Origin of the sequence: Bradyrhizobium zhanjiangense, assembly GCF_004114935.1 — a bacterium.
In the GTDB taxonomy this organism is placed as follows: Bacteria; Pseudomonadota; Alphaproteobacteria; order Rhizobiales; family Xanthobacteraceae; genus Bradyrhizobium; species Bradyrhizobium zhanjiangense.
The window spans coordinates 4,909,076-5,367,101 of record NZ_CP022221.1; the positions used below are offsets into that span (position 1 = coordinate 4,909,076).

The following is a 458,026-nucleotide window of genomic DNA, read 5'->3' on the forward strand; positions in this document are numbered from 1 at the left end:
CCAGCGCATGCTGGCGGCTTTCGGACCGGCGCCGCCCGGCTGTGTGAGATCGGCAGATCATTCCCGAATTTAACCGACCCGACGGTGACGACCGGCGCTGCAGATTGGACTGGTGCTCAAGACGCAAAATCCTGCTTCGGCATGCCCGTAGCGGCCGAATGGGTGGGATCAACCCCATTCGGCGCTGGTCTTCGAATATCAGGGTTGCGTAGCAGCCTCTGTCCGGAAGGGCGGCTATTTGACTGAAGAGAATGCCGTCGGAGCCAGAATTTGGCTCACGATGTTGGCGACGATCTGGCCGTCCGCTTCGGACTTCTCGCGCGCCTCGTGCCAATCTGGGTCGGCCACGAACGCACCCCATTTCTTCTCGCGCTCGGCGAGCGACTCCCATGCCAGGAAGTAAGTCAGCTCCTGGTGGGACTCGCCGATCAGCGTCGTGAAGAATCCGGCTTGGCGGATGCCAAGCTTCTCCCAGATCTTCAGCGTGGCGGTCTCGAACCGCTTGAGCAATGCCGGCAGGCGGCCGGGTACGCAGCGATACTGGCGCATTTCGTAGATCATTCTCGTTTCCTTTTTGAACAGGTCGGGCGGTTATAACGACGGGCCATAACCAGTGAATGGCCGATCATGTTCGGCGACAGGATGGCAATCGCGCTGCTCAGACCCTAACGATTGCGATACATGGGTCCTCAATATCATTCGATCATTCCCTGGACGTTGAGCCGGCAAGCATGGTCTGGCCCTCGTCCGGCGACCAGTCAGGGGCTAGGCGCCCGTTTCGATAAGCCTCGTCACCTGTGTGCTGCGTGAAGAGGACGGTGAACATCGCAGCAGGGACGGCGAGATGGGTTTCGCAGGCCTCGGTCAGTCTGCGAGCGAACCGCGTCCGCTGATCGACGCTGCGTCCTGCCCTGACGTCCACCATCGCGAGCGCCACCGTCTCAATCGGCGCGAAGCCTGTGCGATAAAGATTGTCGCACCCCAGCTCAACAAAGCCGATGTTCACTACGCCAGGCGGCGCCAGTAGTTCCTCGCAGTAGAGTTTGCCGATGACTTCAGCTGCCTTTCGCTTGGCTGCGGCTGGGTAATGTCCCGGAAGGTTCAACTGAACATAAGGCATTGGTCCCCCTCTGCGCGCAGGTCCAGACGAGCATGATATGCAGTCAGCATGGCGCTGTGGCCAGCCTGCAGCTGATGGTACACGAAAGCGCGCTAACAGGAATTGTGCGAAAACACCCAATCTGTGCGCTATGCGCACACTGCAAAAGCCAACGATGATTGTACCGACCATGCCGCCCGCATCATTGCGATCGACTCATCGCGCAGTGCGCTCGTCAATCTTGAACTCACAAGGCGAGAGATCAATGCAGCCCTGAATCCTTGCGCCGTTAGCCAGAGGTTTTGCCGAACTTGTTGGTACTCCTTCGGGGATGGGAGAACGCAGCAGGTGCGGTAGTTACGATGCAAGAGTGTTGGTGCGTCCTTTGTCGACCGTCTCACGAACCGAGCTCAACTGATTGGCGCGATTAACTGGGTCTGCCGTGCAATTACGGAACTCTTGACGGCGACATGATCGATGATTTGAGCTTCGTGCGCACTATGCAGCGTCACGGCGTGTCCGCGGTTGGAAAATCAATTGCCCTTATCGGTGCCGGAGCCGTAGGACAGTCCAGCGCTTCCTACGGTAGCATCCCCGAAAGCTCGCCGGCCATCTTCTTCAGTTTGTTGACAAATTCTCCAGCCAATTTCTCCCTATTAGCGCGTGCGGAGCTGGTGCTTGCATTGAGCGTCGCGACGACAAAACCGGCCCGGTTTAACACCGGCACCGAGACGCTGACCAGGTCATCCTCCAACTCTTGGTAATTGATGCAATAGCCCTTCACCTTGCTATCGGCGATGAGTGAAAGGATCTCGCGCTTCAGCATGATCGTGTGTCGCGTGTGTCGGATGATCCTGGTGCGGGATAACAGACGCTCCACTTCCGCGCGCGGCTTGTAGGCGAGCAGCATTCGCCCGGACGCAGAGGAGAATGCCGGCAGCCGCATGCCCGTGGTGACCACATAAGAGAGGCGTCGGCCGGGAATGTCGGACCGCGCAACGAATACCACATCGGCCTCATCCAGGACGGCGAGCGAGACCGTCTCGCCGATCGAACGAGCGAACTCATCCAGAAATGGCTGCAGGGAGGCGCCAAGACCGGCGGAGGACAGAAACGAGTAGGCGAGCCGGAGAACGCGTGTTGTCAGCTCGAAGCGACGCTCATGCAGGCGAGCGAAGCCAAGCTCCACCAGTGTAAGGAGGAGGCGACGTGCCACAGCCCGGTCCATCCCGGTACGTTCGGCGACCTGCGCCAGCGTCATGGCCCTGTTCTCGGCGCCGAACGACTGGATAACCGTAAGTCCGCGCGCAAAAGCCGTTACGAAATTCCGGTTCAGTTTCTCCTCCGCAATCGGCCGATGATACCTCTGTTTCGACGATGCCAACGATCAGATCTCCACCTGTGTGCGCATAGCGCACCGTTTAGCACAAAAACGCACAGTTTGTCCTAGCGTCCAGTCTCGGCCTGCGCGCATAGTCCCGGTCAGAATACGGGGGCTGAATGCGCAAGCGAAGGGAAGGGACGCCATGACGATCGGTAGCAGCGAGGTATTGCAAAGAGCCGGCCGGCTTTCCCCGGTCCGATCGGGCGATCATTTTGATATCGTGGTAGCCGGCGGGGGAGCTTCCGGTCTAATGGCGACGGTGTCTGCCGCCAGGCAGGGTGCACGCGTCTTGGTCGTGGAAACATCCGGCTGCTTCGGTGGCGCGGGCACAACATCGATGGTGGCGCAGTGGCTCGGCTTCTACAATGGCGAGACATGCGCCGTCGGCGGCCTGCCCATGGAATTCGCCGAGCGGGTGATCGCCCGGGGCGGATCTAACGGCTTTGAAAATTACGTGCTGGCGGAAGCCACCGTGCGTCCCCTTCACCTGAAGCGCCTTCCGTTCAATCCCGAAATCGCGAAGCTCGTAGCCGATGAGCTCGTCCTGGAGAGCGGAGCGTCTGCGTTGGTTCACGCCCGTATTTGCGGCGCCTCCCTAGGCGATGACCGCGTGACAGGGGTGCAGATCGAAACGTCGGGTGGACGGCTCGATGTGGGTGCGAGTTGCTTTGTCGACGCAACCGGGGATGCGGTCGTTGCGCGCCACGCAGGAGCGCCCTTGACGGATGTGGAGACGGGCCGGCATCGCATGGGAATGAGCCTCGTCTTTCGATTGTCGCATGTCGATGTCGCTGGCTTTCGCGCTCTCTCAAGGCAGGAAAAGCGCGCGATCGCTCTTGAGGGCATGGCCGCAGGTGAGCTGTTCTGGGACGTCCTGTCGGTCTCGCCGGTAGGTACGTCTGACGCCATCTGCCTGATGAGCCATCTGGATGGGCTCGATAATCTCGATCCCAACGATCTGACCAAGGCGGAGTTCATCGGACGCTATCAGGTCGGTCGCATCGCCGGCTTCCTCAAGCGGAGAATGCCGGGATTTGCAGCTTGCGAGCTGGCTGGAATTGCAAGCCATATCGGTGTGCGAGAAAGTGTTCGGCTCGTCGGCGACCATCTGCTTACGGAGCAGGATGTGGTCGATGCCACCCCATTTGAAGATGCGATAGCGCTGGGGTGCGGGCCTTTGGATATACATGAGGAGGACGGCAAGCTCCGGCTGTTCATGCCTGCGCAGCCATTCGAGATTCCCGCGCGCAGCATGACCTGCATTTCGGTCAAGAATCTCGTCGTCACTGGTCGCGCCATCTCGGCGACCCGGGAGGCGAATGGGGCGATCCGGCACCAAGCCACGGCCATGGCGCTGGGCCAGGCCGCCGGCCACCTGGCGGCTCATGCCGGGGCGTACGACTGGGACGTGCGGGCGGTGCCGCACGGGAGTGTTCAGAAAAGTCTGACTGCAACAGGGGCCTTGCCGTCGCGTGGCCATCTGCCGGCGGCAACTGCAGTTAGCTGAGCGGATGATCGAGACCAGTACCATGCGCGCCCCTTTGCAATACAATCGTCGGACATGCCTCCCCGTGCTTGCCGCGACGGTCGCCGGCGCTCTCTCAGGCAAGGCTGTTGCCGCACCGGCATCCCGGAACACTTTCGCTCTCGTTCATGGCGCCTGGTTCGGTGGGTGGTGCTGGACCGGCGTTGCCGACTATCTCCGCTGCAGAGGTCATCGCGTGTTCACCCCAAGTCTCACCGGCCTTGGAGATCGCGCGCACCTGGCTGGCCACAGCGTCACGCTTTCGACCCACGTCGACGATGTTATCGATGTCATTGACGCCGAGGAACTGAAGGACGTCATCCTAGTCGCGCACAGCTATGCGGGCGTACCCTGCGCCATGGTGGCCGAGCGGATCAGCGACAGGATCCGGCAGCTTGTGTTCCTTGATTCGGTCCTGCCGGAGGATGGAAAGCCGCTGTCGACCCTGTCGTCGTCAAAAGTCTGGGAAGCGCGCATAGCGGCGGCTCGGGCCACCCCGGCGAACGCATTCCCACCACCGCCGATCGTCGCATTCGGTGTGACCGACGCACTTCAGGTTGGTTGGCTTGAGAGGCAGTTGCGGCCACAGCCGATCGGCACGTACCTCGAAGCGTCCCACTTGACCAAGCCGGTCGGGGCAGGCCTCGGCACGATTTATTTGAGTTGCGAAGCGCCGGCGATGGCGGCGATCGACCCGTTCCGGGCGCGTGCACGACAACAACAGGGCTGGTGTTTCCAGGCCATCCCGTCGTCGCACGCCTGCATGGTGACCGCGCCGGAGCTGACCGGCGAGACGCTGGAGAGGCTCGCCCCATGAATGTCGCTGCGAACACGAGGCCGCGCCTTGCTCGAGACGAGGCGATGAGCGCATCTACGGGGCTCACGGATGCAGAAGCTGGCGCGTCAGCAACTGCCTCCGCCGAGCCGAAATCCTCCTACAGATGGGTAGTCCTTTCGGTCGTTTTTGCCGCTTTCCTGGTGACCTTCCTCGACCGGCTGGCATGGGCGAATGCCAATCTCATGGCCAGCACATCACTGGACATTCCGATCGCAACACTTGGGCTATATGTGACGGCCTTCTACACCGGCTACGTGATCGCGAGCGGCCTTGCAGGCTTCGTAACCGACCGTATCGGGTCGCGACTGATGCTGTTTTTCGCGCTCGCGCCGCTTGCCGCGTGCACGTTTCTGTTCGGTTTGACCAGTTCATTTGCGATGGGGCTCGTGTTGCAGGCCCTGATGGGCCTGTTCGCCGGCGCCGATTACGCGGCTTGCGTCAAGGTCGTGGCCGATTGGTTCGGCCGGACCGAGCGCGGCCGGGCGCTTGGTCTGTTTTCGACGGCGCCTTCGATCGGCGTCGCTGCCGCAAACGCGATCTTTCCGATGCTGCTGGGCGTCATTGGTTGGCGTGCGCTCTATTGGGGCCTCGGTGGCGTCACTGTGCTCGTTGCCGTGATCTGCCTGTTCCTGTTGACTGACTTGGCGCCAGCGGGGGCCGGCGAGCGCAAGTTGCAGACGCCGGATCAGGTGACCTGGCGCCGCGGATTTTTGGCACTGTGGACCGACAGGAACCTCGTCCTGATTGCATTTGCCGGCTTTGGCGCCAATTGGGGCACATGGGGATTTGCGTTCTGGGCGACGGCGCTGATGATCCGCGGCTATCAGCTCAGTCCGGTGGACGCGGGCGTGATCGCCCTGATCTTTGGCATCGCGGCTGCAGTCTCAAAGCCCCTCTATGGACTCCTCTCGGACGTGCTGGGCGGCAAGCGCCGCAATCTCGTCATCTGCGACCTTCTAGCATTCGCCGCGATGCTGATGGTGTTCGGTATGATGCACACGAAAAGCGGATTCCTGCTCGCTGCGCCGCTCCTTGGGTTGACTGCCGTGGTCTACAGCCCGCTGCTTGCCGCCATGATCACCGAGAGGGTGGACATGCGGTTAACGGCGACCGCAACTGGCATGATCAATGCTCTCTGGCAGCTCGGAAGCGTGATCGTTCCAGGCGTTGTCGGCGTGGTGTTCGCCGCAACCGGCTCGTTTTTGGCGGCCTTTGCCATCCTTGCGGCTGGACCGCTCATCGGGACCTTGTGCATGTTTGCGGTCGACGAACGATGATCGGTACATTGTATTGACTGCAAAGGATAAGGCCGGGATCAGACGGGCAGGGCGCCTCTGCGGCGCAATCGACGTTCGACGGATCCGTATCAAACGGTCCTCTTCCTGGACGACTCAATACGTTGCGCGCCCCCCGGAAAGATCGAAGACGGCGCCAGTCGAGAACGAGCACTCATCGGAGGCCAGCCACGCGACCAGCGCGGCAACCTCCTCGGGCCGACCGGCCCGTCCGAGCGGGATCTTGGCCAGCACGCCGCGATAGGCGTCTTCCGACATCTGCTTGACCAGATCGGTCGCGATCACCGCGGGCGCAACCGCGTTGACCCGAATCTCGGTCTGCGCCAATTCCTTGCCGAGGGACTTCGTCAACGCGATCACGCCCGCTTTGGCCGCGGAATATCCGGTCATTCCGGCGTTGCCTTCCTTTCCGGCGATCGACGCCAGATTGACGATACGTCCGGCGTTCTGGCGCCGCATCGAGGCCACGGCGGCCTTGCAGCAGAGGAAGGTGCTGGTGAGGTTCACATCGAGCACGCGGCGCCATTCGGCGAGGCCATAATGTTCGATGTTGACCGTGGGACCGGTGATGCCGGCGGCATTGACGAGGATGTCGATGCGGCCGAACCTTGCGATCAAGCGCGCCATCGCGTCGTTGACAGCGGCTTCGTCGGTGAGATCGATCCGCTCATCGGCACCATCGACGACGTCCCAGACCATCACGGTCGCGCCGCCGGCGGAGAGGCGAGCGCGCACAGCTTGGCCGATGCCGCCCCACCCGCCGGGAATGACGGCGATGCGCCCCGCGAAATCGACACCGCTCATGCGCTTGCCTTCCTGTCTGTCGCGTTGGCGACAATTCTGCGGGCGGCGGCCAGTGCGCGCCGGCCCCATTCCTCGGCTCCGAGCTTGGGGAGCCACTCGTCGTTGGGAATTTCCAGGCTGAGCGGCAGATCGTCCGGCAACACCCGGACGATCCCGTCGAGATCGATGCCACCGTCGCCGGGGAGCAGCCGGGCGCAGCGGGCGGTGTGGATCAGCTCGGCGTCGGTGGCAGGAATGCCCGCGGGGGCATCGCAGAGCTGGGCGTAGCTCTGCAGATGGCGCGGCAGGCTTGCGATGTCGTCGAGCGTGGTGGCCGAGCGCGCGGCATGCAGCGCATCCACCAGCACGCGGCCATTCGGCTCACCTGCATTGGTCACGATCCGCAGCGCGGCCTTTGCGTTCTTCACGGCCGTCCACGGCATGAATTCGAGATCGGCGGTGAGGCCGTAAGGCGCCGCTACCCGACAGAATTTCGCGAACGATTCCGTCAGGCGCGTCTCGTTCGGATCGTCGCCGGCGACGAGGATCGCGCGCGCCTTCAATCTGCCCGCAGTTTCCAGGAACGGCGCGAAGTGATCGGGCGCGAAATCCGCGCCCAGCCGCGCGATCTCGACGTCGAACACCGGCACGCCGGTGTCGTCAATGCGACGGATGGTCTCGCGCAGAATGGCGGGATCCGTCGCCAGCGGCGAGAAGTCGCCGTCGGGGGCGGCGGGCGCGATGCGGATTCCGATCGCCTGGTAGCCGAGCTTTTGGGCGAGCACCAGCGCGTCGGGTGGCGCCATCGGTGCCGAGGTCAGATAGGCGAGCGAATAAATGTGTGGCATGCCCGTCGCCTCAAGCCAGCGGAGAGATCGCGGTCGGCAGCGCAATGATCGAGCGCATGTCGCCGGTCAGCCAATCGGGTCCGCCCTTCGGGGGCCACACGCCCTTGGCGACGGACTCGGCGCGCACCGCGGCGCGCGCATCCAGGCTCGCGAACGGCCAGATATGGGTGAAGCGCGGCGCCCCGTCGAGCGCATACATGGCGATCGACAGCGGCGACAGCTTGATGCGCTCGGGTATTGCGGCTTCCCACGCCGCGATCGTCGGAGCGACACCGCCGTGCTTGAGGCGATATGTGCGGATCTCGTAGACGCTGCCATACTTGCCCGGCGCGAGCGGCGGCAGGAACGGAAACGGCGCATAGGTATCGAAGCTCATCCCGGTGATGGCCTCGCCGGCTCCGAAGGGATTTGTCGTACGCAATGCACGCTCGCGCTCGGCGCGCCACGCCTCGTGATCGCTGAACGAGCGCAGCACCAGGAACTGGTTGAGATCGCCGATCTCGCTGACCCAGCAGCCGAGCAGCGTGCCATTAGCGCCCGGTGCGCTGACGTAGTCGCCGATGCCGGCCGCGGCCTTGGTCGCGGTGCCGAGTTTCACCGTCAGCGTTGCGATCTCGTAGAGCATGTTCTTCTCCTTGCGGTCAGGCCGCGGCCGACCGGTTGTTCGCGAGTGGAATTCCGCCGGCATGGTGCGCGGCGATGTAGCCGAAGGTCATGGCTGGACCGAGCGTAATGCCGCCCGACGGATACCGCCCGGCCATGATGCTCGCCATGTCGTTGCCGACGGCATAGAGACCGTGGATCGGCGTGGCCTGCCCATCGAGCACGCGGCCATATTCGTCGGTGGCGAGGCCTGCGAAGGTCCCGAGGCTGCCGGCCACGATCTTCACCGCATAGAACGGACCGGATGTGATCGGAGCCACGCACGGGTTCGGCTGATGCGCTGCGTCGCCCTGCACGCAATTGTAGGGCGTGTCGCCGCGCCCGAAGGCGGGGTCTTCGCCGCGCGCTGCGAAGTGATTGTAGCGCTCGATCGTCGCTGTGAGCCCGTCGACGGAAATCCCGCAGGCCTGCGCAAGCGCCGCAATGTTCGCGCCGCGCTTGAGATAGCCGTTGCGAAGCCAGGGCGCGACCGGGAAGGGTGGGGGACGTACGCGGCCGAGACCGTAGCGCTTGAGGAATTTTGCATCGCAGATCGCCCAGGCCTCCGCGGGCATGCCCTTCGGCGTGGCGGCAAACAGCGCCTTCATCATGTCGTGATAGGAGTCCGCCTCGTTGGCAAAGCGATTCCCGTCGCTGCGGACCATGATCAGCCCGGGTTTGGCGCGCTCGATCAGATGCGGAAAGTGACCGCGCGAGCCGTCGCGATGCGGCACCAGCGATACCGGCGCCCAGGCTCCGGCATCGGAGAGATCGGTTCGGACCCGCCCGCCGACGGCTTCGCCGAGGCGGATGCCTTCGCCTGTGTTGCTCGCCGGCGCCGCCGACCAATGCTCGTTGCCGGTCGGCGCATGCGCAAATAGCGCAGCCTTCCGTTGCGTGTCGTGCGGAAAGCCGCCGCAGGCGAGTACCACGCCGCGGCGGGCGCGAATCTCGAGCGCTGCGCCGTCACGCTCGGCGCGGGCGCCCACAACGCGAGCCCCCTCCCGTAACAGCGATTGCGCGGGCGTCGCCGGCATGATGCGGACGCCGAGGCTATCGGCGGATTTCAGCAGCCGTGCCACCAGGGCATTGCCGTTGACGAGATGCATGCCGCGACCGAAGCGCAGCATGTCGAGCATGTGCCGCGCCAGCCGGCGGGCGACGTGGAAGAACGATGTCGGCGACGAGCGGGCGTTGAGGAAGTGCCTGAGATCGGCACCTGAGGCGATGCCCATTCCGAATGGGGCCACTTCATCCAGAGGCGGCTTGAGATCGCGGATACGCGGGCCGAGCTCGCGACCGTCGATCGGCGCGGCGCAGACCGAGCGGCCGCCGGTCACCGCACCCGGGCTCTTGCCGTGAAAATCCGGAATCTGATTGCCGTCAATGAAGGCGAGATGGGTCTCGCGCTGGAAGAACTCGACCATGCGCGGGCCCTGCTCGAGGAACATCTCGACCCGGCTCGTGTCATAGCCGTCGGCGAGTTCGTGCCGCAGATAGAGTTTCGGCTGCTCGGGGGGCTCGACGATCCCGGCGGCCTTCGCCAGCGGATTGCGCGGAATCCACATCCAGCCGCCCGACCAGGCCGTAGTGCCGCCAAGCTGCGCTTCCTTCTCGATCAGGATCACGTCGAGACCGAGCGAGGCGCCGGTGACCGCCGACGCCAGGCCGCCCGCGCCCGAGCCGATGACGAGCAGATCGCAGTCGAGATTATGGTCGCCGGTCAAATCAGCCTCCGGATCACGCAGCACGCCGCGCCTGGGCCGCGCCGACGGCGTGTCGCACCGCGCGGTAGGCAAACGTGATGGCCGGACCAATGGTGATGCCGGGCCCGGGATAGGTGCCGCCCATGATCGAATTGGCCTCGTTGCCGCAGGCATAGAGGCCCGCGATCGCACTGCCGTCTGCGCGCGTGACCTGCGCCCATTCGTTGATGACGAGACCGGCGGCCGCGCCGATGTCGCCGGGATAGAGTCGCACCGCATAATAGGGCGCAGTCGAGATCGGACCGAGCGTCGGATTTGGACCGACGGAGGCATCGCCGTTGACGCGGTGATAGGGCGTGGTGCCGCGGCCGAAATCGGGATCGACCCCGCTTGCGGCATAGCGGTTCATCGCCGCGATGGTCGTTTCGAGATTGGCCGCCGGCACGCCAATCTTGGCGGCGAGGTCGGCGACTGTCGCGCCTTCCGTCAGGTAGCCGTCGGCCAGATAAGGCGCGAGCTTGCGGGTGCCCATCCGCACCATGCCGAGACCGTATTTCGAGAGCCCGACGGCGTCGGTGATGATGAAGCAGGGAATGCAGGGTGCCTGCTTGTTATGCTCGAACATCGCGCGTCCGAACAGGTGATAGGAGACGGATTCGTTGACGAAGCGTCGTCCTGTCTGATCGACGCAGACCGTTCCGGGCTTGCTGCGATCCATGACGAAATGCGGGAAGCTCGCCGTGCTGCCGTCGGCACGCTTGCGGATCGAGACCGGCGCCCAGAAGGCGCTGTCGAGATTGCCTTCGCCGAAGCGGGCGCCGAGCCGCAAGGCGATGTCCTGCATGGCGCCGGTATGTCCCGGCGCCGAAGGGCTGTACGTCGCGGCCTGGGGCAATAGCTCGGCGCGGCGTTGCGGATGCCGGTTGAAGCCGCCGGCCGCGAGCACGATCCCGTTCGTGGCCGCGACGCCGCGGGTCGTGGCGCCCGATTTGAGGATCGCGCCGGTGACGGCGCCGTTCTCGGTGACGAGATCCTGCACCTCGGTCCGGATCAGGATCTCGACGCCGCGCGCCTTCAGCGACGCCAGGAAACGCCCGATCAGCGCGTTGCCCATGACCAGGCGCGAGCCGCGCCGGCCCTTGAGCCGATCGCCGGCATAATGTGCGAGGATCTTGAAAGCATGCACAGCTGATCGCGCCGATGTCTTGATCGCGAGCAGGTGGCCGATGTCGGTGCGGTCGACCATCATGCCGCCGAAGATCGTGAACTCCGGGATCGGCGGTCGGATCTTGTCGAGATCGACTCCCAGGCTGCGGCCGTCGAACGGCACCGGTTCGAGCGCCCGCCCGCGCATGGTCGCGCCCTCGAACTGCTGCTCGTAGTCGGGATGGGTCGCATAGGGGCGGAACTTGACCATGCTGTTGGCTTCGAGCGCCGCAATTGCGTCCGGCGCGCTGTCGAGAAAGGCCTCGCGCATCGACGGCGCCGAATGATTGCCGACGACGCCATCGAGGAACTTGCGGACCTTTTCCTTGCTGTCGTCGGGATTGACGCTCCTGGAATGGTGCGAGTTCGGGACCCAGGTGGTTGCCGCGGAGAGGGCGCTGGTGCCGCCGACATACTCCGTGCGTTCGACCAGCAGGACCTTTCGGCCCTCGATCGCGGCGAACAGGGCCGCGGCCATTCCGGCCGCCCCGGACCCGATCACGAGCAGATCGTAGCGCGCGCCGTCGGAAATCTCGTCGATGGTCCTGAACATGGCGGTCACCTCGATCCGTCGCGGGCGAGCAGGAAGTCCACCATCGAGCTCTGCAGCGCGTTGTACATCTCGCTGCCCGTCGAGGTCTTGCAGCCGAGAAAGCGCGCCGCCTCGACGAGGGGCGAGATCACGGGGCTCGTGATGACGCAGCCGACGAACATTTCGGGCTCGAGCTTGGAGACGTCGAGCGGCAGCGGATCACCGGCCTTCATGCCGAGCGGCGTGGCGTTGGCGATCAGATCGAAGCCGGACGGATCGGCGGAGCCTGGGACGATCTCCGCCCTGCCGAGGGTCTTCAGCTTGCCGATCAGCTGATCGCGCCGGGCCACGTCATTGTCGTGGATGGCGAGGGTGCGGACGCCGGCTTCGACCAGCGCCATGGCGATCGCCGATCCGGCGCCGCCGGCGCCGACCAGCAGGGCGCGCTTGCCGGCCGGATCGTAGCCGTCCGCGCGCACCGCGCCGACGAAGCCGAGGCCGTCGACGTGATCGCCATGCCAGCCGCCTTCGCGGCGCCGGCGCATGATGTTGACCGAGCCGAGCAGGCGGGCGCGGTCGGTCGCGCTCGAACAGAACTCGTAGCAGGCGAATTTATGCGGGACCGTGACGATGATGCCGTCGAGATTGCGGATCTCCGTCGCAGTCGTCAGCAGGGCCTTGAGATGGCCGCCGTCGATCTGTACCGGCACCAGGATGCCGTCATAGCCGCGCTCGACGAAGGCCTGCGTCACCCCGGCAGGCGATTTCACCTGGGCGATGGGATCGCCAACGATGATGTTGAGGCGCGTCGCGCCGGTCAGGTTGAGGCTGATCATTGTTGTTCTCTTCTCGGTTAGGCTGCTCCGCGGGCCTGCGCCGTCTCGGCCTGGACCACGCCGAGCAGGCGCGCCTGCAACTCATGATCCCGTTCCAGGATCTCCGCGTCGCCGGCAAAGGCGATCTGGCCGTTCACCAGCACGTAGGCACGGTCGACGATCGGCAGCACGGTCTCGGCGTGGTGCTCGACGATGACCATGGCGACCTCGCCGCGCAGCTTGACGAGCGCGTCCATCACTTCCTTGACCACGGCCGGCGCAAGGCCCTCGAAGGGCTCGTCGAGCAGGATCAGCTTGCTCGGCACCACGAGGGCGCGCGCGATCGCGACCATCTGCCGCTCGCCGCCCGACAGCATTTCGGCCTTTGCGGACCGGCGCTCGCGCAGGCGCGGGAACAGCTCGAACACCTCCGCAAGCCCGATGCCGCCGGGCCGCGCGGCAAGCTGCAGATTTTCCGTGACGGTGAGGTTGGGAAACAGCCGTCTGCCCTCGGGGACCAGCGAGATGCCGAGGCGATTGATCTCGTAAGGCTTGAGGCGCGCGAGCGGCCTGCCTTCGAGCGCGATGTTGCCGGAGGAGATGGCGAGCGTACCGCTCAGGCTCCGCAGCAGCGTGGTCTTGCCGACGCCGTTGCGGCCGAGCAGGGCGACCGCCTCGCCGGCATGCACGGCGAGATCAACCGCATCGAGAACCGTGCTGCCGCTGTAGCCGGCCGACACCGCATTCGCGGCGAGCAGCAGCGGGGCCGTGGCGTGGGCCATCCGCTCGATCGCGGGCGGCGGCGACTGGCTGCCATCCTTGGCGGCGCCGAGATAGGCTGCGACCACATCGGGGTTGGCTGCGACCTCGGCCGGCCGGCCGTCGGCGATCATCCGCCCCTGGTGCAGAACCGAGATGCGGTCGGAAATCGCGAGAACGCGGTCGATGTCGTGCTCGATCAGGAGCACGCCATGCGTTTGCGCGAGCTTCCGGATCAGATCGGCGACGACGACACGATCGGCCTCGGCGAGGCCGGCGAGCGGCTCGTCGAGCAGCAGGAGCTTGGACTCGATTGCGAGCGTAATGCCGATCTCCAGCAGCCGTTTCGCCCCGTGCGGAAGGTTGATGCAAGGTTCGGCCGCGACATCCGCGAGGCCGACGGCATCGAGGATCGACCAGGTCCTGGCGTTGGTCTCCGCGAGGGCATAGGCATCTGCGAGCAGCCGGCCCGATCCCTTGCGCTGGGCCTGTACGGCAATGCGGACGTTCTCGAACACGGTCAGGTTCTGGAAGATCGACAGGATCTGGAACGAGCGCCCGATCCCGAGTCTCGCGCGAACATGCATCGGCAGCTGGGTGATGTCGCGGCCGTCGAACACGATCCGTCCGCCGCTCGGCTTCAGTGCGCCGGAGAGCATGTTGAACAACGTGGTCTTGCCGGCGCCGTTCGGCCCGATGATGCTGTGCAGCACACCACCATGGATCTCGAGATCGATGCTTTTCGCCGTCACCAGGCTGCCGAAGTTCTTGCTCAACCCGATGGTCTGCAGCAGCGGCTTGCCACGGTCGAGCCCGCTGGCGCTGCTCGCGAACGGCGCAATGATGTCGGGGCGAGGCGGAATATCGGGACGCACCAGCGTCCAGCGCTGGCGGCCGAATAGCCGCTGCCACAGGCCCTGGATTCCCTCCGGCGAGGTCAGCGCGAACAACATCAGGATCGGCGCGAAGATCAGCCACCAGTTTTCTGTGATCGCCGACAGGCGGTCCTCGAGTAGGATGAAGGCGATCGCGCCCCACAAGGGCCCGAGCACGTGATGCACGCCGCCGAGCACCGTCATCAGCAGGGAATCGCCGGCGTGCTGCCAGCTCAGATTGTTGGCGTAGACGCCTTCGAGCATCAGGGTGAGCAGGCCGCCGCCGAAGCCGACGAAGGTGCCGGTGAGAATCAGGGCGCCATGGCGGAACCGGTGCACGTCGTACCCGAGGCTGCTCGCCCGCTGCTCATTGTCGCGCAGTGCCTGCAGCACGCGGCCGAACGGCGAATGCGCGATCCGCCACATCAGCCAGATGCAGAGCACGGTGACGACGACCACGAAGACGTGAAACGACCATGGCCCGGCAAAGCTCGTGCGATAGACGCCCTGCAGGCCGTTCTCGCCGCCGGTCACCGCGGTCCATTTGAAGGCGATCTCGAAGGCGATCTGGGAGAACGCCAGGGTCAGGAGCGAGAAGTACAATCCCTTGCGGCGCAGGATGATGGCGCCGATCACGAGGGCGAGCAGGGCGGAGAACCCGGTCGCAAGCAGCAGCGAGACGAGATCGTTGCCGTAGTGGCCCAGCATGAAGAACGCGGCGGCATAGCTCGCGCAGCCGAAGAACACCGACGCGCCGAACGGGACGAGCCCGGTATAGCCGACCAGAAGATTTACGCCGGCGCCGTAGAGCGTGTAGATCGCAATCTCCGTGATCAGCGAGATCGGCGCGCCGAGCAGCGACCACACGGCGGTCAGTGCAGCGAGAACGAATGCGGTGACGAGCGCCGGGTGGCGCAACATGGCGAGCTGTCTCACTCGAACCTCTCCCAGCGTTCGCCGAACAGCCCGCGCGGGCGGATGAGGAGAATGGCGGCCATCAGGATGTACATCGCCGCGCCGGACCACTCCGGCTGGAACTGGATGGTCATCGCGGTGGTGATGCCGACCAGGAGGCCGGCGACGACGGCGCCGAGAAACGAGCCGAGCCCGCCGATGGTGACGATCACGAAGGCTGGCATGATGGCGCCTGCGGCCATCGAAGGCGTGATGGTCCACAGCGGTGCTGCGAGCAATCCGCCGAGGCCGGCGAGCAGGCAGCCCATGCCGAAGACACCGCTGAAGACGATCGGCAGATTGATGCCGAGCAGGCCCACCATCTCCGGGTCGCGCGATCCCGCGCGAATGATCCGGCCGTAGGGCGTGTAGGCGAGGAAGGCCCAGAATGCGACCAGCACCAGAGCGGTCGTGACCAGCACGAACATCCGGTATTTTGTGATCAGGACTGGCCCGTATTCGACGAAGCCGGCCAGGAATTTCGGCGCGGCGAAGGGCACGGGCGCACCGCCGAAGACCAGCCGCAGCACGGCCTCGGCGAGCAGCGCGAGCGCGAAGGTCAGGATCAGCCCGAGCAGCGGCTCCTTGCCGTAGAGATGGCGGATCAGGGTCATCTCCACGATCACGCCGATGATCCCGGTCAACAGCGGCGCCGCGAGCGCGGCCCACCAGCCGAACTCCCGGCTCAAGGCGTAAGCGAGATAGGCGCCGACGGCGAAGAAGGCGCCATGCGCGAAGTTGACGATGCCGAGCATCCCGAAAATGATCGAGAGCCCGATGGCGATCAGAACGTAGAGAAAGCCGAGCACCAGACCATTGACGGCCTGCGACAGGATCATGTCGAGCATGGCGACATCCGTTTCGGATCGGGCGGCACTATGGCGCAGGCTCGAGGCTTGCGTCTCACGTCGTCCCAGTGAAAGCTCAGAGCGTGTCCATCTTGCAGGCGCTGTCGCCGGCAGAGCCGAACGCTTTGGCGAGATCCTCCGGCGTCTTCGGCAATTCGGCCTTGACGTCGAAATAATCCCATTTGTCCGTGATCTTGGGATGGATGCCGGCCACCAGCAGGCGGCTCGTCATCTGATGATCGAAATCGCGGTAGCCGATATCGAGGTCGCCGCGGCGATACTTCCAGCCCTCGAGCGCCTGCACGATGGCGCCGGGCTCGGTCGATTTCGCCATCTCGATGGAATCGAGCAGGCTCTTCATGCCGAGCCAACCCATCCAGGCCTTGTCGGCCGCCGGCCTGTTGTATTTCTTCTCGTAGGCGGCGGCCATCGCCTGCTCCTCGGGCGAGTTGTTCGGATTCTTGTACCACCAGGTGATGGTGTAGAGCCCGTCCGCGGCTTCGGGGCCGACGCCCCAGAGGTCGGTATTGCCGACTGAGATCTCGGCAAAGGGAATCTTGCCCTTCATGCCGAGCTCGTTCCACTGCTTGAGGAAGGTGGTGAGATCGCTCGCGGCGATGCCGCCGATCACAACGTCAGGCTTGGCGGCGCGGATCTTCAGAATGAACGAGGAATAGTCCGGCGTTCCGACCGGGACCTCGTCGGCGCCGACCACGGTGCCGCCATTGGCGGTGATGTAGTCGGTGAAGGCGCGCTTGATGTCCTGGCCGAAGGCGTAGGAGGCCGTAAGCAGGTACCATTTCTTGCCGATCGAGGCACAGTAGGGTGCGAGGATGCGGGCGTGCACGTCGACGGGTGGCTGCAGACGGAACGTGTACTTGTTGCAGGACTTGCCGGTGAGGTCGCCGGTGGCGGCATTGGCCGCGACGTAGGGAATCTTGGCCTTCTTGGCCACCGAGGAGATCGCGAGCGCGAAGGAGGACAGCGCGCCGCCGACCATGCCGACGACCTTCTGTTCGCCGACGAGACGCTCCGCGCTCTGCTGCGCGCCCTGCGGATTGGGCTCGTCCAGCCAGACGATCTCCGCGGGCCGTCCCAACAGCGTGTTGTTGCGCTGCTCCAGCGCGAGCATGCCGCCTTGGGCGAGGTATTCGGCCTGGTCGACGATCGAGCCGGTCTTCGCCCAGATCATCCCGATCTTGATCGGCTCCGCGGCGGCCGCATTGCCGATATAGGGCATGCCGAGGCGTGAGGCCGCGAGTGAGGTTGCGCCGAGGAGCAGGCCGCGACGGCCGATGCGCAAGCCCGTCATGGCCGATGTCGTCTTCCGATCCGTCATTTGTTTCCTCCCGTTGTGACATGCGCCGGTCGCTGCCGGCGGGCCGTGCAAGCGGCTCTTGGGCCTGCCCGTATCACGACTGGAATCGAATTCCAATATCAAAAATCGAAAATTGGAATCCAATTCCAATCCTCGGCATGGCGTGCTAAGAGCGCCGCCTCGGAAGCAACGGCAATTTGCGAGGGACGCAGATGACAGAGGTCGCGGTGGCGGTGATCGGAGCCGGCGCAATCGGGCGGGCCCATTGCGAAACGATCCGCCGTTCGACGAGCTGCCGGCTCGTCGCAATCGCCGAACCCGCTGCCGCGGGAAGGGCTTATGCCGAAAGCCTTGGCGTGCCCTGCTACAGCGATGCGCGCGATCTGTTGGAGGCGGTGAAGCCGGAGGCGGCGATCATCGCCACGCCGAACGCGACCCACCGTGCGTTTGCCATCGCCTGCATCGAGCGCGGCATCGTGGCCCTGGTCGAGAAGCCGATCGCCAGTACGCTTGCCGACGCGGCGGCGATTGCGGCGGCTTCGGAACGGGCGGGCATGCCCGTCCTGGTCGGGCACCACCGGCGCCATAATCCGATCACGCGCCGGGCGCGTGCGATGATCGCCGAAGGCGCGCTCGGTCGCCTGACCAATGCGAACGTGCTTGCAACCTTCTACAAGCCGCCGGATTATTTCGACGTAGCGTGGCGCCGCGAACCGGGGGGCGGTCCGGTGTTGATCAACCTCATTCACGAGATCGACCTGATTCGGCATCTCTGCGGCGAGATCGCCTCCGTGCAAGCGGTCACCTCCAACGCCGTGCGCGGCTTCGCGGTCGAGGACTCCGCGGCGATCCTGCTCTGCCTCGCCGGCGGTGCGCTGGTGACGTTGAGCCTCAGCGATACCGCGGCGAGCCCGTGGAGCTGGGATCTTGCGAGCGGCGAAAGCCCGAACTATCCGCCGCAGCCGGCCGCGGTGCAGACGCATTTCCTTTGCGGTACCGACGGCGCGCTGGCGCTGCCCACGTTGGATCATTGGCACTACGCCTCGGCAAAGAGCTGGTTTGCTCCGATCTCGCGCGATCAGATTGGCCTCACGCGCGGCGATCCCTATCTTGCGCAGATCGACCATCTGGCACGGGTGGTCCGCGCGGACGAAGCGCCGTTGATCACGGCGCGCGACGGCATGCTGACTTTGCAGGCCACGATGGCGGTTCACAAAGCCGCCGAAACCGGTCAGATAGTGCGACCTGATCAGGAGATTGAATTGTGAATCAGGATGCTGCCTTGATGTTGAAGAACCCGGATCCCGGTGAGGCGCCGAGCGGGTTGTTAGAGCGGACGCTCGGGGTGCTCGAGCTGCTCGCGACCAATGCCCATGGCATGCAGCTGTTCGAGATCGCCGATTCGCTGCATATCCCGCGCAGCGCCACGCACCGCGTGCTGACAAGCCTGATCGAGCATGGTTACGTCAGGCAGGAGCGCGAGCAGGGCGCCTACCAGCTCACCGCCAAGATCGCCTCGCTCGCCTTCACGTTCCTGGCCGGCAGCGGCATCACCGATTTCGCCCAGCCGTTGTTGGATCGCCTCGCGCGCGAGAGCGGTGAGCTCGTGCGTCTCGCCATGATCGACGGGCGGGAGTTGGTGTGGGTGGCCAAGGCGCAGGGCTCGCCTGCCGGCCTGCGCTACGATCCGGACATGGGGCAGGTGGGGCGGCTGTCCTGCTCGGCGAGCGGCCACGCCTGGCTGTCGTGCCTGTCGGATGAGGAGGCGCGCGGGCTGGTGGAGAAGCAGGGCTATGGCTTGCGCAAGGACTATGGTCCGCGCGCGCCGGAGAGCTGGCCGGCGCTGCTGAAATTTCTGCGCCAGGCCCGCAAGCGCGGCGTCAGCATCTGCGTGCAGACCTATACGCCCTGGATGAGCGCGACCGCGGCTCCCATCCGTCATCCCAAGACCAAGGAGGTGACGGGCGCCGTGGTGATCGCCGGTCCGCACATCCGCCTGACTGAGGAGCGCATGCTCGAGCTTGCGCCGGCGCTGTTGCAGACGGCGCAGGAGCTGTCGATGGCGACGCTGGCTTCACCCGGGCTTTATGGTCGCGTCGCGCGGCCGGGCGAAAGCTTCTTCGGCCCCGGTTCCTGACCGGCACGGGAGTTCATCATGAGGATTCTGATCACGGGCGGTGGCGGGTTCATCGGTGCCTGGCTGGCACGACGGCTTGCCGCCGACGGCGACCGGCTGCGCGTGTTCGAGCCGGTCGGGCGCTCGGCGCAGTTCGATCGCATCGTCGGAGCTGCGGCCGCGGAGGTGGAGTGGTGCGTCGGCGATATCGTGGATGCGTCGGCCGTGCGCGCGGCGGCGGAAGGCTGCGAGGCCATCGTCCATCTCGCCGGCGTGCTGACGCCGGCCTGCAAGGCCGATCCGGTGCGCGGCGCCATGATCAATCTCGTGGGTACGTTGAACGTGTTCGATGCAGCCCAGGCGTTCGGCATCCGGCGCATCGTCTTTACCAGCAGCGCCGGAGTCTACGGTCCCCATGACGAGACGACCCCGCGGCCCGTCACCCATTACGGCGCATTCAAGCTCGCCTGCGAAGGCAGCGCACGGGCTTATTGGGAAGATCACGGCATCGCCAGCATCGGTTTCAGGCCTTATATCGTCTACGGCTTCGGTCGCGAGACCGGGATGACCGCCGGGCCCTCGCTCGCCTGCCGCGCGGCAGCACGCGGGGAGAGCTATGTGATCCCTTATGTTGGCACGGCAGGCCTCGTTCTCGTCGACGACGTGGTGGCCGCCTACGCGGCCGCGCTGCGCCGCGAGCCCGATGGCGCTCTTGTCTTCAATCTGCCCGGCGAAGTGGTTTCGAACGACGACGTCGTTGCGGCCGTGCGCGCCGTCGTGCCCGAGGCGAAGATCGGCATCGACGGACCCGTGCTCCCATTCGCGGAAGACATCGGCGAAGGCGATTTGCGGCGTGTCTTTTCGGACTTGCCGGCGACGTCGCTGCGCGACGGCATTCGTCGGACGATCGAGCTCTATCGGACTGCGCCATGACGCTCCCGGTGCTCGGCGCCCACACCTTCGGTTTCACGTGGGATTGTCTCGCCGAAGAGGCCATCGAACGGCTCGCGGCGGCGGGCTATCGCGCCATCCAGCTGATGGCCACGCCTCCGCATTTCGATCCCTGGAAGCAGGATGCGACCCGTACGCGCCGCATCCGCGCACTGGTCGAGCGGCACGGCCTGTCGCTCCTGGCGCTCGATCTCGCCAGCAGCGACATCAATTTGGCGAGCCCCTCACAAGATGTGGTGGATTTTGCAGTGGCGTCATATGCCTCCACGATCGACCGTGCCGCCGAGCTTGGCGCGCGCTGGATCTGCGTCGGCTCCGGCCGCCGACACGCGCTGCTCGCCAAGGCCGACGACCGGTTGATGCCGAGCTTCCGTGACGCCTTCGCCCGCATCCACGACAAGGCCGAACGCGCCGGCGTGCCGATCATCCTCGAAAATCATCCGCAGGGGCTGCTCGCGAGCGCTGCGGATATCTCGGCATTCCTCGATGCCGGAGGCTATGCGGGCATGCCGGTGATCTACGACGTCGCCAACGCTTTTGCGATCGGCGAGGATCCGGTCGATGGCCTCGAAGCGCTGTGGTCGCGTCTCGGCATCGTGCATTTGTCCGATGCCCCGAAGGGCCAGTGGCGGCATGATCCGCTCGGCTCCGGAGCGATCGATTTGGCGGCCATCGCGGCACTCCTGACGCGGCGGCGCTATGCAGGCCAGATCGTCCTTGAGATCCTGTCGGACCGTCCGCTCCATGATCTCGACGACGGCGCCGCCGCACTCAAGCGACATGGATTGGCCTTTTCTCTCGCCGGCTAAAGGCACCATGCCGGCTCAACCGGCGGCGCGCGTCATGTCGGACAACAGCCGGTCGCGGAATCGTCCGGGCGACAGGCCGACATTGCGCGAGAAGAACCGGTTGAAATAGCCGGGATCGGCATAGCCGAGCGCGGCGCCGATCTCGTTCACGGTCATGTCCGAATAGAGCAGGTTGCGCTTGGCCTCGGTGAGCAGCCGGTCGTTGATCAGGGCCAGTGACGACTTGCCCGTCGTGAGCCGGCAACAGGCGTTGAGGCGGGCCGTCGTCACGCCGAGCCTGCGCGCGTAGAAATCGAGCGATGCATGCTCGCGAAAATGCCGTTCGACGAGCTCGCGAAAGCGGATCACCGTGTCGGCCTCGCGTGCGCTGGAGATCGGGCGAACCCGCTCTTGCTCCTGCAGCCGGCGCACGGCTACCGCGAGCAGTTGCAGATAAGCCTTGATGGCGGTGCGGCGGCCGGGAGCCGACCAGACGAATTCGTGCTCGAGCGAGGCGAACAGGCCGACGAGGTCGATGTCGCGGCCGATCTGTTGCGGAAGGAAGCGCGCCGGCAGGCGAAAGGCGTCGACGAGGTCGGCGTCGCCGTCGAGGGCAGAGCGCAGGAATGGCGGCGCCACGGTGATGACATAGCCGTCGGTGCCGGGCTTGAACCGGATCGCATGGATCGTCAGGGCCGGGATGATGATCAGTGCCGGCGGCGCGACGGCCCAGCTCGCGCCCTCGACCTCGATGGCGCCGCCGCCTTTGCTGATCACCAGGATCTGGTGATGGTCGGGATGGGTATGGGTCCGGATTGTCCAATTGTGTCGGCCGCTGCGCACCGGGATCGGTTCGATGTGAAGGAACGATGGCTCGACCTCCGATGCCGCTTCCTCGTACAAAAAGTAGTGCGGGATCATGCGTTCCGTTCCCTCCGCGCGGCCTGCAGCCAGCTGCACGCCGCTGCACTGAATTCATGAAAAGTACAATACAAAAGGGGTTTCGTCCATTGGCGGAGCCGTCCGCCGCATCTATCCAGGACCGAGCCTCGGCAGAGCGGGCGAACAACGCCGCGCGGCGCCAAGGGGAAGGACGAGGGAGGAAGCGGCAATGTCAGGGCAAGTGCGCGATCTGTCGTGCGACGTGCTGGTCATTGGCTCCGGCGCCGGCGGAATGTCGACCGCGATCACTGCGCGAAAATGCGGTCTCGACGTGATCATCGTCGAAAAGGATTCCTATTTCGGCGGCACCACGGCCTTCTCCGGCGGTGTGCTCTGGATTCCCGGCAATCGCCATGCCCGCGACGCCGGCGTGACCGACAGCAGGGAGGCCGCGCGCACCTATCTCAAGAAAGAGACCGGCAACCATTTCGACGATGCCGCGATCGACGCCTTTCTCGATGCCGGTCCCCGCATGGTCGACTTTTTCGAGACGGAGACCGAAGCGAAATTCGTGCTGTCGGCCTATCCGGACTATCACCCTGATGTCGAAGGCGGCGCCAGGCTCGGCCGCTCGGTCACTGCGGCGCCTTACGATGCCCGCGCCCTCGGTGAAGAGATCCGGCGGCTGCGGCCGCCGCTCGAGACCATCACCTTCATCGGCATGATGTTCAACTCGTCCAACGACGAGCTGAAGCACTTCTTTCGCGTGACCAGCTCGCTTTCGTCGGCGCTCTACGTGGCGAGGCGGCTTGCGAGCCACCTCTGGGATCTCGCCCGCTATCGCCGCGGCGTCAAGATCACCAGCGGCAACGCCCTGGCGGCGCGGCTTGCCAGGACGGTCTTCGATCTCGGGATCCCGCTGCTGACGGCGACGCCGGCGCAGCGGCTGATCAGCCGCAACGGCGCGATCGCCGGTGCGGTCGTCAGCGACGCCAGGGGCGAATACGAAATCACCGCACGCCACGCCGTGGTTCTGGCCAGCGGCGGATTTCCGCACGACGAAGCGCGCATCGCGCGCGCCTATCCGCACCTCGCCCGCGGCGGCGAGCACCTGTCGCCGACGCCCTCGGCCAACACGGGCGACGGCATCCGCATGGCGGAAGAGGAGGGCGGCAGTTGCGCCATCCGCTTTCCGAATGCCGCGGCCTGGATGCCGGTGTCGCGCGTGCCTTTGGGCCATCGCACCGGCGTGTTTCCGCATCTCGTGGATCGCTACAAGCCCGGCGTGATCGCCGTCAATCGGCAGGGGCGGCGTTTCACCAACGAGTCGGAATCCTACCACGACGTCGGCGCCGCGATGATCGCCGACGGCGTCGGCGCCAAGGAGACCGCAGCCTGGTTGATTTGCGATCATGCCACCATCCGCAAATACGGCCTCGGCTATGCCAAGCCGGCGCCGGTGCCGGTCGGACCCTTCGTGCGCAACGGTTATCTCAAGCGCGGCGCGACATTACGAGACCTGGCCGCGGCCGCGGGTCTCGATCCCGAGGGCCTCGAAGCGACGGTGCGCGAGTACAATGCGGGCGCGGTCGATGGCATCGATCGCGCATTCAAGCGCGGCAGCACGGCGTTCAACCGCTATCTCGGCGATCCCGAGCACAAGCCGAACCCGAACGTCGCCCCTGTCGGGGCCGGACCCTACTACGCCCTGAAGATCATCATGGGCGACCTCGGCACGTTCGACGGCTTGACCACCGATGTGGTCGGCCGCGTGCTGCGCCAGGACGGTTCGGCGATCCCCGGGCTCTATGCCGTCGGCAACGATCGCGCCTCCATCATGGGCGGCAACTATCCCGGCGCCGGCATCACGCTCGGGCCGATCATGACCTTCGGCTACATCACCGGCCGCCATCTTGCGGGTCAGCAGGCCTGATCTACGCCGTACGATTGCAATGACAACAGCTCCGCGCAGGCGGGGCAGGTGAGGGAGAAACGACATGAGCATGACACGCCGCGGTTTCGTCGGAGCCGGCCTTGCCGCGACGCTCGCGCCGCGCCTCGCCCGGGCGCAATCCGACAATACGATCCGCATCGGTGTGATCACCGACATGTCCGGCATCTATCGTGACGTGTCGGGGCCGACGACGGTTGCCTGCGCGCAGCAGGCGGCGGCCGAATTCATGGCCGCCAATCCTTCCATCAAGGTCGAGATCCTGGTCGCCGACCACCAAAACAAGGCCGACATCGGCCTGGCGATCATCCGCAAATGGTTCGATCAGGACGGCGTCGACGTGATCGAGAATGTCGGCAACTCGTCGATCGCGCTCGGCGCCAAATACCTGATCGAGGACAAGAACAAGGTGGCGCTGATCACCACCGCCGGCTCATCCGATCTCACCGGCAAGAGCTGCAGCGCCAATCTCGTGCACTGGTCCTGGGATTCCTGGTGCCTGGCCCATTCGACGGCGACCTCGCTGGTGCGCACAGGCGGCTCGAAATGGTTCTTCGTGACCGCCGACTATGCATTCGGCCATGCCGCGGAAGCCGATGCGGCGAAATTCGTCAAGGCGGCCGGCGGCACGGTGCTCGGCTCGGTGCGCTATCCGTTCGGGGCAACCTCGGACTTCTCGTCGTTCCTGCTGCAGGCCCAGTCGAGCGGCGCCAACGTGATTGCCTTTGCCAATTCCGGCAACGAGCTGATCAACTGTCTGAAGCAGGCCCAGGAGTTCGGCCTCGACCAGGGCGGCACGCGCATGGCGGCTCTGGTCGGCTACGTCACCGATGTCATCGGGATGGGCCTGTCGACGGCGAAGGGCCTCTCTCTCACAGAGACCTTCTATTGGGATCTCAACGAGCGGACCCGCGCATTCATGGACCGCGTCAAGCCGCGGCTCGCCGCCAACGTCTATCCCAACATGAGCCAGGGCGGCGACTACGCCTGCGTGCTGCACTACCTCAAGGCGGTGAAGGAGATGGGCGTCGCGCAGGCCAAGCGCAACGGCCGCGAGGTGGTCGAGCTGATGAAGAAGATGCCGACCGATGACGACTGCTTCGGTCAGGGCATGATCCGCGCCGACGGCCGCAAGATTCATCCGGCCTATCTGTTCGAGGTGAAGAAGCCCGCGGAGAGCAAGGCGACCGGCGACGTGTACAAGCTGGTCTCGACGCTGAGCGCCGAGGAAGCCTTTCGTCCACTCGGCGAGGGGAGCTGCGCCCTCGTGCGCAGCTGAGGAATCGAACCTGGAGCCTGTCCGATGACCGAACATGCCATTGTAGATTTGCGCGCCTACACCATCCGCCTGCGCAAGATGGCGGAGTTCATCGATGTGTTCGACCGGCTCGCGATGCCGGTGCAGCTTCGATACTTGGGGCGGCCGCTCGGCATGTTCACGAGCGCGGTGGGACCGTTGAACCAGATCGTCCACCTCTGGGGCTTTCCGGATATGGGCGAGTTCGAGCGCCGGCATGCCGCGCGCGACAAGGATCCGGACTGGCCGGCCTACCTGCAGGCTTCCGAGCACCTCATTGTTGCCCAGGAGAATCGCCTGATCCGCCGGATCGAGCTGCCCTCATTGTCCGGTCTGGTCAGCTGACGCGGCGTCCTCTCAGTCATCGGAACCCCTCATGGCGTGGATCGATCTCACGGCGAAAGTGGCCGTCGTCACCGGCGGCGCGGCCGGCATCGGGCGCGGCATTGCGCTCGGTCTTGCAGAAGCCGGCGCAACCACCGTGGTGCTCGACCGCAATGAGGCCGGTGCGGCGGTGGCGGCGGAGATTCGCGCCAGCGGCGGGCGGGCGGAATTTGTCGCCTGCGATGTCACCAGCGACGACAGTGTGACGAACGCGGCCGCGCAGGTGACGGCGAGGGTCGGCCAGCCGGCGATCCTCGTTAACAATGCCGGCACCATGTTGCCCGGCGGCCTCGACACCACGAGCATGGCCGATTGGGAGCGCATCTTGTCGCTCAATCTCACCGGTTACTTGCGCTGTGCGCGGATCTTCGGCGAACCGATGCTGGCACGAGGCGCCGGCGCCCTTGCTCACGTCGCGTCGATCTCGGCATCGTTTCCGCAGAGCTATAGCGGCGCCTACAGCGCGAGCAAGGCCGCGGTGGTCATGCTGTCGCGCCAGCTCGCGGTCGAATGGGGACCGCGCGGCGTGCGCAGCAACGTCGTCAGCCCCGGCATGATCCGCACGCCGATGACCGAGGCAATCTATCGGACTCCCGGCGTGGATGAGGCGCGGCGTGCCCTGGTGCCGGCGCGGCGGATCGGGCGGCCGGAAGACATCGCCGACGCGGTCGTGTTCCTTGCCAGCGAGCGGGCAAGCTACATCACCGGCGAGGAGATCGTGGTCGACGGCGGTTTCACCCGCACTCTGATGGGCACCATTCCGCGTCCGGGGTTCGAGAAGAACTGAGTTCGGCGGACCAATCTGGATGGGAGCAACGGATGCTGCTGCAGGGAAAAATAGCCGTCATCACTGGCGCCGGCTCCGGGATTGGCGCCGCCGTCGCGCAGCTGTTTGCCGTCGAAGGGGCGAATGTCATGGTGGGAGACCTCACCGAAAGCGGCGCTACGCTCGCGGCGAGGCTTTCCGCTGAGGGCCATGCAGCGGTCTTCCAGCACGTCGACGTTACCGATGAGGTCTCCGTTGCCGCGCTGATGGAGGCGGCCGTGACGCAGTTCGGCCGGCTCGACATCCTCGTTGCCAACGCCGGCATTCCCGAGCGCAAGTCGCCGATCCACACGCTCGACCTCGCGGACTGGCGCCGCGTGATCGATGTCGATCTTACCGGCGTCGCGATCTGCAACAAGTTCGCCGCACGCGCCATGCTGGCGACGGGCGGAGGCGCCATCATCAACATGGCCTCGATCCTAGCCCATGTCGGCCAGGAGAACAGCAATGCCTATTCGGCCGCGAAGGCGGCCGTGGTCAATCTCACGCGCTCGGTTGCGCTGACCTATGCGAGACAGGGCATCCGGGCCAACTGCGTCTCTCCGGGCTATGTCGATACGCCACTGCTGGCCAAGCTGCCGGAGGCGACCCGCGAGACGATGCTGATGCGGCAACCGATCGGTCGGTTGGCGCGGCCGGACGAAATCGCGCAAGTGGTGGCGTTTCTCGCCAGCGACAACGCCTCGATCGTCACCGGCGCGTGCATCAATGCCGACGGCGGCTACACCGCTATTTAGTCCGCTAATTTGTGCCAGCAACCGGTCACGCCCTGCCTCGCCGGCAAATGTGAGATTGGTCGGGCACCAAAAGCCGACCGACAGGAGTGTCCCTGCGGGTTTACAGCGCGGCGGCTAAGGTTGGCGCGGACCAAGTGGCGGCGGCGGGAGGCGGCTGAAGCTCCCAAGGTCGAACACCTCCAGCCGATGAGGGCTTGCGATACGGCCTCCGCGCTGACCAGCACTGCTGGCACAGGTTGGGGTGAGAGGTGCGATGTATGGTGGACCGACTAAACGCAACGCAGCGCTATTCGGAACTCTTGACGGTATCGGAAACTGCGCCGTCTCAATGCTAGCAGTAGTCATCCCTGCGACGCACACAGCGCCATCGAGCCGATTGACTTCGATAGGTAGCGGTAACGACAGTATCTCCAGCGGCGCGAATTTTCCTGTGAATTCAAGACCAAAAAGTTGCGGCGGGTATACCGTCGGCATTCGTCCGTCAGATCCGGAAAATTGTGCTTGCAGATCAACGACGAGCCGTCGTTCGAAATGATAGAGTGGGCGTAGTGCCACCGGCGGCTATCTCGTAGTTTAGCGTAGCTCCGGTCGCGTTCTCTTGCTTGCTGGCGCCGGTCGAGATGGTGACCTCGGCTTATCCCGATCGAGGTAGGGATAGGATTCTATGGTGTTTTCAGTCCCGGAGTATCGCAGCGTACGCGATCGTACCGAACGGCCTTGGGGGTCTGGGATCTGAGCTTGTAAGAAGGCAGCCGTTAGCCCGAACCTGGCGCTTCGGTCAGATCCGCATGTTTCTAGCGATGGCGAGCCTAAATCGCGATCTTCGCTTGTCGACGAGTCTGCTTCGTTTGCCGGCCTTTAGTCCGGGAATTCGCCTCGGCTTTCTATGCTGCAAGCTCATCGGCCTTCTAACTGGAGCGGGAATGACGTAGGAGAGGCGGAGATGAGGATTTGAGATGGCAAGGAAAACCCAGAAAAGGCCGCCTGCACTCAAGGGCGTGTCGTCAGCCGAACGGGCTTTGGCAGTGTTAACGGCCTTCCGTCGAGGCGACGGCGCCTTGAGCTTGGCGGAACTGGCTGAGCGCACCGGACTTGTCAAAAGCACCATTCTGCGGCTCGCTTTGTCGCTGCAACAATACCGGCTGCTCGCGCGCTTGCCTGATGGTTCTTACCGGCTCGATGCAGAGACCTTGCGGCTCGGCACGGCCTATCAGCAGGCGTTCCGTCTTTCCGACCACGTCATGCCTGTCCTCGAGCAACTCGCAGCAAAAACCGGTGAGACGACGTCCTTCTATGTTCGAAATGGCGAAGAGCGGCTCTGTCTTTTCCGGGTGGAGAGCACCAACCGTATCCGGATGACCGTGCAGCCGGGCGACACCCGTCCGATGGATAAATCGGCCATCGCGCAGACCCTTCGCCGATATGAGGCCGGAGTTCCCGGTCCGGACGACGAACTGCCGCTCTTCACGTCCGGCGTCACCGATCCTCATGCCGCCGCGCTCGCCATGCCCGTGTTTGGCATTGGCAATTCCCTAGTCGGGGCGCTTTCGATCTCCGGACCGGTCAGTCGCCTTACGCCTGCGCGGGCGGAGCAGATGAAAGGTGCGCTGGTTGAGGCCGCGACCAAGCTCACCTTGGCGTGCGGTGGAAGCCCGGTGCCCCGCACCGGAAAGAGCCCCCGCAATCGACCCAGTCTGAGCGCGTAAAACGAAACGTCGTTTCATTTTGGTTGCCGGGTGCTCGCCATCGGCTTATAAGCCTCCCAATAACAACCGATGGGAGGACGAAGTGGTGGCAGCAACGCTCACGCGCAGGACGGTCCTTGCCGGACTGGGCGCATCATTCGTTCCCCACGTCGTGCGGGCGCAGGCAGAGGGAGTGCGCTGGTCGAGCGGCATCACGAAGCCGCTCTTCGTGCCGCCTGTCGGCAGCGCCGATTGCCATTTCCATACCTATGACAAGTCCTATCCGATCGCGAAGGGCGCGACCTTGCTGCCCGACGACGCATCGCCGGATGATTATCGCGCGTTGCAACATCGGATCGGCACGACGCGAGGTGTGATCATCCAGCCTTCGACCTATGGCACCGACAACCGGTTGCAGATCGCGTCACGACAGGCCCTGGGCGCCGAGAATTTTCGCGTGATCGCAGTGGTCGCCGAGGACGTATCGGATGCCGAGCTGCGACGGCTCGACGAACAGGGTGTCCGCGGCGTCCGCTTCAATCTCGGCTTTCCCGGCGTGCTCTCCGTGAGCTCCCTTCCGTTGCTCGCGCCGCGGCTCGCCGATATCGGCTGGCACTGCCAGATCAACATGCGGCCCAAGCAGATTGAGGACAACGCCGACCTGCTGGCGTCGCTGCCGGGGCGGCTCGTGTTCGATCATTTGGCGCAGGTGCCACAGCCGGCAGGCATCGAGAGCGCCTCTTACAAGATCATTCGCGGCTTGCTCGATCGCGGCAGGACGTGGGTGAAGCTGTCGGGCCCCTATGTCTCGAGCAAGCAGGGCGCGCCTGACTACGCCGACGCTGGCGTTGTTGCGGCAGCCTATGTCAAGGCAGCGCCCGAGCGGCTGGTCTGGGGCAGTGACTGGCCGCATCCGTCCGAGGCCAAGGAGCACAAGCCTGACGATGCGCGCCTGTTCGATCTGTTCGCGCAATGCGCTGGTGACGACGTTGCATTCAAGCGCATCCTGGTCGACAACCCTGCCGAACTCTACGCCTTTCCCAAGGTTACGCCATGACGTTCTTCAGCCCGCCGCGCCGGCTCGAAACCAGTATCTTCACGCGCCTGCCAGATCAGTTCCGAAAGCCGCGGCGAACGACCTGGGCAAATGCCAACCAGGGCGGACGCGAGATCGACTCCTTCCTCGAAGGACCGTCCTTCGATCGGCAAGGCCGGCTCTACATCACCGACATTCCCTATGGGCGTATCTTCCGTGTCAGCACGGACGGCGCGTGGGAGCTCGTATCCGAGTACGATGGTTGGCCGAACGGGTTGAAGATCCACCGTGATGGGCGCGTCTTCATCACCGACTACAAGCGCGGGATCATGCTGCTCGATCCGGCCAGCGGCAACGTCACGCCGTTCCTGGAGACGGCCGCGAGCGAAAGCTTCAAGGGCGTCAACGACCTGGTCTTCGCGCCGTCGGGCAATCTCTATTTCACCGACCAGGGACAGACCGGCATGCACGATCCCACTGGCCGGGTCTGGAAGCTCACGCCCGACGGCCGGCTCACCTGTCTGATCAACACCATTCCGAGTCCGAACGGCATCGTGGTCGATGCCGACGAGAGTTTCTTGCTCGTCGCGGTGACGCGTGCCAACCAGATCTGGCGCGTGCCGCTGCCGGCGAGCGGGCTCACAACCAAGGTCGGGATATTCTCGCATCTGCATGGCGGACCGGGCGGTCCTGATGGCTTGGCGCTGGACGACGGCGGCAACCTTTTGGTCTGTCACACCGGCTTCGGCTCGATATGGAGGCTGTCGCCCCTGGCCGAGCCACTCGATCGCATCGTCTCCTGCGCCGGTGTCGGCACCACCAACCTTGCCTTCGGCGGACCGGAGCGAAAGAGCCTCTTCATCACCGAAAGCCGCACCGGGACGCTGCTGCGCGCCGAGCTCGACGTGCCGGGCCTGCCGATGTTCTCGCACGCCGACTAAGTCAGGCGGCGCGCAGGCGGGTCAGCAACGCCTCCGCTGGGTGAGGCAGGGATTGCCCATCCATGATCTTGACCTGCGATCGGCAGGAGTAGCCGATCGCGAGCAGGCGTCCGCTCGGCGCATGCTCGGTAACGTGGCGGGCCCAGCTCATTCCATAGATCCGCTCCGATGTGGCGCGATGTTCAGCCTCATGGCCATAGGTCCCGGCCATTCCGCAGCACCCCGACGGCAGCACTTGCAAACTCGCGCCCGCGGCTGCGAATGCCGCCTGCCAGTCACGGAGACTCGACAAAGCGAGCGAACGCTCCGAGCAGTGCGGCAGCAGCAGGTATTCGTCTCGGACGCCTGACGTCTTCGGGACGGCATCGCAGTGTCGCGCCAGCCATTCCTGGACCAGCAGCACAGAGGGCGGCCGGTCCGCGTCCGGCAGCATGCCGTATTCGGAGCGATAGGTCAGCGTCATCGATACATCCACGCCGACCAGCTCGACGCCGGTGGCGGCTAGTTCGCGCAGCATGGCGGCGTTGCGGGACGCGGCACGGCTGAAGGCGCCCAGGAAGCCGTGCACGTGCAGTGGCTTTCCGTTGGGGCGGAACGGCGCGACATACGGCTTGAAGCCGATCGTCTGCATGAGGTCGAGCACCGCGAGCACAACGCGCGGTTCATACCAGCTCGTGAAGGCGTCCTGGACCAGCACCACGCTGCGCGCGCGCTCCTCAACGGAGAGTGCCGCCAGCAACTCGGGCATGGCGATCGCAATCCCGCGCGCTGCCAATTCCCGCCGCATCGAAACCTGCGAAAATTTCGGCGTGTGCACCAGTCCGATCGCCCGCATCGCCAAACGGCCCGGCGGGCTGTCGATCATGAGGTTGTAAAGCCAGCCGATCCTGCCGAGCGCCGGCAGCATCGACTCCAGCGAACCAATCAGATGGTCGCGCAACGGCCGCAGATAGCGGCCATGGTAGACCTCGAGAAATCTGGCGCGGAAGCTTGGCACATCGACTTTGATCGGACACTGCCCGCTGCAGGATTTGCAGGCGAGGCAACCATCCATCGCCTCCTTCACCGCATGCGAGAAATCCGGCTCGCGCGCCCAGCTGTTGCGCAGCCGCGCGGGAAAATCACGCCAGCGCGCACCTTGTCGAAGCGACGCAGCTTCCCGCTCCGGGTCGACGCCGAGTGCCGCCAGCTGCCGCAGCCATTCGCGGATGAGCGAGGCGCGGCCCTTTGGCGAATGGAGACGATCGCGCGTCGCCTTGTAGGAGGGGCACATCGCTTCATCAAAATCCCAGGAGAAGCATGCGCCATTGCCGTTGCAGTGGAGGGCCTCGTCATACGCGCTGCGAACGGAAGCGGGGATCGTTCGATCAAGCTGGCCGCGTGTGGTAAGCGCGCCGATCGCAAGCAACTGCCCGCCGTCGGGCGCGGCGATCTTCCCCGGATTGAGCCGATTTCGCGGATCGAATGCAGCCTTGATCGATTGCAGGACCGGATAGAGCGGCCCGAAGAAGCGCGGCGAAAATTCCGAGCGCACGCCCTTGCCATGCTCGCCCCACAGCAGCCCGCCATATTTCCTGGTGATCTCAACGACCTCTTCGGTGATCTCCCGGATCAGCCGCTCCTGCGCCGGATCCTTCATGTCGATGGCCGGGCGGACATGCAGCACGCCGGCATCGACATGGCCGAACATGCCGTAAGTCAGCTTACGGGCGTCGAGCAGCGCACGGAACTCGGCGATGTAATCGGCCAGGTGCTCCGGCGGCACGGCGGTATCTTCCACGAAGGGGATCGGCCGCTTGTCGCCCTGCATGTTGCCGAGCAGGCCGACCGATTTCTTCCGCATCGTCCAGATCGCGTTGACCTCCGCCTCGCCACGCGCCACTGTGAAGCCGCGGCGGCCGCGTGTCGCTTCCGCCGAGGCGAGTACCTCGGCCATGCGGCTGACCGGCTCCTCGATCTCCAGCTCCGTGTCGCCGACGAACTCGACGAGGTTCACGCCCATCGCGCGCTGTCCGTCATCTTCGGGGAAGTAATCCCGGACGGCGTCCCAGACCACGTCGTCTTGTGCGAGGCCAAGCACTCGGGAATCGACGGTCTCGATCGATGCCGCACCGAACCGGATCAGCTCCTGGGCATCGCGCAAGGCGGCATCGAAGCTGCCATAGCGCACATTGACCAGCGCGCTATGCTTCGGGATCGGCACGACGTTCAACTTGGCTTCGGCGATCAGCGCCAGCGTGCCTTCGCTGCCGCACAGTATCGAGTTCAGGTTGAAGCGGCCGCGATCATCGCGGATGTGAGCGAGGTCGTAGCCGGTCAGGCAGCGGTTCAGCTTCGGGAAATGCGCGGCAATCAGGTCCGCCTGCTCGCGCTGGATCGCATCGACCAGCCTGTGAACGGCGCCGACGAGGTCGGTTCGACGCTGGACTTGCTGCAGCTCGTCGTTCTCGAGCGGCCTCGACGTCCACACCGTGCCGTCCAGCAACACGGTCGTCAGTTCCAGCACATGGTCGCGCGTCTTGCCGTAAAGGCAGGAGCCCTGGCCGCTGGCGTCGGTGCTGATCATGCCGCCGATCGTGGCGCGGTTGGAGGTGGAGAGCTCCGGCGGGAAGAACAGGCCGTGCTCGGCCAGCGCAGCATTGAGCTGGTCCTTCACCACGCCGGCCTGCACCCGCACCCAGCGCTCGGACGGGATCTCCAGGATTCGATTCATGTGGCGCGAGACGTCGACCACGAGACCTTCCGTCAGCGACTGGCCGTTGGTGCCGGTGCCGCCACCGCGAGGCGCGAACACGATGCCCTCAAAGCGGGGCTCGGATGCGACACGCGCGAGGCGCACCAGGTCGTCGGTGCTGCGCGGAAACACCACGAGCTGGGGCAGCAGCTGATAGATCGAGTTGTCAGTTGCCGAGACGATCCGGTCGGCATAGGCCGGCGCCAAATCGCCTTCGAACCCGCGCAGCCGAAGCTCTGCCGCCAGTTCGCTATGCAGCGGAGCAGGGGCCTGCATATCGGATACGCGCGGCAGCATCGAGTTCCTCCCGGCTTGCGGTCGCCGCAACTGACGGCCCGCACTCCATTTTTTCATGGGAGCGCTTCTGATCGGACGACGCAAGCGCCCCGCTGGTCTGTTCTTGAAAATGAAACGACGTTTCAAAACGAATTGCAACGACGTTCTATTTTTGTTAGGGGGCGTCATGGCCGGGGAAACACCGGCCCTGGAGGGAACCCATGGCCAGTGTCACCGCCGCGTCAGCCGGCGCGGGCTTCGCGCCCGAGCAGGACAGGATCCTCAGCAAAGTGCTGTGGCGGATCGTGCCGTTCCTGCTGCTCTGCTACATCGTCGCCTATCTCGACCGCGTCAACGTCGGCATCGCCAGCCTGACGATGAACCACGACATCGGCATCTCGCCGTCCGAATTCGGCTGGAGCGCCGGACTGTTCTTCTTCGGCTATTTCTTGGCGGAGGTGCCGAGCAATCTCGCCTTGCAGGCGATCGGCGCCCGCAAATGGATCGCCCGCATCCTGATCACTTGGGGATTGATCTCGGCCGCCACGGCCTTCGTGGTCGGTCCCGTGAGTTTTGGCGTGATGCGTTTCCTGCTCGGGCTTGGTGAGGCCGGCTTCACGCCTGGCGTGTTCCTCTACTTCACCTACTGGTTCCCGGCGCGGATCCGCGGCACGGCGACGGCTGCGTTCCTGCTTGGCATCCCGATTGCCAACATTGTCGGCGCGCCGATCTCGAGTTCGCTGCTGACGCTCGACGGCCTCGGCGGCCTGCATGGCTGGCAGTGGCTGCTGATCCTTGAAGGCCTGCCGGCGACCCTGCTGGGCTTCGTGTGCTTCTTCACGCTCACCGACAAGCCCGAGCAGGCCAGGTGGCTGAGCCCCGACGAGCGGCGCTGGCTTGCCGAGGTGCTGGCGGCGGAGCGCGCGGCCATTGCCGCCAAGCACTCCTCTACGCTCAGGGATGCCTTCACCAATTGGCGCGTCCTTGTCTGCGCTGCCGTCAACTTCTGCGCCATCATCGGCTCCGTCGGCCTTGGTCTGTGGATGCCGCAGATCATCAAGGGCCTCGGCTTTGGCGTCGTCGCCGTCGGCTTCATCGCCGCCGTGCCCTACATCTGCGGCGCCGTCGCGATGATGCTGTGGGCGCGCCTGTCGGACAAGGGCGGTGAACGCAGTTGGTTCGTGGCAGCAGGGCTGCTGGTCGGCGCAGCGTCGCTGATTGTCTGCGGCTACGCGACATCGTCAGCGCTGATCTCGATCGTCGCGCTGTGCGGCGCCGTGATCGGGATCATGTGTTACCAGTCGACCTTCTGGCCGATCCCGTCGAGCTTTCTCACCGGCAGCGTTGCCGCGGGTGGCCTGGCGATGATCGTCTCGATCGGCAATCTCGGCGGCTTCGTCGGTCCCTATCTCATCGGCGTGATCCGGCAGGCCACCGACAGTTTCTCCTGGGCTCTGATCTCGGTGGCCGCATTCCTCATCCTCGCCGCCATCCTGATCCGGGTGGTCGGCATCAGCCTGCAGCGACAGGCCGGCACGGCCGACGCCCGCACCAGCCCGATCGCACCTCTCTCGAAAGGAATTTGAAGATGAGCAACAAACAGCAGTTCCGTCTCGGTCTCGTCGGTTATGGCGAGATCGGCAGCACGTTGGGCAAGGGGCTCCGCGGCGCCGGCCTGCAGCAAATCTTCTGCTACGACAAATACGCCTTCGACGGTCCCTATGCCGATCTGATCCAGAGCCGCGCCAAGGCGGCAGGCGTCACGCTGGTCAAGTCCAATCAGGAATTGGCTGATGCGGCCGAGCTGATCTTCAGCGTCACGCCGGGCTCTTCGTCGCTCGAGAGCGCAGCCGCGTTCGCGCCGGTGCTCGATGGCCGCCACACCTTCCTCGACTTCGCCTCCGCCACGCCGAAGGTGAAATATGGCGTCGCCGAGCGGCTCGCCAAGACGGGCGCGACCCTCGGCGACGGTTCCATCATGGGGACCCCCAAGAACGGCTATTCGATGCACATGCTGTCGAGCGGCGCAGCCGGACAGCGCGTCATCGATCTGCTGGTGCCCTGGGGCATGAGCATCGAATTCGCCGGCGACAAGCTTGGCACGGCGTCAGGGATCAAGATCCTTCGCTCCGTTCTGATCAAGGGGATCGAGGCCCTGATCGATGAGACGCTGCTGGCGGCGCGGTCCTATGGACTCGATGAGACCGTGCTGGCCTCGGCGTCGAAGACGCTCACCCGTCCCTTCATGGATACCGTCGAGAGTCTGACGCCCTCCGGCGTCATCCATGCCAAGCGGCGCACCGAGGAGGTCGAGATGGCCGCCGAAGCGGTCGCGGATGCCGGGATCGACCCGCTGATGGCGCGTGCGACGGCGGCGCGGCTGCGCTGGAAGGACAGCCTCGGCCTGAAGGACCACTTCAAGGGCGTCGTGCCCGAAAACTACAAGATCGCCATCGACGCGATCGTGGCCAAGATGCAGGCCGGGGTCAAAGCGGCCGAATAAGGCCGGGCCAGCAAGCAACACAACAGGGAGAGAAACGTGACGGCCGCTCGAACTGATATCGACGAGATCGAGAAGGTGACGATGCGCAGGGTGATCCTGCGCCTCGTGCCGTTCCTGATGATCTGCTACTTCTTTGCGCTGCTCGACCGCGTCAATGTCGGCTTCGCGGCGCTGCAGATGAACAAGGATCTCGGGCTCACGCCGGCGATGTTCGGCTTCGCCGCCAGCCTGTTCTTCGTCTCCTATTTCCTGGTGGAGGTGCCGAGCAATCTGGCGCTGCAGAAGGTCGGCGCTCGGCGCTGGATCGCACGCATCATGATCACCTGGGGATTGATCACCGCATGCATGGCCTTCGTGATTGGTCCGTACTCGCTGTATGCCATGCGCTTCCTGCTCGGTGCGGCGGAGGCCGGTTTCTTTCCTGGCGCCATTCTCTATTTGACCTATTGGCTGCCGTCGCAGTATCGGGCGCGCATTCTGGCGACGTTCACGGTGTCAATCCCGCTCGCGACCTTCCTCGGGTCTCCGCTTTCGGTCGGGCTGCTCGAGCTCGACGGCGTGCTCGGGCTGCGTGGCTGGCAGTGGCTGTTCATCCTGGAAGGGCTGCCAACCGTCCTGCTGGGCTTTACCTGCCTGTTCGTCCTGACTGACAAGCCGGCGCAGGCGTCCTGGCTCACCGTGGAGCAACGGGAATGGCTGGCTGGACGCATGGAGGCGGAGGCCGCCGCGCGCAAGCCGGTCGGGCATCTCTCGCTCTGGCAGCTTGCCACCAACAAGTATTTCCTCGTCATGGCCCTGGTCTGCTCCGGCGCCTCCGCCACCGGCAGCGTGCTGTCAGTCTGGCAACCGCAATTGCTGAAATCGTTTGGCCTGACGAACCTGCAGACCGGGTTTGTCAATGCGATTCCCTACGGCATCGCGACCGTGCTCATGGTGCTGTGGGGGCGTCATTCGGACAAAACCAGTGAGCGCCGCTGGCACACTGCCATTCCGCTCTTGCTCGCCGCCGGTGGCTTCACGGCACTGGGGATGACGGGAACCGCGGTCGTGCCATCGGTCGTCATGGTCACGTGCTGTCTCGTCGGCGCGTATGCCTTCAAGGGGCCGTTCTGGGCACTTTCGGCAAGTTGGCTTTCGGCAAGCACCCTTGCGGCGGGGCTTGCCGGCATCAATGCGATCGCCAATCTGATAGGCGGCGGCCTGATGGTGAATGTGGTCGGCGTTACCAAGGAGTGGACGGGCAGCTTCGTGCTCGGGATGCTGCCGCTGGCGCTGCTCTGTGCCGTGGCCGCGGTCTGCGTCCTCGTGCTTGGGCGAAGTGCCGCGCGCGCAACGGATATGGTGGCGGTGAAATCATGAGCATGCGCAGCGAGGAGCCAAAGCACGCCATCACCCGACGCTCCGTTCTCGCCGGCATGCTGGCCGCGAGTACCGGCGCGTGGGCTGGTGGGGTCGAGCGGGCGGTGCCCAACAGCACTGGATCGGTGCCGCCGCGCCTGGATGCGCCCGCGGGCGCCTGCGACTGCCACCATCACATCTACGACGAGCGGTTTCCCGTCTCGCCGCATTGGCGCCAGGGCTTTCCGCCCGGTGCGACGGTTGCGGATTATCGATCGCTGCAGCGCCGGCTCGGCACCAGCCGGAGCGTAGTGGTGCAGCCGTCGACCTATGGCATCGACAACCGATGTCTCGTGGACGCGCTGGGCCAGCTGGGCTCTGCGGCACGCGGCGTTGCTGTCGTCGACACCGACGTCAAGGACGCGGAGCTGCGCCTGCTGACGGACGCCGGTGTTCGTGCCATCCGGGTCAATTTCGTGTCTCCGCAGAGCTGGGGAACGACGACGCCGGAGATGCTGACCACGCTCGCCAAGCGGGTGAACGCCTTTGGCTGGCACGTGCAAATCCTGATGCTAGGGGATCAGATCGTCACCCATGAGAGCGTCATCCGCTCGCTTCCCACCAAGGTGGTGGTTGACCATCTCGGACGCATTCCCCAGCCTGACGGCGTCAAGCATCCGGCGTTCGCGGCCGTTCGCCGCATGCTGGATGAGGGCCGCACCTGGGTGAAGGTGACTGAGCCCTATGAGGACAGCAAGCTCGGTCCGCCCTACGCGGATTCCAGCGAGGTGGCGCGGGCCTATGTGCAGGCTGCGCCGCAACGCATCCTGTGGGGCACCGACTGGCCGCATCCGACCCAGCGCGGCACCAAGCCGGACGATGCCCTGTTGCTCGATCTCCTCGCAGACTGGGCGCCGGACGAAAAGACCCGCCGGCGCATCCTGGTGGAAAATCCGGCCGAACTGTTCGGCTTCTAGGACTTTCGGCACGCACTGACAACGCAACAGCTTCATCATCAAGCATTGAGAGGGACCGACGCATGTCCGTAGGATTTCGAATTCTGAAGCGGCAAAGAAAAGTGGCGACCGAAATCGTCGAACGCTTTGCCCGTCTGCCGGTAGCGAACGTTAGCGACGGCATGTCCCGGATGACGGCTGCCGGAGCGCGGCTTCGGCCGATGCATCAGGCCGGAGGGATGGCCGGCGTGGCGCTCACCGTCAAGACACGGCCGGGCGACAACCTGATGCTCCACAAGGCGATGGCAATCGCCGAACCCGGCGACGTCATCGTGGTCGATGCAGGGGGCGATCTCACCAACGCGCTGTTCGGCGAAATGATGCTCACGCGGATCATCAAGAGCGGGCTTGCCGGCATCGTGATCGACGGTGCGGTTCGGGACGCCGGTTTCATCCGGGGCCAGAGCTTTCCCGTTTTCGCGGCAGGCGTCACCCATCGTGGCCCCTACAAGAACGGACCCGGCGAGATCAATGTTCCGATCGCGATTGATGGCATGGTGATCGAGCCCGGCGATCTCATCATCGGCGACGATGACGGACTGCTTTGCGTGCCGTTTGACGACGTGGATGAGGTACTGAAAGCCGCCACGGCAAAGTACGAGGCCGAGCAGAAGCAGTTGGAGAACATCAAGGTGGGGACGCACAATGCGGATTGGGTGGACAAGGCGCTTCACGAACTTAATTGCGAAGGGCTCGACTGAACGTCTAGGTTCGCGGGTACGCGAGCCGTTGCCGAGCTCCAGTCGATCTACGGCTTGCCCGCGCTATTGGGCGGGAACATCGCGTGCAGTGTCGTCACGACGGGCTGGCGATCAATGCCGATCCGCCGTTAAGCATGGCAGGCGCGGCCAACCGGTCTTAATTCGCTTCGAAGCTGCGCAAAAATAAGGCTGGATCGATCGATAGTGACGGTATCGGACGGCGAGGTAAGACAGGATGTCGAGCGTTGCTTCTAAGCACATGACCTCGTTCTTTCGATACGTCTCGATAGCTGGCGAAACAGCCTTGTCCCAGAGCAGCGCAAATTTATCGGTGAATTCAAGATCAAAAAGTTAGGGCGGATATACCGTCGGGATTTGTCCGTCAGCGCTGAGAGTTTTTCCTTTCGGTTCAACGCGGTAGCGTCGTGCTCAACGATCGAGTGGGAGTAGCGCTGCCGGCTGCCATTGCGCAGTCTGGCGTAGTCTGGGTTGTCGATTGCTTCGTATCGAGGACGCTGGTCGAAGCAGTGCTTGGACTTATCTCGCTCGAGGTCTGCAATCCACAACGATTATCCTGACGGAATACTACAGCGGGCTTCAGCGTACAGAAGGGCGCGGCTCCCAGTCTCGAGCACAGGTAAGTTTTGGCCCAAAGAGCGCCCTTCCGCTTCGACCCGGCGAACCGCTCATTCCGCCGACATAGGATCGCCAGTAAGGCCCCAGCTTTCGCCGTCGAAAACGGCGATCCGCAGGGTCTTGAACGCTCCGTAGTCGTCGGGTTTGGTGCTGATCGAGACGCCGGGCAGCATCATCGGCAGGCGTTCGCCGTGCAGGGACGTCGCCTGACGGATCAGGTTTTCCCGCGTGAGATCTTCGCCGCACTTCTTCAGCACAAGCTCGACGGCATGGACATTCATGTAGGCCACGAGGACCGAATAATCGTCCGGATTGACTGACGGGGCGTATTTCTTCAGGAACGCCTTGTAGGCCCTGACCTCGTCGTCATTGGCCCAGGCCGGGTCGCCGGGCTGCTTGAGGAACTGCGTGGTGACGAGGCCCTTGGAGGCGTCCAGGCCCGCTGGCTTCAGGATCGTCTCGACGGAGGCGGTCGATCCCCCGATGATGTGCAACGGGCTCCAGTTCAGTTCCTTGACCTTGCGGATCGACTGCGCCGCCGCCTTCGAGGACGACTGCTCGACCAGCGTGTCGATACCGGCGGACTTGAGCTGGACGATCTGCGAATCGATCGTGGGATCGGCGAGTTCGTAGGATGTCTCGAGCACGATCTGCGATGCCTTGTCGCCGAGACCGGCACGAAGGCCTTTCAGATAGTCCTTTCCGTAATCGTCGTTCTGGTAGAGCACGCCGATCCTGGCTTGCGGCCTGGTCTTCAGCAGATACTTGGCGATGACGCGCCCCTCGGTCTCGAAATCGGGATAGAGCGGCACGGTCCAGCGGAAGTTCTTGGGATCGTTGAAGCGACGCCCGCCGGCGGTGATGAACAGCTGCGGAACCTGCTTCGAGTTCAGGTATTTCTGAATGGCGACGTTCGGCGCCGTGCCGATGGTGCCGACTTCGGCGAGAACGCCCACGTCCTCGACGAGCTTGCGCGACTGCTCCACCGCCTTGGGGGCGCTGTAGGCATTGTCGAGCTGTGTGAAGTTGATCTTGCGTCCGTTGATTCCGCCTTGCTCATTGAGCATCTCGAAATAGGCAACGACGGCGCGTCCCGCACCGGCGCCGAATGCCGACGCCGGACCGCTCAGTGGAGTTGATTGCCCGAGCTTGATCTCGGTATCGCTGACACCCGGCCCGTAGGCCTTTTCCGCGTGCAGCTGTGTCGATGCCAGCATCGCTGATGCGGCGATCACGCCCAAGGCGCGCCCGAAATGGCTGTTCAAGGCTATGTCCTCCCGGTTTGTTTGTTTTTCAGTCTCTTAGCGTAGAAGTTCGCGTGCGATGACCATTCTCTGGATCTGGTTGGTGCCCTCGAAGATCTGCGTCAACTTGGCATCGCGCATCATGCGCTCGACCGGGTAGTCCATTGTGTAGCCGTAGCCGCCGAAGATCTGGACGGCATCGGTCGTCACCTTCATGGCCATGTCGCTGCCGACGCACTTGGCCATGCTGGCCAGCACGTTCAGCCGCTTCCAGTCGCCCGCGTCACCGGCGCGCGCGCATTCATAGACGAGGGCGCGCGCCGCCTCGATCTGCATGGCCATGTCGGCAAGCATGAACTGCACGCCCTGGAATTCCGAGATCGACTTATTGAACTGCTTGCGCTCCTTCGCATAGGCGAGACAGGCATCGAGCGCTCCCTGGGCGAGGCCGACGGACTGCGCACCGATCGTCGGACGGTTGAGGTCGAGCGCGCGCATCGAGGCGCGGAAACCCTTGCCTTCCTCGCCGACGAGGTTTTCCACCGGGACCCTCACGTTGTCGAAGAAGATCGGCGTGTTCGGCGCGCCGCGGAAGCCCATCTTGCGCTCGTGCCGGCCGAACGTGATGCCCGGCATGGTCTTGGGTTCGACGATGAACGCGCTAATGCCGTCGGCGCCGGGGCTGTCGCTCGTGCGCGCCATCACGACGATGTAGTCCGCCACCACGCCGTAGCTGCACCATTGCTTGCGGCCGTTGAGGACGTAGCAGTCGCCGTCCTTCTTGGCGCGGGTGTTGATCGCGGTGACGTCCGAGCCGGCCTGCGGCTCCGAGATCGCAATCGCCGTCACGATGCCGCCCTTCGCGATGATGGGCAAATATTTCTTGCGCTGCTCCTCGGAGCCGAAGTGCAGCAGCGGCATGATGAACATCGTGTTCAGTGCGGCGATCGACGCGCAGGCGGGAGAAAAACGCGAGATCTCCTCGCGGGCGATGCAGGCCATGGTGAGGTTGCCGTTCGGCCCGCCATATTGTTCGGGCACCCAGAGCTGCATCAATCCCATCTCGCCGAACAGCTTCACGAACTCGAGGGGAAAGCGGTCCGTCTCGTCGATCTCGGCTGCGATCGGAGCCACGTGTCTGGCGGCCATTTTGCGGATGCTGTCGCGAAAGGCGATCTGCTCTTCGCTGAAGCTCATGAACGTCTCCGTCGGTTTTTTTCATTGGGAAGACCAAAAAGGGGCTTCCATTGAATGGGTGATCCATTTAATAATCCACCCCATGTCGACCAAGTCAAGCCCCCACAAGGCCGGCAGCGGGCGCGCTGCGTCTTCCCAGCGTCGCGAGCGAGATTCGGATCATCGCATGGCGGGATCGCCGGCCCCCGTGGCGTTTCGCCCGATCCATACGCGGCGCGCCTTCGAGGAAATCTGCGGTCGTATTCGCGAGCAGCTCGCGCGCGGGGCGCTCAAGCCGGGCGACAAGCTGCCCCCCGAGCGCGATCTGGCGCAGCAGCTCGGCGTCAGCCGTAACGTGCTTCGCGAAGCGCTGCGCAGCTTGGAGATGGCGGGCGTGCTGCGGCTGCAGAAGGGCGTCAAGGGAGGCGCCTTCGTCCAGGAGGGCGATACCAGCCGCATGAACGTGGTCATGCGCGACATGCTGAGCCTCGGGACGATCTCGATCCGCGAATTGTCGGAAGCGCGCGTTCAGGTGCTCGACCTGGTGGTGCGCCTTGCCTGCGCGAACGCCCGGCAGGCGGATTTCGAGGCGTTGCAGGCCAACGTCGAACGGACGGAGCTCTTCACCCGCGAGGGCCGGCTGCTGGAGCGGGTGGAGTGCGCACGGGAGTTCTACAAGCTGCTCGGCCTTGCCTGCGGCAACAAGGTGATCGCCATGATCACCGATGCGGTCACCGAGATCCACATGCGGTTCGTCTACGCCAAGGTCGCGTCCAGCGGCGTTGCGATGACGCGGCTGGGTGAGCGGCGCCGGCAATTCCTGGCGGCGCTGCGGGAGCGGAATGCCGTCGCCGCGGCCCGGTTGATGCGCAGCCACCTGGGCGCGGTCCAGAAGATGCTCGAGCAGGATCCCGGCGCGATGTCGCTTCAGATTGCCCTGGCGGAGATCAATTCCGGCATGAAATCATGAAAACTGCAGGTCCGGCCGAGCGCCGGCTTTGAATGAAGAAAAACGAATGGAGGAAGACGTGTCCCGATATGCGAAGTACGAGTGCCTGACCGTGGATGTCGCCGACAAGGTCGCGACGGTGATCTTGAACCGGCCGCAGGCTCGCAATGCCATCAATCAGAAGCTGATCCGGGAACTCCGCACGATCTGGGACGATCTTGCCGACGACCATGCCGTCAACGTCGTGGTGCTGACCGGGGCGGGAGAATTCTTCAGCGTCGGCGGCGACGTCAAGGCGATGTCGGAGCGGCCGGGCGGCGACGTGCTGGAGGAGGGCGAGGTCCACGACCCCATGATCAGCCGCCGCGGCGTGACGCGTCAGCTCGAGCTTGACAAGCCGATCATCGCCGCCATCAACGGCGACGCCATTGGCCTTGCCGCGACCCACGCGCTGCTCTGTGACATCACGGTCATGGCGGAGGATGCGCGCATCGGCGACACCCACGTGTCGCGGGTCGGACTCGTGGCCGGAGACGGTGGCACCGTGATCTGGCCGTTGCTCGTCGGCATCAACAAGGCCAAGGAATTCCTCATTCGCGGCACCCTGCTGAAGGGAAAGGAGGCCGAGCGCATCGGCCTCGTCAATCACGTCGCGCCGCGGCCCGAAGTGTTGGCCAAGGCGCGGGAGATCGCGATCGAGCTGGCGAACGGTCCGACTTGGGCGATCCGCTGGACGAAGCTGTCGATCAACCAGATCGTCAAGGATCGCGTGAACATGTTGCTCGAAGCCTCCATGGCGCTCGAGCAGGTGACATTCGAGACCGCCGATCACAAGGAAGCGACGACGTCGTTCAAGGAAAAGCGCAAGCCCCGGTTCGGCCAAGGCTGATCAGCCGATGGACACTACCGAGCTTCCGACCGACGAGGTCAGGCAAATGCTCCGGGACTCCTTGCGCGGGTTTCTCGGCGAGCAGTGGGAGGCCGATTGCCTCAGGCTTGGCGCCAAGCCGCAAGACATTGCGGCGATATGGGCCAAGCTGGTTGACCAGGGCGTTGCCGGTCTCGGCTCCGCTCCCGAGGAAGGGGGCATGCGCGAGATCGCGGTCGTGCTCGCCGAGCTCGGGCGCGCGGCGTGTCCGGCGCCGATGTGGTCGGCTACTCTGGCCAATTTCGCGCTTTCGATGGTAAGCTCGGAACTGGCCGCAGATTGCCTGGCGAAGCTGCACGAGGGGACGGCGCGGTTCGCCTTCTCGTTCGGGGCGCTCGACCCCGATGCGGGCGCCGGCGCGATCCGGGTTCGGGAGGGCAGAGCGGACGGGGTGCTCCGGCTCGTGGAAGCCGCGGACAGCTGCACGCATCTCCTCGTTGCCATTGACCCCGCGCTCCTGGGCCTCGTGGCGCTGGATGCTGCCGGCGTCGCAATTGCCCCAACGAGGGCCATGGGTGCCTGGGGGGCTTGCGAGGTGCGTCTCAGTTCGGCGCCGATCAGCCTCGTCGCGATCGAGTTGGGCGTACTCGACGATCTCTTGCTGAGGGGAAAGCTGGCGCTGACGGCGCGAGCCCACGGTGCCGCCCAGCGAGGGTTCGAGCTCGCCACGGACTATGCCAAGGAACGGCATCAGTTCGGCCAGCCGATCGGCCGCTTCCAGGCCATCCAGCACAAGCTTGCCAATGGCTTCATTGCCCTCGAAGGGGTGCGGCTGATCATTGATCATGTGGCCAGGCTTCACGATTTTGGGGACCGCGACTGGCGCTACTTCGCCCATGCGGCAGTTGCCTTTGCCTGCGATGCCTTGCGGCGCGTCTCGCTGGAAACGCATCACGCGTTCGGCGCGATCGGTTATGCCGACGAGCACGAAGCTCCGCTGCATTTCAAGCGGGTGCATCTCGACACCGTCATGCTGGGCGGGGCAGCTCCGGCGAAGAAATGGCTGGCATCCGCGTTGCTGGAGCCCGGCAGTTCGGGCCTGCCTGAATATGATCTTGGCCCGGCCGGCAATTCGCTGCGCGCGCAGGTGAAGGATTGGCTGGAGCAGCATTGGTCGGGCGACCGGAAGGCCGAATTCGATCGCAAGCCGTTCGCCAAGCGCGAGTTCGACGCCGAGTTCGCGCGCGAGATCGGCAAGACGGGCTGGATCGGTCTCGGCTGGCCCCGGCAGTTCGGCGGCCAGGCTCGTTCGCCGCTCGAGCAGATCGCGTTCATGGAGACGATGGAGCGGGGCGAAGCGCCGCGCATCGGCGCCGCGATCCAGGCCAATGCCCTGATGATGTTCGGGACGCCTGAGCAGCAGCAGCGATATCTGCCCGAAATCCTGCGCGGCGAGGCCATGCATGGGATGGGCTACAGCGAACCGCAGGCGGGCTCGGATCTCGCGGCGCTGCGCACCAGCGCGGTGCGCGATGGCGATCACTGGGTCATCAACGGCCAGAAGATCTGGACCACGACCTGGTGGGGCAAATACATGTTCCTGGCCGCGCGTACCGACAAGGACGCCAGGCCGCCGCACGCCGGCATCAGCATGTTCATCGTGCCCATGAACGCCGAGGGGATCACGGTCCGGCCGGCCACCACGATGTATGACGGCTCCTTCGCCAACGTCTTCTACGACAACGTCCGCATTCCCCAGGAAAACCTCGTCGGCGAAGTCAATGGGGGCTGGAAGGTCCTGACCGGCGCGCTCGCCTTCGAGCGCGGGCTGGTCGGGGGCGGTATAGTCCTGAAAGTCGCTCACGCCTTCGAGCAGCTGCGCGGGCACGTGATGGAGAGGGACGCTGCGGGAATGGCGCTCAGCGACGATCCCATCGTGCGTGACAGGATAGCGTCGCTGGCTGCAGAGATCGAGATCGGGCGTCAATTGATGATGCATTGCGCCGAGCTTGCCGCGGACGGCATGACACCGCCGGAATACGGCGCGATCAGCAAGGTGTTCTCCGGGGAGCTGATGGAGCGCTTCGGCGAGGCGGCCCTCGACATCCTCGGCGCGAGGGCGACGCTGTCGGAGCAGATGCCTGGCGCGATCGACAACGGCCGTTTCGAGCAGAACCTGCGTCATTCGCTGATGTGGGTGATCAGCATCGGCACCAACGAGATCCAGCGCAGCCTGATCGCCCAACGAGCGCTTGGGCTGCCCAGATAGGGAGTGACCGCATGCAACCGCAGGGGACCACGAATCCGCCGCTCGAAGGCGTCCGCGTGCTCGACTTCTCGATCATGCTGGCCGGCCCCTATTGCGCGAGGCTGCTCGCCGATGCCGGCGCGGAGGTCATCAAGATCGAGCCGCCCGAGGGTGACGATATGCGTCTGCGGGCACCGTTGCGGGGCGGCCAGAGTGCCTATTTCGGCCAGCTCAATGCGGGCAAGCGCAGCCTTGCGCTCGACCTGAAAAATCCCGAGGCGATCGAACTGGTTCGCCGGCTGGTCAAGGAGTCCGATATCCTGGTCGAGAATTTCCGGCCGGGCGTGATGGACCGGCTTGGCCTCGGCTACGAGGCGCTGCGCGCGATCAATCCGCGCCTGATCTACTGCTCGATCTCGGGCTACGGGCAAACGGGACCGGCCGCCGAGCGCGCCGCCTACGCTATGATCGTTCACGCCGAGAGCGGCTTCGACCGCTCGCTGATGCGGTATGCGGGCGATCGCGACCGGCCGGCGGCGGGGGCCGTTTTCGTCGCGGACGTGCTCGGCGGGATCTTCGGCTATTCGGCGATCCAGACCGCCATGGTCCAGCGCGCGCGAACGGGGACAGGCCAAAGGATCGACGTCGCCCTGATGGACTGCATGCTCAACCTGCTCGTCTACGAATTGCAGGAAGCGCAGTTCGCCCCGCAGGCGCCGCGCGCCGCCTATGGTCCGGTCCGGGCTTCCGACGGCGACATCCTGGTTGCGCCGATCACGCCGCGAAATTTCGCCGCGCTGTGCGAGGTGACGGGGCAGGGCGAGCTCGCGAACGACCCGCGCTTCAGGACGGTGCCGGGCCGCGCGGCCAACTGGAGCGCGATGATGCAGGTCGTCGAGAAATGGTCCGAGCAGCATACGGTGCGGGAGTGCATGGCTGCCCTCGACAAGGCCGGCGTTCCCAGTGCCGAATATCGCGATCCGGGAGCCGCCTTGACCGACCCGCATCTCCTTCAGCGCGGCGCATTCGCGACGATTGCGGATAGTGCGGGGGAATTCCTGGGCGTCAATGCGCCCTGGAAGATGTCGTCCGGATCGACCGCCATGCGGCGGGAGATCCCCGCTGTCGGTGCGCACCGCGACGAATTGCTGTCCCGGGTCCTCGGCCTGTCCGGCGAGGCGATTGCCGGCCTCGCTGGCGCCGGAGTGTTTGGAAGCGTCAGCGCCCGGTCGAAAGGCTAGTTCACGTCAGCGCGCGGAGGGCACCGTCCATGAAGATCATCGCTGCAATAGCAAATGGGCCGCGCGACCCCTTCGAGGTCGTCCCCTGCGAACTCTCGGCGCCGCGCGCCAGCGAGGTCCTGGTCCGGGTGCACGCCTGCGGCATCTGTCACACCGATCTGGCGGTCAAGTATGGGCACATTCCGGTGCAGATGCCCAAGGTTCTGGGCCATGAAGGCGCGGGCGTGATCGAGCAGGTCGGCCCGGGCGTGACATCGGTCCGGCCGGGCGACCACGTCCTCATGAGCTTCGGCTCCTGCGGCGAATGCGCGAATTGTAGCGACGGCGCGCTCGGCTATTGCGATCATTTTCGCGCCATCAACCTGTTCGGAAGCAGGCCCGGCGGCTCGGCGCTGTCACGCGGCGGGAGCGAACTCGGCGGTCATTTCTTCGCGCAATCCGCCTTCGCGAGCCACGCGATCGCCACCACCAGGAACATCGTCAAGGTCGATGCCGATCTGCCGCTGGACCTTCTTGCGCCACTCGGATGCGGGATCCAGACCGGCATGGGATCGGTCATGAACGTGCTGCGGCCGCAGGCCGGGACCTCGATTGCGGTGTTCGGCGTCGGCGCGGTCGGCCTGTCCGCCATCATCGCCGCGCAGATCGTCGGCTGCTCGACCATCATCGCCGTGGATGTCGTGCCGGAGCGGCTACGCGTTGCGCGCGAGCTGGGCGCGACGCATGCGGTCTCTGGCGGTGCGGAGACTCCAGCGGCGGAGATCACCGATCTCACGCAGGGCGGTGCGCATTTTTCACTCGACACGACGGGCGTGCCGGCGGCCGTGGCAAGCTCGGTCAATTGCCTGCGCGCGCGAGGCGTGAGCGCGCAGGTCGCGGCCCCACCTCGGGGAACGATGTATGCGGCCGAAGCCAGTGTGCTGGTCGGGCGGGGAATCTCCATCCGCGGCGTGGTCGAGGGCGATGCAAATCCCCAGCTGTTCATTCCGCGCATGATCGGCTTCTTCCGCGAAGGCCGGTTGCCGCTCGACAAATTCGTCAAGACTTATCCGCTCGCGGGGATTAACGAGGCCGTTGACGACCTCGACAGCGGTCGCGTGGTCAAGCCCGTTCTGACCATGGCGGGGATTGGGAGTGCTTAACAAGACACAAACAAGCAGGGAGGAGGAACGATGCTCGACATCGCAACGGATAATGCAATCGCCGATCACAGAACCTACGGCAATGTCGGTCTGCAGCACCGGCTCTTCGGCGAACTACGGCGCGACGATCCGGTCCATTGGACGCAACCGCAAGGCTATCGTCCGTTCTGGACCATCACCAAATACGCCGACATCATCGAAATCGAGCGCCAGGCCGATCGCTTCATCAACGCGCCGCGAACCAAGCTTCTCAGCATCGATTTCGAAAGCAAGGTGAGGGAGGCGATGAGCGGCAAGCCCATGCTGGTCCGGGCCTTGCCGCAGATGGATAATCCCGATCACGGCAAATATCAGAAGCTCACCCACGCCTGGTTTCAGCCCCGGCACATCCGGACATTGTCCGAGCGCATGGCGGCGCTGGCGAAGGAGAGCGTCGATCGTCTCGTGGCGATGGGCAACCAGTGCGATTTCTACAATGATATCGCGATCTACTATCCGTTGCGGGTCCTGATGACCATCCTCGGCCTGCCGCGCAGCGACGAGGAACGCCTGCTCAAGATCACCCAGGCCTATTTCGGCGGCGGCGATCCAGAGATGCAGAAGGGCTCCGACCTGATCGACGCCACGATCGCCTATGTCGACTATTTCAAGGACGTCGCGCGGGAGAGGCGAAAGAACCCGCAGGACGACGTGGCGACGGTGATCGCAACGTCCGAGATCGACGGCCGGCCGATCGAGGATTTCGAGGCCTATTCGTACTATGTCGCGCTCGCGAGCGCGGGACACGACACGACGAGCGCAACGATCGCCGGCGGCCTGCTGGCCTTGATCGAGAATCCCGATGCCATGGCCCGCCTGCAGCACGACCCCGAGCTCCTTTCGGACGCCGCGGAAGAGATGGTGCGCTGGGTCTCGCCGGTCAAACACTTCTTCCGCACCGCAACGGCCGACTACGACATTCGCGGCAAGACGATCAGAGCCGGGGACAGCCTCCTCCTCAGCTATCCCTCAGGCAATCGGGACGAGGAAGCCTTCGATCGGCCCTTCCAGTTCATTCCCGATCGGTCGCCCAACCGGCATCTCGGCTACGGCTTCGGTATTCACGCCTGCATCGGCCGGCACCTTGCCAAGGCCGAGATCGTGGCCTTCTTCCGCGAATTCCTCGGCAGGATCGAGCGGGTCGAGCTCGCGGGCGCCCTGGCCTGGACCGAAACCTCGTTCCTCGGCGGGGTGAAACGCCTGCCGGTCCGCTATTCGGTGCGATAGCGAGCATCGCGGCACGTGCGCGTCCTCGAAGGCAGGCAACAGGTTAGGTCCCTGAGGACGAGGGCGCCGCGGCCTTGGCGATCGCGAGCATGCAGTTGAGGAAGTGGACGCGGTCCTCCTTGCTCAGGGGCGCGAGCAGGGTGTTCTGAAGCTCGGCCGCGGCGGGGATGACTCGGAGAAGGCCTTCCTCGCCCTTGGCGGTGATCTGGACCTGGATCGACCGCCGGTCGTCCGCGTTGCTGCGTTTCGAGATCAGCTTGCGCGCCGTCATGCGCTTGAGCATCTCGCTGAGCGTGTTGCGATCGCTGCTGATGCGCACGGCGAGGGCGGACGGGGTGAGGGGACCATCCTGATAGAGTGCGATCAACACGCCGAACTGCCGTGGCGTGATGTCGCTCTGGCCGGTCAGATCTTGGTAGAGCAGGTCATAGCGGGCCTCGAGCAGCCGAAGCAGAAACCCAACGCCTCCTTCGAGGCGCCAGTTGCGCGCCATCTCCACCGCGCTCGCATTCTTGTCCTTGGGCGCTGACATGCCGTCGCTGACCTGAACTCTCCTGGAATTGCTCAGGCGTTAGCAGCTTGTCCGATGGCTCTCAACCCATGGCGGAACGTGCGCCAGAAGTGCTGCGTCCGGACAAGCCGGCGCGACCGGATTTGCTATTGCAAACCATTCGCCGATGTAGTACGTATACGTATCAAATGGGAGCGCAACAGCCGCTCTGCCGGGGAGGACTGCTTGGATCTGCGGAAGCTGCTGTCGATTCCCTATCTCCTCGAAGCCGAGGCGGTCGAAACCGAGCCCGGTCGGTGGCTCGTACGCCTGGCCTATCCCGAATTGCCCGGCTGCAGTGCGGAAGGCGCGGTGGTCGAGGAAGCCCTGCGGGATCTCGAGCGGCGTCGCATCGAGACGATCGTCGGCCTCGTCGAGGCCGGGACGACGCCACCCATTCCACGCCAGCCGCTGGCCTCGGCCGATCCGCTCTGGACCGCACGCGATCTCGGACTGTCGGCGCGGGTCGCAGCGCTCCTGGGCGTTGCCCCGGAGCAAGCCATCGACGGAATCCCACCGAAGGAGGAAGCAGATGTTGTCACGCGAGGACAATGAACGGCTCGTCAGGGTCGGCAAGGGCACGCCGCTCGGAGACCTGTTCCGTCTCTATTGGATTCCCTTCCTGCCGTCCGCGGACTTGACCAGAGACGGCCAGCCGAAGCGGGTCAGGCTGCTCGGAGAGGACCTTGTCGCCTTCCGGGATTCGGAGGGACGCGTCGGGCTGGTCGACCAGGCCTGTCCGCATCGCGGCGCGCCGATGGTGTTCGCGAGGAATGAGGATTGCGGCCTGCGATGCGTCTACCACGGCTGGAAATTCGACGTCACGGGCGCCACGACGGACATGCCGGCCGAGCCGGTCCGCAGCCGCCTGAAGGAGCGCGTGAGGATCAAGGCATATCCGTGCCGGGAGCGGAACGGGATGATCTGGACCTATATGGGGCCCGACCAGGCTAATCTTCCGCCGCTCCCGAACGTGGAATGGAATCTGGTGCCGCAGGAGCAGGTGCATATCTCGCTGCGCGTGCAGGAGTGCAATTGGCTTCAGGCGGTCGAGGGTGAGATCGATTCCGCCCACGCGCCGCTGCTGCATGGGCGGCTGGACACGCAGGGCACGACCAGCGCCTGGATCCAGAAGCGCGATCTGCGTCCGACATTCGAATGCATCAAGCAGGATTTCGGCATGAGCATCGCGGCGCGGCGCAATTACGATGCCAATACGCTGTACTGGCGCGTCAACCAGTTCATGCTGCCGTTCTACACGCTGGTCCCGCCGCTGATGCCATTTCCGGATCTCAGCGGCCATGCCTGGGTCCCGATCGATGATGAGAACACGCTCTGCATCATGTTCTCGTATCACCCCTCGCAACCCCTGCTGCCGAAAACCCGCCAGGTCTTTGCCGATGGGCACAATGGCCGCGAGAGCGGCCATGCCAGCCGCCGCGCGCTGGTCGACCATCCGGTGACGGTGCCCTATGCGGGCTATTGGACGAAATACAATCCGCAGAACGGCTTCCAGTTCGACTACCAGGCGCAGCAGACGACCTGGTTCTCGGGCCTGCCGGGCCTGTGGGTGCAGGACGGGGCCTGCCAGAGCGGCGTGTCGCCGATCTTCGACCGCACTAGGGAAAACCTCTGCTCGAGCGACACCGGAATCGCGATGACCCGCCGCTTCATCCTGGAGGCGCTCGGGGCCTATCGCGATCACGGAACCAGGCCGAAAGGGGTGACGGACCCCGACGTGTTCATGGTCCGGGCGGTGTCGATGCGGCTGCCGCCGGAGGAGTCGTGGGTCGATGTCGGTGCGGCCTTCATGCGTGCCAGGCTCGGCGCCGATTTCGGATACGAGATGTGAGCCATTCGATGGCAGTTTCGCGGAGGCGCGCGCCATGAGCGATGGCTTGTTCGACGTTCGCGTCAAGCGCATCAGCTACGAGGCGGACGGGATCAATTCCTACGAACTGATCTCGCCGACCGGCCGCGATCTCGATCCCTTCACGGCCGGCGGTCATATCGATGTGCATCTGCCGAACGGCATGGTCCGCAGCTATTCGCTGGTCAACGATCAGCGTGAGCGCCATCGCTATGTGATCGCGATCAACAAGGACGCGGCCGGGCGGGGTGGCTCGCGCTTCCTGCACGACAATCTGAAAGCGGGTGACATCGTCAGGGTGTCGCAGCCGCGCAATAACTTTGCGCTCTGCGAGCAGGCCGAGCATTCGGTCCTGATCGCAGGCGGAATCGGGATCACGCCTCTGCTGTCCATGGCCCGTCGTCTCGACGCCCTCGGACGGTCCTTCGAACTGTTCTATGCGGCAAGGGCGCCGCGCGCGGCGGCTTTCCTCGACGAGCTCGAAGTGCTCGCGGCGAAGGGGCGCTTGAAGGTGCGCCTCGACTTCGACGACCAGCGTTGCGGGCGTCTGTTCGACCTTGCGGCGGTCATCGACCGGGCGCCGGCGCAGGCTCATCTCTATTGCTGCGGTCCGCAGCCGATGCTCGAAGCCTTCGAAGCCGCGGCGGCCGGTCGCCCGGCCGATCATCGGCATGTCGAGTATTTCCAGGCGAGCGAAGCTCCCGCGACGGCGGGCGGTTTCGAGGTGAAGCTCGCCCGCAGCAACCGGACGATTCCGGTCGAAGCCGGGAAGACGATCCTCGAGGCGCTGCTCGAGGCCGGGATCGCGGCCAACCATGCCTGCTCGGAGGGGGTCTGCGGCACCTGCGAGACGCGTGTGCTCGAAGGCATCCCGGATCATCGCGACCAGTTTCTCAGCAAGGACGAGCAGGCATCGAACAAGACCATGATGATCTGCTGCTCGGGCGCGAGGTCGGGCACGCTGGTGCTGGACCTCTAAGAACAACAAAGTTCGTCAACAGGGTGGAAACATGAAAGTCGCTTTACGTGTCGCCGGAATAGCCTTGCTCCTCGCCGGCCTGTGGTCGCCCGCATGCGCGGCCGCAACGCGCACCATCAAGATCGGCGTCCTCAATGATGCGTCGGGGCCCTATTCCGACAATGCCGGTGAGGGCTCCGTGACGGCGGCGAGAATGGCGGCCGAGGACTTCATGGCGCAGCACCCTGACCTCAAGGTCGAGATCGTCTCGGCGGATCACCAGAACAAGGCGGATGTCGGGGCGGCGATCGCCCGTCGCTGGATCGAGCAGGAGAAGGTCGACGCCGTCGCCGACGTGCCCAACTCCGCGGTCGGCCTTGCCGTCAATGAGGTGGTTCGCGGCGGCAAGGCCGCGCTGATCGCTTCCAGCGCGGCATCATCCGATCTGACCGGAAAATACTGCTCACCCAACACGATCCAGTGGACGTTCGACACCTGGGCGGCGTCGCACACGATCGGCAATTACCTGGTTCGTCACGGCGGCAAGAAATGGTACTTCATCGCCACCGATAATGCGCTCGGCAAGTCCATGGTGCGGGACGGCACGTCGGTCATCAATGCCGGCGGCGGCGCTGTGCTCGGATCGGTCAATGTTCCCATCAACAATGCCGATTACGCCTCGTTCATCCTGCAGGCGGATGCCTCCGGCGCCGACGTGATCGCTTTCGCCACCGCCGGTGGCGATACGGTCAGCCTGATCAAGCAGTCTGCCGAGTTCGGCTTGAAGCAGAAGGGCCTGACCTTCGCCGCGATGCTGACGACCACGAACGACGTCGAGGCCAGCGGGCTTGCGGTCGGGCAGGGACTCATCATCACCCAGCCGTTCTATTGGGACCTCAACGAGGCGAGCCGGGCCTGGTCGGCGAAATTCAGCGCGCGCCAGCATGACCAGTCGCCGACGGCGTTTCACGCCGGCGTCTATTCTTCCGTGCTGGCCTATCTGAATGCCGCCTTGGCAGCGGGAACCAACGACGCGCAGGCGGTCATCCGCAAGATGAAGGAGCAGCCCATCGACGACGCGCTGTTCGGCCCGGTCGTGGTGCGGGCGGACGGTCGCGCCATCCACAACATGTACATCTTCAAGGTGAAGGAGCCGAAGGCGTCGAAAGGCAAATGGGACCTTCTCGACAATGTCGGCGTCCTGAGCGGACCCGAGGCATTCCGCCCGATCGACCAGGGCGGATGTTCGATGGTCGAGCAGGCCAAGGGCAATTGACGCCGGTTGCGATCGGGCCTGCCAAGGCTGCCGCGCGAAATATGATGGGTGCACCATGCTGGACAACATTGAAGCCGACTTTCCGGAGTACACGCCGCGGCCATCCGATGCGCCGAGGGCGCTCGCGGGAATCCGGGTCGTGGATTTCTCCCACTTCATCGCCGGACCATTCGCCACCATGATCCTTGCCGACATGGGCGCAGAAGTCATCAAGATCGAGGCGCCGGGCCGCGGCGACGATCTCCGGCGCTACCCGCCGGTGCATCCCGAACTCAAGGCCGGGGCGCCATTCGTCTGGACCAACCGCAACAAGCGCAGCGTTGCCCTGGACCTCAAGTCGCCGGACGGCGTCGCGGTGGTGCGGGAGTTGATCGCAACGGCGGACGTCGTCGTCGAGAATTTCTCCAGCGGTGTCATGGAGCGCTTCGGGCTCGACTATGGGGCATGCCGGACGATCAAGCCTGACATCATCTACTGCTCGGTGTCGGCCTATGGACGCGAGGGGACCTTCGCGGACCGGCTCGGCTTCGATCCGATCGCGCAGGTCGAGAGCGGATTCGTGTCCATGAACGGTTATCCGGACCGCGAGGGCGTGCGGGCGCTGTCGCCCGTGATGGACATCAGCACGGCGATGATGGCCTGCAACGCTATCCTCGGCGCGCTGGTTGCCCGTGAGCGCAGCGGGCTGGGGCAGGCGGTCGAGGTCTCGCTGTTCGACAATGCCGTGCTGATGACCGGCTATGCCACGATGCAACATCTGTTCACCGGCGCCAATCCGCAGCGGCACGGCAACACCAGCCCCGATACCTGTCCCTCGGGCGTATTCCAGGCGCAGGATTGCGCCTTCTACATCAATTGCGGAAACGACAAGATCTTCCAGCGCCTGATGTCGCAGGTGCTCGAGCGCGCCGACCTCGCCGCAGCCGAGGCTTACGCGACGGGGCCCGATCGAATCCGGCGGCGGGAGGAATTGTTCGCGATCCTCGGCGAGGTCTTCGCGCAACGGCCGTGGAGCCATTGGCAGGCCCGGATGCGGGCGGCCGGCGTTCCCTGCGGGCAGGTCCGCACGGTCGGGGACGCGATCCGGTCGGCCGAAGCGCGAGAGCGCGGCCTCGTCACCCGCATTCCGCACGACACGCTGGGCTGGATCCCGAACGTCAGCCTACCGATCCGTTATTCCGCGACGCCCGTCGTGGATCCCGTGGCCGCGCCCGCGGTCGGTCAGCATATAGGGGCCGTACTGAAGGACCTGCTCGGCTACGACGATGCGCGTCTGGCGCGGCTCGCCGCGGCCGGCGTCTTTGGCGAGGTGGGGGCAGGGCCGGCCAGGGCGGGGCGGACGTGAGCGCGAAGGCAACCGCCGATCGCACGCTGAGAGGCCGCGTCGCCGTCGTCGGGATCGGCGAGACCGACTATTACCGGCACGGCGCGTCGCCCGATCCGGAGTTCAAGCTGGCGCTCAAGGCGATCCTGGCGGCGTGCGGCGATGCCGGCATCGATCCGCGCGACATCGATGGCTTTGCCTCCTACAGCGAGGAGCGGAGCGAGGCGTCCAGGCTTGCCGCGGCGCTGGGCACGCGCCGGCTTCGTGCCGCGACCATGCAATGGGGCGGAGGCGGCGGCGGTTGCTGCGCGGCCGTCGCCAATGCGGCGGCCTCGATCGTCGCGGGCCTTGCGGATTGCGTCGTCGTGTTTCGCTCGCTGGCGCAGGGCCAATATGGTCGGTTCGGGCGGGCAACGGGCATCGACACGATCTCCGGCGAGAAGGCGTATCTGATGCCGTACGGCGTTCTGGCGCCGCCGCAGCGCTTCGCCATGCGCGTGCGCCGCTACATGCATGAGCACGGCGTCGGCCAGGAAGCGCTGCGGGCGATCGCGCTGGCTTCCTATCATCACGCGCAGGCCAATCCGCGGGCCGTCATGTACGGCAAGCCGCTCGACGCGGCCAAGTATGATGCCTCGCGCTGGATCGCGGAGCCGTTTCATCTCTACGATTGCTGCATGGAGAACGACGGTGCCGCCGCGCTCGTGCTGGTGCCAGCCGAGCGCGCCGGAGAATTTCGCAACAAGCCGGCCTATGTGCTGGGGGCCGCCGTCGGATCCGGATATCGCGCGGGCGCGATCCCGCACAATTCGCCGCATTACGCCAGCGCCGGCTTCGAAACGGTCGCGGCCGATCTCTATGCGATGGCTGGGCTCGGTCCGTCCGATGTCGGTGTCGTCCAGTGCTACGAGAACTTCACGGGCGGCGTGGTGATGGCGCTCGCGGAACACGGCTTCTTCGCGCCGGAGGAGGCCAACGATTACCTCGCCTTCGACAACCTCGTTGCGCCATCGGGGCGGCTTCCACTCAACACCAGCGGTGGCAATCTGGCCGAGTGCTACATGCATGGGTTCGAACTCATGCTGGAGGCCGTGCGCCAGGTGCGCGGAACCTCCACCAGCCAGGCGAGGCGCAATGATGTGGCCATGGTGATCGGCGGACCCATGGTCACGCCGGTCAGCAATCTTCTTCTCGGCTCGGAGGCGACGCTGTGAGCGGTGAGGCGGCCCGAACCTACCTTCCGCAGGGATTGCCGATTCCGGTCGCCGAGGCCGACGGCCTGTCGGCGCCCTACTGGCAGGGATTGCGCCAGAGCCGCCTTCTGGTGCAGCGTTGCCGCCATTGCGCCACGTGGCAGTTCGGCCCCGAATGGATCTGCCATCGCTGCCATGCCCTCGATTCCGACTGGACGGAGATCGAGCCGCATGGGCTGATCTTCAGCTGGGAGCGGGTCTGGCATCCCTCGCACGCCGCGCTGAGGCAGCACGGACCCTATCTCGCCGTGCTCGTGGAATTCCCTCACGCCGGCGGCGTCAGGATGATCGGCAACCTGCTCGGCGATCCCGGGCAAGCGGTCTCCATCGGCGCGGCGGTGGACGGCGTTTTCGAGCACCATCCCCATCCGGAGCGGCAGTATTCGCTGCTGCACTGGCAGCTTTCGTCGGTCCGCTGACACGAGACGAGCCTCCAGAAGGCCCTGGATTGTCTGAGTGCGAGAGCAGGATTATCTGGATGTGGCCGCGAATACCAGAGGTGTTTGCCGACAGCGTATCAGCCCGTTCCTGATCTCTGACGGCATTCTGAAACGGCGCCGCACGAGTGGGGCCATAGCACTTCTGGGTACGCAGGCAGCCCTGATTACTCGATTGATGCCGATAGTTGGCGGAATGGCTAGCATCAAGCGCGGTGCGAATTCTTCTGTGGATTCAAGACTGAAAAATTGAGGCGGATGTACCGTCGGCATTTGTCCGTCAGACCCGAAAAATTGTGCTTGCAGATCAACGGCGAAGCGATGTTCGAAATAATAGAGCGGGAGTAGTGCGGCCTGCTGCTATCGCGCAGTTTGGCGTAGTTTGGTGAAGTTGTTCTCACTTCCTTTCGGATCGAAGTCGCTGACCGAAGTCGTGAGCTTGGCTTATCCCGATCGAGGTCGGCATTCCACCGCGTTTTCGCTAGCGGTGTGTTGCAGCGCGGTTAATCGCAAAGAAGGCGATGGTCCAAGCCTGGCGCAAAGCGACTACTCACGCTCCATCCTGAGAGTGAACAACTCATGTAGTGTGGATTGGTTGCGCTCCCCCGCTACCAATCGTACGATTTTGCACGCCAAGCTACGATCCTGCGCGATTTGTGGCACCGAAGCTTGTCCAACAGATCGGCGGATTTATCGACTGAAGAAACATGTCGGAATTAAAATGCGCCGGGATAGGCTCCGCCGTCGATCAAAATGTTCTGTCCAGTGATGTAGCTCGCCTGAGCTGAGCACAGGAAGGCACAAGTCGCGCCGAACTCGTCCGGATGGCCGAAGCGCTTGCTTGGGTTGCTGGCACGAACTTCCTCGGTAACCTCTGCCACGCTACGTGACGAGTTTCGGGCGAGTGCCGCGAGATTGGATCTCAGCCGGTCCGTGTCGAACGTGCCCGGCAACAGGTTGTTGACGGTCACGTTGTGCTCGGCGGCAGAGCGCGCCAGGCCCGCGGCGAAGCCCGTCAATCCACTTCGCGCGCCGTTCGATAGCGCAAGCATTGCGACCGGCGCCTTGACGGCGTGCGACGTGATGTTGACGATGCGGCCGAATTTGCGCGCGATCATCCCGTCGATGGTGGATTTGATGAGCGCGATGGGCGCCAGCATGTTGCCATCAAGTGCCTCGATCCAATCGTCACGCTCGAAGTTCCTGAAATCCCCCGGCGGTGGTCCGCCGGCATTGTTGATGAGGATATCTGGCTCAGGACAGGCGGACAGCATCGCCTCGCGTCCCTCGCGGCTCGTTACATCTGCAATGACTGTTCGAGGTCGGTTGCCCGTGGCCGACTCGATGTCATGACAGGCACTGTCGAGGACTTCGCGTCGCCGGGCGACGATCACGACTTCGACACCCTCGCGGGCCAGCGCCATGGCGCTTGCTTTTCCAAGGCCCTGGCTCGCCGCGCAGACGATGGCCTTGCGGCCTCGCAATCCCAGATCCATGTATCCTCGTCGGATGTTGCCGCGACTGCAGCGTAACTTGTTACTTGTTAGGTAGCTTCATGCCGGCGGGCTTGGAACCCCACATGCAAAAGCTCGTTGGCTCGAACCCAAACTGGCGCGGGCGGTGCGTTGTCTCATCCTCGATTTCATCAACGCCCACCGAATACTCGAAGATCATCCCGTCCGGGCCTTTGAAGTAAAGGAAACGGGCCCCCGACGTCGGATGGCGACCCGGACCGAACACGATCGGCACGCGCTGTTCGTTCAGGAAATAGTAGGAGCGCAGGACATCGTCACTGCTCTCAACCTGGTGATTGATGTGCTGGATGCCGGCCTGTGGCGCGCGGACAAGCGCGATGGTGTGATGGATGGCATTGACTCGCATCAGCGGGATGTCGCCGATGCGGTCACTCACGCGGGCGTTGCAGACCTCTGTCCAGAATCGCTCGTCGCGCGCGGGATCGGTTGAGTTGAGGCCGACGTGACTGAAACCGGTGATGCCCGCGTCGCGGCTTGCGAAGTAACGACGACCGCTACGTTCCGGCCGTACCACCAGTTCGATGTGGTTGCCGGTCGGGTCATGGAAGCCGATGAAAGCTTTCACCTTGCGCTGCTCTGATTCCCGTGCTGTGCCGGCGTGGACAGCGTGGCCAAGCGACTCGAGCGTGGCTGCCGCGTCCTGCAGGCTTGCTTCGTCCTCGACTTCGAAGCCGACCGTCTGCCTTGTTGGATCACCTTCGGAGTAGCACAACGTATGCGTGCGTTCGTCCGACCGAAGGTAAAGATCGGTCTTGCTGCGTTCGGCAGTCTGCAAGCCGAGGCAAGCCGTGGCGAACTGCTCGGCCTGCTCGAGATCGGGTGATCCCAGGCGGACATAGCTCACATCCTTCAATTGGATCATGCCTCTCTCCTGTTCGGCAAGCTCTGCGCGCTCAGCTCGGGAACGCCCTTGCTTTCGCTGCCCCAGTTGCAGAGCGAGGTGGCAATGGGTAGAAATTGCCGGGGAGGGCGTGGCCTGTCGCCGATCTCGGCAGTGCCGGTGACGTAAGACAGAATCAGTCCGTCGGGTCCTTCGACATGAAGGAAGATCTGTTGCGAGGCGGGCTGCCGGCCGGGGCCTTGTACGATCTTCACCTGGTTTTCCTGCATGAAGTAACTGTTCTGCATGATCTGATCGAGCGCCTCGACCTCGAAGGCAGCGTAGAGCAGGCCGGGCCGCTGCGACGGGTAGAGCGCGATGCGGTGATGCAGGTGGTCGAGACGCAAATAGGCGATGTCGCCGACCCAATCGGTCACCTCAGTGCCAAGCAGGCACCAGAAGGCAAGATCGCGGGCGTGGTCGATGCTGCGCAGGCCGATGCCCTGGAATTGCACGATGCCGGCATCGCGCGGCGGAAAATAGCGCCGGCCGCTCCGCGTGGGGCGGGTTACGAGATCGATGCGATTTCCGGAGGCGTCGTCGGCAAGCAGGGCTGATTGCACATATCGCCGCTGGCATTCCTCCGGACTTGCCGGTCTCACGGCAAAGCCATGTGCGCGCAGCCGCTCGCCGATCTCCTGAAGCGCGGCGTCGTCCCAGACCTCGATACCAATGCTGGTGCCGTCGCCTCGATCGCTGCTGAGGCTCACGGTGCGAAAGCGATCGTCCGAGCGGAAGGCGAGCTCGCCGTCCCGGCTCGCGACCTGTTGTAGGCCGAAGATATCGGCGACGAAGCGCGCGCAGGCCTGCGGCTCGTTGATCGTATGGCGGACGTAGCAGACCGACGTGATCAGCGGCTTCGTCCCGTTCAAGGTGGCTCTCATCGTAACCGTCCCCGTTTCTGTTCAGCTTCGATGAAGACCTTGATCATCTGGCGCCACAGTCCGAAGAGGTGATCGAACCATTTTGGATCGTTGTCCCAGAGCGTTCGCACCGCCATGCCGCGGACGACGCCGAGGGTGAGTGCGACAATATCGGCCGCAACGGCTGCCGGAACGCCGCCCGCCACCAGCGCTTCGGCCCAGGCCGCTTCGACCGGACGGCGCGCCTTGCGTGAGATGTCCAGAATTTGCCTGCGCACCGCCTGGTCGGTGGACGTCGAAAGCACGATGTCGATCGCCACCATGAAATGCTCACTGAAGAAGAATTCCCTCGCGTCCGCGACGACAGCCTCGATGAGATCTCGCGGCCGGTTCACCGCGGCGGCACGGCGGCGGCTGAGGATCTGCGCCTGCTCGAACACATATTCGAGCGTGGCGACGACGAGGGAATCCTTGGTCGGGAAGTGATGGAGCTGGGCGCCACGGGAGACGCCGGCTTCGGCAGCAACCTCGGCGGTCCGGAATCGCGCATAGCCGCGACGCCGGACCAGATTGGCGGCCGCCTTCAGGATCCGCAGCCGCGTTTCGGCCGTCCGCTCGGCCTGAGTCCGGCGGCGCGGCGGCGCCAGCGATCGCCGTGCAGTCTTGAGCGAAGCGGGTGCGCGATTGGGGCGGGGCGGCATTCAGACCTCGATCTGGACCTTCCCGTCCACGACCGTGACGGGATATGTCTTCAGCGGAATCTCGCAGGGCATGCCGGTCGGCTCGCCGGTGGTGACGTCGAATGTCCCGAAGTGGAAGGTGCATTCCACGATCTTGCCGTTGATGATGCCTTCCTCCGACAAGGACGCCTCGCCATGGGTGCACATGTCGGCCGTAGCGTAGATTGTGCCCGCCACGCGATACAGCGCGACATTGGTGCCATCGGGCAGGGGAGCCTGCTTGATCTCACCTTCGACAACCTCATCGGCTGTGCAGAGAAAGACTGTTTCGGCCATGGTGAGCCTAAAGCATGGTGCTGCCGCCATTGACGCTGATGACCTGGCCGGTCACGAACGACGCTTCGGCGGATGCGAGATAGGAGACCATTGAGGCGACTTCCTCCATTTCGGCCGGACGCCCCATCGGGATAACGCTGACGAATTTTGCGGCAAGCGCCGGGTTGGTCCTGGTGATAGCGACCATCTGCGGCGTATTCACCGCGCAGGGGGCCACCGTGTTCACGGTGATGCCGTCCTTGACGAACTCGCGTGCCATGCCGGTAGTTAGGCCGTGGACGCCGCCCTTGGCCGCATTGTACGCGGCGTGATCCCAAAGGCCATTGCGAACGGAATCGGCGCCGAGATTGATGATCCGGCCGTACGCCTGCCGGCGCATCGTCGGGACCGCATACCAGGAGCACCACAGCACGGTCCAGAGGTTGCGATCAATCGTCGTTTTCAGCGTCTCCGGTGTATGCTCCGCAAACGGCTTGATGATGCCGCCGCCGGCATTGTTGACCAGGATGTCGAGGCGGCCGAACCGTTCGGAAGCACGCCGGATGGTCTTCTCGGCGACGCCTTGCTCCGAGAGATCGCCGGCCTCGCTTGCGACCTCCACGTCGAACTGGCTGGCGAGACGGGCCGAGGCGTCCTTCAGCCCGGTCGCATCGAGGTCGGCGAGGATCAACCTCGCGCCGTCCCTTGCGAGCCGCTCCGCGATTGCAAGGCCGATGCCCTTGGCGGCGCCGGTCACCACGGCAACATTGTTCCTGAGCTTTTTGTCCACGATCGATTGTCCCTAGAGGATGATGCTGACGCGCCCTTGCGTGCGCAGTCCCTCGCTGTCGAGCAGGCAGCGCTTCTCCCTGATGCGCAGACGCCCGTTCTCGGCGACCAGCCGATAGCGGTTGCTGCCGAAATAGGTATCGGTGACGCCATCCTTGGTGCGATAGGTGATGAAGGCGGCGGCGACCTCCATCTCGCTGTCACTGCAGCTCCGGATCCGTACATTGCTGACCAGGTGCCGCGTCCGCGAATGGGGAAATTCGGCGTGCGCGGTGCGCTTCATCAGGCGCTTGACGCGTTCGCTGAGGCGAAAGCGGTCATCGGCAACGTAAAACAGGTTCTTGTCGGGCGAGGAGTCCGCGGGAACGTCGGTCGACGGTACGTAGTAGATCGCGTCGTCCGTGAACAGCTCGAGCCATTCCGGCAGCCGCCATTCGTCGAGCAGTTCGGCCTCGGCGAACAGGAAATCCTCGACGTCGGCTCGGGTGATGTTCTGCATGTGCCTCTCCTGCCTCACGCCGATGCCGCGAAGACGTGCTTGTTCCAGTTCGACCAGAACGCGCGCATCTGCAGCTCGTCGTCGTAAGCAGGCGTTTCCTTGCCCATCCCCTTGGAAATGTCGTTCCACTGCGCTTCAGTGGAGTTGCGGAAGCCGCGCTGGCACTGCTCCAGCGCCTCGACATCGTCGGGTGTCGCGAAGCCGCCAGGGCCCAGGAATTCTAGGAAATTGAACAGGCGGTATTTGCGCGCCCAGTCGGTCTCTTCCTTTGGCGCGAGCGCCCATGCGCTGACAGTCATGAAATCGGGAGCGTACGGATAATAGGTGCGGATCGTCACGGCCATGATGTCGTTGACGACGAGGTTCGGGAACACGAACAGATTGCGATTGAAGAGCGCGATCCGCTTGGCGCGCTCCTCGCCGAAGCGCGTCACCAGTCCCTGGTAGAGCCGGTCGATCTCGCGCTTGCCCTCATCACCCCACATGGGAATCCATTGTGCGACCGGGCGTCCCCACGGCGCCTTGTACTCCAACACCGCATGTCCCTTGCCGAGATCGCGCGCGGCACCCTCCAGCGGCACCGGCACGAGGCCGCCATTGGTGGCCTTGAGGTAGTCGAAATAGGTCGCGTGCGTGGTGAGCGCATGATAGCCGTCGATCGAGTTCTCGGTAAGCAGCTTCCAGTTGGCGCGCATCGAGTATTCCTGCGTGCCGCCGACGATGGTCATACTGGCCGCGGCCTGGTCGCCGATGATGTCGAGATATTCCTTCACCGGGCCGAGATAGGAGTCGAGCGTCTCGGCATTCCGATCGAAGCACACGAAGCAGAAGTCGCGATAGGTTTCGAACCGCGGCACCTGCTGCATGTTGGACGTGCTGCGCTCCTTGAAATCGGGCGCATAGGAAGCCTCGCCTGGCTGGCTGCGCAGCGCGCCGTCCAGCCCAAACACCCAGCCATGATAGAAGCACTGGAAGGACTTTGCATTGCCATGCTTTTCGCGGCAAACCTGCGCGCCGCGATGCGGGCATGTGTTGAACATGGCGCGCAGAATACCCTTGGCGTCGCGCGCGAACAGAATATTGCGGCCGGCGACTTGACGGGTGACGAAGTCGCCGGGCTTGGGAAGCTCCGACGCGTGGCCAAGATAAAGCCAGCATTTGTCGAAGATGCGCGTGCGCTCGGCCTCGAGAATATCCGGATCGACGAAAGCCTGGCGGGAGACCTTGAAGATTTGCTTGGTCTCGTCGACCATCAGTGCGGTATTCATTCGCTGGAACGCATTCATTGCAGTCCCTCCCTCGAACTTGTCAGTGTGGTTTCAACACGGCTCGGAGGTCGTAACCCGGCGACTCCAGATCAGCGCGCTGCGGCTTTGCGTTGGCCGCAATGATCCGCCGCAGCATTGCCATGTCCTTGGTTGCATTCACCGAGAGCGCGCCGACAAGTTCGGCGCCACGCATGGCCATGATCGAAAACCGTCCGCTGCTTGGATCGCCGCGCGCGATGTGCTCGGCATTGCGCATGTCGCCGGCGACCTGGATGTTCAGGTCGTATTGGTCGGTCCAGAACCAGGGAGGATCGTTGTATTCCACGGCGTCGCCAATCATATTGGCGGCGACCGAGATCGCCTGGTTCTGGGCGTTCGCCCAGGTCTCGACGCGGATCGCGCGGCCGTGGCAACGGCTCCATTGCAGGGCCGCATCACCCGCACAGAAGATGTCGGGAACAGCGGTGCGACCGCAGGCATCGACAGCAATGCCTTCGGCGGCGGGCAGACCGAGCCGGATGGCGAGTTCGGCCGAAGGGGTGACGCCGATGCCGACCAACACCAGATCGGCTGGGATCCGCGCGCCATTGCTCAGCCCGACGGAACCTGACGTGCTTCCGGTCACCGTCGCGCCGAAGACAAACTCGACACCGTGACTGCGGTGCCTGTCGGCAACGAGGCCGCCGATCAGAGGCGGGAACGCGCGTGCGAGGAGATGCTCCTCACTTTCGATCACCGTCACACGGCAGCCGTTCCTGGCAGCAGCGCACGCAGCTTCCAGGCCGATGACACCGCCCCCGACGACCGCAATGCGCGATCCGGCCTGGATGTGACGACGAAATCGGAGCGCGTCCTCGACGCTGCGCAGATACTGGACCTCGATGTGTGCATCTTCCAGTGCAGGAAGCCGCCGCGGCCGCGTTCCGGTCGCAAGCAGCAGGCCGTCGAAATGGAAGCTGCGGCCGTCCGCGGTCGACACGATGCGGCGATCGGCGTCGCAATCAATCGCCGCGGCGCCAGTCTCGATGTTGATATCAAGCGTCTTGGTCCAGTCTGCGGCCTGCTTGATGTAGGCGACAGGCGCATCACGGAATTGCAGCAAGCTCTTTGAAAGCTGCGGCCGTTCGTAGGGTGGGTGGGGCTCCTCGCCGATCATGGTGATCGAGCCCTTGAAGCCGCGCGCCCGCAGCGCTTCAGCCGCCCGCGCTCCGGCTTGGCCGGCCCCTGCGATCACGATGTCGTTGATCGTTCGCGCCACGCTCGCTTCGCTCCCTGATGCGATCGCCGATCGCATTGTTCGGTAGATTGTTCACTAGCATACGAATATGGGATTGCAAAGACAATAAAAACAGTCCAACCTGCTTGTAAGTTGACGACCCGCGCGTTCCAGGCTGTCTGGTAGCGGGCGCAGCGCAAAAATCCGTTGGGGAAACGTCTTGGTCGAAGCGATCGACACCCATACCCATTTCGTCCCGCGGCACATTCCGGCGGATTCCGCCCGCAATCCGCTCTGGCCTTCGGTCGAGCAGCGGGACGCATCGGCCGCCGTCATGGTTGGCGGCAAGGTGTTTCGGGTGATCGATTCCCGAAGCTGGGACGCGCGCCGCCGGCTCGAAGATATGGCGATCGACGACGTCCAGATTCAGGTCGTCTCGCCCATGCCGGAATTGCTGTCGCACTGGTTTCCACCTGCCGACGCGGACGCATTGTGCCGCCATGTCAACGAGGGGATTGCCGCGCTATGCGCGGACCATCCGCGGCATTTCGTCGGCATTGGAATGGTTCCCATGCAGGATGTCGCGCTCGCCGTGCGGCACATGGAAGACATCAGATTGCTTGGTCTGCGCGGCATCGAGATCGGCACGCATATCGACGGCATGCCGCTCGGCGACGTGCGCCTCGATGACGTCTATGCCGCAGCTGAGCAGGCCGGGTTGATGGTGATGATCCATCCGCTGCATCCTCTCGGGCTTGATCGAATGGGCGGCCGCCCCGAGCTTGCGGCTGTGGCCGCATTTCCGTTGGAGACGGCTTTCGCCGCGGTTTCGTTGATGGCGGGCGGCGTGCTCGAGCGCTTTCCCACTCTGCGCATCCAGCTGAGCCATGGCGGCGGTGCGCTGTCCTGGCTGTTGCCGAGATTGGACCACGCTTTTGCGATGGGACCACCGCTGGAGAGCCTGTTTGCGAGGAATCCGACAGAGATCGCCCGATCCTTCTACTACGACACGATTCTCTACGACGGTGCGGCGTTGCAATACCTGGCTGACAAGGTCGGCACGAACCAGATCGTTGTGGGATCGGATTATCCGTTCACGATCAAGCAGGACAAGCCTGCGCAATTCGCCGAGCAAGCCCTGTCTGTTGCGCGTGCGGGGCTATCCGCCAACGCGAAGCGGCTGTTTGCGCTCCGGTAGGGAGGAGAGATTGGGACAGTGCTACTCCTATCGCCAATTCTGCTCGCTCGGCCCGTTGCCGCCGCGCACGCCGGCGCGGCCGGATCCGCAGGTGCCGAAGGACTACAAGCTCGGTCCGTGCGCGCACGGCAAGATCGGCGCGTTCTACTTTTACGCCGAGGGCTCGAAGGATGACCCCGCCTTCGGCTTCTGCGAGATCGAGCTGTCGGTCCAGCGCGTGGGCGAGAACAGAGTGCGGCTCGAACTCTACTGCATCGCCGACGGCTATCAGAGCGCACGCGGGGTGGGGACGAGCCATCCGCTGAAGATTGCGGTGCTCGCTGGCGAGACCGTTCTGGGGACCGCGAACTGGCACTTTCCCGACGTGATCTGCGGCCACGCGGATCCCATGCACTTTGCGGTCGATATCAGCCTCGACGACGCGCTCTTTCCGAGACTCGATCGTGTCGAACTGAGTAGGACGAGCGTCGGCGCCGTGCAGCTAGCGAGACATGCTTTGGACGCAAGCGGATGTCCGGCCGATGGACGAACGTTCCTCCAGATCGTAAAGTAGAGGACGATCGGAACAAATCGGGGACTGCGGCCACTGCTGTGCCGCAGCGTGGGAACGTCAAGCGCCTCAGGCCCAAGGAGAATCTATGCGAGTTCGGGATGCGATCGTTCTGTGCCTGATCACCGTGTCGATCGCGGCGTCCGGATGGCGGCAGGCCGCGGCGGAATCATACCCGTCGCGACGCATCAATCTCATCGTGCCGTTCCCGGCAGGCAGTGCCACCGATGCCGTGACGCGGCGCCTCGCCGAAAGCATTCGCATCGAGACCGGTGCGACCGTGCTGATCGAGAACAAGCCGGGTGCCGACGGCAATCTGGCGGCGCTTGCGGTTCTGAAGGCTGAGGCGGACGGTTACACCGTGTTCGTCACCACAAACTCGACGCAAGCGGCCAATATCAACCTGTTCAACGCGATGCCCTATGATCCCGCGGCGGACTTTGCGCCTGCGGCGGGGATCATGACCATTCCGATGATTCTGGCCGTCAAGCCGGAATTTCCGGCACAGAGCGTCGCGGAGTTCATCGCCTTGGCGAAGACGCGCGAGAAGCCACTCTCATTCGGAAGCGGCAATACGTCGAGCCGGGGTGCTGCGGAGTTGTTCCGGGCCAGGGCCGGAATCAACATGCAGCACGTTCCCTATCGCGGGATGCCACAGGCTCTGACGGATGTGCTGTCGGGCGAGATCGATTGCGTCTTCGCCGATCCGGCGAGTGCGCAGGGCCTGATCCAGGACGGTCGGTTGCGTGTCCTTGCCGTGACGAGCAGCGATCGGCTGCCGGGGATGCCCGACGTCCCAACGCTCGCGCAGGCCGGTCTGTCTGGTGCGGAGCTGACCGCCTGGGTCGGTGTGTTCGTGCGGGCAGGCACCGCGTCCGACGTCGTGGCGAAGCTGAGCCGGGTCGTGCTGGCCTTCGTCAACAACAAGGAGACGGTGGACTATCTCGAATCCGTGGGCGCAAAACCGTTTCCGGCCGGAGCCGACCAGCTGAAAGCGTTCGAGGAAGCCGATACGCGGCGCTGGGCCGAGATCGTCGCGATCGCGAAGATCGAGAAGAAATAGGTCAATCGCGGAGCACCGCCGTTCCCCGGTCGAGCACGACGACGTCGCGCTCGAGGACGCGTGAGCGAAAGCGGATTTGGCCACCGACGGAGAGGAATTCCGTTCGGATAGTCTCTCCCGGAAAGACGGGACGGCTGAAACGGGCCGATAGCGAGAGAAGACGTTCGGTCCGGCCACCCGCGAGGGAGACGAGGACCGCGCGCGTTGCAATTCCTAGCGTGCACAGGCCATGGAGGATCGGGCGGTCGAAGCCGGCCCTTGCGGCGGCGTCGGGATCGGCGTGTATCGGATTGTAGTCGCCGCTCAACCGGTAGATCAGTGCGCTTTGCGGCAACGTCGCAATGTCCTCGGTCTGCGAGGGGGCCTGTTCCGGAAGGGCAGTAGGCTCGGCCGGGACATTGCCAAAGCTGCCGCAGCCACCGTCGCCGCGCAGGAACAGCACGCTGCGAACGGTCGCCAACTTCGTTCCGCTGACGGCATCGTCGAGTGTCTTGACGAGGTGAAGGATCGCGCCCTTTCCTGCGCCCTTATCCGCCACGCTGACGATCTCATAGCTGGCTCTCACCGTGCCTTCGGCCGGTATCGGAGCGTGAATTTCGAAGTGCTGCTCACCGTGCAGGAGCTTCAACCAATCGATGCCGAGCTCCGGCCGTTTCGCCCAGAACCCGGGATGAGCGAGGACACAGCAGATCGACGGCACGGCCTTGAGATTTGCCTCATAGACGAAATCGAGCTGCGCCGGGTCAAGTGGATCGGAACCAAAGCCAAGGCCGAGCGCGTACAGCATGGTGTCGCGACGGGTATAGCTCTGCGTGACTGGCTCAAAACGGAAATTTCGTACGGCTTCGAGGTTCAAGGATGTCCTCCCATGCTGGCGAGTCCCGATTCATCGGGCTGCGGTTCGAATGGCAGTTGCAATCATGCTCGGTCACATAGTACACAAGCGTACTAATTCGCGTGTGGCGACGCAATGGGAGCGGAAAGGGAGAGGCGCCGTGAAGTGGGATGCTGGCCATTCAAGTCGGGCGGCCCGTGTCGCGAGCCTTTGCAGGCGACTTTTTGGCGGCCCCGGAGGTCGCGACGCCGTCCGGGCCGCGGCGGTGATCCTGGTTGGTCTGCACGCAAGTCAGGCCGCGGCTGGAGAGAAGCGATATGGACCGGGTGTCACCGATACCGAGATCAAGATCGGCAACACGTCGCCCTATAGCGGCCCGGCATCCGCCTTCAGCATGGTCGCCAAGACCGAGGAGGCCTACTTCCGCAAGGTCAACGCGGAAGGTGGCATCAACGGCCGGCGCATTGTCTTCCTGTCATACGACGACGCGTACTCGCCGCCGAAGACGGTCGAGCAGACGAGGCGGCTGGTTGAGAGCGACGAGGTTCTGCTGGTCTTCAACGCGCTCGGCACCGCGGCCAACTCGGCCGTGCAAAAATATCTGAACGTCAGGAAGGTGCCGCAATTGTTCGTGTCGAGCGGAGCGGCCAAGTGGAATGATCCTCAGAACTTCCCCTGGACGATGGGATTTACCCCAAGCTACGAGACCGAGGGCTACATCTACGCAAGATATGTGCTGCGGGAACGACCGACGGCGAAGATCGCGATCCTCTTTCAGAACGACGACTTCGGAAAGGACTACCTCCGGGGGATCAGGAAGGCGCTCGGCGACAAGGCCGCGTCAATGATCGTCGCGGAGGAAGCCTTCGACGTGTCGGAGCCGACCATCGACTCGCACCTCGTCAAGCTGAAGGCGACCGGCGCGGACGTGTTGTTCGACATCGCAACACCGAAATTTGCGGCGCAAGCGATCAAGAAGGTGTCGGAGCTCGGCTGGAAGCCGCTGCATCTTCTCAGCTATGTCTCGGCATCGATCGGAAGCGTGATCAAGCCCGCAGGATTCGAGCATGCGCAAGGCCTGATCTCGGCTGCGTATTTCAAGGATCCGAACGACCCCGCGTGGGCGGACGATTCCGGCCTCAAGGAGCTCAACCGATTTCTGGACGGCTATTTTCCCGGCGCTGATCGCAGCGATACGCTGATCGTGAACGGCTACAACACGGCGCAGGCGCTCGTCCATCTGCTGAAGCAGTGTGGCGACGATCTCACGCGCGAGAACGTGATGCGGCAGGCGGCCCAGCTGAAAGAGGTCGAATTGGGTATGCTGCTTCCCGGCATCCGATTGAACACGTCACCGGGCGATTTCGCCCCGGTGAAGCAATGGCAGTTGATGCGCTTCGAGGGAGCGAATTGGCATCTGTTCGGCGACGTCATGAGCGGCGAAACGAAGAACTAGGCAGGGAGACGACAAATGGGACGACTATGTGCCGGGCGGGTCGCGATCGTGACGGGTGGCGGCAGGGGGCTCGGGCGAGAATACGCGTTAATGCTGGCGGAGCAGGGCGCCAAGGTCGTGGTCAACGATCTCGGCAGCACGGCAGCGGGTGAGGGCGCCGATATGTCGCCTGCTCAGGAGGTTGTCGACGAGATCAGGCGCGCCGGCGGCGAAGCCATTGTGAACGGCAGCGATGTCAGCGATTGGGCCGGCGCCAAGGCTCTGATCGACGCCGCCATCGACGCTTTCGGCCGGCTCGACGTCCTCATCAACAACGCCGGTATCTTGCGGGATCGCATGATGGTCAACATGAGCGAGGCGGAATGGGACGCCGTGATCAAGGTGCATCTCAAAGGCACCTTCGCCCCGTCTCACCATGCCGCGCAGTACTGGCGTCAGGAAACCAAGAAGCGTGGAGCGCCGGTCAGCGCCCGCCTGATCAACACCTCGTCGGCCTCCGGATTGTTCGGCAATGTCGGCCAGAGCAACTATGGGGCTGCCAAGGCCGGTATCGCCGCCTTTACCATCATCAGCGCGATGGAGCTCCGCCAATACGGCATCACGGCGAATGCGATCGCGCCACGCGCGCAGACCCGCATGACCGAAGGATTGCGTGAGCGCACCGAGGAGGAGATCAAGCGCCGGAATCCGCGTTGGGTCGCGCCGATCGTGGTCTGGCTCGCGAGCGAAGAGTCCAGGGACGTGACCGGTCGCGTATTCGAGGCAGGCGATGGGATTCTCAAGGTCGCAGAGGGCTGGCACGCGGGCCCGGGTATTGACCCGGTCGAGGATCCCAACGAACTCGGCCCTCAGGTGGCGAAACTGATGCAGGAAGCGCGGCCCAACGCCGATATCTGGGGGCGAGACATCGTCTCGTGAGCTTCCCAAGAACTCCTCCCGGAGCACCTCGGGCGGGTGGCTGGCCTCAGGCCGCCGCCCGCCGTTTTTTCCGGGTTTTGGACCGCGGCGCGTCTTCCTCCTCGTCCTCTCCGCTCTGGGTCTCCGTGCCATCAGACATGGCCAGAAGGTTGTGCTTCATCGCAAGGAGGGCTTCCGAAGCGGCTTCCAGTTGCTTGCGGTCGATGCCGTTGACGATTCTTGCATTGAACTTGTCGGTTTCCTTCCGGAGCTTTTCGAGGAATCCGCGGGCCTGCTTGGTGACATAGACGCGCTTGATCCGCCGGTCGACCGGATCGGCCTGCCGTATCACGAACCCCGATGTCTCCAGCCGATCGATCAGGGCCCCGACGGCGACCTTGCCGACGTCGAGCTCGTTGGCGAGTTGCACCTGGGGAAGGCCATCCTTGCGCGAAATGAACGCCAGGACCCACCATTGCGAGCGGGTGATCCCGAGCGGCGCAAGCGCCCGATCGAACATCATCCTCCTGAGCCGAGACACGTCATGGATGAGATATCCAAGCCGAAGATCCCAATCGGGTTGATCAACCATCGATGTTTCCCTTGAGGCGAGTCGGAGGTAGAGGTTCAACTAATACCATACACCAGCGTATTTTAAAGGAAAGGTCGTGGGATCGGCTGAAAATTCCCCAATTAACTGCCGAGCCGCGGATTTACAAAAGAAGTACGCTAGTGTATTAGTTCATAAAGAGGCGCCCACTCGTTGGATCGCGAAAGCGCCCGCTTCATAGGAATTCAATCGCAGGAAGGAAGTCGCCCATGTTCGACGCCGCCGTGCTCAAGGGAAAGCGCATCTTGGTCACGGGCGGAGGGACGGGACTCGGCAAGGAGATGTCAGTCGGTTTCGCCGCCCACGGCGCTCACGTCTACATCTGCGGGCGGAGGAAAGAGGTCCTCGATCAGGCCGTGCGCGACATCGCCGAGCGGTCCGGGGGAACGGTTTCCGCGCTGCTTGCCAACGTACGCGATCCCGACAGCATCGAGGCTATGATGACGGGCATCTGGGCCGAGGGTCCCCTTACGGGGCTCGTCAACAATGCCGCGGCCAACTTCCTTGCGCCTACCGAAAGCCTCTCGCCGCGGGGCTACGAGGCGGTTCGGTCGACGGTGATGGACGGCTCGTTCTATGCCTCGCTTGCCTGCGGCAAGCGTTGGATTGCCGCGGGCCTGCCAGGCAGCATCATCAGCAACCTCGTGACCTGGGTGTGGACCGGGTCCGCCTATGTGGTGCCGTCGGCGATGGCAAAGGCCGCCGTACACGCCATGACCATGTCGCTCGCGGTCGAGTGGGGACCCAAGGGTATCCGCGTCAATGCCATCGCGCCTGGCCCATTTCCGACGGAGGGAGCGTGGGACAAGCTCAATCCGCTTGCCGAGACAGGTGTCGGTGCGACCCAAGCGGAGGAGGTGCCGCTGCGCCGTTTCGGCAAGATGGACGAGCTGCGCAATCTCCTGATCTTCCTGATGTCGGATGGCTCGAGCTACATCACCGGTGACACGATCAGTATCGATGGCGGGCATCATCTGGCTGCGCCGAGCACTTTCGCCGGGCTTTCCAAGCTATCGCCTGCCGACTGGCAGCGTGCGCGCGAAGCCATTCAGGCCTCGGTCCAAAAAGAGAAGCAAGCGCGCTCAATCTGAACTTCTGACGCGCGGGCCGCGAAGAAGCATCGAAGGGAAGAGCCGATGGGACTGGCCATATCGACCAAGAGCTTTGAATGCACCATCGACGATGGTCTTGCTCATATCGTTCTGGATCAGTCCGCCCGCGGCAACCCGATTGACGGAGATTTTTGCCGTGAATTCGGACTGGCGATCGCCGAGCTGAGCGAGCGCGCCGACGTACGGGCCGTGCTTCTGTCCGCACGGGGGCGGCTGTTCAGCGTGGGCGGCGACCTCATGGCGCTGGTGAAGCAGGGCGAAGCGCTGCCCGGAACGATAAAGGCCTGGACCGCCGATCTTCACGTCGCGCTCGCTAGGATGGTGCGCATGCGGGCGCCCGTCGTCGCCGCCGTCCATGGCAACGTCGCCGGCGGCAGCGTGTCGCTGATGGCGGCGGCAGACCTCGTCGTGATGGCGGAATCGGCGAAGATCTCGGCCGCATTCTCCAGAATCGGCTTCAGCCCGGACAGTGGGTCGACGACGACCGTCACGCGGCGTATCGGCATCGCGCGGGCAAAGCGCTTTTTCCTGCTCGGCGAGACGCTCGATGCGGCGACGGCACTGTCGCTCGGATTGGTTGATTTTGTCGTTCCGGCGGATGCCGTGCAGTCCGAGGCTACACGGCTTGCGAAGGAGTTCGCCGCCGGCCCGACCGAGGCATTTGGCGCAATCAAGCGTCTGTTTTCGCAAACGGCTGATCGATCGTTCGAGAGCCAGCTCGAGGAGGAGGCGCAGACGCTCGCCGCGATGTCGCGAACGGCCGACGCGCAGGAGGGCGTCAGGGCATTCGTCGAGAAGCGAAAGCCGGTGTTTGCTGGAAAATGATCTACCGCCGGAAGCGACAAATTGGACCTTTGGTAGCAAATCGTACGCTGCCGCAACGTATATCAATAAACGAAATAATCCGACCGCCGAAGCCGGAATAGGACACGACAGAGGGAGAAATGACCGTGGCCGCCGTCATACGAGACACGTCTCATGCGAACTTTCGGCAAGCCGGCTATTGGCTGGACAAGACCGTCGACCAGCTTCTGACCGAAGCCGTCGCAAAAACACCCGACAAGATCGCAATCGTCGCCGACCGCGCGGATCGCGAACACGCGCCGCGCTTGACCTACCGGGAGCTGAACGATCTCGCCGATCGGGCCGCGAGCTCGCTGCTGCGGCTCGGTGTGGGGCGCGGCGACGTCGTCACCGTGCAACTGCCCAACTGGTGGGAGTTTGTCGTCACGGCGTTCGCCTGCAGCAGGATCGGCGCGGTCATGAATCCGGTGATGCCGATCCTGCGGGAGCGCGAGCTGGTCTACATCCTGAATTTCTGCCAGGCCAAGGTCTTCATCGTGCCGAAGACATATCGTGGCCTTGACTACGCCGCGATGGCGCAGGGCATGCGCGCCGAGCTGCCGCACCTGAAGCACGTGATCGTTGCCGACGGCGAGGGCGACACGGGTTTTGAGAGGATGCTGCTATCGTCCGAGGCGGACGAGCTCCAGCCCGGCTTGCGTCCGGATGACATGGCTGTGCTGATGTTCACGTCAGGCACGACCGGCGAGCCAAAAGGCGTCATGCACACGTCGAATTCGCTGATTGCATGCTGCAAGGCGTTGTCAGGTCGGTTCGGGCTCGATTCAAGCGACGTGCTGCTGGTGGCCTCTCCGGTGGGCCACATGACCGGCTATGCCGCGATCGTCCTGCTGTCCGTCTATCTCGGCGGCACGATGATCCTTCAGGACATCTGGGAAGCCAAACGTGGTGTCAGCCTGATGGCTCATGAAGGTGTCACCTATACCGCGGCCTCGACGCCGTTCCTGAGCGACATCTGCGATGCCGTGAAGGGTGGCTCGCCGCAGCCGAAGTGTCTGCGGTCCTTCCTGTGTGGCGGGGCGCCGATTCCGTCGGTTCTCATCGAGCGTGCGGCCGGTGAGCTCGGTCTCAAGGTCTGCTCGCTTTGGGGCATGACCGAAGTCCTGTCGGGTACGTTGACGGAGCCGTCGCGCGCCGCCGAGAAGTCGGCGAGCACGGACGGCCGATCGCTGGAGGGGATGGAAGTCAGGATCGTCGACACCGAGGGCAATCCGGTGCCGGCGGGCGAGCCGGGCCGATTGTTGGTCCGAGGCGCCCAGATGTTCAAGGGTTACTACAAGCGGCCGGAGCTGCCGACCTTCGACAGCGATGGCTGGTTCGACTCCGGCGATCTCGCTTACATGGACGAGGATGGGTACATCCGGATTTCCGGCCGAGTGAAGGACATCCTGATCCGCGGCGGCGAGAATGTCCCCGTCGTCGAGATCGAGAACCTGCTCTACAAGCATCCCGCAGTGTCCGCAGTCGCGGTCGTTGGATTTCCGGATGCCCGACTGGGCGAGCGCGGCTGCGCTTTCATCGTTCCTCGCAGCGGCTGCACGATCGACCTGACGGCGGTGCAGGCCTATCTGGGCGAGGCGAGGATGGCGAAGCAGTTCTGGCCGGAACGTATTGAACTTGTGGCCGAGCTTCCGCGCACAGCCAGCGGCAAGATCCAGAAATTCAAGCTGCGCGAGCTTGCCGCGGCAATTGCCGAAGCAAAGTAGATCATTGATCGGAGTAGGTCGGACTTCGTCGCTCGCGAAACGCGGCGACGGCTTCCGCGTGATCATTAGTTTCCAGGAGGATGACCTGTTGCCGGTCTTCCATCATCAGCGCCGCGTCGAGGCTCGGCGCGTCGATTAGTGTGTTGAGCGCCTGCTTCGTCATGCGCAGACCCATCGGAGACACGCGCAACATGTCTTCGGCGAGTTCGATGCCCTTTGTGAGAAGATCTTCAGCAGGCACGATGTCGCTGACCAGTCCAATTGCCTTCGCCCGTTCAGCCTTGAGGAAGTGACCCGTGAGGAGAAACTCGGAGGCCACGGAGAGGCCGACGAGACGTGGCAGCAGATAGCCCGAGCCCATATCACAGCCGCCGACACCGATGCGGATATAAGCCGCGTTCATACGAGCATCAGGCGCCGCGAAGCGAACGTCGCAGGCGAGCAGAAAGGAGAACCCGGCTCCACATGCCGCGCCATGAACGAGGCCGATGATCGGCTGCGGACATGACCGCATCAGGCGGATCACGCCGGAGTAGTTCTGCTGCATCTTGAGCTGGCGTTGAGGGCGACCCTTGCCGGGCGCGGCAAACGCATCCGATCCGAGTTCGGCGCCGGCGGAGAATTGAGGCCCGTTGCCGCGCAACAGCACGACGCGTGTCGTCGGCCGGTCGTGCAGGCCGGAAAAATAGGCGGTCAGTTCCACGATCATGTCGGGGGAGACCGAGTTGAGCTGTGCCGGACGGTTCAACGTCAGGATATCGATCGCGCCGCGGCTCTCGACGGTGATGGTGCTCAGCTGCGCCATGCTCGCTCTCCATCGTTCATTGTCTTTGATGTCATATAGTAATAAAGTGTACGATCATGGAGCGCAATGCCGTCGTTGCTTGCCGAAGAGAGAACGGCCGACGATACGACCTTCAAGGGAGACAGGAGATGCCATACCAGTCCGTGTTCAGGCCGGACCTGTTCAAGGGGCAGACCATCATCGTGACTGGTGGCGGGAGCGGGATTGGGCGCTGCACCGCTCACGAGCTCGCGGCCCTTGGTGCGAACGTCGCAATTCTCGGCCGGACGATGGAAAAGCTCGTCGAGGTACAGCGTGAGATCGAGGAAGATGGCGGAAGGGTGATGAGCCATGCCTGCGACATCCGCGATGAGGCCATGGTGGTTGGCGCGATTGATGCCGTGCTCGCGCGTTATGGCCGTATCGACGGCCTGGTCAACAATGCCGGGGGGCAATTTCGAGCGCCGTTGAAGACGATCTCGACCAAGGGCTTTGAAGCTGTCGTGCGCAACAATCTGACCGGCGGCTTCATTTTCATGCGTGAGGTCTATAATCGCTGGATGGAGGCCAATGGCGGTTCCATCGTGAACATCATCGCCGACATCTGGCATGGCTGGCCGGAGTTCGGCCACTCGGCGGCGGCTCGCGGCGGCATGCTCACCTTGACCGAGACGGCTGCATGCGAATGGTCGTCCTCAGGCGTCCGCGTCAATGCGGTCGCCCCCGGCGGCATCGTCTCCAGCGGCTTTGACACCTACACGCCGGAGATGCAGAAGAAGCTCCATGACTTCACCGCAGGCGTGCCGCTTCAGCGCTTCGGCACGGAAGCCGAGATATCGGCTGCAATCACCTACCTGCTGTCGCCGGCGGCCGCCTATATCACCGGATCCTGCGTCCGCGTCGATGGCGGGACGCCGAACGCCCGCACGACGTGGAAGCTCGAGCCGCACAACCGCAGTCTGCCATTCGAGGGCTTCCATCGGGCGAAATTGCCCGAGGTGATGAAGCGGAAGGCCAGCGCCTAGGGAAGGACAGCCTAGTCAACGGCGATGATCAGCTTGCCGTGGTTTTCACCGCGGTAAAGTCGTGCGATTGCGCCGGGGGCATGCTCCAGCCCCGGGAGGACCTCCTCGTCGTGGACGATCTGGCCGGCAAGCGCGAGGTCGGCGAGGCGCTTGGCGGCCGCGTCGAATTCGGCGAGATGATCGAAGATGATGAAGCCCGACCATCGCAGGCGGCGCGTGAGAACCTCGCGCTCGGGGCGCGGGCCGCTCGGTACGGGGGTCCAGGACGCGTTCGCGGCCGTGCCGCACTGGATGATGCGTCCGCGTAACCGCATGGTCCGGATGGCGGCATCGGCGATCGCGCCACCGGTGTTGTCGAAGAAGATGTCATTTCCTTCCGGACACGCCGCGCGAAGGGCCGCGCCGAGGTCGGCGGCCTCGCGGTAGTTGATCATGTCCTGATAGCCATACCGGGCTTTGGCCTGCGTAATCTTGTCGGCGGAACTGGTGAGCCCAACGGCACGGCATCCCGCAATCCTCGCGAGCTGACCGACAAAGCTGCCGACGCTGCCGGCAGCCGTCGATACCAGGACATGCTCGCCTGGCTTGGGATCACCGAGGCCGTGAAAGGCAAGATAGGCGGTCAGGCCGTTCATGCCGAGCACGCTCAGGTTGGCGCTGAGCGGGAGGGCGGACGGAACAACGCGCCGCAGAACGGCGTCGGGTGCGGCGACGCAATAGCGCTGCCAGCCAAACCACCCGTAAACGAACTCGCCTGCTCGAAATGCCGGCACATTGCTTTCGACGATCTTGCCGACAGCAAGGGCGCGCATCGGCGTGTTCAGCGGCACCGTCGCGCTGTAGTTCCCCTCGTCATTGGCCCATCCGCGCTGCGCCGGATCGACCGAGAGATAGCGGTTTTCGATCAGGATCTCGCCGTTGCCGGGCCCGGCCACGGGCTCCGTCACGAGTGAAAAATGCTCGGCTTGCGGTATCCCACTGGGCCGGGCCGTCAGCCGAACCTGTCGATTTTCGCGCGGGGACATGAGCGATCCTCATAATTAGTACGCTTGTGTACGATATGAGTATACGGTAGAAGTTGGTCGGGAGACAAGGACATCGCGGCGGCTGCGGCCGCCTCACCCTGCAAGATACAGTAAGAGGCAAGCAACATGGCGGGGCTCTATTTCGAGCAGTTCTCGGTCGGACAGACGTTCGTCCACGAGATCCGGCGCACAGTGACGGACATGGACAACATCCTGTTCTCGTCGCTGACCTACAATCCGGCCGCGGTCCATATCGACCACGAATATGCCAAGGGCACCGAGTTCGGGAAGCCCCTGATGAATTCGATCTTCACGCTCGGTCTGATCATCGGCTTGTCGGTTCAGGACACGACGCTGGGGACCACCGTCGGCAATCTCGGCATGGAGGACACAAAATTCCCGCGACCGGTATTTGCCGGTGACACGCTACGGGCCGAGACCAAGGTGATTGCCGTCAGGGAAAGCAAGTCGCGTCCGACGCAGGGCATCGTGACGTTCGAGCATCGCGGCTTCAATCAACGCGACGAGGAAGTGGTCTATTGCCGCAGGAGCGGGTTGATGATGCGGAGGCCGACATGAAGCTCCGCTCGCTGCTCTTTGTTCCGGCCGACAGCGAACGGAAGTTCGCCAAGGCAGACGGAATCGGCGCCGATGCACTGATCCTCGATCTCGAGGATTCCGTGGCACCGGGGCGTAAGGCTTTTGCGCGAGGTGCTGTGAAGGATCTGTTGGGCGGCGGGCCGCGCAACTGGTCGTTCCTGGTCCGTATCAATCCGTTCGGTACGGGGCTCACGCTGGAAGATCTGGCGGCGGTGGTTCGTCCGGGCCTCGACGGTATCCTCATCCCGAAGGTCAACGGCATCGAGGACGTCGATCTCGTATCGCACTATGTCGATGTGCTGGAGGTCGCAACTGGCGTTCGGCCCGGGCACGTCAAGCTGCTGGTTGTCGCGACCGAAACACCGGCCGCCATGATCGGGTTCAACGGCTACGCTCGCAAGAACGAGCGGCTGGTTGCGATGACCTGGGGGGCGGAAGACCTGAGCGCGGCCTTGGGCGCGCTCACGAACAAGGAGGCGGACGGCAACTGGACCTTCCCCTACCAGGTGGCTCGCGCGCAATGCCTGTTCGCCGCGGGTGCGGCCGGTGTCGCTGCGCTGGATACGCTCTATGCGGATTTCAAGGATCAGGACGGGCTCGCCGAGAGCTGCCGCCTCGCACGCCGCGACGGCTTCGTCGGTCGGGTCGCGATCCACCCGGATCAAGTCGCGACCATCAATACCTGTTTCACGCCCTCGGATGCCGATCTTGCGCATGCACGCCGCGTCGTCGCGGCGTTCGCCGCGGCGCCGGATGTCGGCACGGTTGGGATCGACGGGAAGATGTACGACATTCCGCATCTGGTCGCAGCGCGGCGAACCCTAGCATCGGTCGGGGAGGGACATTCGAATGGATAACAGGTCATTCTCCAATCAGCTCGACGTGCCCGAAGATCACGCCGCGATCCGTGAAGGCGTGCGTGCTGTCGTCACGCGGTTTGATGATGAGTACTGGCTGGCGCGTGACGACGACGGCGAGTTCCCGCGCGAATTCCATCGTGCCATGGCGGACGCCGGTTGGCTCGGTATTACCATGCCCGAAGAGTATGGCGGCGCCGGGCTTGGCGTCACCGAGGCAGCAATCATGATGCATGAGGTCGCGAGCCATGGTGGTGGCATGACGTCGGCGTCGGCCGTGCATATCAATCTCTTCGGGCCGCACCCGATCGTGGTGAAGGGGACCGACGACCAGAAGCGCCGCTGGGTGCCGCGCCTGGTTTCTGGTGAAGACCAATGCTGTTTCGGCTTCACCGAGCCGGATGCCGGGCTGAACACCACGCGCATCAAGACCTTTGCCGAGAAAGTTCCCGGCGGTTATCGCGTGCACGGGCAGAAGGTCTGGACGTCGACCGCGCAGGTCGCCAACAAGATCATGCTGCTGACGCGGACGACGAAATACGAGGACTGCAAGCGGCCGACCGACGGCATCACCATCTTCTATACCGATCTCGATCGTTCCAAGATCGAGGTGCGTCGCATCCCGAAGATGGGGCGCAAGGCTGTCGATTCCAACGCCATCTTCATCGATGGCCTCTTCATTCCCGAGGCGGATCGAATTGGCGAAGAAGGCAAGGGCTTCTCCTATATCCTGCACAGCCTCAATCCCGAGCGCATCCTGATCGCGGTCGAGGCGATCGGAATCGGGCAGGACGCGCTGCGCCGCGCAACCCGCTATGCTAGGGAGCGGGTCGTGTTCGACCGTCCGATCGGTCAGAACCAGGGCATCCAACACCCGCTCGCCGAGAAATGGATGTACCTCGAGTCAGCGTGGCTGATGGCGATGCGCGCCGCTTGGCTCTACGATGCCGGAAAGCCGTGTGGCGCCGAGGCCAACAGTGCCAAATTCCTCGGTGCGCGCGCTGGGCATGATGCCGCCTGGCAAGCTATCATGACGCATGGCGGCTTCGGGTATGCCAAGGAGTATCACGTCGAGCGGCTGTTCCGCGAAGTCTCGATCACCCGGCTCGCACCGATCACCGAACAGCTCATGCTGAGCTTCATCGCGGAGAAGGTGCTCGATCTGCCGAAGAGCTACTGACGCGCTTGAGAAGCGCGTCAGAGGTTGCGCGAGATCAACTCCCGCATGATCTCTGACGTGCCGCCATAGATCCGCAGCACACGTGCGTCCGCGAACAGACGGCAAATTTCGTATTCGCGCATGAAGCCATAGCCGCCGAAGAATTGCAGGCACTGATCGACCAGCCGTCCATGCATCTCGGTGATCCAGAGCTTTGCGGTCGATGCGGCGTAGGTCGTCAACTCTCCACGAACATGCTGGCTGAGGCACTGATCGACGTAAGCCCAGCCAACCTGAAGGTCGGATTTGAGGTCCGCGAGCTTGAAGCGCGTGTTCTGATAGGAGCCGATCGCCTGTCCGAACGCCTTGCGCTCGAGGACGTAGGCCTTGGTGATGTCGAACGCCTTCTGCGCCGACGCAATCGAGTGGAGCGCGATCGTCAAGCGTTCCTGCGGCAGCTCGCTCATCAGCGCAGCCATCGCGCCGCCTTCCGAGCCCAGGAGGTTGCTGGCGGGAACGCGGACCTGATCGAAGAACAGTTCCGACGTATCGGAGGAGAGATGGCCGAGCTTGTCGAGGTTACGACCGTGGCGAAACCCGGGCCGATCGGTTTCGACGAGGATCAGGCTCATGCCGCGCGATCCTCCGTCCGGATTGGTGCGGGTTACCGCGATGACGAGGTCGCACATCTGGCCGTTCGAAATAAAGGTCTTCTGACCGGAGATGACGTACTCATCGCCTTCGCGCACGGCGCGCGTGCGAATGCCTTGAAGATCGCTGCCGGTCCCTGGCTCGGTCATGGCGATGGCACAGACGGCCTCGCCGGAGACCATGCGCGGTAGCCATTTCTTCTTCTGCTCCGCGGTGCCGTAACTCAGGAGATAGCCGCAGCAGACGTCGTTGTGAACCGAGAAGTCGGTCGCGGGACCCGCAAATCCCGAATAGGCGAGTTCTTCGATGACGACGGCATTGTGGCGGAAATCGCCGCCGATGCCGCCGTACTGCTCAGGCACTTGGGGACAGAGCAGGCCGGCTTCGCCCGCCGCCGGCCACAAGGCGCGATCAATGATTCCGGCCTTCTCCCATTCCTGGAAGTGCGGCGCAATTTTCGACGTAGCGAAGCGGCGGACGCTTTCGCGCAGGAGGGCGTGCTCTTCGTCGAATATAGGGCGATTGGGTAGCATGTTTGTCGGCCACGAGTTGAGAGTTAGAAGGCGACTTTGTCGCCGCCCTTGAGATGCAGGATTTCACGTGCCTCGTCAGGACTTGCGATCTCGAGCCCGAGGCCTTCGATGATCTTGCGCACTTGCGTCACCTGTGTCGCATTGGTTTCAGCGAGGCGGCTTGCGCCGATCCAGAGGCTATCCTCGAGCCCGACGCGGACGTTGCCGCCCATCGCTGCCGCCATGGCTGCTACCGGCATCTGTGCGCGCCCGGCACCGAGCACCGACCAGCGATAGTTGTCGCCGAACAGCCGGTCGGCGGTTCGCTTCATGTGCATGACGTCGTCCGGATGCGAGCCGATGCCGCCGAGCAGTCCGAAGCACGTCTGGATGAAGAGGGGCGCCTTCACCAGCCCCTCCGTCCAGAAGTAGTGCAGGTTATAGAGATGGCTCGTATCGTAACATTCGAACTCGTACCGCGCGCCGGAGCCGTTCAGCGTCTCCAGCGCATAGCGGATATCCTTGAACGAGTTGCGGAAGACGAGATCGTGTGAGCCCTCCAGCATTTGCGGCTCCCAGTCGTGCTTGAACGACTTGTACCGCTTCAGCATCGGGAACAGGCCGAAGTTCATCGACCCCATGTTGAGGCTGGCAACTTCCGGCTTCCAGGTCGCCGCGGGGCGAACGCGCTCCTCGACCGTCATGTAGGGGGAGCCGCCCGTCGTCAGGTTTACGACGACGTTGGAGCTCTGCTTGATCACGCGCAGGAAGGGCTCGAAAGCCTCCGGCGACTGATCCGGTCGTCCATCGACCGGATTTCGCGCGTGCAGGTGCACGATTGCAGCCCCCGCCTCCGCGGCGCCGAGCGCGGACTGGGCGATCTCCGCCGGTGTCACCGGCAGGTGCGGCGACATCGACGGCGTGTGGATCGATCCTGTGACCGCGCAGGAGATGATGACCTTGTGAGGAGCCATGGGGCCGCTAGCGCGCAAACTTGTGGAAGTCCGGATCGCGCTTTTCGTTGAAGGCCGCGACACCTTCCTTCGATTCCGCCGTGTCGTAAAACAGCTTTACGGCGTGGAGCGCGAAGTTGCTGATGCCGCGGATATTGTCGGAATCTGCGTTGAAGGATCGCTTCGCGAGCGCGAGCGCGGTCGGCGAGCGCTGCGCGAGCTTGTCGGTCCAATCCTTTACGGCAGCGTCGAGCTGCGCCATGGGGACGACCTTGTTGACGAGACCCATCTCGCGCGCCTGTTCGGCGGTATAGCGCTCGTTCAGATACCAGATCTCCCGCGCCTTCTTGTCGCCGACATGACGGGCGAGGAAGGCCGTTCCCCAGCCGGCGTCCACCGAGCCGACCTTGGGGCCGACCTGGCCGAATTGGGCGTGGTCGGCGGCGATGGTCAAATCGCAGAGCGTTGCGAGCACGTTGCCGCCGCCGATGGCAAAGCCGTTGACCCGGGCGATCACGGGTTTCGGCACGTCGCGGATCAGACCCTGGATCTCGTCGATCGGCAAGCCGACCACGCCGCGGCCGTCATATTGGCCTTCATGGGCCGATTGATCGCCGCCAGTGCAGAACGCCTTCTCGCCAGCGCCGGTGAGCACGATGCTGGCGACATTGCGGTCGTTGCCGGCGAGCTGGAAGGCCTGGATGAGCTCGTCCAGCGTCCGCGCGCGGAAGGCGTTGTAGACCTTCGGACGGTTGATGATGATCCACGCGGCGCGGTCGCGGATTTCGTAGATGACGTCGGTGAATTGCTTGGGATCAGTCATGGCGTGTCCTCGCGCAAGTTAGATCATGTTCATTCCGCCGGAGACGGAGATGGTTTGTCCGGTGATGAATTTGCCGTCGTCGGACGCAAGCATCGCGACGATCCCGCCGTAATCGTCAGGCTCGCCCATGCGGCGGAGCGGGATGCCTCTGAGCATTGCATCCTTCCATTTCACGGCGTGCTCGCCTTCGCCCAGCACCGCCGCCATCATCGGCGTATTGGTGGGGCCGGGGCAGACGGCATTGAGCAGGACGTTCTTGCGCGCAAGTTCGCGCGCCAGCGACTTGGTGAAGGAAATGAGTCCGCCCTTGCAGGCGGAGTAGACGGCCTCGTCGCTGGTGCCAACGCGCGCCGCATCGGATGCGATATTGACGATCCGGCCCCCGCCGCGCTCCGCCATCAACGGTGCAATCGCCTTGTGGGTATTGAGCGGCCCATAGAGGTTGATGCGGATGATCCTGTCCCACAGCTCCCGGTCGGTCTTCAGGAACGGCATCGGCCGATCCCAGCCGGCATTGTTGACCAGGAGCCAGATCGGCCCGAGCTCGGCCTCGACCCTGGCGACCGCGGCGTTGACGGAATCCGCATCGCCCACATCGACGGCATAGGTCTTGATGATGGCCTGCGGTGCGAGCTGTGCGGTCTCTTCGCCGCCTTGCGGATTGATGTCGAAGATCGCGATCTTACAGCCCTCTTCGGCCAACCGCAGCGTCAATCCTCGTCCGATGCCCTGTCCGCCGCCGGTCACGACGGCAACTTTTCCCGATAGGCCCTTCAACGTCGATCTCCCTTGTGTTTTGTCGTTTCTTTGGCGGCCTTCGATTGGTCGAAGGCGAGGGGGCTATGCGGCCGACCCGTTCTTCTGGATGTCGTATCCGCGCTGCGAGTACATTTGGCGCGCGATGATCGTCTTCATGATCTCGATCGAGCCGCCGGCGATCTTCACCACGCGCGCGTCGGCATAAGCCCTGGCGATCGGATATTCCCACATATAGCCCCAGCCGCCGAAGAGTTGCAGGCACTCGTCAACGGTCTCGCAGTGCAGCTCGGACGTGAACATCTTGGCCATGGCGGCGTCGACGGGATCGAGCTTCCCTTCCATGAACAGGGCTATGCACTTGTCGGTGAAGACACGCGCGACGGCGGCCTTGGTCCTGAGCTCGGCCAGCTTGAACTGCGTGTTCTGGAAGTCGGCGAGCTTCTGGCCGAAGGCGCTTCGTTCGGAGGTATATTGCAGGGTCCAGTCGATCACGGTCTCGGCAACGGTCGCCGACCGGATGGCCTGAGCCAGACGCTCCTGCGATAGTTTTGTCATCATCTGCGCAAAGCCCCGGCCTTCCGCGCCGAGCATGTTGCTGGCGGGAATGCGGACATTGTCGAAGAACAGCTCGGAGGTATCTTGCGCCCTCATGCCGAGCTTTTCCAGATTTCGGCCGCGCTTGAAACCGGGCCGGTTGCTCTCGACGATGAACAGGGTCACGCCCTTCGCGCCGGCCTGGCCGTCGGTCTTGGTCGCGAGCACGATGAAGTCACAAAGCTGGCCGTTGGAGATGAAGACCTTCTGGCCGTTGATGACGAAGTCGTCGCCGTCGCGCGCAGCGCGGGTGCGGATCGCCTTGAGGTCACTGCCGGCGTGAGGTTCCGTCATGCCCAGCGAGCCGATGGCTTCGCCGGATACCATCTTGGGCAGCCATTTGCGCTTCTGAGCCTCGCTTCCGAAGGACAGAAGGTAGGTGGCGACCAGGTCGGTGTGGATGAGAAAGCCGGGACCGCTGGCGCCGGCCCGCCAGAGCTCTTCGAACACGACGACATCGAAAAGGTAGTCGAGGCCCATGCCGCCATATTCCTCGGGCACGGTGCAGCAGAGAAGGCCGGCCGCGCCGGCTTTCAACCATAAATCTCGCGGGACGATGCCGTCCTCTTCCCACTGGGCGTGAAAGGGCACGATTTCGCGCTCGACGAAGCGGCGGACCGTCTGCCGGAAAATCTCGTGTTCCTCGCGGAAGATCGTGCGCTCGATCATTGTCAAAGTGCTTCCTGTCTGATTTAGTTTGCTAGTGTACAGTATTTGGTTTGGGCAGACAACCCGAAAAGACAGACATGCAAGTGCGATCGTACACCAATGAACGGTAACCGAAAGAGAGAGGGAACGATGACCGTCGGGCCGGAGCTGAAGCAGTTTCGCATCGAAGTGTCGGAGCAGCGCGTCCTGCACCTCATCTTTGACATGCCGGGACGATCGATGAACGTGTTCTCGAATGCGGCAATCGAGGAGCTTGGCCGGTTTGCGGACTGGCTCAGGCAAAGCGATGTGGCGGGCGTCGTCATCCGTTCCGGCAAATCGTCCGCCTTCTGCGCAGGCGCGGATCTGGCCGAGCTGGAAACGGCCTACGACATGATCATGGCGGCGCCGTCCGGCGAGCGCGATCGTCTTGCGTTCGATCATTTCTTTCGATTGAGCCATGGTCTGCGCAAGCTCGAGACGGCCGGCAAGCCGGTCGCGGTGGCAATCGCCGGCCTCGCCCTGGGCGGCGGCTGCGAATTTGCACTGGCGGCGCATCGCCGGGTGATTGTCGACCACCCGCAAGCAACGTTCGGCTTGCCGGAATCACTCGTTGGATTGCTGCCAGGGGGCGGCGGAACCCAGCGATTGCCGCGGCTGATCGGGATGGAGGCGGCGCTACCCGTGTTGCTCGAAGGTGCGCGGCTCGCCGGGCAGGCGGCCATCGCAGCCGGACTTGCGCATGAATTGGTAGCGCCAGGCGAGGAAGTCGCTGCCGCCGAGCGCTGGGTGCTGTCGCGACCGCAGGCCACGCAGCCCTGGGATCGGCCGAATTGGCGGGCCCCGGATGCGGAGCGCGTGAGCGCGACCATCGGAGAGAAACGAAGCAAGATGCTGGCCGAGACGCTCGGTCACTATCCGGCTCTCTCCGCCATTCTCGACTGCGTCGAGCACGGGCTCCCGCAGGACTTCGATACGGCCATCCGGACGGAGATGCAGATCTTCGCAAAGCTGATCCAGCGGCGGGAACCGCGCAACATGATTAGGACATTGTTCCTTGGCCGGCTCGATCATGAGCGGCTGAAGAAGAAGGGAATGAACCCCAAGATCACCGAAGCCGTGGCTTCCGTCTCGAACGTGCTCGGCGTCCAGTCGGAGCGTGGCAAGGAGCTGTCGGAGGCATTTGCGCGAGCGGGCTTCCGGGTCGAGCAGACGCGCAAGGTCGAGTTCGATGGACGTGTCGCGGGCGCCGTCTATTGGCATGACGACGAGCCGAGGACCTGGGGCAAGGAGCTGCTACGCGCGCGGCTGGCGGATGCCGAGGTCGCTGCCGCGGGCTGGCGATCCCAACTTGATGAGTCCGAGCGGCGCGCTGCGGACTATGTCCTGGTCACGCAGGCGGGCTTTCCCGCCTATCTCGGTGGCCTCTTTGCCGCGAAGCTGAAGTAGTCGGCGCCTCAGGAAGGAGAAATAGTCGTGTCCAGACCTCTTGAAGGTATCAAGGTTCTCGATCTGTCGAAGGTGCTCGCAGGCCCGCTGTGCGCGCAATATCTCGGTGATCTCGGCGCCGAGGTGATCAAGGTCGAAGCTGTAGGGCAGGGGGATGAGACGCGGGGGTGGCCGCCATTTCCTGCGCCCGGGCTAGGCACGGTGTTTCTGAGTGCCAATCGCAACAAGCGCAGCATTGCGATCAACATGAAGTCCGACAAGGGGCGCAAGCTCGTGCACGAGCTCGCCAAGTCCGCCGATGTCGCGATCGAAAGCTTCGGTACGGGCGTTGCCGAGCGGTTGGGAATCGATGCCGCGAGCCTGTGCGCGCTGAACGATCGATTGGTCCATTGCAGCATCTCCGGCTTTGGCCGGACGGGTCCTCTCAGGAATTCGCCCGGCTATGATGTGATCTTGCAGGCGTTCAGCGGCATCATGTCCATGACTGGCGACGAGGGCGGCGGCCATATCCGCAGCCCGATTTCACCGATCGACCAGATGACCGGCGTTCATGCTTTCAGCGGCATACTTGCGAGCCTGTTTGCGCGAGAGAAGTCGGGCAGGGGAGCGGCGATCCAGGTGTCGCTGTTCGACACGGCTCTGGGGCTTCTCGGCTACAATCTCCAGACGTTCTGGGAGCGGGGAACGCAGCCGGCCAAGTGTGGCTCGAGCCATGAGTCCCTATGCCCGTATCAAGCCTTCGAGGCCGCGGACGGACCGATCATGATCGGCGTGGCCAACGACAACCTTTGGCGCAAGTTCTGCGCAGTCGCGGGCCTGAACGGGATCGTGGATGACCCGAAATTCAGAACCAACGCCGATCGGGTCAAGCACCGTGGCGAAACATTGCGCCACGTCCAGGCGGTGATCGCGACCAAGACCGTCGAGCATTGGAACGCAGCGCTGAACGAGGTCGGCATTCCCTGCTCGCCGATCAACACGCTGGCGCAACTTCTCGACCATCCGCATACAAAGGCCGACAAGCTCATCATGCAATATGATCATCCTGCAGCGGGGCGGTTGAATTGCGTCGGCCATCCCGTGACGTTTGTCGGAGAAGAGCGCAGCCCCGGCCTGCCGCCGCCGACTCTCGGGCAGCACACAGACGACGTGCTGAAGGACATGGGTCTTTGCGCCGCGAGCATCGCCGAGCTGCGCCGCGAGGAGATCGTGAGCTGACAACGGCGCGTGCCGGAAGCTACATCCGCGAGCGAAGATACGGTCGTTGTGCCCTCTCCCCTTGTGGGAGAGGGCAGCGAGAGCTGCGCAACAAGCTCCTTGGGTGAGGGGTTGGCTCCGCATCGAAAATCCCTACGCGGAGACAGACCCCTCATCCGGCGCTTCGCGCCACCTTCTCCCACAAAGGGAGAAGGGAAGAAGTCAGGCCGGCGTGAAGAACGGCAGCGGCGCGCCATCCGTGGGCTTAAACACCACCTTCACCTTCTGGCCGATCTTCAGCGTCGTGAGATCGCAATCGACGAAATTGGTCTGGAGCGACGGGCCCTCCTTCAGCGTGACGTAGCCGATCGCATAAGGCCCGGTCGGCGACTTCCGCATCAGGCTGTAGGTGTAGATCGCGCCCTCGCCCGAAGACTCCTCCCACACCGTCTTGTCGGAGAAGCAGAACGGACAGATCGCGCGCGGGAAGTAGTGCGCTTCGCCACAGGCGGTGCAGCGCTTGATCAGGAACTTGCCCGCCTTCGCGGCCTCCCAGAACGGCGTGGTCTCGGGATTGGTCGTCGGGGCCGGATATTTTTTCGCTTCACTCATCACACGCGCTCCAGAATGGCCGTCGAGGCGGCGTGGCGGACGCCAAGCAGGCCGCCGGTGCCGTGGGCGATGGCGAGATCGCAGTTCTTGACCTGCACCTTCGGATGCGCCTCGCCGCGCAACTGCCTGACGGCCTCGATGATCTTGGTCATGCCGCCGCGGTTGACGGGATGGTTGCTGCACAGGCCACCACCGTCGGTGTTGAACGGCAGCCTGCCGACACCGGAGATCAGGTTGCCATCGGCGACGAACTTGCCGCCCTCGCCCTTCTTGCAGAAGCCGAGGTCCTCGAGCTGCATCAACACCGTGATGGTGAAGCTGTCATAGATCGAGGCGTATTTGATGTCCTTCGGCGTGATGCCGGCCTCCTCGAAGGCGCGCGGGCCGGACCAGACGCCGGCGGAGCAAGTGAGATCGAGATCCTTACCGCCACGGGGACCCTTCATTGCCTCACCATGGCCGATCAGGCGCACTAAAGGCTTCTTCAGGCTCTTGGCGATCTCTGGCGTGGTCACGATAAGCGCGCCGCCGCCGTCCGTGACGACGCAGCAGTCGAGCCTGTGCAGCGGATCGGAAATCATTGGCGAGTTAACGACATCCTCGACGGTGACGACGTCTTTCAGCATCGCATGCGGATTGTATTGCGCGTGATGGGAGGCAGCGACCTTGATCCAGGCGAGCTGCTCGCTTGTGGTGCCATAGTCGTGCATGTGGCGCATGGCGCACATGCCGTAGGCGTTGTGGGTGGTTGCGCCATAGGCGGTCTCGAAATCGGCCTCGGCGCCCGGGGCACGCACCTGCGCGGGACCGGTGCGCGGCTTGCCCGCAAGCGTGATGAGCGCAATCGAACATTTTCCGGCCGCGATCGCCTCGGCCGCGTGCCCGAGATGGATGATGTAGGAGCAGCCGCCGGTATCCGTGCCGTCGACGTGACGTACCTTCAACCCGAGATAATCGACCATCGGCCAGGCGCCGCCCGGCGCATCGCCGGAGAAGAAGTAGCCGTCGATGTCGTCCTTGGTAAGCCCGGCATCCTCGATCGTGCCCTTGGCGACCTCGGCATGGAGTTGTGCGGTGGATTTGTCCGGCGCGTGCCGAGTTGGGTGCTCATAGATCCCGGCTATGTATGCCTTACCTTTGATGGTCAACGAAGGTCTCCGTTCGCTTTGTTCTGCCGTTTACGCCTGCCGGGCGTACCCGGCAGGCCATCGCCACCCTACTCGTCGAGCAGCTTCCAGGACGTCTTGTCGAAGATTGCCATGCGCAAGGAGCGGTAGGGGGCATAGTTCTCCTTGGAATTGGTGAGCTCGATTCCCGGAAGGAGCATGCCGACACGCTCCTTGTTGAAGCTTGTCGCCTGCGCGAGCAGGTTCTCGCGGGTCAGATTGTCACCGCATCGCTGCAGGCCTTTTGCGATGGCCTGCGCATTGATGTAGCCGGACAGCGCAATGAAGTCGTTCGGGCTGTCGTTCGGGGCCCATTTCTTCATGAAGGCGACGTAGTCCTTCACCTCTGCATCCTCGGCCCAGGCGGGATCGTTGGCCTGCTTGGCGAATTGGGTCGTATAGGCGCCCTGGACGTTGTCGAGCCCGGCAGGCGTCAGCACGCCCTGGATCGAGTTGACGGGGCTGGCCAGGAACTGCACCGGCTTCCAGTTTATCTCGTTCGCCTTCTTGATCCCCTGGGCCGCAAATTTCGGCGTCGTGAAATAGACCAGCGTATCGGCGCCCGCGGCCTTGAGCTTGAGGATCTCGGAATCGATCGTCGGATAGCTGAGCTCGTAGGAGGCTTCCGCCACGATCTTCGCCTGACCATCAGAGCCCAGGCCGGCCTTGAGGCCGGTAAGGTAGTCCTTGCCGTAGTCGTCGTTCTGGTAGAGCACGGCGATCCTGGCGTTCGGCATCTTCTTGAGAATGAACTTGCCGAAGGTGGCGCCCTCCATCTCGAACGGCGGGTAGAACGGCACAGTCCATGGGAAGCTCCGGGGGTCGTTGAAGCGGCGGCCGCCGGCCGAGATGAAGACCTGGGGCACCTTGTTCTGGTTGAGATATTTTTGAACGGCTACGTTGGGCACGGTGCCCACGGTCCCGACCTCGGCCAGAACGCCGTCGTCATCGATCAGCTTGCGGGTCTGTTCGATGGCCTTGGGCGGGCTGAACGCGTTGTCGAGGGAGAACAGGTTGACTTTCCTGCCGTTGATTCCACCCGCCTCATTCAGCATCTGGAAATAGCCGGTCATCACGCGGCCATAGCTCGAGAAGGCCGATGCCGGCCCGCTATAGGGGACGGTCTGGCCGATCTTGATCTCGGTGTCGGTAACACCTGGGCCATATTGCTCTTCGGCGGCGCCGGCCTCGAATGCCGCGCCGGATAGGAACAGGATCGAAGCGCTGACCAAAATCGAAGTTCTCATGCCGGCTCCCATATCGCTTCTTGTTTTACATGCGAAAATCAGTACACTATAGTACGATATCTTGGAAGTCGAAAATGCGGATTGTGCCAGTCGCTGCGCCCCTCGGAATGTATCGCGCTGCAACTAGGAGACCGCCGGCTGGTGATCCGCATTTCGGCGCGACCTTCGCCTTGACGCCACCGCGATTGTGGTTCAGATAGTACGTAAGCGTACGAAATGTCGGGCGCGTCGCAAGCTGTGCGACCGCTCGCCGGCGAAGGGAGGGAACATGGCTGCCTCGGGCGCAATGGCACTGGCCGCGCTGAAGATTGGCGGGCGCGTCGCCTTCGAACGTCTGATGCGGCCGAAGGCCCGCCGCGCGGAGGATGTTCCGTGCTCGCCCGGGGCCGTCACGCCGGAGTGGCTGACCGCCGTGCTCTGTCAAAGAAGTCCCGGCGCTGTCGTCACCGACGTCGTGGTGAAGCCTGCGAGCGCCGGGACGCACGAACGCCACCAGTTGATCGTCAGGTACAACGACGCGGGCCAGCGCGCAGGCTTGCCGCGGTCGATGTTCACGAAGTCGCTGCCGAGCGTCGTCACACGCATGATCGGCGGCTTCAATGGCACCGCGCGGGTCGAGGGCCGCTTCTACATGCAGCTGCGGCCGCAGCTTGAGATCGAGGCGCCGATCGGCTATCACGCGGCGTTCGATCGCCAGACCTACGCCTCGATTCTTCTCCTGGAGGACATGGTCGCAACCAAATCGGCGACCTTTTGCAACTACAAGACCTACGTTGACCGCGAGATGGCTGAGGACATGGTCGATGTTCTTGCCGCGCTGCATGCGCGCTTCTACGGCGATAGCGAGCTTTCGGCACGGTATCCGTGGGTTGCCAGCTATCCGCGCTGGTTCACCATCGGCGCGGAAAAGATGAGCCTCGAGCACTACACCCGAAAGGCGTTCGATGCTGCCGCGCATGTCATCCCGAAGAGCGTGCTCGCGCAGCGTGACGCGGTCTGGCCGGCGGCTGTGCAAGCGCTTGCTGTCCACGACAACGAGCCGCAGGGACTGATCCATTCCGACGTGCATATCGGCAATTGGTACCGCACGGGGGCGGGGAAGATGGGCCTATGCGATTGGCAGTGCCTTGCCCGCGGTCACTGGTCGCGGGACTTTTCCTATGCCGTGACGGCGGCGCTGACACCGGACGACCGCCGCAACTGGGAGAAGGACCTGCTCCGTCGCTATCTCGACCGGTTCGCCGCATTGACGGGGACCAGGCCAGACTTCGACCGAAGTTTCCTCAACTATCGGCAGCAGATGGTGCATGCGCTCCTGATGTGGACGATTACGTTGTGCCATTCGCCTTTGTTGCCGGCCATGCAGTCGGAGGCGACGACGCTCGCGATGATTGAGCGAATCTCGACGGCGATGGCCGATCTGGATTCGTTGCGCAGCTGATCGGCGTCGACGAAAGGGGACCGGCGGCCTATCAGGCCGCCGTTAGCCGGCATTCGCCGGGATCGATCACCATAGTGTGCCGCTCCGCCGCCCACGCCCTGAACCTGATGACATCGCCTTCCTCGAACATGTCGATCCGGATCGTGTCGCCGGGAAATGCGGGCGCGACAAATCGTGCTGCCATCGCGTCGATCAGCTCGGGACGACCCGAAGCGTAACGCTTCAAGATGGCGCGGCAGGCGAGGCCCAGCGTGTTAAGGCCGTGCGAGATCGGGCGGTCCAAGCCGGCCTCGCGAGCCACCGCCGGGTCGGCGTGGATTGGCATGTAGTCGCGGCTGACAAGGCGATACAGCAAGGCGGCCTGGTACGGCGTTCGATAGGCGATGCTGGCGCTGGGTCTTCCGTCGCTACCAATCGGCGCAATCGCGGCGGGCGGCAAACCGTAGTTGCCGCAGCCGCCGTCGCCGCGCAGGAATTCCGTCGCCCGAAGGGTTGCCAGTCGCTCGCCGCTGGCGGCGTCGAACAGCTCGGTATCGAAATAGAGGAGGGCGCCGCGCGTCCGTCCCTTGTCTTCGACCGCGCTGACACGGTGCTCGGCGCGGATGGATGCGCTGACCGGAAGCGGGCGATGCAGCGTGAGGCGCTGCTCGCCATGCAGGGCCTTGGTCCAGGCAATCCCCGTTTTGGGCTCGGCGATCCACAGCGGCGGCCAGCCGAGCGTCACGCTCATGCTGGGCACGGCGCGTTGATCGCGGCCTTCGTACACATAGGCCAATTCGTCCTCGTCCAGCGGATCGTCGCCCATGCCAAGGCCGAGCGCGTAAAGGGCGGAATCGCGCCAATCGTAGGTTTGGTGGATCGGCGCGAAGCGCCGGGCGACGACATGATCAAGGTCCATAGGGGGCTCCGGTAGTGGTCGCGCGCCTCTGACGAGACGCCGCTGTGCACGAGATGCCGCAGCGAAGGGTCCCGATTTGGATTTGCGGCGAACACTAGTATATGATAAACCAGTGTACTAATCGAGCGTCGAACTCGAGGTCGTCCGACAGGACGGGGAAATGCTGAAGGCCGGCACGGAGCGCGATTGAAACCCGCTGCGGGGGCCGGGCAATGGCAGGAGGGCCCTTTGCGAGGTCAAGCGCGCAGGCTGGCGCATCGGACGGCCGCATGCCGTTGCGGAATGCACCCGGGCAGGAGACCGCTGCCATGATCGCGCTGCTGATCGCGAATTCGCTGGCGCTTGCGTCATTACTGATCATGCTGTCGAGCGGGCTCGCCTTGATCTACGGCCTGCGCGACGTCATCAATTTCGGCCACGGCGCGATCTACATGCTCGGCGCCTATCTCGGCTACACGATTGCTCTCGTCGGTGGATTCTGGCTGGCGCTGCTGCTCGTTCCGATCCTGCTGGCGCTTGTCGGAATAGCCTTCGAATATCTGGCGCTACGGCCGCTGCAGCGACGCTCGCATATCGAAGTCGCGCTGGTCACCTTGGGCCTGGGCATCATCCTCGGCCAGATCATCATCTACCTCTACGGCGGCGAGGCTCGCAGCGTCGATGCGCCGAAAATCCTGTCCGGCTCCGTGACCATCCTGCACCTGTCCTATCCGGTCTATCGTCTCTTCCTGATCGTGATGGGGCTCGGGTCCTGCGCGCTGCTCGCCTTGTGGCTGCGATGGACGGCGTCGGGGCTGTATGTCCGCGCGGTCAGTCAGGATCCGTCGGTCGCGCGCATGATGGGCATCAACGCCGACCGCCTGAGCCTGCTGGTGACCAGCCTCAGCACGGCGTTCGCCGGCATCGCGGGCGTGCTGGCCGGACCCTATTTGTCGGTCGATCCTGGAATGGACGTCGTGATGATCGTGAACTGCCTGATCATCGTCGTGATCGGCGGCACCGGGAGCATCGGCGGCGCAATCATAGCAGCCTTGCTGTTCGGCTTCGTTCAGGTCGCAGGTTCGGTGTTTCTGCCAAATCTTGCGGCGCTGGTGCCCTACATCCTGCTGATGGTCGTGCTGCTGATCGCGCCGGGTGGCATCGGACGCGGGAGGGTGCTGAGTTGAGCAACGGCACGATGACCGACGACCTGCATGCATCTGCGACGGCGACGGTCGGCGGCCCGTTGCCGCGGCTTTCGCTCGCCATTGTGGTCGGCCTGATCGGGCTTGGCGCCGGTGCCGTCGTCCCGACCTATTTCGCCAGCGATTTCGTGCTTCGACTTGGCAGCGAAGGCCTCCTGCTGGGCTTGCTCGCGCTCAGCGTCGCCTTCCTGATGAACCAGGCCGGCCTCGTTGCGCTCGGCGCGGCCAGTATCTACGGCGGCGCCGGATATCTGTTTGCGATCGGCATGAGCGATTGGGGCTTGACGCCGACTGCGGCGCTATGCGTCGCGTTCCTGATCCTTCTTGCCTATTCCGCCGTGCTCGGCGCATTGATCGTCAGGACCAATCCGCTCGCCTTCATGATGCTGACGCTCGCCGCCGGCGAAATGATCAGTCATGCCGTTCTGCTCGAGGGATTGCGCGACTATACCGGAGGGGCAGACGGGCTGGTTGTTCGGACCACCGGAACGGTCCTCGGCATCGACGCGGTTCGCTTTGCCGATCCCGCGCAATTCTGGTCGCTGGCCTGGGTCGTCACCGTCCTGGTCGGACTGACATTCTGGGCCATCGCACGTTCCCGTCTCGGCGCGGTACTCCGCGCCATCAGGGAGAACGAGGAACGCATGCGCTTCTCGGGCTTCAATACCTTCCTGCCAAGGCTGATCGGGTATGTGCTCGTGAATATCGTGGCTGCGATCGCTGGATTCCTGCATGTGCTCAATGCCGGTTTCGTCTCGCCGGAGAGTCTGGGGCTGTTCGTCAGCACCAATACGCTGGTCGCCGCGCTGATCGGTGGCATCTCCGGTTCGCTCGGCCCGATTCTCGGCGGGCTGATCTTCTCCTTTGCGCAGGACGAGTTTGGCGCGCGCGGGCTCACGCAGCTTCTGACCGGTGTTGCGATCGTCGTATTCATTGTCGTGTTCCCGCGTGGTGTCGTCGGCGGGCTGTCCGGCCTTTCGAAGCGGCTCGGCTCGTGGCGGGAGGCGTCCTGACATGCTCACGATCGAAAAACTGTCGGTGAGCTATGGCTCGGTGCGGGCGTTGACCGATGTCGATCTCGAGATCCGCGGTAATGGCCTGCTCCACGGCATCATCGGTCCGAATGGCGCCGGCAAGTCCACGCTGCTTGATGCGATCTGCGGCCGACGGCGTCCGACCTCCGGCCGAGTTCGGTATTGCGGCGAGGATATCACGCGGCATTCGGTCGCCTGGCGCCGTCGGCAAGGCATGGCGCGATCATTCCAGCGCACCAGTATCTTCCAGGATCTGACCGTGCACGAGCAGCTGCAGCTCGTTGCGCAACATCTCGGCGACGACCGGGTCGGCGACGTCATTGAGGTCATGGATCTCGGCGGCTATCTCGACCAGAAAGCCGGGCGCATCGCCTATGGCGTGCAGCGGCGGGTCGACGTCGCGCTGGCCCTGATCGGGCGTCCCCGCCTTCTCTTGATGGACGAGCCGGGCGCCGGTCTCTCGGCCACGGAGACGTTGCGCCTGTTCGAGCATGTGCGCGATCTCGTCCGCGAGCGCAGGATCGCGGCCGTCGTGGTTGAGCATGACGTCGACGCGGTGTTCGCCTGCTGCGGCATGGTCACCGTGCTCGATCTCGGACGGCACCTTGCCACGGGGACGCCTGAAACAATCCGCGCTGACCATCGCGTCATCGCGGCGTATCTGGGGACCGCGGCATGAGCGCGCTGCGGATCCACTCGCTGTTCGCCGGCTATGGCGCCTCGACCGTGCTGCGCGGCATCGACCTGACGGTCGAAGAGGGCGAGTCGGTGGCGTTGGTCGGCCGCAACGGCGCCGGCAAGTCGACGCTGCTGCTGTCGGTCTTTCGCGAGACGAATATCTCGTCCGGCGAGATCTGGGTTCGCGACCGCCGGATCGATGCCCTGCCGGGCTATACGGCTGCCAAGCTCGGTATAGCGATCGCGCCGCAAGGACGGCGCGTCCTGCCGAACCTGACCGTGAAGGAGAACCTGCTGCTGGGTCGATCGACCGGCAGGGCAGGGTACTGGACGCTGAAGACCGTCTATGAGCTGTTCCCGGTGCTCGAGGAGCGCGCCGATCGGCTGGGCACGATGCTGAGCGGCGGCCAGCAGCAGATGCTGGCGATCGGCCGCGCCCTGATGGCCAACCCGAGCCTCATTCTGCTCGATGAGCCATCGGAAGGCCTTTCTCCCGTTCTGATCGATGGGTTGGTGGACACGCTCAACAGGATTCGCGGTGCCGGGACCGGCGTACTCGTGGTCGAGCAGCATCTCAATCTCGTCAAGCGCGCGACTGACCGGTTCGTCATTCTTGCAAAGGGCGAGGTTGTCGGTTCGGGGGCGATCGGCGCCATTGGCAGGCCGGAGAACCAGACGCTCATGGCACTCTAGCTCAAAAGCGGGATCAACGAAGGAGGGAGGAACATGAAAAAATCATCCATGCGGCTGGCTTTCGGCATGCTGCGCGCGGCGACCATCGGCGCAACGATGGCCGTCGCCGCCGCGACCGCAGCCTCGGCCGAGGACACGGTGAAGATCGGCGTTCTCCTGATCGATAGCGGACCGCTCGCCGGCCTGAAGGACACCCAGGTCAAGGCCGTCAACCTCGCGATCGAGCAGATCAACGCCGCAGGTGGCGCGGCGGGCAAGAAGCTGGAGGCGACCTTCATTTCCTATCCCGGCACGCCTGATACGGCGGTGGACGGCGCCACCCGCGCCGTCCAGAAGGAGGGGGCAATGTTCATCACCGGCATGGACACGTCCGCTGTCACGCCTGCGCTTCAGGCCAAGCTTCCGGCGCTGAAGGCTTTGATGCTGGAGGTGATGGCCAATGCCGACGGACTGACCGGAAAGAACTGCTCGCCGAACTACTTTCGGGTCAATGCCAACGACTCCATGATCATGGGGACGTTCAGGGAATTCCTGAAAGATCAGGGCATCAAGAAATGGGACATCATCGCGGTCGACTACGCCGCCGGACGCGACTCCGCGGACAAGTTCAAGGCGCTGGTGACCTCGCAGGGCGGAACGATCGGAAAAACCCTGTTCTCGCCAAACGGGACGCCGGATTTCGGGGCCAAGATTTCGGAGTTGGGTGCGGACCCGGCCGACGGCCTGTTCGTGACGATCTTCGGCAGCGACGCGATCAACCTCGCCAAGCAGCAGCAGCAGTTCGGGCTGTTCAAGAAGTACAAGATGGTGCTGGGCAACTCCTTCGTGATCCCGCAGACCCTGGCGGCGCAGGGCGAGACCGTGCTCGGCGTCTATCAGAATATCGGTTTCGTGGCCGGCTTCCCCGGCGCGCAGGCCGAAGCCTTCGTGAAGGCGTACAAGGAGAAATACAACGGCGAGCTTCCGCCCTACACCAGCGCCGATCAATACGCCGCCATTCAGCTGATTGCCGCCGGGCTTCAGAAAGCGAACTCGACCGACATCAACGCGGTTCGCGCCGCGCTGTCCGGCTTGAAAACCGAAACGGTGCTCGGCGATGTCGAGATCCGTGCAGCTGACCATCAGGTTGCGCGGCGAATGGCGATCAGCCAGATCGTGATGGGTCCGGAGGGCAAGCCGATGTACCAGATCAAGAAAATCGAGCCGGGACAGGACATCATCCCGCCCGTCGATCCCGCCTGCAAGATGTGATGCACCGACGCTATCGATCTCATGTCGCTCGTGAGCCCAAATCTAGGCCACGAGCGACACCTTGCCAAACTGCGCCCCGGAGGCGAGACGGGCAAGCGCCGCAGGAGCGTCTGCCATCCGGAACGACGAGTCGATCACCGGCCGGACCAAACCGCGATTGAACACATCGAGCACCTGGCGGAACTCCGCGATGCTGCCACCCGTCGAGCCATAGATCTCGAGCTGGCGGATGAATACGCGCTGCAGATCGGCCGGTGGATTCGAGCCAGTCGTGGCACCGCAGGTGACCAGCCGGCCGCCACGACGCAAGGAACGCAGCGATTCACCCCAGCTGGCTTCGCCGACGCTGTCGATCACCATGTCGACACCGCCGCCGCTCATCTGCTGGACAGCGGCCGACACCTTGTCGTTCCGATAGTTGACGCCGCCATCCGCGCCCATCGCGAGGGCCCTGGCGATCTTGGCGTCGCTCGAAGAGGTGACGAAGACGCGGGCGCCGACGAGCTTTGCAAGTTGCAGGCAGGCTACCGCGACGCCGCCACCGATGCCGACGATCATGACGCTTTCTCCGGGCTGCAAGGCGCGCTTGCCGAACAGCATCCGCCAGGCCGTGAGATGGCCCGTCATCAGCGCACCCGCCGCCACCAGATCAGCATCATCAGGCAGGGGAAAGAAGCAGGCGCTGGGCATCGCAATGTAGTCGGCGAAGCCGCCGTTGCGATGCTCGCCCATGATCTTGACGTTCTCGCAAAGCGGCTGGTCGCCGGCCAGGCAGTATCGGCACCTGCCGCAAAACGCCTCGGAGAAGAGCACCGCCTTCATGCCCGGCTTCAGGCCGCTGCCGGGCGCGGCCTCGACGATCTCCCCGGCAGCCTCGACCCCCATCACCTGCGGCAGTGTGTGGGTGATGCCGCCGCCATTGTCGCGCATGTAGAGATCGACGCGATTGACCGAGGATGCGGCCACCTTGAGCAGCGACTCGCCCGCAGCCGGTGTCGGATCGGGGAAATCGCGCCAGGACACGCCGTCCGGTCCGCGCCGTTCCAGCACTGCCGCCTTCATGGTCTCCTCCCTGCTTCCGGTCGCACCGCAAAAGTGATGCACTAGCTCACGAAGCGTCAAGCGCAGTGCACCGCTAGAGATAAAATTACCGGCCTGATTTGGTGTTGCAGTTCACTTCAAATATAATACACTAGCGCACTAACATGCCGTCAAGTGCATCGATCCATCGTCATGGAGGCAACGTCATGAGCGAGAATCGCTTCGATCCCGCGGCGCATGCGCGCGCGATGCGTGCCGGCGGTTTCTGGATCGACAAGAGTTTTGACGAGTTCCTGCAGCAGGCGATCGCCGCCACGCCCAACAAGCTCGCGTTGTTGGCGGATCGTGCCGATCGTGACGCGCCGAAGCGCCTGACCTACGCAGAGCTGGGTGACATGATTTCGCGCGCGGCGGCGGCGCTACGCCGTCTCGGCATCGCTCCGGGCGATGTCGTGTCGGTCCAGTTGCCGAACTGGTGGGAATTCGCGGTGATTGCGCTGGCGGCATTCCGGGTCGGCGCGGTTGTCAATCCACTGATGCCGATCTTCCGCGAGCACGAGCTCGGCTACATGCTCGGCTTTGCCGAGACGAAGCTGCTGGTGGTGCCAAAACTCTTCCGCGGGTTCGATCATGAGGCGATGGCGCTCTCGCTGCAGCCGCGCCTGCCGAAGCTTGCACACGTCATCATCGTCGACGGCAAGGGGCCCAACAGCTTCGAGCAGGCCTTGCTGTCCGGCAGCGAGCGTCTCGGTCCGCCGCCGGTCGGTGAGATCGGCGCGCTGCCCGCCGACCGGATGGCCGTGCTGATGTTCACGTCGGGAACGACAGGCTCGCCGAAGGGCGTCATGCATTGCCTCAACACGCTGATGGGCTGCTGCATCGGACTTGCCGGGCGTTTCGGCCTCGACGCCGGCGATACCATGCTGGTCTGCTCGCCGCTCGGCCACATGACCGGCTTTGCCGCCGGCATGCTGCTCGGCTTGAAGATCGGTGCGACCGTGATCTTCCAGGACGTCTGGGAGCCGAAGCGCGGCGTCTCGATCATGGCCAAGGAGGGTGTCACCTATTCCGCTGGCGCGGCGACGTTCCTGGCCGACATGTGCGAGGCCGTTGCGGCCGGCGTGGCGAAGCCAGCCGAGCTGCGCAAGTTCCTCTGCGCGGGCGCGCCGATCCCGCCGGCGCTGATAGATCGCGCCTATCGGGAGCTCGATCTCAAGGTCTGCTCGCTCTGGGGCATGACCGAGTCGCTCGCGAGCACGTTGACCGAGCCGGAGCGTGCGCTGGAAAAATCCTCTAAGACCGACGGACGTCCGGTCGAGGGCGTCGCGGTGAAGGTCTTGCGCATGGACGGCTCTCCGGCCGCGGTCGGCGAGCGCGGTCTGCTCAAGGTCCGTGGCGCGCAGATGTTCCTCGGCTACTACAAGCGCGAGGATATGGAGCCGTTCGATGCCGAGGGCTGGTTCGATACCGGCGACATAGCTTATATGGACGACGAGGGCTACATCCGGATCGACGGCCGGATCAAGGACATCATCATTCGCGGCGGGGAAAACATCCCCGTCCTGGACATCGAAAACCTGATGTTCAAGCTTCCCGCCGTGCTGTCCGTGGCGATCGTTGGCTATCCGGATCCACGGCTCGGAGAGCGGGCTTGCGCCTTCGTCGTGCTGCGTCCCGGCATGACGCTCGATCTGGCCGGCGTGCAGGCTCACATGGCCGAGCACAAGGTCGCCAAGCAGTATTGGCCCGAGCGTCTTGAAATCGTCGCCGAACTGCCAAAGACGCCGGCCGGCAAGGTGCAGAAATATCAACTCCGCGAGATTGCTAGGGCGTTCGCCGAGCCGCCTCGCAAGGCCAGCGCATGAGCGCCCGTCTCAAGGATCGAGTCTGCGTCGTCACGGGCGCGGCGCGCGGCATCGGTTTTTCCATTGCCGAGCGCTTCGGCCGCGAGGGCGGCCGCGTCGCCTGTGTCGATATCAGCGCAAAGCGGCTGGAGCCCGCGGTGGGCAGACTGACGGACATGGGATTCGAGGCCAGGGGATACGAGGTCGATGTCGGCCGTCGCGATGACGTTCACGCGCTGTTTGCCTGCGTCGAGCGCGAATTCGATGCGCCGGTCGCGGTGCTCGTCAACAATGCCGTGTTCGCGCGCTTCGAGCCGCTCGCCGAGATCGCTGTCGAGACGGTGGAGCGGATGTTTGCCGTCGGCGTGCATGGCCTGATCTGGGCGACGCAGGCGGTGGTGCCGCAGATGGAGCGGCGCGGTGGCGGAGCAATCGTGAATCTGAGCTCGGTGTCGGCGTTTCATCCGGCCAAGGATTCCATCGCCTATTCCGCGCTAAAAGCCGGCGTCGTCGGCCTCTCGCGCGCCTCGGCGATCGAGCTCGCCGCCAAGAACATCCGAGTCAACGTGATCGCGCCGGGCATGATCGGAACGCCGGCCTCGATCGCACAGTTCGACGAGGCAACGATTGCGGCGCGTCAGGCCGAGATGCCCAGCGGGCGCTTCGGCCAGCCCGAGGAGATCGCGTCGCTCGCGGCGTTCCTTGCGAGCGACGATGCCAGCTACATCCAAGGCGCGGTCATCACTGCCGACGGCGGCTGGACCGTTCCTGCAAAATAGGAGAAGGCGCATGAAGCGGCTCGAAGGCAAGCGCGCGGTCGTTACCGGCGGCGGAAGCGGGATCGGTCGCGCCAGCGCCATCCGCTTCGCGCGCGAAGGTGCATCCGTCCTCGTGGTCGGCCGCGCCGGCAATGCTGAAGAGACTGCGTCGGCGATCCGGGACGAGGGCGGCATCGCATCCGCCATGATCACTGATGCTGCGGTCGAGGAGAATGTGGCCGCGATCGTGTCCCGTTGCGTATTTGAATTCGGTGGGCTGGAGATCTTCTTCGCCAATATCGGGGTTACCGGGACCAATACGCCGTTGCTGGAGCAAACGGTGGAGGAATGGTCGGAGGTCTACCGCATCAATACGATCAGCTGCTTCCTCGCCATCAAATATGCGGGACGCCATATGACCGCGCAGGGCTATGGCTCGATTATCCTGACGTCGTCCGCCGCCTCGCTGCGCGCCAATGCAGGCGCGATCTCCTATAGTGCAAGCAAGGCGGCGGTGAACAATCTGGCACAGACGGCGGCGAACGCCTTTTCCGGCACGGGCGTGCGCGTCAATGCGGTGCTGCCGGGGCTCGTCGAGACCCAGCTGACCCGCAAGGTTTTTGAGGACGCCCGCGCGCGAGGCATCGAATCCAAGCTCGGCCACGTCACGCCGCTGAAGCGGCCGGGCCACGCCGAGGAAATCGCGGCCGCCGCGGCGTTCCTGGCAAGTGACGACTCCTCATATGTCGACGGCCAGTTGCTGTCCGTCGACGGCGGTGTCAGCAGCACCCATCCCTACGGCCGGATCGCGCTCTAGCCGATCGGGCGGCCCAACAAGAACAGAGACAGGAGAGGCGCCGTGGATTTCGAACTCCCGAAGGAGATCACCGACAAGCTGGCCGAGCTTGACGCGTTCATCGAAGCGGAGATCAAGCCGCTCGAACGGGACAATATCAAGTTCTTCGACCACCGCCGCGAGAACGCGCGGACCGACTGGGACAATGACGGCCGTCCCCGCGATGAATGGCGGGCGCTGATCGGCGAGATGGAGCGCCGCGCCGACAAGGCAGGGCATCTGCGCTACGGCCTGCCGAAATCATGCGGCGGGCAGGGCGCCTCGAATCTGGCGATCGCCGCGATCCGCGAGCATCTGGCGGCCAAGGGGCTGGGTCTGCACAACGACTTGCAGGACGAATCGTCGATCGTCGGCAATTTTCCGATCATTCCGGCGCTGGCCGACTATGGGACCGAAGAGCAGAAGACCTATATCGAAGGCATCATCACAGGAAAGAAGCATCTGTCGTTCGGCCTGACCGAGCCGGGACACGGCAGTGACGCGACATGGCTCGAGACCATCGGCGTGCGCGACGGAAACCATTGGGTCATCAACGGCCGCAAGCGATGGAACAGTCAGGTCGCGCGCGCCCATGCCAATCTGGTGTTCGCCCGCACCTCGGGCAAGCCGGGCGAGGCCAAGGGCATTACCGCCTTCGTCGTGCCGACCAGCACGCCCGGCCACAACGTGCTCTACAATCACTGGACCTTCAACATGCCGAGCGATCACGCGGAAACGGAGCTCGTCAATGTGCGCGTGCCGGACAGCGCGATTCTGCACAGAGAGGGCGAAGGGCTCGTCGTCGCGCAGCGCTTTGTGCATGAGAACCGCATCCGTCAGGCCGCGGCCAGTGCCGGCGCAGCACGCTATTGCATCCAGGAGGCGGTCAAATACGCCAGATCGCGCGTCGCGTTTGGCGAGCCGCTGGCCAAGAAGCAGGCCGTGCAGTTTCCGCTCGTCGAGCTCTGGGCGGACTATCAGATGCTGCGCAACTTCATCTTCCGCACGGCGTGGCAGATGGATCGCCAGAATCCGCTGACGATCAGCGATATGGTCTCGATCTGTAACTTCCGTGCCAACCGGTTGTGCTGCGAGGCCGCGGACCGTGCGATGCAGGTGCATGGCGGCATGGGCTACAGCCGCGCCATGCCTTTCGAGCACATCTATCGGCACCACCGCCGTTACCGCATCACGGAGGGAACGGAGGAGGTGCAGATGCGGCGCGTGGCGCAGTATCTGTTCGGCTTCAGCGGCAAGGGCGCGAGCTGATTGCGATGACCGGGCCGGCGAGTGACGGCAGCCTGGATTTCGACCTTCACAGGCTCGAAGCCTATTTGAAGGATTGGCTGGGCGCAAGCGAAGCGACACGCGTGACGCGAACCAGTGGGGGAATGTCGAACCCCACCTATTTCGTGACGCGCGGCGATTGGCGTGCGGTCCTGCGCAAGCAGCCGAACAATGTGCTGATGCCGTCGGCCCATGCCATTGATCGCGAATATCGCGTGTTGACGGCGCTTCAGGAGAATGCCGCGCCGACGCCGAAACCGTATCGCTACTGTGAGGATCGTGACGTCCTCGGGACGCCCTTCTATCTCATGGAATGGCTGGAGGGACGCGTGGTCCACGACTACGCGTTACCCGGTTTCACGCGCGACGAGCGATTTGCATGCTATCGCTCAATGTGTGCCGCGCTGGCCGCGATCCACAAGCTCGACTTCCGGGCAGTCGGGCTCGCCGACTTCGGCAAGCCCGGAAACTATTTCGCTCGCCAGCTCAGCCGCTGGTCGAAGCTGTGGATCGAGTACCGCCGCGGCGACGACGATAACCCGGCACTCGACAGGATGGTGCGCTGGCTCTCCGAGCGTGTGCCGGAAAGCGAAGGCCTGGCGCTGTGCCACGGCGATTTCCGCATGGGAAATCTGGTGTTTCATCCGACCGAGCCACATGTGGTCGGCGTCCTGGATTGGGAATTGTCGACCCTGGGCCATCCGCTTGTCGATCTCGCCTTCAACAGCCAGGCGTGGCGCATGGCGCCGGACGAGAACGGCGGACTGCTCGGCCTGCCGCTCGACGACATGGGCATCCCGCGCGAGCGGGATTACCTCGAACTTTATTACCAGCTGTCTGGTGCGACCGAGCGCCTGACGGTCTTTCACCAGGTCTTTGCGATGTTCCGCGGTGCGGTCGGAAGTGCCGGCGTGGCGGCACGCGGCGATCTCGGCAACAACGTCCTGCCCGATGCCGGCAATGTGGGACGACGGCTCGCCCGCGCTTACGCGACGCGGGGGATGGCCCTGATCGAGAGCGAGTCATGAGCATGCTGGAACGACCGTCGATGAGCGTCGATGAAGCGATCCGCCGGCGACGTTCCGTGCGCGGCTTCTTATCCCGCGAGGTGCCCGAGGCGATCCTTCGCGAGGTCTTCGCGCTGGCGCAATGGTCGCCATCGAACTGCAACGTGCAGCCGTGGGTCCCTCACGTGGTGTCGGGAGACAGGCTCAAACGGCTTCGTGACGCGCTCGTTGCGGCGGGAATGCGCGACGAGCCGATCAAGCCGGATTGGCCGGCCGACGGCAAGTTCACGGGAGTCTATCGCGAACGGCAGGTCGGTGCCGCGCAGGCGCTTTATGGCGCGATGGGTGTGGCGCGAAGCGACGCGGTCGGGCGCAAGCTGGCCTATGTCCGCAACCACGCCTTCTTCGATGCGCCCACGCCGTCTTCATCTTCATGCCCGAGCCGTTCGATACGCGCGAGGCCACTGATATCGGCATGTACGCGCAAACCCTGATGCTCGCGTTCATCGCCCGCGGCATCGCCTCCTGCGCGCAGGGCGCGCTCGGATTGTTTCCGGACATTGTTCGCGCGCAGCTTGGAATTCCCGGTCATCAAAAACTGCTGTTCGGTATCTCGTTTGGCTATGAGGATATCGACGTCAAGGCCAATGCGGCGCGCGCCGACCGGGCCCCGATGGATGACGTCGTGCGCTTCCACCGCTGAGAGTTCCCATCAGAGGAGATGTCGTCTTGACCGGACCGTTGCATGGCTTTCGCATCGTCGAGATGGGCGGGATCGGCCCGGCTCCCTTTGCCGGCGCGCTGCTTGGCGATCTCGGTGCGGACGTGCTGCGGATCGATCGCGTTCCTCGGCCGGGCGTCGAACCGGACCTGCCGGCGCGGTTCGACTTTTACAACCGCAATAAGCGTTCGGTCGCGCTGGATCTCAAGCAGCCGCAAGCCGTCGCAACGGTGCTGCAACTCGTCGCGCAGGCCGATGCGCTGACCGAGGGCTTCAGGCCCTCGGTGATGGAACGGCTTGGCCTTGGGCCCGACGCCTGCCATGCCGTGAACCCGCGTCTGGTCTATGCACGCATGACCGGCTGGGGGCAGCAAGGGCCGATGTCGCAGGAGGCGGGGCATGACATCAATTATCTTGCACTGACCGGCGCACTGCATTGCCTCGGAGACGCGGACCGCCCGCCGCCGCCCCCGCTCAATCTCGTTGCGGACCTCGGAGGCGGCGCGCTCTATCTCACGGTCGGCCTGCTTGCCGCGACCATGGAGGCGCGGCAATCGGGCAAAGGACAGACCATCGACGTCGCCATGATCGACGGCGTGACGCATCTGATGTCGGCGTTCCAGGCGTTCCGCCAGCAGGGCAGCTGGACTGAGCGGCGCGCCGACAATATCGTCGACGGCGGCGCACCCTTCTACGGCAGCTACGCGACCAGGGACGGCAAGTTCATTGCTGTCGGCGCGATCGAGCCGCATTTTTATGCCAATCTGTTGAACGTGATGGGACTCAGGGCAGGGGAACTGCCCGACCAGAACGACCGCGCATCCTGGCCGCAGATGCGCCAGCGCTTCGCAGAGATCTTCGCCCGGCGAACGCGCGACGAATGGGTCGCCGCTGCGATGGGGCGCGACGCCTGTCTCGCGCCGGTCTTAACCATCGACGAGGCGCCCGCGCATCCGCAGATGCAGGCGCGAAGCGCCTACGCCATGTTCGATGGGGTTCGGCACCCGAGCCCGGCGCCGCGATTCTCGCGCACACCGTCTGCGCTTCACACACCGCCGCCGCCGCCGGGTCGCGATACCCGGCAGGCGCTCGCGGACTGGGGCGTTTCGCCGGAGCAGATCGCGGTGCTGGAATCGGCCCGCGCCATCGCGGGATGACGCGGTGATACAAACGTTTGTCTAGTCCGCCGAGACCGGATCACCCGAGAGTGTCCAGCTGAGGTGGTGGAGCGGTCTGATGGAATACTCCAGGTGGGGACAAGTCCGAGATCCGGGGAAGTGGAGATAGTGTCGGCGGTTGTGGTTGAGCTTCAGCAGCTCTTGGATACTCGGAGGAGGTGAGGAAGACGTCAGAGCATACACCGATCGTTGGGAACGATCCCGAAATTATCGGGCGGGGGATTGCATTCGGCTGAGATCAGGGAGGCGGGCGTCTGGCTGAGAATTCGTCCGGGCTGCTAGGTCAGCTTTGGGTGAGACTGCGACTTGGCGGAGAGGGCCGGGGCCGCTTGTGGCGCAAACCGGACCATCAATGGCCCGTCCGACTGGCCATTGACGGTATCGGGTGGAAATCGGCGAGAGGCCAAAAGGGCGCCGCTCCGACTTGGTATACGTCTACTGTGTCGATTGATCCCGATACTTGCTGAAGGTGCCAATCCTCAGAGCCTTGCAAATTTTCCTGTGAACTCAAGACCGAAAAATTTGGGCGGGTGTACCGTCGGGATTTGACCGTCAGCTTTGAGAATTTGTGTTTGGAAATCAACGCGGAAACATCTTCATAAATGATTGAGTGGGAGTAGTGCGGCCTGCTGGCATCGCGTAATTTAGCGTGGGTCTGGTCGAGTTGTTCTCGCTTCGTTGATAGTTCTGACCGAAGTAGTGAGCTTGGCTTATCCCGGTAGCAATCCAGAATCCATTGCGTCTTCACTAATGGAGTGTCGTAGCGTGTTCGATCGTACAGAATGGCCGGGGCCACAGCTTAGCTTCGACACCGGCAGGTTTTGGCGCAAAGCGGCTCAAATTTGATTGCCCAAGCTGTTTGTGGCCGTTGTAGCTGAAATTGGCCCATGATGGATTGGACCGAGACCTTAGGGATTTCACAACCAACGTGAGCAGGTCGGTGGTGCATGTGCAGGATCGGCATCTTCGAGTGTAGGGGCTCGGCGGTGCTGACGAGCAGTCTCCATCGCTCGAAGTTGAATGATCGAAAGCTGCGGGCTTGGCTACCACTCTCCCCGCCATTTGCTCGATCTTGTGCGCCAAGCCGCGATTTCATGCGCCTCGGTCCGTTAGTCGTGTCGAATCTCGACGCGAGATCGCGTTGTCAGATTCCTGGCTGCGGGGCTTCACGCCAAGGGCACGCCTACGTAGTTTTCGGCAAGAGTTGTTGCGGCGGCGCGGGACGAGGTCACGAGCTCGAGCTCAGCGAGTTGGCGCTTCAAGTCGAATTCGGTCCCCTCACGGAATCGATGAAGCATTGACGTCATCCACCAGGAGAAGTGCTGGGCGCGCCAAACCCGCCGAAGCGCCGTAGGCGAATAGGCGTTCAGAAGCGCGGTTGATCGATTGGAGTAGTACGAGGACAGCGCCCGGGCGAGGACGTGCACGTCCGCCGCCGCCAGATTCAGGCCCTTGGCGCCGGTCGGAGGGACGGAGTGCGCGGCGTCGCCAGCAAGGAATAATCGCCCATGCTGCATCGGTTCGCAGACGAACGAGCGGAGCGGGATGATCCCTTTTTGAAAGATCGTACCCGTCTTAAGCTCGAAACGTCTCCGCCTACGCGCGTCTGCAATTCGTTCCAGATCCGATCATCGGACCAGTTATCGACGCTATCGGTGGGGTCGCATTGGAAATACATGCGCTGCACGTCCGGAGATCTCGTCGAGATCAGCGCAAACCCGCGTTCGTGGTGGGCATAGATCAGCTCCTCGGATGACGGCGGCGCCTTGGCGAGGATGCCGAACCAGCCGAAGGGGTAGACGCGGAAATAGTCGTGGCGGACCAGATGCTCCGGTATCGCGGGGCGGCTTGTGCCGTAGCCGCCGTCACATCCGGCTACGAAGTCGCAGGCCAATTCGCGCGTCTCGCCTTGCTTGGAGGCGAATCGGATGACCGGCTGGTCGGAGGTGAGGCCGTCGATGCTGGTTGCCTTGGCCTCAAAATGAATCTGGCCGCCCGTACGCAAACGAAGCGCGATCAGGTCCTTCAGAACTTCGTGCTGCGGGTAAACCGTGATGGTGCGACCATTCGCCAGGCCCTGAAGTTCGATGCGATGCCCGCGGCCGGCGAAACGCAACTCAAAGCCGCCATGCACGAAACCCTCGCGCTTCATGCGATCTCCGGCACCGATCTCGGTCATCAGATCTGCGGTCGACTGCTCGAGCACGCCGGCCCGGATCGTCTGCTCAATCTCCGCCTGCGACCGGTTTTCAATGATGATCGACTCGATGCCGCTTAGATGCAGCATATGGGAGAGCAGTAGCCCCGCTGGACCAGCTCCGACTATACCTACTTGTGTTCGCATTGAGTGCTTCTCTCGCAATCTTCCGAATATGTCGAGCGGCCGTAACGACCTCTCGTCACGTTTTGCGCGCGGGGATGTGGCGACCAACGACAGCGAGTGAGAGGGTGAGACCGATCATGGCGACGCCCAGCATCAGGAGATAGCCGTCCTTTCCGCCGACCGTGATTACGGCTGCACCGGCAAAGGCACTGAGGATGGCTCCAAGCCGGCCAAAAGCGAGGGCGGAGGCCGTGCCCGTGGCCCGGACTGAGGTCGGGTAGACATACGCGCACACGGCATACATGGTCGACTGCACCGCATTGGCGAAGAAGCCCTGCACACCGAACCCTGCTATCAGAATGCTTGCCTCCAGCGCGATGTTCACGCGGGTCAGGTAAAGCGCGGTGGCGGCGCCGAGGAGGCTGCACAGCAGGAGCGGCCATCGCGAGCCGTACCGGGTGATGGCCATGGCGCATGTCAATGCGCCGAGCACGCCTCCGAAGTTGTAGGCCGTCAAACCGGCCCCCGCGATTGCGACGTCCAGCCCTTCGGACGTCAGCATCGTCGGCAGCCAAGTGAAGGCGCTATAGACGGCAAGCAGGTTGAGAAAGAAGGCGCACCAGAGCGCGATCGTGTCGCGCGCGCGGCCCCTCTCGAACAATGCAAGAAATCCCTCGCGTTTCTCGATTCTTTGCTCGCCCAAATCTGTGAAGACAACATCGGCTGTAACCGGTCGCGACATGCGCCCGACGAGCCGGCGCAGCTCGGCCCAACGCGCCCTCCGGCGCACGAGAAAGCGCGGCGTTTCCGGGAGAATGAGGAGCAGAAGGAAGCCAAGGAGCACGGCCAGAGTTCCACCAAGAAAGAACAGGGCCCTCCAACCGAGGTTTGGCAGGACGACGCTGGCGAACAGGCCGGCTAGCATGCCTCCAAGCGGGACACAGACGATCGTCGCCGTAATGGCAAGCGTCCGCCGTCGTGCGGGTGTGAATTCCGCCGCAACGGTGGTGGAGCTCGGCAAGGCTCCGCCAATGCCGAGTCCAGCGATAAATCGCAGCGCGCCGATGTGCCAGAGGTTGGCCGCGAAGCCGATGCAGAAGGTTGCCAGCCCGAAAACCATCACGCTCACGATCACGGCGCCGCGTCGTCCGAACCGGTCAGCGAGGAGGCCGGCGAAGGCGCTTCCTATTCCCATTCCGATCAGCCCAGCGGCAAGGGCGGGAGCAAAGTCACCGCGGGTAACGCCCCACTCCTTGATCAGAACTGGGACAGCGAAGCCAATCAGCTGTCCGTCGAATCCGTCCATGATGATCGATAGGGCGGCGATGAAGACGACGATCTTCTGCAGGACGGTCCAGGGGCCATGATCAAGGAGGTGCCCGATGTCCAGCGAGGGTGCGCTGTCGCGGCTGCTGCTCACCTCACCACGAAGGCGAGTTGAATCGGAGCCGGCTGCCGCGATGTGCGGCGAAGACAAGGGGCCTATGGGGTACGACTCTGTCACAACTTCCCTCCTTGTTTGCTTTGCGTAGATGTGTCGGATCAGGGTGGCGCCCGATCGGCTTTCGAGGACGAGCTTCGCCGTGCCTCCCGAGCAATGCTGAGGGAGGCGACGTCACTTCACTGGAGATTGAGATCGGGCTCGGGCCTGATCAGAACGGATAGTGTCGTTCGCTTGTCTGAATGGTCATCCAGCGAGTGTCTGTGAACTCCGCGATTCCAGACTTGCCGCCAAATCGTCCGTACCCGCTGTCCTTGACCCCTCCGAACGGCATCTGAGCCTCGTCATGCACGGTGGGGCCATTGATGTGGCAGATCCCGGATTGAATGCGCGAGGCGACGCGCATGCCTCTCGATGTATCCCTGGTGAACACGGCGGACGACAAGCCGTAGGCATTGTCGTTTGCGCAGGCGATCGCTGCGTCCTCGCCCTTGACCCGAACGATCGGCTTGATCGGTCCGAAGGACTCCTCGCTGTAAATGCGCATAGCGGATGTGACGTGGTCGATCAGCGTGGCCGGCATCAGCGTGGAATCAGCTTTCCCGCCGCAGAGCAGTTTCGCACCTTTCGCGAGTGCGTCATCGATGAGGTCGTTGCAACGCTTGACGGTGGTCATGTCGACGACGGAGCCGAGAACGACGGGGCCCTTTCGCGGATCGCCAAGCGGCAGCCTGGACGCCTTGTCGGCGAGACGGCGCACAAACTCGTCTGCGATAGCCTCATCAACGATGATCCGCTCGGTCGACATGCAGATCTGTCCCGAATTCGCAAAGGCACCAAACGCCGCTGCGTTCACGGCGGCGTCGATGTCGGCATCATCAAGAACAACGAGCGGCGCCTTGCCTCCGAGTTCGAGGACCGCTGGCTTGAGGTACTTCGCGCACGTCGCGGCGATGATCTTTCCGACGCGGGTCGATCCCGTGAAATTGACCCGGCGCACGGCGGGATGCGCGATCATCGCTTCGACGACAGGTCCTGCGTCCGACGGAGCGTTGGTGACGTAGTTGACGACGCTCTTGGGAAAGCCGGCTTCCTTGAACGCCTCGACGATCAGCCCGTGGGTTGCGGGGCACAGCTCGGACCCCCTCAGAACGACGGCGTTTCCGCAAGCCAGCGGAAGCGCGATCGCTCGCACGCCGAGGATCACAGGCGCATTCCAGGGCGCCATGCCCAGGACCACCCCGGCGGGTTGCCGCACCGCCATCGCGAAGCTGCCGGGCACATCGGAGGGAATGATCTCGCCGCTGATCTGCGTCGTCATCGCCGCGGCTTCGAGCAGCATGCCGGCCGCGAGATGGACGTTGAACCCAGCCCAGATCCCCGAGCCGCCAGTCTCTGCAGCGATGGACGCGGCAAATGCTGGGGCCTTGGCTTCCAGCGCGTGCGCTGCCTTGATCAGAAGGGCACGGCGCTCCGAGGGACCTGTGGCAGACCAGCTCGGGAAGGCTGCTGCGGCGGCTTCCACGGCTGCAACCGCATCGGGCGCTGTGGCTGCCGGTGCTCGCGTTGCAATCTGGCCATCGAGCGGATTGAGCCGCTCGAAGGTGGCGTTACCGGTGGCCGGTCGTTGCTCGCCGCCGATCAACATCGAAATCGTGTTCATATCTGCTCCCTCGTTCTGTTCTATTTCTGCAGGTCTCTGTCCTCGACCTCGACTTCGATCAGTGTTGGTCGCTCGGACGAAAATGCCTTGGCCAAAGCGTCGTGGAGGCCCTTGGCGTTCCCGACATGGACTGCAGAGCAGCCCAGGCCTCTCGCAATCGAGACGAAGTCGAGTCCGGGAAGGTCGGTGCCCTGGACGTGCTCTTGCGAACTGAAGCCGAACACGGGTGCGAAGTCCTGTAGCGCGGCGTAGCGCCCGTTCTTGAGAATAACGAAGGTTACGGGCAGACTAAGTTGTGCGGCGCTCCAGATTGCCTGGATCGAGTAGAGGCTTGAGCCATCACCCACCAGGGCAATCACACGGCGGCCGGGCTTTCCGAGGGCCACGCCGACGGCCGCCGGCATGCCGTAACCGAGGCCGCCGCTGTCCATCGTGTAGAAGGCTTCGCTCTGCGTGATGGGCAAGTGCGCCTGCATCACAGGCCTGGCGCCCGGCGCTTCCTCGACGATGATCCCAGCGGTGGGCTTCACGTCCGCAATGGTTTGCATCACGAAGGCCGTTGAGAGCGGCTCCGTCGGCTCCACTCGCCGCGCGATGGCGCGAGCAGGAGGAGTGGCGCGCGTCGGTGGCCCGGCACGTGCAAGAAGATCCAGGACGCCGAGCCGCACGCTGCCGATCGCAGCCATTCCCTCCGGAGTCCATGCGGCGGTCTGGGGATCGTCGGTCAACTGGAAGAGCTCGGCTCCATCTGGCAGATGTGGACCGAACCCCTCGACATGATACGAGAACGCCGGCGCGCCGATCGCGAAGACGAGATCGTGCCCCTGAAGAAGGTGGACGATCTTCTCACGGATCGCCGGCAGAAACCCGGCGAATAGTCGGTGGTCCTCGGCGAAGCTGCAGCGGCCGGACATCGGCGCAGTGAAGACTCGCGCATTGTGCGCTTCGGCGAGCCGCCGAACTTCGTTGAAGGCTCCGTCGCGATCAACGGCCGCTCCGACGACGAAGGCCGGCCGCTTCGAACGATCGAGGGCGCTTCCGATCTGGTCGAGAATGGCTGGATCGGGGCGGACCTGCTGGCTGACCATGCGTGTTGGCAAATACTCGGCGGGCCGATCCCAATCGTCCACGGGCACCGAGACCAGGACGGGACCGCAAGGTTGCGTCATCGCGATGTAGTAGGCGCGCGCGATGGCATGCGGCACGTCCTCGGCACGTGCCGGTTCGATGCTCCATTTCACATAGGGCTTCGGAAGCTCGGTGGCCTCGCGGGAGGCGAGAAACGGATCGAAAGGCAGGATGGAACGCGCCTGCTGGCCGGCCGTGATGACGAGAGGCGTCCGGTTCTTGAACGCGGTGAAGATGTTTCCCATGGCGTTGCCGACGCCGGCCGCCGAATGCAGGTTGACGAAGGCGGCGTTGCGTGTCGCCTGCGCAAATCCGTCGGCCATGCCGACGACGACGGCCTCCTGGAGTCCGAGAACGTAGCGGAAATCGTCGGGGAAGTGCCGGAACAACGGCAATTCCGTCGATCCTGGGTTGGCGAAGACAGACGTCATGTTGAGACGACGCAGCAGATCGACGACGGCATCGCGCACCGTCGGCGCAGTCACGCATCGTTGCTCGAACGTATCCGTCCCAGTGGCCATGTCTGTTCCCATCCCGGTTTTTTGTCGTTCGGACACTAGGGGAGGGCGGCCGTTGCAAAGAATTGAAAAAAAGGGAAAAAGCCATTACGTTTGGTTATGGCCCTGAGCATCGAACAGCTGACGACCTTCACCACGATCGTCAAGGCGGGGAGCCTTGGCAGGGCGGCTGCCCTGTTGAACATGACACAGCCCGCGCTGAGCCGGGCGATCAAGCGCCTGGAGCAGCAACTCGGCGCCGAACTGTTCGAGCGCCACTCCAAGGGCATGCAATTGACCGATATTGGAAGGGCATTCTTGCCGCATGCGACTTCGCTGCATGTCGAGGCCACGCAGGCGCTCGAGGAAATTCAGGCGTTACGTGGCGCGGCGAAGGGGACCGTGCGGGTCGGCGCGGTGGCGAGCATCGCGAGTTCGATCCTGCCGCCCGCGATCGAGCGTACCTTGACCAAATGGCCCGGTCTTCATTTCGAAGTCTTTGAAGGTGTCTGGGACTTGTTGGCGGCGAGTTTGTCGAAGCACGAGATCGATCTGGCCCTGGGCGCGGAAGCGCCGGACACGGACGAAATCGTGGCAATTCGTGATTGCTGCTGGGAGGACACGAGCCACGTGATCGTTTCGTCCGCGCACCCTCTCAGGCGTCGTCGAAAGTTGACGCTCGCCGATACCCTTCACGAGAAATGGACGATCCCGCCGCCCGGCACCGGACCGCATCAGCACCTCGAGAGTGTGTTCGCCGAGCAAGGCCTCGGCATGCCCGACGTGATCGTCAGAACGCGTTCGATCACGGTGCTCAAGAGCCTTGTCGTCGATTCCGGGTTTCTGAGCTGGATGGCCGAGCCGATGTTCGAGCCGGAGCGGCGTGCCGGTCTCATTGCTCCGCTTTCGATCGCCGGGGTCGATGGGAGGCGAAGGCTGGTGGCGTTTCGGCGCCGGCGGGGTCTTCTGGCCGTTCCGGCCGTGAAGCTGCTGGACGAGTTGAGGCGGCTGACGTCGGCGGGAAGTCGCAAGCGCTGATCGGAAATCCCGCCACTCTCGTCCGGTCACCAATTGCTTAACATGGCGCCGATTTGACACGCGCGATCGCTGGTAGCGTGAAGCAAAACCGCGCGCCGCCCAAAGACGAATTGTGTTCGGCGCAGATGCGGTCTCCATGTGCCTCAACGATGGATCTGGAGATGATCAAACCCATGCCCATTCCAGTCTTCTTCGTCGTAAGCATACGTTCAAAGCGATAGCCGGGCGCGCCATTTGGCAATTCGGAGGCGAGGGCTCCCGTGGACAGCCGCACCATTTTGCCTCGCCGGGGTCTCTTGCTAAGATGAGCATTCGGCAGATCGGCGAAGAGGGGCGGTTCGGTTGATATCCAAGAGGGGCGATAAGACCAATTTCGAGAACTCGATACGCGCGGTCGAGCGGGAGACGCTGAATGACCGGGTCTACCGCGAGCTACGGACGATGATCATGTCGGGCGGCTTCGTTCCTGGAGCCGAGATGAAGCTTCGGACCTTGGCGCAAAGCCTGCACGTCAGCCTCATGCCGGTTCGCGATGCCATCGGCCGCTTGGTGGTCGAGCGCGCGCTGAAGATGCTGCCCAATCACAGGGTGATCGTGCCCGAAATAACGATCGACGAATTCCTGGAGATCCGCCGCGTGCGCATTCTCTTGGAAGGCGAGGCAGCCGCGCTCGCCTGCGCGCACATCGGCACCGGTGGCATTGCCGAGCTCAGGCGACTCCATGAGAAGATCAAGTCGCTGGGCACGAACAAGCAGCGGCAGTTTTGGGCGCTTAATCAGGAATTCCACTTCACCATCTATGAAGCGGCCAAGAGCCCGTTGTTGCTCTCGATGATCGAGTCGCTCTGGCTTCAAATCGGTCCTGTATTCAACCAAATCCCGATCAATCTCACATCGGAAGGTGCCCGAGGGCATCACCGCATCATCACGGCCCTGAGCTCCGGCGATCCCAAAGCGGCGCGGGCCGCGCTCACCGAGGATCTCATGAAGGGTGGAGATCGCGTCATCGCTACCCTCATTCGGGACAAGCAGCCCGCGGGCTGAAAGCTCTGATCTCACTTTGCAGCGAGTTCCGGCGTTCATTGAACGCCGGAACGGATGCGCGCGGCCGAGCGGCAGAAGCCAATAAATCTTGGCCGACGGCTTGTAATGAGATTTTTGATTTGTTATCACAAATTACAAAAAGAGCAAAGTCATACTTGGCCGCTGCCGTTTGAGGGAACGAAAGTACATGAGGGTTGCACGTGGTTTGTTGCTGGGCTCGGCGCTATTTTGCGCGAACGCCGCGTATGCGGACGAGGCCCCCATAAAGATCGGCGTCATGAACGACATGTCCTCGGTCTACGCCGTTGCCGGCGGGCGCGAGACCGTCGAGGCGGTGCGGATGGCCATCGAAGACACGGGCCCGGTGCTCGGCAAGAAGGTCGAGCTTGTCTTCGCCGACCATCAGAACAAGCCTGACGTGGGATCGACCATCGCGCGGCGGTGGTACGACGTGGACGGAGTGGACGCGATAGTCGACGTGCCGAATTCGGCGGTGGCCTTCGCGGTGCAATCCTTGGCCAAGGACAAGAAGAAGATCTCGCTCTTCGTCGGTGCGCTGAGCTCGGACGTCACTGGCCCGAAGTGCGACGCCTATACGACGCAATGGGCCGTCGACACTTATTCGCTCGCGAATGTGATGGGTACGGCAGTGCTCAAGCGAGGCGGCAATCGCTGGTTCTTTCTTGGCGCCGACTACGTCTTCGGTCGAGCGCTCGTCCGCGATACCAGCGCAGTGATCGAGGCGAATGGCGGCAAAGTGCTGGGCGCGGTCTATGCGCCGCTGAACACGGCGGACTTCTCGTCGTTCTTGCTGCAGGCGCAGCCGACCAATCCGAATGTGATCGGGCTTGCGAATTCATCCGACGACACGGTGAATTCGATCAAGCAGGCCGTTGAGTTCGGTCTCACGTCCAATGGCGCCACCTTCGCGGCCTATGTGCTGTTTCTCGAGCATGTCCAAAGCATCACGTTGAAGGCGGCGCAGGGCCTGCTCCTGGCAAATCCGTTCTACTGGGATCTCAATGACGAAACGCGCGCTTGGTCGAAGCGGTTCGAGGAGAAGATCGGCCACCCGCCGGACTGGGATCCGGCCATGGCATACAGCGCCGTCTTCCATTACCTCAAGGCGGTGAAGGCTGCCGGCACGCGCGACGCCGACGCGGTTGCGGCGAAGATGCGCGAGATTCCCGTCAACGACTTCGCGACCAAGGATGGCAAGGTGCGCCTCGATGGACGGGTGATGCGCAACCTCTACCTGTTACAGGTTAAGAAGCCCGCTGAATCCAAGAGCAAATGGGACATTTACAACGTGGTCACCACGGTGCCGGGAGAGCAGGCGTTTCGTCCGCTTGATCAAGGAGGCTGTCCTTTGGTGAACGCGGCCTCAGGCAAGCAATAAAACGGTCGACGCGTCTCGAAGCCTCGCGACGTGTCACGGGTGAGGGGACCAAGAACTTGGAATGAATGCAATGACGATGATGAGTGCCGGCCAGGCGGTCGTGGATGTCCTCAAGGCCGAGGGAGTCAAGTTCGTGTTCGGCATGCCCGGTGGTCATACCATCGGCATCTATGACGCGCTCTACGGCCAGCAGCAGATATCCCATATCCTCGTGCGCCACGAGCAGCATGCCGCGAGCATGGCTGCCGGATACGCGCAGCTCACGGGCGAGCCGGGGGTGTGCTGCGTCACCGCCGGGCCGGGTGCGACGAACCTTGTGACAAGCGTGGCCGAGGCGTTCGTCGGTGCGCTGCCAATGGTCATCATCGCCGGTCGTGGCGCGACCCGCAACGCGCACCGGGGCGCGAGCCAGGAGATTGATCAGGTCAGGATCTTCGCCGCTATCACGAAGTGGGGCATTCGGGTCGATCGGCCGGATCTCATCGTCGAAAGCCTCCGTCAGGCATTCACGATCGCGCGTTCCGGAAAGCCGGGGCCGGTGCTGGTCGATATCCCGCAGGACGTTCTCGCCGCGCAGATCGATCTTGCTGAGTATCGCCCCGTCGGCAAGCCTGCCGCCGTCAGAGGCGACAACGAGCGCATCAAGGCCGCGGCCGCCGCCCTGCTTGCCGCGCAGAGGCCGCTGATCGTTGCCGGAGGCGGCGCGATCGCGGCTGGTGCCTGGGCGGAAGTTCGACAGCTTGCCGAAGCGCTCGGAAGCCCCGTGATCACCACGCTGGCCGGTCGTGGCATTCTTCCGGACGACCATCCGTTAGCCGCCGGCGGCATCGGCCATCACCGTCAGGATGTGACCAAATACCTGCTTCCGAACGCGGACGTCGTCATCGGCGTTGGCGCGCGCTTTGAGCAGCAGGAGACCAACTGGAAGCCGGACTATCTGCCGGCGCCATCCGCCACATACATCCAGATCGACATCGACCCGAATGAGATCGGCCGCTCGGTGGTCGCCGCAATCGGCATCACGGGCGACGCCCGGCTGGTGCTGCAGGACCTGATCGCTGAGATCGAGCCCGCCAAGTCCAACCCGGAAGTGAAGACGAAAGGTTGGCTCGATGAGTTGTCGCGACGTCGCGTGCAACTTGAGACTGAAATCGAAGTAATGGCCGGCTCCGATATGCAGCCGATCCATCCGATCCGGATTTTCAACAGGATCCGGCGGGCGTTCCCGCGCGACGCCACGGTTGCGATCGACGTCGGCGTCCTCGCGCAGGGCATGGGCGGAGCCTATCCCTATTTCAAGATCTACGAACCGCGAGCAACAATCGTGCCCTCGAGCTTCTACGGCATGGGTTTCTCGGCCTCGGCGTTCCCTGTAGCGCGCTTGGTCTATCCGGACCGGCCGGCGGTTTGCTTCGTTGGCGACGGTTCGTTCCAGATGGTGATGAACATCCTGCCGGTCGCCGCCGAGCTGAAGCTCGGCGTCACCTGGTGCATCTTCAACGATCGCGCACTGGGCTCGATCCGCGACATCCAAGTTCAGGCTTTCAACCAGCGCTTCATCGCCACCGATTTCATGCTCGATCTCGACTATGCCGGCCTCGCCAGGGCGTCGGGCTGTCATGGCGAGCGCATCACCGATCCGAACGGCATCGAAGGGGCCTTGCAGCGCGCAATGACGGCCAACGCTGAGGGCACGCCGGCCGTTCTCGATTTCGTCGTCGCCAAGGAGCGGCTCAAGGGCAGTACGGAGTTCTTTGCACGATGAAACTACTTTCCTTCGGTCAACCCGTCGGCGGGATTGTTCAGGCCGCGTACACGGTCGAGAACATCGACGCCGCGATGCAGCACTACGTCGAGGCGCTCAATATCGGACCGTGGTTCGTGAGCGGGCCTTTTGTCCCCGCCAAGGGCTTTTACCGCGGCGAACCAACCGACATGAGCCTCACACTCGCCGTCGCGTTCACCGGCCACATGATGGTTGAGCTGATCGAGCAGCACGACACCAAGCCGTCCGTCTATCAGGAGACCATCAAGGTCAAAGGACACGGCTTTCATCACTGGGCAATTTGCTCCAAGGACTTCGATTCTGACGTCGCGCGCTATGAAGCGGCCGGCTATCCCGTCATCTTCTCCGACATTTCCCCGCGTGGCGTGCGGATCGTTTATGTCGATACGCGACGAGACCTGCCGGGGATGTTGGAGATTATTGAGACCACGGAGGCGCTTGAAGGAATCTATCACGGCTACTTCGCCGCGGCACAGGATTGGGACGGCAAGGATCCGATCCGGCGTTGGTCGTTGAAGACGGGAACTTCGAAATGAAGTCGCAGGAGCTCTTCGACGTTGCGGGGCTGTCCGTGGCGATCACCGGTGGGGCCAAGGGCCTTGGCCGCGCGTTCGCCGAAGCCATGGTGGACAACGGTGCGCGCGTCACGCTGTTCGATCGTGATCGGGAAACGCTGAGCCGAACGGTTTTCGAGTTGAGCACGCGGGGCGATGTCGACGGCAGCGCGGTCGACGTCACCGATCGCGCCGAGATCGCATCGGCCGTCAACCAAATGGTCGAGAAGCGCGGCCGGCTGGATGTGGTCTTCGCCAATGCCGGTATCGATGCGGGCCCTGGCTTCCTTTCGATGTCCGGCGAACGCGACCCGAAGGGCGCGATCGAAGCGATTCCCGACGCTCTCTGGGACAGGGTCATCGACACCAATCTGACGTCGATGTTCGCCACGATCAAGGCGGCTGTGCCTCACATGAAGCGGCAGAATGGCGGGCGCATCATTCTGACGGCCTCGATCGCGGGCGTTCGGCCGGGAGCCATCGTCGGCATGCCCTATCAAATCTCGAAGGCGGGCGTCGCGCACCTCGCCAAGCAATCGGCGCTCGAGCTGGCGCGATACAACATTCTCGTCAATGCGATCCTGCCGGGCCCGTTCCTGACCGAGCTCACGACGCCGGAGCTGCAGAAACGTTTCGAGGCGGGAAGCCCCATGCATCGCGTGGGCCGACCCGAGGAGATCCAGGGACTTGCGCTGTTCCTGGCGTCTGCGGCATCGAGCTACATCACCGGCACGCACATCGTGATCGACGGCGGCTCGCTGCTCGGCCGCGCCGATTGACGGCCCCCGTGGAGACGCAAGAGCAATGAAGGCAAATGCACTGTTCGATCTGACCGGCCATGTGGTTGTGGTCACGGGGGCTGCGTCGGGGATCGGTCTGGCGACGTCCCAGGTTGTCGCGGCCAACGGGGCCCGCGTCGTCATGATCGACGTCGACGGAGATCGGCTTGTCGGGGCCGCAAACAGCGTGCGGCCTGCGGGCGCGGGCGTCGACACGGTTGAGGTCGATGTGCGCCAGGGCGGGCAGGTCGCAGCCGCCATCGACGATTGTGTCGCGAAGTACGGCAGGCTGGACTGTGTGTTCGCGAACGCCGGCATCAGCGGCGGACCCGGCTTCGGCAAGCCGGACGGCGTGCTCGAAACGGCTTCCCTTGAGCTCTGGAACAACTCCCTGCGCGTCAATCTCGATGGCGCATTTCACACCATGCAAGCCGCGGCGAAGCACATGAAGCCGCGGCGAAGCGGATCGATCGTGGTGACGTCGTCCGTCGCCGCGCTTCGCGCCTCCGCAGCGCCGAGCTACGGCTACCACGCCGCTAAGGCCGGCATTGCGCAGGTCGTGCGTGTGGCGGCGCTCGAACTTGGACCACACAATGTGCGAGTGAATGCGATCGCGCCGGGACCGTTCAAGACCAACATCGGCAACGGCCGGATGCACACGGCGGAAGGGGCGGGCTTGTTCGCGAGCACGGTGCCGCTCGGGCGGCTCGCTGAGCTCGACGAAATCAAGGGTCTCGCGCTGCTCCTCGCTTCGCCGGCCTCGAGTTACATGACGGGGGCAATCATCCCGGTCGATGGCGGAACTCAGGCCTGATCGAAACAAATCATAACCAAGTGCCGTTCACGTGCAGAAAGAGTTCCTTGCCTTGCGCGCATTTTTCCGGTGAGCGGCTCACGGCTAAATTCGTTTCGCGACTAGGAAATAGAAGAGGGATTTATGTCCGTTGAAGAAAGAGTCGCCATCGTGGGGGCCGGCCCGGTTGGCTTGCTAAGCGCTCTCGGGCTTGCCCAGGCGGGTATCCCGGTTATCGTCATCGAGCGCGAATCGGAAATCGTCGCCTCCCCGCGCGCGATAGTTTATCACTGGTCTGTACTTGACGGCCTCGACCGACTTGGCTTGCTTGAAGAGGCGCTAGACGTCGGGTTCGCCAAACAGGACTATACCTACTTGGATTTCGCGACCGGCGAGAAAATCAACTACAGCCTGGACGTTCTCGAAGGACGGACACCTTTCCCTTTCAATCTCCATCTCGGCCAAAACCGACTTGCCGAAATTGCGTTGCGCCGACTCCAGCAGTTTCCGCATGCCGAGGTTCGCTGGGGTGTGACGATGCGCGATTTGATGCAAGATGGCAGCGGGGTCACTCTCTCAGTTGACGGTCCTGAGGGCCCTTCCGAACTCCGCGCCGGATGGGTTATCGGCGCCGACGGCGCGACGAGCAACGTTCGAAGGGCCTTGCAACTGGAGTTCGAGGGTATCACATGGCCCAAACGGTTCATCGCGGCCAACGTCCGGCACGATTTTTCGAAGCACGGCTACGCGCGCACCACCTTTCTGATTCACCCGACCCATGGCGCAATCATCGTAAAGCTGGATACAGACGATCTGTGGCGCTGCACCTACAGCGAGCCGCTCGATCTACCCGAGGAAAGCATCGCCGAGCGTATGACCGCCTACTTCGACGTCATCCTTCCGGGAGCGCGCGACATCGAAGTCGTTGCCTTTTCGCCTTATCGCATGCATCAGCGGGCAGCCGAGCGGTTCCGTGTTGGCAGAGTGCTGCTGGCCGGCGACGCAGCGCATGCAACGAATCCCAGCGGCGCCTACGGGCTCACATCGGGATTGTTCGACGTATTTGCGCTCTACGAGGCGCTGGCTGCTGTCGTTCGCGGCGATGTCGATGGCGCGATCCTCGATCGCTACGCCGAGGAGCGCCGCCGCATCTTCCTCGAGGTCGTCTCGCCTGCGGCGGTCGACAACAAGCGGATCATCTTCGACACGATAGACCCGGAGCAGCACGAGGCCAATCTCATCCGTTTGCGCCGTCTGACAGATAAGGAGGTGCTGCTCGACCGGCTCATGCTGACGGTGCGAATGCGCAGCGAGGAGCCTGCGCTGCGAGAGCTCAGAAGCGTCTGAAGGTCAAGTCTCTGTTCGACCCATTGAAGTGTAGATGACGCGGCCTCTTCAACGGGATCGGCTTCGAGGCAGGCCGTTCCGGCTCGTTGGCGAGCAGATCGACGGCAGCGGTGGCCAAACGAAGACATAGCGTGCTAAGAGCATTGTTGTTATAAGGAATTATTCTTCATCATCACGCCGCGCATATTGCGCTGCAGCGGGCCCGTCAGCTGATTACACGCCGAGCACGAGATGGAAGCCAAGCGCGAGTTTAGAGGCTCTGATACCCACGGCGTTCTGCAACGGTTTGGGGCCGACATTCATGCCTCAAGTGAGGGATATGGGTGGTCTTCGATTTACGCATCGATCCAAAGGGAAAATCCCTTCGAGGGCCGGTTCGAAGCGATCGCTGACGACCTCATTGTGTTGCACCGCAGCGGCCCCGTGCAGACGACCTTTGCATCCGGCGGGCACGTCGCTTCACGTTGCATTCCAAAAGGAAGCATCTTTTTTTTACCGGCAGGTCATGCGTGCGAGGTGAGATTGCACGGGGCGCTGGATACTCTCCATATTTATCTCCGCGCAAACTTAATTCCTGTCCACGCTGTTACACCGCTGCTGGTTGAACGGGACGTGGTTCTACAGCATTTGGCGCGCGCGGTTGAGCAGGCGCTTTGCGAGAACGTCTCGAATTCACATCTCTTCATCGATCCGATAGCGCGGGCACTTGCGAACAGGATCTCCACGATCAGCAGAAGTAGCGAACCGTGGCTAGTTCAGACCGCTGGGCTGCCTGAATACCAATTTCGGCGCCTTCAGGATTTCATAGAAGCCAATCTCGAGGGTGAGATCTCCCTTGCTGCGATGGCCAGCGCGTGCGGCATCGGCACAAAGTCTTTCGTTCGGGCTTTTGCAGCAACGACGGGCAAGTCACCATACCAATATGTGATCGCGGCACGTGTCGAACGGGCCAAGCGCTTGATCGAGCAAAACCAGGAAGGCCTCGCTGAGATAGCGCTACGGTGTGGCTTCTCCCATCAGGAACACTTGACGCGTGCCTTCCGCAGGCTGACGGGTCAAACGCCCGGTCGCTACCGCCGCAGCGTCAACTGACAAGCAGCCAGGGCCAATGCAGAAACGCTCCGATCCACCATCGCCAGCCGCAGCGCAAAATGAGCATACCGTGCGGTCTTTCGACGGAGGCGAGGTCCATTCCGTGCTGCAACAGTTCGCCGTGAAACGCGAGGCATCCAGTGCGGGGCTCGGCTGGTCGACTATGTTCGCATCGATTCAGCGGGAAGAGCCGTTCAGGGGCCGCTTCGAGGCCAATGCCAACGCCCTGCTGGTGACTGCAGCTACTGGACCAGTCGATGTGACCTATCGGATCGATGGGCGTGTTGTGTCCAGGCACTTGCAGGAGAAGGGGATCTTTTTCCTACCGCCCCTCCGCGACTGCGAGGTGACGCTCAATACGCCGCTGGATTCGATCCATGTGTACCTGCGTCCTGAACTGTTTTCTGGCTCTGAGGGTCAAGCGCAGAACTCCGATTTTGGCCTCTCGCCTTTGTTGGGTGAGCCGGAGCCCCTAACCAGCAATCTCCTGGCAGTAGTGGAAGAAATGGTGCGTGAGGGTGATACCTCGTGTTCCCTCCTGGCCGATTCAATTGCGCATGCGATAGCCAATCGATTTGTCGTGCTCAATGGACGGGAGCGGGAAGCGCCGTGTGCTGTTGAGCGCGGACTGAGTACGCGTAGCGTGCGCTCAATTCGTGATTTCGTCGAAGCCAATATCGCGGATTGCATCAAGTTGAGCGATTTAGCTGCGATCTGCGGCGTAAGCCCCGAATATTTCATACGCCTGTTCAAGTCTTCACTGGGCGTGTCTCCCCACCGCTACGTTGTGGGAGTGCGAATTCATCATGCGAAATTGCTCCTGACCGATCCAGACATTGGACTCGCGGATGTCGCGAGGCAATGCGGGTTTGCGCACCAGCAGCATTTCACGAACACGTTCCGTCGGATGACGGGCTTGTCGCCAGGTGCCTATCGACGGGCAATGAACTAAGAACTCCACGGTCTGCCTTTCCGACTTGAACGCTGGCTCGTTTCCCGTCAACGAAGCGGACAGTTTTGTGTCAGTTTCCTGCAAACCGGTCCGGTTTGTGCAGGCTTAGCCGTCAGGCACGTCCTACTTTCACGCTACGAAGAGGCGCCAGACGCAATCACGGCGCCGATGATAGGGAGAGACGCGCATGGCATTGTTCGATGCCGGGCGAGGGTGCTCGCATATCCGAATTGGCCAGCATTCGCTTGAGGTGCCTTGCACCTCGGGTGATCGTGCTGTGCAGGAAAGTGGGCCGCTGCGATGAAGGACTGGTCTCCGCTCGTCGTCGGGATCGGCGGCACGTTGCGCGACGGATCAACCTCGGAGAGGGCGCTCCGCCTGGCGTTGACGGAAGCCGCGCGGCTCGGTGCAAGAACACAGATCTTCGCGGGCCAATCGTTGAACCTGCCTCACTACGACGCCATTGAACGTACGGAGCGTGCGACGTCGTTGGTCGAAGCACTGCGCACCGCAGACGGCGTCATCATAGCCACCCCAAGCTATCATGGCTCGATCTCCGGGCTGATCAAGAACGCACTAGACTACACCGAGGATCTCCGCGCCGATGCGCGCAGCTATCTCGCCGGACGCGCTGTCGGCGCCATCGTATGCGCGGGCGGAGCCCAAGCCATGGGAGCGACGCTGGGAACTCTGCGGACCATCGTTCACGCGCTGCGCGGTTGGCCGACTCCATTTTCAGCGGTGATCAACACCGCGCAGAGGCCATTTTCCGCAGATGGTGCGTGCAGTGATCCGATTATAGCGCAACAGCTTGCATTCGTGGCCGAGCAGGTCGTCGAGTTCGCGAAAATGCGGCGGCTGTACGAGAGCCGGCGCAATGGGCTGGCGCGTCAAGAAATATCAGAAGCCGCGCCGGCGCAGTGCGCATAGAACGCGGCCGCAAACAATCAGAACGGGAAACACTAGGGAGGGCTCATGAGCAAGAATCGCATCTTTAGTTATGAGAATCTCGTTGTCGTCTTGATGGGTACCGCGTTTGGCTTCGTTTTTTTCGACCGCCTGGCGCTGAATTTTCTATCGCCATTTCTGGTGCCTGAGCTCCATCTGAACAACACCCAGCTGGGTGCCCTCGCGGCTGGCCTGGCGCTGACCTGGGCAATCGCCGGCTACGCCGTCGGCACCCTTTCGGACTATTTTCAAAATCGTAAAAAGCTCCTGGTCTGCGCGATCGTGATCTTCTCGATCTGCTCGGTAGGATCCGGTCTCGCCAATTCGTTTCTGACGTTGCTTGCCGCGCGCCTCGTTATGGGATTTGCGGAGGGACCTGTCCTTCCGATCGCGCAATCGATCATGGCTGCGGAATCGTCGGAGCACCGTCGCGGCTTCAACATGGGCGTTCTGCAGAATTTCTTCAGCGCGCTCCTAAGTAATTTTGCCGCCCCTCTCGTGCTCGTCGCAATTGGGCAGATCTACGGCTGGAGAAGTGCTTTTTACATTGCGGCGGTGCCTGGCTTCGTGGTGGCGGCCCTGATTGTCGCATTTATCCGTGAACCTTCGTCGAGTGCCGCTCCGATATCGACTGCGTCTGCGCGCAACACGATACCGCTTTCAGCGATGCTGAAACATCGCAACATCTGGGTTTGCGCGGTCGTGAGCTGCCTGATGGTGTCTTGGCTCCTGATTCAGATAACGTTCCTTCCGATCTACCTGGTGCAGGTCCGCGGTCTGTCGCCCAGTGCGATGAGCGTTGCCGTGGCCGCGACCGGTATCGCAACGGCCGCGTCTTCGATCCTCGTACCGGCGCTTTCGGATCGATTTGGCCGCCGTCCGATTCTGGTCTTGTCAGGCTTGGTTGGCGTGATTGCCCCGGTGACAACCGTAATGTTCGACGGACCTTTGCCCTTGATGGTGTTGTTCATGGGCATCGGCTATCTCGCCATTGGCAGTTTCTCGTTGTTCATGGCCACTGTGCCGTCCGAAACAATCCCGCCGACCCATGTTGCTACTGCGCTTGGCTTCATCATGGGGGTTGGCGAGCTCGCGGGCGGCTTCGCGGGCCCGGCCCTCGCCGGGATCGCTTCCGACGTGTTCGGTCCGTCCAGCTCGATGTGGATCGCCGCGACGCTGTGCATCTGTGCAGGCTTGCTTTGCCTGATGCTGGACGAAACTGCGCCGCGGGTGCGCGAGCGCCACAAAAGAATGATTGTGAGTTCGCCGGCATGAATCCCTATCGCCGGTTAGCCGCAACCGCAGTCAACGGAAATATCAGGAGATCGAAATGAACGTTCAGGCCATGCGCAAGAGCCTGCCGGTACCGGAACCTCACCTCACTCCGCAGGATCTGGTCGATCGCGCGGCCTCGATGAGAACGTTGCTGCGGGAATCGCAAGACGAGACTGATGAGCGGGGACATTTTTCGGACGACATCCAGCAGAAGTTCATCGATGCTGGATTCTATCGGATCTTGCAGCCCAAAATGTTTGGTGGCTACGAGTTCGATTACGAAACATTTTTCCGCGTCATGGTGGAGATATCGCGCGGTCATCCCTCCGCAGGGTGGTGCTTGACGTTGGCCGCCTCTCACGCGCCCGTCATTGCTTCGCACTGGTCGGAAGCTGCGCAGATCGAAATCTTCGGTTCATCCGGACATTTCGCGTCACCGCACCGGGCCGCCCCCGGGGGCACGTGCCTGCCGGTCGAGGGCGGCTATATCATCAATGGTGTGTGGCCATATTCGTCGGGAATACCGCACAGCACGCACTTCCTGGGCGCAACGTTGCTTCAAACGTCGTTCCCGCCACGAATGCTCCACTTCGTTGTGCCGCGGGGGCAATACACAATTCTGGGCGATTGGGGTGGAGACCGTACCTTGGGCATGCGCGGCTCCGGCTCGAATAGCGTGAAGCTGGACAATGTCTTCGTACCCGAGCACATGACCGCGTTCTTCGACGCGCTGGGTGTAAAGCAGGATCTCTCCGATGGCACAGCAGGAACGCGATTGCATGGAAACCCGATGTATCTCGGCGTTCTCATGGGTCCTTATCACGCGTCCCTGACATCGCCTATCGTCGGGGCCGCGCGCGCGGCGATCGATGAATATCGCGATATCCTGTTCTCGCAAAACACATTTGTTCCACCTTTCATTAAGCGTGCCTTCGAGACTGATTTCCAGGTCAATTATGGCCGCGCCATAGCGTTGACCGATGCAGCCGAAGGCGTGCTGCTCCAGGGTTTGCGCAAGCACATGGAGTACTGCCAGCGCTGGGCGAAGACGGGTTTGCAAGCCTCCGCAGAAGAAAACTTGCGACTCTGGGGAATGCTGCAGACCGGCGCACGTCTTGCCTGTGAAGCCATCGAACTCTTGTTCCAGACCGCCGGGTCGACTGCGGCGCGGAAGGGCTCAAGGATGCTTCGATACTTTGGCGACGCCCAGATGTATCGAGGACACATGTCCTCCCAATACATGACCTTCGCGAAGTACATTGGTCGCAGCAATCTCGGGCTGCCGACCGGTTTTCTGGATCTCTGAAGAAAGTCGGAGGGGGACGTGACCCAAACTAAAGCAAAACCTGCTCCGTTGGTGCTCGCAGATCAGGGAGTTTTCTGGACCGGCGTGGATCGCCAGCAGACACCGAATGGCACCATCGCTGCGGGCCAGATGTTCGTACAGTATCAGATCCCGGAGCATATCCGGCATCCATATCCCATCGTCATGGTGCATGGAGGTGGGGGGCAGGGAACGGATTTTCTCGGTACTGCCGATGGACGGCCTGGATGGGCCACTTACTTTCTGAAACAGGGTTACGCGGTCTATGTCGTCGACCGCCCGGGGCACGGTCGCTCACCCCTGCATCCGGAAGTTCTCGGTCCGATGACACCTCCGCTGACCTACGAATTTGCCATGACGCTGTTTACCGCGCCCGGCAAGCAGCCGAACAGCTGGCCGAACGCGCAAAAGCATAATCAGTGGCCTGGTTCCGGCGTCGTCGGCGATCCAGTTCTGGACCAATTCATCGCGACCCAAGGTCCATTCCTCGTCTTCTCGGCACAGACGCAACAGCTGATGCAGCGAGCCGGAGCCGAATTGCTGGATCGCATCGGTCCAGCGATCCTGCTCACCCATTCCATGGGAGCGCCCTTCGGCTGGCTCGTGGCAGATAGTCGACCGAACCTGGTGAAAGGAATTGTCGCGGTTGAGCCAATGGGGCCGCCTTTCGCCCAATTGCCAATGGGGCTGGGCGACCTCTCTTACGGACTCACTGCGATCCCGATGACGTTCGATCCGCCCGTCAAAGGCCCAACTGAACTGCGGCGCGAAATCCGCAAGGCTCCGAAGCCGGGGCTGGCGGACTGCTTCGTTCAGAATGAGCCGGCGAGGCGTCTTCCCAACCTCACATCGATGCCCGTTGCTGTCGTGACATCGGAGGCGTCGGCCTGGTCCATGCACGACCACGGCACCGTCGATTATCTCGTCCAGGCAGGCGTGCGAGCCGTCCATCTGCGGCTCGAAGACCATGGCCTGCGCGGCAACGGCCACCTGATGATGCAAGAAAGGAACAGCGATGACATCGCTGCTTTCCTGGAAAGATGGATCTCGGAACATGTGGGGTCACGACCAAGATAATTTCAATTTTTCGCGCCGCCGCACTTGTGGTGAAGCAGCGGCTGGAAGGTGCGAGTGAGGTGGTCAGGTTTGTCAGCAGACCGTTAGCGCAAGAGGAGTGTGAGATGGCGAAGAAGGGATATTGGGTCGGTCACATCAACGTCACGAACCCGGAGCGCTACAAGGACTACATCGCGGCCAACGCCGGACCATTGAAGAAGTACGGGGCGCGGTTCCTTGTCCGAAACGGTGCATGCGAAGTGCACGGCGACGCACTTCAAGGGCGTCGCCACGTCGTCATCGAGTTCGAAAGCTACGCAATAGCGAAGGCCTGCTACGACTCACCCGAGTATCAGGCTGCGGCCAAGATTCGCGACGAAGCCAGCACCTCCGATTTCGTCATGATCGAGGGCCACGAGGACTAACAGCGATCCGCGGCGGGGTCTGGCAACTTACGATTAAGAGCCCAGCCGAAGGTGGAGACGCTAATTCGGTCCACAGTATGCCGGTCAGTATCCGGAGCCGTAGCGGCGGGGCTTGCACTTCACCTTCTCCGTACTCGCCCTTTTTCCATGGCCTCGGAAGCTCCGGCTGAACGAGATCGAAGTGAAAGAACTGACGATGAAAGCAACTGCGACTTTGGAGCTGCTGTGGACCCCGTCCGAGGAAAAGATCGTCGGGTCTCGCTTGTGGGATTACATGGGTTGGCTTGATGAGCGCCAAGGTTGCAAGTTCGAGGACTACGAGGACCTCTGGCGCTGGTCGACGAGCGACTTGAACTCTTTCTGGAGATCGATCTGGGACTATTTCGACGTGCGGGCAGACGGCGACCTGACCCCCGTGCTGCAATCGGACGCGATGCCCGGCGCCGATTGGTTTCCAAATACCCGCCTGAACTATGCCGAGCACATCTTCCGCGCTGCCAGGCCCGAAACGCCAGCGCTCGTCGCGCTCAGTGAAGCGGGCGAGGCCCGGGAGGTTAGTTGGGAAGCTCTGCGGCAACAGACAGCCGCGCTGGCGGCAACACTGCGTCGTCTCGGCATCAAGCGCGGTGACCGCGTCGCCTCCTACCTGCCGAATCGTCCGGAGACGGTCGTTGCCCTTCTGGCGTGCGCCAGCATTGGCGCCATCTGGTCCAGCTGCTCTCCCGAGATGGGGCGAACCATGGTGCTCGATCGTTTCGGCCAGATCGAACCGAAAGTTCTGTTTGCCGCCGACAGCTACACCTATAACGGCAAGACCCACGATCGCGCGCCTATCGTCGAGGAGTTGCGTGAAGGGCTTCCGAGCGTCGGCCACATCATTCATGTTCCCGGCCCGCTCGCCGCGGAGCGGCCGATCCGATGGCGCGACGTGATGAGCTGGGGAGATGCTGTCAGCGGCGACGCCGAATTGCAGTTCGATCGAGTGCCGTTCTCGCACCCGCTCTGGATCGTCTATTCCTCGGGAACGACGGGCTTGCCGAAAGGAATAGTGCACGGCCACGGCGGTATCGTCGTTACCCATCTCAAAACCATGTCGCTCCAGCACGACCTGCGTCCCGGCGAACGCCTGATGTTCCTGGCAAGCACTGGATGGATCGTGTGGAACTTGCAGGTCGGCGCGCTGCTGACGGGTGCCTCGATCGTACTGTACGACGGCAATCCGGCCTGGCCGGACAATCGGGCGATCTGGAGATTGCTGGATGCACGCGGCGTCACGCATTTCGGCTGCGGCGCCGCGTTTCTCACCAACTGCATGAAGGACGGCTTGCGCCCTGGGGAATTCGTCGCGCTGGAGAAGCTGCGGTCGATCAGCTCGACCGGCTCGCCGCTGCCGGCCGAGGCCTATCGGTGGGTATACGACGCGATCAAATCCGATATTTGGCTTGCGTCGATCAGCGGCGGCACCGACATAGCTTCGGGCTTCGTGAGCTGCAGTCCTGTGCTGCCGGTCCATGCCGGAGAAATCCAATGCCGTGAATTGGGCGTCGCAGCATTCGCCTTCAACGAGGCGGGTGAACCAGTCATCGACGAGGTCGGCGAGCTCGTGATCGTCAAGCCGATGCCGTCGATGCCGGTATTCTTCTGGAATGATGAGGGCGGCCGACGCTACCAGGAGAGCTACTTCGAGCAGTTTCCCGGCCGCTGGCGACAGGGCGACTGGATCCGTTTTTCAGCCGCCGGGACCAGCCAGATCTACGGTCGCTCCGATACCACCATCAACCGGTTTGGCATCCGTATCGGAACCGCGGAGATCTACCGCGTTGTCGAGGACATCGCAGAAATTCGCGACAGTCTGGTTGTCGATCTCGAGTATCTCGGCCGAGAATCCTACATGCCGCTCTTCGTCGTGCTGCAGCCGGGACTCATGCTCACCGATGAACTAAAGGCGAGGATCGCCACGCAGATCCGCACCTACGGCTCCGCTCGCCACGTGCCGAGCGAGATCTTCCAGGTCGAGGAGATCCCACGCACCCTGACCGGCAAGAAGATGGAGCTTCCGGTGCGCAAGCTGCTGCTTGGCACGCCTGCCGAAAGGGTGGCGAGCCCGGATTCCATGGCGAACCCGGCGAGCTTCGAATACTTCGTCAGGTTCGCGGAGCAGCTGAGCCTGCCGCAGCGGGTGTAGGGCGGGAATGGCACCCGGTGTGCTGCAAGCTGGGTCCACGCCCGGTGCGTATCGAGGCGGATGAACTGAGGAATCCATTCTTTTCAAGTGGCCGACGATGATGCTGCATTGCGACATGCAGTTTGTGTCAGTTTTTTGCAAGTCGGATCGATTCGTGCAGGCGGCGGTATCCTGCTTCTCCTAAGTTGCTTCAACAAACGCTTTGCAAGAGCGACGCGGAATTCTTGGGGGAGACGCGCATGGCATTGTCCAATGCTGGCGAGGCGACCTCGCATTGGCTTGCGAACAGCCAGACATCCCGGGAATGGCCTGGGCTGTTCGATGAGGGTGGTCGCTGATGATGTCCGAGAGGTTCTCTGTCGAGGGATATGGCGCGATTGTCACGGGCGGCGCCAGTGGCATCGGTCTCGCTTTTGTCGAAGCGCTGGCCGATAGCGGTGCACGGGTGGCGATCCTTGATGTGGACTCGATCTCCCTGGGCAAACAGGTGGACCGGCTCTCCTCGAGAGGTTTGGACGTTCGAGGTTACAAACTTGATGTGACTGATCGCAAGGCGGTCGATCAGGTCTTCGCAGAAGTCGCAGCAGAATACGGACGCCTCGACGTAGTTTTTGCCAATGCGGGCATCGACCCCGGAATTGGCTTTTCCAACCCGGACGGCAGCCCGTCCGAGGCAGGTGCTATCGAAAACTACGAGGACGAGCGGTGGAACAGAAACATCGAAGTCAATCTCAATGGCATCTTCGCCACCATTCGCGCTGCCGCGCGCCATATGAAACGAGGCAGAGGAGGCGGGAGCATCGTGGTCACAACGTCGATCGCCGCCTACTTGAATGAGGGGATGATAGGGGCGGCCTACATGGCCGCGAAGGCGGGAGCAGCACATCTGGCGCGCAACGCTGCTCTCGAACTGGCCCCATACAAAATCCGCGTGAACGCAGTCGCGCCCGGGTTCATCGTCACGAACATAGGAGGTGGGTGGCTAAAGCAGCCCGAGGTCCAGAATTCAATAGGAGCCACGATCCCGATCGGCCGCATTGGAGACGCTGACGACCTGAAGGGATTAGCTCTTTTCCTGGCGTCCCCCGCGTCGAGCTACATTACCGGTGCGCAAATTCCGATTGATGGCGGTGTGAGTCTTGGAAGGAGGCCCGGTTGAATCGGCGGCGACGCATGCGTGAAGCGACGCCAAAAGGCATCGCTCATGCTCGCGATGACGTCGAGGGGCGCGCGCAAGGATCTGGAGCACCATCAGATGAAAGATATCGAAGATAAGGTCGCGTTCATCACGGGAGGCGCGAGTGGGATCGGGTTCGGAATGGCCCGTGCGTTCCTGCAACATGGGGTGAAGGTCGTTATCGCGGACGTCCGTCAATCGCATCTCGATGCGGCGGCTTCCGCCCTCGATCGCTCCAACAAGAACTACCATCTGATCCGTCTGGACGTTACCGACCGCGAGTCAATGGCACGGGCCGCGACGGAGACCGAGAAGTTATTCGGCAAGGTCCACATACTCTGCAACAATGCAGGCGTATCGAGCATGGTGGCTATGGAAGACGCGAGCTTCGCGGATTGGGATTTTGTGATGAACATCAACGTCGGGGGCGTCGTCAACGGCGTCGCGACGTTCGTTCCCCGGATTCGGGCGCATGGAGAAGGTGGTCACATCGTCAATACCTCGTCGATGGCCGGCATCCTCGCTCTTCCAAATCCCGGCGGCATCTACTCGACATCCAAATTCGCGGTGCGCGGCCTGACGGAGTCCTTGCGAATGGCGCTCGGACCGTACAGCATCGGCGTTTCGCTCCTTTGTCCCGGCCTAGTTCGCAGCAATCTCGTCGACACGACGCTTCACCTCAACACGTTCGGTTCTGCTCAATCGGCGGGCGGCCCGTTCGCGGCCGGCGGTTCGCCGTTGGAAGCCGGGATGGATCCTCTCGCCGTAGGCGCACGGGTGATCGAAGGAATCGTCGGGAACGAGCCATACATTCTTCCGCACGGCGAATTCAAAGACGAAGTCGCAGAGTCGTTCGCAGAGATACTTCAGTCGTTCCCCACCGATCGAGACGTCGATCCGAAACGGCAACAGTTCGAAACGATGCGCCGGCAAGCGACGAGGGAGGCAAAGCGCTTGGCTGCAAGCATTGGTTAGAACTTCGATCTGGCGTGCGAGGACCGCGCCGATCTCCATTGGACGCCCGCTCGCAACCGAGTAATTCGAAAGACGTCGCAAGAATCGGGGGGAAGCAATCCTCCGGACAAACAGCCGCTCTCAGCGCGGCCTATCAGGGAGGAGCCGAATGCGAAGCGCCATTGCAGCTGCAGGGCTGTACGTCGTCTGGTCCATTCTCGCGGCGCCGGCTGTCGCCGAAGACGAGCCCGGCATCACCGCCACCGAGATCCGCATCGGACAGACCATGCCCTACAGCGGGCCGGTGTCCGCCTTCGGCATCCTCGGCAAGGGCGAGGTCGCATATTTCAAGATGGTCAACGACCGTGGCGGCATCAACGGCCGCAAGGTCAACCTGCTCTCGCTCGACGACAGCTACGTGCCGCCCAAGACCGTGGAGCAGACGCGCCGGCTGGTCGAGAGCGACGATGTCTCGTTCATCTTCTCGACCATGGGGACCGCGCATAACACGGCGATTGCCAAATACCTGCAGGGCAAGAAGGTGCCCCAGTTGTTCGTCGCAACGGGTGCCTCGAAGTTCGGTGATCCCGCGCAGTTTCCCCTGACGCTGATGGGCGTGATGGCACCGTTCCGCAACGAGGCCCGCATGTATGCGCGCTATGCGCTGCAGAAGAAGGGCGACGCGACCTTCGCGGTGCTGGCGCAGAACGACGATTTCGGTCGCGACTACCTCGCCGGGCTCAGGGACGTGCTCGGCGATCGGTACGACACCGCCGTCACGGCGGCGACCTACGAGACCACCGAGCCGACGGTCGATTCCCAGATCGTGAAGCTCAAATCGACCGGCGCGGATGCGCTCGTGATCGCCGCGACGCCGAAATTTGCTGCGCAGGCGATCCGCAAGACTTACGAGATCAACTGGCGTCCGATGATGTTCCTGACCAATGTGTCGGTATGGATGTCCTCGGTGATGGAGCCCGCCGGGCTGGACGCCGGCACAGGCATCATCTCGAGCGCCTATGTCAAGGATCCGCTCGATCCGGCATGGGCGGACGATCCCGGCGTGAAGGGATGGCGCGACTACATGGCCAAATACGTACCTGACGGCGACATCCGCGATTCCAACTACGTCAACAGTTACAACAACGGCATGGTGCTCGAGCACGTGCTTAAGGCGGCCGGCAACGACCTCAGTCGCGAGAACATCCTGCGGCAGGCGCTGTCGATCAAAGACTTGGAATTGCCGATGCTACTGCCGGGCATCAAGGTCAATACCGGCGAGAGTGACCATCTGCCAGTCGAGCAGCTGCAGTTCATGCGGTTTACCGGCAAGCAGTGGGAGCGGTTCGGCGAGGTGCTCTCGACCAAGTAGCGTCGATATCGAACTGCATGCAATGATATCGAGGCAGGTTGGTGCGTAGATGTTGCCATTGCGCTGCAGCAACGATGGGAGCGATTGTATTGAAAATTGAGGACCATTGGGTTTTACTCCGCGGCACCGAAGCCTCGAGCCCTTGGTCTGTCGGATGCAGGCGACGTCGAATTTTGGGGTGCAGGAGACGCACGGGATCCTGAACCGCTTCCAGGCCGAATTCCGCGGCTCGAGCGAAGGGCTCGGCTGGTCGTCCGCATTTGCCTCGGTTCAGCGCGAACGGCCGTTTGAGGGGCACTTCCACGCGCTATCCGACAATCTGATGGTGCTGCATCGGGGTGGCCCGGTCGACATCACGTATGTGATGGACGGCAAGTCGGTTGCCCGGCACATCCCGCGAGGTGGCGTTTTCTTCCTGCCGGCGGGACATGCCTGCAACGTCGTCCTGCACGAGGCGCTGGAATCCACCCACATCTATCTGCGGTCCGATCTGTTCGTGGGCGGCGGCGGGGCGTCCAGCCTGATCAGTGGGCTCGCGCCGATGTTCGGCGATCAGGATGCCGTGCTGGAACATCTGGCTGCGGCGATCGGCGACACCATCACCGGCAACCTGCCGGCCTCGTCGCTGTTCGTCGATCCGATCGCGCAGGCGATCGCCAACCGCTTCGTCGCGATCAATTTCCACAAGCCGAGCGTGGAGGCCGGCAAGCATCCGAACCTGCTCAGCGTCCGGCAGATGGCCCGCATCCGCGAGTTCGTCGACGCCAATCTCGAGACCGACATCCGGCTCGACCAGCTGGCAAAGCTGTGCGGCCGCAGCACCGAATATTTCGTGCGCCTGTTCAAGGCGACCAGCGGGGTCTCGCCCTATCAATACGTGCTCAATCTGCGCATCGAGCGTGCCAGGGCGTTGCTCGTCGACGAGACGCAGAGCCTCGCCGACATCGCGCTGGCCTGCGGCTTCTCCCACCAGGAGCACTTCACCCGCATGTTCCGCCGCTTCACCGGTGTGACGCCGGGGCGATACCGGCGCAGCCACTAGCTGCGGCAGCCGGACAGGCGAGGGGCGTTGCCCCGCCGTTTCCCGGCTGACGATTTTTCCAGTTTTGTGCAGATTCTCTCCGGTTTCGTGCAGGTCTACGACCGCGGCCCGCCGCTAGCTTTCTCCCAACAAAGCGAAATGTGCCGGTTCGCCGGCTCGGGAGAAACGCATGAGCACCGCAATGCCCGATGTCGGAGCCGCGCCCGTTGTGGCGGCCGGTGATGCCGGCCATGGCGCGTTTGCATACTGCTCGCAGCAATATCGAGTGGTGTTCGGCGCCGGCACCTCGACGCGGCTTGGCGAGGAAACGGAGCGCCTTGGCATCAAGCGGGCGCTGGTGCTCACCACCCCTGAGCAGCAGGATCTCGGACGTCAGCTCGGCGCCGGCCTCGGCGACCGACTTGCCGGCCTGTTCGCCGGCGCGCGCATGCATACGCCGGTCGAGGTCACTAACGAAGCGCTCGGCATCGTCGAATCTCACGAAATCGACGGTCTGGTCGCGATCGGCGGCGGTTCGACGGTCGGGCTCGGCAAGGCGCTGTCGCTGCGCACCGGGCTGCCGCATATCGCGATGCCGACCACTTATGCCGGCTCGGAGATGACGCCGATCCTTGGCGAAACCTCTAACGGCATCAAGACCACGCAGCAGTCCCAGGACCTGGTGCCCGACACCGTCATCTACGACGTAGATCTCACTGTCAGCCTGCCGCCCCACATCTCCGCCGCCAGCGGCCTCAATGCGATCGCCCACGCGGTCGAGGCGCTTTATGCGCCCGACGCCAATCCTCTGACCTCGCTGATGGCGGAGGATGGCATCGCCGCGCTCGCCCGCGCGCTACCGCGCATCATGGTGGCGCCTGCCGATCCCGGTGCCCGTCGCGATGCGCTCTATGGCGCCTGGCTGTGCGGAATCTGCCTCGGCGCGGTCGGCATGTCGCTGCACCACAAGCTCTGCCACGTGCTGGGCGGCATGTTCAACCTGCCGCATGCGGAAACTCACGCGATTGTGCTGCCGCACGCCGCCGCCTACAACGCCGCCGCCGCGCCTGAGGCCATGACTCGCGTCGCGCGGGCGCTGCACAGCGCCAATGCTCCGCAGGGCCTGTTTGACCTTGCCCGGCAGCTCGCGCTGCCGCGCGCGCTCGCCGACATCGGAATGCCCGAGGACGGCATCGCACGCGCCGCGGAGATGGCGGTGCGTAACCCCTATGCCAACCCCAGACGGATTGATCGCGCCCTGATCGAGCAATTGATCGCGGCAGCTTGGCGCGGCGATGCGCCCGCGCAGGACTGAACCTCAGGGATCCAAGGACAACACCATGGCCAATTTCAACGAGCATGACCTCACTGACGAGGTGGTTCGCAGCTTCGCCAACACGCCGAACAAACGGCTGAAGTTCCTCATCGAGGAGACGGTGAAATCGCTGCACGATCTGGTGCGGCGCACCGAACTCACCTTCGAGGAATGGAATCAGGCGATCGAGTTCCTGACCCGCACCGGCCAGACCTGCACGCCGCTGCGCCAGGAGTTCATCCTGCTCTCCGACGTGCTCGGCGTCTCGATGCTGGTCGACGCCGTCAATCACCGCGAGCGCGAGGGCGCGACCGAGACCACGGTGCTCGGCCCGTTCTATGTCGGCGAGCACCGCGTTAGACCGCACGGTGCCAATATCTCCGAGGGCATCGACGGTGAAGTGATGTTCGTGCAGAGCCGCGTCACCGACCTCGCCGCCAAGCCGCTCGCTGGTGCCGAGATCGACGTCTGGCATGCCGACGACGACGGCTTCTACGATTCGCAGAAGGCTGATTACGCGACCCACGGTCCGTCGCTGCGCGCGCGCTTCGTCACCGATGCCGACGGCCGCTTTTCATTCCGCACGATCTTGCCCTGCAGCTATCCAATCCCGACCGACGGCCCGGTCGGCGATCTCATCACCGCCACGCAGCGTCATCCGATGCGCCCTGCGCATGTGCACTTCCTGGTCAAGGCCGAAGGCTACGAGCCGCTGATCACCCACGTCTTCCTCGATGGCGACCAATATCTTCGCAGCGACGTGGTGTTCGGCGTCAAGGATGAGCTCATCGCGCGCGTCGAGCCGCGCAACGAAGCAGCGCTGCCGAACGGCGAGCGGGTCTCCGGCCCGTGGCACCTGATGACCTACGACTTCCAGATGAAGCCCGGCGCAGGGCTGGTGCCCCGGCCGATGATGGCCGCGGAATGACGATCGACAACAACACGACCAAGGAGAGGATAATGACCAGCAAACCTGTTGAGACCGACGTGCTTGTGATCGGCAGCGGCCCGGCCGGCGCGACGGCGGCGGCGCTGCTCGGCATGTACGGCGTCAAGCACATCTTGGTGACGAAATATGGCTGGCTGGCTGACACGCCGCGCGCCCACATCACCAACCAGCGTGCGATGGAGGTGCTGCGCGATCTCGGCCTCGAGGACAAGGCGGTGGCGCAGGCGACGCCGCAGCATCTGATGGCCAACAACGTGTTCTGCGAAAGCCTTGCCGGCGAGGAGTTCGGCCGGCTCTATTCCTGGGGCAACCATCCCTCGCGCAAGGCGGATTACGATCTCGCCAGCCCGACCCGGATTTGTGACCTGCCGCAAAATTTGCTCGAGCCGATTCTGATCGAGGCCGCTGGCCAGCGCGGCACTTCGCTGTGCTTCAACACCGAGTTCGTCGACCTGGTGCAGGACGCCGACGGCGTCACGGCAACGGTGAAGGACCGGCTATCCGGCGAGACCTACCAGATCCGCGCGAAGTATCTGATCGGCGCTGATGGCGGCCGCAGCCGGGTTGCCGAGGTAATCGGGCTGCCGATGGAGGGTCAGATGGGCCGCGCCGGCAGCATGAACATCATCGTGCAGGCCGACTTGAGCAAGTACGTCGCGCACCGGCCGAGCGTGCTGTACTGGGTGCTGCAGCCTGGCGCTGAGATTGGCGGCATCGGTGCCGGACTGGTCCGCATGGTGCGGCCGTGGAACGAATGGCTGATCATCTGGGGCTACGACATCGAGCAGGGCGAGCGCAAGCTCAGCAATGACGAGGCGATCTCGATCGTGCGCAATCTCGTCGGCGACGAGAGCCTCGAGGTCAAGGTCCGCTCCACCTCGACCTGGACCGTGAACGAGATGTATGCCGGCCACTATTCATCGGGTCGCGTATTGTGCGTCGGCGATGCCGTGCACCGCCATCCGCCGACCAACGGCCTCGGCTCCAACACCTCGATCCAGGATTCCTTTAATCTGTGCTGGAAGCTGAAGTTGGTGCTCGAAGGCCATGCCGCACCGTCGCTGCTCGAGACCTATTCCGCGGAGCGCCAGCCGGTCGGCAAGCAGATCGTGACCCGCGCCAACAAGAGCATCGGCGATTTCCCGCCGATCTTCGAGGCAGTGGGCCTCGTCGCTTCGACCGATCCGGCGGAAGCACGCAAGGCGATCGCCGCGCGCAAGGCGCCGACCGCCGAGGGCAAGGCGCGGCGCAAGAAGCTCTATGAGGCCATCGCCAAGAAGAGCTACGAGTTCAACTGCCACGGCGTCGAGCTGAACCAGCGCTACGGCTCGACCGCCGTGGTGTCCGACGGTACGCCGATGCCGGCCTTCACCCGGGATCATGAGCTCTATTATCAGGCCACAACCTGGCCCGGCGCGCATCTGCCGCATGTCTGGGTCGAGCATCAGGGCCAACGCAAGTCGACGCTCGATCTCACCGGCAAGGGCCGCTTCACGCTGCTCACCGGGATCGGAGGCGATGGCTGGAAGGCCGCGGCAGCTGCGGTCGAGAAAGCCTACGGCCTGCCGGTCGATGTAGTGACGATCGGTCCGCAGGGCTGCGATGCGCTCGACATCTATGCCGACTGGTATCGCCAGAGCGAAGTCGAGGAGGACGGCTGCGTGCTGGTGCGTCCCGACATGTATGTCGCCTGGCGCGCCAGAGAGGCGGCGGTGAATGCCCCCGACGTGCTGCTCGACGTGTTCGGCCAGATCCTCGGCCGTAGCGCGAAGGCGCAGGCGAAGTCCGTCGCCGCCGCGTGATGCGACGCTGCGCGGATAGTCTTTCCAGAACGGAATGAACGGCAGCCGGCTGGAAGACCGGCTTGCCTCAAGGGAGGGGAAAATGACCAAGGACTTATTGAACATAAAGTCTTTCGATCGCCGCCGTGTGCTGCAGGGCATCGCCGGTGGACTCACAGCCGCAGGCTCGTCGACTTTGTTCGCGCCGGCGGTGCGGGCGGCCAACAAGCCGATCAAGATCGGCTATGTCTCGCCGAAGAGCGGTCCGCTGGCGGCCTTTGCCGAAGCTGACGATTTCGTGCTCGGCGAATTCAGAAAGTTCATCAAGGATGGCGTCAAGGTCGGATCACAGACCTACTCGGTCGAGGTGGTGACAAAAGACAGTCAGTCGAATCCGAACCGCGCCGCCGAGGTCGCCAAGGAGCTGATCACCCGTGACAATGTCGGGCTGATCGTGGTCGGCGCCACGCCCGAGACCAACAATCCGGTGGCGACACAGTGCGAGCTGGAGCAGGTGCCGTGCATCTCTTCCGTCGCGCCGTGGCAGACCAACTTCATCGGCCGGCAGGCCAATCCGGGCGATCCAAAGACCTGGAAGCCGTTCGAATACACCTTCCACTATTTCTGGGGACTGGAGGACGTGATCGGCGTCTTCACCAGCATGTGGAGCCGGGTCGCGACCAACAAGTCGGTGGGCGCGCTGTTCCCCAACGATGCCGACGGCAACGCCTGGGGCGACACCACCATCGGCTTCCCGCCCGTGTTGGCCAAGCAAGGTTTCAAGCTCACCGATCCCGGCCGCTTCCAGAACCTCACCGACGATTTCAGCTCGCAGATCGCGGCGTTTCGTGGTGCCGATGCCGAGATCATCACCGGCGTGATCATCCCGCCCGACTTCACCACGTTCTGGAACCAGGCGCGGCAGAAGGGGCTGAAGCCGAAAGTCGTATCGGTCGCCAAGGCGCTGCTGTTCCCGGCGTCAGTGCAAGCGCTCGGCAAGGGCGGCAACAACATCTCGACCGAGGTGTGGTGGACGCCGACGCATCCCTACAAGTCGAGCCTCAGCGGCGTCAGCGCCGCCGATCTCGCCAAGGGATATGAGCAGGCTTCCGGCAAGCAATGGACCCAGCCGATCGGCTTCGTGCATTCGCTGTTCGAGGTCGCAATCGACGCCATCAAGCGCTCCGGCGACCCAGCGGACGGCGCGGCGCTCGCGAAGGCGATCGGCGCCACCAGGCTCGATACGATCGTTGGCCAGATCGAGTTCGGCTCCAGCGCCGTGCCGCCGTTCGCTGCGAAGAACATCGCCAAGACGCCGCTGGTCGGCGGCCAGTGGCGGCTCAGCGGCGACAAGTACAACATGGTGATCACGGACAACAAACTGGCGCCGCAGATTCCGCTCGGCGGCGACATGCAGGCGCTGAGCTAGCGCAAGCCAGCTGCTTCATCGAAGGAAGAGGATGCGTGGCGTTGCTGCGCATCTCCTCTCCGCCGAAACCAAATGTGGGCGACCATGCTCGAACTCAATGCCATCTCGAAACGGTTCGGCGCCATCGTCGTTGCCGACGCGATCGACCTGACGCTGTCTTCCGGCGAGGCGCTGGGCGTGATCGGGCCGAACGGCGCCGGCAAATCGACGCTGTTTAACCTCGTCACCGGGCTGTTGCGGCCGGACGCCGGCCGCATCGCGCTCGATGGCGTCGACATCACGGGCCTTTCTCCGGAAGCACGCTGCCGCGCCGGCATCGGGCGCTCGTTCCAGATCCCGCAACCGTTCGACCATCTCTCGGTGTTCGAGAACCTTGCGGTCGCCGCGCTGTTCGGCGGCGGCCTGTCGGAGGCGGATGCGATCCAGCATTGCGGCCGCATGCTCGATCTGACCGGCCTCGAAGCCAAGGCCAATCGGCTCGCGGGCAGCCTGCCGCTGCTCGATCGCAAGCGACTCGAACTGGCGCGAGCGCTCGCCACCCGGCCGCGCACGTTGTTGCTCGACGAGATCGCGGGCGGCCTCACCGATGCCGAATGCCACGAACTGGTCGAGACTATCAGAACCATCCATGCCGAAGGCGTCGGCATCATCTGGATCGAGCACGTGGTGCATGCGCTGCTCGCGGTGGTGCAGCGGCTGGTCGTCTTGAACTTTGGCAAGGTCGTCGCCCAGGGCGCACCGGTCGAGGTGATGCGCTCGCGCGAGGTCGAGACCATCTATATGGGCGTGCCGGCATGACCGCGCTGCTCAATGTTACGGCGCTCGATGCGTTCTACGGCGACTTCCAGGCGCTGTTCGGCATCGATTTCGAGCTGAACGAGGGCGAGGCGGTCGCAGTCATCGGCGCCAACGGCGCCGGCAAGTCGACCATGCTGAAATCGTTGGCGGGGCTGGTGAAGAACCGTCCCGATGCGATCCGCCTCGAGGGACGGGCGATCGGCGATGCGTCCGCCGCCAGCATCGTCCGGCTCGGCCTCGCGCTGGTGCCGGAGGGCCGCCAGCTGTTTCCCTCGCTCAGCGTCGAGGAGAACCTCTTGATCGGCGCTTATGGCGGCGAACGCAGCGCGCCGTGGGATCTCGCCGCGGTCTACCGCATGTTCCCGGTGCTGAAGGAGCGGCGACACCGCGCCGTCACCGCGCTGTCGGGCGGGCAGCAGCAGATGGTGGCGATCGGCCGCGCGCTGATGTCCAACCCACAGGTCCTGCTGTGCGACGAGATCAGCCTCGGCCTCGCGCCCATCGTGGTGGAGGACATCTACCGCATGCTGCCGCAGATCCGCTCTGGCGGTACCGCCATCGTGCTGGTCGAGCAGGACATCGCCCGCGCATTGCGGGCTTCGGATCGCTTCTACTGTTTGCAGGAGGGGCGGGTGACGCTGAGCGGACGGCCAGGGGATGTCGATCAGGACACGATCCGCGCGGCCTATTTCGGAGCATGAGGGGGCGATGGGCGGGTTCGACACCATCATCGAAGGCGTGCTGCTCGGCGGCGTCTATGCGCTGTTCGCACTTGGCCTGTCGTTGATCTTCGGCATCATGCGCCTGGTCAATCTGGCGCATGGCGATCTGATCCTGCTTGCCGCCTATCTGGTGCTCAGCGCCACCACCGCGTTCGGTCTGCCGCTTGCGGCCGCATCCCTGCTGGTCGTCATCACGATGTTCGTGCTCGGCTTCGTGTTGCAGCGGCTGGTGCTGGAGCGGGTGCTCGGCGATGACATCCTGCCGCCCCTGCTCGTCACCTTCGGCCTGTCGATCGTGATCCAGAACGGACTGCTGCTCGGCTACGGCGCCGACAGCCGCCGGCTGCAGGCAGGCGCCTTCGAATCCTCGTCGGTGGCGCTCGCCCCCGGCCTGAGCGTCGGGCTGGCGCCGCTGACCGCGCTGGTGACGGCGGTTGCCGCCGTCGCGCTGCTCCAGCTCATCTTCTATCGCACCTCGCTCGGCCGCGCCTTCCGCGCCACTGCGGATAATCCCGCGATCGCGCAGCTGATGGGCGTCAACGAGCGCAATGTCTACGCCATCGCGGTCGGACTGTCGCTCGCAGTGTCGGTGATCGCTGCTGTTGTGCTCGGTATCCGCGCCAGCTTCGATCCGTCGATCGGACCGGCGCGGCTGCTCTACGCATTCGAGGCGGTGATCATCGGCGGGCTCGGCAGCCTGTGGGGGACGCTGGCGGGCGGCATCGTGCTCGGGTTGGCGCAGGCGATCGGAGGGCGGATCAATCCGGAATGGCAGATCCTAGCTGGCCATCTCGCCTTCCTCGCCGTTCTGATGGTGCGGCCGCGCGGCCTGTTCCCGGCGAGGCGGAGATGAGCGTCGAAAGCATCCATATCCCGGCAGGCCGCGAGCAGCGCCCGGCGGTCGCGCCGGTGTGGCAGGTTCGGGTCGGCACACGGCTGTCGCGCGTCGCGGCCATGGCCGGCATCGCACTGATCGTGGCGCTGGCCGCGCTGCCCGCGATCGCCTCGCGCAACCTGATCCAGGATCTGATCTTCGTCTTCACCATGCTCACCTTGGCGCAGCTCTGGAACGTGCTGGCCGGGTGGGGCGGACAGGTATCGGTCGGGCAGCAGGCATTTGTCGGGCTCGGCGCCTATGCGCTGTTTGCCGGCATCGTGATGGCCGGGCTCGATCCGGTTGCGGCGATCCCGCTGGCCGGACTGTTCGCGGCGCTGGTCGCGGCGATGCTCGGGCCGCTGCTGTTTCGGCTGGAAGGACCATATTTCGCGATCGGCAGCTGGGTCGCCGCCGAGGCGCTGCGGCTGATCTGCGCCCAGTTCAAGTCGCTCGGCGGCGGCACCGGGATGTCGATATCGCCGGGCGAACTGTCCCAGATGGTCGGGCTGAAGACTGTGCAGGCGCTGCTTGGCCTGCGCCCGGCGGCCGCGCGTGACGTGCTGGTTTACTGGCTGGCGCTGCTGCTCGCCGTGCTGGTCACGCTCGGCATCTACGCCTTCATGCGCTCGCACCACGGCCTTGCGCTGGCCGCAAGCCGTGACAACGCAGCGGCGGCGCGCAGCGTCGGCGTCCGCACCGCGCGGACTCGCCACGTGCTGTGGATCGCGGTCGCGTTCGCCACGGGCATGGTCGGCGCCGTGGTTTATTTGCAGAAGGCGCGTATTTCGCCTGATGCAGCCTTCAGCGTCACCGACTGGACCGCCTATGTCATCTTCATCGTCGTGATTGGCGGGGTGCGCACCATCGAAGGTCCGATGGTCGGCGTGCTCCTGCTTTGGGGGCTCGTCACCTATCTCGCCCAGTTTGGCAGTCTCTATCTGGTCGTGCTCGGCACGCTCGCCATCCTGATCATGCTGTTCATGCCGAGCGGCGTGTGGGGCGCGGCAGCGCGACGCTGGCAATTGCAGCTGTTCCCGACCCAGCGCTGGCTCGGCCGCAGCGGGTCCAGTCCAATGCCATTATGACGAACCTTGTGCCAGGTAATCGTCCCTTCACTCTCCCAATTTTTCTTGGCGTTTGTGACCTCTGGCTTTGCTGCAGATTAGCAGCGCAGGAAAGGCGCCTCCGTCAGAACGTTTTCGGCATTCGACTCCACACATGCTCCGGAGCGTGCACAGCTAAGTTGTTAGGAGTGGCCGCTGTGGGCGCAAACCTGACACTAAGGCCGGTCCGATTTGACCGATGACGGTATCTGCTACAAGTCGAGGAGAGCACAATAGCAGACCGTTCCGAGTTTGAGGCCTGTCTAATGCCACGATTGATTCCGATACTTGCTGAAGGTACAACCTGTCAGAGCCAGCCAAATTTTCCTGTGAATTCAAGACCAAAAATTTGCGACGGGTATACCGTCGGCATTTGTCCGTCAGATTTGAAGGTTTGTTCTTGTAAATCAACGGCGAAACGTCGTTCGAAATGATTGAGTGGGAGTAGTGCAATCGGGCGCTGTTGCGCGGTTAGGCGTAGTCTTGGCGTGGCTGCTTGTCCTGAGTCCGAGCGTTGACCCGAGTTCTGACCTCCACTTAAGCGGGATCAGTGTCTGGATTCCACCTCGCTCAGGCGAACGGAGTGTTGTGGCGCACTACAGCGTACAGAGCGGACGGAGCACGTCAGGCGGGCTTCAGTTGAGGGGTCGGTAGTGATTTCGAAGTCGATGGACCTCTGGACGCGAGAGCAGATCGGGGGCGCCACTTGAACGCCCCTCGTTCGTCTCCTATGTACAAGGTACATCAAGACGAAGGCTGGTACCTTCACCAACCTGCCCGCTGCGGTAAGGTGGTATCCACACTTGTGGGATGGGGCCATCCAGTGGCAATCCAAGCAGTACAAGCCTCCGGCGAAGCTCAGGGGGCAACATGTCTATCCCACCTCCAAATCTGTATTCCGCTCCGCCAACGCGGCGCGGTGTCATCATCGGACTGGCCGCGTCTTCTCTTCCCGCTCCAGCCATTGTCCGCGTGGACCGCATCATGCCAATCCGCAGCATGATAATCGCTGAAACCGGCTGTTCATCATCGGGCTTTGTCCAGCGCCTGCTCTATAACGCTCTCGCCAGCGGTCTTGCCCGAGGCCGGATCGCGATCAGGATGAACAACAGGACCGTGACCTTGCATGAAGCCGAACGGCTGGTCCGCAACGCGCACCAAATTGGCCGGATCAACGAGCCCGACGCGCCATGGGCCATCCGGATCGGGGAGAACTGACGATGACCGTGCGGCAAAGCATCGAAACCGGAAACGGTATGGATGCGACAAAGATCGCTGTACTGCACATTCCTCACAGTTCTCGCCTGATACCGGCCGACGAGCGTGCGCAACTTTCCGTCAGCGAGTTGGAGCTCGAAACAGAGTTGCTGCGAATGACGGACGCCTTCACCGCCGAGCTGTTCCCACCTACGCTTCATGAAGCGGAGCGAGTTGTGTTTCCAGTGAGCCGGCTGGTATGCGACGTGGAACGCTTTCCCAAGGATGCAGACGAGCCGATGGCAGGCCGCGGCATGGGCGCGATCTATGGCGCAACCAGCACCGGGAGCCGGCTGCGGGCCACAGTTTCGGTGGCTGAACGTGAGCGTGTCATGACCCGCTGGTATTGGCCGCATCATGAGTTACTCACTTCGGCCATTGACAAGGTGCTCCGCCGTGAAGACCGTTGCCTCATTATCGATTGCCACAGTTTCGCTGATCGTCCGCTACCGCACGAGCCTGACCAGGACCCGCAGAGACCTGAAATCTGCATTGGCACGGATTCTCTCCACACCGCGCATGGACTGGCTGGAGCAGTTGCAGACGCTGCAGGGAAGCTCGGGTTCACCGTTGCTGTTGACAGACCATTTGCGGGCGCGCTCATTCCGGCGAAACACTACGGTGCCGACACGAGGGTCCAATCGATAATGATAGAGGTGAACCGGCGGGTCTACATGAATGAGCTTACCGGCGATCGTCTCGTCAGCTTTGAGAAGTGCAGGGAAGCGGTTGGCACTCTTGTGTCGACTGCGGCGACTTTCTTCCTTTCTGCATAGCCATAGAGCGCACTCGACACTGGCGCGGGGACGAATGCATTGCTGCGAAACGGCGGTGAAGATCTGGCTGGCTTGTCGGGCTAGTAAGATGCTTCGGAATCGCGCCGGACAGCGGGATCGGCGACTTCCGGTGCAAAGTGCTATGTTCGCTGGTGATCAGGTCGGGTGATGGCCTGATTGGCAATCAGGCCTGCGCCGCCGATCCGCTCAGCTCTAACCATTTCATCACCTGTTGCGGCGAAATCGGGTGAAGGTGGATGAACGGCGCATTTGATCCCAGCGCATTCTCGACGGCCGAGATCACGCAGGCCGCGGCTGGAATTGTGCCGCCCTCGCCGGCGCCTTTGACGCCGATCGGGTTGCGCGGAGACGGTGTCTCCATGTGATGGATCTCAATCGGCGGCATCTCGGAGGCCAAAGGTAGCAGGTAATCGGCGTAAGTGGTCGTCAGAGGCTGACCGGCTTCGTCATAGATCATCCGTTCAAACAGCGCGTTGCCTATCCCGTGCACCACCCCGCCACGAATTTGGCCGTCGACAATCAGCGGATTGATCAACTTGCCGCAGTCGTGAACCACAACGTAGCGAACAACCCGCACATCACCGGTCTCAGGGTCGATCTCGACCTCGCAGGCGTTAGCGCCATAGGCAAATGTCAGGGCGGTGGAGTTGAAATAGGCAGTCGCAGCAAGGTCGGGTTCCATGGCGCCGGGCAGGCTCATTCCGACATTCCCGGCCAGCGTTCGTGAGATTTCCGACAGGCTGACATTCAATCCCGGGACCCCTTTGACGCGTACAGCGCCGCCTTCGAGTTCAAGATCCTGCTCTCCGACTTCCAGCTTGTGGGAGGCAAAGGCGATGGCCTTGGCTCGCACCTTCTGTGACGCCAGTTCAACCGAAGAGCCGGCTGTTACTGCGATCCGGCTTGCAATGGTGGACATGCCCAGCGGGAATTTCGACGTGTCGGCGGTCTCGACCCTGACGTCATTCAGGTCGACGCCGAGCGCGTCGGCGGCGATCTGCGCAAGCGCCGTGCGGTGACCTTGGCCCTGGCTTGATGCACCGGTGCTGACAACGACCTTTCCCGCCGGCGTGACCCGAACCGAAGCTCCTTCAAACGGACCGAGGCCGGTATCCTCGACGCAGGATGCGATACCAAGACCAAGCAGCTTGCCGCGCTTCGCGGCTGCCGCGCGGCGGGCTTGGAAGCCGGAAGCGTCGATTTTATGGAGTACGAGATCCAGAGCGGCGATGTAGTCGCCGCTGTCATAGGAGATCGGTGAGCCATCACGCGCCTTCATGCCAGTAGAGTAAGGCATCTGGTCGGCGCGAACGAAGCTGCGCCGGCGCACTTCCTGTCGGTCGATGCCGAGGTGGCGCGCGATACGGTCGGCGAGGCGTTCAAGCAAAAACGCGGCGTTTGGACGGCATGCGCCACGTACCGGTGACGTCGGCACCAAGTTGGTTAACACGACGTCAATTGTAAGGTCGAGCGCCTCAAGCGCGTATGGGCCCGGAAAGCTGGCGAGGGCTGTTGCCGGCAGAATGAGGCCGTAGGGCGCGTAGGCGCCGTTGTCGTGAACGCAATGGCCCCGGATCGCGCGCATGCGCCCGTCATGGTCGAAGGCGACATCGAGCGTCCAGACCTGTCCGCGCTGCTGCGTCGTGGCGACGAAGTGCTCCTGGCGGTCCTCGATCCATTTGACCGGCCGCGCGGTCTTGAGCGCGGCGAGCGCAACAGCGAACTCCTCCGGATAGACATTGGCCTTGGGGCCGAAGCCGCCGCCAACATCCGGCGTCATGATGTGGATCTGGCTCTCATCGCGGTTGAGATAGGTCGCAAGGTGTCGCCGCACCATGTAGGGCGATTGCGAGGACGTAGAGAGCGTCAGCACGTCTGAATGCGGATCGACGCTGGCAACCACGCCGCGGCATTCCATAGAATGGCAGCCGCCGCGATGAATATCGAAGCGTTCGGTGAGGACATGGTCGGCCTTCGCAAACACCGCGCCGCAATCGGAGAAGCCGGCCTTCATGGTGGCCGCGATGTTGCTCGGCCGCTTGCTGTCGGCTCTGGGCGCTCCCGCCTTCGAGGCAAGGACGGCGTCGGCAACGGCCGGCAATTCCTCGATGTCGAGCGACACGGCGGCCGCGGCATCTTCTGCCCTTGCCCGGTCGTCGGCCAGCACGATCGCGATGGCTTCGCCGACGTGACGCACTTCCTCGACAGCCAACGGGTGATAAGTAATCGGTGTCGGCAGGAGCGGGTGCGGGGCCATCGGCGGCATCTGGCCCTGCGCAATACCTGCGAAATCCGCCATCGTGTAAATCGCCACGACGCCCGGCATGCCGCTCGCTTCGCCCGTGTCGACGCTCCGGATGCGGCCGTGGGCCACACTCGCCCGGACGAACGCGGCATGCAGCATGCCCGGGAATTCCGAGTCGTCGACATAGCGTCCGCGTCCTGTCAGCAGGCGGGGATCCTCGACGCGGGTGACCGCAGCTCCGAAATAACGCGCGCTCATGGGCGGCTACCCTTTGCTGCGGCGGCTGTCAGGGCCGCTTCGACGATTCCCTGGTAGCCGGTACAGCGGCACGTGTTGCCGGAGATCGCTATCCTGACGTCCTGTTGGGTCGGAGAGGGCGTGACGCGCAGAAAAGCTTCGAGCGTCATCAGCATACCCGGCGTACAGAACCCGCATTGCAATCCGTGATGATCGGCAAAAGCCTGCTGCAGCGGGGAGAGTTGGCCGCCCGTGGCAAGGCCCTCGACCGTTTCGACCGTGCAGCCGTCGATCTGGACGGCCAGCATCAGGCACGATCGCACCGGTGCACCATCGACGATGACGGTGCAGGCGCCGCAGACGCCATGTTCGCATCCGACATGTGTTCCGGTGAGCCCCAGGCCGTGACGCAGGAAGTCGGCCAAGTGCGTCCTTGTCTCGGCGCTGGCCTCGCGCCGCTCGCCGTTGAGCGTGAAGGTCAGGTGTCGTTCGCTCATGAGCGCTGTTCCAGGCTGGTGCAGGCCTCGCGCAAGGCGCGGCCGAGCAGGGTGCCGGCGAGATGGCGGCGATAGTCCGCCGTCACCTGAACGTCTTCCATCGGATCGAGCGCGCGTGCCGCGTCAAGGATCGGCGCGAGCGCGATCTCGCTGGCGATCTGGCCGACGAGAGCCGCTTCAGCTTCGTAAAGACGCCGTGGAGCCTCCTCGACACCGAACACCAGCAGCGCCGCTCGCGCGATCCGACTGCCACCGTCGGCCTCGAGCAGTGCAGCCGCACCGGAGATCGCAAAGTCACCGTGGCGGCGCGCGTATTCGGCGAAGCCGTAGCCGTGGCCTTTGGCCCAAGGTCTGAATCGCACGGCCTCAAGAAATTCCTGATCGTCGAGCGATGATTGCAACATGCCCTGAAACCAATCGGCGGCCGCGATCACACGGCGACCCTTTGGTCCGATCGCGACGAATTCAGCATCGAGAGCGGTGCAGATCGCCGGCTGCTCGGCAGATGGATCGAGATGGCAGCAGCTACCCCCGATGGTTCCGCGTGATCGGGTCTGGATGTGGCCGACATGCTCGAGCGCACGAGTAAGCAACGGCAGGCGATCACGGATGATCGGCGAGGAGAGAATATCGGCCTGACGCGTCATGGCGCCGATTTCGATTCCATCGGCCGTTTCGCGAATACCCGCCAGCTCCGGAATGCGGTTGATGTCGATCAGGTGATCGGGCGCGATCACGCGCAGGTTCAGCATCGGCATCAGCGACTGACCGCCGGCCAGGATCTTGGCGTTGTCGAGGCTGGTCAGCAGTGCGCCGAGCTCCTCGCGCGTTTGGGGACGGTGATACTGGAACGACGGCGGTTTCATGATCAGGTCAATTCGAGGAAACCCGAGATCGTCTTGATGAAGGCCTCGGGCGCCTGCGCCATCGGCGCATGACCACAGCCGGGGATTTCGATCAGCTCGGCCTTTGGGAGCGCGCGGGCCAGGGCGCGCGCCATCTCGGGCGGCGTTGCGGCGTCGAGCTCGCCGACCACAACCAGCGTCGGATTGCGAATGGTCGCAATGCCGGACGTCAGATCCAGTGCGGCGAGCGCGAGACACGCCTCGGCGAAGAATTCCGGATTGGTCTTGAGCAGGGCATTGCGCCGCTCGGTGAAGACTTCCGGGTGCGCCGCGATGTAGTCTTCGGGAAACAGCCGCTTCATCGCCACATCGATGATGGCCCCCATGCCGGCCTGGCGAACGCGTTCGGCCATGGCATAGAACGACTGCTTGCCCTCAGGCGAGAAGGTTAGTCCGGTGTCGGCCAGCACGAGGCGATCGAACTTGCCGCCGTGGCGGATCGCTAGGGTGCTCGCGACAAAGCCGCCGAAGCCATTGCCAAGGACGTCGGCACCCGTGCCGAGATCCAAGGCATCGAACAGCCCCGAAATTCGGTCCGCGATTCCCTCGATCGTTGCCCCGGCGGGTGACGAGCCGCCGAAGCCGGGCAGATCGGGCACGATCACCCGCCGGGTTCGCGCCAGCATCGGCACGATCCGGTCGAAGATGGTGCGATCGGCAAGGAGCGAGTGCAGGAGCACAACGGTCTTCCCTGCTCCGGATTCCGCGATGTCGAGAACGCCATCGCGCACGGAAATCGACGACCTCATGCTTGACCTTTCAATATACACCAAGGAGTTGCTGGATCCGCGCACCATCGGCGCGAAGCGCTTCCGCCCCGCCCGTATGCGCGACATAACCTGTATTCAGGACCACGATGTCGTCGGCGATCTCAAGGGCAAGCTTGATGTTCTGCTCGACCAGAACGATCGAGAGGCCGCTGTCGCGAAGACGCCTCAGAACGGTCGCGACCTCCGTGACGATCTGCGGCGCCAGACCCTCCGACGGTTCGTCGAACAGGATCAGCCGCGGATTGGTCATCAAGGCACGGGAGATCGCGAGCATCTGTTGTTCGCCGCCGGACAGGGAGCCGGCGAGCTGCTGCTTCCGCTCCGCCAGCCGTGGGAAAGCTTCGTAGACATCGTTCAGCGTCCAGTCCGATCGATGACCCGCGCGGCTGCGGCGCGCGGCGACGGTGAGATTTTCGACGACGGTGAGTGAGGGGAATATTCTCCGGCCCTGCGGAACGAGACCGATGCCGCTCAGCGAGATCGCCTCCGGCGACAGGCCGGCGATCGATTGGCCGAACAGCTCAAGGCGCGCAGTCCTGGCGCGGACCAGGCCGACGATGGCGCTGATGCAGGTGGTCTTGCCGGCGCCGTTGCGGCCGAGCAGGCCAAGAACCTGCCCTTGTTTCACCGTGAAGGACACATCATGCAAGACGTGGCTGTCGCCGTAGAATGCGTTGAGCCCGCCGATCACCAGCGCGTCAGTGCCCAAGATACACCTCCCGCGTCTTCGGATCGGCGACCACCTCGGCGCGATTTCCTTCCACGACGATCTGGCCGTGCTGCATCACCGTGATGACATCGGCAAATGCGAGCGCGACGTCCATGTCATGCTCGATCATGATGATCGTCACGTCACGCGGAATCGTTTGCAGCAGGCGCTCGACGTCCCGGCGCTCATCCGCCGAGAGGCCTGCCAGCGGCTCGTCCAGTAGCAACAGTTTCGGCTTCTGGGCGAGCGCCATTGCGATCTCGAGCCGGCGCTTCTCGCCGTAGCTGGTATCCGCCACCGTTCTCTCGGCAAGATGCTCCAGGCCGACGAGGGCCAGGATCGCCCGCGCCTCGCCCCAAAGTGCCTTGTGCTTCCTGATGTCCGATAGCGGATTGAAGCGAAGCTTGAGCAGGCCCAGCAGCGAAATGACGACGTTGTGAACCAGCGTGTTCTTGGGAAAGAGCGTGATGATCTGGTAGGTGCGCGCCATCCCGAGATGGGTGCGCTGGTCCGCGGTCTTTCCGGTGACGTTCTCGCCGAAGATTCGGATTTCGCCACGCGATGCCGGAAAATCGCCGGCGATGAGATTGAAGAGGGTCGTCTTGCCGGCACCGTTCGGTCCGAGCAGCAGCCGCCTTTCGCCGACCGGCACGCGCATCGAGACTTCACGCACGGCGGGCAGGCCGCCGAAGAAACGATGAAGTCCTTTCACCTCCAAAGCGGGCGCGGTCATGTCGGCCGCTCCTCGGTCACGGGCAGGGCAGACCTGGCGGACGAGGCCGGCTGCATCTTCATCGCCGCGCGCAGCCGGCGCAGGCCGGGCACGATGCCCTCCGGCATGAACAGCACGATCGCCACGAAGACGACGCCAAGCAGCATCAGCCAGCGCGTGATGTAGGCGCTGACGACGTTCTTGAGGATGACGACGAGGGCTGCGCCCACCACCGGACCAAACAGGGTGCCGGTCCCGCCGGCCACGACCATCAGCAGCGTTTCGGCGGACGTCGTCAAATGGAGCGCCTGCGGACTGACGAACTGGTGGTAGTAGGCGTAGAGCATGCCGGCAATCGCGCCCCAGAATCCGGCGAAGACAAAGCTCAGCCACTGGACCATCCACACATTGTAGCCGAGCGCGCGCATGCGCCGCGGCTGATCGCGTGCGCCTTGCAAGCTTTGTCCGAGCCCCGACTGGACGAAGCGCGAGATCAACCACGCCGCCAACACCAGAAAGATCAGGGTGAAATAGAAGAACGCGGTGGGATTCATCAGGTCGATCCCGAACGGCCGTGGCCGGACCGGGCCGCCAAGCCCATTGTCACCGCCGGTGAGGCTCGCCCATCGATAGGCGATGCCCCACAGGATCTGGCCGAGCGCCAGCGTGATCATGAGTAAGCCCAGTCCGGACGCCCGAAGCGCAAGGTAGCCGAACAGCATGGCGAGGAGTGTCGTCGTCGCAATCGCAATCAGCGCGCTGGCGAGCGACCCCAGCCCGGCATGCGTGCTGAGGTAGATCGTGAGATACGCAGCGACGCCGAGATAGGATGCGTGGCCGAGCGAAATCATTCCGCCGAACCCGACCAGCAAGTTGAGGCTCATCGCCAGGATGGCGGCAATCACGACTTGTGTCGCGATATTGATGTAGTAGTCCGATGTCACGAGCCACGGCATCGCCAGAAGCGCGGCGATGGCGAGCAGGGCGAGGACCGCCTGTGGACGCGAAGCGGGGTTCAAATGGCTTGCCTCCCGAACAGACCGGTGGGACGCAACGTCAGGACCAGCACCATCGGCAGGAACAGGATCATGTAGGCGAGGTCGGGAAAGAGCGCCTGGCCGTAGCTGTAGATGAAGCCGATGATCAGGCTGCCGACAAACGCGCCGAGCAGGCTGCCGACCCCGCCAAGGATCACGACAACGAGGGCTAACGGCAACATATCCGTGTCGAGGCCAGGATAGACCGAGAGGATAGGGCCCGCCAGCACGCCGCCGGCGCCGGCAAGCGCCGAGCCAAGACAGAACACCACCGGGAACAGGACCGATGTCCGGATGCCTATGGCGCGCGCCATGTTGAGATCGTCGACCCCGGCGCGGATCATCGCACCAAGCCGGGTGCGCTCGAGCAGGAACCACAACGCGGCCGCCAGCGCGAATGCGATGCCGATGACAAAGAGACGATAGATGGGAAAGGCAAGTTGATGGACCCGGAACGCGCCGGCCAGTTCACGCGGCATCGGCACCGGGCGGGGATCGCCTGTCCAGATCCAGACGCACGCGTCAGCGATGATGAACGCGATCCCGAGCGTCACCAGCACCTGTGCGAGTGGTTGTCCGGTCAAGCGACGCAGAATGAGCCGCTCGATGACGGCGCCGAGCGCGCCAATCGCGATGCCGCCGATCAGAATGGCGGTCCAGAAGCTGGCACCGGCGGCCATGGCCGAAATCCCGACATAGGCCCCCAGCATGAAGTAGGCACCGTGAGACAGGTTCACGATGCGCATGAGACCGAAGATCAGCGAAAATCCGGACGCAAGAATGAAGAGGAGAGACCCGAAGGCCAGGCCGTTCAAACCTTGAATGACCCAGAAATTCATTCGGGAATCTCTCTTCGCTCCGGCGAATGATCTGACGCTGCGTGAAACGAACCTACTTGGCCGGCGTCCAGTCACGCGAATAGACCGGGCTCTTCAGAAACTCATCGGGCCCATAGGTCCAGAACTGGCTGACCGCCGGATAGGTCTTGATGACGGTGTTCTGCAACTTGCCGTCCTTCTTCTCCACCTTCCGTATCGTGATGTCGAGAATCGGCTGACCGTATTGGTCGAGCTTGACCTGCCCGTAAGGACTTTCAGGCATATTGACGCTTCGCAGGGCCTTCATGAAGGCCGCCTTGTCGGAAATATCGCCCTTCACCTGTTCGAGCGCGTTGTTGAGGAATTCGCACGCCATGTAGGCGCCCACCGTGTAGTAGCCGGGGTCGGCGTTGTAGGCCTTGCGCACGGCCTCGACGAACTTCTTGTTGGCGGGAGTGTCGATCGCCGCGCTGTACCAGCCGGCGGAGATCACGCCGAGCGCTTCGTCCCCCATCCGTTTGAGGATGCCTTCATCGACCGTCGTCATCGCGCCGAGGACGGGCTTCTGCATCCCGTAGTTCTTGTATTCGCCGAGAAACTTGATGCCGTTGCCGCCCGCGAACCCGGCAAAGACCGCATCCGCAGTGGGATCGATCTGGGTGATGTAGGTTCCGTACTCGGCGGCATTCAGCGGCGACCAGAGCTTCTGGATGACCTTGCCGCCGTTCTGTTCGAACGTGCGCTGAAATCCTGCGGAGAGTTCGTGGCCGAATGCAAAATCGTCGGCGATGATCACGATGCGCTTGTACTTCAATTCCTTGGCGGCATATTCGCCGAGCGCATGATGGGCCTGCGCCGAGGTGCCGACCGCGCGCACGAACCATGGATTGGGCTTTCGCTGCGTGAGGTCTTCCGCAGCCGCCGATGGAGAAATGATCGGAGTCTTGGTCTGGCGGATATAGTCATCGATGGCCAGGGCCTCGAACGCCGCCAGCGGACCGATCAGAATCTGCGCGCCATCGCGCTCGACCAGCTCCTGCGCCTTGGTCTTGGTCACGGCCGGTTGACCGGCTGTGTCGGCGGTGATGATCTGGATCTTTCGGCCGGCCATCTCGCCCTTATGCGCATCGACGCACAGCTGGAGTCCTTCCTCCATCTGCCGGCCGCCCGCGGCCAGCGCGCCTGACCTGACGGTCATGAACCCGACCTTGAGCGGCTCTGCCGCTTCGGCAGCGCTCACCAAGGCCCAACCGATCAGGAACGTGGTCGAAAAGAGGGCGCCGATCCGCCGCATGTTGCACCTCCCGGAAACAGATATTGATACATCTGATGTTGTTATTGTTTGCCTTCTGAGATGTCACGAGAGCCCGGGATGAGTCAAGAAGATCGTCAAAATGGCCATAATGCCCGCAAAATTGATGGTGTGGTCGAGCATCTCAGGGTATCTTGCGTGTCGAGAGGCGTTATTTGGGGCAGTATTGTGATATCTCACAAGCGGCCCCGACGGAGCATTTTCGGGCGCAATGCAAAGCAAACGGATTTACGGGCTGCTGCGGCAGCAAATTCTGACCTGCCAGTTGCCGCCAGGCCGTGAGCTGCGCGAGCAGGAGCTCGCCCAGGAATTCGATGTCAGCAAGTCCCCGGTGCGCGAGGCGCTTCAGCAGCTGGTCAGCGAGGGTCTCATCATCGTCATCCCGCGCCAGGGTTACCGCGTTGCACCGGTGTCGCTGCGGGATGCGAACGAGGTTTTCACCTTCCGCCTGGCGATGGAGCTCGCCTGCCTTGCCGAGGCGGTGAAGAACGCGTCCGAGGACGAACTCAAATCGCTCGATCGGTTTCGCGAGTTCGACGGTGACTATGAGCGCGAGTTCATCGCGTACAACCGGGATTTCCATTGCACGCTTGCACGTTGCTCGGGCAATGCGCGCATGGCGCGAACCACGTGCGATTTGATCGAAGAGACCGAACGTCTGGTGCGGATGAGCGTCGCGGCGGTGCGCGGGCCGAATGCGCACAAATTCGTCGAAGAGCACAACGCCATCATTACGGCGCTGCAGGCGCGTGATTCGCGCCGTGCGGTCAGCCTGCTACGGGCGCATGTGGGGGCCGCGGTCAAGCGCTTCAGCACGGCGCTCGAATGGACGGTAATGCAGGCGTAGCACCAATCTCACTGGCCACAACGGATTCCCCATGATCGATCGCAAGAATCGCTACGGCCTGACGGCTGCACGTATCCAGGACGCGGATGGGCGCGCGCGCCGGCCTTCGTCGCCAACCATCGATATCCATGCCCACATCGTCGTTCCGGAGGCGGCCCAGGTTGCGCGGCCGCATCTTGATATCAGCAGAATTCCGCTGGCCCATTTCGCGGATGCGGCGAGCAAGGAGATCAACGCCGGACAGGAGGAGGACCTCAGGAAGGTCATGACGACGATCGATCGGCGGCTGTCCGATCTCGACCGGATGGGGATCGACATCCAGGTCGTCGCGCCCGCACCGGGACAGTGCTACTACTCCCTAAATCCCACAATCGCGGAATCGGCGCATCGGATCGCAAATGACGGCGTCGCCGAATTCTGCTCGCGCAAGCCTGACCGCTTTCTCGGGCTGGGCGGGGTCACGCTGCAGCAGCCCGAGCTCGCGGTGCGCGAGCTCGACTACGTCATGTCGGAGCTGAAGCTGAAAGGCGTTCAGATCCTGACCAATGTCGACGGCAGGGAATTGTCGGACCCGGAGTATCGGCCGTTCTTTGCGCGGGCCGAGCAACTCGGCGCCCTGATCATGCTGCATCCGAATGGCTTCACCCATGGTGAGCGGTTCACGCATTTTTATTTCAACAACGTCATAGGCAATCCGCTGGACACGACTCTTGCGCTGCATAACCTGATTTTCAGCGGTGCGCTGGCGCGCTTCCCTGATCTGAAACTGCTCGCGGTGCATGGCGGCGGGTATCTGCCGGCCTATTCCGGCCGGATCGATCATGCATGGGGCGCGCGACAGGATTCTCGCGGCGATCTGCCTCTGCCGCCGACGACGTATCTTCGTCAGGTCTATCTTGATACGGTCGTGTTCACCTATCACCAACTCGCTTACCTGCTCGAGGTATTTGGACCGGATCGGATCTTGATGGGTACGGACTATCCGTTCGATATGGCGGAGTTCAACCCGATCGGCCACATCGCCGGGGTCAACGGCATGGATGAAGCGACGCTGGCGCAGCTTGCAGGCGGAAACGCCATCCGCTTGCTGGATCTCGAATCTGTAGTGCAGGGCGCGAGCTAACGAGATCGCCGCGGAGAAGCTGATCTTGGGGCACCAATAAACTCGAGGGCGTTCCGACTGACTTAAGCGGCAGAGGCACCAATCGCCTTTGCCGCCGTCGCCCGCACTGGTGTTCGTCGGTGTGCATATTGATGCATGGCCTCGCTATAGTCGCTGAAGCGAGATCCTCTCTATGCTCGACGGCCGCGAGAGCGATCACTATTGGACTGGGAGTCGAGCACGCGTGGTGCGATCCTATGGCGCCGACAAATCTCGCGGCGCATTAAGGGAGACGTGTACGTCCGCTGCAGCGCAAAACAACGTTGGGCGATAGAGATTCCAACGGTGCAAAGCACCAAATGGAATATCCGCATGGATGCGGGTTTGATGTCAAAAAAGGACGAGGGAGGGATCATATGATAAAGTCAGTCCTTGCGTTGTTGGCTGCACTAATTTGCGCTGGACCTGCCTCTGCCCAGCAGGCGACTATTGTCAAAAGTGACATGCAGATCGACGGACTTGATCCGGGCATCAAGATCTTCGTTCGCGAAAAAATTGCGCAAGGCAACACCCGGTTTGCCAATGACAACATCGTGCTTTTTCTGCATGGCGCGACCGGCCCGTCCACCTGCGACTTCGATCTCCAGTACAAGGACTACTCTTGGGCCGATTGGCTCGTGAAGCGGGGCTACGTCGTCTACATGGGCGACTATCGAAACTACGGCGGTTCGACCCGCGAGGCTGCGATGGACGAGCCGCCCGCCAAAAACCAACCCCTCACGCGCTCATTTCTTGCACTGCGCGACATCGAAGCAATGGTCAACCATATCAAGCGTACCCGAAACGTGCAGAAGGTAACCCTGATTGGCTGGTCGTGGGGGGCCATGATGGCGGGCTATTATGCTTCCCTCCACTCCGAGAATGTGGAGAAGCTGGTGATGTACGCGCCGCTCTATAACTTCAACGATCACACGAATCTTGGTCCAGGTAGCGGATTGCAGAATAAGCGCAAGCCGACGGAGTTCAATTTCGCACTAGGTGCATATCGCGTGGCCTCTGAAGCGGCCAACACCGCGCGCTGGAACGGCGAAATTCCGGCCGAAAACAAGGACGAGTACCGCGATCCAGCCTTACCTGCTGCATTCTGGAGCGAGTGTTTGGCGACCGACCCGACCAGCAACAGCCGAACGCCGCCAAGCCTGCGGGCACCAAATGGCGTGCTGGAAGATTCGTTTTAACAGGCGACGGGCAGGCCGCTGTGGAATGCTGCCAATATATACGCGCCCACCCTGGTGATCGGCGGCGATTTCGATACGTGGTCGTTTCAGCAGGACCGAGAAGGTCTGATGCGCGAGCTCGTTCACGCTCCGATGAAGCGCAATGTTTTGATCAAGGACGCCACGCATTTTGTTCTCTTTGAGAAGAATCGCGAGCAATTTTTCGGGGAAATTCTGAAATTCATGAAGGAATGACTTAGGTGCGTCTGGCTGCGGTCCGGGCGTCTAGGAGTTTGACAACGTAATCGTATCCGGGAGGGACATATGTCGCGCTTTGCCATATTGGCGGGAATTGCCCTGCTCGTTGTCACAACGGCTACGGGAGCTCACACGCCGAGCCAACCACCGCATCAACTGTTCAGCGAAGGCGACCTCAAGTTGGAAAGCGGGGAGGTCATAAAGGATTTTTCAATCTCCTACGTCACTCACGGAACGCTAAACGCCAGGAAGTCGAACGCGATCCTGGTTGTTACGGCGATTAGCGGTAATCATCATCGCATTGATTTCATGATCGGACCGGGCAAGGCCTGAATCCCGACAAGTATTTCATCATTGCGACCGATGCCATTTCCAATGGACTGACGACGTCACCGAGCAATTCAACGGCGCAGCCGCGGATGTCGTTTCCAAAATTCACGATCCGGGACATGGTGGAATCGCAATACCGCTTATTGAAGGAGAAATTCGCAATCGACCACGTGGTCGCCGTCGTTGGACCGTCCATGGGGGGCATGCAGGTTCTGCAGTGGGGTGTCAGTCACCCCGAGATGATGGACAGTCTCATCGCCATGGTGCCGCTTGCCAAAACGCCGGCATGGACCGTTGCAGTCTTAGAGACTACCCGGAAAGCCATCATGCTTGATCCGGCATGGAATGGCGGAAACTACGCCGCGATTCCTGAAAAGGGAGTAAGGCTGTGGCGGGACATTCTCAATCTGCTCGCCGCGCGCACGCCTGACATGTACCAAGCGCAATTCAAAAATGGGACGGATGTTCTGCCATGGATGGTTCAGCAGGAAGACGCGGTGATGAAGGCATTCGACGCGAATGACTGGATCTACCAAACTTGGGCTTACGAAAGGCATGATGTTGGCACGACGCCAGGCTTTAATGGTGACACCGAGAAAGCGCTCGGCTCTATAAAGGCAAAGACCCTAATTCTCACTGGCACGAAGGACTTGCTTAATCCTGAATTCGAGCCACAGTCGGCCGCGCATGCCATCAAAGGTGCGCGTATCATTACGATTTCGCCTGGTACAATAACCGGACATGCCTCGGCCGGCGGCGGATTTCCGGCCGATGTGGAGTTTCTTAACCGCGAGGCTGGGACATTTCTCGATTCTGTAACAGATCACCGCAACAAGCCGCAGTGACACGGGACGATACCTTCCATTGACCTGGCTGCTTCGAGCTCTCCAAGCCTGTTTGCTCAGTCTCGCTAAGTATACGGCCCTCCGTAAGCTGTTCGGCAATCATCTGCGCCCTCGGCCCGGTACGCTATCCCCCAGCAGTGAACAGGCCATGAGCCGGCAGTTTCGTCCTCGACCGTGAAGTGGAAGTCCTTCAGGCGGTTCGCCTCGAGCAGTCTCAGCAGGGCGGGTATACCGTCGGGATTTGACCGTCAGCTTTGAGAATTTGTGCTTGCAAATCAACGCGGAAGTATCGTCCTAAATGATTGAGTGGGAGTAGGGCATTCGGCTGGTAATGCGCGGTTTAGCGTAGCTTCGGCGTTGTCGGTCTCACTCTGGTAGCCTCGACTTAACTCGAACGAGCTCGGCGCTCCAGCGCGTTTTGGCTGGCGGAGTATCTCGTCGAACCACAGCGTGCAGAAGAGCTGGAGCTGCTAGAGCCGAGGCGTTGATTTGAGGCCGCCCGCGATTGGCATTGCGCTTACCGCCGCCGATTGTCCTGAAACCGGTCACCTAGTCTAGACCTCTTCGAGAGCGAACGTTGACGCCGATTGATCTGGATTTGTATTGTGGATTTTATGGGTTTCATGATATCAATGATGGCGCGTCATGAACCTAAGATCTGTCGATCTCAATCTTCTGGTCGCCCTGAACGCTCTTCTTACAGACCTTCATGTAACCCGGGCTGCCGACAGGATTGGCCTCAGTCAACCCGCAATGAGCAATGCGCTCTCCAGGCTGCGTCACATCTTCAAGGACGAGCTTCTGGTCCGGACGGCCAACGGCATGCAAGCCACGCCGCGTGCGATCGAACTGGCGGAGCCGGTGAAGCGGCTTCTGCGGCAGGTAGAGCGCCTTCTGGATAGCGAATCCGCTTTCGATCCGACCACCACCACACGGAGCTTTTCCGTGAGGTTGTCCGATCTTCTCAGCCGTCTTCTTCTTCCCTCCGTCGGCAAAACGTTGGAGACGACGGCACCTTTCGCGCAGCTCGACGTCGTGCACTATTCACCGACGCAAACGGTGGAGGCCCTGGAGAAGGACGAAATCGACCTTGCGATCTCGATGGGTCTCGCCCATTCGAATTCGATCAAGTCGGTCGTCCTGATGAAGGATCGGATGGTGTGCGTGATGCGCGAAGGTCACCCTTTGGCGCAGCGCCCCCTTACAATGGAGACGTTTCTGCAGGCGGCGCATCTCAAGGTCTCGATGTCGCCGACAGACCTCCGTTTCGTCGATGACGTGCTTGCCCGGCAAGGGCTGACGCGCCGGGTCGCGGTCAACGTTCCCCATTGGCTGCTGGTCCCGCATGTGCTGCGGGATTCCGATCTGCTGTCGGTCATGCCACGGCGCCTAGCCTTCGCGATGGTCTCGGAAGATCTTGCGATCAGAGATTTGCCGTTCGCGTCCGATCCCTTCGAATGGTCGATGTATTGGCACCGAAGGCACGATGCCAGTCAGGACCTGAACTGGTTGCGTTCGATCTTCGTCGATGCCACGCGAAGCCTTCCCGACAGCGACTGAGAGAGGGCCGCTGACCGACCATCTATCGATAATCCGCAGCAACAGCAGGATTATTGGCCTGCCAAATAATGGAATAGCAGATTCCGATTAGACGCCGCCATCCCGATCGCCATCCTGCTCCCAAACAATTTCGGTCGATGTCTGTCGACCCTTGGGAGGGATGCATGCAAGAGATTTCAGACGTACAGGTGGCATCGGTCAACGCGGGCGCTCGTCTCGATCGGCTGCCGATTTGCGGTTTTCATTGGCGGATCCTTGCGCTGATTGGCGCGGGCATGTTCCTCGACGCCTTCGACATCTACCTCGCCGGCGGCGTTCTCGGAGCCGTGCTGAAGGAGGGTTGGTCGACACTCGAGCTCAACGCGGCGTTCGTCACCGCGACCTTCATCGGCATGACTGTGGGTGCCTGGTTCTCGGGCATTCTGGGCGATCGCTACGGTCGCCGCTTCTCCTATCAGGTCAATCTGGCCCTCTTCGGTCTTGCCTCTCTGGCGGCGGCGCTCGCTCCGTCCATGCAGGCGCTGATCGCCGCGCGCCTCGTCATCGGAATCGGGCTGGGCGCCGAGATCGTCGTCGGCTACGCGACGCTGACCGAGTTCGTCCCGGCATCGTCCCGCGGCCGGTGGATCGGCATCCTGGCCGTCATCACCAACTTCTCGCTGTTCGTCTCGTCGATGGTCGGCCTGTGGGTCATTCCGAGCCTCGGATGGCGCTACATGTTCGGCCTCGTCGGCGTGCTGGCTATGATCGTCTGGTTCCTCCGAAAGTCGATGCCCGAGTCGCCTCGGTGGTTGGCCGCTAACGGCCGCGGCGACGAAGCTGAGGCGATTCTCGCTCGCATCGAAGCGGAAGCTGCCAATAAGGTGCCGCTGCCGCCGGTTTCGACTGTGCAGCGTGTGGAAGACGAGGGCGGATCCGTCTGGCGCCTGTTCGCACCTCCTTACCTCGGTCGGACCTTGCTCGGCAGTCTCCTGCACATCGTCGTCGGCTTCAGCCTCTACGGCTTCATTGGCTGGTTGCCGACATTCATGGTGAAGGGTGGCCACAGCGTCGTGTCGTCGCTCGGCTACACGACTTTCATGTCGCTGGGCGGCCCGATCGGATCGCTGATCGGTTTGGCGCTGGCCGATGCGATAGGCCGTAGACCGTCGATCATCGGATCGTCGATCGCGGCGGCGACCTTCGGTCTTGCGTATCCGTTCATGCCGGACGGCGCTCCGCTCGTCGTGGTCGGCTTCCTTCTCGTCAGCGCGATTTACGTGATGTTGGCCACCGGCTTTGCCATGCACGTTCCGGAGCTCTTCCCGACCCGCTACAGGCTCCGTGGCACGGCCATCTGCGCGACCGCCGGGCGCGTGACGACAGCGTTGGTCCAATTCGTCGTCATCGCGATCTTCGCGTGGAAGGGGCTCGTCGGCGTGCTGGTGACGCTCGCGGGCATTCTTCTCTTCCAGGCCGTGGTCTTCATGATCTTCGGCTTCGAGACCAAGGGGCGCGCACTTGAGGAAGTCTCGGGCGCGCCGACCGGAACGGAAGCCTCGGCTTCGAGAGAGAAGGTCTTCGGCATCGGAGCCTAGTGGACGCGGACCACAAGTAGCAGTGGGCCCGGAGATCCCTTCGGGCTCACTGCCGTCCAGCCGTTTGCAGAAGTTGTGACTGAATCTGTAGAGCCGCGACGATAGTCACGACATTCACGTCGCGAATGTGCGCAGAAGAACAATCCATTTCGAAAATAGCGATGGATGCGGTCAAATCCGGATCATCCATTCAGCCGAAGAGCAAAGGGAAGAGGCAATGACCGACATCCAGAAACTGAAGGACACCATCAAGGTCTGCATGTTCGACCAGTACGGCACCGTCGTCGACATGCAGGGTGGCCTCGTCAAAATTGCGACGCCGTTCCTCAAGGAGAAGGGCTGGACGGGCAATCCGAACTCCTTCGTCACCTGGTGGCGCCGCACTCACTTCGAGAATTCAATGATCGACGCGCTGCTCCACCGCGAGCACACGCCGTATCGCGAGATCGGTCACCGCGCCGTCTCCCAGGTCATGGACCGGTCGGGCATCAAGCACACGAAGGACGAGGTGAAGTACCTGGTCGGCGAGATCGAGAAGCTCGAATGCTTCCCCGAGGTGCCGGCCGCGCTGGCGAAGCTGCAGAACAGGTACAAGCTGGTCGTGCTCTCCAACGGCGACCGCGACATGCTTGAGACGGCCAAGAAGTATCACAAGATCCCGTTCGACAACGTGATATCCGTCGCCGAGGCGAACTCCTTCAAGCCGCACGTCGCGACCTACACGAAGGCCGTCGAGATCCTCGGCCTCAAGATGGATCAGATCCTCTTCGTTGCCAACCACGCGTTCGACGTCATCGGCGCGAAATCGGCCGGCATGCGCACGGCGATGATCAACCGGCGTAACCGGCCGTTCGAAGAGACGCCGCACAAGCCCGACATCACGGTCGAGACGATGAAGGATCTGGCGGATGCGATCGTCTAGTACGGAGGCTCTCTCCGGCATCAAGGTTCTGGACCTCTGCCGCGTCGTCTCCGGCCCCTTCGCCACGATGCATCTCGGGGATCTCGGCGCGGATGTCGTGAAGGTCGAAGATCCCCGTGTCGGCGACGAAAGTCGCCGGTACGGTCCTCCGTTCGTCAACGGGGAGAGCTCGTACTTTTTGTCCGTCAACCGGAACAAGCGGAGCTGCGCGATCGATCTGAAGTCGCCGGCCGGCCGGGACGCGGTGATCGCGCTCGCCGAGGCCGCCGACGTTGTGATCGACAACTTCAGGCCCGGTACGCTCGACAAGTGGGGCCTGTCCTACGCCGCGATGAGCGCCGACAATTCAAAGCTCATCCACTGCAGTATCTCCGGGTTCGGCCGGACCGGGCCGGGCGCGAGCCGGCCGGGCTACGACCTGATCCTGCAAGGCGAGTCCGGCGTCATGGACATCACCGGAGACCTGGACGGCCCGCCCATGAAGGTCGGCACTTCCATCGCCGACCTTGTCACCGGCCTCTATGCATCGCAGGCGGTGCTCGCCGCGCTCATGAAGCGCGAGAGGAGTGGCGTCGGCGGACGGGTCGACGTCTCGATGCTGGATGCCATGGCGTCGCTGCTGACGTTCAACGCCGGCATGTACTTCGCATCGGGAGAAAGCCCGAAGCGTCGCGGCAACGTTCACCCGACCATCAGCCCGTACGAAACCTTCGAGGCGAGCGACGGCTGGTTCAACCTCGGCGTCGCGAACGACAAATTCTGGTCGCTGTTCTGCGCCGTCATCGGCCGCAAAGACGTCGAAGCCGATCCCCGCTTCGATAAGGCGCCGAAGAGGGCGGCGAACCGCGCCGAGCTGGGCGCGATTCTGCGCCCGATCTTCAAGGCCGAGCCGCGAGACCGTTGGCTCGAGGTCTTCGGCGGCGCCGGCATTCCGTGCGGTGCGATCAGGACGGTCGGCGAGGTCTGCGAAGCGCCGCAGCTCGTTCAGCGCGACATGGTCCAGACCGTGACGCACAGGATCGCCGGAGAGGTCAAGTTCGTCGCCCGCCCACTGCGTTTCGACGACAAGCCGCCCGCGCCGTCCACGCCGCCGCCGATCCTCGGCGAGCACACTGTCGAGGTGTTCGAGCACTGGCTCGGTTGGACGCAGAAGGAGGTGCTAGACTTCGCCTCCAAGGGAGCTTTCGGGGACGCTGCGCTGAAGCAGTCGGCCGAATAGGGAGCTGAATGGATGGACGAGGCGAAAGTTCGGGAACTGGTCGTGGCGGCGATAGGCGACGGCAGTCATGAATTCGGATCGTTCTTCCTGTCGCGTTTCTTCGGGATAACGGTCTTCTACGAAACCGACGCCTGCATCGTTTCCCTCGACGTGAGGCCCTACATGTTCAACCCGCAGGGATCGCTCCATGGCGGCGTGCTGGCGACGGCTCTCGACATCTCGATGGGACATCTGCTCAAGCATCAGTTGGGCGCCGGCGCGACGCTCGAGATTAAGGTCCAGTATTTTGCGCCGGTGCGAAGCGGCCTGGTCACCTGCCGTGCCAGCTTTCTTAAAAAGGGACGCAAGACCTTTTTCCTGCAGTCGTCCGCTCAGAACGGCTCCGGAGAGACGATCGCTCACGCGACCTCGACGTGGAAGCAGCTGTGAACGACGTCGTCTCTAGGTTACGGGAGCTGCTTGGCTCCGATTGCATCACCGACCCGGCGGCGGCGGACGGATACCTCTCGGATTGGCGCGGCGTGCTTCGCGGTAGCGCGGCGTGTGTGCTACGTCCCAGAACGACGAGCCTGCTCTCGCGCAGCGTCCGGATCTGTCAGGAGGCCGGCGTCAACGTCGTTCCTCAAGGCGGCAACACCGGGCTAGTGGGGGGCTCGACGCCGGACGAAACCGGTCTCCAGATTGTCGTCAGTACCGGCGCCATGAAAAAGATCCGGACCGTCGACCCAGTCGACATGTCCGTCACCGCGGAAGCAGGCGCAACGATCGCCGAACTTCAGACCGCGGCGGCGGAGGCGGACGCGCTGTTTCCCTTGTCCTTCGCGTCGGAAGGCACCGCCACGCTAGGTGGCGCGCTGGCGACGAACGCAGGCGGTATTTCTGCCGTACGGTATGGGAGCGCGAGAGATCTTCTGCTCGGGATGGAGGTCGTACTTCCCGACGGCCGGATCTGGAACGGCCTGCGCACGCTCCGGAAGCCGCCGCCTTTCTTGGCAACCTTCAGCCAGTCGACACTTTTCAAGATGCGTTTGACTTCGTCAGCGGCCTTGGTCGTGAGAGAGCGCTTCTCGATGAGGCCGTTCACGACGCCCTCGATCAGCGCGATCTTGGCGTCCTCGAACCCTTGAAACTGCCAGCCGCTGAACTTGAGACAAAGCACGTCGCCATCGTCGGGGAAGGCTTTTTCGACCATCTCCAGCACGCTGGATTTTCCGGCGCCCCAATCGCCGTGGACGCCGATCGTGACCGCGGAATCGACCGTCTCGTCGATCAGCCGGACGATGGTTTTCGCGATCGCCTCGTTGTTGAGGAAATCGACTTTGGTCTCCTGGTCGCTCAGATAGCCGAGCGGTGAACGTTTCGCCGTTGTCATGCAATCCTCCATTGCTCGGGTCCCTTTGCTGCGCGGGTCGCCTTGGTCATCGACAACATCGAGTGCCAAGAGCCCACCAACGAGCAGCGGGGTGTGGGCGCTTCTTCTTCTGCACAGGTGATTTGAGCCACTGCGCTGGCGGCCCTGGAGAAGTTGCGTTCGACTCGATCTCGGACCACAAGCGGGTATAGTAATGGTTGCAATTACTTGGTTCCAAATGCCTAAAATTCAGCGTATCGCCCACATATAGTACCTATAAAAGGGATTTCCGGCAGATATTGCGCCAAATCGCTACAACCATATGTAGAGGGCTCGCGAATCACCGCCGATCCCAAGCTCTACTCGAATTCTCGTTATATTTCAGGGTTTTGCATGAAGAAGCTCGCGATCTACCTCGACGGAACGTTCAATACACTCAACAACAACACGAACGTTTGGCGACTCAAATCGCTAACGGCAGAGACCCCCGACCAGCGCGTCTATTACTCACAGGGGGTCGGCACTATCCGCGGCGAGGTGGTCCGCGGAGGCATTGCCGGCTACGGCATCGACGACGAGATCATCCACGCCTACACGTGGCTGATAGAGAACTTCGACGACGGCGACGAGATCTTCATCTTCGGCTTCAGCCGGGGCGCCTATACGGCCAGGTCGCTGTCGGGACTAATCAGCAAGTGCGGAATTCTGCGGCTGGGCGCGCCGTTGTCCATCGAGCAGCTATACGCCCGGTACCGGCTGTACGTCGCCCCGACCATCAGGTCGCTGCTCGGAAAGACGCCGTCGGCAGACGCTTCAATCGAGGAGAGGTGGCTCACGAAGTATTCGCGGCCAACGAAGATCAAGTTCGTCGGGGTCTGGGACACGGTCGGGTCGATGGGCATCCCCGTCGGCAGCGCCGAAGCCAAGGTCCACAAGTACCGCTTCCTCGACACCCATCTGCGCCTCGACAACGAGTACGCGTTCCATGCGCTGGCGCTCGACGAGCACCGGGCAAACTTCAACGCGACGTTCTGGACGCGGACTGTGAAGACAGGAGAGGCGGGGGCACCCGAGCGCGCTATCGATCGCGTCGAACAGCGCTGGTTCGTCGGCTGCCACGCGAACGTCGGCGGCGGCTACGCGAGCGATCCGCTGTCCCAGCGCCCGCTGGTCTGGCTCATGAACAAGGCCGGCGGGCTCGGTCTCATTTATCGCGAAAACGTTGAGATCGACGTGACGGAAAAGGCGCCAGCGATCAACGATTCCTACAGCGAGTTCGGCAAGGGGTTCTACCACTTGTTCTCGAAGCGCTTCTTCCGCCCAGTTGGCATCCCGCCGGAGACGGGAACCGCGGCGACAACCGCTCGCATCAACGAGACCATCGACGGCTCGGTGTTCGACCGCTGGCGCAGCGACGCCACGTACCGTCCGGCAAATCTGATCGCGTGGGCTGAGGCGAAGAAGGTCGATCCCGCCAAGCTGGTCGGCGCCGTCATGGCGGCCGACCCAGGAGTCGCCGTAAGGTGACGCTGGCACCTCCTATCGCACGGTATGGCACCGTGCGATCCAGCGGACTTAGCTTCCCATACGTTTCGCCTGTGCACCTCCAACGACGAACGCCGGGGGCTCGGGGTCGAACGGCGGACATTGGCTGAGCGCGTCTACGGCGATCACGACCTGCGGCGCGGTGCGTCCTAGGGGCAGGACTCAAAATAGCCGAAAACAGACTCGGATTAGGAGAGAAGGTTCATCAACAACGACGCGCCGCGAAGACGGAGCATCTTTCGCATAAAGTTCATTACGCGAGGTTGGATTTCCCGGGACGGGCTGCTCGTGTTCGAACGAGGCCGCAATACTGAGAACAGGGCACGAACCGGGTTTGCCAACTCGCTATACAAAATTGTCAACTGCTAGGCTACTCGAACGAGCCGGCCGTGACTTAAGGGGCTGACAAGACTTCGGTTATTTGGTGAGCGCGCTGGGGCTCGAACCCAGGACCCCGTGATTAAAAGTCACGTGCTCTACCGGCTGAGCTACGCGCTCCCATGGCCGCTGATGGCTTGAATTCGGACGCCATCGTGTTCGGTCATTTCGAGAAGCATGTCTTGCCGCCACGCTCGACTTGCGTTGCGGGGAAAACCGGCTGTTTCCGGATCATGCTTCCGCGCTGTGTAGGGGGAGTGGCTGCGGAGGTCAATAGTGCGGGTGGCTGCCAAAGTTCATAGCAGGAGCGGGGATTCGCTCGCGCTATCCACCGCTTAGGCCAGGATTCTCAACCCAATTGGCGGCTCGTCATCCACGCCGAAGAGCGAGGATGGCCTGCCGCCCGTCACTTCGCCTCGCGCCGCACCTCGTTCGGCACCGGCTGCGGCGTACCGGGGGTCGGCAGCGCGACCGGTCGCAGGCCGATCAGCTCGGCGGAGCGGATCGCGCTGTCGCGCCAGAACTGGAACGAGTTGATGCGGCTGAGCTCGAGGATCGCGATCGCGACCGCGGCCAGGAACGGCAGGCTTTGCAACACCAGGACGCCGGCGAAGACGTAGATCTCGGTGATCTGCCGGAAGCTGTTGCTGGCGATCAGCACGCCGGCACCGATCACCAGCAGCGCGCCGATCACGGCCTCCCAGAACGCCTGGAACTCGATCGACATCCTGCTAAGGCCGCCCTTGGAGGTGCGGGCGAAGGCGATGTGCTCGGTGATGAGGCCCTGCGCGACCGCGCGCGACACCGTCCATTGCACGCTCATCGCCGCGATCATGGCGCCCAGCATCTGGCCGGGCTTGATCGCGACGCGGGCGCGATACATCGACAGGAAGTGCACCAGCGACACGATGAAGGCGCCGATGATCGGCAGCGTCAGGATCTTGTCGGGGATGGCGATGTCGGCGAAGGCGACGATCGGCACCCAGACGAGGTTGAGCAGCGCCACGACCACGCCGAGGCTTTCGGCGCCCAGCCAGTTCAGCCAGCCGAGGCCATATTCGCGCTTCTGGTCGGGCGTCAGCCGGCTCCGGCCGGGCAGGAATTGCCGCCAGTGCTTCTTCACGATCTGGAGGCCGCCATAGGCCCAGCGGTGACGCTGCTTCTTGAAGGCTTCGTAGGTGTCAGGGAGCAGGCCCTGGCCGTAGCGGTGGTTGGTGTAATGGGTGGTCCAGCCGAGCTCCTGGATCGCAAGGCCGAGATCGCTGTCCTCGCAGATCGTATCCGACGACCAGCCGCCGGCCATGTCCATTGCGGCGCGGCGGATCAGGCACATCGTGCCGTGCACGATCACAGCGTTGAGCTCGTTGCGCTGGACCATGCCGATGTCGAAGAAGCCGGCATATTCGCCGTTCATGATGTAGTGCATGATCGACAGGCCGCCATCGCGATGCTCCTGCGGCGCCTGCACCAGGCCGACGCGCGGATCGGCGAACGCCGGCACGAGGTCCTTCAGCCAGTCGGGATCGACGACATAATCGGCATCGAGGATGCCGATGATCTCGGCATCCGCCGCGGTGCGGTCCATCGCGATGCGCAGCGCGCCGGCCTTGAAGCCCTGCACCTTCTCGGCGTTGATGAACTTGAAGCGTTCACCGAGCGCGCGGCAATGGTCCTGGATCGGTTGCCAGAAGGCGGGATCCGGCGTGTTGTTGATGATGACCACGCATTCGTAGTTCGGATAGTTCAGCCGCGACAGCGCATCGAGCGTCTGCTTGAGCATCTCGACCGGCTCGAAATAAGCGGGGATGTGGATCGAGACCTTCGGGTAGTAATTCTCCGGCACGTTCTCGACCGGCTTGCCCTTCGTGATCAGCCGCTGCGGCGGCCGGCCGAAAGCGACCGCGGCGATCTCGTCGATGCGCGCCATCGCGATGAGTACGAGCGGAACGAGCAGGATCATGCCCAGCGTCAGCGCGAAGGCCGAGCCGAACAGGAAGTAGTGGCCGTTCCAATAGGCGAACACGGTCGCAGCCCAGGCGCCGACGCCGTTGGCGGTGACCGAGAGCAGGAATGCCTGCGCGGCGGTCGGCTGCGACAGCCGCATGATCGGCAATGACAGCAGGATGCCGACCAGCAGCGCGATGCCCATCAGCTTCCAATAGTCGGAATTCTCGACCGGGCCGGTCCAGGCGAATTTCGGCTCGCGATTGGCGTTGAGAATGCCCCAGTAAGGACCGACGCCGCCTTCGAAGAATTTCCAGGGCTGATCGATCGCCTCGACGATGTTGTATTCCATGCCGAGAGCTTCGGCGCGGCTGACGAAGTTGCGCAGGATCAGCGCCTGCTGGAATGGGCCCGGATCGGCGTTGCGCAAATTGTAGCCGGCACTCGGCCAGCCGAACTCGGCGATCACGATGCGCTTGCCGGGAAAGAGATTGCGCAGGAGGTTGTAGCGGTCGACGGCCTGGTCGACCGCCTGGTCCGATCGGAAGTTTTCCCAATAGGGCAGCACGTGCGCGGCGATGAAATCGACGCTGGAGGCAAGGTCCGGAAAATCGCGCCAGATGTTCCAGATCTCGCCCGTCGTGACGGGAACGCGGACCGATCCCTTGACCTTCTTGATCTTGTTGATGAGGTCTTCGACCTTCTGCTCGCCGCGGAAGATCACCTCGTTGCCGACCACGATGCCGATCACGTTGCTGTTCTTGCGGGCGAGCTCGATCGCCGCTTTGATCTCGCGCTCGTTGCGATCCTCGTCCTTGTCGATCCAGGCGCCGACCGTGACCTTGAGGCCGAACTCGGCGGCGATCGGCGGCACCAGTTCGTTGCCTTCCGTCGCGGAGTAGGACCGGATCGCTCGCGTGAGGGTCGAGAGCTTCTTCATGTCCGCGCGAATCTTGTCGGGGTCGACGTTGATGTCGACGACGTGTCCCGGTTCGAACGGCGTATAAGACAGACTCGGGAACAGGCCCTTGAAATCAGGCGCGGGTTCCTTGTCGCGCAGGATTCCCCAGAGGCCGGCGTGGAGCGCGGACACAAGCAACAGAACGGCGGCGACAACGCGCATCGCGGCTAAACCAAAAGGGGCTGAGGTGGCAGGGCAGCGGATCCGACCCCGAGATCCGACCGAGTCCGCGGCAAAGGGAGCATACCTCTGCCGCGCGGTTTCACAACTGTCATGGCCTCATGTCCTTATGAGGGCATGGCCTTTTCGAACGACGCGTGGCAGTGCCAACCGTGTCTATGGCCGATCGTTCCTGAACGACAGCTGAAACGATCGCGGCTATTTCTGGGGCGCGGGCGTTGGGCTTGGCGCAGGCGAGGGGCTGGCGGCCGGCTGGGGAGCTTGCGAAGTGCCCGAAGCCGGCGCTGCGGCTTGCGAGGCGCTCGCCTGCTGCGGCTGGGAGGCCGGGTTGATCCAGCAAGCGTGCACGCGGCTGTCCAGGGTCTCGGCGACCTTGGGGTCGATCTGCCCGCCGAAGCGGGTCAGGCAGCGGAAGGCGGCCTGGATGTGGCCGCCGGGGCAGCCGAAACGGTCGTAGAGGTCGAGATGGCGGAACGCGGTATCGAGATCATCCCGCCACATCAGCCGTACCACGCGCCGGCCGAGCCAGACGCATTCGGGATTGCCGGCGGGGCCGTTGATGACCTGGGCCGCTTCCGCGAATTCGTCGGTGCGGCGCTGGTTCTGGGCGGCGTCCTTGGCGGCGTCGGCGGGTTGGGCGGCGGCCTTGCTCTGGTCGGGGGCGGGCGAGCCGCTCTGGGCGTAGGCGCCGCCGAGACCGGCGAGAACGAGAAGGCAGGAGACTGCCAAGGTGGCGGCGAACTGCCGCAGGACCGCATTTCGTAACTCGAACACCCGTTGCCGCATGAATTCCCCAATATGTCCGCTGACCGTCCGCATCCCGACCTCGCGGACGCGCCGGTGATGGCGTCCAAATGGGTCTCCAATGCGGCGGAAAAGTCCTTGGGAGTCCATGACCTGTATTTGGAATTTTGTCCAGCAAAGTCACGATGCTAGGCCCCCGGTCGAACGGCCGCAGCCAAAATCCGCGGGGGGAGGAACTGATCCACACCCGGGCACCCCCTTGGCAGACGGCGTGCAAGCAGGTAATCGACGGGCCCTTCGCGGAGGACGGAACCGATTTCTCTTCGTACGCCACTGGCGCTTCTGCTCGTTTCACTGGGTGCGATTGCTGCCGTGTGGTGGTGGTTGGCGACGCCGATCACGCTCGCGCGCGCCCCGATCGATCCCGCCGAGAAGGTCCAATGCGTCTCCTACGCACCGTTCCGCGGCGAGCAGTCGCCGCTGGACGCGTGGACTCATATCGACGCCGACCAGATCGAGCAGGACCTGCGCCAGCTCAAGCAGATCACCGATTGCGTCCGCACCTATTCGATGGAGAACGGGCTCGACCAGGTGCCGGCGATCGCCGCCAAGGTCGGTGGGCTGAAAGTACTCCAGGGCATCTGGCTCTCCAGCAACCGCGCCAAGAATTTCGAGCAGGCCGCGCTCGCGGTTCGCCTCACCAAGGAATTCCCGTCCATCATCACCGCGTTGATCGTCGGCAACGAGGTGCTGCTCCGCGGCGAGATGACCACGGCCGACCTCGTCTCCATCATCCGCTCGGTCAAGGCGCAGGTCAGCGTGCCCGTCACCTATGCCGACGTCTGGGAGTACTGGCTGAAGAACCGCGAGGTCTATGACGCCATCGACTTCGTCACGATCCATATCCTGCCCTATTGGGAGGATTTCCCGGTGCGCGCGAAATTCGCAGCAAGCCATGTCGAGGCGATCCGCGAGCGCATGGCGGTGGCGTTTCCGGGCAAGGAGATCCTGATCGGCGAAACCGGCTGGCCGAGCGAGGGGCGCATGCGCGACGGCGCGCTGCCGTCGCGCACCAACCAGGCGCGCGTCGTCTCGGAAATCCTGAGCCTTGCGAAGGCGCAGAAGTTCCGCGTCAACCTGATCGAGTCCTATGACCAGCCGTGGAAGCGCAAGCTGGAAGGCACCGTCGGCGGCTATTGGGGTCTGTATGACTCGGTGCGCCGGAGCCTGAAATATCCGCCGGGCGAGCCGATCAGCAATTTCCCGTACTGGAAATGGTACATGGGCGCCGGCATGGTCCTCAGCGTGCTGGTGTTCGCGGTTGCCGGCCTCACGCTGCGCCGGCGGCCCTGGACGCCGCGCTTCTCGGCCTGGCTCGGCGTCGGCATCTCGGCGACGACGGCGGGCATCCTGCTCGGGATCGGCGCCGACAAGATGTATTACGAGAGCTACGGCATCGGTGGCTGGCTGCTCTGGGGCGCGCTGTTGCTCGCCGGCATTCTGTCGCCGATCTTCTGCGCGCAGGCGATGGTGATCGGCCGCAGCTTGCCGACCTTCCTCGATCTGCTCGGCCCGCGCGAGGGCCGGAAATGGTCGAAGCTCACCGCCGTGCTCGGCCTGACGCTGGCCGTGACGGCGGTGATCGCGGCGCAGACCGCGCTCGGTTTCGTGTTCGACCCGCGCTACAAGGATTTTCCTTACGCCGCGCTGACGATGGCAGTGGTGCCGTTCGCGCTCTTGATGTTGAACCGGCCGCAGATCGGCCAGCGTCCGATCGCGGAGGCGGTGTTCGCAGGCGTGCTGGCGCTGTCGGCCGTCTATGTGCTCTTCAACGAGGGCCGCGAGAATTGGCAGTCGCTGTGGACCTGCGCGATCTACCTTTTGTTTGCGCTCACGCTGTGGCGGGCGCGGGCCGAGCAAATCCAAGAATGAACAGGCCGATCGCAAGGCCCGACAGCACGACATTGTAGAGCACGATGCCGAGCCCGGCGGCGATGACGCCGACGGTGAGCAGCACGATCGACGGCCGCATCAGGTTCAGCGTCGCAACCACCAGCGCGACGATGCCGAACACCGAATTCTTGAACAGCACGGTCGAGACCGAGCGCGCCTTGCAGATCAGCGTCTGAAGTCCGGCATCGCAGGCGAGCGCGACTTGCGACAGCTCGATCGCGAGGTAGCGCAGATAGAGCGCATAGCCGACGGAAACGAAGCCGACGACGATCAGGAACTGCACCTGGTAGGGCGTGAGGCGGAAGGGCTTTTTTCTCATAGGGGCAATATGGTCGGGATGGCGCGGGCAGGCAACAGGCCAGGCGATGTTTCTGTTGGTTTGGCTCGCCCAGGCAGCCTTTGGGAACACGCGAGGGGCGGGCTGAGTTGTGAATGTTATGACGTCCAACGCATGTTGCCCTCAAGGAGTGAGCATGGACAAGCCAACTCAGGAGCAGCTGAACGAGCTCAAGAGGTTGAGCAAGGAGGCGCGGGTGGAGGATTGGTCGGAAATCGTCCAGTCCAGGGATGAAGCGGAGATGCGCATTCGGGATCTGAAGGAAAAGTCGCGCATCGAGTAAATCATTGCGTGCGCAAAGAGCCATCAAATTCGACCTTGCGTCTTCCGGCTCTGTTTCCAAATGCAGACCGGCGCCTGATCCTTTGATCAGGCGCCGGTTATCGAAGTTACAAAGGCGAGGCGCAGCCTCACTTCTTCTTGGTGCTCGAGCCCGTCGTGTTCTGCATCTTCTGTCCGGGCGCGCTTTCCGAGTGGCCCGGTCCCGCGGTGGTATTGGTCTGGTGACCGGGCGCGTATTCGGAAGCGCCGGGAGCTGTCGAAGGCTTCGTCGTGTTCTGCATCTGCTGACCGGGCGCGTTGCTCGAAGCGCCCGGCGATTTCGTCGTTTGCGCGAGCGCCGAGGATGCCGCCAGAACGACGGCCGTCGCGATGATCAATTTCTTCACGTGTACTTCTCCTTGGTCATGGACGCGGGCACGAGCGATGTCGCGCGTCGGCCGCTCCGGTTCAGGACCGGGATAACTTGGCGGTCGGTGGCTGGTTTCGGTGGCGGACCGAAATTTAAGTCCATCTCCGCGCGCAGGAACACGACGGCATTCACCGCGCGTTCAGGTGGAAGCAGATTCTGACCTACCGCCGGAAGAACGACGACAGCGTCGATCCCGCAGACGCTGATGCCGTCTCCGGCTTCGCCGGTGCCGGCTGGGCCGCGGGTGCAGGCGCGGGCTCCTCATGCTTTGACGAGCGCTTCGAGGAGTAGCTGCGGCGGCGCTGCGGCTTCTCGGGCTTGGCGCTGGGCGCGGGCGCGGCTTCGGCTTGCGGTACCGCGTCCTGGTTGTTCTCGGAGCTCTTCTCCTGAACCCTGTCCTGAGTCTTTTCTTGTCTCTTGTCTTGCGCCTTTTCTTGGCCGCCGCGCATCGACAGGCGCTGGCCATCGAACACGGTGGTCTCGCAATGGCGATCGTTCTCGGTGAGGCCGGCGCAGAGTTTTGCGGCGGCGGCGGCGTTGATCAGGGGACCGGCACCCAAGCGGAGCTGCATGCCGAGGCCGGTGGCGCCCTCCTTGATCATGATGATCGGCCGCAGTGCGCCGACTTCCGGATTGGATTTGGTCACGCCGCGCCAGAGTGCGCGCAGGCCGTCGATCGAGTTGGCGCCGCCGAGGTCGATTGCAAAGCGCGTCTGCTGGACTGCGATCGCGGGGGCTTCGGTCTCGGCTGCCTCCGGCGGCTTCGTTACTGCCGCGACGACCTCGGTTGGAGCTGCAGCCGGCTCGGCCTTCTTCTCGGCGGCCTTCTCAGCTGCCTCGGGCTGAATCAGTTTGGACGCGGCCGGATCCGGCGGCGCCATGATCGACTTGGACGGCACCAGCGGAATGGTCGGCGACTGCTGCACGAGCGAGGCGGCAGCCGCGGTCTGCGGCGGTGGGCTCGAGGGCTCCTTCACAGGCTCCTTGTGAGTATCCTTCTGATTATCCTTGGCGGCTTCAGCGCGCGGCTTCTCGCTCGCCGGAGCTGGCGTCGAGGCGACCGGCGCGACGCTGGGAGCTGCGGTCGCTGGCGCGACATCCTGCGGCTTGGCGCCTTGCGGCGGCGCGGCGCTCTGCTTGGCGATGGCACCGGTGACGGAATCGAGGCCCTGCTCCAGCACCGTGACGCGCGAATAGAGCCGGTCGCGATCGCCGTTCAGCGTCTCGATGGCGGCGGCGAGCCGGCGAGCCTCGTTCTGGCTCTCCTTGGTCAGCATCTGGAGCCGGTCGGCCTGGCGCGCGAGATCGGCGGAGGCGACCTGGTCGCGCCGCCAGCTGAGCTGGGCCTGATTGGCCATCACGGCGATGACGACGGCCCCCACGGCCGCGACGCCCCACGAGCCCAGCCGCCACATCATGCGCCGGTCGAATGCGCTTTCCTCGGCCAAAAGTCCGGAGAACAGCCCGCCGGTCTCCTTGGTGCCGAAGGCATCCGCCAGTGGGTCGGAATCCTTTGCCATGAACGTTAAGTGCCCAGCCCTGTCCGGCTTCCCCGAATCAATCAGGGAACATTAACAGGAAATACGCCCCGCACTTGAATTCCGGGCGTTTGCGGGGGTAGCAAGGCGATGGCATCAGGGCGGCCTGCCGTCCGCCGCACCAATTGATTCGGCCGTATCTGACAGGATTTCGATGACCGCCCGTTCCAGCCTCACGATCGTGCTCGCCGCCGGCGAAGGCACGCGCATGCGATCGAGCCTGCCGAAAGTGCTGCATCCCGTCGCACATCAGACGCTGCTCGCCCATGTGCTCGCCGCCGCGCCAAAGGGAACCGGCACGTCGCTCGCAGTCGTGATCGGTCCCCATCATCAGGCGGTCGCGGAGGAAGCGAGGCGCAGCCGCCCCGATGCGCTCACCTTCGTGCAAGCCGAGCGGCTCGGCACCGCGCATGCGGCGCTGGCGGCGCGCGAGGCGATTGCACGGGGCGTCGACGATCTCTTGATCGCATTCGGCGACACGCCGCTGATCTCGGCCGAAACCTTCGCGCGGCTGCGCGAACCGCTCGCCAGGGGCGCCGCGATCGCCGGGCTCGGTTTTCGCGCCGCCGATCCTTCGGGCTATGGCCGCTTCATCGTCGAGGGTGACCGCCTGGCCGCGATCCGCGAAGAGGCCGATGCCAGTGAAGCGGAGCGCAAGATCGATCTGTGCAACGCCGGCCTGATGGCGATCGACGGTCGCCGCGCGCTCGAAATTCTCGGGCAGATCGGCAATGCCAATTCCAAGAGCGAATATTATCTGACGGACGCAGTCGGCATCGTCCGCGAAAAGGGATGGGAGTCGGTCGTGATCGAGACCAGTGAAGACGAAGTGCGTGGCATCAACACCAAGGCGCAACTCGCCGAAGCGGAAAGCGTGATGCAGGCGCGCTTACGCAAAGCGGCGATGGAGGCCGGCGTCACGCTGGTCGCGCCGGAGACGGTGTTCCTGTCCGCCGACACCGTGTTCGGCAAGGACGTGACCATCGAGCCGTTCGTGGTCATCGGCCCGGGCATCTCGATCGCCGACGGCGCGGTGATCCATTCCTTCTCGCACATCGTGCAGAGTTCGATTGGCAAGAACGCATCTGTCGGTCCGTTCTCGCGCATGAGGCCGGGCAGCTCGCTCGGCGAAGGTGCCAAGATCGGCAACTTCGTGGAGACCAAGGCCGCGACGCTCGAGGCGGGAGCGAAGGCCAATCATCTCGCCTACATCGGCGATGCGATCGTCGGCGCCAAGTCCAACATCGGTGCAGGCACCATCACCTGCAACTACGACGGCTTTGGGAAGCACAAGACGGTGATCGGGCAGGGTGCGTTCGTGGGCACCAACTCCTCGCTGGTCGCCCCCGTCAAAATCGGCAACGGCGCCTATATCGGCTCCGGCTCGGTGATCACCCGCGATGTGCCCGACGATGCGATGGCGCTGGAGCGCAACCAGCAGACCATCCGGGAAGGCGGTGCTGCGCGCTATCGCGAGATGAAGACGGGCGGCAAGACTCTCGAAAAGAAGCCGGAGAAGTGAGCGAGGCTATTCGTCCGCGAATTCGGAGAAGATCGCGCGGGTCAGGCGCCAGCCGCGCGGCTTGGCGCGCTTGGCCGGCTCGCCGTCGGGATGCTTGATGAAGAGGGGCTTGTTTTCCTTGCCCCGCAGGGGCGGCGGCCAATGCGCAAGGTGCGTGCCCGAGGTCTCGCTGGCGCGCAGATACATCGACGACAGGCCTTTGCGGTCGGATGAGCTTCTCATGGCCGTCTCTCCTGGGCGGGAATCGTTGGCCAAACATGTTGACAGTGAGTTAACGTGCGGGGTTAAAGGCCGGCCAAATCGACGCAGGCGAGGCTCGGTGTGATCTGGCGCTGTCTCAATCAGCAATAATTATTGAGTATCTGGTTCCGTAGGAGTTTCGCTAAAACCGACCGCGTCGTTTAGGCGATTTTTCGGCGATTTGGGGGATAGTGATCCGCATGTGCGGGATTGTCGGCATTCTCGGGCGCGAGCCGGTTGCAGAGCAATTGGTGGATTCGCTCAAACGTCTCGAATATCGCGGCTACGATTCCGCGGGCGTCGCCACACTCGAGGGCAAGCATCTGGAGCGCCGCCGCGCCGAGGGCAAGCTGAAGAACCTGGAGAAGCGGCTCGAGGCGGAGCCGTTGAAGGGCACCACCGGCATCGGTCACACCCGCTGGGCCACCCACGGCAAGCCGACCGTCAACAACGCCCATCCGCACGCGACCGAGCGCGTCGCCGTGGTCCACAACGGCATCATCGAGAATTTCCGCGAGCTGCGCGAGGAACTCGAGACGAAGGGCACGGTGTTCCACACCGAGACCGACACCGAGATCGTGGTGCACCTCGTCGACGATCTGCTCGCGCGCGGCAACAAGCCGGTCGAGGCCGTCAAGCTGACGCTGGCGCGCTTACGCGGCGCCTTCGCCCTCGGCTTCATCTTCGCCGGCGACGACGACCTCATGATCGGCGCCCGCAACGGCCCGCCGCTCGCGATCGGCTATGGCGACGGCGAGATGTATCTCGGCTCCGACGCCATCGCGCTCGGCCCCTTCACCGAGACGATCAGCTATCTCGAGGACGGCGACTGGGTCGTGCTCACCCGCAACAGCGCAACGATCTTCGACAAGGACGGCCACGCCGTCCAGCGCGACAAGATCAGGCACGCGGCCTCGACCTCGCTGGTCGACAAGGCCAACTACCGCCACTTCATGGCGAAGGAGATCCACGAGCAGCCGGAAGTCGTCGGTCACACGCTCGCGCGTTATGTCGATATGGCGACCGAGCGCGTCTCCCTGCCGGTCAAGCTGCCATTCGACTTCAGGACCATCCAGCGCATCAACATCACGGCCTGCGGCACGGCGAGCTATGCCGGCTTCGTTGCAAAGTACTGGTTCGAGCGTTTTGCGCGCGTGCCGGTCGAGGTCGACGTCGCCTCCGAATTCCGCTACCGCGAAGCGCCCCTGCGCAAGGGTGATCTCGCCATCTTCATCTCGCAGTCCGGCGAGACCGCAGACACGCTGGCGGCGCTGCGCTATGCCAAGGCCGGGGGCGTGCACACGGTCGCCGTCGTCAACGTGGCGACCTCGACGATCGCGCGCGAAAGCGAGACCGTGCTGCAAACGCTGGCGGGACCCGAGATCGGTGTCGCCTCGACCAAGGCCTTCACCTGCCAGCTGATGGTGCTCGCAAATCTTGCAATTGCGGCCGGCAAGGCCCGCGGCGAATTGTCAGACGAGGATGAGACCAGGCTCGTCCATGGCCTCGTCGAGATCCCGCGCTTGATGTCGGATGCGCTCACCACCGAGGTTGAGATCGAGCGTCTGGCGCGCGAGATCGCAAAGTCGCGCGACGTGCTCTATCTTGGCCGCGGCACCAGTTTTCCACTGGCGCTCGAAGGCGCGCTGAAGCTGAAGGAGATATCCTACATCCACGCCGAAGGGTACGCTGCCGGCGAGCTGAAGCACGGACCCATCGCGCTGATCGACGAGACCATGCCCGTCGTCGTCATTGCGCCCTACGACCGGGTGTTCGAAAAGACCGTCTCGAACATGCAGGAGGTCGCCGCCCGCGGCGGCAAAATCATTCTGATGACCGATGCCAAGGGCGCGGAGGAGGCGACGGTCGATTCTCTCGTCACCATCGTGATGCCCGACATGGCGGGGGCGTTCACGCCGATGGTCTATGCCGTTCCTGTGCAGCTGCTCGCCTATCACACGGCCGTGGTGATGGGCACCGACGTGGACCAGCCGCGCAACCTCGCGAAATCGGTGACCGTGGAATAGGCACAAGGGATATCGGTTGGTCGCAGCCTTCCAAAACCTGCTAGAAGACCCTAGCTTGTGTGCTGCGACCGATCTGGAACCCGAATGACCCCCCGCGACGACGCGCCTGCGCCTCTTGATCCCGTCCCGGAACCGCATACCGGCCTAATGGGCCGTTTTCGCAATTATTTCCTGACCGGCCTCGTCGTGACGGGGCCGATCGCGATCACGCTTTATCTGGTCTGGTGGTTCGTCACCTGGGTCGACGGCGTGGTGCGACCGTTCGTGCCGCTGGCCTATCGACCCGAAACCTATCTTCCCTATGGTGTTCCCGGCTGGGGACTGATTGTCGCATTCTTCACGCTGACGCTGGTCGGCTTCCTCGCGGCCAACCTGATCGGCCGGACGCTGGTCGACGTCGGCGAGACCTTTCTCGGCCGGATTCCGGCGGTGCGCGCGATCTATCGCGGCCTCAAGCAGGTGTTCGAGACACTGTTCTCGGGCAAGGGTTCGAGCTTCCGGAAAGTGGGCCTGGTCGAGTTTCCGTCGCCCGGCATGTGGTCGATCGTGCTGATCTCGCAATCGCCGAACGAGGACATTGCGCGCAACCTGCCGGGACAGGAGGAGCACGTCTCGGTGTTCCTGCCGTGCTCGCCGAACCCGACCACCGGCTTCTTCTTCTATGTCCCGAAGAGCAAGATCATCGAGGTCGACCTCAGCGCCGAGGATGCCGCGACATTGATCATGTCGGCCGGCGTGGTGCAGCCGGGCTCGGCGCCAGATCCGAAGAGGGCCGCCGCGCTCGCGGGCGTGGCGAACGCCGCACGCATCGCCAACGCGTCTGCGCTCCAACCCCAGCAGCCTGCGAAAGTGGAGTAGGGCCATTCCCGCGCGGGATGGCCGCGTTCACGCAGGCGTTCGCGTCCTCTGCTAGTCTCCGGTCGAATTGAGCGTCTCGTTCGGAATTCGACCTGGAGTGCATGATGTCCAAAACCATTGCGATCCTCGCGCCCGGTGCCATGGGCAGCGCCGTGGCTCGCCGCCTCAGCGAGAATGGCGCACGGGTGCTGACGTCACTGAAGGGGCGGAGCGAGGCGACGCTGAAACGGGCGGCGGACGCCGGCATGATCGGCGCCGAGGACGACGCGCTCGCCGAAGCCGACATCATCCTCTCGATCGTGCCGCCGGGCGAAGCCGTGGCGCTGGCTGAACGGCTGGCCGCGCTGATCGTCCGACGCGAGAAGAAGCCGGTCGTGGTCGACTGCAACGCCGTCAGTGTCGACACCGTGCAAAGGATCGAGGAGATCATCGGCTCGGCGCAGGCGCCTTTCGTCGATGCCGGCATCATCGGCTTTCCGCCGCAGCGTGGTGGCAAGAGCCCGGCCTTCTACATGTCCGGCGAGCACGCCAAGGACGTCGCCGTGCTGAAAGAGCTGGGCCTCGACGTGCGGATCGTCGAAGGCCCGGTCGGCGCAGCCTCTGCACTCAAGATGTCCTACGCCGGCATCGTCAAGGGCCTCGCCGGCATCGGCTCGGCCATGGTGGTCGCGGCCACGAAAGCGGGCGCGGCCGACGCGCTGCGCGACGAGCTCGCGCTCAGCCAGCCTGCAATTCTGGCGCGCCTCGAAGTGGCGCTGCCGGACATGATCCCGAAGGCGTATCGCTGGGTCGCCGAGATGCGGGAGATTTCGGGATTCTTGGGTCCGGATCATCCGGCCAGCCAGATCTATGAAGGCTTTGCGAAGTGGTTCGAGCATCTCGCCGAGGATGCCAAGGGGAAGGCGATGGATGCCGCGCTGATGAAGGCGTTCGCGGCGAATGTCCCGAAGAAGGACTAAAATCTACCTGCATGCCCGATCTGTCGAATGTCTTGCGCCAAGACCTTGGGCTAAGACAGTGGTTGCGTCTCCGAGAACATATCGACAATCTTGTTGGTCATGCCGTCCACGATCAGCACCTGATCCTTCATCTTGACGTACATATAATCGCGCAGCTCTGGCAATTGCGTGAGCACCTGTGCTGGCAGTCCTTGAGCCTTTACGCCTTTTGGAAGTGTTGCGCCAACGGCAGGGGTAAAGTCCTTGGCTGGCTGGGTGGTCTTCAGCCGGAATTGGATATCGTTATGCTCGGTCAGCACGGTCTTGCGGATCTGCTCGCGCTTCGCGTTGGTGAGGCTGAGTTTCGGCAGGGACGGATGTTGCGATATCGTTGTGCCGTCGCTCAATTCAACCGCACCTTGCCCACCCGGTTGCGCGAGCGATATTGCGGGCGCGCCGAGTAAGATCGCGAGCGCGGCGATGGTGGTGGGAGCCCTCATGGTCTGCTCCTTCCTGTCTGCGCCGCCCTTGAGCGATTAACGGGCCGATCGTGCGTTCCGTTCCGCGGCGGGGCCCGACGAGCGCGCCTTTGCCTGTCCTACGGGTAATCATGCCCCGGGATCAGGCTACGGCAAGAGTTCCGTGCGTGCGCTCAAGGCAGGCAATGACGGGAATGTACCATCTTGCCCGAGCATCGCTTTCCCGGAGGCATTGCGCCGGCGACGGATCAGCGTGGATGACCCCATATGCGCCAATGGGTAGGCTGAATGTCGGCGTGCGTTTTGCCCGATCGATCGACCCAATTGGATCCATCCTTGTGACAGGGAAAGGGAAGCGAGTGGACGATACCATCAAAGTCCAGCGCGCAGATTTCGAGATCCCCGTCTAAGGGAGCCGTCGAAGTGGACTGCCATTCGGTGGAGATGAACTGCATGATCTACCTCCAGCAGGGATGTGGGGACAGTTCCAATATACCTTTAGCACGAGTGATCCGTCCCTGAATGTGAGCCAGTTCGCAATGAAACAAGGAAAACCTTACCCTTCATTGGGGCAATTGCATTGTCCTTGCCTCGGGCGCACGAGAACGCTTCAGCCCGCACCGATCAACGGGATCGCTTCGTCCCGTTCGTACAGATAGAGCAGGCACCGCAGCGCTTCGCCGCGCTCGCCCTTCAGCTTCGGATCGTCCTTTAGGATGCGCAGCGCCTCGTCGCGGGCCTGGGCGATGAGCTGGCCGTGCACCTCCGGGCGCGCGATGCGGTAGCCAGGCAGGCCGCTCTGGCGCACGCCCAACACATCGCCTTCGCCGCGCAGCTTCAGGTCCTCCTCGGCGATGCGGAAGCCGTCGGTGGTCTCACGGATCACTTTCAGCCGTGCCTTCGACATCTCCCCAAGCGGCTCGCCATAGAGCAGAATGCAGGTCGAGGCTTCCGAGCCACGTCCGATGCGGCCGCGCAGCTGGTGCAGCTGGGCGAGGCCAAAGCGCTCGGCATTCTCGATCACCATGATGGTCGCGGCCGGCACGTCGACGCCGACCTCGACCACGGTGGTCGCTACGAGCAGGCCAATCTCGTGGGCGGCGAACTGGCCCATCACACGGTCCTTTTCCGTGCCTTTCATCTGGCCGTGCACGAGGCCGACACGCTCGCCGAAGTGCTTTTGCAGGCTCTCGAACCGTTTGGTCGCATTGGTCAGATGCTCGGTGCCTTCGGCCTCGGATTCTTCGACCAGTGGGCAGATCCAGTAGACCAGCTTACCCGATTGCAGCGCGCGGCCGACACCGTCCATGACCTCGCTGATGCGGCTCATCGGCACAGCGCGGGTGTCGATCGGCTGGCGGCCGGCAGGCTTTTCGCGCAGCTCGGAGATGTCCATGTCGCCGAAATAGGTGAGCACCAGCGTGCGCGGGATCGGCGTTGCGCTGAGCACCAGGACATCGACGGATTCGCCCTTCGACGTCAGCGCGAGGCGCTCGCGCACGCCAAAACGGTGCTGCTCGTCGACGATGGCAAGCGCGAGATCATGGAAGATCACGTCATCCTGGATCAGCGCATGGGTGCCGACGAGCAGGTCGATCTCGCCGGCTTCAAGCTGCGCCAACAGCTCGCGCCGCTCCTTGCCCTTTTCGCGGCCGGTGAGGATCGCGACCCGCATGCCGGCGCGCTCGGCGAGCGGGGCGATGGTCTTGATGTGCTGGCGCGCCAGGATTTCGGTCGGAGCCATCAGCGCGGCCTGCTTGCCGACTTCGGCAACCGCCGCGGCAGCGAGCAGCGCCACCACCGTCTTGCCGGAGCCGACGTCGCCCTGGAGCAGGCGCAGCATGCGCACGGGCTGTTTCAGGTCCTCGGCGATGGCCGCGGCAGCGCTGCGTTGCGAGGGCGTCAGCGCATAGGGCAGGGCGTCGATGATCTTGTTGCGCAGGTGTCCGTCGCCGGCATTGCGCACGCCGGCGGGGCGGCGCAATTGCGCGCGGATCAGGGCGAGCGCGAGCTGACCGGCCAAGAGTTCATCGAAAGCGAGGCGCGACCAGAACGGCTGGTCCGGCAGGATGTCCGTGAGCTCGATCGGCTGATGCACGCGATTGAGCGCATCGGCAATTGGCGGGAAGTGGCAGCGACGCATCACCTCCGGGCTGATCCATTCGGGCAAGGCCGGCAGCTTTTGCAGCGCCTGCGCGATCGCACGGCGCAGCGAGCCGAGCGCGAGGCCCTCGGTCAGCGGATAGACCGGATCGATGCCGGAGAGCTTTGCAATCGCCTCCTCGTCAAGCACGCGATCGGGATGCACGATCTGCGGGATGCCGTCATACATCTGCAGCGTGCCGGAGACGTAACGCTTCGCGCCCATCGGCAACAGCTTCTCGACATAGCCGGGCTTGGCGCGGAAGAACGTCAGCACGACGTCCCCGGTGTCATCGCTGGCATAGACGAGATATGGCGCGCGCGCGTTGCGCGGCGGGGGCGGACGATGGCGATCGACGGTGACCTCCAGTGTCACGATGGTTCCCTGGACGGCGTCGCGGATTTTTGGCCGGGCCCGGCGGTCGATGACCTGGCTCGGCAGATGCAGCAGCAGGTCGACCAGCCGCGGCGTCTCGTTGCGGCTGAGCAGGTATTGCAACAGCTTGTCCTGCTTCGGACCGACGCCGGACAGGCTGGTCACGGGAGCAAACAGCGGATTGAGCAGGCTGGGGCGCATTCGTGGAATCTAAGATCGTTCCTCGCCGTCATGCCCGGCTTTATGCCTGGCATCCACGTCTTTTTTTCGGAGCCCGACTGACGATGACGCACCGGATGGGCGAACTGTCACAACAAAGGGCTGACACGGCCGGTCCGAGTGGCTATATCCACCCCGCCCGGCACGTCCGGGCTTTCTGCGTTTGACTGGATTTGAGACATGACGGGAACGACACGATCGAGCAGCGGGCTGGACGACCGCCGCAAGCGGCTTCTGTTCCGCTGCTGGCACCGCGGCACGCGCGAGATGGACCTGATCCTCGGCCACTTTGCGGATGCCGAGATCGGCAATTTGTCCGAGCCTGAATTGATCGAGCTCGAGCGCCTGCTCGAGGTCAACGATCCCGATCTCTATGCCGCCATCACCGGCGACAAGGTGCTCCCGGCCGACGTCACCGGCGCGCTGTTTGCCCGCATCAAGGCGTATCCGATCGCGGACCGCGACGCATGAAGCAGGGTATGAAATCACCGGCCGAGCTGCTGACGCCCGGGCGCGCCTTGACGCTCGCCAATGTCGCCGAGGGCGCCGAAGGCCTCGTCGTCTCCGATCTCGCCCGGGCCATCGCGGCGCGGCCGAAGAAGCCGGCGGTCAGTCTTGCGGTGGTCTGCCGCGATGGTCCGCGGATGCAGCAGCTCGAACGCGCGCTGCAATTCTTCGCGCCCGATCTACCGGTGTTGATCTTCCCGGCCTGGGACTGCCAGCCCTATGACCGCGTCTCGCCGCATGGCGGCATTTTGGCGCAACGCCTGACGACGTTGGCACGGCTTGCGTCCCTGACGGGCAGCGACAAGCCGCTGATCGTGCTGACCACGGTGAATGCCGTGGTTCAGCGCGTGCCTGCGCGCGAGCTCGTCGCGGCGCAGGCGCTGTCGGTTGCCCCGGGCAACGTGGTGCCGATGGACACCATCGTCGCCTGGCTGGAGCATAACGGCTACAACCGCTCCTCGACCGTGCGCGAGCCCGGCGAATACGCCGTGCGCGGCGGCATCCTGGACCTGTTTCCGGCCGGTCTCGACCAGCCCGTTCGCTTCGACTTCTTCGGCGACAGCCTGGAGTCGATCCGCTCCTTCGACGCCGAGACCCAGCGCACGCTGCTCGACATGCGTGCGCTCGACCTCGTTCCGATCTCGGAATTTCAGCTCGTCACCGACACCATCCGCCGTTTCCGCATGGGCTATGTCGCCGAATTCGGCGCGCCCGAGCGCGACGACGCGCTGTACGAGGCTGTCAGCGAAGGCCGACGTCATCCTGGCATGGAGCACTGGCTGCCGCTGTTCCAGGACCGGATGGACACGCTGTTCGACTATCTGCAAGGGGCAGCCGTCGCGATCGAGCCGCAGGCCGAGGACGCCGTGCGCGAGCGCTTCAAGCAGATCCTCGACTATTACGAGGCCCGGCGCGAGGCGATGGAGCATCCCGGCGGCGGTGCCATCTACAAGCCGTTGCCGCCTGACAGGCTTTATTTGACCGAGGAGGAATGGGGCAGGCGCCTCGGTGATATCCCGCTGGCGCGGTTGACGCAGTTCTCCGTGCCGGCCGATGGCACGAGTGTCATCGATGCCGGTGCGCGCAAGGGCCGTGACTTCGCGCCGGAGCGCAACGACACCACCGTCAACGTGTTCGAATCCGTGGTCGCGCATGTGATGGCACTGCAGGCCCAGCGCAAGAAGGTCGTGATCGCGCTCTGGACCGAAGGCTCGCGCGACCGCATGACTTCGATGCTGCGCGACCACAAGCTGGCCCACACCACCAGCGTCAACAGCTGGCGGACGGTGCAGGCGACGCCGCGCAACGAGACCATGCTCGCCGTGCTCGGCCTCGAAAGCGGCTTCGAGACCGACGAGATCGCACTGATCAGCGAGCAGGACATCCTCGGCGACCGCCTGGTGCGGCCGCGCAAGGCGAGCCGCAAGCTCGATAATTTCATCTCGGAGGTGACGAGCCTCACTGCCGGCGACATCGTCGTCCACGTCGACCACGGCATCGGCCGCTTCATCGGCCTGCAGACCCTCGATGTCGCCGGTGCGCCGCATGACTGCCTCGAACTGCATTATGCGGCCGAGACGAAGCTGTTCCTCCCGGTCGAAAACATCGAGCTGTTATCCCGCTACGGCTCCGACCAGACCACGGTCGAACTCGATCGCCTGGGCGGCGGCGGTTGGCAGACCCGCAAGGCGAAACTCAAGAACCGCATCCGCGAGATCGCGGGCGAATTGATCAAGATCGCTGCCGCGCGCCATCTGCACGAGGCGCCAAAGCTGCCGGTGCAACCGGGCCTCTACGACGAGTTCTGTGCGCGCTTCCCCTATGACGAGACCGAGGACCAACTGGGTGCGATCGAATCCACCCTGAAGGACCTCGAGCTTGGCCGTCCGATGGACCGGTTGATCTGCGGCGATGTCGGCTTCGGTAAGACCGAGGTGGCGTTGCGCGCGGCCTTTGCCGTCGCGCTCGAAGGCAAGCAGGTCGCCGTCGTGGTGCCGACCACGCTGCTCGCGCGCCAGCACGCAAGGACCTTCACCGAGCGTTTCAAGGGCTTTCCGGTCAACGTGGCGCAGGCCTCGCGCCTAGTCGCGACCAAGGAGCTCAACCTGGTCAAGAAGGGCATCGCCGACGGTTCGGTCGACATCGTCGTCGGCACCCACGCGCTGCTCGGCAAGGCGATCAAGTTCCGCGAGCTCGGCCTCGTCATCGTCGATGAGGAGCAGCATTTTGGCGTCACGCACAAGGAGCGGCTGAAGGCGTTGCGCTCCGAGGTGCACGTGCTGACGCTGTCGGCAACCCCGATCCCGCGCACGCTCCAGCTTGCGCTCACCGGCGTGCGCGAACTCTCGATCATTGCCTCGCCCCCGGTCGACCGCCTCGCGGTCCGCACCTTCGTTGCCCCGCACGATCCGCTGATGATCCGCGAGGCGCTGCTGCGCGAGCGCTATCGCGGCGGCCAGGCGTTCTACGTGGTGCCACGCATCGACGATCTCGCCGAGGTCAAGGATTTCCTCGACAAGAACGTGCCGGAGATGAAGGTCGCGGTTGCGCACGGCCAGATGCCGCCCGCCGTGATCGAGGACATCATGACGGCGTTCTACGACGGCAAGTTCGACATCCTGCTGTCGACCACGATCGTGGAATCCGGCCTCGACATTCCCAACGCCAACACGCTGATCGTGCATCGCGCCGACATGTTTGGCCTCGCCCAGCTCTATCAGCTCCGCGGCCGCGTCGGCCGCTCCAAGCTGCGGGCGTACGCGCTGTTCACGCTGCCGGCGCAGCAGAAGATCACGGCGCAGGCCGAGCGCCGGCTCACCGTGCTGCAGTCGCTGGAGACGCTCGGCGCGGGCTTCCAGCTTGCCTCTCACGACCTCGACATCCGCGGCGCCGGCAATCTGCTCGGCGAGGAGCAGTCCGGCCACATCAAGGAGGTCGGCTTCGAGCTCTATCAATCGATGCTGGAGGAGGCGATCGTCAACCTCAAGGCCGGCGTCTCGGAGCCTGCCGCCGACCGCTGGTCGCCATCGATCACGATCGGCATGCCCGTGCTCATTCCCGAGGACTATGTCGGCGACCTCTCGGTGCGGCTATCGCTGTACCGGCGCCTCGCCGATCTCGACACCGAGGAGGAGATCGAGAATTTTGGCGCCGAGATGCGCGACCGCTTCGGCGTGCTGCCGGACGAGGTGCGCTATCTGTTCAAGGTCGCCGCGATCAAGGCGTTCTGCCGCAGGGCCAATGTCGAGAAGATCGACGCGGGCCCGAAGGGCGCCGTCATCGTCTTCCGCGACAATTCTTTCGCCTATCCCGAGCGCCTGGTGACGTTCATCCGCAGCCACGGCCAGGCCGCCAAGGTGCGCCCCGACATGAAGGTGGTGTTCCTCCAGGACTGGGAGACCCCGGAAGAGCGTCTCGCCGGCACCACGGAGATCATGCGGCAACTGGCGCACCTCGCCGAGAGCAAGAAGGCGGCGTGAGGCTCCGGTCTCACCACGTCATTGCGAGGAGCCCTTGCGACGAAGCAATCCAGAATCTTTCCGCGGAGAGAGCCTGGATTGCTTCGCTTCGCTCGCAATGACGGTGCTTGTTGCGCCAGCCGGCGAGAAAACTACGACGCCGCGCGCGACGCGTCAGCGGACAGCCGCGCCAGCAGCGACCGTGCCGTATCCGACGGCGACAGCGAGTCCACGCTGACCACGGGATCGCTGCGCATCTCGTGCTTGCCGTTCGACGTATGCCGCATCACCGCGGACAGCCGGCGCGCAATCATGTGCGCCGTGCGGAAGTCGGTCTCCGCGAACACCACGATCACCGAGCCGTCCTTCTGTGCCGCGCCAAAATCCATCTGCCGCATCAGGCGGCTGAGGATGCGCGCGGCATCTAACTGGGCGCGGGGGTTATTGGGATCGAAGGCGAAGCGGGCGACGGAGAGGCCGCCGCCGCGGGCCAGCGCCTGCTCCACCGCCTTGGCAAAATCGCGGGCGAAGGCTTCCACCGTGAGCAGGCCGCTGCGCGGATCGAGCCAGCCGCCGGCGTCGATCGAGCGCAGCGTGCGGCTCAGCTGCGCTTCCATCGCATGCTGGCGGATCAGCGGCAGTGCATTGGCGGCGACCTTCACCGGCTCGCCGGAGATCAGCTCGAGATTGGGCAGATCGTAGCTCTGCGCAAGCTGGTGTGCGGTGACGACGACGGGCAGGTTGCGGAAGCGGGTATCCTCGGCGAGCACCGTCAGGAAGGCATCGGCGACGCGCGCTGTAAAGCCTTCGGCGAGCACGACGCCGTCGAGGTCGCGCGTGTTGAGATGCTTGGCAGCGGCTTCGATCGAGAGCGCGCCGATGACGCCGACGCGTTCGCCGAGCGCGACCGAGAGCGCAGGATAGGTCTCGCCACGGCCGATCAGGAGCACGGTGGCATCGCGTGCGGGATCGGCCCCAGGCAGCGAGACCGTCGCCTCCGGCAGCCGGCGCAGCACGGTGGCATGAAGGGTGCGCACACGCAGCGCGGCGCGGAGCCGCGCGATCAGGCGGTCGGGATTGCCGCTGCGTGAGGCGAAGGGCAGGGCGTTGGGAGGCAGCGTGCCCGCGGCATCCATGGCCACGAAGGGAAGGTAGGGCGATTGGCTGGCGATCTTCTTCGCGAGCGGCGCGATGTGCGGCTCGTGTCCGGCATGCATCGCCGCGAGAACCGCGGCCGGTTGCACCTGCTCCACCGCGCGTGCGGCGCTGGCCCAGTCGGTGTCGACCACGGGAAAGAGCCTGGCCTCGTCCAGCGCCGCAATGAAGGGCGGCCGTTCGACATTGGACACAAACAGGATCGGGCCCGCCTGGGACATTGCAAACTCTGATCGCGCAACAGGTGCCGCGCAATCTAGTTTGGCCGCCTTAATGCGGCGTCAACGGAACGGGTGAAACTGGGCCTAGACCGGCCCCGAGCGGTCGCGAAAAGCCTCGACCATCAGGGGGTTAAGCCCGAGCTCGCTGAGCGCCTCGCGGGCGCGGGCATTGTCCTGGGCCCGGCCTGCCAGCCGGTGGCCGGAGAGACGGTCGGGCAGTGCGGTGAGCAGGGCACCCTGGCCGAGCCGGCGGGCCCATTCCTGGAGGTCGTTGGAGAGGAAGCGATAGCCGCCGACGGCCATGATGCCGGAGGGCGGCGCGGTGATGCAGATCGCGCCGCTCGGACGGTCGAGCCGCGCGGCATAGCCGGTGTCGACATAGTCACGCGGCGGCTGCGCGGTCAACGTCTCGCCGACCGGCTGCGGCGGCGCGTAGGCCGCGATCGGCACCATCGGCCCGCGCAGGCCGAGCGTCCCCTTCGGGGTCAGCAGGATCTCGCCGGCGATGGAGGAGCCGGACTGCTCGCGCGGGGCGCCATGCGGCCCCGGCATCACCGCGACAGGCATGCCGTCCTCGCCGCGGCGGACGCCGAACAGGCCGGCCTCGCCGAACAGATAGACATCCGTGAGCGGCGCATGCGGCGCGATCCAGGCATCGCTTGCGGCCACCTGCTCGGGCGCGCGCCAGAGGCCGATGACGTTGCGTAAGGTGGGCATCCGCGCCGCGAGATCGGAATCGCCGAGGCGGAGCGCGAGCTGGGCAGGTGCGATCAGCACCTCGCATTCGTGCTGGTTGATCTGCTGCTCCAGCACTTCGATCTCGAAGGGATGATGCAGCGCCAGCGTGCCGCCCGAGAGCAGCCACACTGCGAGCGAAGAGGCCAGCCCCGCGAACGACATCGGCGCGAACGCCGCCATCACGGTCGCGCCCTGCTTGACGTCGGCTTCGAGCGACATCGCCAACCCGCCGGCGATCAGGCTGAAATGCGGCCGCGGCACCGGGCGAAAACCTTCCGCGGTGACGTCGAAGGAAATCATCGCCGCCTTGCGGCCGTCCTGGATCACGGTGCGCGTGGTGCCGGGCGGGCGGGCCAGCACGCCGTCGAGCGAAGCCATGCCTTCGGGCAGATCGGTGCCGAAGCCGCAGACGTGACGGATCGAGAAGGCTTCGGCCGCCGCATGCATCGCAAGGTCGGCATAGCTGACGCCGTCGACCGTGCTCATGGTAACGATGGCGCGCGCGGCGGTGCGGTTGAGCGCGGCGGTCAGTTCCGCGTGCCGCCACAGCAGCGGCAGCACGGCGACGACGAGGCCGGCGCGATGGGCGGCGAGCACCGTCAGCACGAACTCGACCGTGTTGGGCAGCTGGATCGCGATGACGGAATTGGCCGGCAGGCCGGATTCTACGAAATATGCCGACAGCGCCTCGATCGCCGTGTCGGCCTCGGCGTAGGTCATCCGCCGCGGCTGGTGCCCGGTCACGCGCGCCTTGTTGAGGGGATCGAGCAAAGCGAGCGCGTGCGGCTGCCGGGTCAGCGTGCGCTGAAACAGCGTGTCGAGCGTCGGCGATGTTGCTGGCTGGTTCACGGCGTCACTTTGCTTGATGAGCTTGCGGCTGCCCCTTCGACCACCAGGTCTCCGGCAAATAGCCGGACAGCGAAGTGGCCTTGGGCCGTTCTATCCGATTCCAGCGCGCGATCCATTGCTCGGATACGTTAAACACGGGGATTGTGTAGAAGCCCGCGATCAGAGCGCGGTCGAGCGCGCGCACCGCCGAGACGAAATCCGTATGTTCACGGGCCTCCAGCAGGGCGGCGATCATGGCATCGACGGCGGGATCCCTGGCGCCCATGTAGTTGCGGGTCCCCGGATTGTCGGCGGCTGCGCTGCCCCAATAAAAATACTGCTCATTGCCGGGCGACAGCGACTGGTCCCAGCGGTTCTGGATCATGTCGAACTCGTAAGCGAGCCGGCGCTGATCGAACTGTACGGGATCGACCGACCGAACGGTCGTCTCGATGCCGGCGCGCTTGAGGTCGCGCTGGAAGGCGAGCGCGACGCGCTCCTGGTCGCGGGTCGTGACCATGATCTCGAAGGTGAAGGGCGCCTTGGTCGCGCGGTTGCGCATCACGCCGCCGTCGAGATCGTAGCCGGCCTCGGACAACAGCTTCAGCGCGGCGCGCAGCGTGGTGCGGTCGCGTCCCGAGCCGTCGGTGACCGGCAGGCGGTAGCTGCCGTCCATGATGTCGGGCGGGATCTGCGCGGCGAAGGGTTTCAGCAGCACACGCTCGCGCGCATCCGCAGGGCGGCCGTAGGCTGATAGTTCCGAGCCGGCGAAATAGCCGGCGACGCGCGAATAGAGCCCGAAGAAATAGTTGCGGTTGACCAGCTCGAAATCGAACAGCAGCGTCAGCGCCTTGCGCACACGGATGTCGGCGAAGACCGGACGGCGGGTGTTGAACACCAGGAATTCCGAAGGCTGCGGTACCCCCGGCTTGATGGTGTCGCGGATCACTTCGCCGCTTCTGGCGGCCGGAAAATCATAGCCGTCGTGCCAGCGCAGGGGCTCGTGTTCGACACGGAAATCATAGAGACCGCGCTTGAACGCCTCGAACTGGCCGTTGGCCTCGCGAAAATAGTCGAGCCTGATCTCGTCGAAATTGTAGAGCCCGCGATTGATCGGCAAATCACGGCCCCAATAGTCGGGATTGCGGGTCAGCGTCACGCTGGCGCCGGGCTTCACCGCCGTGACGCGATAGGGGCCGGAGCCGACCGGGCCCGTCAGCGTCGTCTCCTCGAAGCTGGCGACGTCGACTGCATGCTTCGGCAGGATCGGCATCAGGCCGAGGATCAGTGAGAGCTCGCGGTCATTGGCATCGGTGAGGTCGAAGCGGACGGTGAGGGGATCGGGCGCCTCGGCCTTCGCGACCTTGGCGTAATACTGCCGGTGATTGGGACGGCCGTGGTCGCGCAAGAGCTGCCAGGAGAACAGCACGTCTTCGGCGAGCACGGGTTTGCCGTCGGAGAAGCGGGCGCGCGGATCGAGGTGGAACGTGACAAAGGTCCGGTCGTCGTTGGTTTCGACGGTCCTGGCGAGCAGACCATAAAGTGCGAACGGCTCGTCCTGGCCGCGCGCGAGCAGGCTCTCGACCACGTAGCTCCGCACCTGCTGCACGGCCAACCCTCTCACGATGAAGGGATTGAGGCTGTCGAAGGTGCCGAGAACGCCCCACGTCAAGCGTCCGCCTTTCGGGGCATCCGGATTGGCGTAGGGCACGTGGGTGAAATCGGCAGGCATCGCCGGCTTGCCGTGCATGGCGATGGCATGGGCTTCCTCGGCACGCGCGCCGCCTGCCGACAGCCCGACGGAGAGGGCCAAAACGAGGGCCGGGGCGAGACGGCAAAGGCGGCGTCCGGGGCCCTCGAAGAGGCGCTGGAACATGAACATCGGCACACGTTGATTCGAGGACCGGCGGGCATGAACCTATCACAGGGAATTTCACTGGGTGCAGCTGTGGATGTGGCCAAAGACGCTTGTCGGCATTGATCTTTTCGTCGGCCACGTTAAGAAGGCGGTCAATCGCGCAAGAGCGCCGAGCCCGTCACTTATCCGCCTCAATTGACGGGGAGAGAGCCGCGCCCAAGGCGGCCAGGTTCGGCGCTTCGGAGCGGTTCGGGCACTTCCCGTTCAGAAAGGGTTTTCCGCAATGAATTTTCGTTACTTGGCCGCGTCCGTCCGGCCGCGCGGGCGACTTCTCGCCTTGTTGACGGCGACGGCGCTGGCCGTTCCGTTTGCCGCCGAGGCCCAGACCCCGGCGCCGGCCCCAGGTGCCCCCAAGGCGGCTCCGGCCCCAAAAGCCGCTCCGAAGGCTGCCCCCAAGGCTCCGGCGCCCGCAGCGTCTCCGCAGGCCCAGCAGGCTCCCGCTCAGGGCGCGCCGGCGCAGCAGGGCGGAGCCCAGCCGGCTGATCAGCAGATCCAGCTGATCTATGCCCCCTGGACCAAGTTCTGCCTGAAGGGCCAGGACGCCAATGCCAAGCAGGTCTGCTTCACCGGCAAGGATGGTCGCATCGAGTCGGGCCAGCCGGTCATCGCCGCCGTGATCATCGAGCCGGAAGGCGAGCCCAAGAAGATCCTGCGCGTGACGCTGCCGCTCGGCATGCAGCTCGTGCACGGCACCCGCATCATCGTGGACAGCAACGCGCCGCTGCAGCAACCGTATGTGATCTGCTTCCAGAACGGCTGCATGTCGGACTACGAGGCCACGCCCGAGCTCATCAACAGCATGAAGAAGGGCCAGAATCTCGTTGTCCAGGCGATCAACGCCAACGGCGCGCCGCTGACGCTGCCGCTGCCGCTCGCCGGCGAATTCCAGAAGGCCTATGACGGTCCGCCGACCGATCCGAAGGTGTTCGAGGAGACCCAGAAGAAGCTCCAGGAAGAGCTTCAGAAGAAGGCCGAGGAGCAGCGCAAGAAGCTCGAGCAGCAGGGCACGCCTCCCGGCACAGCTGCGGCTGGTCAGAAGTAATCGGGATCACATCCCGAACATGAAAAAGGCGCTCGTTTCGAGCGCCTTTTTTACTGGCCGTTTGCTGGCGGCGAATTTCAGTTCAGCGACGGATTGCGCGGGCGATAGCCGCCGGCCTTGTCCTTGATGAAGATCTCGGCGACCTGTGAATGCCGGACCGGCTCGCCGGAATCGTCGGGCAACAGATTCTGCTCCGAGACATAGGCTACGTATTCCGACTCCGCGTTCTCCGCGAGCAGGTGGTAGAACGGCTGGTCCTTGTGGGGCCGCGCCTCCTCGGGAATCGACAGCCACCACTCCTCGGTGTTGTTGAATTCCGGATCGATGTCGAAGATCACGCCCCGGAACGAGAAGATCCGGTGGCGCACGACCTGTCCGATCTGGAATTTGGCTGTCCGCGCTTTCATCATCCCCCGTCGATAGACCAGGATTGTGGCCGATGCTAGTGGCCTTATCGGGAATTAACCTTCGCGTCAGGGGCGCATAGCCCCCAAGTCTTCAGAAAACACTTCAATAATGGTCGATATCCTCAATCTGGCTCTACCTTATTTCGGCTTGATCTTCGTCGGATTCGCCTGCGGAAAGACCAAATCCCTGCCGGAATCGGGCCTCGCCTGGATGAACTTCTTCCTGCTCTACGTCTCGCTCCCGGCGCTGTTGTTCGCGATCATGTCGAAGACGCCGTTTGCGGAATTGAACAATCCTCCGTTCCTAGTCGCGACCACGCTGTCGACGGTTGCGGCGTTCACGCTGGCGCTGGTGGTCGGCAAGATGCTCGGCCGGCTGTCGCTGCGCGAGGCGACGCTCGCGGGCCTCTCCGGTGGCTACGGCAATATCGGCTATATGGGACCGGGCCTGGCGCTCGCGGTGCTCGGGCCGAAGGCGTCGGCGCCGACCGCGCTGATCTTCTGCTGCGACAGCATCTTCCTGTTCACGATCGTGCCGCTGTTGATCGAGCTGTCCGATCGCGACCATCCCTCGCTCGTGCACGCCTTCGGCGTGGTGCTGAAGCAGATCGTGCTCAACCCGCTGATTATGTCGGCCTGTTTTGGCGCGGCGGTGGCGGCGCTGCATATCGAGCTGCCGGTCGCGCTCGATCGCACCATCACGTTCCTCCAGAACGCTGCTGCGCCGACTGCGCTGTTCGTGCTCGGCGTGACCGTGGCGCTGCGTCCGTTCGACCGGGTGCCGTGGGAGGTGCCGGGCGTGATCGCGGTCAAGCTGCTGATCCATCCGCTCACGGCGTTCGGCCTGATGCTGGCGTTCGGCCCGTTCGCGCAGCCTTGGGCCGCGACTGCGATGCTGATGGCCTCATTGCCGCCGGCGCTGAATGTGTTCGTGATCGCCCGCCAGAACGATGCGTGGATCGAATCCGCATCCGTCGCGGTGCTGCTCGGCACCTTCGCATCCGTGGTCACGCTGACCAGCGTGATGTGGGCGATCCAGAGCGGGCGGCTGATGTTTCCGTAAGCGGCGGAACTGCTGGCAACACGAATGGTGCGCTCCCTCTCCCGCTTGGGGGGGAGAGGGTTGGGGAGGGGGTGTCTCCGCGTTGGGATTGTCCGAAGAGGGCGGAGAAAATCCGACGCGGCGAAAACCCTCACCCGGTGCTACGCACCGACCTCTCCCGCAAGCGGGAGAGGTGCACCGAGCCCGCCGTGAATCCACCCTCACGCCATTCAGGCTTGGTAGACTCCCTATCGCCGCCACGTCGGCGTCAGGCCCTCGCGCATCGCAAAACGCCGGAGCGGACCGATGGCGCCGAGCAGGTGCATGCCGACGGCGCGGACCGGCTGGAGCGGCAGGAAATCGTTGAGCAGGGAGCGATTGGCGATGTCGATCGCAAAGGTGCGGCTCAAAATGTCCGGACGCCGCGCCCGGTCGTAGCGCTTGAGCACGTCGGACGCGCCGGGATCCTGGCCCGCTGCGACGGCTTCGCCCGCGAGCCGGGCGATGTCGGCGGCATCGCGCAGGCCGAGATTGAGGCCCTGGGCGCCGATCGGGGGAACCACATGGGCCGCTTCCCCGACGAGCGCGACACGGTCACGGCCAAAGGATTTTGGACGTTCGATCGCCAGCGGGAACAGGTTGCGGCCGGGCTCGACCGTCATGCGTCCCAGAATCGAATGCGACTGCTTCTCGATCGCGGCGGATAGCTCCTCGTCGCTCAGGCCGCGCAGCCGTTCGGCCTCCGCGGGCGCTGCGACCCAGACGATGCTGGAGCGGTCCCCGGGCAGGGGGACGAACACGCAGGGACCATGCGGCGTGTGGAACTCGGTCGAGACATTGCGATGCGGCCGCGCATGACCGACGTTGAAGGTCAGCGCGGTCTGCGTCAGCTCGCGCCGCGTCACGGCGATGCCGGCCGCCTCGCGGCACAGCGAGTGCCGACCGTCGGCGCCGACCACGAGCCGGGCCGAGAGGAATTGTGCCGAGGCCGTGCGGATGGCGACGTCGCCGGCCTCGATCAAGATGCTTTCCGCCTCGTCGTCGAAACGGACGAGCTGGGGGAATTCGGCCGCGCGTTCTTCGAGTGCCAGCATCAGCGAACGGTTGTCGATGTTGTAGCCGAACGTGTCGAGACCGATTTCGTGACAGGAGAACCGGACCTCCGGGGCACGGAACAGCCGGCCGGTATCGTCGACGAGCCGCATGACCTCGAGCGCGGCCGCCTTGTCCTTGCAGCGCGACCAGACGTCGAGGCGCTCCAGGAGATCGACGGAGGCACCGAGCAGCGCGGTGGTGCGGTTGTCGGCATAGGGCACGCGCCGCGCCACCAGCGCGGTCCGCGCACCCGCCTGCGCCAATGCGATCGCTGCTGCAAGTCCCGCCGGACCGCCGCCGACCACGGCGGTGTCATGGAGTGTCGATGCGTCTGTCATGGAACGACATTTGACATGGCCCGCGGCAAATTCAAGCCCACTGATTTTGCTTGATTTTATGACGAATTGCGCGGCCGCGCGTCGCAATGGCGGATGTGCAAATCGGTGTCATTCTGGTAGCAGAAGCCATGGACAGCCAAGAGGATTCCCTGAAGCCCACCCCCGCGATCCGCGCTGCGGCGTTCTCGGTGCACATCTTCACCGCGTTCGGTGCGGCGGTCGCGTTGCTGGCGATGCTGGAGGCCGTGCGCGAGCACTGGGCGGCGATGTTTCAGTGGCTGGGCGTCGCTCTGATCATCGATGCGATCGATGGTCCGATCGCGCGCCGGCTCGACGTCAAGAACGTGCAGCCGAACTGGTCGGGCGACGTGCTCGATCTCGTGGTCGACTTCGTCACCTATGTCTTCGTGCCGGCTTACGCGATCGTGGCCAGCGGGCTGTTGCTGCCGGTCGCAGCTCCCTTGCTCGGCGTCGCCATCATCGTCACCAGCGCATTATATTTCGCCGATCTGCGCATGAAGGCGGACGACAATCATTTCCGCGGCTTCCCGGCGCTGTGGAATGCGGCAGCGTTCTATTTGTTCCTGCTGCACTGGCCGCCGCTCTGGTCGACGCTGCTGGTCGCCGCGCTCGTCGTGCTGACCTTCGTGCCGTTCCACGTGCTGCATCCAGTCCGCGTCGTGCGGCTGCGCTGGCTGACGATGTCGCTGATCGCGATCTGGGCGCTGCTCGGCCTCTACGTGCTGCAGATGGATTTCCGCGTCGGCACCGGCGTGACCGTGGTGCTCTGCGCCATCGCGCTCTGGATCAGCTTCAGCGATGCTCTGATACGATTGGTAAAATCCTTCGCATGATGCATCTCCTCACCAGCCCCGAAGCCTGGGCCGCGCTGCTGACGTTGACGTCGCTCGAGATCGTGCTCGGCATCGACAACGTCATCTTCCTGTCGGTGATCGTCTCGCGCATTCCGGAGAAGCAGGCGCACCGCGCCCGCCAGATCGGGCTCGCGCTGGCGCTGGTGTTCCGCATCATCCTGCTCAGCCTCCTGGTCTGGCTGATCGGGCTGACCGCGCCGGTGTTCTCGTTCGCCGGCTACGGCTTCTCCTGGCGCGACCTCATCCTGATCGGCGGTGGCCTGTTCCTGATCGCCAAGGCGACGCACGAGATCCACGGCGAGGTCGAAGCCGACGACGGCGAGGGCGACGAGAAGTCCGCCGGCAACGCCTTTTTCTGGGTGATCGTCCAGATCGTGATCATCGACATCGTGTTTTCGCTGGATTCGATCATCACCGCGATCGGCATGGCGCAGGACATCGAGATCATGATCGCGGCCGTCGTGATCGCCTGCCTGATCATGTACATTTCGTCGGGCCCGGTCTCGCGATTCGTCGCGGAGCATCCGACCACCAAGATGCTGGCGCTGGCGTTCCTGGTGCTGATCGGCGTCGCGCTGGTCGCGGACGGATTCCAATTCCACATTCCGCGCGGCTATATCTATTTCGCGATTGCGTTCTCGGCGGCGGTCGAATTCTTCAACGTGCTGGCCAAGCGCAACCGCAGGAAAGCCCGCGCGCCGTCGGTCTAGCCGTTCCAATTGCGTCGAGTTGACAAGGCGGGCGCGATGTCTTTCGCTTGTTCGCGAGTAGGCCGAGAGCAAGACAACGAGGAGGTCAGGTGATGACCAAAGCCGTCCGTGTGCACCAGGTCGGAGGCCCTGAAGCCCTGGTCTATGAGAGCGTCGACGTGCCGGCGCCGGGCCCGGGCGAAGTGCGCATCCGCCAGCACGCGGTTGGTCTGAACTTCATCGACGTCTATTACCGCACCGGCCTCTACAAGGCGCCGGGACTGCCCTTCATCGCCGGCAACGAGGCCTCGGGCGAGGTCATGGCGGTCGGGCCCGGCGTGACCCATTTCCATCCCGGCGACCGCGTCGCCTACTACCACAATCTCGGTGCCTATACCGGCGAGCGCAACATCCCCTGGGAGAAGCTGGTCAAGCTGCCCGACCACATCACCCACGAGCAGGGCGCCGTGCTGATGCTGAAGGGGCTCACGGTGTGGTATCTCCTGCACAAGACCTTCAAGGTCGAGCCGCATCATCGCGTGCTGATCCACGCCGCCGCCGGCGGCATCGGCCTCTTGGCCTGCCAATGGGCGAGCGCGCTCGGGGCTCACGTCATCGGCACGGTCGGCTCGCGCGAGAAGGCCGAGCTGGCGGAGGCCAATGGCTGCGACCACGTCATCCTCTACAACGAGGAAGACTTCGTCGCGCGCGTCAAGCAGATCAGCCGCAACGAGGGTTGCGACGTCGTCTATGACGGCGTCGGCAAGGCCACCTTCCCGGGCTCGCTGTCCTGCCTGAAGCCGCGCGGCATGTTTGTTTCTTTTGGCAATGCCTCCGGTCCCGTGCCGCCGTTCTCGATCGCCGAGCTCAACAATCACGGCTCGCTGTTTGCGACGCGGCCGAAGCTCAACGACTATGTCGGCAAGCGCTCGGAATTGCTGGAAGGCGCCGACACGCTGTTCGCCGCCGTCATCAACGGCAAGCTGCATGTGCCGATCAACCACGCCTACGCGCTGAAGGACGCCGCGAAGGCGCATATCGATCTGGAAAGCCGCAAGACGACGGGCGCGTCGATCTTGAAGCCGTAGTTCTTCCGTCATCAGACGCGCTGCAGCGTTCTTACGCCGCTGTGCAGAGCCAGGACCGAGAAGGCGGCGCGGGACGCTGCGGAGAGATGGGCCCCGGCTCTGCAGCGCACCGCCGAAGGGGCGCTGCGCTGCGTCCGGGGCACGAGACAGATCCTAGGCCACCCGTCTTGCCGCGCCGGCCTTGGTCAAAATCCCGTCGAGACAATCGATCATCTCGGCGATCTCTCCCTTCGTGACGTTCAGCGCCGGCATGAACCGCAGCGTGTCGACCTGTGGCGCGTTGAGGAGCACGCCGGCTTCGAACGCCTGTGCGACGATGCCGGGCGCAATCGGCAGCTTGAGGTCGAGCGCGAGCAGGAGCCCGCGTCCCCGCACGCCGCCGAGACCGTGCCGTGCCGAGACCTTTTGCAGCTCGCTTTCGAGCAGGAGGCCGGTCTCGGTCACCGCCTTCAGGAAGGCGGGCTTGCTGACCTCCTGAAGCACCGCAAGCCCTGCCGCGCACATGATCGGGTTGCCGTTGAACGTGCCGCCCTGATCGCCGTGCGCGAAGCAGGAGGCGCGTTCGGTCGCAAGCAGAGCGGCGAGCGGCACGCCGCCGCCGATGCCCTTGCCGAGCGTCATGATATCAGGCGAAATCCCCGTGTGCTCGTAGTGAAAGAGCTTTCCGGTCCGGCCCATGCCGGTCTGGATCTCGTCGAAGATCAGTAACAGGCCGTGCGCCTCGGTGAGCGCGCGCAGCTCTTGCAGGAACTGATCGCTCGCCGGCCACACGCCGGACTCGCCCTGGATCGGCTCGAGCATCACGGCGACGGTGTTGTCGTTGATCAGCTTCTCCACCGAGGCGATGTCGTTGAGTTTGGCCTTCTTGAAGCCGGCGACCTTGGGCTCGAACAGCGGCTCGAACGCCTTCTTGCCAGAGGCCGACATCGTCGCAAGCGTCCTTCCGTGGAAGCCGCCTTCGAAGCTGATGATCTCGAACGCGCCGTTCCTGTGCAGGCTGCCGTATTTGCGCGCCAGCTTGATCGCGCCCTCATTGGCTTCCGCGCCTGAGTTGGCAAAGAACACCTGATCGAACGCGCTGCCATCGACCAGCGCCTCGGCAAGCTTCAGGCTCGGCTCGTTGTAGAAGGCCGGGCTCGGCGTCAGCAGCCGCTTGGCCTGCGCGGCCAGCGCATCGGCGATCGCGGGCGGCGAGTGGCCGAGGCAGTTGACGGCCCAGCCCTGCACGAAATCGAGATAGCGCTTGCGGCTGTCGTCCCAGAGGTAGGAGCCGGCGCCGCGGACGAACACGGCCTTGGGCCGTGCAGTGATGTCCATCAGCGCATCATACGGATGGGTGGCGGTGGTCATGTCGAACTCCTCTGGAGGCGGGTGGAAAAGACGCGCGAAAAGCAAGAAGGCCGCACTTTGCGGGTGCGGCCTTCTCGAAAACTCTGCTGAATTCAGGCGATCAGCGGCGTCGTCGGACATGGCGCAACCCATCATCGTCGCGGGTGCGACGACGGAAAGCTGCGCGGCGGTGGGTCCGAGAGTTGATCATGGGGCGCGTCCCTACAGCCGAACGGCAAGGCTTGTCAAGCGGACGGTTTGCGAAACACTCGCCCGGCGTGTGTCGGAACGGCGCGAAGAGCCGGACGTCACTCGCAGCTCATCGATTGCCCGGCCAGCAACCATCTCGCCGCTGGCGCGTTTGTGATTGAAGGACGCGAATTGGTTCGAACCGGACGCACCGCGGCTCAGACCAAGAGGGGCCGGGACCAACGAGACAGTATTCAGCCTTGTCCGACACGCCTTACCCGATCGACCTCGACAGCATCCGCGGCGCGTTTCCGCCGGGCATCGAGGCGCCATCCCTGTTGCTCGACTTCGCCGGTTGGCTGAAGGGGCGGCCCTGGGGCAGCGTCGGCTGCTTCTCGCTGCAGGGCCAGTTCTCCGATCATGCGCCGATCGTCGACGGCAGTCCCTTGCGCGACAGGTTCTCGCTGTTCATGCGGTTGCCGGATGGCTCGGCAGTCGGCGGCTGGTATGGCGCCGGTCTCGACCGCGACAATCCGCCGATCGTGGGGCTGGGATCGGAGGGCGACTACGAATTGCTGGCGCCGAGCCTCGACGGGCTGCTCGCAAAACTGACGTCGCAGCAATTCGACAACGCCTGGAGCGATCTGAAGCCGCATGACGAAGTCGAGTGCCAGACGGTCGAACTCGCGCAGTGGCTCGCTGGCCGGCCGTTAAGCGAAATAGCGGCGCCCGAGGATGCATCTTCGGAGCTGCCCGACTTTCGCGGCTTCGTGGAGAAGTGGAGCCGGGATCGCGAAGACTACTGGGCCAATCACCGGCTGATGGCCGAGCTCGGCTGGCGGCTGGCGGCGCATCTGCCGAAGGGCAAGAAGCCTTGGGATCAGACGCGCTTCGAGGTTGCGATCGTCGGCAAGCAGTACGAGGCGCGCGTCCTTTCGCGCGGGCCGCAGCCATTCGAGGAAGCGGCCTCGATCGAATCCCTTCTGCGCGATTTGCGCGAGCAGATGCGCCGCGCGCAGCCCGAGCTCGGGCTGTGGTACGCGATGCATTTCGGGCTCTATGCCGACGGCCGGATCATGCCGAATTTCGAATACGATGTGCGCCCGACGATCGAGGGTGAGCCGGCGAAATTATCCGAGGCACAGGCCGATCTCGCCCGCGCACCGCGTCCGGAGCGCTGGGTGCCGAAATGGCTGGTTTGATGGGACTGTAGCTCCAGCGACGGTCCGCTCCCTCTCCCGCAAGCGGGAGAGGTTGCAGCGAGCCCGCGGCTAGACCGATCGCAACAGCGAAACGCCGTCAGAACCCCGCGACGCTGCCGTGCAGGTCGTACGCGTCGGCGCGCTCGATCTTGGCCGTGACGATCTCGCCGACGCGCAACGGGCGGCGGCTGGAGAGATAGACTGCGCCGTCGATCTCCGGCGCATCGGCCTTGGAGCGGCCCTTCGCCACCGTCGGGCCGACCTCGTCGATGATGATCTGCTGGCGCGTGCCGACCTTGCGCTTCAGCCTGCGCGCAGAGATCTTCTGCTGGCGGGCCATCAGCGCGTTGTAGCGCTCTTGCTTGACCTCTTCGGGCACGGGGTTCTCGATCGCATTCGACGTCGCGCCCGCAACCGGCTCGTATTTGAAGCAGCCGACGCGGTCGATCTCGGCCTCATCCAGCCAGTCGAGCAGATAGGCGAAATCGGCATCGGTCTCGCCGGGAAAGCCGACGATGAATGTGGAGCGCAGAGCGAGATCTGGACATTCCTCGCGCCAGCGCTTGATGCGCGCCAGCGTCTTGTCCTGTGCTGCGGGGCGCTTCATCGCCTTCAGCACCTCGGGGCTCGCATGCTGGAACGGGATGTCGAGATAGGGCAGCACCTTGCCCTCATTCATCAGCGCGATGACTTCGTCGACATGGGGGTAGGGGTAGACATATTGCAGCCGGACCCAGGCCCCTAACTCGCCGAGCTCGCGCGCGAGGTCGAGGAATTTGGCGCGGACCTGGCGATCCTTCCACGGGCTCTCGGCATATTTGAGATCGACGCCATAGGCCGAGGTGTCCTGCGAGATCACCAGCAATTCCTTGACGCCGGCACCGACCAGGCGCTCGGCCTCGCGCAGCACGTCATTGGCGGGGCGCGAGACGAGGTCGCCGCGCAGCTTCGGGATGATGCAGAAGGTGCAGCGATTGTTGCAGCCCTCGGAGATCTTCAAGTAAGCGTAGTGGCGCGGCGTCAGCTTGATGCCCTGCGGCGGCACCAGGTCGAGATGCGGATTGTGGGCCGGCGGCAGGGCGCGGTGCACGGCATCCAGGACGCTCTCATATTGCTGCGGGCCGGTGATGGAGAGCACGCCGGGATAGGCCTGCTCGATCTGCTCGGGTTCCGCGCCCATGCAACCTGTCACGATCACCTTGCCGTTCTCGGCCATGGCCTCGCCGATCGCCGAGAGCGATTCCTGCTTGGCGCTGTCGAGGAAGCCGCAGGTGTTGACGATGACGATGTCGGCCCCATCATGCTTGCGGGCGAGCTCATAGCCCTCGGCGCGCAGGCGCGTGATGATGCGCTCGGAATCCACCAATGCCTTGGGACACCCGAGCGATACGAAGCTGACCTTGGGCGCAGCCGTCTGATCCATATCTAAAACTGCCTGATTGACGGCCTGAGCTAGTCCCAATTGCCCACAATTACAACCCTTTGCAGGGCGTTCCGGCGTGCTATGGATGAATCACTGGTGGTGAGTGAGCTATGAGCGCCGAACAGTCGCCCAAAATCGTGATCGTCGACGAAAGCCCGATCCGGGCTGCAATCCTGGAGGAAGGATTGCGGGAGGCCGGATTCACGCAGGTCGTCCATATCCGCGAGATGCAGAGCCTGCTTGCCCGTATTTATGCGGTGGACCCCGACATCATCCTGATCGATCTGGAAAACCCCAGCCGCGACGTGCTGGAGGCGATGTTCCAGGTCAGCCGCGCCGTGAAGCGGCCGATCGCGATGTTCGTCGACCAGAGCGATTCCGCCTCGATCCAGGCCTCGGTGGAGGCGGGGGTATCGGCCTACATCGTCGACGGGCTGAAGAAGGAGCGCATCAAGCCGATCCTCGACCTCTGCGTGTCCCGTTTCAATGCCTTCGCGAAACTCCAGGAGGAGCTCGAGCGCACCAAATCGCAGCTCGAGGATCGCAAGATCATCGAGCGCGCCAAGGGCATCCTGATGAAGGTGAAGGGCCTCACCGAGGACGAGGCCTACGTGCTGCTGCGCTCGACTGCGATGCGCGAGAAGAAGAAAATCGGCGAGATCGCCCAGTCGATCATCACCGCATCGGAGATGCTGAAATGACTGGACCGCTCCGTATCGGGTTCATCCCGCTGGTCGATGCCGCAGCCCTGATCGTCGCCGTAGACAAGGGATTCACCGCCGCCGAAGGGCTCGACGTCGAGCTGGTGCGCGAGGTGTCCTGGTCCAACGTCCGCGACAAGCTCAATATCGGCCTGTTCGACGCCGCGCATCTGCTCGCGCCCGTCGCGATCGCATCCTCGCTCGGGCTCGGCCACGTCAAGGTGCCGATCGCCGCGCCCTTCAATCTCGGCATCAACGGCAATGCGATCACGGTGTCGCCGGCGCTGCATGCCGCGCTGATGGAGGAGATCGACGGCGACCGCTTCGATCCGATGGTCACCGCGAAGGCGCTGGCGAAGGTGGTCGCCAAGCGCCGCAAGGCCGGCGCGGAGCCTTTGACCTTCGGCATGACCTTTCCGTTCTCCACCCACAATTACCAGCTGCGGTTCTGGATGGCGGCGGCCGGCGTCGATCCGGACGAGGACGTGCGCCTCGTCGTGCTGCCGCCGCCCTACATGGTGGACAGTCTCAAGAGCGGCCATGTCGACGCATTCTGCGTCGGTGCACCCTGGAACTCGATCGCGGTCGATCTTGGCATCGGCCACATCCTGCATTTCGTCTCCGACATCCTGGCGCGCGCGGCGGAGAAGGTCCTGGCCGTCCGCCAGGTCTGGGCCGACAAGCATCCGGACGTGGTCGCTAGCCTCGTGCGCGCGGCGGTGAAGGCGGCCGAGTTCATCGAGCATCCGGAAAACCGGATCGAAGCGGCGCGGATTCTGGCGCAACCCGAGCGGATCGGCGTCGATGCCGAGGTCATCCAGCGCACCCTCACGGGACGCCTGAAGATTTCGCCGGACGGTACCTTCCGCGAGAGCGGCCGCTATCTCCTGGTCGGACGCGAGGAGGCAGGGCGCCCCGATCCGGTCCAGGCCGCCTGGCTCTATGCGCAGATGGTGCGGTGGGGGCAGGCGGCCTTGAGCCCCGATGGCGTCAAGACCGCCATGGCGGTGTTCAGGCCCGACCTTTACGACGCGGCCCTCGGCCGCCGCCCGCCCCAGGAAGCCCCGGCGGCATTTGGGGCCTTCGCCGGGCCTGTATTCGATGTCAGCAACATTTTGGGGCACCTTGAGGCCTTCGAAGTGGGGCGTTGGAAGGCCTGATTCGCTATTGCATAATTCTTGTGCAATTTGGCTCATCGACTAAATTTTGAGCCGAGTGCTCGAATTTCATGAGCCAATTCGGGATCGGAATGTTCCGGGATCTCCGCTAATTTCTTGAAATCACGACATCTTTCATTTCGCCGAAGCTGGCACGCAACTTGAATGTTGCACTGCGGCCAGCTTGTCACAGGTGACTGCTGAGCCAAGTCCCGCAGCAACGAAGCTGATCGGACCGTTGGGTGGCTAGGCCGGCTCTCGAGCCAGCAAGGTGCCCTTCGGGTCGCGCCAATTTCCGTCGATGCCACCTCGGTGGCCGCAGGAGCTTCGTTACCGACCATGAAAATCGATACGCTCGCAGTCGACTTTACCGACGAGCAGAAACGCTATCTCGAAGGGTTCACGACCGGTCTGCAGATCAGCCGGGTCGGTCGCGGTCTCGGCGGCGGCGGTGCCGGCAAGGCGAACGCCGAGCCCACCGGCCCCGATGCCGTGCACATCAAGGCGCAGGACAAGGTCATCGCCGCGGGCAAGAAGCTCGCCGACCAGGAGAAGTTCAAGCGCGACGAGCATCCCTTCGATGCCTATCCGCGGCTGCGCCAGCAGGCGCTCGACAACGCGCCGCCGAGCCCGGCGGACAATTTCCGCTGGCGCTATTACGGCATCTTCTATGTCGCGCCGACGCAGGACTCCTACATGAGCCGCCTGCGGATCCCCAACGGCATCATGAAGCACTGGCAGCTGTCCGGCCTTGCAGATCTCGCCGACGAACTCTGCGGTCCCTACAGCCACGTCACGACGCGCGCCAATCTCCAGCTCCGCGAGATCCCACCGAAGCATGCGGTGAAGCTGATCGAGGGCATCCAGGATCTCGGCCTGTGCTCGCGCGGCTCCGGCGCCGATAACATCCGCAACGTGACGGGAACGCCGACGGCCGGCATCGATTCGCAGGAGCTGATCGACACGCGGCCCTATGCGCGCGAGTGGCACTATCACATCCTCAATGATCGCTCGCTCTACGGCTTGCCGCGCAAGTTCAACGTCGCCTTCGACGGCGCCGGCAGGATCGCGGTGCTCGAGGAGACCAACGACATCGCGTTCACGGCTTACGAGGTGAAAGACGGCTTCGGCGTCGAGCCCGGGGTCTGGTTCCGGCTCGGCCTCGGCGGCATCACCGGCCACAAGGATTTCGCCAAATATTCCGGCATCATCGTCAAGCCGGAGCAGGCGACCGCTGTCGCGGACGCAATCGTGCGCGTGTTCATCGACCATGGCGACCGCACCAACCGCAACAAGGCGCGGCTGAAATACGTGCTCGACAGCATGGGCCATGACGGCTTCCTCAAGCTGGTCGAGGAGCGGTTGAAGACGCCGTTCACCCGCGTGCCCGAACAGGCGTTTGCGCCGCGGCCGGCCGCGGACCGCATGGCGCATGTCGGAGTGCACAAGCAGAAGCAGGGGGGCCTCAACTGGATCGGCGTGTCGCTGACGCTCGGCAAGCTAACCTCTGATCAGATGCGCGGTCTCGCCAAGATCGCGCGTGACCTCGGCGACGGCGAGATTCGCCTGACGGTTTGGCAGAACCTGCTGATCTCGGGCGTGCGCGACGAGAATGTCGAGCTTGCCACCGCCGCGATCAAGCAGATCGGGCTCGCGGTCGAGGCTTCACACATCCGCGCCGGCCTGATCGCCTGCACCGGCAATGCCGGCTGCCGCTTCGCCGCCGCGAACACCAAGCGCCACGCTGCCGAGATCGGTGACTGGTGCGAGCCGCGCGTCGCGATGGACAAGCCGGTCAACATCCACGTCACCGGCTGCCACCATTCCTGCGCGCAGCATTACATCAGCGACATCGGGCTGATCGGCGCGCGCGTGCCCGTGAATGAGGAGGACACGGTCGAGGGCTATCACCTCTTCACCGGCGGCGGGTTCGGCCCCGACGCCGACGTCGGGCAGGAGGTCTATCACGACCTCAAAGCCGACGACGCGCCGAAGACGGTCGAAAAACTGCTCAAGGCCTATATCGCCCATCGCTCGTCTCCCGAAGAAACCTTCCTGTCCTTTGCGCGCCGCCATGACGGCGAAACGCTGCGCAAGCTTGCCGATGCACAGGTGTCCGCATGAACCAGATCACGCCTCCGCCGAAACTCGACATCATTCCCGCCAGCGCGCCGTTCTCCGATGCGCAGCGCTCCTGGCTGAACGGCTTCTTTGCCGGGCTATTGTCGCCCGACGTGGCCGCGCCGCTGTCGGCCGAGCAGGGCGCTGCCGTCATGCAAGGCGCAGCCGGTGACGGCGACGACGGCGAAGCGCCGTGGCACGACCAGACCATGCCGATCGCAGAGCGGATGAAGCTCGCCGAGGGCCGTCCCGTGCGCCGCAAGATGATGGCGGCGATGGCGCAGCAGGATTGCGGCCAGTGCGGCTACAATTGCCACGACTATTCGGAGGCGATCGCGAGCCGCAGCGAAGCACGGCTCAACCTCTGCGTCCCCGGCGGCAAGGAAACCGCGCGGATGCTGAAGTCCCTGTACGAGGAGCTCGACAAGGCGCCAGTGGCCAAAGCGGCGGACAAAGCGGACGCTCCGGCGCCGGCCGTGACCGTGACGATCGCAGAGCCGGGCCGCTCACGCGACAACCCTGTTGCCGCAACCTTCCTGTCGCGCCGCCTGCTCAACAAGGGGAAGTCGGAGAAGGAAACCTATCACATCGAGTTCGATCTCTCCGAGAGCAAGCTCGACTACGTCGTCGGCGACAGTTTTGGCGTGTTCGCGCGCAACGATGTCGGCCTCGTCGACCAGATCATCGCGCTGCTCGGCGCCTCCCACACCACCAAAGTCAACGGCAAGACGCTGCGCGAGGTGCTGATCGACGACGTCTCGCTGTCGCCGGCGCCCGACACGCTGTTCGAGCTGATCTCCTTCATCACCGGCGGCGCGCAGCGCGAGAAGGCGCGAGCGCTGGCGCAGGGCGAGGATCCCGATGGCGATGCCGCCACCCTCGACGTCATGGCGGCCTTGCAGAAGTTTTCGGGCACGCGGCCGCACCCGGAGGCCTTCGTCGAGGCGCTGGAGCCGCTCCAGCCACGGCTCTACTCGATCTCGTCCTCGCACAACGCGACGCCCGGAAAGCTGTCGCTGACGGTGGACTCCGTCCGCTACGTGATTGGCAAGCGCAAGCGCCTCGGCGTCGCCTCGACCTTCCTCGGCGATCGCATTGCCGAAGGCGAGAAGCTCAACGTCTATGTGCAGAAGGCACACGCCTTCGGCCTGCCGCAGGATCCGAAGACGTCAGTCATCATGATCGGCCCCGGCACCGGCATCGCGCCGTTCCGCGCCTTCCTGCTCGACCGCAAGGCCACCGGCGCGCCCGGCAAGAATTGGCTGTTCTTCGGCCATCAGCGCAGCGATTGCGACTTCTTCTACCAGGAGGAGCTCAACGCGATGAAGACGTCGGGTCTGCTCACGCGCCTGTCACTGGCCTGGTCGCGCGATGGCGAGAAGAAGTTTTATGTGCAGGACCGCATGCGCGAGGTCGGCCGCGAATTGTGGACGTGGCTCGCCGAAGGCGCGCATCTCTACATCTGCGGCGATGCCAAGCGCATGGCCAAGGACGTCGAGCGTGCGCTGGTCGACATCGTCGCCCAGTTCGGCGCGCGCTCGACCGACGAAGCCGTCAGTTTCGTCGCCGAGCTCAAGAAGACCGGCCGCTTCCAGGCTGACGTCTACTAAGCCTGCTGTCACCACACCGTCATCCGGGCCGGTTCCAACTGGCTCGGATTTGAACGAATAAGATTCTCGGAACCCGCACGTAGAGAGAATTTGCATCTGCGATGTGGCGTCGTCAGAGGAGGCGCATCGCTATTTGCGCTGCTGTCTTGCCTCCCGCCAGGGTTGATCCTTCATAATCCCACAAATGGGGCGTTGGAGATCGACCATGCGCGAACTATCGGCGGAAGCCAGGCTGCATTTCTACGCGCGCTCGCTCTCGCGGCGGACCGGGGCGAGCATGCATCATGCCGCGCTCTATAGCGCGTTTGCCGTCATCGCGGCGATCGTGTTCGGCACGCTCTCGGTGCATCCGTTCTGATGGACTTCGTAGGGTGGGCAAAGGCGCGCAGCGCCGTGCCCACCATCCTTCAATACCATGAACTTCAAATTGGTGGGCACGCTCCGCTTTGCCCACCCTTGTAATAGCGCAATCAGATATTGTCGGCGTGTTCCGTGAGGAATGGCCTGCCGCGGCTGCAACCCGCGGCAGGCCGCTGGCGATCGGATCGCGCCCACCCTGAGCAGTTTGTGGCTGCCCCGTAGCAGGATCGCGCCAGCACCTTCATCGGACCCGGATGGTTGCCGGAACAATCAGGTTCGCTTCACAAGGCAGGGTCGACGAAGATGGCACAGACTAGCACGACGACAGCGGGAATCGATACGTCCAAGGCGAAGCTCGACATTGTAGTTCATGGTCGAGACGAGGGTTGGGAGGTCGCCAACGACCTTCCCGGTTGGCGGAAGCTGGTGCAGCTGCTGACCAAAGCTGGCGTCAAGCGAGTCGGGATCGAAGCGACCGGCGGTTACGAGCGTGGGGTAGTGGAGCATTTGCGTGCGGCCGGCGTCATCGTGCTGGTGCTGCAGCCGATCCAGGTCAAGGCGTTCGGCCGCTCCCGATTGCGTCGCGCCAAGAACGATACGCTGGATGCCGCGCTGATTGCTGCCTGCGCGGCATCGCTCGAAGAGGTGAGGAGTGCGCCGGATCCGCGCTTGGCGGAGCTCGCCGAGCAGCTCACCTTCCTCGAGCAGATCGAGGACGACATCAAGCGCTTCAAGACCCGGCTCGAGCATCTCGAGAAGCCTCGGCTACGCCGCATCGTGCTGGATGACATTGCCCGGTTGAAGGCAAGGCGGCTCTCCCAAATCCGTCACCTCGCCAAGCAACTACGCGCTCACCACGATCTCGCTGTCCGCCTTGACCTCGTGATGAGCATTCCCGGGATCGGTGAGCGCACGGCACTGGCCCTCCTGGTCCGCATGCCTGAACTCGGCCGTGTCAGCCGGGAGGAAGTCGCAGCCCTTGCCGGGCTGGCTCCCTTCGACAACGATAGCGGGCAGTACAAGGGCCAACGCCGTATCGCCGGCGGCCGCGCTCGCCTGCGTCGCTCTCTGTTTGCGGCAGCCCTGCCTGCGGCCTTCCGCTGGAACAAGGCCGTCATGGCCCTCTATGCCCGCCTGACTGCGGCCGGAAAGGCTCACAATGCCGCTCTCATCGCATGCGCGCGCAAGCTGCTCATCTATGCCAACACCGTCGTGCAACGCGGAACGCCGTGGACTGAAAAACTCCTCGGCGTTTAATGGTTGCTACCGGCACCGCAGTGCCTCACGCCCCGCGCTTGAACGGCGCGACCTCGATTCCCGCTTCCTTCAACGCCTGACGCACACTGCGCGCGATCTCGACCGCGCCGTGCGTGTCGCCGTGGATGCAGACCGTATCGGTGCGCATCTTGATCACCTTGCCCGTCACCGAGACCACCGCGCCGTCCTGCACCATGCGCACGACGCGATCGGCGATCACTTTCGCATCGTGCAGCACCGCGCCGGGCTTCTTGCGCGAGACGAGGTTGCCGTCGTCCTCATAGGCGCGGTCGGCGAACACCTCGTGCACCATCGGCAGATTGGCCGCTTCGCCGGCCTTCACCAGCTTCGAATTGGCGAGCACGACGAAGATCAGGCTGGGATCGACCGCCTTGATGCCGGCGGCGATCGCCTTCGCCGTCATGTCGTCCTCGCAGGCGACGTTGGAGAGCGCGCCATGCGCCTTCACATGCGTCACCTTGTGCCCGGCCGCGGTCGCGATCGCCTGCAACGCGCCGATCTGGTAGGCGACGAGGTTCTCGATCTCGGAGGCCTTCAGGCCGGCGATCGGATGCCGGCCGAAGCCGTGCAGGTCGCGGTAGCCAGGATGCGCGCCGACCGAGACGCCGCGCGCCTTCGCGAGCTCCACCGTCCGGCGCATGATGTCGGGGTCGCCGGCGTGGAAGCCGCAGGCGACATTGACCGAGCTCGCCAGCTCGATCATGGCGGCGTCATTGCCCATCTCCCACGTGCCAAAACCTTCGCCGAGGTCGCAATTGAGATCGATCGTCTTCATGGGTGCTCTCCGCCTCTGGTCTTTGTTGCCGTTTACGGTTCCGCCGCGACCTGCCACGTCCCTGCGTCGACGGCGCTCACGGCATAGCCCGCAACGTTAGCATCGCTGAGCGCCTCGATGTTGAGCGCGACGGTGTCGGCAGAGCGCAGGCGATCGGGCAGGCTGCGGATCAGTTGCGCGAATTTGCGCGCCTCGTCCTGCGCCTCGGCCATACTGACGGCCTTGAAGCGGAATGCGGTTCCCGCCGAGGTCTGCGCCAGCCGGCCAACATCGGCCGTGATCACGGTTGCGATCTTCGGATAGCCGCCGGAGGTGCCGCGGTCCATCATCAGCACGATCGGCGCACCGTTGCCGGGCACCTGGATGCTGCCGTTGACGGTGCCGTCGGAGACGATGTTGTGGCCGTGCAGATGCTTGATCACGGGGCCCTCGAGCCGGTAGCCCATGCGGTCGGAGGTCGCCGAGATCTTCCACTCGCTGTCCAGGAACAGCGCCTTGTTGGCATCGTCGAACTCGTCGTCCTGCGGACCCAGCAGAACACGGATCGGGCCGCCCACGGGCTTCGGCAATTCGATCCGCACTTCGCTCGCGCCGCTGGCGGCATCGACGCTGAACTCATCGCCGGCCTGCAGCGGGCGCGGGTAGGGGCTGCCGAGGCCCGCGCGCGCATTCACGGCGAGGCTGCCGAACACCGCCTCGCCCTTGATAGCGCCTTCGATGGCGAGATAGGTGAAGGCGCCGCCGCGGGCAAAGCCCAGCGTCAGCGTCTCGCCATCCTTCAAGGTCACCGATGTGTCCATCGCGATCGGATTTCCGGCGATATCCGCATTGCGCGGCGCGCCTGAAATCGCGACGCGCACGGCACCATCACGGGCGGTGAAGGAGGCGCCGAATGGACCGATCTCGACTGCGGCCGCAAACGGCCCGTTGCCGACAAGCGTGTTTGCCGCAGCAAGCGACAGCCGGTCCATCGCTCCGCTCACCGTCAGGCCGTAGCGCTGCGCGCCGTGGCGGCCGCCATCCTGGACCGAGCTTGCAGGGCCGATGCTGGCGACGACGAGCCGGCTCATGCGACCACCTGCTCGGCGATGATCTCGCCAGCTTCCGCAGCGCGGTCCAATTCCTCGAACGTCTTGTGGTCGATGGCGAAAAACGTCACGCGATCACCGGGTTCGGTGAGGAAGGTCGGATTGCGGTGGAGCTGATAGGTCCGCACCGGCGTGCGGCCCAAAAGGTGCCAGCCGCTCGGGGCGGCCAGGCATTGGATGCCGGCCTGGACGCCGCCGATCGAGATCGTGCCGGCGGGCGTCAGCACGCGCGGATTCTGCCGCCGCGACATGTGGAGGGATTTGTCGAGGCCGCTGAGGTAGGACCAGCCCGGCGTGAAGCCGATCATGGCGACCTTGTAGTCGCCGGCAACGTGGCGGGCGACAATGTCGTCCGGCGTGGTGCTCAGCGCCTTGGCGACATCCTCGAGATCGATGCCGTGCTCGCCGCCATAGGCGACGGGAATGCGCCAGCGGCGCGCCTTTGTCGCTGGCGGCAGCTTCTGGCTGGCGAGCGCGATAAGCTTGTCGCCGAGCGTATCGAAACCGATTTTGCCGGGATCGTAGTGCACCAGCAGCGAGCGATAGGTCGGCACGGCTTCAGTGATGCCGTCGATCGGGCTTGCTGCAAGCGCCTTGTCGAGCGCAAGCACGCGCTGATTGGCATCGTCATCGATGGTGCGGCTGAACTCGACCGTGACGGCGCTGTCGCCACTGGGCAGAAGGCGGGGCGGGGGAAGCGTCGCGGCCATGAGCTGTCGAAATCGGGCTTCTGAAGAATGCGGCCCCCTGCGTTCGAGTTCCGCTTCTTCCTGCTTCGCGTAAATGCGCTCGCAAGTCCAATAAATTAATGCTGGGGGAAGCGATAAGGCCTTGTTATCGCGTCGCATAATAGCCCAGCGGTCCTGCGTTATTGCTAGCCTCTTGGCCCTTGACGCAAGGGCTGGGGCTCGCAAGATGCGCGCGTTCTTTCCCGCCCATCCGGAGCTCGTCTGTTTCCATGTCGCTGTCCCCCGAAGCCCGCAAGACCCTCGCCGGCATCACCACCGCCACCATCACCACGGTCCTGCTGAAGAAGGGCCTGCGCAATGTGTGGATGCGCGGCGCGCGGCCGCTGCGCCCAGGCCTGCCGCGCCTGGTCGGACCGGCCTTCACCCTGCGCTTCGTGCCCGCGCGCGAGGATCTGGCGACGCCGGAATCCTGGTCGTCGCCGATCTCGACCCGCACCGCGATCGAGGCAATGCCCGAAGGCTGCATCGCCGTGGTCGATGCCATGGGCATCACCGATGCCGGCATCTTCGGTGACATCCTCTGCGCGCGCATGGTCGAGCGCGGCGTGACCGCGCTGGTCACCGACGGCGTCGTGCGTGACGTCGAGGGCGTGCTCGGCACCAATCTTCCGGTCTGGTGCGACGGCTATGCCGCGCCGCCTTCAGTCGCGGGCCTGACCTTCGTCGGCTGGGGCGAGCCGATCGGCTGCGGCGGCGTCGCCGTTTTCCCGAACGACATCGTGGTCGCCGACCAGGACGGCTGCGTGCTGATCCCGCAGGCGATGCTCGATCACGTGCTCGCCGAGGGCGTCGAGCAGGAGCGCATGGAGGCCTGGATCGTCAACGAGGTGAACAACGGCGCCGTGCTGCCGGGCCTCTATCCCATGAACGCCGAGACCAAGGCGCGCTACGCCGCCAGCAAGAAGTAATCGGGAAGCAGCGAGGTAATTCCAATGGAAATCACTGTTGCAGGCACGCGGCCGACCCGCCGCGCGCCCAATGAACACTTCACCGGCACCGTGTGGCAGGACCCCGTCATCATGGCGCCCGCGCCGGCACGGCTGAACTGCTCGCGCGTCGCGTTCGAGCCGGGCGCGCGCACCAACTGGCATCACCATCCGCTCGGCCAGACGCTCTACGTGATCTCCGGCGTCGGCCGCGTCCAGTCCAAGGGCGGCCCGATCCGCGAGATCCGCCCGGGCGACACCGTCTGGATTCCGCCGGGCGAATTGCATTGGCACGGCGCGTCGCCGGGCAACGGCATGTGCCACATCGCCATGCAGGAAGCGCTCGACGGCGTCTACTCGACCTGGCTGGAGCCGGTGACCGACGCGGAGTATGGGGCGGCGGTCGGCTAGTCCCGTGCCCCGGACAAGACGCATCGCCCTTGGTGATGCGTTGCCGATCCGGGGCCCAGACTCGTCCGAGGGATTGACACTGCTGGGTCCCGGCTCAGCGTCACGGCGCTTCGCGCCGCGCCGGGTCCGGGACACAAGACCTACATCCGCTCCGCCGTCCACGTCCCCGTGCACATGGCGCCGCGCCAGGTGCCGGAGCCTGACGTGCCGCTGAGCCGGCCGAAGCCGACGGCGCGCTTGATGCCGGTGCTTAAGGTGACATTGATGCTGCCGGCATCGGCGACCCGGCCCGACGCCGTCACCGCGGCGCTGCTCGATGCGATCTGACCATTGTTGATGCCGATCGCGACGGTCGCGCCGTTGCCGCAGGTCTCGCTCGATGACGAGATGCGGACATTCCATGTGCCGTCGAAAGTGCTTGTCGTGGCACCGGCCTGTGTCAGCGGAAAGGCAATGGCGACAAGCGTAACGAAGAGTCCTGTGCGAATGCCGTTCATGGCACGCCCCTGTGGTTGACCATGCAGGGGAACGTGGCACGGCTCGCAGAACCGGCGATGTGAGCGGGCTCACGCCTGCAGCAGGCTCTGTGAGGTGGCTCACCTCGCCATCACACCGCGGACAACGCAAAGGGGCCCGGATCACGGGCCCCTCGTTCTGATCAGAGCATCGAAGCCAAACTCAGTTCACGCGCGTCCAAGTCTGGCCGCCGCAGAACATGCCGCCAAAGGCGCAGCCCTGCACGCGCAACCGGTCGGTGCCTTTCATCGCGATCGTCGAATCGTAGGTCGAGCCGGAGTTGGGATCGAGGATGCGGCCTGACCATTTCTGGTCCTTGCCGGGCTTCATGTTGATCAGGACCTGCTCGCCGTTCTGGTTCGATTTGGAGTCGACCGAATAGCCGCAGAGATTGGTGCCGCATTGCTCGATGCGGACCTTGCCTTCCTTCTCCTCGGTGAGCCAGACGCCCAGCGGCGAATTCAGATCGCGCGTGGGCGCGGCTGCCGGAGCAGGCGTGGCTGCAGCCGCCTGAACGGGAGCGGGCGCAGGCGCCGGGGCGGGTGGCGGAGGCGGCGCCGGTGGTGCGGCAGCCACGGTCGGGGCGGGCGGCGGGGTCACAGCGGGCGCTGCCTGCTGCTCGACGGGAGCAGGGGCCGGAGGCGGCGCAGGCGGCGGCACCAAGGCCGTGGCGGCCGGCGTGTTGTTGGCAGTGACGGCCGGCGGCGGGGCCGGTGGTGGCGGAGCGGGAGGCGGCGCCGCTGCTGCGGGCGCAGGCGCCTGCACGGCGGCTGCGGGAGCGAGAGCCGGTGCCGGAGCAGCCGCAGGCGCTTGCGGATCGACCGTGGCTTGCTGCGGCGCCTGCTCGTTCTTCTTGGCCTTCTTGGCCTTGCCCTGGCCGGTGTTGTCGTACACGCCGGGAATCTGCACTGTGCCGCGGTCCGGATCGATCCGGATGGTGCGCCCGCCATATTCGAAGGTGTACTGTGCCTGAGCAGCCGTGCTCGCCAATAGGAATGCGGCCGTGGCCAACAGCTTCCTCATTTCGCATCTCCTGAACAGATGGTCCCCGGACCGACGCATACGCTCCGGTTCGATCGCAAAAAGTGACCTAGATCACTTTCATCCGTATGAGTCGTGCTGCGGTGCGTTCGGGTTCAATACGCCCGGAACCCGTCCACAGTTTGGCCGAAGCGAGCGACAGGACGACGCGGCCTAGTCGAACCAGGTCGCGTAGATCTTCCGGTAGCTGCCGTCCTCCATGGAAATATGCAGCCATTGGTCGACGAAGGCCTTCAGCGCCATGTCGCGCTGGAGCCAGTAGGCCTTCTCGGAGAAGTCGAACGGCTTTTCCGGATGCACCGCGCAGAGCACGCCGGCATGCTGCTTCTGCTGGTAGCGCGTCTCGGAGGCGTCGGTCATCATCAGGTCGGCATTGCCCTTGGCGATCTCGTCGAAGATCACGGTGTTGTCCGCGAAGACAGTGATCTCGGCATCCTTGATGTTGGCGCGGGCGAAGCGCTCGTTGGTGCCGCCGGGATTGACGATGACGCGGGTGCCCTTCTTGTCGATGTCGGCGATGCTCTGGTACTTGCCGACGTCGGCGCAGCGCGCGATCGGCGTCTTGCCCTCGCGCATGATCGGCGTGGAGAAGAAGCCCTTCCTCTGCCGGTCGAGCGTGACCGAGACACCGCCCATGGCGATGTCGAACTGGTCGGCCTCGAAATCCTTCATCAGCTTCGGCCAGGCCGTCGGCACGAATTCGACCTTGACGCCGAGCGCCTTGCCAAGGGCCTGCGCCATGTCGACGTCGAAGCCGCTGAACTGCTGCGTGGTCTTGTCCAGATAGGTGAAGGGCTTGTAGTCGCCGGTCATACCGACGCGCAATGTGCCGCGCTTGACGATCTCGTCGAGGCGCGAGGGCGCCTGCTGCGCATGCGCCGAGACATTTACCAGCAACGCCACGGCCAAAGCCGCCCAGATTCGAACGATCATCTCTTTTCCACCCATGCCCGAGCTGTCATTGTGCAGCTCTTGAGGCGTGGATTTAGACCAGATGCCCGTCGCTGGCGAGGCAGAATTGAAGGGAATTCAGAGGTGACGATCTCGATGTACGAGGCCTCGGTCGGCCTCTTCGTGCCTAACTTGCGCAACCTGTCCGGATTGCTCGACAAGGGTGTCGCCTATGCCGAGACCCGCAAGTTCAATCCGGCGGTTCTGCTCGGTATGCGCCTTGCGCCGAACATGTACGATCTGGCGCAGCAGGTCGGTGAGGCTTGCCGCCATGCCGTGGTCGCCCCGGCCTTGCTGGCCGAGCGCGAGCCGGTCACGCTGCCGGTGCTGGAGCACGACATGGCCGGGCTTCAGGCGCGCATCGCGACGTCGATCGAATTCATCGAGAGCCTGCCGCGCGCTGCGATCGACGCCGCGGCGGAACGCAATGTCTTCTTCAAGCTGAAGAACGGCACCGAGCTGCCCTTCACCGGGCGGACGCTGCTGCTGACGTTCAGCGTCCCTCAGTTCTTCTTTCACGTGACGACGGCCTACGACCTGTTGCGGCACGCCGGCGTCGAGCTCGTGAAGAAGGATTATCTCGGGCGCAGGTAGGCATGTTCACCTCTCCCCGACGGGGAGAGGTGCAGAGACATCCGGTCTGCAAGCTGCCTTAAGCTTCGCCCTTGCGCTCATAGTCGGCAAGCGAGCTGCGGCCGGCGATCTCGCTGCGCAGCTCTTCGAAGCGCCGATGCGCTTCGTGCTCCTGCGCATCGACGAAATGCACGGCGGCCTCGCTCGTCATCGGGCCGCTGACCACGGGGGCGGACTGCTCGCCGATGGTCTCATGGACGTAGTACTGGCCGTCATCGCCGCGATGGACCGTCCATTTCAGGCGGATCGCGACCATCGGGCCGGGGCCGATCTTGCTGTAGCCGTCGGCATCGGTGTGCTCCGGCACCAGCGGCTGCTCCTCGACCACCGGATGCTCGTCGACAGCTGGCTGCTCGTCGTTGGCCATGTGCTCACGCTCTCCGGCGACGACCATTTCGGTCTCGGTCTCGCGAACGACCAGAACGTGCTCGGGGTGTTCCAGAATGCTGGCGATGGTCGCCAGCGCGTGGTCAGTCGGGTCGATCTCTGCCAAGGGTCCATCCTCCAGCTCGACGCGCCGGCCAGTCTGTCCCGCCACCGCCGCGCTTCGCTCTCATTACGCGCGTTTGATTAAGGCTGAGTTGGGGCTTGATCTGCACCAAAATGGGACGCTTTCTGGCCTTCCGAAGGCGGGGCGGACGGGCCGCCCGACCATTGGCTCACTCAGCCCAGCACGTCCTGATTGATGACGTTCTGCCGGATGGGATCGCCGTCCAGCGCACTCAGGATGTTGCGCGCGGTCTGCTCGCTCATGCGCTGAACGGCCTCGACGGTGACGCCGGCCACATGCGGAGCCATGATGACGTTGGGCAGCGCGAACAATGCGTTGCTGAGCGGCGGCGGCTCCACCTCGAACACGTCGATGCCGGCCCCGGCGATCTTTCCGGAAGTGAGCGCGTCATAGAGCGCGGCCTCTTTCACGATTCCGCCGCGCGCGGTGTTGATGAGATAGGATCTCGGCTTCATCCGGCCGATCCGCGCCGCATCGAACAGGCCGGTGGTTTCGGGCGTCTTCGGGCAGTGGATGGTGACGAAATCGGCATGGGGCAGCGCGGCATCGAGATCGGCGACGGGCTCGCAGCCCGCGGCCTTGATCTCGGCGGCTCCCTTGTAGGGATCGTAGACCTGCACGTTCATTTCCATCGCCAGGCAGCGCTTGGCGGTGCGACTGCCGATCCGGCCGAAGCCGACGATCAGCACGGTCTTGCCGTAGAGATCGAACGGCAGCATGCCGAGCCGGTCGGCCCATTTGCCGTCCTTGACGCAGGCGTGCATCTCCTGCGCGCGCTTGGCCAGCGTCAGCATCATGAACAGCGCCGCTTCCGCGACCGAGGGCGAGTTCGCGCTGCCCGCGACCATCAACGGCACCTTGCGGCGGGAGAGGGCGGGCACGTCGACGGCGTCGTAGCCGACGCCGATGCGGGTCACCACCTTCATGTCGCCGGACGCCTCCAGCTCGGTCTCGCCGAAGGCAGTGGCACCGAGCGCGACGCCGTGGACCGGCGCATGGCTCTTGAGCAAGGCTTCGAAGTCCTTCGCCGAGATCAGGTTCGAAAACTCGACGAGCTCGATATCGTCCCGCTGGGTGAGGAGGGCGCGTGCCCCTTGCGACAAAGTTTGTGTAACGAAAATCTTCTTCTTGTTGGTCGCCATCGTCCCCTGCCTGCGCGAGTTTCTTGTCCGGCCGTCACAACACGACGCCGGACGCCTCGTTTAGCAGGTGCATGTTGTTGAGGTCCATCGCCAAACGCATGGGTGCCCCGTCCTTGGCGCCGGCATTGGGATTGACGCGGCCGCAGACCGGCGTGCCGTCGAGCCCGAAATAGACCAGCGTCTCCATCCCCATCGGTTCGGTCACGTCGAGCACGGTCTCGAAGGTTTCGACGCCGGGCTCCAGATGCGCATGCGACTCGGTGAGGTGCTCGGGGCGAAGGCCCAGCAGCAGCTTCTCGGTGCGCGGCAGAGCGTTGTAGCGTGCGGCGCGGGCCGGCGGCAGCGGGAAAGCGATACGGTCGGTGAGACGGATCTGAAGCGTGCCGCCGACATCCTCGAGCCGGCACGGGATGAAGTTCATCGCGGGCGAGCCGATGAAGCCCGCGACGAAGCGTGTCGCCGGCTTGTGATAGAGCTCGTTCGGCGTGCCGATCTGCTCGATGCGGCCCTTGTTCATCACCACGACGCGGTCGGCCAGCGTCATCGCCTCGACCTGATCGTGGGTGACGTAGACCGTGGTGGTGCGCACCTTCTGGTGGACCTTCTTGATCTCGATCCGCATCTGTACGCGCAGCTTGGCATCGAGATTGGACAGCGGCTCGTCGAACAGGAAGACTTTCGGGTTGCGCACGATGGCCCGGCCCATCGCGACACGCTGGCGCTGGCCGCCGGAGAGCTGTTTCGGCTTGCGGTCGATCAGGTCGGTGATGTCGAGAAGCCGGGCGGCTTCGGTCACCCGCGCCTTGATCTCGGCCTTGGGATAGTGCTTGAGGCGCAGGCCGAACGACATGTTCTCCGCGACCGTCATGTGCGGGTAGAGCGCGTAATTCTGGAACACCATGGCGATGTCGCGGTCCTTTGGCGGCACGTCGTTGACGACGTCGCCCCCGATCATGATGTCGCCGTCGCTGATGTCCTCGAGCCCTGCGATCATGCGTAGCGTGGTCGACTTGCCGCAGCCGGAGGGGCCGACCAGCACGATGAACTCATGATCGGCGATATCGAGGTCGATGCCGCGCACGGCTTCGACATCGTCGTAACGTTTAACTACCTTCCGCAAAGCAACGTCAGCCATGAGTCATCAACCCTTTGTCGCACCGGCGGTCAGGCCGGCAATGTAGTAGTCCATCAGGAATGCGTAGATGATCAGCGGTGGCGCGGCGCCGAGCAGCGCGCCGGTCATGATCTGCCCCCAGTTGAACACGTCGCCCTTGATCAGCGTGGTGGTGATGCCGACAGGCAGCACGAACTGGTCCACCGACGTCGTGAACACCAGGGGATAGAGGAACTGCGCCCAGGAGACGGTGAAGGCGAAGATCGTCGCGGCGATCAGGCCGGGCAGGGCGACGGGAATGAAGATCCGCGTCAGGGTCTGGAGCCAGGAGGCACCGTCGATGAGGGCGGCCTCATCGAGCTCCTTCGGGATCGAGGCGAAATAGCCGATCATGATCCAGGTGCAGAACGGCACGGTCAGCGTCGGATAGATGAACAGCAGGACGTACCATCTGTTGAGCAGCGTGATGCCCGTATAGTCCTGAAAGACCGCGAGCATCTTGAACAGCGGAATGAACAAAAGGCTGTCCGGGATCAGGTAGGTGAGGAAGACGCCCGTGGCGAGCGTCGCCGAGCCCCAGAACTTCATCCGCGCCAGCGCGAAGGCCGCGGGGATGCTGATCAGCATCGTGATGATCACGACCGCGATCGCCACGATCGACGAATTCCAGAAGAAGCGCAAAAACTGGTTCGATGTCAGGAGTTCGACATAGTTCGACAGTGTCGGATGGAACACCCACCAGGGGTTCGTCGCCGCCGAGATCTCCGCACTGCTCTTGAGCGAGGTGATCAGCATGTAGACCGGCGGCGTCAGGAAGAAGATCGCAAACAGCACGAGGAAGAAATAAGACCAGCGCAGCGCCCAGGCGCGGTCGCGGCTCATGCTGCCATACTTGACCTTGCGGGTGGGGGCGGCCTTGTCGATTGCAAGTGAGCTCATCAGGCTTCGTTCCCGCGTTTGGAGACATCGCGCAGGATGAAGATCGCTGCGACGGCAAGGATCGGCACCATGAACAGCGAGACGCACGCGCCGAGCGGAATATCGTTGCTCTGGATGCCGACCTGGAACGCCCAGGTGGCGAACAGATGCGTGGTATCCAGCGGACCGCCTGAGGTCAGGATGCGCACGATGTCGAAATTGGCGAAGGTGACAATCAGCGAGAACAGGGTGGTGATTGCGATGATGTTACGCATCATAGGCAAGGTGACGTACCAGATCCGCTGCCACCAATTGGCGCCGTCGATCGCCGCGGCCTCATAGAGCTGATCGGGGACGGATTTCAGCGCGGCCAGATACATGATCATGAAGAACGGCGCGCCGTACCAGACGTTGACGAGGATGACGGAGAATCGTGCCCAGAAAGTGTCGCCGAGCCAGGGGATGGGGCCGACGCCGAAGAAGGACAGCGTATAGTTGAAGGCGCTGTAGGAAGGGTCGAACAGCCACAGCCAGGCCAGTGTGCTCATCGCCGGCGGGATCACCCAGGGCACCAGCAGCATGCCGCGCCATTTGCGCTGGCCCTTGGCGGGAATGTTGTGGACGAAATGCGCGACGATGAAGCCGATCAGCGCCTTGAAGATCACGGCCGTGATCGCGAAGATGCAGGACTGCTCCACCACCATCCAGAACGTCTCGCGCTTGAACAGGAAGGTGAAGTTGCCGAAGCCGACGAATTTCGTCATCGACTTGTTCAGCGTCGCCAGATGAACGGAGTAGAAGGCGGGGTAGAGCACCAGCAGCGCGATCAGGAGGATCAGCGGCAGCGTCAGGAAGAACGCAACCGTCGATTTTCGCCCGAGCGCATTGCGCAGGCTCGATCCCCTGCGGGCGCCCGCCCCACGGGCAACGCGAGCTCGCTCAACTACGACATCGGCCATGACAGAGTCCTTGGGTCAGTCTTCTTGTCTGCTGTCCAACCGGGAAGCCGGCCATGCGGTTTCACGGTCGGGCGGATTGGACCACGGAGCCCGGGCGGCTCACGCACATGGCGCGAGCCGCCCTGTCACTCCCCGGCCTAGCTCCGCATGAAGCCTTCGCACTCGCCCTCGGCCCAGGCGAGCGCCTGCTCCATCGTCTCGCCGCGCGCATAACGCAGCGCCATCTTGGTCAGCGTCGCCTGGAAGTAGATCTGCTGTGCGACCTTGGGTGGCGCCGGCGACGCCGCGATCGACAGCGTCTGATGCTTGTACGGGTCCGGATAGTGAAAGAGCGTTCCCTTCGGCGGCCCTTCTTCCGCCCAGGTCTTGAACTTGGTCATGTTCGCGTAAGCCGGCAGGTCATAGCCGCCGCTCACTGCGACGAACTTCTCGATCGACGATGGCGCGGACAGGTGAACGAGCAGGCTCTTGGCCGCCTCCTTGTTCTTGCCGAAGCTCCAGACGCCCCAGAAGTAAGGCAGGTACGGCGCAAACCGGCCCTTCGGACCGGACGGGAAACCGTGCGTCCAGCACTGTTCGGCGACCTGTGGCGCATCGCGCTTGGCAACGGCCCAGGCGCTCGGCGGATTCAGGATCATCGCGCCGCGGCCCGAGATCAGCCATTTGTTGTTCGAGGCGTCATCCCAGGACGGTGCATCCGGCGGCAGGAAGGCGATCAGCTTCTTGTAGAACTCCATCGCCTGGCGAACCTGATCGGTCTTCACCGTGACATCGCCCTTGGCGTTGACGAGTTCGGCGCCGAACGACTGGAAAATTGCGCCGGCGGTATCCACGCTGTCGGTGGTCTCGCCGAGGCCGATGCCGAATGCGAAGCCCGCCTTGTGGCAAGCCTCGGCCGCCTTCAGGAAGGTCTCCATGGTCCAGTTTTCGACCTTGGGCGGGCCGCCGGCCGGGTACATCTCCTGCACGTCGATGCCGGCGTGCTGCTTCATCAGATCGATGCGGGAGCAGGGGCCCTTGATCTGGCTGCCGGGGGTCGCGGGCACCGCGAGCCATTTGCCGCCCGACTGCCCAAGATATTTGACGGTGCCGTTGACCTCGCCATTCTGCTTGAGGAGCGGCTCCATGACGTCATTGAGCGGCTCGAGATTCTCGGCATAGGCCTGCGGCCACCAGCTCGGCATCTGCAGAATGTCGTGACCCGACTTGGCCTGGGCTTCGGCCGCGGCGGTCAGCTCGATCTTCTTGTTGTTGCTGGTGATGTAGTCGATGGAGACTTCCACCTTCTCCTTCGCGGCCCATTCGTTGACGAGATCGGTCGAGGCCTTGTTGGCGCCCGGCACCCAATGGTCCCAGAAGCCGATTGAGAGCTTGCCGGCGGCGTAAGCGCCCCGGACATAGGGCGCCGTGATCAGCGCCGCGGAGGACATTGCAGTGGCAGCCACAAATTGACGTCGCGTCAGTGTCTTGCGTGACATCTCGTTTCCTCGCCTGGGTGTTGTTGTTGGAGTTTCCTCTGAGAGACTTCTTTCTTCGAGTTCTTGTTGGATTTTCTTATTAGTTATTAGTGCCGTCTTGGTGCCGCCGGCCCGCGTCGGCAATTCACGCAGGTCGCAGCAAATTGGTAGCGCGATCAGATCATGATTGATCGCGTCTGTCGAGAAAGCCGAACGGCTTCTCGTCTAGAACTAAGGGTGTGCCCGGCACCTCGCGATCGCATTCACGACCATGGGTTACAGGCGAACCGCGGGCGTTCATTTTGCGACGCACACTCTAACCGACCGGGCTCGAATGATCCGTGCGCAATTACGCCGCAGTTTCGAATAAGCCTGCATAACCGCTTCGCGCGAAAGACTTTTCGGACGTGGACAGCAAATGTCCGCGTCTGGACCTCGGCGCGGCGGAAACGATAGAGTTGCAATTGGCGGGTGGCTCTCGCCCGACAGGCCAGCAGATCGACGATGGAGACGAGAATGATCAAACCGGCGCTGCCAGCGCGGCTTCACCTGCGACGATGGTTTGCGCTGGGGTCCGTGCTCGCGCTGCTGCTCGGCGCAGCCGCGGTGGCGAATGCTCAAGGTCTGGTCAAAGGCGTTCAGGAGGGAGCCGCCGCCGGAAACAAGGCGGCAGGTCCGGTCGGCGGGGTGCTCGGCGGCGCCATCGGCGGCGTGGTGGGCGTCTTCACCGGCGTGCTCGGCGTCGGCAACAATGGCAATCAGGCGCCGCCGCCCAAGGACGCCAGCAAGGACGCGAGCAAGGATTCCAAGCAGCCGGGCAAGGACAAGGATGCCAAGACCGCCAAGGCGGGCAAGGGCGCCAAAGCGAGCAAGGAGGCGAAGAACGCCGCGCCGAATGGCACGGACAACAAGGACAATAAGGATGTTACGGTTCTGACCCAGAGCGGCGCACCGCAGCAGACCGCGGAGCAGATCGTCGCCAACAGCGACTCCTACATCGAGCGGATCAAGACCGAACTGAACCTCACGCCTGATCAGGAGAAGCACTGGTACGGTTTCTCGAGCGCCATGCACTACCTGGGGCATAATGGTGCAGAGCGGCTCAACCTTCGGGTTGCCCGTGCCAAGCGCGATCCGCCAGACGACATCATCGAGCAGATGCGCAACGAGGCGCAGTTCCTGATCGACCGGGCCGCCGACCAGCGCAATGTCGCCGACGCCGCCGAGCCCCTCTATTCGAGCCTCGATGACAAGCAGAAGCAGGTCTTCATTCAGGAGATGGTGCGCCTGAGCCACGAGCGGGGACTGGATTGATCAAGTTGAATCGGATCAGGCGCGCCTGAATTAACGGCGCCTGCCACGAATTCGTGAATCCTCTCCGCAATTCGGTTATGGTTAGCTTCGTAAGGCTGACTGCGGGGTTGATATGGCGGACGGACTCTCCGTTTTCCTGGTCGAAGACGAGGCGTTGATCCGGATGATGATCGCGGACATGGTGGAGGAACTCGGCCACCACGTCGTCGCGGAAGCGGACAATGTCCGCGACGCCAGCGCGTTTGCCATGACCGCGCAATACGATCTGGCCATCCTCGACATCAATCTCATGGGCGTTTACGTCGATCCCGTCGCCGACCTGATCGAGCGCCGTGGAAAACCGTTCCTGTTCGCGACGGGCTACGGGCCGGAGCTGCTGCCGTCCTTGCTCCGGCGCAGGCCGATCCTGCGCAAGCCGATCGCAATGGATCAGCTCAAGGCGATGATCGATTCGATGTTTCCGGAAGCCACAAAGAAGACGCCGCACTGAGTGACGGCGAAGATGCCGCACTGAGCCCGCCAACGAAAATGGCCACCCGTCGGGGGCGGCCATTTGCCGAAAAAGCTCAGTGCGCTATCAGATCAGACCGGCGCTGAGATCGATGCCACGCGCGATCAGGCCGAACGAGACGGCCAGGCCCGTGCAGCAGAACAGCCAGATGGTCTTGAACGATGAATCGGCGAACCGCGTTTCGACGGCGGCCGGCATCACGGCGAGCGAAATCATGCTCATGTTCACTTCCCCCCTTTTGTTGACCCTGATTTGCCTCAGGTGAGGGAACTCTTAGAGCAAAAAGTTTGACGTCAGATTGCGAGGCATCGTTAACGAAGTCGCAATCACGCCGAGTTCTCACGCGTCGGGAGGAGCTCGCAAGTCTCAGTTGCGGCCGTTCCTCAGCACCGTGGCAATGGTGCGGGCCGTCATGGCGGCGCGATCGGAGGCGCGCTGGGCAGCCAGCCGGTCTCTTGCCTTTTCCTCGATCAAGAGCTCGATCAAGGCCAGCCGCTTGTCTTCGTTATCCGCCTCGCGCAGCAGGCGGTGATAGCGGTGATAGTCGAAACCCAAATCCTGCTTACGCATGCCACGCCCCCGCAACTACGCCACACACGGCAGGATTGTTTCGTATCGGAGACGCGCAAGCAAGCACGATCCTGCGTAGAATCGCCTGTCCGCTGCAATCAGCTGTGAATTACTGGAACCCGCGAGAAGGACGCTCCGTCCCTCAATTTGGATTGTGCTCGGCGAACATCTTGAGGCCGACGAAGCTCGCATCAGGTTTGATCACCAGCCTGGTCGGGATGTTGCGCAAGTAATCCTGGAAGCGTCCCTTGGCCTCGAAGCGTGCCCGGAATGCGGACGCCGCGAGGAATTCCGGAAAACGCGGCACGATTCCGCCGGCGATATAGACGCCGCCGCGGGCGCCGAACGTCACTGCGAGATTGCCCGCGACCGAGCCGAGGATGGCGCAAAACATGTCGAGCGTCGCGCGGCTGACAGGACAATGGCCCTCCAGCGCGGCTTTGGTGATGGCGGCAGGATCGCGATGCGGCACCTGGGCGCCGTCGACCTCCGCCAGGGCCTCATAGAGGCTTTGCAGGCCGGAACCCGAGAGCGCGCCGCGCTCGATGGAGACATGGCCAAGGCGCTTGCGCAGACAGGCGATCACGCGTTCCTCGCGCTCGTTCTCGGCCGGCAGGGTGGCGTGACCGGCCTCGGTCACGACCGCCAGCCGTGCGCCATGGCGCTCGACCAGACAGGAGACGCCAAAACCGGTTCCGGGCCCGATCACCAGCAACGGCTCTCCGGGCAGGCCATCCTGTCCGCCAAGCGGGATCAGGTCGGCAGGCTGCAAGGCGGGAAGGGACCAGGCCATCACTTCGAAGTCGTTGAGCACCTGGACGCTGTCAAAGCCGAGCGCGGGTTGCAGCTCGTTGCCATCGATGACCCAGGGACTGTTGGTCATGACGCAGCGATTGTTGGTCACGGGGCCCGCCACCGCCAGCACGGCTCTTCGGGGCTGCTCGCCGCCGGACTGGCGTCCGAGAACATCGACGATGGCCTCCCGGACGGTTGGGAAGTCGGCGACCTTCACATAGTCGATCGGTCCGGCCGGATCGCCGTCGCTGGATTCGGCCTGGCTCAGCGCGAAGCGCGCGTTGGTGCCGCCGATATCGGCGAGAAGAATCTGTCCTGTCTTGCCGATCGTCATGACCATATGGCTGCCGCGGCCGTGCAGGCCACGGGAACCCTTCTCCTCCACGCTGTCGACGCAGTCCGCATGGGTGCGGATGCCCGAGAATCCGCCCTTGGGTGCCGCTAGTCAACACGGACCAGCCCAAACCGTTTCATTTCAGGAACGATCGGTCCATTCTTACAAGCCGCACCGCGCGTACGATGGTTGCGAAGCCGCGCGGGAAGATCGACATTGGAGACGAGCGTCTCGGTGCCTACAGTCCCCGGACGGCTGGAATGAGGCCTTGCATGAAGATCTCCGACCGTGACGTGCTGCTGGCGATTGACGTGCAGAACGACTTCTGCACCGGCGGAGCGCTCGCCGTTCCCGGCGGTGAAAAGGTCGTCCCCGCGATCAACCGAGTCGCCCAAAAATTCGCCAATGTGGTGCTGACCCAGGACTGGCATCCGCGTGATCACGTGTCATTCGCGACGAACCATGCCGGCAAGCAGCCGTTCGAGACCATCGAGCTCGACTACGGCACCCAGGTGCTCTGGCCCTCTCATTGCGTGCAGGGGGCGGCGGGGGCTGAATTCCACCGCGAGCTCGACGTTGTCAGGGCGAGCCTGGTGGTGCGCAAGGGCTTCCGCCGCGGCATCGATTCGTACTCGGCGCTGTTCGAGAACGACCATAAGACGCCGACCGGACTGCTCGGTTATTTGCGCGAGCGCAAGCTGAAGACCGTCTTCGTCGCTGGTCTCGCGCTGGACTTCTGTGTTCGCTTCTCGGCGGAGGATGCCCGCCAGGCAGGTTTCGAGGTCGCCGTCGTCGAGGATGCCTGTCGCGGCATCGATCTCGACGGCTCCGTGGCCGCGACCCATCGGAGTTTTAGGGATCGCGGCATCTCGGTCGTGAGCCTCGAGGCGTTCCTGTGAGGATATTGAGATAGCCATGGTGGAGAAGACCGGCAAACAGCCACGCGGACCAGGGCATGCGCCGGATGATCCGTTGCTGTGGCCGTTTGCGGCGGCGCAGCTCGCCATGGACGCCTGTTTCTGGTGGCTGGAGCGCGGAGCTGCGGAGCAGGGCGAGAGCAGCCTGCCATGGACGACGCCCAGCACGGTTGCGCTGGAGCTTGTGACGATGCGCCTGCGCGATTTCACGCAGACGCGGTCCGGCCAGCCGGCGCTGGTCTGCGCGCCCTATGCGCTGCATCGGGCCCTGATCGCCGACTTTGCGCCCGGCCACAGCGTGGTGCAGTCGCTGCAAAACGGCGGCATCGACCGCGTCTACCTCACCGACTGGCAGTCAGCCACGCCGGAGATGCGCTATCTCTCGATCGACAGCTATCTTACCGATCTCAACGTCGCCATCGACGAGATCGGCGCGCCGGTTGATCTCGTCGGGCTGTGCCAGGGCGGCTGGCTGTCGCTGCTCTATGCGGCACGCTTTCCGGCCAAGGTGCGGCGGCTGGTCCTGGTCGGCGCTCCCGTCGATCTGTCGATCGACTCGGCGCTGTCGCGGCTCGCCCGCAACGCGCCCGAGCTGGTTTACGACCAGCTCGTCGCACGCGGCGGCGGCAATGTCAGCGGCGAGGAGATGCTGCGCTTCTGGTCCAAATCACCTGACAGCGACGGTATCGAAGTGGCGTTGCAGAGGAGGCTTTCGGACGAGGAAGGCGCGAGCCTGCTCGCGCGCTTCGATCGCTGGAACACCGAGACGCTCGATTTGCCGGGGACCTACTATCTTCAGATCGTCAACTGGATTTTCCGGGAGAACCGGATTGCCGGCGGCCAATTCGTTGCGCTCGGCCGCCCGGTTGACCTGAAGGACGTCAAGGCGCCGGTTTTCCTGCTGGCCGGGCTGGACGACGATGTCGTTCCGGCTGTGCAGGCGCTCGCCACCGCGGGTCTCGTCGGCACGCCGCCGGCGTTCATTGCGGCAGCCTCCGAGCCGAGCAATCATCTCGGCCTGTTCATGGGGGCGCGGACCCACGTCCATGCTTGGCCCCGGATCGCCGAGTGGCTGCGCAACGATCTGTCCGGCGTCTTGGCCCGCAGCGCCTGACGTCGCGGGCGCCGACCGGCCGATATGCAAATCCGTTATGCATGACGGCGGATGGCCTGCACCGGCCCCGGTCGATGGGCTACATATGATGTGGAGCTGACGGCTGCGGCCGGCGGCGCAAGAGATTGCAAGGGATTGAAGGTACAGCGCTCGATGACGTTCCACTCGATCTACGCCCACGGATTTGCGCGCGTGGCGGCCTGCGTCACCACCTCCCACGTGGCCGATCCCTCGGCCAATGCGAAGGCCATTCTGGCCGCGGCCAATGCCTGCCACGAACAGTCGGTGGCGGCTGCCGTGTTTCCCGAGCTGTGCCTGTCCGGCTATGCGATCGAGGATTTGGTCAAGCAGGACCCGCTGCTCGATGCGGTCGAGCGCGGGCTTGTGACGATCGTCAAGGCCTCCTCAACGCTGATGACCGTCCTGATCGTCGGCGCGCCGCTGCGCTTTGGCAATCGCATCTACAATTGCGCCGTCGTCATTCATCGCGGCAACATCCTCGGCGTCGTGCCCAAGAGCTACCTGCCGACCTATCGCGAATTCTACGAGGGACGGCATTTCGCCTCCGGCGCCGGCATCGCCGGCGAGACGATCTCCTTTGGCGGGCTGCATGCGCCGTTCGGTGTCGACCTTCTGTTCTCGGCCGAGGACGTCCCGGGCCTGACCATCGGCGTTGAGATCTGCGAGGACATGTGGATCCCGGTGACGCCGGCTTCCGAGCTCGCGCTCGCGGGCGCCAGCGTGCTGATCAATCTCTCGGGCAGCCCGATCACGATCGGCCGGGCGCGCTCGCGCGCGCTGCTGTGCCAATCGACATCGGCGCGCTGCCTCGCGGCCTATGTCTATGCTGCCGCCGGAGCAGGAGAATCGACCACCGATCTCGCCTGGGACGGCCAGACCTCGATCTACGAGAACGGCGTGCTGCTGGCCGAAGGCGAACGGTTCCGCCAGGGTGGCCAGATCACGTATGCCGACGTCGATCTCGACCTGCTCAGGCAGGAACGCGCGCTGATGGGCACGTTCGACGACAACCGCCGCCAGCGCGAGGCGTTTTTCCGCAAGGTGACATTCGCGCTGAAGCCGCCGGCCGCCGACATCGGCTTCCTGCGCAAGGTCGAGCGCTTTCCCTTCGTGCCGAGCGATGAGAGCCTGCTCGAGCAGGATTGCTATGAGGCCTACAACATCCAGGTCGCCGGCCTCGTGCAGCGCATGCGCGCCACCGGCACCAAGCGTGTCGTGATCGGCGTTTCGGGCGGGCTCGATTCCACCCATGCATTGATCGTCGCCGCCAAGGCGGTCGATCTGCTCGGCCTGCCGCGCCAAAACATCCTCGCCTTCACCATGCCGGGCTTTGCCACCGGCAGCGAGAGCAAGACCAACGCGCTGGCGTTGATGCAGGCGCTGCAGACGACCTGGCAGGAGCTCGACATCCGCACCACGGCGACGCAGATGCTGAAGGATATCGGCCATCCCTTTGGCAAGGACGAGAAGGTTTACGACGTCACCTTCGAGAACGTTCAGGCTGGCCTGCGCACGGACTATCTGTTCCGGCTCGCCAACCATCACGGCGGCATCGTCATCGGCACCGGCGATCTCTCCGAGCTCGCGCTCGGCTGGTGCACCTATGGCGTCGGCGACCAGATGGCGCACTACAACGTCAATGCCGGCGTGCCGAAGACGCTGATTCAGCACCTGATCCGCTGGGTGATCTCCTCGAAGCAGTTCAGCGACAACGTCAACCGGACGCTAGGCGCGATCCTGGCTGCCGAAATCTCCCCTGAGCTCGTGCCGGTGCAGCCTGGCGAGAAGCCGCAGAGCACGGAAGCGTCCGTAGGCCCCTACGAGCTGCAGGATTTCAACCTGTTCTACACGCTGCGCTTCGGCATGCGTCCCTCCAAGATCGCCTTCCTGGCGCAGCACGCCTGGAAGGATGTCGCCAAGGGCGAGTGGCCGCCGGCATTCCCAAGCGATCGGCGCAAGGCCTACGATCTTCCTGAGATCCGGCGCTGGCTCGAGGTGTTCCTGCGCCGCTTCTTCGCTTTCAGCCAGTTCAAGCGCTCGGCTATGCCGAACGGACCGAAGGTCTCGGCCGGCGGCTCATTGTCACCGCGCGGCGACTGGCGCGCGCCGTCGGACGCGAGCGCGGCGGCATGGCTCGAGGATCTCGAAAGGAACGTGCCGAACTGATCGGTGTGGCGGATCGACATAAGGGAGACGATTGGATGTCGGCCGGAGATGGGGCAGAAGCGGGTGAGGAGGCCAGGGTCGTCAACGGCCTCTACATCTTCGACATCGAGATGCGCGACGGCAAGCGTGGCCAGGCCAGGGGCGTGGTCGTGCTCTGCGACGGACGCATCATGGGCGGCGACAGCTATTTCTATTACACCGGCAGCTACACGTACCGGAACGGCAAGTGGCGGGGCGACATGATCGTCAATCAGCATACCGAAGCCGTTGGCAAGACGCTCGCGTTCGGCGGCAGGGAGGTCACTTGCGGTTTCTCGGGCGGTTACTCGGCCGGCGGCGCCGAGGTCGAAGGCATGGCGCTGGTTGGGAAGACCACCGTGACATTCACGGCCCGCCTCACGCTCAAGGAGGCGATGTGAGGCCGGCGTGATCTGCCCGATGGGCTTGCTCCTCTTTCCCACTCAGGAGCATGAACAGAATGTTCGCTGACGATCGAGCCGCAGACGCGCTAGAGCATGATCCGGAAAAGTGTGCAGCGGTTTCAAACAATATCCTTTAGGTGCCAGACCGGAAGACGACGCTGAAACGACAACGCGCCGCCCGGCTGAACAGCCGGACGGCGCGAAATCGTGTTCAATCTGAAAAGTTTCGAGGTCCGGAGTGCCTAGGAGTCCGGACCTCGTCACCTTGCCCCAGCCTTCAATCTCCCGCCCCATGTGGTCCCCCAACCCCATGTTGCGCGATCAGAGGTGATGCCCCTGGAAGTGGCCGCCGATCGATGTCCGGCGATGTACGCGAACTATGGTTGGGACTCCATTCCGGATCACTACGGACATGAATACGCTTGCCGTGTGTTCGTTCGGCATCGGTGCTGCTCTTGTTTCCTGAATCCGCAGCGGGCGGCGGCAGGATGTCCACATCTCCTCACGTTGAAGAACCTGCGTTTCACCGGCCTGTCATTGAACTGGTCTAGCGCTGCTCCCGTCATCGCTGACGGCCAAGGAGCAAGCCATGTCGAAGCCGGTGCTGGGCGCCGCATTGTCCATCAAATCGATCCCTGCGCATCGCGACTGGCTTCTGGAACGGCAGCGCGATCTCGAGGTCCAGGATTTTTTCCGCGCCGATCTGCTCGATAGTGACTGGCGCACGACCGCCGGCGAGATCAAGCAGATGCTTGCGGGCCACACCGGGCGGCTTGGCATTCACGGCCCGTTCTGGGGCTTCAAGATCGACAGCCACGATCCCATGATCCGTCAGGCCGTGACCAAGCGCCTGCTTCAGGGTCTCGATGCCGCCGAGTTTCTCGGCGCGACCCAGATGGTGATCCATTCGCCGTTCATGACCTGGGACCACAACAATCTCGATCTCTATCCGGACAATCGCGGCAATCTGATCGAGCGCGTCAAGGCGACGCTGGCCGAAGTGATCGCGCGTGCCGAGACGATCGGCTGCGAGATCGTGATCGAGAACATCGAGGACAAGGATCCACGCGACCGCGTCCGTCTCGCCAAGGCGCTCGAAAGCAGCAAGGTCCGCGTCTCGCTCGATACCGGACACGCCAATTATGCCCACATCTCCACCGGCGCGCCGCCGGTCGATTACTACGTCGAGACCGCCGGCGACATGCTGACGCATGTGCATCTCCAGGACACCGACGGCTTTGCCGACCGGCACTGGGCGCCGGGCGAAGGCAACGTTCCGTGGGTCGCCGTGTTCCGCGCACTGGGACGGCTGACGTCCAACCCGCGGCTGATCCTCGAACTCCGCAACCACGACGACGTCCGCGCTGGCGCAGCCCATCTCGCCGCGCTCGGGCTTGCCGAATAACCGACATCACAAAGGGCAGGGGTCACCATCATGAGCAAGCTCACCCGTCGCACCATCCTGAAATCCGGCGGCGCTGCCGCAAGCGCAATCCTTTTGCCGCGGTTTGCGATCGCGCAAGGCGACAACCGTCCGTCGGTGACGATCGCCGTGCAGAAGGTCACGAATGCGAACGTGCTCGACGTGCTACGTGAGCAGTCCAATGTCGGCGAGCGCGTGTTCTTCTCCTCGATCTGGGAAGGTCTGATCTCCAAGAACTGGCGCGGCAATCTCGAGGCCGTGCCGGGACTTGCCACCGAGTGGCGACGCATCGACGACCAGACCGTCGAGGTGAAGCTGCGCCAGGGCGTCAAGTTCCACAATGGCGACGAGCTCACTGCCGAAGACGTCCTCTTCTCCTTCAGCCGCGAGCGCATGTTCGGCGAGACCGAGGCCAAGAGCCGCACCACCATCCAGGCCTTCGAGAAGATCCCGACGCCGCGTCCGGGAAAAGAACTGCCGCCTGATGTGCCCGCCGTTGCCCGCCGCATCTGGCCGGACCTCGTGCGCGTCGATGCTGTGGACAAGTATACGGTGCGCTTCTACAACGCGACACCCGACGTCACGATCGAAGGCCGGCTGTCGCGTTACGGCTCCGACATCATGAACCGTCGGGCCTGGGAAGAATCCGCGAGCTATCTCGACTGGGCGCGCAAACCCGTCACGACCGGTCCCTACAAGGTCGTCGAGCTCAAGCCCGACGTCTCGCTGACGCTGGAAGCCCATGACGAATATTGGGGCGGCCGTCCGCCGCTCAAGCGCATCCGCTTCCTAGAAGTGCCTGAAGTCGCGAGCCGCATCAACGGGCTGCTCTCGGGCGAATATCAGTTCGCCTGCGACATCCCGCCGGACCAGATCGCCGGCATCGAGAAGAATTCGGCGTTCGAAGTGCAGGGCGGCACCATCCTCAACCACCGCCTGACCGTGTTCGACAAGAACCACGCCCAGCTCGCCAATCCGCTCGTCAGGCGCGCCTTCACCCATGCGATCGACCGCCAGGCGATCGTCGACAGCCTGTGGGCCGGCCGCACCCGCGTGCCGAAGGGCCTGCAATGGGAATTCTACGGCGACATGTTCAACGCCGACTGGAGCGTGCCGGCCTATGATCCCAAGCTCGCGCAGGATCTGTTGAAGCAGGCCAATTACAAGGGCGATCCGATCCCCTACCGTCTGCTCAACAATTACTACACCAACCAGGTCGCGACCGCGCAGGTGCTGGTCGAGATGTGGAAGTCGGTCGGCCTCAACGTGCAGATCGAGACCAAGGAGAACTGGTCGCAGATCATGGAGCGCGCGCCGACCCGCGCCGTGCGCGACTGGTCGAACTCGGCCGCCTTCAACGATCCAGTGTCGTCGCTGGTCGCCCAGCACGGGCCGAACGGCCAGCAGCAGCAGATCGGCGAATGGACCAACACCGAGCTGAACAAGCTCTCGGAGTTCCTGGAGACCTCGACCGATCGCGCGGCCCGCAAGAAGGCGTTCCGCCGCATGCTGGAGATCGCCGAGCGCGAGGACCCTGCCTACACGGTGCTGCACCAGAACGCGACGTTCACGGCCAAGCCGAAATCGATCAAGTGGAAGGCAGCGCCCGCCTTCGCGATGGATTTCCGCGCCGGCAATTTCGAGGCTTGAGGTGGCGCCGCTGGTCAGCATCCGGGACCTGCGGGTCGCCTTCAACGGCGTGCCGATCCTGCGTGGCGTCGACGTCAGCTTGCAGAAGGGCGAGGCGCTCGGCCTCGTCGGCGAGTCCGGATCGGGCAAGTCGGTGACGTGGCTTGCAGCGCTGGGCCTGCTGCCGCGCCACGCGCAGGTCACGGGCTCGGTGCTGCTCGACGGCCGCGAGATCCTTGGCGCGCCCGCCGCCGAGCTCGACCATGTCAGAGGCGGGCGGGTCGCCATGATCTTCCAGGATCCTGCGAGCGCGCTCAATCCGGTGCTGACCATCCGCAGGCAGCTCTGCGAAGCGCTGGCGCTGCATCGCGATCTCTCGGGCGAGGCGGTGAAAGCGGAGGCCCGGCGGCTGCTCGATCTAGTCGGCATTCCCGATGCGGCGCGGCGGCTGTCGGCCTATCCGCACGAATTCTCCGGCGGCCAGGTCCAGCGCATCATGATCGCGATGGCGCTCGCCGGAAATCCCGACCTGCTGATCGCGGACGAGCCGACGACCGCGCTCGATGCCACCATTCAGGCCCAGATTCTGGAGCTGCTCTCCACGGTCCGCCGCGAGATCGGCATGGCGATGGTCCTGATCAGTCACGATCTCGGCGTCGTCGCCGAGAACTGCGACCGCGTCGCGGTGATGTATGCCGGCCGCATCGTCGAGGAGGCACCCAGCAATCAGCTCTTCGCCGATCCCGTGCATCCTTACGCGCAGGGCCTGATCGGCGCGCTGCCGCCGCTCGATGGGCCGCGGCGGCGTCTGACGGCCATTCCCGGTACCGTGCCCGATCCCGCGCGGATGCCTGACGGTTGCGCCTTCGCGCCACGCTGCACGCTGGCGGCCGAGCCGTGCGGACTTTCCGCGCCGAGCTTGGCGCCGATCGCGGATGATCGCGCTGTCGCCTGCATCCGCGCCGAGGCCTCGCGCCGCGCGTTGCTCGGGATCGCGGCCGAATGAGCGCGCCGCTCGTCGAGGTGTCCGCGATCGCGCGCAGCTACGCGATGCGCTCCGGGATGTTCGGCCGAGCTACGGCCGTGCATGCGGTCGATGGCGTGTCGCTGACGATTGCCAAGGGCGAGACGTTGGGCCTCGTCGGCGAGTCCGGCTCGGGAAAATCGACAACAGGCCGCATCGTGCTCGGGCTGGAGCCGCCCGACAGCGGCGAGGTGCGGTTCGACGGCAAGCCGATGGCCGCGCCGGCAACGGCCGCATGGCGCGCGCAGCGGGCACGCATGCAGATGATCTTCCAGGATCCGCTGGGCGCGTTGGACCGGCGGCTGCCAGTCGCTGCGCAGATCCGCGAGCCCCTGGACATCCACGATCTCGGCACGCCTGCCGAGCGCGAAGATCGCGTCCGCGAACTGCTGCGCGCGGTCGAGCTGACGCCGGCGCATGGTGCGCGCTATCCCGGCGCGCTCTCGGGCGGACAGCGCCAGCGGATCGTGCTGGCGCGGGCGCTGGCGACGAAACCTGATTTCCTGGTCTGCGACGAGCCGGTCAGCGCGCTCGACGTCTCGATCCAGGCGCAGATGGTGAACCTGCTCGCCGATCTCCAGGCGCAGCTGTCGCTGACATTGCTGTTCATCAGCCACGATCTGCGTGTCGTCAGGCAGATCAGCACGATCGTCGCCGTGATGTATCTCGGCCGCATCGTCGAGATCGGCTGCGCCGATGATCTGTTTGCGCGGCCCGAGCATCCGTATACGCAGGCCCTGGTCTCGGCTTCGCCGGCGCCCGGCCGCCGCAGCGCCGGCCGCATCGTGCTGGCGGGCGATCCGCCGAACCCTGCCGCGCGTCCGCAAGGCTGCGCCTTCCACCCGCGCTGCCCGCGCGCGATCGGGCGCTGTGCGAGCGAGGTGCCGGTGCTCTCGGCTGTGGGCAGCAACAGGCAGGTCGCCTGTCATCTGGTCACCGGCGCCGAAACGCGGGACGCGGCGTGATGGGCCGCTATTTCGCCATTCGCATCGGACGCGCGGCGCTCACCATTGTGCTCGTCGTCACCTTCGCCTTCGTCGTGCTGCGGCTATCGGGCGATCCCGCGCTTATGATCTTGGGACCGGAGGCGCCACCTGAGGTGCTCGCGGCGTTCCGCAAGGCCTGGGGCCTCGATGATCCCATCTGGTTTCAGTATCTCGATTATTTCGGCGCCATCGCCAAGGGCGAGCTCGGCCGCTCCATGCGCGACGGAAGGCCCGCAATCGAGCTCGTGCTGGAGCGGATTCCGGCGACGCTGGCGCTGACGCTGCCGGCCTTTGCCTTCAAGGTGGCGCTCGGCATTCCCGCCGGCATCTACGCCGCGCTGCATCGGGGCTCGGGAATCGACCGCGCCGTGATGATGACGGCGGTCGCGGGCTTCACCGTCCCGAGTTTCGTGCTTGCGCTGGTGCTGGTTCTGGTCTTCGCCGTACAGCTCGGCTGGCTGCCCTCGGGCGGGCAGGAGAGCTGGCGGCACGCGATCCTGCCCATTGCGACGCTCGGCCTCGGCGGCGCCGCGGTGCTCGCGCGCTTCACCCGCAGCGCAATGCTGGAGGTGCTGGGCCAGCCCTATATCCGCACCGCCTCGGCCAAGGGCGTGCCATGGCGCAAGGTGGTGACGTCGCATGCGCTGCCGAACGCGGCTATCCCCACCGTGACCATTCTGGGCTTCATGGTGGGCACGCTGATCGCCGGCGCAGTCGTGGTGGAGAGTGTGTTTGCCTGGCCGGGAGTAGGGCGCCTGCTCGTCGTCGCCGTCGCCAACCGCGACCTCGCCGTCGTGCAATGCATCCTGCTGCTGGTGGCGATGACGATGGTCACGTCCAACCTGATCGTCGATTTCCTCTACGGCTTCCTCGACCCGCGCCTGCGCGCCAAAGGGGCGCACGCATGACCGACGCGACGCTGAAGGATACCGAAGCGTTTTCAAGCGAAGTGGATACCGGTTCGCGTGAAGAAAACGCGTCAAAACCAGAATCTAGAGCCCCGTTCCGATTTCATCGGAACGGAAAGGGCTCTAGCGTTCGCCGCCGCATCAGCCTGCCGGCGATCCCGGTCTCGGTCGCACTCGCGATCACCTGGATCATCGCCATGCTGGTGATCGCCGCCTTCGCCGAGAAGATCGCACCCTACGGCTTCACCCAGCTTGATCTGCGCAATCGCCTGGCCGCGCCCGGCAATGCCGCGCATTGGCTCGGCACCGACGAGCTCGGCCGCGACGTGCTGTCGCGCCTGCTCGTCTCGATCCGCATTTCGCTGCTGATCGCGTTCGGCGCCACCGCGATCTCGGCCGTGGTCGGTACCACGCTCGGCTTCCTGGCCGCGCATTTCCGCGGGGCCGTCGAACAGCTCGTGCTGATGCTGACCGACTTCCAGGCCAGCATGCCCTTCCTGATCATGGCGCTCGCAGTGCTCGCCTTCTTCGGCAACTCGCTGCCGCTCTTGATCGGCCTGATGGGCCTGTTCGGCTGGGAGCGCTACGCCCGCATCGCGCGGGGATTGGCCATCTCGGCCAATGCACAGGGCTATGCCGCCGCGGTCCGCCAGTTGGGTGCGACGCCGTCGCGGATCTATCTCCGGCACATCCTGCCCAACATCGCCTCGACCCTGATCGTCTCGACCACGCTGGTCTTTCCCGAGGTGATCCTGATGGAATCCGGCCTGTCCTTCCTTGGACTCGGCGTGCAGCCGCCGATGACCAGCCTCGGCAACATGGTCGGCTATGGCCGGGAGTACCTGACCCGGGCGCCCTGGATCATGCTGGCGCCGGCCACCACGATCGTGGTCACGACGCTGGCGGTCTCCATGATCGGCGACTGGCTGCGCGACCGGCTTGATCCGACGCTGCAATAGGCAACGGGCCCGGCGGTTGCGACGTCCTCCGGCGTCGTCCCTGACAAGCGTAAGCGCAGATCCGGGACCCATAACCACCGGCGGACGTGATTACGGAGACTCGGAGTTGTCAGCTTCGCGCCACAACCACCCCCTGCGGCTATGGGGTCCCGGATCGGCGCGCGCTTTAAGGCGCGCTTGTCCGGGACGACGGTTGGGGGCGCGGCAGTAGCCCGCGCCGGGAGCAGGGGAGGCCTGTCCGGAGCAAGTTCCCGTTGCACCTCGCCAGCCCGTGCGCTATCCGGCCGGAAAGGCCTGAGGCGGCTTCCATTTTTCCGCCCAGCCCAAGCCAACCCGAGGACGGAAACCGCCATGCCAGCCTATCGCTCCCGCACCACCACCCACGGCCGCAACATGGCGGGTGCCCGCGGCCTCTGGCGCGCGACCGGCATGAAGGACGCCGATTTCGGCAAGCCGATCATCGCGGTCGTCAACTCCTTCACCCAGTTCGTGCCCGGCCACGTCCACCTCAAGGATCTCGGCCAGCTCGTGGCCCGCGAGATCGAGCAGGCCGGCGGCGTCGCCAAGGAGTTCAACACCATCGCGGTCGATGACGGCATCGCGATGGGGCATGACGGCATGCTCTACAGCCTGCCGTCGCGCGAATTGATCGCCGACAGCGTCGAGTACATGGCCAACGCGCACTGCGCCGACGGCCTCGTCTGCATCTCCAACTGCGACAAAATCACGCCCGGCATGCTGATGGCGGCGTTGCGGCTCAACATCCCCGCCGTGTTCGTCTCGGGCGGACCGATGGAGGCCGGCAAGGTCAAGCTCGAGGGCAAGACCAAGGCCGTCGACCTCATCGACGCCATGGTGGCGGCGGCCGACTCCAAGGTCAGCGACGACGACGTCAAGGTGATCGAGCGCTCGGCGTGCCCGACCTGCGGCTCCTGCTCGGGCATGTTCACCGCCAACTCCATGAACTGCCTCACCGAGGCGCTTGGCCTGGCGCTGCCCGGCAACGGCTCGGTGGTGGCGACCCATGCCGACCGCAAGCGCCTGTTCGTCGAGTCCGGCCACACCATCGTCGATCTCGTTCGCCGCTACTACGAGCAGGACGACGTCAGCGTGCTGCCGCGCAACATAGCGAACTTCAAGGCGTTCGAGAACGCCATGACGCTCGACATCGCCATGGGCGGCTCGACCAATACGGTGCTGCATCTGCTCGCCGCCGCCCATGAAGGGCAGGTGGAGTTCACCATGCGCGACATCGACCGGCTCTCGCGCCGTGTGCCCGTGCTCTGCAAGGTCGCACCATCCGTCGCCGACGTGCATGTCGAGGACGTGCACCGCGCCGGCGGCATCATGGGCATTTTGGGCGAGCTCGACCGCGCCGGCCTGATCGACACCTCGGTCTCGACCGTGCATGCGCCGACCATGGGCGATGCGCTGGAGCGCTGGGACATCAAGCGCTCCAAGAGCGAGACGGTGCGCACCTTCTATCGCGCCTCGCCCGGCGGCATCCCGACCCAGGTCGCCTTCAGCCAGGAGCGCCGCTATGACGAGCTCGATGCCGATCGCGAGAAGGGCGTCGTGCGCGATCTCGAACATGCCTTCAGCAAGGACGGCGGTCTCGCCGTGCTCTACGGCAACCTCGCGCAGGACGGCTGCATCGTGAAGACCGCGGGCGTCGATGCTTCGATCCTGAAATTCTCCGGCCCCGCGCACGTGTTCGAAAGCCAGGACGCTGCGGTCGAAGGCATTCTGGGCGGTAAGGTCGTTGCCGGCGAGATCGTGGTCATCATCTACGAAGGTCCGCGCGGCGGCCCCGGCATGCAGGAGATGCTGTATCCGACCAGCTACCTGAAATCGATGGGCCTCGGCAAAGCCTGCGCGCTCGTCACCGACGGCCGTTTCTCTGGCGGCTCGTCCGGCCTGTCGATCGGCCATCTGTCGCCGGAAGCGGCCGAAGGCGGCAACATCGGTCTGGTGCGCACCGGCGACCGCATCGCCATCGATATCCCGAACCGCAGCATCAGCCTCGAGGTCTCCGACGAGGAGCTGGCCAAGCGCCGCGCCGCGGAGGAGGCGAAGGGCGATGCCGCCTGGCAGCCGCAGAACCGCAAGCGCAACGTCTCGACCGCGCTGCAGGCTTACGCCGCGCTCACCACCAGCGCGGCGCGCGGCGCGGTGCGCGAGGTGAAGCGTCGCCCGAGATAGGCGCCTGATCGGCGCGCCGCTGGCTAAATCGATCCCTCCGGGACGACTCGCGGTCTCCGCGCGAGCGCGCCGTTGCATGACAGAACCGTGGAGCCCGGGCAGAGGTCCGTAAAGAAACGGCCCCCGCGTCCTGGGGTGTGGGCTATTGGGGGTGGACGCGGGAGCCGTTTGCGAGGTGGTTGCCCGACGTGCGGGCTTGCCCGCCAGGCGCAACCAATTTAGTGGATTTCACCGCGCTTTGCTATTTAATTTTATTTATTTCTGTTTTTTTGTGATTTAATCGGGAGGTGGATCCTAGGAAAAATACCTGGAATCCATTTTTCCGAATCCGGTCAGGGGCAAATCGCCTTATCCCGATCTGTCCGCAACTGTTCGGATTGCCAGTAGCGGAGTAAGCCATGAGTCCTTCTCCATCGCTCGTGCCGCACATTACGACCGACCGGGACGTTTATCTCGTGCTCGATGACTTCGGCCGGCGACTGGGCCGCGCCTGGTGTGAGACGGCCGAGGAGGACGCCAATCGCGCGACCCTGCTCAGACATCTCGTCGAAGGGCAATATCTCCATCCCGCACGCATCGTGGCCTTCAATACCGCGGAGGGATGGTCGCGGGATGCCACCGCGGAAATCGCCGACGAGCTGCGCCGCCGCTTCGTCGAATTCGAGGAGACCGATCCCTCCTTGCTGGAGTTTTTGGAAAGAGCAGTGAGGCGCTAAGGCTCGACCCGTCGGAGGCGGATGAACGCTTTCGGAACGGCGCTCGAACGGAGCACCCGCGGCGGTGTTCCATCGCCGGCGCAGCGATCACGCTCTCGCATGTCATGCGGACTCCGGGGCCAGTGCGCATCGCGCGTTAACGCGCGTGGTCAATGAGTTCTTACCACTCGGCGGTGATCGGCCGTTCGCATTAAGGATGCCCCGACGAAGTTCGGCACCCCAGGATTTTGCCGCATATACTGCGTTCGACCTTTGCAAAATCTATTTCGGGCACCACACGCAATGTCTCGTACTCTCGCCGTTGTTTTCTCCACCGCTGTCGCCGCGATTGCCATGACGGGCGCAGCCTCCGCCGGCTGCTACAATTGCTACGCGCCGCCGCCGTGCACGACCTGCTATCAGCAGCAATACGTCGCGCCGCAATACCGCACCGTCGACGAGACCGTGATGGTGTCTCCCGGCTCCGTGGTCGCGCATCGCACGCCGGCGCAGTACCGCACCGTGATGGTGCCGCAGACCGTGATGGTGGCCCCGCCCAGTGTCCAGTACGAGCGCATCCCCCCGCAATACGCCACACGCCAGCGTGTCGAGATGGTCTCGCCGGGCTATTCCTATTACGCGCCGGTGCAGATGGGCTGCGCCTCCTGCGGGTATTGACGTCCGACGCAGTTACGAAGATCTGGCGCGGCGCCTTACGGGGCGCCGCTTTTCCGCACCAGCAAACGAGGCCCGGACATGGAGACGAATCCAACCGGGCCTCGCAACCAGCGACGCCCTGGGAGATGTCGCCAGTATCCGGGATTGCTGACGGTGCGGCGGCGGTGGGCTGCCGAGCGTCTTGGTCAAGCTAGAGGAACAGGCTGACGCTCGCCTGACAGATCGGGACAGCAGAAGAGTGTGGGGCACGCCACCAACTTCGCGTTGCCTTGCGCGGTCGACTGCGTTAAGCGACACCAATCCCAACGCTTGGAAGGGTGGCCGAGTGGTTTAAGGCACCGGTCTTGAAAACCGGCGTGCCCGCAAGGGTACCGTGGGTTCGAATCCCACCCCTTCCGCCAGCATATTGTTCGCCACTGTTCGCGAACGTTCGGAATTCACAGTAAAATCAAAGGATTGCTTCGAAAAGCTGTACACGCTTGTTCGCAAGTGTTCTCGGTAATTCGAGCAAGAACCGTAGATTTTGCCCGTGGTTCGGAGGACGGTTTCGCTCAGCCGTGACGGTCGCGGGGAAACTCCAGAAGGGCGAACCGCTCCGGGTCGATCCCTTTCTCGACGAGGGCGCCATACTCTGGAAAGGCGTAGAGGCCGCACGCCTCCTCCTTGCGGAGTTGTTCGAGCTTGCCGTGCAGCACAGCGGGAGGCCGCAGCAATGAGCAACGTCGTTGAGCTACAGCTGCCCGATCGCTTCGAGAACGAGGCTGACATCCAAAACATCGTTCTGCTGATTGATATGCTCGTCGTGTTGTTGGCTCAGCCCGATGCGGAGACGGCCATCGATGGGATGCACCGCGTCACGCAGATCATCTCGGATCATGCGCACGCGCTCCGGGACCGCCTACAGCAGGGCGGCTTGGCATGAACCGGCGGCGCCGAGCCCACAGAAAGCGCGAACGGCAGCGGCTGGCTGCCCACGCCCGCCGGTTGAAGCGATGAATACGAGGCCGCCGGATCTCCTTTCGGCGGCCTTCTCACTATTGCGGCAGCTTCCCGCGATCATTTTAATGGCGCGGTCATAGGGAGAAGTCGCAATGCAAAAATTGATTGCCGCTGCCGCATTAACCGCCGCACTCGCGCTAGCGGGCTGCGGAAGAGAGCCCGGGCCAAAGGGCGATCCCGGCCCTCAAGGGCCGGCCGGTCCCCAGGGTGCCCAAGGTATTCAGGGCGTCCCCGGTCCTCAGGGGCCAGCCGGCGCACAAGGGCCTCAGGGGCCGCAAGGGCCAAAAGGCGACAAGGGAGACAAGGGAGATCCGGCGTCCGTAAATATCCGCGCGGTACAAGCGGATGGCGCCGTCAATTGCGACACCAGCGAAACGCTCGTGTCCGTGTTCTGCCCGAGCGGAGGGGCAGCGGACGGTATGAAGTGCGGGGCCTCGCCGACGATCGGTCTGTGCCTGAAGAAGTGAGGACCGAGAGCCCGCCGGTTCACGCTGGCGGGCCGAACGCGCGAAACCGGCGCTGTCCGGAAGAGTACTGACAATGTTCGGAAACGAACAGAACGAAGCTCGAGCTGTGAGTAACCTCGCAGTCGCTTGAACTTCCCCAAGGTCCAAGCACCCCAACGGCCCCGGCCTCCCACGCCCACCCCATGGCCGGGGCCATTTTTCGTCAGAGCTCGCGTGCCATCGCGGGATGGCTCCGGTTCTTCACCTTGATCCAGTGCTTCTGCCGACCGCCTCGGTACGGCCGATCGCGATGCGGGGTGGCCGTTTCAGTCAGGATTCCGGTCACGACACGACATCCAGCGGGACGCTGCAAACGGCGGCACCATCCTCGTCGATAACGAAGATTGCATACTTTTTGCCGATCAGTTGCGGTCTCGTTTCGCGCAGCGATCGAGCGAGCTTGATAGCTTCTGTCCGCGCCTCCGCCTCGCCCGGCAGGTCATGCACGCCGAAATCCGAGACCAACTGGGAATCGATGAGCTTGAAGGAAAAGAGAGGCATCGAATATTGCCTGGGTTCGTGCCAAGCGAAGCCCCCGCCAGCGTTAGGAAGGCGGGGACTCGCGGATGGATGGTTCGAGGCTAGGGAAAACCTAGGTGTCGCACCAAGGACCCGCAGTTATCAGAACGCCATCATGACGCCTCGTGTACCGCGCAAATGTTGGGCAGGTCGCGCAAATAAGAGGCCGTTGCGCGAGAGCAGGCGCACGCTCTTGTCCTCCCGGATGTCGCGCGCCATGGAAAACTGCCCCCTCAGCGTCACGAGGAATTGCCCCCTCCTCGGATAGCTGAGGAGAGAGTGAATGAAGCAGGAACGAATCACTGAAGGCTCGACGTGGAGTGATCCACGGGGGCAGGTGATGAAGACGCCGGATGACGTGGCGGAGATGTTGCGCCTGAGGGCGTGCGGGTGGGGTGTGAAGCGGATTGCGCGGCAGCTGGGCTGCAGCCATCACACGGTGAAGGACTACGTGGCGGCGGGCGGGGTGAAGCCGTTCAAGTCGCCTGAGCGGCCGAAGCGTCTCGACGGCCTTGAGGGTTGGCTGCGCGAGAGGCTCATTCGGCATCGCGGCAATGCCGACGTGGTGCGCCAGGACCTGTTGGCCGAGAAAGGCGTGATCGTCAGCCGGCGGACGCTGCAACGCGCCGTGCAGCCCTATCGCCAGGCGCTGAAGGCGGAGGCGCTGGCGACGACGCGGTTTGAGACGCCGCCGGGCCGGCAGCTGCAGATCGACTTCGGGGAGCGCCTGGTCGAGATCGGAGGGGCGAAAGTCAAGGCATTCGTGTTCGTGGCAACGCTCGGGCATTCGCGACGGCTCCATGTGCGTGCGTTCCGGGCCGAGAGGCAGGAGCATTGGTTCGCCGGGCTCGAGAGTGCATTCACGACCTTCAGCGGTGTGCCGGAGGAAGTGCTGATGGACAATCCTCGGGCGCTTGTCGTGCGCCACGACGCGGTGAGCCGGTCGGTTCAGTTTAACGACAAGCTGATAGCCTTCGCAAAACATTGGGGCTTCCGTCCTCGCGCTTGCGCGCCATATCGGGCGCGCACGAAGGGCAAGACGGAGAACGGCGTCGGCTACGTGAAGAAGAACGCGATCGCCGGTCATTCCTTCCCAAGCTGGGAAGCATTCGAGGCGCATCTCGACAGGTGGGAGCGTGAGGTTGCGAACGTTCGTATCCACGGCACGACCGGCGAGGCGCCGATCATTCGCTTCGCGCGTGACGAGATACATCGGTTGAAGCCGCTCGGCGGGCAGCCATCGTTCGGATCCTTGCGTGAACTGACCCGCGTCGTCGGCAATGATTGCGCCGTCGAGATCGACACGAACAGCTACTCAGTGCCGTGGCGCCTGATTGGCGAGCGCGTGGCGGTGACGATCGCGGCCGGCGAAGTGCGGATCCGCCATGGATTGCACCAGGTTGCGCTCCACAAGCAATCGGAGGGACGCCGGCTGCGGATCGTCGACTCCGCTCATCTCGATGGTGTTGCTGGTTGCGATGGCGCGGTCCGCCGGGCGGAGATCGCGGCGGTGCTGGCGCCGTCTCCACCACCGTCGTTGTTACGCCCTCTTGCCGAATACGAAGCCGTGGTCGGAGGAAGCTTCTGATGGCGCGGGCAAAGAAGATAATGGAAGCAACGGCCGATCCGCTCGATGCCATGCTGGCGCGATTGCAGCTCTCCGGCATCCGCGATCAGCTCGACAGCCTGCTCGACGAGGCGGCGCGCGCGAACCTGTCGGCGCGTGAGACGCTGATCCTGCTGTGCGAGCGCGAGATCGCTCGCAAGGATCATCGCCGCATCGAGATGGCGCTGAAGCTCGCACACTTCCCTGCCGTGAAGGAACTGGCGGGCTTCGACTTCGAGGCGCAGCAGTCGATCGATCCGAAGCAGATCCGCGACCTGGCCGCGTCACGTTGGATCGCCAACGGCGAGAACGTGCTGCTGCTCGGACCGCCGGGCGTCGGTAAGACGCATCTGTCGATCGCGCTCGGGCGAGAGGCGATCCTGGCCGGGTACACGGTGCAGTTCACCACGGCGACGACGCTGGTCGCGGGCCTTGCCAAGGCGCATGGCGAACGGCGTCTGGACGAGAAACTGCTCGCGCTGTCGAAGCCAAAGCTACTGATCGTCGACGAGCTCGGCTACCTGCCGCTGGAACCTGACGCGGCACATCTGTTCTTCCAACTTGTCAGCCGGCGCTACGAAACTGGCGCCATGCTGATTACCTCGAACCGCAGTGTTGCCGAATGGGGCACCGTGTTCGCCGATCCCGTGGTCGCCACCGCGATCCTCGACCGGCTCTTGCACCACAGCCACGTGCTGACGATCCGCGGCGACAGTTACCGGCTCCGCGCCAAGCGCAAGAGCGGCCTCATCCAGCCGCCGCCCGCCGGTGACGGCCCTCCGGTCGGCTCCGCCTCCCTCCGGCCCGTCACCGTCGGAAACAACCTTCAACCGAGATCATAACCCAGACGGTGGGGGCAGTTCTTCATGACGCAAAGGGGGCAGTTCCGGATGGCGTTTGACACCCGGATGACCAGCATCCGGTAGCGTCGTGTTTCACCTCACGAATCCAGTCCGGCCCGATTTCGGATGTGGTATGCGCCCAATTCAGCCACAATGCGGCTTCGTTGCCGTGGTCAGCTGAGCTCGATATTGAGGGCACAATCGCCGACCGGCTGAAGTGACTGTTGACCCGTCGAGGGCGCCGCGACGCTCGAGATCGGTGGCAATTCCAATCGAGGCGGCTTGGTGTGCCTTAGCTGCGTTCCGCGGACGATTGATCATCCCAGAGCAGTTCACCGCACCGGCATTTGTACACCCGGATGAAGCGGGCTGTCTTCATGTCCCATAGCTTTTCCGCCAGACTGAGTGGTTCGCCGCATTTGGGGCAGCGGAATAGGGTGGGGCTCGGGGGCGTGGCTGGGAGCATAGGCACGTCTCTTCTTTCAGAAGACGCGAAAGCCCAGCGAGCGTTGCACCAACGTCGCGGTCGACCGGGCTGCTTGATCCGCATCAATCAATCGACCGCTCCAGCTTCTGGGCTGCCCGGAAGTCATCCAGATGCTGCAGGTTCGGGCCGTACGCGGCCTCCTTGGTGAGCAGATGGTAGATCCGGGCCGCCACCAATTGGAGATGCTTCATTCGTCCGCGGGGCATCGCCCGGGCCTTGCAAAGGGCTCGGACCGCGTGCGCTCGGAAATAGTCAAAAGCGTCGGACATCGGAGATTCAACGTCTCGTCCAGAGATTGGTTCTTACCCCTCGTTTCCAGGAACACCAGTCAACCAAGCTGTCTGTAGAGGCAGACCGCTCGACGGTCAGGACAAACGAGAGCGCATCCGGAACGCTATCGAATTTGAAAAATTAGCCCGGCAGGAAGCTTCACGGCGAGCACGCATGTTCTTCTTTTTCTCGAACCGGGTGGGGTGTCTCGGCTCGCTGCTGATCTCCGGCTTGGTCACCGTGGCGCTGCTCTTCCTGTTCGGGATACTCCGGTTCTGAACCCAGGCGCGTGGTGTCAACAGATCACCTGCGTCTTTGTAACCCCATGTCCAGAGGACGTGGAACCCTCTAAGCATTTGGGACGTTGAGCCGCGAATGCGATTTGCGAGGTCCAACTGCTTCAGAGTTCATCGACCCTGATCCCCGGAGACACCGTCTGGAGGCGGTGCGAAGCGCGGCGCGTGACGGTTCTGAACGATGCTGCCGCGTTTTTCGCGGCCCTGCGGCAAGCGCTGCTGGAGGCGCAAGAACAGGTCTACATCATCGGATGGGACATCCATAGTGCAACCAGGCTGGTCGGAGCTTCCGGACGAGCGGATGATGGTTTGCCGGAACAACTTGGCCCATTGCTACGCGCGCTCATCCGACGCCGCCCGACCTTGCGGATCGACATCCTTGTCTGGGACTTTGTCTCCTTTTACGCCTCCGAAAGAGAACGGAATTCCGCGACAAAATTTACTGCCGAAACATCTGGCCACGTCCGGTTTTGTCTCGATTGCACGCTTCCGTTTGGTTCGGCCCAACACCAGAAGATGGTCTGTATCGACGGTTCACTGGCGTTCGTCGGCGGGCTCGATCTGACGATCAGGCGCTGGGACACCAGCGATCATCGGGCCGAGCATCCATTGCGCTGCGACCCTGAGGGCAAGCCATACCCACCCTTTCATGATGTTCAATGCATGGTCGATGGGGATGCAGCAGCGTGGCTGTTCGACCTCGCCGAGGAACGCTGGCGTGCTTCAGGTCAACAGGCCCATCATCGGCGCCGGCTAGGGAACATGCGGTGGCCGGCCAATGTACCGGTGGAGGCCGAGCACTTGCCGGTAGGTATCGCGAGGACCGAGGTGGTCTGTCCTGCAGGCTCGACCATCAAGGAAGTCGAGCGCTCATTGACTGCAGCGATCCGGTCGGCGACCAGCTTCGTTTACATCGAAAATCAGTTTACCAGCGCGACCAAGATCGCGCGTGAATTGGCGCAGCAGATGCTTCGCGTGCCTTCGCTTCGGGTTCTGGTCGTCACTCCCAAATTGCATTCATCGTGGATGGAATCACAAGCCATGCAAAATGGCCGTGGTGCCTTCATCGACTGCTTCAGTGAGGCTGGAGTCGCAGATCGCATCCGCTTCGTCTACCCGGTCTCACGCAGCGAGGATGCCGAAGCTGCCGTGATGGTGCACAGCAAGCTCATGATCGTGGATGATCGGATCTTGAGGGTCGGCTCGGCTAACCTGAACAATCGCTCGATGGGCGCCGATAGCGAATGTGACCTGATCTTTGAAGCGGCATCCGACCAGCATCGGAATTTCATCGCTTCGGTCCGCCGTCGCCTGATCGCACATTTCTGCGGTCTCGACGAACTGACCATAACGCAAAACGAGGATCGTCTTTTTGCGCTCCTGGACGACGTGGCGGGAACTGATGGGGCGAAGACGCTGCGGGAAGTGGGGTCCTCGGTCCTGACCAGTACGCTGGCCACAATGGTTCAGCCGGTAGCAGACCCGGAGCGGCCGCTTCATCTGGAGCGGGCGGCATCTCGCATGTGGAGCACGAAGACACTAATGGGGATCGCGTCGATAACGGTGGCGCTTTTTGGACTGACGATGGCTTGGTCGTACACGCCGTTGAGCGATTTTACCGACGCGCCTCATATTTCGGCGTTACTGTCTGCCTACTCGCAGTCCATCTGGGGGCCACTATTCGCTATCGCAGCTTTCGTCGTTGGCGGGCTGGTCGTGTTTCCGGTTCTCGTGCTCATTGCAGCAACTGCTGCCGCACTTGGGCCCTGGCTAGGCTTCATCACCGCCATGGCGGGCGTCTTGCTCAGCGCCTTCATCCTTTTTGCGATCGGACGGGGACTCGGCCGACAACGCCTCCAGCAGTTGCTCGGCCGACGTGCAGCGCGCATCCAAGAACGCGTCGTGGGCAAGGGGATTCTAGCCGTCGTCGTCATCCGGATGATTCCCATAGCACCGTTCTCGGTGGTGAATGTCGTGGCTGGTGCGAGCACGCTGCCTCTACGTGACTTCATGGTTGGAACTCTGCTGGGCATGATGCCCGGTATTCTCGCCATGGCAGTTCTGGGGGCTCAAATCGCAGACTTCGCCAGGAATGCGTCCTGGAGCAACATATTGCTGTTGGCTCTGGCGTTCTTGGGCTGGCTGGGAATCTGCGCAGGCGCACAATTCGTCGCGACCTGGCTCGCCGGGAGGCGCTGATGGCGGCGATGCGCTTCATGACATGGAATGTGCATGGCACGTTCAATCTCAATCCGAAGTTCGATTTGAAGGGGGTTTGCTCGATCGTTCGCAAGTGGGCCCCCGATGTCGTCGCGCTTCAGGAGGTGGATTCGCGATCGCGGTCAGACGATCCATTTGCGAAGTTGGCGAGTGTTGTCGGCGATCACGGGGTTCACGCCAAGTCGATTGTCGCCGAGGATGGCGACTACGGTCAGATGCTCCTGAGCCGCTTTCCGCTCTCCGGCGTGCCCGAGATCCTCGATGTGTCGTATCGAGAGCGGGAGCCACGCAGAGCGATTGCCACGGGACTGCTGACACCGGTCGGCGATGTGCGCGTAGTGGCCACTCATCTCGGCCTGAGTATCCACGAGCGCTATGCGCAAGCTCAGGCCCTGGTAAGCCTGGTGCGACCTGGAAGGACCGTTGTCCTCGGCGATTTCAATGACTGGTTTTGGGTGAAGTCGGTGCGGCGCGTGCTCGCGCAGGTCTGCCCCAACCGTACGCGCTTGCGGACTTTCCCGGCGCGTTTGCCCGTTCTCCGCCTCGATAGGATCTATGCGACGCCCGATAGCCGGTTCGAGAGAATTTGGACTGACGGAGAGGCAACGGCCTATTCAGACCATTTGCCCGTGATTGCGGACATCGAGATCTAGGGCGTGCCTCATTAACAGGGTGGCCATGATGTATGTCGGTAAGATTTGACTCGCCTCGTTGCCGGTGACGCGTGGCTATTTCGTTGTCAGTCGCCGCGCCGGCGTCAGCGTGCTGGCGGGCGCCATCGGAGAGAGCGAGAACGTCAGCCACGTGTTCCAACCGGCGGGGCGGTTCTCGGCGGCAAACTCGCCGTACCCTTTCAGGTTCAAATATCCCTGCATGTCCCCCACAGGAAACAGCACGCCTACTTGCGGGCCGACGCCTAGCACGCGGGACCGGAAGCCACCCAGCACCGGATGCTGACCGGAGTCGTCGGTGATCTGCTGATACGCATAACCGACGAGGCCAACAAAAACCTGCTTGGACAGAAACTGGGAGACGCCCCAGTCGATGTGAAAGTCGACACCATTTTGGTACTGGGTGTCTGTATTCTTGAAATTGTAGGTGAACCCTGCGACCGCAGAAAATTCATGACCTGCCTGCGGGTTGAAATATGTGTATCCGCCGCCGGCATCGACCGCGCCGTGACCGATGCCGAGATTGGCGAGGCGCGTCGAACTATATGCACCGACCGGGATGTCTCCAGTCACATACGTCATGAAGTTATGGACGCCGGCGTTCCATTTGAGCGTCGCCTGCGGGTAGAGATCACCCACCGATGTGATCGAGTCGCCGAAACTGCCCGTACGCGTTACCGCGAATGGACCGATCGCGGTCGTCAGCGTTCCGGCAACATCGGCGCTCGATCGCCCGAACAGTCCGGTTACGCCGATGGCGAGTTGTCCGCCCAGCACCGGCGTCGCGAAGGTGTAGGTGGGATTGAGCAGCATCAGATCGGCCTGCGCATTCAGGCGCAGGTTCAGGTCGACGTTTACGTTGGCGGGTATTCGGCCGACATGGATCTCCCTGGCGGCAGCTGCCGTGCCAAAGGCGCTGACGCTGGTGTGATAGTAAACCGCTGCCATCGACCAGCCGGGGACTTGAGGGGTCGCCGCAAGACTGCTGAAGCGGCCCGGCAGCCAATATGAAACACCGCCTTCATCCGCGTAGGCCATACCAGTGAGGAGTCCGGAAACCGCCAGAGCTGCGCCGACAGCCAGATCGATGGGCCGACGACCCAGCTTCGCTTCGCACACAGGGCCCTTCATGCGCTCGCCTCCATCCGGTTGTGATATTTGTCGCAGCCCCTGACCGGACATCGAGCTGCATGCTCTTCCAGCCGTGTTGCTCCGGCACCACGCTGCGCGGCTGCTCCACATGTGGTTGTCATAGATATGCCATGTATGCGCTGACCCCTCGACATGATCAGGCCGATGACGCCGGCGTTCTCTGCAAATATCGTGGTGGTCCCGGGCATCCCGAGCCTTAGCTGACTGCGTAGGCACTGAAATGATGGTGAATGCGGCCAGGATCGTTGTCGAACACCAGCTTGACTGTGCCACCGGGCTTGATCGTCTGGAATCCGTTCGGCGAGAACGGGCCAACGGCGGTCTATTCGCTCTGACAAACAGACCGCCGGCATGGGTTCATATTCTCAAGCCCCGACTTTCCTAGCGGCAGGAACCTTCCATGTGCCGTTGATGATGGAAGGATTCGTTTCCCTCGGCCAATACATGCGCAGCATGAGTATGAAATCCCCCTCGGGCGCCGGCAGCCAATTTGATTCCTTGTCCTTGCCCGGGGAGTCCTTCTGGATAAAAAGATCGGTCGAGCCGTCAGCGTTTTTCTTCAGATCTTCGCGAGCGCTGATTGAGTAGCGGTTGATCGGATTCTTCACGAAGAAGTAGCCGCTGTCGTACATGGTCAGCGACCAAAACCCTTCCGCGGGAGGCAGGTGGCCCTTGGGAAACCGCATGACGTACTTGTTGGCGCCATTGTATTTGCGACCGTCCGCATCCTTTTGCGAGGTCGGGTAGACCGCATCCTGCGGACGGTTGGCGCCAAGTCCAATCGCGGTCACCAGCGCCCGCACCAGATAATCGGTGCCATAGATACCGGTTTTCGTCGTGAACGCGAAGCCGTTCTCGTCCGTGATCGCCTTGTTGACCTTGAACTGAAGCATGATCCTGTCGAACGACACCTCAGGGACGCGCCGCAGAAAATCCGCATTCAGCTTCTTCTCGTCGAAATCCTGTCCGGGGACGATGCCGATGCGGGCAAATTTTGCAAGCTGGGGTGCGTCCGCAGCGCTCGGCGGGTTGGTCTTCATCAACTCGCACAGCAGCTTAAAGTACGAGACCGCGTCCATGCGATTGACTTGCTCGCGCACCGCCGTCTTCATGTCGATCGACGGATCGACCTTTCCGGGCGGTGGCGTGTACGGTTTACCATAGGCGCTGAGCGGAACGAGCTTGCACTCATCCTGCAGCTTGTGCACGGCGGCGTAATCTTCCGGTGTGCCGGTGCAATAGATGCGGCCGAGCAGCCACACGATGCTCGTGGGCGATTTGTACTCCTTCACGCCGGCCGGCAGCGTGCCTTTCCAACCTGGCCCAGTGATCGCGTAAGTCTGCGCACCGGTGCCGGTGGTGCGCTTGCCCGGGACCTGGAACACCGTCGTCCAGCCGTCCAGCATCGGCATCAGGAAGTAGCGCCCCTTCATGTCGGGGATACTGAGGACCCAGGGTTCTTTCCCGACATCGAAGAAGGACGTCGTATACAGGGTATCGGCGTTCGGCGCGGTGACGTCCCGGAAGGATGCGTCAGGATATTGGCGCAGCTTGATAATGTGGCCCATCGGCCCCCGCGTTCCCACCGGTTCGGCAACGTTGGTGATGATCCGGCGCGTCATCTCCATCGTCACCAGGGGATAGCCGAAAATGTAGGCGTCGCTCGCGAGCCAGAAATCCTCCAAGCCTTCCCCGACGCCAAGAAACGAGTCCTGGGCGAGTGCCGATCGTGCAGAGGCCGCTCCTGCCAGCAGCCCCATTCCGCCAAATGCAAGGGATCGACGAGTGATATCCATGGTGTTTCCCTTTCAAAATAATTCACAACTCACGGGCAGCAACTTTCAGAGTTGACGGAAAGACGACGGCGATATCGCGTGACGAAGGTCGCCCCGAAGGACTGTGCATTGCTGAACCGGCTTCGATGCCGTCAATCTCCGTTGGCTCAATAGCAAGGCGGATAGGGATAGTACCCGCATCGGGGTGCGTAGTAGGGATAGGCCGCAGCTCCAACCGCGGCGGCAGCTCCCGCATAGGCGGCGCCACGGTAGAACGCGCCGCGCCAAGCCGTCCGGCGCGCGACACCGGCAAACGACAGCGGTGTGAACGGCCGGCCGATGATGTCGATGAAGACCGAAGCCGGTCCGTCGGCGCCCGCAAGATCGCCTTCGAGCACGTCGACATCGAACGTCAGCTTGTCGGCCTCCAGTTTTGGCGATTTGAGCACCACGACGGCATCGGCCACCGACGACCCATCTTTCCTGAACCCGGACACGGTGGCGTTCGGCGGATCTTTCGCGAAGTTGTCGCTGCCGTTGCCCCAATCCTCGACAATTCGTGACGTAAGATCGTGCCCGGCCGCCCGAACAGGTCGATCGGCAAATACAATTGCATTCGGCGAAATTCCCATCAGCACGAGCTTGCCGTCCTTCAGGCTCGCACCGCGCGAGTTCAGAACAAAGAGAGACGGGACGACTTCCGGCTTCGCCTGACCTATGGATTTCTCGAGCGGAACGTGCGGCTTGTTCTCGGGTGCGGATTGAGCAAAAAGCTTTTGGGGAAAGGCCAACAGCCCGGCGGCGCAAGCAGCGATCAAAGCCAAGCGAAGCGTCATGTTAGTGCCCTCCTTGCAGGCTGGTTGTTCTTCTTCGATGAGCTTCAATTCAGGAAGCAGCTTCGCTACGCATTTCGCGCCAATCCAGATCGCGCGTCTTGCCATTTCGCGCCAAACATCGTGAATAGTTCAGCGATCAATCACGCCAGGTTTTCTGCGCTGACATCCCACTCTTTCCCTTACGTACGAGTTGCTGCTGTCTGTAAATGACAGGTTGGATTTTCATCAAACGTACAAAGGTGCGGCTGAAGCTGCTCGCGTTGCTATACCCGAGAAATTTAGCGATATCCGACAGGGGCTTGCGTGAGTCGACGAGCAAGTGGCAAGCGATGTTCAGGCGAACCTCTGCAAGTATCTCGCTGTGACTTGTGCCCATACGCCCAAGGTGACGCTGCAACGTGCGCGAGCTGATTTTGAGAGAGCGAGCGGTACTATCAAGGGTTGCGTCACCGTGTCGCAGTGACGCGTCAATGGCGGCGCGGACCGCTTGGAAAGAAGGTAACCGAACAGCTCTCATCGCCGCGAAGCCCATGCTCCTGCAAGAGAAAGCGCTGCATTAATTCTAAAGGCGTGCCGACGACGAATCTGGCCATCAGCCGCCAAAGTTTCTCATTCAAATGAATTTGGTCGGGAGCGTGAGCAGGCCTGTCCTAAAGGACAGGGGCGGGGAGGTCGTTGCCCCGCTAGGCTGCGATCACGGCAAGCTTGTTGGGTAGGCAGCAATGACCGCAATTCCATTGACCCGTTGTCAATTTCTCATTCCATTTGCCGAGATTCATTCAGAGATCGGCGGGCCCACTGCGACCCTTCTCGCCAAGTTTAAGTTGCCGACGTCGCTGCAGGAAAAGGCAGACCACTACGTGCCGCTGCTGCCAGCCGTTCGCTTCGCGACGGCTGCGCAGCAAACGCAGGGATTGTCGGAGATCGCCTTTCGAGCAGCCCAGAGGCTTTCATTCGATCATCTGAGCGACGCGATGCGCGTTCGAATCCGTCATTCACCGACCTTGTTGGCCGCTCTCGAGCAGATGTGCAAATGGGCGCCGGTTGAAGATACAAGTCTTCAGCTATGGCTGGAGCCATGCGACGCAAGCGTGAAAATTTGCAGCAGGATCGCTGGAACGCAAGGGATCTCCGATCTTGAGATATCCCAATGGCTTCAGAACGTATTCGTCCTGCACATCGTCCGCCAGTTCGCTGGCGCGAACTGGATGCCCAAAGTGATTGCGTTTGAAGCAAATTATAAACCGAGCATTGAGGTTCAATCGCTTTGGCCGCACACGCGCTTCATGTCGGGACAGAAGGCGTCATGGATCGAGGTGCCGTTGCAGTTTTTGAGCCTTCCGAATGGGGATGCCGCCCGATCGAAGTTACCGGAAACCGAGAGGCAGCCGTTCGGCGATGACATCGTCAGCGTTCTCAGGTTGGCTCTGCCGTCCTACCTTGACGAGGGCGGCCCGACGATAGCCCAGGCGGCCGAAATGGCTGCCTTGAGCGTCAGGAGCCTCCAGAGGAAGCTCGCGTTGGCGGGGCTCACATACTCCGGTCTGCTAGAGCAGGTCCGCTTCAACAATGCCGTCAAGCTCCTGAGCAGTACCGAAACCAAGATCATCGACGTGGCATTTTCGTCGGGCTACGCCGATCCTGCCCATTTTGCCCGTGCTTTCCGTCGAATCTCCGGCTGCACTCCACGCGAGTTTCGCGAGAGAGCAAGAAGCGGACAAGCTGAGATCGATCACAACTCCACGCGATCGAACGATGATCGTCTCTAGAGAAGAGTCGCGCTTGCGCGCCTCTCTCCGTAGAGGCGCAGAGTTTTCGGGCTTCAGATCGATTTTGAGAGCCGGACTGTCCGCGACATTGATGTTCCCGACTGGGACGGCTCTTAGCGCAAACGATGACGACGTCGCTATCAAAGCACCGGTGCCAGCGATCTATCTCGACCTAAGAACGATCTATGCGCAGGTTCCAGCAGGGTCGCTTGCATTCGGCTTTGGCCATCCAACGCTGTTCAATGCGTTGCGAACGTTTGATGCGGCATTTCCGACCAGCCTGCCAGCGGCGAAATCTCTCAACGTGGATTTTCCCCTAACGGTCGACGTCACCGACAGCGTCTCGTTATATACCGGCGTCTCCGGCAATTCGACGGAGTTCGGAGGCGCCGGGTGGTCGTCCTTTCAAATCACGAGCTGGAACATCGGTATCCAGGCGGATGTTTATCAGCAGAACGGCGGGCTCTTTCCTACCGTGACGCTGCAATCGACCTTCACACAGTCGATCCCCAACGGCCCGCTGACCACGACGTCCTTCAACAACATTCTCGAATTCGATTACGCCCTCGATCCCGACGAGACCAGAGGGTTGCTCGCTGGATTCCAATACACGCGCACTGACGTTGCCGACAAGCTGGTGAAAATCAACCCAAACACGATCGCCTATATCGGCGGCTACTATCAATGGCCGAACAATTGGAAGTTCACCGGGCGAGTGGGCGTGCAATCCTTCCAAGGTGCGCAGCTTGTTAGCCTTGCGTCGATTCAGCCCTACACACAAGCGATTGTGCGGCTCGATCTCGATCGCATGGACGATAACGACAATCGCTTGTTTGGTGTCACGGCCGAAATCATGTGGGTACCGAAGCCCGCGTATCAGCTGACGGTTAGAACGCCGTTGTATGCGGTTCGCAATTAGGCGCGCCTTGATCCCAGATATCCCGGTCTTTTTGCTGGATCAACGCGCAGCGCGTCTACAGCTTGACGCCAAATTTCAGTTTCGGCCGCATCGCGACCACCCACCATGGTATTTTCCTCCGACGAGACGATCTTCGCTCGCTCGTCTCTCGTCCTGGCGCCGTGAAGCAATAACGTCCTGAGGTTCCGGCGCGTGCAACGTCTAGCAGCCTCATCAGCTCATATTTCGATTTTCCGAAGATGGCGGAATGCCACTGTTTTGCCCGACGGGTCAACCGGCTTTGGCGCGAATGCAAAAGTCGTTGTGCCAACAAGACTTAGCTACTGTGCATGGGGTTGTTTTCGCAAACTTTGGTGGTCAGCACCTGCGCTTCAGCTCGAACATGCGGAACTTTTTCCTCGTCGCCACGTTGTGTCGCCATGAGTGAAGAGCTTTCCTTCCGACGCAAACCCCTGACCCCCGAGCAGCGCCAGGCGCGCGATGCGGCGCGCCGGATCGAGGCCGAAAAGGCCATGCGCGATCATGAAGAGGCGCAGAAGGCGTTTTACGCCAACAAGGAGCGGCTGAAAGCCGAACGCCTCGCGCGCGAGGCGGCCGCGGCGAAAGGCTGACCAAACGCGGTCGGCGCTGACAATCTCCTAGATCGATCTTTCGACCGACGCCGGCGGCTCATGCCGGTTGGCGTGCCCGTCGCGTCTCAAGACCAGCTTGCGCGCGCCCGGTCGCGCGCCCATCGGCGGGCTTGACGGCGTTTGCGTTTCGGGAGGAAGCTTCGAATGATCCTCAATTGACGTGAATGACGGAGACGTTCGCTCCCAGCCAGTCCGACCCCTTCAGCGAAAGCGAGAATGGAGCTGACCATGACCACGTTCGACAAGCGCGAGCAGGGCTTTGAAGCAAAGTTCGTCCACGACGAGGAGCTGATGTTCAAGGCAACGGCCCGGTCCAACAGGCTGCTCGGGCTCTGGGCCGCAAGCCAGCTCGGCCTCAGCGCCGACGAGGCGGCAAGCTACGCAACTGCGCTGGTCACGGAGAATCTGGAGAGGCAGACGATCGACGACATCGTGAGTAAGGTGTCAGGCGATCTCGCCGCCAAGGGCGTTGCGCGCGAGCAGGTGGCGCAGAAGCTTCTGGAGTACCTCCGCCAGGTCATGCAGCAGCTCGAAGCCGACAAATAGCAAGTTCGGTCGTTGCGCCTCATTCGGCGTGCTTGCGCGCGCCGGAATCACCGAGCTTGTCGACGTAGGCGATGCCGAGCGCCGAGACAATGAAAGTGATGTGGATCAGCACCTGCCACATCACGCCGTTCTCGGTGTAGGTGGCACGGTTCGAGCCGAGATTGCCGGCCTCGATGAAGGTGCGCAGCAGCGCGATCGAGGAGATGCCGATGATGGCCATGGCGAGCTTGATCTTCAGCACACTGGCATTGACGTGGCCGAGCCATTCCGGCTCGTCGGGATGACCCTGGAGGTCGAGCCGCGAGACGAAGGTCTCGTAGCCGCCGACGATCACCATCACCAGCAGGTTGGAGATCATCACGACGTCGATCAGCGCCAGCACGCTCATCATGATCTGCTGCTCGGTGAGGTCGAGCGCGTGCCAGGACAGATGCCAGAGCTCCTTGAGGAACAGCGCGATGTAGACGCACTGCGCCACGATCAGTCCGAGATAGAGCGGCAGCTGCAGCCAGCGCGAGCCGAAGATGATCATCGGCAGCAGGCCCAGGCGCGGCGAGGGCGGACGGGCTTCGGTGCGCAGTTCAGATTGGAATCCAGTCTCAACCGACATTCAGGCGGCATCCTCGCATCGAGATGATCTCGCTGCCATGTAGCCCGGCAAGATGGCCGGCGGAAGACGGGGCGCGCTACTCGCTATCCAGGGATCGCGCCATTTCGTGCTACGGTGCCGGTCGGCCGTCGCGCGGCGGCCAGGATCGGGATCAAGATCGGGAGGCGGGGCGTGTTTCGCAGCAGGAAATGGGCGGGCGGGATCGCGCTCGTTGCCGCGATCATGGCCGGCTCCGGCGGCACAGAAGTCTCGGCAACGCCGCTGACCCCGTTCCGCTACGAGGCTCAGGCGCAGCGCCATTGTCCGCACGATCAGGTGGTCTGGCTCGATTTCAAGAAGGGCGTCTACTACACCAGGGGTCAGAAGCGATATCGCCAGGGCTTTGACGGTAGCTTCGTCTGTCTGAGCGAGGCCCGCGACGGCCGCTATCGCCGCTCGCTGTTGGGTCTGCGCTGAGCGGCGCGTGACCGGGGCTCGACGGCGAGCCGGTTATTTCCGGCTCGGCAGCTTCACCGGCACGTGCGGGGAGGTGCTGATGACCCGGGGACTTCCGTCGGGATAGGTGCGATCGCCGCGGATCAGGGATTCAAGAACCAGGAAAAACTTCTCGGCAAGCATGTGAGTCACCCTCGTCGGTGATGGCCTCTTGAAAATAAGTCGAGGCGCCGAAGGCGGAAATTCAATCAACTAAACGGGAGCGGGACAATCCGGGCAAACACCTGTTTGCAGCACGGCATGGTCGTCGTCGGGAAAGTGCGAAGATCTCGTCCGAGATCAGCCGAAGGCCAGGGCCACAAGGCCCGAGCAGAGCAGGACCAAGCCGCCTGCGGTCAATGCCAGGAAGCCATCGGATACGAGGTCATGGTTGCGCATGGGACACCTGCCGCTCTCGTCCTCGATGCTCGATCGGATCGATTAAAATTGTCCGAACGGGCCGCCTTGAAAGAGGTGATGCTTGCCGCCCCGCGCGAGTGCCTTCAGGCCCTCGTGCGGTAACCTTCAAACGCATGGGCCAGGAAGATCCCCGCGCTTACCAGACCCATCAGTGCCGAAACCGTCTCGATCATCGTTAAATTCCACATCCCGCCCTTGCATTCGAGAGAACGCGTGCGGCCTTGCACAGTCAAAAGAATTTCGGTGAGCGGCGTGACAATGGGGGTGGAGTGAGGATTTGGCGCAACAGAATGTCCAGCCTTGGCACAGAGCAGGGCGCCCGCGCTCCGTAGATCAACGGAGGCGAGCGAACGTCCCGTTTACCATCCCGGCGTGATCGCCGTGGGCTCCCCATTTCCGCCGTGTTCGGGTTGCGTTATCGTTACCGCTTCCGATGCGGTGGTGGGCCGCCTCGGATTACAAGGACGGGACGGCGCTCCCCGCGGCTAAAGCGGGATGGGTACGCGCCCGGCGAAATGGTATTTGGGGCGAATGGGGATCCGACGGTCAGATTCGGTTTTGCGGGCCGCGCGCGGTGTTGCGGCGCTCGCGACCTGCCTTGCGCTCGCCAATTGCGCCTCCTCGAACAAGTTCGCCAGCCGCGTCGATCCGAAATACGGGGTGTCCTCGAGCCCCCGGGTCGTGGCCTGGGGCGACCCGGTCCCCAAGGGGGCGGGCACCTACCGCGTCGGCAGGCCCTATGTCGTGGCGGGCCGGACCTATGTGCCGGAGGAGGATGTCAACTACCGCGCCGAGGGCATGGCGTCCTGGTATGGCGATGATTTCCACGGCCGCCTGACCGCCAATGGCGAAGTGTTCGACATGGCCTCGCTGACCGCGGCGCATCCGACCCTGCCGATGCCGTCCTACGCGCGGGTGACCAATATCTCGAACGGCAAGTCGCTGATCGTCCGCGTCAATGACCGCGGGCCCTATCACGGCAACCGGCTCATCGACGTCTCGAACAAGGCCGCCGAACTCCTTGAATTCAAAGGCAATGGCGTCGCCAAGGTCCGGGTCGAATATGTCGGCCGGGCGCCGCTCGAAGGCTCCGACGATCGCCAGCTGATGGCGACCTTGCGCACCGGCATCCCGGCGCCGACGCCCTCGATGGTCCGGGTCGCTTCGGCCAAGCCTTTCGTGCCGGAATTGCCCGCACCGAGCCGCGGTGCCATTCGCGGCGAGGTTCCGATGCCGGAGGGGCGGCCCTACAACCTCGGCAACAGCTCGGCTGACATGGCTTCGCTCAATGCGACCTCGGAAATGTCGGCCTCGAGCCGCAGTCGGGGCCGGGCGCTACACAACGCGCGGGCCGTGTCCTATGACGAGGACGGCCGCTACGCGACCGAGAGCGCTCCGTCTGCCGCCTACACCTCGGACGGCGCGGCCGAGGCCCGCAGCATCCTGAGCGGTCGCGGTCTCTACTGAGACGCGCTTTCCTTCAAGAACGTCACCAGCGCCGCATTCACCTCCTCGGGCCGCTCCTGCTGTACCCAATGGCCGGCGCCTTCCAGGATCAGCTTGCGCTTCAGATTGGGCAGCACGCGCTCGAGCTCGTTGACGCGCTTGGCCCCGATCAGGCCGGTGATGACGGCGTCTTTGGAGCCGGCGATGAACAGCGAGGGCTGATGGATCTGCGCATCCTGCCAGGGGGCCGTCAGCTCCCAATTGCGGTCGATGTTGCGGTACCAATTCAACCCGCCGCGGAAACCGGACTTGCGGAAGCACTCGGTGAAATAGGCGAGATCAGCCTCGTTCAGCCAGCCGGGCAGCGGCCCCTCGGCGCCCGCATGGCCGAGAAAGCCCTTGCCCTCCTGCACGAACATGGCTGCCGAGGGATCGGCGAGGCCGCGGCCGCCAAGCACGATGCGCATGGTGCGGGCGACGTCGCGCTCGAGCTCGGCTTCGGCGACGCCGGGCGTCTGGAAATACTGCCAGTAGAAATTGGTGATGCCGCCCTGGCGCAGCAGGTCGAGCGGCTTGCCGCGGCCTCGGAACGGCGGCGGCACGCTCAGGCCGGCGACCGCCGTGAAGATATCTGGGCGGAACAGCGCCGCGTGCCAGGCGACCGGTGCACCCCAGTCGTGGCCGACCACCATCGCCTTGCTCTCGCCCAGCGCCTGTACGAGGCCGACGACATCGCCGACCGTGTCGAAGATGGAGTAGGCGGCAACATCAGCCGGCGCCGCGCTCTGGCCATAGCCGCGCATGTCGGGGGCGACGACGTGAAACCCGGCCTCTGCCAACGCCGGGATCTGGTGGCGCCAGGAATAGGACAGTTCCGGCCAGCCATGGCACAGCACCACCAGCGGCCCCTGGCCGGCCTCGCGGATGAAGAGCTCGACCCCGTTTGCCTTGATCATCCGGGTTGAGGACATTCGCTTTTCCGCCTTGTTTCAGGGGTTTGGTCGGGAAATATAAGATGCCACGATAGGGGCGCGAGGAGAATCGTGCAATCTCAGGGACAAGCGTCCAGCTCCGTGTTGTTCGCATCTGTTCCAACTGCTAGAACGCCGCTCTCAGGGCTTGGCCATGGCATTTCGTCCTTCTTTGCTTCGTCGCTCCCGGTTCACCGCCGGTGCGCTGGCGCGCGGGCTGATCGCGGCGGTTCTGGCCGCGGCCATCGGCTGGGGCGGGGCGCTCTACGCCGCCAACCAGAGCGTGCAGGGCGCCAAGAAGGAAGACACGGGCTTCGACGGCGACGCCCCGACCGCGATCCTGATGGAGGCCTCCTCGGGCAGCGTGCTGTTCGAGAAGAACGCCGACGAGCTGCGCGCGCCCTCCAGCATGATGAAGCTGATGACCGCGGAGGTCGTCTTCAACGCCATCAAGAAGGGCGACATCAAGCTGACCGACGAGTACCGGATCAGCGAGAATGCCTGGCGCAGGGGCGGCGCGCCCTCGGGCGGCTCGACCATGTTCGCCGCCATCAACAGCAAGGTCTCGGTCGACGATCTCCTGCATGGGGCGATCATCCAGAGCGGCAACGATGCCTGCATCGCGCTCGCCGAAGCCATGGCAGGCAACGAGCGGATTTTCGCGGCCGACTTCATGACCAAGCGCGCGCGCGAGCTCGGCCTCACCAGATCGACCTTCGCCAACTCCAACGGCTTGCCCGATCCCGGCAACAAGATGACGGTGCGCGAGCTCGGCATCCTCGCCCGCCACATCATCCTGGACTTCCCCGAGTTCTACAAACTGTTCGGCGAAAAGGAGTTTACCTGGAACAAGATCCGCCAGCCCAACCGCAATCCGCTGCTCAATTCGATGGAAGGCGCTGACGGTCTCAAAACCGGCTACACCAAGGAAGGCGGCTACGGCATGGTGGGCTCGGCCGTGCAAAACGGCACGCGCCTGATCGTCGTGGTCAACGGGCTCGACGATCCCGAAGACCGCGCCACGGAAGCCAAGAAGATGCTGGAATGGGGCTTCCGCAATTTCGAGACCCGCGTGCTGATCGCGGCCGAGCAACCCGTCGGCTACGCCAAGGTGTTCGGCGGCGAGAGCCGCTCGGTCAAGCTCATGGCCAAGACGCCCGTGAAGGTGATGGTGCACAAGAACGGCAGCGACAAGCTGATTGCCCGCATCGTCTATAGCGGCCCGGTGCGCGCGCCGGTCGAAGCCGGCCAGAGGGTCGGCGTGGTCAAGGTCTGGCGCAGCGGCGCCATCGCGGTGGAGACGCCGGTCTATGCTGCCGAAGCGATCGGCACCGGCTCGACCATGCGCCGCGCGATCGACGGCGCCAGCGAGCTCGTGATCGGCATGTTCCGCGCGGGCGCCGAGAAGCTCTGACCATGAGTAAAAGCCCGGTACGGTGGCCGTCTGGACGCGGACGCTTCATCACCTTTGAAGGTGGCGAGGGGGCCGGCAAGTCGACCCAGATCAAGAAGCTGGCCGACCGTCTCAAGGCGGCAAGGATGCGCATCCTTGTCACGCGCGAGCCAGGCGGCTCGCCGGGCGCCGAGATCATGCGTCATCTGGTGCTGTCAGGCATGGGCAAGCTGCTTGGACCCGAAGCCGAGACGCTGCTGTTCGCTGCTGCCCGCGACGATCACGTCCGCACCGTTATCCAACCCGCGCTCAGCCAAGGCATCTGGGTGCTGTGCGACCGCTTCGCCGACTCGACGCGGGCCTATCAGGGCAGCCTCGGCCGCGTGCCAGACGGCCTGATCAACGCGATGCAGCGGGTCACGATCGGCGATCTCAAGCCGGATCTCACCATCATCCTCGACCTGCCGGTCGAGATCGGCCTGCAGCGTGCCGCCGCGCGCCGCGGCAGCGCCACGCCCGACAGGTTCGAGGGCGAGGATCTCAAGTTCCACCAGGACCTGCGCGACGCCTATCTCAAGATCGCCGCGGAAGATCCCGCGCGTTGCGCGCTGATCGACGCCAATTCCGATCCCGATACGGTTGCCGGGCGTGTCTGGACGGCGCTGCGCGAACGTCTCCTTCCCACGCCCTCTTCGGTGATTTCCGCATGAGTCCGCGTCAGACCGAGCGCGAAACCGCCATTGCTCATCCGCGCGAGACGTCGAGGCTGTTCGGGCATCGCGACGCCGAGACGGCGCTGCTGACTGCCTATCGCAGCGGGCGCATCCCGCATGCCTGGCTGATCGGCGGGCCGCAAGGGATCGGCAAGGCAACGCTGGCCTACCGCATGGCGCGCTTCGTGCTCGCCCATGGCCAGCCGCTGGCGCCGTCCGTGCAGCACGCCCAAGACCTTGCGATCGATCCCGAGGACGCTGTGGCGCGGCAGGTTGCGGCGAGCTCGCATGGCGGCCTGTTGACGCTCGAGCGCACCGCGAACGACCGCGGCGTGATGCGCACCGTGATCACCGTCGACGAGACGCGCGAGACGATCGGCTTCTTCGGCTCGACGGCCGCCGCCGAAGGTTGGCGCGTCTGCATCGTCGATACCGTCGACGAGCTCAATCCAAACGCGGCCAACGCGCTGCTGAAAATCCTCGAAGAGCCGCCGCAGCAATCGCTGTTCCTGCTGGTGAGCCACGCACCCGCACGCGTGCTCGCCACGATCCAGTCGCGCTGCCGCAAGCTGCGCCTGCGTCCGCTCGTCACGGACGACGTGATCGGTGCTGCGGCTTCGGCGGCCGACCTCGACCCGAACGATCCCGCCCTGCGCGAAGCGGCGGAGGCCTCCGAGGGCAGTGTAGCGCGGGCGCTGACGCTGCTCGGCGGTGATGCGCTCAAGCTCCAGCAGCGCACGGCAGCAATGCTCGCGCGTTTGCCGCAGGTCGATCCGCGCGAATTGCACACGCTCGGCGATTCGCTTGGCACCAGCGACCGCGTCGCGCTTGCCGCCTTCATCGACGGTATCGACCGCTGGATCGCCGAGCGCCTGCATGCGGATGAAGCCAATGCCAACCAGAACCTGCCGCGCCTTGCGCGGCTAGCTGAGGTATGGGAAAAGATCGTCCGCGCCGCGCGCGACACCGAAACCTACAATCTGGAGCGAAAGCCCTTGGTTTTCTCGGTGTTCGGCTGGCTGGCGGACGCAACGCGCTAGAGCATGATCCGGAAAAGTGCGGAGCGGTTTTCCGAAAAGATCATGCAACCTGACGCAGGTTCGTTTCCAAATTTTGAGAAGCCGGTAAAGGAATTCGTCGTGGCAACGCGAGCTAAGAAAACCGCCAAGGGCAAGAGCAGCAAGAAGAAGGCTGCAAAGGTGCTTGCGCGCAAAGCTGCCAAAAAGACCAAGAAGGCCGCCGCGAAGAAGGGCGTGAAGAAGAGCGCTGCGAAGACGGCAAAACGGGCTGGCAAGAAGGCTACCAAAAAGCAGGTCGTCGCCAAGAAGGCGGTGAAGAAAGCGGCCAAAAAGCCAGCCACGGCTCCAGTGAAGCCAGCCAAGGCTCCAGCGAAGAAGGTGGCCAAGAAGGCGAAGGTGACTGCGCCTGCCGCGATCGCAGCGCCGGCTCCTGTCGTCGCGCCACCGAAGGCTGCGAAGCCCAAGGAATCGAAAAAGGCGCCGCGTGCCCCGAAGCCCGCCATAGTCGCCGCTCCGCAGGCCACTGCTCCGGTCGCCGCCCCCGCGCGCGACAACGTCTTCTACATCACGACGGCGATCGCTTATCCCAATGGCAGCCCGCATATCGGCCACGCCTATGAAGCGATCGCGACCGACGTGCTGGCGCGCTTCGCGCGGCTCGACGGCAAGGACGTGTTCTTCCTGACCGGCACCGACGAGCACGGTCAAAAAATGGTTCAGACGGCCGCCGGTGAGAACATGTCCGTCTCCGCGCTCGCGGCGCGCAACGCCGGCCGCTTCAAGGAGATGGACGAGCGTCTGAACGTGTCATTCGACCGCTTCATCCGCACCACCGAAGAGCAGCATCATCGCTCCAGCCAGGAGATCTGGCGACGCATGGAAGCGAACGGCGACATCTATGCCGACATCTATTCGGGCTGGTACTCGGTCCGTGACGAGGCGTATTACGCCGAGGACGAGACGCGCCTGAACGATGACGGCGTACGGCTCGGACCGCAGGGTACGCCGGTCGAGTGGGTCGAGGAAAAGAGCTATTTCTTCCGCCTGTCGGCGTACCAGGACAAGCTGCTCAAGCTTTATGCGGATCATCCTGATTTCATCGGGCCGGACTCCCGCAAGAACGAGGTGGTAAGCTTCGTCAGAGGGGGCCTGCGCGATCTCTCGATCTCGCGCACCACCTTCGATTGGGGCGTGAAGGTGCCCGGCGACGAAGAGCACGTGATGTATGTCTGGGTCGACGCGCTGACCAACTACATCACCGGGGTCGGCTTCCCCGACGAGAGCGACAACAGCTGGCGCTATTGGCCGGCCGACGTGCACATCATCGGCAAGGACATCATCCGTTTCCATGCGGTGTATTGGCCGGCGTTCCTGATGTCGGCAGGCATTCCGCTGCCGAAGCGGGTCTATGCCCACGGCTTTCTGTTCAACAGGGGCGAGAAGATGTCGAAGTCGGTCGGCAATGTCGTCGACCCCTTCAACCTCGCCGACCAGTATGGCGTCGACCAGATGCGTTATTTCTTCCTGCGCGAGGTGCCGTTCGGCCAGGACGGCAATTACAACCACGAGGCCATTGTCGCGCGCATCAATGCCGATCTCGCCAACGATCTCGGCAACCTTGCGCAACGCTCGTTGTCGATGATCGCCAAGCAGCTCGGCGGCGTGCTGCCGGAGCCTGGCGAGTTCAGCGACAACGACAAGGCGATCCTTGCGATGGCCGACGGCATGATCGCCACGTCACGCGAAGCAATGGCGACGCAGCAGATCCATCACTGGCTCAACGCCGTGTGGGCCGTGGTCGCGGAGGCCAACCGCTATTTCGCGGGCGAGGCGCCGTGGGCGCTCGCCAAGACCGATCCTGTCAGGCAGAAGACCGTGCTCTATGTCACCGCCGAAGTCGTGCGCCAGATCGCGATCCTGGCCCTGCCGGCGATGCCGACCGCCTCGGGATTGCTGCTCGACAGCCTCGGCATCCCCGCAGCCGAGCGCAACTTCGCGGCGCTCGGTGGCACCTCGCGCATCGCTCCGGGCTCGACGCTGCCGGCGCCGAAACCGGCGTTCCCGCGCTACATCGAGCCGGCGGCCTGAGGGCGGTCGCGCGATGCTGGTCGACAGTCACTGCCACCTGGATTTTCCAGACTTCGCGGAAGATCTCGACGGGATCGTGTCGCGTGCGCGTGCGGCCGGCGTCAAGCGCATGGTCACGATCTCGACGCGGGTGGGGAAGCTGAACGATCTCGTCAGGATCGCCGATCGCTATGACGATGTCTATTGCTCGGTAGGCACTCATCCACATAACGCGGATGAGGAGGATGGCATCGCGCCGGATGAGCTGATCGCGCTGACGCAGCATCCCAAGGTCGTCGCGCTCGGCGAAGCCGGGCTCGATTATTTCTACGACAACGGCTCACCGGAGGCGCAGGCGAGGGGCTTTCGCGCCCACATCGCCGCCGCCCGCGCCACCGGCCTGCCGCTGGTGATCCACACCCGCGAAGCCGACGAGGATTGTGCCCGTATCCTGGAAGAGGAGGTCGGACGCGGATCGTTTCGCGCGGTGCTGCATTGTTACACCGGCGGGCGTGAGCTCGCGCTGAAGGCGGTTTCGCTTGGGCTGTATATCGGCTTCACGGGTATCCTGACCTTCAAGAAGTCGGACTCCCTGCGCGCGCTTGCGGCCGAACTGCCGTCGGACCGTATTCTGGTTGAAACAGACTCGCCCTATCTTGCGCCCGGAAAATTCCGCGGCAAACGCAACGAGCCGGCCTATGTGGTCGAGGTCGCAAAGGTGCTCGCTGAGGCGCGCGGCGTGTCGTTGGATGAGATCTCGCGCCAGACCACCGAAAATTTCTTTCGTCTGTTCTCAAAGGTGAAGGCTTCAGGAGACGCATGACGCTGACGCTGACGATCCTGGGCTGCGGCTCATCCGCCGGCGTGCCGCGCCCGGCGCTCGGCTGGGGCGCCTGCGATCCCAACAATCCCAAGAATCGCCGTCGTCGCTGCTCCCTGCTGGTCGAACGAAAATCCGAGCACGGCACCACACGCATCGTGATCGACACGTCGCCGGACCTGCGCGAGCAGTTGCTTTCGACCAATGTCGACCACATCGACGCGGTGTTCCTGACCCACGAGCACGCCGATCAGACCCATGGCATGGACGACCTGCGCTCGGTCGTCATGCATATGCGACGCCGCATCCCGACCTACTTCAACCTGTCGACCGCCAAGGACATCATGGCGCGGTTCTCCTACTGCTTCATCTCGCCGGAGGGCAGCGACTATCCGCCGATCCTGACGCGGCATTCGATCGAGGCGGGCGAAAGCCAGACCATCCTGGGGAAGGGCGGCGCGGTGACGATGGCCGCCTTCCTGGTGCAGCACGGCAACATTCCCGCGCTCGGCTACCGCATCGGGGATGCCGCCTACACACCAGACCTCAACGACATCCCGCGCGAGAGCTGGGGCGCATTGGAAAATCTGGACCTCTGGATCGTCGACGGCCTGCGCTACACCAGTCATGTCAGCCATTTCAGCATCAACGATGCGCTGTCGTGGATCGAACGTTTCAAGCCGAAGCGTGCGGTCATCACCAACATGACCGCCGACGTCGATTACGAGGTCATCAGGCAGTCGCTGCCTACGGGCGTGGTACCGGCCTATGACGGGCTGCGGCTGGAGACGCAGTAAACCCGCGGTGGAAATTCTCCTGCCAGGCGGCATACTCCTTGCTTGCGCCGGCCCCATCATGTTGATCTAACGTCTGAAAGACAGGCGTTTGACAGGGCGATATTCAAGCAGGGCCGGCAGCTGATGTGCAATCGCCGGGTCGGTTGAATCGCCTCAGTGCGAGGATGGGGATTGCGTTTGGCAGGCGACGATGTAGCGGCTCAGGGACTGGTGCGACGCGCTCTGGATCTCCTCTATCTCGGCGCGGGCTACGCCGCGGGGGTCTTCCTGGTTGCGATCTTTGCAATCATGATGGTCATGTCGGTCGGGCGTCAGTTTGCGATCAACATTCCCGCAGGTGACGATTTCGCGTCCTGGTGCATGGCTGCAATGGCTTTCCTCGGTCTCGCGCACACCTTCAAGCGCGGAGAGATGATCCGCGTCGGCCTGCTGCTGGAGCATCTGCACGGGCGGACCAAGCAGGTCGCGGAGATAGTCGCGCTGGGCATCGCCACCGCATTCATCCTCTACTTCACCCGGCATGCCGTGCAGATGACCTACGATTCCTGGCGCTTCAACGACGTGGCGCAGGGCGTCGTCGCGCTTCCACTCTGGATTCCGCAGCTCGGCTTTGCCGGCGGCCTTGCGATCCTGTCGATCGCGCTGATCGATGAAATGGTCAATGTCGTCGGCGGCAACCGGCCGAGCTACGAGAAGGGCTCGCCGGACGAGACGCCCGACGAGTTCATCGAGCGCATCTCGCAGGGCGGCGGAGGTTGACCATGGCCAATCTCGGCATGATCGAGCTGTCGTTCGTCCTGCTCGGTGTCATGATCCTGCTGCTGGGCAGCGGCGTCTGGATCGCGGTCTCGCTCGGACTGGTCGGCTTCGTGGCGATGGCGCTGACCACGAGCCTGCCACTCGGCTCGGTGCTTGCGACCACCACGTGGAGCGCAAGCTCGTCCTGGACGCTGGCCGCGCTACCGTTGTTCATCTGGATGGGAGAGATTCTTTTCCGCACCAAATTGTCGGAGGAAATGTTCCGCGGTCTGTCGCCCTGGGTGCAGTGGCTGCCGGGGCGGTTGACGCATGTGAATGTGATCGGCTGCGGCATCTTTGCGGCGGTGTCGGGCTCGTCGGCCGCGACTTGTGCAACCATCGGCAAGATCGCGCTGCCGGAACTCGACAAGCGTGGCTACGACAAGAGCCTGAGCCTCGGCTCGCTCGCGGGCTCCGGCACGCTCGGCCTCTTGATTCCGCCCTCGATCCCGATGGTGGTCTATGCGGTCACGGCGAATGTCTCCGTGCTTCAAGTGTTTCTCGGCGGCTTCCTGCCGGGCGTGCTCGTGATTGTGCTCTATTCCGGCTACATCATCATCTGGTCGCTGCTCAACCCGAAGAAGATTCCGCCGCGCGATCCGCCGATGCCATTCCGGCAGAAGCTCCGCGAGTCGGGCAAGCTCGCGCCCTGCCTGCTATTGATCCTGGCGGTCTTCCTTTCGCTCGTTCTCGGCTTTGCGACAGCGACCGAATGCGCCGCATGGGGTGTCTCGGGCGCGCTGCTGCTGGCGTGGTGGAGCGGCACGCTCACGCGCAAGAACTTCCTCGAGAGCATCATGAGCGCGACGCGCCTGACCTGCATGATCATGCTGATCTTGGCAGGCGCGGCCTACACCACGGCTGCGATGGCCTATACGGGTATCCCTGCGGCGCTCGCCACCTGGGTCCAGGGGCAGCAGCTCACACCAAGCATGCTCGCCCTCTATCTCAGCATCATGTACATCATCCTGGGATGCCTGATCGACGGCATCTCGATGATCGTCCTGACCGCCGTCATCGTGCTGCCCATGGTCAAGCAGGCCGGCCTCGATCTGGTCTGGTTCGGCGTCTATCTCATCATTCACGTCGAGATGGCGCAGATCACGCCGCCGGTCGGTTTCAACCTGTTCGTGCTTCAGAACATGAGCGGCCGCGATACGTTCACCGTCGCGCGGGCGGCATTTCCATTCTTCATTCTGCTGCTGGCTGCCGTGTTCATCATCACGGAGTATCCGCAGATCGTGATGTTCTTGCCCAAGCTTGCTTTCCCAGACTGACGTACCGCTTTTCAAATTGACTGTGAGGAGAAGCCCGATGATCTCTCGTTTAGTCCGCGCATCCTTGATCGCTGGCGTCGTGATGGCCGCGACACCTGCTTTGGCCCAGACCAAATGGAATTTGCCGGCAGCGTATCCTGCCGACAATCCGCACTCCGAAAATCTGGTCGCCTTCGCCAAGGACGTCGAGGCCGCCACGTCCGGCAAGCTCCAGATCACGGTTCATCCAGGCGCCTCGCTGTTCAAGGCGCCCGACATCAAGCGCGCGGTGGTGACCGGGCAGGCGCAGATGGGCGAGGTGCTGCTGTCGATCCACGAGAACGAGGACCCGCTCTTCGGTGTCGACGTCGTGCCGTTCCTCGCGACCAGCTTCCCCGACGCGATGAAGCTGTATCAGGCCTCCAAGCCTGCAATCGCCAAGAAGCTCGATGCGCAGGGTCTCAAGCTGCTGTTCGTCGTGCCGTGGGCGCCGCAGGGCGTCTATGTCAACAAGCCGCTCGCGACCATCGAAGACATGAAGGGCTTGAAGTGGCGCGCCTACAATGTCGGGACCGCGCGCATCGGCGAGCTGGTCGGCGCGCAATCGGTCACGATCCAGGCTGCCGAACTGCCGCAGGCGCTTGCGACCGGCGTCGTGAACTCCTTCATGTCGTCGGGCGGCACGGGCTATGATGCGAAGGCCTGGGAGTCGCTCAAATACTTCTATGACGTGCAGGCCTGGATTCCGAAGGACTACACCTTCGTCAACAAGGCCGCGTTCGAGGCACTCGACAAGCCGACGCAGGAAGCCATCCTCAAAGCAGCCGCGACGGCGGAAACGCGCGGCTGGAAGGCCTGGCAAGACAAGAGCACCTGGTACATCGAACAGCTCAAGGCCAAGGGCATGACGGTGGAGCCGCCGAGCCCCGCGCTGAAGGCCGGCTTCCAGAAGATCGGTGAGCAGCTCACCGCCGACTGGCTCAAGAAGGCAGGGCCCGACGGCCAGGCGCTGATCGACGCCTACAAGAAGATGTGAGACTGGCGATGCCTTCCGCTCACCGCTTTCCGGCGCGTGGGCGGAAGTCTTCTCCTCGATCTCGCGGCAGCCTCACCATGCGTAACTCAGCATGGTTTTGCCGGTATAGGCTCGACACTTCGCTGTCGAAGTTCGCCGTGGCGGACCAGCCGTTGAGGTCGCGCAGCTCGATTGCAACGCCCGTGAGCGCCCGCGTTCGGCGCCAGTACCACCGACGATGACGCCTTGGCCGGGCAGGGACTGGAACGCAGCTGGGATCGATTGTCCCGCGCTGAAATCATGCGCCCAGGCGAGCCGACCGCGCAGGTTCAGCGCGCTTCCCCAAGGCAAAGGACGTGCTCGTGCGCAGGCCGAGCTCGGTGCGGCTGTCCGTGAAGCCGTCGCCGGCGGAATCGCAAATGCGTCTCTAACGTTTTCCAATCTTTTCCTGTCGTGTCTCGACATCGTCGAGGCTGCGCGTTCGGTTTCCGACAACGCACAATCGCCGCGCAAAGGCAGCTTATGTTTCCAGATATTTCTGAAGCCTCGATCGGCTCAGGCCGAGATCGCCTTCGCTGATCCGACTTCGTTGCGCAGTAGGAATTTCTGGATCTTGCCGGTCGAAGTCTTCGGGATCGGCCCGAACACGACCGCCTTGGGCGTCTTGAAGCCGCTCATCTGCGATCGGCAGAACGCGATGATCTCGGCTTCGCTCGCGCTGGCGCCGTCCTTCAGCTCGACGAAGGCGCAGGGCACCTCGCCCCATTTCGGATCGGGCTTGGCGACCACGGCGGCGAACAGCACGGCCGGATGCTTGTAGAGGATGTCCTCGACCTCGACGGAGGAGATGTTCTCGCCGCCGGAAATGATGATGTCCTTGGAGCGGTCCTTGATGATGACGTAGCCGTGCTCGTCGAGCACGCCGAGGTCGCCGGTGTGAAACCAGCCGCCCTCGAAGGCTTCCTTGGTCGCTTTCTCGTTTCTGAGATAGCCCTTCATCACGATGTTGCCGCGGAACATGACCTCGCCGATGGTCTCGCCGTCGCGCGGCACCTCTTGCATCGTCTGCGGATTGATGACGGTGACGTCTTCCTCGAGCGGGTAGGGCACGCCCTGCCGGCGCTTCATGCGCGCGCGTTCAGCGGGCGGAAGCTCGTCCCATCCGGGCTGCTCGGCGCAGACGGAGGCGGGGCCGTAGACTTCGGTCAGCCCGTAGACATGCGTCAGCTTGATGCCGATGCTTTCGGCGCCTTCGAGCACGGCGACCGGCGGCGCGGCGCCTGCGATCAGACCGACGACGCGACGGGCGGCGTTGCCTTTGGGCGCATCGGGCGCGTTGATCAGCGTGTTGTAGACGATCGGTGCGCCGCACATGTGGGTGACGCCGTGCTGTCTGATCAGCTCGAAGATTTTGGTCGGCTCGACCTTGCGCAGGCACACGTTGGTGCCAGCGGCCGCCGCCACAGTCCAGGGGAAGCACCAGCCGTTGCAGTGGAACATCGGCAGCGTCCAGAGATAGACCGGATGCTGACCGAGATTGCCGGCGAGGATGTTGCTGACGGCGTTGAGATAGGCGCCGCGATGATGAGTGACGACGCCCTTGGGATTTCCTGTGGTGCCCGAGGTGTAGCTCAACGCGATCGCGTCCCATTCGTCCGCAGGCAGGACCGCGGTGAAGCTCGGATCTCCTAGCGCGAGCGCCGCCTCATATTCGATCTCGCCGATGCGCTTGCCGCCCTTGAAGGCCGCATCGTCGACGTCGATCACGAACGGCTTTGGCCCGGTCATCTGTGCGAGTGCGTCGGTGATGACGCCGGAGAATTCCGGATCGACCAGAATGATCTTGGCCCCGCCATGGTCGAGCTGGAACGCGATCGAGGGCGCATCCAGGCGGATGTTGAGTGCGTTGAGCACGGCGCCCGTCATGGGGACGGCGAAGTGCGCCTCGTTCATCGCCGGAATGTTCGGCAGCATCGCCGCCACGGTGTCACCGACGCCGATACCCTTGCCCGCCAGATAAGAGGCAAAGCGGCGGCAGCGCTCGTGAGTCTGCGCCCAGGTGAAGCTGCGGCCCTCATAGACCGTGCTGACAAGATCGGGATAGACTGCGGCGCTGCGCGCGAGGAAGCTCAGCGGGCTCAGCGGCACATAGTTGGCGGGGGTCTTGTCGAGGCCGATATTGTACTGGTTCTGCCGCTCACTCATCGACATCCTCCTGAAAACGCCTCAAAGGAATCCGATCGAAATCCAGGGGAAGATCGCGACGATGATCAATCCCACCAGCAGCGCCAGCAGATAGCCCCAGATCGGCCTGATGCCTTCGGCCGGATCGACGCGTCCGATGGCGCAGGCGGCATAATAGCCGACGCCGAAGGGCGGGGCGAATAGCCCGATACCCATGGCCAGAATGATCACCATGGCGTAGTGCACCTCGTGCACGCCGACGGCACGGGCGATCGGAAACAGCAGCGGCCCGAACAGCACGATCGCCGGAATGCCCTCGAGCACGCTGCCGAGAATGGTGAAGGCCAGGATCGAGACGGCGATGAAGGTTGCGGCTCCCCCGGGCAACCCTGTCATGGCCGCCGCCAGCGAGCGCGAGAAACCTGATTGCGTCAGGCCCCAGGCCATGCCGGTGGCGGTGCCGATAATAAGCAGGATAGCGCCCGACAGCGCTGCGGTCTCGACCAGCATCGGAAACAGCCGTCGCCAGTCGAAGCGGCGGTAGACGAGGAGGCCGACCAGGGCGCCGTAGACGATGCCGATGGTGGAGACTTCGGTGGCGGTCGCGATGCCCTCGACCACGGCGTAGCGGATCACGAAGGGCAGCGCGAGCGCAGGCAGGGCGACGATGAAGGTCTTGCCGATCTCGGATGCCGTGGCGCGGCGGACGTGGCTCATGTCCACGTGGCGGTAGCGCCACCACACCAGCATGCACAGCGTGATCGCGAGCACCACGCCGGGCAATAAGCCCCCGGTGAATAGCGCTGCGATCGACACGCCCGTGACCGAGCCGATCGTGATCAGCACGAGGCTCGGCGGAATCGTCTCGGTCTGGGCACCCGTCGCCGCAAGAAGCGCGACGAGATCGCCGGGCTTGGCGCCGCGCTGCTTCATTTCTGGGAACAGCACCGGTGCGACCGCCGCCATGTCGGCGGCCTTGGCGCCGGAGATGCCGGAGACCAGGTACATGGCGCCGACCAGCACGTAATGCAGGCCGCCGCGGACATGCCCGAGCAGGCTCGCCAGGAACGCCACCATGGCCCGCGCCATGCCGGTCATCTCGATCAGAAGCCCCAGGAACACGAACAGCGGCACCGAGAGCAGGATGAGGTGGCTCATGCCCTCGTCCATCCGCCCGACCAGCACCATCACGGGCGTTCGCGTGGTCAGCGCCAGATAGCCGAAGATCGCGAGGCCAAAGCCGAACGCAATGGGAACGCCGGCAAAGACGCAGAAGCCGGCGACGCCGACGAAGAAGATGACGAGGTTGAGATTGCCGAGCGGCCGCAGCGACGGCTCCGCCAGCCAGAATGCGCCGATCAGGACCGCAACAGACAGCACGGCGGCCGCAACCATCCGGTAATCGGCGGCGCGCAGCAGCCGCAGCAAGGCGAACGCCGCCATCAGGCTGATGCCGGCCGGCAGCGCGGCAGCGCGCCACATATTTGAGATCTGCAGCGCCGGTGTGGTGATGTAGCTCTCTTCGTAGGCATAGTCGCAGGACGGCCAGACGATCAGCGCCAGGAACGCCAGCGCCGCGCAGGTTGCGACCAGATCGAGATAGGCCCGCATCGCCGGCGTGGCGCTGGCCACCACCGCAGTCATGCGCATGTGCTCGGAGCGGCGAAACGCGACCGCCGCACCCAGCATGGCGAGCCACAGGAACAGGATCGAGGCGAGTTCGTCCGACCAGATCAGCGGCCGGTGCAAGCCGTAGCGCGCAACCACGCCGGCAAACAGGATCACGATCTCGGCGACGACCAGGATCGCCGCCGGGATCTCCATGAGGAGGCCGAGTGCGCGCTCCGTTGAGGTCAGCAATGAAGGTCGGCGAGGGGACTGAACAGTCGCCTCGCCCGCCACTTCGATCACCTCGACCTCGACATGAGCCATGACGGCCCCAACACGTTACGACAGCTTGCCCACCGCCTTTTCCAGGAGGTCCCAGGCCTGATCGCCGTATTTGCCCTTCCACTCGGCATAGAAGCCGGCGGACCGCAGCTTGTCGCGGAACGGCGCCACGGCCGGCTGGTTGAAGGTCAGGCCCTTGGTCGCGAGCTCCTGCTGGAGGTTGGCGTTGAGCTTGGCGGTATCCGCGCGCTCGTTGACCGCGGCGGCGTTGATGTTCTTGGCGACGATGGTGCGCACGTCCTGCGGCAGCTTTTCCCAGGCTCTGCGGTTGGCCAGGAACCAGAAGCCGTCCCACATGTGGTTGGTCAGCGAGCAGTACTTTTGCACCTCGTAGAGCTTTGCGGTCGAGATGATCGCCAGCGGATTCTCCTGGCCCTCGACGATCTTGGTCTGGAGCGCTGAATAGACCTCGCTGAAATTGATCGAGGCGGGCGCCGCATCGAACGCCTTGAACATCGAGGTCCACAGCGGCGACACCGGCACGCGGATCTTGAAGCCCTTGAGATCGTCCGGACCGGTGATCGGCTTGGTCGACGACGTGGTCTGGCGGAAGCCGTTGTCCCAGATCTTATCCATGACCTCGAGGCCGGCCTTCTTGATCTCGCCGCGGACATGGGCGCCGAGATCGCCGTCCATGGCCTTCCAGACCGTGTCGTAGTCCGGGAACGCGAAGCCGATGCCGTTGATGGACGCCGCCGGCACCAGGGTCGACAGGATCAGGCCTGACAGCGTGAAGAACTCGACGCCGCCGGAGCGGATCTGGCTCAGCATGTCGGTGTCGGAGCCGAGCTGGTTGTTCGGGAAGATCTGGAGGTCGAACTTGCCGTTGGTCTCGCTCTTGATCGCGGCCGCCATCTCCTTGGCGCGCACGTTCAGCGGATGAGTGTCCGGCAGGTTGTTGGCGTATTTGTAGGTGAACTCGGTGCTCTGGGCGCGGGCAACATGGGGCGCACCGAGGCCGCCCAGAACCGCGGTCGCGGCGGAGGCCTTGAGAAGCGTGCGTCGGGAAAAGCTCATGGGTCTGCTTCCTCGGAAAGTTTGTTGTTGTTCTGAGATGCAAACCTATACGGACGTCAGGTCAGAAGGTCATCTGCGATCTCGCGAGGCCTCGCTTATTGCAGCCGGACAAGGTCACGGCAATATCGGCTTTCGGAGAGATGGGCCGACAAAAAATGCGAAAACAACCCCATGCACAGTAGCCGTCAATGAGCTGGGAAGAGCCGCCCAGCGCCAGCCCGCAAATGGCCTGGAGCGAAGGTGCGGTGGCAGGAATTCCATCTAAATGTCTGATCTAATTGTACATAAATATATTCCATAATATACCTTATGCGAATTACGGGCATGGACGTGGCAGGCAGTTCCCCAAGCTGGTGCGAACCCTACTTCCGGGCCCAACATCAGGAGCCAACCGAGCATCCGACGGTTAGTCGGATGGTCGCGGACAGGAATTGCAGGAGATCAAAACGCCGCAGCCATGGGAGAGTCGTCATGCAGGAGACCGCTGCCCGCGCCACTGCCTCGCGTGTCATTCCGTTCGATGCCGCCAAGCTCGACCGTCTCATGGAGGACGCCGGCCTCGATGTGTTGATCGCGACCTCCAAGCACAATGTGCAGTACCTGTTAGGCGCTGAGCGGGCGATCTTCTTCGACTATGTGGACGCGCTCGGTGTTAGCCGCTATTTGCCGGTCCTGGTCTATCCTAAGGGCGCCCCCGAGAAAGCGATCTATGTCGGCCACCGGATGGAGACCCATCAGCGCGCTGTCGCGCCGCCATGGGTTCCGGAGCTCCAGACCGAGTCCAATGGATCGGTCGATGCGATCACGCGGGCCGCAGGCCTGATCCGGGATGCCGGCGTGCCCTTGCGGCGGGTCGGGGTCGAGATGGCGTTCCTGCCGATGGATGCCGGCCGGGCACTGGCCGATGCCCTGCCCGGTGCCGAGCTCAAGGACGCCGTCGTGGTGCTGGAGCGGCTGCGGGCAGTCAAATCGGCGGCGGAATTGGCGAAGCTCAAGACCGCGTCCGAGCTCGTCATCGCATCCATGCTGGCGGTGAATCGCCGGCCACGGTCGGGGCACGACCAAGCATCAATTGGCGGATGCGTTGCGCCTCGCAGAAGCCAACCGCGGACTGACCTTCGAATATTGCCTGCTCGCCTGCGGCAGCAGCCACAACCGGGCGCCATCGTCGCAGCATTGGCAGCAAGGCGAGGTGCTGTCGTTGGACTCCGGCGGCAATTATCGCGGCTATATTGGCGACCTCGCGCGCATGGCCGTATTGGGCAAGCCGGATGCCGAGCTGAAGGACTATCTGGCCGAAATCGAGGCGGTCCAGCGCGCCGCCTTCGCCGCGGTCCGGCCGGGCGCCATGGGCGGCGACATCTACGTCGCGGCCGAGCGACAGCTCGCCCAGATCACCCAGCGCGACTGCACCGATTTCCTGGCTCACGGCATGGGCCTCGTCAGCCACGAGGCCCCTCGCCTGACCGCCAGGGGTCCGGTTCCCTACGACGACACCGACGCCCGCCAACCGCTCGAAGCCGGCATGGTGGTGTCGATCGAGACCACGATGAAGCATCCGACGCGTGGCTTCATCAAGCTCGAGGACACGGTCGCGGTAACGCCGACGGGATACGAGATTTTTGGCGAAGGCGGGCGCGGGTGGAATCTCGGCGGCAACGCGCTTTAGCGTAGCGGCAGCAACTCCAGCTGGCTCTGCATCTTGTTGGCGACTGCTGCGAACCAGCTCTGCCTCCGACGGCGGCGCCCCACCCTCGATCACTTCTGCGCGCGACCAGGATGCAGTTTCGCTTTGGTTCGGGCGACTTTCGGTCTGCGAAAGCCGGGCCAGCCCGCCGATCCGGCAACTCGAATGCCCAGGGGGCCAGGTCTCGCCCCCAAAGCGATGTCAGCACGCAGGACGAAATCGAAGGGTCACATGATCACTGAGCCGACGGCTTTGGCTATGCGCAAAATGCTCGAGCTGCCGCTCAGTGCAGCGGCAACAGATCGAGCTCGCTCTGCGCCTTCTTGACGACCGCGGCGAACCAACTCTGGCTCGGCGCTTCCTTGGCGAAGCAGGCTGTGAAGGCGGTCATCGCGTTGTCTTCGCGGGTCATGTCACCGCGCGGGTCCTTCTTGTCGACCGGCTTGGCCATCATCTGTTTCCAGACCTTCTCGCAGGCCGGGATCGGGGTGGTCTTCACAGCGCGCGATGCGGCGATGAAGTACACCTTGTCGCCCTGGATCGCGACGACGTCGATTTCATCCGGCGCACCCTTCAGATCGCCATTGCCGCGCACGCCGAGCACGGCGGCCGCGGCACTCACCGCCGCAGGCTTGGTGATTGGCAGCTCCGCATAGATGGCGAAGGCGGCGTCCTGGATCGCGTAGTAGTAGAAGCGGTCGGATTTCAACGCAGCGCCGCTCTCCTGCGGCATGCCATCCTCGCGATGCTCGCCCAGCCAGTGCTTGAGCAGCGTGGTCGTGGTCACCACCGCTTGCGTCTTGTAACCTTCCGAGGCGAAGCTGAGCCCGTCGAGATGGCCGAAGCCGATGTCGTTCTTGAACAGCGTGTCGACGTTCGACTTGCCCTCGGCCGGCAGCCCCTTGATCGTGACAGGTCCCACCAGGCCACGCAGCACGCCCGTCAGCTCCTTGAGTGCGGCATCGTGCTGCTTATAGATCTCGTCGCTCTCCTTGGCTGCCGAGAACCTTGCGATGTAGCGATCGCGCAGGTCGAGATAATGCTCCTCGAGCGCGGCCGCATTGGCGGGTGTTGCCAAGGCGAGCAGGCAGAGCAAGGCGGGTAATCTCATGGCAATGTCCGCAAAAACTGGAAGCTATCTCCAGTCTTTGTGCCGGTGCCGGGCGAGGAGGTTCACCCGCGATGCCGCGCTGTGCTCTTCGCGCGCGACGCACGGCAATCGATGCAGTCTCCCTCAATAGCTTCGGCCCGGGCCAGACGAGCCGCGCGAACCTCGCGCCCCGCGGAAGTAACGGCACCACCCGTCCGGGCTGATGGGTCCGGCAACGATCTCGCAGCTGCCGGGGGGGCGGAAATGCGCACAAACCCCGCAGCGCTGGGCTCCGTTTGGTTGATACTGGTACTGCGTGACCTCTTTCGGGATGGGCTTGCGTGTGCGGGCATAGGCACCCCGTGGCAGATCCTGCCGTGCCATGGGCCCACGCCGGAGCCGCAGCCGCGCCCGCCAGCGCTGCGCCGCAGAGCGATTTTGCGATGAAGCCGCGGCGAGAAAGACCTTGATCCGGCATGTTGCTGGAGGAAGAGCTTGCACCTACCGGCTTGGATTGATCACTCATCAGTCGCCTCCTGGCGGTACCGCCTTGGGCAAGTGGGATTTCCCAAACCGTGCCGGAATATTCTTGGTTCCTAAATATCCTCAGGTGACCGTAATCGCAGCGCGGCGCGTCACCACGGATATGCGCTACGGATTCGCGGCAGGGTTCATCCGAACGAAGCCCGGACGAGCGCCCTACTCTGCCGGCGTGAGTTGCTGCCGGCCGAGGCGCATCGCCGCGGTCTCGCGCACGCGGACGCGGGCGCGGCGCTTGCGCCACCAGATCACGACGCCAGTGACCGAGAGAGCCGCCACGATGAGGCCCATGATCGAGATCAGGATGCGGCCGAACAGCCCGACGATGCGGCCCGAATGCAGCGGGAATTGCGCCTGCACGAAGATGTCGGCGGCGGTGCCGACCCAGGGCAGGCGCTCGCCGATGGGACGGCCGTCCTCGCTGTCGTAATAGAGCTGCGCCGGGCCGACGCCGCCGGCGCCGTGGTCGTCGCCGGGATGAAAGAAGGCGGCGGCATAGACGCCATGGGCCGGGCCGTAGCTGATCGCGCCGACCGGGGTGGTCCACCCTCGCCCCTTGCCGTCGGCCGCCGCGCGCGCCGCGATGTCGGCAAAGCTGACCTTGGGCTCGATGGGGTTGTCGAGATCGCGATAGGGCCGCTGCTCATAGGGCGTCGGGGTGTAGTTCGAGACCATCTTCATCAGCGGCGAGAACACCTCGAAATAGAGGTTCAGCGAGAACGCCGTGAAGGCGATGACGAACAGCACGCCCCAGGTCCACAGGCTGAAGGCACGATGGATGTCGAAATTGATCCGGTAGGCACTGCCCGAGGTCTTGATGGTCCAGGCCGGCGCCCACCGCGCCCAGAAACCGCGCTCGAGCCGGCGCGTGACTTCAGGCGCCCGCGCCGCCTTGGCGCGCCGGCGTGCGGGCAGCGTCAGATAGAAGCCGACGAAGCAATCGATGGTCCAGATGATGGCGATCACGCCGAGCACGCGCATGCCCCAGCGGTCGCTGCCCCAGAATTCCGGGATGTGCATGGTGTAGTGCAGCTTGTAGAGGAACGAGACAAAGTTTTCTCTCGTCACCGGCCACACCGCGCCCCAATAGCGCCGGCCGAGCTCCGCGCCGGTGTTGGGATCGAGGAAGACTTGATTGTAGTCGAGGGCGTACCGCTTGCCGGTTGCGGGATCGATCCGCGGCATGACGAAGAACCACAGCGAGTGGCCCTCCTCCGGCGTCATGAAGAGATAGACGACGCGTGCGCGCGGATCGCGCTGCTCGATCGTCTTCGCGAGCTCGATCGAGGGAATCGCCGGACCCTTACTGCTGACGTCGAACAAATGGCTGTTCAGGACGTCGTCGATCTCGTGATCCCAAGAGATGATCGCCCCGGTGATGCCGGAGAAGAACAGGAAGCCGGCGGTCAGCAGTCCCGCCCAGCGATGCAGCCGTCCGAATATCGCTCTCATGGTCTTCCACTCTCATCCAGCAGGCCGGGCCGCCATTGCCGAACCGACTTTAAGTGAACTCACCAGCGGTAGGTCAGCTTGCCGATCGCCTTGCGTCCCTCGGCATACATGCAGCCCGACAGGCCGTAGCAGGCGGCGACGTAGCGTGTGTCGGCGAGGTTGGTGACGTTCAGCGACAGGCGCCAATTGTCCCTGGTGTAGGCCAAAAGCGCATCCAGCACGGTCGAGGATCCCACCTTGAAGGTGTTGGCATCATCACCCCAGGTCGCGCCGACGTAACGGATGCCGCCGCCGAACTGCAAGCCTGCGAGCGGTCCGTTCTGGAGCGTGTAGTCGCTCCACAGCGAGGCGCGGTTGAGCGGCACGGTGACCGGCGCCTTGCCGACATTCACCGGATCCTGCGTGACCATGGCATCGACATAGGCATAGGCCGCGCGCAGATTCCAGCCGTCGGCGAGCGACATCGTGCCTTCGAGCTCGATGCCGCGCGACTTCACCTGCCCGATCTGTTCGTAAAAAGTCATTGCAGGTACGTACACAGCGACGTTGTCGCGCGTTAGGTCGAAGGCGGCGAAGGTGAACAGCGCATTCCAGCCGAGCGGCTGGTACTTGACGCCGACCTCGTACTGCACGCCGGTCTCGGGATTGAGCATCTGGCCGCCCGGTCCCGTGGCGAGCACCGGCAGGAAAGATTCCGAGTAGCTGAAATAGGGCGCGATGCCGTTGTCGAAATTGTACATCACGGCGGCGCGACCGGTGAACGCCGAGGCATCCTTCGAGACAGACGTATTGGAGATGCCGCTGTCGAGCTGCGTCGTCACGAAATCCTGGCGGCCGCCGAGCTGGAACGACAGCCGGCCGAGCTTGATCTGGTCCTGCGCATAGAGGCCGAGCTGCGACTGCTTCACGCCGGTGTTGTCGTTCATCGCGCCGATGGTCCAGTCGTAGCTGTAGACCGGGTTGAACACGTTGATCTCCGGCGATGACGTCGTAACGCTAAAGGCGGTGTCGCGAAACGCAGTGTTGCGATAGTCGATCCCGACCAGCGTGGTGTGGTTGAAGATGCCCGTGGTGAACTTGCCCTGGAGCTGGTTGTCCACCGCGAACGAGTTGATGTACGAGTTGCTGTAGCTGCCGAAACGCCCCAGCTGCCCTGCCGCCTCGTCGGTATACCCCGTGCCGTAGAAGGTCTTTTCCTCGTTGTGCTGATAGGCATAGCGCAGGTTCTGCCGGAACGTGATGTTGTCGGTGAAATCGTGCGAGAGCTGGTAGCCGGCGGTCGCGATCTCGGTGTTGAACGCGTTGAAGCTCGGCACGCCCGCGAAGAAGGAAACCGGAATGGTGCGGCCGTTGTTCGGCCACACCGTGCCCGAGGCCGGCAGGAACTGGAGGCCCCACCCTGCCCTGTCGCGCTGGTAGTTGGCGAGCAAGGTGATGGTGGTGTCCTCGTTCGGCTTGAAGGTGACGGCGGGCGCGATGAAGACGCGGTTGTCTTTGGTGAAGTCGACCTGAGTCTCGCCGTCGCGCACCACGCCGGTGAGGCGCCACAGCACTGTGCCTTCCTTGTTGGCGGACCCGCCCATGTCGAACTGGCCCTGATAGCGGTTGAAGCTGCCGCCGGAGATCGAGACCTCGCCGAACTGCTGCGCCGTCGGCAGTTTTGTCACGTAGTTGAGGATGCCGCCGGTGCCGCTGCCGCCATACATCGCCGAGGACGGGCCCTTGAGTATCTCGATACGCTCGGCCCCGTAAGGATCGAGCCCGTTGAAGTGCACGTAGCTGCTGGACGGAATCCGCAAGCCGTCAACGTAGAGGCCCGACATGGTCGTGTCGAAGCCGCGGATCTGAAGGGCGCCGAAGCGAGTGTCCGAGCCGCCATTGACGTCGCCGCTGACGCCGGCCGTGTAGCGCAGCGCCTCGCCGATCGAGACCGCGCCCTGGTTCCTGACCTGGTCGGTGGTGACCACGGACACCGACTGCGGCGTTTCGATCAGCGGTGTATCCGTCTTGGTGGCGGTGCCGCTCCTGGTGGCGACGAAACCGCGCACCGGACCATTGGCGCGTTCGCCGGTGGCGCCGTTCGATGCCGACTGGGTTGGCGCAGCCTGCTGCGCCGGAGCGCGACGATTGGCGCGAGAGGCGCGTGTCGCCGATCTGCGTGACGATGCAATCGCCGCGGGGCGAGCGCGTTGGGCTGGCGCGTCGACGGTGACAGCGGGAATTTGCGTCTGGGCTTGCACGTCACCGAGCGGCACGGAGAGAGCAAATGTGCTGACCGCACCGAAGAAGAGAAGATGAATCTGTCGGCGACGCGTGTCATCACGCGAAGAAAGTTGGAAGTCGGTCACGTCTTGGAAGCCCCACGCACTGCCGGCTTTGCCGGTATCATTTTTGATGCCCCGCCCTAACTCAGGCGGTTTCGGAGTGCGATAGGAACGCGGTTAGAATCCCTCCAGACGTGTGCGCAGCATGTGCGGCGAATGCGCCCAGTCGCGTTTCGATTTTGGAATGTTTCCAGACGGACGAGAATCTGCCCGTCCGCAATATCTGGAAACGATATCAGCGGTGCCGCAGCCGGCGGTTGACGCGACGCGCCAGATAATCGCCCGCGCTCTGCACGAGCTGCACCAGCGCGATCAGCACGACGACGACGGCCAGCATCATCTCCGGCATGAAGCGCTGATAGCCGTAACGGATGCCGAGATCACCGAGGCCACCTCCCCCGACGGCGCCGACCATCGCGGAATAGCCGAGCAGGCTGACGACCGCGAGCGTCAGCGCCAGCACCAGGCCCGGCAGCGCCTCGGGGATCAGCACCTTGAGCACGATCTGGATCGGCGAGGCCCCGAACGAGGACGCCGTTTCAATGAGGCCACCATCGATCTCACGGATCGCGGCTTCGACGAGGCGTGCGATGAACGGTGTCGACGCAATCGTCAGGGGGACGATCGCCGCCGTCGATCCGATCGAGGTGCCGGCGACGAGGCGCGTGAACGGGATGATGGCGACGACCAGGATGATGAAGGGCGTGGACCGCGTCGCGTTGACGATGACGCCGAGCACGCCGTTGATGGCGGGTGCGGCGAACAGCTCCCCCTTCCGGCTGGTCGCAAGAAAGACGCCGAGCGGCAGACCGAAGACGGTGCCGAGCAGCGCCGCGATGCCGACCATGAACAGGGTTTCGCCCGTGGCCTGGGCGATCAGGTTGATGAGTTCAGGCGACATGGCCGAGACGCTCCGCCGGGAATTGATATTGAGACAACCAGGCGAGCGTCCGCGTCGCCGCGTCCTCTCCGCCGGACATGCCAAAAGGAATGCCGAGAACGAGCGAGCCAACGTGCTGGCCGCTGATCTCGTCGATGCGCGCCGAGAGCAGTGCAACGTCGAGGCCGAGCTCTCGGGCGAGCCGCGCCACCAGCGTATCGCCGGCGCCGGCGCCGCGGACCTGGACGCGGATTACGACCTGTCCACCCGCGACCGGCTCCGAAACAATGCGGCTCGCCAGCGACACCGGCAGGCTGTCGCCGATCACCTCCGCCAGGAAGGACTGCGTGATCGGGTGCCTGGGATGGGTGAAGATGTCGGCGACATCGCCGCTCTCGACCACGCGGCCGGCATCAAGCACCACGACCTCCTTCGCGAGCTGACGCACCACCGACATTTCGTGGGTGATCAGCACGATGGTCACCCCGAGCTCGCGGTTGATATTGGCGAGCAGATCGAGGATCGCGCGTGTGGTCTGCGGATCGAGCGCGGAGGTCGCCTCGTCCGACAGCAGCACGCTCGGCCGCGTCGCCAGCGCCCGCGCGATGCCGACGCGCTGCTTCTGGCCGCCGGAGAGTTCCGAGGGATAGCGGTCGTGCTTGTCGGCGATGCCGACCAGCGCGAGCAGCTCGGCGACACGAGCCTTGATGTCGGCCTTCCCCCACCCGGCGATCTCGAGCGGCAGCGCGATGTTGTCAGCCGCCGTGCGCGACGACAGCAGGTTGAAGTGCTGGAAGATCATGCCGATCGAGCGCTGCGCCAGCCGCAATTCGCGCCCTGCGAGCGCCGAGATATCCCTGTTGTCGACGATGACGCAGCCCGTGGTCGGCTTCTCCAGCCCGTTGATCAGCCGGACCAGGCTCGACTTGCCGGCGCCGGAGCGGCCGATCACGCCGGTGATGGAACCGCGCGGAATCGCGAAGTCGATGTCTTGCAGAGCGTTGACGCCGGGCTTGCCGCGATAGGCTGGATAGGTCTTTGAGATGCCGGCGAAACGGACCATCGCGTCCAGCTCGGTCGCGGCAGGCGAAATCGCTTCAGGCGTCTGGATCGGCTGTCCGATCGCAAGCGATTGGTGGGCGTTCATGGTGGTGGCCTTCATGCACAATGGTTCGCTTGCCCGCAAAATCCGCGGGGAAGCCTGGTCGCTATCATGCGACGGGATTGGAACCGCGATGAGGGCTCGGAAAGCGCGCTGCACCGCAGCACGCACCATCACCCTTTCAGGTCCGTCTTGCAATGTCAGATATCTGCGGGAGTTGGATGAAGTTTTCCAAATCCCGCCCCTCGGGGAGAAAATTCATCTGCCAGGCCAAGAGCCTCCGGCGCGGCTCAGTGGACCTGCAACCAGGGCAGCACGATCAGCAGGAGGCCGGCGAAATAGAGCAGGCCGAAGATCAGGCCGAAGCCCCAGAACTGGCCTTTGCCGATGTAACCGCTGCCGAAATACATCGGCGCAGGTCCCGTCGCGTAAGGCGAGATCACGCCCATCAGGCCGAGCGAATACATGCAGAGCATGGCGAGCGTCGTGACCGGCAGATCAGTGATGCCGGATCCGACCGCCAGCACCACCGGCAGCACGGCGGCGGCATGCGAGGTGATGCTCGAGAAGAAATAGTGGATCCAGAAGAACAGCGCGACCAGCAGCAGCATCGCGGTCGATGGCGACAGCCCCGCGAGCGGCTTGGCGTACTCGCTCGCGAACCATTTGATGAAACCGATCTCGTTGAGGCCCGAGGCCAGCGTCAGCAGCGAGGTGAAATAGAAGAACACTTCCCAGGCGCTCTTCTCGCCGACGATGTCGGCAAACTCGATCACGCCGGTCACCAGCATCAATGAGATCACGATGAACACGACGGTGGTGGCGTTGACGAAGTTCGAGCCGAGCACGGGGACGTGGATGTCCGGGCTCGAGCCCGCGATCCACAGGAACATCGCCAGCACGATCAGGCCGAGCATGATCCATTCGTTGCGCGACATCGGGCCCATCGCGCTGAGCTCCTTCGCCGCCCATTCCGAGATTTCCGGGCTGCGCTTCACCTCGGGACGGCACACCAGATAGCTGAGCAGCGGCACGAGCACCATCAGGAGGATGCCGAGCGGCGCAAAGCCGACGAACCACTGGCTCCAGCTCACCTCGATTCCGACCGTCTTCTTGGCGATCGCAAGCGCTGCCGCATTGGGTGCGAGCGCGGTGAAGAACAGCGAGCTCGTGATCGCGGTCGCCGCAAAGGCGGTCCACATCACATAGGTGCCGATCCTGCCGGCGGTCGGTCCCGGCTCGGAGCCATAGATGCGCGGGATGTTGCTGATGATGGGATAGACGATGCCGCCGCTGCGCGCGGTGTTCGAGGGAGTCGCCGGCGCGAGCAGGAAGTCCGACATCGCGACCGCATAGCCGAGGCCAAGCGTGTTGCGGCCGAGCCGCTGCACCAGCACCAGCGCAATGCGCCGGCCGAGCTGGCTCTTGCGATATCCGATCGAGAACACGAAGGCGCCGACGATCAGCCATACGGTGCTCTCGGCAAATCCCGCCAGCATCCAGCGCAGCGATTTCGTGGGATCGGCATCGATATAGCCGGCGACGCCCGCGACCGTGAGACCGATGAACCCGACTGCACCGACGGGCATCGATTCCAGGATGAGCCCGGTGATGACCGCCGCGAACACGGCAAAATAGTGCCACTGATTGACATTGAGACCCGACGGCACCGGCCACAGATAGATCGCCAGCCACACCACGAGGGGCGCGATCAGCTTCCAGCGAAACCCGTTCGCCTCAGACGCCTGTGAGCTAACGGTCATGGGCCCTCCCCTCGATTGTCGTCAAATCAAGCGGCCCGTTGGCCGGACCGCTCTTGTCCCATCGCGGCGTATACGGATTGTCCGCGGCGCGATCAATGGCCAGAAGCGGGTTCTGCCGCTAAGTGCCTGATTTTCCGAGAGGCTCACAAATGTCCGGTGCGCCGGTGCTCCGGCTCGCTACCATGGACAGGAAACCTGATCGTTGTGCCGATGGTGATCCAGTTGGCGTTCTCGCCGGTGATGTTGCGGCCGTAGATCACGTCGACGGAGAATATCTCATTTGGCCGGTAGCGCACGCCGGTCTGAAAGCGCGGCTGCACGATACTCGCGATCTGGGACGCGCCGGCCTGGCCGTAAGCCTCGACCGTCCACTGCAACGTGTCGGTGAACTTCCAGTCGAAGCCGATGCCGTAGGTCAGGTAGTGGCGATCGACCGTGCGATCCCAGAGCCAGCCGGCATTGACGTTGACGCGCATGGTCTCGGACAAGCGAAAGGTCGCTGGTATGACCGCAAAGGCGGACAACGCTTCGCCGGTCGCAGCATCGAATGATCCACCGCCATAGGCCGACAATCCCCAGCGCCCGATTCCGGTCGGAATGAAATTGGCCTTGGCTTTCGGAGCCAGCGTCGTGCTCCAGTCGCCATCGCTGCGGGCCCGAATGGTCTGCATACTCAGCTCGATCGGCCTGAAGGGATCGACGACGCAGGAGGGATTGGCAACCGCTGCGAAATCCGTGTTGGAAGCAGTCGACAGCCAGCTTTCGACCTTGCAGGAGCCGACCTCGGAGATATCGGCGGCATCGACTGCATAGGCGCCATTCGCCGCGCGCGCATCCTGCGCCGCAATTGCGACAAGAGCCGCGATTGCGGCGGATATTCCGGTTCGTGCAGCCCAGCCCATGGCGCGATGTTAGCAGAGTCTTCGCCTCGACAAGGCCTGGATTCTGGGACTATCTTCGCGCCATGAGCGAGCATCATCACGACCACGATCACGACCATTCCGAGCTGTCCGAAACCGAGCTGCGCGTGCGCGCGCTCGAGACGATCCTGACCGAAAAAGGCTATGTCGAACCGGCCGCGCTCGATGCCATCATCCAGGCCTATGAGACCAAGATCGGCCCGCATAACGGCGCGCGCGTCGTCGCAAAAGCCTGGACCGATCCGGCCTTCAAGAAAGCGCTGCTGGAGGACGGCAGCAAGGCGATCGGCACGCTCGGCCATGTCAGCCGCGTCGGCGATCATCTCGTCGTGGTCGAGAACACGCCGCAGCGTCACAACATGGTCGTGTGCACGCTGTGCTCCTGCTACCCCTGGGAAATGCTGGGGCTGCCGCCGGTCTGGTACAAGGCGGCGCCCTACCGCTCGCGCGCAGTGAAGGATCCGCGCGGCGTGCTCGCCGATTTCGGCGTCGCGCTGCCCAAGGACATTGAAATCCGGGTGTGGGATTCCACCGCCGAGACGCGCTTCCTGGTGCTGCCGATGCGCCCCGCGGGCACCGAGGGCTGGAGCGAGGAGCAGCTCGCTGAACTCGTCACCCGCGACTCCATGATCGGCACCGGCTTTCCGCGGAAACCTGGAGCGCCGTCGTGAACGGCGTGCACGACATGGGCGGCATGGACGGGTTCGGCAAGGTCGAGCCCGAGCCGAACGAGCCGATGTTCCACGCGGATTGGGAAGCGCGTGTCCTCGCCATGGTGCGTGCGATGGGTGCGGCCGGCGCCTTCAACATCGACACCTCGCGCTTCTATCGCGAAACGCTCCCGCCGCATCTCTATCTCTCGAGCTCCTATTACAAGAAATGGTTCCTCGGTCTCGAGGAGATGCTGGTCGAGAAGGGCTATCTCACACGGGAGGAGGTCGCCGCCGGCCACGCGATGCAGCCAGGAAAGGCGCTCAAGCACGGCAAGTTCGATCTCGCCAATGTCGAGCGCGTGATGGTGCGCGGCAAGTTCGCCCGCCCTGCCCCGGCCCCTGCGAAATTTGCGATCGGCGACCGTGTACGCGCCAAGAACATTCATCCGGCGACGCATACGCGGCTGCCGCGCTATGTGCGCGGCCATGTCGGCGTCGTCGAGCTCAACCATGGCTGCCACGTGTTTCCTGACACGGCCGCGATGGAGCAAGGCGAAAATCCGCAATGGCTCTACACCGTCGTGTTCGAGGGTCGCGATCTCTGGGGCGCGGATGGCGATCCCACGTTGAAGGTTTCGATCGACGCGTTCGAACCCTATCTGGACCCGGCGTGATGAGCCGCACGCTTGCTGCCGCCGCAACGGCGGCGATTCCGAGCATTCCTCGCGACGACGACGGCCCGGTGTTCCGCGCGCCCTGGGAGGCGCACGCGTTTGCGATGGCGTTGAGCCTGCACGAACGCGGTGTGTTCACCTGGCCGGAATGGGCCGCAGCGCTCGCCGACGAGATCAAGCGCGCCCAGGCTGCCGGCGATCCGGATACGGGCGAGACCTATTACCTGCACTGGCTCGCCACGCTGGAAGGCCTCGTCGCACGCAAGGGCGTCGCTTCGACGGAGACGCTGCACCGCTACCGCGACGCCTGGGACCACGCCGCCGACCGCACGCCGCATGGCAAGCCGATCGAGCTGCGGCCGGAGGATTTTCGGTAGGTCTCGCTGAGTTCGTCATTGCGAGCGCAGCGAAGCAATCCAGAATCCCTCCGCGGCGGCAGTCTAGATTGCTTCGTCGCAAGAGCTCCTCGCAATGACGGCGGAGAGAGCGCGGGTTCTCTCCGCCTGTCGTCGCCCGGCTTGACCGGGCGACCCATTACGCCGCGGCCTCTTGGCTCAAGCACGGTCTCTAGGACACTGGATCACCCGCTTTCGCGGGTGATGACCCGAATTTGTAGTCTCAGCGCCCCGCCACGAACTCTCGCCACCCTTTCGCCCGCAGGCTGCACGCCGGGCACTCCCCGCAGCCGTATCCCCACTCGTGCTGCGCGCCACGTTCGCCCAGATAGCAGGTGTGGGACTGCTCGCGGATGAGGTCGACAAGCCCTTCGCCCCCGAGGTCGTGCGCGAGCTTCCACGTCGCCGCCTTGTCGATCCACATCAGCGGCGTATGCAGCTCGAACTGCTTGGCCATGCCGAGCGAGAGCGCGGCCTGCATGGCGCGGATGGTCTCGTCGCGGCAATCGGGATAGCCGGAATAGTCGGTCTCGCACATGCCGCCGACGATATGGGTGATGCCGCGCCGGTAGGCCAGCGCCGCGGCGAAGGTCAGAAACACCAGATTGCGGCCGGGCACGAAGGTGTTGGGCAGGCCGTCGGCGCCCATCGCGATCGCGACGTCGCGGGTCAGCGCCGTCTCGGACACGGCCGCCAACGTCGGGATCGACAGCGTGTGGCTCTCGCCGAGCTTTGCGGCCCAATCCGCGCGCAGGCCCTTGATGCCCTCGAACAAGCGGTCACGGCAGGCCAGCTCAATGGCATGGCGTTGGCCGTACTCGAACCCCAGAGTCTCCACGCGGGCGAAACGGCTGAGCGCCCAGGCGAGGCAGGTGGTGGAATCCTGGCCGCCGGAAAACAGCACCAAGGCGGTCTGTGATGAAAATGCGTCGCTCATGCCCCGCGCTTTAGCACTGCGCAGACCGCCCGCCAATCGGTGGAAATCGGCCTGTTCCGCCGCGCCCCGCTGGGAACGTCCGCCCGCTTTTGGCATAAGGCTTTGGAGCCAGGAGACCGCCCCGCAATGACCCCTTCCCGCGACATTTCCCGCCTGATCGAGATCATGGCGGCGCTGCGCACGCCGGTGACCGGCTGCCCCTGGGACCTCGAGCAGAATTTTGCGACCATCGCGCCCTACACGATCGAGGAAGCCTATGAGGTGGTCGATGCGATCACACGCGGCGATCTCGACGATCTGCGCGAGGAACTCGGCGACCTCCTGTTGCAGGTCGTGTTCCACGCCCGGATGGCTGAGGAGCAGAACGCGTTCGCTTTTGGCGACGTCGTCGAGGCCATCACCCGCAAGATGATCCGGCGTCATCCCCACGTCTTCGCCGACAAGGACGGCAATCTCGCCTCCTCTCACGTCAATGAAGTCTGGGACCGCATCAAGGCCGAGGAGAAAGCCGAGCGCGCCGCGCGCCGGCCGCCGGAGGACGCGCCGGCGCACAAATCGCTGCTGTCGGGCGTGAAGGCTGGCCAGCCCGCTCTGACCCGCGCCACGGAGTTGCAGCGCAAGGCCTCCACCGTCGGCTTCGACTGGAACGACCCGCGCGCAGTGCTGCAAAAGATCCGCGAGGAAGCCGACGAGATCGAGGCCGCGCTGGATCGAAATGACAAGCAGGAGCTGGCAGAGGAAACCGGGGACCTGATTTTCGCACTCGTCAACCTCGCCCGCCATGTCGACGCTGACCCGGAGGCCGCGCTGCGTGCAACCAACGCGAAGTTCGAGCGGCGCTTTGCCTATATCGAGCGTGCGCTTGAGGCGCAGGGCCGCACCCTGGAGCAGGCCTCGCTGGCGGAGATGGATGCGCTATGGAATGCGGCGAAGGACGAGGAGAAGCCGGCGTCGGAGGGACGCAAGGAAGTTCGCCGGTAACTTCAGTGTCGTCCTGGCTTTCGCCAGGACGACGGCTGCTATGTGGCCGACAGATGCGGCACCGCATCGAACCGCGACACCACGATATCCCGCTTGGTCTCGTCCACTCGCACGGTCATGTCGAAGCGGCCGTCGTGCAGCTCTTTCGCCAGCACCTCGGCATTGCGATGGAGCCAGCTGATGCCGGCCCCGTCCGCGGCGTCGATGGAGAGATCGAGCGTGGTGCGCTTGGCGGCCAGGCGTTCCTCGATCGCGGCCAGCAGTGCGTCGATGCCCTCGCCTGATACGGCTGACACCAGCATCGCCGGATGATCCTCCGGCCTGCGCGCGGCGATATTGAGCAGCTCTTCGCGCTGCTCGGCGTCGTAACGGTCGATCTTGTTCCAGACCTCGATGATGCGGCCGGAATCGTCGGGGTTGATGCCGAGCTGGCGCAGCACCGCGTCGACATCGCTCTGCTGCGCCTCGGCATCGTCATGCGAGATGTCGCGAACATGCAGGATGACGTCGGCCTCCAGCACCTCCTCCAGCGTGGCGCGGAAGGCGGCGACGAGCTGTGTCGGCAGGTTGGAGATGAATCCGACCGTGTCGGACAGCATCGCCTTGCCGCCATGCGGCAGGTTGAGCGCGCGCAAGGTCGGATCCAGCGTTGCGAACAACATGTCGGCGGCCTGCACGTCGGCGCGGGTCAGGCGGTTGAACAGCGTCGACTTGCCGGCATTGGTGTAGCCGACCAGCGCGACGACGCGATACGGCACGCGCTGGCGGCCGGCGCGATGCAATCGTCGCGTCGCCTGCACCTTCTTCAGCTCACCCTCGAGCTTGGAGATGCGCTCCTGGATCAGGCGGCGGTCGGCTTCGATCTGCGTCTCGCCGGGACCGCCCATGAATCCGAAACCGCCGCGCTGGCGTTCGAGGTGGGTCCAGGAGCGCACCAGGCGCGAGCGCTGGTAATTGAGGTGGGCGAGCTCGACCTGGAGCGAGCCTTCCCTGGTCTTGGCGCGGCGGCCGAAGATTTCCAGAATGAGCCCGGTGCGGTCGAGCACCTTGGCGTGCAACTGCTTCTCGAGATTGCGCTGCTGGATCGGCGCCAGCGCACAATCCATCACCACCAACTCGACATCGAGGCTCTTGGCCAGCGCGGCGATCTCCTCGACCTTGCCCTTGCCGATGTAAGTGGCAGGGCGGATCTGGCTGACCGGCGCGATGATGGCATCGGCAATGACGAGATCGATCGCGCGCGCGAGGCCCACGGCTTCATCGAGCCGGGCCTCGGCGTCGCGCTGGACTTGGTTGGACAAGCCATGGCTTTCCGATTGCGCGTCGGCACTGCCCGCACGCACTCGCAAGTAGGGGCCGATGACCAGCACCCGCCCCGTCTGCTTAGCCCCTGCCGACCGCGGACGGTCGGCGTCCCCGTCGAAATTCCGGGGTTCCAATCAGAGCACTCTCAAGCCGGCTGATCCTCGCCGCCTTCGAACAACTGGATCGGAGCGCCCGGCATGATGGTCGAGATCGCATGCTTGTAGACGAGCTGCGAATGACCGTCGCGCCGAAGCAGCAGACAGAAATTGTCGAACCAGGTCACGATGCCCTGGAGCTTCACTCCGTTGACCAGAAAGATCGTTAGTGGCGTCTTGGTTTTGCGAACGTGATTAAGGAAGGTGTCCTGTAGGTTTTGTGCGCGGTCTGCCGCCATTTTTTTTCTCGCTTTGAGTTTCTTTTTATTGCGCCGGTTGCGCCCCTGTTTTGGTTGATGCGGGGCCTTTCCCGGTTGCCGTCCCTCATGAGATCCCCCTCGGAAGGAACAGCTGTGCGATTAGAGGACAGGTGGAGTTATTAGGCAAGCCGCTTCACGCGCCAGCCCTCGCCGTCTTGCCCCGAAAAACTACGGAAATCGATGATTTTCCTCGCTTATCCCTGATGTCTCACCGCAACGTCGCGGCGCGAGATCTTGTTTTGACGCGTTTTCTTTACGCGAACCGGTACCCACTTCGCTCGAAAACGCTTTAGCCGACACCGAGCGCCTTCAGCTTCCGATGCAGCGCCGAACGTTCCATGCCAACAAATTCGGCCGTGCGAGAAATATTTCCTGAGAAACGGCTGATCTGTGCAATCAAATAGTCGCGCTCGAATACTTCGCGCGCTTCGCGCAGCGGCAGGCCCATGATGTGCTCGCCATTGTTGCTGGTCGGCATCGCCGGCACCATGGAGCCGACGTCCTGCGGCAACATGTCGGCCGTGATGATGACCTCGGGCCCGCCCGCAGCCAGAATCATGACTCTCTCAACGTTGTTGCGGAGCTGGCGCACATTGCCCGGCCAGACGTGCGATTGCAGCACCGCCATCGCGTCCTGCCCGATCTGCCGCTTGGGCAGGCCGCTGCCGGCCGAGATCTGCTCCATGAAGTAGTCGATCAATTCCGGAATGTCCTCGCGCCGCTCCGACAGCGCAGGCACGCGGATCGGCACCACCGAGAGCCGATGATAGAGGTCCTCGCGGAAATGGCCGGCCGCGATCTCCTCTTCGAGATTGCGCGCGGTGGAGGAGATGATGCGGACGTCCACCTGCACCTTGGCGGTGCCGCCGACGCGCTGGAACGACTGCTCGACCAGCACGCGCAGAATCTTGTTCTGGGTCTCGCGCGGCATGTCCGCGATCTCGTCGATGAACAGCGTGCCGCCATGGGCTTCCTCGAGCGCACCGGGCTTGCGCGGCTGTTCGCCGTTGGATTGCTCGACGCCGAACAGCTCATGCTCCATCCGCTCGGGCGTGATCGCGGCTGCGTTGATGACGACGAAGGGGCCGTCCGCTCGGCCCGAGGCGGTGTGCAGCGTGCGCGCTGTCAGCTCCTTGCCGGCGCCGGCGGGGCCGACGATCAGGATACGGCTGTTGGCCTTGGCCGCGCGCTCGATGGTCTGGCGCAGCTGGTTCATGCTGGGCGAGCGGCCGACGAGCTGGCTGGCGCTCGGCGCGAGCTGCTTCAGCTCCTTGACCTCGCGCTTGAGCCGCGAGTTCTCCAGCGCTCGGGTCGCGACCAGGATCAGCCGGTCGGCCTTGAACGGCTTCTCGATGAAGTCGTAGGCGCCGCGCTTGATCGCGGCGACCGCGGTCTCGATGTTGCCGTGGCCGGAGATCATCACGACCGGCAGATCGGCGTTGTCCTTCTTGACCTGCTCCAGGAGCTGCAAGCCGTCGAGCTTGGAGCCCTGGAGCCAGATGTCGAGGAACACCAGATGCGGCCTGCGATTGGCGATCTCGGCCAGGGCCGTATCGCTGTCGCGTGCCGTCCTTGTGACGAACCCCTCATCTTCGAGAATGCCCGCAACGAGATCCCGAATATCGGCCTCATCATCGACAATCAGAATTTCACTAGCCATGGGTCGCGCCTGCCTTGTCAGCTACCTGTTGAGGCTTCGATTTTCGTTGAATCATTGGTCTTTTCAGTCGGCTCTTTGGTTTCGGCGGCCGGCTCGTTTGTTTCCGAGTCCGGCCTGGATTCCTTGACGGAATCCCCAACCGTTTCCTTGTTGCCCGGCTTGGTTGCTTCCGGGAGCGCCGGCTCGGCTCCCTCGGACTTCGCGGGTTGCCCGGAGATCGCAAAGCGCATCCGCATCCAGGCGCCGCGCTGGCCTTCGCGGAAGTCGGAGGCGTCCTTCAGCTCGATGCGTCCGCCATGGTCTTCCAGCACGCGGCCGACGATCGCCAGCCCCAAGCCGGTGCCCTTGGCGCGCGTTGTGACGTAGGGCTCGAGCAGCCGCGAGCGCGCGACCTTGGGCAGGCCGATGCCGTTGTCGACCACGTCGATCAGCACGTCCTCACCTTCGCGCGACACCACGACGTCGATGCGGCCTTTTCCGTTTTCCTGGCCGAGCTCCTCCGGCGGGACCTGCTCGATCGCCTCGGTGGCGTTCTTGACGATGTTGGTGACGGCCTGGGAGATCAGTCGCCGGTCGAACTGGGCGCGCAGCGGATCCTCTTTGAACTCGGCCTCGATGTCGATCTCGGGATGGGCGACTTTCATCAGGAACACCGCCTGCCGCACGGTGTCGGCGACGTCCTCGCCCTCCATCACCGGTTTCGGCATGCGTGCGAAACGGGAGAACTCATCGACCATGCGCCTGATGTCGTCGACCTGGCGCACGATGGTGTCGGTGCACTGGTCGAAGATCTGCTTGTCCTTGTCCTCGGTGATGGTCTTGCCGAACTTGCGGCGGATGCGCTCGGCCGAGAGCTGGATCGGCGTCAGCGGATTCTTGATCTCGTGGGCGATGCGGCGCGCCACGTCGCCCCATGCCGAGGTGCGCTGCGCGGAGACCAGCTCGGTGATGTCGTCGAGCGTGATAATGTAGCTGTCGCGCGGTTGGCTGGTCTTCTCGGCGCTGACGCGGACCGAGAGATTGCGCTCGGTGCCGTCGCGGGTGATCGTGATCTGGCCCTGCACCAGGCGCTGGGTCCCTTCCCGCGCCGCCTTCATCATCTCGTCGAGCTCAGGCAGCACGTCCGAGAGCGGGTGGCCGAGCGTCTCCGCTTCGGAGTGTCCGATCAGCTTCTCGGCGGAGCGGTTGAGGATTCCGACGCTGCCGGACGCGTCGACGCCGATGATGCCGGCGCTCGCCGACGACAGCACGGCCTCGATGAAGCGGCGGCGGCTATCGATGAGGTCGCTGGCGTTGACGAGCTCGTCGCGCTGGCTGCGCAATTCCTGCGTCATCTTGTTGAAGGTCTCACCAAGCTGGGCAAGGTCGCCTTCGGACTGGTGCACGGCCACCTGAACATGCAGGTCGCCGGTCGAGACCGTGTGGGCTGCATTCATCAGCCGCCGGATCGGCGAGACCAGCGAGTTGGCGAAGTTGAGGCCAATCAGCACCGAAGCCATCAGGATGGTCAGCGCGATCACCGCGAACATCAGCGCGAAGGCGACCTGGATGCCGAGCCGGCGCGACTCGATCTGGGCGTATTCGGCGACGCTGACCTCGGTCTGCTTGAGCTGGTTGACGACGTTCGGATCGAGTGGCCGGGCGACGTAGAGGAAGGTGTCGTTGAAGGCACGCAGGCGGATCACCGCGGCGACGAAGCTCGCATCCGGTAGCACCGCGATTTCGGGTTCGTTCTCGTTCACGTTGCTGAGGAAGTCCGGCGCGGGCGGCGAGTAGGCCAGCCGCATGCCGGTGTCGGCGGATTCCAGGATGTTGGTGTTCTTGTCGATGATCATCGCGCCCGGCAAATTGCGGGAGCCGGCGCTGGCGGTCAGCATCTCCCGGAACGAGCGGCGGTCCTGGTCGTAGAGCGGCCGGGCGTGCGCGATGTCGTTGGCCATGCCGAGAATGTCGCCGCGGATCAGCTGCGCATGGTCCTGCATGTAGGCCCGCGCGATCGTCAGCGAATTCTGGATCACCTCCTTGGTCGGGCCCGAGAACAGCCGGTCGAGGCCGCGCTCGATGGTGACGTTGGCGACGACGGCGACCAGCACCGCCGGCAGCACCGCCACGATCGAGAACAGGCTGACGATCTGGACATGGAGGCGCGCGGCCGCCCGGCCCCGCCGTCGGGCCAGGATCAGCTGCCAGAGTTCCCGGATGATGATCCCGACCAGGAGCAGGATCGTGGCCGCATTGATCAGATAGAACGAGCGGACCACCTCCGGCGTCGGCTCGATCTTGGTGAGGCCGGTCAGAACCAGGAACGTGAGGAAGGCCGACAGCAGCGCCAGGGCCACGGCAAAGGGTGCCAGCCAGCGCCGCAGCGACCAGCGCTTGGGCTCTTCGGCTGGGGCCGTGTCAAAGGATGCGGCCGAGGTATCTGCGCTGATCATTCCGGCAATGGGTGCTGAAAAACGGGTCCGCGGGCGCGCGGATACTGATGTATTCGTACCACATTGTTGCCGAATTGCGACAATTCCGCGGCGTCTCCGCCGCGACCGACGCGCCCATCCACAAGACATGGTGGTTGACGGGAACGGATTCCCGCCATCCCGGCTTGACGGGGATGGATAGATTTTTTCTCGCGACGATGGTCTCGGCCGTTCTTCTGCTGATCGTGGCCGCCGACCTCCTGGTCAACGGCCTGGGTCTCCAGCAGCCGCCGGTGAATGTCGCTAGCGTGACGCCGGCACCCGGCCGGCTTGTTAGATAGATGTGATACCGCGCGTTGCCGCCGAATGACCAATTTGAATGTGCGAGCGGAACATTTCGGTCCGATCCGGACTTCTGCTCACCGCGTCAGCCACAACGGCCAACGCGATCCGGACAGGCTCAGCTCCGCCTTGGGTGGGGGAGCTGAGCCACCGTCCGTTCTGAAAGCCTAGCCCCCGCTCCGATACACCTGGATGTCGAGGTCCCGGATCTTCTTGCGCAGCGTGTTGCGGTTGAGGCCGAGCAGGTCCGCGGCGCGGATCTGGTTGCCGCGGGTGGCGGCGAGTGCAGCCGTCAGCAGCGGCACCTCGATCTCCTTGAGGATGCGGTGATAGAGGCCCGGCGGCGGCATGCCGTTCGGGAAGCCCTGGAAGTGCGAGGACAGATAGGCCTCCACCGCGCCGCCGAGATTGTCGACACCCTGCTGGACCGCCGCGCCCGGGCTGACCGAGGGTGGCGCGAGCTCGCCGTCAATGACCGAGGACGTGATCACGTCCTGCGGATAGAGCGCGGCGAGGCGCCGGGCGAGGTTTTCGAGCTCGCGCACGTTGCCCGGCCAGCGGTGCTGCTTCATCCGCTCCAGCGCCAGTGCGTCGAGCTTCTTCGGCGGCAAGCCATCCTTCTCGGCCAGCGTGAAGAAGTGCCGCACCAGATCCGGCAGGTCCTCGATGCGCTCGCGCAGCGGCGGCAGCCGCAGCGGCACGACGTTGAGGCGGAAGAACAGGTCTTCGCGGAACAGGCCCTGCTGGATCAGGACGCGCAGATCCTTGTTGGAGGCCGCGACGATGCGCACGTCGGTCTTGATCGGGGTGCGGCCGCCGACGGTGGTGTATTCGCCCTGCTGCAGCACGCGTAAGAGACGGGTCTGCGCCTCCATCGGCATGTCGCCGATCTCGTCGAGGAACAGCGTGCCGCCCTCGGCCTGCTCGAACCGGCCGGAGGCGCGAGTGTTGGCACCGGTGAAGGCGCCGCGCTCATGGCCGAACAGCTCGGATTCGATGAGGTCCCGTGGAATCGCTGCCATGTTGACCGCGACGAACGGCCCGTTGCGGCGCTTGCCGTAATCGTGCAGCGCGCGTGCCACCAGCTCCTTGCCAGTGCCGGACTCGCCCGTGATCATCACGGTGAGGTCGGTCTGCATCAGACGCGCCAGCACGCGGTAGATCTCCTGCATCGCCGGCGAGCGGCCGACCAGCGGGATCGCCTCCATCTCGGCGTCCTCGTCCGGCGTCGAGACCCGCTCCTTCGGCTCGGAGAGCGCGCGACCGACGATGGCGATCAGCTCCTTCAGGTCGAAGGGCTTTGGCAGATATTCATAGGCGCCGCGCTCGGAGGCACGGATCGCCGTCATGAACGTGTTCTGCGCGCTCATGACGATGACTGGCAGATTCGGCCGCATCTTCTTGATCCGCGGCAGCAGGTCGAAAGCGTTCTCGTCGGGCATCACCACGTCGGTGATGACGAGATCGCCCTCCCCCTGGCTGACCCAACGCCACAGCGTTGCGGCATTGCCGGTCAGCCGCACTTCGTAGCCGGCGCGGGAAAGTGCCTGATTGAGAACGGTGCGGATGGCGGTGTCGTCATCAGCTACGAGAATGCTACCTGCGGGCATCGCTAATCCTCATTTTGCCCCCTGTGATGCAGGCGACGGCTTCCCGGCAAAGTCGGCGCGACTGCTTTGATCGGCATGTTTCACCGATGTGGAATACATCGGCATCAGCACGCGGAAGGTGGTCTTGCGCGGCTGAGATTCGCATTCGATGATGCCCCCGTGATCGCCGACGATCTTTGCGACCAGCGCGAGGCCCAGACCCGAGCCGGTCTGCTTGGTGGTCACGAAGGGATCGAACAGGTTGGGCAGAAGGTCGTCCGGCACGCCTGGTCCGTTGTCTCTGACGCAGAATTCGAGCGGCAGGGATACCCGGGATTTTTGACCGGGGACTGACAGGCGCACGCCGGGGCGGAACGCGGTGGTGAGCTGGATCTCGGCGTCGGGCACGTCGATCAGGGCTTCGGCGGCGTTCTTCACGAGATTGAGGAACACCTGGATGAGCTGGTCCTGGTTCGCCAGCACCGGCGGCAGCGAGGGATCGTAATCCTCGATGAAGCGGATGTTGCGGGCAAAGCCGGACTGCGCCAGCCGCTTCACGTGATCGAGCACCGAGTGGATGTTGACGGGGCCGCGCACCACGGGGCGCTCGTCGCCGAACACCTCCATGCGGTCCACCAGCGTCACGATGCGGTCGGCCTCGTCGCAGATCAGGCGCGTCAGCATGCGGTCCTCGGAGGAAGCCTGCTGCTCCAGGAGCTGCGCCGCGCCGCGGATGCCGGACAGCGGGTTCTTGATCTCATGCGCCAGCATCGCGGCGAGCGCGATCACCGAGCGCGCGGCGCTGCGATGGGTGAGCTGACGATCCATCTTGTCGGCGATGGTGCGCTCCTGGAGCATCACCACGATGTGGCCGGGCCGCTCAGTGAGCGGGGCGACATGCAGATCGACCTGGCGATCGCCGCCCATGCGCGGCGTGCCGAGATCAACCTTGTATTCGTTGACCGGCGAGTTCGACGAGCGCACCTGGTCGATCAGTGCCAGCAAGGGGCTGCCGAACGGCACCAGTTCCTTCAGCGACTGCCGCTTCAGGAACTGCGTCGAGATTTCGAAGAAGGCTTCGGTCGCGATGTTGGCGGCGACGATCTTGCCGTCCGGCCCGATCATCAGCACGGGATTGGGAAGCGCATCCAGGATCGCGTCGCTGTCGGACGGCCGGCGCTGTTCGGCGGCTGAGTTCATGCAGCAGCGCTCCATGCGAAGTCGTCGAAGGCGTCTTGCAGCGATCGGTGGACCAGGCGCGCATCCTCGGAGGTCAGAATCTTCTGACGCCACCCTTTCAGCTTCTCGACTGAAGCTCCGCTCGCATCTGCCGCGATATCGAGCGCCCAGCCGAGATGCTTGCGCGCGTGCCGAAGGCCAATGCTCAGACCGTACAGCGCGCAGACGCCCTCATAGAGCGTGCGGATATAATGCAGCTGCGTCTCAAGCGCCGGCGTTGCTTCCTCTGCCCCGCCCCTCAGGCGGCGGCCGATCTGGCCGGGCAGCCAAGGCTGGCCCTGCGCGCCACGGCCGATCATCACGGCGTCGGCGCCGGAGGCGTCGAGCGCCGCGAGCGCTTTGTCATAAGTGGTGATGTCGCCATTGACGACGAGCGGAATGGAGATGGCCTCGCGCACCGCGCGGATCGCATCCCAATCGGCATCGCCCTTGTAAAACTGGCAGCGGGTGCGGCCATGCACGGTGACGAGATTGATGCCTGATGCTTCGGCGCGCCGCGCCAGTTCCGGCGCGTTGCGGCTGCGGTCGTCCCAGCCGAGCCGCATCTTCAGTGTCACCGGCACCTTCACCGCCGCAATCGTCGCATCGATCAGGCTGACTGCGTGGTCGAGATCGCGCATCAGGGCCGAGCCAGACTGGCCGCCGGTGACATGGCGGGCCGGGCAGCCCATGTTGATGTCGATGATGTCGGCGCCTTCGGCTTCGGCGATCCGGGCCCCTTCGGCCATCCAATGCGCCTCGCAGCCGGCGAGCTGGACCACGTGCGGGCCGATCCCCGTGGCTTCGCAGCGCAACCGCGACATCCGATGGCCGTTGGCGAGCTCATCGCTGGCGGTCATTTCCGACACGACGAGACCCGCCCCCAGCTCGGCGGCCAGCCGCCGAACGGGCGAGTCAGTCACCCCCGACATCGGCGCCAGGAAGACCGGGGTGGCGACATCAATATCGCCTATTTTCAACGGCTTAGAGCCGGATACTGCCGAGCCGGTCACAGGGGTCTCGTTGACTGGACAGGGCCTCATCGCGCCTGCCATGATCTATCTTGCGCACAATTCTTGTGCAGTCAAGCGTCATGCCTACAGTTTAGACAGTTCTGCAGATCTTTCAAGTGCAGTGCAGCAAAATGCTGTTTCCCACAAAGCGGGAAACCCCCTTTTTTTGCGGGCCTGCCGTGCTAGAGGCATGCCGTCAAATCACCCCACTCCCCGACTCTTCATCACCAACTGAGTATTTGAGTCCTATGGCGAAATCACAACGCACTGCGGTCGTCCTCGTCGCAGCCGGTCGGGGCTTGCGCGCCGGTGCCGGCGGGCCGAAGCAATATCGCGAGATCGGCGGTGTGCCCGTGATCTATCGCGCCATGGAAGCCTTCAGCCGTCACCCCGAGGTGTCGGCGGTGCAACCGGTGGTGAACCCCGACGACAGCGCGATGTTCACGGCGGCGGTCGCCGGCCTCAAGCACGAGCCGCCGGCCAATGGCGGCGCCACCCGCCAAGCCTCGGTCCTTGCAGGTCTGGAAGCGCTCGCAAAGCACAAGCCCGATATCGTCCTGATCCACGATGCCGCCCGCCCCTTCGTCTCGGCAGGCGTGATCTCCCGTGCGATCGAGGCGGCGAGCCGCACTGGCGCTGCGATCCCGGTCGTCCACGTCACCGACACCATCAAGCTCACCGGCGAGAGCGGTCATATCGAGGACACGCCGGACCGCGCGCGTCTGCGAATCGCGCAGACGCCGCAATCCTTTCGTTTCGACGTCATCCTCGAGGCGCATCGTCGCGCGGCGAAGGACGGACGCTCGGATTTCACCGACGATGCCGCCATTGCCGAATGGGCAGGATTGACGGTTGCAACCTTTGAAGGCGATGTTGCCAATATGAAGCTCACCACTCCCGAGGATTTCGTGCGCGAGGAAGCACGCCTGGCCGCCCAGCTCGGCGATATCAGGACCGGCACGGGCTATGACGTGCACGCCTTCGGCGACGGCGACCACGTCATGATCTGCGGCGTGCGCGTCCCCCATACCAAAGGCTTCCTCGCCCATTCCGACGGCGATGTCGGCCTGCATGCGCTGGTCGACGCCATTCTCGGCGCGCTTGCCGACGGTGACATCGGCTCGCACTTCCCGCCGAGCGATGCGAAGTGGAAGGGTGCTTCCTCCGATCAGTTCCTGAAATACGCAATCGAGCGCGTCACGGCGCGCGGCGGCCGCGTCGCCAATCTCGAGGTGACGCTGATCTGCGAGCGGCCGAAGATCGGCCCGTTGCGTGACACCATGCGCGCCCGCATCGCCGAGATCTCCGGCGTCGACATTTCGCGCGTCGCGGTGAAGGCGACCACCAGCGAGCGGCTCGGCTTCACCGGCCGTGAGGAAGGCATCGCGGCCACCGCGAGCGCCACCATCCGTCTTCCCTGGAGCGTGTAAGCCATGGGCGGCAGCGACGCACGCGCCCTCTCCCGCTCGCTGCTCGATCTGTGCCGGATGCGCAAGCTGACGATCGCGACGGCCGAATCCTGCACCGGCGGCCTCGTTGCCGGCGCGCTGACCGATATTCCCGGCTCCTCTGATGTCATCGACCGCGGCTTCGTCACCTATTCCAACGACGCCAAGCGCGCGATGCTCGGGGTCGAGGCGAGCACGCTCACCAATTTCGGCGCGGTCAGCAAGGAGACCGCAACCGCGATGGCGATCGGCGCCCTCGAGCGCGCCGATGTCGATCTCGCGGTCGCCATCACCGGCATTGCCGGCCCCGGCGGCGCCACACCCGGCAAGCCGGTCGGCCTCGTGCACTTTGCCGCTGCGGCGCGCGACGGCCGCATCATCCATCGCGAGCACCGCTTCGGCGCGATCGGCCGCAGTGCCGTGCGCGCCCGCTCCGTGGTCGAGGCACTGCGCATGCTGATGGACCTCGCCCGCGGCCCACAAGCCCAGGCCAAGCCGCGCCCCGCAGCCGCAAGCCGCTTGCGTCCCCGCGTCACCCGCTCGCCGCGCCGGCATGCGGTGAAGCGCAGGCCGCCGCGCTCGCCGCGGGGCTAAAGGCGCTCTCACGCCGCCGCCAGCAGCGCACTCGCATGATCGAGCACCCGCTGCTTGATGGCATCGGCATCGGACGGCTTCACCTTTGCGCTCACCGTCAATTCCACGACGGGCGCTGCGGGATCGGCAGCGATCACCTTTGTTACATTGACCGAGGGGGCGGTCCTGTCGTCGATGCGGGGGTCGTCGCGCAGCTCCTTCAGGATCTGGTCGGCCAACGCATTGGCCGCCCCTGCCCTGACCGGAAACGCCACCTTGATCTCGCCCGTACCGGGATAGGCGCTGTGGTTGATGATGGCCGCGCCCCACACCTGCCCGTTCGGCAAGAGGATCTGCGTGTTGTCGGGCGCGACCAGCTCGGTCATGAACAGCGACAACGACTTCACCTTCCCCGCCTTGCCGGCGACCTCGACGTCATCGCCGATATGGAAGGGACGGAACAGCAGCAGCATGACGCCGGCGGCGAGATTGGAGAGCGTGCCTTGAAGCGCAAGGCCGATGGCGAGTGAAGTCGCGCCCAGCACGGCAACGAGGCTCGCGGTCTGGATGCCGAAGAGCTGAAGCACTGCGATGCCAACGACCGCGAGCACGGCATAGCGAGCTACGCTGGCAACGAACAAGGTCACCAGCGGATCGACGCGGTGCGTGACGCCCAATACGCGCGTGACGAAACGCTGCAGTGCGCCGGACAGATACCAGCCGACCGCGAGTAGAAGCATCGCGTAAATCGCGTTCAAGCCATACAGGACGAGCGATGCTTTCAGCGTGTCAACATTGATGGTCATGGCGGCTCCAACCCGGACAATCCGTTGAGAACCCGCGACGGCGCGAAATGATCCCGGCGGATGTCGGCGGAACGGGTGCCGTAGTCGTGTAGCCCGGATGGAGCGCAGCGCAATCCGGGATTCGCTCTGCGGACACAGGGGTCCCGGATTACGCTTTCGCTCCATCCGGGCTACAAGCCTTGGTGTTGCCCGTCGAGGCTGGGCAAGAACGGCGCTTTTTGGGAGTTGATGTAGGATTCGTCTTATGGCGAATCGCACTTTCAAGACCGGCGAGAGCCGGGAACAACCCAGTCTTCTGCCTGCGCGGATTGAGGACTATGTCGGGCCGGACAATCCGGTCCGGGCGATCGAGAGCTTCGTTTGCGCGCTCGATCTTGCAAAGCTTGGCTTCCGCCACGCGGATCGTGGCGCGGAAGAAGTCGGGCAGCCGCCCTACGATCCTGCCGATCTGCTGAAGCTCTATCTTTACGGCTACATCAACCAGGTCAGGTCGTCGCGCCGGCTGGAGCGGGAAGCTGGCCGCAATCTGGAGCTGATCTGGCTGCTGAAGGGACTGAAGCCGGGTTATCGGACGATCGCCAACTTCCGCAAGGAGAACTGGAAGGCCCTGAAGGCCGCGAACCGGAGCTTCGTGCTGCTGGCTCGGGAGCTTGGGCTTGTCGGCGGCACGATCGTTGCGATTGATGGCTCCCTGTTCCACGGCGACGCCAGCAAGGCTTCCATCTTCACGCGCAAGCGGCTCGGCGACCAGATCGCAAGGCTGGACCAGGAGATCGAGGCTTACCGCAAGTCTCTCGAAGACAATGATGCGGCAGAAGCCAAGAAGGTGGGGAAGGACCGCGCGGGCGGTGATGGCCGAGGAGATGGCGGCGATATCGGTGCGAAGGTCGCGGCGCTGATGGCGAAGCGTTCGCGTGCCGAGGCCGATCTCGCTCGGCTGGAAGAGAATGGCGAGACACAACTGTCGCTGACCGATCCGGACGCCCGGCTTCTGGTCAAGAACGGTCAGGGCATTGCAGGCTACAATGTGCAGACCGCGGTTGACGACAAGCACAAGCTCATTGTCGCAAGCGAGGTGGTCAATGACAGCAGCGATGTTCGACAGCTCTCTGCGATGGCCAAGGCGGCCAAAGAAGCCCTTGGAGCCGAGACACTGCAGGCGCTGGCCGATGAGGGCTATTACAGCAGTTTCGAGCTGAAGGCGTGCGAGGACGAGGGCATCATTGCCTATGTGCCGCTGCCCGAAGGTAACGCGCGGCTCGAGAAGCAAGGCCGCTTTGCGCTCAAGGACTTCAACTATGACGGCGCAACCGACACCTACCGTTGTCCCGCGGGCCAGCCGCTGCATCCGCTCAAGAGCAGGCAAAAGAACACCAGCGGCCGCATCGAGATCCGCTACGCAGCCCGCGGAGCGATCTGCAGGACCTGCCCGCTCAAGGTCCGCTGTCTCTCACCGACCACGACCTACCGGACCATCGGTCGCTGGGAGCATGAAGATGTTCTCGAACGTCACCGCGCGCGCATGCAGGGCGCGGGCGATCTGATGCGCCGTCGTTCGGGGATTGTCGAGCATCCGTTTGGCACGCTCAAATGCCGTGCCGGCTATCGTCATTTCCTGGTCCGCGGCTTCGACAAGGTCCGCGGCGAATGGAGCCTGATGGCGCTCTGCTACAACTTCACCCGTGCGCTCAACATCCTTGGCTTTGACGGGTTTCTGGCCGCGCTCGCAAAGACGCTTGCTGTTTGCCGATGTATCCTTGCAGCCCTCCTGCAGCGCATCTTGGCTGCTCCAGAGGCATTCTGGACCAATATCCGGCAGCGGCTCGCAATCGGCCGGTCCGTTCCGGCCTGAGGCCGCCAACGACCAATTCTTGCCCGGCCTCGTCGGGCAAAATACACACCCGACGGGTCAATCGTAACAAGTGAAAATATTCGTCTTTACAGAATTTCTGATTTGTCGCATTGTCGCGCCACCTCATCCTAGTCAGAGGGGCGTATCGCGGCCGCGGCTGCCGGCCTAGCACCCGACGCCGCAGCTTCCAAAACCCAACATCGTCATCTACGGCGCGCCGATGCGCGGCATCGCGCCCTGCGGGTCCTGCCATGGCAGCCTCGACAACAAGACCGGCAGCCCTTGGCTTGAAGGCCAGTCGGAGGCCTATATGAAGGCGCAGCTCCAGGCCTTCGCCTCCGGCGAACGGCGCAATGACATCAGCCAGCAGATGCGCAACATCGCGCGCGCAATGACGCCGCAGGAGATCGAGCAGGCCGCGGCGTACTACGCCTCGCAGCCGCCGGATGTGGTGAAGGCGGTGGATTGAAGCCTCGTCATTGCGAGCGCAGCGAAGCAATCCAGACTGCCGCCGCGGACACTACTCTGGATTGCTTCGTCGCAAGAGCTCCTCGCAATGACGGCGGAGAGAGCGGTGCCCGCCGGGAAGACTAGGACGACGCCAGCTTCGGCCGGCCGTAGATCGCGTCGGCCCGCTTTTCGAACGCAGTGGAGAATCGCGCGAATGCAGCGTCGAACATCGAGCCCATCAGCATTGCCAGCATGCGGCTCTTGAACTCGTAGGCGAGGAAGAACCCGACGTCGCAGACGCGCTCGCCTTTGGGCTCGAACGTCCAGCGGTTTTCGAGGTTTCTGAACGGACCTTGCAGATATTCGACCAGGATCTTCAGATTAGCGCGGTCGAGCGTCACGCGGCTGGTGAAGGACTCCTTGACCAGCTTGAACGACACCGTCATGTCCGCGACCAGCACCTCGGTGCCGTCGGGTTTCGCCATGCGCTGGCGCACCTTCAGCGCGCTGCACAGCGGCACGAATTCCGGGTAGCGCTCGACATCGGCGACCAGATCAAACATCTCGGACGCGCTGTGGTTGACACGGTGCTTGCTCGAAACTCGATGCATGGTACGTCAGCGGGCGTGAGCTGCCCGCGCAGCCTTCAGTCTCGCGAAATCCTCGCCGGCATGATGCGACGAGCGGGTGAGCGGGCTCGCTGACACCATCAGGAACCCCTTGGTGTAGGCGACCTTCTCGTAAGAGCTGAACTCGTCCGGCGGCACGTAACGCATCACCGCGTGGTGCTTGCGAGTCGGCTGGAGATATTGCCCGACGGTGAGGAAATCGACGTCCGCCGAGCGCAGATCGTCCATCACCTGCAGCACCTCGTGGCGCTCTTCGCCGAGGCCGACCATGATGCCGGACTTGGTGAAGATGGCGGGATCGAGCTCCTTGACCCGCTGCAGCAGCCGGATCGAGTGGAAGTAGCGCGCGCCGGGCCGGACCGTGAGATAGCGCGACGGCACGGTCTCGAGATTGTGGTTGAACACGTCCGGCTTCGCCGCGACGACGACCTCGAGTGCCCCCTCCTTGCGCAGGAAGTCGGGTGTCAGGATCTCGATCGTGGTCGAAGGACACGCGGCCCGGATCGCACGGATGGTCTGGGCAAAATGCTCGGCGCCGCCGTCGGCGAGGTCATCGCGGTCGACCGAAGTAATGACGACGTGTGCCAGCCCCAGCTTGGCGGTTGCTTCCGCGACGTGCTGCGGCTCGGACGCATCGAGCGCGTTGGGCAGGCCGGTCTTGACGTTGCAGAAGGCGCAAGCGCGGGTGCAGGTGTCACCCATGATCATGAAGGTCGCGTGCTTTTTGTCCCAGCACTCGCCGATATTTGGGCAGCCAGCCTCCTCGCACACCGTGTGCAGGCCGTTGGCCCGTACGATGTTGCGGGTGTCGGCATAGCCGCGGGTATTGGGCGCGCGCACGCGGATCCAGTCCGGCTTCGGCGGCGAAGCGGAATCGGGCCGGTTCACCTTTTCGGGGTGGCGCGGGCGCAGCGGGTTCGAGATGGTATCGACAATAACGACCATGGGGTGTCCGGTCTGTTCTGGTCCTACCTAGTCGGTCTGGCCAAGCACCGCAACCCGGCTCGCCCCGCCTCAGAGAACATGGCAGATATGGGCAATATCCTGCTCTGTTCTCAGGCGATTCTCACCTCGAATGGCTCCAAGATCGAATGCCTTTCCATTGCGGCTCGGCAAGCCGCTGAAGCGGACCTTTTTCGGCCGCAGCGTCCACGAGGTCGCGCCTGACCTGATCGGTGCCACCATGCTGGTCGATGGCGTCGGCGGAATCATCGTCGAGGTCGAGGCCTATCATCATACCGACCCGGCCGCGCATTCCTATCGCGGGCCGACGCAGCGGAACCAGGTGATGTTCGGTCCGCCCGGCTATGCCTATGTCTATCGTTCCTACGGCATCCACTGGTGCGTGAACTTCGTCTGCGAGGAGGAAGGCTCAGCCAGCGCCGTGCTGATCCGTGCGCTGGAGCCGACCCATGGCTTGGCTGCGATGCGACGCCGCCGCCATCTTCAGGACATGCACGCGCTGTGCTCGGGCCCGGGCAAACTGACCGAGGCGCTCGGCATCACCATCGCGCACAACGCCGTGCCCCTCGACCGGCCACCGATCGCACTGCATGCGCGGACGGAGGATGTCGAGGTCGCTGCCGGCATCCGGATCGGTATCACCAAGGCGGTGGAGCTGCCCTGGCGCTACGGCATCAAGGGCTCGAAGTTTCTGAGCAAGCCGTTTCCGAAATAGGGCTACGATGCCTGCTTCAGCCGCTCCAGTGCTTCGAGCAGCTTGGCCTTGCGCGCGAGTGCCGCCTCGCGCTTTTCGCGCTCCTCCTCGACGACCTCCTCGGCCGCGTTGGCAACGAATTTCTCATTTGCCAGCTTGGACTCGGCGCGCTTGATGTCGGCGTCCGCCTTGCCGATCTCCTTGTCGAGACGCGTGCGCTCGGCGGCGACGTCGATCACGCCCTTCAGCGGCAGCGCAGCCACCTCGCCGCGCACCAGCAGCTGAACCGCACCGTCAGGCGCGCGATCGGCGAAGGAGATATCCGACAGCCGCGCCATGCGCTTGATGACATCAGTCCAGCGCGGCGCGCGCTCCCTGGTCTCGGCCGAGGCGCCGGCGAGCACCAGCGCCGTCAGCGTTGCCGGCGGGATGTTCATCTCGGCGCGTACCGAGCGGATTTGCGTGACGAGGTCGATCACCCAGCCGATCTCGGCCTCGGCCGCCGGATCGGTGAAGTCGGCATGGTCGAACATGGGCAGCACCCAGGCCGGCGAGATGAGCGGATCTGTCGGCCCTGCCGTCGCCGCAAGCATCGCGAGCTGCTCCGGCGTCGGCTGCGCCGGCTTCAGTGGCCACGGCGCCAATGCGAGCAGGCCGTCGCGCTTCGCCGTCACCTCCCACAGCTCTTCGGTGATGAAGGGCATGAAGGGGTGCAGCAGCTTGAGGATCTCGTCGCGCGCCCAGGCCACCATGGCGCGGGTCTCGTCCTTGGCGGGACTGTCCGGACCAAGCAGCACGGGCTTTGCGAGCTCGACGTACCAGTCGCAATAGACGTTCCAGACGAAGCGGTAGATGCTGCCTGCGGCGTCATTGAAGCGATAGGCTTCGATCGCCTCGGTCACCTCGCGCGTGGTGTGCGCGCTCTCATGCGCGATCCAGCGGTTCAGTGTCTCCTTCGCCTTCGCCGGCTCGAAGCCTTCGGGCACGGCGCAATGGTTCATCTCGGCGAAGCGACAGGCGTTCCAGAGCTTTGTCGCGAAATTGCGGTAGCCCTCGACGCGGCTGGTGGCGAGCTTGATGTCGCGCCCCTGCGCCGCCATCGCGGCCAGCGTGAAGCGCAGCGCGTCGGCACCGTATTCGTCGATCAGATTCAGGGGATCGATGACGTTGCCCTTCGACTTCGACATCTTGGCGCCCTTCTCGTCGCGGACGAGGGCGTGGATGTAGATGGTCGAGAACGGCACCTCCTTCATGAAGTGCAGGCCCATCATCATCATGCGGGCGACCCAGAAGAAGATGATGTCGAAGCCGGTCACCAGCGCATTGGTCGGATAGTAGCGCTGCACCTCCGGCGCATCTTCGGGCCAGCCGAGCGTCGAGAACGGCCACAGCGCCGAGGAGAACCAGGTGTCGAGCACGTCCTCGTCGCGGGTGATGAAGCCTTCGCGCTTGTTGCGGTCGAGCGCCATCTCGCGCCCCTGCTCCGGCGTGATGACTTCCTGCTCGACGTAATAGCCGAGCGCGTGGCTGATCGCCTCCTCCTCGGACTCGGCGACGAACACCTTGCCATCCGGACCGTACCAGGCCGGGATCTGGTGGCCCCACCAGAGCTGACGCGAGATGCACCAGGGCTGGATGTTCTCCATCCAGTCGAAATAGGTCTTTTCCCAGTTCTTCGGCACGAAGGAGGTTTCGCCCGACCGCACCGCCGCGATCGCCGGCTTGGCCAGCGTCTTGGCGTCGACGTACCACTGGTCGGTCAGATACGGCTCGATCACGCTGTTCGAGCGATCGCCATGCGGGACCATGTGCGTGTGCGGCTCGATCCGCTCGACGAAGCCGAACGATTCAAGCCGCTCGACGATGCGCTTGCGCGCGACGAAGCGGTCGATCTTGTGGAACTCTTCGGCGAACTGCGAGGCACCTTCGGGCAGGTCGCGCAGATAATCCTCGTTGCCGAGCAGATCGAGGCAGCCTTCCCTGTCGAGAACGCTGATCCTGCGCAGGCCGTGACGATTGCCGACCTCGAAATCGTTGAAGTCGTGCGCCGGCGTCACCTTCACCGCGCCCGAGCCCTTGTCCGGATCGGAATACTCGTCGGCGACAATCGCAATCTTGCGGCCGACCAGCGGCAGGATGACGTCCTTGCCGATCAGCTTCTGATAACGCTCGTCATCGGGATGCACGGCAACGCCGGTGTCGCCGAGCATGGTCTCGGGGCGCGTGGTGGCGACGACGATGAAGCTCGAGGGATCTTCGGGGCTGAACGTCTTGCCCTCGATCGGATAGCGCAGGTACCAGAGGCTGCCCTTGACCTCGACCTGCTGCACTTCGAGATCGGAGATCGCGGTCAGCAGCTTGGTGTCCCAGTTCACCAGCCGCTTGTCCTTGTAGATCAGCCCATCGCGGTGCAACTCGACGAACACCTTGACGACGGCCTTCGACAAGCCCTCGTCCATGGTGAAGCGCTCGCGCGACCAGTCGCAGGAGGCGCCGAGGCGCTTGAGCTGGTTGATGATGGTGTCGCCGCTCTCGGCCTTCCACTGCCAGACCCGCTCCAGAAATTTCTCGCGGCCCATCTCGCGGCGGCTGGGCTGCTGGCGCTCCATCAGCTGGCGCTCGACCACCATCTGCGTCGCGATGCCGGCGTGGTCGGTGCCGGGCTGCCACAGCACGTCGCGACCGCGCATGCGCTCGAAACGGCACAGGATGTCCTGAAGCGTATTGTTCAGGGCGTGGCCCATGTGCAGCGAGCCCGTCACGTTCGGCGGCGGGATCACGATGGTGAACGGCACCGCGTCGCGGCGGTCGGGGCGGCCGGCCTTGAAGGCAAGGCTGTCCTCCCACACCACGGACATGCGGGTTTCGATATCGGCGGGCTGGTAATTTTTCTCGATCATGGGGCTGCTAGAAAGCCGCGCGCGCGGTTCAAGTCAACGGGAAGCTCAACGGCGAGCGTTTTCGGCCCGGGCTGCAGGCCGAATATGACGCAGGAGCAGGGCTTTATCGGGGCCGCACGGCCGGTCTCAGCGGCCGCCGCGCGAGACCCGCTCGATTTCGGCCTTCACAATGCGTTCAACCAGGCCCGGCAGGTTGTCATCGAGCCAGGACTTCAGCATCGGACGCAGCATCTCCTTGACCAGATCCTCCAGCGTCCGCGCATTGCTGCTCAGAACCGTGTGGGCCAGCGAGTTGAAGGCGGATTCGACCGCGGAGACCGTGGATTGCGCGAGGATCGGCTGCTGCGGCGGCAGCGGCGGCGCATCGAAGTCCACCGGCGCGTAAGACGGCGGCGGCGCGGTGCGCGGCGGCGGCGATTCGGCGAATTCGAGATCGTCGCGCGGCTCGACCTTGTGGAAGCTGGGTGGCGGCGGAGGCGGTGTCGGGTCCATCGCCATCTCGTCGGTCAATTCGAGCACGTCGGGCTCCGGCTCGGGTTCGGGAGCGCGGACCTCCGGCGCAGGCGTGGCCGCGTCGAGCCCGGCCAGCAGCGCGTCGATGTCGTCCTGGCTGTTGGACGCGTCAGCCGCAGGTGCGGGCGCCGGCTGCGCCGGCTTTGCGGCCGGCGGCGGTGCGGGCTTTTCGGCGGCGGGTTTGGGCGGAGCGACCTTGGATGGCGGAATGTCGTTCATCGCCTGCGGCTTTGGCGGCGCGGGCACCGCAGCCTTCTCGGGTTTGGCGGCCTCTGTCGGCGGCGGCTTGGCCTCATCGTCGGCAATGATGCGCCGGATCGAGGCCAGAATCTCCTCCATCGAGGGTTCTGTGACCTTTGCAGGCTGCGTCATCTCCGACTCCACATCATCAACGCCCTCGCATGCGTTGTTTTACACCAAGCACGACAGGATTGGCCGGTTCCGGACAGGCGGCCCGACATTTTCGTCGCGGCAGCCCGACTTGTCCCCAGATCACGGCTCAACGTGCGGCGGTGCGCCCCTGCCCGCGGCACTCAAGCTTTACGCACACGGCATCGATACGGGCGAATCGACCCGCATCTTCTTGGCAAGGCTATGTCAGGGATTTTGATGATTGCAAGCAAAGCGCCGGTCGGCCTCGGCTATTGGCGAGGCCGACCGGACACTTACGGAATCAGCGTCCGTCGGGCGTGCGCACGCCGGCCCAGCTGTCGCGGACCTGATGGTAGTGAACACTCGGATCATAGACGGTGGTCGCAAGACCGAGCACCTGCGGCGACAGGCGGCCAACGGCCGCGAGGACGTTATAGGACGCAACCACGCGATCGTGCTGCGCGGTCACCAGCGCAACGCGCGCATTGACCAGGGCCTGTTGCGCGTTGAGGACGTCGAGGGTGGTGCGCTGACCGGCCTTGGCTTCCTCGCGCACGCCGTTCAGCGCGATCTCGGACGCGGCGACCTGCGCCTGTGCGGACTGCACCTGCGCCTTGCCGGCCTGCAACGAACCCCACCACTGCACGACAGTCGCGCGAGTCTGGTCGCGCGTGGTTTCGAGGTTCAGACGCTGCTGCGCCAGGTTTTCCTTGGATTGGCGGATCAGCGAATATTCACCACCGCCCTGATAAATCGGCACCGAGACCTGCGCGATCGCGGATGCGTTGAACGAGCGCAACTGAATCAAGGACTGTTCGTTGGACTGCGTGGCCGATGCCTGGATCGTAACCGTCGGCAGCAACGCACCTTCGGCGACTTTGACCTGCAAGAAATTGACGTCGATGCCGTACATTGCGGCCGTGACGTTGGGATGCTCGACCAGGCTGAGCTCGACGGCCGAAGCGAGCGTTGACGGCAAGAACCGGTCGACCGGCGAGCCCGGTGCGAGGTTCGTCGGCTCGTTGCCGATGATGCGGCGGAAGTTCGCCCGCGTCGTGGTGAGATTCGCTTCGGCAGTGAGCGCCTGCGTCTTGCCGGCAGCCAGTTGCGCTTCCGATTGCGCAACGTCGGTGCGCGTCACTTCGCCGACGTTGAAACGATCACGGGTCTGCTTCAGCGTCTGCTCGAGCACGCGCACGTTGCTGCGCTGGACTTCGAGCGTCGCGGCGTCGCGCAGATAGTCCATGTAGGTCGTTGCACCCTGCAGCAACACGCTCTGATCGAGGCTGCGCAGCGCTTCGCGGGCACCGGACACCTGACTCTCCGCCGCCCGCGTTCTGTTGGCGGTCTGGTTGCCATTGTAGAGCGTCTGCGAAGCGGTTATTCCAGCGCTGCGAGGTACGGTGGTTCCATGGATTGAGTTACTCCCCACGCCACTCTGCAAATCCTGATATTGATAGCCACCGTTCGCCGTCAGCGAGACCTTGGGGCGATAGCCAGACAAGGCTTGAGGCACGTTCTCGTCGGTCGAGCGCACCTGGGCGCGCTGTGCGTTGAGTTGCGGATTGTTCTGATAGGCGCGCACCAGCGCGGACTCGATCGTATCCGCCAAGGCAGGCATCGGCCCGGCTAGCGACAGCAGCAGGACCGAAACCGCAGCTCCGGTGAAGAGCTTCACCCCATGCATCCCTGAAATTCCGTTCATTCTAACGCCCGGCTCGTGCCCGCGAGCTGGGTTACCGTCTACCGAGTGGAGTCGTTGCCCCGCCGCAACATAGGACGGGGATTGTCGCGACGGAACCACCTCAAGGTAGTTCACGGTGGAAACTCTTCACGTGCAGCATCCCGGCCACACTTCTGATTCAGAACGGGATTTTTAGGCTTTAGGACCTCAGAACACGAATGCTGCGGCCCGTTCCAGCCCGGGAAGGACCGGGGCGGCGGCATCGAACAGCGCCCGATGGCCGAATTCACCGTGGCTATGGGTCACGATCACGGCCCGCGGCGGCTTGGATTCGGCCGACACCCCCAAAAGGCGCCCGCCTTCCTTGAGCTGCCCGAGCAACCCCTCCGGCGTTGCTTCGGCAGCGCCGTTGAGGATGATCACGTCATAAGGAGCGGTGGAGGGATCACCCTCGCTGCAGGAAGCGACCTTGCAGGTGGCATTGGCGAGCCCCAGAGCGGCGAAGGCGTCCTTGGCCTTCGCGGCCAGAGCCGAATCACATTCGGTCGCGGTGACCTGGCCCGCGAGCTTGGCGGCCAGCGCGGCGAGATAGCCCGTGGCGCAGCCAACGACCAGCACATTGTCGCCTTCGCCGATTTCGGCAGCCTGCAGCAGCTTGCCGGTCAGCTGCGGCTTGATCAGGAACCGCTTGGCGCCGCCCTCGCTCACGTCGAGATCGAGGTCGAGATAAGCCAATGCCCGCCGGCTGGCCGGCACGAAGACCTCACGCGGAACCGTGAGCATGGCATCGAGAATACGACGGTCGGTGACGTCATTGGTGCGCACCTGGCCATCGACCATTTTTTGGCGCGCGGTCGAGAAACCGGACATTTGCGGACCCTGAAATGCGGACGATGCCGCGGAGATGAGTTGGCGGCATCTTTGGAACATGCCCGGCCAAAACGCAACATGCCGTTGGCTGCGACGAGCCCTGTGTGGCTTGCGCAGCTCACCGCATCAGGGCTGCGGAACGGATCATTCGATCGCCACCGCGAGGCGGCCGATCAGAGCGGCGACCTCGTCCAGTCGCGCCGAGTCGGGCGCCTCCACCGCACGTGCAAGGCAAGCGAGGCATTCATCGTCGCTGAGCTCGGGAACGTCGGCCGGCAGAATCGAGGGGGCCATATGAGTACGGTCGACCTGGATGTCTGGCATGGGAATCAGCTCCGTAAGGATCCGGCACTGCCCAGGCTCGATTTGAATTGAGTCGATTTGGCGCCGTCCTCATGGCGCGACGGCGCTGCCGGACACGTCTACTTGAACCGATTCCGCGGGGTTCGGCACCTGATGGTGCTCGCAGATCGCGCGAACGAGATCGCGCGCCACATCAGGGCGCAGCTTCAACGTATTGAAATATAAGTGAAAGTTGGCTCCCCGGGCTGGATTCGAACCAGCGACCATCCGATTAACAGTCGGATGCTCTACCGCTGAGCTACCGAGGAAAAGGCGAACCAGTCGTTCGCGCGCGCTGCGTATAACAAAGCCGGTTGCGCTTGCAAAGACGAATTCGTCATCTTCCGCAAGGCGGCTGAGGAAGGGTCAGGAAGCGGCCTCTCCTCCAGCCATGTCAGGTCAAGCTACTCGGCCAGGAACGACGTGGTCTTGGTGCCGGAGTCGTAGTGCAGCCGCAGCGCGGTGATCCTGCAGAGGTTGACGTTCTTCCACAGCACCGCCTCGTCGTAGTTCTGCCAGTCGACGCGAATGTTCCAGACACATCCCTCGTCGTCCTCGTCGAACTCGACATAGGTGCTCGCCTGGTTCTGCAAAACCTTGTCGAGCTCGTTGTCCCATTCGTCCAGGCCGTCGTCAGGCGCGTTGAAGCCGAGGAATTTGATGGCGTAGCCGGTCTCGTTGACGACGGTGACGTTGCGGGCGTCAGCCGCGAACGACGGCGCGGCGGCGATCGCAAGCCCGCTTGCGACCAGTCCGGACAGAAAATACTTCATCGAAAAACTCCCGATCGAAACAGGCCTCGGCGCCTGGCGTCGATCGGCGCAGGCGCCGCGGCAACAAATGACGTTGCCTCGAAAGATCCGTCCGGAGCGCAATCGACGGGTTCAAGACACCCATCGACCAGCACTCCGGAAGACGTGCGCGACGCGAGACACGCACGGCCTGTTCTTATCGTTTCGAATTCTCCGCAGCAATGAACGGGCATTCACAGATCGGCAGAGTTTGTTTTCTCCGGTGCGGGCGCAACCGCCGGCACCGCAGCGCCGTTTCCCTTCCCCGTCACGGCGCCGACCAGCGCCTTCACGGGATCTTCGCCCGACGCAAAGCCGCTCTGACGTAAGATCTCGTCGATCATCGGACGCAGCGCATGCACCTTGAGCAGTTCGCCGGCGAGCCCTTCGCCGAAGCCGACATTGCCGCCGGCGCCGTTACCATTGCCGCCGAAGGCGGCGCCGGTATGCAGGATGCGGACGTCCTTGAGGTTGGCGATCGGCTTCACCATCTCGGCGAGCGCTTCCGGCATGGTCTCGATCCGTTTCTTGGCGATCTCGAAATCGATCACGTTGGTGCCGAGCTTGTTCTGCGCCTCGTTCTTCATGGTGATGACGGCGGCCTCGGCCTCACCGATGTTGCGGACACCGACCGCCTTGATCTTGTTGGACTCGGCTTCGGCGGTGGCCAGCGTGGTGATGGCCTCGGCCCGGTCGAGCGCCGCCTTCTTGTCCGCTTCAGCCGCCACGATCACCTCGGTCGATTTGCGCTCGGCCTCGGTACGCGCGGCAAGCACCTGGGTCAGACGGGCACGATCGGCAACCTCGACGGCGCGCGCGGTCACGACCTTTTCCTCGGCGGAGACGGCGAGCGCTTCGGCGGTCTTGGCTTCGGCGACGGCCTCCGAGGTCTGCTTGCTCTTGGCGGCGATCTGGATCTCGTTCTCCTGGGTCGCGATCTGGATCTCGCGCTGCGCGTCGGTCCTGCGCTTGTTGATCGCCAGATCCGACTCGATCACCGCGGTTTCCTTGACCTGCTTGGCGCCGGCCTCCTTTTCTGCGACTGCCCTGTCGGTGTCGATGCGGGCGTTCTCCTCGGTCAGGCGCGCGGTCTGTGTCGCGGTCGCGACCTCGGCGCGAGTGCTCGCGGTTTTGTTGGCGATGTCACGCTCCTGCGAGAGTTCGGCCTCCTTCTTGGTGCGTTCGATGGTCAGGGTCTGCTGCCGTGCTTCGAGATCCTTCTGCGCGATCGCCACCTCGTTGTCGCGGACGATGGCATTGCGGTCACGGCGGCGGGTCTCGGTAATGGTCTTGAGTTGGGTCAGGCCTTCGGCGTCGAAGAAGTTTTCCGGATTGAAGAACTTGACGTCGGTCTGGTCCAGCTTGGTCAGCGACACGGACTCAAGCTCGAGGCCGTTCGATTTCACGTCGGACTCCACGGTGGACTGCACGTGCTTGACGAAGTCCGAGCGCTTCTCCTGGAGCTCCAGGATGGTCATGGTCGCGGCCACCGAACGCAGGCCGTCGACGAATTTCGCCTCGACCTGGTTGCGCAGCGCCTCGGCATCGTTGGTCAGCGCGCCCAGCGTCTGGCTTGCGAGCGCGATGCTCTCCTCGTCGGGACGGACGCGTACGTAGAACTCGGCGACGATGTCGACGCGCAGACGGTCCTTGGTGATGAGGGATTCCCGCTCCTTGCGCTCGACGGTGAGCCGCAATGTCTTCAGATTGACGCTGGCATAGGAGTGGAAGATCGGCAGGATCATGGCGCCGCCGTCGAGCACGACCTTCTTGCCGCCGAGGCCGGTGCGCACGAAGGCCTCGTCGCGGGTGGCGCGCTTGTAAAGAATGGTGAAGACGATCCCCAGGACGACGATCAGCGCGACGCCAATCATGGCCGGGACTGCGATGTCGAACATGACTTTCTCCGATAATGGCCTGCTAGCTGCTTAGAGTGGGCTTGGAGGGTTTGAGTTCATCGTCGGCCTTGACCGCCACGAAGCGGGTGCCATCGCGGTCGACCAGAAGGACCATGGTTCCCTGCGGCAGCGGCGATGATGAAGGTGCTGCGACGGCCCAGACGAAGTGACGGTTGCCGTGGACATCGGCGACGCTGACGCGGCCAGGCGGCCCCTGGTCGAGCGGACCGACGACGACCTCACCGACCCGGCCGACGAGATCGCCGAGGCCGACGGCGTAGCTCTCGTCCTTGGGAATGACCCGCGCGATCGCACGGCTTGCGCCGCGGACCAGCGGAACCGATGCGGCCACCGCCCCGATCGAGGCCACCGTCGCCGGCAACGGACCGGCCACCATCCGCGCGACGTCCTGGATCAGGAAGCCCGTGATGGAGAAGGCGCCGAGCAACAGCAGCAGGAAGATCAGCAACGGCACGCCACCGACATTGATCCATGAGATCGCGTTGATCACGCCATTGTCGCTGGGGTGGCCGAAATCGATGTTGGTGCCGAGCATTTCGCTAAGCGAAGCCCCGACCAGCATCGAGACCACCTCGATCGAGCCGACGATGACGATCATGGCCGCCGCGATCGCGAACGGCCTGACCTCCGGCGACATGACGTGTTCGAGCAGAGCGCTCATGACACGGCACTCAGGAACGCGACTTCAACCGGGCCAGCCTCGCTGCAATTTCCTTGTCGCGATGCAACGTGCTGAGCTCGTCGATGTCGCTCGAATACGGGATGCCCGGCGGCACGCCAGTGACCCGCGCCACCGCCCTGCCCGCGCGCAGCGCGTTCGCGGCTGCAGAACCGCCGCCCGGCTTGCGGGGCGATGTCGACGCCTGCTGGCCTGCGACGGCCTCGCTCTTTTCGAGATCGGCGCGGCGCTGCTCGGCGTCCTGGAGCGCCGACAGCACGGCGCGCAGCGACGTCACGCATTGCTCGATCTTCTCGTTGTTCTCGTCGATGGCGCGCGAGAGCACCTCGAACTGCGCCTCCAGATCCATCTGCCGCGCGATGCCGGCGCGCGCGAGATCGTCGCGCCCGTCCGTGATCGCCCCTTCGATCTTGGGAGCGAGCTTGGCCATCTCGCGCTCGATCTCGGTGCGGCGCGCGTTGAGGCGGTATTCCTCGGCGCGCGCGGCCGCGAGCGCATCGCGCGCCTCGCTCTCGGCGCGCTCGATCTCGCGGATGGCTTGGCCAACCACTTTGAGCTTGTTCTTGCCTTCCGCCTGCTCGATCGCGTCATAGGCGATCCCCGCGATCAGACGCCCGACTCGGGACAGGAAATTGTCGGGGGCGGCAGCGATGGTATCCATAGCGTTCTCCTCCTCTGGCAGAATGTTCGGCGTGACGCCGTAGTGAACTTCGAAACCGTCGTCAGTGCGGATCAGGTGCGCGGGCACGCTCTGCCCCCAGCCCTCGGCATAGCCCGCATAGTCGAAGGGCACGCTGAAGCGGCCTTGCACGGTTGCAATCGAAATGGTGGCCGGGCCCTTGATCTTGGCGAGCTTGTCGTCGAGCGGCAGGCGACGGCCCTGCGCCGCGCGATAGTCGACACGGTCGCGCAGGCCCAGCGTCACCAGGCGTGAGGGCAGCGCGGTCTGCTTGCGGATCGGCTCATAGGCATGGGCATGGAGCAGGACCACGTTGGAACCGATGTTATGGCTCCGCGCGACCTCGTCGAGAATCTCCATCATGCGGTCATAAGCCTGGAACGTCGCCTCCAGCGCGCCCCTGGCAGCCGGATCGGGGGCAAGCCTGTAACGCAGCGCAGATGGAGCGTTTCGGGGTGACGGGCTCATGGAAAGCACTAAAGCACCATTTTGGTGCTTTAGGAAGCGGAGTCGCGATCACGGTCCGCTGATCCCTAGGCACTCTATCGGTTAGTCGCCGAGGTCCGGGCCCGCGTTCAAGCCGGGCGATTACCTCCAGATCACAACCGATCAAGACTTCCGGCACGCATGGGTTGCAATTTGAGCCGAAATGCGGAGAGCGTTCGGCATCCCGTAACCGACGCCACTCTCGTGTCCCGGACAAGCAGCAACGCCAAAGGCGTTGCGGCGCAGAGCCGGGATCCAGCAGGCCACGGTAATCGCTGTCGCAGGGGGCCCGGCTCAGCAGCGCACCGTTCCCGGACGATGCTTCGCATCGCGTTGAGAGCGCTGCGTCCGGGCCGCGAGACGGAGATTGAAGCGCAGACTCTCTCCACGTCGTCATTGCGAGGAGCTCTTGCGACGAAGCAATCCAGAGTCATTCCGCGGAGAGATTCTGGATTGCTTCGCTTTCGCTCGCAATGACGGAGTTGGACGCAACACCTCTCTCTACCAACGCAAATCTCTGTCTCAGACACACCTACGCCTCCTCGCGGCTCTTCTCGCCCGAGTCATGCTCCATCTCGACACCCTCTTTTGTCAGAGGGCGCAGGGAAGACCGGGCTGGGCACCCGCGGTCCACTGTGCGAAAGGTTGCGCTACAAGAGGCTGCACAGCGGCATACAGGTGGAGCCGGAAACAACCCGGCCTTCCCTGCGCAGTGGTTTGACGGCTTATGCCGAGCTCTCCCCGGGGAGCGATGCACTATTGCCCCCGTCGCTTTGCAGATGGCTGATGCGCGCGCCCGGTCGGACGAAACGCATCACCGCAAGACTTGACGCACAGGCCCCGGGCGTCAGGACGACGCGGTTTTGCCGTACGCTGGTCGCACCGGTCGTTTGCGCGTGGCGATCGCTCACGGTCTCCCGCCCTGCGATTGCCTCACCGCGCCGGTGCTGCCAGCGGCCACCACGGCTCATCCCGCGTTTCGTGACGATCGCGATACGCCCCTCTGACTGGGGATGAGGTGGCGCGACAATGCGACAAATCAGAATTTCTGTAAAGGCGAATATTTTCACTTGCTACGATTGACCCGTCGGTTGTGTGTTTTGCCCGACGGACAACGCAACGGCTTGTAGCCCGGATTTCGCTGCCGCTCCATCCTGGCTACAGCAACATCTCACGGCCGCCGGCACACCAGGTCGATCTCGATCAGCGCGTCATAAGCAAGGCCAGTGACGCCGACGCAGGTGCGGGCCGGCAGGCGATCCGGTGCAAAGTAGCTGCGATACGTCTCGTTCATCGCCGCGTAGTCCGCCTTGAACCGCGTGAGATACACGCGCGTCATCACGACATGCTCGAGGCCGAGACCAAGTCCGGCCAGAACCACCTTCAAATTCTCCATCACCGCGCGGGTCTGCGCGACGATGCCCTCGGGCAGGACGCCGGGCGCTTGTGGTGTATCCGGCATCTGGCCGGTGACGAAGACGAAGCCGTCGGTCTCCACCGCGTGGCTGAAGGGCGCGACCGGCTTCGGTCCGCCGCTGATCATGTGGAATTTCACTTGGGTGTCCTTGTCAAGGTGCGTCCTGAAACAGGCGCTTGCTGAGGATGGCGTGCACGCCCCAATTGCCGTCGACCACCTGCGTGACGCCGAAATCGACGGCGGCCGACATCAGCGCGATCGCCTCGTCCTCGCTGAGACCTTTGGTGTTCATCAGGAAGCGCCGCATCTTGCGGAACGCGTCCTTCATGGCGAGATCGAGCGAGGATTTTGCGTAGACCTCGCTTTGGCCCTGCGCGCCGAACTCGGCGAGGTAATTCGGGTGGCTGAAGCCGGTCAGCACCCAGTCGGTCTCGGTCTCGATGAGGGGATAAGAGAGATCGGCGAAGGGCCGGCCGGCGAGATCGGCCTTCTTGTGCAGGATCACCTCGAAGGTGCCGGTCATCGAGCATTCGATCGCGGTGCCGCTGAGCTCGCCGTCGCCCTGTGTGGCATGGGGATCGCCGACCGACAACAGTGCTCCGGGCACGGAGACCGGAAGATAGACGGTCGCCCCCTTCCCGAGCCGCCAGTTGTCGAGATTGCCTCCGAAATAGGACGGCGGCACGGAATCGACGAAATCGACCTCGCGCGGCGCCACCGCGATCACGCCGAAATGCGGCCGCAGGGGAATGCGGATGCCGTCGAGCACGGCGTGGCGGGGCTTGATCGTACCGGGCGTGACGGGAACGCCGGGATAGTCGTAGGTGGCGTGCACCACGCCGGAGGGATCGGTCTGCGGCTCCCAGCGGTAGGAATAAAGCGCGCGGGCGTGTGGCTGCACGGGATCGTCGAAGATCTCGTAGATGGTAACGACCTCGCGCGGCTGGGGACCGCCGAGAAACTCGCTATAGTGATAGCCCCACCACGCCGCGACCGAAGAGCCGAACACGCGGCCCGCATGGTTCGGGCTGCGGCTTGCGCGCGGGACGATGTCGAGGATGCGCACCTCCAGCACGTCGCCGGGCTGGGCGTCCTTGACCGCGACCGGCCCAGTGCAGATGTGGACGCCGAATCCCTCGCCCGCGCCGCGGCCGAACACGCTGGCATCCATGGGACCGGCACCGCGGCGGTCGACGTTCTTCTTGTCGGCCGTCCAGCCGAACACGCTTTCGGCGCCGGCATCGCCCGCGATCATCATCTCCGGCGCGTCGGAGGCGTGCTGGGTCAGCGTTTCGATGGTGATGGTATCGCCGGAGGCAATCTCGATCTGCGGCGACAGCGAGCGGCTGAAATAACCCCAATGGACGCGGCGGGCCTCGACCGGGAGGTGATGATGCCTCCGCTCCGACGTGGTTCGCTCCTCGCTGCCGGCACAAGTGACGCTGCTGCGGACCTCCACGCTCTGATGCGTGCGGAGCTGTGCCAGCGCCTCCTGTGGCCAGCCGCGCTGGCCGGCGACGCCATGCTGCGAGGTCGCCCGCTCCGCCTCCTGCTGGCGAAACTCGCGCGGCGGCAATCCGAAGCGATGACGGAAGGCGCGGCTGAAATGCGCGGAGTCGCCGAAGCCATAGGCGTAGGCGATCTCCGAGATCGAGCGATGCGCCTCGGCCGGATTGGAGAGATCGGCAAAGGCGCGCTGGAGTCGGCGCTCGCGAACGTAATGGGTAAAATTGTCGCCGACGGTTTCGAACAGCTTTTGCAAATAGCGTTCGGAGATGCCCTCGGCCTGCGCGACACGCGCCGGTACCAGATCGGGATCGTCGAGGCGGCGCTCGATGGTCTGACAGATTCTGTGGAGCAGCGCGGCCTGCGTCGCGCTCGATCCGGCATCGGAGGCCGATGATGCCAGCCGATGCGCGAGCGTCAGGAGAAGATCGACCAGAGACTGCGCGACCGAATTCCATTCGGCGTCACTCAGGGTGTCGAGGATCCGTGCGGTCGTGTCGAGCAGACGGGAGAATACATCGGCAAAGCCGCCGGGTGGGACGACGCGGGGCTCACCGAGCCGTGGCTTGACCGAGAGGCGTCCGTGCAGCGCCTCCGAGGTCACCGACAGCGCGATGGCGCGCATGTCGCGCTGAAATACGACGCTCCAGTCGCCGGCTCGCGGCAGCAGCACGAGGTGGCCGACGGGAACGATGCGATGACCGCCGGCGCTTTTCAGCACCATACCGTCCTCGACCGGCAACAGCGCGATCGGAAGATCTTCACTCGCTTGCGCGAGAGGCCCGACACTCTGCGCGCCTGCGGCCATGCGGGTCAGTGCAACACCTGCGGTGTGGCGATGGGATGCGGTCGCGTGTCCGTCGAAAATGCCGTGACCGCCCGCTGGTTGCAGGCCGACCGCAGCCAGCACGTCCCGCCAGGCTTCGGGGCGGTCGTCTTGCGCGTAGGATTCGCTCGTGAACGGGCGGAAGCTCATCGGATCGACCCAGATTGCAGTCGATCGAAGCAACCTCTGTGCCAGACGCACGCGGTCCTCCGTCACAGCGACGGGCCGCAAATGAGGTTTGTCCTTCACGCGTTCATCCGGAATATGGAATGCACTTCAATGCATTAGTCGCACCGGAAGATGTTCTTGCGGATCGTGCCGTGAACGCCCCAATTGGCATCGACCACCTGGGTGACGCCGAAATCGGCGCCGACCGAAATCAGCGAGATCGCCTCGTCCTCGCTGAGGCAATGCACGGTCATCAGGAACCGGCGCAGTTTTCTGAATGCGTCGCGCATCGCACGGTCGAGACTGGAGTGATTGGCAATCTGGGTTTGTGCGTCAGTGCCGAGGGCTGCTAGGTAGTTCGGATAGGTGAAGCCGTAGAACGACCAGGCGTGGTCAGTCTCGAGCATGGGATGGTCGAGGCCTTCGAGGCTGGTGCCGCCAAGGTCGACCTTCTTGTGCAGGATGAATTCGAAATCGCCGGTTAGCGAGGTCTCGATCGCGGTGCCGCCGAGCTCGCTGTCGCCTTGCGCGGCATGGGGGTCGCCGACCGAGAAATAGGCGCCGGGGACCGCGACCGGATAGAACATCCGCGCCCCCTTGCCGATGCGCCAGTCGTCGATGTTGCCGCCGGTATAGCTCGGCGGTATCGAGCTGACGAAATCGGCTTCCGACGGCGCGAGGCCCATGGTGCCGAAATGCAGCCGCGCCGGCACCCTCACGCTGGAGAGGATGTTCTCGCGCTTCCTGATCGTGGCGTGGTCCACGCGCACGCCGGGATAGTCGATGGTCGGATGCACGATACCGTCCGGGTCGATCTGCGGCGTCCACACGTAATTGTAGACGGCCTTCGCGTAAGGCTCACCCGAGGTGTCGAGCTCGAAGATGGTGACGACCTCGCGCGGCTTCGGCTCCTCGACCAGATCGTGGTAGTGAAAGCCCCAGTTTGCCGCGACGTTGGAGCCGAAGCAGCGGCCGGCATGGCAGGCGCTGCAGCTCGGCCGCGGTCGGACGTCGAGAATGCGAACCTCCAGAATGTCGCCGGGCTCGGCGCCTTCGATCGCGACGGGACCGGTAAGAAGATGCACGCCGATCCCCTCGCCTGCGCCGCGGATAAAGGGGCCCTCGACGGGGCCGGAGCCGCGGCGCGTCACGGCCTTGTGCTCGCGCGTCCACTGGAACACGCTCTCGGCGCCGGGATCGCCCTCGATCATGCGCTCGTAATCATCATTGGCATGATGGGTCAGCGTTTCGATAGTGGCGCGGTCTCCGGAACGCAGCGTCAGGGCCGGCGCGACGGTCTTAGAGAAATAGCCCCAATGGACGGTCTTCGGCGAAACCGGCAGCGCGACATGCTTCATGAGGTGGCCTCTTCGGGGAACGCGGACGTGAACCTTGTGGAGACAGCGCTCATCGCACGGTCTCCGGAGTCTTCTCGGCTTCCATCACGCTGAGGAAACGCGCCGTCAGCGGATTGCGAGGATTGGAGAGCACCTCGTGCGCCGGTCCGTCCTCGATGATCGCCCCGCCGCTCAGGAAAGCGACACGATCGGCGATCTCGTCAGCGAAACGGATCTGGTGCGTGGAGATGATCATGGTAAGGCCGTCGTCGATGGCGAGACGGCGGATCACCTCCAGCACCTCATTGACGAGCTCGGGATCGAGCGCCGAGGTCGGCTCGTCCAGCAGCAGCACGCTCGGATTCGGCGCGAGCGCGCGGGCGATGGCAACGCGCTGCTGCTGGCCGCCGGAGAGATGCCGCGGCAACGCGTCGGCGCGATGCGAGAGCCCAACGCGGTCGAGCAGCTCGGCGGCCCGACGATCGGCATCGATCCGGCTCACGCCGTGGACCCAGCGCAACGGGCCGGCGATGTTCTCCTTTGCCGACAGATGCGCGAACAGATTGAACTGCTGGAACACCATGCCGACGCCGACGCTGGCGCGTTCATTGGCAATCGCCCGCGGCGACAGCGGCTTGCCGTTCTCGCCAAAGCCGAGGCGGCGGCCGCCGACGCGCACGGTGCCGGCGTCCCAGTTTTCGAGATGGTTGATGCAGCGGAGCAGCGTGCTCTTGCCGGAGCCGCTGGGACCGAGCAGCGCGACGACCTCACCCACGCGCACCGTGAGGTCGAGGCCGTCGAGCACCTTCTGCGGGCCGTAGCTCTTGGTGAGATCGTTGACATCGACCGCGACATTGTTGCGCGCGATCGTCGCGGCGCGGCGGGCGCGTTCCTCGCGCGTCAACGCCAGGGGCGCCGTGTCGGTGAGCGAGGGCTGTGCGGGCTCTCGATCGGTGACGGCGGCAGCGGCAAGCTCAAGCTTGGTGGCGAGATCCACGCGGCGCCAGGGCAGGTAATCGGCGAGCTTGCGCTCGCGGCGCGTCGTACGGTCGAGATCGAGCAGCCATTCGACGAAGAGCTGGATGGCGCTGATGGTTGCGGTCAGCACGAGATACAGAAGACCTGAGGCAAAGAAGATCGAGAAGAAGTCGAAGGTCGAGGACGCGAGCTGGGTCGAGCGCAAGGTCAGCTCCTGGACCGCGACGACGGAGGCGAGCGAGGAATTTTTCAGCGCACTCACTGCCTCGTTGCCGAAGGCCGGGATCATGGTGCGGATGGCCTGCGGCGCGATGACCCGGTGCATCAGCACCGACGGCGTCATGCCGAGCGCCTGCCCCGCCGTCAGCTGCCCGCGGTCGACGCCGAGCACGCCGGCGCGCAGCATCTCCGCGATGAATGGCGCCTCGTTGCAGGCGAGCGCGAGGCCGGCGGCGAGCACGGCCGGAAGCTTGATACCGATATGGGGCAGCGCGTCGTAGGCGAACACCATCTGCAGGATCAGCGGCGTGCCGCGGAAGATCACGGTGTAGGCCCTGGCGATCGCCGCCAGCGGCCAGAAGCGGGAGAGCTGCATGGCGGCGAGGATCAATCCGAGGATCAATCCGCCGCCGAGCCCGAGGGCGGTCACCTCCAGGGTGAGCTCGATGCCCTCGAGCAGATACGGCATGCTCAGATAATGGAGGAACAGCGACATCAGTCAGCCGTCAGGATGTCCGGCTCCTTGAAATTGTTCACGTCGAGCCCCCACTTCTTCAGAAGCTCCATATGCGTGCCGGCCTTCTGCACCTCGATCAGCGCGGCTAGCACCGCGTCACGGAATTTCGGCTTGTCCTTGGGCACGGCGATGCCGACGGAGTACGGGATGGTCACTGCGATCGCCTTCTCCAGCTTGTCCGGATAGGCCTTCACCGCGCTGTCGACGGTGTTGACGTCGTTGACATAGGTGTCGGCGCGGCCGGCGAGGATCGCCTGGATGCAGTTGGCGTTGTTGTCGTAGAGCTGGATGGTCGGCTCCGGCTTGCCGGCCTTCTTGCACTCCGGGATCAGTGCCTGGATCAGGGGCACCTCGACATAGCCGGTGTTTTCGGCGGCGGCGGCGCCGCACATCGACAGGTTGATGCCGTTGATGCCCTTCGGATTGCCCTTGGCGACCAGCACGCCGTCGAACACTTTCGAGTAGGTGATGAAGTCGGCGGCCTTGGCGCGCTCCTTGGTGGCGTAGATGTCGGAGATGACGATGTCCGCTTGCCCCGCGGCGAGCGTGGTGAGGAGCGCTGCGAACACGACCGGCTTGTAAGTCAGCTTGAAGCCGAGGCATTCGCCGATGGCTTCGCCGAGATCGATGTCGAAACCGATATATTTGCTGGGGTCCTTGGGATCGATGGTCTCATAGCCCGGCGTGTGCGGGTTGATCGCATTGACGAGTGTCTTGCCCTTCCAGTCCGGGTACTTTTCCTGGAGCGCGGTGCAGGCGGCGGGCGCTGCGGCCTGCGCACTCAGCGGTGCGGCGGCAACCATGCCGAATGCGATCGCTGCGCCAAGCATGAACTTGCGCCACCGCAATGATGCGCGCGCCATTCCCTGCCGCGCCTGGGGCCAAACCGATTTCTCCATCTCGCCAGTTCCTCCGAAATGTCATGGCGCCTGCCATGGTCCAGTGATCGGGGAGGAAACGTGAGGGAGTGCGCCGAGAAAAGCTTGTCCGCAGGCGTACAAAAAATTGGATGGAGGCGCCCGGCATTTGGGCAAGCGGTTGCACAAAAACTGTTCGCCCGGTCGCCAACCGACGCAGGCGCCAATTCCGAATTCGGGAGAACGAAATGATCTCGTCTGATGCAGCAATCTGCCGATCAGGGAATCATTCGGTAAAGCCGTTTGACAGAGATATGACGGCCCGCCGATGGAAATGTGACGCCAGAGTGGAGCATCTAGGGCCGCCTTCCCCAGCAAATCAACCGGACCTCCACAGTCTGTCCGCAGCATATTCACAAGTTGACCGTGCCGGATTCGTGAGCCTGTGCAAGCCACTTGCTGCGCACAAATCCACAGAGTCTACCCGCCAGCCTGATCGAACACGCTGCGACAGGCTTCGCTCAGGCTGGCCCGGTTGCGCCGCAGGCGCGCGGTGATGGCACGGACGTTGGGGATTTCGCCGGCGCAGAGGCGATAGACGTCGGGCGTGCAGGCTCGGCGCTGCTCTGGCGTTCCCTGCGCATGGGCGGCGGAGGCAAACAGCGTCAGAAACAGCCCGACCGTCGAGGCGTGGCGCGCCCGGTTCTTCACACCTGAAAACCGCAAGAACCTCGCCTTCATGACTGCTCTCCCGTTCTGCCCTGCCCGCCCGGCTGCGTTGACCGGTGTCGCAACAGACGGTGCGAGAAATAAACCCGCGGGGATGTGATTTTATTCACAGTGCTCGCAAGCGGAGGAACCTAGAGTTCCCAAAGAGTTTCAGGAATTGCTAACCAATCGGGCCCCCGATTGCCGGATCGTTAAAATGCGAACGATCTGGTCAATCGGGAAACAAACCGGCTTTGCGACATTGCGCCATCCGCGTTCCGGAGGGTGTGATGAGCGAAGCCGAATTCAACTTGCTGCTGGATGCCGTCCGGGACGTCATGATTGACGAAGATTTTGGGCCCGCGCCGGAGGAGGAATTCGTGCCCCGCTCGTGGTCGTACGCCGCAACGCCCAAAGCCGCCAATGACAATGAGGGCGCCTGGCCCCTCCTGCCCTTTCCGGACGGCTGGTACGCAGCCTGCTGAGCCACCTTCGCTGAGAAGGAAGCGCCCGTCTCGCGGGCGTTTTGCTATAGGCACGCGCCGACAACCCGACGCAGCGACGAATCAAGTCTTGACGCGCTCCTCGCCGTCCTGCGGCGCCCGGTCGGCTGCGGCCGGCGGAAAGATGCTGTCATAGATCGCGCGCGCCTCGCGAATGAGGCGAGCCCGCTCCAGCTCGGATTTCGGGACAAATCGGACGATGTCGCCCACGGCTTCTCCAACGCTCGGTTGATTAGATATCCCGCCCAATCGATGCGAATTCTATGCCAACGGGCCTGAATCGCGAATTTCCACCCGGCCCCGGGGAAACCCGGTAGCGAGCCGCGCGAAAGCAATGCTCGCGGAACCTGAGCCGAAGTGAGTTTATTCTGAAGAATCAGAGGCTTGATGGAGGCCACGACCAGAATTGAACTGGTGTACACGGTTTTGCAGACCGTTGCGTAACCACTCCGCCACGTGGCCCCGTAAGGCCGGAGCAATATAGGGGATGAAGGGTTTAGGCAACCGCCTTCGTCCCACTTTCCAGGCGACTTCCAACGCCTTGACGGAGACCTCGAGCGCTATGCTTTTGCCCAGCCTGTCAGGCTCGTTTGCGACGCCGGAAGTCGCGGCGGCCGCGCTTCGGGGCAGGTCTGGGCGCCAATTCCGGCATCTCGGCCTGGACCTCACGGTAGCGCGCCAACAGTCGCTCAAAACTGGCGTGCAGGGTGTCGGCGATATCAGGACGCCGCTCGAGGCCCGCGAGGATCGTCGCCGCCGCCTCGATGGTCGAGAGGCCGTCGCGGCGTGGCTCCTTGCGCAGGCGCCCGTAGCGCGAGGGGTGCGCCGGGTTCAGGATCACGCGCTGACACTTCAGCATCCAGGGATTGCGCCACCACAGCGCCTTGGCCTGGCTCCAGGTGCCGTCGAGCAGAACGACGCCTTCGAGCTTGCCGAGGATCGCCCGCTGATTTTCTGCGATCTCGCCCTTGCGGTTGAGCGCGACGATCTCGCCTTCGGCGTCGAGATCGGCGGCGCGGGCCGAGCCGAGATAGAGCACGGCCCAACGCGCGGCATTCTCGACCGGCCGGCCCAGCGCCTTGGACAGGCTCGGCCAGGACAGGCCGACGCGCACCGTGGCATCGGCGAAATGCTTCGCGAGCAGCCGGGCGGTGCCGAGCGCCCTGTCCTGCTCCTGCGGATGCTGGAGGATCAGGAGCGACAGCCGATTCTCAATGGGCGTGACGCTGTCGCAGATGCACAGCGGCATCGGCTTCTGGCAGTGCGGGCATTCGGGGATGGGCTCGGCCGGCGCGGCGGCGGTATCGGGCGCGTTGGACATGGCGCCGCTATACGCTCGATGCGGCGCCTCAACAACCTATTCCGCCGGCGCGGCCAGCGGGCGCGGCGCGGTTCGCCGGCGCAGACGGTCGATCAGGAGGTAGATGACCGGCGTCGTGTAGAGCGTCAGGATCTGCGAGACGAACAGGCCGCCGATGATGGTGATGCCGAGTGGTCGGCGCAGTTCCGTGCCGGGGCCGGTCGCGACCACCAGCGGGATGCCGGCGAACAGCGCCGCCATCGTCGTCATCAGGATCGGGCGGAAGCGCGCCTGGCAGGCCTCGAAGATCGCCTCCGCCGAGGACAGCCCGCGCTGGCGCTCGGCATCGAGCGCGAAGTCGACCATCATGATGCCGTTCTTCTTGACGATGCCGATCAGCAGGATGATGCCGACGAAGGCGATCACCGTCAGCGGCGTATTGGTCAATTGAAGCGCAAGCAGCGCGCCGAGACCGGCCGAAGGCAGCGTCGAGATGATCGTGAGCGGATGGGCGAGGCTCTCATAGAGCACGCCGAGCACGATATACATCGCGACCAGCGCGCCGAGGATCAAGAGCGGCTGACGGCCGCTGGTCTTGGCGAAATCGCCGGCATTGCCGTCAAAGCTGCCGCGGATGCCCTCGGGCATATGCAATTCCTCGACCGCACGCTGGATGTTCTGCGTCGCGGCCTGGAGCGGCACGTCGGGCAAGAGGTTGAACGACACCGTGGTCGAAGGGAACGACTGCGAGTGATAGACCGCGAGCGCCGCGAGCCCGCGCGTGGCGTGCACGACGGCCGACAGCGGTACCTGCGCGTCATTGGCGCCTGCGACATAGATGCGTTCGAGGTTGGAGGGATCGACCTGGAATTTCGGGTCGATCTCCAGCACGGTCATGTACTGGTTGCGCTGGGTGTAGATGATTCCGATCTGCCGCTGCGCGAAAGCGTTGTTCAGCGCATTGTCGATGTCCTGCACCTTGACGCCGAGCGCCGAGGCCTTCTGGCGGTCGATCGACAAGGTCAGCTGAAGCCCGCCGGGATCGCGATCGCTGGAAATGTCGGTGATGCCTTCGACGCTCTCCATGCGTTTGGCCACGATCGGCGCCCATTTCTGCAGCAGGCCGAGATCTGTGCTGGTCAGCGTGTACTGGTAGTCGGAATCGCTTTGTCGTCCGCCGGCGCGCACGTCCTGGGCGGCGAACATGAAGAGGCGGATGCCGGGCACGGGATACAATGCGCGCCTGAGACGGTCGATGACGACCTGCGTCGAGACATGGTCGCGCTCCTCCGGCGGCTTCAGGCTGATGAACATGGTGCCGCGGTTCGAGGTGGCGCCGCCGGGGCCCACGCCGCTGCCGACGGTCGAGCCGATGCCGGCCACCGCCGGATCCTGCATCACGATGTCCGCGAGCCGCTGCTGTAGGCCGAGCATCGACTGAAATGAGATGTCGGCCGAGGCGCGCGTCGCCCCGATCACGAAGCCGGAATCGTCGGTCGGGAAATAGCCTTTGGGGACCTTGATGTAGAGCGTCACGGTGAGAGCGATGGTAGCGAAGAACACCAGCAACGTCAGCAGCGGGAATTCCAGCGCGGTGCGCAGGGTGCGGGTGTAAAAGGCGACGATGCGCGACAGCGAGCCCTCGATCAGGCGATCGAACAAGGTCGCGGTGCCGGACGTGGTGTGCCGGATGTAATGGGCGCAGATCATCGGCGTCACCGTGAGCGACACCAGCGTCGAGACCAGGATCGCGAAGGTCAGCGTCAGCGAGAATTCGCGGAGCAGCCGGCCGACGATGCCGTCCATGAAGATCAGCGGCGTGAACGCCGCGATCAGCGAAAGGCTGATCGAGACCACGGTGAATCCGATCTGCTTCGCGCCCTCCTGCGCAGCCCGGAACGGCCGCATGCCGTGCTCGAGATTGCGGAACATGTTCTCGATCATGACGATGGCGTCGTCGACCACGAAGCCGACGGAGATCGCCAGCGCCATCAGCGACAGATTGTCGATCGAGAACCCCGCAATCCACATGCCGGCACAGGTGCCGGCCAAGGCCAGCGGCACCGAGATGCCCGCCGCGATCGTTGGCGTCAGCCGCCGCAGGAACACGAACACCACGACCATGACGAGGAACGCGGTCGCCAGCAAGGTCCATTGCATGTCCAGGACACTGGCGCGGATCGTGCCGGTGCGATCGACCAGCGTGGAGATCTCGACGCCGGCCGGGATCCACTGCTTCAGCGCGGGGATCAGCGCCTTGACCCTGTTGACGGTGTCGATGACGTTGGCGTCGCCCTGCTTGGTGATCTGGATCAGCACCGCCGGCTGCTTGTTGAACCAGGCGATCGAGCGGGCGTTGCGGACGGAATCCTCGATATCGGCGACGTCGGAGAGCCGGACGAAATTGCCGTTCGAACTCTTGATGACGATATCGCGAAACTCTTTCGCCGTGCGCATCTGCCGATTGAGCGCCAGCGTCTCGCTCTGGCGCTCGCCGTTGAAGATGCCGACAGGACCGAGCGGATTGGCGTTGATGATCGCGGTCCTGACGTCGTCGGTGGCGATGCCTGCGTTCGACAGCGCGACTGGATTGAGCTGCACTCGCACAGCCGGCTGATCGGCGCCGGAGACGGTGACGTCGCCGACCCCCGGCACCTGCGAGATGCGCTGCGCGATGACCGTATCGGCGACGTCGTAGATCGCGCTGGCCGATAGCGTCTTCGAGGTCAGCGCCAACACGAAGACGGGCGCGCCGGCCGTGTTGGCTTTGCGAAAGCGTGGCAGCGTCGGCAGGTCGCTCGGCAGATCGATGAGCGAGGCGTTGATGGCTGCCTGCACGTCGCGGGCGGCCTTGTCGATGTTGCGGCCGATGTCGAACTGGAGCTGGATGTTGGTCGTGCCGAGCGAACTCGTGGACGTGATCTGGTTGATGCCGGCGATCTCCCCGAGCCGCCGCTCCAGCGGCGAGGCGACCGTCGCGGCCATCACGGACGGATCGGCGCCGGGCCGGCTGGCCGAGACGAAGATGGCGGGAAAATCGACGTTCGGGACGGAGGCGACGGGAAGGAACTCGTAGGCGACGACACCCAGCAGGAACAACCCGATCGACAGCAGCGTGGTCGCAACCGGGCGGCGGATGAAGGGCTCCGAGATCGATGCCATCACTGCATCCCCTCGGTCGCGCCCGCGACCGGCGGGCCGCCGGATTCAGCCGGCGGCAGCGCCTGCTCGAGGCGGCGGTTGATGCGGTCGAGTGCAAGGTAGATCACGGGCGTGGTGTAGAGCGTGAGCAACTGGCTCAGCAGCAGGCCGCCGATGATGGAGATGCCAAGCGGGAAGCGCAGCTCGGCGCCGGTACCGCTCTCGATCGCGAGCGGCAGCGCGCCGAACAGGGCCGCCAGCGTCGTCATCATGATCGGACGGAAGCGCAACAGGCAGGCCTGCACGATCGCCTCGTTCGGCGACATGCCCTGCCCGCGCTCGGCCTCGAGCGCGAAGTCGATCATCATGATCGCGTTTTTCTTGACGATACCCATCAGCAGGATGATGCCGATCAGGCCGATCACCGAGAGATCCTGCCCGCACAGCACCAGCGCCACGATCGCGCCGACGCCGGCCGAGGGGAGCGTCGACAGGATCGTGATCGGGTGGATGTAGCTCTCATAGAGCACACCCAGCACGATGTAGATGGTGATGACGGCGGCGAGCAGCAGCCAGGGCTGGCCGGCCAGCGCCTTGGCGAATTCGGCGGCATCGCCGGCATAGACACCGACGATGCTGTTGGGCATGCCGATCCGGGTTTCGATCGTCTTGACCGCCTCGACGGCATCGCCGAGCGCCGCGCCGGGCGCCAGGTTGAAGCTGAGCGACACGGAGGGGAATTGCGCCTGGTGCGAGATCGCGAGCGGCGCCGTAGTGCGCTTCAGCGTCGCCACGGCCGACAGCGGTACCTGAGCGCTCGGCGCGCCGACGGTGCTGCTCGCGGCGCCCGGCAGATAGAGCTTCGACAGGATCGAAGGATCGCGCTGGTACATCGGCAGCGCCTCCAGCACGACACGGTACTGGTTGGCCTGGCCGTAGATGGTCGAGATCTGCCGCTGCGCGAAGGCGTCGTTCAGCGTGTCGGTAATTCCTTGCAGACTCACGCCGAGTTGACCGGCGCGGGTACGGTCGACATCGAGCTGTGCCCGCAGGCCGCCTTCCTGCGCCTCCGAGGAGACGTCGCGGAACAGCGGGTCGCGCCGCATCTCCGCCACCAGCTTGCCGGCCCATTCCGAGACCAGCGTCGCATCGGTGCCGGTCAGCGTGTACTGGTATTGCGAGCGGCTCGACTGGGTCGAGATCTGCACGTCCTGCACCGGCTGGAAATAGACGGTCATGCCGGGGATGCCTGATACCCTCTCCTTCAGGCGGATCACGACTGCCGCGACATCGTCACGCCGTTCGCCGCGAGGTTTCAGGGTCATGACGAGGCGCCCGACATTGGTGGTCGGGTTGACCGAACCGGCGCCGATGACTGAGACCACCCCGACCACGTCGGGATCGGCCTTGATGGCGGCGGCAGCCTCGGCCTGCCGCTTCTGCATCTCCGCGAACGACACATCGGGTCCGGCCTCCGTCACCGCTGTGATCGAGGCGGTGTCCTGAAGCGGCAGGAAGCCTTTTGGCGCGACGACATAGAGGACGAGGGTCGCAACTAGCGTGGCGAAGGTCACGACCAGCGTGGCGCGCTGGCGTTCCAGTACCCACAGAAGCGTGCGGTGATAGAACTCGACGGTGCGGTCGATGAAGCGGCTGATCGCGGCGAGGCCGGGCACTGCCAGCTCCTCATGGGCGTGCTTGAGCAGCCGCGAGCACATCATCGGCGTCAGCGTCAGCGAGACCACCGCCGAGGTCACGACCGCGATGGTCAGCGTCAACGCGAATTCGCGGAACATGCGCCCGACGAGGCCCGACATGAACAAGAGCGGGATGAAAACCGCGATCAGCGACACCGTCAGCGAGATCACGGTGAAGCCGATTTCGCTCGCGCCCTTGAGCGAGGCTTCCATCGCACTCTCGCCATCCTCCATGTGGCGGACGATGTTCTCGATCATGACGATGGCGTCGTCGACGACGAAGCCTGTGCCGATCGTGAGCGCCATCAGCGACAGATTGTCGAGGCTGAAGCCGGCAAAATACATGATGCCAAAGCTCGTGATCAGCGACAGCGGCAGTGCCACGCCCGCGATCAGCGTGGCGCGCAGCGAACGCAGGAACAACAGCACCACCAGGGTCACCAGCACGACGCTCAAGATCAGCGTGAACTGGACGTCATGGACCGAGGCACGAATGGTGACGGTGCGGTCGGAGACGATGGTGAGGTTCACGCCGGCCGGAATCGCGCGCTGCACCTTGGGGATCTCGGCGCGGATTTGGCTGACGACGTCGATGACGTTGGCGCCGGGCTGGCGCTGGATGTCGATGATGACGGCCGGCGTGCCCTGGTACCAGCCGCCGGTGCGGTCGTTCTCGAGACCATCGACGATCTGCGCGACGTCGGCAATGGTGACGGGCGAGCCGTTGCGGTAGGCAATGATAACGGGCTTGTAGGCGTCCGCCGCGGCGATCTGGTCGTTGGCGGCGATGATGTAGGATTGCTGCGCGCCGTCGAGCGAGCCCTTCGGCCCCGAGACGTTGGCATTGGCGATTGCGGTGCGCAGGTCCTCCATGGCGATGCCGTAGGCGGCGAGTCGCGCCAGGTCAGCCTGGATGCGCACCGCCGGCTTCAGCCCGCCGAGCACGGAGACCCGTCCGACGCCGGAGATCTGGCTCAAGCGTTGCGCCAGAATGGTGTCGGCAATGTCGCTCATCACGCGCAGCGAGATGGTGTCCGAGCGCAGCGCCAGCGTCATCACCGGCGCGTCTGCCGGATTCACCTTGGCGTAAGTCGGCGGATAAGGCAGCGTCTTGGGCAGCACGCCGGCCGCCGCGTTGATCGCAGCCTGCACGTCCTGAGTCGCGCCGTCGATGTCCCGGTTGAGGTCGAACTGGAGCGATATCTGGCTGACGCCGAACGAGCTCGTCGAGTTCATCGCCGACAGCGACGGGATCTGTCCGAGCTGCCGCTCCAGCGGTGCGGTGATCAGCGAGGCGATCACGTCGGGGCTCGCACCCGGAAGCTGCGTCGTCACCTGCACGGTCGGGAAATCGACCTGCGGCAGCGCCGAGACAGGGAGCGCGAAGTAGCCGAGCGCGCCGCCGATCAGCAGCGCGATGCCGAGCAGCGAGGTTGCGATCGGTCGTCGGATGAAGGGTTCGGAGACACCCATGGGTTACGCCTGCCGCGTCAAGCGGCTGTTGTCGGGATCATGGCTGCTTGGCTCCACCTCCCGATGCCCCCGGCCCCGGTGCCGGTCCGGTCTGTCCCTTCTGGTCACCTTCGCTGCTCTTGCGCTTGGCGCGGAACTCGCCGTCCTTGCCCTGTCCGTCCTTCTGGCCGTCCTTGGCACCATCCTTCTTCTGAGCGTCCGGCCCACGCGAGCGCTTGCGCGGGGCAAGATCGGCCGAGGGGGTCTGGTCGTCGCGGCCGACGGTCACCTTGGAGCCGTCGGACAAATTGGCAAAGCCCGTGGTGACGACCTTGTCGTTCGGCGACAGGCCGCTGGCGATGACGGCGTCATGCTCGTTCTGCTGCGTGACCGTCACGGGCTTGGCCGAGACGATGTTGTCCTCGCCGATGACATAGCTGAAGGTCCCGATCGGACCACGCTGCACCGCAGAGGTCGGCACCACCAGCGCCTGCGTCAAGGTCTCGACCTTGAGGCGAACATTGACGAACTGGCCCGGCCAGAGCTGGTAGTTGGCGTTGGGGAATTCCGCCTTGAGCCTGAGCGTGCCGGTGGTCTGGTCGACCTGGTTGTCGATGCCGGTGAGCTTACCGGTATCGATCACCGTGATGCCGTCATTGCCGAACACGTCGACGGCGAGCGCACCCTTCGCCGCCGCGGCGTTGACGCGCATGATCTGCTGCTGTGGCAGGCTGAACCACACCGCGATCGGCTGCAACTGCGTGATGACGACAAGGCCCGTGGTGTCGGAGGCGTGGATGATGTTGCCCTGGTCGACCTGTCGCAGGCCGACGCGGCCCGAGAGCGGCGCCACGATCTTGGTGTAGCTCAGCGTCGCCGCGGCATTGTCGATCGCGGCCTGATCCGCCTTCACCAGCGCCTCGGTCTGCGCTACCAGGGCCCGCTGGGTGTCAGCCTGCTGCTTCGAGCCGGCATTGGTGGCGGCGAGCTGCTCGTAACGCGTAAGGTCAATGCGCTGGTTGGCGAGTTGGGCCTGATCCTGCGCCTTCTTGGCCACCGCCTGATCGTACTGCGCCTGATAAATCGCCGGATCGATCTCGCCGAGCACGTCGCCCTTCTTGACGTCCTGACCTTCGGTGAAATTGACCGCGATCAGCTTGCCGTCCACCTGCGAGCGCACGGTCACGGTATTGAGCGCGCGGATCGCACCGACGCCGTCGAGATAAACCGGCACGTCCTGGACGCGCGGACTCGCCGCCAGCACGGGCACCGGCAGATCGGGCCGCTGGTTGCGGTTGTTCGCCTGCTGCTGATGCGTGACGGTCCAGCCGAGATAACCAAGGCCGCCGAGGATCGCGAGCGTGATCAGGGTCATGACCAGGCCGCGGCCGCGCGATTTTTTCGCCGTCCCCTCCTTCGCGCCTTGCTTCGTCTCCGGCTTAAAGAGCATTGACCGGTTTCTCCATCCTCGGCTCCCAACCGCCGCCGAGCGCCTGGTACAGGCTCACGATGGCGAGAAGCCGCGCGAGTTGGGCCTGCGACAGCGCGTCTTCCGCCTGGAACAGGGTCAGTTGGGTGTTGAGCACGGTCACGATGTCGGCAGTGCCGGCGCGCAATTGCTGCTCGGAGAGATCGAAGGCGCGGCGCGAGGCGGCGACGACATCGCGCTGCAATTGCAGCTTGATCGTGGTCTGCTTGATCGAGAACAGCGCGTTGTCGACATCGGCAAAGGCCTGGACGATGGTCTTGCGGTAGGTCTGCAGCAGTTCGTCCTGACGCGCCTTGGCAAGTTCGAAATTGCCGAGGATCCTGCCGCCGTCGAAGATCGGCTGCGTGGCGCTGCCGACGAGCTGGAAGAAGGCGGCATGCGGCTGGAACAGCGAGACCAGCGCCGAGCTCTGATAGCCGCCATTGCCGGTCAGCTGGATCGTCGGAAAGAACTGCGCGCGGGCATTGCCGATGTTTGCGGTGGCGGAGGCGAGCTGTGCCTCCTGCCGGCGGATGTCCGGCCGCTGCGTCAGGATCTCGGACGGCAGGCCGGGCGTGACGCGCGGGATCGCGATCCGGTCCAGCGAGCCGCCGAGCACGCGCACGCTCTCCGGCGGGCGCGATACCAACACAGCCAGCGCGTTGATGTTCTGGTCGAGCGTCTGGCGCAGTGGCGGCACCAAGGCCTTCTGGTTCGCGACCAGGCTCTCCTGCTGGGCGACGTCAAGATCGCTTCCGGTGCCGGCCTTACGTCGCTCCTTGACTGCATCGAGGATGCGTTGCGCGCTCGCGATGTTGCGCTGTGAGGTCCTGATGCGGTCCTGCGAGGCCAGCACCTGGAAATAGGCATTGGCGACGGCTGCAAGCGTCGTCAGCGCGACCGTGTCGCGATCGAAGCGGTTGGCGTTCGCCGTCTCCTCAGCCGTCTGCAGCGCGTCGCGGTTCTGGCCCCAGAAGTCGAGCTGGTAGCTCGCGCTCAGCGAGGCCGAATAGTTGACGACTTCGCGCCCGCCGATGGACAGGCCCGAGGCGCTCGAGCCCGAGGTGCGCGAGTAGGTTTCCGATCCAGCCGTGGACAGGCTCGGCAGCAGCGCCGCGCCCGCCTGCCGCGCCTGGGCGTCGGCCTGGACGATTCGCGCCACCGCAGCGGCGATGTCGAGGTTGACGGTCTGCGCCTCCTCCATCAGCTGCGTCAGCTCCGTGGAGCGGAAGCCGCGCCACCAATCCAGCGACGGCGGCGCATCCCCTTTGCCGGCGTATTTGTACTGCGTGGGAACATCGAGCGCGGGATCGGGAAGATCCTGCGTCAGCACGCAACCGCCCGAACTGGCCGCGAGGCACAGCGCCGCAAGCCAGCGCGCCGCGTGCCGCGTCCTGGACGCAGACCCCGGAGACCGCCGCATGGCGATCGCAGGAACAACCTGTGTCACATCCACCCCCCGCCGGGCAGGTCGAGCCGCCACCGCGAAGCCGGATTAACCGATTCGCGGCGGCGCAGTCGGGGGGCGTTGGACAACTCGTTCACAGCTGTGATGCTTTCTGCGGAACCTGAGACCCATATTAGCCGGGCGCGGAACTGCGGGACAGTCCCGCAGGTGCGAGAGGCGCGTCAGAACGGACCGACGTCAGGACCGCGCAAATGCGAGATGTCCTTGTCTCGCAGTGGCTTCTTGCATTTCAGCGCCGTCCTGTCACGCGCTCAAGCTTACTAAGATTTCATGTGATATTGCCGCAACACCGGTGCGGCTCGATCCTTATCGGAATGCTCAACAGCACCCACGCGATTTCAGCTCCGTCTCGAGGTCGGGCGACTCTCACGAGATCGTCAATTGCGACGAAAGCAAATGCGCCTCGCTCACGCAGATATGCTTTCAAGCTTCCGGACGCCTTTCACCCAGCTCGACATCGAGACATGCCGCCGAAGGCGAAGATTGTCGCGAGGACCGCCCACGACGATCGTTATCTTCTGTGCTCCGACGAAGATCGCCCATATTCTCCTACCGATATCCCGCCTCGCGGCCCGGCACATCATCGCCGGGTCTGTGCTCTCAAAAATATCCCTGCTGCGGCGGGGGCTTCGACCGGTTTCGCCGCAGCGCAAAAGCCTTCCCCTTTTGTCTTGCAAGCACTAGGTTCTGGCCAAGCTGATCAACCCCTTTGCCAGTGATTTCCCCCGATATGACCATTAAGAATGACGTTGTCGAAGCCATCGGCAACACCCCGCTCATCAAGCTCAAGCGCGCCTCGGAATTGACCGGCTGCACCATCCTGGGCAAGGCCGAGTTCATGAATCCCGGCCAGTCGGTGAAGGACCGCGCCGGCAAATGGATGATCCTGGAGGCCGAGAAGCGCGGCGAGCTGAAGCCCGGCGGGCTCGTGGTGGAGGCGACGGCCGGCAATACCGGCATCGGGCTTGCGGTCGTTGCGAGCACGCGCGGCTATCGCACCCTGATCGTGATCCCGGAGACGCAGAGCCAGGAGAAGAAGGATTTCTTGAAGCTGTGCGGCGCCGAGCTGATCGAGGTGCCGGCCCTGCCCTATGCCAACCCCAACAGCTACCAGCATGTCGGCCGGCGCCTCGCCGACGAGCTGCGCAAGACCGAGCCCAATGGCGTGCTCTTCGCCGACCAGTGGAACAATCTCGACAACGCCAAGGCGCATTACGAATCCACCGGACCCGAGATCTGGGAGCAGACCGGCGGCAAGGTCGACGGCTTCGTCTGCTCGGTCGGCAGCGGCGGCACGCTCGCCGGCGTCAGCCGCTATCTCAAAGAGCAGAACAAGAACATCCGCATCGCCTGCGCCGATCCGCACGGCGCCGGCATGTACGAATATTTCAGGACCGGCGATCCCAAGGCCACGCCCGGCGGCTCGATCACCGAGGGCATCGGCCTCAACCGCGCGACCGCGATCGTCGAGACGGCCAAGGTCGATGACGCCTATCTCATTCCCGACGCCGAAGCGGTCAGCGCGATCTACGAGCTGCTCCAGCACGAAGGCCTGTGCCTCGGCGGCTCGACCGGCATCAATATCATCGGCGCGATACGCCTTGCGAAGCAGCTCGGGCCCGGCAAGACGATCGTCACCGTGCTCTGCGATTCCGGCAGCCGCTATCAGTCGAAGCTGTTCAACGCGGACTTCATGCGCGCCAAGAACCTTCCGGTGCCGGAGTGGCTGGAGAAGCGTAGCAACATCAAGCCGCCTTTCGTCTGACTGCCGTAGGATCCCTCACATCCGGAAAGCGCGCGCCCAAACGGCCCGCGCGGCCGGGTGTTTACACGACCTCGCCGCGTTCCGAGGCCGAGGCACAATAGTCGTGCCAGAACTGGCGATATCCCGCCTCGACCCTGCGCGTATAGATCTCGACATTGCCTGCCGGCGAGGCTGCGATCCGAGCTGGCAACTCCGCACGCAACTTCGCCAGATGCGCAGGCTGTGCCGCATATTTGCACGCGATTGCGGCGTAGCCCTCGTCGTCCTCGGCGACCCAGTCGTCGAGCCCAACGGCGGCCACGATGGCGCCACCGGCGCGCGACGAGGCGCCATTGCCGAGCTTTGCGACGACCGGAACGCCCGCATAGAGGGATTCCCAGGTGCTGACGCCGCCATTTTGCGGGAACGTATCGAGGGAGATGTCGACCTGCGCGAAGGCCAACAGGTGCTCGTGGCGTGGGGTCGAGCCCATGCAGATCACGTTCTCTTCGGCGATACCCTGCGCCACGAACCGCGCGATCAGATTGTCGCGCAGCAAGGAATCATCGAGCAAAGTATGCTTGATGATGATCTTCGATCCGGTCGCCTCGCGCATCACTTTCGCCCATACGCGGATTGCCTGGTCCGAGATCTTGTAGATGCGGTTGAACACACCGAAGGTGACATAGCCGTTGCGGAGCATGGGAAGCTCCGAAGGCGGCACATCCAGGATGGGATCGGTCGTGATCAGGCACGGCAGATCGTGAACCTTTTCGGCGAGCAGATGGCGCGCCGATTGCGGAATGAAGACCGGATCGGCGAGCACGTAGTCCATGGTCTGAAGGCCCGTACCGGTCGCGTGGCCGAAGCCCGTGACCTGGATGGGAGCCGGCTTGCGGGCGAATACGGGCAGCCTGTTGCCGGTCGAATGCCCGGACACGTCGATCAGGATATCGACATTGTCCGCCTGGATACGATCGGCCAGCTCGTCATCCGAAAGCTGCCAGGCGTCCACCCAGATATCCGCCAACGACTTGAATTCGGCGGTCATCTCGTCTCGCAACGGCGAGCACGAATAGCAGACGATTTCGAATTTGGCGTGATCATGATGGCGCAGCACCGGCAGCAGGCCGAACGCCGCCGAATGGTACCAGAACTCGGCAGCGACATAACCGATCACGATCCGCCTGTCAGGATCGAGCTGCCGTGCTGAGAGCTGCCTTTGCGGCAACCTTGCGCCGATCGCCTCCCACCAATATTTTCGCGCGGCCTGCTGGACCGCGAAATCGGCGTCGGAAAGAAAGTCCAGAAAGTGGATCTTCCGCGCAATCAGGTCCGCATGGTCCGGCGCGATTGCCAGCGCGGCGTCGAGATGCTCGATTGCGGATGCGATCTCGCCCTGGTTTGCAAAACAGGCGCTCAGCAACGTCATCGCGATCGCGGAGCGCGGATTTTCCTCGAGCAAGGTCTTGACGGCCGCAATCGCCTGCGCCGTGTTGCCCATGGCAAGCGCGACCTGCGCCTTTCCCTGCAAGGCCACCTCGAGCCTGGGCGAAAGCGCCAGTGCTGCATCGAAATCCGCTGCCGCCCGCTCCGAGCGCGACAGCTCGAGATGGAGCCGTCCGCGGTGTGCCAGGCCCTTCGCCGAATTGGGCCTGATCGTCAGCGCCGCGCCGAGCGCGGCTTCCGCCTCATCGTAGTGCTTGAGCTCGATACTGACCACGCCTTTGCCAACGAGCGCTTCCACGTGACGCGACTGAAACACCAATGCGCGCTCGAAACTTTGCTTGGCGCGGTCGAACTGGCGTAGCGTCAGCTCCGCCAAGCCACGATTGCAAAGCGCATCGGCATGGTCCGGCTTCAGGCGAATGGCGCGGTCGTACGCTTCGATCGCCTGTTCGGGCAGGTTCATGTGGAGCAAGGTATTACCGAGGCTGGTCAGGGCCTGCGGAAAATTCGGCTTCAGCGCGATCGCCCTCTCCTGACATGCGCGGGCGGCCTCAAATTGCCCGAGGCCGGAGTGTACGGTCGCGAGATTGTTATAGGCCTCATGCGAACGCGGCTCGAGCGCAATCGCGCGCGCGAGCAGCTGTTGCGCCTCCCCCAGGCGGCCGCCTTGATGCGCGCACAGGCCGAGCAGGTGCGTGGCGTCGAAATGATCGGGAATGGCTTGCAGGACCTGACGGCACAGCGCCTCGGTCTCCGCATATCGTCCCTGGCCATGGGCGCTCGCCGCGGCGGAGATGATGGCGTCCGCCTGCTTCTTCAATTTCTTCTGCAATCGCGCGTTCTGGAACGCGCGCGCGCCGGCGCCGCTGCTCTGCAAGGTATCTCTCCGGAGGATGGCCCGGAGCGAGTCTAACTGATTCGCAGCCGGCGCCGCCCCGTCAGCTGAACCAGTAACGCCCCGGGGCGCAACCGACCCGCTTATGCCAGCTCGCCGCCGTCCGAGGCGGCGGCACAATAATCGCGCCAGAACTGGCGGTAGCCCGCCTCGAGCTCACGCGTGTAGATCTCGACATTGCCGGCCGGCGAGGCTGCAATCTGAGCCGGCAACTGCGCGCGCAACTTCGCGAGATGATCGGGCTGCGTCGCAAATTTGCGCGCGATCTCGATATAGCCCTCGTCATCCTCGGCGACCCAGTCGCCGAGACCGACGGCGGCCACGATGGAGGCGCCGGCACGCGACGACGCCCCATTGCCGAGCTTGGCCACCACCGGAACGCCCTTGTAGAGCGATTCCCAGGTGCTGATGCCGCCATTTTGCGGGAACGTATCGAGGGAAATATCGACCTGGGCAAAAGCCGCCAGGTGGTCGTTGCGCGAGGTGGTGCCCAGGCAGCTGATGTTCTCCTCGGCAACGCCCTGCGCCACGAAGCGCGCGACCAGGCTATCGCGCAGCAATTGGTCATCGAGCAAACCATGCTTGAGGATGATCTTCGATCCCGGCAGCTCTCGCATCAAGCGCGACCACACACGGATCGCATCGTCCGATATCTTGTAGATGCGGTTGAACACGCCGAAGGTGACGTAGCCGTTGCGGAGCATCGGCAGCTCGGAAGGCGCCAGATCCGAGACGGGCTCCATCGTGATCAGGCACGGCAGATCGTGGATCTTTTCGGCAAACAAATGCCGAACCGATGGCGGAATGAAAATGGGATCCGCGAGCACATAGTCCATGGTCTGCATGCCCGTGCCCGTCGCGTGTCCGAAGCCGGTGGCCTGGATCGGGGCCGGCTTCCGCGCGAAGACCTGCAGCCTGTTACCGGTCGTGTGGCCCGAAACGTCGATGAGGATGTCGACATTGTCGGCCTGAATGCGATCGGCGAGTTCGTCGTCCGATAGCTGCCAGGCGTCGACCCAGACGTCCGCCATTTGCTTGAACTTGGCGGTGTACTCGTCCTCTCCCGGCCAAGAGTAGTAGCAGATGATTTCAAATCGGGCGTGATCATGATGGCGCAGCACCGGCAGCAAAGTGAGGCCCGCCGAGTGCTGCCGGAATTCGGCAGCGACATAGCCGACAACGATCCGCTTTTCCGGATCAAGCGGGCGCTTCGGCAGCTCCCTTCGCAGCATCTTGGAGCCGATCAAGTCCCACCAGTCTCGTCGGACCGCCTGCTGGACCACGAAATCGGCTTCGGCGCGGTAGTCCTGCAAGAAGATCTTGCCCCTGATCGCATCCCCATAGTCCGGTCGGATCGCAAGCGCACGATCGAGATATTCGATCGCGGAGTCCATGTCCCCCTGGTTCGAATAAGCGAAGCCCATCAGCGCCAACCCCATCTCGGAGCGCGGATTTCGCTCGATCAAGGTCGTCGCGGCCGCCATCGCCTGCGCGGTCTTTCCCATGACGAGGCAGGCCTGCGCCTTGCCCCGGAGCGCCAGTTCGAGCTTGGGCGAAATGGCAAGCGCCGCCTCGAAATCCGCAAGCGCGGGCTCCAGGCGCTGCAGCTCGTAACTGAGGCGCCCGCGTTGGGCCAGGATCCTTGGCGCGCCGGGCTTGATCGCGAGCGCCATGGCAAACTTGGCTGCCGCCTCCTCGTGGTGCCGCAGCTCCATGCTGACCATGCCGCTGCCGACGATGGCCTCGGCGTGACGCGGCTGAAACAGCAGGGCGCGATCGAAACTTTCCTTGGCGCGAGTGACCTGTCCAAGCAAGATCTCGACCATGCCGCGATTGCAGAACGCATCGGCATAATCCGGCTTCAACTTGATGGCGCGTTCGTGCAGCTCGAGCGCCTGTCCGTACTGCCCCAAATGCATCAGCGTATTGCCGAGGTTGGTCAGCGCCACCGCGAAATTCGGCTTCAGCGCGATGGCCCTCTCCTGACACCGCCGCGCCTCTTCGTAATTGCCGAGGTCGAAATGCACGGTGGCGAGATTGTTATGGGCATCGTGCAGGCGCGGATCGAGCTCGATCACGCGCTCAAGCAGTTGTTGCGCCTCCTCCAGGCGCCGGCCGTCATGCGCGCACATACCGAACAAGTGCATGGCGTCGACATGATTCGGAATCGCTTTCAGGATCTCACGGCAGAGCGCCTCGGTTTCGGCAAATCTGCCCTGGCCATAGGCGGCGGCCGCGGCGAAGAGGATGGCATCCGCCTGCTTCATCAATTTCTTCTGCAATCGCGCGTTCTGGAATGCGCGCGCGCCGCCGCTGCCCTGCAAGGTGTCTCTCCGGAGGATTGCCCGGAAAGAGTCTAACTGATTCGCGGCCAGGGCCGGCCGATCAGCTGGACCGGAGACGCCCCCGGGATTTCCCGGGGCTCAGCGCAGGATCTGGCTCAGGAAAAGCTTGGTGCGGGCGTGCTGCGGGGCGGCGAAGAATTCTTTCGGCGTGTTGGCCTCGATGATCTGGCCGGCGTCCATGAACACGACGCGGTTGGCGACCTCGCGGGCAAAGCCCATCTCGTGGGTGACGACCAGCATGGTCATGCCCTCCTCGGCGAGATCGACCATGGTGTCGAGCACCTCCTTGACCATTTCGGGGTCGAGCGCCGAGGTTGGCTCGTCGAACAGCATCACCTTCGGGTTCATGGTCAGCGCACGGGCGATCGCGACGCGCTGCTGCTGGCCGCCGGACATCTGGCCGGGAAACTTGTTGGCCTGGTGCGGGATCTTGACCCGCTCCAGGAATTTCATGGCGGCCTCCTCGGCATCCTTCTTGGGTATGTTGCGCACCCAGATCGGCGCCAGCGTGCAATTATCGAGGACCGTGAGATGCGGGAACAGATTGAAGCTCTGAAACACCATGCCGACTTCGCGTCGCACCGCATCGATATGCTTGAGGTTCGGACCGAGCTCGATGCCGTCGACGACGATCTCGCCCTCCTGGAATTCCTCGAGCGCGTTGATGCAGCGGATTAGCGTCGACTTGCCCGAGCCCGAGGGCCCGCAGATCACGATGCGCTCGCCCTTGTGGACATCGAGGTCGATGTCGCGCAGGACGTGAAAGTCGCCGTACCATTTGTTGAGGCCGGAAATCTTGACGATGGGGTCGGACATGGTGAGCTCCATCAGTTGCGGCGGTGAGCGTTGAGGCGGTGCTCGACGAACAGCGAGTAGCGCGACATTCCAAAGCAGAAGATGAAATAGATGACGCCGGCAAAGGCAAAGCCGGTGAACGCGGTCGACGGCGTCGACCATTTCGGATCCGAGAACGAGGCGCGGAGCGAGCCGAGGAGATCGAACAGCGCCACGATCGAGACCAACGAGGTGTCCTTGAACAGCGAGATGAAGCTGTTGACCAGGTTCGGAATGACGTGGCGCAGCGCCTGCGGCAACACGATCAGCGAGGTCGTCTTCCACCAGGAGAGCCCCAGGGCAGCGGCCGCCTCGCCCTGCCCGCGCGGAATCGCGGCCAAGCCGCCGCGGACGTTCTCGGCCTGATAAGCGCCCGTGAACAGCGCAATCCCGATCAGGGCGCGCACGAGCCCGTCGACGGTGAAATTGCCGGGCAGGAACAAAGGCAGCATATAGGTTGCGAAGAACAGCACGGTGATCAGCGGCACGCCGCGCCAGAATTCGATGAAGGCGATCGAGAAGATCCGGATCAGTGGAATGGTGGAACGGCGGCCGAGCGCCAGCGCGACACCGATCGGCAACGAGGTGACGATGCCGGTGACGGAGACCACCAGCGTCACCAGAAGGCCACCCCACAAATTCGTTGCCACAACAGGCAATCCCCCACTGTCGAGGCCCATCAGCTTGATGACGATCGCGATGCCAATGAAGGCGGCGATGCTGGATGCCAGAGCCCGCCCGCCGGTGCGAACGCCGCCGCCAAGAACGAAGGCGATCAGGCAGACAATCGCGGCCGTGATGGCGAAATCGGCCCAGACCGGCTGCCCCGTCTCCTGGATCTGATCACGCAGCCAGGTGAGCGGGAAGATCAGCCAGGAGATCGCCGTGCCGACCAGCACGATGAGGCTTCCGACGGCCCACAGCAGCGGTGCGATGGCGGACGTCTTGCTGAGATTGAGCAGCGCCTGCCCGGCGCCGATGAGGCTCTCGTCGAACAGTTGCAGCAGGCCGACCGTCCAGCTCAGGCCCAATCCCTTGATGCCGCCGCCGTGCAACAGGAAGAATGCCACCACCGGAAGGGCGATGAAGAACAGGCTGGCATTCAGCCCCTTCGCGGGCAGCCTGGGAATGAGCAGCGGCGCCAGCAGGACCACCGCCAAGACGAACGTGAGATTGACCCGCCAGCGCTCGGCCTCGGGATAGAAGCCATAGACCAGTTGCGGCAGCTTGGCCTGGATGTAGGGCCAGCAGGCGCCGACCGCAAAACCAGCGTTCTCGGCAAGGCAAGCCGTGCGATCGTTGCCGGTCCAGACCGCATCGACCATCAGGAATTTGACGGAGGGAACGATGGTGAACCAGAGCAGCAGGGCGCCCACGATCGTGAGCAGGATGTTGGTCGGCGAGTTGAACAGGCGGGTTCGCAGCACGCCGATGAAGCCCGTGGTCTTGACCGGCGCGGGACGCTCGGCGACCAGGTCCCGACGAACGAAGGCGGACGTCGCAATATCGCTCATGCGCCGAGGCTCCGGCTGACGCGCCAACCGTAGACGCTCATGATCGCGCTGGTGACGAGGGAGATCAGGAGGTAGACGCCCATCGTCATGGCGATGATCTCGATCGCCTGGCCGGTCTGGCTCAGCGAGGTGCCGGCGAATACCGACACCAGGTCAGGATAGCCGATCGCGACCGCGAGCGAGGAATTTTTCGTGAGGTTGAGGTATTGGTTGGTCAGCGGCGGCACGATGACGCGCATGGCCTGCGGCACGACGATCAGCCGGAGCGTGGTGCCGCGGCTCAGGCCCAGCGAGGACCCCGCCTCCATCTGCCCCCTATGGACGGACAGGATGCCGGCGCGCACGATCTCGGCGATGAAGGCGGCGGTATAGGTCGATAGCGCCAAGGTCAGCGCCACGAACTCCGGGATGATGCGCGAGCCGCCGGCGAAATTGAACCCTTTGAGCTGCGGCAGCTCGACGGTGAAAGGCAAACCGAACACCAGGATGGTGGCGAGTGGCAGCCCGAACAGCAGACCCAGCACGTAAGGCCAGATCCGGATCATCCGGCCTTCCTGAAACAGCGCGCGCCGCGCATAGATGCGCAAGGCCAGCGCCGCGACGATGCCAAGCGCCAGCATCGCCAGGAACGGCTCGAGACCGCTCTCGCCGATCGGGCTGGGAACCACGAGGCCGCGATTGCTGAGGAAGGCAATGCCGAGCAGCGAAATGCTCTGCCGCGGATTGGGCAACGCCGCGAGCACCGCGAGGTACCAGAACAGGATCTGGAATAGCAGCGGCAGGTTGCGGATGAGCTCGACATAGATTTCGCCGACGCGCGACAAGAGCCAGTTCGGCGACAGCCGGCACAGCGCGACGATGAAGCCGATCACGGTGGCGAAGACGATGCCGACCACCGAGACCACGAGCGTGTTCAGGAGCCCGACCACGAACACGCGCAGGAACGTGTCCGAGCCGGTGTAGGGAATCAGGGTCTGATTGACATCGAAGCCGGCATTGTTGCGGAGGAAGCCGAAGCCGGCGGCGATGTGCTGGTTTTCGAGGTTGGCGCGGGCGTTGGAGACGATCTCATAGCCGATCCAGCCCAGGATCGCCGCGAAGGCAAACTGGACGGCAATGCCGTTCCAGCCTGCCTTGCCGCCCAGCACACGCCTGATCTTCAGCGCGATCTGGGGCGGCGGTTTACGGGCCTCGGTGCTCATCGCCGCAAGCTGCGGATCAGGGTGATCAGCGGATCGGCGGCGCGTACTGGAGACCGCCCTTGTTCCAGAGATTGTTGAGACCGCGGTTGATGGCCAGCGGCGAGCCCGAGCCGACGTTGCGGTCGAACACCTCGCCGTAATTGCCGACCGCCTTCACGATCCGTACCACCCAGTCCTTGGTCAGGCCGAGCTGTTCGCCGAAATTACCGTCGCTGCCGAGCACGCGCTTCAGCTCCGGGCTTTCCAGCTTCGCCTTCTCGTCGACGTTCTTCGAGGTCACGCCGAGCTCTTCAGCCGTGATCATCGCAAACAGCGTCCATTTCACGATGTCGAACCACTGGTCGTCGCCGTGGCGCACCATCGGCCCGAGCGGCTCCTTCGAGATGATTTCGGGGAGCACCATATGGTCGTTGGGATTGGCGAGCTTGAGGCGGTTGGCGTACAGGCCCGACTGGTCGGTGGTGAAGACGTCGCAGCGGCCGGCTTCATAGGCCTTGACCGTTTCGTCATTGGTGCTGAACGCGATCACCTCGTACTTCATGTTGTTGGCCTTGAAGTAGTCGGCGAGATTTTGCTCGGTGGTGGTGCCGGTCTGCACGCAGACCGATGCGCTATTGAGCTCGAGCGCGGAATTCACCTTGAGGGACTTCTTCACCATGAAGCCCTGCCCGTCATAATAGGTCACGCCGGTGAAGTTGGCGCCGAGCGAGGTGTCGCGCGAGATGGTCCAGGTGGTGTTGCGCGAGAGCACGTCGATCTCGCCGGATTGCAGCGCCGTGAAGCGGTCCTTGGCGGACAGCGGCACGTATTTGACCTTGGTCGGATCGTTGAAGATGGCCCCGGCGATGGCGCGGCAGACGTCGACGTCGAGCCCGGTCCAGTTGCCCTTGTCGTCGGGCGATGAGAAGCCCGGCAGGCCCTGGCTGACGCCGCAGGACAGCATGCCCCGGTCCTTGACGGTCTTGAGCGTTTGCGCATCGGCGGCCTGCGCGGTGAGGCCGGCGGCGAGAGCCAGAGTGAGAGCCAGGGTTACGCGTTTCATGGGCTTCGGGCCTTTCAAAATCGTCTCAAGTGTCGGGAACGTTGTCTTTGGGTCATCTCTGCCAGGGCTAATCGTACCAAGGCTAGCCTTGCAAGACTCATGCTGGCCAACCTAGCCGAACACCCGCCGATCCCGGGAGGCCATACCTTCATCCCCGCCGAAAGGCGCCCGCCATTATGGCTGTAGCGCAAAGTCCGGTCAGGCGATGGATCGAAGGTCGCGGCAGGCCCCTCAACATGCGGCGACTGAATAGCACCTGCGCATCACAGAACGACTGGCGTGCCGGGTCAAGGGGTTGACGGGACTCTTCTGTGTTCTGTTATTAACGACGGCGGCCTTTCGGCCAGCCCGCGGGCGCGACGCGCCCGCTGGAAACGCGGTTTTGAAAGCAGACGCATGGATTCCTCGCACCCCTCCCAGCAGCAGGCCGAGACCCGGCTGGTCACCTCCGGCCGCGACACCAAGGCGCAGAAGGGGTTCGTCAATCCGCCGGTATTTCACGGCTCGACCGTGCTCTATCCGACCGCCGAGGACCTGCACGCCCATCGCGGCGAGTTCACGTATGGCCGCCACGGTTCCCCCACCACGAAGGCCTTCCAGGAGACGCTGATGGCGCTGGAGGGGCCGCAATGCGCCGGCGTCGGCATCGTGCCGTCGGGACTGTCGGCGATCTCGACCACCCTGCTCTCGGTGCTGAAGGCCGGCGACCATCTCCTGGTCTGCGACAACGTCTATCGGCCCTCGCGCAATTTCTGCAACGGCATGCTCACCCGCTATGGCATCGAGACCACCTATTTCGATCCGCTGATCGGCGCCGGCATCGACAAGCTGCTCAAGCCCAACACCCGCGCCGTTCTGGTGGAGGCGCCAGGCTCGCAATCGTTCGAGATGCCCGACATCCGCGCCATCGCCGAGATTGCCCATGGTCGCGGCGCGCTCGTCATCGACGACAACACCTGGGCGACGCCGCTCTATCACCGCTCGCTCGAACAGGGCGTCGACATCAGCATGCAGGCGGCCACCAAATATATCGGTGGCCATTCCGACATCATGTTCGGCACCATCTCGGCCAACGCCAAGGCTTGGCCGATGGTCGCCGAAGGCATTCGCCTGCTCGGCGTCTGTGCCGGCCCCGACGACGTCTTCCTGGCGCTGCGCGGTCTGCGCACGCTGTCGGTGCGGCTGGCGCAGCATCATCGTTCGGGGCTCGACATGGCGCGCTGGCTCGCCGCCAGACCCGAGGTTGCGCGCGTATTGCATCCGGCACTCGAAACCGATCCCGGCCATGCGATCTGGAAGCGTGACTTCACGGGCGCGTCCGGCCTGTTCAGCATCGTGCTGAAGCCGGCGCCGCAGAAGGCGGTCGACACCATGCTCGACACGCTCAAGCTATTCGGCATGGGCTTCTCCTGGGGCGGCTTCGAGAGCCTCGTGATTCCCTTCGATTGCGACGCCTACCGCACCGCGACCAAGTGGGCGCCCGGTGGCCCGACGCTGCGCCTGCACATCGGGCTCGAGAGCGTCGACGACCTCAAGGCCGATCTCGACCGCGGCTTCGCTGCTCTCAAGGCGGCAATGTGAGCCTGCTCACAGGGCATCGTGCGCGAGGACGCGGCATCGCGCCGGCGGACGCGCAATCGCGCGCCGCGGGAACGTGCACGCGCCGTAAACGTTAACGGCGACGCGCCAACAAATGATTTGATCCGCCGACGTTTGGCGCTAGCCTCACCAATCGACTCCAATCCGGACACGGAGCATGGGAACGTTGGTTCTGCTTGATCTCATGGGCGGCGTTGCGCTGTTGTTGTGGGGCCTGCACATGGTCCACAGCGGGATCTTGCGCGCCTTCGGTCCCGACCTGCGGCGCCTGCTCAGCAAGGCGCTGAGCAACCGCGTCAGCGCATTCGCCGCCGGCCTCGGGCTCACCGCCCTGCTCCAAAGCAGCACGGCGACCGCCCTGATCACGAGCTCGTTCGCCGCCGAGGGTCTCGTTAGCCTGGCCGCCGCGCTCGCCATCATGCTCGGGGCCAATGTCGGCACGACGCTGATCGTGCAGGTGCTATCGTTCAACATCGCAGCCGTTGCGCCGGTGCTGTTCGTGCTCGGCCTCGTCGCCTTCCGCTCAGGCCCGCGATCGCGGATCAAGGACATCGGCCGCGTCTGCATTGGCCTCGGCCTGATGCTGCTCTCGCTGCACATTCTGCTCGACACGCTGGCGCCGGCGGAGAACGCGCCCGGCGTCCGCGTCGTGATGTCGGCCATAACAGGCGATCCCATTCTGTGCATCGTCATCGCGGCTCTCATCACCTGGGCGGTGCATTCGAGCGTCGCCAGCGTCCTGCTGATCATGTCGCTGGCCTATTCGCAGTTCGTGACGCCTTATGCGGCCCTCGCACTGGTGCTCGGAGCCAATCTCGGCAGCGCCATCAATCCCGTGTTCGAGGGCGCCAGGCGCGACGATCCCGCGAGCTACCGCCTGCCGGTCGGCAATCTCGTCAACCGCGTGATCGGGATTGCCGTGGTCCTGCCCTTCCTGGGCGTGATCGCCGAGCACATGCACGCCTGGCAGCCCGATCTCGCCCGGATGACAGCCGCCTTCCACATCGCCTTCAACGTCGGCACCGCCGTCCTCTTCATCGGCCTGCTCGATATCATGTCGCGCCTGTTGACCCGGCTGCTGCCCGATCGCGTCAAGGAGGCCGATCCGGCCCGCCCGCGTTATCTCGACGAGACCGCGCTGGAGACGCCGTCACTGGCGCTCGCCGACGCCGCCCGCGAAACCTTGCGCATGGGCGACCTCGTCGAGGTCATGCTGCGCAAGGTGATGGCCGCGATGATGACCGGCGACCGCGCGCTGGTCGACCAGGTCTCGAAAACGGACAATCTCGTCGACGGTCTCGACGAGGCCATCAAGCTCTACGTGACGAAACTCATGCGGGGCAGCCTCGACGAGAGCGAAGGGCGGCGCGCGATGGAGATCATCTCCTTCGCCATCAACCTCGAGCATATCGGCGATATCATCGACAAGAGCCTGAGCGAGCTCGCCACCAAGAAGATCAAGCGGCGCTTCCAGTTCTCGGCCGAGGGGGCCGAGGAGCTCGCCGCTTTCCACAAGCGCACGATGGATTCGCTGCGGATCGCCTTCGGCGTCTTCATGTCGGGTGACGCCAATGAGGCGCGCAAGCTGCTGGTGGAGAAGACGGCGCTGCGCAATACCGAGCTTGCCGCCGTCGAGCGCCATCTGGATCGGCTGCGCGAGGGCCGCCCCGAGACCATCGAGACCACGTCGCTGCATCTGGACGTGCTACGTGATCTGCGCCGCATCCACTCGCATATCTGCTCGGTCGCCTACCCCGTGCTGGACGCGGCCGGCGAACCCTATCGCCGGCACGAGGCCGATCAAGCCGCCCTGCCCGCGTCAGGCGCGGCGTCTGCGTTGCCGCGCTAGCGCTCCTAGGTCAGCGGTCCAGCGTCTTAGAGGCGCTGCCGCGGTTCTTCACGATCAGCATGATGTTGCGGATATAGATGATGGTCGCGAGCGCCTGTCCAAGGATGATGACCGGCTCGCGCTTCACGACGCCGTAGACCAGCGTCATCAGCCCGCCGCCCATGGAGCAGAACCAGAACGCCATCGGCACCACGCTGTTGCCGGCCCGTTCGCTCGCGATCCACTGCACCAGGAAGCGCGCGGTGAAGAACAATTGTGCGACGAGGCCGAACGCGAGCCAGAAATCGAACTTGGCGACGAAGACGTCGTAGATATAGTTGCTCAGCGCCTGACCGTATTGGATGATCATGCGTTCACCTCGGTCACATCTGGCGTCGTCTTCTTGCGGCGGATCAGCCACCACACGCCGGCGAGATCCATGATGCCGATCCACAGCCGGTCGAAAAAGCCGTAATTCGACACGCCGGAACGGCGCGGCCGGTCGATCACGTCGACATAGGCAATGTCGTAGCCTTCGCGGCGGACCAGCGCCGGCAGGAAGCGATGCAGCCCGTCGAAATAGGGCAGCATCAGGAACACGTCGCGCCGGAACGCCTTCAGGCCGCAGCCGGTGTCGCGCGTGCCATCCTTCAGGATCGCGTTGCGAACGCCGTTCGCCACGCGCGACTGTAACTTCTTGAAGCCGGTGTCCTTGCGCCCGATCCGCTGGCCGGCGGCGAGCCCGACGCGCCCTGCTCCCTTCTCGACCGCCGCGATCAGGTCCGGCAGGAATGCAGGATTGTTCTGGCCGTCGCCGTCGAGCGTGGCAACGATCACCCCGCGCGCCGCACGCACACCACTGCGCACGGCTGCCGATTGGCCGCCCGATCTCGCATGGCGGAGCTGACGCAGATTGCCCCGCTGCTTCATGATGCCGGCAAGCCGCTCGCCGGTCGCATCCGTCGAGCCGTCGTTGACGTAGATGATCTCATAGGCCCAGCGGCCATCGAGCGCCGCCGTGATCTCCTCGATCAAGGGCGCGATGTTGTCGGCTTCGTTGCGCACGGGAACGACGATGGAAACCGATGGCTGGGACGTCGACAAATCAAGGCTCGTGGTTGGAATTGGCCTGCCTCCAAGGAACCGGCGCCCCGGCAGGCAGCCGCTTTTATGGGGCGGATGCCCCGTGGGCAACCCTTTTGAGACGGCTCGATACCGCCCCGGGAAGCGGCACGATCGTGCCGTCCGCGCGGATGGCAAAGCCCAGCCTTCGAGCCGCGAACCAATAGCGGACGGCCAAGGCGCCGACCGTGCCGACCATGGCGCCGGCCACGACGTCGCTCGGGTGGTGCGCGAGCAGCACCAAACGCGTCAAAAGGATCACGATTGCGTAAGTGAACATGAACACGCGCAGGCGCGGCCACAATGCTGATACAGCAAACGCCAAGGCGAACGCTGCCACTGCGTGGCCCGACGGCAGGCTGGCGTAAGCCCCCGTTCCCTCGAACGGGATGAAGTTGAACGGATTGGCCTGTCCGCCGACGAACGGACGTCCGCGTCCGATGAGATATTTCAGGATCTCGGCGACCAACGCTGACACGGCAACCGACAGAAACATGAATTGCAGCCGCGTGCCGAGGCCAAGCAGCAGCGCACGGCGAGTCCCGTGCAGCGCTGCCGCAACGAATGCCACAGCCACAAGCGCAGCCCCCAGCACCGACAGCACATACTCGTCCTTTCCGAAATCGGTGAGGATGCGGATTGGCCACAGGCTTGGCGTGCCCCGCGCCGGCATCAGCTGGATCTCGGTCAGATCGAACGCGACCATCAGCACGATGACTAGTGCTGCGCCCGCTGCACTGAGCCAGAGCGAATGCCGCGCCAGCTTTCGGGCGGCCTCGGCGCGGCGCGAATGCGAGGGCGTGCGCACGAGTTGCGCCAGCGCATGCCAGGACACGGCGAGCACTTGCGCGGGATAGCCTGCAGGCGGCCCAATGTCGTTCGGGGCCCGCATCCTATTCGGTGCCTTCCGAGCGGAAGATCGAGATCGCGATCGCGCGCCCTTGCGAGAAATTATAGCCCTCGATGCGCGTACCGACCTTGTAGCGCAGCCCGATCGCCTCGGCGCGCTGCACGAAGCTACGCTCGGAGCGTTGCTCGATCAGCGCGAAGCGACAGCTGCCCTGCCGCATGAAGTCGGCCGCGCCCGAGCCGTCGGTGAGCAGCGTCTGCGTGCCCGTCAGGAACACGAGGCTCGGTTCGTGATAGCCGGCAGCAGCCGCCTTCGGTCCGACGCAGGTGACGTTGCGAAGCGCGCGCGCGATCTCGATGCTCGGAAACAGCGGGGTCAGCGACGGCAGCACGATGCCGTAGACCGTCACCGCCAGCATCAGCGCGGCGACCAGCGCGTTCAGCAGCGAGCGCTCGGCGCGATTGTTGTCGTAGAGCCACCAGGCGAACAGGCCTAAGATCAGCGATGCCGCGATGAACGGCCAGGCCACGAAGGCCGGCTGGCGCGTCAGCATCACCGCGCCGACCACGGCGATGATCGAGGCGGCCGCGGGGATCGCGAACCACCAGGCCGAGCCGCGCATCAGCCAGGACCGCGACAGCACGCGCCGTTCCACCGCTCCCGCGGTGAGGATCGCGATCGCGGGGTACAACGGCAGGACATAGTGCGGCAGCTTGGTCAGCACGGCTTCGAACACGATCCACGACGGGACCAGCCAGGCCAGCAGGAACTGCGCGCCGGGCTCGCGCCGTGCCCGCCAGACCGCGGGCGCTGCCATGGCCGCGAGCGGCGCGCCCGGCCAGAAGGTGATCCAGAACAGCGCGAGGTACAGACCAGGAGGTGCGCCGTGGGATTCCTGGGCGCCTATCTTGCTCAGCATGTCGCCGCCGACGGAATCGGCGAAGAAGGCATCGCCCGCGCGCCAGAAGATCGCGACGAACCAGGGCAGCACCAGCACCAGCATCCACATCAGGCCCCAGACCGGACGCAGCCGCCATAGCCAGGAGGCATCGCGGTCCTGGATCGCGAGCGCGACGATGGTCAGGCCGGCAAACATCAGGATCAGCGGACCCTTGATCAAGATGCCGACGGCAAGCGCGCTCCAGAAGATCGCCGGCCAGCTCCAGGGCGGATGGGTCTCATCTTCCGCTCGCTGCCAGGACAGATAGGCCCGCGCCATCGCCCCCATCGCGGCGACCACGCAGAACAGCAGCATCGCATCGGTCTTGGCGAGACGCGCCTCGACACCGAGCAGCACCGAGGCGCACATCATCAGCGCCGCCAGCACCGCGGCGCGCCGCGTGACGAAACCAAGCGCGGCCCAATAGGTCATGAGCACGGCACCGATCGCTCCCAACAGCGATGGCAGCCGGTAGACCCAGATGCGCAATTCGGCCTTCGGCAGCTTGAGCGCCGCAGCGGTTTCGACCGCGGCCGATTGCAGCCAGTAGATGCCGACCGGCTTCTTGTAGCGGACATCCTCCTGGAAGCGGATGTCGACATAGTCGCCACTCTCGACCATCTGCTTCGTGGCCTGGGCAAAGCGCGCTTCGTCGCGGTCGATCGGCGGGATGGTGAAGAAGCCCGGCAGGAATAGCAGCAGTGCGCACAGCACCAGGAAGCCGACCGCACGGGCGTGGCTGGCCGTGACGATATCGAGCATGCGCACGAGCCCGCTGCCTGGATTGGCGGGCGATTTCGGCTCGCGGGGGGCTCCAAAACGGGGCGTTGGGTAGGTCTCGGCCATTGGTTCCGCTTACGCTGAAACCGCCATCGCCACAACCGCTTAAGCCGGGCTCATTGAATTCGAATGACAACTGTGTCCGCCGCGCCCGTGGCGTCGATCACGGTGAGCCGCGCAAAGCCCGGACCGGGCGGATCGATCAGCCGCTGGCGACGGCCGTCGATCTCGCCGAGCGCGGTTCCATTAACCATGACGGTCATGGGTAGAACGCCGCCGGCGACTTTGACCGGCATGGCTGCGCTCTCCTGACCACTCGATCGATCGACGTCGATCCGCGAGCCGTTGAGCGGAAACTGAATGTGCAGCGCCTGCTCGCCGCCGGTGCGCACCAGTTCCCCGACCGGACGGAACCTCTTCAGCGGCAGCGGCAACTTGCTGTTGCTGGCCACCAGGGTTCCCCTCGGCGGCTTCGGCAATGGAGCCAGAGTCTTGCCGGTCCGGGCGAAGGCGTCGAACAGGATCGGCGCGGCAGCGACGCGCCCGATCAGGCCGGGAACCGGCGCACCGTCGGGCCGGCCGACCCAGACGCCGACGGTCATGCGGCCGTCGAAGCCCACCGACCAGGCATCGCGATAGCCGTAGGAGGTGCCGGTCTTGAAGGCGATCCGGTTATGGGCGGCATTCTCCGGGGGCGGCGTGCCCAAGAGCACGTTGCCGACCTGCCAGGCCGCGACCTGATCGAGCAGCCGCAACGGCTCGCGGTCATCCCTGTCAACGATGATCTCGCGCAGCGGCTTGGTCGTGCCGAGCCGGGCGAAACCCGTATAGAGCTGGACGAGGTCCTGGAGCGTGACGCCGACGCCGCCGAGACCCATGGCGAGCCCCGGCGCCTCGTCCTTGGGCAACACGAGATTGCCGCCAGCCTGCCGCAACCGCGAGGCCAGGCGGCTGGAGCCGACGCGATCGAGCAGCACGATGGCGGGCACGTTCAGCGACAATTGCAGCGCCTTCCTCACCGGTACCGTGCCCTGGAACGTCATGTCGAAATTTTCCGGCGCGTAGGAGCCGAAGCGGACCGGCCGGTCGTCGATCAAGCTCTCCGGATGGACAAAGCCATCCTCGAAGGCGAGGCCGTAGATGAAAGGTTTCAGGGTCGAGCCCGGCGAGCGGATGGCGCGGGTCATGTCGACCTGCCCTGCCCGGCTCTCGTCGAAATAATCGGCCGAGCCGACGCGGGCGAGCACGTCGCCGCTCTCACTGTCGACCACGATGATGCCGACCGAGATATTGGGCCCGAGCGCGATGGCACGATCACGCGCCAGCGGCTCCAGCACCTTCTGCAAGCTCGCATCCAGCGTCAGCTTGATGACCGGCGCGTCCTTCACGATCGAAAGCGCGGTGTCGGAGGCATGCGGCGCCAGGATCGGCATCGGCTTGCGCAGCTTCGGAATGGCAACGGCCTTGGCCTGCTTCGCGTCCTCCACGCTGACCTGATGCTCGGAGACCATCCGGTCGAGCACGCAGTCGCGCGCGATGCGGGCGGCCTCGGGATGGCGATCAAGCCGGCGCGTCTCCGGCGATTGCGGCAGAGCCACCAGCAGCGCGGCCTCCGCCAACGACAGCCGCTTCGGCTCCTTGCCGAGATAGGCGATCGACGCAGCCCGGATACCTTCGAGATTGCCACCGTAAGGGGCGAGCGCGAGATAGAGATCGAGGATCTGCTCCTTGCTCAAACTTCGCTCGATCTCGATGGCCCGCACCATCTGCCGCAGCTTGGCATAAAGCGAACGCTGTCGTCGCGGCTCCATCAGCCGCGCAAGCTGCATGCTGATGGTCGAGCCGCCCGACACGATGTGGCCGCGCGTTGCAAGCTGCAATGCGGCTCGGCCCAGCGCCAGCGGATCGATGCCGTCATGGGCGTAGAAGCGCTGATCCTCATAGGCGAGCAGCAGTTTTAGATAGGTCGGATCGACGTTCGTCTTGGCATCGACCGGCAGCCGCCACCGCCCATCCGCCATGGCATAGGCGCGCAGCAGCTTGCCATTGCGGTCGACGATGGTGGTGGAGACCTGCCGCGCCTCGTCGAGCGGCAAAGGACCGAGGGAGTAGACCCAGGCGACGAACCCGACGATAGCGAGGATGAAGGCAAAGGCGGCGGCAGACAGGGCACGCATGACGCCGCCTCGCCCTGCCCTACCGCCGCCCTTGCTGACTTCGTTCATCCCATTCTCACTCACTTCGCCGCCCGCACCTCGACGGTCCCCGTCCCGGTGCGGCCGTAGCGCGAGGGATTATACATGTCCTCGACATAGGCCTGCGGCAGCACGTATTTGCCGGGCGAGACCGCCCGCACGACATAGGCGACGGTGAAGACCGATTTGGAATCCGAGGCCCGGTCGACCGCCGCGGTGAAGCGGTCGTCGCGGAATTCGGTGTCTTCAGGCTCCTCGCCATCCTCGATCCAGTCCAGCGTGCCGCTGTCGCCGGACGAGACGAGCTTCGGATTGTCGATCTCGAGGCCCGCCGGCAGATAGTCGGACACCATGATGTGGCCGTATTCGGGCTTCGCCTCGGTGATCTTCAGCACCACCGCAAAGCGCTGGTTCTGCCTGACCTTGCTGATGTCGGCGGGCTTGCCATCAAGCGTGAAGTAATTGCGCTCGATCTTGAAGCCGTTCGACGCCGCCGGCTCCGGCGTGACCGGCGAGCCCGACACCGAGACCACCGCCTGCACTGGCGCATCGCCGGTGTTGGTGATCTTCAGCGACTTGCCCTCCAGCGTCGCGGCCTTGTAACTGCGATAGAGCGCGGTCTTGACCGGCTGGCCGTCCACTTCCATGGACAAGTTCTCCTTGGCCAGCGCCCGCGCCGCCAGCACCAGCCAAGCATTCTCCTGCGTGGAGGTGTAGGGCGTGAGCCCGCGCGCGGTCTCGACCCGCGATACCGCCTGCGTCAGCGTTGCCTTCGGCGCGTTGCCTTCACTGGCGAGCGACACCAGCGCCGCGGCATCGCGAAGTTGCGAGCCATAGTCGGTGCGGCCGAACTCCAGCACCGGTTTTGGCGCGAGACTGTCGAGGGCTGCGCCATAGACGCGTTCCGCGCGGTTGCGGTCGCCGACCAGCGCCAGCGCCGCCGCAAGCTGCGACTTCGCGATTGGGGTTGCGAGGTTGCTCAGCTTGGTATCGGCGAGATAGCGGAGATCGCCGATGGGAGCTGCGCCATTGCGTGCGAGCACGTAGAGGCCATAGGCGAGCTCGCGGCCACCGTCCTTCTCCGGCTCGTTGGCATTGACGACGGAGTTGCGGATGCGGTCGAGCGCATTCTTGAACAGCACATCCGGCACCGCAAAGCCCTTTTCGCGGGCGCGGGTCAGGAAGTCCGTCACATAGGCATCCAACCAGGCATCGTCGCCGCCCGCCAACCACAGTCCGAACGAGCCGTTCGAACCCTGGCGCGCCAAGAGCCGCTCGATCGCGTCGCGGATGCGCTGGTCAACCTCGGTGTCCATGGCGAGGTGCGCGCCGGCGGCGAGATCGTTGACGTAGAGCAGCGGCATCGCGCGGCTCGTGATCTGCTCCGAGCAGCCATAGGGATAGCGGTCGAGCGCTTTCAGGATCGTCGCCGCATCGAGCGCGGTTGACAGGCTCGCCGAGACCGAGACGCTGCCGGTGCCCGGCACGAGGTCGGAGAACATGTCCGGCGTCAGCGTCAGGCTCTCGCCCTTCGCCAGCGTGCGGATCGAACGCCGTGCCAGCACCTGCGTCGCTGCTTTGACGTCGAGCGCATAGTGACGCGCGAGCGTAAGGCCGTTCGGTCCCTTGATATCTACGTCGAGCGTGGCCTGCCCCGCCGCCGTCGCGTCGATGGCCAGCGAGAACGCGTTGCGCTGCTTGGCGGCGAGCTTGACTGTGGTCGCGGGGTTGCCGGTCATCTTCACCGGGCCGGCTGTCTTCACGTTGATAACGTAGTCGCCGGCCTGGCCCTCGACATTGTCGATCTCGAGATTGACCGTGCCGCGGTCGCCGTTGAGCAGGAAGCGCGGCAGGGTCGTCGTCAGCACCACGGGATCGCGGATCGGGACATCGGTGTTGGCGTGACCGAGTTTCGTGGCGGTCCACGCCACCGCCATCACGCGCGCGGTGCCGGCGAACTCCGGAATGTCGAAGCTCACCTCGGCTGTGCCATCAGCAGCAACGGTGACGATGCCCGAATACAGGGCCAGCGGCTTCTGCGTGGGCGGCGAGCCCTGAAGTTCGCCCGCACCGGCATCGCCGCCGGACTTGATCTGACCGCGCGTGCCCGACATGCCGTCGATCAGCTGGCCGTAGAGATCGCGGATCTCGGCGCTGAGGCGCCGCTGGCCGAGATAGTATTCATCCGGTGCCGGCGGCTTGTAATTGGTGAGGTTGAGGATGCCGACATCGACCGCGGCGACGACGATTTTGGCGTCCTCGCCCGGATTGAGACCGTCAAGCCTAACCGGGATCTTCAGGGTCGAATTCGGACGGATCAGCGCCGGCGGCGTCAGCTGCACCTGGAGCGTGCGGGTCTGCTTGTCGATGCCGAACCATTTCAGGCCGATCGCCCGGCCCGGCATGCGCTGCGCGGCCGCATCGAGCGGACGGCGCAGCGTCGCCACCACATAGGCGCCGGTGCCCCAGTCCTTGCCGATTGGAAGTTTCACCTGCGCTGTGCCTTCCTTGACGTCGATGGTCTGCGTCGTCAGCAGGCGGTCGCCGAGCACGTTGATGGTCAGCTTGCCGGCGCTGCGCACATTGACGGACACCGTCATGGTGTCGCCGGAGGCGTATTGTGGCTTGTCGATCGAGGTCTCCAACAGGTCCGGCGTGTCGGCGCTGCCGTCGGAATACCAGCCGACGTCGAACTGCACCGAGGTCACCGGGCCGTCGGCGTCGTTCGACTTCACATCCAGCCGATAGCGGCCGGGCTGGGGGTTCAGCGAAATCCGCGACGGTTTGTCGGCGGCGATCACGACATCACCATCGGCAACGCGCGAGGTCGACTTGACCGGCTCGTACTCCCAGTAATTGTTCTGGCGGTACCACTGGTAGCGCGATTCCATCTTCAGGAGCTCGTAGCGCAGGCCATCGCGGGCGAGTGTCTTACCATCGGGCGAGACGAACACGACGTCGAACTCGGCCTTGTCGCCCTCGGCGACGTTCTTGTCGCCGAACAGCGTCTTGACGCCGATCATGGCGGTCGCCGGCGCGATCGGCAGCACGAGCTTGCGTTCGACGGCACGGCCGCCGGTCTCGACCATGCGGACGAAGATCTGTGCCTCCTGCGGCCGCGTCGAGGCCGGCTGCTTGTCCAGCGTCACCGGGAAGGTCGCAACGCCGTTGGCGTCAGCTTCGGGCAGGTTCTCCAGCGGCGTGCGCTCGTTCGAGGTCGTCTCCTCGTCGTCGACGCCGAACTGGTAGCCGGCAAAGCCCGGGCGCTGGCTCGCGGGGGCGACCAACATATCACCTTCGAGCTGGAGGCCCGAAGCCGGCGCGCCATAGAGGAAATGACCGTCCGCCTTCAGCTCCACTGGAGCATTAGCTTTGATCAGCTTGTCCTTGGCGGACAAGTCGAATTCGATCCGATCAGGGACGTAATCCTCGACCATGAAGGTGGTCTCGCCGACCGATGTGCCCTTTGGGTCGGTAAAGGCGCGCACCCGCCAGGTCCCGGTCGGGACGGCCGAGTTGAGCGGCACGGCGAGGGTGCGGCCGCCGGCACCCTGGTCGGAAAGCACAGCGCGGCGGAATTCGACGCCGTCGGGACGCTCGATCACCAGCGTCAGTGGCCCCCCGGTGACGGCATTGCCCTGCCCGTCACGCAGCAGCGCGGTGAGATAGACGGTCTCGCTGGAACGGTAGACGCCACGCTCGGCATAGACGAAGGCATCTGCGCCGGCCGGGACTGCGCGCCCCGAGACGCCGCGGTCAGACAAGTCAAAGGCGGAGGTCTTCAGGCTGAGGAAGGCATAATCGGCCTTCTCGCCCGTGACCGTCAGCAGCGCCGGCGACAGCCCACCCTCCCCGCGCGCGAGCCCCGCCTCGAACAGCACATGGCCGCTGTCGTCGGTCCTGCGGGTGGCCAAAATCTCATTGTTGCGGGCAACCAGGCGCACCTCGGCCTTGCCGACCGGATCGGTCGAGGCCAGCGAGTTGACGAAGACGTGGATGCCGTCATTGCCGGAATAGGCCGACACGCCGAGGTCGGAGACGATGAACCATTGCGTCGCGAGCTGGTAGTCCTCGTCCGAGGCCCGGGCCGCGGCCGTCATGACGTAGACACCGGGCTGGAGCTCGCCGAGCGCTTGGTCGACCGGAAATGCCGTCGTGACGTCCTGGTTCAGCGTCATCGCGGTCGCAAGCTCGCCGGACCAGACCTTGACGCCGCGCTCGTCGCCGAGATCTGAGAGCTGATATTTCGACAGCGTCTTCTGGAAGTCGCTGTCGACGACCGTGTTGATCAGGTTGCGGTCGCCGATGCGGAACACGTTGATGCTGACCGCGGGCGTGTTGACGCTGACCACGGGAATGCCGCGCTGGCCGGTCCTGGGCAGCACATAGGCGCGGCTGGTGAAGCGCACGAAGGGTTTTCGGTCGCGCACATAGACGTTGAACTCGGCTGATTTCGGCAGGCCCTCCTTCACGGCCGACGGCAGGCCGGCGCGCAGGTTGATGTTGTAGCGCTCGCCGTGCTTCAGCCCGTCGACGCAGAGCTGCTTGCCCTCGGCCGACAGCGCCGGCTTGTCCTGCCCCGCCAGCGCCAGGTACGGCGCGAAGTCGGTGCGCTTGGCCAATTCCTCCGAGAACTGGAAGCAAGCGCGCGGGCTGGCCGAATCCGAGTCCACGGTATAGTCGAGCAGCCGAAAGCCGTGCTCGTCGCGCAGCTTCTCATACTGGCCGCGGACTTCGGCGACCTCGCGCATGTCCAGCGACAGCCGCATTGCATCCAGCGCCGGCCGCCACAGCTTGCGTTCGGCCATTGACTTGCCGAGCACGGCGAGCGCGTCGGCCTCCTCGCCCGGATTGCCGGCGCGCATATAGGCGATGTAGGCCGCGGTCGAAGCACGCTCCCAGAGGAACGTCTGCTCGCTCGACGTCTTCGGCGAGATCTGGAAGATGACCTTGGCGAGCCGCAGCCAGTTGCCGGCATCCTCCGGCGTGGTCGCCGCGATCTGCCCGAGCACCGAGAGGCCGGTGCGATAGTCGTTGCGCCGGAAGGCGGCGTCGGCATCGGTACGCAGCGTCGCGCTGGTCTTGGCGACCGGGCCCGCTTCGCTCTTGATCTGGGCCTCCAGCTTGATCGCGGAATCGGCGAGATCGTCGCGCTTGAACGCCTTGTCGGCGGCCTGTGCTGCGCTAAGGCCGAGCGCCAGCGTGGCGCAGAGTGTGACGGCGCGGATCAGACCGATCATGATGGACTCCCGGAAATCGCGGACGAACGCCGCGGCGGTAAATGAAATGCGCGGAATGGTGACGGACTCAAGGCGATGGAACCAAAGGTGCAAATCGTCGCATTCGCCATGACAAGGCAAGCCCAGAGGAGACCGATCAAGATACCGCCGCGCACGCCGTCCTGATGGCGCAGCAATACCAGACCAGTCGACCGGTGGCCGTGTCCCGGAAGCTAGCCAGCGCTCCCGGCGATGTGATCCATCGTCCAGTACACTGCCGCTCAACCCGGCACCCTGACACCCCACCGTTCCGCTTTGTCGCGGCTCTGAGGAAAACGGTTCGGTTCAGACTTGGCGAAACGCCAGATTTTTCATATTGGCATGGTAGATGAACAGCCAGCCCCCGAACCGGGGCGGCCGAAGACGGTCCCGTAGCTCAACTGGATAGAGTAGCGGATTTCTACTCCGCGGGTTGCAGGTTCGAGTCCTGCCGGGATCGCCAGCCTTTTACCTGACAATTCAGAATCTTACGCGCGTATCGGCTCTGTTCTGCGAGCCCTTTCGTGTTGCGCGGCGTTCTCTGTCGCTTGCGGCAATTTCAACGCGATACGCGGCATTCCCAACTGCTCCACGCAACACGGGCGCAACACCGCCCTTTCGCCTTCTGTTCACGACATGGGGGAAGCAATGAGTGCTGTCGATATCGTCGGCTGGATCTTGCTGGCCGTTACGCTGGCGGTCACGTTGTGCATCGACAACAAGCCACGCGCATAGCCGTTGTCCACACCCACGACAGCCTGTAGCTCGCGCGCATTCCGAGCCGCTAGGAATCGATAATTTGCGAGGTACTTACGATGCCGCTTTGATGGCGGCATGCCTCGCCCGATCAAACGTCACACGCCTACGCTCGCAGACGGCCGGCCGCTCAAGATCAGCTTCGGCCAGATGCGCGAGACGGGGCTGTGCGGCGTCCTGGTCTAGCCGAGACCTATTGCCGCTCTTCGTATTTGTCGCAGCGAGGATCGCTTCGCTTCACCCGGACAAGCTCCCGGAACATCGGCCCGTCACAGTGGAGCAGCGTGTATTCCTTATAAGAAGGCGCTGGCACGCGCCAGCAAAGAGCCTTACCGCCGGGCACTGTGTACGTATCCCCGCGGCTTGTCGTGTAGCTGCACGCCGACTCAGGCGTCTTGATCTTCTCTTGTGCATGAGCTTGGGCCAGCGAGGCCAACGCGAAGAACGCCACCGACAACACGCGCATTTTGCTCTCCTCCACAACCGTGCGGTCGTAGGCCTCGGAGATAAGGCGGGAACGTCGGCGCCACGACGGCACACTGTCAAAGCTGCAGCATACAGCTCCCAGAAGTGCGCGCGAAGAGCCGACTTCCCTTATCTTGCGCTCGGCCACGCTTACCCTCTAGCCTGCCGGGCTGGGGGATAGACATGGTTGCACAAGGCTGGGGGCGGCCTTTCGAGGATCCGATTAAGGTGGGCGGCCGCAAGCTGGTGACGTTGCGCGACGCCGGTGAGTACATCGCAGGGCTTCCGAAGGCCGAGCACGACGCGCCGGAATGGCAAGCAGCCGTGGAAGCGCTGATCCTGGTAGCCGAGAGCGGCGGACCAACAGTCTTCGTATACGTCAACACCGGCAAGCAGGCTGGCGATAAGGACCACATTAAGGTGTTCGCTAACCAGGATGCCGCAGAGAAATGGTTCGAGGAAAACGACCCCGAGGACGTAGCGTTCGAATATGAGGTTCTCGAATAAACGCGCATTCGCCGACGTGGATGCGCCGTCTAGGCCAGTACGCCTGGGTGGCCCGCCAGCGTGAACCGGCGGGCACGTGTCACACACCTGTGGCATGGCCATTGCACAGTCGAAACCAACTGGGATTTCAGTGCTCAGTTTGAGAATGAAACGCTGCCGGGACATGTATTTCGAGCCCGGCAGCGTCTTGTTTTAGGACGAGTGGGACAGATCCTCAGCGGCGCTCTTCCGGCATCAGGCGCATGGGCACATCTCCGGGGACTGCTGCTTGGCCTCTTCCGGATCATCGTCCTCCCGGTCACAGTCGTTCTGCTCAAGGTCGTTATAGCCAGACGACCGCCACGCGTGGGCCTGATCTATGATGCGATCGAAACTGCCCAAGGACGGCTCGGCATCCTCCGGCGGCTCGCATTCGTCGGCGCCGGGCGGCTGGCCATAAGCCACGCCGCACGATGGCTCAAGGTCCGGATCGGCCTCCAAGCTGTCGAGGAAGTCGATTAGATCCTTGACCAGCTCCCGGGCATGGCGCGCCATTCCGCCGTCGATCGGCGTCACCATGAAGGCCTCGAGACGAAAGGCAACCCTCTCGGAGGCGTTGGCGAGTCGAATGCCATGGGTAAGGTGAAGGATTTCTCCGATATCGGCGGCCGGCACATGGTGCGCCTGAATGACAGCACTCAGAGCCGCAACAGCTTTGCGAGCCGCTTGGCCAAGAAATGCCAGGTCAACCGGATCGGTAACGACTGGATGACCGCCGGCGTCTTCGTGCCAGCCGAGCCGAAGGCTAAGCCGGATAGAAATAGACCAGAGGCAGAAAGACGTATGTCCACCAGGCGAAGCCGGCCAATCCGGCCAGGACGAGCATATCCTCGTCGGTCATGGGGATCTCCGAGAACAGTTTCGATTACCCTCCAACCAACGAGCGGCGGTGCGCGTTTCAATCGCGCATCAATTATAAGTTCCGCAAACTCGGACATTGCTGGATGCCGCGTCCCGCCGTCCGAGAGGAACTGTTTTGGCGATTGCCGATTGAATCATGGCGTTACTGCGTAGGAGGCAACAATGCGCCTTCACCTCCATACCCCTTCGGTCGATTTGGTTGCCCTCGCGGCCGGCACCCTTCTGGTCCTCGGTTTTATTGCCGCGATAGCAGTGCTGGTGCGCTAGAAAAAAACCGTGACGCGCGTCCGTCCAACAGATGGCGCTCAAGTGACCCTTGCAATCACGGCCGGCGACACCGTCTCGATGGTGAGTGAGCTTGCAAAGGCTGGATTGCCGGACGACGCAGCCAAGGAAATCACCGATATTGTCGCGTTGGAGAAACCGCAGAGCCGTCTGTGTCGTCGCCGGCCCGGATGCTGAGACCGTCGAGCATCGCTCCGATGAACCAGGACAGCTCTCTGGTGTTCGGCTTGGTCATGACGAGCCCGGTGATGGTCTTGTGCGCGGCGACCAACTGAGTGTGCTGCGGCATCTGGTCGAGTGCTTCGTGCGCGAGACAGTGCAGCTCGAAGCGCTGCTTGCGATCGGTCGGCAGATGTTTGAGCACCGTCAGCTCGCGCCCCTCACGCCGGAGCAGCGTATATTTCAAGGTCGTGAGGGTCCCGCGGGCTTGCGAGAACTGGTCGAGGATCTTGTACGGCGCGAGCGTTGATTTTGGCTGTTATGCCCGTTCTGCCGGGATCGCCAGCCGCGTTCATCTTCCAACCTCAGCCTGATGCATCGTCCACCACCGGGCGATGGCCGCGGCCAGATTATTCCACAGCTCTGTCGGCAAATCCGGGACCGCCACCCGGACGCTATACTGGTCCGTGGTCGCATCGTGAAACCACTCGGTCGCGGCGAAGTCGAAACCAAAGCTGCCGGCGTGACGGATGGGAAAGCCCTCGCCGTGCAGTTCGTTGCTCATGTCTTCGGCGGCCTGTCGCGCCCTCGCCTCGTCGAGCCGGCGCCTGCCTCGAAGCGTCACGTAGAGGCCGTGGGTGAAATGGAGCTCTGCCGAGAGCGCCGGGAGCTTTGCGGCAAAATATCGTGCCGTGCTTCGTCCGTTGCGCAAGATCGCTGCAACGCGCCTTTTCGTCAGAGCCCAATAGGTCGCACTGCCCGCAAAGGGCGGGAAGTGTGCCGGCAACGCCGCGCCGCCGAGCAGCCGCACCGCGTTACGCGTTTCGGCGGCGAGCGCTTTGCAGTCAAGGCGCCCCGCCCGCTGCTCGTGCTCATTGCCGTGCACGAAAACCGCCGAGCCGAGCCGGCCATATTCCGCTCCGAGCGAATCGAGCTTGTTGTGGCTTCGCACCAGCACCAGCGGAATTCCGTATCGCCGGGCCCACCGCAGGACTCGCCTGATGCGACCCGATCTGCCGGCGAAACAGGTCGTGTCGAAAACCAGGAGATCGAGCCCCGAGCCATCACTACGCAGCGCGGCCTCGAAAGCGCCGGCAAAGGAGCAGGAATCCAGCAGAAGCATGCGCGGAGAATTCGCCCTGGCAAACCCATCGCCTAGCGGAAGCTTCAAGTCTACGAGCTGCAGATGAGAGATAAAGCTCCGGATCAGCTCCAGCGTCTCGCCGTAGGAGCCTGGGAGCACGATAATGTCAGCCTTGTCGACGATCTGCGCGGTGGCAAGGAGCACGGCGGAGAGCGCTGCCATGCCTGACGCGGTGTAGATCGCCGTGCTCGTGCAGCCGCACTCGAGCTCATAGAACGAAGGACCGCGTACCCTGAGATCGGCGCGCTGGTAGTCGTAACTGAACTCGAACGGTCCGCTGGCAGGATAGGCCGTATGCGACCAGGCCGTCTCCGTCGCCTTCCACTCATGCAACTCATGCTCCGCCCTCAGCGCCGCAGTGATCTGGAATTTGGACCTGACGACCTCGTCGACGGATCGCGGACGTGCCAAATCGAGCCGGTTCCTCAGACAATCATTCAACAGCCTGAGTTCCTGATGCTTTCGTTCCAGATAGGCTGCAAGCGTCTCCATGCGGATCTTGGACAGGTGCCATCTGCAACGTCAACGTCCGGGCCCTACGTTGGGTCCAGCATCTGCCCGCGCGGTCTGCAACGAAGGCCCCTCTTCGCAGTTAAAGACTGTGCAAGGAGGTCATCATGGCTAATATCAGAGAGCACATGAAAATCATTGGCAAGGACGGTGCCCATGTCGGCACCGTCGACCGCGTCGAGGGCAACCGCATCAAGCTGACCCGGAAGGACAGCCCCGAGGGTCACAAGGACCATCATCACTATATCGACATGAAATATGTCGGCGCCGTCGAGGGCGACGTCGTCAAACTGTCGGTGAATGCCGACGCCGTGCCGAAGACGGAAGCGGCATAAGAAAATAAGCCCCCTCGGGGGCTTTTTCTTAGTTCACAGAGCCGCTTCGAGCCTCGCCGATTCGAGGGGCCTTCTAATCTTCGCACACTTCAAGAAAGCGTGCGCAGACCTGTGCGGCGGCCCGAAGAGCCCTACCTATCCGGCATGCAAAAGAGCTGTCGAAGGATATTGTGATGCCGCCATCCGATTGGACAAGAATGGCCATCACATCCGGGGTTGCCGCCACCGCCATGGCGTTTTTGGCGATTGACGCTGCCGTGGATGTGAGCCCGGGCGGCATCGCAAAGCGCCTTGAAGTGGTACAAGCTTCTCTTACGGACGCCGCAGTCGGTCACCATCAACTGGCCTTCGCCGTTCGGGCCTGGGCGCGTGGAAGCGACCAGACGCATCGTCCGGCCGCCTATCAAACATGCATCGAGCGTCACGAGCACAGGCCGCAGCCGGGAGGCATCGATCGCGGCGTTTGACGGCAGCAGTTGGCGCTGCCGCCCGCGCAGCATCATGCGGTCGATCCTGTTCAGGATGAAGCGGGCTAAATCCTTGTGAAAAATGCTGCGCGTCGTGGAACGAGACCACCACCGGCACGTTGGATGTGGCGAAATAAGGTGGTGCCGACCTACCAGCCCCGGTCGGCTTTGAAGGACCCCGTGCTTGTCCCCCGAGCACGGGGTTTTTCTCGTCGCGAATGAGGCTGCCGGCCGCAATGCGGCTAGTCCGTCCGCTCCTCACGCCGATCGCGGGCGAGCTGGTGCCAGGCCAGGGCCAGCTGGATCAGGCGTTGCCGATCGGCGCCTTCGGACGCTGCGGCCCGCCTCATCGCGGCCTCGGCCTCGTGCTGTGGATCGTACTTGCTGCACATGAGGCTGACCCTATAACCGGCCGATCTGGACAAGCGCATGGCAATTTCGCCCGTATGATTGCGGGGTACTTTCCTCGGCATCCAAGGCTCGTTTGAGGGTCTGTGAACTGCGTCACAGCCTGCACCCCGTATCTCCGCTAAACAGCGCTCCAACGCTCCACGGTGGTGTTCAGGTCATGACACACAAAGCAGCAGCCGAAGTGGTCGTCCCGACGCAACGACAAAGGTCTGACCTGCTCGGCATCGCCTATCTCGGCACGATCACCATCGTGATGCTGGCCTGGATCGGCGGCTTGGTCTGGGCCGCGATGGCGTTCTTCAACTGGCTGGTGTCTTGACGCGCAAGGCGCCGAGCCTGCCGCGAGCGAGCGACAGGGGCCGTGCGCTAGAACAAATGGGGCAGCATCTGCGATCCCGCCGCAAACGATGATGGCCCACAACGCCACGCTGATCTGGATGGCATCCAGCATGTCCCACATCCCCCGCGAATCATCCCGACGTTTTTCTTTTGAGACTTGCGCGAGGCGGCAACGAGCGCCAGCGCTAATTTGAAGCCATCGCCGGCGCGTAAAAAAAGAGGCGGGCCTCGGCCCGCCTCTGCTGCTTCAGATCCAGCTTGGAAAGCTCAATAGCACGCGCGGGGATCGGCCTGCACATACTGGCCGTTCGGATAGCGGTAATAGCAAGTGTCCTGCGCCCAGTAATAACCGGGCTGAGATGCGGCCGTAGCGCCGGCAATTGCTCCCGTCGCCCCGCCGAGAACCGCGCCTGCGGCAGCTCCCGTTGCGTTGCCCGAGAGCAGGCCACCCAGCACGCCACCGACGATGGCGCCGCCCAGTGCGCTTGCGCCGGGATCGGCCGGCTGCGGAGGCGGAGGTGGCGGCGCATATGCGACCGGAGGTGGGGCATAGGCCACCGGCTCATCGTCGATGTAGTCCTCTGAAATGTAGGCCGGCGGGCCCGCCATCCGCTGCGGATAATAATACCAGACGCCGCCAACGTCCCACCACCAGCCGGATCGACCGTTGCGGACTTCGTGACGCCAGCGCCCGCCGTCCCAGGCGAGATTGCCGCGATAGGCGTGTCCGCCCCAATCGCGCGCCGGAGCGGGACCGCGCGCATAACGTCCCGGCGGCGGACCGCCGGCGTTGCGCGGACCGGGACCGGCATGGGGCTGCAGCGCGGGCCGGGCCGCCTGCTGCGGCGGAGGACCATTGCGCATGTTCTGATTGGTCTGGGGCGGCGCGCCTGCGCTCGGCCTTGCCGGCAGTTGGCCGGCCTCCTTCGGCGGTCTGGCCTCCTGCGCCTGCGCCGACAGCGCGAGCAACGACATGGCCGAAACCAAGGGAATGATGATCTTCATGCGGCTGGACGCAGTCATGCGTGCTTGACCCCCTACTCTCGATTGCCGTGGTCCCTGGCGCGATAGACGATTCGCCTCACGCTGGGCTGATGCCGGCCGACATAACTGACCTGCTTGATCGGCTAAGTCCCGTTACAAATGATTAAGATCAGGCCAATTTTTCGACCCCAAAGGGCGGCAGAGGGTCGCGCTGGACCGCTCCTAGCGCGCCGGCTCGATCACATTGCAATTGGTCCGCCCCGACATCAGGCAGTCCTGCATCTTGCTTGCCGACGTGAGGTCGCGGGCAAGCCACCAGCCGACGCCGAGGATCAGAAGCGCGATGATCAAGCCGGCAATCGCGCCGCGGCGGCTGTCAGGGGGTGGAGGTCTTCTAGGGGATTTGGGCTTCTGGCCCGGTTCAGGCTTGGGCATGGCTACCTGATTGCGCAACCGGACTGGCTTTATCACCTCTGCGGCAGCCCGTCACATCCCGGTCAGCCTCTCACGCTCAGCCCCGGGTCTGCCGGATCGCATCCTTGCGCGAGGTCTCGACGGCCGGAATTGCCTCCTGGACCCGTGGTGCACAGGTTGTGAGCACGAACGCCGTTTGGGTGCATTCCCAATCCGCACCGAGAACGGCGCTCTCGATCGGCTGCGGACGGGCTAGCAGCAACGCGGCGCCGGCCAGCGCTGCCACCACGAAGGCCGCTGCGAGCGCCTTCAGGCTCGGTCGGAAGATCGTCATGCCCGTGCTCCGTCTCGTTGGGGCGGACGCTAGGCGCCGCGCCGCATGCTCCCTTATGAGGGACATCACAATTCGGCAGTTTTTCCGGGCTACGAGATCGTCGGGGCTGGCGATTTTTCGTTGACCTGGTCGGCTGCGATTATGGGTGGCTTCGCGACGCGCGCCGATGTACACGCTTCTGCGTCGCGTGGCGCCTGCTATGCCCAGCCGACGTACCAACAGGCACTGATGTAGGATTGAAAGCGAGGAAGACAAGGCTCGTAATGAGTGGATTCAGGGAACCCGGCTTCGCAGACCGGCAAAAGGCGGCACAGGACGCCCGCAAAAATCTTTTGAACAAGTTCAAGTCGCAGCCGGGTCCCGATGATCCGGCCGTTGCGGCACGCCGCGCCGAGCGCGAGGCCCTCGCGGCCAAGCGTGCCGAGGCAAAGGCTGCGCGCGAAGCCGAAAAGGCCGAGCAGAAGCGCCTCGAGGAAGAAGCCAAGGCCGCCGAGGCCGCGCGAATTGCACGCGAGGCCCAGGAAGCCGCCGAAAGGCAGGCAGCCCTGGAAGCCGAGCAGAAGGCCAAGCGCGATGCCCGCTACGCGGCCCGCAAGGCCAAGCGCAAGTAACGCTCAAAAGTAACGTTCAATTGAAATTGAACCACTCCGGGGCGGTCCGTGGGGGCCGCACCCGGAATTCGAAATCGCGCGGCTCGTCTCAGGCGAGCGTTGTGCGACGAGGACGGGGATCAATTCTTCTTCATCATCCCGTCGTCTTTCTTCATTCCGTCCTTCGACATGTGATCCTTCTTCATGCCGTCATCCTTGGACATCGTATCCTTCTTCATGCCGTCTTTGGACATCGTGTCCTTCTTCATCATGCCGTCGTCCTTGCCCATCTTGTCCTGAGCAAAGGCGGCCGGCGACAGTGCGAGACCAAGCGACAGAGCGGCAGCCGAAACGCCGAGCACGATGCGGGTGCGAATGGTCATGAGCAGTCTTCCCTTCGAGATGGTGTTTGTCAGCGACGGATGCCGCTATCCTGTCTCGACGGATTGCCACGCAGCGTTGTTACGCGCTCGCCGATAAATTTCTGCGGTCCCGTGCCATCCTTTGGCTGGCGTCGTCCCGCGCGGATCGGAAGTGTGCAGCGCAGCACGACCGGCACTTGCCGCGACATTCGGTCTCGAACTATCAGATGAGAGATCATCGGGTGAAAGACCGGCTAGGATGGGCCTACGCGCCGGTCTCAAAGACCAGACCCGACCCAAATCACCAAACAAGAACGTCCAAGGGGATCACACATGCTTACGCGCCGCCATCTGATCGCGACTGCCGTCGCCGCACCCGCCATTCTTCGTTTCGGCACCGGTACGGCGCAGGCCGCCACCACGCTGAAGATATCGCACCAGTTCCCGGGTGGCACCATCGACAAGGGCGATTTCCGCGACCGGCTCTGCCGAATGTTCGCCGCCGAAGTCGCCAAGCGCAGCAGTGGCGACATCGCCGCTGAAATCTATCCGAACTCCTCGCTGATCAAGACCAACGCGCAATTCTCCGCGATGCGCAAGGGCGCGCTCGACATCAGCCTCTATCCGATGCCCTATGCCGGCGGCGAGCTGCCGGAGACCAATATCGGCCTGATGCCGGGCCTCGTGACCACCTATGACCAGGGCCTGCGCTGGAAGAAGGAGCCGGTCGGCAAGGCGCTGACCGACTTCCTCGCCGACAAGGGCATCATCCTGCTCACCTGGGTCTGGCAGGCCGGCGGCGTCGCCAGCCGCTCCAAACCGATCGTCGCGCCGGAAGACGCCAAGGGCATGAAAGTGCGCGGCGGCTCGCGCGAGATGGACATGGTGCTCCAGACCGCGGGCGCCTCGGTGCTCTCGGTACCTTCGAACGAAATCTACGCGGCGATGCAGACCGGCGCCTGCGATGCCGGCATCACCTCCTCGACCAGCTTGATCTCGTTCCGTCTCGAAGAGGTCGCGAAGTCGCTGACCTCAGGCGCGGGTGCCTCCTACTGGTTCATGCTCGAGCCGCTGATGATGTCGAAGGCGATCTTCGACAAGCTGCCGAAGAACCATCAGGACATCCTGCTCGCGGTCGGCACAGAGCTCGAGGCCTTCGGCCGCAAGGGCGCGCAGGACGACGACATCGAGGTCGCCAAGGTCTATGAGAAGGCCGGCGCCAAGGTCTCGGTGCTCGATGCGGCGACGGTCGGCAAGTGGCGCGACATCGCCCGTGACACCGCCTGGAAGGACTACAGCGCCAAGACCGCGACCGCTGCGAACCTGCTCAAGCTCGCCACCGACGTCGCGGCATGAGCCACGGTCCGCTTCCGGATCGTGATGACCTGCCGAACGCTGCCGCAAGGACAGGCCTTGCGGCAGCGATCGATCGCGGTCTCGCCGTCCTCAACAGCATCATCATTGTGTTCGCCGCGGTCGCATTGGTCGCGGCGTGTACGATCCTGAGCTACAGCGTGCTGAGCCGCGCTCTGTTCAAGGCCGCCAATTACTGGCAGGACGAGGCCGCGGTGTTCCTGCTGGTCGGCGCGACCTTCATGACGGCGGCCTACGTGCAGCAGAACCGCGGCCACATCGGCATCGAGGCCTTCGTCGGCCTGCTCTCGCCGTTCGCGAACAAGGTCCGCCTCTGGCTGGTTGACGCCGCAACGTTCCTGTTCTGCGCCTTCTTCACCTGGAAGTCCTGGACGCTGGCCCATGAAGCCTATGTCGACGGTCAGGTCTCGAACTCGATGTGGTCGCCGCCGCTCGCTATCCCCTATTCGCTGATGGCGCTCGGCATGAGCCTACTTTGCGTCCAGATCATCGTGCAGCTTGCGCTGCCTTTCGCAGGAGCCAAGCGTCCATGAGCGTTTTCGGTATCGGCCTCGCCTACGGCATCGCGACGCTGCTCGTGATGTTTTCGGGCATGCCGATTGCGTTCGCGCTTGGCGCGGTCGCAGTCGTGTTCATGGGCATCTACATGCCCGCCGCTTCGCTCGATACGGTGACGCAGAACGTCTACGAGGAAATGGCTTCGATCACGCTCTTGTCGATCCCGCTCTTCATCCTCAAGGGTGCCGCGATCGGCAAGTCGCGCGCCGGCCAGGATCTCTATTCGGCGCTGCATGCCTGGCTGCATCGCGTGCCCGGCGGACTTGGCGTCGCCAACGTGTTCGCCTGCGCGCTGTTTGCGGCGATGGCGGGCTCTTCGCCTGCGACCTGCTCGGCAATCGGCTCGGCCGGTATCCCCGAGATGCGCAAGCGCGGCTATTCCGGCGGCTTTGCTGCCGGCATCATCGCTGCCGGCGGCACGCTTGGCATCCTGCTGCCGCCCTCGATCACCATGATCCTGTTCGCGGTCGCCGCCGAAAAGTCACTGGGGCGGCTATTCCTCGCCGGCATTGGGCCCGGCCTCTTGCTGGTCACCCTGTTCGGCGCCTATGCCGTGATCCGCTTCCGCCGGGAATACAAGGCGGCCGAAGCGATCTACAAGAACGGCGGACCGCAGGCCGCGATCCTCACGCGCGACGAGTATACGCTCGCTGAACGCTTCAGCGTGCTGCCGCGCGTCATTCCCTTCGTGCTGCTGCTCACCGGCGTCATGATCGCGCTCTATGGCGGCTACGCCACGCCGTCGGAAACCGCCGGCCTCGGCGGCCTCCTGGCGCTGGCGCTGATCGCGGCGATCTACAGCGTGTGGCGGCCGAGCGATCTTGCTCCGATCATGCGGTCGACGATCCGGGAATCGACCATGCTGATGATGATCATCGGCATGTCGCTGCTCTATTCCTACGTGATGAGCTATCTGCACATCTCGCAATCGGTCGCCGAATCCATCGTCGCGATGCACCTGCCGCGCTGGGAGCTGCTGTTCGCGATCCTCGTCATGGTCGTGGTGCTCGGCTTCTTCCTGCCGCCGGTCTCGATCATCCTGATGACGGCGCCGATCATCCTGCCGCCGCTCCGCGCCGCCAATTTCGACATTATCTGGTTCGGCGTGGTCATGACCATCGTGATGGAGATGGGGCTGATCCATCCACCGGTGGGCCTCAACATCTTCGTCATCCGCAACGTCGCGCCCGACATTTCCCTGAGCGAGGTGATCTGGGGCACGCTGCCCTTCGTGCTCTTGATGATGGCCGCGGTGCTGCTGCTCTGCTTCGTGCCGGAGATATCGACCTGGCTGCCCGATCTGGTGATGGGGCCGGACGGGAGCAGGTAGAGACAATCGCAATTGCCGTAGGGCGGGCAAAGCGGCTTGTCCGCCGTAGCTCGAAGAGCGAAGGCGGAAGCGTGCCCACCACTCGTGAATGCGACTGCGGACAGATGGTGGGCACGGCGCAAATGCGCCTTTTGCCCACCCTACGAATTCTCCTTCCGGCGTTGCTTCGGCGCGATCGCCACCACCTGCAACAGATCCTTGCGCACGGCCTCGATGTGCCGCTCCAGGAAGCGGCAGGCCTCCTCGATCTTCTGCGCACGGCACAGCGCGATCAACTCGGCGTGCTCCTTCTCGGCGATCCCCATCGCCTTGGTGTTGGAGAGCTGGAGACGCGTGTAGCGATCACTGGTCTGGAGCAGTGATAGCACGATCGCGCGCGTGCGCGGCTGCGGGGCATGAACGTAGAGCGCCATGTGGAAGTCGGCGTTGAGTTGCCCCCATTCGCTGACGTTCCTCGCCTTGATCGCCTTCTCGAAGCTCCGGTGGATGTCGGCAAGCCCGTCGAAATCATCAGCGGTGAAACGCGGCGCGGACTGCGCCAGAAGGCGCGGCTCCAGGATCCGGCGCAGGTCGAACACATCGTTGATCTCATCCAGTGACAGCTCGGAGACGATGGCGCCCTTTTGCGGCACGATGCGCACCAGCCCCTCGGCTTCGAGCTGGAATAGCGCCTCGCGAACGGGAATACGGCTGACGCCATAGGCATCGCCAAGCGCATCCTGCCGCAGCTGCGATCCCGCCGGATATGTGCCGTCGAGGATCGCCTGCCTGAGCTGGTCGACGATCGCAGCCGAGAGCGTGCGATGCTTCAGAGGCTGTTTCATCTCACCTTCTGTCTTCCTTCGCGACTCATCCGGCCGAAGCGGTCCCTCTCTTGCATGTTGAAGGGCCCAGCAAAAGCCGGTGCCCAGCAAGAGCGCGGACTGCCGCCGAAATGACCGCAATCTCCGTTTGACACTCCAAATGTATAAATTATACATTTGGCGATAGCACGACAAATCTCGGGGTTGGGGCCTCCATGATCGAGCAGACGATGCCGGCCACACGCGCATTCAGCGTTCGACGCTTCATTGTCCGCGCGTCTAGCGCCCTGCTCGCGGTCGAGCGCCTCGCGCTGATGGGCCTGATGTACCTGCTCACCGGATTGATCCTGGTGAACGTCGTCACCCGCTACTCGCATTTCCCGATCTACTGGATCGACGAATCCGCGGTCTATTGCGTGGTCTGGCTGACCTTCATCGGCGCCTCCGCTATGACGCGGCTGCGGCTCGATTTCGCGGTGACCATGCTGACGGAGCGGCTTTCGCCGCAGCACCAGAAGCTCGCCAAGGTGATCTCGACCGGCCTCGTCGTCGTGTTTGGCGCCGCCTTGATCGTCACCTGCGTGCTCTGGATGGACCCGGTAGGTCTCGCCCGCGCCGGCTTCGACGGGCGTAAGCTCGCGGCCGAAACCTTCAACTTCCTATACACCGAGCACACCCAGACGCTGAACTGGCCGACCTGGGTGCTCTATCTGACGCTGCCGATCTTCGCGGTGTCGATGACCATTCACGGGCTCGCCAATTTGCTGGAAGATCTCGGGCTGGTCCCGCGCGTCACACCTAAGGGCTTTCAGCTCTCCGAGCTGGACGGGGTCAACTGATGATCACGTCAGCGGCCTTCATGGCGTTCATGCTGGTCGGCGTGCCGATCGGCCTCTGCCTGTGCCTCGCCGGCCTCGTCTACATCGCCGCATCCGGCAACCCGGTGCTGTTCCAATCCTACCCGCTCCAGCTGTTCGGCGGCGTCGACAGCTACGGCCTGATCGCCATTCCGCTCTTCATCCTGATCGGCGAGATCATGAACGGCGGCGGCATCACAAGGCGCATCGTCGACATGGCGATGGCATTCGTCGGCTCGTTCAAGGGCGGGCTCGCCTACGTCAACATCCTCGCCAATATGTTCATCTCCTCGATCCTGGGCTCTGCGACCGCGCAGGTCGCGATCATGGCCCAGATCATGGTGCCGGAGATGGAGAAGAAGGGCTACGACAAGACCTTCGCCGCGGGGCTGACCGCTTATGGCGGCATGCTCGGGCCGATCATCCCGCCCTCGGTGATGTTCGTGGTCTACAGCGTGCTGGCGCAGGTCTCGGTCAGCGACATGCTGATCGCCGGTATCGTGCCGGGCGTCATCCTCACGGTGATGTTCTGCCTCGTCATCGCGCTGATGGGCTACGTCTACAACTATCCGCGCGCGGATTATCAGACGCCGCGTCAGCGCATCATGACGATCCTGCGGACGTCTCCGACACTGCTGATCCCGATCGTCATCGTCGGCACCATTCTCGGCGGTCTCGCCAACGCGACCGAATCCGCCGCCGTCGGGGCCGTCGCAGCAGCACTGGTCGGAAAATTCTGGACCAAGGAGTTCGAGTTTTCCCAGCTGCCGCAGATGATGCTGCGCAGCGCCATCTATTCGGCGATCGTGCTGTTCCTGGTAGCGGCCGCGGCGGTGTTCTCCTGGGTCCTGATCTTCGGCAAGGTGCCGCAGGAGACCGCCGCCTGGATCCAGACGGCCGCCAAGGACCCGGTCAGCTTCATGCTGATCTGCAACGTCATCCTGCTGGTGATCGGGACGGTGATCGACGGCATTCCCGGCCTGATCATGACGGTGCCGATCCTGCTGCCGGTGGCGACCGACGTCTATCACATCGATCCCCGGCATTTCGGTGTCGTGGTGGTGATCAACCTCGTGCTCGGCTTGCTGTCGCCGCCGGTCGGGCTCTGCTTCTTCGTCGCGGCCGCCGTCACCGGTGCCAAGCCCGGCAAGATGTTCATGGTGACGCTGCCCTTCTTTGTCATCGCCTGCGTCCTCCTCGTGCTGCTCTCGCTCTACCCGTCGCTCTCGCTGATCCTCGTCAAATAGGCCCATCAAAAAGGAGCCCGACCATGCCGCTTTCACGCCGCCGCTTTCTCGCCGCCAGTGCCGCCGCATCGGTGTTCGCGCCGTCGCTGGCGCTCGCCCAGGCCAAGGAATTCCGCCTCGGCCTGATCACGCCCAACGGCCATTCCTGGAACAAGGCCGCGCTCAAGTTCGGCGACGATCTCAAGGCCGCTTCCAGCGGCCGCCTGACCGTAAGCGTGTTCCACTCCGGCCAGCTCGGCAATGAGCCGGCGATGATGCAGCAATTGCAGTCCGGCGCGCTCGACATGGGCTTCATCCAGGCCGCCGAGCTCGGCTCGCGCGTGCCGCACATCGCGGCGATCAACGCGCCCTACATCGTCCGCTCGACGCCTGCGGTCGCGAAATTCGTGCGGCATCCGGCGGCGGTGAAGCTGTTCGAGGTGCTGCCGCAGGAGACCGGCACGATCGGGCTCGGTTGGGGCATCACCGGCATGCGCGCGGTGTTCTCGTCAAAGGATCTGAACACGCTGGCCGACGTACGCGGCATGAAACTGCGCATCAATCCGACGCCAGTCTATCGCGATTTCTATTCCTCGCTGGGCGCAGCGCCGACGCCGATCCCGACGCCGCAGGTGTTCGACGCCATGGCCAACGGCCAGGTCGACGGCCTCGAGGCCGATCTCGAATTCTCCTGGAACCAGCGCTTCGACAAGGTGTCGAAGGTGATCCTCCAGATGAATGCCGTCTTCATGCCGATGGCGGCGGTCGTCTCGGGTCGGGTCTGGCAGTCGCTGCCCGCAGCCGACCGCGAGCTGATCACCAAGACGATCAGGTCGACGCTGGATGTGCAGATCGACGAGCTCGCCGGCAATGAGCCAGCGCTGATCGAAAACTTCAAGAACGCGCCGATCCCGATCCGCCAAGTCGATGCCAAGGACACCGAGGCCGTCATTGCCGAGTTCGACAAGATCTGGCTGCCCAAGGCCCCTGTTCTCGCCGAACTGCGCAAGGTCGGCGCGACACTCTGATCTTAGCCGTCATCCTCTTCACAACACCCGGCGGATCCAGCCCCCCGCCGGCGCAATCTACCTTGCAAATTTACCTGGAGTGAAATCATGAGCCGCCGCGTTTCCTGGGAAGGCGTCTTCCCGGCCGTTACCACGCAATTCAATGACGACCTGTCGCTCAATATCGATGCGACCGCCAAGGTCATGGATGGCCTGATCCGCGACGGCGTCTCCGGCCTGATCGTCTGCGGCTCGGTCGGCGAGAACACTTCGCTGGAGCGCAAGGAGAAGGTCGCGATCATGGAGGCCGCGAAGTCGGTTGCGGCCGGCCGCGTGCCCGTGTTGTGCGGCATCGCCGAATTCACCACGGCGTTTGCGGTCGAGACTGCCAAGGAAGCCGCGCGCGTCGGCATCGACGGTGTGATGGTGATGCCGGCCCTGGTCTATTCCTCCAAGCCGCACGAGACCGCCGCGCATTTCCGCGCCGTCGCCTCCGCGACCGACCTGCCCGTGATGCTCTACAACAATCCGCCGATCTACAAGAACGACGTCACCCCGGACATCCTGGTCTCGCTCGCCGACGTCGAAACCGTCGTCTGCTTCAAGGATTCCTCCGGCGACACCCGGCGCTTCATCGACACAAGGAACATGGTCGGCGACCGCTTCGTGTTGTTCGCAGGCCTCGACGACGTCATCGTCGAGAGCGTCGCCATGGGCGCCGTGGGCTGGGTCTCCGGCATGTCGAATGCCTTCCCTCGCGAGGGCGAGACGCTGTTCCGCCTCGCCAAGGCGGGGCGCTTCGCGGAGGCGATGCCGCTCTACGAATGGTTCATGCCGCTATTGCACCTGGACGCACGCCCGGACCTCGTCCAGTGCATCAAGCTGTGCGAGCACATCATGGGCCGCGGCACGGCACTGACGCGCCCGCCTCGCCTGGCACTGCTGCCGCAGGAGAAGGCCGAGATTGAGGCCATGATGGCCAAGGCGCTGAAGAACCGGCCGCGCCTGCCGGATGTGGGCCTGAAGGCGGCTTAGGCGAAAGCTCTCTCCGTCGTCATTGCGAGGAGCTCTTGCGACGAAGCAATCCAGAATTTTTCCACGGAGGGACGCTGGATTGCTTCGCTACGCTCGCAATGACGAGGACTAGGAAACAGCGCGCTTCCGCTTGGCGTTCAGCGCGGATGCCACGCGGCTCACCGGCGGCTTGCCCAGCACGCCGCTCATCTCGTTGGTCGCCGCCAGCAGCTTGTCCATATCGACGCCGGTCCTGATGCCCATGCCTTCGAGCATGTAGACGACGTCCTCGGTTGCGACATTGCCGGTCGCGCCGGGCGCGTAGGGGCAGCCGCCGAGGCCGCCAGCGGCGGCGTCGATCACACGGACGCCCTCCTCCATCCCCGCATAGAGGTTGGCGAGCGCCTGGCCGTAAGTGTCGTGGAAATGCATCGCCAGATTTGCGGGCGGGAGGTTGGCGGCTACCGCGCGCAGCATCTGCTTCGCTTTATCAGGCGTGCCAACGCCGATGGTGTCGCCGAGCGAGATCTCGTAGCAGCCGAGCTCCCATAGCGTGTTGGCGAGATCAGCGACTGCCTTCGGCTTGATCTCGCCGTCGAACGGGCAGCCGAGCACGCAGGAGATATAGCCGCGCACCCTAACGCCGTCGGCCTTGGCGCGCGCGAGCACGGGCTTGAACCGCTCGATGGACTCCGCGACCGTGCAATTGATGTTGGCGCGCGAAAAGCCCTCCGAGGCTGCCGCAAACACCGAGACGACCTGCGCGCCCGCGGCGCTGGCGGCGTCATAGCCCTTCTCGTTCGGCACCAGCACATGGAATTCGGCATCCGTCACGTGACTGACGCCGCGCAGCACGGCGTCCGGGCTCGCCATCTGCGGGATCGCTTTGGGCGAGACGAAGGCGCCGACCTCGACGGTACTGAGGCCGGCCCCTACCAGCGCCTCGATGAAGGCAATACGGGCCTCGACGCTGACGGGCGTCTTCTCGTTCTGGAGCCCGTCGCGCGGTCCCATTTCGATGATGCGGACTTGATCGCTCATCTCACTCTCCCGAAGGCTCGACCACGGCGAGCTCGACGCCCTCCTGCACGATGTCGCCGACCTTGCATTTGATGGACTTCAGCACGCCCGCATAGGGCGCCCGCAGCGTCTGCTCCATCTTCATCACTTCGAGGGTGAGGATCGGCGCGCCCTTGTCGAGCTCGGCGCCCTCCTCGGCCAGCACGGCGACGACGGTGCCCGGCAACGGCGCCGCGATCTTGTCCTCGCCGGCATGTTCCTCGCTCTCGCCGCCGAACGGATCAACCCAGTGCAGGTCGAAGCGGCCGTTACGCGTGCGCAAATACAGCTCATGGCCGTCGATCACGGCCGCAACGGAAGATTTCAAGCCATCAAGCGTCAGATCGAATCCGCCGTCGTGCTGCGCAATCGTGAACGCCAGCTCGCGTTCGCCGATCAGCAGCGTCGAGGGGCCACTGCCGTAGTTCAGCGTAATCTTCTGCTCCGCCCCGTGGCCGACGCGGAAGGCAAAACTGCGCTGGCGGCGGCCGACCGGCTGCCAGCCGAAGGTCTGCCAGGGCGAATTCGCCTGCGCGCGTGAGGCCTGTTGCTCCTCGTTGATAACAGCGGCCACGGCGGCGCACAGCTCGAGTTCGCCGGGGGCCGGTGCGGCCTGCGTCAGGACCGCCAGTTCGCGCTCGATGAACCCGGTGTCGACCGCATTCGTCCGCACTTTTGGATGCGTCATCAGCGCCGACAGGAATGGAATGTTGGTGACGATGCCGCGGACGTCGGATTCCTCCAGCCCCCGGTTCAGCCGCTCGATCGCGACGTCCCGCGTCGGCGCCCACGCGATCATTTTTGCGAGCATCGCATCGTAATAGGGCGATACGCTGTCGCCCTCGCGATAGCCGGCATCGATGCGCAAGCCCCCGGTCTCCGCCGGCAAACGCCAGGTCGAGATCTTTCCGACCGACGGCATGAAGTTCTTGGTCGGGTTCTCGGCGTAGACGCGCGCCTCGATCGCATGGCCGTTGAGCCTGATCTCGTCCTGCTTCAAAGGCAGCGCTTCGCCGAAGGCGACGCGCAGCTGCCATTCGACGAGGTCGATGCCGGTGATCAGCTCGGTCACGGGATGCTCGACCTGGAGGCGCGTGTTCATCTCGATGAAGAACACGTCCTTGCCGTCGGAGACGAACTCGATGGTGCCAGCGCCGACATAATTCACCGCGCCCGCCGCCTTTCGCGCGGCGGCGCAGACGGTCTCGCGCTGGGCAGGATTGAGCGTCGGCGACGGCGCCTCCTCGATCACCTTCTGATGCCGGCGCTGGAGCGTGCATTCGCGCTCGAACAGCGAGAGCAGATTGCCGTGGCTGTCGCCGATCACCTGCACCTCGATATGCCTGGGATTGTCGACGTATTTCTCGATCAGCATGCGATCGTCACCGAACGCAGCCTTGGCCTCGCGCTTGGCGCTGACGATCGCGGTCTCAAGTTCGGCAGCCGAACGCACGATGCGCATGCCGCGGCCGCCGCCGCCGGCCGACGCCTTCACCAAAATGGGGAAGCCAATCCTCTCGGCGGCCTTCGCAAGCGTCGCCTCGTCCTGGGCTGCGCCGTGATAGCCGGGCACCAGCGGCACGCCGGCCTTTTCCATCAACTCCTTTGAGCCGGACTTCGAGCCCATCGCCGTCATCATCCCGGCGGTCGGGCCGACGAAGACCAGCCCCGCATCGAAGCAGGCCCGCGCGAATTCGGCATTCTCCGACAGGAAACCGTAGCCGGGGTGCACAGCTTCCGCTCCGGTCTTGCGCGCGGCCTCGATCAGCCGCTCGACACTGAGATAGCTGTCGCGGGCTCGCGCCGGCCCGAGCAGCACGGCCTCGTCCGCGAGCGCGACATGCATCGCGTCGCGGTCGGCCTCGGAATAGACCGCGACCGTGCGCAGCCCCATCGCCCGCGCAGTGCGGATGACGCGGCAGGCGATCTCGCCGCGGTTGGCGATCAGGAGCGTGCGAAATCGCCGGTAGAGCTTTGAGCGGTCCATCGCATCACATCCTGAACAGGCCGAATTTCGTCGGTTCGATCGGCGCATTCGACGCTGCCGAGAGGCCAAGGCCGAGCACCAGCCGCGTGTCGGCCGGATCGATCACGCCGTCGTCCCACAGACGCGCGGTCGCGTAATAGGGATGCCCCTGGCTCTCATATTGCGCACGAATGGGGCTGCGGAATTTCTCTTCCTCTTCCTTCGACCAACTATCGCCCTTGGCCTCGATATTGTCGCGCCGGACCTGGCTCAGCACCATCGAGGCCTGTTCGCCGCCCATCACCGAGATGCGCGCATTCGGCCACATCCAGAGGAAGCGCGGCGCGTAGGCGCGGCCGCACATGCCGTAATTGCCGGCCCCGTAGGAGCCGCCGATCACGACAGTGAATTTCGGCACCGAGGCGGTCGCAACCGCCGTCACCAGCTTGGCGCCGTCGCGCGCGATGCCACCGGCCTCGTACTTCTTGCCGACCATGAAGCCCGTGATGTTCTGCAGGAATACCAGCGGAATGCCGCGCTGGCAGCACAGCTCGATGAAATGCGCGCCCTTGAGCGAGCTCTCGCTGAAGAGAATGCCGTTGTTGGCAATGATGCCGACCGGAAAGCCCCAGATGTGCGCGAAGCCGCACACCAGCGTCGTGCCGTAGAGCTTCTTGAACTCGTCGAACTCGGAGCCGTCGACGATGCGGGCGATGATATCGCGCACGTCGAACGGTTTGCGGCCATCGACGGGGACGACGCCATAGATTTCCTCGGCCGCAAACAGCGGCTCGCGCGGCGCATGCATATTGAGGTTCGGTCGCGTCGGTGGCTTCAGCGTGCCGACGATACGCCGCGCGATGCCGATCGCGTGCGCATCGTTCTGGGCGTAGTGATCGGTCACGCCCGACTGGCGCGAGTGCACGTCGGCGCCGCCGAGTTCTTCAGCGCTGACGACTTCGCCGGTCGCGGCCTTCACCAGCGGCGGGCCGCCGAGGAAGATGGTGCCCTGGTTGCGGACGATGATGCTCTCGTCCGACATCGCCGGGACGTAGGCGCCGCCGGCGGTGCAGGAGCCCATCACGATCGCGATCTGCGGAATCCCCTGTGAGGACATCTGCGCCTGGTTGTAGAAGATGCGGCCGAAATGCCGCTCGTCCGGAAAGATCTCGTCCTGGAGCGGCAGGAAGGCGCCGCCGGAATCGACCATGTAGACGCAGGGAAGGTTGTTTTGCCGCGCGATGTCCTGCGCGCGCAGATGCTTCTTCACGGTCATTGGATAATAGGTGCCGCCCTTGATGGTGGCGTCGTTGGCGACGATCACGCATTCGCGGCCCGAGATGCGCCCCACTCCCGTGACGACGCTCGCCGAATGCACGTCGCCGCCATAGAGGCCATAGGCCGCGAGCGGCGACAGCTCCAGGAATGACGTCCCGGGGTCGACCAGCAGGTCGACGCGCTCGCGCGCCAGCATCTTGCCGCGTGCTGTGTGGCGATTGCGCGAGGCCTCACCGCCGCCGCCGGCGACCTGGCTGAGCTTTTCGCGCAAGTCCGCGACGAGGTTGCGCATGGCCTCGGAGTTGCGCGCAAAGTCTGATGAGGACGGATCGATGCTGGAATGAAGCGGCATGGTGATTCCAATGAGGTGAACGCTTTAAGCCGTCTCGGCCATCAGCTCGCGGCCGATCAGCATGCGGCGAACCTCCGAGGTGCCGGCGCCGATCTCGTAGAGTTTGGCGTCGCGCCACAGACGTCCGACCGGGAATTCGCTGGTGTAGCCGACCCCGCCGAGCGCCTGGATCGCCTCGCCCGCCATCCACGTCGCCTTCTCCGCGGAATAGAGAATCGCGGCAGCCGCATCCTTGCGCAAGCTGCGCGCGTGGTCGGCGCGGTCGCAGGCGCGCCCCACGGCGTAGACATAGGCGCGCGTGGCCTGCCAGGTCGAATACATGTCGGCGAGCTTGCCCTGCATCAGCTGGAAATCGCCGATCGGCTGGCCGAACTGCTTGCGCTCGTGCATGTACGGCACCACCGCGTCCATGCAGGCCGCCATGATGCCGAGCGGGCCGCCCGAGAGCACCGCGCGCTCATAGTCGAGGCCGGACATCAGCACCTTGACGCCCTCGCCCACCTTGCCGAGCACGTTCTCCTCCGGCACCTCGCATTCGTCGAAGAACAAGGGATAGGTGTTGGAGCCCCGCATGCCGAGCTTGTCGAGATGTTGGCCGTGGGTAAACCCCTTGAAGCCTTTCTCGATGAGGAAGGCGGTCATGCCGCGCGGACCGGCCTCCGGATCGGTCTTGGCGTAGACGACGAGCACGTCGGCATCGCCGCCATTGGTGATCCACATCTTCGAGCCGTTGAGCACGTAGCAATCGCCGCGCTTGTCGGCACGCAGCTTCATCGAGACCACGTCGGAACCGGCGCCGGGCTCGGACATCGCGAGCGCGCCGACATACTCTCCGGAGATCAGCTTCGGCAGATAGCGCTGGCGCTGCGCGTCGTTGCCGTTGCGGCGGATCTGGTTGACGCAGAGGTTGGAATGGGCGCCGTAGGAGAGCCCCACGGCAGCCGAGCCGCGCGAAATCTCCTCCATGGCGACGATATGGGCGAGATAGCCCATGTTGGACCCGCCATATTGCTCCGGCGCGGTCATGCCGAGCAGGCCGAGGTCGCCGAAGCGCTTCCACAGGTCTGCGGGGAATAGATTGGCCTTCTCGATGTCGGCAGCGCGCGGCGTGATCTCCGCCTCCACGAAGGCGCGAAGCGTGTCGCGCAGCATGCCGATGTCTTCGCCCAAATCGAAGTCGATGCTCGGGATGTTCAAGGCGATTCCTCCGTATTTTGGCATCCGAACCTAGCGGGGCCCCGGCGCTCTTGCGGTCGAAAAGGTTGCATTTTCCGCCAAACTTGGCGAGGATTTTCCGAGGGAATTCCGATGCCTTTTCAAGCCGCCACCGCGATCCCGCGCCGTGCCATGACCCCTGCCGCCTTCGTCCGCGGTGTGGTCGCCGCTTATGAACGATACGGCCGCGATCCGGCGGAGGCGCTGAGCCGGGGTCAGGTAGCGCCGGACCTTGTCAATTCTCCGGGTGGGCGGATCACGGCCGCCCAGTTCGAGGCCCTGGCGGGCCATGCCATGCGCGAGCTCGACGACGAGGCGCTCGGCTGGTTCTCGCGCCGGCTGCCATGGGGCACCTATGGCATGCTGTGCCGCGCCTCGATCACGGCGCCGACGCTGGAGGTGGCGCTCAAGCGCTGGTGCCGGCATCACCGCCTGCTCACCGAGGATGTCGTGCTCGATCTCGCAGTTGGCGAGGAGACTGCGGTCGTCTCCATCCGGGAGCTGCGCGATCTCGGCGGCTTACGCGAATTCTGCCTGGTGACCCTGCTCCGCTACGTGCTCGGCTTCTCCTGCTGGGCGGTCGATTCCGCGATCGCCTTGCGCGCGGCGGAATTTCCTTACCCCCAGCCCAGCCACGTCTCGGTCTACCCGACCATCTTCTGCCGCAATATCCGCTTCGACGCGGACCGCGCCGCGATCATCTTCGACAAGCATTATCTTTCGCTGCCGCTCACGCGCAGCGCCGCCGACCTCGATAACATGCTCAAAGGCGCCTTGCGGCTGACGGTGCTGCCCTATCGGCGCGACCGGCTTCTTGTCGAGCGCGTGCGCCGGGTGCTCCGCAACGCGCGCGGACGCAGTCTCGGCGCCGAGGATGTTGCGCGCGAGCTGGCGCTGTCCACGCGTACCATGCATCGGCGCCTGCGCGAGGAGGCCACCTCGCTGCGCGAACTCAAGGAAAAGGCAAAGTTCGAGCTCGCCAAGCAGGAGCTGATGCGCGGCCGCACGCCGATCAAGCGGATCGCGGAAATTGCCGGATTCCGCAACGAGAAGAGTTTTTCGCGTGCCTTCCGTACCTGGACCGGCGCCTCCCCGCGCGAGTTTCGCGGGCGGTATCGCTGAGGGACTGTCGCCTCACTGTCACAAAATGACGGCCCCCGAGATGACCCCCGGAGGCCGTGTTTTTCGAAACCGGTTCGAATTCAGCCGTTAGTTCGAGTTGGTCTGCGCGCCCGGGCGAAGCTTGGTACGCGACCGCGTCTGCTTGGGCTGGTAGGCCAGCGCGTCATTCGAGGTCTTCGCACCACCGCTCTGCGAGCAGGTGCCGCCGATGCCGCCGGCAGCGGCCCGGCAGGCTTCCATGGTCGGATAACCGCAACCGTGAGCGGCCTGGGCACCGTTGGTAATGCAGAAATCGTCTGCACGCGCGGCGGGTGCGGTCATCATGAGAAACGCGGATGCAAACAGCGTCGCAGCGGATGCGACAAACGTCTTCGAGGTCGAGGTCATGGTGTCTTTTCCTGGCTCAGGGTCCCACAAAAGAGTCCTCGGCACGCGATGCAGGCCGAGGTTCACACCTTGGATCTAGGCGGCGGTCCCGAGCCGACAATCACGGCTCAGCGCATCGCAGGACTTCCGAAATCACATGTCACAGTTAGGTGATTTACTCAGCATCATAGTGCTGGCGTCGGGCGTGTGGCGGCGCCTGGAACGCAGCTAGCCCGCCGATACCGCGGCGATCTCCTGCAACGGCAGTGGCACGTCCTTCGCGACGCCCAGCACCGGAAAGCTGCGGACGTTCTTCACATTCGGCATCGCAGCGAAATGCAGGAGCTGCTGGCGCATGCTCTCGACGCTTGGCGCCACGCATTTGAGGAGATAGTCGGTGTCGCCCGAAATCCGCCAACACTGCTGGATGCGCGGGATCGCGGCAATCGAGCTCTCGAACGCCTCCAGCACGGGCTGGGCCTGGCTGCCGAGCTGGATCGAGACGAACGATACCACCTCATAGCCGAGCCGCCGCTCGTCGATGACGGCGCGCACCGCCCGGATCACGCCGCGGCTGAACAGCGATTTCAGCCGCCGCAGGCAGTTGGGTGCGGACACCCCGACCCGCAGCGCCAGCTCATTGTTGCGAACCCGCCCGTCCTGCTGCAGTTCGGACAATATCTTCAGATCGACGCCGTCGAGCTGGTCACGCCCCGCCATACCCACCTCGCCCATGAGCTTGTCATGTGCGGCAGCGAAGCATGCGCCGGAATAGCTGCCAAGGGCTGGAGCCGGCGTGGTAGCTGATCCGCGGCGTGGGATAGTCGGATGCGAGGTTTATAATGTGTGGGCGGAATATCTTCCCGCCGTCATGGCCAGGCCTTGTCCCGGCCATGACGGAAGTCTTTGACGCCGGGTTGGGCCCTCAATGCGTCCAGGGCTCGCCGCGGCGGAACGAGAAATTGTCGGCATAGGCGGCCGGCCGGCGTACCGCCTCCTGCGGCTCGATCACCTGGTAGGCGATGCCCTTGCGCTCGCAATAGGCGACCGCCTCTTCCTTGCTGTGGAAGCGCAGCGTGATCTGCTGCTTCATGTCGCCGGACGAGGTCCAGCCCATCAGCGGCTCGACCGAACGCGGCTGCTCCGGCTCGTAATCGAGCTGCCATTCCTTCGTCTTGGACCGGCCGGATTGCATCGCGTTCTTGGCGGGCTTGAAAATGCGTGCGGTCATGGGTGGTCCGGGCCTCTTCGTCTTTTCGTTCGAACTGGATGCGTCACGGTGGCAGTTGGTGGAAATCTCAGGGATAGTATAGAGACACCGTTCGGGAAGTGTTCGGTGATTCCGGCTCCCCGGGTGCCCTACCTACGGGTATAGTCATTATGCTGCACCGTGACAATTGCGTACCCGCCTTCCGCGCCGGGACCCCGCCCGGCGGCACTGGCTCCCCGACATCAGCGTATTTGTTCCTTCCGAAAGCTCCCGTCGCATGGCCTTCCTGAACATCAGCGCAACGCTTCCCGAAAAGGGGCGCGACCTCCGGCTCGACCTGTTTCGCGGTGTCGCGAACTGGGCGATCTTCCTCGACCACATCCCCGACAACGTCGTGAACTGGGTCACGACGCGCAATTACGGCTTTTCCGACGCCGCCGACCTGTTCGTCTTCATCTCCGGCTACACCGCCTCGTTCGTCTATGCGCGGATGATGCTGGAGCGCGGCTTCGTCGTCGGCGCCACACGGCTGACCAAGCGGGTCTGGCAGCTCTATGTCGCCCACATCATTCTGTTCGTGATCTACATCGCCTCGATCAGCTATCTCGCGCTGCGCTTCGGCGATTCCGAGATGATCAACGAGTTCAACGTCGCCGGTCTCGTCGACAACGCCACCGAGACGCTGCGTCAGGGTCTGTTCCTGCGCTTCAAGCCGCTCAATCTCGACGTGCTGCCGCTCTACATCGTGCTGATGGGACTGTTCCCGCCGGTGCTGTGGTTCATGCTGCGCAAGCCCGACCTGACGATGGCGCTGTCCATCGTGCTGTGGCTGGCCGCGCGCCATTTCGGCTGGAATCTGACCGCCTATCCGGCCGGCCAGTGGTATTTCAACCCGTATTGCTGGCAGGTGCTGTTCGTGTTCGGGGCCTGGTGCGCCATGGGCGGCGCGCGGCGCTCGATGACGCTGATCAACGCGCCGATCACGCTCTACCTCTGCCTCGCCTATCTCGCCTTCGCGCTGATCATGACCATGGCCGGCCGCTTCCCGACCTTGGGCGGCATGTTCCCGCAATGGCTGTTCTCGGCCTTCAACCCGAACGACAAGACCAACCTGGCGCCCTACCGCTTCATCCACTTCGTCGTGATCGTGATCCTGGTGATCCGCTTCGTGCCGAAGGAATGGCCGGGCCTGGAGTGGAAGGTGTTCGATCCGCTGATCGTCTGCGGTCAGCAGTCGCTCGCGGTATTCTGCGTCGGCGTGTTCCTATCCTTCGTCGGCCATTTCGAGCTGTCGATGAGCTCGGGCTCGCTGTTCGCGCAGCTCTTCGTCAGCATCGCCGGCGTCGCGATCATGACGACGGTGGCCTATTACATCTCGTGGTCGAAGAAGCAGGACAAGCCGTTGAAGCCGCCGCCGTCAAAGCCGGCTGCGGCGAAGGCCGCCTGATGGTGACGCGGCGCCGATGCCGCGTCAGGCCGCCTCTTCGCCGTCGAACTCGGTGAACTTCTTGTAGATCCAGTCGCGGCCGTCGTGGCGGCGCCAGACCTTGCCGTAGACGAGCTGTCCGTTGATCGAGCGGCGCGGCACGATCACGGTCCAGAGATGCCAAATCTCGGTCCAACTCGACTGCGGACCGGCGGTTTTGGAGTTGCGATCGGAAGACATGGCAGAACTCACTGGCGCAGAGCTCGGCTGCTACGCGCGCTGCCACGAACAGTGATCTGTGTGAGCACGGATTTCAGGCAGCCCATCGCGAGCCGTGCTCGATCTGATAACAGCAACTAAGGCGCCCGCAACGTACGCCTCCGACGAGGACCGTCTTGCGTGACGGGTGGTAATTCGCGAAGCGTGTGACCTTAAGTCTAGCTTTAAGGTCATCAGGCGATGCGGGTCGAGGTTTTGGGCGGGCTCGAGCGGCGGCGGCGTTGGTCGCAGGACGACAAGGCACGGATTGTCGAGGAGACGCTGGCGCCGGGCGCGAAGGTAACTGAGGTTGCGCGGCGCAACGGAGTAGCGGCCAGCCTGGTGTTTACCTGGCGTCGACAAGCACGGACATCGGAACAAGTTGGGCTATCTTTTACGCCGGTGCAGATCGCCGCCGTAGCGGCCCCGGCTGAAGAAACTCCGAAGCTTTTGCCTACGGTTGATGGCCGAGTTCGGTCGGCGGCAGCCGCGCGTACTGGATTGATAGAGATCGATCTCGGCAACCGACGGTGCATCCGGGTGGATGCGCACGTCGATCCGGAGGCGTTGGCGCGGGTCCTCGATGTGCTTGGACGCCGATGATTTCTGTACCAGGGAATGTGCGAGTGTGGCTGGCTACAGGCTACACGGATATGCGCAGAGGCTTTCCATCGCTGGCCCTCCAAGTGCAGGAGGTGCTGCACAAAGAACCGCTTAGCGGTCATTTGTTTGTCTTCCGCGGTCGCCGCAGCGATCTTGTGAAGGTGATCTGGCACGATGGTCAGGGAGCCTGCTTGTTCACAAAAAAACTCGAGAGAGGAAAGTTTATCTGGCCATCGGTTGCCGGTGAAGCGGTAACGATCTCGCTGGCGCAGTTGAGCTACCTGCTGTCCGGGATCGATTGGCGCAATCCGCAAGAAACCCAGCGTCCGACGCGGGTCGGATAATCGTTTTGGGTTTGAATCTGATGCTCGATCTGATTCAATGGCTTCATGACATCGAAGCCGAACGATCTTCCGTCGGATCTCGCGAGCGCCTACCTTGCGCTGCTGGTCGAGCACGAGGCGTTGCAGGCTGAACGCGATGTGGCAGTGGCGGATGCCGCCAACGCGCGGGCGGAGCTGTCGGACAGCGAGGTGCTGATCGCTCATCTTGAGCTACGGATCGAGAAGCTCAAACGCGAACTGCACGGGCAGCGCTCCGAGCGCACGGCGCGGCTACTCGAGCAGTTGGAATTGGAGCTCGAAGAACTCGCCACCACGGCGACCGAGAATGAGCTGGCTGCGCAGGCTGCCGCGGCAAAAACCCAGAGCGTGAGCGCCTTCACGCGCAAGCGGCCGGTGCGCAAACCGTGGCCGGACGACATCGAACGTGAGCGCGTCGTCATCGAGGCTCCAACGACCTGCGCCTGCTGCGGTGGATCGCGGCTGGCGAAGGTCGGCGAGGATGTGACCAAGACGCTGGAGGAGATTCCGCGTCGCTTTAAGGTCATCGAGACGGTACGCGAGAAGTTCACCTGCCGCGATTGCGAGAAGATCAGCCAGCCGCCGGCACCGTTCCATGCGACGCCCCGCGGCTTCATCGGCCCACAATTGCTGGCGACGATTTTGTTCGACAAGTTCGGCATGCATATCCCGCTCAACCGCCAGAGCGTGCGCTTCAAGGCCGAGAGGATCGATCTGCCGCTGTCGACGCTGGCCGACCAGGTCGGCCACGGAACCTTCGCCGTCATGCCGCTGTTCCAGCTGATCGAGCGTCATGTGCTCGCGGCCGAGCGCCTTCATGGCGACGACACCACCATCCGCATCCTGGCGAAGGGCAAATGCACGACCGGCCGGATCTGGACGTATGTGCGGGATGACCGGCCGTTCGCCGGGCCTGCGCCGCCGGCGGCGGTCTATTATGCCTCGGGCAATCGACGGGGCGAACATCCCCAGAGGCATCTGGCCGCCTTCGTCGGCATTCTGCAGGCGGATTGCTATGGCGGCTTCGAGCCGTTGTTCGACCCAAAAAGGAAAGCAATGCCGATCACGCCGGCATTTTGCCTGGCCCATGCGCGGCGGGGATTCTTCGAGCTGGCTGACGTCGAGAAAGCCGCCCGGGAGGGCAAGGGCAAACCGGTCTCCCGATCGCGCTGGAGGCGGTCAGGCGTCTGGATGCGTTGTTCGAGATCGAGCGCGCCATCAACGGCCGTAGTGCCGACGAGCGGTGTGCTGTGCGCCAGGAGCGGAGCAAGCCGCTGCTCGACGACATGTACGACTGGCTGCTCCGCGAGCGAGAAAGCCTCTCGCGCTCCGCCGAGGTCCTGAAGCCCATGAACTACATGCTTAAGCGCTGGGACGACTTCGTCCGCTTCCTCGACGATGGCAGGATCTGCTTGACCAACAATTGCGCTGAGCGTGCATTGAGAGGCATTGCCCTGGGAAGGCGCAACTGGACCTTCGCTGGCAGCCAGCGTGGCGCCGATCGTGCAGCTATCATGCTGACGATGATCACGACCTGTCGCCTCAACGACGTCGATCCCAAGGCTTGGCTCGCCGACGTCCTCGCCCGGATCGCTGATCTTCCCACCTCGCGTCTGCGCGAACTGCTGCCCTGGGAATGGAAGCTCCTGCACCAAGCCGGCAAGTCCGCCGATCAGCAAGCCGCCTGACCTTCACGCAACGCCATCGTAGAACTCGCCGTGCTCGCGCGCATGCGTCAATCAGGCGGCCTTCGTCGTATGCGTACCCCGCAACAACCGCTCGCCCTTAACCTAACTGATCAACCTTACTTCTCGTGCGCAAACGGCGAGATTGGTTGAAAGCCGGCGTCGACTTTTCTAGAGTGCGTGCGCGATTTGAGAGCGCGCCGTTTTGAGGACGCGCGGTGTTTTTAAGCCGACACATATTTTCAAAAGAATTGACTGGCCAGGACGACCACAATGAATTTGCAATGTGCATGTCTGCGCTTGGCGCTGCGATCGACAACGTCTGTCCCGATCGCAAAGACACCGTCCCAGCAGCCGCCGAAGGCCGCCAACGACAACGAGACAGTCTGGCCGTTCGTGCCGTTTCCGGCCGGCTGGCACGCCTCGAGCTGACGGGCCAGATCTGAAAAAGTGACGCCTGAAAAGCGCAACGCCGCGCAAGCGGAGTATCATCGCTTGGCGGCGTCCGTTTAGGCATTGGGCGCTGAAATCCCCAACACGCATATGTCTGTGGCGCCGCGCAGAAGGTTCGATGAGCGTCCGGCAATTCTGCGCTGCTCTGAGGGCTGCAATGGCTTGAAAGATCGCGCCGAAGTCGCGCTGAAAGGAGAATGTGCGAAGGCTTCCGCCGCGCCTTTCGGCCCAGACGACGGCAACCAATCACTACGCCACGCGTTGCAGCTTTTTCCCGCCTGTCCGGGGCATCCGAGAGTGTCCGCGATCAGCGTGCGCCCGCCTGCACGGACGGCGTCTCACGTCCATGTGAACTGGAGCGCGGCCGGTGAATTTCCACGAACGAGCAGAGATCAATGAACGGCAGAAGGCAAGGCCAGCGGAGGCTGTGAGCCAGGTCGATACGTCTGAGGAACTCGTCGAGACGCCGGAGGCCGGAAGCTCGCTGCTCGCACTCGGCGGGCTCGGCCTCGCGGCAATCGCGATGCTGGGCTGGGTTTGCGCCCTCGCCTGGTTCGCTTGGCGCCTCGTCGATTGGCTGCTGTCTTGAGGCGGCCCCCGAATCCCGAGGCAAGAGACTTGGGCATCGGCCTGGGCATTCTTGGGGTACATGTCGGAACTGGTCGGGGCAGCTGGATTCGAACCAACGACCTGCAGTACCCAAAACATACCAGCTATTCCCTCACCTGCCCTCGGCCGCCCTCACGCGCCTTAGCGTCGCGAGGAAAAGCGGCCGCGCCATAACCATCCGCTATCCCTCGCCTGCTGTGATTGGCACCGCGGTGCTTCCCCCGTGCTTCCCGGAGGGCAAATGAGCGGTCAAACCATCACAAAGAGCCTGGTCGACGGCCTGGAAAAGCAGGCGTCCGAATACACAGTATGGGACGCAAAGCTTCCCGGGTTCGGGGTGCGCGTCCGGCCAACCGGCCCCAAGTCGTTCATCATTGTCTATCGGGCGGGAACCGGCCGGACAGCGCCGGTGCGGCGCTACACCGTGGCCGCCATCGGAAAGCTGGCCCCAGAGCTCGCCCGAACACAAGCTAAGATCCTGCTCGGGAACATCGCCAACGGCGCCGATCCGGCCGCGGAGAAGCGTGCGAATCGGCCCAAGCGGGACCGGCTGACGTTCGACGAGCTCGCCCAACTCTACCTGGACCAATACGCCAAGGTACGGAAATCGAGCTGGAAGAACGATGAGGGCTATCTGAAGAAGCCTCGAGCGAAATGGAAGCGTCGAATCGCTTCCGAAATCACCGACGACGACGTCGCGGAGCTGCTCGAGGAGATCGGCGCGACGGCGCCCGTCGGCGCCAATCGGTCGCAATCGATTCTCCACACTCTGTTTTCCTGGGCGAAGGAACCTGGCCGGAAGCATGTTTCGATTAATCCCGTGGCGGACATGCGCCGGCGCTATCAGGAAACGCCGCGGGAACGCGTCCTAACCGATGAGGAGATCAGAACCTTCTGGTGGGGCATGGATGATCCAGAGTTGCCGGCCGGACGCCCTGTGGCCCTGGCCTTGAGATTTATCCTTGCAACTATGGTCCGGCCTGGCCAGTCGGCGGGCCTTCTCACCCCGGAATTGGTCGGCTTCAATGATGAGGATCCGCAGTATCACATCCCGAAGAATCGGGTGAAGAAGCGGCGCGAGGTAATCGTCCCATTGAACTCGCTAGCAGTGGCTTGCGTTCGAGAAGCGCTCGTTCGGGACGACCAGGGCGCCGTCTTCTCTTCCTGGTCGGTGCGGACGTCCATCACCGAAGAGTCGGGCGATGACCCGCCGGAAGCCGAACAGCAGCTACTGCCAATCACCCGGGACGCTCTCTCCGCCGCTTTGAACGGCAGGCCAGCCAAGGGGAAACGGCCGGCACGGAAAGGCATTAGGGAGCATCTCGGAATGGCACACTTCACCCCGCATGATCTCAGGCGCACGGCCGCGACGATCGCGCGCCGCGGAGGCGCCAAGCGCGAAGACGTCAAAGCCTTGCTAGACCACCTCGAGGGTGACGTTACCGCGACCTACGACAAATACGACATGCTGTCGGAGAAAAGGCAGGTGGCGACGATTCTGGAGGCCGAACTTCGTAAGATCATCGGGGAGCGGTCTATGCCGATCTCGAAACCGATGCTCGCCGGGGACAATGTCATATCCATTGCCGCCGAAGAGCGAAAAACTGTGGCTTCTGTGAATCGCTAAAATCGACAAACCCACAAATGCAAAGGGAGATGGCCCGTGATGGTCTTTGCTAGCATATGATCCAGTCAGTCGGCGCCGGTCGCTTCTGTGCTGAGCGCCGGCGCCTTCAAATGGAGAGAAAGGATGCAGCAATTTCTGAATACCAAAGAGGCAGCGAAACACGTGCGCCTCTCGACTGCGACGCTTGAACGCCTGCGCGTTCGTGGTGGCGGCCCGACCTACATCACGCCAATCCCGTCTAAGGTGGTCTACGACGTGACCGACCTCGATGCTTGGATGTGGAGCCGCCGACGCAAGTCGACCTCCGAAGCGGCTGCCTAGTCCTTTTTGCGCGCACGAGCGCGCTTCGCCGGCCACGCATTCCCAAACACCAGACAATGAGAGGCCAAAATAGCCACGGTCCCCGCGGGCGCCTAAAAGAATGGCCCCGCCGACTGCCAGGTCGAACGGGGCCAGAAATTCGAAAACCTGAGATATGGATACCACGAATAGCGTTACGAAACAACGAAATCCCTATGTTCAAGTAATCCAGGCAGCACGTGAGGTGCTGCGATGAACGCCCCGGCTCATACGACCGATATCGGAGTCGCCCTCCACCATCTCGAGACGATAGATGCAACGGGCGTTCACCAGATCGGGGCCATTCATCCCGACACCGAAGAGACGCGCTTCATTACGTTCCGGCTGGACCAAGCCGGCACGGAGCGCGCGATAACGTTTCTACGGAAGTACGGTCCCGGCTGGAACATCTACTATTCCGCAAACGAGGTGCGGCCAGACCTGGGGGATAAGCGAGCCAAAAAAGCGGACATCCAAAACGTCCGGATGATCATCGCGGACCTGGACCCCTCCAAAGACGTACCGCTTATACCGGAGGTGTTAGCCCGAGAGCGCGAAAAGCTTGAGAAGATTCGCGAGCGCGTGGCCTGCGAGGACGAGTGCTTCTACTCGTTCGCGGTCGACTCCGGCGGCGGTGTTCAACTAGGCTGGTTTTTGGAGGAAAAGCTTTCCGCCTCGCGGTTCGCTGATATCGCGGAGAACCAAACACGAGGCATTTTGAGGCATCTCGGTGCAGAGGAATCGACTACCGACATCACGCGTCTTTGCCGCCTGCCGGGAACGTTGAACTTTCCGACAGCGGCAAAGCGCAGGCAAGGCCGTAACGAAGTCACTTCAGCCGGGGTGATCGAGTATATCGGGAACAGCAACACCACCCTCGAGGAGCTCGCCGACTGGGCCGCTCCGGTCGAGGCTTCTCGCAGGGCCAGCGCAGCCGCTGACGCAGCGGAAATAGATCTCGACCGACAGGCAGTCGAGGCCGCCTGCGCCAATGGCACCGTTTCTCCAGGGCTGCAGCTTAAGTTGGACGATCTACGGGAGCAGGATCGAAAGTTCGACCGGCTATGGCTCGGCGACAAATCCGCGATCGGCGGATCCGATACGACCCGATCAGCCTTCCTCTTCGCCTTGGCCGGACGTTTGAGGCGCACAGGGCGATTTACCCCGACCGAGTTCGCGCAGCTGGCAGCGATCTGGGACCACGGCCCAGAGGACGTCGATGCTCGCCAGCTAGCCCGAGCTTGGCTCAGAAATAACTCGGTTGCGGCAGAGGAAGAGTTCACAGCTGCACCCGAAGCCGCCGTCTCCAGTTTTTCTGCTAGTTGGGTTGATGCATTTGACGTCAACGAGCTCCGGAAACGTGAGTTTGTTGTTGGACGCTACGTGGCGAAGCAATACGTCTCGGCTCTGATCTCGCCACCCGGCGTGGGAAAGACCACCTTCTTGCTGATGATGGCAGTCGCGGTGGTTACGGGACGGAGCGATATCGTCGGGTTTGAGATCCCAAGAAGGGAACGTGTCCTCCTTTTCAATCAGGAGGATGAATTCGCCGAACTCCAGCGCCGCCTAGCGGCCGTAATGGCGCAGTTCGACGTGAAATGGTCGGACCTCGTGATAGATGACCGACCGGCTCTAGCGATGGCATCAGGCGCCGAGCGCGCATTGATGTTCGCGAGGAAGGACGGCGAACAGGTCATCAGGTCGAGAGATGCGATCGACGTCGAGGAGTTCATTAAAGCGAACAGCATTGGTCTCGCGATCTTCGACCCGTTCGTCGAGCTCCACCCGGTCGACGAAAACAATAACGTGGAGATTGCGGCCGTCGGCCGAATCTTCCGCCGGATCGCGGTCAATGGGCGCTGCGGCGTCGTACTTGCCCATCACACTCGAAAGCCCCCAAACGCAGCGAACAGGGATTCCTATGCGGGCGATATGGACGCCGGCCGCGGTGCCGGCGCTTTGAACGGCGTCGCACGAATGGTCGCCACGCTCTACACGGTAGATACGCCAACCGCGAAGAAATACGGACTTCAAGAGTCTGAGGCTCGCAAATACGTGCGCTTCGATGACGCCAAGGCAAACTTGGCTCTCGCCGCTGGTGAACCGCGCTTCTACCGCCGCGAAGGAGTAATCATCGGGGGCACAGGTGGTGAAGAGGTTGGCGTGCTCGTGCCGGCGAAGCTCAATCGGGCTAGAACCGCCACCGAGACTACATCCGACGAGAATGCTCGCCTCCGACATGGGGTGGCCAGCCTACTCCGAAGAGCCGACGGCCGGCAGATGACAGTGAAGTCTGTTGCCGACGAGCTGATCGACACGGGCCTCGCCGAGCTCGTCTCACCGGAGGCACTTCGGAAGCGATTGGCTCGGATGTTCGAACAGCCGCAGGTCTATGGAAACGGCGACAGAGTCCGGAGCGAAAACGCCCGCGAGAAGGGCAAACAGGGCCGAGCATTGCACCTCGTTCTCGAGATTGCGGACAACGAGACATGATGGCCCCGTACTCGTCCTCGAAAGCCAAAACGCTCTGCGTTTTCAACGACATCCTAAACATTGCGGACATCAGGACACGCGTTATTGCGGACACCAATGTCCGCGAAGTTCAAAACATCCAATCTTCCCAGCGGCTTGGCGTTTTTGCGGACATCAGGACAACTCCACCCCTACGGGGGGATGCGTTGTCCGCAATCCCCCAGCGGGCGGAGATGCGCGCGGCGCACCGTGCCGCCCCGGGACAGCAATCATCGCGTAAGCCGCTTGGCCGCCGCCCTCTCGGGAGGATTCCATGAACCGCTTCACCCCCGGCCGCCGCTTCAAGTCTCGCGGCCAAAGCTACGAGGTCCTCGGAACGAAGGACCATTGGACCCGGGATGACCGCTACGTTGAAATGATCCGGTACCAGTCGGTCTGCGCCGAACCCGGGTCCAAGCGCATCTTTACGGCCATGACCACGAAGACGTGGCTGCGACGCGGCCATCTCAACAAACGGTGCGATCGCCACCACGCCCCGGGCGTGCCGGTACCGGTCAAGAAGCCCAAATCAACAACTGCGAAGAAGGCCCGCGCGAAGAAGCGTCGATTGATCGCTAGGATGCCGCCAATGAGCCCGGAGGCGCGTGAGCGTGCTCGGCTGGCGTGGAAGGCCGCCTTAGCCGTGCAACGGGGCCAGCGGCCCTCGTATCTCGATTGAGCGGCCTTCTGGCGGGCTTGCAGGGTCCTTCCAGCTACGGCAATCTGGCGTTGAGCCCCAGAATGGAGACTTCCGGATGCCCCGCGGCCAGTTCTACACGGTGTTCACACTGGGATTTGCCAGCGCTGTCGGGCTGCTCGGTGTCGTCGCGGGCTTGGTGCTGCTCCTCTGGCAAGAACCGTATCGTCAATTCATGGCAACTTCGTCCGGCTTGGACTGGATGTCGCCGCTATGGTTTGCGGTGATCGTTGCCAGCATCCCTATTTTCCTTGCGTACTGGATCGTGCGGATCCAGCAAGCGATTGTCCGATGGTCCAGCGATCGCCTTATCGCGAAGCTAAACCGGCAATACAACATGATCGCGCAGCTTCAGGGTCGTGAGTACGCCGACGAGTTCATGAGACTGCAGGCCCAATCGATGATCGAGGAGAGTGAGGGCAAACCGTTCAATCTCTTTGGACGCGAGAAGATGCTGCATGCTGCGGCTGCCGCCGGCGTCCAAGTTCGACCGCCGGTCTGATCAAGCCGCCAGGCACTGCCGCGAAGCGGCCACGTGAAAGGGCCGCGCGCCCAAAAGTCATCTCACCAAACCGGCCTGCGGAGACGTATCCCGGATGGCCCGTGGTCGCAGAGAGCAGCTAGCCCCGGTCGACGAAGTCGCTCCTCCAAAGCCGCTAAATCACGCAAAATCGATAACGCAGCACCGCCAACCCGACCTGATTCGGAGTGACTCTCTGTCGCGAGCCGACTTTTGCGATAACTAACGACCAGACAAAGGCCAACGATCACGGCGATGAGCTGTCAAATTGCAGGCAGTTCGCGCAATGTCGACAAAGCCAACAAACTCTCACCGTTGACCGAGCTCGGTTTCAGTGATCCCAAAAGCATGCTGGGGCTCACAGAGAGCAAAGCATGCGCAACGAACAGGAAGTCCTCAACGCCGCAAAGCCATTCACCGGCATTCCGGATGACCGATTTCCGACCCCTCTGCCGCACGATCGCTCCATCGACCGGTCTCACTCGCTGCAGCCGGACGCGCCGCCTGCCCCGGAGCTCAGCGTACCTCACGAACCTCCCCCTGAGATCAAAAAGGCGATGCTCGCCGCGGCCTACGCTCAGCTCATGATCGATCGACTGGCCGCGCTTCAGAACGAAGAGGTCACCAAGTACACCGGGATCTCTCGAGTTGAGCTGGGCCTGCGCGTCTGGAATGCGCCGATGGCCGAGGTAGCGAAACGCCTTGGGATGAAGAAGCACGTGCTTATGCGCATCTGCAAACTTTTCGAAGTGCCGACGCCCCCCAAAGGCTACTTCAATACGAGCTTTGCTAACCGCCCGATCAGATGGACGCGCGTTGTCGTCGGGGCTGAACGCGATGACCACTGAATGGCCCCTCTACGACGAACACGAGGTCCTTGAGCGGCTCCGGCTAAAGGGCTACGAGCTCGATGGCCTTCTCAATATCGGCATCATTGCGCCAGTGGCCGGCGATCCATCGGGCCGCCCCAGATACTGCGCCGAGACGGTCGATCGCTTGGCCACTCCGCAGCAACGGGTCCGACTCTCGGATGCCCTGTGGTGGGACTTTGAGCTGAACAGGCCCGGCTACATGCCCAACGGAGCTCCATGGGCTCGCGCCGTCGACCTGCCCCTCTATCCGTTCGACGACAAAGAGCAGCAATCCTGGGCCCGGCGGTATTACAAGCTGAAGAAGGCGTGCGCGCCGTTTCCATATCCCTACCCCGAGCGGCTGGCGCGATACCGATCAAGGATGGAAGACCGCGCCACCAAGGCATTCGAGCGGAAGCACGGGATCAAACGGCCGCCGAGGACCCGCGGTATCGATGTCAGCATTCGCGGCATGCAGGTCAAGATAAGTCGGGCGAAGCTCCGAGACTTGGTGTGGAGCAAGACGATGATCCGCGCCGGCGCCGATCTCGGGATCACCGAGACCGCCCTCCGCAATCTCTGCAAGCGTTACATGATCCCGATGCCGACGCGTGGGCACTTCAATTACAAGGATCCGCAAAAGCGGCCGCACAAGCCGACGCTACTACTGAGGAACAACCCGATGGACTGAAACGATGCTTCGGCGGCGGAAGGGGTGTCCATCTATGTGCATTTGATATTATTATGATTTTTCAGGTATTAGCGCCTCCTCCACGACCTACCCCACGTCAGCACTTGAAGACGTGGTGGCAGGTTATTGCCCCCGTAGAAACTCCCGCTCCGCGCTTAGCCAGAATTCCAGATCCCTGCCCCCGGGCCGCCCCGCATTCTGCCACAGCTCGTACGCCCGTCTCCTGATCGCTTCCTCGCGGCTTGCCGCTTTCAGTGTGCACAACCTTTCTCCGATCTCGTGGGCGAACGCTTCGAGACGATGCGCGGTCTCTCTATCGGCTATGAGCCGCACAGCCCGATGCGCCAAGTCCAGCTGATGCTCAAGGCGCCGAAGTTCGGGCAGATAATCCATAACGCACTCCGCACAGTCAGGACCCGGATGTTTATCCCTTTGAACGCTTCGCGGTCCGAACGACTCCGGGCGTGCGAGCCGGGTGGCTTCTGTAGCGAAGCAAACACGAACCACCGTGAGCGGTTCCCGATTCCCCAAAGCATGCAGAGCCGAGCCCCGAGAGCTGGCGGCTTCCCGCGCTAGCCTTCGAAGGCCAAGGGACGGTTGATGCGAAGCCTCGGCGTGGTTAACCCTGGGAGGACGGTTGTTCACAAGACCATTTGACCACTCGCCCCCGCCGTTCCACACTGTTGCGGGGAGCCAAGCAAATGGACTGGAAAAGAGAGCTGGACGCGCTCGTTCGCGAAACTGCCGCCCTTGTCGAGCGCACCGCCACGAATCGGCAAGCGCCCGTAGAGCAGTCAAAGGAGACGATTGCGCCGCCGAAGCCCGCTCTTGCGGAAGCACCCGCCCCGACAGCCCGCCCCCTGAGTTGGAACACCTCGGAGCGGGAGCACATTGCTAAGCGCGTTCAAAACTTCAGGGCGCATCAGGAGCGCATACGGCGCGAGCGTGAAGACTTCTATTCCCGCATGATGCAGCGGGCTCGCGATCTTGCCGAGGGACGCTTGGACCCGCGATCTTAACGCTCGCCAAAAAACTCGTTCAGCACGTGCCGTTTAATCGCCGCTGGCTCCCGCTCTCCCTGCGACGGAAGCCACAGAATGCGCTCCGCGATCTCAAGCGCGGAGCGATGCCGCTGCTCGGCGAACGTGGGGCTAGTAAGTAAATCGCAATTGCAATTGCCGGAACCAACTGGATAGCACGTTTTGATTGCTGACCTATGACGCTGACGACCAGTTGAATAATACGTCTAGCACGCCATGAAGTTGTCAAGCTCTTCGGGCATGCGACCAATCAGGCTCCCTCGCACGACGGTGGGCGCACACACTGTCTGAACGAGCCTGACAGGTTGGCCCGCCGCAGCCGGGTACTAAATGGGTGTGTAGCACTCAGCCTGTCTTTACCGCCTCCCGCCCCCGTGCCCGGTCCGCCTTTCCAAAGTCGCTCGGTAGTGGCATAGAAGTTCCTCAACCGAGGGCGAGCAATGGGCATTGTTATCCGAGAATCGGTCTATCGGAGCGCAACGAAAGTGCTCCGTGTTTTGGGCTTTACGGTCGGGCTCTTGGTTCTCGCCGTCGTCGGCCTCACGATCTGGTGCGCAACACCGGAGAGCGGATTCGGCCCGGAGAACATTGAGCGGGTACGCCAAAGCATCCGCGACTACTACAGCCAGAAGAGCTTGCAGGTCGCGGAAATCAATTTGATCCGCGAGAACAAGCAAAAGCTTTCAGGCTATATCCTGGTTCGCATTCCGGACATCACGGAGCCGGTGCAAAAAACCTGCACAGCAACGATGGATGACAAGTTCGAGAAGTTCATTTGGAGTTGCGGGTAGCGCGAATCCGACCAACGGGATGGGATCAGGAATGAAAACTCTTCTTGCGTTGCTACTTGTTGTTTGGATCACAGAAGCCAAAGCCGCAAGTGTTTACGTTTGTCCAAAGACGGGCTTCGCTTCGACGCCTCTGGAAGCAGCTCGCTCAATCGACGGCAGCGCGCCTTGGCAAATTTATCTCCCTACGGGCGAGATCAACATGTTTCTCAAAGGCACTACACTCTACTGCAAATACGAGGGGATGTTTATAACCAAAGAAGTGGGCGAAGGTTGCGTGCTGGAATCGAATGAAGGCGCAATTGTCACCAACCCAAAGTTTCGAGATTCAAAATACTGCAAGTTCGCCGACGAACTTGGCGATCAGAAAGCACCGTGCCTCGTCACGTGTCGCTGACAGAATGCACATGATGGTCTGGCAATCATAGATCGCATCGTCGGAACAATAACCGGCTTCCCGTGCCCCTTGTCCTGTCTAACGGCCTTCCGCGTCCAATTGCTGATAGAGGGGAGCGACTATGGCGATAAGAGGCTGTTCAGGGTGTTGACGACACTGGTCGAGCACCGAACGAACGATTTTCGTTTCACCAAGCGACCAACCCACATTCTTCATGTGCTTCTCGTTGGTAATCGCAAAAACGGTCATCGTTAAGGTCGAAGCACGCTTCTCTGTTTCAGGCGTGGAGAGCCAGAACCGACAGCTACTATGAATTGTCTCAGTCACCTGTGCGAACGCGCTGGTACTTTGCCCAGCTACAAGTAATGTCGCAACGACCCATGGCCTCAGTCGCATTCTCTATCATTCCCGAAAACGTGCAAATCGATTGCCCCTAGCGCTGCGCTTATAGTCGAAGGTCCGAAACACGCAATCTATTGAAGATGCGGGTTCCCTTCGTCGGAACAGCCTTTCGGTTGACCTCCTTGCTTAATGCAGGCCCGGTACAGCCAGGGCACAACATAACTGCCCGCCCACACTCCCCGCCCCGCGCGTTCGGCTTGGCGTTGAACGCTGTCGTATTTGCCCTTGGAGCATCGGGGCCAATCCAACGCTAGCCCGTTACGGACGAGCCATTCCGCAAGATCAACGTCGCTCACTGAGCACGCTGCGACTGTCCGCCCGTACCTGTCAGTACTGACAGGCTCACAGCTAACAGCCCTCCCCGCTATGAACCTGTCCAGCTCATTCGCCGCCTTCGCTCCGCAACGATACAGTAAGCTGTCGTCACCCCGGCAGAGCTGCGAACTTTCGGGCGCATCAATGCCCCACAGTCGAATTCGCGTGCCGTGAATTTCGAGGGTGTCGCCGTCGATGACGGTGGCTTGGCCTGTGATATCACTCGGAAGCGCCGCGCCGCTGAATGCTGCAAGCAGCAAGCCAGCAAGAGCAGGACGGACAAACTCAAACATCAGTCGTCTTTCTGCGCAGACGTGTCGTCGATGTAGTTACTGAACGCGTCCGAGCCGAACATCTCGACATCCCGGTGCATCGCTCGAAGCAGGCCCGACTGCAAAAAGCGCTCGGGGTTCGCGCGGATTGTGTCAGCGATCTTTTGTTGCTGAGTGGGGGATATAGATTCCAGTGCGCGTCTGACGTGCAGCGCTCTATCGTTCAGATAGTCCTATAGCTGCTTCGGCACAGTAATAGTGTGCGGCTGAAACCAGCCGGCGCCATTAGGAATTTTCGTGCCCCTCCACTGCCCGGGATGGGATTGCACGAAGCCAAAGATAGCGAACGGGCCGAGCTTGGAGTAGCTAAAGCATGTCGAGCTATTGGACGCTAAGTCCATATCAATCGCGCGCGTAAGATACCGATTGATGTTTGGCGTGCTCACGGAAAGGGACGTGCTTTCGATCTCACCAAACGTTATGATGTGCAATTCGAATTCGCCTGCATGCTTGTAACGTCCCAGAAGAAAGCGCGACCAAGTTTCTAGCGCCCTTTCACCCAAAGCCGCTTGTTCTTCGGTCAGAAGCTCGAATTTGCCGTCTTCTTGCAAAACAGAAAGAGATCGCCATGCAACGGAAGCGCAAAATTTCGCCATCCACTCACCGTGGCGGACCCTAACTGATCGGTCGAGGTCATACGGGTGAAATATCTTGGTTGCGAACGGCGTTTCGAAAGAATTGAAAAGCTGCTCACAATCCCAGCAGAGCCATTCTCTTTTTTCTCCGTCCTGTGCACGCCGATTGGGCAAGCCGGACTTTCGAATGTGTCCAGCTTGCTTCATCCATTTGAAGGCGAACGACGGCAGCACGTGGCTCTGTTGTAGGTCCCGACTCTCGCCGCAAAGCTTACAATTCCCCTTCACCTGCTCGCCTCTGAGTGCTGATTCCGCTCGATGTCGCCCACCATTCCGGAATGATCTCGCCCACCGTTCCGATTTGATCTCGCCCGCCATTCCGAGATGATCTCGCCCACCATTCCGGGATGATGTCGCCCGGGGTGACGAGGCCTCTTCTGGCTCCGATACGGTCCCGCCTTTCGGCTTTGCGAAGGGGGACCTGGATGCCGACGGAGAGGCTTGCGATGCGCCACGTGCGCGATGTGATCAGATTGAAGTCGGCGGGAATGTCGACCCGTGAGATTGCGCGGCGGGTGGGGACGGCCCCATCGACGGTGCGGTTGACGATCCGCCGGTTCGAGGCGGCGGGGCTGAGCTGGCCGTTGACCGACGACATCACCGACACGGAGCTGGAGGCCCGGCTGTTCGCCAGCGCGGGAGCCGGGCCCGGCACGCGGCGGGGCCATCGCCGGCAGGCGGAGCCGGATTGGGCGGCGGTGCACCGCGAACTCCGGCGCAAGCACGTGACGCTGGCGATCCTGTGGGAGGAGTACATCGCGGGCGAACCCGGCGGGTATCGCTATTCGCGTTATGTTGCGGCCAGATTTATGTTGTGCAAGGAGCGATAATTGCGGGGAGCCTGAGCTCTGCGGGCATTGTTCACGCAACATAATTCGACGTCTGGGTAGCGAACCTTTTGTCCAATGGAGGCTCGCTATGGATCAGACGATATATTCCATTCCCTTGACCGTACCCCACCGTGATGACGCGCCATTCACCGACGAGCGGTACCGGTACCTTCGCCACTGTGCAGAAGCCGGTGCGACCGCAGCTTCTCTCAAGATCAAGCGCAACGAGCTGTTGCGGATTGCCGCACGTCTCGGTCCAGATGCTTCGCAGGGCATCGATATCGAGGCACTCCAACGGATCGCGACCGAGCGTCTGCGCCTGACGGGGGCTGCCACCGCAGCACGAAGAGTGGTCGACATCGGACGGCCTTGGCTTCGATTTCTCGGTTGGTGGCGTGAACCAACCGTCGTGTTTCAGTACCAGAGCCAACTCGACCAGTATGTGACATGGATGCGCAATGAGCGCGGATTCTCGCCATCGACGGTGGAGCAATGGAGCCGGATAATCGGCAGGTTCCTGCGCTGGTGCGACAAAACCAACCGGCAACTCAGGGACCTTCAGCCTGAAGACGTTGACGCCTATTTTGTCGCCCAGGCGACGGGACGATGGTCCCGCGTTTCGGTGGCCAACACAGCCTCTGCCTTGCGGGGATTTCTGCGCTACGCGGCAAAGCGGGGAATGTGTACGGACCGCTTAGCGGCCTCGATTTGCCGGCCTCGGCTTTATCGTCAGGAGTCGCTGCCGTATGCCCCAGATTGGTTCGACGTGCAGCGCATGTTGGCCGACGCCGAGACTGACAACCCCGGGACATCCGCGATCGTGCGATCCTGCTGTTGCTCGCGGTCTACGGGATGCGCAGCGGCGAAGCGGCGGCATTGCGCCTTGATCAGATTGACTGGGCCGGTAGGACGCTACGGCTTTTCCGCCTGAAGCGCCGGCAGCCGCAGATCTATCCCCTGGTTCCCTCTGCGGCTGAGGCGCTCGCCCGCTACATCGACACGGTGCGGCCGCTATCATCGTGCCCGGAAGTGTTCCTCTGCATGCACGCGCCCCGTCGACCGTTGAAGGCAGGGAGCATTTATGATGTCGCCAACCGCAGATTTGTTGCACTTGGAATCGACGCTGCCCACCGCGGTGGCCATGCGTTGCGCCACGCCTGCGCCTCCCGGCTTCTCGCCGAAGGTCTGTCGATAAAGGAGATCGGGGACCATTTGGGACATCGCAGCGCGGCGTCAACCAGCATCTACGCCAAGGTGAACATGCAGGCGCTTCGCGAGGTCGGAGCGTTCGACCTGGGAGGCCTCCAATGAGGCTGACCCATGTTGTCGACGCCTATCTGGCCAAGCAGCGCTCACTGGGGGCGCGTTTCGAGTCGGCTGAGGTTCTGCTCCGTAGGTTCTGCCGAGCGATGGGCAATCGAGATATCGGCGAAGTCACCCCAGAGGCGGTAGCCGAGTTCCTCCAAGGCAAAGGATCGCTCAGTGCCACCTGGATGCTGCGATATAGGGTTTTGAGCGGCCTTTATCGATTCGCCATCAGTCGCGGGTACGCAGCATCCTCCCCACTGCCGACATCGTTTCCAAAGCTGCTGCCGCAACAAACGCCCTATGTTTATTCCACGGAAGAACTGCGCCGCCTGTTGGACGCGACCTCGATCCTGGAGGTTGGGCATCGCCCTCATGTGCCAGCTATGTACCGTACGCTCCTCTTATTGCTGTACGGAAGCGGCATGCGCATTGGCGAGGCGCTTCGTTTGGTCCTGCAAGACGTGGATCTGACTGATCAGGTCATCACCGTCCGTGACACGAAGTTCTTCAAAACGCGCCTCGTGCCTATCGGACCAAAGCTCAACCAGGAATTGGTCGAGTACGTCGAGCGCCGTCGCCGGCTCCCTCTGCCGCGCGGGCAAGAATCTCCATTATTCACTACGCGCGGCAGTCGACCGTGGCACTATGTGCGGGTCATCTCCTGGTTTCAGCATGTCCGCCGGGCCGCCGGAATCAGTTGCCCTGTCGGCGAGCCTCGACCTCCACGGCTGCACGATATTCGCCACACAGCCGCGGTGCACCGGGTAATTGCATGGTATCGCTCCGGCCAGGAGGTGCAGCGACTGCTTCCGCAACTCGCCACCTACCTTGGCCACATCGATATCCGTTCAACCCAGCGCTATTTGCAGATGACGCCAGATCTCCTCCAGGCGGCCAGCGAGCGCTTTGCCCTGTACGCGATGGAGGCCGACCATGAAGGATAAGAGCCTGCTTGGTCCGTGGATCCGGCGGTTCTTGCTGGAACATCTGGTCGCCGAGCGCAATCTTTCCCGCAACACCCAAGCCAGCTACCGCGACACGCTGACATTGTTGCTGCCGTTCGCCAGCAAGCAGGGAGGCTGCGCCATCGATCGCATGACCGTGGAAGAGCTGACGCCGGAAGTCGTCCGCAAGTTCCTGGACCACCTGGAGCGCGATCGCCGGTGCAGCGAGGTTACCCGCAACCAACGGCTGGCGACCATCCATTCACTGGCGCGCTTTATCGGGACGCGTTCGCCGATCCACCTGGCCTGGTGTTCCGAGATACGGGCAGTGCCGTTCAAGAAGACGGCCAAGACCGCGATCGGATACCTCGAAAAGGCCGAGATGGACGCGTTGCTAAATCAACCTGACAGACGCACGAGTCTTGGGGTGCGGGACCATGTTCTGCTGCTTTTCCTATACAACAGCGGTGCTCGCGCCGATGAGGCAGCAAAATTGACGGTCGGCAATCTCCAACTGGGTGCGTCTCCGTCAGTGCGACTTCACGGTAAGGGCAACAAGGTTAGAATCTGTCCATTGTGGTCAACGACCGCAACCTCGTTGACTCGTCTTGTGGCCGACCGGAACAAAAGTGAAGCGGTCTTTCTCGGGCGGACGAACCAGCCTTTGACGCGCTTCGGAATACACCGTCTCGTGACGCAATATGCCGCCATGGCGGGCGAAACGGTGCCGACGTTGGCGACGAAGCGCGTAAGCCCACATACGGTTCGGCACACAACGGCGGTGCACCTGCTGCGCGCCGGCGTCGACATCAACACGATCCGTGCTTGGCTGGGCCACGTGTCATTAGACACCACGCACATCTATGCTGAAGTCGACCTGGAAATGAAAGCAGAGGCGTTAGCCAGGGTCGACATCAGCAGTCTGAGGCCGCCGCCTCGGCAACCCTCTCTCCCGTCGTTGATGGCATTCCTGAAGGCCCTGTAGGTCGAAAGGTCACACTCTTATGTTGCGGAGCGAGCCGAGGAAATTGGCGCAATCCTTGGCTCGCTCCAGCAGCGACAACATAAATCTGGCGGCAACATAACGCGAAATATGTTCACGATCACATATTTCGCGCTTCTGCGAGCTTTACCGCGCCTGGGAAGGCCGCCTGTCGGTGACGATGCGCCAGTCGCATGCGGCCGGCGACAAGCTGTTCGTCGACTATGCCGGCGACGGCGTGCCGGTGGTGATCGACCGGTTCACCGGCGAGCGGCGCGCCGCGCAGATCTTCGTCGCGGTGCTCGGCGCATCGAGCTTCACCTACGCGCAGGCGACCTGGACGCAGGGGCTCGCCGACTGGATCAGCGGCCACGTCGGCGCCTTCGAGGCGATCGGCGGCGTGCCGGCGCTCTTGGTGCCGGACAACACCAAAGTCGCGGTGATCAAGGCCTGCCTCTACGATCCTAGGATCAATCGCAGCTACGCCGACATGGCGGCACATTACGGCACCGCCATTCTGCCGGCCAGGCCGCGACGGCCGCGGGACAAGGCCAAAGTCGAGCAGGCGGTCCTGATGGTCGAACGCTGGCTGCTCGGGCGGCTGCGCCACCGCACCTTCCACAGCCTCGCCGACGTCAACGCGGCGATCGCCGAGTTGATGATCCGGCTCAACGAGGAGCGACCGATCCGGCGGCTCGGTGTCACCCGCCGCAAGCTATTGGAGGAGATCGACCGGCCGGCGCTCAAGGCCTTGCCGGAGAGCCCTTACGTGTTCGCCGAGTGGCGGATCTGCCGGGTCAGCATCGACTATCACGTCGAGGTCGAGGCGCATTACTACAGCGTCCCGCATCGCTTCGCCCGCGCCGAGGTCGAGGTCCGCTTCACCGCCCGCACCGTGGAGATATTCCACAAGGGTGAGCGGATCGCCGCGCATCAGCGCATGAGCGGCAACCACAAGCACACGACCGTGCCGGAGCACATGGCGTCCAGTCATCGGCGCCACGCCGGCTGGACCATCGAGCGCATCCGCAAGGACGCCGCCTCGATCGGACCGGCCACCGCGGCGCTGTGCGACCTGATCCTCGATGAACGCACGCACCCCGAGCAGGGCTTTCGCGCCTGTCTCGGCATCATCCGGCTCGCCCGATCCTACGGGCACGAGCGGCTCGATGCCGCCGCCATGCGGGCGATCGACATCGGCGCGCGCACCTACGGCTCGGTCAAATCGATCCTCGCCAACAATCTCGATCGGCGGCCTTCACCCAAGCGTCCCGCGGACGACGCGCCGATCCTCCATCCCAACATCCGCGGGCCGCGCTACTACAACTAGGAGATCATGCCTTGCTCACGCATCCGACCCTCGATCAACTCCATCAACTCGGCCTTCACGGCATGGCCAAGGCCTTCGCCGACATCGAAGCCGGCGGCGAGGCTGCCAGCCTCGGCCACGCCGAATGGCTCGCGCTCCTGCTCGAACGCGAAGCCTCACTGCGACGCGACAAGCGGCTCTCGAAGCGGCTGCAATACGCCAAGCTGCGCCAGCAGGCCTGCGTCGAGGACATCGACTATCGCACCCCGCGTGGCCTCGACCGCAGCCTGCTGACGATGCTGGTCGAATGCCAATGGATCGATGACCACGCCAACCTTTTGATCTGCGGGCCATCCGGCGTCGGCAAGAGCTGGCTCGCCTCCGCGCTCGGCAACAAGGCCTGCCGCGACAACCGTTCCGTGCTCTATCAGCGCGTCCCGCGGCTGTTCACCGATCTCGCTCTGGCGCGCGGAGACGGCCGCCACCCCCGTCTGTTGCGTGCCCTCGGCCGCGTCGATCTTCTCATCCTCGACGACTGGGGCCTCGAGCCGCTCGATGCCACGGCCCGTCACGACCTCCTGGAGATCCTCGAGGACCGCTATGGCCGCCGCTCCACCATCGTCACCAGCCAACTCCCCGTTGATCAATGGCACGCGCTGATCGGCGACCCCACCTACGCCGACGCCGTTCTCGATCGCCTGGTCCATAACGCCCACCGGATCGACCTCAACGGCGAGAGCATGCGGCGAACCCGCAAACCCGGCCGGAAGGCCTGAGCCCGTGGCGCTGTGGACATGCCGCTGCACTTGGACAACGCGAAGGGCGTTGCCCACATGCCCACAGCAGGAGCAGCAGAAAACAACCCCTTCGAGCCGCGATTCAAGATTGACCACGCGGCTCCGCCGATGCCAGAAACCAGACTGCCAGAACGCCTCCCGCCCCGGGCGACATCAAATCGGAAAGGTGGGCGAGATCATCTCGGAATACTGGAGGGTTCAAATAGGTCCCGCGTCACAGATCTCGCCGCAAGTCCAGCGCGGGACCTATTTGAAGCTGGATTGAACGAAGCCGCGTCTTGTGAGCGCGGACCTATGGGGGTTCGATCTAGGCGCCGGTAGGCGCGATTGACCCGATGTCGGGCCCGCGAGCGAGTGTGGCCGCAGATTGTCGCTGATGTTGGCAGCAAAGGATGCCGCCGTCGATAGCGTCGAACGGCGCGTCAAGCCCAGGCGGCTGACTATCGCCCGTTCGGCGGGCGTTGTGAGCGTGCTTGATCGTTCCGACGGAGAACGTCGGCAGGGCAGCGCGTGCAGTGGGAGCGGACAAGTCGAGGTCGTCGGTCATGATGTATCGCAGCGAGGTGCTGCGCGTCGCTGCGCTGGCGCACGCGGCACAGGTCCAATCTCGACCATGCGGCCTCCGCAGATGGGGCACAAGTCGAGGCGGTGACCAAGGAGGATGGCGCAGCGCTCACGATAGTTGACAGCTTCGGCAGGCGGAGGTGGCTGCGGCGCGTCAAGCGCCGCTCGGATGCGCGCGAGTTTGGCGGCGCGGCAGGCGTTCGCCAGGAAACCAAAATGACGGATGCGGCGGAACCCCTTCGGCAATATGTGGAGCAGAAAGCGACGAAGGAACTCCTCAGTGTCGAGTGTCATCACTTTGGATTTGTTGCCAGCGCGATAATCCTTCCACCGGAAGCGGACGTGGCCCTGGTCACAGCTAAGGAGCCGGCCGTTGGCGATCGCAACGCGATGGGTGTAGCGCCCAAGATAGGCCAGAACCTGTTCTGGTCCGCCGAAGGGACGCTTGGCGTAGACGACCCACTCGACCTTGCGGAGGGCGTTTAGATGGCTGGCGAATGCCGCTGGCTCGACGAGGTGCGCGAGATGGCCGAAGAATTGGAGCTTGGTGCCATCGAACGCCGCCTGCAGGCGCTCCAGGAATAGCCGACGATACAATCGTGACAGGACGCGAACGGGAAGGAAGAAGCCGGGGCGACAATGAACCCAGCTTCCATCAGGGGCGATCCCGCCGCCTGGCACGAGGCAATGGGCATGTGGATGATGCGTCAGGGTCTGGCCCCAGGTATGGAGAATGGCGATCATCCCGGTCTCGGCACCGAGATGCTTCGGGTCGGCGCTGATGAGACGGATCGTCTCGGCTGCTGCCTTGAGCAGGATGTCGTAGACCACCGCCTTGTTCTGCAGCGCGATGGCGGCCACGGGCGCCGGCACGGTGAAGACGACATGGAAATAGGGGACCGGCAGCAGGTCGGCCTGGCGCTCGACGAGCCATTGGGCGCGCGCGAGCGCTTGGCACTTTGGACAGTGCCGATCGCGACAGCTGTTATAGGCGACGCGGACCAGGCCGCAGTCGTCGCACCGCTCGACGTGGCCGCCGAGCGTCGCTGTGCGACACGCCTCGATGGCCGCCATCGCACGGCGCTGATCGGAGGACAGCCGAGGACCCTGCGCGGCACGGAACGCGCCGCCGTGGCGGCGGAGGATGTCCGCCACCTCGAGCACGGGGCGCATATGCGCAGCTCAGTCGGGTGGGATCACCCTGACGGAGAGTCCATCGAATGGGCTGGTCGTGCGGGCGAGCAGATTGGTCGCGACCTGAGCGTAGCGCGCGGTCGATCCCAGCTCGGCATGTCCGAGCAGAACTTGAATGATGCGAATGTCGATCCCGCTTTCCAGGAGATGGGTCGCAAACGAGTGCCGGAGCGTATGGACAGTAATCGGCTTGGCAAGCCGAGCGCGGCGGCGGGCGGCGCGGCAGGCCGCCTGGACGCAGCGGACGCTGACATGTTCACTGGGGTCTTGGCCTGGAAATAGCCATAGCCCCGGTCGGGCTCGCATCCAGTACGTGCGCAGAATCTCCAGCAGTCGCGGAGAAAGCATCGCGTAACGATCCCTGCCGCCCTTGCCGTTCTCGATGTGGATCAACATTCGTTTGCTGTCGATCGAGCTCACCTTCAGGCGGACGACTTCACTAGCCCGTAAGCCAGCCGCATAAGCCGTCGCCAGCACGACGCGATTGCGCACCCCTGTAACCGCGTCCAGGAAGCGCTCGATCTCTTCGGCACTAAGCACGAGCGGGAGCTTGTCAGGCTTCTGGCCACCGATGATCCGCTCGAATGCCTCCGTCTGCCCGAGTGTGACGCCGTAGAAGAACCGCAGCGCGCAGGCCACCTGATTGATGTGGGACCACGAACGCTTTTGGCCGATGAGATGCAGTTGATAGGCGCGGACCTGCTCGAAACTCAACCGGTCCGGGGCGTAGCCGAAATGGCGGCTAAACTTTGCGATCGCATAGATATAGGATTGTTGAGTCGACGGCGACAGATTGCGGACCGTCATGTCCTCGATCATGCGCTGCCGAAGAGGGCTCATGGTAGCCATCTGGGTCTCCTGTCTTGAGAGGGGTGGTGCGAAGACCAACATCCTCTCAGACAGGACACCTCAGTTCACCAGGCTTGCCCCCACTCCCGCGTAGCGGGTTCGTTCAATCCTGGGCGAGATCAAATCGGAATACCCGGGCGAGATCATCGGAATCGGCACCTCTGAGCCCCTCATTCAATCTTGACTTGTCTAGAACATAATGCGAACATTGCCTAGCTAATCTGTTCGGTTCTTCCCAATGCCTGAAGCGCTCGCTCCGAAGCTCCAATCAGACGCGCAGGCTTTGGAGACGGCTGCCGATCAGGCGATAGCAGCTTGCGGCGGTGACGCGCGCGAAGCTGTGAAAGCGCTGTTGATCGCGAACGAGTTTTTAGAGCGCGAGATGGAAGAGCGCGTGTCGCGCGGATACGTTCGCGGCATGAAGCACGGCCGGTTCTCTACCTATTCAGGTTGAGCCTCGGATACTGATGCAAGATCATTTGGGTTCCGAGTGCCTTCTCGCGATCCCGAGCAGCCTCCGCCGGACGACGGCGCTCTATAGCCTGGTCCACCGTGATTTCTTCATGGTCGAACCCAACCTGATCAGCCAAGTGTTGGGATCATCACCCATTGGCGCACCATGACGACGGCGAGTCCACCTTACCATAAGCTTCTGTCGAGGTCTGCAATGTGCCGCTTCCGAGACTCTCATTTCGCTGCTCCCTAGCATTTCTCACACCAAGTTTGAACTGTGAACCAACTCACACGTCAGGTGAATGTTGAGAAGTATGCTCGCTGTGCGCGCGTTACTGGAATGCGAAACAATGGAGCCAACCGATGAATGTTGCGATCGATAAATCGAAACTGGCTAACACCGAAGAAGAATATAGAGCGCTGGTCAACAGCGATGCGAACTGGATAGCGAGAACACCGGAAGATGTTCGCAAACTCCGCAGTTCGCAAGAAAGTCCTCTCTCTAAGCTATCCGATGCAGATTTCGAAGCGTTTTTCACCTCCCTTACTTACGGGAACGGCGGCATCTCTGGTGGCTCCTATCGGCCGCTTATGGGAGGTCTGACCATCAAAGAAATCTTTGATGTGTTCGCCAGCTTCGGAATGGCAATGAAGTACGCGCTGGATAACCAAGAAGCGAAATGCCAGAACGGCTCATGTGTGTATGAATGGGGCAGCTTTTGCTCTCATGTCACATGCATACCGCAGAAGAAGCCGCCAAATTGAGTGCTGGGGCTCGTGATTTCCCCATCACGGACTTCGGCCTATCTAAGACTGAGGTCGCTTGTTGGCGGCCTCTTTCTATTCCTGCCTAAATCGTCAAGGCTCTTAGTGACGCCGGTGGTCACCACAGCCCCTGGTGGAGCAGCCCCAGCCTACCCTCAAAAGCCATCCTGTAGCCGTCTCTCCGCCCTCGGCAGTTTCGCAGTAAGCGTAAACGTTCCTCGCCTTAATGGTGCCGCTGGACTGTTTGGACCCCGATATCTACTTTCGCTCGGAAGACTTCGGCGCGCGCGGGATGCGCAGGGCGCGTATAAATCAGAAACCGCGTACCCGTATAACTCGAAGACGCGGCATAGATCCAATCGCAAGCGCAACCTCAGGAACGCATCGCGTCGATGGTGTGGGCGATCAGGATCGCTATGCTGACGCCGATAAGAATAACGAGAACCCAATTTAAATACACGTTCGCCTCCAATCTTTGGAATTGAACGCGCGCAATTGTGCACAGTCAAAAACAACCGGCCGAGATTATTAATTTCGGCTTTGGGCTGAGGATTCAAGGTAACTGTTGCGTCCGCTGTCGGCCCTATCGATGGAATGCCATGAACAGAAGAAACCCGACAACGCACGCCGCGAGTGAGAGCAAGTAAACACCCACGACACCCCCCGACTCACCTCGAACTAGGGATTTAATTGGGAAGTCGCACTATCCGATCGTCAAGCCCAAGCTTCCAAGAAGCGGTTGATATGCCCTATAACCCGGCCGGTCGCAGCGCTAATGGCTCGGAGGGATAGCCGGCGGTCCGTCGGGCAGGCACGGGGGAGTGTCTGCGCTGATAACGATCGCTGATAATGATCGCTGATAACGATATTCTAGCTTCAAATAAGCAAAATAAAACATTCTGTGATGGAGATTAAATAAGACTTCAATCCCACTCTCAAGACCTCGGGGTCGCAACCAGCGCATTCGAACCGAGCTTCGCGCTCGCCTTGCCGCCGCCGTTTTCCACACTTATAGGCAAACGACCTCGGTTTGGGAGCCGAGGTCGCCAACCCTTGGGGTAGGTTTGCTCCCGACGGGGGCTTTTGACTTGGGGATTGGTCGGGAGCTTGGATTCGACTCGGAATCGGGAAAGTCGTTCCGCTTGCCACAAAATAAAACGGCCCCGGCGTCCGTTCGCTGGGGCCGCTGCATTTCTGGATGCCAATCCGACAGCTTGCGGGTCATTCCGAGGGCTCGCCATTGCGAACCGGCGAGTACCGCTGTTATCCCTCGAGGGTGCTTGCACAGGAACGTTTAGCCCCGCCCGGCGTCGAATGGCGACAAAACCCGCGGTTCGCCCATGGACAGAGCGGTTGCTTATGCGATTTCGACTTTAATCGTCCTCTTCGGCGTCTGGATCATTGCTGCCGGCCTGTCCTCCAGCTCTGATCGTCGTCGGGCTCGTCCCCATAGTGATCGGGCTTGTAAGCGCTTTCGGTCCCATCTGATGGGTTCGTCCCCTTCCCGAAGCGGAACGGCACCAACGCCCCTCGAGTTGTCTTCAGAGAGGCGATCGTGGATCTAACCGAGATTGAGCGCGCGTTCTTAAGGCAGCTGTCTTCCGAACCGTGGATCAGCACTCCGCTGTTCGATCACGATCTCGTCGCGCGGCTGGTGGAGCTAGGTATGGTTGATGCAATCCCCCAAACATCGGGCGACACCGAATACCGCATCACCGCGGAGGGTCGCGCGGCTTTGAGCGGATAGCGGTGCCTCTCACGAGCTGCCTGCGCTTCTCTCTCAAAAGCTTGGTGACATTCTGCCGTTAATTCAGCGCGTCGTCCCTTGCCCATGCCTCGCAGAATCCGGTCGGCCATCCGGTAACCCTTGCGCCGCGCTCTCTGGCGTGACTGATTGCACTCTACTGGCATGGTCCTTGCCAATCCCAGCCTATCTCCGTCGGTCCTGGCAGGGAGCCGTTTCGCGATGAAACAGAAATCTCGAGTCCCAAAGCCGCGCAAGCCTACTCTGGCACACATGGTCTCCGATCTGGTGAGATTGCGTAAAGCCATGGAGGACCTTGAGGGGCTGAGAGAGAAGGTCCGTCTAGCCGAAGCCGCTCGCGTATTGCACTAAGATTGGCGCGTTTGAGGCGAGTTGAGAAATCCATTCGCCTCCGGGGCGGTTCGGCGTGCTTTAGTCGCTCGCCGCCACCCGTAAATTTCCCAATATCGCTCGCATCGAGCTCATTCGATCATTTCGAAATGAGATCGTCGAAGCCAAAGGAATGGACTGACGCTGAGCGGAAGCGGCTTGCATGGCTGGCGCGTCGTCGTGTCGTGTCGGAGATAGCGGCGGCGCTCGGTCGGCACACCGGATCCGTGAGGCGAATGGCGCGCGCAATGGGTCTCATTCTGAAAAAATAATCTTGCCCACCTCTAGCCTGATCTCTTGCGCTCGCCCCATGGTCTCGGCCAGCATTCGCAATCTGGTCGACCCGGGACGGAAGGCAGAGCCGGATGAGCGCGATTGATGCTAATGACGAGGAATGGGACGAGATCGCCGGGCTTCTCGTTTGTCACCGATCCGGGAAGCAGGTGCATTGGAATGAGCACATTCCGGGCCGCTGGAAGAGGCATCATTCGCTCAAGGCTAAACGGCGCTGCCAGAACTCACCCGGCGTCTACCGTCTCGTAGCTCTCAGCGAAAATGGAGAGCCTGCCCCGTTGTTCCGCTTGTGCGGCAAAGATCTTACCGGCACGCTTTATATTGGCGCGGAGGGAAGGACGTTTGCTCTTGGTAGTAGAGTGCACGCGCTCGTGAACTCTCTACTTCCGAAAAGGCGAGGACAACATGTGGCGGGCCTGCGACTCCGACGGCACGCAACGCTTTCTGATCTGTTTCCAACGCACCAGCTCGCGGTGACGTGGTGCTACTCGCAGCTTCCAATGTACGCGGAGGGGCTCCTCTTCGAGACCTATTTCGCTTCGTTTGGGGATCACCCGCCTTTGAACTTTCGTGTACCCAATCGTTAGACCGACGCAGATTTCATCGCTCATCGTCCTGAGAGCGTGGCTACTACGCCCTGGGTTGAATAACTACTGCGCGCAAAATCCGCTGAACTATCTGATGCAAGCCACTGTGGCGCTCAAGAACGAACTGACCGCCCGAGCGCGCTGACCGAACATGAACGGCATCGGCCGACGCACCGCGATCTCCATGCTCATGCTGTCGGTCGTGGCAGTCGTTTGGAGCCTGACGCTTTGAAGCCTTGCTCTCGCTCTCCGATTGCGCGAGCATCATCGCTGATGACTATGCACATCGAGAAACTAGCGTGGGCCGTCGGATTGCTGGAAGGCGCGAAACGCATTATCGCGGCCGATCCGTCCGCCACAATTCAACAGATCGGTCTCTCTCTCTACCTCCTTATTGGCTTCAGCATAGAGAATGCGTTGAAGTCCGTTATTGAAGAGAACGGACAGCTCAGCGGAAAACTCAAACACTCTCACAATCTCACGGATCTACTTACGAAGGCGACAGATTGTGGATTGTCTCTCACGGCTGAAATCGACGAATTTATCCGAGATGTGTCTCGCTACCACGCGGAGTTCGCATTCAGATATCCTGAGAAAGCTGGGTGGGTGACCCTCTACAATCCCGAACCAGCGGTGCGAATGCTTGAGGACTTTCTCACGATCGTCACCCGCACGAAAAACCTGGCCGACATTTTTGGCTGGAAGCCAAATATGTCCGATTTCCTTCGTGGCCAACGCTGATTGCTTTAGTATCATCTTGCGCTCGCCTTGCGGTTGGGGAATCGTTGGCGAGGAGAGAATCAAATGACGGCCGAAGTCTGCCTGATGAACCGGCTCGCGATCGTCCTGGCGGCCGACAGCGCGACAACCGTCACGCATTGGGCGGAGCGAGGCAGCGAGCAGCGATACTTCAAGGGGGCAAACAAGATTTTCCAGCTATCGGACCATCATCCGGTAGGGCTGATGATTTTTGATTCCGCCGACATCCTGCGCGTGCCCTGGGAGATTGTGGTAAAGACTTTCCGGCAGGAGCTCGAGAAGAAGTCGTTCAATTCTCTCGCCGACTATGCTGCCGAATTCTTTTCTTTCCTTGAAAAGAGCCCTCGCCTCTTTCCGATAGAGGTACAGAAGTTAGTTTTCTTGGATGCTGCGCGCTCCGCTGCGCTGCGCCTGGTCACCAGAGCTGACACACCGGGGCAGTCGCCTGCGGACCGGCTTGCAGAGACTGACGCGATGATTTCCGCGCGGTTGGTCGAGCTGAGCGCGAAAAGCCTCCCCGCAAACATTCCGCAAGAGCATGTCGACCAGACCATCGCGCTTTGGCGCGATGACTTGATCAAGCTGTTCGACGAATGGAAGGACGCCTTTGCTTCAAGCTTCCCGAGCGATCTCGCCGCGTTTGCTGAGCTCGGCATTCTGGAGGTTTTTAAGAACCCGGAGCAGCAGATGGGCGCGACAGGCCTGGTATTTGCTGGATTTGGCGACCACGACATTTTCCCAGGCTTTGCTGAATATCGATCGAGCGGGATTCTAGCCGGCAAACACGTCGCGACCGAGACCAAGCGGGTTAGTATCACTCATGACACTCCAGCTTGGCTCGACTCATTCGCTCAGACCGATATGAGCGACACGTTTTCGCTGGGGATAAGCCGCGACGTCTACATCTCGGTTATGAACACGGTCAACAGCGGGCTTCGCGAGTTCGCAAACGACGTTTTCAACGCTGCCGGTGGCAATGGCCCCATCCCGAATCTTCAAAACCACGTCAGTAAGGCACTGGACGCGATGGGCGACTCAATCATGGCTAACGCGCGGCGCGAGCATGCTATCCCGTTGCGTCGCGTACTTGGCGTGCTGCCGGTCGACGAGATGGCAGAGCTGGCTGAAACCTTGATCAACCTTCAATCGTTGAAGGAGAAGGTGACCAGGAATTCGGAGACCGTGGGAGGCCCTGTCGACGTTGCGATCATCACAAAAAACGAAGGCCTCCTATGGGCCAAGCGGAAGCACTTCTTCGATATTAATTTGAATTCTAGGTTCGCCTTGCGCCAACAGGCCCGGCTGGTCTAAAGGAGTTCCCATGGCACAGACAGCGCTTAAGGAACCGGTTGTGGACAGGCCCGCTCAGTCGCCGCGTGCCCGCGACCCTGAAAGCGAACGCATTGCCCGCGAGAGCGCGGAACGCTACCAGCGATATGCGAATGAGGTAAATCGCACTCGCGATTCGGATATTGAAAAGGCTCTTCGGAGCTAAGCCCTCATCGGCACAACGTTGTCGCCCTTCTCCGTGGGCGGGCTGGCGCAATAGGTCGCCCAGTCGGCCATCATCTGCCGGCGCTTCTACCGCATGTCGCCGCGGCGATAAGCAGCCTCCACCTTGTCGGGGACGGTGTGCGCCAGGGCCATTTTGGACATCTCGTTCGGGTAGTCGACTGCTCGGTGCACCAGTCCTTGAAGGTCGACCGGAAGTCGTGCGGCACGGCGTCTCTGTGGAGCTTGCGCGGCCGCCCCTGCCCGCCAACGGGCCCCGAAAGCGTCTCCAAACTCGCCTCGATGGCTGCGCGATGTCCTGCTCGACTCGGGCGATCGACGAGCGGTCTTCGAAGTCCGTGCTTGAGTTCGAGCCCACCGCCAAGCCCCGTGCCGACCGCCCCCTCCGGCCTCCGCCTTGCTGCGGCGCACCTAAAGCCTGCCGCCGGCGCTGGACACGAGGTGCGTAGAGGTAGCCCGCGGCCGCCTTAGACTTTTTGCCTGAGGATCGGGCCTAAGACGCGCAAAGTGCCCTTGCTCTCGCGCATCGGTTGCGCTTGCATAGCGCCTTTCGACGGGGGCATTTCAACATGCGCATTTTGGTGATTGTGGCGGCTTGCGCCACGCTGGCTGGCTGCATGACAGCCGGCGAGACTGTTTCATTCAAGGCGTCCAATCCGCAGCAACAAGCTCTTATGCGGGATGGGCAACCTGCCCTTGTCTCTCGACAGAAAAGCTCTGTGGTGCTCGTTCGACCGGCATCCCGTCAGCTGCAAGCGAACGGACGGCCCGTGTTCGTGGTGGGCATCAATAATTTGAGCCGACAGCCTGTCGAGTTTCGAGTCGGACAAGTAGAGGCGATCCAACACGCCGCCGGGTCGGACTTCGAAATGAAAATCGTGACCTATGAGATGCTGGTTCAGGAGGAAAAGAACCGGCAGGTTGCCGCCGCGCTTCTAACCGGCGTGGCCGCCGGCGCCAACGCATACAGCGCCTCTCGCGCTGGTTACGGCAGCTACACGACACCGAGCGGCCGAACCGGCACGTTCTACAGCCCGACAGCAGCGGCCATTGCTCAAGGCAACGCAGCGGCTCAGAATGAGGCGATGATATCTGCGACGATCGAAACTGGTCAGCGCAACATGGCCGTGCTCGAGCAAGCGGTGATCAAAGACAATACGCTCCTGCCCGGCGAATGGTATGGAGGTCAACTGCACCTTGCGCCGCCGACCGACCAGGGCGGAGCTCAAAAGAGCTACACGATCGTGATCACTGTTGGGCCCGACCGTCATGTCATTGACGTCGCTCAAGGGCCGGCTGGGGTGTAGCCGGCTCCGTCTGGGAGGCCTTAGTCGCGTCCAATTGGGGGGCGTTTCGGCGTCCTATCTGGTTGTAGGTCTTTGATCCGGGTTAGCCTTTGCCCAACGCACCGCGCGCGTGGGAGCCGTCGCCGAAGGATTGCAAAGTACGATGCTTGAGAACGACCTAACCTTAGCCGCCATGGCCGAGGTATTGGCAAGGTCCAACGACTATCGCGTCCTTCGGCGTTTGGCGCGTAGAGAGACTTTTACCCCATCCAATGGAGCGCCGACTAGAACCGGCATTCTCATCGACGTCGAAACTACAGGTCTGGATCACCAGAAGGACGAAGTCATCGAACTCGGGATGGTCAAGTTCGACTACTTGGCCGACGGTCGCATCGCCGGCCTCCGTGATGTATTCTCCTCGTTCAATGAGCCATCCGCATCAATACCGTCGGACGTCACTGCCCTAACGGGCATCACGGACGAAATGGTCGCTGGACATCAGATCGACGGGAACGTCGTGTCATCGTTCGTCGAGGACGCCGTGATCGTCATTGCTCATAACGCGGGGTTCGACCGCAAATTCGCGGAACGCTACTGGCCAGTCTTCCAGCGCAAGGCCTGGGGATGCTCTGCAACTGAGGTAGAGTGGCGGAAGCACGGCTTCGAAGGTTCGCGGCTGGGTTACCTGTTGAATGGCGCTGGCTTCTTTCACCAAGCCCATAGGGCCGTCGACGATTGTCATGCTCTTCTCGAGATACTAGCCTTCGAGCTACCGACTGGGTGCTCTGCACTAGCTGTGCTGCTCGAACAGGCTCGCAAGAAGAAGATGCGAGTTTGGGCGGAGCAATCGCCGTTTGATTTAAAGGACGCTCTCAAGCGGCGGGGCTACCGATGGAGCGATGGGAGCGATGGACGGCCACGATCCTGGTTCATCGACGTGGATGAGAGCCAGCTTGACGCGGAAATTGCGTTTCTCAGGGGCGAAATCTATCTCCGCGATATCGAGCCTCGCATGCAGGTCCTGACGGCATTCGACCGATTTTCAATCAGGTCGTAACGAATGGGCTCGCAATGCCGGAGATCCCGCTAATGCGACTTGGGTTGTTCGCAGCTCTGACTCTCGCCTTATCGGCGCTCGCCTCCCCTACCTTTGCCGCCATCGATCCGGCGACTGGACCTAGGTACATGGGTCACGCCTCAGCAGATCGCGACCAATGGCAGAGAATTGATTTCCGTTCGGAGTGGCTCGCCGTCCGAACGGCGCCGCACATCAAGGTGGCAATCCAGACCAGAGGCCCGAGCATGCAAGGTCTCATCCGCATTCCCGGCGCGCCGGCGTCCAACTTCGACACTGGAAGGGGGCTGACAGTGGTTGACCTAATCAATGTCGGCGACGAGACCAGGGGTTATGCAGAGATCGTCGCATTGGAGATTGTGTTCACGCAGACGTCGCCGGGCCAATACTACCAGGTCTTCGCGGTCGACTACGGCAGAGGAAATTAGGCTCGCCGAGCGATGATTGTGACTGAAATCCAAGACCAGGCGATTGCCGCCCGAATGGCGCTGATCGTCGGTGCAGATCGGTTCGATGGGCTCTTCCGAGCTGTCCGGTTCGACGAAGTGGACGGCGATATCCTCTACGTCTATGCACGAGACGAGGATGCCGCGGCCGAGATGGAAGACGAGTTCGCGCTGCCGATTTCGATCATCGCCTCGAAGATCCTTGATCGCCCGATCAATGTAGTACTCGTTCTTCCTCGGCAGCTCATGAAATCGGGACAATAGCTGTCCAAGCCCTCACTGGAACAGGTGGACAAGGCTAAGCCTGCACATTTGCGAATCCCTGCTGTGTGCTATGCGCCGGAACGACGGGCCTGGATGGCGATTCCTTCCGCGTCAATGGAGTTCGTGATGTTGATGTTCCGGGAGCGACGCCCTGCTTATCGCACGATCGAAGGCTGGGCTCGGTCGGTGTTGTTGGAAGCTGGCGCCATTCGTGAATGCGAGGAGCACGATTGGATGCAGGACCGCACTGATCCGCATGCTCGTGATCGCGCTTTCAAAATTGCTGGAGAGACGCCGCCGCCCGGGGTCTCACCAGAGGCGGCTGCCGTCGCCGTAGCGGAAGTCCTGGACGGGATCGGTGACACTTGTCCCGAGTGTCTCTCCTAAGAGAGGCACTGAAGACAGCGACTAATCGGTTCAGGATTCCACCTCGACTGCGACGAGCACCCATCATGCCAGCCCATTCCGTGCGGCCGTAGGATCCATCTCGATCAGAGACCGAAAGGGGCCGCGTCAGAAGTTGGACCGTCAAGCCGTGAAGAAGGTCACCAGATATAACATGGCGGCCAAAGCAACAGTGATTCCGATGACTGTTAATGCGGCCTGTTTGGTTGAAACATCCCGCATCGCAGGCCTCCTTCAGTTGGACACGCCCAGCACCGTCAAGGACCGCTTGTTGTGGCCCGGCGTCTGAAATTCGATGGCTTGGCCAACCGACAGGCCGATCAATGCAGCGCCAACGGGCGTAAGAACGGAAACCCTCTTTAGGGTTATGTCTGCTTCGTGCGGATACACCAACACCACGTCCCGGACCTCACCGGTCCTATCATCGCAGAACCGGACTTGCGAGCCCATGCGGACCACCTCTCGCAGCTCGGAATTGTCCGCCACCACGCGTGCACGCTCCATCTCCTGTGCAAGAAAATGGGCCACACGCGGGAAGAGTGTCGCGCTCGAACGCGCCAGCGCATTTAGCCGCCTGGCCTCATCCTCGATCACCGTGATAGGCGGCAATACGATTTCAGGCTTGCTCTTGCGGTTGGTCTTGCTCATCTTCTTGTCTCTCCTTCCTAAGCGGCCGATGGTCCCGGGTCATCATCATCAAAGAGCTTTTTGCTCTGCATCGGATTGCTAAACAGAACCCGGACAACATCATTCGGATCAGTTCGACTGACGCCTTCGATCCTGACGACGTTGGTCCGCCCAGCGGTGAAGAAAGGGATTTCGCTTCCGACCTTCAGCCCCACCAATGCCGCGCCCAACGGCGACATCACGGGGATTTGGGTGCGCTCGGACGTGTAGTCTTCGGGGTACACCAGTTGCCTCGTCTCAAGAGGGAAGCCCCAGTTGATCCAGAATGTCACCCAGGAACCCATGGTGACAATGCTGTCCAATCGGGCCGCACAATCAGGGACGATTTCCGCACGCTGGATCTCACTCAACAGAAAAGGTGCATCCACGTCGGCTTGAGCTGCGCCCACGCGCGCGAGCCGTTCCAGGCGGCGGTGCTCAGAGACCGACAGAGTGACCTTGGGGATAGAGGGAATGCTCATGACATGATTCCTTGTTTGGCTTCCCACGGGGAAGCCACACTCCAAATCTGGTTGATGAAGGAAGATGTATCCGGACGACACCAATTGCCGTCCGGCTAAGCTCCTGCTTGGAGCCGCCCAGCGCGCAAACAACGCCGCGCAATGCGCGGGTCGATTTCGAGGACGTGGATCATGTCATCTCCAACATAGGGCCTTCCGCCCGAGCCTGCATCGCGACCAAAGCGCGCACTCTATTCCGCGTGGGAGAGCGTCAGCGCCAAGCATGCAGCGGTATTGAAACGTGCCTAGTGAAGGTCTGATCAATGTCCGCTTCACGCAACAAGCAGCGCCGGAGTGCCCGCTATTAACCTCCCGCCGATTCATTCGACCCTCATCGCAGCGTGAGGACGAGCACATTCGGGCCAGAATGGCCAGAATGGGAAGTCTCGCGCGTTCTGTAGTTTCATTTTCTCGGGAGCACCCACATCGTTTTCTCGAGAACACATGGCCGGTCATTGGAGCGAAACCGCAGTCGAAAGACGACTAGGCCAAGTTCGTCATGTTCGATTAGCCAATCGCATTGACCGATTCCGCTATGGCCACAGACCGCATTATCGATATCGTGCGCGGGCACCTAGCGGCGCAGCTACGGAACAAAGTTAAACTGCGGGATTCGCGGAACGAAGAGGCTCGTCAGTCTTTCTCTGGCTTTCGGGAGGTACCCATGACTTCTCAAGCCAGAGAAGGCGCGTGTGCGTTCGCTTGGCGAAATTACTTGCTGCTCCATAGCGGCATCAGCGAGAACGATAACAGGCGCTTCGCCCTCTATCACTACGTCGCCGGTCTGCGTGGTGCCGGCGAGGATGATTTTGATCTTTTGCAAATAGCGGCAGTCGCTTACTTGAACAAACTAGACGAATTGCACGACGACCGGTGCGCGAGACTCGCCGCGGACCAAATTCTGGCCGGCTGTTTAGAATCACGGAGTCCACAACCCGGCACTCAGCTTTAGGCGATAACAACAGAGCGAAGGAGCGAGCAGCATGGCAGACGATATCGCTAACGCAAACCGTTCCGTACGTGATCCACAAAGGCGCGTCGCCGCAGCGACAGCAATCGGGATGAATGCTTTGGATCCAATCATATGCTTTCAAGTCTCGTTGCTGAGGATGTGGGCCGATAGTATTGAGAGGTTCGCGGGCAATTACGAAAAAGGGCTGGAAGAAACCGCGATCGGCACAAAGGAACAGTCGGACAAGGAACGCGCCGCGTGAAATTAACGGGAGTGGCCAGGTGAAGTCCACTCCGGGTCACAAGCAGTCTTCGATCCACACCCTACGAATTGTCGGCATCCGGGGCCTAAAGCAGACATGCGCCGGCCGTGCGCATGTCGCCTCTATCGTAGTATCCGGCGCCGTTGCCGCACGACGTTTTATCGACCGCAACGATTCACTGGGTGCTTCACGCCGACTTCCGGCGCGTTCCTGCCGCGGCCTTCTTGCCGGCTGCCTCTTTCGCCGGCTTCTTCCCGGAAATCGGCATCAGCATCTCTTTTTGGCTGGCCGCCGCCTTACGAGGCTTTTTGGCAGGCTTGGCCGCCGGGGCAGCCTCCTTCCCGACGCTTCGCCGCAGCGCTTCCATCAAGTCGACGACGTTCTCACCTTTCGGCCGATCCTTCGGGCGGATGGTCTTGCCGGCACGCTTTTGGTTGATGAGGTCAATCAGCGCGCTCTCGTAGTGGTCCTCGAACTTCTCCGGCTCGAAAGTGCCGGCTTTTTGGTTCACGATGTGCCTGGCGAGGTCGAGCATATCTTTGGTGACCTTCACGTCCTGGATCTCATCGAAATACTCTTGCTCGCTACGCACCTCATAGGGGTATCGCAGCAGCGTGCCGACGAGACCTTTGTCCAGCGGCTCAAGCGCGATGATGTGCTCGCGGCTGGTTAGCACCACCCGCCCGATCGCGACCTTGTCCATTTCCCGGATGGTCTCGCGGATCACCGCGAAGGCATCGTGGCCCACCTTCCCGTCCGGCCGCAGATAGTATGGCCTGATCAGGTACCGGGGGTCGATATCCGCCCTGTCAACGAACTCATCGATCTCGATGGTGCGCGTCGATTCCAGCGCGATCTCCTCGAGCTCCTCCTTGGTCACCTCAATGAATTGGTCCTTCTCGAACTGGTATCCCTTGACGATATCCTCGTTGGGCACCTCGTCGCCGGTGTCAGCGTCGACCTTCAGGTACTTAATGCGGTGACCGGTGGCCCGGTTGAGCTGGTTAAATGCGATCTTCTCGCTCTCCGACGTCGCCGGGTAGAGCGCGACAGGACAGGTGACTAGGGACAGTCGCAGGAAGCCTTTCCAATTGGCTCGCGGGGCCATTTACGCGCACTCCGTTCGGGGTTTGCCGGATTCAAGACGAATGGGGAGGGCAAGTTCCGACATCTCGGCGGCCGATACGATGGAGATTCATTAAATCGTCAGAACAAACGGTGCCTCGCCTCAAAGAGGGGCGCCCTAGCACAACATCTGGTTGATGCGCGAAGTTCGCGCTCGGAAACATAGCCACAAGAACTGGAGCGCGTGGAGATCAGCTTCTTCGGCGCTGTCTCCCACGTACGACGTCCCCGCTCAAATTGCGTGGCTGCCGCCGCTTTGGATTTGCCACCAGCCTGTAAGAGAGTGCCGATTAGATCCCAGGCTCCGAGACCGTAGTCGCCACCCTCTGTCCGCCGGCGCGCCCCAGGCGCCTCTTCGTAGCCCGTGCGACGTCATCGATGCGATTGAACCAACGCAGGCCGTAACGCTTGGAGCCATGTTCGGTGAACCTCAGGCGATCGACAAGTTTCGCTGCCGGCATCAAGAAATAGTCGCGCACTACCCGGTTTGAAGCGTCGAGCCTGATGCCCACGATCAAGCCCGGAGGTAGATGTCGGCCACGCTCAACCGTCCAAGTTGGAGAATGCTTTTCGTTGCCATCATGAGTGCTGCGCGCTACTCGCAAAGAGACGACAGTGCCCCTTACCTCTAGAGTACGGTAAACCGGATCGAGTTTGATGTCTTCACCGAGGGCTGATAGAGCCGCTCCGAGCGTCACAACGTGATCTTCAAGCATGGCATGGCGGTCCTTGCGCGTGTCGATATATTCGCAGTTCCGCCTCGAGACGTAGCCAATCAACCGGTAAGCGTTTCTCAAGGATCCAAACCGGAACTGATAAAGACCGGGACTCGGTACACTTGGCGCGTCGCTAATGATAGCGCTGCTCAGTCGCCCCTTCCTCTTCAACAAGATTCTGAGCCGCTTTAGCATTTCCTCGTTGGAGAGCCCCTTAGTGCTCTTACGAGCCGCGATGATCTCTCGCGCTTTCGCGAATAGCTGGGGACTGATGACTGGCTCAAACACGCCGACCTTCCGAATCCACTGCTCGGGTGGGTTTGGTTTGTTGTACTCTCGAAGACGACAGGTGTGTCGATCGTACAGCAAATTGCCGACGTAATTCTCATTCGCCAGCATGTAGCGGATTATTCCCTCGGACCAGGGTCGGCCGGTCGGGCACCGGATGCCGGCGGCGTTCAAGCGCCGTGCAATTTTGGTCTCACCCCTTAAGTCGATTACAAACTGCCGGAAGATAGAGCGGACAAGTTCGACCTCCTCTGGCGGCCCTGGCCGCAGGATAACTCGATCCGTCTGGAGGCATTTTCGTTCACCGTTTTGCATCACCCCGCGGGAGCGTCCGGTCACATCAATCAACTCCCTGCGAAGACCGACGCCGGGGCGTCCTCCTTGCCGAAATCCCATGCGAGCGAGAAGACACGCACCAGCATAGACCTTTTCGGACCGCTCCCTGCTCCACTCGGCCGCCATAACGCGCTTAACGTTCTTTCCGATGCTCGACATGAGGCTGCCGTCGTTCGCGAACAGTTCGGCGCAATAGATGACCTTCACACCGCCCCGTTTGCAGATAAATTCGTAGTATGCGCTTTCATCGACATCCTGAAATCTCCCCCATCGGCTAACGTCGTAGACGAGGACGCAACCGAAATCCGTGCGCCCGCATTGAACGTCGTCGATCAGATCTAGCAGGCCCGTCCTGTTCTTAATGTGGAGGCCGCTCTTGCCATCATCACGATAGGTTCGCACGATCTCCAACTCGAACTTCCGCGCGTAGGCGGCAATCGCGGCCATCTGATTTGCAATGGAGTATTGTTGGTAATCCGTCGACATTCTGACGTATTGCGCGGCGCGCCGAGCCCGCTGTGCTTTTGGCAGCAAGCTCTTGTGCGGAACGAGCGCATTGACCATCGGACCGAGCCCTCCAACCGATCGCGCGCTTGGAATTTAAACGGCTAGACGAGGTCAAGAAAATCACGCCTTCACGAGGGGCTGCTTCATGACCACCAATACTTTGCCATCCAGGTCAAAATGGCTGTCGCAAGAGCCACGACCAATCCACCCCAATGGGATGTCCGGCGCACCGCACTAATCGAACGCAGATACAAAATTGCGCCAAGCAATGTGCCGTAGTTCTTTCTGAAATCTCCGTTGAGCTTCGCAATTTTGGACAGCTCGGGAGAGACTTCAACTTCATTCGCCATAGTGCTGGTTCCTCTTAGCACAGTCAGAGCCAGCGCCTTATGAACCACTGTTTTGCCCGACGGAGCAAGCGAAAATTTCGGGATATCAAAAGTCACTCAAGCCTGTGTGATCTTGGCGGGCGATCGCCATGCCTTATCGCCTCTTCTGACTCCCGGGGTCGGGCGGCGGAAATGTGTCATGGGCGGGTTCTCCGAGAGGTTGGGCGAGGCGTTGGTTTGTGCGTCGAAACGAAAGGCTGCATATAAAGTCGGCGACCAGATTGCTCGATTAGAAGTTGTCGAGTAGTGTCCGCGCCTCACCGGCATTCCGCATGTTCAATCTTAATCCCGCTAAGAACAGCACATCGATCACGCTAGACGCGCTCCGCGCAATCGCTGCGCAGGCTGTGTGTATCGGGCACGGAATCTCGTTCTTTATGCCGCAGCTACGGGGCGGGAAGTTCCCTCTTCCGCAAAACGTCGGTGTGCTGCTCTTCTTCGTGCTGTCCGGGTTCTTGATCAGGTATACGCTGGTCGAGAGATCAATCAGGGACCCCCAATATGGATTTTGGCAGTTTTTCGTTGAACGTGTCGCCCGCATCTATTCCGGACTGCTTCCCTGCCTGATCGCGATCGCCGTGATCGATGCCGCCACACTGCATGCAATCGGAGATGCGACTTTAGCCGCTAGCTACAATTTCAGAGCGTTTGTCGGAAACGTGTTTATGCTTGAGACCTACCGCGGGCCGCTTGATCAACTAAGCTTCCTGCGGTTCCCGGCATTCGGATCGGGAAGCCCCCTGTGGACACTCGCAATCGAGTGGCACATCTACCTCTTCGTCACTGCGCTTTTCTTCCTGGGCGCGCGGCCTGCGACGGCCCTGTTGCTTGTCCCGGTCGCTCTTGTGTTCGGGCAAATTCCTACGCATTACATCTTTGGCGCGCTTCAGGAGGATGGGCTTGGCCAATCATTGTTCCTTTTGTGGCTCGGAGGAGCTTACGTCTACCTACTCGCGCGACGTGGATGGCTGCCTCGGCTCAGTGTATCGCTGGCGATCATCATCGCATCGGTCGCGGCCTACCTGGTGGTTGTTCGCCCCTATGCCGAATACCAGCCAAAAACGTATGTTCTATTGATACTATTCTTGTTCGGAATCGTGGGGGCGACGCAGGCGATCCGCCCCACCCACTCAGCCGCACTAGCGAAAGCTATTCGGTTCTTTTCCGGCTATTCCTTCACTCTATACCTGATTCACCACACGATCATGTATCCAGCTTTCCTTCTATGGAAGGATAGTGGTTGGCTCGTTTTCGGATGTACCGTCATTCTCGCCAATGTCGTTGCAGCAACTTTGGCAGTATTTACTGAAATGCGCCACAAGCAGCTTGCCAGCTATCTATTTGCCTTGGGCAAGCAAGGTCCACCTGGTGTCGAACGGCTTGGATGAACTGACAGTCCCGGCGCCCGATGGTAATTGGCCTCTTCGGTCTTAGCTTTTCTCCGACGCTTGGCCCGCCTTGTCAAAGCCCAGGCGCTTTTTCAGCTAAGCGCGTAGCCTTCTTAGGGCCGACTCCGCATATTTTTTTGCGTCACGCTTTCCTCCGCTATGACCGAAAAGTTCCGCCTCACGCGAACCGGCCAGTTCGGCTCCAGCGGCATCACCGCATCAATCAAATCCCAATCGTCCAGGCCGCTACGCGCCGCCTGCCCGCATGAACGCAATGGCCTGCTATTTCATCCAGGAGGCAACCGTCCACTGTGCGGGTTCTACACTGCAAGGCGTATGCTTAAAGCACGCTGGTTGAAAAAGGTGGGGAGTCGATATGAGCTGACTGCGGAAGCTCTGCAGCAATTGCGCTGATCATAAGATCGGCGCGAGCTTCGAGCGATTCGCGATGCGCCTTCTCATCTGAGGAACGTCGAGGTCACTGATTGCATTGAGCTGGGCGCGGCTTCAAGCAGCCGCCTCCACCCTTAGGAGCGAACGGTGTCCAGATCACCGGTGTCGAAGGATGAGCTCGAGCGAATTGCGCGGCAGGAGATCCGAAGTTTTCCAGGCACAGAAAAGGTCGTGTCCATCGAAGTTGAGTTCGGGCCCGATCCACGACCCGGCACCTCGGACTGGAAGCTGCATGTCATCGCGCAGGAAGGCTGCGACCTTGCACGCATTCAATACGCAGCAAAGACCACTAGCGACCGGCTCAAACGTCGTTATGAGATCCGGTTAAACTAGTTTCCGATTGCTCTGCAGCGGCGCCTGCCGTCCGGTCGGCAAACGCCACTTCATCCGCAGAATCATCCCCCTGGACTCGAATTTGTGAATCCGACGCAACAGGAACGCCCCAGCCCGCCGGGGAACGAGCTGGAGCTTAGTTGGCAATAGGTCTCGCGAAAGGATGAGCACGCAAGACCGATCATTGAACTGGCTGCGGGGGCGCTCGTTCCTAAGAATCGACGCCTGAGCGCCACGGCCCTCATCGGCCCAAGCGCCGCTCAACCTTCTTACGGCTGCTGCCCACCTTCTTGACCGCTTTTTTCACCGCGGAAGCCGAACGGCGCGTCTTCTTCGCCTCGTAGCGAACCTCGTAATCTTGTTCGCCCGCCACCCGCGCCCGATCCTGCTTGCGACCGCGCGCGGTCTGCTTTTTCGACGTTGCCATACTCATTCCTCCATGTTGGCACGACGCCAACGCGAGGAAGATTTCGCAGTTCCGATTCGCCTTCAAGCCACAGGCCACCTAGATTTGACTCCGGTCAGTGGAGTTCTCGCGTATGGCCTCACCGTCAATCATCCCGAACGATCGCCTCGACCGCGATATCTACCTGGTGCTTGTGGATTTCGGCGCGCGTGCCGGATGCGCCTGGCGCGAGACTGACGAAGCCGACACGGATCTCGAGACTGTCCTGCAGGACATCCTCTCCGGCCAATACGCCTATCCGATCCGGATCGTGTGCTTCAATCCGGTCGAGGGCTGGTCGCGCGATGCCACCCCGGACGTCGCCGAGGCGCTGGCCGAGCGCGCTGCCGACACCGACGCGGAGATCTCGCCGGCGCTGCAGGCCTTCATCCAGGCCAATGCCACGAGGCGCCTCGACGTGCAGCTCGCCCTGCCGCTTCGCGGCACCGCGTGAGGCAGGCCGCTCGGCTGGACGCCGTGGGAGCGTGCGGCCAGCGAGCCGTCATCCTGCGCGCCGGCAGCGAGGGGACGATGATGGCGATTGGACGGCCCCGGCCCTAGGCTAGAGAGGGGGTCGTGAGGCCGGGGCCGCTGGAGGTTTGCCTGATCCTCAAGCATATCAAGGCCAGGCGAGAACGAGCCTATCAGCAGATCACCGCAGTCCTCTGTTCGCTTTAGCACTGTTCCGGTTAGGAACTTGCGCTATCGATTCGGATTCGTAAATTCGCGGGTGAGTGCCTGTCTGCGCTTCATGCCTATCGCGTACGAGCTCTGCCTGGCGACCGCCGGCAAGCAGGTCCCCGATGGGCCGGACTGGAAACGAAGTAAAGCATGATGGCTACCGGATGCTCGTCATCCGGGAGAACGAGCGCGTGCGCCTGCTCTCTCGCAACGACCTCTTATTTGCGCTTCCTTACCCTCAATCTGTTTGTCGGAGTCGGGCATTGAACGTCCTCCGAATGAGTGGACACCTGTAGTAGGCTCATTGAGCCCGGAGGTGTCGAATGGAACGTCAACGTCGGTCATTTACCGAAGAGTACAAGCGCCAGGCCGTTGAGCTGGTGGTGTCGAGCGGTCGCTCGATCACGTCGGTGGCCAAGGAGTTCGGGCTGCGCGACTCGGTGCTGCGGCGCTGGGTGGATAAGGCCGGGCAGCAGCCGGCATCGGCGGCGTGGCGCCCCACCACGCAGGCGACGCCGATGTCGGCGGACCAGGCTTCGGAGATCGCCCGGTTGCGCCAGGAGAACGATCGGCTGCGCATGGAGCGCGACATTTTAAAAAAGTCGATCGCGATCTTTGCCGGAACCCGGACATGAGCTTCCGCTTCATCGAGGACCATCGCGACGCCTATCCGGTACGATTGATGTGCGCCGTGCTCGAGGTCTCGCCGGCCGGCTATTATGCCTGGCGCGAGCGCCCGGTGAGCGAACGGACAAAATCCAATGCCTCTCCTGGCTGCAATCCGGCAGGCCCATCGCGCCAGCCGCGGCCGCTACGCCAGTCCCCGCGTCCATGCCGTGCTGCGGACGCAGGGCCGTGGCGCCAGCCGCGGCCGGATCGAGCGGATGATGCGCCGGCACGGTATCCGCGCCATCACGGCGCCGCCGCGCCGCGTGCGCACCACCGACAGCCGTCACGACCTGCCGATCGCCCCGAACCTGATCGCGCGCGACTTCACAGCGGAAGCCCCGAACCGCGTTTGGCTCGCCGATATCACCTACATCCCGACCGCGGAGGGCTGGCTGTATCTGGCGGCCGTCATGGATCTCTTCAGCCGAAAGATCGTCGGCTGGGCCATGCGGGATCACATGCAAGTCGAACTCGCATCCGCGGCGTTGACGATGGCCATCCAGCAGCAACGGCCGCAGGCCGGATTGATCCACCACTCCGATCGCGGCGTGCAGTATGCCTCACACGCCTATCGCGACGCTCTCACGGGCGCCGGCATCGCCGCATCGATGAGCCGCAAGGCCGATTGCTACGACAATGCCCCGATGGAGAGCTTCTTCCATACCCTGAAGACCGAGCTCGTTCACCATCGCGACTACCAGACCCGCGCCGAGGCCCAGCGCGATATCTTCGCCTTCATCGAGGGCTTCTACAACCGCACCCGGCTCCATTCCGCGATCGGATATATCGCCCCGATCGAGATGGAGCTAAAAGCCGCTTAAACCCGTCCACTTTTTCGGGGGAAGATCACATGTCCTGACGGACTGCCCCTAGAGGCCAGCGCGCCTTGAGCTAGATCAAGAGAACGGCGTCCAACTGAGGCGGCCTTGAGCAAAGCGGGCCCCGTCGCCCAGCCAGCCCTACTCTTCGGGCTCGAACGTCTCGATCTTGGTCGCGCCTTCCCAGAGCTCTACTATGTGCCCATCGACAAGCTGCTTGGCGCTTTCCCTTGCAGCTGCTTCGTCGCGCACATCGAGGTCAATCCGCAGTTCTATGTGTCCATCGGTACCGATTATGTAAGCTCGGTATAAGCTCATGATCCTGCTCCAAAAGCGCGGTTCCGAAGCCGGAACCACCTTAGAGCCGATCTAGAGTCGCGTCACCATGGGATATTCACTTCGGGGACTGGGACTGCGATCTTTGAGCTTTCTCCGCCATCGCCAACCACTCTTCCCTCAGCTTTAGCCAAGCCTCTTTGTCGACCGGGCTTGTCGCCTTCTCTGCCTCATCGAGGCAGACCTTCGCTTGGCGGAAGTATCTCGCGGCGGCGTCGCTCATTGCCGAATAATCTGCCCGCTAAAAGAAGGTGCCAAACGGAAGCCGCAGGCGCCGATCTGGAACGGCCCCTGCGGCCGGTGCCGTGACGTTCCGCACGATCGCCACAGCACCTCCTGGCTATAGGTCTACCAGCGTGAACCGGCGGGCCTTGTGAGTGCGAGCCGTAGATGGCTCTAACGGGAAGCTCTCTCGCGCGCAGCATTCAGGTCTGCTTTTATGCCTGAGATTGCTGCATCAGCCGGCTGTCGACTAGGGGGCGGTTCATTGAGGTCTCGCGCCCATGGTGCCCCCGTTCGAACTGTCGAACCGGAAGTGACCCGATCAGAACTCACGCAAGCAGAGGCAAGTAGGACCGGGAGGCCGACCAATACCGCCCGCATAATCGCCTGGATGTCCATGCTGGCCTAACCGAGATGCCTCCGAATCGATCCTCCATATCATCGCCATGAAACCATTTTCCCTGGGCTGCGAAGTCGGCCTGAAACAAACGAGGCCCAGCCTTCCCTCTTCGGGCGCATGTCCCAGAAGGGGAACTACCTCTATGATCAGCCCAACGTGGACCCGCAAAGCACGCAAGCTCGTAATCGCAAATTTGCTGATCGGCGCGGCCGCTCTGTTAGGATTGGCGGCTTACGAGCCAGTCTCAAGTGCTGCCCTCGGTAATGAATGGCAATGCAGCAAAGCGGCATTTGTCGTAACAACGTGTCATCACGTGGCCGACGAAGTTATGACCCAAAAAACGGCCGCTCTCGATTAGCTGGCAAGCCATTTGCGCCAACGCTTGTTGTCCGAGCCCAAATCCCAGACTGAGCGAGCCGGGACCATAGCCCCGCGTCCTTATCGTTCACCGCCTCAGCCGGCGGCGATGTGCCGCCAGCCCCTGTCGACTTCGAGCGCTCTGCAATCGCCTTTTCCACACCCACGAGCGGCAGTAGCTCGCACGCGTTCCGCGGCCCAACGGATTGATAATTTGCGAGGTACTTATTATGCCGCTTTGATGTCGGCATGCCTCGTTCTGCTCGACGCCATATGCCTGCCCACGTTGACGGCCGACCCGTGAAGATCACCTTTGGCCAGATGCGCGAGATGGGGCTGCGCGGCGTCTTGGTCTACTGCCATTGTGGTCATCACGTTGCGCTGAGCGCCGATCGCTGGCCAGACGATGTTCGCTTGTCTGATTTCGAGCCGCGCTTCGTGTGCGTCGCATGCGGCAATCGTGGAGCTGAGGTCAGGCCGGATTTCGACAGCGGCAAGCCGCCGCAATTTGCGATGTCGAACGCCCGTTAGCGCTGCCGTCGATTTCCCCGATGAAGGCCCGCAGGGGGCGCCATGCGCAGCGAACAGATGATGAGCATCTTTGAAGCCAGAATCGCGCTAAGGCTGGTCCATGAAGCTCACCGCCGAACGTCCCTTCGCCAACCCTGAAGCCGCCGCCCGCAAGCTAGTCGAGCTCGCCTCGGGCATCGAGCCCGTGCAAGACGGCCGCATCCATATCGAGAAGATCAACGCGCCGTTCCTCTACGCGCTCACGGCCAGCGGCGAGGAGTTCGACGCCGGCATCAAGATGGCGGTGGAGCGCGGCTGGCTCGAGCTGCACGAGAGCGGAACTTACGTCCGGCTCTTGAAGGCCGAGGCCACGATTTGAGGCGACCTCAAAAAGTGAGCCCGGTGTGCCTAGGAGGCCGGGGCCATAGCCTCAGCAACGGCTGCACCGTCGTTCGGCTATCAGCCCCTTAAGTGCCAAAGAGAACATTCGTTCCTGCTGGAAATTCGGACACTTCCAAATTCAACTTAGGATACTGAGGCTTAGATTCTGGCAGTACCAAGCGGGCGGCAGCTGAGGCGACCTTACTGCTAATGCGGGGATACGAGCGCGGCCACTGTGAACGCCACCACGCAGGCGGCGGCTAGGGACCAGAGCGTTATGGCGATCACTCTAGGCATGGGTGCCCGACGTCACGTGCCGTATCACGGGTTCCAGGGCGTTATTTTATGAAGTAGACGCTCGTAACCGCTACGGCGATCAGCAGTGCGCCACCAAACACAGCAATGGCAAAACAGACGCGTGCCGGGATCGAATACGAATCGAAGTGGGGTTCTCTGATCATGCTACGGCTCCTCCTGTGTTGGAGTGCAACCGGCAGTCCTGATGGGTGGAACAAGTGAATTCGCTTTATGGGACGGCGTCGAGTCAATTCGGTTCCGCGGTGCAGGACGTGTGTGTTCTGGCGCACATTCGCGTTCGCCAAGTGTTCTGTCGGGTTTAGTCCGTTGATCTATCTCAGTTCGCGAAACGTTCGGCTCCGACTGAAACCACAGGGCGGTACTAGCGTTGGGCACAATGGATGACGACGAACTCAAGGCCCACAGTGAACAAGCCCTTGTCGTGGTTACCCTCAGTACGGCAACGCTGATCGCGTGTGTCACCCTCTTGGTTTCGCAATTGTAAGGCCGCCTCAGTCGGTGGCCTCCTTCCCGAATTTTAATAACCCCAAGACGGCCCCGGCCCTAGGCTAGAGAGGGGGTCGTGAGGCCGGGACGCTGGAGGTAGGTTGCCTGGTCCTTACGCCAGCAAGGCCAGGCGAGAACGAGCCTATCAGCAGATCACCGCAGTCCTCTGTTCGCTTTAGCACTGTTCCGGTTAGGAACTTGCGCTATCGATTCGGATTCGTAAATTCGCGGGCGAGTGCCTATCTGCGCTCCATGCCTATGGCGTACGAGCTCTGCTTGGCGACTGCGGGCAAGCAGGTCCCCTCAGGACCGGACTGGATTCACGAAGTAAAGCATGATGGCTACCGGATGCTCGTCATCCGGGAGAACGAGCGCGTGCGCCTGCTCTCTCGCAACGGCACCGACTGGACGAAGCGCTGTCCCTGGATTGCTGAGGCCGCGCTGAAGAACCGGCAGAAGCGCTTTGTGATTGACGGCGAGGCTGTGATCCTTGGGGTGGACGGCATCAGCGACTTCAACGCGCTGCACAGCCGGCTCTACGATCATGAGGTGCAGCTTTACGCCTTCGACATCCTCGTCATGGGCGGCGATGATTTGCGGTCCCTGCCCCTTCACCTGCGCAAAGCAAACCTGCAGCAGCTCTTGGCGCGCTGGCCGGACGGGATCAGCGTGGCACCGTTCGAGCGCGGCGAGATCGGGCCCGACCTATTTCGGGCGGCTTGCCGGATGGGACTTGAGGGCTTGGTCTCGAAGCATCGCGATCGGCCATACCGCGGCGGCCGGCAAAAGTTCTGGATCAAGGTGAAGAACCGGAGCCATCCCGCGATGGAGCGCGAGCTATGACAGTCTTCGTATACGTCAACACCGGCAAGCAGGCTGGCGATAAGGACCACATTAAGGTGTTCGCTACGCAGGATGCCGCAGAGAAATGGTTCGAGGAAAACGACCCTGAGGGCGTAGCGTTCGAATATGAGGTTCTCGAATAAACGCGCATCCGCCGACGTGGACGCGCCTTCTAGGCCAGTACACCGGGGTGGCCCGCCAGCGCGAGCCGGCGGGCCCGCTGTCGTGCCGCTGTACCCCGACAGCCGACACCGCAATGGCCTTCGCCTTCTTCGGCTAAGGGCCCAGGAGCAGACGAAGGAGGGCTCCATCTTTGACGAAATTCCTGTGCAGCGCACCTACAGCCGGCCACCGCCGGAGCAAGGCGGCCTACAGAAATGGGACATTGGCCGAGAGCTTCGGGAACTCAAAGTGCAGCCTGACGGTTTCGACTGAATGGAACGCCTACTCTATTTCCTCCCTGCTCATCCGCAGCCTGCCTATATCCGGTTTGGGACGAGCGCCCTCATCATGGCGTTCTTCATTCTTGTGCAAATGGGTCTGCAATCGCAAAGCGGCTTCGGCGGATTGTTCTTCCTTCTTCCCGGGATCTTTCTATGTAGCCTTCTGTTCGATCGCGGTAGCACATTTTTGGGGACCGCACTCGCCACGTTATATGCGGTGTACGCCGCGCCCGCTGCACCGTGGACTGCCCATCTTCTACCTTTGGGATTGTTCGTTGCGACCGGTCTCGGTATCGGCGTAGTTGCAGAGGGATTTCGTAACGAACTGGAGAGGATGGTTGCCGCCGAGAAAGCGAAAACGGTTCTTCTCATGGAGTTGGCGCATCGCACGAAGAACAATTTAGCTATGTTATCCGCGATGATGCGATTGCAGGCCAAGCAGGCTGGCGTGAGCGCGGCCGACGCGCTCGGCGACATGGCCTCACGTATCCAGGTGATGTCACAGGTCTACGATCACCTCACGATCAGGGCCGAGCGGAAGGTTGTCGATGCCAAGCAGTATCTCACAGAAATATGCCAGCATCTTTCCGCGTCAATCACTGGGACAAGCCCTGTGGCGATCACGGCTCGGGCGGATGAGCTGTATATTCACAGCGAGCAGGCCGTCCCAATCGCGATCATCGTCAATGAGCTTGTTACGAACAGCCTAAAGTATGCCTTCCCGGACGGGCGGCCGGGTCATATCCACGTCGACCTTCATGCCGACAGCGAAGTGGTCCTTACCGTGAGTGACAACGGCGTCGGCATCCGAACGCAGCAGCCGGAAGGCGTTGGATCGCGGGTTCTATCTCTGCTATCACAGCAACTCCGCGGCACGATCGATTACGAAAATCTGGATCAGGGTTGCCGCGTCACACTCCGAATGCCTAAGCCTAGTGTCTAGAGGCCGACCGTCAGCACGCCTTCAATCGACCTGACGACGCGCTACTTTAAGCGGGCAGCGTCATCAAAAGCGGATGTCTGCGCGTATGAGGACAAGGCATAGTTTGAAGAAAAAGCCCTAGCTGCACTACAGCCGCACGGGAAAGTGCAGAGGCAGACTCGTAGAAGCGCCGCTCGCAAGCGATGGCGGCTGTCATGCGCTTTGCTCTCACACTGTCGAGATGACGGAGCGGCTTCGGCGACACCACCGCATCCCAAGGCCCAATCCGGCAACGACTCTCAATTCAAAAGATGCATACCGCGAAATGAAGCCAGCCCAGCCTAAGGCGACCCATCTAGCCCAGATACGACACGTCCTTTGCGCGCGAGGCCAGCTCGGCCTCGATCTTGTCGATCTCGGCTTGGTTGCCCGCGATGAAGGCAGCAAGTTCGTCACGTGACATCTCCGAGAGCGATTTCTGCGAAGACGACGTCTCCTTGCGAGTGGGTGCAATGTGCCCTGCCCGATCCAATACCTTGATCGAAAGGTCGGCTCGGACACGTGCACTCACGCTTGCGTCCTGGAGCAGTGACTTCGCCACCCGATAAGCTAGTGGCGCGCCAACCACTGCGAGATCGAGCTGGATGGATTCCGAAATTGCGGCCGCGACCGCCGGTAATCGCATCGTCTTGTAGACCGATTTCGGGTGATATCCAGCGAGCTCTGCGGCTTCCTCAGGCCGCCTGCCCTCGTTGACGATGAGCCGAACTAGTGTCCGCTGCTGTTCGGACAGATCGTATGCGGCAATTGAAGGCATCCATCCCCCTCCTTTTTAATTATCGCGCGAAGCGTTCGCGGCCGCGATGAGCCGCCGCAAGTCGATATTGTACTGAGGAACGTTCGGATTCTTCACCGGCCGCTCCAGGAGATACGCGGCTACATTCGGATCAAACCAAGCCATGTGGATGATTTCATCAGCGCTCTGCTTGTTGGACGGCAGCATCTCGAGGAGCAGCTTGAACCGCTTGATCAAACCGCCACCGGCGAGATCTCCCTTGAAGTGGCGAACGGCGAGCTGGGCCCACCCTGGGATGTTGAGCTTCTCGGCGGTATCGCTGCCGACTGTTGCTCGTTTTTCTGCCTCCTTGAAATAGGAGAGTATCTTGTGCGCTTGCCGCAGGTTGTTCATTTCTTCTGGACTGAAGGTCTTTGCAAGCAGCGCCTCGTTGTCCTTGAATTCCTTGGCAAGCCGGGCGAATTGAACCTCGAGCGTCTCACCAACTTGCCGCGTGCCTTGCACCTTGTCTGCCAAGACTTCCGACACCGCGGCTTTCCAGCCTCGCATCGCCTGCGCATCATTTCGAACTAGGGCATTGATCTCGGTGAGCCTGCGCTCTGCGTCGTAACCGCCACCGAGGATTTTCGAGGCCGCATCCCGTGGATCTTCGCGGATCAGAGTACCGATGATCGATCGGTCCACCTCCGCTTCAGTAGCCTTACGAACAGAGCGCGCCGCTTCAAGGTCAACCCTAGCCTGAGCCGACAATTGCTCTCCTCGGCGAGCTTGAGCCGCAAGATCATCGAATTCGCGGCGGATGGCGGGGAATTGAGCCAAGATGTCCGCGTGGCTATTCGCCCACGAGCTCGCACGGATCGGGTTGATTGTCCCGTCGGCGTTCAGAGCTGCCATGGCAAAGCTGGAGCGGTAGTGATCGCGTAAAGCGCTTTCAGCAGCCGACATCGCCGGCGAGCCTTGCAAGACCCTCGGCAGCGTCGCGGCAGCCTCGGGCGACGCCAGGAACCTGCCGGCGGTCTCGCTAGGCGGCGTCGCGCCGCGGTTGAGGTCGCCGTCGGCATTTTGGCCGCCGCGGTCGATATCTCGCGTGAACTTAGCCATCACATCATTTCGCTCTGGTCGGAAGCGCTCCGCGAACTGCCGGTAGTTGGCATTGGCTTCAGAGTAGCCCGGTGCGTCCTCGATCGCTCGATTGATCGCAGCGCGGAGCCGGCCGAGGTTATCGGCCAGGTCAAAGTTGCCGGCTTGCTGCGCGCGCTGCTGAGCCGGCCCGATGAACTTGCGGAGGTCGGCCAAGTCGCCGCCGAGCGCCGTGCCAGGGCCGCCGACGTTGACCATTTGGCCGCTCTCCGGCGGGTGTTCGACCATCCGAGGACGCAAGGCGTTTAGCCGCCTCATGAAGTCTTCGGGAAGGGTCCCGGGCGCTAGATTGTTTGCGCCAGCCCTGATTCGGTCGATTGCACTAAAGACTTCATTCGCCGGTAGCTCGTCATTGCGGCCCGGAGCGGTGTCGAACTGTCGATTCTTTTCAGCTCGAGCGGGAATGTAGGTCCGATCGACCAGCGCCTGGTCGAACCTGCGAGAAGCGCTCGCTCTTGCTTCGCTGTTGGCCACGGCGCCTAGCGGAAGCGCCTGATCTTGGCGAATCTGGTCGATTGATCGAACCGCATCCTCTCGCTGCATCACGTTGCTTTCTGCGGAGTTCATGCGCTCGGCGCGAGCTTCCGCGGCTCGACGCATTACTGAACCCAAGTCGGCCTCTGGGTCGCGCATTGCCTCGACGCGCTCGGCGGCGGCAGCCTTGACGTTTTGATCCCGCTTCACGAAGTCGGGCGATGATTTGAGACGAGCGCCCTGCTCGGCAGCAATCAGGCCGGGATCGCGCGAGAGCAATCCCGAGGTCGGCATCGCAGATGCCTGCAGCGCCAATCCGCGTTCCTCAGGGTGCGTAAGCGCCGCTGCGTTTTCGCGGATGTCTTGGGCCAAGGCTCGTGGAGAGCCTGTCGCAGTTGACTGAAACCTTGCCGCGGCTCGGTCTACGTCGGCGTTGCTGTATGGCGCCTTAGTGGTCGGATTGAGCGGGATCGGCGCCGGCGCGGATGCAAATGTCTTGGATGCAAGGTTACGGATCATACCGCCGAGGCCTTCGACGCCTGCCTGCAACGTGTTGGCGCCGGAAGCACCGACCAGCGGGGCGACCAGGTTGGTGACATCCTTAAGGCCGTGACCGACGTAGTGGCCGAAGACGCTTGCGTCGTCAGGAACGTAGTTGTCCGCCGCATTGACTGCGACGCCGGCGCCCGCTCCACCGATCGTATCGCCAACCAGCGTACGGGCGGGGGCCTCCGTGTATGGCCGTGCCATGTGATCCAGAACCCGCTCCGGGACGGTCTCAGACCGGGTTGCCGCGGTCGCGACACTCGGCGCGCGCTGCGCCAGCATGGCACCGGTGCCGATCGCCTGGGTGCCGAACCGGTTGACGTCGTAGGCGAGCTTCTCGCTGCGCGACATCGTGGCTGGGTCGATGACCGGGATGCCGGTAGCGTCGACGGCCTTCTCAACCAGCTTGGACGCCGGCGTGGCCATCGGGATGTTCGTGCCGAACAGCTTATTGATGCCGCCGACAGCCGCATTCTGCGCGCCGGCCACGAGGTCGAACGGGCCGGTGACGATGTCGGTGAGCCCCTTGCCGACGCCCTGCGCGCCGACCTGGAAGTCGCGCACAGCGCCGCCGACGCTGCTCGGCAGGACCGAAACAGGGCGCTCGATCGGCTTCGGCGCTTCGGGGGTGACGTAGAGACGGCCTTGCTGCGCGGCGTTCTGCGCGCCCAAGCCGGCCGGCGCGACGGGCGCTGCGGCAGCCCGTGGTGCGGCCGGAACGTCAAGCGAGAACCCGAGCGGAAGCGGCGGCATCTCCGGCGACGCGGCGGGCGTATCCAGCTTAAATCCGGGGGGAAGCGGAGGGACCGCGGGCTGTCCCGGCTCGCCAGAGTGCTTTTGGAGCGCCGCGGTCATCTGCTCGTCAGTTGTGCCCGCCGGAAACTCGACGAGCGCTCCGTCGGGTCCTTGCACGCGCTTCACCGGCCGAGAATAGCTTCTCAAAGCACGTTGAATGTCGGCCTGCGTGAAGTCGTCGGGAAATTGGTGGCGTTCGCCTTCGAACTCGATGAGTTGAGGCATGCTAGTTGAGCCTTGATGATGGGGTGACGACGGTCATCAGTAGCGCTCGTAGAACGTGAGTTCGCCGAGCCAGGCGTTTCCACCCGTCGTGCCGGACTGATAAATGATGCGCCAGTAGCGATGTGCGCCGAAGTCGCCGATCTGCTTATCGCTCAGTTGCGCCGTTCCAGCGTTCACCGTGATCGTGTTGGCCGTCGTGAACCCGGACGCCAGGCCCGTGTCGCTGTATTGGATAGCGAACACAATGCTGGCGCCAAAGCCGTTCGCCGACGCCGTGATGGCCCGCATTCGAGCGATGCTCTTCGCTGCGCCAAAATCGTACGCAGCATGGGTCGACGCAGTAAGCCCCCCGGGATCCGCCGCCGGCGTCGCATCGTTGCCGTCGTAGAGTTGCGCTTGCGCCGCGCCGCCGGTGGCCAGCGTGAAGGACGTATCGACCGCGGACGGCGAGACGGCCCGTTGCGCGCGCCCCTCACCTCCGATCAACTGCGTCAAGGCGGTCATGACAGCCCTGATCCGTAGATCATCCACTTCGTGGAGGTGATCTTGATCGCGGTAGCCATGCCGTTCGCAGCCAAGGTGCGGCTTCCGGTGGACCCGGTGCCGGCCTGGACCATAGTGTCCGAATTGATCGCAATCGTGACGGTGTTGATCTCGTTGATGAACGTGATGGCCGAGCCGATCGGGTAAGCTACGTTGGCGTTGCTGTCGATCGTGAAGGTCCGCGCATTGTTGTCCGAAGCGGGATGCAGAATCTGCGTCTGCGCGTCGGCCAATACCGTGGTGTATGCGGCCGACTTGATGCTCTGCGGGATGCCGCTGTACGACTGTGCTTGCGAAGCCGAGGTCGCGGCGTTGGTCGCGCTCGAACTCGCGTTCGACGCGGAGGTCGCTGCCGCGGTGGCGCTGGTCGCGGCATTCGTTGCCGAAGTCGCAGCGCCAGATGCGGATGTTGCCGCCGCGGTGGCGGAAGCTGCCGCGTGTGTTTCGCTCGTCGCCCCGGCAGAAGCTGCTGCCACTGCATCGTCGCGTGCTGCTAGAATCTCATCCGCCGAAGTCGTGTCGCCTATGCTGGCTTTTACACTCGTGGAGAGCTGGTCGAAGCTAACGACGCCGTTCATGATCGCGCCGTCTGAGCGCAAGCTGGTCTTCAGGAAATCGACGATCTCGCTGGTCGAGCTCGCCACCGCGTTGAGATCGGCATGCACCTGATTGGCGGGTAGCGGCCGCGCCGGGTTGGCGTTCTGGTAGCTGACGTAATCGTATTGGCGCGTGTATTTGGTGGGATATGACATCTATCGCCGACGGGGTGAGAGGAAGTGCGCGGGATTGCGCGGTGGGTGCCGTCGGCGAAGCGGCGTAGACGTCCGTGGGATGAATTATGACTCTGGAGTAGTAAGCGGAAAGTTACGGCGATACTTCTGCCAGGTCGTTTACTGATTTGGGCGCCCGTGCGTTGGTCGCTGGTTTGCACATCGTTGGTCTGATTTGAATTTCCCAAGTGCCGTTAGACGCTTAAGCTTGCAGGGAGGGCAGCCCTACTCTTATGCGGTTTTAGCACTGCGAAGGTGCGGCTTGATGCGCGGCACCGAGCCCGCCACTTTGCTGCGTTGCGCCTAACGCCTCTCGCTTCCAAAATCGGCAACATCGGTATGCATTCACCGTTTGCCGCCACATGGAATCGTGTTCAGGAACACGCCTCAAAAGATCGCATTGTCCCTCCGCCCAACGATGTATTGAGGCCGACCGTGCGTCTTATTTGTAGAATAGTTGCGATCGCAACAGTCCCGGCGTGGATATGGACAGTAGACTCTGCTGCAGCACAGGACTTCAACGATAGATGGTCTGTCATTCCAAAGGCACACGCCGAGCCCACTCCCGCAGCACCGGAGCAGACAGTTCAGAGTCCACAGACGCAACCTGCTATCGAAGAGGATCCAACGCGGAGCTCGGGAGATCATCCAGCTACTCAATCTTTCAACCGAGTGTTCTCTGGGAAAGCTTCCTACTATTCATATACGAAACGGAAGACGGCGAGTGGCGCAACGTTCGATCGGGATTCGCTAACTGCTGCTCATCGCAACCTGCCGTTCGGTACGCACGTACGCGTCACCGAAATTATGAGCAGCAAATCGGTGGTCGTTCGTATCACCGATCGCGGACCATGGGTTCGCGGTCGCGTGATCGACCTCTCACTTGGCGCCGCTCGCAGCTTAGGGATTACCGATCGTGGCATCGCCCAAGTTCGCGCAGAGGTGCTTTAGCGGGACGGGCTTCTGCCCTGAGAGGACAGCAGCCGTTGGCCGGGGACGCCCTGCGCTCGCAGAGCTCCTCGAAGCGAACGTCCGGGTCTGAGCGCAACTACACCAGCTCACATTGAATCACTTCGGGCTCAGCCTCACTCATTGAACGTGCCCAGGCAAGAATGTGGACCGTAAGCACCCCCCGCGGTGTTGCTTGCTCGTACGACTGTCGAGGTCCTTGAATGGACGTGTGACTGCCGATAACGTCTGGTGGTTTTTGGTCTTGGGGGATTTCAGTGCGATATTTGGTGAGCCTGCCCTTCGCGGCAGCTGTTTTTGTGACGCCCGCGTTTGCCGCTCCGCCAGCAAGCTGTGCTTCTAAGTTTATCGGCGAATGGCGGCATTCCGGAGGAAATAAGGGCACGCTCACTGCCGACGGGCGAGCGATCTGTAGTGAGCACGCGGCGTGCCAGGCCGAAGGCACCTGGACTTGCTCAGGAAACAACATGACCTACACGACCAGCCTGGGCTCGTGGGTGTACACGCTACAGCCGGACGGCTCGATTACGGCCAACGGTGGCATCGCACGGGCCGTGCGAATCGGTCGAGCGCCCGCGGCGCCCGCCAAGCCGGCGGAGACCGGTTCGAAGGACGCGACACTAGTTGGCAACCAAAATGGAAAACCGGTTAGGCCGACGAAAGATTGTAGCGGCGTGAGCGGCAAGATAGATGGCGTCGAGCTAAAGCCGATGAAGTGCGACGACGCACCACCAAAAGCCGCTGCAACGGCTCCCGCTCCAACCGCTCAACCAGCCAAACAAGCGCAAGTTACCTCCAGCACAGTGGCCGGATCGAAGCGCGCACTGGATGCGATCGCCGATATTTCATCCGAGTTCAAGAAGGCGCTCGAGAACGCTTCGCTCAGCATGGAGCATGCGAAGATCGACCCTTCGCGCATCAAAGAATCGGTAGTGAAAGAGCCGGTAGTCAAAGAAGCCGAGAAGAGCCCAACTCGATTGGAAGCGAAGTCGTCTTCCGATAACGGGCCTTCCCAGGCAGCCGACGACCCTCAAGATCCGCCGCGAGAAATCACCGACCTTGACCCGGAAGATTACGCTAAGAAGTGCAGAGATGAATCCTTCGAAAGCGGCCTCAAGAGCCTAAAACAGGATATCGCTGCTGCAACCAAAAACGTAACGTACGAACGTGATCCGAAAAACACGAAGACAGCTCGCGGGCTCAAGTTCTACTTAGAAAAGTACAAGCTGGTGAAGAAGGTTCTCAAGAGGTGCGCCGTAGAGGTCCTCAACAAGCAAGTGATCGATCCTATCGAACGAAGCGGAATCTTAGCCGACATCGCCGATGATCCTCAGTGAGCGCGGTCTCGAACTTTTCGGAATCAAAAAATTAGCGAAGCGGCTTTGCGGCCTTCGGACGCCAAGTGGGCGGCTCCCCCAAGGGGCAGGGTCCGGGCCGGGGGTGGATACCGCCCGGTCTTAGGCATCACATGCAATTGCTTCAACGACCTTGCCCGTAGCCGCGGGACCTCTGCCCCTTCGAGAACAGTTACCATATCGCTAAGCCGTTGACGTTCTTCGATTCTTGGACTCACAAACGCGCCTGCAACCCGGGCATTTCTTGTTTGATGTTGCGCGCTTTCGAAACCCGACAAAAGCGCTGAAATCGATAGAATGCGCAAACCGATCAAGCGCTAACTTGTCTGGTTTTACGTATTAGACTTTTCCCGACAAAATATTCGTTGCTGATTTTTCGGCGGGCCTCATCCTGATCGCGGGTCGAAAGCCCGAAACACTAGCCGAGAGCCAATCCGGTGAGCGGCAATCACAAATCTTGTCCAGGGGCCGCGCGCGTATGTCCAAGGCGCACGCCCAAAGGTGCGCGGGGCCGCCTAGTGTCGGTCATTTCGCCCCTGGACTCGCATCTTGCTCGAAAGGCAAAACACTATGCGCAACTCAACCGCCCCCCGCACCTCGACCCACTCGACTGATCTTGGCGCCCTGCTCGCTCGCCGCAGCACTGATCTGATCCTAGCGATCGAAGATGGAAACGTTTTGGTCCGCTGTCAGGTGAGCTCGGCGATCGCCGCCGCGATGCTGGCGCCCCTCAAAGGCAAGGGCGCCGGCCAATTCCGCGCCCTGCCTGGCAACCTGGTCGAGATCGATGCGGCCGTGACCCTGCCGACGGCGCTACAGATGATGGAAGCCAAAGCAGCAATAGAGAACACGCTGCATTGAAAAACGACGTTGGCGGGCGGTGACAAAGCCGCCCGACAGGCTCAAAATCCGCGCTCGTGCTTCCCCGGTGCTTCCCCGGGGTTAGCACGGGCGCAATTAGCATGGAAAAGGAGAACAAATGTCGCCGCAGTTTCAGCGGGTTAGTTGGTCGGGGCAGCTGGATTCGAACCAACGACCTGCAGTACCCAAAACTGCCGCGCTACCAGGCTGCGCTATACCCCGAATGTCCGGCGAGCCCCGTCGATACACGCTTCCCGGCGCGCCAGCAAGGCGCCAATGACGCCGTTCCCGGGCGGCTATTTGCTGCCGAACAGCGGGTGGGCGACCCGGTCGCCAGGACGGATGCCGTATTTCTGCGCCGTTCCCGCCACCACCTCCAGCACCGCCCGGGCCGGCCCCTGGGACGAGATGATCTTGGTCGACATCGGCTCGGTGTTTTCGGCGATGCGCAGGATGCGGCCGTCGGCGCGGATGAAGATCATGTCGAGCGAGACGTAGGTGTTCTTCATCCACATCGACACTTCCTGCTCGGGATTGAAGTCGAACAGCATGCCTTTGCCGTCGGCCAGTTCCTTGCGGTACATCAGGCCGGTCTGCTTCTCCTGCTCGGTTGTCGCCATCTCGACCGAGAACACCTGCACGCCGTTTCTGGTGACGATCTCGAGCGGCTGGAAGCTCGCGGCGCGGACAGATCCGATTGCGACCGCCATGCCGGCAACGACGAGGATGGCGGCAAGACAGCCCTTCGCAACGGACCAGACGGCCTTTCGATCAGAATTCATGGGGACTCTCGGGGCGTGGGACTGGAACAGTCCTTACGCAACGGTCGCCGGAAAAGCCAGAGGCGCGCTGGCTGGCCGGCACGCCTCTGCTCACGATTGCGGGAATTGATGCCTTTAGAGCGTTTTCGAGCGAAGTGGATACCGGTTCGCGTGAAGAAAACGCGTCAAAACAAGAATCTAGAGCTTCGGTTCTGAATCAATCAGAACCGATCAGGCTCTAGTGCGACTGCAAGCCCGGCGACCCGGTCTCGGGATGGATCTCGGCCGCCATCATGCCCTTGGAGCCGGGCCCGAATCGGACCAGCACATATTGGCCGGGGCGCAGCTCAGTCATGCCGAAGCGGCGCAGTGTCTCCATGTGCACGAAGATGTCGGGCGTGCCCTCGCCGCAGGTCAGGAAGCCGAAGCCGCGCAGCCGGTTGAACCATTTGACCTGGGCCCGCTCCAGGCCGCTGGTCGGGGTGACCGTGACGTGGGTGCGCGGCGGCAGCATCTGCGCCGGATGGATCGCGGTGGATTCGTCCATCGAGACCACGCGGAATGCCTGATAGCCCTTGGCGCGCTGGACGCACTCAACGACGATGCGGGCGCCCTCGTAAGCAGTCTGGAAGCCGTCGCGCCTGAGTACGGTGACGTGCAGCAGCACGTCGGGCCAGCCATTGTCGGGCACGATGAAGCCGTAGCCCTTCGAGGCGTCGAACCATTTGATGACGCCGTGAACCTCGACGAGGTTGGCGCTGCCTTCACCCAGTCCGGTGAAGGGGCTGAGCGCGCTGTCGCGACCGCTGCCGTGCTCGCCCA

414 protein-coding genes, 6 tRNA genes, 7 pseudogenes and 1 riboswitch (1 of these 428 only partly in view) are annotated in these 458,026 nt (G+C 63.4%); of the genes and pseudogenes, 239 read left to right on the forward strand and 188 right to left on the reverse strand.

From position 1 onward, the window contains the following. Positions 1-234: 234 nt before the first annotated feature. From XH85_RS23525 to XH85_RS23535, 3 genes are all read right to left on the reverse strand, one after another. Positions 235-561, reverse strand: a complete 327-nt coding sequence (locus tag XH85_RS23525) for an NIPSNAP family protein (RefSeq protein WP_128933683.1) — start codon at positions 559-561, stop codon at positions 235-237. A gap of 142 nt (positions 562-703) precedes the next feature. Continuing rightward, complete coding sequence (locus XH85_RS23530; RefSeq protein WP_128933684.1) at positions 704-1,120, reverse strand: tautomerase family protein; 417 nt, start codon at positions 1,118-1,120, stop codon at positions 704-706. 559 nt (positions 1,121-1,679) lie between these two features. After that, positions 1,680-2,483, reverse strand: a complete 804-nt coding sequence (locus tag XH85_RS23535) for an IclR family transcriptional regulator domain-containing protein (RefSeq protein ID WP_128933685.1) — start codon at positions 2,481-2,483, stop codon at positions 1,680-1,682. A gap of 142 nt (positions 2,484-2,625) precedes the next feature. Between XH85_RS23535 and XH85_RS23540 the strand changes: the two genes are divergently transcribed. Genes XH85_RS23540 through XH85_RS23550 form a run of 3 tightly spaced genes read left to right on the forward strand, consistent with a single transcriptional unit; the run spans position 2,626 to position 6,123 of the window. Next, the gene (locus XH85_RS23540) at positions 2,626-3,990 is read left to right on the forward strand and encodes an FAD-dependent oxidoreductase (protein WP_128933686.1); all 1,365 of its coding nucleotides are present in this window, start codon (positions 2,626-2,628) and stop codon (positions 3,988-3,990) included. A gap of 22 nt (positions 3,991-4,012) precedes the next feature. After that, a complete protein-coding gene (locus XH85_RS23545) occupies positions 4,013-4,825 on the forward strand; it encodes an alpha/beta hydrolase (protein WP_245473385.1) in 813 nt (270 codons plus the stop codon). A gap of 44 nt (positions 4,826-4,869) precedes the next feature. Next, a complete protein-coding gene (locus XH85_RS23550) occupies positions 4,870-6,123 on the forward strand; it encodes an MFS transporter (protein WP_164940063.1) in 1,254 nt (417 codons plus the stop codon). Between the two features lie 114 nt (positions 6,124-6,237). Here XH85_RS23550 and XH85_RS23555 read toward each other — a convergent pair whose 3' ends face one another. From XH85_RS23555 to XH85_RS23595, 9 genes are all read right to left on the reverse strand, one after another. Then, positions 6,238-6,945 carry an SDR family oxidoreductase gene (locus XH85_RS23555; RefSeq protein WP_128933689.1) on the reverse strand — a complete coding sequence of 236 codons (708 nt, stop codon included), beginning with the start codon at positions 6,943-6,945 and terminating at the stop codon, positions 6,238-6,240. Further along, a complete protein-coding gene (locus XH85_RS23560) occupies positions 6,942-7,772 on the reverse strand; it encodes a sugar phosphate isomerase/epimerase family protein (RefSeq protein WP_128933690.1) in 831 nt (276 codons plus the stop codon). The genes XH85_RS23555 and XH85_RS23560 overlap by 4 nt, the downstream gene beginning before the upstream one ends. A 10-nt stretch (positions 7,773-7,782) precedes the next feature. Then, entirely contained in the window at positions 7,783-8,397 is a 615-nt protein-coding gene (locus tag XH85_RS23565; RefSeq protein ID WP_128933691.1) for an NIPSNAP family protein, read from the reverse strand. Positions 8,398-8,413: 16 nt separating this feature from the next. Then, on the reverse strand, positions 8,414-10,141 hold the full coding sequence (locus XH85_RS23570; protein WP_128933692.1) for an FAD-dependent oxidoreductase: 1,728 nt from the start codon (positions 10,139-10,141) through the stop codon (positions 8,414-8,416). A 13-nt stretch (positions 10,142-10,154) separates the two neighbouring features. Continuing rightward, entirely contained in the window at positions 10,155-11,879 is a 1,725-nt protein-coding gene (locus tag XH85_RS23575; protein WP_164940064.1) for an FAD-dependent oxidoreductase, read from the reverse strand. Between the two features lie 5 nt (positions 11,880-11,884). Beyond that, a complete protein-coding gene (locus XH85_RS23580; protein WP_128933694.1) occupies positions 11,885-12,694 on the reverse strand; it encodes a shikimate dehydrogenase family protein in 810 nt (269 codons plus the stop codon). Positions 12,695-12,711: 17 nt separating this feature from the next. Next, positions 12,712-15,243, reverse strand: a complete 2,532-nt coding sequence (locus tag XH85_RS23585; RefSeq protein ID WP_245473373.1) for a branched-chain amino acid ABC transporter ATP-binding protein/permease — start codon at positions 15,241-15,243, stop codon at positions 12,712-12,714. Next, positions 15,240-16,109 carry a branched-chain amino acid ABC transporter permease gene (locus tag XH85_RS23590; RefSeq protein ID WP_128933696.1) on the reverse strand — a complete coding sequence of 290 codons (870 nt, stop codon included), beginning with the start codon at positions 16,107-16,109 and terminating at the stop codon, positions 15,240-15,242. Before XH85_RS23590 ends, XH85_RS23585 begins: the two co-directional genes overlap by 4 nt. A gap of 76 nt (positions 16,110-16,185) precedes the next feature. Continuing rightward, positions 16,186-17,448, reverse strand: a complete 1,263-nt coding sequence (locus XH85_RS23595) for an ABC transporter substrate-binding protein (protein ID WP_128933697.1) — start codon at positions 17,446-17,448, stop codon at positions 16,186-16,188. Between the two features lie 191 nt (positions 17,449-17,639). Here XH85_RS23595 and XH85_RS23600 point away from each other — a divergent pair, with 191 nt between their 5' ends. The 4 genes from XH85_RS23600 to XH85_RS23615 are packed head-to-tail and all read left to right on the forward strand — an operon-like array spanning position 17,640 to position 21,303. Next, positions 17,640-18,695: a Gfo/Idh/MocA family protein gene (locus XH85_RS23600; protein ID WP_164940065.1), complete on the forward strand. Its 1,056-nt coding sequence runs from the start codon at positions 17,640-17,642 to the stop codon at positions 18,693-18,695. 17 nt (positions 18,696-18,712) lie between these two features. Continuing rightward, positions 18,713-19,564 (forward strand): IclR family transcriptional regulator, encoded by an 852-nt coding sequence (locus XH85_RS23605; RefSeq protein ID WP_164940066.1) that lies wholly within the window; start codon positions 18,713-18,715, stop codon positions 19,562-19,564. 18 nt (positions 19,565-19,582) lie between these two features. Beyond that, positions 19,583-20,476 (forward strand): NAD-dependent epimerase/dehydratase family protein, encoded by an 894-nt coding sequence (locus XH85_RS23610; RefSeq protein WP_128933699.1) that lies wholly within the window; start codon positions 19,583-19,585, stop codon positions 20,474-20,476. Further along, complete coding sequence (locus XH85_RS23615; RefSeq protein WP_128933700.1) at positions 20,473-21,303, forward strand: sugar phosphate isomerase/epimerase family protein; 831 nt, start codon at positions 20,473-20,475, stop codon at positions 21,301-21,303. Before XH85_RS23610 ends, XH85_RS23615 begins: the two co-directional genes overlap by 4 nt. A 15-nt stretch (positions 21,304-21,318) precedes the next feature. Here XH85_RS23615 and XH85_RS23620 read toward each other — a convergent pair whose 3' ends face one another. After that, entirely contained in the window at positions 21,319-22,203 is an 885-nt protein-coding gene (locus tag XH85_RS23620; RefSeq protein WP_128933701.1) for a helix-turn-helix domain-containing protein, read from the reverse strand. Positions 22,204-22,393: 190 nt separating this feature from the next. On the opposite strand from XH85_RS23620, the gene XH85_RS23625 reads away from it, so the two are divergent. The 8 genes from XH85_RS23625 (at position 22,394) to XH85_RS23660 (ending at position 31,021) form a co-directional block, all read left to right on the forward strand. Continuing rightward, complete coding sequence (locus XH85_RS23625) at positions 22,394-24,097, forward strand: FAD-dependent oxidoreductase (protein ID WP_128933702.1); 1,704 nt, start codon at positions 22,394-22,396, stop codon at positions 24,095-24,097. Between the two features lie 64 nt (positions 24,098-24,161). Beyond that, positions 24,162-25,394: an ABC transporter substrate-binding protein gene (locus XH85_RS23630; protein WP_128933703.1), complete on the forward strand. Its 1,233-nt coding sequence runs from the start codon at positions 24,162-24,164 to the stop codon at positions 25,392-25,394. A 24-nt stretch (positions 25,395-25,418) separates the two neighbouring features. Beyond that, a complete protein-coding gene (locus XH85_RS23635) occupies positions 25,419-25,757 on the forward strand; it encodes an NIPSNAP family protein (RefSeq protein ID WP_128933704.1) in 339 nt (112 codons plus the stop codon). Between the two features lie 31 nt (positions 25,758-25,788). Further along, positions 25,789-26,583, forward strand: a complete 795-nt coding sequence (locus tag XH85_RS23640; protein ID WP_128933705.1) for an SDR family NAD(P)-dependent oxidoreductase — start codon at positions 25,789-25,791, stop codon at positions 26,581-26,583. Positions 26,584-26,615: 32 nt separating this feature from the next. Continuing rightward, complete coding sequence (chcB2, locus tag XH85_RS23645) at positions 26,616-27,359, forward strand: cis-4-hydroxycyclohexanecarboxylate dehydrogenase (RefSeq protein ID WP_128933706.1); 744 nt, start codon at positions 26,616-26,618, stop codon at positions 27,357-27,359. A gap of 956 nt (positions 27,360-28,315) precedes the next feature. Then, a complete protein-coding gene (locus XH85_RS23650) occupies positions 28,316-29,065 on the forward strand; it encodes an IclR family transcriptional regulator (RefSeq protein WP_128933707.1) in 750 nt (249 codons plus the stop codon). An 85-nt stretch (positions 29,066-29,150) separates the two neighbouring features. Next, positions 29,151-30,101, forward strand: a complete 951-nt coding sequence (locus XH85_RS23655; RefSeq protein WP_245473374.1) for an amidohydrolase family protein — start codon at positions 29,151-29,153, stop codon at positions 30,099-30,101. Further along, entirely contained in the window at positions 30,098-31,021 is a 924-nt protein-coding gene (locus tag XH85_RS23660; protein ID WP_164940067.1) for an SMP-30/gluconolactonase/LRE family protein, read from the forward strand. Before XH85_RS23655 ends, XH85_RS23660 begins: the two co-directional genes overlap by 4 nt. Before the next feature lies 1 nt (position 31,022). On the opposite strand, the gene ydiJ is transcribed toward XH85_RS23660, so the two are convergent. Beyond that, complete coding sequence (gene ydiJ / locus XH85_RS23665) at positions 31,023-34,052, reverse strand: D-2-hydroxyglutarate dehydrogenase YdiJ (protein ID WP_128933710.1); 3,030 nt, start codon at positions 34,050-34,052, stop codon at positions 31,023-31,025. Between the two features lie 200 nt (positions 34,053-34,252). Here ydiJ and XH85_RS23670 point away from each other — a divergent pair, with 200 nt between their 5' ends. From XH85_RS23670 to XH85_RS23690, 5 genes are all read left to right on the forward strand, one after another. Beyond that, the gene (locus XH85_RS23670) at positions 34,253-35,617 is read left to right on the forward strand and encodes an MFS transporter (protein WP_164940823.1); all 1,365 of its coding nucleotides are present in this window, start codon (positions 34,253-34,255) and stop codon (positions 35,615-35,617) included. 2 nt (positions 35,618-35,619) lie between these two features. Then, a complete protein-coding gene (locus tag XH85_RS23675) occupies positions 35,620-36,534 on the forward strand; it encodes an NAD(P)-dependent oxidoreductase (protein ID WP_128933711.1) in 915 nt (304 codons plus the stop codon). Positions 36,535-36,570: 36 nt separating this feature from the next. Then, complete coding sequence (locus XH85_RS23680) at positions 36,571-37,893, forward strand: MFS transporter (RefSeq protein WP_128933712.1); 1,323 nt, start codon at positions 36,571-36,573, stop codon at positions 37,891-37,893. Then, a complete protein-coding gene (locus XH85_RS23685) occupies positions 37,890-38,849 on the forward strand; it encodes an amidohydrolase family protein (protein ID WP_245473375.1) in 960 nt (319 codons plus the stop codon). Before XH85_RS23680 ends, XH85_RS23685 begins: the two co-directional genes overlap by 4 nt. A 62-nt stretch (positions 38,850-38,911) precedes the next feature. Then, positions 38,912-39,589, forward strand: coding sequence for an RraA family protein (locus XH85_RS23690; RefSeq protein ID WP_128933713.1), 678 nt, complete (start codon positions 38,912-38,914; stop codon positions 39,587-39,589). Positions 39,590-40,275: 686 nt separating this feature from the next. Here XH85_RS23690 and XH85_RS23695 read toward each other — a convergent pair. Both XH85_RS23695 and XH85_RS23700 read right to left on the reverse strand, forming a co-directional pair. Further along, positions 40,276-41,442, reverse strand: a complete 1,167-nt coding sequence (locus XH85_RS23695; RefSeq protein ID WP_128937395.1) for an ABC transporter substrate-binding protein — start codon at positions 41,440-41,442, stop codon at positions 40,276-40,278. An 84-nt stretch (positions 41,443-41,526) separates the two neighbouring features. Beyond that, positions 41,527-42,666 carry an acyl-CoA dehydrogenase family protein gene (locus tag XH85_RS23700; RefSeq protein WP_128933714.1) on the reverse strand — a complete coding sequence of 380 codons (1,140 nt, stop codon included), beginning with the start codon at positions 42,664-42,666 and terminating at the stop codon, positions 41,527-41,529. Here XH85_RS23700 and XH85_RS23705 point away from each other — a divergent pair. From XH85_RS23705 to XH85_RS23730, 6 genes are read left to right on the forward strand one after another with little or no spacing between them, the layout of a single operon-like run. Continuing rightward, entirely contained in the window at positions 42,665-43,615 is a 951-nt protein-coding gene (locus tag XH85_RS23705) for a FadR/GntR family transcriptional regulator (RefSeq protein WP_164940824.1), read from the forward strand. The two genes, XH85_RS23700 and XH85_RS23705, sit on opposite strands and share 2 nt — an antisense overlap. A gap of 58 nt (positions 43,616-43,673) precedes the next feature. Next, positions 43,674-44,483, forward strand: a complete 810-nt coding sequence (locus XH85_RS23710; protein WP_245473376.1) for an enoyl-CoA hydratase/isomerase family protein — start codon at positions 43,674-43,676, stop codon at positions 44,481-44,483. 7 nt (positions 44,484-44,490) lie between these two features. Further along, positions 44,491-46,731, forward strand: coding sequence for an acyl-CoA dehydrogenase family protein (locus XH85_RS23715; protein WP_128933717.1), 2,241 nt, complete (start codon positions 44,491-44,493; stop codon positions 46,729-46,731). A gap of 11 nt (positions 46,732-46,742) precedes the next feature. Then, a complete protein-coding gene (locus XH85_RS23720; RefSeq protein WP_128933718.1) occupies positions 46,743-47,951 on the forward strand; it encodes a CaiB/BaiF CoA transferase family protein in 1,209 nt (402 codons plus the stop codon). Between the two features lie 29 nt (positions 47,952-47,980). Then, on the forward strand, positions 47,981-49,093 hold the full coding sequence (locus XH85_RS23725) for an NAD(P)-dependent alcohol dehydrogenase (RefSeq protein ID WP_128933719.1): 1,113 nt from the start codon (positions 47,981-47,983) through the stop codon (positions 49,091-49,093). A gap of 30 nt (positions 49,094-49,123) precedes the next feature. After that, entirely contained in the window at positions 49,124-50,359 is a 1,236-nt protein-coding gene (locus tag XH85_RS23730; protein ID WP_128933720.1) for a cytochrome P450, read from the forward strand. Positions 50,360-50,402: 43 nt separating this feature from the next. Here XH85_RS23730 and XH85_RS23735 read toward each other — a convergent pair whose 3' ends face one another. Continuing rightward, positions 50,403-50,891, reverse strand: a complete 489-nt coding sequence (locus XH85_RS23735) for a MarR family winged helix-turn-helix transcriptional regulator (protein ID WP_128933721.1) — start codon at positions 50,889-50,891, stop codon at positions 50,403-50,405. 204 nt (positions 50,892-51,095) lie between these two features. On the opposite strand from XH85_RS23735, the gene XH85_RS23740 reads away from it, so the two are divergent. From XH85_RS23740 to XH85_RS23770, 7 genes are read left to right on the forward strand one after another with little or no spacing between them, the layout of a single operon-like run. Further along, entirely contained in the window at positions 51,096-51,464 is a 369-nt protein-coding gene (locus XH85_RS23740; protein ID WP_128933722.1) for a hypothetical protein, read from the forward strand. Then, positions 51,442-52,761 (forward strand): Rieske 2Fe-2S domain-containing protein, encoded by a 1,320-nt coding sequence (locus XH85_RS23745; protein WP_128933723.1) that lies wholly within the window; start codon positions 51,442-51,444, stop codon positions 52,759-52,761. The genes XH85_RS23740 and XH85_RS23745 overlap by 23 nt, the downstream gene beginning before the upstream one ends. A gap of 34 nt (positions 52,762-52,795) precedes the next feature. Next, the gene (locus tag XH85_RS23750; RefSeq protein ID WP_128933724.1) at positions 52,796-53,758 is read left to right on the forward strand and encodes a PDR/VanB family oxidoreductase; all 963 of its coding nucleotides are present in this window, start codon (positions 52,796-52,798) and stop codon (positions 53,756-53,758) included. Between the two features lie 31 nt (positions 53,759-53,789). Further along, entirely contained in the window at positions 53,790-55,013 is a 1,224-nt protein-coding gene (locus XH85_RS23755; RefSeq protein ID WP_128933725.1) for an ABC transporter substrate-binding protein, read from the forward strand. A gap of 55 nt (positions 55,014-55,068) precedes the next feature. Continuing rightward, the gene (locus XH85_RS23760) at positions 55,069-56,358 is read left to right on the forward strand and encodes a CaiB/BaiF CoA transferase family protein (protein WP_128933726.1); all 1,290 of its coding nucleotides are present in this window, start codon (positions 55,069-55,071) and stop codon (positions 56,356-56,358) included. Continuing rightward, positions 56,355-57,551, forward strand: a complete 1,197-nt coding sequence (locus XH85_RS23765; protein WP_128933727.1) for a thiolase C-terminal domain-containing protein — start codon at positions 56,355-56,357, stop codon at positions 57,549-57,551. Before XH85_RS23760 ends, XH85_RS23765 begins: the two co-directional genes overlap by 4 nt. Next, positions 57,548-58,009 (forward strand): Zn-ribbon domain-containing OB-fold protein, encoded by a 462-nt coding sequence (locus tag XH85_RS23770; RefSeq protein WP_206734808.1) that lies wholly within the window; start codon positions 57,548-57,550, stop codon positions 58,007-58,009. The genes XH85_RS23765 and XH85_RS23770 overlap by 4 nt, the downstream gene beginning before the upstream one ends. Before the next feature lie 734 nt (positions 58,010-58,743). Here the strand turns inward: XH85_RS23770 and XH85_RS23775 are convergent. Genes XH85_RS23775 through XH85_RS23815 form a run of 9 tightly spaced genes read right to left on the reverse strand, consistent with a single transcriptional unit; the run spans position 58,744 to position 66,150 of the window. Continuing rightward, positions 58,744-59,523: an SDR family oxidoreductase gene (locus XH85_RS23775; protein ID WP_128933728.1), complete on the reverse strand. Its 780-nt coding sequence runs from the start codon at positions 59,521-59,523 to the stop codon at positions 58,744-58,746. Positions 59,524-59,563: 40 nt separating this feature from the next. Next, on the reverse strand, positions 59,564-60,424 hold the full coding sequence (locus tag XH85_RS23780; protein WP_128933729.1) for a VOC family protein: 861 nt from the start codon (positions 60,422-60,424) through the stop codon (positions 59,564-59,566). Next, on the reverse strand, positions 60,421-61,314 hold the full coding sequence (locus XH85_RS23785; RefSeq protein WP_164940825.1) for a VOC family protein: 894 nt from the start codon (positions 61,312-61,314) through the stop codon (positions 60,421-60,423). The genes XH85_RS23780 and XH85_RS23785 overlap by 4 nt, the downstream gene beginning before the upstream one ends. Before the next feature lie 8 nt (positions 61,315-61,322). Beyond that, positions 61,323-62,006 (reverse strand): TetR/AcrR family transcriptional regulator, encoded by a 684-nt coding sequence (locus XH85_RS23790; protein WP_128933731.1) that lies wholly within the window; start codon positions 62,004-62,006, stop codon positions 61,323-61,325. After that, complete coding sequence (locus XH85_RS23795; protein WP_128933732.1) at positions 62,007-62,321, reverse strand: non-heme iron oxygenase ferredoxin subunit; 315 nt, start codon at positions 62,319-62,321, stop codon at positions 62,007-62,009. A 7-nt stretch (positions 62,322-62,328) separates the two neighbouring features. Next, positions 62,329-63,090, reverse strand: a complete 762-nt coding sequence (locus XH85_RS23800) for an SDR family oxidoreductase (protein ID WP_128933733.1) — start codon at positions 63,088-63,090, stop codon at positions 62,329-62,331. A gap of 12 nt (positions 63,091-63,102) precedes the next feature. After that, on the reverse strand, positions 63,103-63,588 hold the full coding sequence (locus XH85_RS23805; RefSeq protein ID WP_128933734.1) for an aromatic-ring-hydroxylating dioxygenase subunit beta: 486 nt from the start codon (positions 63,586-63,588) through the stop codon (positions 63,103-63,105). 14 nt (positions 63,589-63,602) lie between these two features. Then, a complete protein-coding gene (locus tag XH85_RS23810) occupies positions 63,603-64,874 on the reverse strand; it encodes an aromatic ring-hydroxylating oxygenase subunit alpha (protein ID WP_206734809.1) in 1,272 nt (423 codons plus the stop codon). A 22-nt stretch (positions 64,875-64,896) separates the two neighbouring features. Beyond that, positions 64,897-66,150, reverse strand: a complete 1,254-nt coding sequence (locus XH85_RS23815) for an NAD(P)/FAD-dependent oxidoreductase (protein WP_128933735.1) — start codon at positions 66,148-66,150, stop codon at positions 64,897-64,899. Positions 66,151-66,292: 142 nt separating this feature from the next. Here XH85_RS23815 and XH85_RS23820 point away from each other — a divergent pair, with 142 nt between their 5' ends. The 3 genes from XH85_RS23820 to XH85_RS23830 all read left to right on the forward strand — a co-directional run bounded on the left by XH85_RS23820 (position 66,293) and on the right by XH85_RS23830 (position 68,883). Beyond that, positions 66,293-67,270 (forward strand): amidohydrolase family protein, encoded by a 978-nt coding sequence (locus XH85_RS23820; RefSeq protein WP_164940071.1) that lies wholly within the window; start codon positions 66,293-66,295, stop codon positions 67,268-67,270. A 10-nt stretch (positions 67,271-67,280) separates the two neighbouring features. Continuing rightward, positions 67,281-67,823, forward strand: coding sequence for a hypothetical protein (locus XH85_RS23825; RefSeq protein ID WP_128933737.1), 543 nt, complete (start codon positions 67,281-67,283; stop codon positions 67,821-67,823). An 85-nt stretch (positions 67,824-67,908) separates the two neighbouring features. Continuing rightward, the gene (locus XH85_RS23830) at positions 67,909-68,883 is read left to right on the forward strand and encodes a Bug family tripartite tricarboxylate transporter substrate binding protein (RefSeq protein ID WP_128933738.1); all 975 of its coding nucleotides are present in this window, start codon (positions 67,909-67,911) and stop codon (positions 68,881-68,883) included. 1 nt (position 68,884) lies between these two features. Here the strand turns inward: XH85_RS23830 and XH85_RS23835 are convergent, their stop codons facing one another. Beyond that, positions 68,885-69,739 carry a MaoC/PaaZ C-terminal domain-containing protein gene (locus tag XH85_RS23835; protein ID WP_128933739.1) on the reverse strand — a complete coding sequence of 285 codons (855 nt, stop codon included), beginning with the start codon at positions 69,737-69,739 and terminating at the stop codon, positions 68,885-68,887. 244 nt (positions 69,740-69,983) lie between these two features. On the opposite strand from XH85_RS23835, the gene XH85_RS23840 reads away from it, so the two are divergent. Beyond that, on the forward strand, positions 69,984-71,174 hold the full coding sequence (locus tag XH85_RS23840; RefSeq protein ID WP_245473386.1) for an ABC transporter substrate-binding protein: 1,191 nt from the start codon (positions 69,984-69,986) through the stop codon (positions 71,172-71,174). Between the two features lie 15 nt (positions 71,175-71,189). Continuing rightward, positions 71,190-72,092 carry an SDR family oxidoreductase gene (locus tag XH85_RS23845; protein WP_128933741.1) on the forward strand — a complete coding sequence of 301 codons (903 nt, stop codon included), beginning with the start codon at positions 71,190-71,192 and terminating at the stop codon, positions 72,090-72,092. Positions 72,093-72,138: 46 nt separating this feature from the next. Here the strand turns inward: XH85_RS23845 and XH85_RS23850 are convergent, their stop codons facing one another. Beyond that, positions 72,139-72,663 carry a MarR family winged helix-turn-helix transcriptional regulator gene (locus XH85_RS23850; protein WP_128933742.1) on the reverse strand — a complete coding sequence of 175 codons (525 nt, stop codon included), beginning with the start codon at positions 72,661-72,663 and terminating at the stop codon, positions 72,139-72,141. A gap of 227 nt (positions 72,664-72,890) precedes the next feature. On the opposite strand from XH85_RS23850, the gene XH85_RS23855 reads away from it, so the two are divergent. From XH85_RS23855 to XH85_RS23865, 3 genes are all read left to right on the forward strand, one after another. Beyond that, the gene (locus XH85_RS23855; RefSeq protein ID WP_128933743.1) at positions 72,891-73,772 is read left to right on the forward strand and encodes an SDR family oxidoreductase; all 882 of its coding nucleotides are present in this window, start codon (positions 72,891-72,893) and stop codon (positions 73,770-73,772) included. A 45-nt stretch (positions 73,773-73,817) separates the two neighbouring features. After that, positions 73,818-74,618 carry an enoyl-CoA hydratase/isomerase family protein gene (locus tag XH85_RS23860; RefSeq protein ID WP_128933744.1) on the forward strand — a complete coding sequence of 267 codons (801 nt, stop codon included), beginning with the start codon at positions 73,818-73,820 and terminating at the stop codon, positions 74,616-74,618. A gap of 119 nt (positions 74,619-74,737) precedes the next feature. Further along, positions 74,738-76,363 (forward strand): AMP-binding protein, encoded by a 1,626-nt coding sequence (locus XH85_RS23865; RefSeq protein WP_128933745.1) that lies wholly within the window; start codon positions 74,738-74,740, stop codon positions 76,361-76,363. 1 nt (position 76,364) lies between these two features. Here the strand turns inward: XH85_RS23865 and XH85_RS23870 are convergent, their stop codons facing one another. Beyond that, positions 76,365-77,168, reverse strand: coding sequence for an enoyl-CoA hydratase/isomerase family protein (locus XH85_RS23870; protein WP_128933746.1), 804 nt, complete (start codon positions 77,166-77,168; stop codon positions 76,365-76,367). Positions 77,169-77,296: 128 nt separating this feature from the next. Between XH85_RS23870 and XH85_RS23875 the strand changes: the two genes are divergently transcribed. Beyond that, entirely contained in the window at positions 77,297-78,172 is an 876-nt protein-coding gene (locus tag XH85_RS23875; RefSeq protein WP_128933747.1) for an SDR family oxidoreductase, read from the forward strand. An 11-nt stretch (positions 78,173-78,183) separates the two neighbouring features. Here XH85_RS23875 and XH85_RS23880 read toward each other — a convergent pair whose 3' ends face one another. Further along, on the reverse strand, positions 78,184-79,197 hold the full coding sequence (locus XH85_RS23880; protein WP_128933748.1) for an NADP-dependent oxidoreductase: 1,014 nt from the start codon (positions 79,195-79,197) through the stop codon (positions 78,184-78,186). Between the two features lie 126 nt (positions 79,198-79,323). On the opposite strand from XH85_RS23880, the gene XH85_RS23885 reads away from it, so the two are divergent. From XH85_RS23885 to XH85_RS23895, 3 genes are read left to right on the forward strand one after another with little or no spacing between them, the layout of a single operon-like run. Beyond that, entirely contained in the window at positions 79,324-79,776 is a 453-nt protein-coding gene (locus XH85_RS23885; RefSeq protein ID WP_128933749.1) for a MaoC family dehydratase, read from the forward strand. Further along, positions 79,773-80,654: an HpcH/HpaI aldolase/citrate lyase family protein gene (locus tag XH85_RS23890; RefSeq protein WP_128933750.1), complete on the forward strand. Its 882-nt coding sequence runs from the start codon at positions 79,773-79,775 to the stop codon at positions 80,652-80,654. The genes XH85_RS23885 and XH85_RS23890 overlap by 4 nt, the downstream gene beginning before the upstream one ends. Beyond that, positions 80,647-81,834, forward strand: a complete 1,188-nt coding sequence (locus XH85_RS23895) for an acyl-CoA dehydrogenase family protein (protein ID WP_128933751.1) — start codon at positions 80,647-80,649, stop codon at positions 81,832-81,834. Before XH85_RS23890 ends, XH85_RS23895 begins: the two co-directional genes overlap by 8 nt. A gap of 17 nt (positions 81,835-81,851) precedes the next feature. Here the strand turns inward: XH85_RS23895 and XH85_RS23900 are convergent, their stop codons facing one another. From XH85_RS23900 to XH85_RS23920, 5 genes are all read right to left on the reverse strand, one after another. Continuing rightward, positions 81,852-82,997: an acyl-CoA dehydrogenase family protein gene (locus XH85_RS23900; protein WP_128933752.1), complete on the reverse strand. Its 1,146-nt coding sequence runs from the start codon at positions 82,995-82,997 to the stop codon at positions 81,852-81,854. 23 nt (positions 82,998-83,020) lie between these two features. Next, positions 83,021-83,950: a 3,5-dioxohexanoate:acetyl-CoA acetone transferase gene (gene kce, locus XH85_RS23905; RefSeq protein ID WP_128933753.1), complete on the reverse strand. Its 930-nt coding sequence runs from the start codon at positions 83,948-83,950 to the stop codon at positions 83,021-83,023. Between the two features lie 7 nt (positions 83,951-83,957). Further along, positions 83,958-84,752, reverse strand: a complete 795-nt coding sequence (locus XH85_RS23910; RefSeq protein ID WP_128933754.1) for an enoyl-CoA hydratase-related protein — start codon at positions 84,750-84,752, stop codon at positions 83,958-83,960. 18 nt (positions 84,753-84,770) lie between these two features. Further along, a complete protein-coding gene (locus tag XH85_RS23915) occupies positions 84,771-85,529 on the reverse strand; it encodes an SDR family oxidoreductase (protein ID WP_128933755.1) in 759 nt (252 codons plus the stop codon). A gap of 63 nt (positions 85,530-85,592) precedes the next feature. Continuing rightward, positions 85,593-86,774, reverse strand: coding sequence for an acyl-CoA dehydrogenase family protein (locus tag XH85_RS23920; RefSeq protein ID WP_128933756.1), 1,182 nt, complete (start codon positions 86,772-86,774; stop codon positions 85,593-85,595). Between the two features lie 129 nt (positions 86,775-86,903). On the opposite strand from XH85_RS23920, the gene XH85_RS23925 reads away from it, so the two are divergent. After that, entirely contained in the window at positions 86,904-88,202 is a 1,299-nt protein-coding gene (locus XH85_RS23925) for an enoyl-CoA hydratase-related protein (protein WP_164940072.1), read from the forward strand. 27 nt (positions 88,203-88,229) lie between these two features. Further along, the gene (locus tag XH85_RS23930) at positions 88,230-89,420 is read left to right on the forward strand and encodes a CaiB/BaiF CoA transferase family protein (RefSeq protein WP_128933758.1); all 1,191 of its coding nucleotides are present in this window, start codon (positions 88,230-88,232) and stop codon (positions 89,418-89,420) included. Positions 89,421-89,621: 201 nt separating this feature from the next. On the opposite strand, the gene XH85_RS23940 is transcribed toward XH85_RS23930, so the two are convergent. From XH85_RS23940 to XH85_RS23950, 3 genes are all read right to left on the reverse strand, one after another. Further along, positions 89,622-90,011: a Zn-ribbon domain-containing OB-fold protein gene (locus XH85_RS23940; protein WP_128933759.1), complete on the reverse strand. Its 390-nt coding sequence runs from the start codon at positions 90,009-90,011 to the stop codon at positions 89,622-89,624. Further along, a complete protein-coding gene (locus XH85_RS23945; protein WP_128933760.1) occupies positions 90,011-91,159 on the reverse strand; it encodes a thiolase domain-containing protein in 1,149 nt (382 codons plus the stop codon). The genes XH85_RS23940 and XH85_RS23945 overlap by 1 nt, the downstream gene beginning before the upstream one ends. A 68-nt stretch (positions 91,160-91,227) precedes the next feature. Beyond that, positions 91,228-92,424 (reverse strand): ABC transporter substrate-binding protein, encoded by a 1,197-nt coding sequence (locus XH85_RS23950; RefSeq protein ID WP_128933761.1) that lies wholly within the window; start codon positions 92,422-92,424, stop codon positions 91,228-91,230. A gap of 268 nt (positions 92,425-92,692) precedes the next feature. Between XH85_RS23950 and XH85_RS23955 the strand changes: the two genes are divergently transcribed. Further along, a complete protein-coding gene (locus XH85_RS23955; RefSeq protein ID WP_128933762.1) occupies positions 92,693-93,865 on the forward strand; it encodes an aminoglycoside phosphotransferase family protein in 1,173 nt (390 codons plus the stop codon). A gap of 31 nt (positions 93,866-93,896) precedes the next feature. Here the strand turns inward: XH85_RS23955 and XH85_RS23960 are convergent, their stop codons facing one another. Continuing rightward, a complete protein-coding gene (locus XH85_RS23960; RefSeq protein ID WP_128933763.1) occupies positions 93,897-94,763 on the reverse strand; it encodes a MaoC/PaaZ C-terminal domain-containing protein in 867 nt (288 codons plus the stop codon). Between the two features lie 308 nt (positions 94,764-95,071). Between XH85_RS23960 and XH85_RS23965 the strand changes: the two genes are divergently transcribed. From XH85_RS23965 to XH85_RS23985, 5 genes are read left to right on the forward strand one after another with little or no spacing between them, the layout of a single operon-like run. Beyond that, positions 95,072-95,929 (forward strand): branched-chain amino acid ABC transporter permease, encoded by an 858-nt coding sequence (locus XH85_RS23965; RefSeq protein ID WP_164940826.1) that lies wholly within the window; start codon positions 95,072-95,074, stop codon positions 95,927-95,929. Next, a complete protein-coding gene (locus tag XH85_RS23970) occupies positions 95,926-96,960 on the forward strand; it encodes a branched-chain amino acid ABC transporter permease (protein ID WP_128933765.1) in 1,035 nt (344 codons plus the stop codon). Before XH85_RS23965 ends, XH85_RS23970 begins: the two co-directional genes overlap by 4 nt. A 1-nt stretch (position 96,961) precedes the next feature. Next, positions 96,962-97,660 (forward strand): ABC transporter ATP-binding protein, encoded by a 699-nt coding sequence (locus XH85_RS23975; RefSeq protein ID WP_128933766.1) that lies wholly within the window; start codon positions 96,962-96,964, stop codon positions 97,658-97,660. Next, positions 97,657-98,352 carry an ABC transporter ATP-binding protein gene (locus tag XH85_RS23980; RefSeq protein ID WP_128933767.1) on the forward strand — a complete coding sequence of 232 codons (696 nt, stop codon included), beginning with the start codon at positions 97,657-97,659 and terminating at the stop codon, positions 98,350-98,352. The genes XH85_RS23975 and XH85_RS23980 overlap by 4 nt, the downstream gene beginning before the upstream one ends. Positions 98,353-98,385: 33 nt before the next feature. Then, positions 98,386-99,603, forward strand: a complete 1,218-nt coding sequence (locus XH85_RS23985; protein WP_128933768.1) for an ABC transporter substrate-binding protein — start codon at positions 98,386-98,388, stop codon at positions 99,601-99,603. A gap of 42 nt (positions 99,604-99,645) precedes the next feature. On the opposite strand, the gene XH85_RS23990 is transcribed toward XH85_RS23985, so the two are convergent. Further along, complete coding sequence (locus XH85_RS23990) at positions 99,646-100,665, reverse strand: zinc-binding dehydrogenase (RefSeq protein ID WP_128933769.1); 1,020 nt, start codon at positions 100,663-100,665, stop codon at positions 99,646-99,648. Between the two features lie 185 nt (positions 100,666-100,850). Between XH85_RS23990 and XH85_RS23995 the strand changes: the two genes are divergently transcribed. Genes XH85_RS23995 through XH85_RS24025 form a run of 8 tightly spaced genes read left to right on the forward strand, consistent with a single transcriptional unit; the run spans position 100,851 to position 108,253 of the window. Further along, a complete protein-coding gene (locus XH85_RS23995) occupies positions 100,851-102,509 on the forward strand; it encodes an AMP-binding protein (RefSeq protein ID WP_128933770.1) in 1,659 nt (552 codons plus the stop codon). Next, complete coding sequence (locus tag XH85_RS24000) at positions 102,506-103,267, forward strand: SDR family NAD(P)-dependent oxidoreductase (protein ID WP_128933771.1); 762 nt, start codon at positions 102,506-102,508, stop codon at positions 103,265-103,267. Before XH85_RS23995 ends, XH85_RS24000 begins: the two co-directional genes overlap by 4 nt. Positions 103,268-103,277: 10 nt before the next feature. After that, on the forward strand, positions 103,278-104,063 hold the full coding sequence (locus XH85_RS24005) for an SDR family NAD(P)-dependent oxidoreductase (RefSeq protein WP_128933772.1): 786 nt from the start codon (positions 103,278-103,280) through the stop codon (positions 104,061-104,063). Positions 104,064-104,105: 42 nt separating this feature from the next. Beyond that, entirely contained in the window at positions 104,106-105,350 is a 1,245-nt protein-coding gene (locus XH85_RS24010) for an acyl-CoA dehydrogenase family protein (RefSeq protein ID WP_128933773.1), read from the forward strand. Between the two features lie 5 nt (positions 105,351-105,355). Beyond that, entirely contained in the window at positions 105,356-106,396 is a 1,041-nt protein-coding gene (locus tag XH85_RS24015; RefSeq protein ID WP_128933774.1) for a phosphotransferase family protein, read from the forward strand. Continuing rightward, positions 106,393-106,869: a nitroreductase family protein gene (locus tag XH85_RS48105; RefSeq protein ID WP_208758053.1), complete on the forward strand. Its 477-nt coding sequence runs from the start codon at positions 106,393-106,395 to the stop codon at positions 106,867-106,869. The genes XH85_RS24015 and XH85_RS48105 overlap by 4 nt, the downstream gene beginning before the upstream one ends. After that, positions 106,809-107,078 (forward strand): nitroreductase family protein, encoded by a 270-nt coding sequence (locus tag XH85_RS48110; RefSeq protein WP_420837851.1) that lies wholly within the window; start codon positions 106,809-106,811, stop codon positions 107,076-107,078. Before XH85_RS48105 ends, XH85_RS48110 begins: the two co-directional genes overlap by 61 nt. 26 nt (positions 107,079-107,104) lie before the next feature. Beyond that, positions 107,105-108,253 carry a CaiB/BaiF CoA transferase family protein gene (locus XH85_RS24025; protein ID WP_128933775.1) on the forward strand — a complete coding sequence of 383 codons (1,149 nt, stop codon included), beginning with the start codon at positions 107,105-107,107 and terminating at the stop codon, positions 108,251-108,253. Between the two features lie 1,187 nt (positions 108,254-109,440). Here XH85_RS24025 and XH85_RS24030 read toward each other — a convergent pair. The 4 genes and pseudogenes from XH85_RS24030 to mdlC form a co-directional block, all read right to left on the reverse strand. Further along, positions 109,441-110,618, reverse strand: a pseudogene (locus XH85_RS24030) (4-hydroxybenzoate 3-monooxygenase). Between the two features lie 55 nt (positions 110,619-110,673). Further along, positions 110,674-112,101 (reverse strand): MFS transporter, encoded by a 1,428-nt coding sequence (locus XH85_RS24035; RefSeq protein ID WP_245473377.1) that lies wholly within the window; start codon positions 112,099-112,101, stop codon positions 110,674-110,676. 148 nt (positions 112,102-112,249) lie between these two features. Next, a complete protein-coding gene (locus tag XH85_RS24040) occupies positions 112,250-113,701 on the reverse strand; it encodes an aldehyde dehydrogenase (protein ID WP_128933776.1) in 1,452 nt (483 codons plus the stop codon). A gap of 20 nt (positions 113,702-113,721) precedes the next feature. Beyond that, complete coding sequence (gene mdlC, locus XH85_RS24045; protein ID WP_128933777.1) at positions 113,722-115,350, reverse strand: benzoylformate decarboxylase; 1,629 nt, start codon at positions 115,348-115,350, stop codon at positions 113,722-113,724. Positions 115,351-115,446: 96 nt separating this feature from the next. Between mdlC and XH85_RS24050 the strand changes: the two genes are divergently transcribed. The 30 genes from XH85_RS24050 to XH85_RS24200 all read left to right on the forward strand — a co-directional run bounded on the left by XH85_RS24050 (position 115,447) and on the right by XH85_RS24200 (position 148,854). After that, positions 115,447-116,364 (forward strand): LysR family transcriptional regulator, encoded by a 918-nt coding sequence (locus XH85_RS24050; RefSeq protein ID WP_128933778.1) that lies wholly within the window; start codon positions 115,447-115,449, stop codon positions 116,362-116,364. Positions 116,365-116,706: 342 nt separating this feature from the next. Next, complete coding sequence (locus XH85_RS24060; RefSeq protein WP_128933780.1) at positions 116,707-117,408, forward strand: GntR family transcriptional regulator; 702 nt, start codon at positions 116,707-116,709, stop codon at positions 117,406-117,408. Between the two features lie 187 nt (positions 117,409-117,595). Then, positions 117,596-118,807, forward strand: a complete 1,212-nt coding sequence (locus tag XH85_RS24065) for an ABC transporter substrate-binding protein (RefSeq protein WP_128933781.1) — start codon at positions 117,596-117,598, stop codon at positions 118,805-118,807. 70 nt (positions 118,808-118,877) lie between these two features. Beyond that, on the forward strand, positions 118,878-120,572 hold the full coding sequence (locus XH85_RS24070) for a thiamine pyrophosphate-binding protein (RefSeq protein ID WP_128933782.1): 1,695 nt from the start codon (positions 118,878-118,880) through the stop codon (positions 120,570-120,572). Further along, entirely contained in the window at positions 120,569-121,129 is a 561-nt protein-coding gene (locus XH85_RS24075) for a VOC family protein (protein ID WP_128933783.1), read from the forward strand. Before XH85_RS24070 ends, XH85_RS24075 begins: the two co-directional genes overlap by 4 nt. After that, positions 121,126-121,926 (forward strand): SDR family NAD(P)-dependent oxidoreductase, encoded by an 801-nt coding sequence (locus XH85_RS24080; protein ID WP_128933784.1) that lies wholly within the window; start codon positions 121,126-121,128, stop codon positions 121,924-121,926. Before XH85_RS24075 ends, XH85_RS24080 begins: the two co-directional genes overlap by 4 nt. A gap of 25 nt (positions 121,927-121,951) precedes the next feature. Further along, a complete protein-coding gene (locus XH85_RS24085; RefSeq protein ID WP_128933785.1) occupies positions 121,952-122,740 on the forward strand; it encodes an SDR family NAD(P)-dependent oxidoreductase in 789 nt (262 codons plus the stop codon). A 123-nt stretch (positions 122,741-122,863) separates the two neighbouring features. Further along, positions 122,864-124,066: an FAD-dependent oxidoreductase gene (locus tag XH85_RS24090; protein WP_128933786.1), complete on the forward strand. Its 1,203-nt coding sequence runs from the start codon at positions 122,864-122,866 to the stop codon at positions 124,064-124,066. A 231-nt stretch (positions 124,067-124,297) separates the two neighbouring features. Further along, on the forward strand, positions 124,298-125,158 hold the full coding sequence (locus XH85_RS24095) for a helix-turn-helix domain-containing protein (protein WP_128933787.1): 861 nt from the start codon (positions 124,298-124,300) through the stop codon (positions 125,156-125,158). Between the two features lie 16 nt (positions 125,159-125,174). Beyond that, positions 125,175-126,110: a helix-turn-helix transcriptional regulator gene (locus tag XH85_RS24100; protein WP_128933788.1), complete on the forward strand. Its 936-nt coding sequence runs from the start codon at positions 125,175-125,177 to the stop codon at positions 126,108-126,110. A 300-nt stretch (positions 126,111-126,410) separates the two neighbouring features. Continuing rightward, positions 126,411-127,040, forward strand: a complete 630-nt coding sequence (locus XH85_RS24105; RefSeq protein ID WP_128933789.1) for an NADPH-dependent FMN reductase — start codon at positions 126,411-126,413, stop codon at positions 127,038-127,040. A 45-nt stretch (positions 127,041-127,085) separates the two neighbouring features. Then, on the forward strand, positions 127,086-128,333 hold the full coding sequence (locus XH85_RS24110; RefSeq protein WP_128933790.1) for an MFS transporter: 1,248 nt from the start codon (positions 127,086-127,088) through the stop codon (positions 128,331-128,333). A gap of 55 nt (positions 128,334-128,388) precedes the next feature. Next, the gene (locus XH85_RS24115; protein ID WP_128933791.1) at positions 128,389-129,639 is read left to right on the forward strand and encodes an acyl-CoA dehydrogenase family protein; all 1,251 of its coding nucleotides are present in this window, start codon (positions 128,389-128,391) and stop codon (positions 129,637-129,639) included. Positions 129,640-129,657: 18 nt separating this feature from the next. Beyond that, positions 129,658-130,734, forward strand: a complete 1,077-nt coding sequence (locus tag XH85_RS24120) for an alpha/beta hydrolase (RefSeq protein ID WP_128933792.1) — start codon at positions 129,658-129,660, stop codon at positions 130,732-130,734. A gap of 104 nt (positions 130,735-130,838) precedes the next feature. After that, positions 130,839-131,138, forward strand: coding sequence for a DUF1330 domain-containing protein (locus tag XH85_RS24125; protein WP_128933793.1), 300 nt, complete (start codon positions 130,839-130,841; stop codon positions 131,136-131,138). 181 nt (positions 131,139-131,319) lie between these two features. After that, positions 131,320-133,323, forward strand: a complete 2,004-nt coding sequence (locus XH85_RS24130; RefSeq protein ID WP_245473789.1) for an acetoacetate--CoA ligase — start codon at positions 131,320-131,322, stop codon at positions 133,321-133,323. 337 nt (positions 133,324-133,660) lie between these two features. Next, positions 133,661-134,482 (forward strand): SDR family NAD(P)-dependent oxidoreductase, encoded by an 822-nt coding sequence (locus XH85_RS24135; RefSeq protein WP_206734810.1) that lies wholly within the window; start codon positions 133,661-133,663, stop codon positions 134,480-134,482. Positions 134,483-134,527: 45 nt separating this feature from the next. Further along, positions 134,528-135,475: an SDR family oxidoreductase gene (locus XH85_RS24140; RefSeq protein WP_128933794.1), complete on the forward strand. Its 948-nt coding sequence runs from the start codon at positions 134,528-134,530 to the stop codon at positions 135,473-135,475. Between the two features lie 148 nt (positions 135,476-135,623). Then, positions 135,624-136,826: an ABC transporter substrate-binding protein gene (locus XH85_RS24145; protein ID WP_128933795.1), complete on the forward strand. Its 1,203-nt coding sequence runs from the start codon at positions 135,624-135,626 to the stop codon at positions 136,824-136,826. A 154-nt stretch (positions 136,827-136,980) separates the two neighbouring features. Next, on the forward strand, positions 136,981-137,868 hold the full coding sequence (locus tag XH85_RS24150; protein WP_128933796.1) for a helix-turn-helix domain-containing protein: 888 nt from the start codon (positions 136,981-136,983) through the stop codon (positions 137,866-137,868). 181 nt (positions 137,869-138,049) lie between these two features. Then, the gene (locus XH85_RS24155) at positions 138,050-139,162 is read left to right on the forward strand and encodes a maleylacetate reductase (protein WP_128937401.1); all 1,113 of its coding nucleotides are present in this window, start codon (positions 138,050-138,052) and stop codon (positions 139,160-139,162) included. A gap of 25 nt (positions 139,163-139,187) precedes the next feature. Continuing rightward, the gene (locus XH85_RS24160; protein ID WP_128933797.1) at positions 139,188-140,090 is read left to right on the forward strand and encodes an intradiol ring-cleavage dioxygenase; all 903 of its coding nucleotides are present in this window, start codon (positions 139,188-139,190) and stop codon (positions 140,088-140,090) included. Between the two features lie 32 nt (positions 140,091-140,122). Further along, positions 140,123-141,913: an FAD-dependent oxidoreductase gene (locus XH85_RS24165; protein WP_128933798.1), complete on the forward strand. Its 1,791-nt coding sequence runs from the start codon at positions 140,123-140,125 to the stop codon at positions 141,911-141,913. 82 nt (positions 141,914-141,995) lie between these two features. Further along, a complete protein-coding gene (locus tag XH85_RS24170) occupies positions 141,996-143,321 on the forward strand; it encodes an ABC transporter substrate-binding protein (protein WP_128933799.1) in 1,326 nt (441 codons plus the stop codon). Positions 143,322-143,405: 84 nt separating this feature from the next. After that, positions 143,406-144,119: an ABC transporter ATP-binding protein gene (locus tag XH85_RS24175; protein ID WP_128933800.1), complete on the forward strand. Its 714-nt coding sequence runs from the start codon at positions 143,406-143,408 to the stop codon at positions 144,117-144,119. Next, a complete protein-coding gene (locus XH85_RS24180; RefSeq protein ID WP_128933801.1) occupies positions 144,116-144,820 on the forward strand; it encodes an ABC transporter ATP-binding protein in 705 nt (234 codons plus the stop codon). Before XH85_RS24175 ends, XH85_RS24180 begins: the two co-directional genes overlap by 4 nt. A gap of 7 nt (positions 144,821-144,827) precedes the next feature. Beyond that, the gene (locus tag XH85_RS24185) at positions 144,828-145,694 is read left to right on the forward strand and encodes a branched-chain amino acid ABC transporter permease (protein WP_128933802.1); all 867 of its coding nucleotides are present in this window, start codon (positions 144,828-144,830) and stop codon (positions 145,692-145,694) included. Beyond that, on the forward strand, positions 145,691-146,803 hold the full coding sequence (locus tag XH85_RS24190; RefSeq protein ID WP_128933803.1) for a branched-chain amino acid ABC transporter permease: 1,113 nt from the start codon (positions 145,691-145,693) through the stop codon (positions 146,801-146,803). The genes XH85_RS24185 and XH85_RS24190 overlap by 4 nt, the downstream gene beginning before the upstream one ends. 754 nt (positions 146,804-147,557) lie before the next feature. After that, positions 147,558-147,665: riboswitch (SAM-I-IV-variant riboswitch) on the forward strand. A 128-nt stretch (positions 147,666-147,793) separates the two neighbouring features. Then, positions 147,794-148,039 (forward strand): hypothetical protein, encoded by a 246-nt coding sequence (locus XH85_RS24195; protein ID WP_128933804.1) that lies wholly within the window; start codon positions 147,794-147,796, stop codon positions 148,037-148,039. A 2-nt stretch (positions 148,040-148,041) separates the two neighbouring features. Then, the gene (locus XH85_RS24200; RefSeq protein WP_164940077.1) at positions 148,042-148,854 is read left to right on the forward strand and encodes an N-formylglutamate amidohydrolase; all 813 of its coding nucleotides are present in this window, start codon (positions 148,042-148,044) and stop codon (positions 148,852-148,854) included. 184 nt (positions 148,855-149,038) lie between these two features. On the opposite strand, the gene XH85_RS24205 is transcribed toward XH85_RS24200, so the two are convergent. From XH85_RS24205 to XH85_RS24245, 9 genes are read right to left on the reverse strand one after another with little or no spacing between them, the layout of a single operon-like run. Next, the gene (locus XH85_RS24205) at positions 149,039-151,378 is read right to left on the reverse strand and encodes a xanthine dehydrogenase family protein molybdopterin-binding subunit (RefSeq protein ID WP_128933806.1); all 2,340 of its coding nucleotides are present in this window, start codon (positions 151,376-151,378) and stop codon (positions 149,039-149,041) included. Further along, complete coding sequence (locus XH85_RS24210) at positions 151,375-151,854, reverse strand: (2Fe-2S)-binding protein (RefSeq protein WP_128933807.1); 480 nt, start codon at positions 151,852-151,854, stop codon at positions 151,375-151,377. Before XH85_RS24210 ends, XH85_RS24205 begins: the two co-directional genes overlap by 4 nt. Then, the gene (locus XH85_RS24215) at positions 151,851-152,720 is read right to left on the reverse strand and encodes an FAD binding domain-containing protein (RefSeq protein WP_128933808.1); all 870 of its coding nucleotides are present in this window, start codon (positions 152,718-152,720) and stop codon (positions 151,851-151,853) included. Before XH85_RS24215 ends, XH85_RS24210 begins: the two co-directional genes overlap by 4 nt. A gap of 2 nt (positions 152,721-152,722) precedes the next feature. Beyond that, positions 152,723-153,508, reverse strand: a complete 786-nt coding sequence (locus XH85_RS24220; RefSeq protein WP_128933809.1) for an alpha/beta fold hydrolase — start codon at positions 153,506-153,508, stop codon at positions 152,723-152,725. A 10-nt stretch (positions 153,509-153,518) separates the two neighbouring features. Then, positions 153,519-154,238, reverse strand: a complete 720-nt coding sequence (locus XH85_RS24225; RefSeq protein WP_245473380.1) for an ABC transporter ATP-binding protein — start codon at positions 154,236-154,238, stop codon at positions 153,519-153,521. Beyond that, the gene (locus XH85_RS24230) at positions 154,228-154,971 is read right to left on the reverse strand and encodes an ABC transporter ATP-binding protein (protein WP_128933811.1); all 744 of its coding nucleotides are present in this window, start codon (positions 154,969-154,971) and stop codon (positions 154,228-154,230) included. Before XH85_RS24230 ends, XH85_RS24225 begins: the two co-directional genes overlap by 11 nt. Further along, positions 154,968-155,969, reverse strand: coding sequence for a branched-chain amino acid ABC transporter permease (locus XH85_RS24235; RefSeq protein WP_245473381.1), 1,002 nt, complete (start codon positions 155,967-155,969; stop codon positions 154,968-154,970). Before XH85_RS24235 ends, XH85_RS24230 begins: the two co-directional genes overlap by 4 nt. Then, positions 155,966-156,826, reverse strand: a complete 861-nt coding sequence (locus XH85_RS24240; protein ID WP_128933812.1) for a branched-chain amino acid ABC transporter permease — start codon at positions 156,824-156,826, stop codon at positions 155,966-155,968. The genes XH85_RS24235 and XH85_RS24240 overlap by 4 nt, the downstream gene beginning before the upstream one ends. Positions 156,827-156,878: 52 nt before the next feature. Then, complete coding sequence (locus XH85_RS24245; protein WP_128933813.1) at positions 156,879-158,099, reverse strand: ABC transporter substrate-binding protein; 1,221 nt, start codon at positions 158,097-158,099, stop codon at positions 156,879-156,881. 229 nt (positions 158,100-158,328) lie between these two features. Between XH85_RS24245 and XH85_RS24250 the strand changes: the two genes are divergently transcribed. The 12 genes from XH85_RS24250 to XH85_RS48290 all read left to right on the forward strand — a co-directional run bounded on the left by XH85_RS24250 (position 158,329) and on the right by XH85_RS48290 (position 169,121). Then, positions 158,329-158,964, forward strand: coding sequence for a GntR family transcriptional regulator (locus XH85_RS24250; protein WP_128933814.1), 636 nt, complete (start codon positions 158,329-158,331; stop codon positions 158,962-158,964). A 31-nt stretch (positions 158,965-158,995) separates the two neighbouring features. Beyond that, positions 158,996-160,087: an amidohydrolase family protein gene (locus tag XH85_RS24255; RefSeq protein ID WP_128933815.1), complete on the forward strand. Its 1,092-nt coding sequence runs from the start codon at positions 158,996-158,998 to the stop codon at positions 160,085-160,087. A 395-nt stretch (positions 160,088-160,482) separates the two neighbouring features. Then, positions 160,483-161,304: an alpha/beta hydrolase gene (locus XH85_RS24260; protein ID WP_164940828.1), complete on the forward strand. Its 822-nt coding sequence runs from the start codon at positions 160,483-160,485 to the stop codon at positions 161,302-161,304. A 54-nt stretch (positions 161,305-161,358) separates the two neighbouring features. Next, complete coding sequence (locus tag XH85_RS24265; RefSeq protein ID WP_128933817.1) at positions 161,359-161,538, forward strand: hypothetical protein; 180 nt, start codon at positions 161,359-161,361, stop codon at positions 161,536-161,538. 69 nt (positions 161,539-161,607) lie between these two features. Next, entirely contained in the window at positions 161,608-161,874 is a 267-nt protein-coding gene (locus tag XH85_RS46840; RefSeq protein ID WP_245473790.1) for a hypothetical protein, read from the forward strand. Between the two features lie 47 nt (positions 161,875-161,921). After that, a complete protein-coding gene (locus tag XH85_RS24270) occupies positions 161,922-162,716 on the forward strand; it encodes an alpha/beta fold hydrolase (RefSeq protein WP_245473387.1) in 795 nt (264 codons plus the stop codon). 645 nt (positions 162,717-163,361) lie between these two features. Then, the gene (locus tag XH85_RS24275; RefSeq protein ID WP_128933818.1) at positions 163,362-164,276 is read left to right on the forward strand and encodes a LysR family transcriptional regulator; all 915 of its coding nucleotides are present in this window, start codon (positions 163,362-163,364) and stop codon (positions 164,274-164,276) included. Between the two features lie 164 nt (positions 164,277-164,440). Beyond that, on the forward strand, positions 164,441-165,853 hold the full coding sequence (locus XH85_RS24280) for an MFS transporter (protein WP_128933819.1): 1,413 nt from the start codon (positions 164,441-164,443) through the stop codon (positions 165,851-165,853). A gap of 217 nt (positions 165,854-166,070) precedes the next feature. Next, positions 166,071-166,775, forward strand: a complete 705-nt coding sequence (locus XH85_RS24285; protein ID WP_128933820.1) for a haloacid dehalogenase type II — start codon at positions 166,071-166,073, stop codon at positions 166,773-166,775. After that, positions 166,762-167,994 (forward strand): CaiB/BaiF CoA transferase family protein, encoded by a 1,233-nt coding sequence (locus XH85_RS24290; protein ID WP_128933821.1) that lies wholly within the window; start codon positions 166,762-166,764, stop codon positions 167,992-167,994. The genes XH85_RS24285 and XH85_RS24290 overlap by 14 nt, the downstream gene beginning before the upstream one ends. Positions 167,995-168,006: 12 nt before the next feature. Then, the gene (locus XH85_RS24295) at positions 168,007-168,423 is read left to right on the forward strand and encodes a PaaI family thioesterase (protein WP_128933822.1); all 417 of its coding nucleotides are present in this window, start codon (positions 168,007-168,009) and stop codon (positions 168,421-168,423) included. 116 nt (positions 168,424-168,539) lie between these two features. Beyond that, the gene (locus XH85_RS48290) at positions 168,540-169,121 is read left to right on the forward strand and encodes an FAD-binding oxidoreductase (protein ID WP_476727235.1); all 582 of its coding nucleotides are present in this window, start codon (positions 168,540-168,542) and stop codon (positions 169,119-169,121) included. On the opposite strand, the pseudogene XH85_RS48295 reads toward XH85_RS48290, so the two are convergent. Then, positions 169,073-169,378, reverse strand: a pseudogene (locus XH85_RS48295) (P-loop NTPase fold protein); the annotation flags it as partial. The gene XH85_RS48290 and the pseudogene XH85_RS48295 overlap by 49 nt on opposite strands. Positions 169,379-169,738: 360 nt before the next feature. Between XH85_RS48295 and XH85_RS24310 the strand changes: the two are divergent. Next, positions 169,739-170,872, forward strand: a complete 1,134-nt coding sequence (locus tag XH85_RS24310) for a DUF2235 domain-containing protein (protein WP_128933823.1) — start codon at positions 169,739-169,741, stop codon at positions 170,870-170,872. A gap of 440 nt (positions 170,873-171,312) precedes the next feature. Here XH85_RS24310 and XH85_RS24315 read toward each other — a convergent pair. The 3 genes from XH85_RS24315 to XH85_RS24325 all read right to left on the reverse strand — a co-directional run bounded on the left by XH85_RS24315 (position 171,313) and on the right by XH85_RS24325 (position 175,139). Then, a tRNA-Lys gene (locus tag XH85_RS24315) sits at positions 171,313-171,388 on the reverse strand. 286 nt (positions 171,389-171,674) lie between these two features. Beyond that, positions 171,675-174,335: a glycosyltransferase gene (locus tag XH85_RS24320; RefSeq protein WP_128933824.1), complete on the reverse strand. Its 2,661-nt coding sequence runs from the start codon at positions 174,333-174,335 to the stop codon at positions 171,675-171,677. A 216-nt stretch (positions 174,336-174,551) separates the two neighbouring features. Then, positions 174,552-175,139: a beta-1-3, beta-1-6-glucan biosynthesis protein gene (locus XH85_RS24325; RefSeq protein ID WP_128937403.1), complete on the reverse strand. Its 588-nt coding sequence runs from the start codon at positions 175,137-175,139 to the stop codon at positions 174,552-174,554. Between the two features lie 330 nt (positions 175,140-175,469). On the opposite strand from XH85_RS24325, the gene XH85_RS24330 reads away from it, so the two are divergent. Beyond that, complete coding sequence (locus XH85_RS24330) at positions 175,470-177,029, forward strand: glycoside hydrolase family 17 protein (protein ID WP_164940079.1); 1,560 nt, start codon at positions 175,470-175,472, stop codon at positions 177,027-177,029. Here XH85_RS24330 and XH85_RS24335 read toward each other — a convergent pair. Continuing rightward, positions 176,989-177,369, reverse strand: coding sequence for a hypothetical protein (locus tag XH85_RS24335; RefSeq protein ID WP_091894442.1), 381 nt, complete (start codon positions 177,367-177,369; stop codon positions 176,989-176,991). The genes XH85_RS24330 and XH85_RS24335 overlap by 41 nt on opposite strands. Positions 177,370-177,523: 154 nt before the next feature. On the opposite strand from XH85_RS24335, the gene XH85_RS45290 reads away from it, so the two are divergent. Then, positions 177,524-177,670 (forward strand): hypothetical protein, encoded by a 147-nt coding sequence (locus XH85_RS45290; RefSeq protein ID WP_164940080.1) that lies wholly within the window; start codon positions 177,524-177,526, stop codon positions 177,668-177,670. Positions 177,671-177,797: 127 nt separating this feature from the next. Here the strand turns inward: XH85_RS45290 and XH85_RS24340 are convergent, their stop codons facing one another. Continuing rightward, positions 177,798-178,055: a hypothetical protein gene (locus XH85_RS24340; RefSeq protein ID WP_091894444.1), complete on the reverse strand. Its 258-nt coding sequence runs from the start codon at positions 178,053-178,055 to the stop codon at positions 177,798-177,800. Between the two features lie 184 nt (positions 178,056-178,239). Continuing rightward, positions 178,240-179,598 (reverse strand): hypothetical protein, encoded by a 1,359-nt coding sequence (locus tag XH85_RS24345; protein WP_128933826.1) that lies wholly within the window; start codon positions 179,596-179,598, stop codon positions 178,240-178,242. A 172-nt stretch (positions 179,599-179,770) separates the two neighbouring features. Here XH85_RS24345 and glmU point away from each other — a divergent pair, with 172 nt between their 5' ends. Then, on the forward strand, positions 179,771-181,138 hold the full coding sequence (gene glmU / locus XH85_RS24350; protein WP_128933827.1) for a bifunctional UDP-N-acetylglucosamine diphosphorylase/glucosamine-1-phosphate N-acetyltransferase GlmU: 1,368 nt from the start codon (positions 179,771-179,773) through the stop codon (positions 181,136-181,138). A 6-nt stretch (positions 181,139-181,144) separates the two neighbouring features. Here glmU and XH85_RS24355 read toward each other — a convergent pair whose 3' ends face one another. Then, on the reverse strand, positions 181,145-181,360 hold the full coding sequence (locus XH85_RS24355) for a hypothetical protein (protein WP_128933828.1): 216 nt from the start codon (positions 181,358-181,360) through the stop codon (positions 181,145-181,147). A gap of 218 nt (positions 181,361-181,578) precedes the next feature. Between XH85_RS24355 and glmS the strand changes: the two genes are divergently transcribed. The 3 genes from glmS (at position 181,579) to XH85_RS24370 (ending at position 185,222) form a co-directional block, all read left to right on the forward strand. Then, entirely contained in the window at positions 181,579-183,405 is a 1,827-nt protein-coding gene (glmS, locus tag XH85_RS24360) for a glutamine--fructose-6-phosphate transaminase (isomerizing) (RefSeq protein WP_128933829.1), read from the forward strand. An 84-nt stretch (positions 183,406-183,489) separates the two neighbouring features. Continuing rightward, a complete protein-coding gene (locus XH85_RS24365; RefSeq protein WP_128933830.1) occupies positions 183,490-184,263 on the forward strand; it encodes a DUF502 domain-containing protein in 774 nt (257 codons plus the stop codon). A 104-nt stretch (positions 184,264-184,367) separates the two neighbouring features. Further along, positions 184,368-185,222 carry an NAD(P)-dependent oxidoreductase gene (locus XH85_RS24370; RefSeq protein WP_128937404.1) on the forward strand — a complete coding sequence of 285 codons (855 nt, stop codon included), beginning with the start codon at positions 184,368-184,370 and terminating at the stop codon, positions 185,220-185,222. A gap of 50 nt (positions 185,223-185,272) precedes the next feature. On the opposite strand, the gene XH85_RS24375 is transcribed toward XH85_RS24370, so the two are convergent. After that, entirely contained in the window at positions 185,273-185,701 is a 429-nt protein-coding gene (locus tag XH85_RS24375; protein ID WP_128933831.1) for a DUF1236 domain-containing protein, read from the reverse strand. A gap of 589 nt (positions 185,702-186,290) precedes the next feature. Further along, positions 186,291-188,399 (reverse strand): ATP-dependent DNA helicase RecG, encoded by a 2,109-nt coding sequence (gene recG, locus XH85_RS24385; RefSeq protein WP_128933832.1) that lies wholly within the window; start codon positions 188,397-188,399, stop codon positions 186,291-186,293. 198 nt (positions 188,400-188,597) lie between these two features. On the opposite strand from recG, the gene XH85_RS24390 reads away from it, so the two are divergent. Together XH85_RS24390 and mfd are read left to right on the forward strand one after the other, a co-directional pair. Next, positions 188,598-188,888: an FAD assembly factor SdhE gene (locus XH85_RS24390; protein WP_128933833.1), complete on the forward strand. Its 291-nt coding sequence runs from the start codon at positions 188,598-188,600 to the stop codon at positions 188,886-188,888. Then, positions 188,885-192,403, forward strand: a complete 3,519-nt coding sequence (mfd, locus tag XH85_RS24395) for a transcription-repair coupling factor (RefSeq protein WP_128933834.1) — start codon at positions 188,885-188,887, stop codon at positions 192,401-192,403. Before XH85_RS24390 ends, mfd begins: the two co-directional genes overlap by 4 nt. Before the next feature lie 131 nt (positions 192,404-192,534). Here mfd and XH85_RS24400 read toward each other — a convergent pair whose 3' ends face one another. The 3 genes from XH85_RS24400 to XH85_RS24410 form a co-directional block, all read right to left on the reverse strand. After that, entirely contained in the window at positions 192,535-193,758 is a 1,224-nt protein-coding gene (locus tag XH85_RS24400; protein ID WP_128933835.1) for a GGDEF domain-containing protein, read from the reverse strand. A gap of 84 nt (positions 193,759-193,842) precedes the next feature. Further along, positions 193,843-195,345, reverse strand: coding sequence for an AMP-binding protein (locus XH85_RS24405; protein ID WP_128933836.1), 1,503 nt, complete (start codon positions 195,343-195,345; stop codon positions 193,843-193,845). 4 nt (positions 195,346-195,349) lie between these two features. Next, on the reverse strand, positions 195,350-197,206 hold the full coding sequence (locus XH85_RS24410) for an extracellular solute-binding protein (RefSeq protein WP_164940086.1): 1,857 nt from the start codon (positions 197,204-197,206) through the stop codon (positions 195,350-195,352). Between the two features lie 259 nt (positions 197,207-197,465). Between XH85_RS24410 and XH85_RS24415 the strand changes: the two genes are divergently transcribed. Then, positions 197,466-198,284 (forward strand): invasion associated locus B family protein, encoded by an 819-nt coding sequence (locus XH85_RS24415; RefSeq protein ID WP_128933838.1) that lies wholly within the window; start codon positions 197,466-197,468, stop codon positions 198,282-198,284. Positions 198,285-198,361: 77 nt separating this feature from the next. Here XH85_RS24415 and hspQ read toward each other — a convergent pair whose 3' ends face one another. Beyond that, complete coding sequence (hspQ, locus tag XH85_RS24420) at positions 198,362-198,694, reverse strand: heat shock protein HspQ (RefSeq protein ID WP_128933839.1); 333 nt, start codon at positions 198,692-198,694, stop codon at positions 198,362-198,364. Between the two features lie 106 nt (positions 198,695-198,800). Here hspQ and XH85_RS24425 point away from each other — a divergent pair, with 106 nt between their 5' ends. Continuing rightward, the gene (locus XH85_RS24425) at positions 198,801-199,754 is read left to right on the forward strand and encodes an AEC family transporter (protein WP_128933840.1); all 954 of its coding nucleotides are present in this window, start codon (positions 198,801-198,803) and stop codon (positions 199,752-199,754) included. Between the two features lie 227 nt (positions 199,755-199,981). Here the strand turns inward: XH85_RS24425 and XH85_RS24430 are convergent, their stop codons facing one another. Continuing rightward, complete coding sequence (locus XH85_RS24430; RefSeq protein WP_128933841.1) at positions 199,982-201,166, reverse strand: UbiH/UbiF family hydroxylase; 1,185 nt, start codon at positions 201,164-201,166, stop codon at positions 199,982-199,984. Positions 201,167-201,252: 86 nt separating this feature from the next. Here XH85_RS24430 and pcsA point away from each other — a divergent pair, with 86 nt between their 5' ends. From pcsA to XH85_RS24445, 3 genes are all read left to right on the forward strand, one after another. After that, positions 201,253-202,020 (forward strand): phosphatidylcholine synthase, encoded by a 768-nt coding sequence (pcsA, locus tag XH85_RS24435; protein ID WP_128933842.1) that lies wholly within the window; start codon positions 201,253-201,255, stop codon positions 202,018-202,020. Then, on the forward strand, positions 202,017-202,751 hold the full coding sequence (locus XH85_RS24440; RefSeq protein WP_128933843.1) for a TerC family protein: 735 nt from the start codon (positions 202,017-202,019) through the stop codon (positions 202,749-202,751). The genes pcsA and XH85_RS24440 overlap by 4 nt, the downstream gene beginning before the upstream one ends. A gap of 92 nt (positions 202,752-202,843) precedes the next feature. Then, positions 202,844-203,818: a quinone oxidoreductase family protein gene (locus tag XH85_RS24445; protein WP_128933844.1), complete on the forward strand. Its 975-nt coding sequence runs from the start codon at positions 202,844-202,846 to the stop codon at positions 203,816-203,818. Positions 203,819-203,971: 153 nt separating this feature from the next. Here XH85_RS24445 and XH85_RS24450 read toward each other — a convergent pair whose 3' ends face one another. Continuing rightward, positions 203,972-205,168, reverse strand: a complete 1,197-nt coding sequence (locus XH85_RS24450; RefSeq protein ID WP_128933845.1) for an acetylornithine transaminase — start codon at positions 205,166-205,168, stop codon at positions 203,972-203,974. A gap of 428 nt (positions 205,169-205,596) precedes the next feature. On the opposite strand from XH85_RS24450, the gene XH85_RS24455 reads away from it, so the two are divergent. After that, positions 205,597-206,538, forward strand: coding sequence for a hypothetical protein (locus XH85_RS24455; protein ID WP_128933846.1), 942 nt, complete (start codon positions 205,597-205,599; stop codon positions 206,536-206,538). Between the two features lie 97 nt (positions 206,539-206,635). Here XH85_RS24455 and rimO read toward each other — a convergent pair whose 3' ends face one another. Beyond that, positions 206,636-207,961, reverse strand: a complete 1,326-nt coding sequence (gene rimO / locus XH85_RS24460) for a 30S ribosomal protein S12 methylthiotransferase RimO (protein ID WP_128933847.1) — start codon at positions 207,959-207,961, stop codon at positions 206,636-206,638. Between the two features lie 110 nt (positions 207,962-208,071). On the opposite strand from rimO, the gene XH85_RS24465 reads away from it, so the two are divergent. The 6 genes from XH85_RS24465 (at position 208,072) to XH85_RS24490 (ending at position 215,167) form a co-directional block, all read left to right on the forward strand. Beyond that, positions 208,072-208,662 carry an ANTAR domain-containing response regulator gene (locus tag XH85_RS24465; RefSeq protein WP_008564898.1) on the forward strand — a complete coding sequence of 197 codons (591 nt, stop codon included), beginning with the start codon at positions 208,072-208,074 and terminating at the stop codon, positions 208,660-208,662. Next, a complete protein-coding gene (locus XH85_RS24470; protein ID WP_128933848.1) occupies positions 208,659-209,822 on the forward strand; it encodes a CmpA/NrtA family ABC transporter substrate-binding protein in 1,164 nt (387 codons plus the stop codon). The genes XH85_RS24465 and XH85_RS24470 overlap by 4 nt, the downstream gene beginning before the upstream one ends. A 336-nt stretch (positions 209,823-210,158) precedes the next feature. Continuing rightward, positions 210,159-211,943 carry a NirA family protein gene (locus tag XH85_RS24475; RefSeq protein WP_164940081.1) on the forward strand — a complete coding sequence of 595 codons (1,785 nt, stop codon included), beginning with the start codon at positions 210,159-210,161 and terminating at the stop codon, positions 211,941-211,943. Next, a complete protein-coding gene (locus XH85_RS24480) occupies positions 211,940-213,550 on the forward strand; it encodes a sulfite reductase subunit alpha (RefSeq protein ID WP_128933850.1) in 1,611 nt (536 codons plus the stop codon). The genes XH85_RS24475 and XH85_RS24480 overlap by 4 nt, the downstream gene beginning before the upstream one ends. 205 nt (positions 213,551-213,755) lie before the next feature. Further along, positions 213,756-213,908: a hypothetical protein gene (locus XH85_RS24485; protein ID WP_164934924.1), complete on the forward strand. Its 153-nt coding sequence runs from the start codon at positions 213,756-213,758 to the stop codon at positions 213,906-213,908. A 305-nt stretch (positions 213,909-214,213) separates the two neighbouring features. Next, positions 214,214-215,167, forward strand: a complete 954-nt coding sequence (locus tag XH85_RS24490; protein ID WP_128930305.1) for an IS110 family RNA-guided transposase — start codon at positions 214,214-214,216, stop codon at positions 215,165-215,167. A 25-nt stretch (positions 215,168-215,192) separates the two neighbouring features. Here the strand turns inward: XH85_RS24490 and XH85_RS24495 are convergent, their stop codons facing one another. From XH85_RS24495 to pxpB, 3 genes are read right to left on the reverse strand one after another with little or no spacing between them, the layout of a single operon-like run. Next, positions 215,193-215,963 (reverse strand): LamB/YcsF family protein, encoded by a 771-nt coding sequence (locus XH85_RS24495; RefSeq protein WP_128933852.1) that lies wholly within the window; start codon positions 215,961-215,963, stop codon positions 215,193-215,195. Between the two features lie 32 nt (positions 215,964-215,995). Beyond that, positions 215,996-217,033, reverse strand: a complete 1,038-nt coding sequence (locus XH85_RS24500) for a 5-oxoprolinase subunit C family protein (protein WP_128933853.1) — start codon at positions 217,031-217,033, stop codon at positions 215,996-215,998. Beyond that, the gene (gene pxpB / locus XH85_RS24505) at positions 217,030-217,761 is read right to left on the reverse strand and encodes a 5-oxoprolinase subunit PxpB (RefSeq protein WP_128933854.1); all 732 of its coding nucleotides are present in this window, start codon (positions 217,759-217,761) and stop codon (positions 217,030-217,032) included. Before pxpB ends, XH85_RS24500 begins: the two co-directional genes overlap by 4 nt. A 248-nt stretch (positions 217,762-218,009) precedes the next feature. On the opposite strand from pxpB, the gene XH85_RS24510 reads away from it, so the two are divergent. Then, entirely contained in the window at positions 218,010-218,708 is a 699-nt protein-coding gene (locus XH85_RS24510; protein WP_128933855.1) for a ribonuclease activity regulator RraA, read from the forward strand. Positions 218,709-218,732: 24 nt separating this feature from the next. Beyond that, on the forward strand, positions 218,733-219,137 hold the full coding sequence (locus XH85_RS24515) for a (R)-mandelonitrile lyase (RefSeq protein ID WP_128933856.1): 405 nt from the start codon (positions 218,733-218,735) through the stop codon (positions 219,135-219,137). A 140-nt stretch (positions 219,138-219,277) separates the two neighbouring features. On the opposite strand, the gene XH85_RS24520 is transcribed toward XH85_RS24515, so the two are convergent. The 3 genes from XH85_RS24520 to XH85_RS24530 all read right to left on the reverse strand — a co-directional run bounded on the left by XH85_RS24520 (position 219,278) and on the right by XH85_RS24530 (position 221,627). Next, complete coding sequence (locus XH85_RS24520) at positions 219,278-219,634, reverse strand: hypothetical protein (RefSeq protein WP_128933857.1); 357 nt, start codon at positions 219,632-219,634, stop codon at positions 219,278-219,280. Between the two features lie 181 nt (positions 219,635-219,815). Next, entirely contained in the window at positions 219,816-220,676 is an 861-nt protein-coding gene (locus XH85_RS24525) for a DUF2147 domain-containing protein (protein WP_164940829.1), read from the reverse strand. 171 nt (positions 220,677-220,847) lie between these two features. Further along, positions 220,848-221,627 (reverse strand): transporter substrate-binding domain-containing protein, encoded by a 780-nt coding sequence (locus XH85_RS24530; RefSeq protein WP_128933859.1) that lies wholly within the window; start codon positions 221,625-221,627, stop codon positions 220,848-220,850. A gap of 114 nt (positions 221,628-221,741) precedes the next feature. Here XH85_RS24530 and XH85_RS24535 point away from each other — a divergent pair, with 114 nt between their 5' ends. Further along, positions 221,742-222,239: a DUF1993 domain-containing protein gene (locus XH85_RS24535; RefSeq protein ID WP_164940530.1), complete on the forward strand. Its 498-nt coding sequence runs from the start codon at positions 221,742-221,744 to the stop codon at positions 222,237-222,239. 58 nt (positions 222,240-222,297) lie between these two features. Here XH85_RS24535 and XH85_RS45295 read toward each other — a convergent pair whose 3' ends face one another. From XH85_RS45295 to XH85_RS24565, 6 genes are all read right to left on the reverse strand, one after another. Beyond that, complete coding sequence (locus XH85_RS45295) at positions 222,298-222,771, reverse strand: hypothetical protein (RefSeq protein WP_164935029.1); 474 nt, start codon at positions 222,769-222,771, stop codon at positions 222,298-222,300. Between the two features lie 170 nt (positions 222,772-222,941). Beyond that, entirely contained in the window at positions 222,942-223,931 is a 990-nt protein-coding gene (locus XH85_RS24545) for a hydroxyacid dehydrogenase (RefSeq protein ID WP_128933861.1), read from the reverse strand. Between the two features lie 34 nt (positions 223,932-223,965). After that, a complete protein-coding gene (locus XH85_RS24550) occupies positions 223,966-225,066 on the reverse strand; it encodes an ABC transporter ATP-binding protein (RefSeq protein ID WP_128933862.1) in 1,101 nt (366 codons plus the stop codon). A gap of 6 nt (positions 225,067-225,072) precedes the next feature. Continuing rightward, positions 225,073-225,984 carry a carbohydrate ABC transporter permease gene (locus XH85_RS24555; protein WP_128933863.1) on the reverse strand — a complete coding sequence of 304 codons (912 nt, stop codon included), beginning with the start codon at positions 225,982-225,984 and terminating at the stop codon, positions 225,073-225,075. Then, a complete protein-coding gene (locus tag XH85_RS24560; RefSeq protein ID WP_128933864.1) occupies positions 225,984-226,922 on the reverse strand; it encodes a carbohydrate ABC transporter permease in 939 nt (312 codons plus the stop codon). Before XH85_RS24560 ends, XH85_RS24555 begins: the two co-directional genes overlap by 1 nt. Positions 226,923-227,059: 137 nt before the next feature. Further along, the gene (locus XH85_RS24565) at positions 227,060-228,400 is read right to left on the reverse strand and encodes an ABC transporter substrate-binding protein (RefSeq protein WP_128933865.1); all 1,341 of its coding nucleotides are present in this window, start codon (positions 228,398-228,400) and stop codon (positions 227,060-227,062) included. Positions 228,401-228,895: 495 nt separating this feature from the next. Here XH85_RS24565 and XH85_RS24570 point away from each other — a divergent pair, with 495 nt between their 5' ends. Next, positions 228,896-229,693, forward strand: a complete 798-nt coding sequence (locus XH85_RS24570) for a Spy/CpxP family protein refolding chaperone (protein WP_128933866.1) — start codon at positions 228,896-228,898, stop codon at positions 229,691-229,693. A 112-nt stretch (positions 229,694-229,805) separates the two neighbouring features. Next, positions 229,806-230,183, forward strand: coding sequence for a response regulator (locus XH85_RS24575; RefSeq protein ID WP_128933867.1), 378 nt, complete (start codon positions 229,806-229,808; stop codon positions 230,181-230,183). 87 nt (positions 230,184-230,270) lie between these two features. Here the strand turns inward: XH85_RS24575 and XH85_RS45300 are convergent, their stop codons facing one another. The 3 genes from XH85_RS45300 to glk all read right to left on the reverse strand — a co-directional run bounded on the left by XH85_RS45300 (position 230,271) and on the right by glk (position 231,903). Beyond that, complete coding sequence (locus tag XH85_RS45300) at positions 230,271-230,426, reverse strand: hypothetical protein (protein ID WP_164935028.1); 156 nt, start codon at positions 230,424-230,426, stop codon at positions 230,271-230,273. Positions 230,427-230,570: 144 nt separating this feature from the next. Continuing rightward, entirely contained in the window at positions 230,571-230,774 is a 204-nt protein-coding gene (locus XH85_RS24580; protein WP_091894535.1) for a hypothetical protein, read from the reverse strand. Positions 230,775-230,916: 142 nt separating this feature from the next. Then, entirely contained in the window at positions 230,917-231,903 is a 987-nt protein-coding gene (gene glk, locus XH85_RS24585; protein ID WP_128937405.1) for a glucokinase, read from the reverse strand. Between the two features lie 260 nt (positions 231,904-232,163). Here glk and pncA point away from each other — a divergent pair, with 260 nt between their 5' ends. From pncA to XH85_RS24655, 14 genes are all read left to right on the forward strand, one after another. Continuing rightward, positions 232,164-232,802, forward strand: a complete 639-nt coding sequence (gene pncA / locus XH85_RS24590; protein ID WP_128933868.1) for a bifunctional nicotinamidase/pyrazinamidase — start codon at positions 232,164-232,166, stop codon at positions 232,800-232,802. A gap of 16 nt (positions 232,803-232,818) precedes the next feature. Next, entirely contained in the window at positions 232,819-233,934 is a 1,116-nt protein-coding gene (locus XH85_RS24595; RefSeq protein WP_128933869.1) for an alpha/beta fold hydrolase, read from the forward strand. 153 nt (positions 233,935-234,087) lie between these two features. Beyond that, complete coding sequence (locus XH85_RS24600) at positions 234,088-236,121, forward strand: NAD(+) synthase (protein ID WP_128937406.1); 2,034 nt, start codon at positions 234,088-234,090, stop codon at positions 236,119-236,121. A 35-nt stretch (positions 236,122-236,156) separates the two neighbouring features. Then, positions 236,157-236,540: a GrlR family regulatory protein gene (locus XH85_RS24605; RefSeq protein WP_164939254.1), complete on the forward strand. Its 384-nt coding sequence runs from the start codon at positions 236,157-236,159 to the stop codon at positions 236,538-236,540. Between the two features lie 592 nt (positions 236,541-237,132). After that, positions 237,133-237,948, forward strand: a complete 816-nt coding sequence (locus XH85_RS24610) for a sugar phosphate isomerase/epimerase family protein (protein WP_128933871.1) — start codon at positions 237,133-237,135, stop codon at positions 237,946-237,948. A gap of 30 nt (positions 237,949-237,978) precedes the next feature. Continuing rightward, positions 237,979-239,616, forward strand: coding sequence for an ABC transporter substrate-binding protein (locus XH85_RS24615; protein WP_128933872.1), 1,638 nt, complete (start codon positions 237,979-237,981; stop codon positions 239,614-239,616). A 1-nt stretch (position 239,617) separates the two neighbouring features. Continuing rightward, the gene (locus XH85_RS24620) at positions 239,618-240,601 is read left to right on the forward strand and encodes an ABC transporter ATP-binding protein (RefSeq protein WP_128933873.1); all 984 of its coding nucleotides are present in this window, start codon (positions 239,618-239,620) and stop codon (positions 240,599-240,601) included. Further along, complete coding sequence (locus XH85_RS24625; RefSeq protein ID WP_128933874.1) at positions 240,598-241,584, forward strand: ABC transporter ATP-binding protein; 987 nt, start codon at positions 240,598-240,600, stop codon at positions 241,582-241,584. The genes XH85_RS24620 and XH85_RS24625 overlap by 4 nt, the downstream gene beginning before the upstream one ends. Beyond that, positions 241,584-242,513, forward strand: a complete 930-nt coding sequence (locus tag XH85_RS24630) for an ABC transporter permease (RefSeq protein ID WP_164935026.1) — start codon at positions 241,584-241,586, stop codon at positions 242,511-242,513. Before XH85_RS24625 ends, XH85_RS24630 begins: the two co-directional genes overlap by 1 nt. After that, positions 242,510-243,472, forward strand: coding sequence for an ABC transporter permease (locus tag XH85_RS24635; protein ID WP_128933876.1), 963 nt, complete (start codon positions 242,510-242,512; stop codon positions 243,470-243,472). Before XH85_RS24630 ends, XH85_RS24635 begins: the two co-directional genes overlap by 4 nt. Before the next feature lie 351 nt (positions 243,473-243,823). After that, positions 243,824-245,674 (forward strand): dihydroxy-acid dehydratase, encoded by a 1,851-nt coding sequence (gene ilvD / locus XH85_RS24640; RefSeq protein WP_128933877.1) that lies wholly within the window; start codon positions 243,824-243,826, stop codon positions 245,672-245,674. A gap of 398 nt (positions 245,675-246,072) precedes the next feature. Beyond that, entirely contained in the window at positions 246,073-246,390 is a 318-nt protein-coding gene (locus XH85_RS24645) for a hypothetical protein (RefSeq protein WP_091895569.1), read from the forward strand. Between the two features lie 333 nt (positions 246,391-246,723). Further along, entirely contained in the window at positions 246,724-247,047 is a 324-nt protein-coding gene (locus tag XH85_RS24650) for a hypothetical protein (protein ID WP_091895582.1), read from the forward strand. Positions 247,048-247,358: 311 nt separating this feature from the next. Then, positions 247,359-247,448: transfer RNA gene (locus XH85_RS24655), tRNA-Ser, on the forward strand. A gap of 150 nt (positions 247,449-247,598) precedes the next feature. Here XH85_RS24655 and XH85_RS45305 read toward each other — a convergent pair. Beyond that, on the reverse strand, positions 247,599-247,760 hold the full coding sequence (locus XH85_RS45305; protein WP_164940529.1) for a hypothetical protein: 162 nt from the start codon (positions 247,758-247,760) through the stop codon (positions 247,599-247,601). Here XH85_RS45305 and XH85_RS24660 point away from each other — a divergent pair. Beyond that, positions 247,760-247,969 (forward strand): hypothetical protein, encoded by a 210-nt coding sequence (locus tag XH85_RS24660; RefSeq protein WP_091895539.1) that lies wholly within the window; start codon positions 247,760-247,762, stop codon positions 247,967-247,969. The two genes, XH85_RS45305 and XH85_RS24660, sit on opposite strands and share 1 nt — an antisense overlap. An 865-nt stretch (positions 247,970-248,834) precedes the next feature. Here XH85_RS24660 and XH85_RS24675 read toward each other — a convergent pair. After that, a complete protein-coding gene (locus XH85_RS24675) occupies positions 248,835-249,053 on the reverse strand; it encodes a DUF6894 family protein (RefSeq protein ID WP_091894579.1) in 219 nt (72 codons plus the stop codon). Between the two features lie 301 nt (positions 249,054-249,354). Between XH85_RS24675 and istA (XH85_RS24680) the strand changes: the two genes are divergently transcribed. Together istA (XH85_RS24680) and istB (XH85_RS24685) are read left to right on the forward strand one after the other, a co-directional pair. Next, positions 249,355-250,659 carry an IS21 family transposase gene (istA, locus tag XH85_RS24680; RefSeq protein ID WP_128931560.1) on the forward strand — a complete coding sequence of 435 codons (1,305 nt, stop codon included), beginning with the start codon at positions 249,355-249,357 and terminating at the stop codon, positions 250,657-250,659. Further along, positions 250,659-251,519 (forward strand): IS21-like element helper ATPase IstB, encoded by an 861-nt coding sequence (gene istB / locus XH85_RS24685; protein WP_276339393.1) that lies wholly within the window; start codon positions 250,659-250,661, stop codon positions 251,517-251,519. Before istA (XH85_RS24680) ends, istB (XH85_RS24685) begins: the two co-directional genes overlap by 1 nt. A 549-nt stretch (positions 251,520-252,068) precedes the next feature. Here the strand turns inward: istB (XH85_RS24685) and XH85_RS24690 are convergent. After that, positions 252,069-252,275, reverse strand: a complete 207-nt coding sequence (locus XH85_RS24690) for a hypothetical protein (protein WP_091895531.1) — start codon at positions 252,273-252,275, stop codon at positions 252,069-252,071. Positions 252,276-252,737: 462 nt separating this feature from the next. Between XH85_RS24690 and XH85_RS24695 the strand changes: the two genes are divergently transcribed. Both XH85_RS24695 and XH85_RS24700 read left to right on the forward strand, forming a co-directional pair. After that, positions 252,738-254,771, forward strand: coding sequence for a VTT domain-containing protein (locus XH85_RS24695; protein ID WP_128933878.1), 2,034 nt, complete (start codon positions 252,738-252,740; stop codon positions 254,769-254,771). After that, positions 254,771-255,445 carry an endonuclease/exonuclease/phosphatase family protein gene (locus tag XH85_RS24700; RefSeq protein ID WP_128933879.1) on the forward strand — a complete coding sequence of 225 codons (675 nt, stop codon included), beginning with the start codon at positions 254,771-254,773 and terminating at the stop codon, positions 255,443-255,445. Before XH85_RS24695 ends, XH85_RS24700 begins: the two co-directional genes overlap by 1 nt. A 75-nt stretch (positions 255,446-255,520) precedes the next feature. Here the strand turns inward: XH85_RS24700 and XH85_RS24705 are convergent, their stop codons facing one another. The 4 genes from XH85_RS24705 to XH85_RS47425 form a co-directional block, all read right to left on the reverse strand. Further along, positions 255,521-256,594, reverse strand: a complete 1,074-nt coding sequence (locus tag XH85_RS24705; protein WP_128933880.1) for a SphA family protein — start codon at positions 256,592-256,594, stop codon at positions 255,521-255,523. A 386-nt stretch (positions 256,595-256,980) separates the two neighbouring features. Further along, positions 256,981-258,411, reverse strand: a complete 1,431-nt coding sequence (locus XH85_RS24710) for a DUF1254 domain-containing protein (protein ID WP_128933881.1) — start codon at positions 258,409-258,411, stop codon at positions 256,981-256,983. A 146-nt stretch (positions 258,412-258,557) separates the two neighbouring features. Continuing rightward, positions 258,558-259,226, reverse strand: coding sequence for a hypothetical protein (locus XH85_RS24715; protein ID WP_245473409.1), 669 nt, complete (start codon positions 259,224-259,226; stop codon positions 258,558-258,560). Positions 259,227-259,362: 136 nt separating this feature from the next. Beyond that, positions 259,363-259,758, reverse strand: a complete 396-nt coding sequence (locus tag XH85_RS47425; RefSeq protein ID WP_338025548.1) for a helix-turn-helix domain-containing protein — start codon at positions 259,756-259,758, stop codon at positions 259,363-259,365. A 190-nt stretch (positions 259,759-259,948) separates the two neighbouring features. On the opposite strand from XH85_RS47425, the gene XH85_RS24725 reads away from it, so the two are divergent. The 4 genes from XH85_RS24725 (at position 259,949) to XH85_RS24740 (ending at position 263,092) form a co-directional block, all read left to right on the forward strand. Further along, entirely contained in the window at positions 259,949-260,995 is a 1,047-nt protein-coding gene (locus tag XH85_RS24725; protein ID WP_128933882.1) for a helix-turn-helix transcriptional regulator, read from the forward strand. A 91-nt stretch (positions 260,996-261,086) separates the two neighbouring features. After that, on the forward strand, positions 261,087-261,914 hold the full coding sequence (locus XH85_RS24730; protein ID WP_128937409.1) for a hypothetical protein: 828 nt from the start codon (positions 261,087-261,089) through the stop codon (positions 261,912-261,914). A gap of 419 nt (positions 261,915-262,333) precedes the next feature. Then, complete coding sequence (locus XH85_RS24735) at positions 262,334-262,525, forward strand: hypothetical protein (RefSeq protein ID WP_128937410.1); 192 nt, start codon at positions 262,334-262,336, stop codon at positions 262,523-262,525. A 249-nt stretch (positions 262,526-262,774) separates the two neighbouring features. Then, entirely contained in the window at positions 262,775-263,092 is a 318-nt protein-coding gene (locus XH85_RS24740; RefSeq protein ID WP_164940130.1) for a DUF1476 domain-containing protein, read from the forward strand. A 19-nt stretch (positions 263,093-263,111) separates the two neighbouring features. Here XH85_RS24740 and XH85_RS24745 read toward each other — a convergent pair whose 3' ends face one another. After that, on the reverse strand, positions 263,112-263,702 hold the full coding sequence (locus tag XH85_RS24745) for a TIGR00645 family protein (protein WP_128933884.1): 591 nt from the start codon (positions 263,700-263,702) through the stop codon (positions 263,112-263,114). A 222-nt stretch (positions 263,703-263,924) separates the two neighbouring features. Here XH85_RS24745 and XH85_RS24750 point away from each other — a divergent pair, with 222 nt between their 5' ends. Further along, entirely contained in the window at positions 263,925-264,158 is a 234-nt protein-coding gene (locus XH85_RS24750) for a hypothetical protein (protein ID WP_245473411.1), read from the forward strand. Positions 264,159-264,191: 33 nt separating this feature from the next. Here the strand turns inward: XH85_RS24750 and XH85_RS47430 are convergent, their stop codons facing one another. Then, a complete protein-coding gene (locus XH85_RS47430) occupies positions 264,192-264,320 on the reverse strand; it encodes a hypothetical protein (RefSeq protein WP_256465491.1) in 129 nt (42 codons plus the stop codon). Positions 264,321-265,127: 807 nt separating this feature from the next. On the opposite strand from XH85_RS47430, the gene XH85_RS24760 reads away from it, so the two are divergent. Further along, positions 265,128-266,063 carry a septal ring lytic transglycosylase RlpA family protein gene (locus XH85_RS24760; RefSeq protein WP_128933886.1) on the forward strand — a complete coding sequence of 312 codons (936 nt, stop codon included), beginning with the start codon at positions 265,128-265,130 and terminating at the stop codon, positions 266,061-266,063. On the opposite strand, the gene XH85_RS24765 is transcribed toward XH85_RS24760, so the two are convergent. Then, entirely contained in the window at positions 266,057-267,013 is a 957-nt protein-coding gene (locus XH85_RS24765; RefSeq protein WP_128933887.1) for an alpha/beta fold hydrolase, read from the reverse strand. The genes XH85_RS24760 and XH85_RS24765 overlap by 7 nt on opposite strands. 154 nt (positions 267,014-267,167) lie before the next feature. Here XH85_RS24765 and XH85_RS24770 point away from each other — a divergent pair, with 154 nt between their 5' ends. From XH85_RS24770 to XH85_RS24810, 9 genes are all read left to right on the forward strand, one after another. Continuing rightward, positions 267,168-268,427 carry a D-alanyl-D-alanine carboxypeptidase family protein gene (locus XH85_RS24770; RefSeq protein WP_164940131.1) on the forward strand — a complete coding sequence of 420 codons (1,260 nt, stop codon included), beginning with the start codon at positions 267,168-267,170 and terminating at the stop codon, positions 268,425-268,427. A 2-nt stretch (positions 268,428-268,429) separates the two neighbouring features. Next, positions 268,430-269,116, forward strand: coding sequence for a dTMP kinase (gene tmk / locus XH85_RS24775; RefSeq protein ID WP_128933889.1), 687 nt, complete (start codon positions 268,430-268,432; stop codon positions 269,114-269,116). Next, positions 269,113-270,159 carry a DNA polymerase III subunit delta' gene (locus XH85_RS24780; RefSeq protein ID WP_128933890.1) on the forward strand — a complete coding sequence of 349 codons (1,047 nt, stop codon included), beginning with the start codon at positions 269,113-269,115 and terminating at the stop codon, positions 270,157-270,159. Before tmk ends, XH85_RS24780 begins: the two co-directional genes overlap by 4 nt. Positions 270,160-270,258: 99 nt before the next feature. Next, on the forward strand, positions 270,259-272,226 hold the full coding sequence (gene metG, locus XH85_RS24785) for a methionine--tRNA ligase (protein ID WP_128933891.1): 1,968 nt from the start codon (positions 270,259-270,261) through the stop codon (positions 272,224-272,226). A 13-nt stretch (positions 272,227-272,239) separates the two neighbouring features. Beyond that, on the forward strand, positions 272,240-273,028 hold the full coding sequence (locus XH85_RS24790; protein ID WP_128933892.1) for a TatD family hydrolase: 789 nt from the start codon (positions 272,240-272,242) through the stop codon (positions 273,026-273,028). Next, the gene (locus XH85_RS24795; RefSeq protein ID WP_128933893.1) at positions 273,025-273,822 is read left to right on the forward strand and encodes an MBL fold metallo-hydrolase; all 798 of its coding nucleotides are present in this window, start codon (positions 273,025-273,027) and stop codon (positions 273,820-273,822) included. Before XH85_RS24790 ends, XH85_RS24795 begins: the two co-directional genes overlap by 4 nt. Positions 273,823-274,032: 210 nt before the next feature. Further along, positions 274,033-274,581: a TRAP transporter small permease gene (locus XH85_RS24800; RefSeq protein ID WP_245473404.1), complete on the forward strand. Its 549-nt coding sequence runs from the start codon at positions 274,033-274,035 to the stop codon at positions 274,579-274,581. A 2-nt stretch (positions 274,582-274,583) separates the two neighbouring features. Further along, positions 274,584-275,897 carry a TRAP transporter large permease gene (locus tag XH85_RS24805; RefSeq protein WP_128933895.1) on the forward strand — a complete coding sequence of 438 codons (1,314 nt, stop codon included), beginning with the start codon at positions 274,584-274,586 and terminating at the stop codon, positions 275,895-275,897. 37 nt (positions 275,898-275,934) lie between these two features. Beyond that, positions 275,935-276,912 carry a TRAP transporter substrate-binding protein gene (locus tag XH85_RS24810; protein WP_128933896.1) on the forward strand — a complete coding sequence of 326 codons (978 nt, stop codon included), beginning with the start codon at positions 275,935-275,937 and terminating at the stop codon, positions 276,910-276,912. Positions 276,913-277,446: 534 nt separating this feature from the next. On the opposite strand, the gene XH85_RS24815 is transcribed toward XH85_RS24810, so the two are convergent. The 3 genes from XH85_RS24815 to XH85_RS24825 are packed head-to-tail and all read right to left on the reverse strand — an operon-like array spanning position 277,447 to position 282,042. After that, on the reverse strand, positions 277,447-279,096 hold the full coding sequence (locus tag XH85_RS24815; RefSeq protein ID WP_164940830.1) for an acyl-CoA synthetase: 1,650 nt from the start codon (positions 279,094-279,096) through the stop codon (positions 277,447-277,449). Between the two features lie 21 nt (positions 279,097-279,117). After that, on the reverse strand, positions 279,118-281,007 hold the full coding sequence (locus XH85_RS24820; protein WP_128933898.1) for a TRAP transporter large permease: 1,890 nt from the start codon (positions 281,005-281,007) through the stop codon (positions 279,118-279,120). Positions 281,008-281,022: 15 nt separating this feature from the next. Further along, on the reverse strand, positions 281,023-282,042 hold the full coding sequence (locus tag XH85_RS24825; RefSeq protein WP_128933899.1) for a TRAP transporter substrate-binding protein: 1,020 nt from the start codon (positions 282,040-282,042) through the stop codon (positions 281,023-281,025). Between the two features lie 471 nt (positions 282,043-282,513). Between XH85_RS24825 and XH85_RS24830 the strand changes: the two are divergent. Beyond that, positions 282,514-283,711 (forward strand): annotated as a pseudogene (locus XH85_RS24830) (M24 family metallopeptidase). Positions 283,712-284,012: 301 nt separating this feature from the next. Here XH85_RS24830 and XH85_RS24835 read toward each other — a convergent pair. The 3 genes from XH85_RS24835 to XH85_RS24845 all read right to left on the reverse strand — a co-directional run bounded on the left by XH85_RS24835 (position 284,013) and on the right by XH85_RS24845 (position 288,859). Next, a complete protein-coding gene (locus XH85_RS24835) occupies positions 284,013-284,840 on the reverse strand; it encodes a hypothetical protein (protein ID WP_128933900.1) in 828 nt (275 codons plus the stop codon). Positions 284,841-285,518: 678 nt separating this feature from the next. Then, the gene (fsrB, locus tag XH85_RS24840; RefSeq protein WP_128933901.1) at positions 285,519-286,811 is read right to left on the reverse strand and encodes a siderophore utilization protein FsrB; all 1,293 of its coding nucleotides are present in this window, start codon (positions 286,809-286,811) and stop codon (positions 285,519-285,521) included. A gap of 59 nt (positions 286,812-286,870) precedes the next feature. After that, the gene (locus XH85_RS24845; RefSeq protein WP_164940831.1) at positions 286,871-288,859 is read right to left on the reverse strand and encodes a TonB-dependent siderophore receptor; all 1,989 of its coding nucleotides are present in this window, start codon (positions 288,857-288,859) and stop codon (positions 286,871-286,873) included. Positions 288,860-289,000: 141 nt separating this feature from the next. On the opposite strand from XH85_RS24845, the gene XH85_RS45315 reads away from it, so the two are divergent. Next, a complete protein-coding gene (locus XH85_RS45315; RefSeq protein ID WP_164940832.1) occupies positions 289,001-289,219 on the forward strand; it encodes a hypothetical protein in 219 nt (72 codons plus the stop codon). 151 nt (positions 289,220-289,370) lie between these two features. On the opposite strand, the gene XH85_RS24850 is transcribed toward XH85_RS45315, so the two are convergent. The 4 genes from XH85_RS24850 to XH85_RS24865 all read right to left on the reverse strand — a co-directional run bounded on the left by XH85_RS24850 (position 289,371) and on the right by XH85_RS24865 (position 293,782). Further along, positions 289,371-290,036, reverse strand: a complete 666-nt coding sequence (locus tag XH85_RS24850) for a methionine ABC transporter permease (RefSeq protein WP_128933903.1) — start codon at positions 290,034-290,036, stop codon at positions 289,371-289,373. After that, positions 290,026-291,177 carry a methionine ABC transporter ATP-binding protein gene (locus XH85_RS24855; protein WP_206732808.1) on the reverse strand — a complete coding sequence of 384 codons (1,152 nt, stop codon included), beginning with the start codon at positions 291,175-291,177 and terminating at the stop codon, positions 290,026-290,028. Before XH85_RS24855 ends, XH85_RS24850 begins: the two co-directional genes overlap by 11 nt. A gap of 230 nt (positions 291,178-291,407) precedes the next feature. After that, a complete protein-coding gene (locus XH85_RS24860) occupies positions 291,408-292,880 on the reverse strand; it encodes a DASS family sodium-coupled anion symporter (protein ID WP_128933904.1) in 1,473 nt (490 codons plus the stop codon). Between the two features lie 143 nt (positions 292,881-293,023). Next, positions 293,024-293,782, reverse strand: a complete 759-nt coding sequence (locus XH85_RS24865) for a hypothetical protein (RefSeq protein ID WP_128933905.1) — start codon at positions 293,780-293,782, stop codon at positions 293,024-293,026. A gap of 62 nt (positions 293,783-293,844) precedes the next feature. Here XH85_RS24865 and nthA point away from each other — a divergent pair, with 62 nt between their 5' ends. From nthA to XH85_RS24880, 3 genes are read left to right on the forward strand one after another with little or no spacing between them, the layout of a single operon-like run. Continuing rightward, positions 293,845-294,471, forward strand: a complete 627-nt coding sequence (nthA, locus tag XH85_RS24870; protein WP_128933906.1) for a nitrile hydratase subunit alpha — start codon at positions 293,845-293,847, stop codon at positions 294,469-294,471. Further along, positions 294,468-295,127 carry a nitrile hydratase subunit beta gene (nthB, locus tag XH85_RS24875; protein WP_128933907.1) on the forward strand — a complete coding sequence of 220 codons (660 nt, stop codon included), beginning with the start codon at positions 294,468-294,470 and terminating at the stop codon, positions 295,125-295,127. Before nthA ends, nthB begins: the two co-directional genes overlap by 4 nt. Then, positions 295,127-295,504 (forward strand): nitrile hydratase accessory protein, encoded by a 378-nt coding sequence (locus XH85_RS24880; RefSeq protein WP_164939260.1) that lies wholly within the window; start codon positions 295,127-295,129, stop codon positions 295,502-295,504. Before nthB ends, XH85_RS24880 begins: the two co-directional genes overlap by 1 nt. 241 nt (positions 295,505-295,745) lie before the next feature. Here XH85_RS24880 and queC read toward each other — a convergent pair whose 3' ends face one another. Beyond that, positions 295,746-296,459, reverse strand: a complete 714-nt coding sequence (queC, locus tag XH85_RS24885; RefSeq protein WP_128933909.1) for a 7-cyano-7-deazaguanine synthase QueC — start codon at positions 296,457-296,459, stop codon at positions 295,746-295,748. 126 nt (positions 296,460-296,585) lie between these two features. On the opposite strand from queC, the gene mazG reads away from it, so the two are divergent. Continuing rightward, positions 296,586-297,440 carry a nucleoside triphosphate pyrophosphohydrolase gene (mazG, locus tag XH85_RS24890; RefSeq protein ID WP_128933910.1) on the forward strand — a complete coding sequence of 285 codons (855 nt, stop codon included), beginning with the start codon at positions 296,586-296,588 and terminating at the stop codon, positions 297,438-297,440. 38 nt (positions 297,441-297,478) lie between these two features. Here the strand turns inward: mazG and hflX are convergent, their stop codons facing one another. From hflX to XH85_RS24910, 4 genes are all read right to left on the reverse strand, one after another. Then, a complete protein-coding gene (gene hflX / locus XH85_RS24895; RefSeq protein ID WP_164940135.1) occupies positions 297,479-298,879 on the reverse strand; it encodes a GTPase HflX in 1,401 nt (466 codons plus the stop codon). A gap of 11 nt (positions 298,880-298,890) precedes the next feature. Beyond that, positions 298,891-299,139 (reverse strand): RNA chaperone Hfq, encoded by a 249-nt coding sequence (gene hfq, locus XH85_RS24900; RefSeq protein ID WP_007591126.1) that lies wholly within the window; start codon positions 299,137-299,139, stop codon positions 298,891-298,893. 310 nt (positions 299,140-299,449) lie between these two features. After that, positions 299,450-300,820, reverse strand: a complete 1,371-nt coding sequence (gene ntrX / locus XH85_RS24905; RefSeq protein WP_027558046.1) for a nitrogen assimilation response regulator NtrX — start codon at positions 300,818-300,820, stop codon at positions 299,450-299,452. A 17-nt stretch (positions 300,821-300,837) separates the two neighbouring features. Continuing rightward, positions 300,838-303,255, reverse strand: a complete 2,418-nt coding sequence (locus XH85_RS24910; RefSeq protein WP_128933912.1) for a sensor histidine kinase — start codon at positions 303,253-303,255, stop codon at positions 300,838-300,840. A gap of 47 nt (positions 303,256-303,302) precedes the next feature. Here XH85_RS24910 and XH85_RS24915 point away from each other — a divergent pair, with 47 nt between their 5' ends. Beyond that, the gene (locus XH85_RS24915) at positions 303,303-303,575 is read left to right on the forward strand and encodes a histidine kinase (protein ID WP_128933913.1); all 273 of its coding nucleotides are present in this window, start codon (positions 303,303-303,305) and stop codon (positions 303,573-303,575) included. 168 nt (positions 303,576-303,743) lie between these two features. Here XH85_RS24915 and ntrC read toward each other — a convergent pair whose 3' ends face one another. Genes ntrC through dusB form a run of 3 tightly spaced genes read right to left on the reverse strand, consistent with a single transcriptional unit; the run spans position 303,744 to position 307,363 of the window. Then, complete coding sequence (gene ntrC, locus XH85_RS24920; protein WP_128933914.1) at positions 303,744-305,186, reverse strand: nitrogen regulation protein NR(I); 1,443 nt, start codon at positions 305,184-305,186, stop codon at positions 303,744-303,746. Between the two features lie 9 nt (positions 305,187-305,195). After that, a complete protein-coding gene (locus tag XH85_RS24925; protein ID WP_128933915.1) occupies positions 305,196-306,365 on the reverse strand; it encodes a two-component system sensor histidine kinase NtrB in 1,170 nt (389 codons plus the stop codon). After that, positions 306,362-307,363: a tRNA dihydrouridine synthase DusB gene (dusB, locus tag XH85_RS24930; protein ID WP_208758152.1), complete on the reverse strand. Its 1,002-nt coding sequence runs from the start codon at positions 307,361-307,363 to the stop codon at positions 306,362-306,364. Before dusB ends, XH85_RS24925 begins: the two co-directional genes overlap by 4 nt. A 281-nt stretch (positions 307,364-307,644) precedes the next feature. Between dusB and XH85_RS24935 the strand changes: the two genes are divergently transcribed. After that, positions 307,645-308,826, forward strand: coding sequence for a bifunctional 2-C-methyl-D-erythritol 4-phosphate cytidylyltransferase/2-C-methyl-D-erythritol 2,4-cyclodiphosphate synthase (locus XH85_RS24935; RefSeq protein ID WP_128933916.1), 1,182 nt, complete (start codon positions 307,645-307,647; stop codon positions 308,824-308,826). 3 nt (positions 308,827-308,829) lie between these two features. Beyond that, entirely contained in the window at positions 308,830-309,438 is a 609-nt protein-coding gene (locus XH85_RS24940) for a CinA family protein (RefSeq protein WP_128933917.1), read from the forward strand. A gap of 8 nt (positions 309,439-309,446) precedes the next feature. Here XH85_RS24940 and XH85_RS24945 read toward each other — a convergent pair whose 3' ends face one another. Then, entirely contained in the window at positions 309,447-310,223 is a 777-nt protein-coding gene (locus XH85_RS24945; protein ID WP_128933918.1) for a mechanosensitive ion channel family protein, read from the reverse strand. A gap of 244 nt (positions 310,224-310,467) precedes the next feature. On the opposite strand from XH85_RS24945, the gene XH85_RS24950 reads away from it, so the two are divergent. Together XH85_RS24950 and XH85_RS24955 are read left to right on the forward strand one after the other, a co-directional pair. Beyond that, on the forward strand, positions 310,468-312,075 hold the full coding sequence (locus XH85_RS24950) for an IS1182 family transposase (protein ID WP_128933919.1): 1,608 nt from the start codon (positions 310,468-310,470) through the stop codon (positions 312,073-312,075). A gap of 151 nt (positions 312,076-312,226) precedes the next feature. After that, positions 312,227-312,544, forward strand: a pseudogene (locus XH85_RS24955) (c-type cytochrome); the annotation flags it as partial. A gap of 121 nt (positions 312,545-312,665) precedes the next feature. Here the strand turns inward: XH85_RS24955 and XH85_RS24960 are convergent. Continuing rightward, the gene (locus XH85_RS24960; RefSeq protein WP_128933920.1) at positions 312,666-313,136 is read right to left on the reverse strand and encodes a type II toxin-antitoxin system RatA family toxin; all 471 of its coding nucleotides are present in this window, start codon (positions 313,134-313,136) and stop codon (positions 312,666-312,668) included. Positions 313,137-313,142: 6 nt separating this feature from the next. Next, complete coding sequence (lipA, locus tag XH85_RS24965) at positions 313,143-314,099, reverse strand: lipoyl synthase (RefSeq protein ID WP_128933921.1); 957 nt, start codon at positions 314,097-314,099, stop codon at positions 313,143-313,145. 130 nt (positions 314,100-314,229) lie between these two features. On the opposite strand from lipA, the gene XH85_RS24970 reads away from it, so the two are divergent. After that, positions 314,230-314,832, forward strand: a complete 603-nt coding sequence (locus XH85_RS24970; protein WP_128933922.1) for a DNA-3-methyladenine glycosylase — start codon at positions 314,230-314,232, stop codon at positions 314,830-314,832. Positions 314,833-314,834: 2 nt separating this feature from the next. Here the strand turns inward: XH85_RS24970 and XH85_RS24975 are convergent, their stop codons facing one another. The 16 genes from XH85_RS24975 to XH85_RS25065 all read right to left on the reverse strand — a co-directional run bounded on the left by XH85_RS24975 (position 314,835) and on the right by XH85_RS25065 (position 334,612). Further along, positions 314,835-317,711 carry a valine--tRNA ligase gene (locus tag XH85_RS24975; protein WP_128933923.1) on the reverse strand — a complete coding sequence of 959 codons (2,877 nt, stop codon included), beginning with the start codon at positions 317,709-317,711 and terminating at the stop codon, positions 314,835-314,837. A gap of 126 nt (positions 317,712-317,837) precedes the next feature. Beyond that, on the reverse strand, positions 317,838-318,596 hold the full coding sequence (locus tag XH85_RS24980; RefSeq protein WP_164940136.1) for a PopZ family protein: 759 nt from the start codon (positions 318,594-318,596) through the stop codon (positions 317,838-317,840). Between the two features lie 301 nt (positions 318,597-318,897). Continuing rightward, positions 318,898-320,283 (reverse strand): TolC family outer membrane protein, encoded by a 1,386-nt coding sequence (locus XH85_RS24985; RefSeq protein WP_091894806.1) that lies wholly within the window; start codon positions 320,281-320,283, stop codon positions 318,898-318,900. Positions 320,284-320,487: 204 nt separating this feature from the next. Further along, on the reverse strand, positions 320,488-321,150 hold the full coding sequence (locus XH85_RS24990) for a protein-L-isoaspartate O-methyltransferase family protein (RefSeq protein WP_164940833.1): 663 nt from the start codon (positions 321,148-321,150) through the stop codon (positions 320,488-320,490). A 144-nt stretch (positions 321,151-321,294) separates the two neighbouring features. Then, positions 321,295-321,474 carry a hypothetical protein gene (locus XH85_RS24995; protein WP_128933926.1) on the reverse strand — a complete coding sequence of 60 codons (180 nt, stop codon included), beginning with the start codon at positions 321,472-321,474 and terminating at the stop codon, positions 321,295-321,297. A gap of 212 nt (positions 321,475-321,686) precedes the next feature. Further along, positions 321,687-321,761: transfer RNA gene (locus tag XH85_RS25000), tRNA-Asn, on the reverse strand. A gap of 135 nt (positions 321,762-321,896) precedes the next feature. Next, entirely contained in the window at positions 321,897-322,265 is a 369-nt protein-coding gene (locus XH85_RS25005; RefSeq protein WP_128933927.1) for a hypothetical protein, read from the reverse strand. Between the two features lie 212 nt (positions 322,266-322,477). Then, complete coding sequence (locus tag XH85_RS25010) at positions 322,478-324,181, reverse strand: flotillin family protein (protein ID WP_128933928.1); 1,704 nt, start codon at positions 324,179-324,181, stop codon at positions 322,478-322,480. Between the two features lie 22 nt (positions 324,182-324,203). Next, positions 324,204-324,863, reverse strand: a complete 660-nt coding sequence (locus XH85_RS25015) for an OB-fold-containig protein (RefSeq protein ID WP_128933929.1) — start codon at positions 324,861-324,863, stop codon at positions 324,204-324,206. 10 nt (positions 324,864-324,873) lie between these two features. Further along, positions 324,874-326,037 carry a PspA/IM30 family protein gene (locus XH85_RS25020; protein WP_128933930.1) on the reverse strand — a complete coding sequence of 388 codons (1,164 nt, stop codon included), beginning with the start codon at positions 326,035-326,037 and terminating at the stop codon, positions 324,874-324,876. A 1,180-nt stretch (positions 326,038-327,217) separates the two neighbouring features. Then, complete coding sequence (locus tag XH85_RS25040) at positions 327,218-327,601, reverse strand: RidA family protein (RefSeq protein WP_128933933.1); 384 nt, start codon at positions 327,599-327,601, stop codon at positions 327,218-327,220. A gap of 13 nt (positions 327,602-327,614) precedes the next feature. Further along, the gene (locus XH85_RS25045; RefSeq protein ID WP_164940934.1) at positions 327,615-329,945 is read right to left on the reverse strand and encodes an acetamidase/formamidase family protein; all 2,331 of its coding nucleotides are present in this window, start codon (positions 329,943-329,945) and stop codon (positions 327,615-327,617) included. Between the two features lie 134 nt (positions 329,946-330,079). Then, on the reverse strand, positions 330,080-331,321 hold the full coding sequence (locus XH85_RS25050) for an acetamidase/formamidase family protein (protein ID WP_128933935.1): 1,242 nt from the start codon (positions 331,319-331,321) through the stop codon (positions 330,080-330,082). A 49-nt stretch (positions 331,322-331,370) separates the two neighbouring features. Beyond that, positions 331,371-332,993: an amino acid ABC transporter permease/ATP-binding protein gene (locus tag XH85_RS25055; RefSeq protein WP_128933936.1), complete on the reverse strand. Its 1,623-nt coding sequence runs from the start codon at positions 332,991-332,993 to the stop codon at positions 331,371-331,373. Then, positions 332,993-333,877, reverse strand: coding sequence for an ABC transporter substrate-binding protein (locus XH85_RS25060; RefSeq protein ID WP_164939263.1), 885 nt, complete (start codon positions 333,875-333,877; stop codon positions 332,993-332,995). The genes XH85_RS25055 and XH85_RS25060 overlap by 1 nt, the downstream gene beginning before the upstream one ends. Positions 333,878-334,351: 474 nt before the next feature. After that, positions 334,352-334,612 carry a hypothetical protein gene (locus XH85_RS25065; RefSeq protein WP_128933938.1) on the reverse strand — a complete coding sequence of 87 codons (261 nt, stop codon included), beginning with the start codon at positions 334,610-334,612 and terminating at the stop codon, positions 334,352-334,354. Positions 334,613-334,869: 257 nt separating this feature from the next. Between XH85_RS25065 and XH85_RS25070 the strand changes: the two genes are divergently transcribed. Next, positions 334,870-335,064, forward strand: coding sequence for a hypothetical protein (locus XH85_RS25070; protein WP_128933939.1), 195 nt, complete (start codon positions 334,870-334,872; stop codon positions 335,062-335,064). 81 nt (positions 335,065-335,145) lie between these two features. Here XH85_RS25070 and XH85_RS45320 read toward each other — a convergent pair whose 3' ends face one another. The 7 genes from XH85_RS45320 to XH85_RS25100 form a co-directional block, all read right to left on the reverse strand. Then, complete coding sequence (locus XH85_RS45320) at positions 335,146-335,292, reverse strand: hypothetical protein (protein WP_164935015.1); 147 nt, start codon at positions 335,290-335,292, stop codon at positions 335,146-335,148. 178 nt (positions 335,293-335,470) lie between these two features. Beyond that, positions 335,471-335,544: transfer RNA gene (locus XH85_RS25075), tRNA-Cys, on the reverse strand. A 118-nt stretch (positions 335,545-335,662) separates the two neighbouring features. After that, positions 335,663-336,403, reverse strand: coding sequence for a tRNA-uridine aminocarboxypropyltransferase (locus XH85_RS25080; RefSeq protein WP_128933940.1), 741 nt, complete (start codon positions 336,401-336,403; stop codon positions 335,663-335,665). 36 nt (positions 336,404-336,439) lie between these two features. Continuing rightward, complete coding sequence (locus XH85_RS25085) at positions 336,440-339,544, reverse strand: efflux RND transporter permease subunit (protein WP_128933941.1); 3,105 nt, start codon at positions 339,542-339,544, stop codon at positions 336,440-336,442. Then, the gene (locus XH85_RS25090) at positions 339,544-342,693 is read right to left on the reverse strand and encodes an efflux RND transporter permease subunit (protein WP_128933942.1); all 3,150 of its coding nucleotides are present in this window, start codon (positions 342,691-342,693) and stop codon (positions 339,544-339,546) included. The genes XH85_RS25085 and XH85_RS25090 overlap by 1 nt, the downstream gene beginning before the upstream one ends. Positions 342,694-342,730: 37 nt before the next feature. Further along, positions 342,731-344,122, reverse strand: a complete 1,392-nt coding sequence (locus XH85_RS25095) for an efflux RND transporter periplasmic adaptor subunit (RefSeq protein ID WP_128933943.1) — start codon at positions 344,120-344,122, stop codon at positions 342,731-342,733. Continuing rightward, on the reverse strand, positions 344,112-345,596 hold the full coding sequence (locus XH85_RS25100; RefSeq protein WP_128933944.1) for an efflux transporter outer membrane subunit: 1,485 nt from the start codon (positions 345,594-345,596) through the stop codon (positions 344,112-344,114). The genes XH85_RS25095 and XH85_RS25100 overlap by 11 nt, the downstream gene beginning before the upstream one ends. A 742-nt stretch (positions 345,597-346,338) precedes the next feature. Here XH85_RS25100 and XH85_RS25105 point away from each other — a divergent pair. Further along, entirely contained in the window at positions 346,339-347,373 is a 1,035-nt protein-coding gene (locus XH85_RS25105) for a cysteine synthase A (RefSeq protein WP_128933945.1), read from the forward strand. 61 nt (positions 347,374-347,434) lie between these two features. Here XH85_RS25105 and XH85_RS25110 read toward each other — a convergent pair whose 3' ends face one another. The 6 genes from XH85_RS25110 to XH85_RS25135 all read right to left on the reverse strand — a co-directional run bounded on the left by XH85_RS25110 (position 347,435) and on the right by XH85_RS25135 (position 356,633). Next, positions 347,435-349,678, reverse strand: coding sequence for an O-linked N-acetylglucosamine transferase, SPINDLY family protein (locus tag XH85_RS25110; RefSeq protein ID WP_164940834.1), 2,244 nt, complete (start codon positions 349,676-349,678; stop codon positions 347,435-347,437). Positions 349,679-349,779: 101 nt separating this feature from the next. Then, positions 349,780-352,020 carry an O-linked N-acetylglucosamine transferase, SPINDLY family protein gene (locus XH85_RS25115; protein WP_164940140.1) on the reverse strand — a complete coding sequence of 747 codons (2,241 nt, stop codon included), beginning with the start codon at positions 352,018-352,020 and terminating at the stop codon, positions 349,780-349,782. Between the two features lie 99 nt (positions 352,021-352,119). Further along, positions 352,120-352,857 carry an amino acid ABC transporter ATP-binding protein gene (locus XH85_RS25120; RefSeq protein WP_128933946.1) on the reverse strand — a complete coding sequence of 246 codons (738 nt, stop codon included), beginning with the start codon at positions 352,855-352,857 and terminating at the stop codon, positions 352,120-352,122. Between the two features lie 11 nt (positions 352,858-352,868). Next, positions 352,869-354,389, reverse strand: a complete 1,521-nt coding sequence (locus XH85_RS25125) for an amino acid ABC transporter permease (RefSeq protein ID WP_128933947.1) — start codon at positions 354,387-354,389, stop codon at positions 352,869-352,871. Next, positions 354,386-355,591 (reverse strand): amino acid ABC transporter permease, encoded by a 1,206-nt coding sequence (locus XH85_RS25130; RefSeq protein WP_128933948.1) that lies wholly within the window; start codon positions 355,589-355,591, stop codon positions 354,386-354,388. Before XH85_RS25130 ends, XH85_RS25125 begins: the two co-directional genes overlap by 4 nt. 25 nt (positions 355,592-355,616) lie before the next feature. Then, positions 355,617-356,633, reverse strand: a complete 1,017-nt coding sequence (locus tag XH85_RS25135; protein ID WP_128933949.1) for an amino acid ABC transporter substrate-binding protein — start codon at positions 356,631-356,633, stop codon at positions 355,617-355,619. Positions 356,634-357,029: 396 nt separating this feature from the next. Here XH85_RS25135 and metC point away from each other — a divergent pair, with 396 nt between their 5' ends. Both metC and XH85_RS25145 read left to right on the forward strand, forming a co-directional pair. Then, positions 357,030-358,214: a cystathionine beta-lyase gene (gene metC, locus XH85_RS25140; RefSeq protein WP_128933950.1), complete on the forward strand. Its 1,185-nt coding sequence runs from the start codon at positions 357,030-357,032 to the stop codon at positions 358,212-358,214. Between the two features lie 175 nt (positions 358,215-358,389). Beyond that, positions 358,390-360,081, forward strand: a complete 1,692-nt coding sequence (locus XH85_RS25145) for a Na/Pi cotransporter family protein (RefSeq protein WP_128933951.1) — start codon at positions 358,390-358,392, stop codon at positions 360,079-360,081. A gap of 10 nt (positions 360,082-360,091) precedes the next feature. Here XH85_RS25145 and XH85_RS25150 read toward each other — a convergent pair whose 3' ends face one another. From XH85_RS25150 to XH85_RS25175, 6 genes are all read right to left on the reverse strand, one after another. After that, positions 360,092-360,430, reverse strand: coding sequence for a lipid-A-disaccharide synthase N-terminal domain-containing protein (locus tag XH85_RS25150; RefSeq protein WP_128933952.1), 339 nt, complete (start codon positions 360,428-360,430; stop codon positions 360,092-360,094). After that, complete coding sequence (locus XH85_RS25155; protein ID WP_128933953.1) at positions 360,427-361,164, reverse strand: glycosyltransferase family 2 protein; 738 nt, start codon at positions 361,162-361,164, stop codon at positions 360,427-360,429. Before XH85_RS25155 ends, XH85_RS25150 begins: the two co-directional genes overlap by 4 nt. Positions 361,165-361,228: 64 nt before the next feature. After that, on the reverse strand, positions 361,229-362,074 hold the full coding sequence (locus XH85_RS25160; RefSeq protein WP_128933954.1) for a phosphatase PAP2 family protein: 846 nt from the start codon (positions 362,072-362,074) through the stop codon (positions 361,229-361,231). 1 nt (position 362,075) lies between these two features. Then, a complete protein-coding gene (locus XH85_RS25165) occupies positions 362,076-363,818 on the reverse strand; it encodes an ArnT family glycosyltransferase (RefSeq protein ID WP_128933955.1) in 1,743 nt (580 codons plus the stop codon). 50 nt (positions 363,819-363,868) lie between these two features. Beyond that, complete coding sequence (gene pbpC / locus XH85_RS25170) at positions 363,869-365,977, reverse strand: penicillin-binding protein 1C (protein ID WP_128933956.1); 2,109 nt, start codon at positions 365,975-365,977, stop codon at positions 363,869-363,871. A gap of 11 nt (positions 365,978-365,988) precedes the next feature. Then, entirely contained in the window at positions 365,989-371,187 is a 5,199-nt protein-coding gene (locus tag XH85_RS25175; protein WP_128933957.1) for an alpha-2-macroglobulin family protein, read from the reverse strand. A gap of 404 nt (positions 371,188-371,591) precedes the next feature. On the opposite strand from XH85_RS25175, the gene XH85_RS25180 reads away from it, so the two are divergent. Then, positions 371,592-371,668, forward strand: a tRNA-Arg gene (locus XH85_RS25180). Between the two features lie 486 nt (positions 371,669-372,154). Here XH85_RS25180 and XH85_RS25185 read toward each other — a convergent pair. Continuing rightward, positions 372,155-372,427, reverse strand: coding sequence for a hypothetical protein (locus XH85_RS25185; RefSeq protein WP_128933958.1), 273 nt, complete (start codon positions 372,425-372,427; stop codon positions 372,155-372,157). A gap of 182 nt (positions 372,428-372,609) precedes the next feature. Here XH85_RS25185 and XH85_RS46855 point away from each other — a divergent pair, with 182 nt between their 5' ends. Next, the gene (locus XH85_RS46855; RefSeq protein ID WP_245473791.1) at positions 372,610-372,933 is read left to right on the forward strand and encodes a hypothetical protein; all 324 of its coding nucleotides are present in this window, start codon (positions 372,610-372,612) and stop codon (positions 372,931-372,933) included. A gap of 234 nt (positions 372,934-373,167) precedes the next feature. Here XH85_RS46855 and XH85_RS25195 read toward each other — a convergent pair whose 3' ends face one another. The 3 genes from XH85_RS25195 to XH85_RS25205 all read right to left on the reverse strand — a co-directional run bounded on the left by XH85_RS25195 (position 373,168) and on the right by XH85_RS25205 (position 375,913). Further along, entirely contained in the window at positions 373,168-373,587 is a 420-nt protein-coding gene (locus XH85_RS25195; protein ID WP_128933959.1) for a hypothetical protein, read from the reverse strand. Between the two features lie 643 nt (positions 373,588-374,230). Then, on the reverse strand, positions 374,231-374,524 hold the full coding sequence (locus XH85_RS25200) for a hypothetical protein (RefSeq protein ID WP_128933960.1): 294 nt from the start codon (positions 374,522-374,524) through the stop codon (positions 374,231-374,233). Between the two features lie 105 nt (positions 374,525-374,629). Next, on the reverse strand, positions 374,630-375,913 hold the full coding sequence (locus XH85_RS25205; RefSeq protein WP_128933961.1) for a hypothetical protein: 1,284 nt from the start codon (positions 375,911-375,913) through the stop codon (positions 374,630-374,632). A 125-nt stretch (positions 375,914-376,038) separates the two neighbouring features. Between XH85_RS25205 and XH85_RS25210 the strand changes: the two genes are divergently transcribed. After that, a complete protein-coding gene (locus XH85_RS25210; RefSeq protein WP_128933962.1) occupies positions 376,039-376,266 on the forward strand; it encodes a DUF2171 domain-containing protein in 228 nt (75 codons plus the stop codon). A 197-nt stretch (positions 376,267-376,463) separates the two neighbouring features. Then, positions 376,464-376,733 (forward strand): hypothetical protein, encoded by a 270-nt coding sequence (locus XH85_RS46860; protein WP_245473792.1) that lies wholly within the window; start codon positions 376,464-376,466, stop codon positions 376,731-376,733. Positions 376,734-376,975: 242 nt separating this feature from the next. Here the strand turns inward: XH85_RS46860 and XH85_RS25220 are convergent, their stop codons facing one another. Beyond that, positions 376,976-377,164: a hypothetical protein gene (locus tag XH85_RS25220; RefSeq protein WP_091894863.1), complete on the reverse strand. Its 189-nt coding sequence runs from the start codon at positions 377,162-377,164 to the stop codon at positions 376,976-376,978. 137 nt (positions 377,165-377,301) lie between these two features. Between XH85_RS25220 and XH85_RS45325 the strand changes: the two genes are divergently transcribed. Next, positions 377,302-377,463 (forward strand): hypothetical protein, encoded by a 162-nt coding sequence (locus tag XH85_RS45325; protein ID WP_164935011.1) that lies wholly within the window; start codon positions 377,302-377,304, stop codon positions 377,461-377,463. 287 nt (positions 377,464-377,750) lie between these two features. Here XH85_RS45325 and XH85_RS25225 read toward each other — a convergent pair whose 3' ends face one another. The 3 genes from XH85_RS25225 to XH85_RS25235 form a co-directional block, all read right to left on the reverse strand. Then, positions 377,751-378,506, reverse strand: a complete 756-nt coding sequence (locus XH85_RS25225) for a hypothetical protein (RefSeq protein WP_128933964.1) — start codon at positions 378,504-378,506, stop codon at positions 377,751-377,753. Between the two features lie 183 nt (positions 378,507-378,689). After that, entirely contained in the window at positions 378,690-378,902 is a 213-nt protein-coding gene (locus tag XH85_RS25230; protein WP_128933965.1) for a hypothetical protein, read from the reverse strand. 76 nt (positions 378,903-378,978) lie between these two features. Beyond that, entirely contained in the window at positions 378,979-379,215 is a 237-nt protein-coding gene (locus XH85_RS25235; RefSeq protein WP_164935010.1) for a hypothetical protein, read from the reverse strand. A 263-nt stretch (positions 379,216-379,478) separates the two neighbouring features. Between XH85_RS25235 and XH85_RS25240 the strand changes: the two genes are divergently transcribed. Then, on the forward strand, positions 379,479-379,826 hold the full coding sequence (locus XH85_RS25240) for a DUF6481 family protein (protein ID WP_091894872.1): 348 nt from the start codon (positions 379,479-379,481) through the stop codon (positions 379,824-379,826). A 119-nt stretch (positions 379,827-379,945) separates the two neighbouring features. Here XH85_RS25240 and XH85_RS25245 read toward each other — a convergent pair whose 3' ends face one another. Then, on the reverse strand, positions 379,946-380,188 hold the full coding sequence (locus tag XH85_RS25245) for a pentapeptide MXKDX repeat protein (protein ID WP_028150975.1): 243 nt from the start codon (positions 380,186-380,188) through the stop codon (positions 379,946-379,948). A gap of 312 nt (positions 380,189-380,500) precedes the next feature. Between XH85_RS25245 and XH85_RS25250 the strand changes: the two genes are divergently transcribed. From XH85_RS25250 to XH85_RS25260, 3 genes are read left to right on the forward strand one after another with little or no spacing between them, the layout of a single operon-like run. Next, a complete protein-coding gene (locus tag XH85_RS25250) occupies positions 380,501-381,523 on the forward strand; it encodes a TRAP transporter substrate-binding protein (protein WP_128933967.1) in 1,023 nt (340 codons plus the stop codon). After that, positions 381,520-382,074: a TRAP transporter small permease gene (locus tag XH85_RS25255; protein WP_128933968.1), complete on the forward strand. Its 555-nt coding sequence runs from the start codon at positions 381,520-381,522 to the stop codon at positions 382,072-382,074. Before XH85_RS25250 ends, XH85_RS25255 begins: the two co-directional genes overlap by 4 nt. Continuing rightward, on the forward strand, positions 382,071-383,429 hold the full coding sequence (locus tag XH85_RS25260) for a TRAP transporter large permease (protein ID WP_128933969.1): 1,359 nt from the start codon (positions 382,071-382,073) through the stop codon (positions 383,427-383,429). The genes XH85_RS25255 and XH85_RS25260 overlap by 4 nt, the downstream gene beginning before the upstream one ends. Positions 383,430-383,569: 140 nt before the next feature. On the opposite strand, the gene XH85_RS25265 is transcribed toward XH85_RS25260, so the two are convergent. Then, the gene (locus XH85_RS25265; protein ID WP_128933970.1) at positions 383,570-384,253 is read right to left on the reverse strand and encodes a GntR family transcriptional regulator; all 684 of its coding nucleotides are present in this window, start codon (positions 384,251-384,253) and stop codon (positions 383,570-383,572) included. A gap of 209 nt (positions 384,254-384,462) precedes the next feature. Between XH85_RS25265 and XH85_RS25270 the strand changes: the two genes are divergently transcribed. From XH85_RS25270 to XH85_RS25285, 4 genes are all read left to right on the forward strand, one after another. Beyond that, a complete protein-coding gene (locus tag XH85_RS25270; protein WP_128937415.1) occupies positions 384,463-385,071 on the forward strand; it encodes a TRAP transporter small permease in 609 nt (202 codons plus the stop codon). Further along, complete coding sequence (locus tag XH85_RS25275) at positions 385,071-386,336, forward strand: TRAP transporter large permease (RefSeq protein WP_128933971.1); 1,266 nt, start codon at positions 385,071-385,073, stop codon at positions 386,334-386,336. The genes XH85_RS25270 and XH85_RS25275 overlap by 1 nt, the downstream gene beginning before the upstream one ends. Before the next feature lie 23 nt (positions 386,337-386,359). Then, positions 386,360-387,343: a TRAP transporter substrate-binding protein gene (locus tag XH85_RS25280; RefSeq protein WP_128933972.1), complete on the forward strand. Its 984-nt coding sequence runs from the start codon at positions 386,360-386,362 to the stop codon at positions 387,341-387,343. Positions 387,344-387,430: 87 nt separating this feature from the next. Beyond that, positions 387,431-388,357, forward strand: coding sequence for a dihydrodipicolinate synthase family protein (locus XH85_RS25285; protein ID WP_128933973.1), 927 nt, complete (start codon positions 387,431-387,433; stop codon positions 388,355-388,357). Positions 388,358-388,465: 108 nt separating this feature from the next. Here the strand turns inward: XH85_RS25285 and XH85_RS25290 are convergent, their stop codons facing one another. Genes XH85_RS25290 through XH85_RS25305 form a run of 4 tightly spaced genes read right to left on the reverse strand, consistent with a single transcriptional unit; the run spans position 388,466 to position 394,212 of the window. Next, a complete protein-coding gene (locus XH85_RS25290) occupies positions 388,466-389,377 on the reverse strand; it encodes a hydroxymethylglutaryl-CoA lyase (RefSeq protein ID WP_128933974.1) in 912 nt (303 codons plus the stop codon). A gap of 1 nt (position 389,378) precedes the next feature. After that, the gene (locus tag XH85_RS25295) at positions 389,379-391,382 is read right to left on the reverse strand and encodes an acetyl/propionyl/methylcrotonyl-CoA carboxylase subunit alpha (protein ID WP_164940835.1); all 2,004 of its coding nucleotides are present in this window, start codon (positions 391,380-391,382) and stop codon (positions 389,379-389,381) included. A gap of 4 nt (positions 391,383-391,386) precedes the next feature. After that, complete coding sequence (locus XH85_RS25300; protein ID WP_128933976.1) at positions 391,387-392,991, reverse strand: carboxyl transferase domain-containing protein; 1,605 nt, start codon at positions 392,989-392,991, stop codon at positions 391,387-391,389. A gap of 24 nt (positions 392,992-393,015) precedes the next feature. Continuing rightward, positions 393,016-394,212, reverse strand: coding sequence for an isovaleryl-CoA dehydrogenase (locus XH85_RS25305; protein WP_276484339.1), 1,197 nt, complete (start codon positions 394,210-394,212; stop codon positions 393,016-393,018). A gap of 87 nt (positions 394,213-394,299) precedes the next feature. On the opposite strand from XH85_RS25305, the gene XH85_RS25310 reads away from it, so the two are divergent. After that, on the forward strand, positions 394,300-395,328 hold the full coding sequence (locus XH85_RS25310; RefSeq protein ID WP_128933977.1) for an AraC family transcriptional regulator: 1,029 nt from the start codon (positions 394,300-394,302) through the stop codon (positions 395,326-395,328). Positions 395,329-395,415: 87 nt separating this feature from the next. Here XH85_RS25310 and XH85_RS25315 read toward each other — a convergent pair whose 3' ends face one another. The 3 genes from XH85_RS25315 to XH85_RS25325 form a co-directional block, all read right to left on the reverse strand. Beyond that, positions 395,416-395,715: a DUF3551 domain-containing protein gene (locus XH85_RS25315; RefSeq protein WP_128933978.1), complete on the reverse strand. Its 300-nt coding sequence runs from the start codon at positions 395,713-395,715 to the stop codon at positions 395,416-395,418. A 207-nt stretch (positions 395,716-395,922) separates the two neighbouring features. Beyond that, a complete protein-coding gene (locus XH85_RS25320; RefSeq protein ID WP_128937417.1) occupies positions 395,923-396,414 on the reverse strand; it encodes an Lrp/AsnC family transcriptional regulator in 492 nt (163 codons plus the stop codon). 205 nt (positions 396,415-396,619) lie between these two features. Next, positions 396,620-396,925 (reverse strand): ETC complex I subunit, encoded by a 306-nt coding sequence (locus tag XH85_RS25325; RefSeq protein ID WP_128933979.1) that lies wholly within the window; start codon positions 396,923-396,925, stop codon positions 396,620-396,622. 256 nt (positions 396,926-397,181) lie between these two features. Here XH85_RS25325 and XH85_RS25330 point away from each other — a divergent pair, with 256 nt between their 5' ends. Then, positions 397,182-398,351: an OpgC domain-containing protein gene (locus tag XH85_RS25330; protein WP_128933980.1), complete on the forward strand. Its 1,170-nt coding sequence runs from the start codon at positions 397,182-397,184 to the stop codon at positions 398,349-398,351. 24 nt (positions 398,352-398,375) lie between these two features. Here the strand turns inward: XH85_RS25330 and XH85_RS25335 are convergent, their stop codons facing one another. Continuing rightward, complete coding sequence (locus tag XH85_RS25335; RefSeq protein ID WP_091894901.1) at positions 398,376-398,570, reverse strand: hypothetical protein; 195 nt, start codon at positions 398,568-398,570, stop codon at positions 398,376-398,378. A gap of 219 nt (positions 398,571-398,789) precedes the next feature. On the opposite strand from XH85_RS25335, the gene tnpA reads away from it, so the two are divergent. The 11 genes from tnpA to XH85_RS25390 all read left to right on the forward strand — a co-directional run bounded on the left by tnpA (position 398,790) and on the right by XH85_RS25390 (position 409,536). After that, on the forward strand, positions 398,790-399,191 hold the full coding sequence (tnpA, locus tag XH85_RS25340) for an IS66-like element accessory protein TnpA (RefSeq protein WP_128930219.1): 402 nt from the start codon (positions 398,790-398,792) through the stop codon (positions 399,189-399,191). Positions 399,192-399,214: 23 nt separating this feature from the next. After that, the gene (gene tnpB / locus XH85_RS25345; protein WP_425304745.1) at positions 399,215-399,535 is read left to right on the forward strand and encodes an IS66 family insertion sequence element accessory protein TnpB; all 321 of its coding nucleotides are present in this window, start codon (positions 399,215-399,217) and stop codon (positions 399,533-399,535) included. 45 nt (positions 399,536-399,580) lie between these two features. Continuing rightward, a protein-coding gene (gene tnpC / locus XH85_RS25350) for an IS66 family transposase (RefSeq protein ID WP_276484344.1) occupies positions 399,581-401,241 on the forward strand; the annotation gives its coding sequence in 2 pieces (ribosomal slippage) (positions 399,581-400,712 and positions 400,712-401,241; 1,662 coding nt in all). Positions 401,242-402,058: 817 nt separating this feature from the next. Beyond that, positions 402,059-402,280 (forward strand): RNA-binding protein, encoded by a 222-nt coding sequence (locus tag XH85_RS25355; RefSeq protein ID WP_128933981.1) that lies wholly within the window; start codon positions 402,059-402,061, stop codon positions 402,278-402,280. A gap of 261 nt (positions 402,281-402,541) precedes the next feature. Beyond that, entirely contained in the window at positions 402,542-403,927 is a 1,386-nt protein-coding gene (locus tag XH85_RS25360; RefSeq protein ID WP_128933982.1) for a tyrosine-type recombinase/integrase, read from the forward strand. Positions 403,928-404,050: 123 nt separating this feature from the next. Then, a complete protein-coding gene (locus XH85_RS25365) occupies positions 404,051-404,248 on the forward strand; it encodes a helix-turn-helix domain-containing protein (protein WP_128933983.1) in 198 nt (65 codons plus the stop codon). A 231-nt stretch (positions 404,249-404,479) separates the two neighbouring features. Beyond that, complete coding sequence (locus XH85_RS25370) at positions 404,480-406,759, forward strand: AAA family ATPase (RefSeq protein ID WP_128933984.1); 2,280 nt, start codon at positions 404,480-404,482, stop codon at positions 406,757-406,759. A 292-nt stretch (positions 406,760-407,051) separates the two neighbouring features. Then, complete coding sequence (locus XH85_RS25375; protein WP_128933985.1) at positions 407,052-407,456, forward strand: hypothetical protein; 405 nt, start codon at positions 407,052-407,054, stop codon at positions 407,454-407,456. A gap of 76 nt (positions 407,457-407,532) precedes the next feature. After that, positions 407,533-407,976: a hypothetical protein gene (locus XH85_RS25380; RefSeq protein WP_128933986.1), complete on the forward strand. Its 444-nt coding sequence runs from the start codon at positions 407,533-407,535 to the stop codon at positions 407,974-407,976. Positions 407,977-408,368: 392 nt separating this feature from the next. Further along, a complete protein-coding gene (locus tag XH85_RS25385; RefSeq protein ID WP_128933987.1) occupies positions 408,369-408,842 on the forward strand; it encodes a hypothetical protein in 474 nt (157 codons plus the stop codon). Further along, positions 408,832-409,536 carry a hypothetical protein gene (locus tag XH85_RS25390; RefSeq protein ID WP_128933988.1) on the forward strand — a complete coding sequence of 235 codons (705 nt, stop codon included), beginning with the start codon at positions 408,832-408,834 and terminating at the stop codon, positions 409,534-409,536. Before XH85_RS25385 ends, XH85_RS25390 begins: the two co-directional genes overlap by 11 nt. A 123-nt stretch (positions 409,537-409,659) precedes the next feature. Here the strand turns inward: XH85_RS25390 and XH85_RS47435 are convergent, their stop codons facing one another. Next, on the reverse strand, positions 409,660-409,929 hold the full coding sequence (locus XH85_RS47435) for a DUF2934 domain-containing protein (protein WP_128933989.1): 270 nt from the start codon (positions 409,927-409,929) through the stop codon (positions 409,660-409,662). A 1,087-nt stretch (positions 409,930-411,016) separates the two neighbouring features. Here XH85_RS47435 and XH85_RS25405 point away from each other — a divergent pair. Together XH85_RS25405 and XH85_RS25410 are read left to right on the forward strand one after the other, a co-directional pair. Further along, a complete protein-coding gene (locus XH85_RS25405) occupies positions 411,017-411,367 on the forward strand; it encodes a hypothetical protein (RefSeq protein WP_128933991.1) in 351 nt (116 codons plus the stop codon). A 31-nt stretch (positions 411,368-411,398) separates the two neighbouring features. Then, positions 411,399-411,761 (forward strand): hypothetical protein, encoded by a 363-nt coding sequence (locus XH85_RS25410; protein WP_128933992.1) that lies wholly within the window; start codon positions 411,399-411,401, stop codon positions 411,759-411,761. Between the two features lie 78 nt (positions 411,762-411,839). Here the strand turns inward: XH85_RS25410 and XH85_RS45330 are convergent, their stop codons facing one another. The 3 genes from XH85_RS45330 to XH85_RS25420 form a co-directional block, all read right to left on the reverse strand. Then, complete coding sequence (locus tag XH85_RS45330; protein WP_164940837.1) at positions 411,840-412,010, reverse strand: hypothetical protein; 171 nt, start codon at positions 412,008-412,010, stop codon at positions 411,840-411,842. A 224-nt stretch (positions 412,011-412,234) separates the two neighbouring features. Next, entirely contained in the window at positions 412,235-412,771 is a 537-nt protein-coding gene (locus XH85_RS25415) for a thermonuclease family protein (RefSeq protein ID WP_128933993.1), read from the reverse strand. Positions 412,772-412,983: 212 nt separating this feature from the next. Then, on the reverse strand, positions 412,984-413,619 hold the full coding sequence (locus tag XH85_RS25420) for a hypothetical protein (protein WP_164940838.1): 636 nt from the start codon (positions 413,617-413,619) through the stop codon (positions 412,984-412,986). 272 nt (positions 413,620-413,891) lie between these two features. Here XH85_RS25420 and XH85_RS25430 point away from each other — a divergent pair. The 7 genes and pseudogenes from XH85_RS25430 to istB (XH85_RS25455) form a co-directional block, all read left to right on the forward strand. After that, positions 413,892-414,239 (forward strand): annotated as a pseudogene (locus XH85_RS25430) (helix-turn-helix domain-containing protein); the annotation flags it as partial. Between the two features lie 124 nt (positions 414,240-414,363). Continuing rightward, complete coding sequence (locus XH85_RS25435; RefSeq protein WP_245473793.1) at positions 414,364-415,206, forward strand: tyrosine-type recombinase/integrase; 843 nt, start codon at positions 414,364-414,366, stop codon at positions 415,204-415,206. Then, the gene (locus XH85_RS46870; protein ID WP_245473794.1) at positions 415,128-415,586 is read left to right on the forward strand and encodes a tyrosine-type recombinase/integrase; all 459 of its coding nucleotides are present in this window, start codon (positions 415,128-415,130) and stop codon (positions 415,584-415,586) included. The genes XH85_RS25435 and XH85_RS46870 overlap by 79 nt, the downstream gene beginning before the upstream one ends. Beyond that, positions 415,583-416,527, forward strand: a complete 945-nt coding sequence (locus XH85_RS25440) for a tyrosine-type recombinase/integrase (protein WP_128930217.1) — start codon at positions 415,583-415,585, stop codon at positions 416,525-416,527. Before XH85_RS46870 ends, XH85_RS25440 begins: the two co-directional genes overlap by 4 nt. Then, positions 416,517-417,512 (forward strand): tyrosine-type recombinase/integrase, encoded by a 996-nt coding sequence (locus XH85_RS25445; protein WP_128930216.1) that lies wholly within the window; start codon positions 416,517-416,519, stop codon positions 417,510-417,512. Before XH85_RS25440 ends, XH85_RS25445 begins: the two co-directional genes overlap by 11 nt. A 127-nt stretch (positions 417,513-417,639) precedes the next feature. Next, positions 417,640-418,839 (forward strand): annotated as a pseudogene (gene istA / locus XH85_RS25450) (IS21 family transposase); the annotation flags it as partial. Positions 418,840-418,850: 11 nt separating this feature from the next. After that, the gene (gene istB / locus XH85_RS25455) at positions 418,851-419,594 is read left to right on the forward strand and encodes an IS21-like element helper ATPase IstB (protein ID WP_128930215.1); all 744 of its coding nucleotides are present in this window, start codon (positions 418,851-418,853) and stop codon (positions 419,592-419,594) included. Positions 419,595-420,158: 564 nt separating this feature from the next. Here istB (XH85_RS25455) and XH85_RS25460 read toward each other — a convergent pair. Both XH85_RS25460 and XH85_RS25465 read right to left on the reverse strand, forming a co-directional pair. After that, entirely contained in the window at positions 420,159-421,352 is a 1,194-nt protein-coding gene (locus XH85_RS25460; RefSeq protein WP_128931969.1) for an IS91 family transposase, read from the reverse strand. A gap of 9 nt (positions 421,353-421,361) precedes the next feature. Beyond that, positions 421,362-422,222 (reverse strand): tyrosine-type recombinase/integrase, encoded by an 861-nt coding sequence (locus XH85_RS25465; RefSeq protein WP_164940742.1) that lies wholly within the window; start codon positions 422,220-422,222, stop codon positions 421,362-421,364. A 238-nt stretch (positions 422,223-422,460) separates the two neighbouring features. On the opposite strand from XH85_RS25465, the gene XH85_RS25470 reads away from it, so the two are divergent. The 10 genes from XH85_RS25470 to XH85_RS25520 all read left to right on the forward strand — a co-directional run bounded on the left by XH85_RS25470 (position 422,461) and on the right by XH85_RS25520 (position 432,184). Beyond that, positions 422,461-422,676, forward strand: coding sequence for a hypothetical protein (locus tag XH85_RS25470; protein WP_128933995.1), 216 nt, complete (start codon positions 422,461-422,463; stop codon positions 422,674-422,676). A 362-nt stretch (positions 422,677-423,038) separates the two neighbouring features. Next, positions 423,039-423,440 (forward strand): hypothetical protein, encoded by a 402-nt coding sequence (locus XH85_RS25475; protein ID WP_128933996.1) that lies wholly within the window; start codon positions 423,039-423,041, stop codon positions 423,438-423,440. A 1,555-nt stretch (positions 423,441-424,995) separates the two neighbouring features. Next, positions 424,996-425,187 carry a hypothetical protein gene (locus tag XH85_RS25480; RefSeq protein ID WP_128933997.1) on the forward strand — a complete coding sequence of 64 codons (192 nt, stop codon included), beginning with the start codon at positions 424,996-424,998 and terminating at the stop codon, positions 425,185-425,187. Between the two features lie 1,541 nt (positions 425,188-426,728). Beyond that, complete coding sequence (locus XH85_RS25485) at positions 426,729-427,196, forward strand: hypothetical protein (protein WP_128933998.1); 468 nt, start codon at positions 426,729-426,731, stop codon at positions 427,194-427,196. 63 nt (positions 427,197-427,259) lie between these two features. Then, on the forward strand, positions 427,260-428,525 hold the full coding sequence (locus tag XH85_RS25490) for a hypothetical protein (RefSeq protein ID WP_128933999.1): 1,266 nt from the start codon (positions 427,260-427,262) through the stop codon (positions 428,523-428,525). A gap of 770 nt (positions 428,526-429,295) precedes the next feature. Continuing rightward, positions 429,296-430,033, forward strand: a complete 738-nt coding sequence (locus XH85_RS25500; RefSeq protein WP_128934000.1) for a hypothetical protein — start codon at positions 429,296-429,298, stop codon at positions 430,031-430,033. 142 nt (positions 430,034-430,175) lie between these two features. Further along, on the forward strand, positions 430,176-431,069 hold the full coding sequence (locus XH85_RS25505) for a 3'-5' exonuclease (RefSeq protein ID WP_128934001.1): 894 nt from the start codon (positions 430,176-430,178) through the stop codon (positions 431,067-431,069). 245 nt (positions 431,070-431,314) lie between these two features. Continuing rightward, complete coding sequence (locus XH85_RS25510) at positions 431,315-431,515, forward strand: hypothetical protein (protein WP_128934002.1); 201 nt, start codon at positions 431,315-431,317, stop codon at positions 431,513-431,515. Positions 431,516-431,527: 12 nt separating this feature from the next. Further along, the gene (locus XH85_RS25515; RefSeq protein WP_128934003.1) at positions 431,528-431,797 is read left to right on the forward strand and encodes a hypothetical protein; all 270 of its coding nucleotides are present in this window, start codon (positions 431,528-431,530) and stop codon (positions 431,795-431,797) included. A gap of 126 nt (positions 431,798-431,923) precedes the next feature. Further along, entirely contained in the window at positions 431,924-432,184 is a 261-nt protein-coding gene (locus XH85_RS25520) for a hypothetical protein (protein ID WP_128937418.1), read from the forward strand. Between the two features lie 252 nt (positions 432,185-432,436). Here XH85_RS25520 and rnk read toward each other — a convergent pair whose 3' ends face one another. Then, positions 432,437-432,850: a nucleoside diphosphate kinase regulator gene (rnk, locus tag XH85_RS25525; protein ID WP_128934004.1), complete on the reverse strand. Its 414-nt coding sequence runs from the start codon at positions 432,848-432,850 to the stop codon at positions 432,437-432,439. A gap of 17 nt (positions 432,851-432,867) precedes the next feature. After that, positions 432,868-433,350 (reverse strand): GreA/GreB family elongation factor, encoded by a 483-nt coding sequence (locus XH85_RS25530; protein WP_128934005.1) that lies wholly within the window; start codon positions 433,348-433,350, stop codon positions 432,868-432,870. A gap of 703 nt (positions 433,351-434,053) precedes the next feature. On the opposite strand from XH85_RS25530, the gene XH85_RS25535 reads away from it, so the two are divergent. Both XH85_RS25535 and XH85_RS25540 read left to right on the forward strand, forming a co-directional pair. Continuing rightward, entirely contained in the window at positions 434,054-434,341 is a 288-nt protein-coding gene (locus tag XH85_RS25535; protein WP_128934006.1) for a hypothetical protein, read from the forward strand. A gap of 31 nt (positions 434,342-434,372) precedes the next feature. Next, positions 434,373-434,603 carry a hypothetical protein gene (locus XH85_RS25540; protein ID WP_128934007.1) on the forward strand — a complete coding sequence of 77 codons (231 nt, stop codon included), beginning with the start codon at positions 434,373-434,375 and terminating at the stop codon, positions 434,601-434,603. Between the two features lie 187 nt (positions 434,604-434,790). On the opposite strand, the gene ku is transcribed toward XH85_RS25540, so the two are convergent. The 3 genes from ku to XH85_RS25555 form a co-directional block, all read right to left on the reverse strand. Beyond that, the gene (ku, locus tag XH85_RS25545; RefSeq protein WP_128934008.1) at positions 434,791-435,711 is read right to left on the reverse strand and encodes a non-homologous end joining protein Ku; all 921 of its coding nucleotides are present in this window, start codon (positions 435,709-435,711) and stop codon (positions 434,791-434,793) included. A gap of 307 nt (positions 435,712-436,018) precedes the next feature. Next, positions 436,019-437,632: a recombinase family protein gene (locus XH85_RS25550; RefSeq protein WP_128934009.1), complete on the reverse strand. Its 1,614-nt coding sequence runs from the start codon at positions 437,630-437,632 to the stop codon at positions 436,019-436,021. An 86-nt stretch (positions 437,633-437,718) separates the two neighbouring features. Beyond that, positions 437,719-438,021 (reverse strand): hypothetical protein, encoded by a 303-nt coding sequence (locus tag XH85_RS25555; RefSeq protein ID WP_245473795.1) that lies wholly within the window; start codon positions 438,019-438,021, stop codon positions 437,719-437,721. 215 nt (positions 438,022-438,236) lie between these two features. Between XH85_RS25555 and XH85_RS25560 the strand changes: the two genes are divergently transcribed. After that, positions 438,237-439,352 (forward strand): acyltransferase family protein, encoded by a 1,116-nt coding sequence (locus tag XH85_RS25560; protein WP_128934010.1) that lies wholly within the window; start codon positions 438,237-438,239, stop codon positions 439,350-439,352. Positions 439,353-439,892: 540 nt separating this feature from the next. Beyond that, on the forward strand, positions 439,893-440,138 hold the full coding sequence (locus XH85_RS25570; RefSeq protein ID WP_128934011.1) for a hypothetical protein: 246 nt from the start codon (positions 439,893-439,895) through the stop codon (positions 440,136-440,138). A gap of 241 nt (positions 440,139-440,379) precedes the next feature. On the opposite strand, the gene XH85_RS25575 is transcribed toward XH85_RS25570, so the two are convergent. Further along, a complete protein-coding gene (locus XH85_RS25575) occupies positions 440,380-440,565 on the reverse strand; it encodes a DUF3606 domain-containing protein (RefSeq protein ID WP_128934012.1) in 186 nt (61 codons plus the stop codon). Between the two features lie 112 nt (positions 440,566-440,677). Between XH85_RS25575 and XH85_RS25580 the strand changes: the two genes are divergently transcribed. From XH85_RS25580 to XH85_RS25615, 8 genes and pseudogenes are all read left to right on the forward strand, one after another. Further along, positions 440,678-441,037 carry a hypothetical protein gene (locus XH85_RS25580; RefSeq protein ID WP_128934013.1) on the forward strand — a complete coding sequence of 120 codons (360 nt, stop codon included), beginning with the start codon at positions 440,678-440,680 and terminating at the stop codon, positions 441,035-441,037. A 550-nt stretch (positions 441,038-441,587) separates the two neighbouring features. Next, positions 441,588-442,754 (forward strand): annotated as a pseudogene (locus XH85_RS25590) (IS3 family transposase). Between the two features lie 105 nt (positions 442,755-442,859). After that, positions 442,860-443,063, forward strand: a complete 204-nt coding sequence (locus tag XH85_RS45335) for a hypothetical protein (protein ID WP_164940839.1) — start codon at positions 442,860-442,862, stop codon at positions 443,061-443,063. A 1,252-nt stretch (positions 443,064-444,315) separates the two neighbouring features. Beyond that, entirely contained in the window at positions 444,316-444,597 is a 282-nt protein-coding gene (locus tag XH85_RS25600; protein ID WP_128934014.1) for a hypothetical protein, read from the forward strand. A gap of 100 nt (positions 444,598-444,697) precedes the next feature. Then, positions 444,698-444,955 (forward strand): hypothetical protein, encoded by a 258-nt coding sequence (locus tag XH85_RS25605; protein ID WP_128934015.1) that lies wholly within the window; start codon positions 444,698-444,700, stop codon positions 444,953-444,955. Between the two features lie 1,058 nt (positions 444,956-446,013). Continuing rightward, positions 446,014-446,604, forward strand: coding sequence for an ATP-dependent DNA ligase (locus XH85_RS25610; protein ID WP_245473796.1), 591 nt, complete (start codon positions 446,014-446,016; stop codon positions 446,602-446,604). Next, positions 446,601-446,747: a hypothetical protein gene (locus tag XH85_RS45340; RefSeq protein ID WP_164940840.1), complete on the forward strand. Its 147-nt coding sequence runs from the start codon at positions 446,601-446,603 to the stop codon at positions 446,745-446,747. Before XH85_RS25610 ends, XH85_RS45340 begins: the two co-directional genes overlap by 4 nt. 367 nt (positions 446,748-447,114) lie before the next feature. Next, positions 447,115-447,990, forward strand: coding sequence for a sensor histidine kinase (locus tag XH85_RS25615; RefSeq protein ID WP_164940841.1), 876 nt, complete (start codon positions 447,115-447,117; stop codon positions 447,988-447,990). Positions 447,991-448,324: 334 nt separating this feature from the next. On the opposite strand, the gene XH85_RS25620 is transcribed toward XH85_RS25615, so the two are convergent. From XH85_RS25620 to XH85_RS25635, 4 genes are read right to left on the reverse strand one after another with little or no spacing between them, the layout of a single operon-like run. Next, complete coding sequence (locus tag XH85_RS25620; protein ID WP_128934017.1) at positions 448,325-448,786, reverse strand: DUF1192 family protein; 462 nt, start codon at positions 448,784-448,786, stop codon at positions 448,325-448,327. 15 nt (positions 448,787-448,801) lie between these two features. Beyond that, positions 448,802-451,945, reverse strand: coding sequence for a hypothetical protein (locus XH85_RS25625; RefSeq protein ID WP_128934018.1), 3,144 nt, complete (start codon positions 451,943-451,945; stop codon positions 448,802-448,804). Positions 451,946-451,981: 36 nt separating this feature from the next. Continuing rightward, positions 451,982-452,449 carry a hypothetical protein gene (locus tag XH85_RS25630; protein ID WP_128934019.1) on the reverse strand — a complete coding sequence of 156 codons (468 nt, stop codon included), beginning with the start codon at positions 452,447-452,449 and terminating at the stop codon, positions 451,982-451,984. Then, positions 452,446-453,240 carry a hypothetical protein gene (locus XH85_RS25635; protein ID WP_128934020.1) on the reverse strand — a complete coding sequence of 265 codons (795 nt, stop codon included), beginning with the start codon at positions 453,238-453,240 and terminating at the stop codon, positions 452,446-452,448. Before XH85_RS25635 ends, XH85_RS25630 begins: the two co-directional genes overlap by 4 nt. Before the next feature lie 357 nt (positions 453,241-453,597). Here XH85_RS25635 and XH85_RS25640 point away from each other — a divergent pair, with 357 nt between their 5' ends. The 3 genes from XH85_RS25640 to XH85_RS25650 all read left to right on the forward strand — a co-directional run bounded on the left by XH85_RS25640 (position 453,598) and on the right by XH85_RS25650 (position 456,443). Next, positions 453,598-454,209: a septal ring lytic transglycosylase RlpA family protein gene (locus tag XH85_RS25640; protein WP_128934021.1), complete on the forward strand. Its 612-nt coding sequence runs from the start codon at positions 453,598-453,600 to the stop codon at positions 454,207-454,209. A gap of 485 nt (positions 454,210-454,694) precedes the next feature. Then, positions 454,695-455,564: a hypothetical protein gene (locus tag XH85_RS25645; RefSeq protein ID WP_128934022.1), complete on the forward strand. Its 870-nt coding sequence runs from the start codon at positions 454,695-454,697 to the stop codon at positions 455,562-455,564. A gap of 567 nt (positions 455,565-456,131) precedes the next feature. Continuing rightward, on the forward strand, positions 456,132-456,443 hold the full coding sequence (locus XH85_RS25650) for a hypothetical protein (RefSeq protein ID WP_128934023.1): 312 nt from the start codon (positions 456,132-456,134) through the stop codon (positions 456,441-456,443). A 145-nt stretch (positions 456,444-456,588) separates the two neighbouring features. Here the strand turns inward: XH85_RS25650 and XH85_RS25655 are convergent. The 3 genes from XH85_RS25655 to XH85_RS25670 all read right to left on the reverse strand — a co-directional run. Next, positions 456,589-456,665, reverse strand: a tRNA-Pro gene (locus XH85_RS25655). Between the two features lie 74 nt (positions 456,666-456,739). Beyond that, complete coding sequence (locus XH85_RS25660) at positions 456,740-457,225, reverse strand: DUF192 domain-containing protein (protein WP_128934024.1); 486 nt, start codon at positions 457,223-457,225, stop codon at positions 456,740-456,742. Positions 457,226-457,442: 217 nt separating this feature from the next. Continuing rightward, a protein-coding gene (locus tag XH85_RS25670; RefSeq protein WP_164935008.1) for a cold-shock protein crosses the window boundary here: on the reverse strand, positions 457,443-458,026 show its 3' portion. The gene runs 46 nt beyond the window's last position; 584 of the gene's 630 nt are visible here — the last part of the coding sequence; the start codon falls outside the window, past its right edge — the gene reads right to left on this strand; it ends in the stop codon at positions 457,443-457,445.

What these genes read in the sequence shown, in the direction of transcription:
- pcsA (WP_128933842.1), top strand. Translation starts at nt 201,253, where the DNA reads ATGGCGGATGTGCAAATCGGTGTCATTCTGGTAGCAGAAGCCATGGAC.
- XH85_RS24520 (WP_128933857.1), bottom strand. Translation starts at nt 219,634, where the DNA reads ATGAACGGCATTCGCACAGGACTCTTCGTTACGCTTGTCGCCATTGCC.
- XH85_RS24075 (WP_128933783.1), top strand. Translation starts at nt 120,569, where the DNA reads ATGAAACTACTTTCCTTCGGTCAACCCGTCGGCGGGATTGTTCAGGCC.
- XH85_RS25270 (WP_128937415.1), top strand. Translation starts at nt 384,463, where the DNA reads ATGCCGGCCACACGCGCATTCAGCGTTCGACGCTTCATTGTCCGCGCG.
- XH85_RS24600 (WP_128937406.1), top strand. Translation starts at nt 234,088, where the DNA reads ATGACGTTCCACTCGATCTACGCCCACGGATTTGCGCGCGTGGCGGCC.
- XH85_RS24345 (WP_128933826.1), bottom strand. Translation starts at nt 179,598, where the DNA reads ATGGCAAAGGATTCCGACCCACTGGCGGATGCCTTCGGCACCAAGGAG.
- XH85_RS24285 (WP_128933820.1), top strand. Translation starts at nt 166,071, where the DNA reads ATGACCGACATCCAGAAACTGAAGGACACCATCAAGGTCTGCATGTTC.
- XH85_RS24660 (WP_091895539.1), top strand. Translation starts at nt 247,760, where the DNA reads ATGAGCAACGTCGTTGAGCTACAGCTGCCCGATCGCTTCGAGAACGAG.
- pbpC (WP_128933956.1), bottom strand. Translation starts at nt 365,977, where the DNA reads ATGAACGAAGTCAGCAAGGGCGGCGGTAGGGCAGGGCGAGGCGGCGTC.
- XH85_RS23605 (WP_164940066.1), top strand. Translation starts at nt 18,713, where the DNA reads ATGTTGAAGAACCCGGATCCCGGTGAGGCGCCGAGCGGGTTGTTAGAG.
- XH85_RS25235 (WP_164935010.1), bottom strand. Translation starts at nt 379,215, where the DNA reads ATGACGATCTTCCGACCGAGCCTGAAGGCGCTCGCAGCGGCCTTCGTG.
- XH85_RS24250 (WP_128933814.1), top strand. Translation starts at nt 158,329, where the DNA reads ATGCAAAGCAAACGGATTTACGGGCTGCTGCGGCAGCAAATTCTGACC.
- XH85_RS24770 (WP_164940131.1), top strand. Translation starts at nt 267,168, where the DNA reads ATGGCATTTCGTCCTTCTTTGCTTCGTCGCTCCCGGTTCACCGCCGGT.
- XH85_RS24200 (WP_164940077.1), top strand. Translation starts at nt 148,042, where the DNA reads ATGACCGTGCGGCAAAGCATCGAAACCGGAAACGGTATGGATGCGACA.
- XH85_RS24795 (WP_128933893.1), top strand. Translation starts at nt 273,025, where the DNA reads ATGACGCTGACGCTGACGATCCTGGGCTGCGGCTCATCCGCCGGCGTG.
- XH85_RS25540 (WP_128934007.1), top strand. Translation starts at nt 434,373, where the DNA reads ATGGCAGACGATATCGCTAACGCAAACCGTTCCGTACGTGATCCACAA.
- XH85_RS24355 (WP_128933828.1), bottom strand. Translation starts at nt 181,360, where the DNA reads ATGAGAAGCTCATCCGACCGCAAAGGCCTGTCGTCGATGTATCTGCGC.
- istA (WP_128931560.1), top strand. Translation starts at nt 249,355, where the DNA reads ATGAAGCAGGAACGAATCACTGAAGGCTCGACGTGGAGTGATCCACGG.
- XH85_RS25310 (WP_128933977.1), top strand. Translation starts at nt 394,300, where the DNA reads ATGCCTTTTCAAGCCGCCACCGCGATCCCGCGCCGTGCCATGACCCCT.
- XH85_RS24050 (WP_128933778.1), top strand. Translation starts at nt 115,447, where the DNA reads ATGGCCCTGAGCATCGAACAGCTGACGACCTTCACCACGATCGTCAAG.
- XH85_RS25600 (WP_128934014.1), top strand. Translation starts at nt 444,316, where the DNA reads ATGCCTCGTTCTGCTCGACGCCATATGCCTGCCCACGTTGACGGCCGA.
- XH85_RS24475 (WP_164940081.1), top strand. Translation starts at nt 210,159, where the DNA reads ATGAAAATCGATACGCTCGCAGTCGACTTTACCGACGAGCAGAAACGC.
- XH85_RS23810 (WP_206734809.1), bottom strand. Translation starts at nt 64,874, where the DNA reads ATGAATGCGTTCCAGCGAATGAATACCGCACTGATGGTCGACGAGACC.
- XH85_RS24515 (WP_128933856.1), top strand. Translation starts at nt 218,733, where the DNA reads ATGGAAATCACTGTTGCAGGCACGCGGCCGACCCGCCGCGCGCCCAAT.
- XH85_RS23755 (WP_128933725.1), top strand. Translation starts at nt 53,790, where the DNA reads ATGAAAGTCGCTTTACGTGTCGCCGGAATAGCCTTGCTCCTCGCCGGC.
- XH85_RS25285 (WP_128933973.1), top strand. Translation starts at nt 387,431, where the DNA reads ATGAGCCGCCGCGTTTCCTGGGAAGGCGTCTTCCCGGCCGTTACCACG.
- XH85_RS23615 (WP_128933700.1), top strand. Translation starts at nt 20,473, where the DNA reads ATGACGCTCCCGGTGCTCGGCGCCCACACCTTCGGTTTCACGTGGGAT.
- lipA (WP_128933921.1), bottom strand. Translation starts at nt 314,099, where the DNA reads ATGGTCGTTATTGTCGATACCATCTCGAACCCGCTGCGCCCGCGCCAC.
- XH85_RS24140 (WP_128933794.1), top strand. Translation starts at nt 134,528, where the DNA reads ATGCTCGCGATGACGTCGAGGGGCGCGCGCAAGGATCTGGAGCACCAT.
- XH85_RS24275 (WP_128933818.1), top strand. Translation starts at nt 163,362, where the DNA reads ATGAACCTAAGATCTGTCGATCTCAATCTTCTGGTCGCCCTGAACGCT.
- XH85_RS23885 (WP_128933749.1), top strand. Translation starts at nt 79,324, where the DNA reads ATGGCGGGGCTCTATTTCGAGCAGTTCTCGGTCGGACAGACGTTCGTC.
- XH85_RS24570 (WP_128933866.1), top strand. Translation starts at nt 228,896, where the DNA reads ATGATCAAACCGGCGCTGCCAGCGCGGCTTCACCTGCGACGATGGTTT.
- XH85_RS24105 (WP_128933789.1), top strand. Translation starts at nt 126,411, where the DNA reads ATGAAGGACTGGTCTCCGCTCGTCGTCGGGATCGGCGGCACGTTGCGC.
- XH85_RS25365 (WP_128933983.1), top strand. Translation starts at nt 404,051, where the DNA reads ATGCAGCAATTTCTGAATACCAAAGAGGCAGCGAAACACGTGCGCCTC.
- XH85_RS25470 (WP_128933995.1), top strand. Translation starts at nt 422,461, where the DNA reads ATGCCTGAAGCGCTCGCTCCGAAGCTCCAATCAGACGCGCAGGCTTTG.
- XH85_RS24605 (WP_164939254.1), top strand. Translation starts at nt 236,157, where the DNA reads ATGTCGGCCGGAGATGGGGCAGAAGCGGGTGAGGAGGCCAGGGTCGTC.
- rnk (WP_128934004.1), bottom strand. Translation starts at nt 432,850, where the DNA reads ATGAGCAAGACCAACCGCAAGAGCAAGCCTGAAATCGTATTGCCGCCT.
- XH85_RS25550 (WP_128934009.1), bottom strand. Translation starts at nt 437,632, where the DNA reads ATGGTCAATGCGCTCGTTCCGCACAAGAGCTTGCTGCCAAAAGCACAG.
- XH85_RS24240 (WP_128933812.1), bottom strand. Translation starts at nt 156,826, where the DNA reads ATGAATTTCTGGGTCATTCAAGGTTTGAACGGCCTGGCCTTCGGGTCT.
- XH85_RS23565 (WP_128933691.1), bottom strand. Translation starts at nt 8,397, where the DNA reads ATGCTCTACGAGATCGCAACGCTGACGGTGAAACTCGGCACCGCGACC.
- pncA (WP_128933868.1), top strand. Translation starts at nt 232,164, where the DNA reads ATGAGGCCTTGCATGAAGATCTCCGACCGTGACGTGCTGCTGGCGATT.
- XH85_RS24985 (WP_091894806.1), bottom strand. Translation starts at nt 320,283, where the DNA reads ATGCATGGGGTGAAGCTCTTCACCGGAGCTGCGGTTTCGGTCCTGCTG.
- XH85_RS24115 (WP_128933791.1), top strand. Translation starts at nt 128,389, where the DNA reads ATGAACGTTCAGGCCATGCGCAAGAGCCTGCCGGTACCGGAACCTCAC.
- XH85_RS24500 (WP_128933853.1), bottom strand. Translation starts at nt 217,033, where the DNA reads ATGAGCCGGCTCGTCGTCGCCAGCATCGGCCCTGCAAGCTCGGTCCAG.
- XH85_RS24595 (WP_128933869.1), top strand. Translation starts at nt 232,819, where the DNA reads ATGGTGGAGAAGACCGGCAAACAGCCACGCGGACCAGGGCATGCGCCG.
- XH85_RS23660 (WP_164940067.1), top strand. Translation starts at nt 30,098, where the DNA reads ATGACGTTCTTCAGCCCGCCGCGCCGGCTCGAAACCAGTATCTTCACG.
- XH85_RS24650 (WP_091895582.1), top strand. Translation starts at nt 246,724, where the DNA reads ATGACGGGCGCAGCCTCCGCCGGCTGCTACAATTGCTACGCGCCGCCG.
- XH85_RS24070 (WP_128933782.1), top strand. Translation starts at nt 118,878, where the DNA reads ATGACGATGATGAGTGCCGGCCAGGCGGTCGTGGATGTCCTCAAGGCC.
- XH85_RS24880 (WP_164939260.1), top strand. Translation starts at nt 295,127, where the DNA reads ATGAGCCGCACGCTTGCTGCCGCCGCAACGGCGGCGATTCCGAGCATT.
- XH85_RS24165 (WP_128933798.1), top strand. Translation starts at nt 140,123, where the DNA reads ATGACCAGCAAACCTGTTGAGACCGACGTGCTTGTGATCGGCAGCGGC.
- XH85_RS25320 (WP_128937417.1), bottom strand. Translation starts at nt 396,414, where the DNA reads ATGGCGGGGCGTGACCAGCTCGACGGCGTCGATCTGAAGATATTGTCC.
- XH85_RS24935 (WP_128933916.1), top strand. Translation starts at nt 307,645, where the DNA reads ATGGCGAAATCACAACGCACTGCGGTCGTCCTCGTCGCAGCCGGTCGG.
- fsrB (WP_128933901.1), bottom strand. Translation starts at nt 286,811, where the DNA reads ATGAGAGCGATATTCGGACGGCTGCATCGCTGGGCGGGACTGCTGACC.
- XH85_RS24865 (WP_128933905.1), bottom strand. Translation starts at nt 293,782, where the DNA reads ATGGGCTGGGCTGCACGAACCGGAATATCCGCCGCAATCGCGGCTCTT.
- XH85_RS24160 (WP_128933797.1), top strand. Translation starts at nt 139,188, where the DNA reads ATGGCCAATTTCAACGAGCATGACCTCACTGACGAGGTGGTTCGCAGC.
- XH85_RS24995 (WP_128933926.1), bottom strand. Translation starts at nt 321,474, where the DNA reads ATGCCAGACATCCAGGTCGACCGTACTCATATGGCCCCCTCGATTCTG.
- XH85_RS24630 (WP_164935026.1), top strand. Translation starts at nt 241,584, where the DNA reads ATGGGCCGCTATTTCGCCATTCGCATCGGACGCGCGGCGCTCACCATT.
- XH85_RS24970 (WP_128933922.1), top strand. Translation starts at nt 314,230, where the DNA reads ATGGCTCCAAGATCGAATGCCTTTCCATTGCGGCTCGGCAAGCCGCTG.
- XH85_RS24835 (WP_128933900.1), bottom strand. Translation starts at nt 284,840, where the DNA reads ATGAGATTACCCGCCTTGCTCTGCCTGCTCGCCTTGGCAACACCCGCC.
- XH85_RS24145 (WP_128933795.1), top strand. Translation starts at nt 135,624, where the DNA reads ATGCGAAGCGCCATTGCAGCTGCAGGGCTGTACGTCGTCTGGTCCATT.
- XH85_RS24615 (WP_128933872.1), top strand. Translation starts at nt 237,979, where the DNA reads ATGAGCAAGCTCACCCGTCGCACCATCCTGAAATCCGGCGGCGCTGCC.
- hspQ (WP_128933839.1), bottom strand. Translation starts at nt 198,694, where the DNA reads ATGATGAAAGCGCGGACAGCCAAATTCCAGATCGGACAGGTCGTGCGC.
- XH85_RS23530 (WP_128933684.1), bottom strand. Translation starts at nt 1,120, where the DNA reads ATGCCTTATGTTCAGTTGAACCTTCCGGGACATTACCCAGCCGCAGCC.
- XH85_RS25415 (WP_128933993.1), bottom strand. Translation starts at nt 412,771, where the DNA reads ATGTTTGAGTTTGTCCGTCCTGCTCTTGCTGGCTTGCTGCTTGCAGCA.
- XH85_RS24480 (WP_128933850.1), top strand. Translation starts at nt 211,940, where the DNA reads ATGAACCAGATCACGCCTCCGCCGAAACTCGACATCATTCCCGCCAGC.
- XH85_RS48105 (WP_208758053.1), top strand. Translation starts at nt 106,393, where the DNA reads ATGAGCATGCTGGAACGACCGTCGATGAGCGTCGATGAAGCGATCCGC.
- glmS (WP_128933829.1), top strand. Translation starts at nt 181,579, where the DNA reads ATGTGCGGGATTGTCGGCATTCTCGGGCGCGAGCCGGTTGCAGAGCAA.
- XH85_RS24625 (WP_128933874.1), top strand. Translation starts at nt 240,598, where the DNA reads ATGAGCGCGCCGCTCGTCGAGGTGTCCGCGATCGCGCGCAGCTACGCG.
- XH85_RS25465 (WP_164940742.1), bottom strand. Translation starts at nt 422,222, where the DNA reads ATGGCTACCATGAGCCCTCTTCGGCAGCGCATGATCGAGGACATGACG.
- XH85_RS24915 (WP_128933913.1), top strand. Translation starts at nt 303,303, where the DNA reads ATGTATTCGTACCACATTGTTGCCGAATTGCGACAATTCCGCGGCGTC.
- XH85_RS25460 (WP_128931969.1), bottom strand. Translation starts at nt 421,352, where the DNA reads ATGCGCCCCGTGCTCGAGGTGGCGGACATCCTCCGCCGCCACGGCGGC.
- XH85_RS24110 (WP_128933790.1), top strand. Translation starts at nt 127,086, where the DNA reads ATGAGCAAGAATCGCATCTTTAGTTATGAGAATCTCGTTGTCGTCTTG.
- XH85_RS23870 (WP_128933746.1), bottom strand. Translation starts at nt 77,168, where the DNA reads ATGGCGCAGCTGAGCACCATCACCGTCGAGAGCCGCGGCGCGATCGAT.
- XH85_RS25560 (WP_128934010.1), top strand. Translation starts at nt 438,237, where the DNA reads ATGTTCAATCTTAATCCCGCTAAGAACAGCACATCGATCACGCTAGAC.
- XH85_RS23735 (WP_128933721.1), bottom strand. Translation starts at nt 50,891, where the DNA reads ATGTCAGCGCCCAAGGACAAGAATGCGAGCGCGGTGGAGATGGCGCGC.
- XH85_RS23730 (WP_128933720.1), top strand. Translation starts at nt 49,124, where the DNA reads ATGCTCGACATCGCAACGGATAATGCAATCGCCGATCACAGAACCTAC.
- XH85_RS25435 (WP_245473793.1), top strand. Translation starts at nt 414,364, where the DNA reads ATGGATCAGACGATATATTCCATTCCCTTGACCGTACCCCACCGTGAT.
- XH85_RS25620 (WP_128934017.1), bottom strand. Translation starts at nt 448,786, where the DNA reads ATGCCTTCAATTGCCGCATACGATCTGTCCGAACAGCAGCGGACACTA.
- XH85_RS24370 (WP_128937404.1), top strand. Translation starts at nt 184,368, where the DNA reads ATGTCCAAAACCATTGCGATCCTCGCGCCCGGTGCCATGGGCAGCGCC.
- XH85_RS23975 (WP_128933766.1), top strand. Translation starts at nt 96,962, where the DNA reads ATGCTCACGATCGAAAAACTGTCGGTGAGCTATGGCTCGGTGCGGGCG.
- XH85_RS24205 (WP_128933806.1), bottom strand. Translation starts at nt 151,378, where the DNA reads ATGAGCGCGCGTTATTTCGGAGCTGCGGTCACCCGCGTCGAGGATCCC.
- XH85_RS23920 (WP_128933756.1), bottom strand. Translation starts at nt 86,774, where the DNA reads ATGATCGAGCGCACGATCTTCCGCGAGGAACACGAGATTTTCCGGCAG.
- XH85_RS24575 (WP_128933867.1), top strand. Translation starts at nt 229,806, where the DNA reads ATGGCGGACGGACTCTCCGTTTTCCTGGTCGAAGACGAGGCGTTGATC.
- XH85_RS24990 (WP_164940833.1), bottom strand. Translation starts at nt 321,150, where the DNA reads ATGTCCGGTTTCTCGACCGCGCGCCAAAAAATGGTCGATGGCCAGGTG.
- XH85_RS23600 (WP_164940065.1), top strand. Translation starts at nt 17,640, where the DNA reads ATGACAGAGGTCGCGGTGGCGGTGATCGGAGCCGGCGCAATCGGGCGG.
- XH85_RS24750 (WP_245473411.1), top strand. Translation starts at nt 263,925, where the DNA reads ATGGCCGGCTCCGGCGGCACAGAAGTCTCGGCAACGCCGCTGACCCCG.
- XH85_RS25370 (WP_128933984.1), top strand. Translation starts at nt 404,480, where the DNA reads ATGAACGCCCCGGCTCATACGACCGATATCGGAGTCGCCCTCCACCAT.
- XH85_RS25385 (WP_128933987.1), top strand. Translation starts at nt 408,369, where the DNA reads ATGCGCAACGAACAGGAAGTCCTCAACGCCGCAAAGCCATTCACCGGC.
- XH85_RS24255 (WP_128933815.1), top strand. Translation starts at nt 158,996, where the DNA reads ATGATCGATCGCAAGAATCGCTACGGCCTGACGGCTGCACGTATCCAG.
- XH85_RS23995 (WP_128933770.1), top strand. Translation starts at nt 100,851, where the DNA reads ATGAGCGAGAATCGCTTCGATCCCGCGGCGCATGCGCGCGCGATGCGT.
- XH85_RS25085 (WP_128933941.1), bottom strand. Translation starts at nt 339,544, where the DNA reads ATGGCATCGATCTCGGAGCCCTTCATCCGCCGCCCGGTTGCGACCACG.
- XH85_RS24495 (WP_128933852.1), bottom strand. Translation starts at nt 215,963, where the DNA reads ATGAAGACGATCGATCTCAATTGCGACCTCGGCGAAGGTTTTGGCACG.
- XH85_RS25330 (WP_128933980.1), top strand. Translation starts at nt 397,182, where the DNA reads ATGGCCTTCCTGAACATCAGCGCAACGCTTCCCGAAAAGGGGCGCGAC.
- XH85_RS24015 (WP_128933774.1), top strand. Translation starts at nt 105,356, where the DNA reads ATGACCGGGCCGGCGAGTGACGGCAGCCTGGATTTCGACCTTCACAGG.
- XH85_RS25635 (WP_128934020.1), bottom strand. Translation starts at nt 453,240, where the DNA reads ATGTCATATCCCACCAAATACACGCGCCAATACGATTACGTCAGCTAC.
- XH85_RS25380 (WP_128933986.1), top strand. Translation starts at nt 407,533, where the DNA reads ATGCCCCGCGGCCAGTTCTACACGGTGTTCACACTGGGATTTGCCAGC.
- XH85_RS23760 (WP_128933726.1), top strand. Translation starts at nt 55,069, where the DNA reads ATGCTGGACAACATTGAAGCCGACTTTCCGGAGTACACGCCGCGGCCA.
- XH85_RS25315 (WP_128933978.1), bottom strand. Translation starts at nt 395,715, where the DNA reads ATGACCTCGACCTCGAAGACGTTTGTCGCATCCGCTGCGACGCTGTTT.
- XH85_RS45325 (WP_164935011.1), top strand. Translation starts at nt 377,302, where the DNA reads ATGACACACAAAGCAGCAGCCGAAGTGGTCGTCCCGACGCAACGACAA.
- XH85_RS23700 (WP_128933714.1), bottom strand. Translation starts at nt 42,666, where the DNA reads ATGAGCTTCAGCGAAGAGCAGATCGCCTTTCGCGACAGCATCCGCAAA.
- XH85_RS23525 (WP_128933683.1), bottom strand. Translation starts at nt 561, where the DNA reads ATGATCTACGAAATGCGCCAGTATCGCTGCGTACCCGGCCGCCTGCCG.
- XH85_RS23980 (WP_128933767.1), top strand. Translation starts at nt 97,657, where the DNA reads ATGAGCGCGCTGCGGATCCACTCGCTGTTCGCCGGCTATGGCGCCTCG.
- XH85_RS24805 (WP_128933895.1), top strand. Translation starts at nt 274,584, where the DNA reads ATGGCCAATCTCGGCATGATCGAGCTGTCGTTCGTCCTGCTCGGTGTC.
- XH85_RS23860 (WP_128933744.1), top strand. Translation starts at nt 73,818, where the DNA reads ATGGGACTGGCCATATCGACCAAGAGCTTTGAATGCACCATCGACGAT.
- XH85_RS24230 (WP_128933811.1), bottom strand. Translation starts at nt 154,971, where the DNA reads ATGACCGCGCCCGCTTTGGAGGTGAAAGGACTTCATCGTTTCTTCGGC.
- XH85_RS25095 (WP_128933943.1), bottom strand. Translation starts at nt 344,122, where the DNA reads ATGCTCTTTAAGCCGGAGACGAAGCAAGGCGCGAAGGAGGGGACGGCG.
- XH85_RS24040 (WP_128933776.1), bottom strand. Translation starts at nt 113,701, where the DNA reads ATGAACACGATTTCGATGTTGATCGGCGGCGAGCAACGACCGGCCACC.
- XH85_RS24710 (WP_128933881.1), bottom strand. Translation starts at nt 258,411, where the DNA reads ATGGATATCACTCGTCGATCCCTTGCATTTGGCGGAATGGGGCTGCTG.
- XH85_RS24815 (WP_164940830.1), bottom strand. Translation starts at nt 279,096, where the DNA reads ATGAGTGAGCGGCAGAACCAGTACAATATCGGCCTCGACAAGACCCCC.
- XH85_RS23610 (WP_128933699.1), top strand. Translation starts at nt 19,583, where the DNA reads ATGAGGATTCTGATCACGGGCGGTGGCGGGTTCATCGGTGCCTGGCTG.
- XH85_RS25530 (WP_128934005.1), bottom strand. Translation starts at nt 433,350, where the DNA reads ATGAGCATTCCCTCTATCCCCAAGGTCACTCTGTCGGTCTCTGAGCAC.
- XH85_RS23725 (WP_128933719.1), top strand. Translation starts at nt 47,981, where the DNA reads ATGAAGATCATCGCTGCAATAGCAAATGGGCCGCGCGACCCCTTCGAG.
- recG (WP_128933832.1), bottom strand. Translation starts at nt 188,399, where the DNA reads ATGCGCCCCAGCCTGCTCAATCCGCTGTTTGCTCCCGTGACCAGCCTG.
- XH85_RS24085 (WP_128933785.1), top strand. Translation starts at nt 121,952, where the DNA reads ATGAAGGCAAATGCACTGTTCGATCTGACCGGCCATGTGGTTGTGGTC.
- XH85_RS24855 (WP_206732808.1), bottom strand. Translation starts at nt 291,177, where the DNA reads ATGAAGGCCACCACCATGAACGCCCACCAATCGCTTGCGATCGGACAG.
- ydiJ (WP_128933710.1), bottom strand. Translation starts at nt 34,052, where the DNA reads ATGCTGCCGCGCGTATCCGATATGCAGGCCCCTGCTCCGCTGCATAGC.
- XH85_RS46870 (WP_245473794.1), top strand. Translation starts at nt 415,128, where the DNA reads ATGCGCAGCGGCGAAGCGGCGGCATTGCGCCTTGATCAGATTGACTGG.
- XH85_RS23880 (WP_128933748.1), bottom strand. Translation starts at nt 79,197, where the DNA reads ATGTCCCCGCGCGAAAATCGACAGGTTCGGCTGACGGCCCGGCCCAGT.
- glk (WP_128937405.1), bottom strand. Translation starts at nt 231,903, where the DNA reads ATGACGATCGGCAAGACAGGACAGATTCTTCTCGCCGATATCGGCGGC.
- XH85_RS24445 (WP_128933844.1), top strand. Translation starts at nt 202,844, where the DNA reads ATGACCAAAGCCGTCCGTGTGCACCAGGTCGGAGGCCCTGAAGCCCTG.
- XH85_RS23830 (WP_128933738.1), top strand. Translation starts at nt 67,909, where the DNA reads ATGCGAGTTCGGGATGCGATCGTTCTGTGCCTGATCACCGTGTCGATC.
- XH85_RS23775 (WP_128933728.1), bottom strand. Translation starts at nt 59,523, where the DNA reads ATGGATCTGGGATTGCGAGGCCGCAAGGCCATCGTCTGCGCGGCGAGC.
- ntrX (WP_027558046.1), bottom strand. Translation starts at nt 300,820, where the DNA reads ATGGCTAGTGAAATTCTGATTGTCGATGATGAGGCCGATATTCGGGAT.
- tnpA (WP_128930219.1), top strand. Translation starts at nt 398,790, where the DNA reads ATGCGGGTCGAGGTTTTGGGCGGGCTCGAGCGGCGGCGGCGTTGGTCG.
- XH85_RS24850 (WP_128933903.1), bottom strand. Translation starts at nt 290,036, where the DNA reads ATGTCGCCTGAACTCATCAACCTGATCGCCCAGGCCACGGGCGAAACC.
- XH85_RS24415 (WP_128933838.1), top strand. Translation starts at nt 197,466, where the DNA reads ATGAATTTTCGTTACTTGGCCGCGTCCGTCCGGCCGCGCGGGCGACTT.
- XH85_RS23900 (WP_128933752.1), bottom strand. Translation starts at nt 82,997, where the DNA reads ATGCTACCCAATCGCCCTATATTCGACGAAGAGCACGCCCTCCTGCGC.
- XH85_RS23715 (WP_128933717.1), top strand. Translation starts at nt 44,491, where the DNA reads ATGGACACTACCGAGCTTCCGACCGACGAGGTCAGGCAAATGCTCCGG.
- ilvD (WP_128933877.1), top strand. Translation starts at nt 243,824, where the DNA reads ATGCCAGCCTATCGCTCCCGCACCACCACCCACGGCCGCAACATGGCG.
- pxpB (WP_128933854.1), bottom strand. Translation starts at nt 217,761, where the DNA reads ATGGCCGCGACGCTTCCCCCGCCCCGCCTTCTGCCCAGTGGCGACAGC.
- XH85_RS23630 (WP_128933703.1), top strand. Translation starts at nt 24,162, where the DNA reads ATGAGCATGACACGCCGCGGTTTCGTCGGAGCCGGCCTTGCCGCGACG.
- XH85_RS25615 (WP_164940841.1), top strand. Translation starts at nt 447,115, where the DNA reads ATGGCGTTCTTCATTCTTGTGCAAATGGGTCTGCAATCGCAAAGCGGC.
- XH85_RS24490 (WP_128930305.1), top strand. Translation starts at nt 214,214, where the DNA reads ATGGCACAGACTAGCACGACGACAGCGGGAATCGATACGTCCAAGGCG.
- XH85_RS23940 (WP_128933759.1), bottom strand. Translation starts at nt 90,011, where the DNA reads ATGAGTGAAGCGAAAAAATATCCGGCCCCGACGACCAATCCCGAGACC.
- XH85_RS45330 (WP_164940837.1), bottom strand. Translation starts at nt 412,010, where the DNA reads ATGACCGTTTTTGCGATTACCAACGAGAAGCACATGAAGAATGTGGGT.
- XH85_RS25410 (WP_128933992.1), top strand. Translation starts at nt 411,399, where the DNA reads ATGAAAACTCTTCTTGCGTTGCTACTTGTTGTTTGGATCACAGAAGCC.
- XH85_RS25440 (WP_128930217.1), top strand. Translation starts at nt 415,583, where the DNA reads ATGAGGCTGACCCATGTTGTCGACGCCTATCTGGCCAAGCAGCGCTCA.
- XH85_RS24645 (WP_091895569.1), top strand. Translation starts at nt 246,073, where the DNA reads ATGAGTCCTTCTCCATCGCTCGTGCCGCACATTACGACCGACCGGGAC.
- XH85_RS25130 (WP_128933948.1), bottom strand. Translation starts at nt 355,591, where the DNA reads ATGAGCACCGAGGCCCGTAAACCGCCGCCCCAGATCGCGCTGAAGATC.
- XH85_RS23625 (WP_128933702.1), top strand. Translation starts at nt 22,394, where the DNA reads ATGTCAGGGCAAGTGCGCGATCTGTCGTGCGACGTGCTGGTCATTGGC.
- tmk (WP_128933889.1), top strand. Translation starts at nt 268,430, where the DNA reads ATGAGTAAAAGCCCGGTACGGTGGCCGTCTGGACGCGGACGCTTCATC.
- XH85_RS24910 (WP_128933912.1), bottom strand. Translation starts at nt 303,255, where the DNA reads ATGATCAGCGCAGATACCTCGGCCGCATCCTTTGACACGGCCCCAGCC.
- XH85_RS25605 (WP_128934015.1), top strand. Translation starts at nt 444,698, where the DNA reads ATGAAGCTCACCGCCGAACGTCCCTTCGCCAACCCTGAAGCCGCCGCC.
- XH85_RS24960 (WP_128933920.1), bottom strand. Translation starts at nt 313,136, where the DNA reads ATGCATCGAGTTTCGAGCAAGCACCGTGTCAACCACAGCGCGTCCGAG.
- XH85_RS45340 (WP_164940840.1), top strand. Translation starts at nt 446,601, where the DNA reads ATGACAGTCTTCGTATACGTCAACACCGGCAAGCAGGCTGGCGATAAG.
- XH85_RS24280 (WP_128933819.1), top strand. Translation starts at nt 164,441, where the DNA reads ATGCAAGAGATTTCAGACGTACAGGTGGCATCGGTCAACGCGGGCGCT.
- XH85_RS24155 (WP_128937401.1), top strand. Translation starts at nt 138,050, where the DNA reads ATGCCCGATGTCGGAGCCGCGCCCGTTGTGGCGGCCGGTGATGCCGGC.
- XH85_RS24700 (WP_128933879.1), top strand. Translation starts at nt 254,771, where the DNA reads ATGGCGGCGATGCGCTTCATGACATGGAATGTGCATGGCACGTTCAAT.
- XH85_RS23795 (WP_128933732.1), bottom strand. Translation starts at nt 62,321, where the DNA reads ATGGCCGAAACAGTCTTTCTCTGCACAGCCGATGAGGTTGTCGAAGGT.
- XH85_RS25405 (WP_128933991.1), top strand. Translation starts at nt 411,017, where the DNA reads ATGGGCATTGTTATCCGAGAATCGGTCTATCGGAGCGCAACGAAAGTG.
- XH85_RS25205 (WP_128933961.1), bottom strand. Translation starts at nt 375,913, where the DNA reads ATGGAGACGCTTGCAGCCTATCTGGAACGAAAGCATCAGGAACTCAGG.
- XH85_RS25305 (WP_276484339.1), bottom strand. Translation starts at nt 394,212, where the DNA reads ATGCCAAAATACGGAGGAATCGCCTTGAACATCCCGAGCATCGACTTC.
- XH85_RS25630 (WP_128934019.1), bottom strand. Translation starts at nt 452,449, where the DNA reads ATGACCGCCTTGACGCAGTTGATCGGAGGTGAGGGGCGCGCGCAACGG.
- XH85_RS24485 (WP_164934924.1), top strand. Translation starts at nt 213,756, where the DNA reads ATGCGCGAACTATCGGCGGAAGCCAGGCTGCATTTCTACGCGCGCTCG.
- XH85_RS25290 (WP_128933974.1), bottom strand. Translation starts at nt 389,377, where the DNA reads ATGAGCGATCAAGTCCGCATCATCGAAATGGGACCGCGCGACGGGCTC.
- mdlC (WP_128933777.1), bottom strand. Translation starts at nt 115,350, where the DNA reads ATGGCCACTGGGACGGATACGTTCGAGCAACGATGCGTGACTGCGCCG.
- XH85_RS24715 (WP_245473409.1), bottom strand. Translation starts at nt 259,226, where the DNA reads ATGACGCTTCGCTTGGCTTTGATCGCTGCTTGCGCCGCCGGGCTGTTG.
- XH85_RS46860 (WP_245473792.1), top strand. Translation starts at nt 376,464, where the DNA reads ATGGCCATCACATCCGGGGTTGCCGCCACCGCCATGGCGTTTTTGGCG.
- XH85_RS25185 (WP_128933958.1), bottom strand. Translation starts at nt 372,427, where the DNA reads ATGCGCGTGTTGTCGGTGGCGTTCTTCGCGTTGGCCTCGCTGGCCCAA.
- XH85_RS25475 (WP_128933996.1), top strand. Translation starts at nt 423,039, where the DNA reads ATGAATGTTGCGATCGATAAATCGAAACTGGCTAACACCGAAGAAGAA.
- XH85_RS24150 (WP_128933796.1), top strand. Translation starts at nt 136,981, where the DNA reads ATGCAGGCGACGTCGAATTTTGGGGTGCAGGAGACGCACGGGATCCTG.
- XH85_RS24745 (WP_128933884.1), bottom strand. Translation starts at nt 263,702, where the DNA reads ATGTCGGTTGAGACTGGATTCCAATCTGAACTGCGCACCGAAGCCCGT.
- XH85_RS23550 (WP_164940063.1), top strand. Translation starts at nt 4,870, where the DNA reads ATGAGCGCATCTACGGGGCTCACGGATGCAGAAGCTGGCGCGTCAGCA.
- ntrC (WP_128933914.1), bottom strand. Translation starts at nt 305,186, where the DNA reads ATGCCCGCAGGTAGCATTCTCGTAGCTGATGACGACACCGCCATCCGC.
- XH85_RS24580 (WP_091894535.1), bottom strand. Translation starts at nt 230,774, where the DNA reads ATGCGTAAGCAGGATTTGGGTTTCGACTATCACCGCTATCACCGCCTG.
- XH85_RS24325 (WP_128937403.1), bottom strand. Translation starts at nt 175,139, where the DNA reads ATGCGGCAACGGGTGTTCGAGTTACGAAATGCGGTCCTGCGGCAGTTC.
- XH85_RS24320 (WP_128933824.1), bottom strand. Translation starts at nt 174,335, where the DNA reads ATGCGCGTTGTCGCCGCCGTTCTGTTGCTTGTGTCCGCGCTCCACGCC.
- XH85_RS24945 (WP_128933918.1), bottom strand. Translation starts at nt 310,223, where the DNA reads ATGACCATCAATGTTGACACGCTGAAAGCATCGCTCGTCCTGTATGGC.
- XH85_RS25245 (WP_028150975.1), bottom strand. Translation starts at nt 380,188, where the DNA reads ATGACCATTCGCACCCGCATCGTGCTCGGCGTTTCGGCTGCCGCTCTG.
- XH85_RS24245 (WP_128933813.1), bottom strand. Translation starts at nt 158,099, where the DNA reads ATGCGGCGGATCGGCGCCCTCTTTTCGACCACGTTCCTGATCGGTTGG.
- glmU (WP_128933827.1), top strand. Translation starts at nt 179,771, where the DNA reads ATGACCGCCCGTTCCAGCCTCACGATCGTGCTCGCCGCCGGCGAAGGC.
- XH85_RS25225 (WP_128933964.1), bottom strand. Translation starts at nt 378,506, where the DNA reads ATGACTGCGTCCAGCCGCATGAAGATCATCATTCCCTTGGTTTCGGCC.
- XH85_RS25230 (WP_128933965.1), bottom strand. Translation starts at nt 378,902, where the DNA reads ATGCCCAAGCCTGAACCGGGCCAGAAGCCCAAATCCCCTAGAAGACCT.
- XH85_RS23985 (WP_128933768.1), top strand. Translation starts at nt 98,386, where the DNA reads ATGAAAAAATCATCCATGCGGCTGGCTTTCGGCATGCTGCGCGCGGCG.
- chcB2 (WP_128933706.1), top strand. Translation starts at nt 26,616, where the DNA reads ATGCTGCTGCAGGGAAAAATAGCCGTCATCACTGGCGCCGGCTCCGGG.
- XH85_RS24780 (WP_128933890.1), top strand. Translation starts at nt 269,113, where the DNA reads ATGAGTCCGCGTCAGACCGAGCGCGAAACCGCCATTGCTCATCCGCGC.
- XH85_RS46855 (WP_245473791.1), top strand. Translation starts at nt 372,610, where the DNA reads ATGGTTGCACAAGGCTGGGGGCGGCCTTTCGAGGATCCGATTAAGGTG.
- XH85_RS24095 (WP_128933787.1), top strand. Translation starts at nt 124,298, where the DNA reads ATGGAAGCCAAGCGCGAGTTTAGAGGCTCTGATACCCACGGCGTTCTG.
- XH85_RS24470 (WP_128933848.1), top strand. Translation starts at nt 208,659, where the DNA reads ATGACTGGACCGCTCCGTATCGGGTTCATCCCGCTGGTCGATGCCGCA.
- XH85_RS25090 (WP_128933942.1), bottom strand. Translation starts at nt 342,693, where the DNA reads ATGGGTGTCTCCGAACCCTTCATCCGACGACCGATCGCAACCTCGCTG.
- XH85_RS24810 (WP_128933896.1), top strand. Translation starts at nt 275,935, where the DNA reads ATGATCTCTCGTTTAGTCCGCGCATCCTTGATCGCTGGCGTCGTGATG.
- XH85_RS46840 (WP_245473790.1), top strand. Translation starts at nt 161,608, where the DNA reads ATGTCGCGCTTTGCCATATTGGCGGGAATTGCCCTGCTCGTTGTCACA.
- XH85_RS23675 (WP_128933711.1), top strand. Translation starts at nt 35,620, where the DNA reads ATGAGCAACAAACAGCAGTTCCGTCTCGGTCTCGTCGGTTATGGCGAG.
- XH85_RS23875 (WP_128933747.1), top strand. Translation starts at nt 77,297, where the DNA reads ATGCCATACCAGTCCGTGTTCAGGCCGGACCTGTTCAAGGGGCAGACC.
- XH85_RS23560 (WP_128933690.1), bottom strand. Translation starts at nt 7,772, where the DNA reads ATGCCACACATTTATTCGCTCGCCTATCTGACCTCGGCACCGATGGCG.
- XH85_RS47425 (WP_338025548.1), bottom strand. Translation starts at nt 259,758, where the DNA reads ATGGGCTTCGCGGCGATGAGAGCTGTTCGGTTACCTTCTTTCCAAGCG.
- XH85_RS24730 (WP_128937409.1), top strand. Translation starts at nt 261,087, where the DNA reads ATGTTCCCGACTGGGACGGCTCTTAGCGCAAACGATGACGACGTCGCT.
- XH85_RS23695 (WP_128937395.1), bottom strand. Translation starts at nt 41,442, where the DNA reads ATGCTGGCATCGACACAGCTGCACGCGGAAAAGGCCTACGGGCCGGGT.
- XH85_RS25645 (WP_128934022.1), top strand. Translation starts at nt 454,695, where the DNA reads ATGACCTACACGACCAGCCTGGGCTCGTGGGTGTACACGCTACAGCCG.
- XH85_RS24545 (WP_128933861.1), bottom strand. Translation starts at nt 223,931, where the DNA reads ATGGCGACCAACAAGAAGAAGATTTTCGTTACACAAACTTTGTCGCAA.
- XH85_RS24465 (WP_008564898.1), top strand. Translation starts at nt 208,072, where the DNA reads ATGAGCGCCGAACAGTCGCCCAAAATCGTGATCGTCGACGAAAGCCCG.
- mazG (WP_128933910.1), top strand. Translation starts at nt 296,586, where the DNA reads ATGACCCCTTCCCGCGACATTTCCCGCCTGATCGAGATCATGGCGGCG.
- XH85_RS24925 (WP_128933915.1), bottom strand. Translation starts at nt 306,365, where the DNA reads ATGAACTCAGCCGCCGAACAGCGCCGGCCGTCCGACAGCGACGCGATC.
- XH85_RS25135 (WP_128933949.1), bottom strand. Translation starts at nt 356,633, where the DNA reads ATGAAACGCGTAACCCTGGCTCTCACTCTGGCTCTCGCCGCCGGCCTC.
- XH85_RS23650 (WP_128933707.1), top strand. Translation starts at nt 28,316, where the DNA reads ATGGCAAGGAAAACCCAGAAAAGGCCGCCTGCACTCAAGGGCGTGTCG.
- XH85_RS25145 (WP_128933951.1), top strand. Translation starts at nt 358,390, where the DNA reads ATGGGAACGTTGGTTCTGCTTGATCTCATGGGCGGCGTTGCGCTGTTG.
- mfd (WP_128933834.1), top strand. Translation starts at nt 188,885, where the DNA reads ATGAAGCAGGGTATGAAATCACCGGCCGAGCTGCTGACGCCCGGGCGC.
- XH85_RS23575 (WP_164940064.1), bottom strand. Translation starts at nt 11,879, where the DNA reads ATGTTCAGGACCATCGACGAGATTTCCGACGGCGCGCGCTACGATCTG.
- XH85_RS23635 (WP_128933704.1), top strand. Translation starts at nt 25,419, where the DNA reads ATGACCGAACATGCCATTGTAGATTTGCGCGCCTACACCATCCGCCTG.
- XH85_RS25160 (WP_128933954.1), bottom strand. Translation starts at nt 362,074, where the DNA reads ATGCGGGCCCCGAACGACATTGGGCCGCCTGCAGGCTATCCCGCGCAA.
- XH85_RS25505 (WP_128934001.1), top strand. Translation starts at nt 430,176, where the DNA reads ATGCTTGAGAACGACCTAACCTTAGCCGCCATGGCCGAGGTATTGGCA.
- XH85_RS25445 (WP_128930216.1), top strand. Translation starts at nt 416,517, where the DNA reads ATGAAGGATAAGAGCCTGCTTGGTCCGTGGATCCGGCGGTTCTTGCTG.
- XH85_RS25610 (WP_245473796.1), top strand. Translation starts at nt 446,014, where the DNA reads ATGCCTATGGCGTACGAGCTCTGCTTGGCGACTGCGGGCAAGCAGGTC.
- XH85_RS24290 (WP_128933821.1), top strand. Translation starts at nt 166,762, where the DNA reads ATGCGATCGTCTAGTACGGAGGCTCTCTCCGGCATCAAGGTTCTGGAC.
- XH85_RS23685 (WP_245473375.1), top strand. Translation starts at nt 37,890, where the DNA reads ATGAGCATGCGCAGCGAGGAGCCAAAGCACGCCATCACCCGACGCTCC.
- XH85_RS23545 (WP_245473385.1), top strand. Translation starts at nt 4,013, where the DNA reads ATGCGCGCCCCTTTGCAATACAATCGTCGGACATGCCTCCCCGTGCTT.
- XH85_RS47430 (WP_256465491.1), bottom strand. Translation starts at nt 264,320, where the DNA reads ATGCTTGCCGAGAAGTTTTTCCTGGTTCTTGAATCCCTGATCCGCGGC.
- XH85_RS47435 (WP_128933989.1), bottom strand. Translation starts at nt 409,929, where the DNA reads ATGGATTATCTGCCCGAACTTCGGCGCCTTGAGCATCAGCTGGACTTG.
- XH85_RS23925 (WP_164940072.1), top strand. Translation starts at nt 86,904, where the DNA reads ATGACCGTCGGGCCGGAGCTGAAGCAGTTTCGCATCGAAGTGTCGGAG.
- XH85_RS24295 (WP_128933822.1), top strand. Translation starts at nt 168,007, where the DNA reads ATGGACGAGGCGAAAGTTCGGGAACTGGTCGTGGCGGCGATAGGCGAC.
- XH85_RS24860 (WP_128933904.1), bottom strand. Translation starts at nt 292,880, where the DNA reads ATGACCGTTAGCTCACAGGCGTCTGAGGCGAACGGGTTTCGCTGGAAG.
- XH85_RS24135 (WP_206734810.1), top strand. Translation starts at nt 133,661, where the DNA reads ATGATGTCCGAGAGGTTCTCTGTCGAGGGATATGGCGCGATTGTCACG.
- queC (WP_128933909.1), bottom strand. Translation starts at nt 296,459, where the DNA reads ATGAGCGACGCATTTTCATCACAGACCGCCTTGGTGCTGTTTTCCGGC.
- XH85_RS25575 (WP_128934012.1), bottom strand. Translation starts at nt 440,565, where the DNA reads ATGGCAACGTCGAAAAAGCAGACCGCGCGCGGTCGCAAGCAGGATCGG.
- XH85_RS24185 (WP_128933802.1), top strand. Translation starts at nt 144,828, where the DNA reads ATGGGCGGGTTCGACACCATCATCGAAGGCGTGCTGCTCGGCGGCGTC.
- XH85_RS24220 (WP_128933809.1), bottom strand. Translation starts at nt 153,508, where the DNA reads ATGAGGTCGTCGATTTCCGTGCGCGATGGCGTTCTCGACATCGCGGAA.
- XH85_RS25490 (WP_128933999.1), top strand. Translation starts at nt 427,260, where the DNA reads ATGACGGCCGAAGTCTGCCTGATGAACCGGCTCGCGATCGTCCTGGCG.
- XH85_RS25220 (WP_091894863.1), bottom strand. Translation starts at nt 377,164, where the DNA reads ATGCGCTTGTCCAGATCGGCCGGTTATAGGGTCAGCCTCATGTGCAGC.
- XH85_RS23960 (WP_128933763.1), bottom strand. Translation starts at nt 94,763, where the DNA reads ATGGACCTTGATCATGTCGTCGCCCGGCGCTTCGCGCCGATCCACCAA.
- XH85_RS24820 (WP_128933898.1), bottom strand. Translation starts at nt 281,007, where the DNA reads ATGGCTCATGTCGAGGTCGAGGTGATCGAAGTGGCGGGCGAGGCGACT.
- XH85_RS25515 (WP_128934003.1), top strand. Translation starts at nt 431,528, where the DNA reads ATGATTGTGACTGAAATCCAAGACCAGGCGATTGCCGCCCGAATGGCG.
- XH85_RS23895 (WP_128933751.1), top strand. Translation starts at nt 80,647, where the DNA reads ATGGATAACAGGTCATTCTCCAATCAGCTCGACGTGCCCGAAGATCAC.
- XH85_RS25015 (WP_128933929.1), bottom strand. Translation starts at nt 324,863, where the DNA reads ATGAGCGCTCTGCTCGAACACGTCATGTCGCCGGAGGTCAGGCCGTTC.
- XH85_RS24175 (WP_128933800.1), top strand. Translation starts at nt 143,406, where the DNA reads ATGCTCGAACTCAATGCCATCTCGAAACGGTTCGGCGCCATCGTCGTT.
- XH85_RS23590 (WP_128933696.1), bottom strand. Translation starts at nt 16,109, where the DNA reads ATGCTCGACATGATCCTGTCGCAGGCCGTCAATGGTCTGGTGCTCGGC.
- XH85_RS25165 (WP_128933955.1), bottom strand. Translation starts at nt 363,818, where the DNA reads ATGGCCGAGACCTACCCAACGCCCCGTTTTGGAGCCCCCCGCGAGCCG.
- rimO (WP_128933847.1), bottom strand. Translation starts at nt 207,961, where the DNA reads ATGGATCAGACGGCTGCGCCCAAGGTCAGCTTCGTATCGCTCGGGTGT.
- XH85_RS24510 (WP_128933855.1), top strand. Translation starts at nt 218,010, where the DNA reads ATGTCGCTGTCCCCCGAAGCCCGCAAGACCCTCGCCGGCATCACCACC.
- XH85_RS24410 (WP_164940086.1), bottom strand. Translation starts at nt 197,206, where the DNA reads ATGTTCATGTTCCAGCGCCTCTTCGAGGGCCCCGGACGCCGCCTTTGC.
- XH85_RS24950 (WP_128933919.1), top strand. Translation starts at nt 310,468, where the DNA reads ATGGCGAATCGCACTTTCAAGACCGGCGAGAGCCGGGAACAACCCAGT.
- XH85_RS24390 (WP_128933833.1), top strand. Translation starts at nt 188,598, where the DNA reads ATGACGGGAACGACACGATCGAGCAGCGGGCTGGACGACCGCCGCAAG.
- XH85_RS24440 (WP_128933843.1), top strand. Translation starts at nt 202,017, where the DNA reads ATGATGCATCTCCTCACCAGCCCCGAAGCCTGGGCCGCGCTGCTGACG.
- XH85_RS25390 (WP_128933988.1), top strand. Translation starts at nt 408,832, where the DNA reads ATGACCACTGAATGGCCCCTCTACGACGAACACGAGGTCCTTGAGCGG.
- hfq (WP_007591126.1), bottom strand. Translation starts at nt 299,139, where the DNA reads ATGGCGGCAGACCGCGCACAAAACCTACAGGACACCTTCCTTAATCAC.
- XH85_RS25105 (WP_128933945.1), top strand. Translation starts at nt 346,339, where the DNA reads ATGACCATTAAGAATGACGTTGTCGAAGCCATCGGCAACACCCCGCTC.
- XH85_RS24065 (WP_128933781.1), top strand. Translation starts at nt 117,596, where the DNA reads ATGAGGGTTGCACGTGGTTTGTTGCTGGGCTCGGCGCTATTTTGCGCG.
- XH85_RS23855 (WP_128933743.1), top strand. Translation starts at nt 72,891, where the DNA reads ATGTTCGACGCCGCCGTGCTCAAGGGAAAGCGCATCTTGGTCACGGGC.
- XH85_RS24980 (WP_164940136.1), bottom strand. Translation starts at nt 318,596, where the DNA reads ATGACGCAGCCTGCAAAGGTCACAGAACCCTCGATGGAGGAGATTCTG.
- XH85_RS24430 (WP_128933841.1), bottom strand. Translation starts at nt 201,166, where the DNA reads ATGACAGACGCATCGACACTCCATGACACCGCCGTGGTCGGCGGCGGT.
- XH85_RS45290 (WP_164940080.1), top strand. Translation starts at nt 177,524, where the DNA reads ATGGACAAGCCAACTCAGGAGCAGCTGAACGAGCTCAAGAGGTTGAGC.
- XH85_RS23965 (WP_164940826.1), top strand. Translation starts at nt 95,072, where the DNA reads ATGATCGCGCTGCTGATCGCGAATTCGCTGGCGCTTGCGTCATTACTG.
- XH85_RS24535 (WP_164940530.1), top strand. Translation starts at nt 221,742, where the DNA reads ATGTACGAGGCCTCGGTCGGCCTCTTCGTGCCTAACTTGCGCAACCTG.
- XH85_RS24940 (WP_128933917.1), top strand. Translation starts at nt 308,830, where the DNA reads ATGGGCGGCAGCGACGCACGCGCCCTCTCCCGCTCGCTGCTCGATCTG.
- XH85_RS24740 (WP_164940130.1), top strand. Translation starts at nt 262,775, where the DNA reads ATGACCACGTTCGACAAGCGCGAGCAGGGCTTTGAAGCAAAGTTCGTC.
- XH85_RS25045 (WP_164940934.1), bottom strand. Translation starts at nt 329,945, where the DNA reads ATGAGCTTCCGCCCGTTCACGAGCGAATCCTACGCGCAAGACGACCGC.
- XH85_RS48110 (WP_420837851.1), top strand. Translation starts at nt 106,809, where the DNA reads ATGCCCGAGCCGTTCGATACGCGCGAGGCCACTGATATCGGCATGTAC.
- XH85_RS25295 (WP_164940835.1), bottom strand. Translation starts at nt 391,382, where the DNA reads ATGGACCGCTCAAAGCTCTACCGGCGATTTCGCACGCTCCTGATCGCC.
- XH85_RS23950 (WP_128933761.1), bottom strand. Translation starts at nt 92,424, where the DNA reads ATGAGAACTTCGATTTTGGTCAGCGCTTCGATCCTGTTCCTATCCGGC.
- XH85_RS23595 (WP_128933697.1), bottom strand. Translation starts at nt 17,448, where the DNA reads ATGACGGATCGGAAGACGACATCGGCCATGACGGGCTTGCGCATCGGC.
- XH85_RS23805 (WP_128933734.1), bottom strand. Translation starts at nt 63,588, where the DNA reads ATGCAGAACATCACCCGAGCCGACGTCGAGGATTTCCTGTTCGCCGAG.
- nthA (WP_128933906.1), top strand. Translation starts at nt 293,845, where the DNA reads ATGAGCGAGCATCATCACGACCACGATCACGACCATTCCGAGCTGTCC.
- XH85_RS25250 (WP_128933967.1), top strand. Translation starts at nt 380,501, where the DNA reads ATGCTTACGCGCCGCCATCTGATCGCGACTGCCGTCGCCGCACCCGCC.
- XH85_RS23890 (WP_128933750.1), top strand. Translation starts at nt 79,773, where the DNA reads ATGAAGCTCCGCTCGCTGCTCTTTGTTCCGGCCGACAGCGAACGGAAG.
- XH85_RS25500 (WP_128934000.1), top strand. Translation starts at nt 429,296, where the DNA reads ATGCGCATTTTGGTGATTGTGGCGGCTTGCGCCACGCTGGCTGGCTGC.
- XH85_RS25360 (WP_128933982.1), top strand. Translation starts at nt 402,542, where the DNA reads ATGAGCGGTCAAACCATCACAAAGAGCCTGGTCGACGGCCTGGAAAAG.
- XH85_RS23750 (WP_128933724.1), top strand. Translation starts at nt 52,796, where the DNA reads ATGAGCGATGGCTTGTTCGACGTTCGCGTCAAGCGCATCAGCTACGAG.
- XH85_RS24675 (WP_091894579.1), bottom strand. Translation starts at nt 249,053, where the DNA reads ATGCCTCTCTTTTCCTTCAAGCTCATCGATTCCCAGTTGGTCTCGGAT.
- XH85_RS23850 (WP_128933742.1), bottom strand. Translation starts at nt 72,663, where the DNA reads ATGGTTGATCAACCCGATTGGGATCTTCGGCTTGGATATCTCATCCAT.
- XH85_RS24260 (WP_164940828.1), top strand. Translation starts at nt 160,483, where the DNA reads ATGATAAAGTCAGTCCTTGCGTTGTTGGCTGCACTAATTTGCGCTGGA.
- XH85_RS24090 (WP_128933786.1), top strand. Translation starts at nt 122,864, where the DNA reads ATGTCCGTTGAAGAAAGAGTCGCCATCGTGGGGGCCGGCCCGGTTGGC.
- XH85_RS24210 (WP_128933807.1), bottom strand. Translation starts at nt 151,854, where the DNA reads ATGAGCGAACGACACCTGACCTTCACGCTCAACGGCGAGCGGCGCGAG.
- XH85_RS23580 (WP_128933694.1), bottom strand. Translation starts at nt 12,694, where the DNA reads ATGATCAGCCTCAACCTGACCGGCGCGACGCGCCTCAACATCATCGTT.
- XH85_RS23705 (WP_164940824.1), top strand. Translation starts at nt 42,665, where the DNA reads ATGAACGTCTCCGTCGGTTTTTTTCATTGGGAAGACCAAAAAGGGGCT.
- XH85_RS24550 (WP_128933862.1), bottom strand. Translation starts at nt 225,066, where the DNA reads ATGGCTGACGTTGCTTTGCGGAAGGTAGTTAAACGTTACGACGATGTC.
- metC (WP_128933950.1), top strand. Translation starts at nt 357,030, where the DNA reads ATGGATTCCTCGCACCCCTCCCAGCAGCAGGCCGAGACCCGGCTGGTC.
- XH85_RS25280 (WP_128933972.1), top strand. Translation starts at nt 386,360, where the DNA reads ATGCCGCTTTCACGCCGCCGCTTTCTCGCCGCCAGTGCCGCCGCATCG.
- XH85_RS24125 (WP_128933793.1), top strand. Translation starts at nt 130,839, where the DNA reads ATGGCGAAGAAGGGATATTGGGTCGGTCACATCAACGTCACGAACCCG.
- XH85_RS24000 (WP_128933771.1), top strand. Translation starts at nt 102,506, where the DNA reads ATGAGCGCCCGTCTCAAGGATCGAGTCTGCGTCGTCACGGGCGCGGCG.
- XH85_RS24565 (WP_128933865.1), bottom strand. Translation starts at nt 228,400, where the DNA reads ATGTCACGCAAGACACTGACGCGACGTCAATTTGTGGCTGCCACTGCA.
- XH85_RS25275 (WP_128933971.1), top strand. Translation starts at nt 385,071, where the DNA reads ATGATCACGTCAGCGGCCTTCATGGCGTTCATGCTGGTCGGCGTGCCG.
- XH85_RS23540 (WP_128933686.1), top strand. Translation starts at nt 2,626, where the DNA reads ATGACGATCGGTAGCAGCGAGGTATTGCAAAGAGCCGGCCGGCTTTCC.
- XH85_RS23815 (WP_128933735.1), bottom strand. Translation starts at nt 66,150, where the DNA reads ATGCGATCGGCGATCGCATCAGGGAGCGAAGCGAGCGTGGCGCGAACG.
- XH85_RS23790 (WP_128933731.1), bottom strand. Translation starts at nt 62,006, where the DNA reads ATGCCGCCCCGCCCCAATCGCGCACCCGCTTCGCTCAAGACTGCACGG.
- XH85_RS25055 (WP_128933936.1), bottom strand. Translation starts at nt 332,993, where the DNA reads ATGTCGCTGTTCCTCCATTATCTGAGCATGCCGTATCTGCTCGAGGGC.
- ku (WP_128934008.1), bottom strand. Translation starts at nt 435,711, where the DNA reads ATGGCCCCGCGAGCCAATTGGAAAGGCTTCCTGCGACTGTCCCTAGTC.
- XH85_RS23640 (WP_128933705.1), top strand. Translation starts at nt 25,789, where the DNA reads ATGGCGTGGATCGATCTCACGGCGAAAGTGGCCGTCGTCACCGGCGGC.
- XH85_RS25300 (WP_128933976.1), bottom strand. Translation starts at nt 392,991, where the DNA reads ATGCCGCTTCATTCCAGCATCGATCCGTCCTCATCAGACTTTGCGCGC.
- XH85_RS45300 (WP_164935028.1), bottom strand. Translation starts at nt 230,426, where the DNA reads ATGAGCATGATTTCGCTCGCCGTGATGCCGGCCGCCGTCGAAACGCGG.
- XH85_RS24180 (WP_128933801.1), top strand. Translation starts at nt 144,116, where the DNA reads ATGACCGCGCTGCTCAATGTTACGGCGCTCGATGCGTTCTACGGCGAC.
- XH85_RS25050 (WP_128933935.1), bottom strand. Translation starts at nt 331,321, where the DNA reads ATGAAGCATGTCGCGCTGCCGGTTTCGCCGAAGACCGTCCATTGGGGC.
- XH85_RS24790 (WP_128933892.1), top strand. Translation starts at nt 272,240, where the DNA reads ATGCTGGTCGACAGTCACTGCCACCTGGATTTTCCAGACTTCGCGGAA.
- XH85_RS24525 (WP_164940829.1), bottom strand. Translation starts at nt 220,676, where the DNA reads ATGAGGAAGCTGTTGGCCACGGCCGCATTCCTATTGGCGAGCACGGCT.
- XH85_RS24310 (WP_128933823.1), top strand. Translation starts at nt 169,739, where the DNA reads ATGAAGAAGCTCGCGATCTACCTCGACGGAACGTTCAATACACTCAAC.
- XH85_RS25625 (WP_128934018.1), bottom strand. Translation starts at nt 451,945, where the DNA reads ATGCCTCAACTCATCGAGTTCGAAGGCGAACGCCACCAATTTCCCGAC.
- XH85_RS24375 (WP_128933831.1), bottom strand. Translation starts at nt 185,701, where the DNA reads ATGAGGGCTCCCACCACCATCGCCGCGCTCGCGATCTTACTCGGCGCG.
- XH85_RS25325 (WP_128933979.1), bottom strand. Translation starts at nt 396,925, where the DNA reads ATGACCGCACGCATTTTCAAGCCCGCCAAGAACGCGATGCAATCCGGC.
- XH85_RS25375 (WP_128933985.1), top strand. Translation starts at nt 407,052, where the DNA reads ATGAACCGCTTCACCCCCGGCCGCCGCTTCAAGTCTCGCGGCCAAAGC.
- XH85_RS25255 (WP_128933968.1), top strand. Translation starts at nt 381,520, where the DNA reads ATGAGCCACGGTCCGCTTCCGGATCGTGATGACCTGCCGAACGCTGCC.
- XH85_RS25335 (WP_091894901.1), bottom strand. Translation starts at nt 398,570, where the DNA reads ATGTCTTCCGATCGCAACTCCAAAACCGCCGGTCCGCAGTCGAGTTGG.
- XH85_RS24005 (WP_128933772.1), top strand. Translation starts at nt 103,278, where the DNA reads ATGAAGCGGCTCGAAGGCAAGCGCGCGGTCGTTACCGGCGGCGGAAGC.
- XH85_RS23690 (WP_128933713.1), top strand. Translation starts at nt 38,912, where the DNA reads ATGTCCGTAGGATTTCGAATTCTGAAGCGGCAAAGAAAAGTGGCGACC.
- XH85_RS24760 (WP_128933886.1), top strand. Translation starts at nt 265,128, where the DNA reads ATGGGGATCCGACGGTCAGATTCGGTTTTGCGGGCCGCGCGCGGTGTT.
- XH85_RS23955 (WP_128933762.1), top strand. Translation starts at nt 92,693, where the DNA reads ATGGCTGCCTCGGGCGCAATGGCACTGGCCGCGCTGAAGATTGGCGGG.
- XH85_RS23910 (WP_128933754.1), bottom strand. Translation starts at nt 84,752, where the DNA reads ATGACTGATCCCAAGCAATTCACCGACGTCATCTACGAAATCCGCGAC.
- XH85_RS25010 (WP_128933928.1), bottom strand. Translation starts at nt 324,181, where the DNA reads ATGTTCGACATCGCAGTCCCGGCCATGATTGGCGTCGCGCTGATCGTC.
- XH85_RS23845 (WP_128933741.1), top strand. Translation starts at nt 71,190, where the DNA reads ATGGGACGACTATGTGCCGGGCGGGTCGCGATCGTGACGGGTGGCGGC.
- XH85_RS23745 (WP_128933723.1), top strand. Translation starts at nt 51,442, where the DNA reads ATGTTGTCACGCGAGGACAATGAACGGCTCGTCAGGGTCGGCAAGGGC.
- XH85_RS25125 (WP_128933947.1), bottom strand. Translation starts at nt 354,389, where the DNA reads ATGAGCGATATTGCGACGTCCGCCTTCGTTCGTCGGGACCTGGTCGCC.
- XH85_RS25260 (WP_128933969.1), top strand. Translation starts at nt 382,071, where the DNA reads ATGAGCGTTTTCGGTATCGGCCTCGCCTACGGCATCGCGACGCTGCTC.
- XH85_RS25485 (WP_128933998.1), top strand. Translation starts at nt 426,729, where the DNA reads ATGACTATGCACATCGAGAAACTAGCGTGGGCCGTCGGATTGCTGGAA.
- XH85_RS24335 (WP_091894442.1), bottom strand. Translation starts at nt 177,369, where the DNA reads ATGAGAAAAAAGCCCTTCCGCCTCACGCCCTACCAGGTGCAGTTCCTG.
- XH85_RS24690 (WP_091895531.1), bottom strand. Translation starts at nt 252,275, where the DNA reads ATGTCCGACGCTTTTGACTATTTCCGAGCGCACGCGGTCCGAGCCCTT.
- XH85_RS24635 (WP_128933876.1), top strand. Translation starts at nt 242,510, where the DNA reads ATGACCGACGCGACGCTGAAGGATACCGAAGCGTTTTCAAGCGAAGTG.
- XH85_RS24450 (WP_128933845.1), bottom strand. Translation starts at nt 205,168, where the DNA reads ATGACCACCGCCACCCATCCGTATGATGCGCTGATGGACATCACTGCA.
- XH85_RS25080 (WP_128933940.1), bottom strand. Translation starts at nt 336,403, where the DNA reads ATGTCCAACGCGCCCGATACCGCCGCCGCGCCGGCCGAGCCCATCCCC.
- istB (WP_276339393.1), top strand. Translation starts at nt 250,659, where the DNA reads ATGGCGCGGGCAAAGAAGATAATGGAAGCAACGGCCGATCCGCTCGAT.
- XH85_RS24825 (WP_128933899.1), bottom strand. Translation starts at nt 282,042, where the DNA reads ATGAGCTTTTCCCGACGCACGCTTCTCAAGGCCTCCGCCGCGACCGCG.
- XH85_RS24425 (WP_128933840.1), top strand. Translation starts at nt 198,801, where the DNA reads ATGGTCGATATCCTCAATCTGGCTCTACCTTATTTCGGCTTGATCTTC.
- XH85_RS25175 (WP_128933957.1), bottom strand. Translation starts at nt 371,187, where the DNA reads ATGATCGGTCTGATCCGCGCCGTCACACTCTGCGCCACGCTGGCGCTC.
- XH85_RS24705 (WP_128933880.1), bottom strand. Translation starts at nt 256,594, where the DNA reads ATGAAGGGCCCTGTGTGCGAAGCGAAGCTGGGTCGTCGGCCCATCGAT.
- XH85_RS25535 (WP_128934006.1), top strand. Translation starts at nt 434,054, where the DNA reads ATGACTTCTCAAGCCAGAGAAGGCGCGTGTGCGTTCGCTTGGCGAAAT.
- XH85_RS25510 (WP_128934002.1), top strand. Translation starts at nt 431,315, where the DNA reads ATGCAAGGTCTCATCCGCATTCCCGGCGCGCCGGCGTCCAACTTCGAC.
- XH85_RS24735 (WP_128937410.1), top strand. Translation starts at nt 262,334, where the DNA reads ATGAGTGAAGAGCTTTCCTTCCGACGCAAACCCCTGACCCCCGAGCAG.
- XH85_RS25520 (WP_128937418.1), top strand. Translation starts at nt 431,924, where the DNA reads ATGTTGATGTTCCGGGAGCGACGCCCTGCTTATCGCACGATCGAAGGC.
- XH85_RS25210 (WP_128933962.1), top strand. Translation starts at nt 376,039, where the DNA reads ATGGCTAATATCAGAGAGCACATGAAAATCATTGGCAAGGACGGTGCC.
- XH85_RS24365 (WP_128933830.1), top strand. Translation starts at nt 183,490, where the DNA reads ATGACCCCCCGCGACGACGCGCCTGCGCCTCTTGATCCCGTCCCGGAA.
- kce (WP_128933753.1), bottom strand. Translation starts at nt 83,950, where the DNA reads ATGGCTCCTCACAAGGTCATCATCTCCTGCGCGGTCACAGGATCGATC.
- XH85_RS25005 (WP_128933927.1), bottom strand. Translation starts at nt 322,265, where the DNA reads ATGAAGTATTTTCTGTCCGGACTGGTCGCAAGCGGGCTTGCGATCGCC.
- XH85_RS25060 (WP_164939263.1), bottom strand. Translation starts at nt 333,877, where the DNA reads ATGGCGCGCGCATCATTGCGGTGGCGCAAGTTCATGCTTGGCGCAGCG.
- XH85_RS25660 (WP_128934024.1), bottom strand. Translation starts at nt 457,225, where the DNA reads ATGAATTCTGATCGAAAGGCCGTCTGGTCCGTTGCGAAGGGCTGTCTT.
- XH85_RS24765 (WP_128933887.1), bottom strand. Translation starts at nt 267,013, where the DNA reads ATGTCCTCAACCCGGATGATCAAGGCAAACGGGGTCGAGCTCTTCATC.
- XH85_RS24215 (WP_128933808.1), bottom strand. Translation starts at nt 152,720, where the DNA reads ATGAAACCGCCGTCGTTCCAGTATCACCGTCCCCAAACGCGCGAGGAG.
- XH85_RS25265 (WP_128933970.1), bottom strand. Translation starts at nt 384,253, where the DNA reads ATGAAACAGCCTCTGAAGCATCGCACGCTCTCGGCTGCGATCGTCGAC.
- XH85_RS24190 (WP_128933803.1), top strand. Translation starts at nt 145,691, where the DNA reads ATGAGCGTCGAAAGCATCCATATCCCGGCAGGCCGCGAGCAGCGCCCG.
- XH85_RS24975 (WP_128933923.1), bottom strand. Translation starts at nt 317,711, where the DNA reads ATGATCGAGAAAAATTACCAGCCCGCCGATATCGAAACCCGCATGTCC.
- XH85_RS25065 (WP_128933938.1), bottom strand. Translation starts at nt 334,612, where the DNA reads ATGAAGGCGAGGTTCTTGCGGTTTTCAGGTGTGAAGAACCGGGCGCGC.
- XH85_RS24100 (WP_128933788.1), top strand. Translation starts at nt 125,175, where the DNA reads ATGCAGAAACGCTCCGATCCACCATCGCCAGCCGCAGCGCAAAATGAG.
- XH85_RS23780 (WP_128933729.1), bottom strand. Translation starts at nt 60,424, where the DNA reads ATGATCCAATTGAAGGATGTGAGCTATGTCCGCCTGGGATCACCCGAT.
- XH85_RS23620 (WP_128933701.1), bottom strand. Translation starts at nt 22,203, where the DNA reads ATGATCCCGCACTACTTTTTGTACGAGGAAGCGGCATCGGAGGTCGAG.
- XH85_RS25120 (WP_128933946.1), bottom strand. Translation starts at nt 352,857, where the DNA reads ATGTCCGACCCCATCGTCAAGATTTCCGGCCTCAACAAATGGTACGGC.
- XH85_RS24725 (WP_128933882.1), top strand. Translation starts at nt 259,949, where the DNA reads ATGACCGCAATTCCATTGACCCGTTGTCAATTTCTCATTCCATTTGCC.
- XH85_RS25070 (WP_128933939.1), top strand. Translation starts at nt 334,870, where the DNA reads ATGAGCGAAGCCGAATTCAACTTGCTGCTGGATGCCGTCCGGGACGTC.
- XH85_RS23865 (WP_128933745.1), top strand. Translation starts at nt 74,738, where the DNA reads ATGACCGTGGCCGCCGTCATACGAGACACGTCTCATGCGAACTTTCGG.
- XH85_RS25640 (WP_128934021.1), top strand. Translation starts at nt 453,598, where the DNA reads ATGCATTCACCGTTTGCCGCCACATGGAATCGTGTTCAGGAACACGCC.
- XH85_RS23720 (WP_128933718.1), top strand. Translation starts at nt 46,743, where the DNA reads ATGCAACCGCAGGGGACCACGAATCCGCCGCTCGAAGGCGTCCGCGTG.
- XH85_RS24170 (WP_128933799.1), top strand. Translation starts at nt 141,996, where the DNA reads ATGACCAAGGACTTATTGAACATAAAGTCTTTCGATCGCCGCCGTGTG.
- XH85_RS25580 (WP_128934013.1), top strand. Translation starts at nt 440,678, where the DNA reads ATGGCCTCACCGTCAATCATCCCGAACGATCGCCTCGACCGCGATATC.
- XH85_RS23555 (WP_128933689.1), bottom strand. Translation starts at nt 6,945, where the DNA reads ATGAGCGGTGTCGATTTCGCGGGGCGCATCGCCGTCATTCCCGGCGGG.
- XH85_RS24530 (WP_128933859.1), bottom strand. Translation starts at nt 221,627, where the DNA reads ATGATCGTTCGAATCTGGGCGGCTTTGGCCGTGGCGTTGCTGGTAAAT.
- XH85_RS23670 (WP_164940823.1), top strand. Translation starts at nt 34,253, where the DNA reads ATGGCCAGTGTCACCGCCGCGTCAGCCGGCGCGGGCTTCGCGCCCGAG.
- XH85_RS24555 (WP_128933863.1), bottom strand. Translation starts at nt 225,984, where the DNA reads ATGAGCTCACTTGCAATCGACAAGGCCGCCCCCACCCGCAAGGTCAAG.
- XH85_RS25240 (WP_091894872.1), top strand. Translation starts at nt 379,479, where the DNA reads ATGAGTGGATTCAGGGAACCCGGCTTCGCAGACCGGCAAAAGGCGGCA.
- XH85_RS25150 (WP_128933952.1), bottom strand. Translation starts at nt 360,430, where the DNA reads ATGATCATCCAATACGGTCAGGCGCTGAGCAACTATATCTACGACGTC.
- XH85_RS24080 (WP_128933784.1), top strand. Translation starts at nt 121,126, where the DNA reads ATGAAGTCGCAGGAGCTCTTCGACGTTGCGGGGCTGTCCGTGGCGATC.
- XH85_RS24560 (WP_128933864.1), bottom strand. Translation starts at nt 226,922, where the DNA reads ATGGCCGATGTCGTAGTTGAGCGAGCTCGCGTTGCCCGTGGGGCGGGC.
- XH85_RS23990 (WP_128933769.1), bottom strand. Translation starts at nt 100,665, where the DNA reads ATGAAGGCGGCAGTGCTGGAACGGCGCGGACCGGACGGCGTGTCCTGG.
- XH85_RS24400 (WP_128933835.1), bottom strand. Translation starts at nt 193,758, where the DNA reads ATGTCCCAGGCGGGCCCGATCCTGTTTGTGTCCAATGTCGAACGGCCG.
- XH85_RS24610 (WP_128933871.1), top strand. Translation starts at nt 237,133, where the DNA reads ATGTCGAAGCCGGTGCTGGGCGCCGCATTGTCCATCAAATCGATCCCT.